Here is a 453,124-nt window from a genome sequence, read left to right as displayed (position 1 = left end):
CCCGCGCTCCGCACGAGGCCAACTGGTAGGTCGCGGTCACCGCAGGGCGACCGGGAGGACGATCGTCACCAGCACCGCCGCGGCGACGATCAGCGTGTCCCCGCGGCGCCACGGCGAGGGCTGCGCCCAGCTGCGCCGCTGCGCCGTCGCGAAGCCGCGCGAGTCCATCGCGAGCGACAGCTGGGTGGCTCCCCGCATGGCGGTCACGAGCAACCCGAAGGTTAGCGGCGCGGTGGTCGCTGCCCGCGAGATCGGGTTGCGGGACGGGCCGAAGCCACGGATCCGGCGGGTGCGCTGCAACTGGTCGAACGTCTCGCCGAGCCGGTCGAAGCGGGTCAGCGACGCGGTGAACGCGCCGACGAATCGCGCCGGCAGCCGGAGGTTCTGGGCCAACGCGTCGCCGAAGCGCATCGGGTCGATGAAGGCCGCGACGATCGCGCCCGGCAGCGCGAGCACCAGGATTCGTCCGGCGGCCGTCGTGGCGATGGAGACGTCGTGCCCGCCGAGCAGCCACGAGGACCACCACAGCGACACAGCGGCGAAGCCGACCGCGAACAGCCGCCAGCGCAGCGGCCGCCACGAGGGGACACACGCGAGCGCGAGGACGGCATACACCGCGACGACGACCGCAGCCGCCACCGGCCGACCGATCAGGAACGACCCGACCACCGCGGTGAACCCGAATGTCAGCAGAGCGAGCGGATTCGCCTGGGGCAGCACGTGTTTCATCCGACGACCTCCCCAGCCTTGAGCTGTATGACGGTGTCGGCCCGGCGCACGACGGAGCCGTCGTGGGTGGCGACACCGACGGTCGCGCCGGCGTCCCGTGCGGCCAGTGCCCAACCGGTCACGGCCGCCCAGGTGTGCCGGTCCTGGCCGACGGTGGGCTCGTCGAGCAGCACCACACCGGGGCGGTGCGCCAGGGCCGCCAGCACGGCCAGCCGACGCTGCTCACCACCGGACAGCTGGAACGGGTTCGCGCCCGCGAGGTGGTCCAGCCGCATCAGCTCGAGCAGACCGTCCACGTCGACCGAGCGGCCCAGAGCCGTTGCCGTGCACGCCACTTCGTCGCGGACCGTCGTGCGCAGGAAGCCGTGCTCGGGGTTCTGCGGGACGAAGCCGGCGGCGGCCGCGAGTGCCTTCGAGCGACGGCGGGCGAACGGTGGTTCCGCGCCCTCGATCGTGCCGCTGGTCGGCGGCAGCAGCCCGGCGAAGACGGCGAGCAGGGTCGACTTGCCCGCGCCCGAGGGCCCGACCAGTGCCGTCACCCGGCCGGGGAGCAGGGTCGTGCTCGCCCGGTCCAGCGCGCGGTGGGTGGTGCTGCCCTGCAACGAGCGCACCCTCAGGTCCAGCTGGACGGACTCGGCGCGCAGCTGCGGGCCGGGTTGCGCAGGGGTCACCCAGGCGGCGTCGACGGTGACCGGGGAGGGGTCGGGGACGCCCGGCATCCACACGCCGGCGTCGAGCATGCGCCGGGTGTGATCCGCGGTGAAGACCGCCGGCGTGGTGTCGGCGATGACCTCGCCCCGCTCGAGCACGACGACGCGGTCGCAGTGGGGCAGCCAGGGACCGATGCGGTGCTCGACCACGACGGTCGTCGCACCGGCGGCGCGGGCCGCCTGCAGGACGCAGTGCCGGACGTGCTCGGCGGTGTCGTCGTCCAGCATCGAGGTCGGTTCGTCCAGCAGCAGCAGCCCCGGCCGGATGGCGAGCACGCCGGCCAGCGCCAGGCGTTGCAGCTCACCACCGGAGAGCGCGGAGGTGGGACGCTGCACGTCATACCGCAGCCCGACCCGGGCGAGCCCGTCGTGGACGCGCCGCCAGATCTCCTCCCGCGGCAGGGCGAGGTTCTCCGGCCCGAACGCGACCTCGCGGCCGATGGTGGCCGCGACCAGCGAGTCGGCGGGGTTCTGCAGCAGCAACCCGGATGGGGCATCGACCTCGACGGTGCCGGTCTGGTCGCCCGGGACCGCCTCGCCGAGCAGCCCGGCCAGGGCACGCAGCAGCGTCGACTTACCCGCGCCACTGCCGCCGGCGAGCAGCACGATCTCGCCGGGGGAGAAGCTCAGGTCGAGCCCGCTGATGACCTCGTCCCGGCGCCCCAGCGGGCGCCAGCCGAAGCCGCAGAACCTGGCGTGTGCGCCGGTCACACCGCGTTGCGGGCGTGGTGCTCACGACCCGCGCCGAAGGCGTCCAGGACACCGGTGGCGGCCAGCGCACGCACCAGCAGCCAGCCGACCACGCCGGCCAGGAGCGCGCCGGAGAGCATCGTGCAGCCCAGGTAGGCCAGCTTGTAGTTCCAGGTCCACGCCGAGTAGTAGCTGTGCCACTCGTAGAAGATCTCGAACGCGCCCGCGAGCGCACCGCCCAGAGCTGCCGCCACGACGCCGAAGCGTTTGTAGAGCAGCAGCGCCAGGACGACCTCGACGCCGAGCCCTTGCAGCAGGCCGGAGATGAGGGTGCTGGTGCCCCACTGGTTGCCGATGAGCATCTCGACGGCGGCGCCGATCAGCTCGGCGGCGAGCGCCGCACCCGGCTTGCGCACCACGAGGCCGCCGAGCACACCGGCGATCAGCCACGGCCCCGCCAGCAGGCCGAGCACCGGGGGAGCGGTGAAGAGGGCGAGCGTGCTGATGCCGTTCCAGGCCTGGGACCAGGCCCAGAAGACGACACCGGACGCGACGCCGAGGGTGGCGACCGTGACCAGGTCGATCGTGCGATAGCTGAGCAGCGACGTGATCTTCGCCCGTTCGGTGGGCGCGCTGACAGTAGCCATGTGGACTCCCTTCGCCGGTGCTAACCGGAGCAGGTTCAAGGGTCTGCGGCGGGGCCGCACTCTCAGCGCCGAAGCGCTCCCCTGTCGGTGGTTTGTGTGCCTGCAACGCTACCAGTGTTCTGCGATGCAACCGACGGCCCGCCCGAGGCGTCCTTGACCAGGGGAGCATCTACCGACGCGTAGACTCGACCGACGGACACCCGAGGACTGGAAGGCGCGAACGACGTGGGACTGCTCGAGACGATCTCGTCACCCGAGGACCTGCGGCGGCTGCCCGCGGATCGCCTGGACGACCTGGCGGTGGAGATCCGCGAGTTCCTGGTCGACTCGGTGTCCCGGACCGGCGGCCACCTCGGGCCCAACCTGGGCGTCGTCGAGCTCACCATCGCGCTGCACCGCGTCTTCGAGTCGCCAAAGGACTCGATCGTCTTCGACACCGGCCACCAGTCCTACGTGCACAAGCTGCTCACCGGGCGGCACGACTTCTCCAAACTGAAGAAGCAGGGCGGTCTGTCCGGCTACCCGTCGCGGGCGGAGTCCGAGCACGACATCGTGGAGAGTTCGCACGCGTCGTCGTCGCTGTCCTGGGCCGAGGGCATCGCCAAGGCACGGGTGCTCGCGGGGGAACGGAACCGGCATACCGTCGCGGTGATCGGTGACGGCGCGCTCACCGGCGGTATGTCGTGGGAGGCCATCAACAACATCGCCGTCGAGCAGGATCTGCCGCTGGTGATCGTGGTCAACGACAACGAACGCAGCTACGCGCCGACCATCGGCGGGCTCGCCGACCACCTGGCGGCGCTGCGCACCACCCGCAACTACGAGCGGATGCTCGACTGGGGCAAGACGACGCTGAGGGGCACGCCGGTGGTCGGCGACATCGTCTACGAGACGCTGCACGGGGTGAAGCGCGGCATCAAGGACATCGTCTACCCGCAGCAGGGGATGTTCGAGGACCTCGGCATCAAGTATGTCGGGCCGGTCGACGGCCACGACGAGGCCGCGGTCGAGCAGGCGTTGCGGCGCGCCCGCTCGTTCGGTGCGCCGTGCATCGTGCACGTCATCACCGAGAAGGGCCGCGGCTACCAGCCGGCGCTGGACGACGAGGCCGACCACATGCACGGCATCGGCAAGATCAACCCGGAGACCGGCCTCCCCTTCGAGGTGGCGGGACGGATCTGGACCGACGAGTTCAGCGACGAGATGGTGCGGCTGGGCAAGGAGCGCCCCGACCTGGTCGCGATCACCGCGGCGATGATGATCCCGGTCGGGCTGGACAAGTTCGCCGAGAAGTACCCGCAGCGGGTCATCGACGTCGGCATCGCCGAGCAGCACGCGGTGACGATGGCCTCCGGGCTCGCGTACGGCGGCATGCACCCGGTGGTAGCGGTCTACGCGACCTTCCTCAACCGCGCGTTCGACCAGATGCTGATGGATGCCGGATTGCACCACGCGGGAGTCACTTTCGTGCTCGACCGGGCCGGCGTCACCGGGTCGGACGGCCCGTCGCACAACGGCATGTGGGACATGTCGATCTGCTCGATCGTGCCCGGGCTGCGGCTGGCGGCGCCACGGGACGGGGAGCAGGTGAAGGCTCAGCTGCGCGAGGCCGTCGCCGTCGACGACGCACCGACGGTGCTCCGCTTCCCCAAGGGCGACGTCGCCGAGCCGCTCGCCGCGGTGCGTTCCGACGGCACACTGGACGTGCTGCACGACGCGGACGACCCGCAGGTGCTGATCGTGGGTGTCGGCGCGATGTGCCCGACGGCCCTGCAGGTCGCGGAGAAGCTTGAGGCACAGGGGCATTCGGCGCTGGTCGTGGACCCGCGCTGGGTGCTCCCGGTGTCCGACGACGTGGTGCGGCTGGCCCGGACGGCGCAGCATGTCGTGGTCATCGAGGACAACCTGGTGACCTCCGGCATCGGCGTCGCGATCGCGCACAGCCTGCGGGTCGCCGACGTCCCGGCGCAGGTGCACACCTTCGGCATTCCGAAGGAATACCTCGACCACGCCTCGCGCGGGCAGGTGCTCGAGGCGATCGGCCTGACACCCGACGTCATCGGCACGCAGCTGATCGCGCGGCTCACCGCGCACGCGTGACAGCGGGCGCGGATCGAGCAGCGCCGTCCGCGGATCGAGCAGCGACGTCCGCGGATCGAGTAGCGACGAAGGAGCGTATCGAGATCGCGCAGCCGACTTCTGCGTTGTGGCAGACCGATGCGTGGCGTCGTGAGGCGACCCGCTGGATCGACGAGTCGCTCGAGCGCCGCGGGCTGACCCGGGTGCCGGTGACTCCGCGCCAGCCGCGGGTGCGTGCCTGGTCCACCCAACTCGTGGTCGACACCTCGGCGGGACGGGCGTGGTTCAAGGCGTGCTCGCCGAGCACGTCGCCGGAGCCGGTGATCTACCGGGTGCTGGCGAAGGTGGCGCCCGACCGGTTGCCGGAGGTCTGGGCGTCGGACGAGGAGCGTGGCTGGTTGCTGATGCCGGACCAGGGACGGCAACTGCGTGAGGTCGCCGATGCCGACAGCATCGTCGGGCTGTGGTCCGGTGTGCTGCGGCGCTATGCCCGGCTGCAGCGGGCATCGGTCGACGTCGTGGACGATCTGGTCGCCGGTGGCGTGCCGCGCTGGAGTTCGCCGGAGCTCGTCGAGCACTGGCTCGCGGGGTACGGCGCCGCGTTGCCCGGGACCGAAGATCCGGTGCGTGCGGCCGCTGCGCGGTTGGCCGACTCCGGGTTGCCGGACACCATCCAGCACAACGACCTGCACGCCGGCAACGTGTTCTGCGTGGACGGGTCCGCGGCCGCCATACACGACTCCCGGTTCTTCGACTGGGGCGATGCCTATGTCGGAAACCCGCTGTGCTCGTTGATGATTGCGCTGCAGGGACCGTCATACCACTTCGGCCTGCCGGCCGATCCCGAGCGTGACGCGCGCCTGGTCCGGTCCTATGTGTCGGCGTGGGCCGACCTGGTGCCGAGCGCGCGCCTCAAGGAACTGTTGCCGGACGCGCTGTTGCTCGCCCAGCTGGCGCGCATCCGTGCGATGGAGCGGGCACTCGGCCATGCGACCGACGCGGAGCGCGCGCAATGGGCGCCGCAGGTCATCGACCCGGCGGTGCGGCAGGTGTGCGCGGTGACCGGAGTGGACTTGCCGGCACCGGTCGACGCGGGGAGCGACGGCTGACGGCCCGACCGCCCGCTGACGGCCCGACCGCCCGCTGACGGCGCAATATCGGGGTCAACCGCCGGTTCGACCGTCAACCGCTGGGTGAGCCGTCAGTCGACGAGGCCCAGCCCGCGGCGACCGGTGTCGTTCAGTTCCTCCTCGGTGAACCGGTCCGCCCAGTCGCGCTCGTAGTGCTCGGCGGGGAAGTCGGTCGGGCTGTCGCCTGCGGCGAACGCGGCGCGGACGGAGACGGCATACTCCGCGTTGCGAGGGCACCAGGGCGCGGCGGGGATGTACATCACGTTGCCCCAACCCTGTTGGTCCTGCACCGAATCCACGCCGTGGATCATGTCGCAGTGCCACCAGACCGAGTCACCGGCCTGTATGTCGGGCAGACCGCTCAGGGCATCCATGAGCAGCGGCTGCCACTTCCAACCGGCCGGGAAGACCTGATTCGTGGCCACTCCGCACATCTCGTCCTCGGGCACGTCCTCCAGCAGCGGGCGCAACATGAGGTAGGCCATGGCTTCGGGGATCGGCACGGTCTGCAGCACACCCTGGTCGTGTCGCATGTCCGACAGGGCGGTCCAGCCCTGGAAGGTGCGGAAGGCCGAGCACATCGTGCTCCCGGGGTACTGATTACCGATCGTGCGGTAGGCCGCGTCCCACGGGTCGTACTGCTCGACCGAGCCGTCGAAGAGGTGCCGGAACGCCTGCTGGTTGGTGCGGGTCATCCACAGGTCGAGGGTTCCGGGGTCGAGATGGGTGCCCAGCCCGGCGGAGTCGGCACCCGGCGGCCGGCGCCGGATGCGGTCCGGGTAGAGGGAGTCACGGTCCGGGTCGAACCATTGCCGGCCCTCGGATTCGCTGCGCCACGCGTGGTTGAGGAACGACTGCACGGTCGCCATCCGGTCGCTCTGGCGCGCCGCCATCTGCGGCCGGGACCAGTAGATCGGGTAGATCTCGGGCTTGGAGCCGACCGAGCCGAAGAAGTCGTCGCCGGGACCGCGGTAGTTCTCGAAGAAGTGGTTCGTCTCGACGTAGTCGACGATGCCCTGGTCCCAGGCCAGGGCCTGCTCGCGGGGGAAGTGGCCGCGGATCACGGCGCAGCCACGGCGGCGGAGCAGCTCATGGAGTCGAGCGTGGTTGGCCGGATCCGCGACCTCATCGAATTCGATGACCGGCCAAGGGTTTCCGCCGGACTGCTGGATCTCCTTGATCTCGGCGACCCGGGCCGCGATGCGCCGCTCGACGACGTCGAAGACCTCCTCGACGCTTCGCCCGGAAGCCTCGATGCGCCGGCGCAGCGCGAGCTTGACCTCGCGGATGGCGCCACCGAGGTCAGACGGGGGAGTCGGCCACTGGGGAAGCGGTGGGAGTGTCGCGGTCGGCATTGCCTGTCTCCTAGTTAGTAAGATGTCCTTACCAAGACAGAGTACGCGTTGTCGGGCACAATAGGCAAGGGTCCTTACGAAGGCGAGGTTGTGGAATGACGAGTGCTCCACCGGAGGTGCTGCGCGCGCTGACCGACCAGCAGGTGCTCGAGCTGCTGTATGACGGGCCGCGCAGCCGGGCCGAGCTCGCGGCCGTCGGGGGGTTCTCCAAGCCGACGGCTTCGGAGAGCGTGCGCCGGCTCCAGGCCCGCGGCCTGGTCGCCGAAACCGGGGAACTCCGCCGCGGTGCAGGTCGATCCGCCAGCCTGGTCGCGATCCGTCCGGAAGCCGGTGCCGGGCTGGCCGTCACGATCGACGCGACCGGTGTCCGCGCGACCACCCTCGCGGTGTCCGGGGCGACCCTCGACGAAAGTGAAGTGGCTCTGTCGGGCGCGCACAATCCGCGCGCGGTCGCAGCGGCGCTGCGCAAGGCGGTCAGCTCGGTGACGGCGGCGTCGGACGTCCCAGTACGTGCCGCGGCGGTGAGTGCCGCCGACCCGGTACGGCGCTCGGACGGCCGGTTGGTGGAGTTGCCCGACGCGCCGTTCCTCGTCGGATCACTCGACGCACGCCGGACGCTGGCGCCATACATCGGGGGCGAGGTGCTGGTCGGCAACGACGTGAACTGGGCGGCCCGGGCCGAGTCGGCGGCGCGGCCGGGCAGCGATGACTTCGGCTATCTGCACCTCGGCACCGGGCTCGGCGGTGCCGTCGTGACCGATGGAGCGGTGCGACGCGGTCATCAGGGACTCGCTGGTGAGGTGGCGCACGTGATCGTCTCCGGGCCCGGCGGGAGGGCGATGCCGATCACCGAGGTCTTCGCGGAAATGAAGCTCCGGCAACGTGATTCGACAGCCATCGACGTCGCCGCCGTGCACCGGGAACTGGCCGATCCACGCCGGGCCGCAGTGCTCGGCCGCGCGCTGAGCGGGGTGGTCGGTGCGTTCGTCGGACTGACCGATCCGGCATTCGTGGTCGTCGCCGGGCCGTGGGGAGACGCGGCGGTGCCATGCCTGGAGGAGGCGCTGCGGGACTGTCCGCGGCCGGTCGCGCTGAAGCGTGCGAAGGTCGCTGACCCGGCCGCGGCGGGAGTGCGGGACGGTGCTGTGGCGGCGCTGCGTAGTTGGGTTTCGAATGCCGCGACGCGACCGGTTGAGTGACGAGGTTCAGTGGTGCCGCAGTTGCCGCCACGGCACGAGCATGGCCAGCGCGATCAGTGCGCCCAGTGCGGTTTCGGCGGCTCGGTCGGTGAGCAGTGAGTCGATGGGTCGTGGTGCGGCGAGTTCGCCCATCAACAGTGCCAGCGGGGTGATGGCGAGCAGCGCGATCGCGTAGTTGCGGCCGACCAGCAGCTCCGCTGCCATCTGCAGCACCATGATCAGCACGACGATCGCGATCGGCGACGGATGCGTCTCGAGCAGCGGCCAGGCGACCAGCACACCGGCCAGCGTGCCCACGACGCGGTGCACGCCGCGCACGATCTGGGTGTCGCGCCGCGGTCCGGACAACGTCGCCACGACGGCGACCATCGCCCACGAGGGGTGCGATCCGCCGAGACTGGTGGAGATCGTCCCCGCCACGAGAATGCCGACCAGCAGGCGCAGCAGTTTGACCCGCTGCAACGGGTCGTGGAGGGCCGCCGGGACGTCGGCGTCCGGCACCACGGCCCTCGGTCGGCGGGCGGGCTCGCGGAGGGCGCCGATGCGGCCGACCACCATCGAGAAACCGGCGCTGACGAGGGCCACGACGGCGGCGATCGGCACCAGTTCCGCGCGGCCGGGGATCGAGGCACTGACGGTGATCCCGAAGACCAGGAAGATGGACCCCGGAGGGTGCCACTGGTATGCCGTGGAGACGACCTGGCCGGCGACCGCGACCAGGGCCGCGCCCGGGACCGCCCACCAGGCGCTCTCGGGCAGGAGCGCGATCGCGGTGCCGAGGACCACCGAAGCGGTGAGGAAGAGGCCCGCCATCGCCTGCATGCCGGTGCGCTCGGCATACCCGCTGCGGCGGCCGTAGAGGGAGGTGAACGCGCCGAAGGCGGCGTACGGCGCCCATTCGGAACGGCCGATCAGCACCAGGATCAGCAGCGGCACGAAGACCGAGATGCCGGCGCGGGCGGCGACGCGATGTGCTCCGGCGTGCGGCCCGAAGGTGAATGCGGCGCGCAGGGGACTCGGGGCAGCGGCATTCATGGGCAGTTCAATTTTACCGAATCACGCGGCATGGTGCTGACCACTTCGAGTGTCTGTCTCCTCACGCCGGGGATCGGGAGCGTGACGTCGGTCCGAACGCTGCGTGGCTCCGCCGACACCGCCCGGATTCGGGAAATCCTCTTGTGTCCGATGCGGATCCCCGGATATCCAGGTGTGATGACCACCGACGAGACCAACCCGTATCGGCTGCGTACGGGAGCCTGGCCACCCGGTACGAAGGTCCCGGCCCATGTCGAGAAACGGGTGATCGTGCTGCCCGGTCGCGCGTACCCGATCGAGGCTCCGCTGCTCTTCTGGACCGGCTCCGGGCTCATCGAGGACGGCTGGTTCGTGCAGTCGGTGAGTTGGCATCGGCCGCCGCTCGATCGAGGTTTCGTGTGCGCGGCACTTCAGTCCGCTCTGGGTGAGGCGCCGCGGGCCGACCGGACACTGGTCGTCGCCAAGTCGCTCGGGACGCATGCCGCGCCGGTCGCTGCACAATTGCGGCTGCCCGCTGTCTGGCTCACGCCGGTCCTCACGGATACCGCTGTGGGAGAAGCGCTTTCGTCATACCCGGCGCCGCAACTGACGATCGGAGGGTCGGCCGACCCGCTGTGGCCCGTCGACGCGCCACACCCGAGCGGCGCGGTGATGTATGTCGAGGGCGCCGACCACGGGATGGAGGTCGGCGGGGTGCGCGAGTCCAACGCGGTGCACATGGACGTCGTCGACAGGGTGCGGGCGTTCGCTGGATCCCTTTGAGGTGAGTGGTGTCACGTGCGGCCGATTGGTCACATCGATGCCTGAACCGATAGTCTCGTGTCATCGGCTCGTCACAGTCCCCACCACGAGTTGATCCGCACGTCGAGTCCGCTCCGTGCGCAGCCCCTGAACCCAGGATGTCGGCTGATGAGGTGGGGCAACCCAGCAGAATGTAGCCTTCGTGACCACATCGTTCCAGCACGCCGGCGTGCCCGCACGCCTTGTCGAAATCCTTGCCGCGCAGGGCATCTCGACCCCAACCCCGATCCAGGCAGCGACGCTGCCGGACTCCCTCGCCGGGCGCGACGTGCTCGGCCGCGGCCGCACCGGCAGCGGTAAGACCTATGCGTTCGCGCTGCCCCTGGTCGCGCGTCTGCAGCAGAGCCAGACCCGGCGCACCGCGGGACGGCCGCGCGCGCTGATCCTCGCCCCCACCCGTGAACTGGTCGCCCAGATCGATGAGGCGCTGCAACCGTTGGTGCAGGCCACCGGCCTGCGGACGCTGCGCGTCATCGGCGGCGTCGGCCAGAACCCGCAGGTGCGTGGCCTGCGCGACGGTGTCGACATCCTCATCGCCTGCCCCGGGCGTCTCGAAGACCTGATCAGCCAGGGCCACTGCTCGCTGGACGCGGTCGAGATCACCGTGCTCGACGAGGCCGACCACATGGCCGACCTGGGCTTCCTCCCCGGCGTTCGCCGGCTGCTGCGGCAGACTCCGAAGGGCGGCCAGCGGCTGCTGTTCTCCGCCACGCTCGACAACGCCATCGACGTCCTGGTGCGCGAGTTCCTGCGCAATCCTGTGACACACGAAGCGGATTCGGCCCAGTCGCCGGTCGCGAAGATGAGCCACCACATCCTGCACCTGACACGTGAGCTGCGCGTCCCGGTGGTGGCGGACCTCGCGTCGGCGCCCGGCCGCACGGTGGTGTTCACCCGGACGAAGCACGGCGCCAAGGCGCTCGCCCGCCAGCTCAACAAGCGGGGCGTCGCCGCGGTCGAGTTGCACGGCAACCTCGGCCAGAACGCCAGGACCCGCAACCTCGCCGCGTTCCACTCCGGTGCCGCCAGCACGTTGGTCGCGACGGACGTCGCGGCGCGCGGCATACACGTCGACGACGTCGCGCTCGTCGTGCACGCGGACCCGCCGGCCGAGCACAAGGCCTACCTGCACCGCTCGGGCCGCACCGCCCGGGCCGGAGCCGAGGGCACCGTCGTGACGCTGATGACCGACGAGCAGCGCAGTGACGTCCGCAGCCTGACGAAGGCGGCCGGCATCCGGCCGACCACGACCAAGGTGGCCGACACCGATCACCCCGTGTTGCGGGAGCTGGCCCCGGGGGAGCGAGTGGTGGTGGAGGGCGGCTACGTCGCCACGCCGGGCGCGCAGCAGCCCAAGCAGAAGGCGGCGGGCTCGCAGCGGTCGGGCAACCGGAAGTCGAGCGGTGGCCGCAACCGGAACAACGGTCGCCGCACGGCGAGCGACGCGGGTTCGGGCACGGCCAACGCGTCGCGCGGCGGCGGTCGCGCCCCCGGGCGTGGGCGGTCGGGCGGAAACGGGCGCTCGGGTGGAGGCGCGCGGTCGGGCGGAGGCGCACGGTCGGGTGGTGGCGCGCGGTCGGGCGGCGGTCGTTCCGGCGGCGGCTCGCACTCGGCGGCGTCATTCAGCTCCGGTCGTCGCTGACGGGCGTCCTTTTCGCGCGACCGTCGGTACTTCGGGACGGCTTTGCACCGATTTCGCGTCCCGGAAGCGCGACCGTCGGTAGTTCGGGACGCCAATGGACCGATTTCGTGTCCCGTAGGCGCGACCGTCGGTACTTCGGGACGGCTTTGCACCGATTTCGCGTCCCGGGAGCGCGACCGTCGGTACTTCGGGACGGTTTTCCGGGTGACGGCGTGCCGGAGTCGCCACTGGGGGGAGCTATGACCGGTTTTTCGGCCCGGAGTGTCCCGGGGGCGCGACCGTCGGTACTTCGGGACGCCGATGCACCGATTTCGCGTCCCGGGGGCGCGACCGTCGGTACTTCGGGACGGCTTTCCGGGTGGCGGCGTGCCGGAGTCGCCACTGGGGGGAGCTATGACCGGTTTTTCGGCCCGCGGCGTGCCGGAGTCGCCACTGGGGGGACCTGTGCGCACCGCACTGCACCGACGCCTTCCCCGGACCCCGGACCCCGGACCCCCGGACCCCGGACCCCGGACCTTCAGTCGGCCCACTCACCGCGCTCGACCAGCACCTCACGCAGGATGTCGGCGCGGTCGGTCATGATGCCGTCGACGCCGAGGTCCAGCAGTTGCCGGATCTGGTCGGCGTCGTCGATCGTCCACACGTGGATCTGCACCCCTGCGTGATGTGCACGCCGTAGCGTCGCCGCGCTCACCACCCGCAGCCGGCCCGCCGCGACCGGGACCTGCAGACAGTCGACGTCGCGAAGTGCCCTCTCGCCCAACGGAACCCGCGCCCGGGCAGGCACTCTGCCGCCGAGTACGAACCGTGCGATCACCGACTGGCCGCCGGATGTTGCCACCGGCCGCGACAGTCGGCGCAGCACCGCCCGGCGGCGCCGGTCGGAGAACGACGCGACGCACACCCGGTCGTGGGCGGCGTGCCGCTCGATGACCTCGGCGAGCGGTTCGACGGCTGCGGCGGTCTTGCAGTCGATGTTGATCCGCAGCTCCGGCCACGACTCCAGCAGCGCGTCGAGCGTCGGGATCTCCTGGGTGCCACCGATCTTCGCCTCGCGCACGGTGCTCCACGGCAGCGCCCCGATGGCACCGGAGCGGTCGGTGACCCGGTCGAGACGATCGTCGTGGAACGCGATCAGGGTGCCGTCGCTGGTGGCGTGCACATCGGTCTCGACGTAGCGGTAGCCCAGGTCGACCGCAGCCCCGAAGGCGGCCAGGGAGTTCTCCAGGACCTGGTCGCCACTGCTGAAGCCGCGGTGCGCCATCGCGATGACGCCGGGATGGTCGAAGAACGCGGTGTGCGCCACGGGCTCCCGCTCAGATGTCCCGGAAGGTCTGGATCGCGGCACCCAGCTTGTTGAGCCGGGTGTCCAGCTCCTCGTAGCCGCGGTCGATCACGTAGATGTTGCGCAGCACGGAGACTCCCGGTGCGGCCAGCATCGCCAGCAGGATGACGACGGCCGGGCGCAGCGCCGGCGGCGACATCACCTCGGCGGCACGCCACTTGGTCGGGCCCTCGATCATCACCCGGTGCGGGTCCATCAGGTGCACCCGGGCACCGAGCGCGTTGAGCTCGGTGAGGTAGATCGCGCGGTTCTCGTAGACCCAGTCGTGCAGCGTCGTGGAGCCCTCCGCGTAGGCCGCGATGACCGCGAAGAACGGCAGGTTGTCGATGTTGAGGCCGGGGAAGGGCATCGGGTGGATCTTGTCCTTCGGCGCCTTCAACGGACCCGGCTTGGTGGTGATGTCGATCAGCCGGGTCTTGCCGTTGGCCGAGACGTACTCGTCACCCTCGATGGCGTACTTCATGCCCATGCCCTCGAGCAGCGTCAGCTCGATCTCCATGAACTCGATCGGCACCCGACGGATGGTGATCTCCGACTCGGTGACGACGGCGGCGGCGACCAGGGTCATCGCCTCGATCGGGTCCTCGGACGGGTGGTACTCGACGTCCTGGTTGATCTCCGGGACGCCGCGCACGCGCAGCGTCGTGGTGCCGACACCGTCGATCTGCACGCCGAACTTCTCCAGCATGAAGCACAGGTCCTGGACCATGTAGTTGGGGCTGGCGTTGTGTATGACGGTCTCACCGTCGTACAGGGCCGCCGCGAACAGCGCGTTCTCGGTGACGGTGTCGCCGCGCTCGGTCAGGATGATCGGCTTGTGCGGGCGGATCGACGGGTCGACCTTCGCGTGGTAGTAGCCGTGTGAGGCGACGACGTCGAGGCCGAACGCCCGCAGCGCGAACAGGTGCGGCTCCACGGTGCGCGAGCCGAGGTCGCAGCCGCCGGCGTTGGGCAGCTGGAACTCGTCGAACTGGTGCAGCAGCGGCCCGAGGAACATCAGGATGGTGCGGGTCCGGCGGGCAGCGGTCTCGTCCATCGCCGCCAGGTCGAACTGCGCCGGCGGGACGATCTCCAGGTCGCTGCTGTCCGGCAGCCACTGGGTCTTGACACCGATCGAGTTGAGCACCTCGGTGATCCGGTTGACCTCTTCGATGCGCGCCAGGTTGCGCAGCGTCGTGCGGCCCTTGTTCAGCAGTGCGGCGCACAGGCAGGCGACCGCGGCGTTCTTGGAGGTGCGCACGTCGATCTCGCCGGACAGCTTGCGGCCGCCCTTGATGCGCAGGTTGAGGGGAGTGGAGGAGGCCACCGCGACGACCTCGGTGTCCAGCGCCTCGCTGATGCGGGCCAGGGTCTCCAGGCTGAGGTTCTGCTTGCCCTGTTCGATGCGAGCGACCGCGCTCTGCGATGTTTGCAGCGCCTCGGCGAGCTCGCTCTGGGTGAGCTTCTTGTGCCGCCGCGCGTCGCGGATCAGCGTGCCGACTCGGGAGAGGTAGTCATCGGTCATTCCGCGAGTGTAGCTCACATATGAGATTGAAATGGGCCCCGCGACACGCGATTCGCGTCACAGGGCCCATTTCGGTGGCGAAATTGAACACCTCGTGGTATGTCGTGCGGGGTCTCGATACGCTCGTACCTCGCTACTCGACCAGCTCGTGCGGGGTCTCGATACGCTCGTACCTCGCTACTCGACCAGCTCGTGCGGGGTCTCGATACGCTCGTACCTCGCTACTCGACCAGCTCGTGCGGGTCTCGATACGCGGCGCTCCGGCTCGCAAGCTCGCGCGGAGCGCCGCTACTCGATCAGCTCGATCGGACCACGGAGGCAACGCCTGGAGCGAGGAACCGGGTGCCGGTCACCTGCTCACTGATGCCCGTCCGGTCCAGCAGCGGGGTGACGCCGCCGTTCCAGAACGGGAAACCTGCACCGGTGATCATCGCCAGGTCGATGTCCTCGGCTGCCTGCACGACTCCCTCGTCGAGCATCCGGCGCACCTCGTCGGCCAGTGACTCCAGCGCGCGGGTGCGCACCTGCTCGGCGGTGAGCACGACGGGTGACTCCGGCGCCTCGAACAGTTCGAGCGCCTTCGGGTCGAGGGCACCGTCGCTGCCGTAGAAGCTCGGGATCTTGGCCGCCACGATCTTCGCCAGGTTGGGTGAGACGTGGAACCGGTCGGGGAACGCCTTCGCGAGGGTCTCGCTGTTGTGCAGCGCGATCGCCGGCCCGACCAGGCTGATCAGCATGAACGGCGGCATCGGCGTCAGCCCGGCGAACGCCCGCTCGACGACCTCCATCGGGGTGCCCTCGTCGACGATGCGGCCGGCGTCGCCCATGAACCGCCCGAGCAGCCGGTTCACCACGAACGACGGGCTGTTCTTGACCAGGATGCTGGTCTTGCCCAGCCCGCGCGAGGTGGCGAACGCCGTCGCCAGGGTCGGGTCGTCGGTCCGGTCGCCGCGGATGATCTCCAGCAGTGGCATGACCGCGACCGGGTTGAAGAAGTGGAAGCCGACGACCCGCTCGGGGTGTTGCAGCTCCGACGCCATCTCGGTGATGTCCAGCGACGAGGTGTTGGTCGCCAGCACGCACTCGGCGGTGACGACGGCCTCGACCTCGGCGAAGACCTGCTTCTTGACCGACATCTCCTCGAAGACCGCCTCGATCACGAAGTCGGCGTCGGCGAAGCCGTCCTTGCTGGTCGATCCGGTGACCAGGGCCTTGAGCCGGTTCGCGCCGTCCTGGGACAGCCGGCCCTTGACGAGCAGCTTGTCGATCTCGCCGTGCGTGTACGCGACGCCCTTGTCGACGCGCTCCTGGTCCAGGTCGGTGAGGATCACCGGCACCTTGAGCCGGCGCGCGAACAGCAGCGCCATCTGGCTGGCCATCAGGCCGGCGCCGACCACGCCCACCTTGGTCACCGTGCGGGCCAGCGCCTTGTCCGGCGCCCCAGCGGGTCGCTTGGCGCGCTTCTGCACCAGGTTGAAGGCGTACAGCCCGGCGCGCAGCTCGTCGGTCATGATCAGGTCGGCCAGCGCCTGGTTCTCGGCCTCGAAGGCGTTCTCGCGGCTCGCGGTGCGTGCCGCACGCATCAGCTCGATGGCCTTGTACGGCGCAGGCGCCGCCTTGCCGGTCTTCGCGTCCGCCTCGGCCTGTGCCTTGTCCAGCGGACCGTTCCAGCCGTCCTCGGAGGTGTCGACCGCGACCCGCTCGACCTTCTCCGCACCGGTGATGACCCGGGCGGCGAAGGCGAGCGAGTCCTCCAGGAAGGTCACCGGCTGCAGCAGCCGGTCGGCCAGCCCGAGCTGATGGGCGTCCGTGCCCTTGATCATCCGGTTCTGCGACAACGGGTTCTTGATGATCAGCTGCGCGGCCTTCTCGGTGCCGATCAGGTTCGGCACCAGGTAGGTGCCGCCCCAGCCCGGGACCAGGCCGAGGAAGCACTCCGGCAGCGCGTAGGCCGGCACGTCGGAGGAGATGGTGCGGTAGTCGGCATACAGGGCGATCTCGACACCGCCGCCCATCGACGCGCCGTTGATGAAGCCGAACGTGGGCACCGACAGGGCGGAGATCTTGCTGAACGTGTCGTGTCCGGCGCGGGCGATCTCCAGTGCCTGGTCACGGCCGGTGATCGACGGGATGCCGGTGATGTCGGCGCCGACGGCGAAGATGAACGGCTTGCCGGTGATGCCGACGCCGACGAGCTCGCCCTTGCCCGCACGCTCGGTGAGCGTGTCGAGCACACTGCTCAGCTCGGCGAGCCCGCCGGGTCCGAACGAGTTGGGCTTGGTGTGGTCGAAGCCGTTGTCGAGCGTGATGAGCGCGAACGTGCCTGCGCCGCCGGGGAGTTCGACATCCTGGACGTGCGCGTGGGTGACGACCTCGTCGATCTGGGGGCGTGTTGCGGTGTCGGTCATCACGCGGCTCCTTCGCTGATGCTGCTGACGTAGTCCTGGTGGTGCGGGTTCTCCCAGATGACCGCGCCGCCCATGCCGATGCCGATGCACATCGCGGTCAGGCCGTAGCGGACCTCGGGGTGCTCGGCGAACTGCCGGGACAGCTGGGTCATCAGGCGCACGCCCGAGGAGGCCAGCGGGTGACCGGTGGCGATGGCCCCGCCATACAGGTTGACCCGCGGATCGTCGTCGGCGATGCCGAAGTGGTCCAGGAAGGCCAGCACCTGTACGGCGAACGCCTCGTTGAGCTCGAACAGCCCGATGTCGCTGATGTCGAGACCGGCGTGCTCCAGGGCCTTCTCGGTCGCCGGGACCGGGCCGATGCCCATGACCTCCGGCTCGACGCCGACGAACGCGTAGTTGACCAACCGCATCGCGACCGGCAGGCCGAGCTCGGTGGCGGCCCGCTCGGACGCGAGCAGGCACGCGGTGGCGCCGTCGTTGAGACCGGCGGCGTTGCCCGCGGTCACGTTGCCGTGCGGGCGGAACGGGGTCTTCAGCTGGGCCAGGTCGTCGACGGTCGTGCCGGGGCGCGGTGGTTCGTCGACGGTGGCCAGTCCCCAGCCCTTCTCGGCGTGCCGGGTGGCCACCGGCACCAGGTCGGGCTGGATCTTGCCGTCGGCATACGCCTTGGCCAGCTTGTCCTGGCTGCCGACGGCGAACGCGTCGCAGCGTTCCTTGGTGATCTCCGGGAACCGGTCGTGCAGGTTCTCGGCGGTCTCGCCCATGACGAGGGCGGACGGGTCGACGAGCTTCTCGGCGATGATCCGGGGGTTGGGGTCGACACCTTCACCCATCGGGTGGCGGCCCATGTGCTCGACGCCGCCGGCGATCGCGATGTCGTAGGCACCGAACGCGATGCTCGACGCGGTGTTGGTCACCGCGGTCATCGCACCGGCGCACATGCGGTCGATCGAGTAGCCGGGCGTGGACTTGGGCAGGCCCGCGAGCAGGCCGGCCACCCGGCCGAGGGTCAGGCCCTGGTCGCCGATCTGGGTCGTGGCGGCGATCGCGACCTCCTCGACCTTGGCCGGGTCGAGGTCGGGCTGGCGACGGAGAAGTTCACGGATGCATTTGATGACCAGGTCGTCGGCGCGGGTCTGGGCGTAGATGCCCTTCTCCCCGGCCTTGCCGAACGGTGTGCGGACACCGTCGACGAAGACGACCTCAGAGAGCGTGCGGGGCACGGTGCCTCCCGAAGGTGAGACGAGTTGACAGCGTCGACTCTAACCCGCGTTGTTACTCGCCAGTAACAGGGGTCTCCGGTGGCAGCTCCATCGGCGCCTGCAGGATCAGCGGGGCGGCGAGGTCGATCTGCCACGGGCGTGCCCCGAGCTCCGCCAGTCGCGCGCGAATCCCGTTGTCGTCGAACGTCTTCGGAGGGGTCCACAAGACACGGCGAAGCGTGTCGGGTGTGATGAGGTTCTCCAGCGGGACGTTGTGGGCATCGGCGAAATCACCGAGTCGGGCCCGGACGAAGCCGAGCCGGGCGGCGGCCTCCGGGTTGCGGTCCGCCCAGGTGCGCTGCGGCGGGGGCGCGTCGCTGCGAACGGTCGCCGGCGGCAACTGCGCGGTGCCCATCGCGGCCACGCGGATGATCGCATCGAGCCAGCGGTCGGCATACCGGTTCAGCCCGCGCTCGGCGATCCGCAGCCGGCTGCGGGATGCGCCACGCAGGCCGCCGGCCGCCTTGCGGACACCCTCGAGATCGCGCGGCGCGGTGTTGGCCAACTCGACGATCGTGGCGTCCGGCAGGATCCGGCCGGGGGCCGTGTCGTGCTCCTCCGCGATCGCGTCACGCGTCAGCCAGAGTTCGCGCACGCGCGCGATGGCCCGCTTGTCGCGGATGCGGTGCATCCCGGAGGTGCGGCGCCACGGATCGGTGCGTTGCGGCGGCCCGGTGAACGAGGTCAACGCCGAGAACTCCTGCAGCGCCCAGTCGAGCTTGCCCTGCTGCTCCAGGTCGGCACGCAGCCTGTCCCGGACCTGGACGAGCACCTCCACGTCGAGGGCGGCATACGTCAGCCACGGCTCGGGCAGGGGACGCGTCGACCAGTCGACGGCCGAGTGCTCCTTGGCGAGGGTGATGCCCAGGTAGTGCTCGACCACCGCGGCCAGGCCGACCCGGGGGAGCCCGGCGAGCCGCGAGCCGAGCTCGGTGTCGAACAGTGCGTGTGGGTGCATGCCCAGCTCGGTGAGGCACGGCAGGTCCTGGGTGGCGGCGTGCAACACCCATTCGGCGTCGCCGACCGCGTCCTGCAACGGGGCGAGGTCGGGCAGCGCGACCGGGTCGATGAGGAAACTGCCGGCGCCCTCGCGGCGCAGCTGCACCAGGTAGGCACGGCTGCCGTAGCGGTAGCCGGCGGCGCGCTCGGCGTCGAGCGCTACCGGGCCGTCGGCTGCGGCGATCGCGTCGGCGGCGCGCTGCAGCGCGCGTTCGTCGGCGATGACGTCGGGTATGCCGTCGGCGGGGCTCGCCAGGACCGGGTAATCCGGTGTGGGCTGGTCGGACTCGGCTGCTTCCGTCATCGGCGCTGCCCCGGCAGGGCGACGACGCCCTCCGGCAGCGGCGGAAGGCCGGCGACGGTCGACAACAGGTCGGCCCACGCCGCAAGCTGCGTGCCCAGATTGGGGCCCTTGGGTGTCCAGGACGCCCGGATCTCGATCTCGACGGTGTTGCCGTCCTCGGCCAGCGAACCGAAACCCTCCGAGAGCACCCGCGTCACCGTGCCGGCCTCGGCGCGGAACTCCGCACCGGCCTCGCGCAGGCAGTCGGTCAGCCAGCTCCAGCCGACCTGTCCGAGCAGCGGGTCGGCGCCGGTCTCGGGCTCGAGCTCGGCGCGCACGAAGGTGACCAGGCGCCACGAACCCTCCCACGGCTCGGGGAAGTTCGGGTCGTGCAGGACGACGAACCGGCCGGTGGCCAGCTCGGTCTCCTCCGAGCCGATGGTGCTGCACACGTCGGCGGTCATGGCCAGTGAATAGGGGGCGATCCGGCCGGGTGCGGGCACTTCGGTCAGCCGGATCTCCGGCCGCAGCCGCACGTTCTGCAACGCGCGAACCGCTTGCTGGAACTCCGGAGCGGTGGCCCCGCCAAGGTCTTGTGTACCCACAGCCACCAAGACTAGGTCGTACAAGCCTTCGATCGCTGGAACTCGGCGCGGCGGGTCGCCATACCGACCGATCCGGTGCCTACGGGTCGTGCGACGATGCCCCGATGGCGAGTGGGACGGCGGGCTGATGGGTGCCTTGCTGGCGCTCGCCTCGAGCGTCGTGTGGGGCTCGGCGGACTTCGGCGGCGGCCTGTTCAGCAAGCGGCTCGCGCCGGTGCGGGTGGTCGCTGCCTCGCAGGTCGGGTCGCTGCTCGTGATGTCCGTGGTGTTCGCCGGGCAGTTGCTGACCTCCGGCGGGCCGCACGGCGTCACCTGGTTGTGGGGGATGGGCTCCGGGGTCGCCAACGCGGCCGCGCTCACCTGTCTGTACGCGGGGCTGTCGGTCGGGACGATGGGGGTGGTGTCGCCGATCGCGTCGCTGGGCGCGGTCGTCCCGGTGGTGATCGGGTTGCTCACCGGTGACACGCTGACCACGGTCGTCGGCGTCGGACTGTTGCTCGCCATGGGTGGCGCGGTGCTGGCCGCCGGGCCGGAGTTCTCCGGGTCCGTCTCGCGGCTGCCGGTGGTGCTCGCGATGTGCGCGGCACTCGGTTTCGGCATGTCGCTCTACTGCCTGCACCGCGCGGCCGACGGCGGTGTCGTCGCGTCGCTGTGGGCGATGCGGCTGGTCAGCGTGACCGAACTGCTGCTGGTATGGCGCCTGGTGCCGCGTCTCGCCGCCGGTGCATCGCCCGGCCGACGCGACCTGCCGGGCCTGTTCCTCGTCGGCTGCGGCGACCTGGCCGCGGCGGGCCTCTTCGGCCTCGCCTCCCAGCACGCGGAGGTGAGCCTGGCCAGCGTGCTCGCCTCGCTCTACCCGGTGGCGACCCTGCTGCTCGCGCGGTTCGTGCTGCACGAGCGGATGCGTCCCGTGCAGGGCGCCGGGGTCGCGATCGCGCTGCTGGGTGTCGTGCTCGTGGTGTCGTGATGCGAAGATCGAGCACGTGACTGCTCCCGCTCCCGACCCCCGCGACAGCAACCTGGTGCGCGCCGCCCGCGGCCTGCCCGTGTCCCACACCCCGGTGTGGTTCATGCGCCAGGCGGGACGGTCGCTGCCCGAATATCGCGAGGTGCGCGCCGACGTCCCGATGCTGCAGGCGTGCCGCACGCCGGAGCTGGTCTGCGAGATCACCCTGCAGCCGGTGCGCCGGCACGGTGTCGATGCCGCGATCTTCTTCAGCGACATCGTCGTGCCGCTCGCCGCCGCGGGCATCGACGTCGACATCAAGCCGGGCGTCGGGCCGGTGGTCGCGCACCCGGTGCGGACCGCGGCCGACGTCGAGGCGCTGCCCGAGCTCTCCGCCGCCCAGATCGAGGACATCGCGCAGTCCGTGCGGCTGATCACGGCCGAGCTCGGCGGGACACCGCTGATCGGTTTCGCCGGCGCGCCGTTCACCCTCGCGAGCTACCTCGTGGAGGGCGGTCCGTCCAAGAACCATGAGCACACCAAGGCGCTGATGTATGGCGCCCCCGATGTCTGGGATGCCTTGTGCGCCAAGCTCGCCCGGATCTCCGGGACGTTCCTGCGAGTGCAGGCCGAGGCCGGGGCGAGCGCCATACAGCTCTTCGATTCGTGGGTGGGTGCACTCCCGCTCGCGGACTACCGGCGCTTCGTGCAGCAGCACTCGGCCGCCGCCCTCGCGGCCGTGTCCGACCTCGACATCCCCCGGATCCACTTCGGGGTGGGCACCGGCGAGCTGTTGGCAGCGATCGGGGAGGCGGGCGCCGACGTGGTCGGCGTCGACTACCGGGTGCCGCTCGACGAGGCGGCGCGACGCGTCGGGGCGTCATACAGCCTGCAGGGCAACCTCGACCCGGCGCTGCTCTTCGCGCCGTGGGAGCCGCTGGAGGCGAAGGTGCGCGAGATCCTCGACCAGGGCACGACGGCTCGCGGGCACATCTTCAACCTCGGGCACGGGGTGCTGCCGAGCACGGATCCGGACGCGCTGACGCGGGTCGTGGAGCTGGTGCACTCGGCGTCGTGCTGACCGGTTCGTCCAGCGGGACGATCAGGTGGCGCAGGAAGAACTGCGTCAACGGGCCGATCGAGACGGCGAACAGCAAGGTCCCGATGCCGACGACACCGCCGAGCAGCCAGCCGATCACGAGCACGGTGAGCTCGATCGAGGTGCGGACGAGTCGCAGGCTCAGTCCGGTGCGCAGGTGCAGGCCGGTCATCAGGCCGTCTCGGGGGCCGGGACCCAGCTGGCTGCCGATGTAGAGCGCACCGCCGATCGCCTCGATCACGACGGCGACCGGCATCATGACGGCGCGCACCGGCATGAAGTGCTGGCTCGGGATGAGTGCGAGAGCGATATTGGTGGCGATGCCGATCCAGATCGCGTTGCAGACCGTGCCCAGGCCCGGCCACTGGCGCAGCGGGATCCACAGCAGCAGCACCGGGATGCTGACGAGGATGACCGTCGTACCCAGGTTGAGTCCGAGGTGCTGGGCGACTCCGTAGTGGAAGACGTCCCAGGGGTCCAGGCCCAGGTCGGCACGCACGAAGAGTGCTATCGCGATCCCGTAGAGGGTCAGCCCGGTGAAGAGGCGCACGAGCCGCACCGGCAGCCGGCCGGCGCGCAGTTGCTGGCGCGGGGTGAGGGAGGCGAGAGTCGGCTTCACCCGATCCAGGATGGCGACAACTGGCCTTGGTAAAAAGAGCCACTTGGGTATGAGTGGCGTGGTTTGCGCGTAATTGCGGGTTTGTGGCCTTGTCGGAGGCGGCCACTTGTGACCACCATGGGGCCATGGAGAGTCGAGTGTCCGCCCGCCGGCTGGCGGTCCTGCTGGGTCCTCGGGGCGGCGGTGTCCCGGCCTACTCGTGGCTCGCGGACGGCATCCGGCAGCTCGTTGCCGACGGCCGGCTGCTGCACGGGACCCGGCTGCCGAGCGAGCGCGAGCTGCTCGGCGAACTGGGGGTGAGCCGCACCACGGTCACCCGGGCGTACGGCGTGCTGCGCGAGCGCGGTTACGCCTCGGCCGTGCAGGGATCCGGCACGGTGGTGCAGGTGCCCGGTGGTCCCGTCGCCGGTGGTGGCGAGCCGTTGGAGCTGGCGTCCCTGCAGCCCACGGCGGACGGCGTCGTGGACCTGACGTGTGCGGCCCCGGCGGCGACACCCGGGCTGAATCGTGCCTACGAGCGGGCCGTGCAGCGGATGCCGTCGTTCATCGCGGGCGCGGGCTACTTCCCGCTCGGTGTCCCGGAGCTGCGCGAAGCGATCGCACAGCGGTATGTCGACCGCGGCGTACCCACCGACCCCGATCAGATCATCGTCACGACCGGTGCGCTCGCCGGCCTGGCGGCGGTGTTCCGGGCCGTGCTGCACCGGGCGGACCCGGCGATCGTCGAGAGCCCCGCCTATCCCAACTCGGTGCGGGCGCTGGACCACTCCGGCGCCAGGGTCGTCGGTGCACCACTGGTCACCGACGACCTGGATGGCGTGGCAGGCGTCATACGACGTGCGGGTGCGCGAATGATGTTGGCGATGCCGGACTTCCACAACCCGACCGGCGCCGTCTGGTCCGACGAGCAGCGCGCCCGGGTGGCGGCGATGTGGCGGGCCGGCGGGGTGACCGGCGTCGTCGACGAGACGATGGCCGACACCTGGTTGGACCGGCCGATCGAGGCCCGGCCGATGGCCGCGTACGCACCGGGGTGCATCACGGTGGGCAGCGCCGCCAAGACCTTCTGGGCCGGCCTGCGGATCGGCTGGGTCCGGGCGCCGCACGCGCTCGTGGGTGCGATCGCGCGGGCGCGGCTGTCGATGGACCTCGGCGCCCCGGTGCTGGAGCAGCTCGCGGTCGGGCAGCTGTTGCGCACGCAGGGCGGTCTCAGCGACGAGTCGCGCCGAGGGCTCACCGACTCCCGGCACGCGCTGCTCGGGCTGGCCGACCGGTGCCCCGGCTGGCGGGTCGAGGTGCCGACCGGTGGGCTGAGCCTGTGGTGGCACCTGCCGGGGGACAGTTCGACGGCGCTGGTCGCCGCCGCCGAGCGCCGCGGTGTGCTGCTGGCGCCGGGGTCGCTCTTCGCCGTCGACGGCCGTGGCCTGGAGCGGTGGATCCGGACGCCATACGCACTCGACGAGATGACGCTGCGGCGGGCCGCCGACGCCATCGCGGACGCCTGGGCCGACGTCGCCCACCTGCCGAGAGGCTCAGAAACACTCCGACAGGCCTAGTAAAACCGCGCATTCGGGCCGGAATTTCTGGGCCTGTCGAGATTTGCTGGGCCTCTCGGCAGTGGGCTCGGGGCCTCCCGGCTGCGTCGCGCCGAGCCGGAGCCGGCGGTGTCCCTCGGCTTCATCGTGATGGCCGGACCCGGAGGGCAACGAATTCTGCCTCGACTGACAAGCTGGGGTCATGGCACGGGTCGTCATCGTCGGAGCGGGGATCAGCGGGTTGGCAGCGGCGCTGGAGGCGTCGTTGGCGCGCCACGAGGTCGTCGTACTGGAGGGTTCGCCGCAGGTCGGGGGCAAGTTGCGGCTGGCGACGGTGGCCGGACATCAGGTGGACGTCGGCGCCGAGTCGATGCTCGCCCGGCGGCCCGAGGGCCTGGACCTGCTGGCCGACCTGGACGTCGAGCCGGTCCATCCGGCGGCGGTCTCCGCCGCCCTGTGGACGCGTGGCGCGCTGCAGCCGATGCCGCGCGGCACCCTGCTCGGTGTCCCCGGTGACCCGTCCTCGCTCGGGTCACTGCTGACCGCCGACGAGCTGCAGCGCCTGCGTGACGAACGATCGGTCCCAGCCGCCGACGACCTGTCGATCGGCGAACTCGTCGAAACCGCAATGGGTTCGGCGGTGGTCGATCGCCTCGTCGAGCCGCTCCTGGGTGGGGTGTATGCCGGTCACGCGCGCCGTCTGTCCGCTGCCGTCACCGCACCGGCACTGCTGAGCGCGGCACGCCAGAGGCGGCTGCTCAGCGAGGCGGCACGCGCCGCGGCCGCGAGGGCGACATCCGGCACACCGGTGTTCGCCGGGCTGCGCGGCGGTCTCGGCTCGATGCCCAAACACCTCGTCCGGCTACTGCTGGACCGCGGCGTCACCGTGCGCACCGGGGCGACCGTGCGCGCCGTGGCGCGCACCTCTACCGGCTGGCAGGTGACGATCGGGGAGACCCGCGCACCGGAGACGCTCGACGCCGACGGGCTGGTCATCGCAACGCCGGCGAGAGCGACCGCACGGCTGCTCGCACCGCACGCCCCGGAAGCGGCGGCGGTGCTGGCCGACATCGACTACGCCTCGATGGCGATCGTCACCTACGCGTTCAGGAGCGCCGAATCACGTGCGTTCGCAGGAAGTTCCGGTTTCCTGGTGCCACCGATCGACGAACGTGGCATCAAGGCATCGACCTTCAGCAGCAGCAAGTGGCCGTGGCTGGCGGAGGCCGCACCCGAGCTGACGTTCGCCCGTGTCTCGATCGGCCGGCAGGGCGAGGAGGCCAGCCTGCAACGCAGCGACGCCGAGCTCGCCGCCGTCGGCATCCGGGACCTGCGCAGCGCGCTCGGCGGCGACGCGGTGCCCCGTCCGGTCGCGGCGCACGTGCAGCGCTGGGGCGGCGCCCTGCCGCAGTACGCGGTCGGCCACGTCGACCGGATCGCGGCCGTGCGTGCCGCGCTGGCGGAGCTGCCGGGCGTGGAAGTGGCAGGGGCGGCATACGACGGCGTCGGCATACCCGCCTGCATCGGCACCGGCCGCCGGGCGGCCGAGCGGGTGCTCACCCTCCTCGCCGACCGCTGACGGCGGGAGCGACAATGGGGGCATGAGCGACGTAGAGCGACTGCGACCCGGTGCCCGGACGATCAACGAGATCAACGACACCATCCGCTACACGATGTACTCCGCGTTCAAGGCGACCCGTGCGCTACCCGAGCAACGCGAGGAGGCCATCGCCGAGGCGGAGCGCTTCCTGAAGGAGCTGGAGTCGCAGGACGTCATCGTTCGGGGCACGTATGACGTGGGCGGTCTCCGTGCGGACGCCGACCTGATGATCTGGTGGCACAGCGCAGACATCGAGCCGCTGCAGGACGCCTACCACCGCTTCCAGCTGACCGAGCTGGGCCGCAGCTTCGACGCCGTCTGGTCCAGCGTGGCCGTGCACCGCCCGGCGGAGTTCAACAAGTCGCACGTGCCGGACTTCATGGTCGACCCCGAGGCCAAGAAGTACGTGTGCGTCTACCCGTTCGTGCGGTCCTACGAGTGGTACCTGCTGCCGGACGCCGAGCGGCGCACCATGCTCAAGGACCACGGCATGCTGGCGCGCGGCTACCCCGACGTGCGCGCCAACACCGTGCCGGCCTTCGCCCTCGGCGACTACGAGTGGATCCTGGCCTTCGAGGCCAACGACCTGCACCGCATCGTCGACCTGATGCGCGATCTGCGCGCCGCCGAGGCACGCATGCACACCCGGGTGGAGATCCCGTTCTACACCGGCCCGCTCACGCCGATCGCGGACATCGCACGCCGGCTGCGCTGACCCTGCGTCACTCGGTGGGCGCGAGCTTCAGCGACACCGAGTTGATGCAGTAGCGCTGATCGGTCGGCGTCGGGTAGCCCTCGCCCTCGAAGACGTGCCCGAGGTGTGATCCGCAGTTGGCACAGCGGACCTCGGTGCGCACCATGCCCATCGAGGTGTCCTGGATCAACTCCACGTTGTCGTCCGTGGACGGCGCGTAGAACGACGGCCACCCGCAGTGGCTGTGGAACTTCGTGGTGCTGCGGAACAACTCGGCACCGCACGCGCGGCACGAGTAGACGCCCTCGGTCTCGGTGTCGTTGTACTCGCCGGTGAACGGACGCTCGGTCGCCGCCTCGCGCAGCACGGCATACTCCGCGGGCGACAGTGCGGAACGCCACTCCTCGTCGGACTTGGTCACCTTGTATGTCGACTGCTCGCTCACGTCGCGGATCCTTTCTGGAAGCCATTCGTCATACAGCACAACACAGCGGCCCGTCCCGACGTTCCCGCCGGGAGGGGCCGCTGGAGGACTCAGTGCACGGCCAGCTTCACCAGCTGCGGGTCGTGGTCGGAATCCTGGTCGTAGAACTGCGAGTTGGTGTGCACGACCTGGTAGTCGAACTTCTTGGTCAGCGCACCGCTGAGCAGGATCTGGTCGAGCACCTGGCTGTTGCCCTCGTAGTCGTAGGTGTAGCGCTCGTTCGCCGGCAGGGTGTCGATGAGGTCGGTCATCGCCGTCTTGCCGTGTCCCTTGACGATGTTGGCGGTCTCGCTGAAGTTGAAGTCGTTCAGGTCACCGAGCACGACGATGTTGGCGTGCTTGTTGGCCTTGAGCAACTGGTCCACGAAGCCGCGCACCAAGGTCGCCTGGGCGTGCCGCTGCACCTCGGAGGAGCGCTGCGGCGGCTGGTAGCGGCCCATCAGCGGGTCGTCACCGCCCTTGGAGTCGAAGTGGTTGGCGACGATGAACAGCGGCTTGCCCCACCAGAGGAACTCACCCACCAGCGGCTTGCGCGAGTCGTCCCAGGCGGTGTTGGTCGGGTCGATCCGGCCGGGGGAGTAGTTGATCGACGCCCACTTGCCCTTGCCGGTGACCGCGACCGAGTTGGTCGAGGTGCCACCGGGCTTGTTGACGAACGTCATGCCGCGGTCGCTGCGGTAGATGAAGACCGAGCGGATGTTGCCGCCCGGCTGGCCGCCGTCCTGGTCGTTGACGGGGTTGATCCAGACCGCCTGGTATGACGGCCCGCCCGCGGCCTTGATCGCCGCGATGAGCTTGTCCGTCGTCTGGGTGGAGTCGACGGTGCCGTCGTCGGTGGCGCCGTTGTTGTCCTGAATCTCCTCCAGCGCAACGACATCCGGAGCCGCCAGGTTGGTCACGATCTGACCGGCCAGCCGGTCGAACTTGGTCTGCGGGTCGGTCGGGGCGAGGTTCTCGACGTTGAACGTGGCGACCGCGGCCTGCTTCTTCTTCGCGGGCTTGGCCACGTCACGCGTGGTGCTCCCGCGTTGCAGCGCACCGGCCTGGGTGGCCATCAGGTAGTAGTTGCCGAAGTTGTAGTCGAGGACCCCGACGGTCGCTCCCTGGTAGGTGTCGCCCGTGTTCGCGGGGGCGATGCTGTTCGCGGGCAGCAGCGCGTCGGAGAGGATCAGCCGCATGGCGTTCGGGGTGTCGTAGTTCTTGTAGAGCACCCCGCCGTCCGGCGTCCAGGTGACGTGCTTGGTGTTGGCCGGCACGATCGGCGTCTCGCCGTACGACGTCTCGGTCGGCCCGACCGCCTTGGCGTTGTTCTCCTGGATCCGCATGCCTTCCAACGACTCCCAGAAGTCCAGGGCGCTCGTCGTCGGGTCGAGGGTCAGTCCGGCGGTCTCGACATTGCCGGGGTCCCCGGCCTCGACGACCTGGGCGGGCGGTACGTGCCCCTTCGACCCGATGACGATCGGTGCGGGCAGCGCGTTGCCGGTGCTGGTCACCTGGATGTTCGGGCTGCCGAGCTCCGTGGTGGTCATGTTGCCGTTGTCGACCCCGCCCGGGCGGTATTCGGACACCTTGCCGGCAACCGTGACGGCGTCGCCGACCTGCACCGAGCCCGCCCCGCCGTAGACGTAGAGGCCCTCACTGGTGCGCGGGTCGTTGTCCGGGGTGGCCGATTCGATCCAGAACCCGGCGCTGCCGTTCTTGGCGGTGACGATGCCCGTGACGTCCTTGACCTGCTCGCCGACCAGTGGTGACTGGAAGCCGGTGCCCTGGATCTCCTCGATGCTCGACGGTGTGCCGGTCGGCGGCGGGGGTGTGTTGCCGGTGGTTCCGCAGACACCGAGGGCTGCGGTGGAGTTGAGCGGGTTCGGGTCGGCGTTGACGAAGTCGGTGCCGTTGCTGTCCGTGTCGGTGCAGCCGGTCGTGCGGCTGTCCGCGGTCGTGTTGGACATGGCGGGGGCGGCTGTGCCCTCGACATACGAGGAGGTGACCGCGCCGAACCCGATGGTGTCGACCGTGGCTGCGTCGTTGCGCAGCACGACGCTGCCGTTCGAGGCGGACATGTTGATCGTGCCGGTCGCGTCCGGGGTCGGCAGTGCTGCCGCGGTGCCGGAACCGGCGGCCTCCTGGATCAGGAAGTGACCGCCGGCGGCGATCGACTTACCCGTCAGGGTGGTGGTGCCGCCGCTGTTGCCGGCGGCCGAGTAGTACGTGAGTGTCCAGTTGCTGAGGTCGACCGTGCTCGAGCTGGTGTTGTAGAGCTCGATGTAGTCGTTCTGGTACGGCGCTCCGCTGTTGCCGCCGCCGCCGTAGACGGCGGAGATCAGCACGGAGGTGGAGGCGGCGTGTGCCGCCGGCGCGGCGGCGAGGCTGACGGAGCCTCCGACTGCCAACGCGGATGTTGCGAGGAGCGTGACGAAGCGCACGCGGGTGTGTCGTTGTGGCATGGAAACCTTCCAGGGGTGGTGCGTCGCGGCGCGATCGCGCTGCGTGTTCTACGGACTGTAGGGATCCGCGGTGCTCCCTGGTGGTGTTCGCGGGTGACGAACTGTTGAATTTGTTCGCGTCGGCCCGGCAGCGTGTGGCCGTCGGTGACTAGGGTCGATGAGCATGAGTGTCAATCCTCCGTACCGGGCCGACATCGTGGGCTCCTTCCTGCGTCCTGATCCGATCAAGTCCGCGCGGGCGGCATACGAGGCGGGTGACCTGTCCGCCGACGGTTTGCGCAAGGTCGAGGACGAGCAGATCGCCGCGCTGGTCGCGGAGGAGGCGCAGGCCGGCCTCGAGGCGGTGACCGACGGTGAATTCCGCCGGTCCTGGTGGCATTTCGACTTCCTGGGCGGTCTCGACGGGGTGTCACTCGTCGAGCTCGACCACAGCCTGCCGTTCCAGGGCGCGACGACCAAGGCGCTCGGCGTGCGCATCGAGGGCCGGCTGGGCTTTCCGTCCGATCACCCGATGCTGGAGCATTTCCGCTACCTGAAGTCGGTTGCCGAGGCCCACGGCGTGCAACCGAAGTTTTCCATCCCGTCGCCGACCGTGCTGGATTTCCGCGTCGAGCCGGCCAACCTGGCAGCGCCGGAGTATCCCGATCGCAACTCGTACGTGGACGACCTCGTGCAGACCTACCGCGATGCGATCGCGGCGTTCTATGCCGAAGGTGCCCGCTACCTGCAGCTCGACGACACCGTCTGGGCCTACTTGTGCAGCGACGCCGAACTCGAGCGGGCGCGCACCGAGCGGGAGATCGACACCGATGGCATCGGCAAACGCTACCGGGACATCCTGATCCGGGTCCTCGCCGACAAGCCCGACGACCTGGTGATCACCACCCACGTGTGCCGTGGCAACTTCCGCTCCACCTGGATCGCGTCGGGCGGCTACGAGCCGGTCGCGCAGGACCTCTTCGCCGTGCCGTACGACGGGTTCTTCCTGGAGTACGACTCCGAGCGGGCCGGCGGCTTCGAGCCGCTGCGGTTCTTCCCGAAGGGCGATCAGACCGTCGTGCTCGGTCTGATCACCTCCAAGTCCGGCGAACTCGAGGACCCGGACGCCGTCCGTGCGCGCATCGCGGAGGCGGCGAAATTCGTTCCACTGCAACAACTTGCCATCTCCACCCAGTGCGGGTTCGCCTCGACCGAGGAGGGCAACATCCTCACCGAGGACGAGCAGTGGGGCAAGGTTCGTGAAGTCGTCGAACTCGCCTCGACCGTCTGGGGCGGCTGACAGACTGACGTCATGGCCAAGACCCCTGCCGTGCAGGTTGCCGTCGGCGACCGGGAAGTGCGTGTCTCCAGTCCCGACCGGGTGATCTACCAGGCGACCGAGCGGACCCCCGAGATCAGCAAGGTGCAGGTCTGCGAATACTTCGCGACGGTCGGGGACGCGTTGCTGCGGGCAGCCGGTGAGCGGCCGACCGCGATGGAGCGGTGGCCGGACGGCTACCGGGATGGCATGCGCCTGTCGACCGGGTATGGCGACGACGGCGACGGCTTCTACCAGAAGCGATTGCCCCGTGGCGCACCGGATTTCATCGAAACCGTGGGTGTGACGTTCCCGAGCGGGCGCACCGCCCAAGAGCTGTGCCCGACCGAGCCGGCGTCGTTCGTGTGGGCCGCGCACATGGGCACGTTGACGTTCCACCCGTGGCCGGTCCGCCGACCCGACGTCGACCATCCGGACGAGTTGCGCATCGACCTCGACCCGCAGCCCGGCACATCGTTCGCGGACGCCCAGCGGGTGGCGGACGTGGCGCGGGAGCTGCTGGAGGAGCTGGGGATGCGCGGGTTCCCGAAGACCAGCGGCAACCGCGGGATCCACGTCTACGTGCGTATCGAGCCACGGTGGTCGTTCGAGGAATTGCGCCACGCCGCCATCGGATTCGGCCGCGAGCTGGAGCGCCGCGACGGGGGAGTGACCACCAGCTGGTGGAAGGAGGAGCGCGGCGAGCGCATCTTCGTCGACTTCAACCAGAACAACCGGGACCGCACGATCGCGTCCGCGTGGTCGCTGCGCGCGCGGCCAGGGGCGCCGGTCAGCACCCCGATGACCTGGCAGCAGCTGGCGCAGCTGACGGACCCGCGTGACTTCAACCTGGTGACCGTGCCCGACCTGCTGGCCGACGGTGACCCGTGGGCCGAGATGGACGACACGGCATACTCGCTCGAACCGCTGCTGCACCTGTGGGAGACGTTGCCCGGTGGCGAGCTCAACTTCCCGCCCGACTACCCGAAAATGCCCGGGGAGCCGCCCCGTGTGCAGCCCAGCAAGAAGGTCGCCGAGCACTGGGACGCCGACGGCAATCGGGTGGAGTAGCTACTCGCCGGTGGTCAGCACGTCGTCCAGGTCGTATGCCGCCGCACGGTCGACCTGCGACAGCTGGCACGACTCCGGCTCCCGGTCGGGCCGCCACCGCAGGAACGTCACGCCGTGCCGGAAGCGGTAGCCCTCCAACTGGTCGAACTTCACCTCGACCACACGCTCCGGGCGCAGCCGCACGAACGAGACGTCCTTGTTGCTGCTGAACCGGGACCGGTCGGTGGCGCCGTGTACGGCGTCCCCTTCGTCGTCCCGCTCGACGAGCGGTGCGAGCTCGTCGATGAGCTCCACACGTCGCTTGGCGGTGAACGACACGATGCCGCCGACGTTCCGGAGGTTGCCGTCGTCGTCATACATGCCGAGCAGTAGCGACCCGACTCCGTTGCCGCTCTTGTGGATCCGGTAGCCGAGCAGCACCGCGTCGGCGGTGCGGGTGTGCTTGATCTTCATCATCGTGCGTTTGCCGGGCTGGTAGGTGGAGCGTTTGGCCTTGGCGACCACGCCGTCCAGGCCGGCGCCCTCGAACCGGTTGAACCAGTCCTGGGCGACCGCCGCATCGTCGGTCACCCGGGTGAGGTGGAAGGGTGCACCGACCGAGCGCAGGGCGTGCTCGAGGGCGTGACGTCGCCGCTCGAACGGCTCGTCCAGCAGGGACCTGCCGTCGACGACGAGCGCGTCGAAGAAGATGACCTCCGCCGGTGTCTCGACGGACAGCTTGCGGACCCGGGAGTCGGCAGGGTGGATGCGCTGGCCGAGCGCCTCGAAATCCAGTCTCGCCGCGCCCTGCTCACCGGTGCGGACGACGACCTCCCCGTCCAGGGCGCACCTGTCGGGCAGCTGCGCACGGACCGCGTCGACCAGCTCGGGGAAGTAGCGGGTCAGCGGCTTGGAGCCGCGTGAGGCCAGCTCGACGTCGTCGCCGTCCCGGAGCACGATGCAGCGGAAGCCGTCCCACTTCGGCTCGTAGAGGAAGCCACCGTCGACGCTGTCGGCGGCGGGAACGGCAGGTGTTGCCTTGGCGAGCATGGGTGTGATGGGCATCTCCAGCGGCAGGTCCATCCGGCCATTGTGCCTGCGACCTGCGACGATGGGCGGGTGAAGACACACGTGTTACGTCGCGCCATCGCGCCGACGACCGGGGTCACCGCGGGGGTGACCGCGGCGGTCGGCGGCGGGACGGTCGGTGTGTCCGGCTACTTCGCCCGGCAGATCGTGACACCCGTGGTGCACGTCGACGACGTGCCGGTGCTCGAGGTCGGCGGCGACCATGTGGTGTTCGCCAGCACCGAGGAGTCGATCGCTCCGGGTCGGTACGGCCTGTGGCAGAACGGATTCGACACCCACGTGCGACTCGGCGACGTGCTCGACGTCGACGCGGATCGGGTGACCCGCCGCGTTGACGGCGTCGATTTCGGGTCGCTGCGGACCGGCAAGGCACGCTTCAACGGCTACTACTTCTGCGGGCCGCCCGCCACCTCCTTGCCGGTCGCGTTGGACGAGACCGTCATCGACACGCCACTGGGCCCCGCACCGGCCTGGGTCGACCGGGTCCCGGGCAGCGACCGGTGGGCGGTGCTCGTCCACGGCCGTGGGGCACTGCGCGGCGAGACGCTGCGGGCGGTGCCGGTCCTGCAAGAGTTGGGGATCAGCAGCGTCATACCGACCTATCGCAACGACATCGGTGCGCCGCGATCGGCCGATCACCGCTACCACCTCGGCCTCACCGAGTGGGCCGACGTCGAGGCCGCCCTGGTGTATGCCGCCCAGCACGGCGCCCGGGAGGTGCAGCTGTTCGGCTGGTCCATGGGCGCCGCGGTCGTGCTGCAGCTGCTCGACCGGTCCTGGACCGCCGAGCTGGTCTCCCGGGTCGTCCTGGACTCCCCGGTGGTCGACTGGGCGCCGGTGCTGGACTTCCACGCCGGGGAGCACCGGCTGCCGCGGCTCGTGTCGCGAGTGGGTGCCAATCTGCTGCGCGGCCCGCTGCGCCGAGCGCTCGCCGGGCTGGCCGAACCGGTCGACATCCGTCAGACGAACTGGGTGGCGAGGTCCGACGAACTGACCCGTCCGATGCTGCTGATCCATTCTGCGGTCGACGAATTCGTACCCTACGCACCGTCGGCGGCGTTGGCCGCGGCCCGGCCCGACCTGGTGCAGCTGGAGACCTGGGACGTGGCACGCCACTGCCGCGAGTGGAATGTCGATCCGGCGCGCTGGGAGCAGGTGGTGCGCGACTTCTGCGCCGCCTGACCGCAGCCCGGCGAACTGGTCGTCAGCTCGTCAGGCGCCAGCCCCGTGCGCGCTCGCGCTCGTGCCACAGCGCGGCGAAGAGCCCGTCCCTCGCGAGCAGATCGGCAGGTGTGCCGGTCTCTGCCACCAGCCCGTCGTCGAGGACGACGATCTGATCGGCGTCGGTCAGCGTCTCCAGTCGGTGGGCGACGACGATGACGGTGCGGTGCTGCCGCAGTTGGCCCAGCGCGGCGGTGATGGCGGCGTCGTTGTGCGCGTCGAGTGCGGAGGCGGCCTCGTCCAGCAGCACCAGCGGAGCATCCTTCAGCAGTGCGCGGGCGATCGCAACACGCTGCCGCTCCCCGCCGGACAGCAGCGTTCCGCCTGCTCCGACACGGGTCTGCCAGCCGTCGGGCAGCTCGTCGACGATGGCGTCCACCTGTGCGCGGCGGCAGGCTGCTGCGAACTCCGCTGCCGATGCGTCCGGTCGGCCGACGCGGATGTTGGCTTCGATGGTGTCGTCGAAGAGATACACGTCCTGGGGGACGATCGAGATCTTCGACATCAGGGTCGCGGTGGACATGTTGCGGACGTCGACCCCCTCGATCAGCACCCTCCCGTCGGTGACGTCCCAGAATCGGCTGATCAGATGCAGCAGCGTGGACTTCCCCGAGCCGGATCGTCCCACCAGCGCGGTCATCGAGTTGGTCGGCACGGTCAGCTCGACCTGTCGAACCGCGGCGGTGCCTCCGTCATAGGTGAAGGTGACGTCGGACAGCTGGACGAGGGGCACACCCGGGAGGGGAGCGTCGTCGACCGTGGGTTCCGGGAGTGTCGGCTCGTCGAGGACATCCTTGATCGACTGCAGGGAACGACGGGTCGACTGCCAGACGAGTACGGCGCCCGGCAGGTCGCTGATCGGGCGCAGCGTCCAGATCGCGAAAGCCATCGCCGCAACCAGGGTGGGTGCGTCCATGTTGCTGTGGGCCGAGAGCAGCACCGTCACCACCAGGACCGCGAGATACCCGAGGTAGACCGCCAGTCCGGAGACCTTGAGCAGCAGCGCGGTGCGCAAGATGTGCTGCCGGGCGGCTGAATGCCGTTCCCGCAGAGCCTTTTCAACCGATCTCAGCCCCTTGTCCGCGCGGGCGCTCACCCGCAGTGGCTGCTGCGCGTGGGTGAATTCGATGATCCGCGAGCCGGCCTCTGCCTCCGCCATGGCCTCCTTCGCCTCGGAGCGCGCGGTCGGCGCAGTCGTGGCGATCTGCACCAGGAGTATGAGCGGTGCCACGATCGCCACGGTCAGCGCGATCGGCCAGGCGAACACCGCCAGTCCGACCACGACGGCCAACGGCGGGAGGAGTGCGCCCGACATCGTCAGCACTGCGGACACCGCCAGCTGAGTCGTGGTGCCGGCTCGGGAGATGAGCGTCGTGAGTTGCCCGGGACGCGTGCCGTCGAACCAGCCGAGCGGCAGCTGCAGGATCTTGTCGGACAGCAGGTCGAACAATCTCCCGCGCAGTGGTGGCTGCATGCTGGAGCCGACGTTCTCGGCGACCGCGTAGGTGAGCCAGTAGAAGAGGACCACCGCGAGCAGCGGCAGCAGCCACCGGGCGGCCGCGCCAGGGTCGTGCCGTAGCGACTCTCGCAGCACCGGAATGCCGAGTGCGAGCGCCGCGCCCTGCAACACGGCACTGAGGGCGCTCATCACGCACAACGTCAGCACCTGGCGGCGGTGGCCGAGCAGCCCGATCACCATGCCGATCATGCGCCGACCCGTTCGTGTTGAGCGTTCCACAACGAGGCGTAGGAGCCCCCTCGGTCCAACAATGTGTGGTGGGTGCCTTGCTCGATCACGGTCCCGCTGTCCAGGACTGCGATCACGTCGGCGTCCACGACGGTGTGCAAGCGGTGTGCGACGACCAGGAGGGTGCGTCCCTTCGTCAGGACGGACAGTGCGTCCTGTATGGCGGCCTCCGACTCCGGATCCGCGGATGCCGTTGCCTCGTCGAGCACGAGCACCGGGGTGTCGGCCAGCAGCGTCCGCGCGATCGAAAGGCGTTGGCGTTCACCGCCACTGAGGCTGATGCCTTCGCCGATGACGGTGTCGTAGCCGTCGGGCAGGCTCATGATGCGATCGTGGATCGCGGCGGCGCGGGCGACGCGCTCGACCTGCGCGTCGGTTGCGCCCTGGCGGCCGAGGACGAGATTGTCGCGGATCGAGGCACGCAGCAGCTGCACGTCCTGGAAGACGAATCCGACTGTGCGGTAGAGCTGCTCGGTCGACAGAAGGCTGAGTGCGACCCCGTCGATGGTGATCTGGCCGGCCGCCGGATCGTAGAAGCGGGCGAGCAGCTGGCCGACCGTCGACTTTCCGGCACCGGAGGGACCGACGAGCGCGGTGACCGTCCCCGGAGCGAGCTCGAGGTCGAGGTGGCGCAGGACGTTGCGTTCTCCGTCGTAACTGAAATCGACGGCGTCGAACCGCACCGTTCGCCCGCCCGAGATGCGTGGCGCGGGCAGTTGGGCGGGAGGGTCCGGCTCGGTCAGCGGAGGCTGATCCAGCAGGGCGCCGATCCGTCCGGCCATGGCAGGACCTTTGCGCTGGTTCGGCACGGTGAGCTGCAGGGCGGGGAAGACCACGTAGAAGTAGAGGTCGGCCGAGGAGTCGAAGAGTGCCAGCCCGAGCAGCAGGAAGGCCACGACATCGACCGGGTCGACGGAGGCGGCGTTCTCCAGCAGCACCGTCACCGCGAGCAGCACGAGGGTGACGGTCGGTGCGGCCACCGTCGCGCGGGTGCAGGCTCGCTTGGTCGCGAAGGTCCTCGTCAGACTCTCGTCGATCTCGATGAATTCGTCGGCTGCGTCCCGGAAGTGTCGTGCGGCGCCGGACCGTGCCGTCGTGCCCGTGGCGAAGACCTTGGATTCGACCACTCCGTGCACGAGTTCGACTGCGGCGGCGCTCATTCGCCCAGCTGCTGCGGCGACCTTGGCGAACGGCTCGATGATGGCCGCGCCGAGGTGCCGGCGGATGAGCTGCCCGAAGGTCACCAGCACGATCGTGATCACGCCCAACCGCCAGTCGGCGTACAGCAGGTAACAGAGGATCGTGACCGATCCGGTGATCGATCCGATCAGCTCGGGTCGGGCATGTGCGACGTCCTCGTGCAGTCCGGCGACGTCGTCCTGCACGAGGGTCTGAACCTGCTGCGCGGCCCTGGAGGAGAACCAGCCCAGCGGCAGCCGCGCGATGTGCTGAGTGATGCGCAGCCGTAGGTGCAGGCCGAGGTCGGCGTCGGAGAGGTGGGCGATCACCGAGGCAGCCGTGCCGCAGGCCAGGGCCGTGACGAGTCCGGCAGCCGCGACCGCGGTCCACCACCACACGGCGGCACCGGCACCGTCGTGGACGAGCCGCCGGGCGATCTCGACGGCGGCGATCGCGGGAATGACCTGCGCGACACTGCTGACCGCTTCGAGTGCTGCGGCGAAGGTGACACGGTGTCGGACCGGTGCGATGAGCGTGCGCAGCCAACGCGTGTCGTGATCGATGGGCACGAAGGGTCTCCATCCCTCGACAGTTAGTTAGGTAAGGCTAACCTCGACCGCTCGTGTGTCATGATGCAGCATGCCGAAGAAGCATGGTGCCAAGGCCACGTCCGCCGCTGCGATCGGGAACGCCGTTCGGGTGAAACCGGGCTTCGTGTTGTCCGACGTCGACCCGCGGTCGACACCCGGGTATGCCGGCTCCAAGAAGGACTCGGTCGGGGCGATGGACGCGTCCCGGGCCGAGATCGACGACCTGCAGGAGCGGCTGTACGCCGGCGGACGCGACGGCGACGGCCCCTCCGTGCTGCTGGTGCTGCAGGGCATGGACACCGCCGGCAAGGGCGGCATCCTGCGGCATGTCGTGGGCGCTGTTGACCCCCAAGGGGTTTCGATCCACGCCTTCAAGGTTCCGACCAAGGAGGAGCGCGAGCACCCCTTCCTGTGGCGGATCCGCAAGCAGTTGCCGCCGCCGGGCAACATCGGCGTGTTCGACCGGTCGCACTACGAGGACGTGCTGGTGGTGCGGGTCCACGACCTCGTGCCGCCGAAGGTATGGCGCCGCCGCTACGCGGAGATCAACAGCTTCGAGGAGTCCTGCAACGACAAGGGGATCCACCTGGTCAAGGTGATGCTGCACATCTCACCGCAGGAGCAGAGGGCGCGCCTTGCCGAGCGACTGGACCGGCCGGACAAGTACTGGAAGTTCAACCCTGGGGACATCGACGAGCGCGAGCACTGGGGCGACTACCAGGAGGCGTACCAGGCGGTGCTGGACAAGACCTCCACCGACGAAAACCCTTGGCACGTGGTCCCGGCCGACCACAAGTGGTATGCCCGGCTGGCGGTGCACCAGCTGCTGCTGGACAAACTTCGCGAGCTGCACGCACCGTGGCCGCCGGCCGACTTCGACGTTGCGGAGCAGCAGGAGCGACTGGCGGCGACCTGAGCGCCCGCCGAGGTGGCCGAGCCTGTCGAGGTCACTGGTGGCGTTTCGACGGGCTCAACGACCTTGTCGAGGTGGCCGAGCCTGTCGAGGTCAGTCGGCCACGGTTGCCTGCAGCACCACCATCGACCGGCTGGGGACGTCGAGCGCCGCCCCCGGGTCGTACGCCGCGTCGGCGCTCGTCCCGTCTTCGGCGGTCGCCAGGGCGATCTGCCACTTGCCATCATACAGGCCGTCCGGGACGGTGAACTCGACCGGCTCGTAATGCCCGTTGAACAACAGCAGGAAGTGGTCGTCGACGACCTCCTGCCCGCGCTCGTCCGGCGCGCTGAAGGCGCGACCGTTGAGGAACACCGTGAGCGTGCGGGCGTACCCGTTGCGCCAGTCCAGCTCGTTCATCTCGGTGCCGCTGGGGGAGTACCACTCGATGTCGCCCTGGTCGCTGGTGCCGCCGTGACCGGCGTCGCCCTCGAAGAACCGCCGACGACGGAAGTTGGGGTGGTCCCGGCGCAGCGCGATGACCTTGCGGGTGAAGTCGAGCAGGGACAGTTCGGTGTCGTCCAGCTCCCAGTCGATCCAGGAGATGTCGTTGTCCTGGCAGTACGCGTTGTTGTTGCCCTGCTGGGTGCGACACAGTTCGTCGCCGTGCGACAGCATCGGCACACCCTGGCTCAGCAGCAGGGTCGCGATGAAGTTGCGCTGCTGGCGGGCCCGCAGCTCGTTGATCCCGGCATCGTCGGTCGGGCCCTCGACACCGCAGTTCCACGAGCGGTTGTGGCTCTCGCCGTCCTGGCCGCCCTCGCCGTTGGCGTCGTTGTGCTTGTCGTTGTAGGACACCAGGTCGCGTAGCGTGAAGCCGTCGTGGGCGGTGACGAAGTTGATCGACGCGATCGGGCGGCGGCCGGAGTGCGCGTAGAGGTCACTGGATCCGCTGAGCCGCGAGGCGAACTCGCCGAGCGTGGACGGTTCGCCGCGCCAGAAGTCGCGCACGGTGTCGCGGTACTTGCCGTTCCACTCGGTCCACAACGGTGGGAAGTTGCCGACCTGGTAGCCGCCGTCGCCGAGGTCCCACGGTTCGGCGATCAGCTTGACCTGGGAGATGACCGGGTCCTGCTGGATGATGTCGAAGAACGCCGACAGCTTGTCGACCTCGTGGAACTGCCGGGCCAGGGTCGCGGCCAGGTCGAAGCGGAACCCGTCGACGTGCATCTCCTGCACCCAGTAGCGCAGCGAGTCCATGATCAGCTGCAGCACGTGCGGATTGCGCATCAGCAGGCTGTTGCCGGTGCCCGTCGTGTCGTAGTAGTGCGACTTGTCCTCGTCGACCAGCCGGTAGTAGGAGGCGTTGTCGATGCCACGGAAGGCGAGTGTCGGCCCGAGGTCGCTGCCCTCGGCGGTGTGGTTGTAGACGACGTCGAGGATGACCTCGATGTTCGCCTCGTGCAGCGCCTTGACCATCGCCTTGAACTCGCTGACCTGCTGGCCGTCGGTGCCGTGCGCGGCGTACTCGTTGTGCGGTGCCAGGAAGCCGATCGTGTTGTAACCCCAGTAGTTGCGCAGGCCGCGCTCGGTGAGGCTGCTGTCCTGGACGAACTGGTGCACCGGCAGGAGCTCGACCGCGGTGACGCCGAGTTCGGTGAGGTGGTCGATGATCGCCGGGTGCGCGAGGGCGGCATACGTCCCGCGGATGTCCTCCGGGACGTCCGGGTGGGTCATGGTCAGGCCCTTGACGTGCGCCTCGTAGATGACGCTCTCGTGGTATTCGTGCCGCGGCGGCCGGTCGTGTCCCCAGTCGAAGAACGGGTTGACGACCACCGACAGCATGGTGTGGCCGAGCGAGTCGTCGTCGTTGAACGCGTCGGGGTCGTCGAAGCGGTAGCTGAACAGCGACTCGTCGCCGTCGACCTGCCCGTCGAACGCCTTGGCATAGGGGTCGAGCAGCAGTTTGGCGGGGTTGCAGCGGTCGCCGTCGGGGGGATTGTGCGGCCCGTGGACGCGGTAGCCGTACCGCTGACCTGGCTGTATGCCGGGCACGTAGCCGTGCCAGACGTGACCGTCGACCTCGGTCAACGCGATGCGGGTCTCCTCGAGGTTCTCGCTGACCAGGCAGAGCTCGACGCCGTCGGCTATCTCGGAGAACAGTGCGAAGTTGACCCCGGAACCGTCATACGTCGATCCGAGGGGGTAGGGCTTGCCCGGCCAAATTTCCATAAAGGGCATTGTGGTCCACGGGATTCGGGTCCGATCCAGCTACCTTGGGTCAAGTGATGGGAGAGACCGCGCGACCCCGGGCGTGCTGATGGGCGTGAAAGCCACGCTGCGGCGCGAATTGTCCCGGGTGCCAGGTTTGTTGGCACTGGCGCGATTGGCCATCGGCACCTTCCGGGTGTGCATGAAGTACCGCGTGACCGGCCTCGCTGCGGAAGCCGGCTTCTTCGCGCTGTTGTCGCTGCCGCCGCTGATCTTCGGGCTGCTCGGTGCCGTCGGGTACCTGGGGCACTGGCTCGGCCCGGACATCGTCGGCCAGGTGACCGCGAACATCGAGCACTACGCCGCCGGTTTCCTCAGCGAGCAGAGTCTGCGCGAGGTCATCATGCCGACGATCAAGTCGGCCCTCAGCGCGGGACGGCCCGACGTGATCTCCATCGGCTTCCTGCTGTCGCTGTGGTCCGGGTCACGGGCGTTGAACGTGATGCTCGACACCGCATCGATCATCTACGGGCACGGCGGGCACCGGGGCGTCGTGAAGGCGCGGCTGCTCAGCCTGTCGCTGTACTTCGGGGGGCTGATCTTCGGTGCCGCGGTGGTGCCGCTGATCGTCATCGGCCCGGACCTGCTGAGCAGCTGGCTGCCGCCGGGCCTGCGCTTCCTGATGGTCATCTACTGGCCGTTGGTCGGCGGACTCACGATCCTGACGCTGGCGACGTTCTTCCACATCGCGACGCCCGGCCGGCTGCCGTGGCTGCGCCACCTGCCCGGTGCGGTGTTGACCCTGGTGATCTGGGTGGGCGCGTCGATGGTGCTGCGGTGGTTCCTCGGGCGGTCGATCGGGGACCACAGCGCCAGCATCTACGGCCCGCTCGCGGCCACGATCGTGGTGATGACGTGGCTGTACTTCCTCGGCATCGCGGTGCTGATCGGAGCGGCGATGAATGCCGCCTCGGTGCGGCTGTGGAGCGCCCCGGAACGCACCCCGGTCCGTGAGCGTGCCATCGAGTGGATCGGCGACGGGGTGATCAGGCTGCGGGAACAGGCCGCGGAGGCGGAGATCGTGCGCGTCAAGGTCGCGGTGCCGCGCAAGGACGCGCCCCGGAAGGCGCCGGTGCGCGCCATACCCTCGGTCGCGGGGGAGAACGCCACGCAGGACGAACCCCGTTTGGATTCCCGGCGCGCGATCGGCTAATGTTTCGGCGCGTGCCGATGTGGTTTCCACGTCGTCTGCAGGCGGACATAGCTCAGTTGGTAGAGCGCAACCTTGCCAAGGTTGAGGTCGCCGGTTCGAGCCCGGTTGTCCGCTCTGGTCGAAGGTCCGGAACCCCTGCCGGGGTTGCGGACCCAGACCGCACGGTGGAGTGGCCGAGAGGCGAGGCAACGGCCTGCAAAGCCGTCTACACGGGTTCAAATCCCGTCTCCACCTCGCAAACCATGGCTGCCGAAGCGTCCCGACAGGGTCGTTTTGGTTGTTGGGCAGGGTGTCGGATAGAGTTTTGATCCGTTGCCCCGGCCAACGCGGTCAGGGTTTACAGGCGGACATAGCTCAGTTGGTAGAGCGCAACCTTGCCAAGGTTGAGGTCGCCGGTTCGAGCCCGGTTGTCCGCTCTGCGGTAGACATATCGCCATAAGGACGATTGGCGCAGCGGTAGCGCGCTTCCCTGACACGGAAGAGGTCACTGGTTCGATCCCAGTATCGTCCACCATCACATCAGGCCCCTGACCTGCGGAAACGCAAGGTCAGGGGCCTTTGTCGTTTCAGCGTGGACCACACGTGGACAACGACAGGCCCAAAGAATGACCCCCGCAGCGCGGTAACGCTCGGGGGTCGTGACGACAGACTCACAGGAGGTCTGATCGTGGGCACGATCGTATCCGCTGCAGTGGACATCTGCGCAAGTCTTCAATCCGTCACCGTGCCGCTGCTGCTCGGCGGCATCGTCGCCGGCGCGCTGCGCCTGCACTGGCTGGGTGGTCGCCGTGGCTGAGACCGACCCGTTCGACGAACTCGACCACACGATGCGCGGAGTCCGCCTGCTGTCCAAGGCGATCCTTGCCGCGATCGAGCGACACGACGTGCCAGCGATCGAATCCCTCTCGCGAGTGCGGGCCGACCTGGAGAAGGACGTAGACCGGCTGCTCGTGGTCACCGATCGGATCGTGCGCCATGAGTGAGGCTCAGTGCCCGTGCTGGTGCACCCTGGACCACCGAAACCCGCTGCTCGACCCGCACGCGCACGAGGGCGACGTGCAACACGGCGTGCTCGTCGACGCATGGATATACGCCGACCCGGACGACGACCGCGACCCCGGCACCCGCTTCGGCCTGGACATCATCGGGTCGTGGTTCACGATCCCCGGTGACGTGAGGTTGCTCGACCTGATCGTCCGCGAGCTGACGGCCGCCCGCGAGCGCCTGGCGCAGTGTGAGCGGCAAGGGTCGTTGACCGAGAATGAGTGATTTCCTGACCTTCGATCCTGCCTGGCAAGAGCCGGCGCTACCCCTGCCAGAGCAGACCGGAGAACTGTTGCGAGCGTTCCGCCGGCACGGGCTGGCTTCCGGCCACTCCGACCGCACGATCAGCGCCCGCGAGTACACCATCCGGCGACTACTGGCCGCAGACCTCGACCCGCTGACCTCGAGCGCCGACGACCTGACCGAATGGCTGTCGACGCTGCGTGATTCGCGCACCGGTGAGCTTGTCACGCGGTCCTCGAAGGCGACCTATCGCGCGCAGGTGCGGGCATTCTTCCGCTGGCTGCACGAGACGGGCCGGCGCGACGACGACCCGACCAGCCGGCTGCCTCGCCCGCGAGCGCAACGGGGAGTGCCGCGGCCGTTGAGCGTCGCCCAGGTCGAGCAGTTGCTCAAGGCGTGCGACGACCCGCGCGCAGCGTGGACCAGGGCATATGTGTCGTTGGCTGCGTTCGCGGGGTTGCGGGTGCACGAGATTGCGAAGATCCGCGGCCAGGACGTGCGCGGTGGGCGGTTGTTCGTGCGCGGCAAGGGTGGACACGAAGCGCTCCTGCCCATGCACCCGCTGCTCGTCGAGCTGGCCGAGCGTATGCCGGACACCGGCTGGTGGTTCCCGACCTCATCGCAGCTCGGGCACGTGCACCGGTGCTCGGTGTCGACGGCGATCAAGCGGGCGATGGACCGGGCCGGCGTGCCGGGTACACCGCATGCGTTGCGGCACTTCTACGGCACGCAGGTGCTGAAGAGCTCGGGCGGCAACCTGCGGACCACTCAGCAGGCGATGCGGCACGTGTCGATCCAGTCCACCGCGATCTACACGCTCGTGGACGATGCCGCGCTCACACACGCGATCGGCGGCATACCAGCCGAGCCCGACGCGGCCGAACACCCCTGACGGCCGGGATTCCCCGGTCTGTCTGTCCCTACTCGATCCCCTGACCACGTGGGAGCTGCGGCAACGTGGTTGCGGCCTTGCCAGCCGTGACGTCGCCCGTCAGAGGGGCTACTGCACCGACCCCGAGAACGACACTCGCACGCGGTCCAAGGCAGGCCCGGGCGCGGACGGCGTGGCAGCCGTAGCCGAGGCGTTCACATCCCGGCCCTGAGCCTCCGAGTAATCCCCGCGAGGCTGCTGCACCTATACCGCCGACGCGAAGCAACCGACCGACGCGGCAAATGGTGGAGTCCAGCTCCGCGCGGGCTGGGGCTCCCCTGCCCACTTCGGCTCGCTTCCCTCCCTCTGCGGCAGCGTGAAGCGGCATCCCCGGAGGGCCTGATAACTCCGGGGATGCCGCTTGCAGGGCGCTGGCCGGGTCTCAGACCACAGCTAGAAAGGCGTACCGCGGTCTCGCCGACCATCGATCCCGCACCGGCTGAATCTCAAGACAAGGACCGGCGCGGGTGACGTTGACGCCCTGGACCAGGACGAGCCGATCAGGCGTCGGTCAGGGTCATCTTCACGACACCGGCCGGCCGTGGGATCGCCAGCTCGAACCGACCCTCACACCGCGCGAGGATCTGGTTGCGCTCGAACAGGTCTCGCGGCTGCGCCCACTTCAGCGAAACGACCTGCGAAGAGACCAGCATCAGCGCCTCCTTGGCCAGGAGCCACCCCGTCCCCGCAGGGACCGCGTTGGAAACCGCCACGGGCACACCCCACAGTCGGCGCGCGATGCGGTCGATGGGTGCACCGGCCCCCTCGAGCAGATATCCGACGCCGGTCTCCTTCAGGGTCTCGATCGCGGCCCAGTCGCTCGGGTTGAGCACGAACGAGCCGGCCTGCAGCCCGATTGTCTCCACAGCCGTGATCGCTGTCCTGCAGGTTGTGACGGGGTCCGTTGCGAACGGGACAGTCTGGATACCTGAGACGTTCGCGAACCCGGCCAGCTGCGGCGCCGTGCCGTTGCCGTTGATCACCTGGTTCTCGATCTCGACCTGGAGCCCGTAATTCATCTCGGAATCGATGAACGTGCCAAGCTCGGTGTTGTCCACCAGCCACGACTCCGGGATCGCCTCGCTCAGGTGCGCGATGACGTTCAGCTCGCCCTCGATGCGCGTGAGTGTGTACGTCGATGTGGGCTTGAGGTCACCCGCCGCGACCGGTGCAGCTAAGTTCGTGCGCGTCACCTGGCGCAGGTATGAATAGCGCCCGGTGTCAACGGTCTTGACGGGGATGAGATCGAGCAGGCTCGAGGCCGGTTGACCGAGCGCCACCGGCGAATCGATCAGGGACTCCTCGGTCAGGAGAGAGACACCTGTCGCTGCGAGCGCCTTCACCCCCACGCCCGGCATATCTCGCTCGGCCGCGGTCCGCAGCGCCTTCGCGCCCATCCCGGCGAACGACAACACCTTGCCCGCACCGTTATCGCTGGCCTTGGTGAATAGACCGGTGATCTTCTCCATGATGTCGTCAGACTTCGAAGCGGCCTCCGCGGCCGCGTCGATCTGCCGCACAGCGTCGAGATTCGCTGTGCACTTCTCCTGCTCAGCCTGCGTGAAGTCGCGATTCTCGGCTCTTGCCCGATCGCAGAGCTCCATTCCCTCCTTCAGAAGTCGGGCGCGCCGCTCGCGCTGTTCCTTCGTAAGCATGATGACTCCGATTCCGCCGCCTCGACATACGAGCACGGCACGTAGTGATGATGAGAGTGACCGCAGAGCACGGAGACGGACGCCGAACGGCGCTGGCCTGCAACGTGATCGAAGTTGCGGCATCTTCACGGCTCGACGGACCACGGTTCGCATCCGTGGCTGGCCTCGCACTGCCGGACTTGTCGGCCGCGGTCCTCGTGACTTGGCCCGCGAAGGCTCCTCGTCACTTGCGTTGGCCGATCATCGATCCGGTGATCGGATGCCGAGCAGTCTATCCCTTAGGACCGACGTCCGGAGGCTCCGTGCCGACAATCCGCGCCAGGTCGTCGATCGCGAGCTCCAGGTCAAGCCGCAACAGGAGCAGGTCATCCGCGATAGCGCGACGCACCTGCCGGATCTCGTCGACAGTGCACGCCTCGAGTGGCTTACCCACGTATTGCCGGCACAGCTCGTTCGCCTCGAGCACCTGAGCGGCCGTCAGCTGGCGGCACACCCTCGACATGATGCTCATCGCGACCCCTCGACCAGGCACGGGACCTGTTGAGCACCAACAATATTCGGGAGATAAAAAGGGGAAAACGGCCCGCGGTGCACGGAGAGTTTCGGGACGGTGTCCGCGAGCGCGGATCTCGTGATTGCGACGCCCTTACCCCGGTTGTGCCGCCCGCGGAGACGACGGTCAATCAGTAGCACGCACCTACGACAACCCATCTCAGGACGCCTCCTGCGTGCCCGCCCGCGAGCGCGTCGACACCTGAGATTCCGCCGCTCGTCGACGCTTCCGTTTACGCCGCGACTCGCGACTCTGCTTCGACCTCGGACCTCGTGACCGTCCATCGCTACCGTGTCCTTCCTGTTCGTCGTCGCATCGCTCGCCGGTGCGCGCGTCGCCGTCGTGGTGCTGACTGTTGTCACGGCTGTTGTGTGTGCGCTGCAGCGTGCGGCACCGATGCTCCGCCGTCGTCTGACATCGCCTTCGTGGGTGAGCGCGTCGATCCGTCGCCGTCGTTGGGCTCGGGCGCCGGCTGCGTAGTGTCGACCGCTGAGCTGCCGGCTGCCTGCGCTGTCGGTGCGCGCTGCCGACCTCCTGCAGAGTCCCGCGTCAGCTGCTCACCCAGATCTTCACCAAGGGCTGCGTCAGGAGATCTCGGGGTGTCCGGAGATGCACCGGTGGGATGGGTAGCCGTGGGATCACCACCCCGCCCGCCTGCCGACGGGCCGGCACCCGACCCGGCCCGACCCGACCCGGCCCGACCCGGCCCGACCCGTCCCGACCCGGGCCGTACCCCTTCCGACCTATCAGAATCCATCCGGATCTGTCCGATATCTGTCAGATATCTGTCAGATCGGTCCGCGTCATTCTGCGGTTTTGTGGACGCTTCGTCCGTTCCTGCGGCCGCAGAAGTGCGTTCTGCAACGCTCGAAACGCTCTCACGAGATTCGCGACATGTCGCGTTGCGTACTGACGAGTAGGGCGCACTTTCGCTGTCACCGGTGTTCGCTTCGACGTCGACGCCATGGCCCTTCAACCACTTGATCGTGCTCGGTGAGTAGTGAGGATGCGCTGGCGCCGGGAGCAACGGGATCCGCTCGTCGGCATCGGGCTTGTCGCCACGCTTGCTGTTGCACGTCTTGCACGCCACCACGTAGCTCTCCAGCCGCGCGGCCTGGCCCGGCTCGCGGTGGTCATACGTGCCGCTGCGGCCACTCTTACGATCGAACCAGTTCACGGTGTTCCCGCAGTACCGACAGGCGTCACCGTCGCGCAGACGCACCGGAACGATCAACGCGGTGTTCGACGCGTCTCTCTTGCGCTGCCGCTCGAACTCGATCTCGTCCTGGCGCCGGATGTGAAACAGGCCGTCGCTGTCCTCGACCACCATCCAGTAACGATCCGAGCCGTCGCCCTGCTCGACCATCAGACCGACCGCGACCGCTTGCCGCAGCAGGGTACGTGTGCGCCGACCACCGAGCATCTCCGCTGCGCCGATGTCGATCCGGTAATCCGTCAGCTGCCCGGCCGAATACACCGCCAGGCGGCTGACGAACCCGAACACCTCGTTGACCGTGTGCTCCTTCGCACCTGGCGCGTTGCGCAGTGCCAGCACGCGCGGATGAGTCGCAGCTGTGTCACTGGTCTTGAGCCAGCTCACGTGGTTGCCTCCGCCGCCCCTTCGGCCTCGACCAGCAGGCCCGCCGCGATGGCCTGCTCCATGAGCGTTTCCGTCCGGTTCCCGCCGACCATCTTCGATGTGCCGGCGCCTATGCCGCGGGCATGTTCGGACACACCCGCGTAGAACGTCAGCCGCAGTATGAAACCGAGTACTTCGTTGGCTGTGCGCTCATCAGCATCGGGTAGAGCCTCGATCGCTGCAATCGCCTCCTTCCGCGATACCGTGAGCGCCTCGATTGCATCCTCGGCGACCGTGTACCACTTCACGAGTGATCCTCCTGCCGCACGAACCCGGCAGGCACGACCGGCACCAACTGCACCAGCTCGAGGCGGGCAGCCTTGCCAGCGCGGCGCATCCGGTCGACCTTCCTCGAGGCAGCCGTGAGGTTCATGAAGACCTGCTGCGTCTCGCCGCGCCCGCTGCGGCCGTTCTCGACGAACACCCGCACGCCGTACTCGTGACCGGCCGCGAGCGCTTCACGCACGCCATGTTCGGCTATCCGCGCGAGCTCCTGGCCGTCGTCGACCTCCTGGCCGTCGTCGACGTTGTCGACGTCGAGCGCCAGGTGCTCGTCACTGTCGGCCGTACCCGCGGGCTCCGGGTCGTCGACGATGTCGAGCTCTGCCGGTCCGTCATCGATCGCGGTAAGGTGTGCAGCGGACTCGAGGTCTGCTGCCAATGTGTCCTGAGCGCCACCGTTGCCCGCGGTGGCGTTCGCCATTTCCGATTGCATCAGGCGGCACCGCCCGTCGTCGGGATCGGATGCAATGCGGCATCGAGGTCGGCCGGTTCGATGCGGATTCCGTGGCCCTTGGTGGTGCCACCGAGCCGATAAGCGCGAAGCTCGCCGCGGGCGATCATGTTCCGCACCGTGCGGACTGTGACGCCGAGCTCCTCGGCTGCTTCCTGAGCGGTCAATCGACGCCGGGCCGTGGACCGTGTGAGGTTCTTGGGCATAGCAACTCCCGTGCCCCCGTGGGGCGAGCGGGACGTTTCACGCAGCAGATGCCGTCCGGTGCTGCCGGGACCTCGGACTCAATGGAGCGAGGCAGCGGTATTCTCGGTCAGTCGGCAGCATAATCCGGCAATCGCCGGAAAGGAATTCACGACACGCTGCGGTCTCGGTCCGCTTCGGTCAGGGTGACGTCCTCGCCTCGCCGAGCTGCCGCGAGCGCACGCGGCCATATGTCGCGACTGTCGATCGCGTACCGAATACCGCACTTGCACACCAGGATTCGCCAGCCACGCAACACGTTTCCGTCGTCGCGATACTCGATCGAGCCCGGCAAACGGGGCGCGTTCTTGTCTGCAAACTCGAGGTGGTGCATCGGGTCGTGGCTGCTCGCGTCATACGCGCGACGTTCGGCGTCCCTCGGAATGCTGCGGGGTATGAGGTCGAGCAGCACCCGGTCATCTCGACCGCAACGAAACCGGCCGAAGCGTTTCATCGTGGCCCCTCGGCGATTCGACTGAGCGCGGCTGCGATCGCCGCGTCTCGTTCACCGGCTGCGTGCTGGTAGCGCATCGCTGCCGCGGGGGAGGAGTGGCCGAGTCTGCCCATCAGCTCTGCGAGGGTGGCACCCGTTTGTGCGGCGAGAACTGCGCCGGTATGGCGTAGGTCGTGCCAGCGAAGGTCCGGCCGACCGGCTGCCGCGCGCGCCGGGTAGAAGACCGCGTAGAGCGTGCTCGGTGCCATGTGTGACGTGCCGTCTGCCGCGGGGAAGAGCAGCGCGTCTTGGCCGCGCATCGGCATGCTGTCGCGATGCGCCTTCAGTAGCGGGATCAGGTGAGGAGGGATTGCCACGTCGCGGGTCCCGGCGTCACTCTTGGGTGTGCCGACGATGACCTGACCATCGGCACGCACGACACCGCGTCGAACATGTATGACGCCGTTCTTGAGGTCGACGTCCTTGCGCCGTAGCTCGGTGACTTCACCGAAGCGCAACGCGCACCAGGCCGACAGCATCAGCATCGGGCGGTAACGCTCTGGCAGGTGCGCCGCGATGGTCTCGAGTTCGGCAAGACTTGCCGGCTTGATTCTCCGAGCACGTTTCGCAGCGCCGGCGCCGCGAATGTGGCAGGGGTTGGCGGGGATCTTCTCGTCGGTGACCGCCGTTCCCAGGATCGTCCTCAGCAGCGAATACGCGTGTGCGCGCAGTGTCGGACGGTCACGGTCGAGATCCGCGTGCCAGTCGCGGACTCGCTCGGACGTGATCGCCTTCAACGACACATCAGCGAACGTCGGAAGGATCTGTCGGTCGAGCAACGATCGGTAATGTTGCGCGGTGCGTGGCTTGAGGTCTCGCCGGCGCATCCACTTCTCGGCGTATGTGCCGAACGTCTCAACTTCACGCCTGCGGGCGGCGCGCTGCGACGGCGGCACCCAGGTGTCAGCACTGATCGCTCGGCGTTCGTCCGCCAGCCACGCTTCAGCGTCGAGCTTCGTGTCGAAGGTGTGCAGAGCGGCATACCGCATCCGGTCGGGACCGCGGTACTTCGCCCGGTAGCGGCCACTCGGCAGCACTTCGATCGCGCCGAACTGCCGCTTCTGCCTGGCCATGATTCCCCGTTCGTGGACCACATGTGGACAATCGAGAGTGTATTCCTTTCCATCAAGGGGAGTCGATTTCCGCTCGTTTCCCTGCTACTGTTTCGCATCACCGCTGGTCATCGGCATGAAAGTGCTGATCAGGACAGTCGCGAGAGAATCTCGCTGATACTGGTTCGATCCCAGTATCGTCCACCAGCTCGAAACGGCCCCTGACCTGCGGAAACGCAAGGTTAGGGGCTTTTCAATTTCGGGGGTGCACTACTTCTGCGCTACTTGGGACACGGATCTTAAACGACGTCGGCTGGGTCGTGAGCCGTTCCTCGGCGGGAACACGTCCGAGTCCGCAGCAGAGACTGATGCGCTGATCTTGCCCGCTGTGGGTACCGCCAACGACCAAGCCATCTCCAACGGGTGCCTTCGCTACTGGCTCAAGGTCGAAGTCCCGCGGCGGCGCGTGCGCGTCCACGATGTGCACCCTGCGGACCCCGGTTCTCGGTCTGGCTGGGCCGGGTACGAAGGAATGGTGGAACACCGTGCAGATGGCAGCCGGACCCACGACGCGCTACGAGCCGGTCGCGCTGCTGGGATGCCGATGCGGCGACGAAACTGCCGCGGCCTACCGTGACAGGGCTGGGCTCGCGAGGGCTTCCGCCTCAAGGCCTTCCCGGCCCAGCATCCGGAACCGGCTAGTGGCGGTGTGACGCACTTGATCATCGTGGTGATGAGCCGAAGGTGGCAGGCTTGCCCGATCTGGTGACAGTGGTTGGCTCTAGTCGGAGATTTCACGGCCGTGACATCTCCGGGACAGTGAGCCGAGTGGGATGGCATTTAAGCGCCTCGCGGCGGCCTGTCGTGCAGGCGGGGATTAAGTTGCGGCGCGCCAGCATGCGGGAGGCGGGGCGCGGGTTGGACCTGTTGGTCAGCAACGCCGGTGTAGAGCACTTCGGCGCCCTGGAACCGTCACCCAGGCCGACTTCGATCTGCTCTGCCGGGCCAACGTCGCCGGTCAACTCTTCATCACCCAGGCCCGCCGGTGGCCGCGATGACCGACGGCAGCCGGATCGTGCTCAGCTCCGAGGCTGGCGGTGCATCACCACGCCATGTATGCCGAGAGTAAGGCGGCGATTCCAGCGATGGTCCGCAATCTCGCGCCCGAACTTGCCGAGGGGAACATCACCATCAACGCCATCGCGCCCAGCGCCACCGCTATCCGGGTGGCCGCGTACGCCCCGAATTACATCCACCCAGCGTTGGTCGACGTCCCGTTCGAGTCGCTCATGCATTCCATGAGTGCCTTTGGCCGGTTGGGCCAACCACACGAAATCGCCGTCGTCGTCGCGTTCCTCGTCTCGCCGGACACGTCGTTCATCACCGGCATCACCATGGCGGCGGCTGGAGCTGACGCGCATCGACGATGTGAGCAACGGGAACGTTCCTAATTCGCGGCGCTCCAGAGCGTCGCGAGTTGCGCGAGGCTCCCGCTTGGGGTGTCGGTGCTCGGGGATGAGATGACTCCTATGAGAACGGAAATCGCGAGTCCAGCGTTGGTCGCGGGCGAACGTGAGGAAGGATGGGTCCATGCTCCCCGGTGACTCTCTGGATTTGAGGAAGGCCAGAGGAGCGTTCTTCACTCCGGAGTCGATCGCTCGCTTCATCACGAGCTGGGCGATTCGCGGCGTGACCGACGACGTGCTGGAGCCCTCGTGCGGCGAAGCGGTGTTCCTGCACGCTGCCGGGGCTGGGGAACACGCCGGCCACTTGGTCGGAGTCGAACTGCATCGCGATTCAGCGACCGAATCAGAGAGATCGCTGCGTGACAGCGGCATCAACGCCACCATCCGTGCGGGCGATTTCTTTCTGCATGAGGAATTCGGGACATACGACGCGGTTGTGGGAAATCCGCCGTACGTTCGCTACCAAGGATGGACCGGAGAAGCCCGCGCGAAGTCACGCGCGGCTGCGCTGCGTGCGGGTGTCAACCTAACGAAGCTCGCGTCCTCGTGGGCCGCGTTCACGATCCACTCAGCGCTGCATCTCAAGCAGGGCGGGCGGCTCGGTCTGGTGCTTCCTGCTGAGCTGTTGGCCGTGAACTACGCGGCTCCGGTGCGGCGGTTTCTGCTGGAACACTTCGCAGACGTCACACTCGTGCTCTTCGAAGAACGTGTCTTCCCAGGTGTGGATGTAGAAGCGATTCTCCTCCTCACCGACGGTTACGACCCGACCGGCCGCACGGGCACCGATCACATGAACGTGCACCAAGTGCGTGATGCCGCAGGGTTGACCGAACTCGCCGAGGCTCGTCGATGGACGCCTCCCTCCGGCGGTGGCCGATGGTCAGCGGGGCTGATGTCGCGTAATGGGTTCGACGCATACGCCACCGTGTTCCCGGGCTCGCGCTTCACGACACTGGATCAGTGGGGCGACACGACGTTGGGCATGGTGACGGGCAACAACCGCTTCTTCGCGCTCTCACCATCCAAGGTCGCCGCGCTCGGACTTGCCGAAACTGACCTGCTGCGTTTGTCTCCGCCGGGTTCGCGGCACTTGCGCGGTCTTTCGTTGACGTCAGCTGCTCTTGATCGGCTCGGTGCTGATGGATACTCGACGCACCTGTTCCGCCCCGACGGTCAGCCGAGCAAGGCGGCACTGTCCTACATCCTCAGTGGAGAAGCCCTGGACGTCCACGAAGCGTATAAATGTCGGGTGCGTTCGCCGTGGTGGAGAGTGCCGTACCTCCGACCGGCTGACCTGTTCCTAACGTATATGAATGCGGATACACCCCGAATCTCTAGCAACAGGGCCCGTGTTCACCACCTGAACTCGGTGCACGGCGTCTACCTTCAGGACGGGTTGAAAGGGATCGGCGCTAGTCTTCTGCCGATCGCCTCGCTCAACAGCGTCACCTTGCTCGGGGCCGAGACGGTCGGCCGGGCATACGGCGGTGGGATGCTCAAAATTGAGCCGCGTGAGGCCGACGTGCTTCCAGTCCCCTCCCCGGTCCTCGTTGAGAAGTATCGTGCCGAGCTGATGCGAGCCAAGCCCTCAGTCACTTCGATGTTGCGAGCAGGGCGTCTGCTTGACGCGGTAGCCGTGATCGATGAGGTGCTACTCACCAAAGGTGTGAGGATGAGCAAGAAGTCTTTGATAGCCATCCGCGCCGAACATGCCGAGCTCACCGCCAGACGCGTTGCCCGCGGAAAGGGGAAATGACATGGCGGCGAAGGAACCGAGCGCCAAAGCCGAGGCCTGGCCGCTGTTCGACGCCGTGGTGGCCAACGCCGCGATCAACGCGGTGAACCCCTGGGAGGACGAGTCTTTCCATCCCGATTTCGCGGCGTTGCGGGCGCTGCTCGCCGTACCTTTGCATCTCGGAGCTGAGACCCGCACCGGCGTACCCGCACTCGCGCTGGATGTGTGGACTGCATACGAGTTGCGTCGTGCCGGGCTCGACCCAGACGCTGTGTGGCCACGAAGCGAGCCACCACGCGCAGTGAGCAAGGACGTTCTCGAGTTCATCAACGGAATTTCACCGGCTGGCCTGCGTGAGCAACTGATGGAAAAGCTAGCGAGCGGATCGGGAAGGGTCGGGCGGGCCTCGGCGAACATCCTCGGCAAGAACTACCTCAAACAGGTGGACGTCATCGTGTCCGGGTGGCAGACCGGTCCCGAGTTGCTGATCTCGACGAAGCGAATGGATTCTTCGTTCGGAAAGAACGCTGCCAACCGTGTCGAAGAGTCGTACGGCGACGCCAAGAACCTTGCGTTGCGCCACCCTCTCGCCGCGCTCGGCTTCCTCTATGCGCTGAGGTCGACGGCCTACACGGAGGAGCGTCGTCAGTTCGACTGGATCGTGGACTTGCTCATCAAGCTGGGGCGAGAGGAAGACGCTTACGATGCATGCTGTCTGATCGTTCCGGAGTGGGACGACGACGGTCGAGCGGTTGACCAGGGCGAAGTGGATGATCCTGCGCCGATCGAGCCCGATGACGCCGACGTGGAGGACATCGACGAAGAGATAGTCGTTGACGACATCCGCTCTGCCCTCGCTGCACTGCCAGTGGTGATCCTCCGACATGATCTGGTACCTGACGAACTCAGCCCACGACGGTTCTTCACGGTGCTACTGAACGAACTTCTGGACTCGACTCCGATCACCCTGCACGAGCGCGCGAGGCACCTACGCGCCCAAGGGCGTTCCAGCGCGTAGCATCAACCAGCGCGGACGCGCGCTTCCGGTACTCACGTGCGACTGCGCTTCCGGTAGATCTGCATTTGGCAGGACGACACGAGGTCGGCAGGGTGGGTCACTCGCGGCTACTAGCACGTACGGTCGTGTGTCGGTCCAAGTCCCGTCCTCGGGCGGAATGCCTAGTTGCTTCTTCTGAGTAGGCGGCGAAACCGCGTCCAGAATCGCCTGCGGTTCGCCGGTACTTCGGTGACCGTTTCAAGCTCGTTCATGTCAAGGAGCACTTCGTTGACGTCGTAGCGGTCGATGGCACGCCGGTCACGCGTTCGGTTGGCGGCGATCTGTTCGTCGGTAAACTGGTAGGACCATCGGATTCGGCCGCGGTCAACGATGTAGTGCGACTTGCACGGCAACGCCCAGTTCCCGACCGACGGGTGGAGTGACACGTCACGCCCGTTGTAGGTCAATGACCAGTGCGGCGGCGACAGCGGGGTGATGACCTCCTCTCCGCAGCCACACGCGCATAGGTGAGCGCACGTAGTGAACTCGATCGACACGTAAAGCACGCCCGGCCTGAGCGTTGTCGGGAAGGTCTCGACGAAGCTCGGCTCGAGGTGATGCACCGTCATGCCGCGCTCACCGGCCCATCTCCGCGATCGTCCTCCTGGTCATCGGAGTCATCGGACTCGTCCGCGGTCTCGTTGGTGATGTGGTTGGTGAACATCGAGTACGTCGCGAATTCCTCACCGGTGCCGTCGGCGTAGAACCCGAGGTGCCGCTTCCACCGTCCGATGGCTAGCATCGCGTTGAGCGCGTTGAGATCTGCCACCTGGATGTTGCGGCTGTAGTCGTCGCGTTCCTCAGCTGACTTCGGGATGCGCGACAGGGCACGCTCCACACCTTCGCCGGGGTCGGCGAACACCATCCGGAGTAGTCCTGACAGCTTTGAGTCGATTTCCTCAACACCCATGCCGACGTCGACGAACGGCGTGCCGCGCTGCAGAAGGTACGCGGCGATGGCCGGTTTCATCGTGGCGTCGTCCATCGCGAGGAACACGAACGTCGCTCCGTCGAGCAGGTCGAGGTTCTCATCGGTGATGTATGTCTGCTCCGTCGTGATGTTCGTGTGCATGGGTCCGTACATCGCGTAGAAGTACGCGACCTTCGAGGGTCGCTCACGCAGCTGCTCGATCGAAGCGGCGCCGGGTGCCCGGAACGCGTTGTGGTTGTCGAACACGTCCCCGTCGATGAGCAAGATGCTCGCCACCGGGGTCTTGGCGACCTGGTCGAGGATGTACGCGCCGGTCCCACCGAGACCGATGATGACGATCCGCTCGTCGCGGAACAGGCGCGACAGGATGGACAGCCCCGCCCGGGAGGTCGCCGTATCGCGGTACCGGAACGGCAGGTCTTCCTCGACCTCCTGCCAGGCGGCTCCCGGCGTCGAAGTGACTTCGGAGTCCAGCGCCATCGCCGGGTGCGCCAGCATGCGGACGTACGCCGTCACCTTCGCATACTGGTCCGGGTACCCGTTCGCCGGCTTGCTCGAGAGCATGAAGGACGCGGCGGGCAGGTCCGGAAAGATGTCACGCGTCTCGGGAGTCGCGAAGGTGAGGGGTTGCCCGTGCTCGTTACACGGAATCGACCCCCCGAACCAGATCCGGTGGTCAGTGTCCATGACGACCCGATCACCGCTGACGGTGACCGGGTAGGCGAGGAACCCGTGCGCAACCACCGTCTCGGTGGTCACGTACGGGACCTGCTTCACGACCAGGTGGCCGCCGATGATGTTGACGTCGTATCCGTCGTCGAGGAGACGACGGACGTCTTCGTCACGAGCGAGAGGTGCGGTAGACATCGAACACCATCTTGTTCTTGACCTTGACGCTGTGGTTCGGAGTCAGCGAGCCCTCGTGCTTCTCGTCGTGCCCCCGCGTGAACGAGACCGTGACCTCCTCACCCTCACCGACCGGCTGGCCCGGGTAGGCCAGCTCGACGACCTCTTCGTAGGAGATCGTCTTCTCCGCCCACTCGTGCGGGCGGGTGTTCACGATGATCTTCACGGTCCGGTCTTGGTGCTCGTGACCGGGCTTCTCTGCTTCGGGAGCCTCCATGGCGCCCTCCTGTCTGTCGGTCTTGCTCGGACCGCGCCACTTGTGACGCAGTGCTCGAAAAATCGAGCAGTGCTAATGTAGCACGCGTGACCGACATGTCGAGCAGTGCAAGTTTTTTGGAGCAAAGTTGAGCGCCGGGCCCACGGTCAACGTGAAGTCGCTGCACGCGGCATTAGACGCAGCTCGGGAGCAGCAGGACCTGTCCTGGCGACAGCTGGCTAAGCAGCTCGGCGTCAGCGCGTCGACGATCTCGAGGATGGCGCAAGGGTTGCGGCCCGACGTGTCCGCGTTCGTCGCCATGACGACGTGGCTGCGAATGCCTGCGGAGAACTTCTACATTGGCGTCGAAGAGACGAACAACGAGCCAGACCTTGTCGCATCATTGAGCCCACACCTCCGGGCACGAAGTGACCTGACCGAGAAGGATGTCTCCTACCTTGAAGACGTCATCGCAGCAGCCGCCAAACGGTTCAAGTCCGAGCGCGAAGAAGCCTCGGGGTAAACGCGGCTGGACCCAGGCCAAGATGCGTGCGGTCGCCGAAGAGGAGCGCAGCGACCTCGGGCTGGATAAGCACGACCCTTTCGATCCGTACGCGCTCGCCGAAGCGCATGGCATCCCGGTGTACTCCCTGACCCAGCTTCTCGAATTCGATCTTGGGCCCGAGGCCTACAGTCACTTTCATTCCACCAGTTCCAAGTCGTGGTCGGCCGCTCTGATGCCGCTCGGAGCCGCCCGCATCATCGTTGAGAACGACGCGCACTCGCCCGTGCGGCGCCGGAGCAACATTGCGCACGAACTCGGACACCACCTGCTTGAGCACTCATTTGAGAACGTCGTCCTCGGCGAGGATCACAAGCGTCAGTTCGACCCCACCATGGAGAAGCAGGCGCTGTTCGTCTCTGGGCAGCTCCTAATCCCCGATGGCGCTGCCCGTAAGGCCGCCTATGCGAGCTGGGACAACGCGCGAGTCGCCGAAGCCTTCGACGTCAGCGAGCAGTTCGCCCAAATGCGAATGGCGGGACCTCGAGTCGTAGCCGATCGCGCGTCTCGGAAGTTCGGCTTCGGGCGAAGCCGCTAGGTCGCCACAAGCTGAGGGTGAGAATGCCAGGCGTCATCGCCCTTGCAGGTCGCCCGACCAGAGCACGGTCCGCGCCCGTCCCCAGATATGCAATGTCGAACTCTGTCGGACGAGCTCCCGTGCGTGGAACGGCGCCGAATTTCAGAGAGAGTCGTCGAGGCCTCGCTACGTCATTCTGGGCTACTAGGCAGCAACTTTCGGACGATGGTGGTCGTCCTTAGGAATCACAGCCATGCCGAACCACTGACCAAGTCTTGACCAGGTCTGCGGAATGTTGTTGGCACGGTTCGTACAGATCTCTGACCGTAGTCGGCGACGAACCGTTCGTCTCCGCAGTGGAGGACAGCGCACGTCATCCCGGCCGCGATCTGCCGGACGATCGAACTGAGGCGACGGGACGGGCCGGCGGTCTGTCGACCAAGATGTCGACCCGATCATCGACGAGGACCACGGCAACGCGACCATCAGGTTGTCTTGTGCGCGAGTCACATGAGGTGTTACGCCGTTGGAATGAGGACCATGAGCCGATCGACGTCGGCAGGGTCAACGCGAAGTACGCGACGTCCGCTGCGGTAGGCGGGCAGTTGACCGGCGGCGATTCTGCGACGCAGGGTTCGGATGCTCAGGCCGGTCCGCTCAGCCGCGTCGGCCAGCGTCTCGAACTGGCGGCGGGGTGTTGTGGGGGTAGGCATAATGTTCTCCTTTCAAGTTACGTAAGGACAGATCGCGCCTCTGGCGGTCACACGCGAGGATGGAGATTTGTGGGCATGTGGTCGACGGCCTCGTGGACCGTCAATGGCTACTCGCATCGCGCCGAATACCTCGGCCCATAGGCGCAGCGGTCACCGGTCCAACCAACGAGTGACAACCCAACCAGTGCAAGGGCGCACCAAACGAATACGATCCCATCGTGTCCGGTCATTCACCATTTCGTGCGGAAGCGCTGCGTGACGCACGGGTGAACGCTGGTTTGACCCAGCATCAGCTGGCCAACCGGATTGGCGTTGCTGGGGGAGAGCGGGTGTCCCGCTGGGAGCTGGGTACGTCCACGCCGACGCCGGCGATCCTCAGCAAGCTCGCGAAGGTTCTCGGGGTCCGGATTGCGGACCTACTTGCGGATGCCGACGGGCCAGCCGATTTGCGGCTGCTGCGGCTGGAGGCCGGCTACGGCTCGCGAGAGACTGCGCGTCGCGCGCACTTGGCGGCCGCGACATATATCCGGTGGGAGGCAGGGGCCTTCAGTAGGATGCCGGCTGACGCGGAACTGACGCCGCTGGCCCGTGTGCTCGACGTCCGCCTGAAGGTATTACGTGACGCGCTAGAAGAGTCTCGGCGGCGGCGCGAGGTTTAGCTGCCCGAAGAGTTCATGTCGATCGTCCAGAGCGCGGCTGTCGTCGAGTTGTCCAGCAGCATCGGTTGGCTGGTCACGTTGACGGCCGTCCACTCTGTATCAGTGCCTCGCAGGCGGATCGACCGTGTGACCGCGCCGTCGACCAGGCGGTTGAGATTGTGCACCACTTCGGCATCGTCTGGATGGAAGATGTCGATGCCCGGCACGGCCCAGTCGATCGACGAGGGCGGTGAATCGACCCACTGGATGATGCGGCCGGTGCGGACATCGACTATCGCGCGATGAGTGCCCGATTCGGCGGCAGCGTCCAGAACTCGACGCTCAAGGACCGCGAGGTGCGGTGCCTGCGGGACGTCGTCCGCGGGGCCGATGTCGTGGGTGATGCCGTGTAGGACGATCTGTGGGCCGTCCTGGGTATCGTGCGCCAACGCCCGGCAGGAAAAATGGGCTGCGCGCCGAGCGCCGTCGTCGCAGACGACTGTCCAGATTGCCTGGTGTTCGGTGCCGGGCACGGACTGCACGATCTTGGCCAACGCTTCGGAGGCATCCGGTCCGGCAGTAAGTCGAGTGAAGGCCTCACCCATGGCTCGCTTGGTGCGCCGCTGCTCCATGGGTTGGCGGTACAGGTCGAGCAGCTCATCGGATCCGGCCACTTCGAAGCTGCTGAGATTGAAATACCACGCGCCGGCGATGTCATGTGGGACGGCTGGCCCAGCGTCGCCCGGGCCTCCCAGCCATAGCCAGGCGCCGTTCACCTGGCCGTCGTAGGCGCTGAGCGGATGAGCCAGACACCGGCGGCCGGCGGAAGTGGTCACATCGTATGGCTGCGCGGCCGCAGTGACGTGCTCGAGAGCCCTGTGCGCCATGGCCAGGGACGTCCGGCTACGGGCAAAAAACTTGTCCAACGGCACCATGCTCCGCGGCCTGGAGCCAAGGCCGACCAGCGTCGGTGGCTTGAGGCCGAACGTCTCGACAAGACACCATTCAGGCCCGGACATCGCTGCACCCCCAACGTCAGATACGCGGAAGTCGAGTGTAACGACCAGCGGCGCGCGCAAGCAGCGCCGCAACCCGGGAATCCGGCCCGGCGTAAATGATGCGCGAGCCGCGTTGCTGGCCGCGCACGACAGCGCGAGCGATGTCGTCAGCCGACGACCGTGCGACACGGCGGTCGAAGCTGGCCACCCGTTCCGTTGGATTCTCGTTCTCGGCGAAGCTGCCGTTGCGCAGGATGTCGGTATGCACGCCGCCGATGAGAGCTGTACTGACGCGGACCCCAGCGCCTTCCTGATCCAGCTCGTTGGCCAGGGTGCGGGTAAACCCATAGACACCCGCCTTACTTGCGACATAAGACGCGTGCCGGGGGACCGCGATGCTTTCGATCGCGCTGGACGCGGTCACGATGCTGGAGCCACGTTCGAGGTACGGCAGGCATGCGTGCACGGTGGCGATGGTGCCGATCAGGTTTATGTCGATGACTCGCACCAAGTCCTCGAAGGTGCTCTGGCGCACCGTTCCCGTATGCATAACGCCCGCGAAGGTAAAGACACAGTCAAGAGCCGGTGCTTTTTCAACCCAATTTGCGAGGTCGTGTCGGTAGTCCGTGGCCGTGACGTCCAACGGCGCGACCACTGCTTGACACGGCAGCTCTGCGGCTAGTACATCGAGCGAATTCCTATCTGTGTCAACGAGAATCAAGGACTCATAGGTGCCGGCGAGACATCGCGCAATGGCGCTGCCGATGCCCCCGCTCGCGCCGGTGATGAGGGCACTACGAGGCTCTGCGCGCATAGCGCGATCGAACCTGTGCGGAGTAAAATTTCGCTGCCGCTCACGCAGGTGAGATCGGCTCTGCGCCTGATGTTTCGGCCGGAGTCCTGAGCTAAAAAAGTGGTGCCTCACGGGCACTGCATAGCACGGCGTTCCCCTCTCGGGGAAGGCGCCGGAGGGACTAGAGCATGCCGTCGAGCAGCTGGCGCGCACTCCAGGGGGAGGGCGCTGCATCAGCAATCCAGGACGCCATCCGCATTCCACGGTGGGCAGGCTGCTACCCGCACATCGTCATCCAGGTTCTGCGGCAGATCGCCGTGGACGACGTCTTGGTGGTTCGCAGCGACGACGACCAGGTCTGCGTGGCGGTGCCGTTGCAGCCTGATCTTGCGGACCAGCTCACGCAACTCGCCCGAACGTGGCGGCGCGAGGGCGAAACCTTCGAACTGCGGTTGGGGCCCGCGTCCGACGCAGAACTCCACGAGTGGAACGACCTGATCCTTGCGGCGGAGCACGCCGAGGTGCTGGCCGAGCGTCTTCGGCACGCATCCCGGGTGACTATTCGACGGCCGGCGCATCGTGCTCAGGCAGGGTGAAGAGGCGGCGGAACCCATGATGCCGCGCGGAAGGGAGGCTCTGGTGGCGCAAGAGCGACACGAGGTTGTGGACGAGCACCTTCCAAAAGTCATAATGCACTAGTGTAAGTGCATCGATTTGAGCCAACGTGACCGCCAGGACCCCTCAAACGGACCTTCTGGCAGACGAGACAACAAGGAGACCGACATGACGAAGGCGATGCGGATGGCAGGCGCGACCCTGGCAATGGGGAGCGTGCTGTTGGCCTCTGCGTGTGGGAGTAGCGACGGCGGCAAGGCGCCATCGACTACCGCAACGCCGTCTCCCGGCACCAAGTCGTCAATGCCCCCTCCGAAGCCGGCTAGGTCGTCCACAACAACGAGCACTGACCCATTGGCGAAGAAGAAGGCAGCGGCCATCGCGGCGGTGGTTGCGTTTTGGAAGAAGGTCGACGCCCTCGAGGCCAACCCGAAGGGCGACTTGACCAGTTTGGATCTCGTCGCGCGCGGCCAGCAGCTCGCGCAATGGCAGTACAACATCGGTGCCGAACGGCAGCGGGGCGAAACAGGAAAGGGCTCCTTCCGGGTTCTGCACCCGGTGGCGTCGAGCACCTCCGATCCCGCGACTTATCGCGTGAATGCGTGCCTTGACGGAACCAACTTCCACTTGGTGAAGAAGTCCGGCAAGCCTGTGTCGAAACCGTCAGGTGCGCCTCACCGCGTGAACTACGGGTATGGCGTCACGCAGGATCCCAAGACGTCCAAGTGGTACGTGACCACAGAGAAGGTCCTCGGGACATGCTGACGCGCACACGTGCCGGTGCACTTGCAGCTGGAGTCTTGGTTGCGTTCGTCGGACTCGCGACCCCAGCTGCGCACGCTGCCGGGGGAGTGAAGTGCCCGCCTGGGAGCGTGTGGGATCCCACCTCACAGACCTGCGTGATCCGCGTCGTGGTTCCACCGACGCAGCCGCCGAACCCAGGTCCGCCGACGCCTACCCCGCCAGGCAAGAAGCCGCCCAAAAAGGGGAAGGGAAAGTGCGAGAGCAGCGTGACTGGCAAGGAAGTTCCGTGCTCCAAGGGCGATGCGTGGTGGTCGCCGTCGAAGCAGTGCTACGTGAGCGTTGCCAAGCCGCAACCGGCGAAGTCTGACCCCGCGTGGCAGGGGCACAAAGACGGCACGATCTACCAATGCGACCTGATTACGTCGCGGTTCTTCTTCTGGTCTGCGACGCAGCCGGATGGGCCGAAGGCACCGCCTGACCCGGTGCAGTTGGCGCGCGAAGCGGTGGCCGCCATGCAGTTGAAGGCGATCACGATCGGGATCGTCCCGGGTAACGAGCCGGGCAAGGTCGGGCTGGTCGGGCTGCCGCAATGGATGTGGGTGAAGAATCCGACTCCGAATACTTTCGGGCCGATCACCAAGAGCGCCTCCGCAGCCGGATACACCGTGACAGCGATCGGCAAGGTCGACCGGGTCGTGTGGAACATGGGCGACGGTCAGACCATCACCTGCGATGGTCCGGGCACGCCGTACACCGCAGCGACAGGCAAGGCGAAGTCCCCGACGTGCGGGCACAACGAATACACCAAGCAGGGCAGCTACACGGTGACGGCGACGAGCTACTGGACGATCACCTGGTCTGGCATCGGTCAGACCGGCACGATCCCGGTCACCACGGCCCGCAGAACGACCATTCGAATCGGCGAGGCCCAAGTGCTCACGCAGTGAGCGGTATCCAACGGAACACGGACTGACTGGGGAGACAGCAGCCATGGCAATTGCACCAACAGACGAGCAGCGCAGCGCACGCCGCCGCGACCGGGGGAAGAAGGATCCCGAGGACGCGATCGGACCCGCGGCCTCGAGTGACACCGTGGCGCCGCCGCCGAAGATGCGCCGGCGACCACTGCTTATCGCCGCATCGGTGGCTGCGGTCTGTTTGGGAGCGTTGCTGGGCGTGATGGCTTTCACGTCGATGAACTCCGCGAAGGAAGTCCTCGCGGTGCGATCGACGGTGCACCGTGGCGAGGTGATCACTCGTGGTGACGTGATGATCGTCCGCGTGGGAGTGGACCCCGGGCTGAAGCCGCTGCCAGCATCCGAACTGAACAATGTGGTCGGAAAACGCGCGGCGATGGACATCGCCGCCGGCGGGCTGGTCACCGGTGACGAGATCACCTCGAGCGTGGTGCCGGGTGCAGGCGAGAGCGAGGTCGGGATCAGCCTGGCGCCCGGTGCTCTTCCGGCCAACGGGCTGGAGAACGGCGACGATGTCCGGATCGTGCTGACACCTGGCCAGCAGGGGCAGTACAAGGCCGACTCGACACCCACGGACGTCGCCGCGATCGTGGTCGGGGTCTCGAACGGCGGCTCGAACGGGCAGAAAGTGGTGGACGTGTTGGTCCCCAAGGACCAGGCGCCCGACGTGGCATCGATGGCTGCCACTGGAAAGGTCGCTCTCGTCCTGGACTCGCGAGAACACTGAGCCATGGCGATCATCGTTCTCACCTCAGCCTCGGGATCGCCCGGCGTGACGGCTACTGCCCTTGGCCTGACGCTGACCTGGCCCCGTCCAGCTGTGCTGGTCGAGGCAGACCCGACTGGCGGCAGTGGACTCCTGGCGGGCTACTTCCACGGTGAGGTCGCCCACTCTGGCGGTCTCATCGACTTGGCGGTGGCGCACCGCGAAGGCAACCTGGCGCAGTCCCTGTGGTCTCAGATGGTGCCCATCCCGGGTTCGAACGCGCTGCTGCTTCCCGGGGTCCGCAGCCACGCTCAAGCGCGCAGCCTGACGACGTTGTGGGGCCCCCTCACGAGCGCACTACGCGGGCTGGAGCGCAACGGTCAGGACGTCATCGTCGACGCGGGCCGACTCGGCCCGGAAGGCGCGCCGGGGCCCTTGATGATGGGCGCAGATCTGGCGTTGCTGACGATGCGGACAACCCTGCCGGCGCTATCGGGTGCCAGGTCCTGGGCCGAGTCACTGCGCGAGGAGTTCGAGAAGATCGGTTCTTTGCCCCGGCTGGGCACCCTGCTGATCGGGGAGGGGCAGCCATACGGCGCGCGAGAAGTTCGCAAGGTCCTCGGACTGCCCGTCGTAGAGAGCGTTCCGTGGGATACCGCTGGCGCCTCCGTGTTCTCCACCGGCGCTAACCGACCGCGCAAGTTCGACAACTCCGGCCTGGTGCGCGGCTTGCGCGCGACCGGGGCAGCGATCCAGGCAGCGATCGAAAGCAACCGCGCCGACCTTGAGGTCACCAAGAATGTAGGGAACCCCGCATGACCCAGTCGAACCCCTGGGTGTCCGATCCGGATGACCCGACAGACCCCACCTCCTTGCCGCTGTTCGCCGGCGACGACGGCGCGGACACGGATAAGCCGAAGACCGGCCGGGTGCGGTCATCGTTCTCGCTGGGAGAGGAGTCGCATGACCGCCCCGGCTACATTCACGCAGTCGACCAACCACGATCGGATGATGACTCGACCGATGCCGGTCGAGGGCGTCAAGCAGGCAGATCGGCACGACGACGCAAGACCGGCGCGAACGCGCACGACGGCATCGACTGGGGGCTGGTCGCGGCATTCCGGAGCCAGGCATCAGAACAGCTCAGTGCAGCGATCGGCAAGGACCGCACGCTCGATGAGCAAGCCCAGGAGGAACTCGGCCGCTCGATCATCCTTGAGCTGCTGGAGAGCGAGGCCGCTGAGGCTGTCTCGGCCGGGCGCCAGTCGTGGTCCCTGGAACAGCAGGACGACATGGCTGAGGCGATCTTCAACGCGCTCTTCCGGCTGGGCCGTTTCCAGCCGCTGGTCGACGACGAGACCGTGGAGAACATCGAGGCCTATGGTCACGATCACGTGCTGTTGCTGCACAGCGACGGCCGGATCGAACAGGGCCCACCGGTCGCAGAGAGCGACGAGGAGCTGATCGAGTTCCTCACGTTCCTCGGCAGCAAATCCGGCAGCGGGCGACCCTTCTCCGAGGCGCAACCCCGGCTGCACATCAACCTGCCTGGAGGAGCGCGGCTTGCCGCAGCCTGCTGGAGCACCAACCGGCCGACGGTGGTGATCCGCAGGCACCGCGTGCGCGATACGGACCTGCGTGAGTTGGCCGCGACCGGGATGCTCAGCGACCTGCAAGCCGATTTCCTCGAAGCAGCCGTCAAGGCCCGCCTCAACATCATCGTCGCCGGCCCGCAGGGCGCAGGAAAGACAACCATGGTGCGCGGATTGTGTGCGTCGATCGATCCCTGGGAGAAGATCGGCACCTTCGAGACGGAGTACGAGCTCTTCCTGGATGAGATGCCCCGGCACAAGCGGGTCATCGCTTTCGAGTCGCGTCCGGGGTCGGGGGAGGTGGGCATCAACGGCCGGCAGGCCGGCGAAGTGACCCTCGACGAGCTGCTCATCGACAGCTTCCGGTTCATGCTCGGACGCACGATCGTGGGCGAGGTCCGTGGCCCGGAGATCCTGTCGATGATCAAAGCGATGCAGTCGACCGCCGGGTCCATCAGCACCACCCACGCGGCCAACGCGAAAGCCGCGATCAGGAAGCTGGTTACCTGCGCGATGGAAGCAGGTGCGCACATCTCCGACGGGTACGCGGTGAGCGCGGTGGCCGGACACATCGACCTGATCGTGCAGCTGCACTACCAGCCCGGTGCCCAGGAGGGGACCGACCAGGAAAAGCGGCCGCAGCGATGGATCTCTGAGATCGTCTCGGTCGAGCCTGGGGAGGAAGCCACCGGGTATGCGACCCAGCATGTGTTCCGGCCGAAATTTGGCGGGCCGGCGGTCGCCAGCGTGTTGCCGGAACACATCCGAGGGGTGTTGGAAGAGCACGGATTCGATACTCGCGCCTTCGAGAACGAGCGCCGGATCCATGGAGGCGAAAGCTCATGACCGCCCTGGTCCCTGGCCTGGCCGGTGCGCTCATCGTGGCCGGCGTGCTGGGCGCTGTGCTGGGTGTGCGGCCCGCGCCGGAGAAGCCACCTGCACCAGCCTGGACGCACCTCCCCTTGGTGGCACGGCTGGGTCAAATCTCCCCTAGAACCCGGGTGCTATTGCTGGTCGGGGCTGGTGCAGGTCTCATCGTGGCGGTCGTCACGGGATGGTTCATCGCGATCCTCGCGGTGCCCGCGATCATCGTCGGACTTCCGATGCTGCTGACTGCACCTCGAGCGGCTTCCGAAATCGAGCGGCTCGAAGCGATGGAGGAGTGGACCCGATCACTGTCCGGGGTGCTCACGGCCGGTGTCGGCCTCGAGCAGGCATTGATCGCAACGTTGCGGTCGACGCCGGACGCCATACGCCCGGAGGTGACCCGGCTGGTCGCTCGCCTCGGTGCCCGGTGGGGTACTGAAGACGCCCTGCGGGCATTCGCCGAGGACCTCGACGACGCCACCGGCGACTTGGTGGCCGCCAACCTGATTCTCGGGGCTCGGCGCCGCGGGCGTGGCCTGGCCAACGTGTTGGAATCACTGGCCGAGTCGGTGGCTGCCGATGTGCGGGCCCGCCGGCAGATCGAGGCCGACCGCGCCAAGCCTCGCGCGACAGCCCGCTGGATCACCTTGATCACCGTCGGGGTGCTGGCGTTCCTGGCACTCACGGGACGCTACGTCGCGCCGTACGGATCACCCTTGGGTCAGGTGCTGCTGGTCGTGCTGTTGAGCGCCTACGTCGCCACCTTGATCTGGATGCGCACGATGACCCGCGGCGCAGCTCTCCCTCGCTTCATCGGGATGCAGACTGGGGGAGGGAAAGCATGATCACGGGACTGCAACTGGCGCTGGTCGGTGGTGGATTCATTGGCCTCGGCATTGCGTTGCTGGTGTGGCGGCTGGTGCCTGCTCAACCTGACCTCGGGGACGCCCTGGGACGTCTGTCCCCGGACCAGCCGCGTCGCGTCCGTGATCGTGCCGAGACGACCGCGCAGCCGGCGGACACGCGTGAGCGGGTCGGGCAGTGGGCGCTCAAGACGTTCCCGCCCGGCGCGTGGGCCCGCACCCCACACAGGGAGCTGGCGCTGCTGCGGATTCCGCTGACGCGCTTCTACGGCGAGAAGGTGCTGTTCGCCCTCTTCGGCCTGGTCGTCCCGCCGTTGTTGACGAGCTTCTTCGCGGTGATCGGACTGCGGCTGCCGTTCGTCATCCCGGTCGTCGCGACGCTCGTGTTCGCCGGGGTGATGTTCTTCCTGCCCGACTACAACGCACGCGACGACGCCAAGAAGGCCCGCGACGAATTCAACCGGGCGCTGGGTGCATACATCGATCTTGTTGCGCTGGAACGCAACTCAGGGTCGGGGGCCCGGCAGGCGATGGAAGTTGCGGCGGGTGTCGGCGACAGCTGGGTGTTCCGCAGGCTCAGCGAAGAACTCACCCGATCACGATGGTCAGGCGAGGCGCCCTGGGAAGCCATCCGGGCGCTGGGGCACGAGCTCGGCTTGACCGAACTGGAGGACCTGGCCGACATCATGCGGCTGTCCGGGGAAGAAGGCACCCAGATCTACACCCAGCTGCGCGCCCGATCGGCCTCGATGCGGACCGCGATGCTCAACTCCGAACTCGCCAAGGCCAACGAAGTCGGCGAACGGATGAGCATCCCCATGAGCTTGCTCGGGGTGATCTTCATGGCTCTGCTGATCGCGCCGGCGCTGCTGCGAGTAGTCGGAGGTGGCAGTTGATCGGACCTATTTCCCCGCCACACCAGACCAACCGAACTGAACCGTCACCAACCGGGCCACCGGCCACTAACTAGAAGAAAGGCACAACCATGATTCAGCTCATCGCCGCCATGCACACTCTCGGCGCACGCATGCAGAACAGCCTCGACCATGCCCGCACCACCATGCGTGACAACCGGGAGGAGGGCTCGGTCTCGATCGAGTCCGTCGTCTGGGCGGTTGCCGTGATCGTGATCGCCGGCATCGCCGTGGCAGCCATTACCGCCTACGTCCGCAGCAAGTCCGGCGACATCAAGTAGACGGACCGGACAGACCAATGACCAGGATCGTCACGCTGTTCCGCACCCGACTCGTCCACCGAGTCGGGGCGGAACACGAACGCGGCTCGAGCTCCATCCAGATGATCGTGCTCCTGCCTGCGCTCTTCACTGTGATGTTCCTGGGCATGCAAGCCGCACTCTGGTTCCATGCACGGTCCGTCGCGATCGCCGCGGCACAAGAGGGGGCACGCACCGCCGGTGCGCAGAACGGGACCGCGGCGGCCGGGATCAGCGATGCTGCCTCTTTCGTCAGCGACGCCGGTGGCAGCGATGTCCTCGCCGGCGTCCACGTCAGCGGCGGCCGCTCCGGAAACCGGGCAACGGTCACCGTCAGTGGCACCTCGATGAGCATCATCCCTGGCTGGACCATCACGGTGCACCAAAGCGCCACGGTCCCGGTGGAAAGGCTCACCCGATGAGCTGGCCACGCAACCGTCGCGACCCGGAGGAGGGCTCGGCCGCCATCGAGGCCGCCATCGCAGTGCCAGCGTTCATGCTCTTCGTGCTGCTGGTGATCTTCGGTGGCCGGGTCGCCATGGCGCACCAGGCGGTGCAGTCAGCAGCGGCCGAAGCCGCCCGGACAGCAACACTGGAACGGACCGAAGGAGCCGCGCAAGGCAGCGGCGCCAGTGGTGCGGCGGCAAGCCTGACATCACAAGGCCTGCACTGCATCTCGCAACACGTCGACGTCGACGCCTCCGGTTTTACCGCTCCCGTGGGGACACCGGCCACCATCCGGGCGACGGTTCGCTGCACTGTCGACCTGTCGGACGTGTCCGTGCCTGGTGTTCCGGGGTCGATGACCATCACCGAGACGATGACCAGCCCGCTCGACACATACCGGGAGCGATGATGCAGAACGGCAAGAAGCAGCATCAGGAACTCGACCGCGAACGCGGTTCGGTAACCATCTTCATGGCCGCGGCGGCCTTCGTGATGATCGTGCTCGTCGGGCTGGCCGTCGACCTCGGCGGGCAGGTCGCCGCTCAGCAACGCGCCCGGGATGTAGCTGGCCAGGCCGCACGTGCAGGCGGCGAGCAGGTCCTCGGCGGGCCCGCTGTCGAAGGCCAGGGCGCCCAGATCGACACCAACGCAGCGGCAGCCGCTGCCCGCAGCTACCTGGCATCGGCCGGAGTAGACGGCACGGTTGCGGTTACGAGCAACGACACCTTGGTGGTGACGACCTCGCAGAACTACCAGACCAAGTTCCTGTCGGTCATGGGGATCGGGAGCCTGCACGTCACCGGCCACAGCAGCGCGCGTCTGATCCGCGCGCAGAATGGAGTAGCCCGATGAGAGGCATCCGCGCCCGGCTCGCCGGGCTGTTCGCCACCTTGCTGGTCCTGGGCATCATCATCGGGCTGCCCCTGGTGCTGCTTGCCGTGGGAGCCAACCCGGCGCACCTGTCGGTGCCGACGCTCGACGGCATCAAGACCGCGTTGACCAACCCCGACGACGGCACCCTCGCCCTGTCAGCCGTCAAAGTCATCGCCTGGGTGGCATGGGCGTTCCTCACGGTATCGCTCGTGCTGGAGATCTTCGCCCGCGCCAGAGGAGTCCGAGCACCGCAGCTGCCCGGTCTGCACATGCCGCAGTCGGCCGCCAAGGGCATGGTCGGCATGGCCATCCTGCTGTTCACTGCCTCGCCCGTCACCGCTCAGCTGGCCAACGCCGTCCCGCTGCCCGCGTCGCAGAACGTGACGGCCTCCTCTATCGCCCACCCCGGCAGCAAGTCCGCCCCGGAGACCAAGGACACGAGCCACGGCCAGCAGGCCACCAAACTGGCAGCCACCCACGCGGTCAAACACACGGTGCAGCCCGGAGAAACTCTGTGGTCCATCGCCCGAGACCACTTGGGTTCGGGCGAGCGATACACCGAGATCGCCGCGTTGAATCACGACGTGCTGGGCAACAAGCCAGGCTTCTTGAAACCCGGCTGGACCCTCCACCTGCCGGCACCCGCGGGGCAGACGTCAACCGGCGAGCACACCGTGACCGTGCAGGCCGGGCAAACCTTGTCCGGGATCGCGCAGAAGCAGCTCGGCGACGCCAACCGATACCCCGAGATCGAAGCGGCCTCGAAGGCGATCGTGCAGCCGGGCGGCACCCACCTGACCAACCCCAACCACATGGGCACTGGATGGACGCTGGTCATCCCGGGCTCGACGAGCAGCGACCGCGTCAAGCCGGCGATCACCAAACACCCGACGCCAAAGCGTGCGCCCGCACCGAAACGCAGTGCGCCGAAACACAGTGCCCCGGCGACACCACCTGCGGTTCCTGCTCCTACCCAACGGGCGCCCGCGCCGAAGGCCACGCACGAAACCCCAGCGCCGTCGCAAACACACAGCACGCCGACGCCGGCACAGTCCGCGGAAGAGCAGACCGTGCCGCACGACGTCCAGCTGGACCAACAGCATGCGAGCAGCGCGCCCTGGATGCTGACCGGGCTCACAGGCGCCGGCGCGATCCTGGCGGGGTCGGCGTGGCTCACGCTGCGCCGGCGTCGTCGCACCCAGTTCCGAGCCCGCCGTCCGGGGCGAACGATCGCCGTACCGGAGCCCGAGCTGGCACCGGTCGAGAAGACCATCACCGCTGTCGGTGCGACGTTGGCCCTCGCAGTCGAGCAGATGGACACGCTGCTGCGGAGTCTGGCGGCCCACGCCACAGACGCCGGGCTGGCGCTTCCACCGGTCGCCGCGGTTGAACTCGGCACCACACAGATCGTGCTGCACCTGAGCAGCCCGAGCTCCCTGCCCGAGCCATGGGAAGGCACCGACGATCAGCTGCACTGGGTGTGCCCGGCTGAGGGCCTTGCCGGTGTGCCCGCCGACCTGGACCAGGACCAGCCGGCGCCCTACCCGCTCCTGGTCACCATCGGTTCCAGCGACGACGACCACGTGTGGCTGCTCAACTGCGAGGACCTCGCCGCGATCAACCTGACCGGAGACGCCACCTACGCGCACGACTTCGCCCGGTATCTCGCGGCAGAACTCGCGCTGAACCCGTGGTCGGCCGGCGTCACGGTCGACTGCATCGGCGTTGCCACCGAAGTCGCCGGGTTGAACCCCGAGCGGGTCCGCTACCACGACGCGTCCGGTGACGCTGCCGCCGAGGCCGTCGCCGAGGCCGTCGCCGATGCAGTGGCGATGATCGACCGCGCCGAAGCGCAACAGGTCGACGTGGCAACCGGCCGCGGCAGCAAAACCGACGACGATGTGTGGCCCGCCCGGCTTCTGCTGGTTGACGCCGACCGGACTGCGGATCGGAAGGTCGTCGACCAGCTGCTCGACCTGGTCGAGCAGCACAGCGGAAAGACCGGCACCGCGATCGTCGTGTCAGCCACGCAGAGCGAAGAACCCCCGACTGGAACCGTACTCAACCTCAGCTCCACCGGGCGGCTGACGATGCCGCGCGCCGGTCTGGACCTGGTAGCCGTCGGACTCACCGCCGACGAGGCCAAGGGCTGCGCCACACTGTTCGCGAACAGCGAGCTCCTCGACGACATCGAGATCCCGGTCGACCTGGACGCCACCGACGGGTGGCGGTCGTTCACCAATGAGGCCGGCGCGCTGCGCGAAGAACACACCAAGCCACGCGAGGACCGCGACGACGAGACGACCGAGAGCGTGCTGGCTGCCGAGGACGCCGACTACGTCGCTGCGGCCGCGACGACCAAAGAGGACCTGAAAGCTCTGGCCCCGCAAGTCCCGGCCAAGGTCCGAGCAGACATAGAGGCGGCCGACCCAACCCTCGATGACGACGTCACCGCCTGGTTCAACGACGAATGCCCGCTGCCACGACTAACTCTGCTCGGGCCGATCCGGGCACGAACGCACGGCTCCGCCGTGGCCGTGGCCAAGCGCAAGCCATACGCCACCGAGCTGCTCGCGTACCTGGCAACCCGGCCCTACGGTGCGACACCGGCGCAACTCGCCGATGCGTTCAACCTCACCGAAGGCCGGGCCCGTAGCGACATCAAGATGGTGCGCGATTGGCTGGGAGTGAACCCATGCACCGGCAACAAGCACCTGCCCAACGCGCGCGAATCCGCAGCGGCCAAATGCCAGGGAATCGGGGTGTACCAGGTGGAGGACATCCTGGTCGACATCGACCTGTTCCGCAGGCTGCGCGCTCGAGGAGAGGCCCGCTGCGGAGGCGAGGGAATCGCCGATCTACTGCGCGCCCTCCAACTGGTTGACGGGCGCCCCTTCGACCAGATGCGCCCCGGCGGCGGAGAGTGGCTGGCGGGCGGCGACCGGATCGATCACCACATGAACGCCGCCATCGTCGACGTCGCGCACATGGTCACGACGGCCTGCTTGGAATCCGGAGATCTTGTCCGTGCCCGGGCGGCCGCCGAGATCGCTACCGCCGTCGCGCCCGACTCCGAAATCGCCAAGCTCGACCTGGTTGCCGTGTTCGAGGCCGAAGGCCACCGAGCCGACGCCGAGCGGATCCTGCGCGACGAAGTCTGCAACCGGTCAGAAGATGGTGGGGCACCCGTAGAGCTCTCCGAGCGGACCGAGACGATCATTCGTAACCACGAGTGGCTCAACCCAGACCGGGCCGCCAGCTGATGGCATCCCACACCTGACAGTGCTGGTCGACGCCGAGAGTGACGGTCGCCGATGACAATCGGACGGGTGATCGCCCTCGCCGGGATCGTGATGATGGTCGTAGCGGGCTGCCAGCAGTCGGCAGGTGCGGAAGGTTCTTCGACGACGCGAAGGAACGTACCGACGAATGCCCGAGTCGATGTCTTGGCCATCGCTCCGGTCGACGGTGGCACGTTCCGCGCCGACGGCGACGGGCGGCAGCAGCGCGTTCGCATCATGGGGATCATTCATTAGGCAAGCCGCCGTCGGGATCAAGTCTGTCGGTGCCGCAAGACGCCCCCCGTCCCGGTTGCGGAGCCGGACGGCCCCTGCGGGACGACGATCGTCCGCTCACGGCGGGATTGGGCTGTGGCGTGCAGCGTCACCGGATGTGGAACGGCTATCGGGCACGCTTGCTTCCTGGAACGAGAAGGCAAGCCGTTCAGCCAGACGGCACGCTCGCGGTTGCCCGATAGATCTCGAGTTCGGAGCAGCTATCAAGCGGAGTGGTGTGTTCGCTCGGCTTAAGTGTCACCGTGTGTCTGGGAATCACGACCTTGCCGGCGCTGTCGGTGACGTAAACCGTTGCGGATAGCGGAGGGGTGTCGGTTATCTCCGCGCCGGAAATGTGAGCGCCGCCCGAGGACTTCACCGGAGCGCTGCGGCACCCGTGATGGATACAGACATGCGCCGTGAGCCAGCCCAGCGCGTCGGAATGGTCGGTGATCAGAATCGTGACCTTGCCGGTTGTTGCCCACTCTGGCGCGCAGGCGGTCTCGGGCGGCGAGCCGCATCCAGATATCAGCATGATCGCGGCGACCGCGGTGCACGATGCCGCACCCGGCTGCCCGTAACGCCGCGCCGCCGCAGTGAATCTCCCCATTCGACTCCCCCCGAGTAGTGCCATCGACCTGGCGTCGCCCGCCATCGATATCGCAAGTCTCCTGCTAACGGCCGCGGCCCGCCGCTGTTACTGCGGATCCGGTCCTCGATCGGCCAATGACGACGGTGTTCCGCAACTGACGCGCCCGCCTCGGAAGTAGGTCACGACGCACCCAGTGCGCCGTCCTGCCTCCCGTGAGGGTCCGGAACGGCGAGACTGCTCTCGTGAGTTTCTTCCCGACTGGTTCCTCGGCGGTGAACCCCGAGTCGGGCCCGGCCAAAGTGTCCACACGCACGCTCCGGGCGGCCATCGAGGACGCGCTTATCTACTCCTTCACCAGGACGAACCTGGAGCTGGTGCTTGCCGAGGAACTCCAACTCACCTGGACCAACGACGCCTGCGACCCGTCCGAGGCCGACACCAAGCGAGCGCTCATCGACGGCTACATCCATCCCTGGCCGCTTCCCCAGCTCGTGGCGTTCGCCCGTCGGCTGGACGCTGAGGTCGAGATCTCGGAGACCTACCTGGTTGATCTGCGCCGCTACATCGACGCCTACGACCGAGGCGGCGGGGTCGAGGGGCCGACGAAGAACCTCATCTTCGCCGCGAACGGACCCAAGCCCGACATCGTGCTGCAAGACGCCGTGAGCAACGACATCGAGATCGTTGCGAACGCCGAGCACTGCCTGGTCTACGAGCAGCCCATCCCCGCAGAAGGCATGCGGTTCTCCCACCTCATCCGGTGGTGGCGGGCTCGTGAAGGACTTCCCGAGACTCTGTTCGATGACCGAGCCGTCGGCCACGAGCTGCATCGGCGTCTGGCGGCATCGTTGGATAGCGAGGCGGAAAGGGTGGTCTTTGAGGCCTACGCCGGCCGCTACAAGGCCTCGTACGACATCCCGGCGCTCATCCCGCAGGTCTACCTGCACTACGACCCCTACGATCAGCGCACCCGACGGGGCCTGTCCAGCGGCCTGCCGCTTGCTCGTCAGCGATTGGACTTCCTCCTGCTGTTCAGCGACCGCCAGCGGGTGGTCATCGAAGTGGACGGCAAGCAGCACTACGCCCAGGGAGACCAGGCCAACCCAGCGCTGTACTCCGAGATGGTCGCCGAGGACCGCCGCCTCCGACTGGCCGGGTACGAGGTCTACCGCTTCGGCGGCTACGAGCTCACCCAGAAGCAGAACAGCGCGGCGATGGTTCAGAACTTCTTCACTCAGCTCGCTGAACGGATGAAGTAGCACCTCGGGCGCGTCCCTAACCAGCGTTGCCATCGGTATTCGGGGGGTTGGTTGTCGCGAGATCTCGCGAGGCGCTTGCTGAAGGGTCGGGCTCTGCCCGTTGCCCGAGTCGGTCACATCCCGTGGCTCGACCGGGCCCACCCTGGAGGTGCGCAATGAGCGCCCTGCTTGTCGGGTACGCCCGATGCTCTACCGATCAGCAAGACCTCACCGCTCAGCGTGATGGTCTCCTCGCCCTTGGCGTCGAGGCCGAGCGCATCTACGTCGACCATGGCCTGACGGGCACCAACCGCGAGCGTCCCCGGCTACGGGAGGCTCTGGCTGCGTGCCGCGCGGGCGACACGCTCGTGGTCACTAAGCTCGATCGGCTCGCGCGCTCGCTACCGGATGCTCGAGCGATCGCCGACGAACTCACCGCGCGGGAGATTAGCCTCAGCCTGGGAGGCTCGGTCTACGACCCGACCGACGCGGTCGGCAAACTGCTGTTCAACGTTCTCGCGATGGTGGCCGAGTTCGAGTCTGACCTGATCCGGCTGCGCACGGTGGAGGGAATGAAGGTCGCGAAGGCCAAGGGCCGGCTAAAGGGCAAGCAACCGAAGCTCAGCCGCAAGCAGGAAGCGCACCTGGTCTCGCTGGTGCACAGCGGCGAGTACAGCACCCTTGAGGTCGCCGAGCTCTTCGGCGTTGGCCGGTCCACCGTCTACCGCGCGATCCAGCGCCAGCGGCTGGCAGCCAAGGCAGGAGTCGCAGACGCATCGGCGCGTCGCTGACCTCACCTGACGTCGGCGTCCCGTAGCCGACACCCACGCGGGACGCCGACAAGCGAAGCCCTCTGGGAGCCAGCCAGCGAGTGCGGCGTCCCGACGGCCGTTCGCTGATCGGGCGGCGTCCCCGGGGCAGGGGAGTCCGCGCGGGGCCTTCCCGGTTGCGGGCGCCGCTCACCGGTCTCAATCTTCCCGTGTTCATCACCCACCTACGTGAATCCTCGTTCCCTGAGGTGGGAGAACCAACCTGGCAGCCCTCGTGGTCTGGGAGCCCGGACAGCTCAATCGGATGACGTGAGGCCCCGGATGTTCGCACCGGGCGGTTGCCTTGCAGTCCGCTCACGCAACCACCTAGTGGTGCCAGCAGCTATGCCCCGCGACTTGGGCGTCTGGTGCACGGGGACCACGATCAGCGAAGCCTCACCCTCCAGGGACCACTTGATGGCGTGATAGACCGCTGACAGCGATTCGGTGCTGTCCACGGCGACCAGCCCGGGCGCCACAAGCCGAGCCTCGTGCCACGGCCCCTCCAGGTCAGGCAGGTCCTCCGAGGTCCAAGCGAGATACACAGTCATGCCTTCATCTTTCATGACATGTACGGATTCTTCTTGGCGTGATGCCTCCGCGCCCGCGCGGCAGCCTGACGGCACACCGGCCGCCCGCACCCAGCTCATGTCTGCTCGAGCCGCCGCGAGAGGTAGGGCGCGGTCGCGCTGCCCTCGGCCCTCGCGATGTCGGCCGGCGTGCCGGTCGCGACAACCCGACCGCCGGCATCTCCTCCGCCCGGACCGAGATCGATGACCCAGTCCGCGGTGGCGATCGCGTCGAGGTCGTGCTCGACGAGGACCACCGTGTTGCCGGCGTCGACGAGCCGGTGCAGCTGGCGCAGCAGCAGAGCGATGTCTGCGGGGTGGAGTCCGGAGGTCGGCTCGTCGAGCAGGTAGAGGGCATGGCCGCGGTGAGCGCGCTGGAGCTCGGTGGCGAGCTTGATGCGCTGTGCCTCCCCGCCGCTGAGCTCGGTCGCCGGCTGTCCAAGTCGCAGGTAGCCCAGACCCACCTCGCGAAGCGTCTGGAGGCTGCGTGCGGCGGCCGGTACGTCGGCCAGGAACGTGGCGGCGTCGTCGACGGACAGGTCGAGGACCTCCGCGATGCTCTTGCCGCGGTAGGTGATCTGGAGCGTCTCGGGGTTGTAGCGATCGCCGTGGCACGTCGGGCAGGGAGCGTAGGTGCCAGGCAGGAACAGTAGCTCGACGGAGACGAATCCCTCGCCCTGACAGGTCTCGCAGCGGCCCCCGGCGACGTTGAAGGAGAAGCGGCCGGCGCCGTAGCCGCGGGCCCGGGCCGCGTCCGTGGCGGCGTACAACTTCCGCACGGCATCGAACATCCCCGTGTAGGTCGCGAGGTTGGACCGCGGCGTCCGGCCGATCGGGCGCTGATCGACCAATAGCAGTCGGTCAAACGACTCACGAGCAGTCGGGTCCTCGGCCAGGACCTGGGTGACCAGGGTCGACTTGCCGGACCCGGACACCCCGGTGACGGTGGTCAGCACGCACAGCGGGATGTCGACAGACAGGTCGCGCAGGTTGTGGCGATGTGCGCCGGTCAGTCGCAGCCAGCCCTGCGGGGCCCGCGCATCGTGCACGAGCCGCTCAGCGCGACCGAACAGGTAGGCGCTGGTGACCGACTCAGTCACGTCCTCCAGGCCCGCGACCGGGCCGCTGTGAAGCACTCGACCTCCGGCCTCGCCCGCACCCGGGCCGATATCGACGACCCAATCTGCTCGTCGTACGACGTCGAGGTCGTGCTCCACGACGAACAGTGTGTTGCCGGACGCCTTGAGGCGGTCCAGGACATCCAGCAGCGGCTCCGCGTCGGCCGGGTGCAGGCCGGCGAAGGGCTCGTCCAGGACGTAGACGACTCCGAACAGGCCCGAGCGCAGCTGGGTGGCGATCCGCAGGCGCTGCGCCTCTCCGGGCGACAGCGTCGTCGAGCTCCGTCCCAGGCTGAGATAACCCAGGCGCAGATCGAGGAGCACCTCGACGCGCGTGACCAGGTCAGTGCAGATCCGCGCCGCGACCTCGTCGGCACCCGCGGGCCGCTCAGCGACCGGACGCAGCAGAGCCACCAGCGCTGTGAAGGGCAGGTCGTTGACCTCGGCGATCGAACGCCCGAGAAAGGTCACCGCGAGGGCCTCGGGCCGTAGTCCACTGCCCTGGCAGTCCGGGCAGGGCGCTTCCTCCACGAACCGCATGGCCCGCTCGCGCATCCGCTCGCTCGTGGAGTCGGCCAGCACGTGCATGACGTGGCTGCGCGCGCTCCAGAACTTCCCGTAGTAGCCGTGGTCGACGCGACCTGGTTCCGGCTCGATGAGCACCGAGGGCTGCTCGTCGGTGAACAGCAGCCAGTCGCGGTCCCGCTTCCTGAGACTGTGCCACGGCTTGTCGACGTCGATGCCGAGCCCCATCACGATGCTGCGCAGGTTGGCGCCCTGCCACGCGCCCGGCCAGGCGGCGATCGCCCCTTCACGGATGCTCAGTGACGGGTCCGGGACAAGCAGCTCCTCGGTGACGTCGTGGACGACGCCCAGGCCGTGGCAGCGCGGGCACGCGCCCGCGCTGGTGTTGGGCGAGAACGCCTCGGCCGCGAGGTGATCGGCACCAGCCGGGTAATCGCCGGCCCGCGAGTAGAGGATCCGCAGCAGGTTGGACAGCGTGGTGATGGTGCCGACCGACGAGCGTGAGGTGGCCGCGCCCCGGCGCTGCTGAAGTGCGACCGCAGGCGGCAGGCCGGTGATCTCTTGGACGTGCGGGGCACCGACCTGCTGCAGCAGCCGGCGCGCGTAGGGCGCGACCGACTCGAAGTAGCGGCGCTGCGCCTCGGCGTACAGCGTTCCGAAGGCCAGCGACGACTTCCCCGAACCAGAGATCCCGGTGAACGCCACCATCACGTTGCGAGGAATGTCCACGTCAATGTTGCGCAGGTTGTTCTCATTGGCACCGCGGAGACGCACAAAGCCATCGGTCGCATCGGTGGTCACGTGCTGCCCCTGTCGGTCGCTCTCGGTTTGCTCTACAACGAAGTATCGCGTTCCCCGAAGAGTGCTTGAGACTCCCACGGCGAACTGGGCCCGCCCTCCGAAGCCCACTGTGAGTTGGCGTACGCGAGCATCAAGGTCGGCGAGTGGGTGAGGAGCACCGTATGCGTGACGATGATCTCGGCAATGCGGATGAGCAAGCAGCCGACGACACAGCAGATCGGTCGGTCGGAACGCTGGAGTTGTTCTTCGACCTGGTCTTCGTCTACGCGATGTCGCAGGTCACTGTCCTGATGCTCGCGGACATCTCCTGGGCGGGGTTCGGCCGCGGGATTCTGGCGCTCGCTGCTGTGTGGTGGGCGTGGGCCTGCTACGCCTGGCTGACGAACACTTCCGACCACGACGGACCCGAGCCTCGCCTGCTGCTCTTTCTCGCGATGGCGGCCATGCTGATGGCCGCGGTCGCGCTGCCGCAGGCGTTCGGCGCGCGGGCGCTGGTCTTTGCGCTTGCATTCCTGGCGGTCCGACTGATCCACGTCGTGCTGCTGGCTCTTGACGTGCGGGGCGAGGCGGACGTGGGTTCGGCCGCGCTGCGACTGGTCCCCACCCTGCTCGCCGGCCCGGCAGTGCTGGTGGCCGCGGCGTTCTTCGACACGCCAGAACGAGAGTTGCTGTGGATCGTGGCCGCGGTGATGGATCTGTCGGGGCCGGTCCTGGTCGGGACCACCGGTTGGAGCGTGACACCTTCCTACTTCGTGGAGCGGCACGGGCTGATCATCATCATCGCGCTGGGTGAGGCGATCGTCGGGGTAGGCGCTGGCGCCGAAGCCGCTCTTCCGCGCCCGAGTGTGGTGACGGCCGTCCTCCTCGCCGTGCTGATCGCGGCCGGTCTGTGGTGGTCCTACTTCGGTTATCTGCGCGGCGGTGCCGAACGACGGCTGCGCGGCACCACTGATCGGGAGCGGTCAAGGCTCGCGCGCGACTCCTACAGCTACCTGCATCTGCCGCTCGTGGCCGGGGTGGTGTTCTTCGCTCTCGGGGTGCACGAAGCAGTCGCGGCACCGGGGCAACCACCCCCCATGTTGCCGGCCGTCGCCCTGGCCGGTGGCGTCGCGATGTTCTACGTCGGCGACGTCGCCTACCGATGGCGCGATCACCACCAGCTCGCCACCGGTCGCCTGGTGGCCGCAGTGGGGGCTGCTTCGCTGATCCCGGTCGCGATGGTGGCGCCTGCTTTGGCGGCGCTCGCCGGGCTAACCCTCGTCTGCGTGCTGCACACCAGCTGGGAACTCTGGCACCACCCGGCGATCGGCCCGGTCGACGACTCCTGATCGTCCAGTGCCATCGCCGCGCAGACTCTCGCAACTACGGTTTGGGACTATCTCACCGGACGGCGTTTCGCAGGGGCTCGCCGACGGAGGCACGGCGCAGTCGCCACGCGCGTGTCGCCAGGTGGAGGTTGAGTTGTGCCTCGACGTCGTTGAGGTCGTGGCCCGAGATCTCGGTGATGCGGCTGATTCGGTAGCGCAGTGTGTTGCGGTGGATGGTGAGCGTCGTTGACGTGTCGGCGTACTTGCCCCCGTGGTCAAGGTAGGCCGCTAGCGTGGGGACGAGCTCCGTGCCGTGGCGACGGTCGTAGCTCAATAGGTCGCCGAGCCAGTCCCTGATGAGGCGCTCGACTTCCTCAGCGTTGCCGTCGAGGGCGAGCAGCCGGTCTACTCCCAAGTCGGCGTAGGCAATGAAGCCATACGGATCGTGGGACTGCTGACGAGCCCTGAGTGCTCGTTGGGCTTGCTCATACGCACGTGGGATCTGTTCCGGCGAGTTGGCCGGCTCCCCCTTGGCGATCACACCGTTGGTGTCGCCGTAGGCGCGCGACACATCGTTGAACAAGCGGCCCATGTCGACACCTCGATGGGCGAGGGCGACGACCAGTCCCCGGCTCCGGACGACCAAGCAGGGCAGTCGCTGACGAGCCATGGCCATCCGGAGGTGATCGACGTCGCGGTCGTGCCCGCGGTGACCCCGCTCGGAGGACCATGCGCACACGATCAGGTCGTGCGAAACGCCAAGGTCGTGGCCCTGAGCGGATGCCCGGTCCACGGCAACGTCGGCCGGGAGCCCTTCAAGAAGGTCGTCGAGGAGGTCTCGACTTAGTCGGTTCTCCAGTTCATTCATCGCTACGGCCTTCGCCCTCAGCAGCCCCAGTGCGACGCCCGCGTACCGCAGAGCGAATGATGCGTCGTCTCGGTCTTTGTCCGGTGGCACCTCCAGTTCGATCGTGCCGAGTTCGGGGCGTCCGCCGATGACCTCCTCGAGCGAGGTTCGCTCGAGGAGCGGTTGGTACCGACCGGCGACCGTGATCCGGGTCGTCTCGTGCCCGAATCTGTCCCGCAGCACGACAGCGGAGCCAGTGAGCCGGCTGAGTGAGGTGGCCACGTCGAGCTCAGTCCCGGTCGTGGACAGTCGGGCGAACTCCTCAAGCACCCCCTCACGGTGCTGCAGCGCCGCGACGGTGCGCGCCATCTCGTTATTGGCTGCATCGAGTTCGTGGGCGCGTCGGCGGTGGCGCTCGTGCACCTGCGCGTCCGCGAGCGCCGTCCCGAGGAAATCGCCCAACCGTTCGATGACGAACAGTTGTTCGGGGTCGGGCCGGGCGAAGCTGCGAAGGACCAGTCGGCCCGGGGCGCCGTTCAAGACCGCCACAGCCGTCGTCGACGTCCAGGAGTCGCCGTTGTCCTGCACGAATACCCGTTCACCGGTTGAGGGGCTCGGTTCCGCCGGCTTCGTTGGCTCCCCGGGGGGCAGGGTGATCCACTCCCGGTCCCGCTGGAAGGTGACGTGAACCAACTGGCAGCCGGTCACCGACTCGACCTCACGCTTCAGGACGTTGATGACCTCGTCCACGTCGTGACGTTGCATCATCGCCATGGACATCACCAGCAGCCCATCGAGGCCGGTGAGGGCACGCCGCAGATCCAGCTCGCCGGTTGGCACCACGGTTCCGGTTGTGGCGGGCTCGCAGACGGTCATCTCGTGATCCCTGGCCGGCCCGCCCGGGATCCCCCTGTGCCGTAGGGACCCCACAGGTCGTCGCGCTGAGCGGCGACGCCTCGGTACATGCAGCACGGATGTATCCCGGGATCCAGTCCGAGTCCGTGATAGCTCATCGGTCCTCATCAACTCTCGGGGGCAGCGTCGCGCTCACCGTACCCCTTGCCCAGCGCACCCACCCGCGGGGAGTTGTGCACTCAGACCAAATCATGCCCCGGGACTTTGGCCTGGTGCGCTCATGACTTCTTGGTGGTCGGCGACGAGCGTGGACTGCTCGGAGTCACCGACACAACGATTGGAGATTCGCCATGAAGGCTGTCGTCTATCATGGACCCAAGGATGTCGCGGTCACGGACGTTCCGGACGCCGAGATCGAACGGCCCACCGATGTGCTCGTCAAGATCACAACGACCAACATCTGCGGCTCGGACCTGCACATGTACGAGGGGCGGACCTCCTTCGAGAAGGGCCGGACGTTCGGCCACGAAAACATGGGAGAGGTGGTGGAGATCGGCACGGGAGTGGAGAAGATCAAGGTGGGCGACCGGGTCGTGCTGCCCTTCAACATCTCGTGCGGGTTCTGCAAGAACTGCGAGCGCGGGCTCACGAACTACTGCCTGACGACGCAACCTGACCCATCGGCCGCCGGTGCGGCCTACGGCTTCGCCGAAATGGGCCCGTACGGCGGCGGGCAGGCAGAACTGCTCCGGGTGCCCTTCGGCGACCACAACGCGCTGCGCCTGGGTGAAGACGCGCAGGACAAGGAGAACGACTACGTCATGCTCTCCGACATCTTCCCCACCGGTTACCACGCCACCGAGATGGCTGGCGTGATCCCGGGCGACAGCGTCGTGATCGCCGGGGCCGGCCCCGTGGGACTGATGGCCGCCCTGTCCGCGACGATCAAGGGCGCCGCGAAGGTCATGGTGGTCGATCGCCACCCCGACCGGCTCGCGCTGGCCGAGCAGATCGGAGCGATCGCCATCGACGACTCCAAGGTCGACCCCGTGCAGGCTGTGCTGGACGAGACCATGGGGCTCGGAGCCGACCGTGGCTGCGAGTGTGTCGGCTACCAGGCCCACGACCCGCAGGGGAACGAAGACCCGGCCGCGACCTTGAACATGCTCATCAACTCGGTCCGGTTCACCGGCGGGATCGGCACCGTCGGCGTGTTCGTCCCCGAGGACCCGGGGGCCAAGGGCGAATTGGCCAAGCAGGGCAAGGCGGCCATCGACTTCGGCACCCACTGGTTCAAGGGACAGACCATGGGCAACGGTCAGTGCCCGGTCAAGAAGTACAACCGCCGGCTGCGAGACCTCATCGCGGCTGACAAGGCGAAGCCGTCCTGGATCGTCTCCCACGAGATCTCGCTGGACCAGGCCGCAGACGCCTACAGGAACTTCGACTCCAGGTCCGAGGGCTGGACCAAGGTCGTCATCAAGCCCGGCATGTCACACGAGAAGGAGGCAAACTGACATGGCAGCAGATCTTCAGGGCAAGAGGGTCGCGATCCTCGCCGCCGACGGCGTCGAACGCGTTGAGCTCGAGCAACCCCGCGAAGTACTGGACCGCGCGGGCGCTCAGACCGAGATCCTCTCGATCCACGACGGCGAGATCAAGGCCCGTAAGAACGACCTGGATGAAGCGGGCACGTTCACCGTCGACGGGCTGGTCGCCGACGCCTCGGTAGGTGACTACGACGCCCTGCTGCTTCCCGGCGGCACGGTGAACCCCGACCAGCTCCGGGTCGACGAGGGCGCCGTTTCCTTCGTCCGCGACTTCGTCGAGAGCGGCAAGCCAGTGGCGGCGATCTGTCACGGGCCGTGGACGTTGATCGAGGCCGGCGTGGCCACCGGTCGCACCCTGACGTCCTTCCCGAGCATCCGCACGGATCTGCGCAATGCCGGCGCGAACGTCGTTGACCAGGAGGTCGTGGTCGACACGAATCTCATCACCAGCCGCTCGCCGGAGGACCTGCCAGCGTTCTCCGAGGCGATCGTGTCCCAACTCGCGGGCACCACGACAAAGGAAGAGGAGAAGTCATGAGTGTGACCAAGGGATTGCTGGTCAGGTTCGACGCGTTGCCCGGCAAGGAGGACGACGTGAAGGAGTTCCTTGACAGCGGCCGTGCGCTTGTCGAGGACGAGCAGGCGACCACCGCGTGGTTCGCGATCCGCCTCGGGCCGACCTCGTTCGGGATCTTCGACGTGTTCCCCGATGACGCCGGACGTGACGCCCACCTGTCCGGCCCTGTTGCGGTAGCTCTCGGCGAGCAGACCGGCACGTTGTTCTCCGAACCGACGATCGAGAAGCTCGACGTGTTGGACTCCAAACTCCCCGCCTGACACCACAGACCGGGCGTACTGACCCCGACATGAGGGGTCGCTGCGCGCGGTGACTTCGGGCTGACACAGCCCGTTGACGTCGTGGCAGCGGCCCCTTGTCTTGCGGCCCATCGCACATCACCAACAGATCGAGGAACCGCGATGACAGGAACTGACGACGACGTTGCCCCGACGCGTTCACCCGAGGTAGCAGTGATCGGGGGCGGGATCGTCGGTCTGTCGACGGCGTACGCGCTGCGGGAGCAGGGCGTGCCGGTGCGCTTGTACGAGGCCGGTCTGCCCGGAACTGGTCAGTCCGCAGGCGAGTCGCGGATCTTCCGGCATGCCCACGACGACCCGCGACTCGTCGCTTTCGCGCGCGAAAGCCGCGGCGTATGGGATGAGTGGGCCGAACACTTCGACGTCGAGCTGGTCTCATCAGACGGTGTCGTGGCGATCGGCGACAGCGCCCTGGCGCGGCTGCGGGTGCTCGACCAGGTCGGCGGCGTGAAAGCGTACGAGATCGATGCAGCCGAGCTCGCCCAACGGATGCCGCTGCTCGCTGGGTACTCGGGGCCAGCGGTGCTCGACGAGTCGGGCGGCGCGATCCGCACCCGCACCGCGATCACGGCACTCGCGGGTACCCTCGCAGATGCCATCACCACCGCAGAGGTCATCTCCATCGATCCCCGCGCCGGTGGGACGGTCGAGGTGCGCAGCGTCACCGACCGGGCTGTCTACTCCAAGGTGGTCGTGTGCGCCGGCCGCGAAACCGCCCGCCTGGCCCGCAGCGTCGGCCTGTCGCTGCCGGTTCGCCTTGCCGCGCACGTCCGGCTGACCTTCGACGTGAAAGCCGCCGCTCTGGCACGAGTCGCGTGCCTGCAGGACAGCAGCGGCGTCTTCGGCGAAGTCGGCGTGTACGCGACGCCGTTACCGGGCAACAGCAGTTATTCGGTCGGACTCAGCGAGACCGTCGGCGTCCGCGACGACGGAACGTTCATCGACCCTGCGGCGATTCGATCCCTGGACGAACGCGCGCGCGAATACGTGACACGGGCGCTGCCCGGTCTCCACCCAGAGCCGCGCGACTTCCTTCACTGCTGGGTGACCGACCTCCCATGGAGCGAGGACGGCGTGGCCGTGTGGGAGGCAGGCTCTGTCCTGTTCGTGGCCGGTCACAATCTGTTCAAGCAGGCACCTGCGCTGGGGCGCGCTCTCGCCCGAGCCGCGACAGGTGAAGGTCTCGCCGCCGAGCTCGAGCAGGGGGCGCGCCTGGGTGAGCCACAGCAATAGGCTCCCCCCAGGGAATCGACAGTCCCCTCGGTGCGCACACCACCGGCGCTGTCCACGCGCTATCTGACGGGTTCGCCGACGCCGCCCGTTGGGCGCTGCTCATCGCCGCGGCATTCCTCGTCCTCGGGCTGATCGGCGCCAGCCGGCTACGGAAGTCCACCGAGGCGGACGTCTAAGTCCCTTCTGCCTGCGATCGAGTGGCATCAGATCAGACCGTCAGCACGAGATCGCGCGTGGGCCAGCAACGGGAAACGATCCGAGCGTTCCCGCATGAGGATCGGCATGCGGGGGCCAAGTCTGCGAGCAGCGTCCTATACCTCTGGCGGCGGCTCCCAAAGCACTGTCGGTGGCCAACCGGTGGTCATCACTCTCCCGATGCCGGCCATCTGCCATGAGGTGGACGGCTCGGCGCTCGTGATGAGCGTGAGCGCTCTCGCCGACTCGCCGGGTGGGAGGTATCCGTGGCCATCTGCGTCGGTCGACAGGTCGTCGAGGACGTAGAGGCGGACGACCTCGTACGCCGGCGCTTCGACGCGAGTAGTAACCCCGGCGCCTACCGAATCAGGATGTGCACCGCAGGCCCGTTGCAGGATCGTGCATGCAGCGCTAAAGAACTCACGCACATCCGGATGGGCGGGGACCGCTTCGGAGAGCGCCTCTACGGTCGAGTCGACGTCCTCACCCCGCGTCTTTGCCTTACCCAAAGCGACTTGGGCCACTATCCGGCGGAATTCCTTCGTCATTCCCTGCCACGTCTGAGTCATGTCCTCCTCGAACAGCACTCGGTGCCACGTCTGCGCGAACTCCTGGGCGGTGACCATGAACGGAGGTTAGTTCGTAGCCACGTCGCTGCGCGGTGGTCGGTACCATCACCGGCCCGTCAACGGTCTTCGCAAGGGATGGTTCATCGGCCAGATACTGACCGAAAGCGACACATGCACGCCTTCAGGTCTTGAGGACGGTTGACGAGCAGCACCGGCGGTCCTTCCGGCGCGTTCGCCCAGGCGCGCATTCGGTCACGCTTGCGGATGAAGCTGTCGAAGGGCCACCGCACGATCGAGTCTTGCGCGTACAGGCCCCGCCACGACTGAGTGTTCCCGTTACAGATGGGCTTCTTGTCAATCGCTCGCAGGAGAGTCCGACGCAGCAGTCGCTGCAAGGAGAACCACCTCGGGTCGTCCAGCGCAACGATCAGCTGTGCCCGAGGCAACACCAGATCGAGCCACGCCCCATATGCCGTGTCCGGGACCCACCGGTCCTCGGCGACGACCTCGGCGAACAGCTCACGTTGGCGATCCTCAGCTACAGGGACCCACCCGGGCTCCCACGTCAGCTCGTCGGCGAGGATCAGGGGCAGGTCTGTGCGCGCTGCAACGTTCTTGGCTGCGGTGCTCTTGCCGCTGCCCGTGACTCCATAGATGAGGATGCGGCACGCAGGCGTTGGGTCGGTGGTCACGGGCACGCCACCAACCTAAGACCACTCGCTCATCGCGGCTGCCCCGTAGGACGATCCCGTTACAGAGCGTCGTCGAGGCCCGCAAACGACCATATGCCGCGCGGGCTGACGCGCAGTAACTGCCCCATTGCGCACACCTATACAGCCACGCCGAGAGGAACGTCCGACACTGCCGCAAGGCTTGCAATCCCGCGGCTGGTCTGAGGTGGGCCAGTTCTGGCCGTCGCGGTGGGGCCACTTCACCTTGACATAGCCAAGCGGCGCCGCCCTGGTGAAATTATCGGACTTCGGGCTGGTCAAGGAGCCGACGTCGGACTACACGCGGACCGGCACGGAGGTGCGCGGCACCATCCGCGACCCGCAGCTGGAGAGATTGAAGGACTATGACGTCAGGAACGAGATCTACTCGATCGGCTGGGTCCTGCACTTCATCTTCGCGGGCAGGGAGTCACTGGTCCACGAGGACCGTCCGGTGGGCGACATCGTGAAGCGGTGCACTGTCCGCGCCCTCGGCGCGAGGTATCAGACCGTGCTCGACCTCATCGCTGACGTCGAGAAGCTGGAGCCGAGGCCGACAGACACCCCTGCCTGAGCGGGCTGGAGGCACGACAAGGCCAGCCGCGCGGACTCGTCCGGCACCGGGCTGCCGGCGCTGAGGCTGCCGCAGCCGAGAAAGCCTCCTGGCAGCGCCGAGCGGCATCGGATTCCTTCCATGCCGTCTGCCTCTGTTGACTTTGGAGATCCTCGTCGCGCGGGATTACCGGCGCAGGACCCCGGAGACGAACGGGAGCGCACGCCGGTGCGCGTCCAAGCATCTTGCGCAACCCCTGGCGCGAAGAATTCTGGGAAAAGGGGGAACGGGGTGTTTGTGCAGGTCAACGCGCGGTAGCAAGCAACGTTCCTCCTGCGTTCCCCCTCGCCGCGGCGCGCTTGGAGGCACGTAACCGGATACGTCCACTGGGGACCTTCTGTCTGTCCGATTCGACAGACAGGAGCTCAGGCGATGAGCGTTGCAGACTGCCTTGGTCTCACCCCGAACAGCGAGTTGTTGGCGCAGGCCGACCAGGAGTGGCCGACCTGGTGCGAACAACATCCGAAGCTGAGCGTCGCCACCGACGCCACGACCATGCGGTCCTGGCTGAGGCAGCACGCCACCGAGGAAGGTGACCAGCTACTCCTGTGCCTGGCGCAACTGGCTGCCACCGACGGAGGCAACGACCTCGCGGCGGCCGCCGCGCTCGCTTGGGCGCTGATGCCGGGGGTGTGCTCACTGGCGAACAGGCTGGGCACGCTCGCCCGTGAAATCGACCAAGTCGTCGCCGGACAGCTGTGGCTGGAAGTGCGCACCTTCCCGTGGCGCCGGCTGACCAAGGTCTCCGCCAACATCCTGCTGAACACCCGCGCCGGGGTACTGCGCGAGTGCGGCGCCCACTCCCAGCTCGAACGGACCGACCCGACATGGTCCCGCACCAGCCCGGTCGACCCGTCCCGTTGGTTCTGGATGGAGGGACCGTCCGACCCGAACGAAGCGGCCGCCGAGGAGCTCCTCCAACTTTTGGAGTGGGCATGCGACCACGACGTCATCACCCCTGATGACCGGTCGCTGCTGCTGTGTCTGGTCGAGGCGGCCGACCGCACAGCGATCAACCGCACCGGACGCAGCGGCGCCGGGCTGATGGCCAACGGCCTGAACCAAGAGGTTGCCACCCAGCTGGGGATCTCAGTGCGGACACTGCGCCGGCGCACCCGCCGCAGCATCGACGCCCTGACCGATGCATGCGGACACGGGAAGGCGATGGCATGAGTGACCGCCAGCACCACGATCGGCACCCTAGGTCGGTCGAGGTGATCACAGTGACCCAGACGACGGAAACCCCGACAGAAGAACCCCAGCACGAGGCTGGACGCAGCACCGCAGACATCGCGGCCTTGTTCGAAGTCGCCGGGCGCGAAGAAGAAGCCATCCGCCAGCTCGACGGCTGCATGGCACGCCTGCACGAGGTGCAGCACTCTAAGACCGCGCTCAAGACCCTGTCGGCGCCGGAACTGCGGGCGGCACTGGAGTTTCGCCGGGCAGCCCTCGGCGGTGAGCCCGCATGACACAGGTGCTTGCCGAGCGGCCCGCCGTCTACGTCGACGAGCTCAAGCGCGCATGGTCGGCGGTGCAGGCCGGACAATTCCGGGCTAACACCACACGGCCCGCAGGGCAGCCCGCCGGCGATCCGCAGCGGGCCCGCGCGACCCGCCCGTGGCAGCCCGACTTCACCGAGGTCGTCCTGCCGGTCCTCGGGTGTGGAGGATCCTCCGGGGCCACCACGCTGGCCGTCGCGATCGCCACCGCCGCCGGGTCTGGCTCCCGTGTCGTGGAGTGCTCGTCAGTCACCTCCTCCGGTCTGGCTGCCGCGAGCACCGCGGAACTGGGCGCCTACGAAAGCGCCTGGTGTCGCGGTAGCCGTGACCATGTGCTGCTCGAACGGGTCATCGACGTCCTGACGACCGCCGAAGAGATCCCGTACCCGTCGACCCCCGACCGGCCCGTGACGCTCACCGTGCTGGACATCGGGTGGGAGCTCGGCCAGGTCCTCACCACCCCGGGCTGGATCGGCGACTTCGTCCGTGATGCCAAGCACGTGGTGTTGACCACCACCGCCACCGTGCCTGGCATGCGCCGCCTCGAGGGGGCACTCGACCTGCTCGGCAACGACCACGCGTGCGCCGCGGTCCTCGGACCGCGCCGCAAGAAGTGGTCCAAGAGCGTCGAGTACACGGCCGGGTGCGTGACCCGCGACTTGGACCGGCAGGGGCTGCTGTTCGAGATCCCCGAAGAGGCCGCCCTGGCCGTCGATGGGCTCACCCTGAGCCCGCTTCCCAAGCCGCTGCTGTCGGCAGCTGACCAACTCGCCCAGCGCCTGCTGGACGACTCCACGAAAGGAACACCGCAATGATGAGTGAGACGAGTGTGCACGCGGTCGCTCTGGCGGCCAAGGTCTGCCCGAAGGCGCCGAAGGGCGCTACGGGGGCGATGAACGACATCACCGGCTACGTGATGTGGGGCGTCATCGCTCTCATGGGCTTGGGGATGCTCGTCGGCGTCGGCGGCATCGTCGCCGGCCGCGTCTTCTCGATGCCGCACGCGAGCAAGATGTCGATCATCGGCATCTGCGTCGTGTTCGGCGCGGCGATCGCCTACCTGGTGCTGCCCGGAATGCTGAACGCGGTCATCGGTAAGGGCTGCGTGTGACATGAGTGCACAGCTCGATGGAACCGTTGGCTGGGACCGTCGTCGGCTGGTGTTCGTGCTCGGGGTCGTGGTCGCAGCCGGGGTTGCTCTGATCCTCGGTCTGGGATTTGCGATCTACTTCGCGATCTCCACCGCGATGTCCGGCGGACACGGCGACTCCGGCTCGACCGGGAAAAAGTCGCATACCAGCACGCACGCCACCGGCACTGCTCACCGCAACGAGATCGCGGCCGAGCCGATGCTGACGGTCGACGAGGACGCAGCGCAACCAGCGCCGCCGGCCGCCGTGGCAGCAAAGACGGTCAACATCCCGCAGGGCACCACACAGGGGCCGGCGGGAGTGCCATCGGGGTTCCCGCACTCTCCGGAGGGCGCGCTCGGCCAACTGGCCGCCATCGAGCAAGTCGTACTGCAAAGCATGAGCATCCGGCAGGTCGACAGCATCCACGCCGGTTGGGCGATGTCCGGCGCCCCGAACGTCGCCAAATGGCCACTGACCCAGGACGTCCAAACGTTCCTCGGCGACGCTCAAATGGGCGGCACACTCGACCCCACGAGCACCGTGGTGGTCACCCCTGTTGGTGCCCAAATCAAAGGCAGCGACGGACCGGACTGGGTCTTGGCGTGCGTGCTGGTGAAAGTGCACGCCACCATCACCCAGGACGCCCAGATGGGATACGGCTACTGCGAACGCATGCAGTGGCACACCGGCCGCTGGATGATCGCACCCGGAGCCCTTCCGTACCCGGCGCCGTCGACCTGGCCAGGTAGCGATATCAGCAACAAGGCCGGCTGGAGGACTTGGGCCGGCGCAGACGAGGGGTCCGACCAGTGATCCCCGCAATCGGTTGGCCGCATGTCCCCAACCCGTTCAGCTGGCTCGCCGGCGAAGCCGGCAAGGTCGTGACTGGCGGATGGACCATGGCGATGCTCGGCCTCTGGAACGCCGGGCTATGGATGCTGCGGCTGGTCCTGAACATCATGGACGCGTTCCTGATCCCCGATCTGAGCGAAAATGGGGCCGCATCGGAGGTCTACCAGTACACGTTCTGGATCGCGGGATCACTGGTTGTGCTGATGTTGATGATCCAGCTCGGGGTGGCCGCGATCCGGCGCGATGGCAAGAGCATTGCCACCGCCCTCGTGGGCACCGGCCAATTCACGCTCGTGTGGTCCTGCTGGGTCGGCGGCGCCGTCATGGTGCTCGCCGCCGCGGGCGGGCTGCAACGCGCCTTGATGCTGGCCTTGCTGAAGGTCGACTCCTGGTCCGCCTGGAGCCCCTTCCAGGACATCAGCACCAAGACGATCACCGATGGCACAGTCGCCACCGTTCTCGGCGGCATGGGCTGCCTACTCTGGCTGGCCGCGATCGGACACCTGCTGGTGATGCTGACCCGGGCCGGCGCACTGCTCGTCCTGTCGACGACCACGCCGATCTCGGCGGCCGGGCTGGTCTCGGACGTCGGCCGGCCGTGGTTCTGGAAATCGTTGCGGTGGTTCATCGCCGCGGCGTTCTCGCCCGTCATCATGGTGCTTGTCCTGGGCCTCGGGGTGAAGCTGAGCACCGGCGTAGCTACCGGATTCACCGACTCCACCCAGAAGGCGATCGGCACCGCCGTACCCGGGGTGGTGTTGATCCTCATCTCCACGTTCTGCCCGCTGGCCCTCTTCAAGCTGCTCGCGTTCGTCGACCCGGGCACCACCTCGGGAGCCGCGCTCCGCGCCGGCCTCGACGCCCAGGGCGGACTGCAAGGGCTCCTCAGCGGTGGTGGCGGAGCCGAAGACGCAGGGTCCAGTGCTGCGTCCAGCTCGGACGAGAACGGCACCTCGCAGGGAGAAGCATCCGGCGAGGACGCCACTTCGTCCCGGTTCAACAAGGCCGAGGGCGGCATGCTCCAGTCCGCCGGCGGCATGCTCGGCAGCGTCGGTGGAGCCATCGGCGGCGCAGCGGGCAAGGGCCTGGGCGCGATGCAGACCGTTGGCACCCGGGGCGCCGCGATCGGTGCCGATCTGACGAACCAGATGGGTGTCGGACACAACAACTACTACCCGGACTTCAGCGGCGGGAAGCAGCAGCAGAATAGCGGCAATAGCGGCAAGGACGAGAACCCGGACCGTCACAAGGACGGCGAAGGCGGCGGCGACAACGGGCAGGGCGCGGGTCCCAACGACCCCTCGAGTTCGACCCAGAACGACCCGACCACCGGGCAAGGCGCCGACGGCGAACAGGGCCCGACCAGCCCCGGGCAAGCCACGCAGGGACCCGAGATGCCGACACCTCCCATGCCACCCAATACGTCCCCGTCAGGCGGCGACGGCGGGGGCCAACAGGGCGGCGGCCAACAAGGCGGCCAAGGCGGCGGGTCGAAGGGCGGCGGCGGTCCGAAGGGCGGCGCCCCTGGCGGATCCGGTGGCGCCGGCGGCGGAGCAGCAGGAGGCGGCGCCAGCGAAGCGGCTGTCGTCGCGGTGTGAGCGAAGAAGGAGTGAACTGAAATGGCAACGATCTACAACGACTACTCACGCGATCGGATCGGCTGGTTCTTCGGGCTGTCCGGATGGCAGGCCGGGACTCTCGCCGTCGCGGTGCTGCCACCGTGCTGGGCCCTGTCCAAGGGCGCGTGGGCCTCGCTCGGCCTCTTCACGCTGCTGTGGGTGGTGCTGTTCGTCGTCACCGTGACGCCGGTGCGCGGCCGCTCGGCAGTGGGATGGTTTGGGGCGCTGACGCGGTCGGCGGTCGGCGGGCTCTTGGGCTGGACACGATTTCGGAGCAAGGCGGTCACCGGAGAGATCGACAACCTCGACGACGCCGACTTGCCCGGAGTCCTCCAGGCCGTGCAGATCCACGACGGCCCGCCTTCGGGCCCATCGCTGTCTCGGATCGCCGTGATCCAGGATCACGCCACCAAGACGTGGGCAGTCACCGCTTCGGTCGTACATCCCGGGATCGGCCTGAAAGAGGCGGCCGAACGGCTCCAGCAGGGGACGGGGCTCAGTGACCTGCTGGACACCGCGATGCGCACCGAACTCGTCGAAGAGATCATCTTCCTCATTCGCACGGTGCCCGACGATGGTGCCGAGCGAGATCTGTACGTCGAACGACACCGCCGCAACGGGCCAACGCTGGCGCGACAGATCAATGACGAACTCCAGGCCGGCCTGTCCGCAGCAGGCGTGCGCACCGAGGCGTTCTGCACCATCGTCGTCGCGGAGTCGCGGCTGAAGGGCGAAGCCAAGGAGACCGGCGGAGGGTTGGACGGGCGATGCCGCGTCCTGTACAGCCTGATGGCCGAAATTGAGGCGCAGCTGCGCGGCGGTATGGCGATGACCAACGTGGCCTGGCTGACGTCCCCGGAACTGGCGCTGGCGTGCCGCACCGGGTTCGCCCCGGGTGATCGGGCAAGCGTCGTCGATGCCCTGGCAGCCCGAGAACGCAACACGGACGTGAACACCGATGTCCCCTGGGCAATGGCGGGGCCCTCTGGCGCCGACGCCGCGATGCGGCACTACAGCCACGACGCGTGGAACTCAGTGTCGAGCACCATCAAGCTGCCGACCAAGGGCGCCGTTATGGGAGCCCTGGCACCGGTGCTGACTCCCGGCGAACCGGGGGAACGACGCAGCTTCATGGTCTGCTACCCGATCGTGCGGCAGGCCAAGGCAGATCGGCAGCAAGGAAACTCCGAGTGGAAGGCCGACGTCGCCGACGCGCTGCGGAGCAAAGCCAAAGTGAAAGCCCGCGCCCGACAGCGCAACGAAGCCGCCAAGGTCCGCGGCCTGGACACCAAACTCGCCCGCGGCAACGCCCTGACCCGCCCGTACGCCGTGTGCACCGTGACGGCACCTAAGACCGCACGGATCAGCGAGTACGGGCGTCGGTTGGACGCCTCGGTCCGCCGAGCAGGGTTCGCCCCGCTGCGTCTCGACGTCGCCCAGGACGCGGCCTTCGCCGCCTCGACCGTCCCGCTCGGCATCAGCCTCTCCCGGCAGGGGGATGCATGAGACCTGTACCTGGCACGCGGACCGGTTCGGCTCGACGACACCGGCCGCACGATCAACGCCGCCTCGGCCGGATCAAATACGGCAAGGGCGCAACGCTCAAAAACGTTCTCACGCAGGAGATTCAGGAGCAGAAGCGATGATGAAGCCACGCCGCAAAGACGGCCGCGATATGGCCCGACTGCTCCACGACTTCGGGCACGAACTGCCACGGGTCCCCGCGCCGCTACCGACCCCGAAAGACCCCCGGCTGTTCCACTACGCGTCCCGCGGCGGAGCCAAACGCCGCGGCCGAGGCTGGGCACCAGCCAAGGCACCCGTGACCGCTTGGCGGATGACATCGGACCAGGCGCCGGTCCTGTGGCCCTTCGTGGCGACACCGGGGCTTCCGCCCACCGGCGCACAGATGGGCATCGACCAGCTCAGCGGCGGCTCGTTCTTCGCCGACCCCTTCGGATGGGTGCTGAACGACGAGGTCCCGGTCACCAACTCCAACATCATGCAGTTCGGCAAACCGGGCCGCGGAAAATCCGGCAACACCAAGGCCTTCTGCCTGCGGATGATGGACTTCGGCTACCGCACGCTGATCCTGGGCGACCCGAAAGACGAGTACGAAAAGCTCTGCCTGGCGCTGGGAGTGGAGCCGTTTGCGATCGGCCCCGGAATGCCCGCGCGGATCAACCCGCTGGCATTCGGTCCGCTGGGCCAGGGGTGGGAGAAGCTGTCCGCCGAGGAAGCTCAGCGTCGTGCCCCGATCATCTTCGGACGATGGCTCACCCTGGTCCGCGGGCTCGTCGGCTCCCAACGCATCGGTGAGGACCGTGTGCCATTCGGCCCCGACGAAGGCAACGTCGTCGAGAACGCGTTGCGGGTGCTCACCGGATACGGCGCCGGCGCATCGCGGCTGCGGGAAACCACCATCCCGGAACTCTGGTACCTGCTGCACAATCCGACCGAGGAGCTGATCGCCGAGTGCCGCTACAGCTCGGACCGGCACTTCCTCGACGAGACACGGTTGCTGCGCAACGCCCTCGGCCAGCTGGTCTCCGGTGCATTGGCCGGAATGTTCGATGCGCACACCACGATCGACGTCGACTGGAAGGCCCCGATTCAGAGCCTGAGCCTGCGCCGGCTCGAACCTCTGGGCGATGACGCGATGGGCATCGCGCTCACCTGCGTCGGCTCGTGGGGACGCGGCATGCGCGAGATGGCCGATCCCGGGGACCTGCGAGTTGTGGTCCGCGACGAGGTTTGGAAGCAATTCCGTCTTGGCCCCGAGGCAGTCAAGGCGTATGACGCGGATCTGCGACTCTCCCGCGCTGACGGCGACATCCAATGGGCCAACGCCCACAAGCCGTCAGACCCGATGTCGGCCGGCGACCAGGGATCGCAAGCCGTCGCGATCGCCAAAGACCTCATGCACCTGGCAGACATCAAGATCCTGATGGGCCAAGACAACGCGATCGGCGACGAACTCGAACAACTCCTCGGCCTGGGCCCCATCGCCCGCTCCCTGATCACCGGCTGGGGCATGCAAGGCAAGGGCCGAGGCCTGTGGGTCGTCGGCGAGCAGATGTACAAAGTGCAGACGGTGCTCCACCCGCTCGAGCGCGAGCTGACCTTCACCAACGAGGCAATCGAGTCGGCGGCCTGAGCCCATGAAGAAGGTCGTCATCGGTCTCGCGATGGTCCTGGCCCTCATGATGGCCGCACCCCTCGCGGCAGCCGTGATGATCGTCGTGGTGTCGTCCCCAGCTGCCGGGGAAGAGCTCAAAGCGCAGGAATGTCAATCGGGTTCGACCGTCGCGACCGGACCATGGCGTGTGCCGACGGCGCAGAAGTACGTCATCACCTCCGGGTTCGGCCACCGGACATCGCCAGGTGGCGGCGTCGGTTCCACTTACCACGAAGGCGTCGACATCGCGATGCTCCCCAAGCCGGCGCCGGTGCTCGCCGCTGCGGCCGGCACCGTCAAAGTCGCGGGCCCCTACGGCGGGCTGGGGAACGCCGTCGTACTCGACAACGGCTCCGGGATCTCGACGACCTACGGCCACATGGCCAAGCTCGACGCGAAGATCAAGGTCGGATCGAAGGTCACCATCGGGCAGCGCCTTGGGCTGGAAGGATCGACAGGGAACTCGACCGGCAACCACCTGCACTTCGGCGTCGCCGAAAACGGCAAGTACATCAACCCCGTGCCGTTCATGAGCCAGCACGGGGCACCCCTCAACGGGCAACAAGTCGCACCGACCCCACCCAAGAAAACGCCGCCGGGTGACCCCGGCGGGGAAGGCGGGATCGGGTTCCCGCTGCCGCCGCCCGGTAAGCCGCGGAAGGCGTCGCTGCACATCCCGCCCATCGTCATCCCCAGCGCGATCAAGGCGTTCTACGTGAAGGCCGCCAAGCGCTACAAGTTGCCGTGGACCCTGCTGGCCGGAATCGGCATGGAAGAGACCTCGCACGGACTCAATCTGGGAACGAGCTCCGCCGGGGCCCAGGGGCTGATGCAGTTCATGCCCTCGACCTGGGCGACATACGGGGTCGACGGCGACGGCGACGGTAAAGCCGACATCGACAACAACGCCGATTCCATCATGACGGCGGCGAACTATCTGACAAAGCTCGGCGTGACCACCGGCGGAGCAGCAGGCGTCAAACGGGCGATCTTCGGATACAACCACGCCCAGTGGTACGTCAACGACGTGCTGTACTACGCCGCCAAATACGGTGGCGGCACCGTGCAAGGGGACCCCACCGAGTGCGGTACCGGGAAGGGCAACGGAAACCCTGACCTGCCTCCGCTGAAAAGCAAACGAGTGAAGAAACTGCTCACATGGGCCAAGAGCCACCTGGGTGACAACTACGTGATGGGGGCCAACGGGCCTCACACCTGGGACTGCTCCAGCTTCGCCTCGGCGGCATACCGACAAATAGGCATCACCATGCCCAGGACTGCTCAGGTGCAGCAGAAATGGCTCGCGTCCGGGAACGGATTCCGGGTGTCACCCAGCGACGCCAAGCCCGGCGACCTGATCTTCTTCGACAGCTACCTCGGCCCCAACGCCATCGGCCACGTCGAAGTGGTCTTCAACCCCGCCACACACCAAGCGATCGGTGCGCAGAACCCGAAAATCGGAGTCGCGATGACCGACTACTCGTACGACATGAAGAACAAGCACATCTTCCAGGTATGGCGCGTAGGTGACATCGCCGACAGCGGCAAACACACCATGTAAATCATCATCACCTGTCGAGATGCAGCGAACTTGTCTCAACGCCCCCGCTGCGACAAGTAAACCTGATGTTATGGGCTGATCACGCTGACGTAGGTCGGGTTATGTCTAATCCCACGCCTGTCGAGCGGAATCGATCGCATGACCCACCTCGGGATGCAGCCGCGCCTGTCACCTCGCGACACCGTCGGGCAGAAATCAGAGCCGCATGAGGATGCAGCGGCAGGGCCCACGGAGGAGACAGTTGATCAACTGGGCGGCCCCGTGCGCGATCGCTAGTGGTCCGCCGAAAACGTTACAAATAGAGCGGATTCGGAGAACGCCGCGGTGACCCCCAGCGTTAAATGTGCACTCCGAGCGCTGCTCAAGAGAGTCCGTCGGCGAGGACAGCTGTAAGCAAGGGCACGACGATGACTTAAAAGTGCGGACCGCTCGTCGAGGACGGCAGTGGCCCTACAGCGTTATTTGTGCACCCAGCTCAGAGGGCTTCGTCCGGCCCGTCTGACATCGGGCGCACCGGCGATGATGCCCACCATGTGTCAAGTGCGCGTGCGGATCCGCGACGCCTGCGCCGGGTCCTGACACATCGCGCGAGCGGCGGTGACCGCCAGGAGTTCCTTCTTCCCCTTCTGGACAGCAGAGCCAACCTAGGAGGAACGATGCAGAAAGCTCGCCGCCGCGACCCAGTCCCGTGGACATGGGAGATCCCGTTCGCGATCACGGTGGCCATCTTGGTGGTGTTGTCGCTCGGCGCGCAGCTGGGTCGAGCGATCGCGAACCTGTTGTCGGGGGACGGTTGGACGTGGGCACCCAGAGCCGAGCTGTTCAGCAGCTTGCCGGGGGTCCTGGGCGGGCACGCCGATAGCGGCCTCACCGGCGCAGGCCACGTCGCCGGCGCGCATCTGTTGTGGACGTGCGTAATCGTCGTCGAACTGGGTTTGATCGTGGCCGCAAGCTGGGGCGTGAAAGTTGGGATGGACCGTTGGGGACCGAACCGACTGCGCGGAATGGCCAGCCGTGCGGAAGTTGAAGAGCTGCTGGGCCGGTCGCATTTGCGAGAGGTCGCACCGGTGGTCCGACCGGACCTGTACGGCAAGAAGAACAGCCGATGAGGGCGTTACGAGTAGACCCGACCGACGTCGGCTGGAAGATCGGCACAGCGCACGAGCCACGCGGTGGCGAACTGTGGCAGCCGTGGGACCGTACCGCCGGCGTGATCGGCCCTCAGGGTTCCGGTAAGACCCTCGATCTGCTGATCCCGGCGCTACTCGGCGCACCCGGGGGAGCGTTGGTCACGTTGACGAAGCTCGACGACCTCCTGCTGAGCCTGACCGCCCGGCAGCGGGACGGACGCCCGTGCGTGGTGCTCGACCCGTTCGGGCTGGCCAGCGGGCTGACCGAGTTGATCTTCGACCCGATCGCCGGCTGCGTCGACTCAATGATCGCGGAACGCAGAGCCAAAGCGTTCACCGCCGGCACCGTCAAGGGAGCCATCCAGGGCGGTCAGGGCGATGACGCCGCGCGGTTCTACGCCGCCGAAGCAGCCAAGGTCCTCCAGGCCTACTTCCACGCTGCCGCACTGAGCGGTCGGACGCTCGAGGACGTGCTGCGGTGGGTGGCGAATCCGCAGAGCACCACCGACCCGACCGAGATCCTGCGCGAGCACCCGCACGCTGCACCGTTCTGGCACGGTCTGCTGCACGGGGCGTTGAACGGCGACGATCGCACCGCCGGCAACACCATCACCACGGTGCAGCAAGCGATGAGCCTGTTCTTCCAGCAAGACATCCGCCGCCGGTGCGTGCCCGGAGACGGCCGGCCGGCAACCGACATCGCCAAGGTCATCCAGCAGGGCGGCACGATCTACCTGCTCGGCCGGGAAGACCCGTACGCCAGCGCATCGCCGCTGATGACCGCGGTTGCCGAGCACGTCCTCGACATGGCGCTAATGGCGGCCAATAGTTCACCGTGGGGCAGGTTGTGCCCACCGTTCCTAGCTTGCCTGGACGAACTGCCGTCCACGGCGCCGCTGCCGACGTTGCGGACTCGGATGGCCAACGAACGAGCCCTGGGGCTGTCATTCATCTACGCGGCGCAGACCTGGCGCCAGCTCTCCTCGATCTTCGGTGAGAACGATGCCCGAGCGTTGTTCGGGTTGACCAACACGCTGATCATGTTCGGCGGCTCCAAGGACGTGGCGTTCAACCAGGAGATCTCCGACCTGGTCGGCATGGTCCGGGTCTCACGCACCAGCTGGCAGACCGGGCAGATGGGCGGACGCACCACCTCAGGGGAGGACATCGCGATCCTGCGACCGGAGGAGATCCGGCAGTTGGAGGAGCGGCACGCCTTGGTGATCGCCGAGAACGGCAAGCCGATCATCGCCCGCTTGCATCGGTCCATCGACGGAGCCGCAGGTAAGCAGCTGCTGGCCGAGCAGGACAAGCTGCGGGTCTCTTTGGCGGCCGTCCGCCGCAAGGCCATCACCCCCGAAGCCCGCACAACCGCAGCCCTGGTGGAAGCCAAGCGCCGGGGCCTGACCGTTGACAGGAGTCAGCAGTGAATACCGATGCCGCGCGTGAACCCCTGGTCGCCTCGATGGTGCGCCCCTTCCCGGAAGGCGGCAGCATGGTGCGGCTGGCCTACCGGGAGCTCAGCATCGCCGCCAATGGCGACAAGGACCAGGTCAAGGCTCTCGGGCCGTTGCACATGCTGCCGCGGCCGTGGGATCCGCCGACGTGTCGTCGACCCGAACTGCGCGAGCAGCTGTGGGAATGGCTGGAGGAAGTCGTCAGCTGGCTCAACCGGGAGTACACCTGGGACGTGGCCGGGGCTATCCCTCCGTGCTGGCCCCAGCACCCCCATCTGATGCACGAGATCGCGGTGCTGGCGGACCAACGACGCCGCGCGGGCCTCGCCTTCGACAGCAACGCGATGGAGGAATGGCACCGCTACGCGCTGCCGGCGTTCGCCGACCGGATGCGCAACCGGCTCAAAGATCACTGCGAGGACGGCCACCAAGGCTGGCCGGGCCGAGGCCGGTATGCCCGGTTCACAAGCGATCAGACGGTGCACGAGCGGCAGGAGACCTACGCCGCCGACGTTCGCACGACCGCACTCGGCCGCAAAATCGAGCACAAGGTCGAGCAGGAGAGCCGCCCCCGGCTGGCTTCGGTCAACCTGGACACCGGCGAGCTGGGCGATGTGCCGGACGGTCCCCAACCGGAGTAGCCGAAGATCAGGGCGCGAAGACCGCCACAGCGATGAGTGAGCCCAGCAGCATCCACGGTCCGAACGCGATCCGAGTGCTGCTGGACTTGCCGCGCCGCGTGACCGCGACCCACACCAGGCACAACAACGAGGACAGCAACATCGCCCACCACAGCACACCAAGGCCGACAGCCCCGAGGGCGAGACCCAGGACGGCCGCGAGCTTGACGTCGCCGAGCCCGACCGCGCCACCGCCGGCCACGTGCAGCGTGAAGTAGCAGCCGCCGGCCAGGACGAGGCCGACTACACCCAGGACCGGCACCTGGAACCGGTGCGTCGCGGCCGAGACAACGACGACCGCGAGTAGCGAGGCGACCGCAACCGGTCCGAGCACGCGATCCGGCAGCCGGTGCACGTCCAGGTCGACCGCGGCGAGCCACGGCCCGGCGATCGCCAATGGCGCCAGTAACAGCAACGCCCACGGCCGGTCGGGTGACAACCGCAGGCCCAGGGCCACGGCAGCTATCACGGCAGTCGGCAACACCCATGCCACCGAGGACGGCTGCGGAAGAACAGCTTCGTAGTCGTAGCGGTACCGCAGGGCGCGTAGGTTGCGGACACTCAGGACCCCGGCGGTGACGCCGACCAGTGCCGCGGCCACGGTGAAACCTGCGGTGTCCATGGCGCTGACGGTACGGGAATCGGCAGCTCGCGCCGCTGCGTCATCCACAGCCCCGGCGCGCTACGTGTAGTTCTTCAGCGCCGGGGTGCGCGCAGGCGAACCGTCATACTCGGCGCCGGATCCGGCCGGGCCGGATCTCGACGCCCGCTGACCTGCTGGGCCTCGGCGCGATCCAGATCAGTCAACCGGCCACCGTCGCTGCCGGTGGAGGCCGTAGGCATCCGCTGCGGTGTGCGCACAAGGCTCTCGGAGATCGTGAAGTCGGCGCGCCGGCCACGGTTGGACATGAACCCAAACCGCCGATACAGCCGGTCGAGGCCGGCACGGGACGAACCGAATGAGGTGTCCGGAGTGCCCGCGAGAGTCCAGCCGTGACGATCGGCGGCCGCCGTCAGGTCGCAGAGAGTCTGAGTCCCAATGCCGTTACGGCGCAACGGCTTCGGGACTTGCAGCAAGGCGATCACGACCAGGTCGTCGCGAAGTGCCGTGATGCGCAGTTGCTCCACGTTGCCCGGCTCGAGCAGCCGGGCCCGCAGCGCCGCAACCTGCTCGACAACGACGGGGCTGGTCATCGGCGAGGACCGACCGGGCGATCGGTCGGTGCCGTGGTCGGTGAGCGCCGCTCCGGCGCGGCCCCCGACTGAGGTGTGCCGGAAACGGGTCCGCCGGTATCGACCTGGACGTCGAGCGTCGCGACCAGGCGGTAGCGCAGGTCCTGGGCCGGCTGCTCAGCCAACGGACGTTCAGCGACCAGCTGGCGCGCGACTGCCGGCACGTCGTGCCCTTCAGCGGCTGCCTGGTCGAGCATCTGCGCCAACGCCGGCCAGTCGGCCTGCCGGGGGAGTCGAGGGTCGAGTTCGCCGGCGAGACCGGCCCACCGCTCGTGCGGTGGCAGCTGCGCGGCCTGCTTCATACGATCCCGCACCTCCGCAACCTGATCGAGCTGGGTGCGCGCCGCCTGACGGCGATCGCCCACCCACGAGTCAGCGGCCGGGATCAAGTCGCGCTGTGCCATAGAGGTGCTGATGTGCAGCCGGTCGGAGATACGTGACATCCCATCCCGCCAGTGCCGGGCCGGGCGGGCAGCGATGATCTGTGCCCCGGCCGTACGGGCCTGGCCCGGAGGCAGGTTGGTCAGCCGCTCCTCCAGCAGCGAATTGGCCAGCGCGTTCGGCTGCTTGAGCACCTCACGCAGCGCGGCCGGCCCACGCAGCGTGTACATGTCGGCCGGGTCGAGACCGGACGGGAACGTGGCGTGCCCGGAGTCCAGGTCGTGGGGGGCCAAGAGCCAGTAGTCGCGCTCGGCGGCTACCTGTCCGGACAGGTTCTCGTCGTTGTCCGTGGCGACGATCAGCCACGGGTCGAACTCTGCCGCGGAGGAGTCCAGATCGGAGGCGGTGCCCGCGCCAAAGTGTTCCCGGATCGCCGCGAGCTGCTGGGACTGTTCCTCGGTGAGGGAGGTGCCCAGCGGGGCGACCCCGACCAGCTGCCCCGCCGAGGCGAGGGTGATCGCGATGGCGTCCATCGGACCCTCGACGAGCACCGGCCGCGCGCCGTTCTCGCAGAGATCGTTGCCCGCGACATACAACTGCGCGCCCATGGCGAACAGTGAGGTGGTCGGACTATTGAGGTATTTCGGGCCGCTCTTGTCCTCGTCCGTGAGGTCAGGGTGCCGGCGTCCAACGAAGCCCAGGACGACATCGCCGCCGGCGAAAGGCACGGTCTCGAAGTTCTCCCAGCCGTCGCGGCGGTGGACGATCGGCAAGACCAGGCGATTGACGAAGTGGTCGCGGATCCGCCCGGTCGACTCGTTCCGTTTCGCGACACCGGCCGCGACCATTTCCTCGTCGCCGACGCCCAAGGTGCGCAGATGCTTGACCAGGCGGTCCCACCCCGGCGGGGCGAAGCCGGGCCGGAATCGTTCATCCGCGGCGAGATCGTCGCCGAACCGGTCGACCAGGTGCTGCGCGGCCCACGACCCGGGCAGCTGCTGACGGTAATACGCGAGGGTGAGCGTGTTGATGTGCGCGATCCGGTCGTTGCTGACCGGGCTGCTCGCGAACCGCATCGCACGGTCGGCGGACCGGTCCATCTGTTCGTCGGAGATCTCCACCGGTCCGAGGGCATCACGGCGCAGCTCGGCCATGAGCAGCTGCCGCTCCAGGTCGTCCGCGTCGATCTCGTCCACCAGGTCCGGCGGTGGTTCGTCCTCGAGCGGCGGGTGCCGATCGACGGGGACGTCGGGGGGCAACATCACGACGGCGTCGTCGGGCAACGGGACGTGTTCCCACAGGTCCTCGTCCTCGTCGGGGTAGGCGTCGTAATGCTCGTCGGGGACGGGGTCCATCGCAACGGACAACCGCCAAATCAAGGCCTGGCAGGGATCGTCGCCAGGCTCCAGCGGCTGTACTGCTTCACTGCGGAACAAGTCTTCGACCGACCACCCGCGCTGAAGCGCGCGGTCCACAGTGGTGACCAGGGTGGGCCACCACGGGCTGGCCTGCACTTCGGCTGCGCGGTCCTGGCCCAGCAGCTCCGGCAGGCGCGGCGTCCAGGCGGCCTCAACGTGGCGGTCTTTGTCGACCTGTTCGGCGACGGCCGGGGACAGGTGACGACTGATGCGCCACCACAACGCGGCAGCGGCGTGATCGTCGGGCAGGGTGCCCGTCGCGGCAGCACGCCGCACCATGCCGGCGGCGTCGACCCCGGAGCGGGCCATCGCAGCGAGCCGTTCGGCCAGGATCGGCGCGAACGGGTCGCTGCCGGTGGCACGGGAGGCCGCGGCGATCTGCGGGCCCCATTCCTCCATCGCGGGGGCACGGTCGCCGACGAGCCGCTCATTCAGCTTGCGCTGCCAGATCGCGGCCGCCTTCTGCATCTGCGCCCGACCGGTGGGACGACGGTCGGCGTCGTCGACGAGCATCGCGGCCCGCCATACCGCCACGTCGCCCAGCACCGCATCGTCGGGCCGGCCGGCACCGGCGGATGCCCAGCTCGGCGTCGTACCGGAGGATGCCTCCTCACGAACAGTGGCTGCCAGGTCGGTGACCTTCGCGGCCCGCTGGGTCAGGTAGGAGCCCCACACCGTGTTCTCGGACAGGGACGAAGGCACGCCGGGGACCCACGACAGCGGTCCGCGGCTACCACCACGCAGGCCGGTGTCGTCCAGCCGCCAGTCCAGCACCGCAGCGGTGTCGCCGGCGGTGTCGAGCTCACGAGACTCGGCGGCCGCGCGCAGCTGCACGATCGGGTCGACGCCGTGAGCGCTGGTGAGGATCAGGTGGGCGCGCAACGCCGGCCAGGCGGGCTGCTCCGTGACGTCAGGGACCACACGCTCGACATCCGCTTCCAAAGCGGCGACCTTCTCCGTGCCCAACTGATGCTCGGCCGCGGTGTACAGGGCATCGAGGTAACGCTGTGTTGCCTGACCGAGCAGCGTGGCCGGCTCGCTCTGCTCGCGCAGCATGGTGGTTGCCGACCGGGGTGCGTCGTCGCGCGCCAGGATCTGCTCGAGTAGGTCGGTCGGGGTCAGCGGGTGGGTCATCTCCGGGCGGATGACGCTGTGCGGGTCACCGTCTCCGACGACCTCCAGGTACACGTGGTTGGACTGCTTTCCGCGGGTCAACATCGTGTACAGCTGCTGCCGTGATTCGTCACCGCTGGCGAGCCCGTGCATGGTGTCCACCGACACGCCCTGAGCCGTGTGCACCGTCGTTGCGTAGCCCAGCTCGGTGTTCTTGCTGACGTAGTCCGCCGGCAGGGTCACCAGCCGGCCGCTCTGGGTGTGCTGAACCCGCAGCTGGCCGTCGTCGATCTCGAGCACGCTCCAGCGGTCGCCGTTCTTCACCCAATCGGTCGAGGATGACCGCAGCCGGCGATCGTTGGAGCGGGTGATGATCAGTTCGCCGACGCTGGCCAGGTTGCCGTCCGCCAGGCGCACCGTCGGCCCCTGTTCGCCGGGGTCGTCGACGGAGTCGTCACCGGCGCCCTCGAGTCGGTGCGCGCGGGCTCGTTGGTTGAGTTCGCTGACCAGCTCGCGGGTGGGCGCGAGCATGATGGAGTCCAGACCCTTGCCGCGGTCGGCTTGCCACGCCCCGAACACGTCCTCGGTCATGGTCGCCAGGTCACCGACGTGGACCCGGTCCCGATCCAGATAGAACCCGAGCGACTCGGGCCGACCTTCGCGCAGCGCGAGGGATGCGGCACCCTCGGCGGGGTCGACGAACCGGACGAGTTCGGTCAGTCGGCAGGCGCCGTGGGTGGTTTGGATGTCGCGCAGGACACCGCCGGCGCCGATGGCGGCCAGCTGCTGATCGTCGCCGATCAAGCGCACGCTGCCGCCTCTGTCGAGGACGAACTGGACTGCCAGATCGAGGGAGATTGTGTCGGCCATGCCGGCCTCGTCGAGAACGACCAGCGTCTTGGGCCCGATATCGGTGGCTGATACCCGCCAGGGCGCCAGAGGCGCCCCTTCGGCGACCTGTTTCGCGCCGGCGGGGGCGTACCAGGAGCGGGCTTGCGGATCCCAACGGGCACCGGCGGCCTTTGCCTCGTTCTTCTCGCTGATCGGGACGTCAAGCCAGGTGCGGGCGTTCGGGTCGCGGCTGGTGAGCTCGTGCACGAGCTTGGCCAGGGTGTCGGTACTGGTGTCGATCTGGGACCGCAGTGCCGCGGCAGCCGCCGCGGATGGGGCGAGCCCCAGTACCTGGCCACCGCCTTCGATCCACGCGCCCGACAAGGCCCGCATGGCGGTCGTCTTGCCAGACCCGGCGGGCGCGATCGCCAGTTGGAGGCGTGCCCCGGAGGTGGCCATCTCACCCACGAGTGATGTCTGGCCGGCGTTGAGTGTGACCCCGTTGGCAACGCTCTCCATGAGGGCCATATCGACCGCTGATTCATCGACGGCGAGCCCATCGGTGCGGCTGGCAGCCTCCACCAGCCGCTTCTCGGCCGCGATCACCTTGGTCGATGTAAACAGATCGGCGCCGGCCACCGAGTAGACCGAGGACCCGTCCCGGCGTCGCTGGGGCTCCGGCTCGACGACGTCGCGCTCGGGGCGGGCCATCGACACTGAGATCTTCAGGGCACGGGCGACCACCTGGTCGACGAGTCCCGGCATGCGCCCCGGTGATGCTCCCGCGCCGCGGATCTGTCGCTCGGCCTCGGCACGCACGTGCCAGACCTGCCAGTTGGACCGCCGGTTTTCCATCTGTGTGATGACCGTCCGGGCCGTCTTGGTGACGTCGACCCGGGCGTACCGGCTTAGCCTTTTGGGAAGCGTGATCCCAACGTTTCCGAGAGCATCGAGGCGATGCCCTTGTCGCCGCCGAGGACCTCGCGCGCCTGCTCCCGCCAGGTTGCGCGCTGATCGGCGAGGGTGCGTGGCTCGTGCTTCGGGTCGCGAGTTTCCAGGGTGGCCTGCTGGGATAGCTGAACCGCTTCGATGGGGGTCGGCGGCCGGCCGTGCGCGCGCTGAAAGTCGGTGGCGAGTTCGTCACGGCGGACCTCGATCGCCGCACGACGAGACGACCATCGTTCCCGCAGGCGCGGATCGACGCCCACCAATTCCCGGACCGGGCGCTTGCGCGGGTCGTCGTCCGGGCGTTCCTCGAATTCGACCCCCAGGTCGGTGGCCAGGTGCCGCTCCAACGAGCTGTTGTAGACCTCCGAGGCTGCCACGGTCGCCTTGAACAAGACCCTGCCGTCGATCGCCAGCCATTTGCCGCCGAGCGTCTGCACCTTGTTCGCGACGGCCACATGTGTGTGCAGCAGCGGCTCGCCGGCGCGCGAATCGCGGTGCGTGAAGGCTGTGGCAACCAAGCCCTTGACGTCGACCTGGCGGACTCCGTTGGTTCCCTCTCTGGAGTACAGCGCGTTCTCCTCGATGAAATCGAGGGCGTCCTTCATGGCTGACTGGTGCGCGCGCTCGACCCGAGCGGCGATCGCCGGATCGGCCAACGCCCACAGCACCGCCACGCTCTTGACCGGCTTGAAGGTCAGGTCGAACCCCGCGACCGCCTTCGTTTTCGGGCGTGAGTGCTGGGCGATGGTGCCGGACAACTCGCGAGCGTCCTGGGGGTCACGGCCGTGTTCGGCCCGGAAGAACTCCCGACCGACCTCGGTGCGGATCCGGGCTCGGTCCTCGGCAGGAACCGGCCAATCCCTGGGAAGTCCCTGCTGCTCGTTGAGGTCGGCAAGCCGCTTCGCCACCTCGATCCGGTAGGTGGAGACGTCGTTCTCGTACACCTTGAACGGCACCCCGAGCCGGGTCACCGCGCGGTAATCCGCGTTCGTCAGGTCCGGTCCCTGGAGAGCTTCCCGCCGTTCATGGGCGAGGGGATGGTGCCCGGAACCGAACAGCGCCTGCATCTGCTCGGCGGTGACGACATCTCCGGCGGACAGGCCGTCGATCCCAGCCATCCCGGACCCCACCCAGACGCCGGGGGCCTCGCCTTTTTCGCTGTAGTACGACGCGAGGCCGGTGTGGCCCTTGTCGGTGGCGTCCATGGCCGCCACCTGGCGGGTCAGATAGTCGTATCCGGAGCCTGCTGTCAGCTTGTGAATGCTCATCGTCACACCTCCCGAAGGGGCGGGATCCGCCCTGGCGGTCACAAATTGAAAAATCAACAAAAACCGGGAATGCAAGAGCTGTGTAGGGCTTCGACTTCCAAGGTTCAGGAGGGGGAACGGGCAAGGGGTCGTGGCTGGCTGGCTGGACGGGAACTCAGGTGGTCGGCGGTGGCCGCTGACGGGGGTCGGGATGTCTTAGGGGGTGCGATGGTTCGACACGAGAAAGGTGCACATCGATGGGCAAGCAGACGATCAGGCAGGAAGCTCGGCGAGCGGCGCTGGATGCGCAATCCAGGAGACGCGAGGAACGCGCGGAGCGGGAGCGCCGGGTGGAGGCCCTCGCGATCAAAGTGCTGGTCGCGATCCGCGAACGCGAGGCGGCCGACCGGCGCGCCGGTGAGGCGCTGACGGAGATGATCGAGACCGAGCGGCTCTCGGCGCGCGAGGCCGTGCAGTGGTGCGGCGATGAGGTGAGCACGCGCGAGGTCGCACGACTGCGGCGCGTGGCGGCGGATGCCGCCGACCCGGCCGCGCAGGAGGAGGGCGACGGCACTGACGCGGACACCACAGCGTCGCCGGTCGCGACATCGATGGACGCAGACACCGACGCGGACACCGACGCGGGCGCGCCGACCTCGGCGGCGTCGTGAGCCGGTGAGCGCGCGGCGGCTCGGGCCGGGCGGCGTGGCCGCGCTGGCTGAGGGACTGGCGGACCCCGAAGTCGTCGCGCGCTACGCGGCCAAGGTGGTGCAGGTTCCGGGCACTGAGTGCGCCTGGTGGACCGGTGCGATCAGCGGGCGCGGGCACGGTCGGTTCTGGTTCGGTCACGACCGCGTGGTCGTTGCGCATCGGTTCGCGTTCGGCCTGGTCCACGGCGCCGACGCACTCGACGCGGTGCGCGTACTGGGTCACAAGTGCGACAACCCGCTGTGTCAGCGGGTCGGGCCGGGGCATGTCGTCGCGTCATCGGCGGCCGAGAACCGGCGCGAGTGGGTTGCCCGTCGCGCGTTGACCGGCTCCCCGCTGGGCGACCCGCGCGGGGCACGCCGCCGCGCACGCGAATTACGCGATATGGCGCGTCGGGATCCGCGCGAGGTCGCCGACGACTTGGAGCGGCTGCGGGCGCTGTTCGGGGAGCAGCTCGCGCTGTGGTGAGACGCGACAAGGCGACCGGCGCGGGTGAGCCGGTCGCCTCGTCTTGTCAGGGCAGGAACTACACGGGCAAGCACTCGACAATCTCGGCGGTGTTGGCGATGCCGGTCAACGCGGCTGCCAGGGCACGAGCGGTGCGCGGGGTGACGGTGAGGGCATCGCCCTCGACCGTCAGGACGACGGTCGCCGGGCCGTCGTCGTCACCGCGTACGGCGGCGGTCAACACATTGCCGTCGCTGTCGTGGAAAACGACGGACTCGCCCAGCACCAGCTGGATGCCGTCCGGGTGGGCGGTGACGCCGTCGCGTCGGGTTGTGGTCATGAGGGTGACTCCTTGCTGATCGGTTGCGGTGGTGGTGGACGGTGACGCCGCGTCGCGTGGATCGGCGCGGCGTCACCGTTGCTCGGGTGGATCAGGCCGGGACGACCTCGTCCCACGCGGTGCGCTTGACCCGCGCCAGGTCGTCGCTGGTGAGCAACCGGGCCGCGCGGGCGGACGCCTGGTCGCGGTTGCCGGCCCGCACGGGGGAGAAGTGGTCGATGTACTCCACGACCGCCTGGTAGCCGGCCCACGCGGTGCCCCGAATGCCGGCCTGCGTCTCGGCGTCGTGCCACAGGTACGACAGCTTCGCGTTGCGCTCTCGGTGTGCGTTGAGCGTGCGCACCGATGCGGACGACGGTTCGGGGAAGCAGCGACGCACCAGCGAGTCGAACTCGGCGTCGGTCATCGTGGTCTGGATCAGCTTCTCGGCCTCGACCTCGAACTCTTCGCAGTAGGCGAGAGTCAGCCCCAGAGCGTCGCGGGCCTCCTGCACGGCGCTCTTGGCGTTGGCCGTGTGCCGAATGCTGAAACTGGACACGTGGTCGCGCAGCGCGGCGGCTTGAGTGTTCGCGCACACCACGCGCACGGGCGTGATCACAATGCGGAACGCCGACGACCCGTCGTGACTGTTCAAGGCGGCAATGTTGAGGTCGACGCGATCAGAGCCGCCCACCTTCAGCGACTCCGGTAGCCGCATGGTGACGAACACCTGACGGCCTCCGCGCAGCGAGCCTGCGGTCTCGAAGACTGCGCCGGATTCGTGCGACAACGTGTTGAGGAACGCGGCGTGCTCCTCGTTCTGCAAGGGCGTATATCCGGAGCCGACGACGCCAAGTGCCTCGGCCTCTTCGGTGAACGGGTTGGTGCGCACGGTCGCGAACCCTGGCGCGGCCATCGTCGTGACGCCGTCCTCGGTGATCTCGGTCGCGGTGAGCGGCACCTTGCGGACGTTCCAATTGCCCAGGTGGCCGAGCGTCATCGCTTCTTCGGCGGTGAACGCGCGGTCGCGCACGACGGTGCCGAGCCGGTGCCACGCGTCCTTGCGCGCGAAGACGGCAGCGGCCTGGTCGCCGTGGGTCTCGATCTGGTGAGCCATGAGTGGTTCCTCTCGGGTGGTTCTCTGTCCTGACAAACTAAATTCTAGTTTTTCTACTCTACTGAGATGAGTTGTCCACAGGGGCAGGCGAATTCGCGGTCGATGTGTCGGCAGGCTGTGCGCGGGCTAGCTGGTACTCGGCGCGCGCGGCCGCGTCGCGGGATCGGTAGGTGATGTCGCCCGGTCGCCGGTCGCAGACGATGCGCCATTTGCGGTCCGGGAAGTTGCGACTGACGCAGCCAATCGCGCCGCCCGGGTAGCGCACTTCGAGGACGTACCAGCCGCCGTGCCGCCACCGGTCATAGGTGAACGCGGAAGGCGTGTCGGACGGGGTTGCGGGGGCTGCGCTCATGAGGGGTCACCGGTCGCCGCGCGGACCTGGTCCAGTGCGCGGTTCAGCAGCTCCTGGAGCTCCTCGCCGCTGCCTTCGATCACGGTCACCTCATCGCACGCGACCAGCAGCGCGAGGGGTGCGTCGACGACCTCCGTGCCGAGTTCGCACCCGGCAGTCACAACCTCGGTGCTGGCCGTGCGGGCGCGCATCCATTCGTAGCGCACGCTCATCGGGCTGCCTCCTTCGCGGTCGCGGCCAGCCGGTGAAACACGCGCCGCCCTCCTTGCATGACCGCGACGGCCTCGATGCCGTACTCCGACGCGTGCTCCAGCTGAGCCTCGGCGGCGGCAATCGCGCGTGCGCGGGTCGGGATCATCGCCGCGTGGAACTTCAAACGTGTGGTGCCATATGACGGGGTGACGAACACGAATCGTCGCTCTCCGCTGAATCGGACTTTGAGGAAGGCGCACACCTCATCTCGCGTGTGGGCGGCGGTGTCGGGCGTCGTGGTGCTCATGGGGGGGTGTCCTTTCGAGAGGGCCGGTGGCGTGCACTGCACGGGCACGCCACCGGCCACGGGCAGGGGAGAGGTCAGGCGGCGGGGTGCTCGTCGCTGCTGGCAGCGGTGTTGCCCTCGGGTGCCTTGGTCTGCGGCGGGGGAGTGGCTGCCTTGCGGGCCTTCTTCGCGGGCTTGTCGAGTCCGGCGGCACGCTTCTCGACGTCGGCCAACTCGTAACCGTTGGCTGCCAGGAACGCCAGATAGCGCGCGGGGCCGGGGGACACATTGCGCCAGGTGTGCGTGCCCATCTGCGCCTCATAGGCGGCGCAGCACTGGCCGACCGCGAGCATCAGCGCACGGCCCTCCGTGACGTTCTCGGCGGCCTTCGCACGGTCGGCCCGCATCCGCGCCTTGCCGCCGTTCAGCAACTCGTCTGCCTTGGTGGGGGTGCGGTGGTCGCTGAGCCAGTGGCCCTCTTCGGCAATGGTCGCGACGACGAACGCGGCGCTACCCTTCGGCGCGGTCTTGCGCGTCAGGAACTTGACCACGAAAGCAGCGCGAACCGTCTCGGCCGACTTCCACGCCTTGTTGGACTCGATCACGTCGCGGCGCTCGGCGCGGGCAGCTTCTCGCTCGGCCTCGCTCATGTCGGCGGCCTTCTTCTTGGCGCTGCCTCCGTAGCCGCCCGCCCAGCGATCGACGTGGCCGTGCGCCTTAGCGTCGGTGCAGACGTAGGTCGCGACCGTCACCTGCTCCTGCTCGTCGGCGGCGTCTTCGTCAGCTTCGTCGTCGGACTCGATCCAGCGCCATTCGCGTGTCACGTAGGCGGCGTGTCCGGGGCAGTCGGCGTGCGTCTCGGGGGTGATCCGGTTGCCCTCGGCGTCGTCCAGGTGGTTCAGGCGCAGGATCGTCTTGTGGTCGTGCGGGGGCCGCTCTATCACAGTGACGCCGTCGGCGATCAATTGCTCCGCGAACGCCTTGATTGCCTCGCGGTCTTCACGCTTGTCGCGCTGCCGCTGCAACTCGTGGTCGAACCCACTGCCCCGCTCGGCGGCAACGGTGAGGGCCTTGAGCGCGTCGGCATCCTGATCGAACTCGGCGAGGGCGGCAGCCTGCTCCAAGGTGAGGAATCCCCAGCGTTCGGTCGCCTTGCTCGCTAGGTCCGACCCGGCCACTTTCAGACCGGCATCGACCTCGGGCCGCTTGTAACCGGTCTTCTTCACGATCTGCGCGGCAGACAGACCGAACCCGGCCAGCTGCTCGAAGCCCTTCGCCCGCTCGGCCGCCGTGATGGCCACACGGTGATGGTTCGCCGACATCTGAGCAACGATCCTGTCGGCGTCCTCACGGCGACGGGTGGCGAATGCCGGAATGGTCGCCTGCTTGGCCTCAATCGCGGCCAAGGTGCGGCGTTGACCGTCCACGACGACGTAATGGCCATCGCCATCGAAGTAGCCGACGACCGGAACAATGACGCCTTCCTCGCGCACGTTCGCGACGAACTCCTTGTCGACGTTCGCGTCCAGGCGCACGTTCGCGCCGATCTGCACCTGGCGCGGGTCAATAGCGACCACGGTCTCGGTGGCGACTTCTTCAGTGGTGGCTGTGCTCATGATCTCTCCTGAGTGGAATAGAAAAAGTGGTAGTGCTATCCTGCCCGCGCGCGCATACGGCCCGGGCTGGCTCTCGGGCGGCTGTGGACAACGCGGCGCGGTCACTGACCCTGTGGGAATCGCCGATGCCGGAGCGGTGACGAGCGACTCGGCGCGTCGCAGGCCTACCCTCGACCTGGCCGGCGCTGGCAGGGCGTGAACCCTCCGGTCGAATACCGGGAGGGTGTTAGGCGTGTTAGGCCTCGGGGCCTGGCGCAGACGGTCGACGACGACAACGCCGGTCTGTTCGGCCGCAGTTACCCTGTGGGGCGAAGTAGAGAGAGCAGACGAGGGAGGTAGCTGGATGGCGCCTAAGCGCACACCAAGCCTGCCCGCCGGATCCGCGGCGTTCGCGGTGTACTGGGACCGGGCGACCTGGGATGTGTCGCGATCGGCATACATGGCCGACCTCGACGACCTGCCGAAGAGCCCGGACTCATGGATCGGGTGGTTTCAGTACGCCGTCAAGCGGCATGTGCGACGCAGCGCCCGGTCGCGGGCGGCACTCGAGGTATCACCACCGGAACGGAACCCGAGCGGTAGCCAGAAGGAACTCAAAGACGCGGGGAAGCCCCTCGACGGGTTCACCAAGACGCACGTCGTGCCTGAGGAGCTGCTGGACCAGGTCGAGCGGGCGATCGTCGACGACCGAATCAAGGCCGGCCGGATGATCAGCCGCTCCCAGTTCGCCCGCGAGGCGGTCGTGGCGGCGATCGGCGAAACGCGCTCCAGGCGCGGGCGGCGTGGTCTGCCGCCAGCGCCGGACCGGTTGCCGAACCGGCCGCGCAGTCGGGCCTGATCTATGCCGTCACCGGCCGACGCCGAACGGTGGGCCACCCAGCTGGCGGCCTCGCATGGAGTCGAGCTGGCCGGGATCACGTGGGCCGCCGGCACCGGCGGCGCGGCGCGGATGGCGGACGCAGGTGCTGAGCTGGTGCTCGCTCCCGAAATCCTCGTCGACGTCGCCACCATGCGCTTCCACGTCGCGCACGAGGTTGGGCACGTCGTGCTGGGGCATGCCCGCGGCCGCCGTCAGCAGCTGCGCGCTGCCGCGCCCTACCTGGCTGCCGGTGGCGCGGTCGAGCTGGCGGCGATCGTCGGCGCGGCATTCTGGCGGTGGTCGATCGTGGTGTTGCCGATCGCGTTCGTAATCACCCTGGCAGTGCTGGCCCGCCGGGTGGTGCTTCCCCAGGAGCGTGCGGCCGACGCGTTCGCGGCCGCCAACAGAGCACCGGCTTGGCTGGCGAGTCCGCCGGCGAAGGCTCGACTCATGGCGAGGCTGATCAAGACGCACCCGACCTGGGCGGAGCGGTCCGCCTGTGGACAACGATCGGCAGTCGAGTAGAAAGGGTAGTTTCAATCGAAAGCCATTCGTTGGAAGGGATTTCGACCATGAACAACACTGCGGAAGCACGCGGCACGGCATCGACACCGATGAGTGTCTCTGATCTCACTTTGGGAGACGTCGGCCCCGATCTGATGCACATCATCGATGGCTCCGATGCTCACGTCGACGGAATCGGTGCCAGCGTCGACATGCACCCCGCCTTCGACCCGGCCGGTGCGATCCACGGCGAGAGCGGCCTGTTGGTGACATTCACCGACGCGCACGGCCGCAATCGCATCGCCGAGGTGAGCATCATCGCTCGGTGGCGTGAGGACGACTGCTGGCACTTGCACACCCAGGCTGGAGAACTCGGCCGAGAATGTCGTGACTGCGGGACCGTCGTGGAGGCCTGAGCGGCAGGCTAACGCTCAGCTCATCGGTGTGAGTGAGTTCAGCGCCGGCGGGGCTTGCGGAGGTCACTGGTCGCCGGCGGCCGCGGGCCATCATGAGCAGGCCGAGGATCACCAGCGCGGTCGCCACGCCGTGGAGTAGGACCATCTCCGCCGGTTGTGAGATCTCGTGGTGGTCGGAGAGCGCCAGGGTCGTGTCATAGAACGCGTGCGCGAGGATCTGTGGCCAGACGTGGCCCGTCCACAGATAGAGCAGCACGGCCCCCACGGCCCACGGCAGATGCGACCAGGCCCACGCCCCTTGATACAGGTGGTAGGCGATCCGTGCGATCACCAGCAGTGCGACGAACATTGCCGCCGGCCGGGCTCGCTGAAGCAGCTGAGGAGCGAGCTGCCGAACGACCACGATCGGCAGCGCGAGGACGACGAACTCCTCGCCGATCGCACCGAGCCAGATGCCACGCGCGATGTCGTACCAGAGAGCATGCGTCGCCGGATCCTGCGCCGGTTGCGATGGACTGATCCAGACAAACAACCAAAACCCTGCGAGGTCCAGGAGCAGAAGGACGCCGGCCACGAGCAGGCCCCAGCCCGGCACTCGGTGCCGGCGGCCAATTAACCACTCGAGCAGTACGGGCCGCCGCCCCAGTGACCAGGCAGCGCCACCGGCCAGCAACAGCGCGACGATGAGGAGTGTGGCCTCGCCGGCGAAGAGGACCCCGTCGCTGGACGAGCCCGAGCCTGAACCTGACCCTTCGGGCGGGCCATATCCGTGAAGGAGGATCTGCACGGACAGCATCACCGCCCAGCCATATCCGACGACATACGCCAGCACCGCCAGCAGCAGCACCAGCCCGCTCTTGACCTCCCTGGCCACCAGCATGTTTCCCCTCCGAGTCAGTGTCGTGCTCTCACGCTAGAGGAACAGAGCGACAACATCTGTCGTCGCCGCAGGTGACCGCCACGAGGCCCGCGAACGCCTTCGGGAAGTAAGACGCTCCGAGCGGGCGGCTTGTCCACAGGGCGGCGCGCAACCCAGCGAACCGCAGCACCGAAGGAGCACACTCGAAGTATCTACTCTTTCTACTCAACTAGGGAGAAGACGTGAGCATCATCCAGACTCGAGAAATCCGAGTGGGTTTCGCCCCTCGAGCGGCCACGCCCCCGACTTCGCCGGCCGCCACGACGTTGGAGCGCGCGGCGGCCGGCTTCATCCGCGCGAACGCCGCCTACCGCCAGGCGTATGCGACCTGGCGAGCTGAGCGTGAGAGTCGCGAGCCGGGGGATTGCGTCACCTCGGCCGACGACCAGCGCCGCGACCGGCGGCACCAGGCTTTGTTTGCGGTTCATCGGGAACTTGACGCCGCGGCCGCGGCAGTCCGCCGTGAAGGCGGCCAGATCGACTACAGCCCGAGCGACGGCGACACCGTCCGTGTCTACGGGCCACGTCGTCAATTTCTCGGTCGCATGTGACGACAGCAGTGAAAGCCCAAGAAACAGAGGAGTGTTCAACATGACCACGCTCACGAACGCACACACGGTTCCCCAGGTGACAGACCGACCAAATGTCACCTCGTGGATCCTGACCCCGCCGATCGGGCCCGCGGTCCCGGTCGACCTGATCCGGCACAGCGAGACATACCTCGAGCTGCGGCTAGGTACCGGTGAGAGCGCCTTCTCCGTTGCCCGCGGCCACCAGGACCCGCGCTCGGGCTCCTGGGTCGTCGACATCCTGCTGATCGGTCACCGATTCGAGGTCGCCACTAGCGATGGCGCCGTCGCGATGATGCTGGGCGAGATGCACTCGCTGGTCAGCGGCGTGCTCAAACCCACATGTTCGGCCGAACTCTGGTCGGCCGGCTGTTTGGCATGCGGAGTCTCGATCATCGAAAGCGCCAGTCTCGGTGAGGCAGAGTGGCTCGCCCGGACGCACAACCGGGAGCACCACCACGGTGAACCGGCTGCGGCCACCTACCTACGGATCCTGTGCGCCCAGTGCGGCGACCGGGACGCCACCACGGTGTGCAGCTGCGACGGTACGACGCCGGTCGCCGTCTGCGGACGGTGCGCGTCGACCAGGAGCTCGTGATGCCCACCACAGACCCGCGCTGGGCCAAACACTTCCGTCTCGACCAACACCGCGGGATCTCCAGGTACGTCGACGCCGCGCCGATCCGGGCGCACATCGAGCAGCTGCGCGCGGTTGGCGCGTCCATGCGGGCGATCGCCGACAAGGCGGGTGTCTCCATCAGTCAGGTGAGCAAGATCTCCGGCGGGCAGGCGCACGTACGGCGGCCATACGCGGCCCGCATCCAGGCAGTCACCCCGGCCGCGATTCTGGCTCGCAGCGGCGCCGACGACTTCGTGCCAGCGGTCGGCGCCCGCCGCCGGGTTGAGGCGCTCCAGGCTGTCGGGCACTCCTCGACGGCGATCGCCATGGCCATGGCGGACGGGGCCACCGCGGCCGCGGTGCGGAAGATCAGGTCCCACCCCGGCGAGTGGATCTCCCGCACCAACCACGAGCGAGTTGTGCGCGCATACGACCAGCTCTGGGACAAGCCCGGCACATCGCACCAAACCCTCGCCGCCGCACGACGATCCGGCTTCGCGGCGCCACTGGCGTGGAACGACGAATCGATCGACGATCCCCGTGCGCAGCCATCGATCGGTGACGACGCACACGACCTGGTCGACGAAGTCGCGGTGATGCGTGCAGTGGCCGGCGACCGTGTCGAACTCACCGCAACCGAGCGCGCCGAAGCGGTAGGGCGGCTGGCCGCGGCCGGGCTGTGCAACAACGAGATCGGAGCCCGCATCAGGGTCAGTGGCCGCACCGTGCAACGGATCCGCAAGGCGGCTGGCATCCCGTCCGGTTGGAAAGAGCCGGCGGCATGAGCGGCAAGCGGTTGAGCACGGACCAGCGCGAGCTGATGCTCGGGCTGATCCGCGACGGGCTGCCCAGCCAGGAGATCGCCGACGCTGTCGGCGTGAGCACCTCGATGGTTCATTACTACGCCGTCCGGCACGGCATTGACCGTTCCCGGAAACCGGCAGCCCCACCGGCGATCGAAGCCGTCGTCCCGGAGACCGCGGAGCCGCAGCAGTCCCTGGATTGGCAGGCCGACGCGCTCTGCCGGCAGACCGACCCGGAGATCTTCTTCCCGGAGAAAGGCGGATCCACCAAGGACGCCAAACGCATCTGCCAGAGCTGCCCTGTCGCGGCCGAATGCCTCGATCAGGCCCTGGTTAATGACGAACGCTTCGGCATCTGGGGCGGCGTCTCAGAACGGCGCCGTCGCAAACTCGCACGCACACTCAAACAGTCTTGAAGAGGAGATACATGTCATGTCCACCAAGCAAGTCACCACCGAGATCACTCTGACCGTCGTGAAGCACCTCATCAACGGCCGCACGGACACGTTCATCGCCGAGGCGACGGGCCTCGCGATGACCCAGGTCCAGGACATCAAAGTCAGCCACGGCTACCCCGAGCTGGACAAGATGGAGTGGTCCCGCGACGCGCTCGAGAAGCGGATCAACGAACCCGCGGCAGCGGCCGCGACACCAGGTCCGACCATCAGAGCCGTCGTGCCGGCGCGACGTCACGACCCTGCGCGGGCGACCCCGCGTCCATCCGACCCGCGACTGGTCACCTCGACCGCGCGCGAGGTCAAGCCCTCCGCGAACGAGCTCATCGTCGCGGCCGGCAACTCACCGAAAGCGCGCACCCGAGCACTCGGGGTGAAAGTCGCTGGTCTGCTCGGTGACCTCAGCCAGCGCCTCGAGACAGAAGAGCGTGAGCAAGCCGCCCAAGCGGCGGAGAAGGCCGCGAACGCCAAGAGGCTCAAGCGGATCGAGGAACTGGAGGCAGAGCTGAAGAAGCTGCGGTCGAAGACCCGTAGCACCAAGACGGCGCCACCGCTGGGCGCGCCAGCACTAGAGGTACGCAAGTGGGCCAAGGGCCAGGGCATCGAGTGCCCGGACTACGGCAAGATCCCGAACACGGTGCGCGACGCGTACGACGCGGCCCACGTCGCAGCCTGAGCCGAAGAGGGCGAAAACCTATGAACCGTAGAGCAACCAGGATCATCTTGGTCGTCCTCCAACTGGCGTCAGCGGGGATCTTGATGCGAGCACTCACCGCGGTCGGCTTGTGGTGGATGGCCCCAGCTGTCGCCGTTGTGGTGGCGGGCATGGTCACGCTGGAACTGCGCCCACGCAGGCCGTGGATCGTGCTCGACGACAACGGGCAGCCGGCGACCGGCCGTGACGCGGACCGGTACACCCAGTGGCGGGCTAGCCTGTGCGTGCACCAGAGAGCGGCCTGGGATGAAGCGCTGCGAGACGTCGTCGCGCGGAACCGGGCCGACAGGAAGGACGAACCATGATCTGCACCGGGTGCCGCGAGCCACACCAGCCGGCCGATTGCGAGGACGCCCGCCGCCCCGCCGACGCGCAACGATCGTGCTGCTGCCAGCACAAGCCCTACACGGAGGCGCCGGCCGCGCCAGCCACCGAGCCGGGCCGAGAACACGCCGAGGCCAGCGGCGAATCCGAGGAGATGGGCCCCAGCAGAAGCCGTAGTCGAGGGTGACCGCCGTCACTTCCCGGCGGCAGCTCACGGAAAGAGCCGGCGAAATTCTTGCAACCCGATCGGCAAACGCATCGTGGCCGGTGACCGCCAGGGACCGGCCAGCCGCCTTCTGGGAGATAGCAGCACCAAAGTGCACTGCTCGTCGATCAGGAGGAAGCCTTGAAATCGAACACCAGCGTACGAGTGCTGGCAGCTGCGGGGATGTTCACGCTCACCGTTGCCGGGACGGCATTCACGCCGGCGCACGCCGACACCGGCGGATCGTCGGTCACCAACCAGGGGGTGTCGCCCAACAGGGCGGCCGGCCAGGCGAAGCTGGCGGCCAGCCCTCGCGTCGCCCCGACCTACGCGGGATACCAGACGAAACCGGTGACGTCGCCGACAGGCGGATCGCACTCGATCTGGTTCGGCCGCATGAACTACGCCGGGCTGCTGGTGTACTGCATCGACGGTGAGAACCTGGCACCGTCGCAGGCACCCTCCAAACCGGTCACCCGCACCCAGCAAGTGAAGCTGTCCTACCTGCTCAGCCGGTACGTGAACAGCGCCGACAAGCCCACGATCGGGGCACTGTCCTACATCTCCCGCCAGCTGCTGGACCCGGGTTGGTCCTTCGACCAGAAGGCGTTCGGCACCCTCAGCGCGGCAGACCAGACGGCGATCAAAGCTCGCGTCGCCCAGCTGAACACCGAAGCAGCGAACTATGCCGGCGGATACAAGCCGGTGGTGACCAACACGGCGGGTACACCCTCCACTGCCGGTACGGTCCGGACAGGGACAGCGACGGTCGGAATCACCTCAGCCACAGGGAAGTTCGTGCCCGGGGTGGCCTTTCGCGCCACCGCAACCGGCGCCACCTTCACCAGCGGAATCCGCACCCTGAAGACAGGCAAGAGCAGCAGCGCAACCACCAACGGCACTACCTCCACCGCCGCGACAAAGCTGCCCTGGACGGCGATGCCGACAGCCAAGAACGGCGACAAAGTCACCCTGTCCGGGTCCTTCACGGGCATCCCCGCGTCCACCTACTACGAATACACGGCCCCGCACGTGGGGGAGCAGCGGGTCATCGGCGCGGCGCCCGCGGGAACAGGGGCAGGCACTGGCATGCCGGTGACGATCAAGGTCGCGGCTCCGAAAGCGATCACCCGGGTGTCCACGCAGCAGTGGGTCCCCAACAAGACCATCACCGACACGGTGACCACATCAGGTCTGGAATCGCAGAAGGTCGACATCACCGCAGCCGCAGCCGTCATGCGCCGCCCAGACGGGGTGACCTCGTGCGAGAACGTCGGCGTCGAGCAGTGGGAGAAGGCCTTCAAAGCAGGCAAGGTCTCCTCGATCTCGACCGCGAAAGTCACTGGGGCTGCGACCAACACGGACGTGCAGATCCTGCTGCACCTGACCAGCAAGCTGCCCAGCGATGTCACGGCCGGCAACTGGTGCGGATCGATCAACGAGAACGTGTGGCAGGCGGGAACACAGAAACGACTGGTGGTCACCCAGTTCGGTGAGGTCAATGAGTGGGGGTCGCTGACCGTCGCGGCACCCAAACCGACACCCACGCCGACACCGCCCTCGACGACTCCGCCGAGTTCCCAGCCGGTGATCCCGACCGATGGCCTGGTCTCGTTCGGTGGCCCGGACATGGCCGGGCTGCTCGTCGGCGCAGGCTTCCTCGGCGTCGGAGGCACCACAGCCGGGGTCCTGGCACGTCGCGCAATGCGCCGCCGCAACAACCGGCACTGACGTGGCACGCCTCGACACGGTCAAGGAGGTCGTCCAGGGCTACGCGCGGCGAGTGAGCGGCCCCGTGGCGTTGATCCTGGCCGGGGTGTTAGCCGTGGTCGTGGGTGGCGTCGGCATGATCGCTACCAGTTGGTTGAGGTCACCGCCCGCCGCTGCGGCCGGAACCCCGGCACACACCTTCCAGACGAAGGACCTCAGCGCGGCGCCACCGGTCTCACATTCGGACACACCGGCGGCCGCGGCTCCACGCAGTAGTCGCGCGACAACGAGACGGAACCAACACGCGGCCGGATCGTCGTCGCAGGCTGTGCACCGTGCGACATCGACGCGAGAGCCTCGAGCGCCGGCGAAGGCCACCAGCTCCCGGACGAAGCCCGCGCGGCGGACAACACCGGGCGGGCAGCCACGGAGCAGGTCTCACAGGGTGCCGTCGCCGCCGGCGAAGAAGGCACCGACGATGAGCCCAGACAGCGTCTGGATCCCGTCGTTGGGTGTCTCGGTCATTGTGCTCTCGGAAGGGCAATCCGGTGGCCTGGCATCGATCCCGGTCGGAAAGACGCGGGTCGGTTGGCTGAACTGGACGCCCTCGATGACCAGCCGCGGCGGGACGACCGTCATCGCTGGGCATGTGACGTACGACAACATCCCCGGCGCGTTCTACAAGCTCCCTCAGATCAAGGCCGGCGCCGTCGTCTACACCACGACGCGCACCGGGAAGGTGCAGGCGTGGCGAGTGCAGTCGGCGGCCACCTACCCGAAGGGCAAGCTACCGGCGGCGGTATGGGCGACCGGGGGAGCGCACCAGCTCGCCCTGGTCACCTGCACCGGCAGCATCGGACGAGTTCCGAAGCAAGGCGGCTATGCCCACCTGGACAACCTCGTGGTGATGGCGAAACCGGTGGCCACACGCTGACTCTCAGATGGAGCGCTCCGGCGCTGGTTGCGGTGCCGGCGACACGGGTGGCTGCCTGCGTTCTTCGCGCGCTCCACGAGATGGCTGGAACCGGATCACCTCGTCATCAGGTGCCACCTGCCCCGGTCCGCTTGCCGGGGGCGGTGGCATGGCGTCTGCTTCGGCATACCCGGTGAGTCCGGTCAGATCCGAGCCGCCGTCGACGTAGCCGTGATCGTGCGGATACGCGCGCGACCGGGTGACCCAATCGCCGCGGTTGATTTCTGGATACTCGGGCGGGACGGCCCTGTGGATCCGCACAGCCATCTCAGGGTTGTCGGCTGCAGCCTGCTCGCCGGCTATTGGGGACGAGTGCACCAACGGTTCGCTACCGTCATGGAGTCCTTCGACTTAGAAAGGTTCCGATGCGTACCAAGACCCAGACGATCACCCCGGCCAAGGCAGCCGCCCTGCTGGAATCGAATACCAGTAATCGACCGCTGTCGCGCGCCACGGTGCGCGTCTTTGCGGAGGCTATGAAACGAGGCGAGTGGAAGACCACTCACCAAGGCATCGCTGTTGACACGAATGGGTTGCTGGTTGACGGCCAACATCGGTTGGCTGCGATCGTCGAAGCGGATCTACCAGTGAAACGAACTGTGTTCACTGAGGTTTCGCCGGATAGCTTTGACGTCCTGGACACCGGTAAGAAGCGTAACGCGGCTGATGTACTTGCAATCGAAGGCGAAAAGAACACCTTGCTGCTCGCGGCGATGCTGCGCACCGTCTGGTTGTACGACAACCGACCCGACACGTCTTGGTCCGGCGGGGCGCTCGTGTCACCAACCACCAGATATTGGAGACGCTCGCGGCAAACCCCCGGATCCGCGAATACATCAGTGTCGCTGAGCAACTGGTCAGCGAGACGGGCATGATCAAGTCCGCGGCCGGAGCGGCGAGCTATCTGGTGGCGCGCAAGAATTCAGCCAAGAAGATCGAGCAGTGGCTCGAAGGGCTCATCGAAGGAGCTGGCTTGGCCAAGACCGACGCCCGGCTCAAGCTGCGTAACCTCATGCTGAACATGGCCCGTCGGCAAGCAGGCGAAGGCCGCCGACGACACGACACGCGCGAGCAGGTGGTGCTGTACCTGACTGCGTTTAACGCCTGGGCGAGCGAAGAGCCGGTGAGCCGGCTGCGATACAACGCTGGAGAGCCCGTCCCAGTGATACCGAAGATCTGAGCCGGGATCGGGGAGTGTGCCCACAGTGAACATCGGTGACCGGGACCGGCATGGCCACTACGGCGCTCTCGACGAAGACAGTGACGGCCTGCTCTGTCACGAGTGCGGCCTACGCTTCGCACACCTCGGGCTGCATGCGTGGAAGAGCCACGCGATTACCGCTGCCGAATACCGCCAGGAACATGGCCTGGCGCGCAGCTACGGGCTGGTTGCCAGCAAGACGCGAGAGGCGATCACCGGCAACGCGCGGCGAAACTTCACCGCCAAGAAGAAGTTCCTGGCAAACCGGGATCCTGTTGCCGCCACCGCCGCCCGGTTGAGCAATGCCGTCGGCATGTCGCCGGCAGGCTTGGCCGCCAGTCGGACGCAACCGGGTCAGGGACGGCTCGGCACCGTCGTGGTCTGTCAGTGGTGCGAGTCGCAGTTCTGCCCTCTCACCAGCGCGAGACGGCGACGATTCTGCTCGATGTCCTGCGCCAGCAAAGCGACCCGGGCAGGCTGACCCATCAGACTTGCTGACGACAGGATCCGGTGACGCTTCGCCATGCTGGTCACAGCAGACCGGTGGCGTGACTGGCGTGGCGGCTCGCGGGACGTGCCTGCGGCCGTGACCGTCTTGGCCTTCCTCTTGGGGTCAGAGGTCACGTGCCCCGGGCCGCCTCCTTCCCGGTGCGACTCGGGGCTTTCCTTGTTGCGGCGCGGTGGGTATGACGACGCCGCCGCAGCAGGCGAGATTTAAAGACCATGAAAGAGTCAAAGGATTAAAAGATCTTGATGGCGTGGTGGTATGAATCCGTCCACGCCAACCTTTCTGATCAGCCCGCGCTGCTGGTGGGTCGGGATGGCGACCTCGACTTCCGGGAAGGCATCCAAGGGTCCCGGATCACCTGAGCGCGCGACGCTCGTGACCGGCTTGCGCGGGACCGGCAAGGACGTCATGCTCAACGCCTACGAAGACCTGGCTAAAAGCGAAGGTTGGGTCGTCAGCTCCGAGATGGCAACGCCCAACCTGATCGACCGTGCTACGAACAACTACCCAAGTTGCTCCAAGACGTTAACCCGGAACAGACGGACTCGCATCTGACTAGCGTCTCGCTGCCTGGGGCAATCGGTGCGAGTCGCGACGTCGCGGACCGGCACGCGCCGCGGCCGGGCCTACCGATCCCAGCTGTCACAGCTGGCCGACCTGCTCCGGGCGCAAGGCGGAGGGGTACTGATCACTGTCGATGAGGTGCATTGCAAGGGCCTGCGGGAACTGGGCACAACGATCCAGCACGCCTTCCGAGAGCAACGCAATGTCGCCTTCGTCGGCGCGGGCCTCCCGTCCGCTGTCGAGGAGCTGCTTTCCGACGAGGTTTCGACGTTCCTGCGCCGCGCGGATCGCCGGCACCTACGCACCGTCAGCCCGGACGAGGTTGCTGAAGCACTTGCCATGCCCATCCGCACCGCGGGTCGGGACGTCACGCCTGACGATGTCGATCGCGACGAGGCGGCGCAGTTCGAATAAGAGTTCTAGTGACTTCCTGGGGCACTCACCAGCATGGCGGGAGGTGCGTGAATTACGCGCAGAGCGCAAACAGGGAACACAGCCAGCGAGCGGCGCCGCCCCCGTCATATTCGCCGATGAGGAACAGCAGATGCGCTTTGAGGTCGAGCAGTCGTAGTGGCGGCAGATTGCCGAATATGACGCGAGCAGTACGCACTTGCGCGGCTACACGATCGGCGCACGCCTCCTCGAGGCTGTCACCTCGACGGCCCAGGCCCCCACGTCAACGGGCCGTCGCGATCATGATCGACGTCCTCACTGGCGGGGCCTACTTCATGCCGGCGCGCTGGGCCCACCCACACTCGGAGCACCGCGGCGGCGCTCAACTGACCGGACCTGACAACGCCTGCGCATGCCGAGCTGCCGCGAAATTCACACTCCGGGCGCAACACGACTGCTGTGGTGGAAAACGTCGATGGCACAGCCGAATTCGCGTGGGTCGGACATCACGAGGAACCCATTCCCGCGCCCGAGGACGGCGTAGATCAGCAGCAGCCGCAGATGCATACGGGCGCGGAACAGCGCGTGCATTTGCACTTGTGCAGATGCCTGAGCTTTCGGATGTCTGACCGCCAGCGGGCACGGACGCGCCTTATGGCCTACAGGAACGTCATTGAGAGGACCTCTGATGGATGAGCCGCCACTGCTACTTGCCGGGCCTGGCGATGTCGTCGCCGTCCTGCCCCACGTCCTCGGAGCACGCCCGGACGGCTCGGTCGTCGTGTTCCCCATCGACCCGCGGCGGCCGGTGGCGCGTGCTGACATCCCGACAACAAGCGAGAACTACGGCGACTTGGCACAGGGATTGGCGAAGTCCTTCGAGCGGTTCATCGGCGGGCAGGTCCTTGTCCTTGCCTTCACGGATCAACTGGAGCGTGCCACCTCGGTCTGCGACGCCGTCGCCGCCGCGCTCGAACCCGAAACGACAGTCGTTGATCGGATCGCGGCACAGGGGGACTCGTGGCTGCGCTTGGGCGACACCCGGCCCGAGACGATCAACCAAGGAACGATCACCCAAGCAGACCGCGACCGTGTCGCCGTGGCGTTCATCGGCAGGGGCGACCGGCAACCGTACGACACCCTGAGCCAATTGCGTGCGTCCTTCGGCCCTGTCGATGAGGACTTGTCTGCGGCGGTGATGGCTTCCGCGGAACGCATGGACCTTGTTGGTGGTTGGGCTCCCGCTGCCGCCGTCGAGCAGCGGTGGATGACGCACACGATCGAGGGGTTCGTGGCGCGGCCGGTGCCGCTGGCTGCGAACGACGCGGCGCGCCTGATCGGCGATGTCCAAAACGTGCCCCTGCGCGATCACGCACTGGGGCTGATGACCCACGAGGAGTCCGGCGCCCACGCGGCACTTTGGAAGGACCTCCTGACCCGATCTCCCGAGGATGCCCGCACTCCGGTCGCCAACCTGGCGGCATTTGGCGCGTGGCTGCACGGGGACGGAATGGGCGCACGGCTGGCTCTAGAGCGCGTTACCGACCCGGCAAACAGCCTTGCCAGACTGCTCGATACGGCAGTCGAGCGCGGTCTCGACCCGGCCGGCTGGACACCACCAGTGACGGAACCCATAGATTGCCGACAAAGGCTAGGTGGCCCGCCTAACCGACACGATCCGCGCCGTGAGCCGCCCTCTCACGAGGGTCCTGACCGAAAAAGGCCACCACGATGAGCCGACGAGCGACAGCCGACGAAACCTACTGGGCACTGATCTCCACCGACGGGCACGAGGCCGATAGTCCGTGGGTGACCGTCCTCGGCAGCCATTGGGGCGTAACCGTCGACCCAGAGCCGCATCACGAGTACGGCAGTGTCTACACGAGCCGGGAGCTGGCCGCCGAATGGCAGGCGAGCCTTCCGGACGGAACGGCAGGTAAGCCGCTGGAGATCGCCCAGGTCGACTATCTGGGTGGCAGCTATTTCAAACGCCACGTCGACGACCTCGAATCACCAGTCGGCGAACGAGTCACGCCGACCGCGACCGATCCGCGCTGGGACGGCCCGGTCGCCGGCAGCGACCACCGTGCTGTCAGGAACAACCCGAGACGTTGAGCAAGGAGCAACCGTGCAGAACCGGAACCGGTCCGCCGCCGAAGCACGCTTGTGCTTACTCCTCGACGAGGGCGATGAGAACAAGTCCTACTCCGAACCGACGACCGATCAGACCACGGCCGACGGCTACGCGGTGGACCTGATGTTCCCGACCGAAGACCGCCCTAACGGCTGAACGTCCAAGCGCGATTGGCCGCCGGGGCACCCGGCTTGCCTTAGCCTCGATCCACCGATGTGGTCGCTTGGGTGAGCGTGTCGTGAAGTGAGAATGCCCTTGTGTGGCGGGAGAATTGGAGTTCTTCAGGCAACAATTCGACCGCGACACGAAGGGCATCTCGTAGATGCGACTCTCTCATACTCTTGGCCAGACGTCAGCGACGTTCGACGATCCGAACCTCGTGTCGGCTGGTGGACTGGTGCCGGTGCTGGCGTTGGCCGAGTCCGCCGGGCTCGCGGACCTGGCCGATGAGCACGTGTCGGTCCCGACCGACAAGGGCGCGAACCCAGGATTGAAGGTCGCCTCGCTGGTGGCTGGGATGATCGCCGGTGCGGACTGCATTGATGACATGTCGTTGTTGCGCCATGGCGGGATGGGTCGCGTTTTCGACCGAGCCTACGCACCCTCGACGTTGGGTTCGTTCCTGCGAGCATTCACCTTCGGTCACGTCCGCCAACTGGACGCGGTCGCCTCCAGATTCCTGATCAACCTGGCCGGGCACACCCAGTTGGTGGCCACCGCTAATGGCCACGAGGCGGCTACCGGTGACCACGGGTACGCGTTGCTTGATGTGGACGACACGATCATCGAAGTCCACGGGCATGCCAAGCAGGGCGCCGGGTTCGGCTACTCCGGGGTCCGCGGCTTGAACGCTCTGCTGGCCACCTCGAGCAGAACCGGTTCAGCGCCGGTGGTCGTGGCTCAGCGGCTGCGCAAGGGCGCGTGCGGGTCACCACGCGGCGCCAAGCGCATCATCGCCGACGCGGTGAAAACCACCGGCCGCCTGGTGGGCGGCTCCCTGCCGGTGCTGGTGCGCATGGATTCGGCGTTCTACACCCGTGGGGCAATCCACGCCGCGCGCAAAGGTGGTGCCGCGGTGTCGGTCACCGTCCGGATGAACACTGCTGTGAAGAAAGCGATCTCAGCGATCGGTGATGACGGATGGACCCCGATCGAGTACACCGACGCCATCTTCGACGAAGAGACCAACACGTGGATCTCGCGGGCCGAAGTCGCCGAAATACCGTTCACCGCGTTCGCCTCGGCCAAGAAAGCCGACCGGGTCCCCGGCCGGTTGGTGGTGCGCCGCATCCCGGACTTCAACGCCGACAGGAACAAGGCAGCCGGGCAGGACACCTTGTTCGACGTGTGGCGCTTCCACGCCTTCTTCACCACCACCGACACGGCCGTTTTCGATACCGTGGCCGCGGACAAGACCCACCGGCACCACGCAGTCATCGAGCAGGTCCACGCCGACCTGAAGAACTCCGCACTGGCCCACCTGCCATCGGGCAAGTTCCACGCCAACGCCGCCTGGTTGGTGCTGGCCGTGATGGCATTCAATCTGACCCGGGCCGCGGCAACCCTGACCAGCACGGAGCTAGCCAAGGCCACCACCGCAACGATCCGTCACAAACTGATCACCGTGCCCGCACGAGTCGCGACCTCCGCACGCCGGATCACCGTGCACCTACCGCGCGACTGGCCATGGGAAAACGCGTGGAGCGCCATGTTCGACCGCGTCAGTGATCCGCCAGCGCTCCTCGCGGCCTGACCACCCAGCAGCACTGCTGCGCAACCCGAGGACACCAGTGGAACAACCGGACAGCGAGGCCCGACAGGCCAGCACGCCCACAACCACTGACCCCACGATCACGACCACCTGCCGCCACCGCCGAGCTCATCGGTGGATCGAGGCTTAGGGATGCAAGGAAGCCCCGCGTGACAAGCCCCTGGAGGTGGCTCGATGACCGAGATCACGCAACCGGCAGTGAACTACCCCGACGTGCTGCACATGCCGCCCCGTGATGCGCTACAGCTGGGTGTCGAAGGCCAGGACAGGGAAGCCAACCAGACCCGACTGGTTATCGCCGAACGCATTGTCGGCGAAGCTGACGCAGCCACCGACCGCGCGTACGCAAGCGCTCACTGGATGAACGAGCCCGACGTCCCGCAACCTCGCATTGCGCAAGCTCTGGCTGCGCACGGCGGCGATATGGCTCAAGCAGTCCGGGATCCGCGGGTCGTCGAAGGAGTCCGCGATCAGCTCGGGTATCGGCCGCAGTGGGAGGACGTCTACGACTATGAGGACGACATGATCCCGTCCGGCCAGCACCTGTTCAATCAACTGGAAGCCGACGACCGCGCACTGGGTGAAGTCCGCACCACGATCAACGAGATGCGTGCCGCCGTCGGGGTCGAACCCATCGACGAGCAGCACCTCCTGGCGGCGACTGGGGTCGAACCCCGGAGCGGTCTCGAGGTCGCCGAGGCTCGCGCGGTGTCCCACGGGAAGGGCGCCGCCGCGGAGCGGCTGAACATCGTGACTGCCGACCTAACCCTCGCCCGGCAGCCCGGAGACGCACCATCGTTCTAGATCACCGCTGCACGTGGATCCGATTCAGGTCGGAGTGGGCAACTGGCGGAGTGCTCAATTCGAACGGTGCGAATTGCTTGCCCTGAGTACCGAAACGGCCGGTATCGCCGAGGAGTGAGTTGACGAGCTTCGTCATCGTGAAAGCCGCGTTGGGGGCTGTATGTCGGATTCACAATTCTTCTGAGTGCTTGCTGACCTGTGACGGCACAAACAGGATCGGCCTGTCTCCGTGGCGGACCAGCTGCTCGGTGGCGTTGAGCCCGGCAATGCCGTGCAGGAAGCGTCTCAGTGCGGCTGCCAGAGCACGCGCGTGCAGGTGCGGTCCGACGACGATCAGGCCGGCATCGAGTTGTTCGGCCCGGTGCAGCAGCGCATGCCAGGAACCTCCGCGTTGCATGTGGTAGTCCCAGTCATCGCCGGGCAGTTCGACCAGCGATTCTGCGTGGCGGTGCCGCGTTTGGAGGCGTTCGTCGACTTCGTTTCTGCCAGTCGGCGAGGTCGGGGTCGATTGGGGTGTCTTCGAGGTCGATGATGTGTTCGACGTGCAGGCGGACGTGCAGCACTGCGGCCAGGCGGGGCGCCTGAATCGCCGGCAGTGGGAGGCCGCTCATGGTCGCCGGGACGCGATCAGGGCCATTCGGCGCACCACAACCTTGCCAGCAGCAGCTTGGAAGGGCTATTAGCCGGGTCTGCGGTTCGGGCCGCGGGGCCAGGCGAGCTCCATCGCCCTTCGGCGCGGAGCCCTTGCGAGCAGCGGCGCCACTGCCGGTCAAGCACTTCTGTCGGCGCGTCGGTCGGCGTACCGTGCTGCACGCCGACGCTGATCGCAAGGCAGGACGGGACCAGGTGTGATGGCTGAGTCGAGGGATGAATGGTGCCGCCTCATCCTGGCCCGGCACGGGCAAACCGTGCTGAACGCCAACGGTGAGCTGCGCGGGCACCTGGACCCGGACCTGGACGACGTGGGCCGGCGGCAAGTCGCGGGCCTCGCCGAAGCGCTCACTGTGTATGACGTGCAGGTAGTGCGACACAGTCCCTTGCTGCGGGCACGCCGCACCGCCGAAGCGATCGCGGCCGCCGCCGGCACTACCGACGAAGCCGACGAGCGGCTGATGGACCGCGACTACGGGCAGTGGTCCGGCCACCCCAAGGCCGCCGTGATCGCGCAGTGGGGGTCGCTGGACGCGGCCCCCGGTGTGGAGCCCGCCGAGGATGTTCTCGCCCGCGCTGCTGCCGCACTGGAGGCGTATGCCGACCAGCCAGGGGTGGTGCTGGTCGCCCATGACGCGGTCAACCAACTGCTGCTGGGCCACCTGGACTCGTCCCTGACCGTTCCGCCGCGGCAGCGAACCGCCTGCTGGAACGTGTTGCAACACAACAAGACTCAGGGATGGCGCATCCTGGAGATGGACAAGGTGGCCGCAGTCGACAGTTGAGTCCCGTTGAGTGACTGTCATCGCTGTTCAGTCCGTCCACCAATGGGCATACCGCAACTCGGGATACAACTTCTGCAGCCGGGTGAGCCGGTTGTACTTGGCTACCCGCTCACCCCGGGCGGGCGCGCCCGCTTTGAGCTGGCCGGTCCCGGCGCCGACCGCCAGGTCAGCGATGAACGTGTCCAGTGTTTCCCCGGACCGGTGCGACACCATGGTGCGGAATCCCACCTCCTGCGCGGCCCGTAACGCCTCCAGCGTCTGGGTGACCGTGCCGACCTGATTCGGTTTGATCAGTGCGGCGTTCGCGATCCCCTCCTTGGCGCCGACACGGATGCGCTGCGCGTCGGTGACGAAGATGTCATCACCCAGGATCTGCACCGTGGAGCCCAGCCGATCCACGATGTCGCGCCACGCGTCCCGGTCCGACTCGTCGAACGGGTCCTCGATGCTCCAGATCGGGTAGTTGGTCGCGAGGTGGACGTACCGTTCCAGCAGGTCGTCGGCGGACCGCCAGCGGCCGTGCAGCCGGTAGTACTTGCCGTCATAAAAGCTATTCGCTGCGGCATCCAGTGCCAGCCGGACGTTGAGCCCGGGTGTCAGGCCGCCTTGCTCGATGCTGCGGACCAGGATGTCCAGCACCTGAGCCTCGTCGTCGGTGTCCGGGGCGAACCCGCCCTCGTCGCCGACACCGACCGCCCCGAACCGGGCCCGCAGTTCGCCCTCCAGCGCCGCATAGATCTCCGCGCCCATCTGGATGGCATCCGTGATGGTCATCGCGCCGGCGGGGGCGATGAGGAACTCCTGGAACGCCAGATCGTTGGCGGCGTGTGCGCCCCCGTTGACCACGTTGAAGTGCGGCACCGGCATCACAGGGGTCGTTCCCAACTGCTCGGATATCCACTGGTGCAACGGGATTCGTTGCTGGTGCGCGAGTGCGCGGGCGCAGGCGATGGAGACCGCGACCGCGGTGTTGGCGCCGATCTTCGCGAAATTTCCGGTGCCGTCCAATGCGGCGAGTGTGCCATCGATCTGATCCAGGGTCGTCCAGGCCCTGTCGGTCAGGACCGGCTCGATCTGACTGTCGACGAACGTCATTGCTTTGGTGACGCCGAGCCCGCGATAGTCGGTGCCGCCGTCGCGCAGTTCACGCGCTTCGTGCTCACCAGTCGAGGCGCCCGAGGGTGCGCTGCCGAAGAAGCTCAGCCCGTCGGCGGTGATCACCTCGACCTGCAGAGTGGGATGGCCGCGAGAGTTCAGAATCTGCTCCGCGCTGACACCGGTAAGTCGCAAGTCCTGGTTCGTTGTCATCGTGACCTCTTCGCTGGGTTCGTTAGGGGAATGGTGGTATCTGAGTGATCGTGACGGGATGTAACCGGTTGCGGTTCTTGACGTTCCGTGTCCGGACCGTCACCGGTTAAGGAGCTGTCCAGTGGTGTGCCGAACACCGTGCGGTACACGTCGCCCCCGAAGCTGGTGGGCAGCGGCGGCGCTTCGATCAACTGGAAGGGGCGCTCACCGCCTGCGCCGCGTTCGGCCCGCAGGAACACCGACGGACGTGAGTTGTCGAACAGCTGCTTGGCCAGGGCGAACAGGTGCGTCACCAGCAGGACAGTCACGCCGCTGTCGACCAGGGCCGTGAGCACATCGAAGCCGACGTCGGAGGCCTCCTGCTCGTTGGTGGAGGCGAACGATTCATTCGCCAGCAGCATCCCGCCCGGTGCCACCGTCCCGGTGATCCTGCTCATCCGCTCCAGTTCCTCGTCGAACTTCCCGTGCTCCATGCCGGTGTCCTCCTCACGCTTGAAGTGGGTGAAAATGCCTGTGCAGACGGCAAACCGGAATTGTGCGGCGGCCGCGAACATGCCCGCCTGAGCCATCAGCTGGGCCACCCCGACCGCCCGCAGCGTCGTGGACTTGCCACCCCTGTTGGCGCCGGTGAGCACCACCAGGCGTGCCCGGCTGGCAGCGACCGTCACCGGTACCGGCGCGTGTTTGCTCTGCAAGGCGAGCGGTACATCGCGAAGCGCCACCGCGTTCAGCTCGCGGACGTCGTTGTCGCAGACGTCCGGGAAACAGGTCGGCACCTGGAGTTCGCGCAGGGTTACTTGCAACCGGACGCAGCCCAGGTAGAACGCCACTTCGCGTTGCAGACAGGTCAGGAAGCCCAGAATGTGTGTTGCCGAGGTGTCGGCGGCGTTGGAGACCTGAGTGAGGCTGCGGTCGCGGAACTCAGCGAAGGCTTCCATTCCTGCCTGGTCGCGGTCGGCGATCGTGTAGGAGAACGTAGGTTTGCGCAGCCGCGGCCGCCGCCCGATCAGCCAGTTGCCCGACGTGCGCGCCAGCAGCGGCCGCATCCTGGACACCGCATCGTTTCGATCCAGCTGCGCCGACACCAGCAGGCCGTGCGCCAGTTCCAGCTCTCTCACCTGCTCTCCGGCCTCGTGCAAGTAGGGGTCATCGAGCTGCTCGGCCAGCACGGCGCACATGCCGCGCACGGCGTCCGACCTGGCGGCCGTGCCGAGTGGACCGGTCACCTGCCGCACCCGGGCGACCGCGTCCAGCAGTCGTTTGAGGACCTCCACCGACCGGCGCAGGGTGGATTCCGGCCGCAGCCGGAGCGTGCTGCGGTAGATCTTCTTCTCATCAGCGATCGCCTCGGTGGCGATCGTGTACAGCTCTGCGAACTCGCCAGCATGCGCGATCGCGTCGGCCAGCACCGCTTGCCGGTAGCGCACGATCTGCGGCGTCGTGTCTGTGGCGGTCAGGACCTGCGCACACACCGCGTACGTCAACGCGTCCTTGCCGGCCATCGCGCTTAGCACGGTGGGCAGCTCCAGATCAGCGACCAGGTCGGCCAGCAGCGGCGGCGTGCTCTCAGCGGGCGTGCCCAGGTCCCGGTCGGGAAACAGCAAGTGGGGGCGCATCAGCTGACCGCCTGACGAATGTCGTCATACGTCAGCTGATATCGGCGCGCGATCGCGGCCGCGTGCACCTTGCCGTCCGCCCGTTTGCGCACCACCTTGAACGTGCGCACCGAGTCGTCGTCGAGGTCGGTGGTGCTCATCATGCTCACCACGTGCCGGTCCAATCGGGTCAGTCCGTCCACGAAGGTCACGTACACGCCGAGGGCACCGGTGTCGATCACCTGCCGCAAGATCGTCGCGCCCAGCACGTAGGCGTCGGCCAGGGAGGTCGAGCCGAACGTCTCGTTGAAGACGATGACGCTGTCGCCGGTCGCGCTCTCTAACAGTGTCTTGGCGCGGCGCAGTTCGTCCTCCAACTTGCCCGCCAGGGTTTCGATGCTCTCGGCCCGCTCGAAATGCGTGTAGACCGCGTCCGGCAGGAACAACGCCGCCTGTGCGGCCGGCACCGGTAGCCCGAGGGAGGCCAGGTAGTGCAGTTGCCCGAACATACGGGCGGTGGTGGTCTTGCCGCCCTGGTTCGGCCCGGAGATCGCCAGGATCTGCTCGGGTGGGGTCAACTCGAGATCGTTGGTCACACAACGCTGTTCGTCGGTGGCGTGCTGGTTCGCCAGTGCAACATCGCAGCCGGCGATGACCCGCTCGGCGCGATTCTCACGAGACAGCCGGGGCAGTGTCCACCGCACGCCGGCGGGCTTCAACGCGCGCATGAAATCCAGCCAGTGCACGTAGAAGGCTGCCTCGCGTTCAGCGTCCAGCCACCACTGGGGAAGGAACCCGGCATGCGCGCGATGGAAGGCTGCAACATCGGTGAACAGGGTCGGGAACAGTTGGCCGAGCAGGTGCAGCACCGCCGACTCGACACGATCCAGCTGGTGCGCGCTCCGGCCCTGGTCCTGATCCTCGATCCGGCCGGGGGCAGCGAACCGCGCGAACGTCTCCAGTACCGAGCCGGCGAAATCCGGTTCGTCACCAGGCGGTGCGATGACGATCTTGCCCGCGTAAGTGTGGACTACGAACCGTAGGTCGTCCAGCCCCTGCTCCAGCCGCGCGGCTTCGTCCCGCAGCGCCGCGAACTCGGCGCTGCGTCGGTATTCGGTCAACCGGTCCCGCAACCCGAGCAGCCCGGCGGCATGCACCGGTGCCGCATCCAGGCCGTCGCTCGCCGCGACCACCGCAGCGCAATGGGCCGACACCGCACCTAGGAACCACCGGTCTGCCTGCAACGCGTCATACAGCTTCTCGGCCAGCCGGTCACGCACGGCCGCTGCATCGGTCACGAACGACCGGATCACATCCGCCGTGGCAGCGGCTTCCAGATCGCTGAAAACCGCATGCCGGTGGCCGACCACGGCTAAATCGTCACTCGGGCACTCGAAGAACTCATCGAAGCGGTACTGCTCGGCACCCGCGCAGATCGACGCGAACACCTGGTCCAAGTTCAGATCGCTCAGGGTGCCCTCGGGCGGGCGACGATCAAGCTCAGCCGCGCCAGGCGGCAATGGATAAAGCAGCGTAGAGCGATTGCGGAGCATGGGCGTGGCTCACCTTCGTATCGATCGAAGGTGCCATCAGCCACGAGGGCGGTTTGCGAAAACTTCGCCGGCGGACTCCATCGCCGCTTTCACTGTAATGCATGAACTGCAGCGTGGCACCCACCGCTCACTCGGCCGTGTCTCCTCTCAACACGGCGATGCAGCTCGCCGTGAGTGCGCGGTCGCCGGTGCCTGTATGACGCCGATAGCGCTACTAGTCCATGCAGACAGCGTGTAAAGGCAGGCGCAGAAAGGCATCAATGGCCAGCGGCCGTGGTGCCGCTTCACACATCTCGTGTTCACCTGCTCGAAGCTCGCGCAAAATGGTTTCCGCCGGGCAGCGAACGAACCTCCGGCCAAGCGTGACAACCCGGTTACGGGCCGCATCAGGTCGACCTTAATGTCACCCCGGTTGGATTGCAGATCGGCGACCCCAGTGATCCGTTCTCTCGCGGACGTAATTCACTCCCGTGCGAGTCTTGTCGACCGGGGACTTCTAACCATTTCCGGCTGCGGCCAACCGTCGGCGAGTTAGCACCAGCAATGGGAGGGCGGCGAGCTGGACGAGGGCGGAAATCACGGCCAGCGCCACCAGGGACGTGTCGTAAAGCACGCCGAGCAGGATGCTGCCGGCGAACCACGCGACGCCGAAGCCGGTGTCGAACAGTCCGAAGGCCGAGGCGCGCCGGTCAGCGGGCACGATGGTGGTTAGCACTGCCTTGATGATCGACTCCTGCGCGGCCATACCCAGACCCCAGGCAAGGATCCCGATCACCGCCAGCGGCAAGCTGCCGAGGAAGACTAGCGGTGCGTATGCGGCGGTTAGGACCGTCACGACGAGCACGGACCGCAGACCGACGCGGTCGAACGCCTTGCCCAGGACCAGTGCCGCCACTGCTTCGGCGGCCATTGCCACGGCATACAACACCGGTGCGACCGTGGAGCCGACCATGCGCTCTTCGCTGAAATGCAAGGCGATCAGCGGCCAGTCGGCGTAGCCGACCGCGATCAAACCCATCGCGGCCAGGTAGAGCCAGAACGCCGGCGGGCGCGGCGCGCCGTCGGTCGGCGGGGCGGGTGCCTCAGATTCCAGGTCCGCGGGGTTGGGGAACTGCCGCCAGGTGAAAACCAACGAGAGCAGGGTCAGTGCGGCGGGGATGCCGAGCCAGGCGAAGGCAGACCGGTCACTTCCGTGCAACCACAGGACAAGGCTGACCACCAGCGGGCCGACCATCGCGCCACCGGCATCGAGCGCCTCGCGCACGCCGAACGCCCAGCCGCCGCCGAGTCGGTGTGCCGCATGTGCGGTCATCGCGTCCCGGGTCGGGATGCGGATCGCCCGCCCGACCCGTTCGGTGACGATCAGGGCCGCGGCGACCGGCCAGTTGCCGGATACTGCGAGCAACGGCACCACGGCCATCTGCAGGGTGTACCCAAAGAACGCGATCGCCCAATACCTGCCCGTGCGATCGGCCGCCCGCCCAGCGAACCAACGCAACCCATAGCCGAGTAACTCGCCGCCCCCGGCGACGACCGAAACGACCAGGCCGCTGGCCCCCAGCGATCCGAGGAAGGGACTGGTGATGCTGCGGGCGCCCTCGTGCGTCATGTCGGAGAAGGCGCTGACGACCCCGATCAGCAGCACGAACCGCAACGCGGCGCGCCGAGCCAGCACCGGATGCGAACGAATAGGGATCGGCGGATCGGCGGGATCCTGCACGGTGGGCACCTCCGCACTCCATGCGGCGCACGATCGCACGCCGCCGGTTCGAAAGTAACGCTCCCGACCCGGGAACGGTGCAACGTCGCCATGCGCACCGCAGCCGGTCACCACGAGCTCTCAGGACCCTCTCAGCCAGGAAAGGATTAGCTGGCGGCTCGACGTGCCCAGCCAGGGCGCACCGAACGAAAGGCCACAGCTACCCCATGTTTTCGGAGGCGCTGACGATGTCGACGTACGACGGGGCGCGCATCGACGGGTCGCTTTTCCGGGACGTCACCCAGTTCGCGCGGCACACCCACTGGCTCAACGCGGCCGCGGAAGCCTGGACCACCTACAGCATCGGCCTGTTCGTCATCCTGCTGCTGGTGGGCTGGTGGATTTCCCGCCCGCACGGGGACCGGAAAATGACGGCGGCCCTGGTCGCACCAATCGGTGTCGCACTGGCATTCCTGGTGACCGAAGTGATCAAGAACCAGATCGGCGAGCTGCGCCCCTGCCGCTCTGTACCGCACGCGTTCATCGTCGAAACGTGCCCTGCACCAACGGATTACGCCATGCCGAGCGGACACACCACGTTCGCTGCCGCTGTCGCGGTCGCCCTCTTCTTCGTGAACCGACGACTCGGCGTCATCGCCGCACTACTGGCGATCCTCGAAGCCATCAGCCGGGTATATGTCGGCGCGCACTACCCGCACGACGTCATCGCCGCCATGGTCGTCGCTGTGGTCGTCGTACTGATCACGAGCCCGCTGCTGTCTCGTCTCCTGCAACGGGTCGTCGGCAGAGCACGCCGCGGATCCTTGCATGGGCTGCTGTCCACCCGCGGCGCCGGCTGAGGACGCCGAAAGGGATCACGCACCACAGCTGACAGCAATGTGCTGCCCACGAACTCCAGGCCGGGGCAAAGCTGAGCCCGGCTTTGCACGGTGTTTCCTTTCGCGGCGACGTACTCGGGTATCGGGGGCTACAGCAGTTCGTGAGGCGTCTGCGGGCATCACGTTCGGCAGAGCCTGTCATCGGTGTGACGGCACCTCGTAGGCAGCCGAGGTGCCGCCGGCCCACTGTCGCCAGCGGTCTGCAGTGCTGGTGCCGATACCGAGCAGGTCGGCCAGGACCGCGGGCGGCGACTCACGGGCGAGGGCCAGCAGGGGAGTGTTGCGGGCGTGACGGGAGCGGATCCCTATCTGGTGCAGCTCGTGGAGGAGGTCCTCAATTTCGAGTCGTTTCTCGGGTCCGCGCCCGGAAAACAGCCACCGGGGTCGCTCCCGTTGTCGAAGCTGCAGGCACGAGTCCTGCCCTCCCTCGCACCCGTGATCGGCCGCAGCGACGACTCGGCGTCGGACGCTGCCTGACCGGTTGACCGCCGCAGCCGCCAAGACCGTCGTAGGGAGATGACCAAGGCCGACCCGCCTCACGGCGACCACAGACGAGCGATCCATGCCGAACAGCGCAGACACAGACGGTGCACCCAACGCGCAGGCCCCGGAGTACGACGCGGTAATCAGTCGGCTCGGCGCAACCCCGTACCGACCCCGCGTTCGCCTGGCCTCCTCAGCCCGCTCGACCCGACGCGGCTGACCGTCAGAGGCTCACCTCGGCCGACACCGGCCGAGTGGGCCGCAATGCAGAAGGGACGCAGCGGCGGTGGGCTGCCTTCGTGGAACGAGTTTCTGCGACACGACCGATCTCCGCGGGATTCGAGCCACCCGGGGCCGGTCGGAGTCTGGACGGATCCGGATCGTTCTCGACGAGCGCGAAAACTGCCCGCCGCTGCCGGTGACACCGAAGGTTGACGGTGAGGACCGCTGACTCGACGGGCAGGGGTGACCGCCAGAGCACGGGATCTGACCTTGGGGAGCGAGGAGCCCGCAGCCGGCGGGCCACGAGCCCGAGCGGAGAACATCGACGTGTGCAGCGGCGAGACCCCCTCTGACACCGCACGGATGCGGGATCACCTCCAGGCCGCCGATGACGAGCTCAGTGGCCTCCTGAGGAGCTTCCTGGACGAGCTCGCCGACTGCGGCGACGACGAGGACCCGCAATGAGCAGCGATCTCGACGTGGCGAGCGACGAGTTGCACGGCATCCACCGCGACCTACTCGCCGCCATCGGTCTCATCGAAGAACTGCGCGATGCGGCGCGGTCGGTCCGGCGGCTCTTGGACGACGCGACCGCGGATGCAGCGAAGACCCACGTCGTCGACGAACCCATGGCCTCGGGGTACATGCGCAACGTCGCACAGCAGATGGAACAACTGGCCGGCCGATGCGCCCTCACCGAGGCAATCGGAACCGACCTCGGTGCCTACCTGGAGCACGCCACCCACCGGGTCGACCGGGTCAAGGAGGCCCTCGACACGGTCGACCTTGCCGCAGCATCGACAGACGACATGAAGCTCGCCAGTCGAACCCGGGCACGGCTGGACGGGGTCAGCGACCTGCTCGAGATGGCACAACCCGCTGCGGCGGCCGCCGCCGGGCACCTCACGGCGGTCAAGCACATCGCCTCGCAGCGGATGAACGCGGACACGACGCTCGGCTCACGAGTCAGCGTCGACCAGGGCCTCAGCGTCGCCACCGACGTGCTCGCACGCACCGAGACCCGGCTCCAGCAGCTGGGCGACCTCCTCGACCACAGCGACCGGGGCACGCGACGGTCGCTGCACGAGGCGGACGAGGTCACCCAGCACGCGCACCGACGTCTGACAGCGCACCGGCCGAACCCTGCCGGCGAACCGGCGCCGGCAATGCACGGGCCACGCCGATAGCCCCCTTCGCTCTCGAAGGGCCGAAACAGGAGCAACTCATGACGAACGACCTCTCCGACCTTGCCGAGGATCTCCAAGTCGCCGGCGGCCCGTCGCCAGCAGACCGCAGCTTCCACTGGCACTCGGCGGTAGTAGCCCGCGGCTGGGAGCAGCCGCGACTCGACGGCGGCAACGGCGGGTGGGCCGCCGAGACCTTCTGCGCACCCGAACTGGTCCAGGAGATGGACCGTGAGAACCAGGAACGCGCCCGCGAGGCGCAACGGCGGCGCCTGCTGCACGACATACCCGGTGCCGGCGAGCACGCAGGGCCCGCTCCACGCAGGTAGCGGCAACGTCATTTCCTGCGCGGTGGCCGCCAGAGCGACCGCAATCCCCTTCGGGAAGGCACCAGACCTGACGGAGGTGCCCGGGGATGAGTTACCGCACCAAGGCCGACGAGGTGGCCTACCAGCGCGATCGTGCGCGCGGCCGGGCCCGCTACATGCCGGCCGAACCCGTCCGCCGCAAGCTTCAGCACTTCCTCGACGCCGACGTGCCGGTACGAGCGCTGAGCCGCAGCAGCGGACTGAGCGCCCCAGCCCTGCGCGCGATCGTCGACGGAGATCGGGATGTCGTACAGCGCCGCACCGCCGAGCACGTGTCTCGGATGACGCTCGCCGGCGTCTACGAGCAGCAGCAGTCTGGGCACGTACCCAAGGTCGGTGCGGCCCGCCGCGTGCAGGCGCTGCTGGCCATGGGCTGGACCCGAGACCACATCACCGAGGCCGGCGCCACCAGCCTGCCCAGGGTTCTCAGCGGCCCCGGGAACCTGATCACGCTGGAGAAGTGGCGAGAGATCAAGGACGTCTATGACCAGCTGAGCATGGCGCCGGGGCCCTCGCCGGAAACCAAGGGCCACGCCAGAAGCCGCGGGTATGCCCCACCGCTGGCCTGGGACGACAGCACCATCGACAACCCGCATGCTCGGCCACACATCGACGTGCCGGTCGCCGCCGGAGCCGAAACCATTGACATGGTCGCCGTCGACCGTGCGATCGCCCGCACCGGCGCCGCCACGAACCTGACCCCTGCCGAACGGATCGAAGTCGTGCGAGGCATGGCAGCCGGCGGGGCGTCAGACCCACAGATCGGCCAGCACCTCGACGTCGTCGACCGCACCATCCTGCGCACCCGACACCGCCACGACATCCCAACCTTGCGACGGGCCCAGCCGGACCGTGACGAGCCTGACTGGGACTGCCTGGATGCACGCACCATCACCGCCGCCGCCGGCAACCGGTCAGCCGGCCCCGACAAGACCACCACCACATCAGTCCCGGACCGTCCGGCCGACAGCGCCATCGGACGGTAGGCGCCGACGGCCGTCGATAGGGAGAAACAGACATGGTCAACTTGAGTGAGACGCAGCGGCACGGCGTGAACCTTCTGGTGCACGTGGAATTCGTTCCCCGTGACCTGCTGAGCGCGCCGCAGCAGTGGCTGGACGTACAGCTCGACGCACGCGATCAACGCGCACAGAACCAATACCAACGAAACCTGCACCTGGTCGGCGACCCGAACGATCCAGACGTCGCCGACACGGGCCTGCGGGGAATCACCGGATGCGACTATCCGCTCGAGACGCTTGAGCGGATCCGTGAGATCTGCGGCGATGATGTCCGAACGACGCCTGGCCGAGACGAGGACGGCGGCGCCTTGTACGGCCCGGGATCTGTCTTTGGCGTGAAGGCCGACTTGGTGCCGGCTGCGGATGGCGAGGGCCTGGTCATCGATCCGCGTACCCTGCAACGCTCCGACTTCACGATCGACGAGCACGTATTGGATGGCCAGCTGCATTCGATGAACGAGGCGGACTATCGCCTCCGCAAGTACGAGGCGATGGATGAGCTGGGCGATCAGATCCAGCGGGAGCACTTCGCCGGCGTCACGGCCGCCGTCGAATCTGAGTCCGACCACCACCACTCAGGTGACATCGCCGAGGAGGTGCCGCTCTTCGATCATCGCGCGGACGTCGTGGCCACGGTCCGCGTCGATGCCGCCGGGCAGGCGCACGCGGATATTCCAAGCCATGACGGTGTGGTCCTTGACGCGAACGTGTCACAGGTGGCCGATGCCCTGGCATCGACCGAGGACAAGGCACGATCGCTGGTGCTTGAGGCAGCGCAGGAACTCACTCACGGCTGGCCGGTGCAGTGGCACGCCGACAGCACCGAGGTTCCAGAGAACGACACGGTGGCCAGCCAGGAGGCGAGCCGGCCGTTGCGGTCAGCTCCGACGGCACAGTTGGCAGAACGCACGGTGCTGGCGTTGGCGAACACGGAGCATTACCTGGACACCGCCGCGCACTACCTCGAGGGAGCAGGACGGGGTCTGGCGCACCGGCAGGAGGACCTTGCCCCGGACGTCATCGACGGCTGGTCGGCCACGGTTCACGACTCGATCGTGCAGCTAGTCAACTGCCACCTGAACACCCTCGAAGATGCCTCGACGAACCTGGACCGGGCGGACGCTCATCTACGCGATGCCATGGCGCTGGCACAGTCTCCACACCTGACGGCGGAGAACCATGACCGTGCCATCGGCACGCTGACCGACACGATTGAAGTCACCGTCGCGGTCGAGAAAGCCCGCGCGCCCTTGAAGGCAGCCGTCGCGCTGCTGCGCCGCGACCCGTCATCCGTGGACCAGATCGGCGCGGCCCGCGAACAGATCGGCCTAGCCCTTCCCCATCTGAATCACGCTCGAGACCACGCAGCGTCGGCCGACTGGTCACCGGCGGCCGATCGCAGCCAGGCGCCGTCGCCGTCGAGTCGTGCGCGCCGGCCCGACGCGCCGGCAAGGGGCACCAGTGTCAGTCGCGGCATGGTCCGGTGAGACCGAACGTCGGTTGAGATTTGACCGCCAGGACCCGTAGGTGCGCCTTCGGGAGGTCACACCCAACGAGAGGGACGCCATGAGCAACGAAGCTGTCGAGGAAGAGGCGCGGGACCAAGGTCTGGAGATCCAATCCGAACGTCGCTCGGCCGTCATCGGCGCCGTTGAGGATGCCCAGGATCGCCATCGGGTCGCTGAGGAAGATGCCAGTGCCAGCGGGCGCAGCGGCGCCGAGCGCGAGCAGGCCGCAGTATGGGCGTATGACGACCCGTCGTCGAGCTACGGTCCGCGGCGCTGATACCGGCGTCAATCTCGTTCGTGAGGCAGTACGCGGCCGAGCGCCTCGCGGAGTCCGGTCTGCCGCTCCTGTATCTGGGCGACCGTGCGAGGAGGCTGCGGGTTGGCGGCTGCGCAATCAGGGCGCGGCCGCCACAGCCTCATGTTCGCCGATGGGCGTCACTAGGTTCGACAAGACCGTGACCGCCTCGATCGCCGAGCGCACATCGCGTTCGGCCACGATCAGCGGCGTCCTCCATCGTCATCACGCAAGCACAGTCTGGTCGGGCACCGCCGGCGCCGGCACCGACCGCAGCCGGTGCACGCGGTGCAGAACCCGCGGTGATCGCCGCCCTCGCTCCAGGAACCGGCACAGCGCGTCTCCGAGGCCCGCGGCGGCGAGGAACCGGTCGGCCTCGTCCTCGCCTGCCAGTGCGGCCTGCTGCTCCGCCCACGGCACGGCGTACGACAACGCCACCACACCGGCGCCGATCAGCCCGAACGCGGCCTGGCCATCGGTGAACCCCTGCAACAGGGCGACTGCGCCGGTGATGAATCGCACACGCCATGCGAAGGCGGCCAGCGGGAACCAGCCGATCACCCGGCCGATGCCGCGGCCGACAGCCTGAAGCAGTCGCCAGGGCAGCATCCAGAACTCCAGTGCCACGTCGTAGCGGCACTGGCCGAGCCGGATCCGGCCGATCGCATGCGCGAGAAGCGCCGCGGCTTCGTCGGGTCGGATCCGGCCACTGGCGATCGCCTCGAGCAATCCCTGCGAGATGACAACGGTCCGCCGGCCAGCAGCACCGACGCGGACGCCGGCCGGCCCGTCACGCACCAGCAGCTGCACCGGAGGCGACACCAAGTCGAGTTCCTTGAGCACGGCGACCACTGGACGCAGCGCGGCCAGCTCGTAGTCGCGCGGTTCGCGCGCCCGTGCCAGCAACCGGACGAACAGGCTCTCGCCACGCCCGCAGAGCAGAGCACCGAACGTCACCAGACCCACGACGAAGAATGCCGCGCCCGCCACCGGGTGCACGAGGGCGCCCCCGACGCACGTGACGAGTGTGCTCACCACCATGCCGACGCCGTCGGATACGACCCGGCACACCTTCCGTCGACTCCTCATCGTCACCACTTCCTTTGTTCAACGCACTAGTGCAAGTGCCTTGATCTGGTGGCTGGTTGCCGCCAGAGCAAGCTGCGCTCCTTAGGGCTTGCAGAACCAAGTCTTGCGTGCACCCCGGACACGGCACGGAAGTTATCCACAGGCGACCGCCGCGTGGAGCGGGAGCAGGCGACCACCTGGCTGGATTGCTGGAGACCGAACGAACCGAAGGAGACGCGCCCCGTGACGACCCCGACTCTGTCGCCGCACGACACCCAGGAGACGATCGCTGCAATCGCGAGGCTGATGCATCATGCAGCCGACCGGACCGCCCGCCAGGCGGCCACCAAGAGCCCGCGCTCAGAGCTGCACGTCCTGGGCCTCGGCATGCATGTCGCCGCAGCCGAAGCCGCGATGCTGGTGCCGGCGGATCTGGACCCGTACTGGCCGCAGCCGACCCAGGCCGACCCGCTGGAGCTGCTGCGGATTGCCGAACGGCTCGCCCGGACCGTGCCCGTCAACGACGAGACGGCCGGTTTCTCCCAGGTCGTCGTCAGCCTCACGGATCTACTGCGCGAGGCCGGCTCGTGAGCGCGTCGTCCACGGTGGATCAACGATCGATCGGCGAGCTGCTGCTGGATGCCGACTACCAGGCCCGGCAGTTGCTGCTCGACGTCGACGGCGCTGATGCCGCCGCACTGCTGCGGACATGGGTGAAGTCGTGCAGGCGGCCGGTGACCTGTGGTCCTCGCTGCCGTCCACGCCGTACGTCAGCCCGCTGAACGGGGCCACGATGCAACGCCTGGAGACGATGAGCCAGGCCCAGCACAGGGCACAGCTGGCCCGAGACTGGCCAGGCGACGGACCACCCGATGAGCGACTGCTGGGCATGGCCGAAAACCTTCAGCGGGCCGCCGAGCTGGCCGCCGGCCCAGGGCGTCGGGTAAGGCCACGGTCCCCTGCCGCGTACGACGACCTCGACGCTGCTCGGATGCGGGTGATGCACACCCTGTACGTCGGCGCGCACGCCGTCGGGGTCGCGGTGCACCAGCACGTCGACGACGTCCGGGCAACCGTGGGTCGGCACGCATCCGATCGGGAGACCCAGGACATCCCTCGAGGGCAGGACGCCGCCACCCGGTTAGCAGCCTTCGAACAACTCGCAGGCGGCTTCGTGGGCAACAGATTCAGCCACGTCATGGCCGGAGAGCACTACACGCCACCGACGGGCACTGGCCGGCTGCATCAGGCCCTGGTCAACTGGGACATCCAGGCGCACCGAACCCTGGCAGTCGCCCCGAGCGCACCGAACCTCCACCTGGCCGCCGGCACGCAGGCCATGATCGCGACGGCAAGCACAGCGATTCTCGACGCGGCTGCCACGACAGGTCGCGTCAGCATTGAGGACTACCAGCACCGGCTCGCGCCCGCGCTGGATGCCAACCAGCAGTCGTGGGCCACGGCGGCCAACCGCTGGGGCAAGCTGAGTAGCCGGGGCCAACGCGCAGATCGGGCGCTCGTACACGCCGCCAGCGAGGTTCGCGCAGCCGTGCACGAGATCGCATTCGATCGCACACGATGGGCCGCCCCTGAGGTGATAGCCGGCCGTATCGACCTAGCGCAGGCAACGGTCACCGTCCAGCAGGCGATGATCGCCGCCGCCGAACTGGCCTGCGTGCATCGAGATGTTGCCGAACAGGAACCGGACCTGACCGGATCCGCCCGTACCATCGCGGCATGGAGCCGCGGAACGGGCATCGACGACGAGACCGCACTCATCTCGCCCGCCGATGTCTACACCAATCGGGCGGTCAAACTCCCGGACGTCATCCGGCAGGCTCTGGTCGCCAATGCCGAGCAGCTCATCGACGTCAGCGAGGCCACACTGTCAGTGGCGGGAGCTCTCGCAGTGTCCCGGCGGGAGTCCGCCCCGGCACCAGAACGCCCTCAGTGCAGATCGGAAGAAAGGGACCCAGTGCGCATCCCAGCACCTGGGCGGCCACCGACCGCAAGTCGGTGACATGCACCGACGACATCCCAGTCTGGGAACGCGACGGCCTGCCCAAGCGAGACCGCAGCCTGATGACCGTCGACGAACTCGTTGCGACCGTCAAGACGGAACCACTGAACTTCGTCCATCGACGCCGGGCGCCATCCGCAAATGGACCTCGCCGGGATCATCTGTCCTCGTCCTGGCACGGTGCGACGGGAGTCGCCGATTGCTCAAAGTAAGTCGCGATTGGACCTGTTGCGGGACCGTCGCGCCCGCACATGGTGAGCAGTCGTTGGGGTAGGTACGCAGGATGGGCGGCTTACTCCGACCAGCGGATGCTGGTCGAGCCAATCGCACGTTGTTTTCGCTGAGCCGGTCGTGCCGGGGTGCACGAACGGGCGTCCGGTGTGTGCTGTTAGCCAGCGACGTCGGCTGTGGCTTGGTGAAGAGCGCGCCGCAATTCGAGAGCGTTGGGTATGCCGTGTCCGCCGGGGTAGACCCGGCATGCGACGGCCGGCGGTTGGCCGGGCTGGGCGAACGGGTCGATACCGTTGATCTGGATGGTGGGGGAGCCGGTGAATCCGTACCGGTCGGCGTCGCCTTGGTTGGCGACCACGCGCACGTCGAACGGCACCGAGGCCATGCCGGCGTCGTCGAGTGTCTGACGCAGCAGGTGTTCGGCAGGCTGCTGGTTGGGGCAGTCCGCTACTACGAGCAGGGTGATGTGCATCTAGTCATTGTGCGCTCCGGGGGCAGCGACCGTACAGCCGGTGCAGCAGTCACGGGTGACCCGGGCGTGCCGGGAGGGTTTGGGTGACACGCCACAGGCGTCGGGGTAGGCCGCCTTCTTCGAACGGGTGGATCTCGTGCAGGTTCCAGCCTTCGGCGAGGGCCGTGACGAGGGCACGGTCGAAGAAGTGCACGGCGAACCCGCCGTGTTCGTAGATGTTGTCGCCGTGGCTGAGGCCGGCCTGGTAGTGGGCGTCACCGGTGTGCCGCACGGTGTAGATCAGTACTCCGCCGGGGCGTAGCACCCGGCGGACCTCGTCCATCACGGCGTGGATCTGCCGGGTTGATAGGGCCATGCACAGCAGCATGTGCGCGTAGACCGCGTCGATGGTGTCGCTGGGTAGTGGCAGCGGGCTACGCACATCGTGTTCCAAGGTGCACAGGTGGTCTGACAGGCCCTGCTCGGACGCGGCTGTTTGCAGCTGGTGCAGGCCGGTCGCGCTGAAGTCCGTCGCTTGGACGGTGAATCCCCGTTGGGCGAAGTACATGGCGTCCCGGCCGTGCCCAGCGCCCAGCTCGAGGACGCTGCTGGCGCCGACGGCGCGGAAGAGTTCGGCGGCATACCGGGCGGCCTCGGACGGCCGGTCCCCGTACATCCCGGGATGTTCCTGGTAAGTGTCCTGCCAGTGCTCATGCTGAGCCTGGGCCAACAGGCTAGGGCTGGGGTGTTCGTCCACGGCGATTCCCTCTTCCTGGGACGTGGCTTTAGTGCGTGTGCTGCGGCTGGGTGCTACCGATCAGCCGGTGCCCGGCTGGCGGCAATCGATCCTGCAGCGTCTTGGTCAGCAGCCGCCCCAGGCCCGCCCAGAGCAGGACGGTGACTACCGCGCCCAGGGCCAGTCCGACGACGACGTCGTCGGGGTAGTGCACGCCGACGTAGACCCGGGCGAAGGCCAGGAACAGTGCCACCAAGATCGCGAGTAGTCCCCAGCGGCGGGCGAATACTAGGATGCCGGCCGCCAGCGCCCCGGCGATCGTCGCGTGATCGCTGGGGAACGCGTTGTCGGCGGCGTGGTGCAACAAGACCGTCACCCCGTGGTGGGCCACGAACGGTCGGGCTTCGAAATGTGCCGCTGCGACGACCTGGTTCACACCGAGTGCCACGACAGCCGACACACCCGCCAGCACGGTGGCCGCGGCGGTCCGGGCCGGCTGGCTGCTATCGCGGTGGCCGGCCCAGGCCACCGCGAGGATCACGACAAGCAGCACCAGCCCGCCCCACAGCGCGAATGCGGCCATGACCGGGTGCGCCCACCCGGTGCGGGCGGCGAAATGGTTGATCTGCCAGAACAGGTTCAGGTTCATTCAGGCGCTTTCTGTGATTCCGGCGTCGCGGTGCCGGACGCTGGCCGAAGGAGCTCGGCGGCCAGTTGCCGCAGTGTTTCCCGGTTCGTGTCCAGTTCGGTGCGGCCGGCGGTGGTGATCCGGTAGTAGCGCACTCGGCGGCTGTTGAGCACGGCATCGCGGCCGGTCAGCAGCCCGGCGGCCTCCATCCGGTGCAGCGTCGGATACAGGGTGCCGGGACTGACCTGGTGGCCGTGCCGGGCCAGTTCCCGGGTCATCCATGCACCGTGGATTTCCTGCTCGCTGGCGTGATGCAGCACATGCATCTGGATCGCTCCGGCCAGGAAAGTCTTCATGTCCGCATGCTAGGCAATGTCCGCGTCGGCGCTGCCGACTGTGGGGCCTCGTCACAGTTTCCGGGCGCGTTTCTGGCGCTGGCCGCCGATGGAGGCCTTGCGCAGGCCCGTTGGCGCCTCGGCGGCGTTCGCGGTGTGTGTGCGCGGATCGGGTGAGGTGGGGTCTGGAATGGACATGCCGGACACCTCCTGGACGAACGGGTGGAGACACCCGTATCGTATACCGATATCGTGTCCCGTAAACGATGTGAACTCGACATCAGGTTGGAGGTGAGCCCGTGAGCCAGGTCCCCGCACCGTCGGCGTCGTTGGCGCGCCGCCTGGGAGTCTTCGATGCGGTGGTGATCGGGCTCGGGTCGATGATCGGGGCTGGAGTGTTCGCGGCGTTCGCCCCTGCAGCGGAGGCTGCCGGGGCGGGGCTGCTGATCGGGTTGCTGCTGGCGGCAGTCGTGGCGTACTGCAACGCGACCTCCTCAGCACGACTGGCCGCGCTGTACCCGCAGTCCGGGGGCACCTACGTGTACGGCAAGCAGCGGTTGGGCGATTTCTGGGGGTACCAGGCCGGTTGGGGATTCGTGGTCGGTAAGACCGCCAGCTGTGCCGCGATGGCGTTAACGTTTGCCTCGTACGCCGCCCCGGGGCATGTGCGTCTGGTGGCTGTGGCGGCGGTGGTTGGTCTGACCGCGGTCAACTACCTGGGTGTGCAGAAGTCGGCCTGGTTGACCCGGGTCATCGTCGCGCTGACTCTGCTGACCCTTGCGGCGGTGGTGGTCGCGAGCCTGGCCGGGGGACAAGCCAGTAGCGAGCACCTGAGCCCGTTCCCGGGCGCGGGGGTGCACGGGATCCTGCAAGCAGCCGGGTTGTTGTTCTTCGCGTTCGCCGGTTACGCGCGCATCGCCACTCTGGGGGAGGAAGTACGCGACCCGGCCCGCACCATCCCCCGCGCGATTCCGATCGCCCTGGCGATCACTTTGGGCGTCTACGCGACGGTGGCCGTGGCCGCTTTGTTGGCCGCCGGCCCGACCGGGCTCGCCGCGACGACCGCACCGCTACGCGAAGCCGTGCAGGCCGGCCGGCTGCAGCAGCTCGCGCCGGCCGTGCAGGCCGGTGCGGCGATCGCCGCGCTCGGGTCACTACTCGCCTTGATCCTGGGAGTGTCCCGCACCACCCTGGCGATGGCCCGCGACCGCCACCTACCCGGTGTACTTGCGGCGGTCCACCCCCGATACGGGGTGCCGCACCGGGCCGAACTGGCCGTCGCCGCCGTCGTCATCGTCCTGGTCGCCACCATCGACCTACGCGAAGCGATCGGGTTCTCCTCCTTCGCGGTACTGAGCTACTACGCCATCGCCAACGCCTCCGCGCTGACCCTCACCCGCGCCGAACACGCCCCGCCCCGCGTCATCCCGGCCCTGGGCCTGCTCGGCTGCATATTCCTGGCCTTCAGCCTGCCCCTGACCAGCATCCTCATCGGCGTCGGCGTCCTGGCCCTCGGCGCGGCCCTGTGGTGGGCCCGGAGCATCAGCACCTGAAACAACACAAAACACCTTGGTCGGATCAGGCACACCGGGCAGCGGCCAACCGCCCGACCAGATTGGTGGCCTGTGGTTCGTGCCTCGTCGGCATAGCGATCACTGAATCAGGTGCACTTGGCGCTTGGCAGGGCACGTCGTGTCCGGGACTGGCAGTCGGGGACGGGAACGGGTGAGGCCCCCTCCATGTAGGTGCGGACGCGGTCGGCGAGTAGAGCACTGCGCGTGTACCTCGTCTTGAAATATGAGACGAGTGGTGTCTCGTATTCGGGCGGGTTGCGTGGGGCTTCCGTCGATTTCCGCGTTGTGGTGCCGATCTTCGCCAACCGGCGAAACGCCGCGGAATTATTACGGAATGGTCACGGCCCAGAGGTGAGCCACGATCGCGAGAGCGGCCCGGCGGGTCGCCGGATGGGTATGCACAGATGTCTGGGAAGAGCTTGGGAAACAGCCTCGCGTGCGTCATAGTCAGTGGCCATGCCGCCGGCGCTTCGGGGAGTCGGATGCATGAACTGGGTGGGGCACTGCCTCGGGGCAACGGCGCCCAACCCGCATTGTCATCTATTGCAGTCCACCGAAAGGGTCCCTTGCCTCATGGGTTCGTACTCCCCGCGCCATTTGAAGCGTGAGTCGAAAGTTCTGAACAAGGTTGGTCGCCGCAGCCTCGCGGTTGCTGCCGCCGGCGCCGTCGTCGTCCCGCTCGCCGGCATGGAGAACGCCTCCGCCGCGCCGAGCGCTGGTCTCGCGCAGGCTGGCTCCGTCCAAGCCGCCGGTCACCTGCAGGCGGCCGGTGGCCTGTCCACCGCTGTACGCATTGGTCCCACCGTTCAGTACGGCTCCCGCGGCGCCGCTGTGAAGACAGTCCAGCGCAAGGTCGGCGGCCTCGCAGTCGACGGCATCTTCGGTCCGCGCACGAAGGCCAAAGTGAAGTCGTTCCAGCGTTCGCACCGGCTTGCCATCGACGGCATTGTCGGCCGCCACACCTGGACCGCGCTCGGGGGTTACAGCAGTACGCCGACGACCAAGCCGAAGCCAGCGCCAAAATCTAACTCCTCGATCGTGTCGACCGCGTTGGGGCTGCGTGGAACGCCGTACCGTTGGGGTGGTACCACGCCGGCTGGTTTCGACTGCTCGGGCTTCACCCAGTACGTCTACCGCCAGGCGGGCAAGAGCATCCCGCGGACCGCGTCCGCCCAGGCAGCCGCCGCGACGCGCGTGTCAAATCCGCGTCCCGGCGACCTGATCTTCTGGGGTTCCCCGGCCTATCACAACGGGATCTATCTCGGGAACGGCAAGATGATTGCGGCCCGCACCCCCGGCACCGTGGTTAGCGTGCAGAACCTGTGGGGCAACCACTACTTCGCCCGCATCTGAGGTCGGCGCCCAGGCGCTATACAACGTCATAGGCACCACGAAAAGCCCCACCGGCCCTGGAGATCGGCGGGGCTTTTCGCCGCCCCTATAACGTGGCCGGCGGCACTGCGACGGACGTTAGTGGCGAGTAAGCGACGTCTCAAAGTATGAGATTTTCGGAGAGAAATAGATTTCGGCGTGTCGTTCGAATGATTTTCGGGCTCTGAGTGTTACAAGCCGGTCACGATCGCCGGGATCGTTGAAATTGCAACACTAGGGCACTTCTGTTCCGCCAGCCCCGCAAATTCACTTAAGTCACACCAGTAACAGGGGTCACGAGGGCCCATCGGAGCCCATATTTCGCGTCTTTCACAGGTCTTGAGGCACCGGCATAGTCAGTTCTCGTGCAGCGCCTTCTTCGGGGAAGGAGTAGGCGACATCGGGGGATGCCACGTGCGCGGGGCATCCCCCTGCGCGCGTTTCTGGACTGGACGAGTACCGAGAGGGTCACATGACCACAATTACTACTCCGAGACATCGCAAACCACGGCCTGGGCTGTCTGCCAAGGTCGCCCCGGCGATCACCTCCCGCAAGGGGCTGGTGGTGACTGGAACGCTGCTGAGCGTTCCGGCCACCGCTGCCAGCCTCGTGCAGGCCGCTCCGTCGTATGCCGATCCCGGCAGCGGCACGAGCGGTGCGTCAGGGCAGCGCAGCAGCGCATCGACGAGCGGCATACGTACTGCCGCCTCGCCGACCACCGTGGTTGCCGTGCGCTACGGATCAACAGGCAGCTACGTCAAAACTGTGCAGCAGCGGCTGGGCGGACTGGCGGTCGACGGCATCTTCGGGACACGCACGCTGGCGAAGGTCAAAACCTTCCAGAGCGCGCATCGCCTCGTTGCTGACGGCATCGTCGGTCCGTTGACCTGGGCGGCCCTCGGTGGCTTCCCGGGCTCCGCGCCGACGCCGCCCACGCCTCCACCGCCCACCACGCCGCCGCCGTCGTGCAAGGTCACCGTGCTTCGGTATGGCGCCACCGGCTCTTACGTCTCGAGCGCTCAGAGCAAGTTGGGCGGCATCGCGGTGGACGGCGTCTTCGGCGCCGGCACGCTGTCCCGGGTCAAGTCGTTCCAGAGCAGCAAGGGCCTCGTCGCGGACGGCATCATCGGTCCGTTGACGTGGAACGCGCTGGGCGGCTTCCCGTGCGGCACTGACCCGACACCGCCGACGCCACCCCCGCCGTCGAATGGCGAGGGCATCTCCGCGGTCGTCTCGATCGCCCAGAAGTACTTGGGCGTGCCGTATGTCTGGGGCGGCTCCTCGCCGTCGCAGGGCTTCGACTGCTCAGGGCTTACGTCATACGTCTACAAGCAGGCCGGGCTCTACATCCCCCGGACTGCGAGCCAGCAGCAGGCGTACATGAAGAGAACCACCAGCCCGCAGCCGGGTGACCTGGTCTTCTTCGGCTCACCGGCTACCCACTCGGCCATCTACGCCGGTGGCAACCTGATGATCTCCGCTGACCACCCCGGCACCGTGGTCAAGAAGGAAAACATGTGGACGACGCCCACGAACTACGGCACGTTGCGCTGACGCACCGGCGCGACTCCGGTCCACCCACGCGGCCACGGTCACTCCTTCGAGTGGCCGTGGCCGCGTCTTTGTGGTGACGACACCCCGAGCCGCGTTGATTGGTATGGCGGGGAGTGCGATTGGAATCGAACCGGGGCTGCTACCGGTGCGAGCGGGACGGCGAACTGCGCGCCCTCGCTTTGCGACGATGGTGCGCATCGGCGAAGTTGGGTCGTCAGTCTTGACGGCGGTCCGTGAGGGTGCGGATGGCGCAGCGCGCGAGACAGGCCGCTGCCCACCAAGCCACGGCGCTGGCCCCTCGCGCCGCAGTCTGGCGGTGCGAAAGGCCAGCAGGCGAACGTGTGATTCTCATAACGACGACCGGAACCCTTTGAGCCGCAGGCTGTTTGAGACCACGGAGACGGAGGAGAACGCCATGGCGGCTCCGGCGAGCATGGGGTTGAGTAGCCCGACTGCGGCAATCGGGATCGCGATCACGTTGTAGCCGAATGCCCAGAAGAGGTTGCTCTTGATGACGCCGAGGGTGCGCCGGGACAGGCGTATGGCGTCACCGGCCACCCGCAGGTCACCGCGTACGAGGGTGATGTCGCTGGCCTCGATGGCGACGTCGGTGCCGGTGCCCATCGCTAGGCCGAGGTCGGCCTGCGCGAGTGCGGCGGCGTCGTTGACTCCGTCGCCGACCATCGCGACAACGCGTCCGTCTGCCTGCAATCGCGTGACCACGTCGACCTTGTCGGCGGGCAGCACCTCCGCGTAGACGTCGGCCTGGTCGATGCCGACCTGGCCGGCGACGGTGTGCGCGACGCGTTCGTTGTCGCCGGTCAGCAGGATCGGGCGCAGGCCGAGATCGCGCAGCCGGCGGATCGCCTCCGCGGAAGTGTCCTTCACCCGGTCGGCCACCACGAGCACCGCACGAGCCTGCCCGTCCCAACCGACCGCCACCGCGGTCTGCCCACGGCCGGTCGCTTCGTCGAACGCGGCTTGCAAGGTGTCGTCGAGATGCTGCGACCACTGGTCCAGCAGCTGCGGGCGACCGACCAGCACCGCATGGCCGTCGACGATGCCCTGCACGCCGAGGCCTTCGATGTTGGCGAAGTCCTCGACGGCGCCCAGCGTCCCGGCCTCGCGTGCCGCGTCGGCGATGGCGCGTGCGATCGGGTGCTCGGAGGCGTCCTCGAGGGCGCCCGCCATACGCAACACCTGTGCGGCGTCCTCACCGGACGCGACCTGAGTCTGCGCGAGGGTCATCTCGCCGGTGGTGACGGTGCCGGTCTTGTCCAGCACGATGGTGTCTACGGTGCGGGTCTGCTCCAGCACCTCCGGGCCTTTGATGAGTATGCCGAGCTGGGCTCCTCGGCCGGTGCCGACCATCAGCGCGGTCGGGGTGGCCAGGCCGAGGGCGCACGGGCAGGCGACGATCAGCACCGCGACTGCCGCGGTCAGGGCGCCGGCGGCACCGGCACCCGTGACCAGCCATGCCGCGAAAGTGCCGACGGCGATGGCGATCACGACGGGCACGAAGATGCCCGAGATGCGGTCGGCGAGCCGCTGCACGGCGGCCTTGCCGGTCTGGGCGTCCTCAACCAGCCGGGCCATCTGCGCCAGCTGGGTGTCGGAGCCAACCCGGGTTGCGCGCACCACGAGCCGGCCGGACGTGTTGACGGTTGCGCCGACGACCGGGTCGCCGGGGGAGACGTCCACCGGGAGCGATTCTCCGGTCAGCATGGAGGCGTCGACGGCCGAGCGACCTTCGTCGATGACACCGTCGGTGGCGATCTTCTCGCCCGGCCGGACGACGAAGCGGTCGCCGACGGCCAACTGTGACACCGGGATTCGCTGCTCGACACCATCGCGAAGTACGGCGACATCACGAGCGCCCAGGTTGAGTAACGCCCGCAGCGCCGCGCCGGCGTTGCGTTTGGACCTGTGCTCCAGGTAGCGGCCGAGCAGGATGAAGGTGATGACTCCGGCGGCAGCTTCGAAGTAGATGTTCGAGGTGCCGTCGCTGCGTCCGATGGTCAGCTCGAAGGGGTGGCGCATGCCCGGCATACCAGCGTTGCCCCAGAAGAGCGCGTAGACCGACCACGCGAAGGCTGCGAGCGTGCCCATCGACACCAGGGTGTCCATGGTGGCGGCGCCGTGCTTGAGGTTGGTCCACGTTGCGCGGTGGAAGGGCAGCGCGCCCCAGACCACCACGGGCGCGGCCAGCGTCAGCGAGAGCCATTGCCAGTTGTCGAACTGCAGCGCGGGGATCATCGCCATCGCGATCACCGGGACGGAGAGTATGGCGGAGACGATCAGCCGGTCGCGCAGCGATGTGAGCGCAGCAGCGGCGTCACGGTCGGCGCCGTCGCTGGTCGAGTCGGCGGTCTCGGGTGCACTCGCGTCAGACGCCAGCGCCGGCTGCGGCAGCTTGGCGCCGTACCCGGCAGACTCGACGGTGGCGACAAGATCGTCGGTGGTGACGGTGTCGCCATACGTGACCTTCGCCTTCTCAGTGGCGTAGTTGACCGTGGCGGTCACGCCGTCGAGCTTGTTGAGCTTGCGCTCGATGCGGTTGGCACACGAGGCACAGGTCATCCCGGTCAGGAGCAGCTCGACATCGGTAGCTTGGGAGATTTGGTCAGGGACCGTCGCTTCAGTAGCGGTGGTTGCCGGCGAGTCAGTGGTTGTGCTCATCGGCTCCTCCTTTGTCCTCGATTGCGTTGGGTGTCTGGGCCCGCCGTGTGCGGATAGCTCCGCCTGGCCGGGCGGAGCTCAGGCGAGGGCGTAACCGGCCTCGCGGACGGCAGCTTCGACCGTGTCGTGGGGGACGGGCTTGTCGGATTCGAAGGTCAGCTTGCCGGTGGACAGGTCGACCACCACGTCGCGGACGCCCTCGATCGCGGTGACCTCTTCGGTCACCGATGCCACGCAGTGACCGCACGTCATACCCGTGACGGTGTAGGACGCAGGCGCCGTACCGATCGCGACCGGTTGGGCGGTGTCGGTGGTGTCGGTTGCCTCGGTGCCGCAGTTGCAGGAAGTGCACATGGTGATGGGTGTTCCTCTCGTTGAATTTCTTGGTGGTACGTCTTCAGGTTGGGTAGCTGGACCGCTCGCGAAGGTGGTCCGGGTGTCGCCTGTGGGATGTGGCGTGTTTCGGTTCAGCTGCGGACCAGTCGGGAGATGGCGTCGGAGGCTTCCTTGAGTTTCTCGTCCGCCTCCGGACCGCCCTGGCGTGCCGCGTTGACGACGCAGTGCGCCATGTGCTCATCCAGCAGCCCGAGCGCCAGCCCCTGCAGGGCCTTGGTCATGGCAGAGACCTGGGTGAGGATGTCGATGCAGTACTGCTCTTCCTCGACCATCCGCTGCAGGCCGCGGGCCTGCCCTTCGATGCGTCGCAGCCGCTTCAGATAGGTGTCTTTGGTCTGGTTCGCGATATAGCTGTGCTGGGAGGTGCCGGCCTGTGGTGGGGCGTCGGCGGTCGTATCGGTCTTGGTCATCGTCGGCCCCTTCGTAGGTGGGATAACAGTCTCAACATCATACCCCCTTGGGGTATTCCTGAATGCTGATCATACATTACCCCCCTAAGGTATAAACGAGTTACGCTCTCACCGACGCAATGTGACGTCGGCGTCGCAATCGGGTTGGTGACCGAGAGCCTTGGGTCGCAGCTCACTTTCGACCCGCCGAAGAGTTCGGCGGCCGCGAGAACCGCGAGCTGTTGCTGTGACTGGGACGATCAGTGGACACGAAGGGAGCAGGTGATGGGCGACTTCGTCAGCATCCTGGCCGCGTTGGGGCTCGTGCTGCTCGCCGCGGTCGTGGTCCTGGTCGCCCATCGCCTGCTCACGGTGGGCACGACCAGTGAACCGGTGGCGCCCTACCTGTCTGGTGCCCGGCCGACGGAGCATGCGTTGTCTCGCTACCACGTGCGCTGGTACACCGTGACGTTGCTCTTCCTGGCTTTCGATGTGGAGATGCTTTTCATGTACGCCTGGGCGCTGGTGGTCGCAGAGATGGGCGCGGGCGCGGTGGTCGAGATGTTCGTCTTCCTCGGGTTGCTGATGGCGGGGGTCGTCTACGCGTGGCGGGAGGGTGCTCTGCGATGGGTTTGAGGACCTCGGCCCAGCGACTACTCGCGGGGTGGGCTGCGCGCCGGCCACATGTACTGCTGGTGACAGCGCCCGGCGGAACTGCCGCGCGGCTGGCGGTCGAGGCACAGGCCCGCGCGCTCGGCGGTGTGCTCACCGGTGAGCCTGCTGACGCGGACGTGCTGGTCGTGGCTGGCTCGCCTGACGGTGAGCTGGCCGACGCGGTTGGGGTGCTGTGGAGTCAGATCCCGGCCCCGAAAGTTCGCGTCGACGTGCTCGATACCGCGCGTGCGGCAGCGTTGCTGTCGGCCGGGATACATCGGCTGGCGAGCACACCCGACGCGGGTGCCGAGTCGACTGAGCAGGTCGAACCCATGGGCGAGCACGTCCACCAACAGGAAGCCGAGATGGGACACGAGCACGGCGGTGATGGTGGGCATGGTCACGGTGGGCACACGGATGCTGAGCAGGGCGGTCACGAGCACGGGGGGCATGACCACGGCGGCATGCAGATGCCCGGGGGGCTGATGATGGCCGACCGGGCACCGGACCGGGACGGGCTGAAATTGGATGTACTGCATGTCGCGCTGGGCCCCGTGCTGCCGGCGTGGCCGTCCGGTCTCGTCATCGACGTCGAACTGCAGGGGGACGTGGTGCAGGGCGCGGAGGTACGGGTGCTGGCCGGGGCCGGAGACGCGATGCGATTCTGGGCCGACGGCACCGGGGTGGCGGCCGGGCGCCGCCGGGCGGCGGCGCATCTGGACTCTGTGGGCCGTCTGCTGGAGGTCGCCGGGTGGTCCGGCGCGGCCGATCGGGCCCGCGGGCAGCGCGACGTGCTGCTCACCGAAACTGGCGAGCCGGTGGGCGAGGCGCGAGAGGAGTTACGCCGCCTGCGCCGCCGGGTGGAGCGCTCGTGGGGTCTGCGCCGATCACTGGCCGGGCTGGGTCGTCTTGGCCATGGTGACGTCAGCCGACTCGGCCTGTCGGGTCCGGCCGCGCGAGCGGCCGAGCGCGGTGGCGACGTGTGGGCAAGGCTGCAGACCTGGCTGGTGGAGGCCGACCTGGCCCTCAGCAGCGGCCCGGTGGCACCGGCCGAGGGCCCACGCGGGAGGCCTGGCCGCGGCTCGGACGCCCTGGTCGCGGCCGCCGCGCACTTGATGCCCGGGCTGGACCTGGGTGACGCACGGCTGGTCGTGGCGAGCCTGGATCCCGACCCCGACGACCTGCACTCCACCGGGGTCGCCGGCGACCGGGATCCGCATTCAGGTCACGGCGGAAACGGCCATCATGACGAGGGCCCCCACGGCATGCCCGGGGGCACCAACCACCAGCACGACGGGCACGTCGCATGACAAGCCTCGTCCAGCAGGCGCCGGCCTGGTCGGTGCTGGTCGCGGTGCCGCTAGTGCTGTGCGCGGCGGTGCTGGCAGGGTCGCTGGACGCGGTGCTCGACCCACGAGGCGAGCTGCCGCTGAGGGCGCGGCTGCTGCGCCCGGTGTATGAGGCATCGCGGTCGCTGCTGGTTCAGCGGCGGTCGACGACGGCTCCGGACCGATTGCTGTGGGCCGTGGGGGTCGTCACCCCGTTGCTGGTCGCGGTGCTGATGGCACAGGTCGTCCCACTCGGCTTCGCCGTGGTGAGCGACCTGGGTGTCGGATTGGTGTGGTTCAACGCCATGGACGTGCTGCTGTGGGCGGGATGGTGGCTGGCCGGGTGGGGCCCGAACAGCGTGTATTCGCTGATTGGTGGCTACCGGTTTCTTGCCCAGGCGCTGGCGTACGAGTTGCCGCTGATGTTCGCCCTGACCGCGCCTGCGGTCGCCGCCAGCAGCCTGTCGGTGCCGCAGATCGTGGCGGCCCAGCAGGGCCGCTGGTTCATCGTGCAGATGCCGTTGGCCGCGGTGGTGTTCGCCGCAGCGGTGGCCGCCTTTGCCGCGTGGGGGCCCTTTGCGCACCCGGTCGGCCAGGACATCGCCGGTGGACTGCTGGTCGAGCAGTCCGGGCCGGCCCGGCTGCTGCTGCGGTGGGGCCAATACGCCCTGCTGGTCGTCGGATCGGCGATGACCGTGGCGCTGTTCCTGGGCGGCGGGGCAGGCCCACTGCTGCCGCCCTGGTTGTGGACGTTGCTCAAGAGCGCCGCGGTGCTCGCCGTGTTGCTGGCGATGCGCCACCGAATGCCGGTATGGCGCCCGGACCGGTTGATGCGCCTGGCGTGGCTGGTGGTGTTGCCGCTGGTACTCGCGCAGCTGCTTGTTGTGTCGGTGCTGGCGGCGGCTGGAGGTGGATCGTGACACTCGCGGTGTTCATCGTGCTGGCCGTAATTGCGATCGCCTCCGGCGTCGCGGTCTTCGTGGTCGATTCCATGGCGAGGGCGACCTTCGCGCTGGCCGCATCGTTCGTGGCCGTCGGTGGGGAGCTGATCCTGCTCACCCTCGACTACTTGGGCGTGGTCACCATTTTGATGATGGTGATGGAGATGGCGATCATGGTCGTCTTCATGGTCATGTTCATGATGAACCCGGCCGGGTTGATGCCCATGTCGATGCTGCACAACACGCGCGGGGCGCTGACCATTGCGGCCGGCACGTTCCTGCTGCTGGGCGCCGCCGCGGTGCTAGTGCCGTGGCCGGCGCGGCGGGGAACCGTCCCGGCCGATCCCACCCGGGCTATCGGCGAAGCGATCATGGGTCCCCAGATGCCGGTCATGGTCGGCATCTCGGCGCTGCTGTTCGCCACCATCGTGTCCGCGCTCGTGCTTGCTGTCCCACACGGCCGGTACGACCAACCCGCCCACGACAGCGGGGAGACAGACAGGTGACGCTTCAACTGTTCCTGCTGCTGGCGGCCGCCTTGTTCGCCATCGGCGTGTTCGGCGCGCTCAGCCAGCAGTCGGTTGTCATGGTGATGATGGGGCTGGAGTTGATGGTCAATGCCGTCATCGTCGCAGCCGCCGCGTTCTGGTACTTCCTCGCACCGGCGGCGCCGGACGGGCAGGTGCTGCTGCTGGTCGTCATCTCGGCGATGACGGTCGAGATGGCCATGGGTTTCGCCGTGGCCACCCTGCTGTTCCGGGCCAGCGACGTGGACATGACCGACATGGCTGCGGAGCTGAAACGGTGAGCGCGCTGCTGTGGGCGCTGGTCCTGCTGCCCGCCCTGGCGGGGGTAGGCCTGCTGGCCGCGCCGCTCGGCCCGTCGCCGGTGCGCCGGGCGGTCGAGCGGGCGACACCCACGGTCGGGATTTCGGTTGCGACCGGAGTACTCGCTCTGAGTGCTGCCGCCGCGTCCGTTCGGCCGACCACGTCCGCCCCCTTCCTGGCCGGTGACCCATTCACCTTGGCGGTTGACGGGCTGTCCGCCGTCGTCGTCGTCACCGTGGCCGCAGTCAGCCTGCTGGTGCTGGTCTTCTCGGCCGGCGCGATCCGGCACCACCGGGCCCGCTTCGTCGGGCTCATGCTGGTCTTCGTCGCCGCCGTGCTGGTCACCGCCACCACCACCACGCTGCTCGGGCTGCTCATGGCCTGGGAGGTGATGGGCGCCACCAGCTACGCGCTGATCGCATTCGACTGGCGACGCGATACCGCGGTCGCCTCAGGTACCACCGCATTCGTGGTCACCAGAGCCGGTGACGTCGGGCTCTACCTCGCCGCCGGAGCCGCCCTGGCCGTGGCCTCCGGCGGCACGCCGGGTCTCTCGCTGGATCGCCTGGCGTTGTTGCCGTCCCCGTGGCTGCACATCGCGGCCGCGGGAATGCTGGCAGCGGCGTTCGGTAAGGCTGCCCAGTTGCCGTTCTCGTTCTGGTTGTCCCGGGCGATGGACGGGCCGAGCCCGGTCTCGGCGCTGCTGCACTCGGCCGCCATGGTGGCCATGGGCGGCTACCTGCTGCTGCGTCTGCACCCGCTGCTGCTCGCCGCCGGGTGGGCGGCGACCACCGCGGCCTGGGTCGGGGCGCTGACCGCCCTACTGCTGGGTGCGGTCGCCATCGCCCAGGACGACCTGAAACAGCTGCTCGCGGCGTCCACCAGCGCCCAGCTCGGCTTCGTGGTGCTCGCGGCGGGCACCACCGGGCCGGGTGCGGTCGGCGCCGGCCTGGCACACCTGGTCGGCCACGCGTCCACCAAGGCGCTGCTGTTCCTGGCCGCCGGGGCCTGGCTGGCCGCTCTGGGCACCAAGTCCCTGCCGGCGCTGCGCGGCGCCGGGCGGGCCTACCCGTGGGTCGGCGTGCCCTTCACCGTCGCGGCACTGGCTCTGGCCGGGGTGCCGCCGCTGACTCTGTGGGCCACCAAGGAGTCCGTCCTCGCGGCCGCCCGCGAGCAGTCGGGTGCGCTGTACGCGGTCGGGCTCGCGGCCGCGGTGGCCTCCAGCGCGTATGCCGGCAAGGCCCTCGCGCTGATCTGGCGCCGCCTGCCGGACCACCCGACCGGCTACGACACCGAGGAGGCCGGCACCCGGCAGGTCGGCTGGATCGAGCGAATCCCGTTGCTACCCCTAGCAGTCGGTGCGGCCGGCCTCGGGGTGCTGGTCGTCCCGGCCGTATGGGCCAAGGTGGACCCGGGCGCGCCGACGCCGACCTCCGCCTCCGCCGGGGAAGTGGCCGTCTCTGTGGTCCTGGCCGTCGTCGTGACCGGCGTGGCGCTGCGCTGGCCGCAGCGCCTGCCGGCGCCGCGGTGGGCCGGCAGCTGGCTGCGCCTGGAGCAGGTTGCCCATGCCGGGGTGCTGCGCCCGACCCTGCGCCTGGCCGCCCTGCTGGCCCGGGGTGACGCCGCACTCGAGGCAGCGGTGACCGGCACCGGCCACGCGGGCCGTCGGCTGGCCGACCACGCCGCGGCGATCGACGCCGTCGGGGTCGGTGGCGCACTGCGCGGCGTCGTGGCTGCGGCCCGCCGGGGTGCGGGCCTGGCGCTGCGCCCGCAGACCGGGCAACTGCACCAGTACTACGCGCAGGCCTCGGTCGGTTTGGCCGTGGCCGTCCTCATCGTCTGGTTGGCGAGGTAAACCCGTTGTTGTCCCTGTTGATATTTCTGCCCGCCGCGGTCGCCGCGGTGCTGCTGCTGGCCCGCGTGCCCGACCGGGTCGCCCTGTGGGCCTGGTTGGTGACCGGTCTGGTGACGGTCGGGCTCAGTGTCGGCATGTGGGCGGCATACCTGCACGGCCACGGGCCGGGGCAGTTCGGGTTCGCCGAGCAGGTGCCGTGGATGCCGGGTATCGGCTCCAGCTATCACGTCGGGGTCGACGGGTTGAGCCTGCCGCTGCTGGCGCTGACCGCGGTCATTTTCACCGCGACGGCGGTCTACTCGCTGCGCGAACGGCAGCAGCCCCGTTCGTACGCGGCGTTGTTCCTGGCGCTGCAGACCACCAGTCTGGGGGTGTTCTCGGCGCTGGACCTCATCGTGTTCTTCGTGTTCTTCGACCTGTCGATCGTCGGGATGTACTTCGTCATCGCCGGCTGGGGGCACGGCCCGGCGCGGCGCCGGTCGGCGCTGCTGTTCTTCCTCTACACCTTCACCGGCTCACTTGCCCTGTTGCTGGGGTTCATCGGCCTGTATGTCGCCTCCGATCCGCACACCTTCGACATCGCCGAGCTCGCCGCGCACCCGCCGTTGACCGGGTCAGGTGCGGCCGGGCCGTTGGTGCTGGCGGCCATCGCACTCGGCCTGGCGATCAAGACCCCGACGGTCCCGTTCCACTCCTGGCTACCGCCGGCGCACACCGACGCGCCGGCGGCTGGGTCGGCGGTGCTGGCCGGGATCCTGCTGAAAATGGGCACCTTCGGTTTCGTGCGGATCGCGATGCCGCTGCTGCCCGAGCAGTGGCGCACCTATGCCTGGGTGTTCGTCGGGGTGGGCGTGGCCTCGGTCCTCTACGGGGCGCTGGTGGCGCTGGCCCAGGACAACTTCAAACGGCTGATCGCGTTCACCAGTGTCAACCACATGGGTTACATCCTGCTCGGTCTCGGCGCCGCCGGCCTGGCCGGTGACGCCCACGCCCGGTCGGTGGCCGTCACCGGTGCCCTGGTGCAGATGGTCAGTCACGGGCTGATCACCGCGGCCTTGTTCCTGCTGGCCGGTGTGCTGCTGGACCGCGGTGGCAGCTACGACCTGACCCGGTATGGCGCCCTGGCCGGGCCTGCGCCACGGTTCGCCGCACTGACGACCGTCGCGGCATTCGCGAGCCTGGGGCTGCCTGGCTTCAGCGGCTTCATCGCCGAGTTCCAGATCCTCGCTGGCAGCCTCGGCCCGGCCACACCGGCAGCCGCGGTCGCCGCGCTGGGCATCGTCCTCACAGCCGGCCTCTTCCTGTGGGCTATCCACCGGCTCTTCCTCGGCACACCACGAACCGGACAGGTCGCGTTCGCGGACCTGTCCGCTCGCGAACTGTGGGCCATCGGGCCGCTGCTGGCCCTGTCCGTGCTCATCGGCGTCTTCCCGCAGTCCCTGCTCGGCGTTGTGACGCCCGCCGCGGATCACCTGATCGCGCTGGTCGGCCGGTGACCGCGCACGAGGACCCGGCCGCGTTCGCACCCGAGCTCATCCTGCTCGTCGGTGCCGTGGTCGCGCTGCTGACCGGCTCGTTCGTCCGCCAGGAGCGGCAGTGGAGCGCGCAGCTGGTAGCCGCCGTCGCGCTGGCCGGGTCGCTGGTGGCCGGCGCCACGGCGGGCGCTTCGGGGCAGACGCTGTATGCCGGCAGTTACGCGATCGACGCCGCCACGTTCGCCGCCCGGCTCATCGTGCCCGCCGCGGCGCTGCTCGTGTTGGGCCTGTCTGCCGGGCGGGTGCGCGGCAGCGCCCGGGAGAGCGAGTTCGCAGTCCTGGTGCTGCTGGCCAGTCTCGGTACCATCCTGCTGGCCGGCAGCACCGACCTGCTGTTGCTCGCGGTGGCCTATCTGCTGGCGTCCATCCCGCTCTACGCCCTCGCCGGCTGGGCCCGTGACCCCGCTGGCGCCGAAGGGGCGCTGAAGACCTACCTGTTCGGTGTACTGCTGGGCATCGTCATGTTCCTCGGGATCGCGGTGCTGTTCGGGCTGGCCGGATCCACCTCGTATGCCGACCTGGCCCAGCGCCTGCCCGGCGCCCCACCCGCGGCCCTCGCCCTGGGAGCGGTGGCCGTGTTTGCCGGACTGCTCTTCAAAGCCGGCGCGGTCCCGGTGCACTTCTGGGTGCCGGACGCCGTACAAGGTGCCACCACCGGTGCCGGGGCCTTCCTGACCACTGTCCCCAAAATCGGGGCGCTGCTCGCCCTGTACCGGTTCGTGCTCGTCCTACCCGACGACGCCATCAACTGGCGACTGCTGCTGGCACTGCTGGCCGCGGCCAGCATGACCCTGGGTAACCTCGCCGCCTTCCGGCAGGACGATCCGGCCCGACTGCTGGCCTACTCCACCATCAGCCAGGTCGGCTACCTGCTCATGGTCGTCGTGGTCGCCGATCCGGTCGCCGGCTCCGCACCGCTGGCCGCGCTAATCCTTTATCTGGCGGCATACGCAGCAGCCAACCTCGGCGCGTTCGCCGTCATCGCCGCACGCCCCGGGCCCTCCACACTGACGGACTACCGCGGGCTCGCTCGCCAGAGCCCAGCCCTGGCCGGCGTCCTCGTGGTCAGCCTGTTGGCCCTGGTCGGTACCCCACCCACTGGCGTGTTCACCGGTAAGCTCACCGTCTTCGCCGCCACCTGGGACGGCGGCTGGGCATGGCTCGTGGTCATCGCCGCCGTCAACACTGTCGCGAGCCTCTACTACTACCTGCGTTGGATCGCTCCCGCGTTCGCCCGCCCCGACCCAGCCACCGGACCGGCCGCCGGCCCGTCGGTGCCGGGTAGTCCGCGGGAGGCGCTGGCCTGGCCCGCGCGGTGCGTGATCGCCGCGGCGGTCACCACCGGATGCCTGGCCCTGCTGATCGGCATCGTGGCCGACGGCGTGCTGGACATCGGATCGGCCGCTATCAAGTGGTGAGGACCCAGGCTCGCCGGCAATCCGGCGCATCTGCGCTCTCGGCGGGCTACTTCACGTAGCTGACCACGGCCATCATGCCGCGGTTCGCGCCGCTGGCCGGCCGGGGCCAATGAGAGGCGCACACGAACCCCGCCGCCTGACGGCTGGACCGCGGCCGCTGCCAGGAAAGGGCGGCGGCCGCGTGGGTCTCGGCTTTGGCTCTCGGTGTCGGTGTCTTGGCCATCGACCAGACGCCCAGCATCGATCTCGTCGATGTGCAGATCGCGGCGCCCTTGCCCGTGTATTTGGTCGGCGCTAGGTCGTCGGCTCGGCGAATCAGCGTGTATTGGAAGTTGCCGTAGCCGGCGGTGTTGCCGTTGAACTGGAACGAAGTCAGCCGGAGCCGTTCCCCGGCCTCGTGGCGGCCAGCGAAATATCGCTCGAGTCCGGCCCTGTCCTGAGCGACGGAGCCGATCCGTTGTCCCGGACCGTCGGTGATGTACCAGTCGAAGCCGTTTCCCTGCCGCGCCCAGATCCGCTGCAAGGTCGGTTGGTCACCGGCGTTGAATGCCCGCACGAACCCGATTACCAGCTTTCGAACTGTCGTGTCCGTGCATGCACCGTTCGACTCGGATCGGGAGGGGTCGTGCGCCGAGGGCGTGTCGGCCGAGCCGCTGGCTGTACAGGCGGCGAGCAGGAGTGCAACAACGGTCGCGGTGGCGATCGTGGGGCCGCGGCATATCGGCTGCACGAGTTCCAGTATGACCGCCCCTCGACCGGGCTACTTCACGTAACTGAGCACCGCCATCATCCCGCGGTTCGCGTGGTACGCGTTGTGGCAGTGGGTCAGCCACTGACCGGGGTTGTCCGCGTCGAAGAACACCGACACCGTCTGCATCGGCTTGACGATGACCGTGTCCTTGCGCGGACCCGTCGCCCCGACCTGGAAGGTGTGCCCGTGCAGGTGCATCGGATGCCACATCATCGTGTGGTTCGCGTAGTCGATCCGCACCCGTTGCCCCGCTCGGATGTCGTAGGCGGTGGCAAACGGGTTGGCCTCATCGAATTGCCGGCCGTTGATGCCCCAGCCGTACTTGGCCATCCCGCCGGTCAACGCGAGCGTGTGGACCTGGTCGACCGGGCGGTCGGCAAGCTGCACGGACGGGTCAGCGGTCGCCGCGCCGGACTGGATGACCTTGCCGGTGAGCTTCTTCGGCACACTCGACGTTGTCGGGCGGGCACCGCCCCCGCCCGCGAGTACCGCGAAGGTGCGGCCGGCTTTGCCCTCGGCAAGCGCCACGAATGGCACCGGATGGTCGGGCACTGTGATCAGCGCGTCGACCCGTTCGCCCATCCCCAGCACGATCGCGTCCACGCGCTGATGCTTGACCGGGAAACCGTCGGTGTGCGTCAGCGTCATCGGCACCCCGGGCAGGCCAACCCGGTAGGCGGTGTCGCCAGCGGCGTTGATCACCCGCAACCGAATGCGCTGTCCGGGCTTGGCCTTCAACGTGTCCGGGCGCATCGGATCGCGCCCGTTGATCAGATGCACCGGGTAGGTGACGTCCCCGGCGTCGCCGCCGAGGAAAGGACTGGTCGCGCCACCGCCGCCACCCATCCCGGATATGCTGGGCATCGACATCCCGGACATTCCTGACATGTCGTGGTCCATGGCCATTCCCTTGGCCAGCTGCGCCGCCTGCTTGGCCGGGGTGCGTCCCTTGATGCCGTCCAGCCAGTCATCCACGACCAGGATCCACTCGTGGTCGTACTCGAGCGGCTCCTGCGGGTCCTCGATGATCAGTGCGCCGTACAGGCCACGGTCTCGCTGCAGTTCCACATGCGAGTGATACCAGTAGGTGCCCGGATGCGCGGTCTTGAACGTGGCCGTGAATGACCCGCCCGGCTTGATCGCCGGCTGGGTCAGGCCGGGCACGCCGTCTGCGTCGTTGCGCAACGCCAGCCCGTGAAAGTGTGTCGTCGTGGCTTGGTCCAACCGGTTGCGCTGGGCGACCGAAAGGGTGTCGCCGACGCGGGACCGCAGCACCGGCCCGGGCAGCCGGGCACCGTAACCCCAGGTGTCGACCTGCTGCCCGTCGATGCTCGCTCGCATCGGGGCCGACGTCAGCGATGCTCGCACGGTGCGGCCACCTGCGGGCCGGGCATCCTCGGCCCGCTGAACCGCACCGGCGGTGGGGGAGACCCGCGTGCCCGATGACGTCGAGCCGGCCGAACCGCTTGCCGCATCCCCGGCCCCGGACGACGTGCAGCCGGCCGACAGGCTGACACCGGCCGCCAGGCTGACACCGAACAGGCCACGTCTGGACAACTGCAGTGATTTCGATATGGCGCTCATGACTCGAGCCTACATATACCCCAGGGGGGTATATGTAGCGGGGCTGCCCGACCTTCTGCGGGTGGCGCTCCAGCGACAAGGTTGAGCCACCGCTTGAAGCCCGCCTGCTGGCTGCAATTCGTGACGCTGGAGGGATCCTCGGGTCACTTGGCCGGCTTCATCTCATCCTCGACCACCCACTTGTGGTTCTTCATCGTCATGCCGCGTGCGGTGTAGTCCACGACGTAGACGGTCTGATCGGTTGAGCTGGCGACGGTGCCGTGCGCGCCCTTCATCCCGGACATGTGGTCGGTGGTGAGGACCACCTTCGTACCGTTGGCGAGACGTTTGCTGCCGGCGTCCTGGAGTTCTTGCTGGACCACCCACTCGTGGTCTTTGACCATCGACCCGCCGGTGGTCGGGGTGTAGTTCACCGCGTAGGTGAACGTGGAGTAGGCACCAACGACAGTGGCGCGCGCACCGTCCATGCCTTCCATGTGGTCAGCGGTCAGGATCACTTTGCTGCCGACTGGGTACTTGGGGTCGGATGCCGGCTTCATCCCCGCCGGGACGGGACCGCCGTCACCGTGGTCCATCGCCATCGAGGACGCGCTGGTCGGCATGGAGGATGAGCCCATCGACATACCGTCCATCGCGGTACTGGAGGCGTGATGACCCCCTGAGGCAGCGGGGGAGGACGAGTTCGAGGAGCAGCCAGCCACCACCGTCAGACTGGCGGCGGCAGCAAGGGACAGCAGGACACGGGCACGGCGGGTAGGGAACAACGAATTTCTCCTTCAAGAACTTCTATTGGTTGGCTGGCGGAACCGGCTCGGTATGGCGCACGCCCGCAAGATGCTGCACGCGTCAAGGGGCACGTCGAACGATCTTCATCACTGCGGTCTCGCCGTGGTCGATGTTGTGGTCGTCGGCTGTCCCGTTTCCGGGCGGTTGGCGGGATCCTGCCCGGAACGGCAGTCGTCATGCCTCGATCGAGTTGGCGCCATCTTGCCGTTGGGCGTGGCCTGTATCAGGCAGGCCGCCGCGTAGGCCACCAACGCCCAGAGCGCCAACACACAGGTCAGCAGCAACGCCCAGGCCCAGCCGGTCACGCCGGTGTCGCGCCACCACCACATCATGACGTCCACGATGTACCCGCGATGTTGCGATCACACCGGTTGGACTCTGAAGAAACGATCAAGAAACTGCCAGCAGCCGACGTCCGGTGGCGGCGGTTGCGGAGCCAGCGGCGATGATGGGTGCATGGTCGATGCTGTCCGAACGGTCCTGGTCGTCGAGGATGAGAAGGACTTGGCCACCATGGTGGGCTCCTACCTGGAACGCGCCGGGTATGCCGCGCCGTTGGTGCACACCGGACCGGATGCGATCGACGCCGCCCACGCCGTACAACCGGATGTCATCGTCCTGGACCTGGGTTTGCCCGGTCTGGACGGCGTCGAGGTGTGTCGGCGGCTGAGAACTTTCACCGACTGCTACATCCTGATACTCACCGCCCGCGCCGAAGAAGTCGACACGATCGTCGGCTTGTCCGTCGGCGCCGATGACTACCTCACCAAGCCGTTTCGCCCCCGAGAACTCGTCGCACGGGTTCAAGCCCTCTTACGGCGCCCCCGGCACCAGGCCCCGTCCGTTGCGCAGCTGCGAGTCTTTGGATCCCTGGAGGTTGACCCGGCCGGCCGGCGTGTCACCCTGTCCGGCGAACCCGTCGTGCTGACCCGCACCGAGTTCGACATCCTGGCGCTGCTGACCGCCTCACCTGCGCTGGCATTCGCGCGTCGCCAAATCATTGATGAGGTGTGGGACCCGGCCTGGGTTGGCGACGAGCATGTGGTCGATGTCCACATCGCGCATCTGCGCAACAAGCTGGGTGACGATCCCGTCGAGCCCCGGTATATCGACACTGTGCGCGGTGTCGGTTATCGGATGGTCACGCGATGAAGTGGCCAGCTACGCGCGGTAGTGGTCCGGGCATCGCGACTCGGCTCCTGCTCGCACAGGGGCTGGTCGTCACCTGCGGCGCGATCACGGCCGCCGGGGTCGCCGCGATCGTGGGGCCCCCGTTGTTCCATCATCATCTGCTGATGGCGGGGGAGAGGCCGAACACCCCCGAGTTGAGGCACATCGAGCGCGCTTACACCAGTGCCAACACGATTGCGCTCGGCATGGCCGTCCTCATCGCGCTGATCGCCGCTATCGCCGTCACTTGGTATCTGTCCCGCCGGCTGACTCGCCCGGTGGTGCAACTGGCGGCTGTCGCCGAACGCATTTCCTATGGGGACTACAGCGCCCGAGCGACGCCGGCGGCCGCGGGTCCGGAGCTGGCATCCCTGACAGGGACGTTCAATCAGGTCGCCGAGCGCCTGCAACACACAGAGTCGACCAGGCACCGACTCCTGGCCGATCTCGCCCACGAGCTGCGCACCCCGATCGCGACGCTGGAGGCATACCTCGACGGTCTCGACGACGGCGTCACCGGGTGGGGCCCGGAGCCGGCACGGGTCTTCCGGGACCAGATCACCCGGCTGCACCGACTCGCCGAGGATCTGAACGACGTATCACGTGCCGAAGAAGGCGAACTCGGACTGGACCTCGAACGCACGCCCGTTCAGCTGGTCGTCCAGGCGGCAGTCGAAAGCCTGCGCCCTCGGTACGTCGGCAAGGGTGTCCAGCTGCGCAGCGCCATCAGTGACCGTGCTGACGCCGAGGTTCTCGTCGACTTCCAGCGGTTCGCCCAGGCACTGACAAATGTGCTGATCAACGCGTTGCGCCATACTCCACCCGGTGGCGGCGTGACCGTCCAGACCACCATCGACACTGGGTCAATACGAATTGCCGTGATCGACACCGGCGACGGCATCCCCGCTGACCAGTTGCCGCACATCTTCGAACGCTTCTACCGCGGGAGACTCGCGCGAGACCGTGACAGCACCGGCAGCGGCATCGGACTCACCATCTCCCGCGTCATTGCCCGAGCCCACCATGGAACGCTCACCGCCGACAGCGACGGTCCCGGCGCCGGCGCGCGCTTCACCTTCACGCTGCCCCGTCGGCTGCATCGTTGATCTCGTCCCTCACGCACACGCGGCCACGTGATCGCAGATGACCGGGGATGCCCGAGGTCACCTCATCGCGTCGCCGCAGCGACCCATACAGGCAGGCCCACCGAGAACCGGTCCTGCGCAGCTCGCTGCTGTTGATCGCGAATGAAGTTCTGCGCTTCGCTGGCCGTTACAGCTCCCGTCGATGCGGCGGCTTGAGCGAAGCCGATGGCTATGTTGACCATTGACGGGTGGATCAATGCGCCGAGGAAGCCCTGGACAGCCACCTCAGCGAAACCGCCATCAAGCAACAGACTTCGATATCGACGGGCCGCGCGAGGGCTCGGAATGGAGTCCGCTCGCGCCTGGACGATCGCTCGTGACAGGCCGGCATCGGCCGCATCGATCATGATGCCGTCCCAGTCCTGACCGACCAATACGATTCTGCCTCCAGGAGCAAGGACGCGATGCGCCTCGGCCACCGCTCGTCCAGGGTCGGCCAGCATGTGGAAAACCTTGTCGGAGCGGTACGCCGTCACCGAGCCCTCGGATAACGGTAGGTGCTCTGCAACTCCTCGCCGTACGTCCAACTCCGGCCATCGCGATGAGGCGGTCTGCACCATCAATTGGTCGGGGTCGAGCGCAATGGTTTGGGAAGCTGTGCGGGACATCTCGGCCGCCGCCAGGCCGGTGCCGCAGCCCACGTCGATGACTTGGGTGCGGTGATCGAGGGCCAGGAGTTCGTAGGTGAAGTGTCGGACGCGGATGGCTTCGGGCATCTCGTCCGCAATGTCGAGCATGCGGATCATCGACGTTGTCTCGTGTCGCTCGGCGGCCGTTGGTGATGGTCTCGTTGACATGACGACCAGGATCGTTCTTAATGTCGACATGAAGTCAACGGCTGCCGTTTGGACCATAGGCGAGCTGGCGGCCCGGTCCGGTGTCGCTAGGCACGTTCTACGTCATTGGGAGTCCGAGGATCTCCTGTCGCCACAGCGGTCCACCGCTGGCCACCGCCGCTACCGGCCCGATGATGTGTATCGCGTGGCCACGATTTTGCTGGCCAAGGAGGCCGGGCTGGGGCTCGGGGAGATCCGAGCGATGACTACCGGATCGGCACAGCAGCGGACCGCCGTCCTCCATGAGCATCGCGCTGAACTGAGAAACCGCATCGCGGCAGCCCAGGCCTGCCTCGCCCTGATCGAGTGCGCTCTGGAATGCGACCACGAGGACATCGGGACGTGTCCGCACTTTCGTGCCGCTGTCGCGCACCGAGTTACGGCCCTGCAGCGCTGACTAAGTCTGTGGTCAACGCCGGATGCGTCCACCGGCGACCGCGGTTCGTCCCGCGCCTACTCAGCCAGCGCGACCGTTGCGCGGGTTGACTCTTTGCTAGAAGATGCCGCGCGTACGCAGCCATGGCAACGGATCGATGGCCGCGCCGCCGGTGTGGATCTCCAGATGAAGGTGCGGTCCGGTGGAGTTCCCAGTGTTGCCCGAGTAGGCAACGACTTGGCCTGCGGATACCCGGGCGCCGGGCGCGACCAGTTGCCGGGACAAGTGTGCGTAGATGGCACTAGTGCCGTTGCCGAGCTCGATCGCGACGCGCAGGCCGGCCCCGCCGTTCCATCCGGCAGCAGAGACCACGCCGTCGTGTAGTGCTCGCACCGGCGTACCGATGGGTGCAGCGAAATCGTCACCTTGGTGATATGTCGAACCGATACCGCCGGGTGAGACCCGGGAGCCGAACCCGGAGGTGAATGTTCCGCCACACCCGGCGATTGCGCACACCCATTCGGGCTGACGGCGCCTGGTGCTGCTTGTCGTGGGGTGTTCTGCGTGCTGCTGGGTTGCGGTGTCAGGAGCGCGCGTTGACTTGGCGGTGGAAGGACGCGGCACGTTCGTGCTGCTGGGCGTGGTCCGAATCTGATCCCGGGACGCGGCCCGGTCTCGTGCTGCCGCTGTCATCGGGGCCTTCGTCGACGCGGGCCGATCAGCGGCCGACATGGGCGCTCGCGTTAGTGCGGAATCGACCGTCTGTCGTTGGCTCGCGACTGCGGCCGAGCGACTCCCGCTCTGACCAATCAGGCCGAGCGGTGCCGCACTGGCCGCGACTCCGGCCGCGACCGCGGATGCGGTCGCCGCGGCGACCACCGGTAGCGCGACCTTGTGGCGGCCGAGAAGGGTGCGTGCCTGAGCGCGGTGACGCCCCACCGGGGATTGCGCGCGGTGACGCCCTGCGTAGCTACTCAACGATTTCTACCTCAGCTGATGGATGTGGGCTGCGTAACCGCACGGGGGAAGGGTACCGAGCACTGACTAGCCACACGGCAGCGCCTTGGCGCTCAACCGGACGCGGAAGTCGGCGTGTGCGACCGCGTCGGCTCAGCCGTTCTTGGACGAACATCGGGACAGTTCCACGGGCTAACACGCCTCCGGACACGTGATCGCGATGGTCGGTAGCATCGGCTACGAAGAAACCGAGTCGGACAAGCCGGGCTCGTCCGTGGACGCTTGTGCGTTGGGAGGCGTGGTGCTCAAATCTGTTGCTCCTGAGGGGGTGCCCGTCTCGATCAGGATCGACCGGTCCGACCAGATGCTGGTGCTGAGCATCACGGGCATCGCTGGCCTGGTCGTCGCAGTGACGATGGCCATCTTCGGCCTGCCGCCGGTCGACATTCACAGCCCGTTCCACTACGCGGGCATTATGGATCCGCTGTGCGGCGGGACCAGGGCAGCGCGACTGACAGCTCAAGGCAATCTCCAGGCGGCGTGGCGGTATAACCCGCTAGGGGTCCTGGCCACCGTAGCGGCGGCATTGGCTCTGGTGCGGCTCCTCGTCGGTCTGGCGACGCACCGCTGGATCGGAGTTCGTTTCGCCTGGACCCCAAGACGTCGACGTATCGCGTACGCCATCGCAATCGCCGCGATGGTTGTCCTGGAACTCCGGCAGCAGGGACGCGCAGATCTACTCATGCAGCGGCACTGATCCGCCAGGGTGCGGCATATGACAGCCGCACCAGTTTCGTGGCCAGGTGTGCTCGGTGGGTCATAGAGCCCTTTCGTTACATACCGGAGTAGTTGTGCATACCGGCGAAGGTGGACGACAGATTCACCAGGGTGAAGTTGGCCACCACGGCCACGTATCCAGCCAGAGCGATGTAGGTGGCGCGCTTGGATTGCCAGCCAGCAGTGGCGCGGCCGTGCAGGTGTGCGGCGAACACGATCCAGACGATGAAGGTCCAGACTTCTTTGGGGTCCCACTGCCAGTAGGCGCCCCAGGCTTCCTGCGCCCAGATGGCTCCGGTGATGAGGGTGAAGGTCCACAGGATGAAGCCGACGATGTTCATGCCGTAGGCGGCGCGCTCCAGGGTCTCAGCGTCCGGAACGACTGCGAGCAGCCGGTGCCCGGCCATGGTGGGGCGGGTGTTGCGGCGGCGCTGGGCCAGTTGTAGCAGGCTGAGTGGGAACGCGATGGTGAAGAACCCGACGGCGCAGATGGCGATGGTGACGTGGATGCCGAGCCAGTAGCTTTGCAGCGCGGGCAAGAGTTGGGCGGCGCCGGTGTAGAACAGCAGCACGGCGGCCATCAGGGCGGCCAGGATCAATCCGGTGACGAATGCCCCGAGCCATTCCCAGTGGCGGCTTCTGGCCAGGGCAGCGTAGACGGTGGCGGCGGCCGCGCTGGCTGCGATGGTGAACTCGTACATGTTGCCGTTGGGAGGTCGCATCACGGTGATGCCGCGCAGCACGACCGCGGCCAGCAGGCAGGCGGCGCCCAGGTAGGTGAGGTTGAGCGCGACGGCTGCGATCTGCCGGGCGCGTCTGGAATCGCTGGGTGCGTCGTCTCCTCCGGTGACCGGTGGGCTGTCGCCGGTCGCAACGGCGAGTCGGTCGGTGGCTGGGTGACGGCCTGCCGCGACGGGCGTGCGGGTGTCTGCGGCCGCGGTTGGGGCCGCGGATAGGGGTCGGGTGCGGGCGGCCAGGTAGAGGGCGAAGCAGACCAGAGTGACGGTGAACAGGCCCATGGCGGTGTAGACGGCCAGGTTGGCGTACGGGGCAAGGGCGGGATGGATCATTCCTGTCTCCTGTCGGTGGGCGCCTGGTCGGTCAGGCGTGCGATGTGGTCGGCGAGCTGTTGCACCACGGCGGTGAGGGTGGGGTCGGTGCCCTTGGCCAATGCCCCGATGGTCAGCACGACAGACCCCGGCTGGTCCCCCGCGCTCGGGTCGGGCGTGCTGACGCGGATGAAGACGCGGCGCCGCTTGACCAGCAGGGAGGTGATCAGTCCAGCGGCCGCGGCCAGTGCAGCCAGCAGCGTGAGGGTTTTGCCGGGGGTGTGCCGCACCGACAGGCCGGCCCAGCGAACGGTCCGGTCGAAGCTGATCGAGCCACGGCCGTCGGGTAGTTGGACGGTTTGACCGGGTGCCAGGTGGATCAGCAGAGGCGCCCCGCTGGGCTTGCTCAGCCGTTTCATCTGGCTGGTGTTCAGTGTGTACACGGACTGGGGTGCGTTGCCGGGGAACAGGTTCCCGGTCCACACCGACGCCACCAGGACCGGATTGCGTAGCCCGGGGAACAAAGAGGTGGGTCCTCGGGTGAAGTTCTGGTCGGCGGTGGGCAGGAACAACCCGTCCAGCCCCAGCTGCTGGGGTGCGGCGGTGGTGACTTTGACGACGCCGGTGGACAGGTAATTACCGTCCTGCGGCAGGAACGGGGTGGCCTCCTGATAGACGACCGCGCCCTTGGCGTCGCGGACGGTCAGGACCGGTGCGTACCCGTTGCCCAACAGGAACACTTGCGCGTCGCCGATCCGCAACGGGCTGTTGACCGCGATCTGCGCCGGGTGTGGTCGGCCGGTGCCGGTGTCCACGGTGGTGTCGGCCAGAAACGTGCGCGGCTTGCCGAATTGGCTGCCGCCGACCTTGTCTTCGAAGGTGACGTTCATCTTGGTGACTGTCAGGTTGAACGAGGGCAGGTCGGCCGGATCGACCAGGGGTCCGGCGCTGAACGTGTCCAGCGAGCCCAGTGCGGTGGAGAATCCGCTGCCTTCGGGAACGATGACGTCGGCGCGCCAGCTCCACAGGTGACCGATCGCCACGCCGACGATGACCAAGCACAGGCCGACGTGGAACGCCAGGTTGCCGGTCTCGCGCAGGTAGCCGCTCTCGGCGGACAAGGTCGCGGGGTCGTGGCCGTGAACGCGGAACCTGCCGCGGCCCTTCCCGAGCCGGCCCAGCCGGCCGGGCCGGCCGCGCAACGCTTGCCGGGCCGCCCCCAACGCCTGCTCTGCTGACACGGCGGTGACGATTTGGGTGTGTGCGGGAAGGCGGTCCAGTCGGCGCGGTGGCTTCGGGGGTCGGGAGGCCAGCGCGCGCAGGTGGACCCGGGTGCGGGGCAGGATGCAGCCGATCAACGAGATGAACAGCAGCAGGTAGATCGCGGAGAACCACGGGGAGGCGTACACGTCGAAGAAGCCGAGCCGATCCAGCCATGGCCCGCTGCCTCGGTGCGCTGCGAGGTACCGGGTGACTTTCCCGGCGTCGATGTTGCGCTGCGGAAACACCGACCCGGGGACCGCTGCGACGGCCAGGAGCAGCAGGAGGAACAGCGCGGTGCGCATGCTGGTGAGGTTGCGCCATACCCACCGGGCCCACCCAAGTGGTCCGAGTCGGGGCCGGCGTACGTCACGGGCGCGAGATTTTGCGCGGGTGGGTGCGGTGGCCATGATCTACAGCACCGTCTGGAATTGGGACACCAGCCGGGACTGGAGCCAGGTGATCGCGACTTCCCAGACGCCGGTCACCATCAGGGTCCCGACCAGGGCCAGGGCCAGGCCGCCGGTGACCTGGATCGGCCGATGGTGTCGGCCCAGCCACCCGCTCACGCGTCCGGCACGCTGGTAGGCGCCCGCCATCACGATGAAGGGCACCCCGAGACCGGCGCAGTAGGCGGCGGCAAGCGCTGCGCCGCGGCTCACCGTGTGGGCCTGCGCCGACAACGGCGCGGCCATCGCGAGGATCGCGGCCAGCGCCGGGCCCTGGCACGGACTCCATCCGAGCCCGAAGACCGCCCCCAGCAGTGGTGCCCCGGCCAGTCCTGCGGCGGGCCGCCAGGACGGTGCCCGGGCAAACCGGTTACCGACCCCCAGGAACAGCACGGCCATCACCAGGACCAGTGCGCCGCCGATCCGCAGCAGCAGTGGTTGGTGGGCCTGCAGTCGCAGACTCAGGGCGGAGATCGCCACAGCGGTCAACAGGTACACCGCGGAGAACCCCGCCACGAACAACACCGCGCCGAGGAGCATCGGCGACCGGCGGCGGTGTTCCAGCGCCACGTCAGACAGGCCGGTGATGTAGCCGAGGAACCCGGGTACCAACGGCAACACGCACGGGGAGGCGAACGAGACCAGCCCGGCCAGCACCGCCACCGCCAGCGCCAGCACGAATGGTCCCGCTGCCAGTTGCTGGATCACCGGGTACCTACGGCCGGTGTGCTGGGGATGACGTCCTGCACGAGCCCGACCAAGGTCGTCGCGTCAACCGGGCCAAGCACCCGGGCCGCGATCCGCCCTTGCTGGTCCAGGACCAGGGTGGTCGGGGTCGCCGGGGCCATCCCGTGCAATGCCAGCAGCGACTTGCCGCCTTCGTAGGCAAGCGACGGGTAGGGGATGCGGTTCTTCACGACGAAGGACTGCGCCGACGCCGGCGATTCCTTACTATCCACGCCGACGAACGAGACTCCCGGTCGTGCCGCCCGCAAACGGGTGTAGGCCTTCTTCAAGTCCGGCGTCTCCTGGATGCACGGCGGGCACCAGGAGCCCCACACGTTGACCACGACGCCCCCGGTGCGGCCGGCCAGCGACCACCTGCCCCCGTCGATGGTCGCCCCGGCCAGCCGGAGCGGCTTGCCCCGGTCACCCGGTGCGATCTGGGCGACGGTTCCGTCGCCAGCGACGTACCCTTTCTGGTCGCCGCTCTGCGCCTGTGCGGCGACCGAGTCCGGGTTGGTGGCGCCGCAGCCGGCCAGCGCACCTGTTCCGGCAAGGCCCAGCACGGCCAGCAGCATGTGGCGCCGGAGCACATCGGGCCGATTCACGTCAGGCGCCGGGGTGCGCAGCGCAACGACCGTTCCCGGGTGTAAAGCCAGCCGATGCAGGCCACCCCGGCCAGCGCGAGGACGAACGCGACCAGCTGCGTGCCGGTCATACCCCACAGTGGCCGTTCGTCGACGGCGCGGGTGGCGTCGATCATGAGCCGTTGGGTGGCGTACCCGATGACGAACAGCGCGAACACGGCGCCTTCCGGGTGCTGGCGACGCACCAGCAGCCACCACAGGAATGCGCTCAGGATCAAGGCACCGACAAGGTCGTACGCCGGTGTCAAGTGATAGCTGCACCCGGCGAAAAACCGTCCGACGTCGGCGCAGGATTCGCCATCGCCTGGGGGGCGTGCGGGGCTGGGACCGAACCCGGGCGCCAGGTCGGCGCCGAACGGCACCCGGTATGCCAGCGCGAACACCGAGGTGGTTGGTTTGCCCAGGTGATCGGTGAGCAGCAGGTCGCCGACGCGCCCGATGCCGATGGCCAGCGCGATTGCCGGGGCGGCAAGATCCAGCACGAGACGTAGTGGCAGGCGGTGGTGGTGCAGCACCAAGAGGGCCGCTGTGATCGCGGCGATCAGCCCGCCGAACAGGGCCAAGCCGCCGTTCCAGATCTGTAGCACGCTGCCGACGGAGTCGAACTGGCCAGGGTGAGACAGCACGAAGTCAGCACGGGCTCCCACGATTCCCGCGGGTATCGCCCACAGGATCGCCCGCTCGAGCACATCCCATGGCAGGTCGTGCCGGCGCGTCAGCCGTCGCAGCGCCCAGTACCCGACAAAGATGCCCACCGCCGCGAGAAGTCCGTGCGGGGAGATCCCCAAAACTCCCGGCACAGGCCGGTAGCCGATGCCCACCGCCGGGTTGAGGGACGGCGCACTCATCGGTTCACGCCTTCGGCTCCGCCCGGCCGGCAAGGATGGCCCCTGCGAACGCAACGACAGCGGCGGTGGGGTAGCCGACGGTCAGGTCGGTCCAACCGGACGGGTTGCCGGCCATATGCATCACCGCGTGCACGGCCGCGATGACGAGGCCGAGGAGCATCAGCGCCTGGCCAAGACGCACGAGCCGCCGGTGCCGTCGCCACCGGGCAGGCATCGACGGCGCGGCAGGTGGGGTGTCGGGCATCCGAGATCGCTCCAGTCTGGGGTGTGTGTGCTGTCGTCGAAGAGGGCACCGGGGCGCGCGGAAGCCGGGTGCGCCATACGCGTAACCCACGTGTTTCGCTCGGCTAGGGCTGCGGACCAGGTTGTTGGAGGGCTTCTAGCGCTTGTCCAGCAGGACGCCATCGCCATGCGGTGGGTAGTCGCCGAATTGGGATTGCCGCAACCGGCTGACCTCGGCGCGCAGCTGCTCGATCTCCGTGCCTGACACTGGGTCGGCACTGGGGCTCTGGGACCGCCCCGGGCGCATCATCAGCCACATCATCAGCCCCATCCCAACGGGACATGCCAGGACTGGTAGGGCGTACAACCAATTCATCGCTGAGCCTCTCCATGAGTCGTTTACGCAAGCACCATATACGAAACACCTAAGGAGGTTAGTAGTAATCGGGAACGACGCCCACAGCCAGCGGCACGAGTCCGTCAGTCGGCCGTGCTGTGCATCGAGGCGGCAGCTGCGGGCGTGCCAGTTGGGCAGTAATCCATCTGGGTCGCCGACGCTGCCGGACCTACTGCCACCGCTACCGGCAATAGCAGCATCCCGATGGCCGCCGAGGCGACCAGACCCGCGCCGAGGCGGCCTAGCGGTCTGCGCGGGTTGATGAGACGACGGACCCTCGCCCCGGCGGTCGAGCCGCCCGCAGCCAAAGCCGCAACTGGCGCGGACGCGCTGCTCAGTGTCAAGAGGGCGTCAGCGAGGGCGAGACGGTTCCCGTCGTGGCCGATGGCCACGTCGTCGGCTAGTAGTTCAACCAACCGCGCGCTCTCGGCACGGGCAGTCGCGAACAGTGGCACCCGAGGGAACGCCTTTGCGGTCGTCTGTGACCACGCGAGAACCAGATCGTGCCGCTGCCGGGCGTGGGCTTGCTCATGGCGAAGAACCAGCGTGAGTTGCTCCTCGGTCAGGAGCCGCAATGCGCCCGAAGTGACGACGATCCGCCGATGGCGCCCGGGCAGGCAGTACACCGCTGGCTGGTCGGCGCTCAGCACCACGGCATCCAGACCAGGAACCGTCGTGCCGACCAGGTCCAGGGCGGTTCGATGACGGGACCTGCGGCGGCGCGCGTCCGCCAACACGACGGTGAGGCACCAGGCCAGCCGTCCCAGGACGGTTGTCATCAGGATTGCCCCTGTGGCGGCGGCTGCCGCTCCGCCGGGCGACGAGTACTGGGCGCTCAACGCCATCGCGCATGCGCGCAGTAATTCTGCGAGGCCTCCGCTGACACTGGCGGTGGGGATCAGCAGGGCGACGCCGGCCAGGGCAACCGCTGCCACGACGGACACGGTCAGGCATTGCCACGCAACAATTGCCAGTCGCGGCGCCCGGTCGCTCCAGCAGCCGGTCAAGAGCATCCAAGGGCCGACCATTGCGGCCATGGCGGCATAACTCAACAGAACTACCGCCGTGGTCACTGTGCCCCCTCGGAATCAGGATCTGAGCGGTCGGAGCGGGCGGCCTCGAGCAGCGTGCGAAGTTCGGCAGACTCGACGGGGTCCATTTCCCCCACCAGCCGCACCAGTACGGCCGAGCGGTCCTTGGCCTCGGCGAGGGCCTCACCCATTAGCTGTGCGACATAGTCCTCCCTGCTGGCCGCGGCGGCGTACAGGTTGACCCGCCCGCGCTTGCGTCGGGTCAGCCATCCCTTGCGAAAGAGGATGTCCATCACCGTCTGCACCGTCGTGTATGCCGGCACCGGGCTGCGCTGGAGTTCCTCCAGCACATCCCGGACTCGGACCGGGTCGCCGAGCGCCCACACTTGGTCCATGATCGCGGCCTCCAGGTCGCCAAAGCGCGGCATCTGCAGGACTCCTTCTCCAGTCGTATGACTTCTGGCGCACATCCTAAGCGACTTAGGCAGGAGCGCCGACCCGCCAAGCACTTCCTAATTAGCCTAGTAGAGTGTGCGCGTGCCTCATCTCAAGCGAAACATCCCGACGACCTTCGCGGCCACGACCGGCGGCCGGACCCGCAACTGGATGTGGCTGGCGATCGGCGTAGTACTCGTGATTGTCACCGGGGTAGCAGCCCTGACGTTCGCAGCGCCGAAGTCTCGGTCGGCGGCTGACAGCCAGACGGGCGCGGGCGCACAGATCGGCGGAGACCTGCACACGGTCTTTTTCGACGCCGGCAAGCTGTATGTAGGAGGTCATGACGCCGTGGTCACCTCCACCGACGGTGGCCAGCACCTGCGACCGATAGCATCGTTGGCCGGCGCTGATGCGATGGGCTGGGCCGCCTCAGGGAGCAGCCTGCTCGTCGGTGGTCACCCGGGTCTGTTCCGTTCGGTGGATGAAGGAACCACATTCACCAAGGTCGCGGCGCCAGTCTCTGACGTGCACTCCCTCGGCGGGGAGGGAACAGTGATCTATTTGGGATCCCCGCAAGCCGGTCTGTTCGCCTCCGCAGACGGCGGCCACACCTGGGAGCTGCGCAATGCACGCCAAGGGCAAAGCTTCATGGGCACCATCTTGGTGGACCCGAAGAACCCCTCCCACGCCTTCGCACCCGACATGGCAACCGGGCTGATGCGCACCGTTGACGGCGGCCGCACCTGGCGTCCGACCGGCGGCCCGGTTGGCGCGATGGCCGTCGCGTGGAACCCTGCCGACCACCGCCAGCTGGTCGTCATTGGTATGACAGGTGCTGCCACCAGCAGTAACGACGGAGCCACCTGGCAGCCGTTCAGCGTTCCAGCTGGAACCTCTGCCGTCACCTTCGGCTCCCGCAGCACGCTGCTGGCTGGGGTTCTGCGGGACCAGCGTGCGGTGATCTATGCCAGTCGCGATCAAGGGAAGACATGGTCAGAAGCTGACAAGTCGGCGCCACCCACCGATGGCTGACGGCGAAGCAGGCGCCAGGAACCCGCAAGAGCGACCGGCCGGCGCAGCGAACCACCGCCTACCGCACCAACTGACGATCGACACGAGAGACCCAACGCAATGACACCACGGAAAACCAACGCTGACATGAGCGCCCGACAGCTTCGCCTGGACCAGCTCCGCCGACAACAGAGCCGGCGGTCCCGCCGACGCACGATGACATGGGTCGGAGCCGTCGTCGCAATCCTGGTCATCGTGGGCGGCGGGGCGTCGTGGGCCGTGCTTGCCAACCGGCCCGCGCAGGTATCTCTGGGGGCGGTCAAGACGTACCCGGTGTCCCGACCCGGCCACGTCACCACCACAGTGCGGTACCCGCAGACGCCCCCGGTCGGAGGCGACCACGACCCCACCTGGTTGAACTGCGGCATCTACACCGCACCCGTGCGAAACGAGAACGCCGTCCACGACCTGGAGCACGGGGCCGTTTGGATCACCTACCAACCATCGCTGCCCGCCACACAAGTCAAGGCCTTACGGGAACTCGTCGGTGGGCAGACATACCTGACCCTTTCGCCGTACCCAGGTTTGCCGGCACCAGTGGTCGCGTCCGCGTGGGGTGTTCAGCTACGACTGCCGAACGCGACCGATAAGCGGCTGAAGGCGTTCGTCACCAAATACAAGCAGGGTCCTCAGACTCCCGAGCCCGGCGCACCTTGCACCGGCGGCACCGGGTCCCCAGCGAGCTGACCGACGCCTCGGATTCGGCCGGGTACGTGATGGCTCGCGCACTGACTTGACGTTGTGCGCGCCGGCCGGGAGCTCCGCCCAGCTGGCCAGCGTCACAGCGTGGCGCGCAACCGGGTCATCTGAGCAATCTCGGCTCGTTGCGACGTCTCGATCGCGGCCGCGAGAGTGTTGACGGCGGCGTTGCCGGTGAGCGGCTGGATGGCTTCGGCCATCGTGACTCCGCCACGGTGGTGGGCGATCATCAGTGTCAGGAAACGCCGGTCCGCGGCGGGGCCAATGAGGGATCGCAGCTGGGTGAGCTGCGACTGCGATGCCATCCCGGGCATACTTGCACCCCGATGTGTCGTTGCCTGACCGACGTGAGTCGTCGGCATCCAGGACATCGGTTGCTGTGTTGCCGCCTGAGGTAACCGCCATTGCTCGAGCCATCCGAACATCTGGCCGGCCTGTTGCTGCTGGGTGTTGATGATGTCGAAGGCGATCGTCTTGATCGTTGGATTCTTGCTCTTGTCCCGGATGATGAAGGCCATCTGGACGGCCTGCGCGTGGTGTACCTGCATATCCCTGGCGAAGCCTGCCTCAGCGCTGTCGTTGCCCGGCACCGCGTCGCCCGCGCGGTAACCAACGACGCCCGCTAACAAGACTGCTACAACCGCTGACGCGACGCACCCCAATGCCAGCACCCATGCGCGAGCAGAAGTACCGCCAGACCGCGCCGCGGCACCCGCTCGCCCGGCTCGCGGACTCCGCGCCAAATCGAGCGAACCCGCAGGGTCGTCAATGGTCATGCTTCCTTCCAAACCGTCGTTTGCTCAGTGGGTTCCGGGCTCGTGCGTGACATGTGCGGCCGGTTCGAGTTGGAACGTGGAGTGCTCGACATCGAAGTGCCCGCCCAGGCACGCCTGCACCTGGTCCAGCAGTTGCGGGGCGTGCCCGTCGGTGAAACAGGAGTCCTCGACGACCACATGCGCGGACAGGGCGGGCAGGTTGGTGGTCACGGTCCAGACATGCAGGTCATGCACGTCGACGACATGCTCGATCCCGAGCAGGTGGGCGCGGATGTCATTCAGGTCGGTCCCCTCGGGGGCTGCTTCCAGCAGCACCCGTCCGGAGTCGCGTAGCAGCCCCCAGGTGGCGTGCAACATCAGCGCGACCACGATCAGGGACGCGACGGCGTCGGCGCGGTCCATCCGGTGACCAGGATGACGATCCCGGCGATCACGGTGCCGATGAACCCGTACAGGTCGGTCAGGATGTGCTGGTAGGCGCCCTCGACGTTCAGGCTGGTCCGGTTCGCCCGGGCCAGCAACCACGCGGCGCCGATGTTGACCGCGACACCGACCAGGGCGACGACCAGGACCGGTCCACCCTCGACAGTGGGCGGGTTGATCAGGCGTCGGATCGCCTCGACGCCGACCACACCGGAGACCACCAGCAAGGTGATCCCGTTGCCGGCCGCGGACAGAATCTCGGCGCGTTTCCACCCGAACGTCCACGCCCCCTTCGCGGGGCGGGCGGCCAGTCGCATCGCCCACAGCGCGGCGGCGATGGCACCGACGTCGGACAGCATGTGCCCGGCATCGGACAACAGCGCCAGCGACCCAGACACGAACGCGACGATCACCTCGCCGACCATGAACAGGGCCAGCAGGATCAGCGCCCCACGCAGGTACCGCCGGTCGGCATTCGCGGCCACCCCGTGCGTGTGACCACCACCAGCCCCGTGATCATCACCGGCGCCCGAGCAGGCGACCGCGTGCCCGGCGCTGTTGTCGGGTGTGGCGCCGGCACACATGCCCTTGTCGGGGGGTGAGGTACTCACGCGGTCCCACCACCGGCGGGCGCGTTGGTGACAGTGGTCTGCGGTTGGCAGCAGGCGTCGGTACAGCCCGGCGAGCACCCGCACGTCGCGGGGTCGGCGTCCTCGTCGCTGGCCCCGGGCACCGGGGAGCAGCCGCAGGACTCACCGCGCCAGGCCTGTACGCCCTCGCGGGCGGCGACGGCGGCGATGACCAATCCCACGACCGGGTCGGCCCACCACCAGCCGAACCCGGCGTTCAGTAGCAGCCCGGCCAGCAGCACTGCCGACAGGTACGTGCACAGCAAGGTTTGCTTGGAGTCCGCGACTACCGAGCCCGAACCCAGCGCCCGCCCGGTCCTTCGTTGCGCCCAAGACAGGAAAGGCATCACCGCCAGCGACAGCGCGGCCAGCACCACCCCGACAATGGAGGTATCCGGCCTGCCGGACCCGGCAAGGGTGCGGACCGCGTCGACAGTGACGTAGGCGGCCAGGGCGAAGAACGCGAAGGCCATCAGTCGCAGCGCCTGCGCTTCCCGGGACTCGGGCATCTTGTGGCGGAACTGCCACAAGATGATCAGCCCAGAGGACACCTCGACCACCGAGTCCAGCCCGAACCCGACTAGGGCCGACGATCCGGCGACGCGGCCTGCGGACACCGCCACCACTGCTTCGACCAGGTTGTATCCGACGGTGGCCGCCGCCAGCAGTTGAGCCCGCCGACCCAGCCGCGCCCGGTCTGACTCGGGGGCCACCGCGGTGGATGCGGTCACCGCGGCCCCGCTGCGGCCGAGCCGTAGGTCGGGCACAGCGCCACCGCGTCCCGGGTCACTCCCAGAAGCACCTCGGCCTGTCGGAGCAGATCCAGCAGCTCAGGGTGTTTCAAGGAGAACATCGAGGCTCGACCTACGGGCCGGGACGCGACGAGATCACAGTCCTTCAGGCAAGCAAGATGCGCCGAGACCGTCGACTGCGCCAACCCCAGGTGCGCAGTCATGTCCACCACTCGGTGCTCCCCGAGCGCCAGGTGCTGCACGATCGCCAATCGGGTCGGGTCGCCCAGGCTTTTGAACATGCACGCCGCGGCCATCAACGCCTCGACCTCGTCACCGGCAGCATGGGTGGCTGCGAACTCTTTCGTATTCATCGCCATATCACGATGATAGCGCCTCAGCGGTTTGGTTCAGTTTGCCGGCTCGTGTGCTCGTAGTGGGCTGACGTGGATCAGCGCGGTGGTGAGTCGGGGGATTTGGGTGGTGAGGCGTTGTTCGGTGCGATGTGCGGTGTCGTGTGCGGTTTCGACGAAGATGTCGTCGGCGATGGTGACGTCGGCTTCGGCGTGCAGGGTGTGGCCGATCCATCGCAACCTGACCGACCGGACCCCGAGAACGCCCTTTGTGTCGAGGATGACGCTGCGTGCCCGGGCGACCAGTTCGGGGTCGACCGCATCCATCAGACGCGCCCCGACCTGCTTGACGGCGGAGCGCAGCACACCGAGGATCGCGATCGCGATAAGCAGGCCGATGACCGGGTCGGCCCAGGGCAGCCCCGCCGCGACGCCGGCTGCACCGACGACGACGGCCAGGGAGGTGAACCCGTCGGTGCGGGCATGTAACCCATCGGCGACCAGAGCGGCGGATCCGATCTGGCGGCCGACGCGGATACGGTATCGAGCGACCAGTTCGTTGCCGGCGAAGCCAATAACGCCGGCGGCCGCGACCGCCCACAGGTGGGACACGTCGCGCGGATTCAGCAGCCGGCTGATCGCTTCCCACCCGGCCAGCACACTCGACAGGGTGATCATCGCGACGACGAACAGGCCGGCGAGGTCTTCGGCGCGCCCGTACCCATAGGTGTAGCGGTCGTTCGCGGGTCGTTTGGCCAGCCAGAACGCGATGAGCAGCGGGATCGCGGTCGCGGCGTCGGCCACGTTGTGCAAGGTGTCGCCGAGCAAAGCGATGGATCCGGTGAAGACCACCACGACGGCTTGCAGGATGGCGGTTGCCGCCAACGCGGCCAGGCTGATCCACAATGCCCGCCGGCCGCGGGCGTCGGCTTCCAGGGCCTCGTCGACCTGGTCGGCGGTGTCGTGCGAGTGCGCACCGGTCAGGTCGGAGACGGCATGCCGGAAGCGAAACCACGGGCCACCTGGGTGGCTGTGGTCGTGCCCATCATCGTGGGGGTGTCCGTGGTCGTGTTGGTGGTCGTGGGAGTGGGTCATGACACGGCGCCGGTGATGCGGTGGTGGGCGGGGACGTCGTCGAGTAGGTGCTCGACGTGTCCGATGGTGTCGATCACCAGCTGCCGTACGTGCCCGTTCTCGACCCGGTACAGCACCGAGGTGCCCTGTTTGCGGGTGGTGACCAATCGGGCCATTCGCATCTTCGCCAAATGCTGGGAGACAGCCGGGCCGGGCTTGCCGAGCGCGGCGGCCAGATCGGAGACCGACTCCTCGTCGTCGAGCAGGAGGCCGGCCAGTTGCAAGCGGGTGGGATCGGCTAAAACGCGCAGAACCTCGAACGCGAGGTTTACCACGTCGTCGGGCCATACTGGTGGATGCGTATCTGCGTGCATACGCACACACTAAGGCTTAAGATCCGGCTGGCCAACTCGACGCCTCGGTCTGACGGCGCTTGACCAGGGACGGGGCTCGGCGGGGTCAGGTTTGCGGGCCGGCTCGCGACAGACTGTCAAAAGTTGCCCGGGTCAACCGCTTGGCGATGTGCCGCTCGTACACAGCCACCCAGGCGCCGTCCAGGTCGATCTTCTCCCACTCGGGGAACGGCAGAAACCCCACGTATGAGGTCCACAACAGTGAGGTTGGTGTGACCTGCTCGGTCGGCACGACCCCCGGGGGCGAGTAGCAGCGGTCGACGCTTGGCCGCGCGCGTGAGCCGCGTCCCAAGTTCGCCGCCAAGTGATTGCACTCGTTCAGGCATTCTCCGCGCCATGGGGGAGGGGGCACTGTGTCTGCTGTGGCCACGGGGCTTCGACGTGCCATCCTGAGGGCATGGACAGCCAAGGCGTGAAAGAGTTCTTCGAGAGAGTCTCACAAGATTGGGACGAGATGCGTTCGAGCTTCTACAACGCCGACATCATCGACGCGCTGGCCGAGCGGACCCAGCTCACACAAGACAGCACCGTCGTCGATGTGGGCACCGGAACCGGCTTCGTCGCCGCCGGTGTGGCTGGACGTGCCGCTGCCGTAGTTGGGGTGGACAACTCACCCGCGATGCTGGATGTCGCCCGGCAGTCGTTGGACGCTTTGGGCGCGGACAACGTCACCCTTATCGAAGGATCGATTGAGGCTCTGCCGCTGCCCGATGACAGTGCGGACGTCGCAGTGGCGAACATGGTGCTACACCACGCGCCGCACCCGGCCGCGATGATCGCCGAAATGGCCAGAGTTGTGCGGCCCGGGGGCCGGATCGCGGTCACCGATGAAATGGCACACGAGTACGAGTGGATGCGCACCGAACAGGCCGACTTGTGGCTGGGGTTCACCCCACACCAAGTCGCCGATCACTTCGCGCAGTCGCGGCTGCAGGAGTATGGGTACGCGTCGTTGGGCATGCAATGATGCGTCGTCTCCAAGACCTCGGTCGGGGTCTCTGCTGACATCGGCATCTTCGCCGCATGGGCCACGGTGCCACCGCCACGCTGAAGGCCAGCGCAGGCTCATTCTCCGATTGGTGCTGACCGGTTCGGTGCGGCCCAGTCGGACCGGAGCACCCGCACCGTCGTGCCACCGGTCGACTCGCTGCAGCCAGTCCGCGACGCCATAGCGTCCAGTACGTCAACCACCGCATAACAAGCTGACCTGACCTGACCTGACCTCACCGCAACGCACACCGCCGTCCTCTGCTAACTCGTACTCGATGCAGATCGAGCGATCACCACGGCCGTCCCACGCACGAGCTGAGATCCGGCCGCCGCTCCCACAGTTGGCCAGCCGTCATGTCTCGACGGTTGAACGAGCCCGAATCCGGACGAATCGATTTCATCAACAGCCCATCACCCGACACAAATGCCGTGCCGCCAGTCCCGGTCGCGAACCGACGATTGACGCCGGGAAGGCGGTCGGCTCCACAGCCGGACGATCTGGCCTTGCAGCTCCCGACAAGTCCGATCACTGCTTCTCGAACTTGATGCTTGCCCTGAACGCGGAGCAAGACACGCCCGGCGGGTACCAGCGGCGACACCTCGTGGTCGCCGCTGGGTCGATGGCCACCGCACGCGTGAAGCCGGTCCGTAAGAAGCGCGCCCCCCGCGTGTACGCCATGATGATCTGGGACTACAGCCGCCAACGAAACTCACCCCGCGAAGTCAGATCCACCGGCCCACTGTGAACATGCAACGCGCGTGGATCAACGCCCGCCGATCGCGCCGCCCTGGCAATCGGCCAAGGTGTGTGGAGGGCTCAACGAGTCAGTGCCTGCACTGTGTTCAGCGGGTCGAGTCCGCCGGCAACGGGCCAGTAGTAGACCCAAGTGCCTCGGCGTTCGCAGTCGATGAGTCCGGCTTCGCGCAGTTTGCGCAGGTGGTGCGACACGGTGGGTTGAGAGACGCCGACGTCTTGGATGTCGCACACGCACGTCTCGCCCGCGCAGGACGCGATCCGGGTGTACAGCCGGAGCCGGACTGGGTCTGAGAGCGCTTTGAAGACGACCGCGGCGCGCTCGGCGGTCGCGGCGTCGAGGCCGTCTCCTGGCACGCATGCGGTGTCGCACACCGGTGTCGCGGCAGGTGGTGTGCGGGTCGTCTTGGTTGCGGTCACCACACCATATTGACAATCATCGATGCAATGCGCAACGCTGACCATATCGACATTCATCTAATCAGTCGTCTAGTCAGAGAGTGTGGTCGCTGATGGTTTCCGTTGTCCCCCAAGAGCTTCCGGTCGCTGTGATCGGTGCCGGTCCGATCGGTTTGGCCGCTGCTGCGGAGTTAGTTGGCCGCGACCAGCAGGTCGTGGTGTTCGAGCAAGGCAACGAACCGGCCTCCGGGGTGCGGTCCTGGGGGCATGTGCGGTTGTTCTCCCCGTGGTCCGAACTGACCTCTCCAGCCGCGGAGAAACTGCTTGCACCCACCGGGTGGACGCCGCCGAATGGCAAGCGGTACCCGACCGGCACCGCGTGGATCACGAACTACCTCGCGCCGTTGGCGGCAGCCCTGGGCGACCGGGTCCGCACCGGTTCGACAGTGATCGGTGTGTCGCGACTGGACCGGGACCTGCTGGTGGAGTCCGGCCGCGAACAGCAACCCTTCGTGCTGCACGTGCAGTCCCCCGAGGGATCGATCGAGCGGGTATTCGCCCGCGCCGTGATCGACGCTACCGGCACGTTGAGTGTGCCGAACCCGCTGGGTTCGGAGGGATACCCGGTGTCCGGTGAGACCGCCCACGCCGACCGGATTCTGTACGGCATGCCGGACGCGACAGCGGACGGCAACCCGTGCGCCGGGAAGGCCGTCGCGGTCGTCGGCTCGGGCGCGTCAGCGCTCACGTCGCTGATCGCGCTCACCAGCGACGACGTCCACACCCCCGGGTCCCGGGTGGTGTGGGTGCTGCGCCGCGGGACGGTCGGTAACTCCTACGGCGGCGGCGACGCCGACGAACTCCCGGCACGCGGCGCCCTGGGCGCCCGGGTACGTGAAGCCGTCACCGCTGGCCGGATCGAGGTCGTCACCGGGTTCCGCACCATCGCCGTCGAAGACGCCCACACCAACAACGGCGACACCAACAACGGCAGCGGCGCTGATGGACGGGTTGTCTTGGTCTCTTCTGATGGTCGCCGTATCGAGGGCCTGGATCAGGTGGTGTGCGTGACCGGGTTCCGTCCCGACCTGTCGTTCCTGTCCGAGGTGCGCCTGGACCTGGATCAGCGGTTGCAGGCACCGGCCAAGCTCGCCCCGGAAATCGACCCGAACTGGCACTCCTGCGGGTCGGTGCAACCCCACGGGTATGACGTCCTGGCTCAACCCGAGGACGGCCTGTACCTGGCCGGAATGAAGTCCTACGGGCGCGCCCCGTCGTTCCTGGCGATGACCGGGTACGAGCAGGTCCGCTCCATCGCTGCCGCTTTGGCCGGCGACCTGGACGCCGCCGGCCAGGTGGAGCTCACCCTGCCCGACACCGGTGTCTGTGGCGGCGCGGGCTTGTTCGACTCCGAGGAAGGCTCCGGCGGCGGCTGCTGCGGCCCGGTCGGTCCGCAACCGGTCAGCCTCGGCGGCCTGTCCACCACGGGTGGTCCGTCCTGATGACCACCACGACGCAGGCGCCACCCCATGATGCGGTCGTCGGGAAACTGTCCACCTTGGACCGGTTCCTACCGCTCTGGATCGGCGCCGCCATGGTCGCCGGGATACTGCTCGGCCGCGCCATACCCGGCCTCGACGACGCGTTGAGCGCCGTTGACATCCAAGGCGTTTCACTGCCGATCGCGCTCGGGCTGCTGATCATGATGTACCCGGTCCTGGCCAAGGTCCGCTACGACAAATTGGACTCCGTCACCGGCGACCGGCGACTGCTAGTCACCTCGCTGGTGCTGAACTGGGTGCTCGGGCCGCTGCTGATGTTCACCCTCGCCTGGGTGTTCCTGCCCGACCTGCCCACCTACCGCACCGGGCTGATCATCGTCGGCCTCGCCCGGTGCATCGCCATGGTGATCATCTGGAACGACCTGGCCTGCGGCGACCGCGAAGCCGCCGCCGTGCTGGTCGCGATCAACTCCGTCTTCCAAGTCATCATGTTCGCCGTCCTCGGCTGGTTCTACCTGTCGGTGCTGCCCGGCTGGCTCGGCCTGCACCAAGAACACCTCAACGTCTCGGCGTGGAAGATCGCCGGGTCCGTCCTGGTGTTCCTCGGCATCCCGTTGTTGGCCGGGTACCTCTCCCGCCGGCTCGGGGAGAAAGCCAAGGGCCGCACTTGGTATGAGGAGAAGTTCCTGCCCCGGATCGGGCCCTGGGCCTTGTATGGCCTGTTGTTCACGATCGTCATTCTCTTCGCGTTGCAGGGCCACCAGGTCACCGGCCACCCGCTGGACGTGGCCCGGATCGCGCTCCCGCTACTGGTGTATTTCGCCCTCATGTGGGGCGGCGGGTACACCATCGGCAAAGCTGTGGGCCTGTCCTACGAACGCACCACCACGTTGGCGTTCACCGCCGCAGGTAACAACTTCGAACTGGCCATCGCCGTCGCGATCGCCACCTTCGGAGTCACCTCCGGACAAGCCCTCGCCGGTGTCGTCGGTCCCCTCATCGAGGTCCCGGTCCTGGTCGGGCTGGTCTACGTCTCCCTCGCCCTGCGCAACAGGTTCACCCACTCAACCCGGGAAAACATCAGTGCCTGAAATGAACCGGCCCGCAGTGCTGTTCGTGTGTGTGAAGAACGCCGGGAAGTCGCAGATGGCCGCCGCCATCACCCGCCATCTGGCACCCGAGGTCGCCGTGTTCTCCGCGGGCACCCGGCCAGGGACCGCACTGAACGAGGCATCTCGGGCGAGCGTCGAACGCATTGGTGCCACCATGAATGGCGAGAACCCAAAACGTGTTGATCCGGCCTTGCTCGGCACCGTTGACCGGGTCGTCCTCATCGGCGCCGAGGCCACGCTCGACCAACCATCGAAGGCACCGGTGGAACGTTGGGACACGATCGAGCCCTCCCGGGACGGGATCGAGGGAGATGAACGGATGGACCTGATCCGCGACGACATCACCAACAGGGTCCGCGACCTTCTCGCTCGGTTACGCACCGACGACAGCAAGTCCTGACGCGACTCGATCGCTGGGAACTGATGAACACCATCGACCGCAAGCCACCGATCCTGATCATCACGGTCAGAGGCAGTACCGAACCCGCCAGCGGGTCACGCCTGCTGACACCCATCGCCCGCCAGATCAGCCACCGGTACACCGGGGACGTGCAGATCCACAGCCTGCCCTACCCGGCGACGTTCGAAAGCTTCACCGCGACCTACCCGGCACACATCGACCTCGGGCAGAGCCCGACGATCGGTGTGCACAACCTGGTCTCGCTGCTCAACGACGAAGCAACCACCCGACCGCAGCGACGCACCGTTCTGCTCGGCTGGTCCCAAGGCGCCCAAGTCATCACCGACGCACTCGTGCCGCATGCGGCACGGTACGCAGGGATCGACGCACCGGACCTCGACCCCGCGGCCGTCGACCAGATCGCCGCTATTGCGTTGTTCGGCAACCCCACCTTCACGGCAGGCGAACCCCACAACGCAGGCGATCCCGCCCCCGGTGTCAGTGGGGTCATACCTCGCCAACCCGGCATGCTCAGCCCGCACGCGGACACAATCCGTGACTACTGCGCGCCAGGTGACATCTCGGCGCAAAACGCGCCAGGGTCAGATGTCGAGGGACACGTCGCGTACTTCCACAACGGCATGCCCGACCGGGCAGCCGAATTCGTGCTCAGCCGCCTCTAGAGAACGGCGATCATGGGTGGCGCGTGACTACCCACCGGCGGGCCGGGACGTGCACATGGAGCCCGGGCTGCCGGGATACATTGCCACCAGGGGCTGATCAGGAAGGATCTCTAACCTGACCGTGCAGATCGAGTTGCTCGTCGTACCGGATTGCCCGAACGAGGCCGCCGCTGCGGAACTGATTCGGGCGGCGGTGAGGAGCACGGGCGTGTCCGCGAACATCGCTCGCACAATCATCACCAACGACGAGGAAGGGAACGAGCGCGGTTTCACCGGCTCGCCGACCATCCTGCTCAACGGTGCTGATCCTTTCGCCAAGGCTGCCGCGCCCATCGCACTGGCTTGCCGGCTCTATGCCACCCCCACCGGGCTACGAACCGCCCGATCTATGCCGAGCCGTCAAACAAGCAGCCCACTCCTGAGCGAGCGCCAGGCAACCCTTGCTCGGACGTTTACACGAACCCGGCGCGCCAGTCCTTCCTCCTAGCTTGCATCCGGTACCTGAATCCAGGTCTATCGTCGAAGAATGAACGCAGCAGAACAGTTACCGGTGGACGCGACGTGGGCGCCTGCCGACGCGTGCACTCTGCCGACCGCGCAACGACCACTGCGGGTTGCCGAGTTCGACGGCCTGTTCGCGAAATCGCTGCACGACGTCGAGCAGCCCCGCCGAACCCGTGCACGGCTCCTCCTGGAAGGCAGCCTGGACCTACCAACGCAAGTGCAGGACCTGATCACCGGCGAGACGTCGTGCTGCTCGTTCTTCAACTTCACCGCCACGTCAACAACCGACCCTGATGCGCACACCGCACGTGTCGTGCTCGACGTTGAGGTGCCCGCAGAACGCGCCGACGTGCTCGCCGGGTTGGTCGATCGTGCCCGCGCCCAAGCCAACCCCTGACAGGACTAATCATGGCCGGGGCAGGCGCCCACCTGCTCGCCGGGCAGGTTGCGCGCCAGGCGGGCGTCAACAGAGAGACGCTGCGGTCCTACGAGCGCCGTGGCCTACTCGCTGCGCCCGACCGTAGCCCCGGTGGCCACCGCGTCTACGCCGACCAGGCCGTCACCACCCTGCGCATCATCAAGGCAGCGCAACGGCTCGGGTTCCGTGTGGAGGAGATCGCCGACCTGATCGACGTACGCCGTCACCGGCACGGACAGCGACCAGACCCCGGTCCACAGGCCAGAGCGACGGCCAAACTCACCGAGATCGATGCCCGCATCCACGGCCTTCAGACGATCCGCGCCAACCTCACCGACGCAGCCAACGCCGGATGTGACGACCTCACAACGTGCGCACAGACCGACTCCTGTCCCATCCCGTTCGTGGACATCGCCGCGCCCGCACCGGCCGAGGACACGCGATGAGCCCGACCCCTGCGCCATCGTCAGCTGCTCGGCGCCGGAGCCGCCGCCTGTGCCGCGCCAGTGTGGGGCTACTGGGGTCGTGGGTGCCGGAGCCGCCGCGACGGCGGCCACGTTCACCTTCGCCGGCATCGTGTTCGCCCTGGTCGTCGCGGGCCCACGGTCATATCTCTGCTCATCACCCGCTGGCAACGCGCCAAGAACGCAACGCCATGCATGTCGGCGACCAGCATGCGGTCCGTGAGGATCGAACGATCGATCGGGCGGACGGATGGATCCTGACCCCGGCTGAGAAGATGCCCATATGACGGTCGTTCGATCCCTGGCCCTGTTCGTACTGGCCGCCATCGCCGAGATCGGCGGAGCCTGGCTGGTCTGGCAAGGAGTACGCGAACACCGGGGCTGGATCTGGATCGGCGCCGGCGTCGCAGCCCTCGGCGCCTACGGCTTCGTAGCCACCCTCCAACCCGACTCCAACTTCGGACGCATCCTCGCCGCATACGGCGGCATCTTCGTCGCAGGGTCACTTGCCTGGGGCATGGTCGCCGACGGCTACCGCCCCGACCGGTGGGACGTCGCAGGGGCTCTCGTCTGCCTCATTGGCGTAGCCCTCATCATGTACGCCCCGCGAGCCAACTGACCCTCGACCAAAACCTGGCCATGTTACTCGTGAAGCAACTCACCCCCCGCACATCGATCGATAGAACCCGGGGGACGTCGTACGACCACCTCGCCGCTGAAGACCCCTGGTCTCCTGCGCTTCATCCCCGTGAGGAGCGGCGCTTCCAAGGAACATTACGGCCGCTAGCCGCCATCTGCAGGAAAATGGGGGAGTGTCAGAATTTCGGTGTTTCTGGCCCTGATTGATTAGTACTTCTCTGCCGTGGCCAGCGGCCCTCGAAGACGGTCGCGAACACGTTGAGTGCTGGCTTCCGTCTAATGGTCCACTGTCGATGGCCGGGGTGCCTTGAGAGAATGGCCTGCGCGTCGGTGCGAGTTGCTCGTACAGACCCTGACTGGCACGTGCTCATTCCACCGATCCAGCCACTGCAGGATCACCACACGGAGCCGTCCAGTGCGGCCAACTTGTCGGCCAAGAGCTTCTGACGTCCCTCTGCGGAACGCACGTACCGCAATGCTGCCTGCGCTGTGGAGTCGCCAAGGAACAACTGGACATCTGCCACGGTCCCGCCTTGCTGTGCGAGCAATGTGGCGCCCGTTGCCCGCAGATCATGGAAGCGCAGGGTTGGGCACCCCGCGGCCGACCTAGCTGCATACCAGCCGTTCCGCGCTCGCTGCTTGGCGGCTTGCTCGGGTGTCTCGGCGGGCTTTGGGGGAACTTTGCCGTAGAACGTTACCGGGGCGAGGTGCCCTCCGTTCTTCCCTGGAAATAGGAGTCCGTCCTGCCCGGTGACGAATGCTCTCATGTGCTTTTTGAGCGCGGGCAGTACGTTCGGCGGGATGATCTGGTCGCGGATACCCGCTTCGGACTTGGGAGATTTGACGCCGACGCCTTCGACCTTGCTGCGCGTCACCGAGCGACTGACCTGAATCACCTCCGCGACGAGGTTGATGTCGCGGCGCCGTAACTCCGCTATCTCGCTGTAGCGAAGTCCGGCCCAGCAACCAAGCAGCAGAATCAGCTCCCACTCGGGGCGAATGGTCATCAGCATCACTTTGAATTGCGCGCTGGTGGCCACTTGAGTTCGCTTCCGCGCGGGTGAGGTGCCGCCTCCACGCACGGCGAATGGATTGACTCTCCCGACCAATGGGCCATGAGCCGACGTCGCGGAGTTCAGCACAGCACGCGCCAGAGAGTAGGCGTGCGCTTTCGTGGTCTCTCCGGTAACTCCATTGAGGTTCTTACGTAGAGGGGTGAAGGCGTCATACCAAATATTCACTTGTGCCGGGGTGATCTCGTCCAGCAGGAGGTAACCGAACGTGGGCTCCAGGTAGTCGGCCAGCAACTGGTGGTAGTGGTCTCGGGTCCGAGGTGCCAACGACTTGCCCGACTTGTTCTTTCGCGAGTCAATCCATGCGGACGCGTACTCCCCGAAGGTAGGGGAGTGGTTCAAATCTGCTGCCAGCTCCTCCTTTCTTCGCTGCGCCGGGCTGGTCCAGGTGCTGGTGCTGATCAGTCTGCGTTCTGCTGCTAGCCAGGCCTCGGCGTCGAGGGTTGTCTCGAAGGTGTGATTGGCACGGTGCCGGACTGGCGTGACCGTGCCGGAGGCAGAAATCTTTGTGCGGCCGTCAGGGTCGTTGTACCACGCGGTGTAGCGACCGGAACGCTCCTGGTTTATGCGGCCGAACGCGCGCTTGCGAGCCTTCCTGGCAGTCCGTGACATGGCCCCTCCTGAGTGGATTTTGCACTACTTGTGCACTACTTCGGTGGACAGCAGAGGCAACGGTCGTCACCACCTGTCCACGTCAGAGTCCTGCATCGCCGCAGGTCAGAAGCATTTTACCCGGAAATTGCGCGTGCAGCCGAAATCCGAAGTTGAGTGGTTCGATCCCAGTATCGTCCACCAGCACGAAACAGCCCCTGACCTGCGGAAACGCAAGGCCAGGGGCTTTGTCGTGTGCGGCGCGTGCTACTCACGTGCTACTCACTTCCGGCTTCCTGGCGTCATAGGTGGACCCGGCAGCGCAGCAACGCTCCGGGTCCTGACGACAGAACAACGGAGGTTCTGACGTGGACACGATCCTACAAGCCGGGCAGTCGCTCGGGCTCCCTCTGCTGCTGCTCGGCATCGTCGCCGGTGCGCTGCGGCTTCACTCCAAGGTGTCGCTGTGAGGACCGCGACGGCCGATCCTTTCGACCAGCTCGACCGCGCTCTCGCTGACGTGCGCTACCTGTCCCGCCTCATCGCGCAAGCGACGGAGCAGGCTGAGAAGGGCGTTCCCTGCTCGGGCGGTGACACCTGGGGCGACGTCATCGCGCAACTGTCCCTCAGCCGCAACCGGTGTTCCGAGCGCGTGACCGAGCTACTGCGCAAGACCGCCAGCGAGCTGCCGGAGGCGCTGCGATGAATGACACGGACGAGGTACTCGTTCACGACCTGAACACAGGTCAGACATCGCGGTGCACCGAGGCTGACCTGGGCGACACGCTGCGGGGCATGTTTGAGGGGCACCCGGAAGTTCTCGCGGCATGTGACGTGCTGCACCGCCAGTGGGCTGCACGGAACTACGTCGGTTCACTGGAGGCGTTCCTCGGCGTCCGGGTCGACCGTGCCTGAGTCTCGCGTCCACGCGCGTAGGGCGACGACCTGACCAAACCATCCTCGCGGCTCTGTCTCTGGCGCTCGGCCGCAGGTGTTGCAGTTGCAACACCACTCACTCGATTGCGCCCCCGGCTAAGTCCATCCTCCGTGCCGGGCGGAGGCGTCCTCGATGCGGTCGCGAACGCATCGGGGGTCACGCGGCATAGCCTGCTCTCACACCGAGGGCGGGCTAGGGAATCGCTGATCTATTGACCAGTTGGCGCGCTCTACCTGGGAGGATCGGTGCGTGCCCGCGAGACCTGTGAGTGGACGGCAAGGTAGAGATCGTTTGTGCGTCGCACGCATCGTCTGAAGTCCGAGCGATGCGTCTATCTCGTGCTGAGGAGTGGGGATGACGGCAACGGTGTAGGTGTAAGGCTTCAGCTGGCAGCGTGCACCGCGCTGACTTCCTCTGACGCGTCATCGACCAGCAGGACATGGAGCGTGCGCGGGCCGTGTACGCCCTCTATCCGGCTCAGCTCGATGTCGCTGGTGGCGCTCGGTCCACTGATCCACGTGAGTGCCCGGTGGGCGTCGATCGCCGGCCTAAGCCTGCGCACCGCAGTCGGAACATCAGGTACGACTTGATCAGCCCGCACAACGCAAACGTGCACATCCGGGATCAGCGTCAGGGCCCGCCGTCCCTGGTTCCCGGAATGATCCAACACGATCGTGCCGGTGCCCGCGATCGCAATCGCTGCGCCGGTGACAACCGCGTCGACGTCGTCCAGCTCAGCGGTGGTCAATCTATTATCCCTGAGGATCTCTCCCGAAAAATGCGTGAGCCACGCAGTATCCATCTCGGCGGAAACCGCAACGCGCGAAGCCTTCGACGACACAAGTGACGCAGCGATGTGCTCGGCCAACGTGTCGTCGGTACAGCGGTTCACGATCGCTCGGTAGTCCTCGGTGATCTGGACGAACGTCTCGAGGATGCGAGTACGTTCGACGTGCGGTGATGACTGCTCCCGTTGGATCGGGCTGGGTGCGGACGTCACACTGTGTGCGCGGCGGATGCGCAGGAGGATGTCGTCCCTGGCACTGCTCATGATCGAGCGCCTTTCCCGGGCGTTGCTGCGTCAGGATGGGTTCGCTTCCACCACTGGGTGAACGTCTCGCGTGGAGGTGCAGGTGCGTCGCGCGCATCGGACCAAGCGGTTGCTGGCCACGGTAGGTGGCCGATGGTGGAGCGGCCTCGCAGGAGTCGAGCAGCCGTCGTGACGCCGTACTGCGCCGTGCTGAGGCGCTTGGAGTCGCCGAACACCCACGATGCGGCCTTCATGGCCGCGGCTTCCGCGCTCGGCAACCCGCTGCGGTGTTGGTCGACGACCTTCATCCGCAGCGCCACGAGCAGGGTGGGGATCTCGATGCGGACGGGGCAGACGTCGAAGCAAGCGCCGCACAGACTGGAGGCAAACGGTAGGGATTGGTCGATGGGGGTGCTCGTACCTCGCATTTCCGGGGTCAGAACGGCTCCGATGGGGCCGGGATAAACCGAGCCGTAGGAGTGTCCGCCGGCACGCTCGTAGACTGGGCACACGTTCAGGCAGGCGGAGCAGCGGATACAGCGCAGTGCTTGCCGTCCGATGTTGTCTTCGAGCACATGCGTGCGACCGTTGTCTAACAGGATCACATGCACTTCCTGCGGACCGTCCCCGGGTGTGACTCCAGTCCAGGTGGAAGTGTAGGGATTCATCCGTTCACCGGTGCTGGAGCGGGGGAGCAGCTGCATGAACGTGCCCAGGTCGTCCCAACTCGGCAGCACCTTCTCGATCCCGACGACGGAGATCAGCGTTTCTGGCAGGGTGAGGCACATCCGTCCGTTGCCCTCGGACTCCAGTACGACGAGGGTGCCAGTGTCGGCAATGGCGAAGTTGGCTCCGGAGATCGCGACCTTGGCACGAAGGAACTTCTCCCGCAGGTGTCGCCGTGCGGCCTCGGCAAGCTCGGCCGGCTCGTCGGTGAGATCTGCTGGTGCCGCACGACCCACCTTGCCCATCTCGGTGAGGAATATCTCTCGGATCTCGCTGCGGTTGCGGTGTATCGCGGGCACCAGAATGTGAGAGGAACGGTCGTGCCCAAGCTGGACGATCAGCTCGGCCAGGTCCGTTTCCCAGGCGTGCACGCCGGCTGCTTCCAACGCTTCGTTGAGTTCGATCTCCTGAGTGGCCATTGATTTGACCTTGACGACTTCGTCCGCGCCTTTTGCGTGCACCAGGGTGATCGCGATCTCGCAGGCTTCGTCGGCATCTCGTGCCCAGTGGACCTGTGCCCCGGCCGCTGTGAGATTCTCCTCCAACTGCACCAGGTAGTCCGCGAGATGGTCCAGTGCCTCATCCTTGGTCGTCGCGCCATCGAGACGCAGGGCCTCCCACTCCGGCAGTTCGTCCACGACCTCGGCGCGTTTGGCGCGGATCGTGTGGGTTGCCGTCTTCAGGTTGTGTCGTTGTACGGCGTTGTCTAAGGCCTCGCGGGCGAGTTTCGGGAACTTGGGCATGCCGACGAATGTCGGGGTGCTCTTGGCGGTCGGGTTACTCATGCGAGCTCCAGGCTGGGTCTTCTTGGGTCGAGGCGAGCACCTCTGCCAGGTGAAATGTGCGGACGCCGGCCCGCTGCCGGTGCAAAATCCCCCCGATATGTGTGAGACATGAGTTGTCGCTCGCCACCACGACTTCGGCGTCAGTCTCGCGGATGTGTCGCGCTTTATCTGACCCCATCGCCACCGAGACGTCCGCGTTCTTCATCGCGAAAGTCCCACCGAATCCACAACATTCCTCGCGCTCGGGCAGGTCGACAAGGGTGATGCCTCCGACTGCGCGCAGCAACTGAAGCGGTTTGTCACCCACGCGCAGCATCCGTAACGAGTGACAGGTCGGGTGATACGTGACGCGGTGCGGGAAGTAGGAGCCGACGTCGGTGACGCCGAGCACATCGACAAGGTACTCGGACAGCTCGTGCACCCGCGGCGTCATCGCTTCGACCTCGCGTACTAGTCCGGAATCACCGGTGCGGCGAGCAAGCATCAGATGCTGTTCCCTCACGGATCCGGTGCACGAACCAGATGGCGCGACGACGTGCTCATACGAGTCGAACACATCGATGAAAGCGCGCACGAGCGGCATGGCCTCGTCGGCATATCCGGTGTTGGTGAACATCTGCCCGCAGCATGTCTGCTTCTCGGGGAAATCGACTTGCACGCCGAGGCGCTCCAGCAGCTGCGTCGTGGCGATCGGTGTCCGGGGAAACATCGTGTCGTTGAAGCAGGTGGCGAAGAGCGCGACACGCGGTGACCCGGTCACGGCAGCATCCACGACAGCACAGGTGTTGACTGCAGCCCGATCAAGATGCAGATGACTATGAGCAAGCCGAGGGACCACAGGATGACCTTGCGGAAGATTGCTGACTCCTGCCCGACCAACCCGACCGAGACCGCGGCGATTGTAAGGTTCTGGGGGCTGATCATCTTGCCAACAACACCGCCTGCGGAGTTGCCAGCAACCAGCAGTGTCGGGTCGATGCCGGCTTTGCCTGCGGCTGTCTGCTGCAGGGTGGCGAACAACGCGTTGGAGCTGGTGTCCGAACCAGTCACGGCGGTGCCCAGCCAGCCAAGAATCGGTGATAGGAAGGCAAACGCTGCACCGGTTCCGGCGATCCAGGTGCCGATAGTGATGGTCTGACCGGAGAGCATCATCACATAGGCCAGAGCGAGCACGGATGCGACGGTGACGAAGGCGAACTTCAGCTTGACCGCGGTGTCGACGAATTCGCGGCTCCACTGCCGGGCAGTCACTCCGTACGCTGCCGCGGTGATCACCGAGCAGATGATCAGTAGCGAGCCGGGGGAGGATAGCCAGGGAAAGCTGTAGGTCGTGGTGGTGCTGACTGCGCCGGCCGGAGTCAGCACATGCCCGTCCAGCCCCGGCCAGGGGATCTTCACGTTGGTGTCTGCCAGTGCATCTTTGATCGGATCGATCAGTGCACTCCCAGCAAAGACCGCGATCACCAGCAGGTAGGGCAATAGCGCCATGAGGATCCGTCCGGCGGTGAGGTCCTTGGCCCGTTGATCCATTTCCTCGGCCGAGGTGAATGCCACGTCGTCGGTCGCGATCGCGGTGCCTCCGGCCGTACCGTCGTTCCCATTGCTCACGAGGGCGAGATCCTTCTGACGGGCGATAGTGAGCGACTCGACGGCGTCGTCGCGACCCTCTGGCTGCCAGAGGCGCAGCATGATCACGGCAGCGGCAAGGCCGACAAGGGAGGCAATTACGTCGGTGAGTTCGACCGATATGAAGGTCGCCGATACCCACTGAGTAATGCCGAAGGCGAGGCCGACCACGAGCGCAACCGGCCAGGTCTGTCGTAGTCCACGCCGACCGTCGACGAGGAAGACCAGCATCAATGGGACGATGCAGGCGAGCACCGGAGTCTGGTGACCGACATAGGCGCCCACCGTGTTGTAGTCGATTCCGGTGAGGTTACCGGCCGTGATGATTGGTATGCCAATGGCGCCGAATGCGACCGGTGCGGTGTTGGCCAGCAGTGCGACCGCAGCGGCACGCAGCGGCGAGAATCCGACGGCAATCAGCATCACGCCAGTGATGGCCACCGGTGCGCCGAACCCAGCGAGTGCCTCCAGCAACGCGCCGAAGCAGAACGCGATGATGATGGCCTGAACCCTCGGATCGTCCGACACGAGGTGGAAGGCTGCACGGAGGTCCTCGAATCGTCCGCTGACAACCGTGATCTGGTAGAGCGTGATCGCGCTGAAGACGATCCACATAATCGGTAGTAGCCCATAGGCAGCACCTTCGGAAGCTGTCAGCAGGGCAAGCGAGAACGGCATCTTGAACGCGACGATCCCCACGATGAGGGCGATGGCGACGGCGGCCAGGCCGGCCCGGTGCGCCTTCCATTTCAAGAAGCCGAGCGTGACGAAGATGCTCAGCAGCGGCAAGATTGCTACGAGTGCGGACAAGAAGAGACTGTCGCTCACCGGTGTGAGGGGCGGACGGTAAAGAGTCTGCACGGTGCATCTCCGATGTGTGGGAATTGGCTCGGCGGGAACATCGGACCAGAAGGTAGCGCGGGGATACCTGCCTTTGTGGCTGGATCCGTTCACCGTGCGCGTTCCAGACGGCGCCGAGTACGGGGATGGGCGACGCGTTGGGGTAGCGAAACATGCTGCTGTCGTTCATGTTTCGGTCATTCACAGCGTAGTCACGACGAAACGGGTTCCGGTGATTTCAGTCGGCATGTGGCGGGTGCCTTCTGACCGTCGTCCGAGCACGTTTCGAGGCCGACCCGACAAGTGGACAGACCACACGTCTGGTCAGGTGCGGAATGGTCCTCGTCGTTGACCACACCACGGTGAGTGGCAGCATCACCGATGAACGTCGGATCAGCCCGCGCTGTTGCCCACGGCCTGGATCCGGTCACGACGCAGATTCGTCGCGTGGGTACGGGGTAGTCCCGGAAACGAAACCCGTTCTCCTAGAGAGGCATCCGACTGTGGGTGATGACGCGATCACAGTCGCGCGTTAGTCGCCTAGACACGAACTCGGCGAGCCGCAGTCTGACGAACCTCCATGACTCCCACATTGGGCGTTGCGCAGTTTCAAGTCGTGGCTCGGTGACGGCGTGTTTTAGGTTCCTTGACATCAACCTTTCGCGCTCGCTTAGTTGGGCGCACCTCACGTACGGCGGACATCGCCTCTCGCTCTTTCCCTGGCAAGGGCGTGAGTGAGGCAAAGAAGTGTCTGGTGCAGCCCTCGACGGTTCCTCGGGGGTGCGAACCCGGAGTCCGATCGCAGGACACGAAAGGCGAAGTGAGCACATGACGCAGCAACCTGATTCCGATACGACCGAGACACGAGAGTGGCTCGATGCATTCGACTCGGTGCGAGAGTTCGACGGCCCAGGACGGGCCGGATTCCTCATCGAGGAGTTGTTCAGCGAAGCCCAGCGGTCTGGAGTCTCGGTGCCCTACTCGGCCAACACGCCATACCTCAACACGATTCCTCCGGACCGGGAGCCGGACTATCCGGGCGACCTGGCGCTCGAGCGCCGGATCCGGGCGTTGGGCCGGTGGAACGCTGCGGCATTAGTGCTGCGGGCGAACAAGGAAAGCTCCGAACTTGGCGGCCATATAGCCAGTTATCAATCACTGGCCACGTTGTTCGACGTCGGCTACGAGCACTTCTGGCACGCCCCAGGGCAGTCGCACGGTGGCGACCCCGTGTTGATCCAAGGCCATTCCTCACCGGGACTCTACGCGCGTGCCTTCTTGGAGGGACGACTGTCCGAGGAGCAGTTGTTGAACTTCCGCGAAGAAGTCGGAGGCAATGGTCTCTCGTCATATCCCCACCCGTGGTTGATGCCCGAATTCTGGCAGTTCCCGACGGTGTCAATGGGCTTGGGACCGTTGATGGCGATCTATCAGGCGCGCTTCCTCAAGTACGCGCACTCACGCGGTCTCGCGGACACCGCCGGGCGGCATGTGTGGGCGTTCCTCGGAGACGGGGAGATGGACGAGCCGGAGTCCTCTGGCGCGCTCGGCTTGGCTGGACGGGAGCGTCTGGACAACCTCATCTTCGTCGTGAACTGCAACTTGCAACGGCTCGACGGGCCGGTTCGCGGCAACGGCAAGGTCATCCAGGAGTTGGAAGCCCTATTCCGCGGTGCGGGATGGAACGTGATCAAGGCCATCTGGGGCTCAGGCTGGGATGCGTTGCTCGCCGCCGACACGTCTGGACTACTGCTCAAGCGGATGGAGGAGTGTGTCGACGGTGAGTATCAGGACTACAAATCCAAGAACGGTGCATACGTGCGTGAACACTTCTTCGGCGCGTACCCCGAGTTGCTCAAGTCAGTTGAGCACCTCAGCGATGACCAGATCTGGGCACTATCGCGCGGTGGTCACGACCCGAAGAAGGTGTATGCCGCCTACGCGGCTGCGGTCGCACACACCGGTCAGCCGACGGTGATCCTTGCCAAGACCGTCAAGGGATACGGGATGGGGGAGGCCGGCGAGGGTCAGAACATCGCGCACTCAGCCAAGAAGATGGGCTTCGAGGCGCTGCGTGCGTTCCGCGACCGGTTCGACCTTCCAGTGCCGGACGACCAGTTGGAAGCGGTGCCGTTCCTCCGGCCACCGGACGACAGTCCGGAGCTGACCTATCTGCGCGAGCACCGTGCGCGGCTCGGAGGTTATCTGCCGGTCCGTCGGCCGCGTTCGACGCAGACCTTGGCGGTCCCAGAGCTGACCGCGTTCGGAAACCAGCTGAAGGGCACTGGCGATCGGGAGATCTCCACCACCATGGCGTTCGTTCGGATCCTCAACACTCTGATGCGGGACAAGAAGGTCGGAAAGCACGTGGTGCCGATAGTTCCCGACGAGTCGCGGACGTTCGGTATGGAAGGCATGTTCCGGCAGTTCGGAATCTGGTCCCAGGTCGGGCAGCTGTACCAGCCCGAGGACGCCAACCAGTTGATGTTCTACCGGGAGGGTCAGGACGGCCAGTTCCTCCAGGAGGGTCTGAACGAGGCAGGGGCGATGGCGTCATGGATCGCGGCGGCCACGGCGTACAGCGTCTCCGACCTGCCGATGATCCCGTTCTTCATCTACTACTCGATGTTCGGCTTCCAGCGCTTCGGTGATCTGGCGTGGGCGGCGGGCGACTCGCGGGCGCGAGGTTTCATCCTGGGTGCCACCGCCGGGCGCACGACATTGAACGGTGAGGGTCTGCAGCACGAGGACGGGCACAGTCACATTCAGTCCTCGATCATTCCCAACTGCGTCTCCTACGATCCGACCTTCTCCTACGAGGTCGCGGTCATCGTCGCCGACGGCCTACGGCGCATGTTCACCGAGCAGGAGGACGTCTATTACTACATCACCCTGATGAACGAGAACTACATGCACCCCGACATGCCCGAAGGGGCGGAGGACGGGATCCGCAAAGGGATGTATCTCTTCCGGGAGGGCGACGGCGCGAAGCGTGCACCGCGTGTGCAGTTGCTGGGCAGCGGCACCATCTTGCGCGAGGTGATCGCCGGTGCCGACCTGCTCGCAGAAGACTTCGGTGTGGCTTCCGATGTGTGGAGTTGCCCGAGCTTCACCGAACTCGCTCGCGACGGTATGGCGGCGCATCGATGGAACATGTTGCACCCGACACTGCCCCGTCGGGACAGTTACGTGGAGGCGGAACTCGCGACCCGGCCCACTGGTCCGGTGATCGCATCCACCGACTACGTGCGCGCCTTCGCCGACCAGATTCGCCCGTTCGTTAAGCGGCCGTACCGAGTGCTCGGAACTGATGGTTACGGAAGGTCGGACTACCGGCGGCGACTGCGGCGGTTCTTCGAGATCGATAGGCACTACGTGGTGGTGGCGGCCCTGTCCGAGTTGGCCGCGATGAATGAAGTCCCGACATCAACGGTGGCCGAGGCGATCGCCAAGTACGGCATCGACCCTGACACCCCCAACCCACTGACCATCTGACGGAAGGGCCCAACCATGACAGCTGCAACCGAGGTGCCGGTCCCCGACATCGGTGACTTCTCTGACGTGCCGATCATTGAGATTCACGTGTCCACTGGGGACCGGGTCAACGCCGAGGACCCGTTGGTGACCTTGGAGTCGGACAAGGCCACGATGGACGTGCCTGCGCCGCTTGATGGCGAGGTCGTCGAGGTGCTGGTCAGTGAAGGTGACCGGGTCAGCGAAGGCACGCCGATAGTGAAGATCGAACCCGGCGAGGGCACTTTGACCAGCCCGCCGTCGCTGTTGTCGCAGCATGAGCCCGAGCCCGAGTCGACACCGACACCCTCGCCAGCGACAGCTCCGGCGCCGGCAACGGCTGCCGCACCGGATGCGGTGCAAGGGGCCGGGCCAGGCGACGTACACGCGGGTCCGGGCGTGCGCCGCGCCGCACGCGAGTTGGATGTCGACCTCTCGACGGTGACCGGAACCGGTCCCAAGGGCAGGATCACCAAGGACGACCTGATCGCCGCACTGTCCGGGCCGGGCGCGTCGGCCGGTGCGGTTGCCGCGGGCACGGGCATCCCAGAGATTCCAGCTCAGGACTTCGCACAGTTCGGTCCCGTCCAGACACTTCCGTTGTCGCGAATCAAGAGGCTGTCTGGCCCGTTCCTGCACCGGTCCTGGCTGAACCTGCCGCACGTGACACATCACGACGAGGCAGACATCACAGACCTAGAGGCCTATCGGAAACAGCTGGACACTGATGGCAAAGCGGCCCCGGAGCCTTATCGAGTCACGCTGCTGGCCTTTCTCGTGAAGGCCGCAGTGGCGACGCTGAAGGAGTTCCCGGAGGTCAACAGTTCACTGTCGCCGGACAAGGACGCGCTGATCGTCAAGGACTACTACCACATCGGGATTGCTGTCGACACACCGGACGGCCTGGTCGTGCCCGTCGTGCGCGACGCCGATCGCAAGGGTGTGCTGGAGCTGTCCCGAGAGTTCGGATCGATCTCGTCCCGGGCCCGGGACGGCAAGCTTTCCCCGACAGATATGTCCGGTGGCACCTTCACCATCTCCAGCCTTGGAGGCATCGGCGGCACGGCGTTCACCCCCATCGTCAACGCACCCGAGGTGGCGATCCTCGGCGTCGTGCGATCCCGGACGGTGCCGGTCTGGAACGGCGCCGAGTTCATCCCTCGGCTGGTGCTGCCAATTTCGTTGTCCTACGACCACCGGGTGATCGACGGTGCGCTGGCAGCGCGGTTCTCCCGCAAGCTGTGCCAGCGGCTCGAAGATGTCCGCCGGCTCATCCTCTAAGACGGGAGTCTCGCATGAGTGTGCAGCAAGTCAGTGTCCCCGACATCGGAGACTTCTCGGACGTGCCGATCATCGAGATCCATGTCCAGCCCGGCGACCGCGTGGCCATGGAGGATCCACTGGTCACGCTCGAGTCCGACAAAGCGACGATGGACGTTCCCGCGCCGGTCGCCGGCACCGTGTCGGAGCTCCGGGTCGAGGTAGGTGACACCGTGTCCGAAGGGACGGTGATCCTGCTGGTCGAGGCCGCGGCCTCGACCACCGCCGCCCAGTCACCGGAGAAACAAACAGCGCCCGCGGCCGCACCCGTAGCGGCCGCCGCTACGGGCAGCGACGTCCATGCCGAGGTACTCGTGCTCGGTGGTGGACCCGGCGGCTACAGCGCAGCGTTCCGCGCTGCCGACCTGGGCAAGCAGGTGGCGCTGGTCGAACGGTGGGACACCCTGGGCGGCGTTTGCCTGAACGTCGGCTGTATCCCGTCGAAGGCGCTGCTCCACGCCGCCAAGGTTGTCGCCGAGACCCGGGAGATGGCCGAGCACGGGCTGTCCTTCGGCGATCCGTCCATCGACCTGGCCCAATTGCGCGGCTGGAAAGACGGCATCGTCGGTCGGCTCACCGGAGGGCTGGCGGCCCTGGCGAAGCAACGAAACGTCCGCGTCATCCGTGGTGCCGGTACATTCACCTCACAGCACCAGGTCGAGGTCACTGCCGACGACGGGAGTGCCTCCACGGTCAGCTTCGATCAAGCGATCATCGCCGCCGGCTCGGAGCCGGTCACGCTACCGTTCGTGCCCGAAGACGATCCACGCGTGATCGATTCCACCGGCGCCTTGGACCTGGCCGACATACCCGGCCGGCTGCTGGTCCTCGGCGGCGGAATCATCGGTCTTGAGATGGCCACGGTCTACCACGAGCTGGGCGCCTCGATCACCGTTGTCGAGTTGATGGACCAGTTGATCCCGGGCGCGGACAAGGACATCGTCAGGCCACTGACCCGCTGGGTCACCAAGCGTTACGAGAACGTCTTCCTGGGCACCAAGGTCGCGAGTGTGGAACCCACACCCGACGGTTTGAAGGTGAGCTTCGAGGGTGGAAAGGCCCCGGACACCGACACGTTCGACCGAGTTCTGGTTGCGGTCGGTCGTACTCCCAACGGGAGGCTGATCGGAGCGCAGAACGCCGGGGTGCAGGTCGACGAGCGCGGGTTCGTGCCGGTAGACCATCAGCAGCGGACGAATGTTGCACACATCTTCGCGATCGGCGACATCGTCGGCCAGCCGATGCTCGCGCACAAAGCGGTGCACGAGGGTCACGTCGCAGCCGAGGTTGCGGCCGGGCAGAACTCCGCGTTCGACGCGCGGTGCATTCCCTCGGTCGCCTACACCGATCCGGAGGTTGCCTGGGTCGGCGTGACCGAACAACAGGCCACGGCGGACGGCACGGCATACGGCAAGGGCGTGTTCCCCTGGGCAGCCAGCGGCAGGTCCTTGTCCCTCGGGCGGGACGAAGGTATGACGAAGCTCCTGTTCGACCAGGACACTGCCCGGGTCATCGGCTGCGGGATCGTCGGCCCGAACGCGGGCGAACTCATTACCGAGGCGGCGCTGGCCATCGAGATGGGGGCCGACGCCGCCGACTTGGCACTGACGATCCACCCACACCCCACGCTCTCCGAGAGCGTGGGCATGGCAGCGGAAGCATTCGAGGGCACGATTACGGACCTGTACCTGCCGCGGAAGAGCTGACACTCCCTCCTCAAGACGCACTGCGACCCACGGAGTGACGTGCCGCTGCCGCCTGCCCTCTTCTGCTGGCCGGGTGCGTTCGGCATTGACCATCGACGTCGACCCGCACGGTGTCGACGACACACACTGATAGGAGATTCTCATGCCAGGTTCGGTCATCATCGGTGGTGCGCGCACCCCGATCGGCAAGCTCGGCGGGGCACTCAAAGGCTTCACCGCAATGCAGCTCGGCGGGTTCGCCATCCGCCGAGCATTGGAACGCGTCGGCCTCAGCGGTGACCAGGTCGACCACGTGATCATGGGGCACGTCATCCAGGCGGGAGCTGGTCAGATCACCGCTCGACAGGCGGCCGTCAATGGCGGCATCCCTATGTCGGTCCCCGCTTTGACGGTGAACAAGGTCTGCCTGTCCGGGCTGAACGCCATCGCACTGGCGGACCAGTTGATCGGTTATGGCGAGTTCGACGTCGTGGTCGCCGGCGGCATGGAGTCGATGAGCAACGGTCCGTACTTGCTCCCCGGCGCCCGTGCCGGGTACCGCTATGGCGATTCATCGTTGGTCGACGCCACCGCACACGATGCACTCTTCTGCGCATTCGACCACCGGGGGATGGGCGACTCCACCGATCTGTACGCCAAGGAGCGCAACATCTCCCGGGAGGACCAGGATGAGTTCTCCGCGATGTCCCACCAGCGTGCATCCGCCGCAGCGAAGAACGGCATATTCGCTGACGAGATCGTCCCCGTCGACGTCCCGCAACGTCGCGGCGACCCGACCCGGGTGAGCGAGGACGAAGGAGTGCGACCGCAGACAACTGCAGACTCACTAGCGAAGTTGCGCCCGGCGTTCGCGACGGACGGCACCATCACCGCAGGCTCCGCGAGCCAGATCTCGGACGGCGCCGCCGCTGTGGTCGTCGCCAGCCGGGACAAGGCCGAAGAACTCGGTGCCACAGTGCTGGCAGAGATCGGCGCGCACGGCACAGTGGCCGGCCCGGACGCCTCACTGCTGTCCCAGCCGTCGAACGCGATTGCCAGGGCACTCGACCGCGAGGGACTCGCCGCCTCGGACATCGATCTGTTCGAGATCAACGAGGCCTTCGCTGCCGTGGCCTTGCAGTCCATGCGTGACCTCGGTATCAGCACAGACAACACCAACGTCAACGGCGGCGCGATCGCGATGGGTCATCCCGTCGGCATGTCCGGCGCCCGGATGGCGCTACACCTCGCACTTGAATTAGGACGCCGTGGAGGCGGCGTCGGTGCCGCCGGACTGTGCGGCGGCGGCGGCCAAGGCGAGGCTTTGATCCTTCGAGTCAACGACTGAAAGGAGCCGAATCTATGGGAGACATGACAGGACAAGTCGCGCTCGTCACTGGCGGAGTTCGCGGGATCGGCCGGGCGATCAGCGAGCGCCTCGCGAGTCGTGGAGCGGTGATCGCTGCCGGGTACTACAAGGATGACGAAGCGGTGGTGCAGGGCTTTCGCGGCGCGCACCCGACGTCGAGCGTGCACCGTGGCAATATCGGCGACAAGGACGACTGTGAACGGGTGGTCCACGAGGTCATTGACCAGCATGGAAAGCTGGACATCCTCGTGAACAACGCTGGGATCACGATCGACAAGACGGTGCGCAAGATGAGCCCGGAGGACTGGGACCGGGTCTTACAGGTCAATCTGTCCGGGGCGTTCTACCTGTCCAGGGCCGTGCTTCAGCACATGCTCGACCGAGGCTCTGGCCGCATGATCAACATCAGTTCCATCATCGGCGAGGCAGGCAATGTCGGGCAGGCGAACTACGCGGCGGCAAAGGCCGGACTCTTCGGACTGACGATGAGTCTGGCGCAGGAGACTGCACGCAAGGGACTCACAGTCAATGCGGTTGCCCCTGGATACACCGCCACTGAAATGGTTGCCGCCGTTCCCCAGGAAGCGCTGGAGAAGGTGATTGCAAAGATCCCGGTCGGACGACTAGGCAAGCCCGACGAGATCGCCAGAGTTGTTGAGTTCCTTGCAGATCCGGACTCCGGCTTCATCACCGGCCAGATCTACTCGGTCAATGGCGGACAGCACATGTAGGTGCGGGACTATGTCATTCGGTAAGGAAGAGGGAGTTGGAGCGATGGCGACAGATCCGGATCCGTTGGGAATTATCCCGGCCGCAGCCAAGGTCCTCTTCCGCGCCGCCGGACGACCGGTGCAGCTGAGTACGGCAGTTGGGCGGGCTGTGTTGCAGTCTGCCCAACTGCCGGCCGTTGCGGCCGCGCGGGCTGTGGGCATCGGTCTCGACGGGCCCCGAACAGCCCGCTGACAAATCCCGATGTGCTCGAGCGGGCTATCCAGACCGGCGGACGCAGTCTCGCAAGAGGTGCGTCGTTCGCAGTGGACGACCTGCTGCATCGAGGTGGTATGCCGCTCAAGGTGGACCGGTCGAAGTTCACCCTTGGACAGGACTTGGCCGCGACTCCCGGGGAGGTCATCTACCGGGGTGAGTTGATCGAAGTCATGCAATACCGTCCGCAGACCGAAACGGTCAGCGAGGTCCCGATCCTGATGGTGCCGCCGTGGATCAACAAGTACTACGTGATGGACCTGGCGCCCGGGCGCAGTCTTATCGAGTGGGCCGTCCAGCACGGCCGCACCGTGTTTACCATCTCGTATCGAAACCCTGACGAGTCCATGAGCGCGTTGCAGATGGACGACTACCTGCAGCAGGGGCCCTTGACGGCGTTGTCGATCGTCCAGGCGGTGACCGGTTCCGATCGAGTCGACCTCGTCGCGCTGTGTCTGGGTGGTGCACTCGCAGCAATGACGACGGCCTACCTCGCACAAGACGAGACCAGTCCGATTTCGTCGCTAACGCTGTTGAATACGGAGCTGGACTACTCCGACCCTGGCATCCTCGCCGTCGCGGTCGACCCGGACACACTCGCGAAAATCGACAAGCGGATGGCGGAACGCGGGTATCTGCCTGCCGAGGACATGTCACGGATGTTCGACCAATTGCGCTCCAACGACCTGATCTTCAACTACGTCGTGTCACGGTGGATGATGGGCGAGGAAGCACGCCCGTTCGACATTTTGGCGTGGAACGATGACAGCACTCGGATGCCGGCAGCGATGCATTCGCACTACTTGAGGTCGCTGTATGGCGAGAATCAGCTGGCACGCGGCGAATACGAACTCGGGGGCCGCAGGCTGGATCTGCACGACATTACCTGCGATGCCTATGTGGTCGGGGCGATCAACGACCACATCGTGCCGTGGAAGGCGTCATATCGGGCGACAGCCCTATTCGGTGGGGATGTGCGCTACGTGCTGTCGTCCGGGGGGCACATTGCGGGCGTTGTCAACCCGCCGACCCCCAAGGCATGGTTCCAGTCCAACGAGAAGAACTCGCCGGACGCGGAGGTCTGGCTGGCGGGCGCGACGCGACGGACCGGCTCCTGGTGGGAGGACTGGACGGCCTGGTCGGCTGCGCGTTCCGGTGGGCAGCGCAAACCCCCGAGCCTGGGCAACCGCAGGTATCGCCCGCTCGCCCCTGCCCCCGGTACTTACGTCTTCGGAGCCGGATGACCGGGTAGCGGCGGCTGGGCCGTCCCTGAGCCTGTTCTGCATTCGTGCGGTGTTTGCCCCCTGACATGGCCCGGCCGCTTGGTCACCAGGGCTCGTACGCCGCAATCGACACTGGATGGCGTCGACGATTCCCGCGTGTGCACGGCGGATCGCTGGCACTTTGATTCGACGGTGATCAAGCCGTTCGCCCGAACGTGGCTCATATTCTGAGATGTGGTAGACCCTCTTTGTGGTCGGACGATAGAGTGGTATGACCATACGCACAGAGGAGACGGCGCAATGAGCACTTCCTGGGAACCGGTACGGCAGCCCCGGACGCACGAGCTCGTGCTGGAGCGGATTGAAGAACAGGTGATGGCAGGGGATTTGCACGCCGGGGAACGGCTGCCCGGAGAGCGTCAGCTGGCCGCTGCCCTTGGGGTGAGCCGTTCGGCGGTGCGCGAAGCCCTGCGGATCATGGAGGCGTTCGGGCTCTTGACCGCGCACACCGGGCGCGGGCCGGACTCGGGCGCGGTCGTCACGACGGATCCGACCGAGGCAGTTGGCCGGATGCTGCGTTTGCACTTGGCGCTGGGTGGCTATCAGCTCTCCGACATCCTCGAAGCTCGAGTGATGCTCGAGCGGGCGAGTGTCGCCGATGCTTCCCTCGAGCCGCAGAACCCACGAATCGATGCTGCGGCTCAGCTCGTTACTGCCATGGACAACCCCGAACTGACACCTTTCGAATTCAACGAGCTCGACACTCAGTTCCACGTCGAGCTGGCCTCATGCTCGGGGAACGAGCTGATCCGCACGCTGACGGCCGCAGTCCGGGAGTCCATTCGTCCACTGGTTCTGAACGGATTTCAGCATGTTCCCGACTGGCGGGAGACGGCAACCACGCTGCAGAGCCAGCACCGCAACATCCTGCACCTGATCCGTGATCGTCAGCCCGAACGAGCCGCCCAAGCAATCGACGATCACATCCGTAGCTTCCATGGAAAGTTGGCGACCGCAGGGCAAGCCACCTCCTGAAGCGTCGTCGCCGAATCGGCTCCGCGGTAGTTTGTGGCAGTGTCTGTAGCTGCACAGGTTAGGAAGCGGCGGACTGCTGCGTCGGCGCGTGAGTATGCCCAACAATCGCGTTGTGGGTGTGATTCCACGCGAGGTGTTTGGTGGTGAGATTAGCCATCGTCGACATCCGGTTCCGGCCGCCGAGCAACGTCGCAACGTGTACCGCGTTCCAGATCATCCAGGCAGGGAAACCCTGCAGACGCGGAAGGTGCGCTACCTCCGCAACCGCCGAACTGCGACCGATTGTTGCGAGGATGCCCTTGTCTTTGTAGCGCAACGGATCGATCACCTGCCCGAGAACGTCGGCCCGGATGAAGGCCGCAACATGTCGGCCGCCCTGGACGGCCGGCTGCGCAAGCTGCGGAAGTGCCAGGACGCCGTCACCGATGGCTGCATCGCCAACAGCGAAGACCCGATCGTGGTCCTTCACGCGCAAGTGGTGATCGACCGCAATCCGTCCGCCGTCTCGTTGTGGCAGCCCCCACCCGGCTACCTCAGCTCGCGCGATCACCCCGCTCGCCCAAACCACCGTGGCTGCAGGTATGACGTCACCCTGACCGACGACCGCGCCCTCGGGCTCGACCCGTAACACGGTGGTGTTCAGCCGCAGGTCGACGCCGATACGCCGTAGCGAGCTGGCGGCATACGCTCTGCTGGCCGGCTTGAACGATGCCAGTAGATGGGGCGCCATTTCGACGAGCGTCACGTGAACCCGCCGCGGATCGAGCTCGGGGTAGATGACGGGGATGTCCTTGTTCCGCATCTCAGCCAACGCTCCCGCCGTCTCGACCCCGGTCGGGCCGCCACCTACGATGATCATCCGCAGGTCTCGGTCGCGATGATTGGCGGCCGCGTCCTCCAGGCCGGCAAACACGCGGTCCCGGAGGGCGAGCGCCTGCTCCCGCGTGTACAGCGGCATCGAGTGCTCCGCAGCACCGGGTGTTCCGAAGAAGTTCGCCGTGACCCCGGTCGCGAGGACCAGGTAATCGAAGGACAACCGGCGGCCATCGTCGAGCTGGATCTGCCTGGCGCTGTGCTGGATTCCGCCCACGGAGCCTTGGACGAACTGCACGTTCGGTTGCCGAGACCGGACGGCGCGGAGGAACCAGGTGATGTCGCCAGGATTCAGACTGCCGGTCGCGACCTGGTAGAGGAGTGGCTGGAACGTGTTGAAGGTGTGCCGGTCCACCAACGTAATGTCGACGTCGGTGTCACGCAGACCTCGGACAACGGAGAGTCCGCCGAAGCCGCCACCGACCACCACTACACGCGGCCGCCGCGGGGACTCAACGTGCGTCATCGGATCGCTCCGTGGCGATGGCCACGAGCGCGGCGGCCTCCTGCCGGGCGGGGGAGGACGACGCCTCGGCGAGGTGGGCCAGGTGCTCGGGCAGCTCGCGGCCGAGTTCGGCCATCGCCCCGGCATACAACTTGCCCGCCCGGTACGACGAACGCACCAGCGGCCCGGCCATCACGCCGAGGAAGCCCAGCTCGTAGGCGAAGTCCGACCAGCGGACGAACTCCTGCGGCTTGACCCAGCGGTCGATCGGGTGGTGCTTGGGGGAGGGGCGCAGGTACTGGGTGATGGTGAGGATGTCGCAGCCGGCGTCGTGCAGGTCGCGGATCGCCTGCTCCACCTCGTGGTCCTCCTCGCCCATGCCCAGGATGAGGTTGGACTTGGTGATCAGCCCGAACTCCTTGGCCATGGTGAGCACCCGCAGCGACTTCTCGTAGGTGAAGGCGGGGCGGATCCGCTTGAAGATGCGCGGCACGGTCTCCAGGTTGTGCGCGAACACCTCCGGGCCGGCCTGGAAGACCTGGCCGACCAGCTCGGGCTTGGCGCCGAAGTCGGGCGGCAGGATCTCCACGCCGGTGTTCGGGTTCAGCGCGTGGATCTGGCGGATCGTCTCGGCATACAACCGGGCGGCACCGTCCGGCTGGTCGTCGCGGGCGACACCGGTCACCGTGCAGTAGCGCAGGTTCATCTCCCGGATCGACTCGGCGACCCGGCGCGGCTCGTCCATGTCGAGCTCGGTCGGCTTGCCGGTCGCGATGTCGCAGAAGTCGCAGCGGCGGGTGCACACGTCACCGCCGATGAGGAACGTCGCCTCGCGGTCCTCCCAGCACTCGAAGATGTTGGGACAGCCGGCTTCCTGACAGACCGTGTGCAGGCCCTGGCTCTTCACCAGCTCGTGCAGGCCGGTGTATGCCGGGCCCATCTTCGCGGTCGTGCGGATCCAGGCCGGTTTGCGCTCGATCGGCGTCTCGGCGTTGCGCGCCTCGACGCGCAGCATCTTGCGGCCTTCAGGTGCGACAGTCACGTTGGCCCTCTCGTTGATGCTACGCGACAGCTCGGATGCGAGTTTTCGGCAATACGGAAGCACCTCAGCTACACCACCGACTGTGCGACCCATGCCGCGGACAGTACGCCGCACACGTGCATGCAGGGTGCCGACAAGTCCGGATGCTGCATAGGTCTTGCGTGTTGCCCTAGTCCAGCACACGTGTCACGGGCAGATCTCCCCTGCGTGAGAACGCCCCTGGAACGAGTCAGGGACATGCTGAATTTCGTTGAGGATGAACGTTTTTGGGTTCTGCAAAGGCTCCTGAGATTAAGGCCAGTGAGCGCGCGTTCAATGGAGTGCTCCGCTGATCGAGCGCGCCAGCGCGATAACTCTCATCCACCAGTCGGGCCTACCTTCTCAATGGTTCCCTAGTGTCCTCCGTCCTTAATTCGTTGAAGAAACCTTCCGAGTGAGGCGAGGATCTCCTCGGCGGTTTTGGTCCAGATGAATGGCTTCGGGTTCTTGTTCCAGGCCTTCGCCCACTCGCGTAGGTCTTTCTCCAGGGCTTGCACGCTGCGGTGGTCGGAGCGTTGCAGTAGGTCGCGGGTGACTTCGGCGAACAGTCTTTCGACCTGATTGATCCACGAGGAGTAGGTCGGGGTGAAGTGCATCTGAAAGCGGGGGTGAGCGGTCAACCACTTCTTGATGGTCGGGTGCTTGTGGGTGCCGTAGTTGTCGCAGATGACGTGCACGTCCAACCCGGCGGGCACGTTCTGGTCGATCGTGGCCAGGAACTTCTTGAACTCGGTGGCCCGATGGCGGCGGTGCGTCGCGGAGATGAGGGTGCCGTCGGCCACGTTCATCGCGGCGAACAAGGTGGTGGTGCCATGCCGCACGTAGTCGTGAGTACGGCGTTCGGGCATGCCCGGCATCATCGGGAACGCGGGTTGAGACCGCGCCAACGCCTGCACCTGACTCTTCTCATCGACGCTGAGAACAACGGCGGATTCGGGCGGGTCCAGGTACAGGCCGACGATGTCGTAGACCTTCTCCACGAACAACGGGTCATTGGACAGTTTGAACCCGTCGGCCCGGTGCGGTTGCAGCCCGAACGCTTTCCAGATCCGCCCGATCGTCGAGGGTGACAGCCCCGACTTCTCAGCCATCTTCGTCCGCGACCAGTGCGTCGCGTGCTCCGGTGTCGACTCCAACGTCGCGACCAGCACGTCCTCGACCTGCTCGGGCGTGATCGTCGCCGGCCGACCCGGCCGAGGCTCATCAACCAGCCCGTCCAAGCGGTGCTCAACGAACCGGGACCGCCACTTACCCACCGTCGGCTGACTGATCCCCAACCGGGCCGCGACCACCTTGTTCGTGTGCCCGTCCGCGCACTCCAACACGATCCGCGACCGTAACGCCAACGCCTGCGACGACTTCCGCCGTCGAGCCCACCGACCCAACTGCTCACGCTCGCCAATCGTCAATTCCAACAACACTTTTGGACGACCCGCAGAAGGCATGCCCCATCATACCAATTATTCAATGAATTTACGGCGGACGACACTAGGTCGCTGGTGTTTTTCGTGGCGTGGCGGTCCGTGTTGCTTGGTGCTGGGTTCGGGAGGATTGGCCTGTGACGTTGGGAGTGACTCCGAGCCAGGCTGATTTGTTCCGTTCGACGACCGCGTTCTGCGAGCCGCGGATCGGCGAAGACTCGATCTACGGGTTGTTGCACCGGCAGTGCCACCGGTTGTTCCCGGACGAGATGTTCGCGGACTTGTTCACCGATGTTGGTCGCCGGTCGGTACCGCCGATGATCGTGGCGGTGGTGATGGTGTTGCAACGTTTCGAGGGGTGCAGTGACCGGGAAGCGGTCGACCGGTTCGCGTTCGACGCCCGGTGGAAGTACGCGGCGGGCGGGCTGGACTTCGATTACCCGGGATTCGTGCACACGGTGCTGGTTGATATGCGGGCCCGGCTGGCCGCCTCGGATGCGCCGGACCGGATCTTCGATGCCGTGCTGCAGGTGGCCAAGGCTGCCGGACTGGTCGGGCGTAAACGGGTGCTGGACTCCACCCCGTTGTATGACGCGGTCGCCACGATGGACACGGTCACGTTGATCCGGTCGGCGATCCGTGGGCTGCTCAAGGCGTGTGATGCGCAGTTGGGGGCGCGGGTCCGGGACGTGCTGGCCCGTGATGATGACTACGTGGGCGCGGGGAAACCGGCCTGTGACTGGGACGACCAGGTCGCCCGGGCGGTGTTGGTCGATGAGTTGGCTCGGGACGGGATGGCCGCCCTGGCCGTGTTGGAGGGGCGGACGGTCAGTGAACCGGTGGCCGCGGCGGGGCAGTTGCTGGCCACCGTGCTGGGGCAGGACCTGGAACAAGACGCTGACGGGGTGTTCGCGATCGCGCGGCGGGTCGCCAAGGATCGGGTGATCTCCACGGTCGACCCGCAGGCCCGGCACGGGCACAAGACCGCCGCACGCTCCTTCGACGGGTACAAGGGGCACCTGGGCCTCGACCCGGACAGTGAGATCATCACCGCTACCGGCGTGACCCCGGGCAACACCGGTGATGCCGCGGCCGCACAAGACCTGATCGCTGATCTCCTCGACACCGACGATCACGATGCCGGCGATCACGGCGACGCGGATGAGCCTGGCGTGTATGGGGATAACGCGTACGGGACTGGGCCGATCCACGACTTGCTGGAGGCTGCCGGGATCGATGACAAGTGCAAGACCCAGTCGCCGTCCAATACTGGTGGCCTGTTCGCCAAGGACGAGTTCGAGGTGGACTTGGACGCTGACACGGTGACCTGCCCGGCGGGGCAAGTCTCGCCGATCCGGCGCGGGAAGGGTGGTGCCGGCACGGCACGTTTCGGGGCGGCGTGTGCCGAGTGCCCGCTACGGGAGCAGTGCACTACCTCCGCGAAGGGCCGCACCATCAAGGTCGGCGCCTATGAACGGCAGCTGACCGATGCCCGCGGGCGGCAACAGGACCCGGGATGGGTGGCCGACTACCGGGCTACCCGCCCGAAGGTCGAACGCAAGATCGGGCACCTGATGCGCCGCAAGCACGGCGGGCGCAGGGCACGGGTCCGCGGCACGACGAAGGTTGCCGCTGACTTCTCCCTGCTGGCCGCCGCGGTCAACCTCGTACGCCTGAGTGTGCTCGCCGTGACGTTCACGACCGGTCAAGGATGGGCAGCGACCGCCTGATAACACCAGGATCAGACTCGAAACCCCTTACCTGGCCGTCATATCCGCCCTCAAGCCGGCGTACTCGACTGGCCAGCGTCATCAGTCCCGCCCGGCGACCAGCCGCGCTCGGCCAGCCTCAGCCCCACGCGGTGACCTGATCTACCCCAGCCGACCATCCTCACCCACACGCAGCTGTTCAACACCAGCCACCTAGGGCGTCGGGTGAGGCATTCTTTGGTCGGACCAGGGCACCGGGAAATTTCGTGGGTGCTTGCTGACCTGCAGGACACTGCGTTGTGGTTCAGCATCTCGAAACAGACCTGGCACGCGAGGGAAACACTGTGCAACTCTGCATGGCACTTTCGGGCTAGCTACCCACTGCCGACGGCGGCGTGAGGTTGGGCAGCCCATTGATGGAGGTTGTCAATGACTGAAACAGATTCAATGTTCGCCCCTCCGCATCTGGACCATGACGCATTGGTCGCCGCTCAACGGGAGACGCTAGCGTCGCCCCGACGACGGTATGGCATCGCGGCACGCGGGCTGTTCTCACTGCTGGATGTACTGTATGGGCGCCGGCGAACCCTGTCGAAATTCAAGATGCTTGAACTCGTCGCTCGGGTCCCTGATCAGTCGTGGGAGCAGGTCGCATACATTGCCGTCACTCAGGTGCATCAGCAGACCGGGATGGCGCGGCGTATCCATGACCGAGTGCTCGAGTCCCGGGCGCAGCAGGACAACGAGCAGTGGCATCTACTCATTCTCGAGGAGCTGATCTCGCAATCCGGCTTCCAAGAGTCACGTTTGAAGTACTACTGGGTCCCACAGGGCATCGCCTTCTTCTAGTATCAGCTCTCGTGGCTGCTGTTCGTAGTTCGGCCGGCTGCGTCACACGTGCTCAACGCGGACTTCGAGGATCACGCCGAACATGAATACATGACGCTGGTCAGTGAGCACCCGGAGTGGGAATCCACCCCGTACGAGTCCACCTTCACCGTCGACTATGGCTCCTTCGAGTCCCTGGCCGATCTGTTCCGTCAGATTGGCCATGACGAACGAGTTCATAAGGAGGAGTCGCTGAGTCAGCTGCGTAAGCCCCGCTTCAATTGAGGCGTGGGTCGGGCCGATGCGTTCTCAGGGCGCGGCAAGCAAATCCGCCGTGTGGACGTACGAGCCGGGTGGACCCCTGACTGCCAGGGCCGACCACGACGTCGGCTCCACCGGATGACGGGGAGGGCGCCCGCGGCGAACCGACGACGAGCGGTAGGGCAATCGCGTGCGCAGGGGCACGAGGTTGATGCGGCATCGGACCAGCACGTCGAGACCGAGGTAGCGGTGGCCTTCGGCCCACTCGTCGGTTTGCTTGGCGAGCAGAGCCCGACGAGGCGGACGATCGCGGCTCTGGTCGGGAAGATCCCGACGCAGTCGGTGCGGCGGAAGGCAGAGGCGAGCGGGAGGGTCGCTCATCCTGGACAACCGCACGAATGCTTCGGCTACGAGGCGCGGGTCGCCGCCCTGTCGATGGTTCAGACTTGCGTCGCCGGACAGTGCGCGGCGCACCAACGAGTAGGCCGACCGTGCGCCGTCATCGGCGCCGCGTGACGAGCTCGGGTCGAGGAAGTCGGTCCGCACGCCACCGGGGCACACCGCAGTGGTCCGGATCCCGTGCTCCGCCCCTTCGGCGGCGAGCGCTTCGGAGATCATCAGCACCGCCGCCTTGGTGGCCGAGTAGATGCCGGTTGCCGGGCCGGTGACGCTGGCGGAGATGGATGCCAGGTTGATGATGTGCCCGGATCTGTTCGACCGCATCAGGGGGAGCACCGCGCGCTGCACGGCCAGGACTCCGAAGACGTTGACGTCGAAGTTCCGGCGGACAGCCTCGTCCGTGAGTTCTTCCACGGATCCGAGCAGCGAATAGCCGGCATTGTTGACCAGTACGTCGATCCGGCCGAACCGTTCGACCGCCTGTTCGACCGCTGTGCGGATCGAATCCTCCTGGGGATAGCCATTTCGACCGCCAGGAAGTCTGCCCGTTCGCCGATGGTCTCGGCGAAGTCGCCCGGTCTCCGGGACGTGGCCACCACCTGGTCGCCTGCTCGCAGCGCCGCCCTGACGGTCTCCAGCCCCATCCCCTTCGACGCGCCCGTGATGAACCAGACGCGCGGCTCCCCGGTCACGACCCGTTGCCAGTGGTCTCGGTCTCGGCCAGCACGGAGACGGCGAGGTTGCCGAGCGCGTTGGCGGCGAGCGGGCTGTCTCCGGTGAGCACGAGACGGTCACGGTGCACCGCCCCGCTCATGTCGTCGTTCACCACGTGCACACCCTGCTCCCGCAGCCGCTCGGCGAGGAGCCAGGTGAGTTGTCCTGGCAAGTAACCGATCTCAACGTTCGCGCCCTGGTCCAGGGTGTCCGGGAACGCACACACCTCGTAGCCCGCGAACAACGAATTCCCGTCCGTGTTCCGGGCGGCGAGTAACGCCGCAGGGCCGTGGCACAACGTGATGACGACCCGGTTGTTCTCCAGCGCCCAGGCGAGCACAGTGCCGATGTCCGGGTCGTCGGCCATGTTGATCATCGCGCCGTGTCCACCGGGCACGAACACTGCGGCGTAGTCAGAGTCGGGCCCCAACTCCTCGGCGATCACGTCGGACAGCTTCTTGGGATTCTCCGTTTTGGGTAGCAATCGTCGGTGAATGTCCTTGACAGCATCGTCCTGCGCCGGAAACGCCCACAGTTCGTACTTCATCAGATTGCCTGAGGCGGTGGCGACCTCGACGTCATACCCGGCTGCCTCGAGGTGCAGTGCCGGAAGCAGCGTCTCGACCGGGTGGTTGCCGGTGGAGAAGTAGCGGTCACCCTGCACGCGTAGGTAGCGCTCGTCCGCACCGATGAGCAGGACCTTCCGACGTGTGGACCGGGTCCGTTCGTGGTTCGCGCCGTCGAAGTCGGTGCGTGGTGGCACGTACTGGCCCAGGGAGTACGGCGACGGGAAGAAGGCGTTGTGCTCGGCCGGGTCGGCAGTGGGTTCTTTCGATGACATGGGCAGCTCCACTCATGAACGGGGTTTCGGGTAGGCGGTTCCGGATCCATCGTGTCGCGCGCAGTGATCAGCCGCGCAGTTCGCGACGCAGCACTTTGCCGGTGAGCGTCTTGGGTAGTTCGGCGACGATCTCGACGACGCGCGGGTACTTGTAGGCCGCCATCGCGGCCCGGCAGTGCTCGATCAGTTCTTCGGGGGTTGCGGTGGTGCCGTTCTTCAGGCTGACGAACGCCTTCACGGTCTCGCCACGCTTTTCGTCGGGTATGCCGACCACGGCCGCCTCGAGCACCGCAGGATGCTCCTGGAGCACGTCCTCCACCTCGCGTGGCCAGACCTTGTAACCGGACGCGTTGATCATGTCCTTCTTCCGGTCCACGATGAACACCCAACCGGCGTCGTTCATGAAGCCGACATCGCCGGTCCTGAGCGCCCCGCCCGGCAGACTCTCGGCGGTGGCGTCGGGTTTGCCCCAGTAGCCGGCGACGACCTGCGGGCCCGCTGCCACGATCTCGCCGATCTCCCCGGCTGGCAGGTCGTTTCCGTCGTCGTCCTGGATGCGCACGACGGTGGACGGCACCGGCACTCCGACGGCGAGTGCACCCGATTGTTCGTCCACGGGTGAGGGCACGCCGAACGGTGTCCCGGTCATCGGGCTCGTCGTCTCGGTCAGCCCGTATGCGTTGTGCACCTGGTGCCCGGTCGCCTCCCGGAAGGCCCGCTCCGCGGCCGGCGCGATGGGCGCGCCGCCGGAGTAGATGGAGGTGAACGACGAGAAGCAGTCCCGCTCGAACGCCGGGTGATTGATCAGCGCGACGAGCGCCGTGATCGCCCCGATCGTGCACGTGGGTCGGTGCTCCCGGAACGCGTCCAGCACCACCGCGGGGTCGAAGCGGTAGGCCAGCACCAACGGCATCGGTGCCAGGAGGCTGATCGCGGCGTGCCCGATCATGCCGGTGATGTGGAACAACGGCGCGATCCCGAACACCGACCCGCCGTCGAACCGCCAGTGGTCCCGGTAGACGGTGGTGCTGAACACCACGTTGCGGTGGGTGTTCATCGCACCCTTGGGGACGCCCGTCGTCCCGGAGGTGTAGGTCAGCATCGCCACGTCGTCGGGGGCGAGTCGCGCCTCGGCCGGCGCCTCTCCGCGGTGCTCCTCGATGTAGTCCAGCAAGTCCCGCGTACCCGGGTGGCGCACCCGCTGGGCGCCACTGAACAGTCGGGGATCGTTACGCGTCTGGTAGTCCAATTCGCTGGTGGTCAGGACCAATTGGACCGGGCTGTCCGGTATGACGTCGCGCGCGACGTCGCCATACAGGCTCTCCAGGCAGACCAGCACCGTGGCTCCGGAGTCGTCGAGCAGGTGGCTGAGCTCGCGGGCCCGGCTCATCGGGTTGATCGAGACCAGCACGCCGCCGGCCTTCCAGGCGGCCAGCATGCACACGAGGAACTGCGGGACGTTCTGCAGATAGACGGCGAGCCGGTCTCCGTCTCCGAAGCCGTTGTCCCGCAAGCCGGCCGCCAGCGCGTCGCTCTGGGCATCCAGCTCTGCGCGGCTCACGACGCCGTCGAAATAGCGGATCGCATCACCGTCCGGGTCGGCGGCCAGGCCGGCCTTGAACATCGCCAGGGCATTCGGGTGCTCAGGGACGATGTCGGCGGGCCGGCCACCGTAGAGCGGCAACCACGGGCGCGCGTCGTAGGGGGAGGTCTCGTGCGGGCGGGACGTGGTGGGGGAGGTCATCGGGGTCCTCACTTGATCGCGAGTGGGTTGACGGGTGATCCGCTGCCTTTGTTGATCTTGATCGGCGCGGCGGCGTAGAACACTTCGTAGACACCGTCCTGCGCACAGTCCGCGGCGAGCGTCTCCAGGTCGACGATCTCGGTGAACACCACTCCGAGATTGCGCATCAGCGCGTTGTGCAGGGTGAGGGCGACTCCCGTGTCCGGGTCGACGGTCACCTCGTTGGCGATCGTGTCGGTCACCAGGTTCGGGATCTCCATGTCCGCGAACCACTGCACGAGCTCGGGGCTGTAGACCAGGCCGGGTTCGCAGAACCCGTCGTAGAAGGCGTCGCCGATGTCGAAGAACAGTTGGAGGTAGTTGGTGCGGATCAACAGGATGTCGCGCTTGCACAGTTGGACTCCCTGAGCTTCCGCACAGGCGATCAGGTCCTCGTGAGTGAAGGTCTCAGCGGTGTCCAGGTGCTCCTTGCCGCGGAACCTGGCCATGTCCAGCAGCACTGCACGCCCGACCACACCGCGTTGCGCGATCGGCTCGACGCTGGCCTTCGTGACGCCGCCGACCGTGCTTCGTGCGTCGTAGCCGTTCCAGAGCTGTCCGTCGTACCAGACGTGGCCGAGGGCGTCATACTGTGTCGATCCCTGCAGGAACGCATCGATCTTGTCGTCGGCGTAGTGCAGACCGCCGGGGAACGCGGGTGCATCGGCCGCGTCCCAGGTGGACTCGTCGATCACCTGGGTGCGGACGGCGGGGGAGCGTCCGGGCCACACCGGGTCACCTTTGGGGTCGCCGATCAGTCGCTGGATGGGGAAGACCTTGCCGGCGCGGATCAGCCCGGCAGCAGCCAGAACCTGTTCCGGGCCAAGGTAATTCAGGCTGCCGACCTCGTCGTCGGGTCCCCACTTGCCCCAGTTGCGCGGTGCGTCGGCGAGCAGGTCGCTCAGTGCGGGCGGGGTGGTGGTGGTCGTGTTTGTGGTCATCGGTCCTCCAGCGGGACGGTGCTCGGACGGTGGTTGGCTCCTTGACCCTGCAAGTGAAGCCCGTCACACCCGGACCGGTCTCGCGCGCAGGCGCACAGTCCTGTCGCGAATGCGCACTTCCGTACGGCGAGGTCCGGTGCGGGCCGGTCAGCTCCGGAAGTCACGGGGCGAGCCGCCGAACCGCCCGCGGAAGGCGCTGCTGAAGGCACTCGGTGAGCCATAGCCAACCGAGTTGGCGATGTCGGTGATGCTGTGATCGGCGAACGCCGGGCTGGCCAGCCGGGTGCGGGCCAGTTCGAGTCGTTCGGTCCGGATCAGGTCCGAGGCGGTGGTTCCCTCCTGTCCCAGGACGGCCTGCACGTAACGCGGCGACCAGCCGATCTCACGTGCCATCCGGGCGACGGTGAGATCGGGGTCGGTCAGATGTTCGCGGACGTAACGTCGGACCGCCTCCAGCACCGCCGGTGCGCCGACGCCTGCCGGGGGAGCGTTGTCGCCGACCGCCGCGATGCAGAAGAGGTCGACGACCCTGTCCACGATGGTGTCGAACTCCATGGCGCTCAGGCTTTCTCGCTCCCTCACCAGCCCCACCAGGAGGTCGCGGGTGAGCCTCGACGTCCCGGTGCTCGGGAGCATCCGCTGACCGCGCTTCGGAACGGTCCCGAGTCGTTGCTCGATGCGTTCGAACGGCACCAGCAGACTCAGTGCAGCGGCGTCGTCGCGGTGGGCCACGTAGAAGGGGGCGTCGATCGGGACGAGCACCATTTCGCCCGGGTTCATCGCTTGGTCGGCCGCGTCGCCACCGACATGGAGGGTGTCGTTGAGCGGCACGAACAATTCGTAGTGACCTCGCGGATCGCGACGGATCCCCGACGCCTCCCGGCGTACCAGTTCCGACTCGCCGGTCCAGCTGACGAGCTGGTAGGTGTCGGTCCGCTGTCGGCGGACCGTTCCCTTGTAGGAGTCGGTGTAGAAGTCGAAGCCGAACTCGCCGTGGACGTCGCTGCACCACTCCGCCCAGTCCTGCTGTGCCACAGGATCGTCACTGGCTGAGCGGCTGGTGTCCAAGCCGTCGAGTTCGTACGTCGCGACCGCCCTCCTCGATGGGACGCTTGGTGCGCCCCCTGATGATACGGGCTGGAGGCGTGTCGCGTCTGTATGCCGATCCCGCGGTCGGTCCGGCACGAACACCGGTCATAGGTCTGCCCTGGGGGGACTGCGGTACGCCGGAGGGCCGGATTACCGGTCATAGGTCTGCCCTGGGGAGACCTATGCGCGGTCGGACGGGGTTTTGCGGTCATAGGTCGCCCCTGGGGGGACTGCGGTACGCCGGAGGGCCGGATTACCGGTCATTGGTCTCCCCTGGGGGGACTGCGGTACGCCGCGGGCCGGGCGGCGCGGGGTCGCCCGAGCTGTGGATTGCCGCAAGCGCCATACGGTGCAGGAGCGCGGCCATCTGCTCCCGATCCAGCCGCGCGCTGTGGGGCGTCGAGTTGATGAGTGCGAAAACGGCGTGAGCAGCGGCGCGGGCGTGGTCCTCGTCGGTCGGCACCGCAGAGACGATCACGCCCACCCAGCGCTCGACATACCTGCGCTGTAGCCGGCGGACCTTGTTGCGGTCGGTGTCGTTGAGGTTCGCCAGGTCGCGGAACTGCACGGTGATCAACGACGGGTAGTTCAAGGCGAATTCGATGTGCCAGCCGACCAGCGCGGACAGAGTAGCGTCGGGCCCGTGCTCGACAGTCGCCCGATAGCGCTGCTCGCCCTCGCTGAGCAGTCGCTCGCTGATGCCGACCAGCATCTCGGCGAGGAGGGCGTCCTTGCTTGCGAAGTGCTTGTAGAGCGCCGGCCCGGACAGGCCGAGAGCCGAGCCGATGTCGGTGATCGAGACACCGTGGTAGCCACGCTCGGCGAACAGGTCGGCGGCGACGTCGATGATCTGCTGCCGGCGCGCCTTGGGCCGCTCGATGCTGGACGAAACCTTCGTCATGAGGACACCCTAGACAAGCTGGTTAATGATTGCTAACTTCTGATGTGGTTAACAAACATTAACTTCCGGATCCGGTGAGGACAAGGAGCACTGATGGACGACTCGACGAGTGCCGCGGGGGAGTCGCGGCGAATCGTGCAGCGCGGACTGTGGTTCGAGGAGTTCGAGGTGGGCACCACCTACGAGCACCGACCCGGCCGCACGGTGACCGAGGCGGACAACGTCCTCTTCACGACCTTGACGATGAACACCCAGCCGCTGCACCTGGATGCCCACGAGAGCAGTCAGCAGCCGCCGTTCCACGAGCGGCTGGTCAACTCGATGTTCACCTTCTCCACGCTCGTCGGCCTCTCGGTCTCCCAGTTGACGCTCGGGACCATCGTGGCCAACCTCGGCTTCAGCGAGGTGAAGTTCCCCGCGCCGGTCCGTCATGGCGACACCCTGTATGCCGAGACGCTGGTGACCGGCAAGCGCGCGTCGTCCAGCAGGCCGGGGGAGGGCGTCGTCAGCCTGCGGCACATCGCCCGCAACCAGCACGGTGAGGTCGTGGCGTCAGCCGACCGCAGCACCCTCGTCCGGATGAAGCCTGATGAGACGAACGCCGATGAGTGACTCGTGGCAGCCGGGGCCGGCCTGGCTCTTCTGCCCTGCGGACCGACCCGACCGCTACACGAAGGCGCTCGCGGCCGCCGACGTCGTCATCCTCGATCTGGAGGACGCGGTCGCACCCGACAAGAAGGCACAGGCACGGGACGCCGTGCGGTCCCTGGTGCGTGACGGCGTGCTCGACGCGGAGCGCACCGTCGTGCGGGTCAACGCCGCGGACAGTGCCGAACAGTCCGCCGACCTCGAACTGCTCGGTGAGCTCCATATCCCGCGGGTGATGCTCGCGAAATCCGAATATCCGCAAGATATTCGGGCGCTGCCCTGTGACGTCGTCGCACTCGTCGAGACCGCACGCGGGCTGGAGCGTGCCGGCGCACTCGCCGAGCCGGACAACGTCGTGGCAATGATGTGGGGTGCCGACGACCTGGTCGCCAGCATGGGCGGCACCGGCAGTCGACGACCCGACGGCAGCTACCGCGACCTCGCCCGCTTTGCACGAGTCAGGGTGCTCACGGCAGCCAAGGCGGCCGGACTGCTGGCGCTCGACGCCGTCCACATGGACATCCCGGACACGACCGGCCTGCGGGCCGAGTGTGAGGACGCCGTGGCCAGCGGGTTCGACGCGACCGTCGCCATACATCCGAGCCAGGTGGCGGTGATCCGGTCGACCTACGCGCCCACCGACGACCAGATCGACTGGGCCCGAAGGCTTTTCGCGCACGTCGGTGACGATCGCGGCGTGACCACCTTCGAGGGCCGGATGGTCGACGGCCCCATCTACAAACAGGCCGAACGCGTGATCCGGCTCGCGGCCCTGACCGACGCAGCCACGAAGGAGGAGTCCGGCAGATGACGAACCTACGAGAGCTGACCGCCGAGCTGCGTGAGCGGCTGGAGCGTGTCCGCGAGGGCGGCAGCGAGTCTGCTCGTCGCAAGCACACCGGTCGCGGCAAGCTGCTGGTGCGCGACCGGGTGGACCGGTTGCTCGACCCCGGCAGTCCGTTCCTGGAGCTGAGTCCGCTCGCGGCATACGGGATGTATGGCGCACCCGGCCGTGGCGACGAACCGTGGACGGTCCCCGGCGCAGGTCTGGTGACCGGCATCGGCCGGGTCGCAGGCCGCGAGGTCATGGTCATCGCCAACGACGCAACCGTGAAGGGTGGCACCTACTACCCGATGACCGTCAAGAAGCACCTGCGGGCGCAGGCGGTCGCTGCGCAGAACCAACTGCCGTGCATCGCCCTCGTGGACAGCGGCGGCGCTTTCCTGCCCAAGCAGGACGAAGTCTTCCCCGACCGTGAGCACTTCGGCCGGATCTTCTTCAACCAGGCCAATTTGTCGGCACAGGGCATTCCGCAGATCGCCGCGGTGATGGGCTCGTGCACGGCAGGCGGTGCGTATGTTCCGGCGATGTCGGACGAAACAGTCATCGTCGCCAATGAGGGCACGATCTTCCTCGGTGGCCCGCCCCTGGTGAAGGCGGCGACCGGCGAGGTCGTCAGCGCCGAGGACCTTGGCGGCGGTGACGTCCACGCCCGTAAGTCCGGTGTGGCCGACCACCTGGCCCAGGACGACGATCACGCACTGCAGATCCTGCGGTCCATCGTGGACACCTTCGAGCGGCCGCGTGCCGACTCGCTCACGCAGGCTGTTCCCGAAGAGCCCGCCGAGGACCCTGCCGGTCTCTACGACGTCGTTCCGGCCGACTCGCGCACGCCGTACGACGTGCGCGAGGTCATCCGTCGCATCGTCGACGGCTCCCGACTGCAGGAGTTCAAGCAGCTGTATGGCGAGACCCTCGTCTGCGGTTTCGCGCGCATCCACGGCTACCCGGTGGGCATCGTCGCCAACAACGGCATCCTCTTCAGTGAATCCGCCTTGAAGGGAGCGCATTTCATCGAATTGTGCAACCAGCGCGGCATTCCGCTGCTGTTCCTGCAGAACATCACCGGCTTCATGGTCGGCCGGGAGTACGAGAACCGCGGCATCGCCAAGGACGGCGCGAAGCTGGTGACCGCGGTCGCCTGCTCGGTGGTGCCCAAGTTCACGGTCGTCATCGGCGGATCGTTCGGTGCCGGAAACTACGGCATGTGCGGCCGCGCCTACGATCCGCGCTTCCTGTGGATGTGGCCCAATGCGCGGATCTCGGTCATGGGCGGCGAGCAGGCGGCCTCGGTGCTCGCCACGGTCCGCAGCGACCTGCACACCGAGGAGGAGGTCGAGGAGTTCAAGGCGCCGATCCGGGCGCAGTACGACGAACAGTCCTCGGCGTACTACTCCACGGCGCGACTGTGGGACGACGGCATCATCGACCCGCTCGACACGCGCCGGGTGCTCGGTATGGCGCTGGAAGCGGCGGCGAATGCGCCTGTCCCTGCTCCCAACTACGGCGTCTTCAGGATGTGATGACCTTGTCCAGTTCGCTCTCCATCCGGTCGGTCCTGGTCGCCAACCGCGGCGAGATCGCCCTACGCGTCTTCCGCACCGCGCACCGGCTCGGGCTGCGCACCGTCGCCCTCTACACCGATCTCGACGTGGCCGCACCGCACGTGCGTGCCGCCGACGTGGCCGTGCGCGTGCCCAACTACCTCGACATCGACGCGGTGGTCGCTGCGGCGGTCGAGACCGGCGCCGACGTGGTGCATCCCGGCTACGGATTCCTTTCCGAACGCTCGGCGTTCGCGGCCGCCCTGCAAGAGGCTGGCATTGCACTCGCCGGACCCAGCGCCGACGTGATGGAGCTGATGGGTCGCAAGGACGCCGCACGGGAGGTCGCGGTCGCCGCCGGCGTGCCGGTCGTCCCGTCATACTCCTTCGACGACGACCCGGAGACCTTCGCCTACCCGATCCTGGTGAAGGCGGCCGCCGGCGGTGGCGGCAAGGGGATGCGCGTGGTCCGTTCCGCCGGTGACTTCACGGAGGCGGTGGCCGCCGCGCGGCGCGAGTCCGCCGGCGCCTTCGGGGACGACACGCTGCTGCTGGAGAAGTATGTCGAGTCCGGCCGCCACCTCGAGGTGCAGGTCATGGCCGACACCCGTGGCACGGCGCTGCACCTGTGGGAGCGCGACTGCTCCACCCAGCGCCGGCACCAGAAGGTGCTCGAGGAAGCCCCGGCGCCGACTATCGACGACGACCTGCGGCACCGGTTGTGTTCTGCCGCAGTCGATCTCACCAAACAGGTCGGGTATGTCGGCGCCGGCACCGTCGAGTTCCTGCTGGACACGGCGACGAACGAGTTCTACTTCCTGGAGATGAACACCCGGCTGCAGGTGGAGCACCCGGTCACCGAGTCCATCACCGGGCTCGACCTGGTCGAGCTGCAACTGCTGGTCGCCGACGGACAGGCGCTGCCGATCAGCCAGGAGCAGGTCCGCAGCGACGGGCACGCGATCGAGGCCCGGGTCTACGCGGAGGACGCGTTCGGTGGGTTCCTACCGCAGGCGGGCACCGCGACCGTCGTCCGCTGGCCCGACCGGCTCGCGCGGGTCGACCAGGCGCTGGAATCGGGCCAGGTCGTCAGCACGTCGTACGACCCGATGCTGGGGAAGGTGATCGTGCACGGCCCCGACCGTGAGACGGCGCGCCAGGGCCTCATCGCGGCATTGGATGCGACCGCGATCTTCGGACTGACCACCAACACCGGTTTCCTGCGAGCATTGTTGGCAACGGACGAGTTCCGCGACGCGACGATCGACACGGCCTGGTTGGACCACCACGAGGTCGAGGCGCCCGACCCGGCGCCCGCCCGCGACATCGCCGCATGGCATCTGGCCACGCATCGCCCGGTCACCGGATCCGCATTCGATGCCGACGGCTTCCGCGTCGCGGGTGACCCCGCACCGGTCCGCGTGCAACTCGACGAGCCGGTGGTCGTCCGCCCGCGTCTGCGGCAGGTGGACGAGCTCACCGTGCGTGAGCTGGCCGACACCGACCGGGACGCGGACGGTGTCGTGCGGGTCGACGTCGACCTCGAAGGAGTCGGGCGGACCACCGCCTTCCTGCGTCCGATGCGGCGCGGCGTCGAAGTGACCTGGCGCGGGCAGCGGTTCGTCTTCATCCCCCCGGACCGTGCCGCGGGTGGGGCCGCGGCGCCCAGCGACGGCACCGTCGTGGCGCCGATGCCGGGTACGGTGCTCGACGTGCGTGCCGCCGTCGGCGACGATGTCAGTGCCGGTGACGTCCTCGGTGTGATGGAGGCGATGAAGATGGAGCTCACCCTCAAGGCACCGCACGACGGCACCGTCGGTAGCGTTACTGCTCGAGTAGGCAATCAGGTCGCGCTCGGTGCACGCCTTTTCGAGGTCACCGCGCACGACACCGATAGTTCCGAAGCCAGCTGACACCAAGGAGAAACATGTCCACCACCACACTGGCGCCGACCCTGGTCCGCGTCCCGGCCGTATGGCGTGAGGCTGCTCTTGTGTCCATGGGCGTGCTGTTCGTCGCGCTCTCCGCGCAGGTTGCGATCCCGCTGCCGTTCACCCCTGTCCCGATCACCGGCCAGACCTTCGCCGCGCTGCTGGTCGGCGGAGCGTACGGCGCGGTCCGCTCGGCCGCGACCATCGCGGCATACATCGGCGTGGGCGTCATCGGCGTGCCGGTCTTCGCGGACGGCGCACACGGCCTGTCGACGGTGCTGTCGGCGACCGGTGGCTACCTCGTCGGCATGCTCGTTGCGGCAGCCATCGTCGGCGCCGCTGCCGACCGCGGCTGGGACAAGGCGCTTTTCAGCTCGATCCTGGCCATGTTCGTCGGCAGTGCGGTGATCTACGCGATCGGCGCCGGCTGGCTCGCGATCGACCTGGGAGTCGGTCCCGCGAAGGCCTTCGACCTCGGCGTCCGCCCGTTCGTCGTCGGTGACCTGCTCAAGCTCGCCCTGGCCGGTGCGCTGCTGCCCGCGGCGTGGAAGCTCACCGCACGGGCGAAGTGAGTCAGCCGAGGAAGTCACGCACGAGCCGGGCGTAGAAGTCCACGCCGACTGTCAGCACGTCGTCGTTGAAGTCGAAGTCGTGGCTGTGCAACGGTGTGCCCCCGCGTCCCGGCTCGATGCCACTGCCGAGGAAGGCGAACGCCGCCGGCAGCTGCGAGGCGAAGATGCCGAAATCCTCGCTGGCGGTGATGGGAGCGCAGTCGTCGTCCACCCGGTCGGCGCCGAGTACGGACGCCGCCGCGCTGGCAATGCGCTGCGCCGCACCCGGGTCGTTGACGGTCGGCCCGAACTCGCGCGTGTAGTCCACTTCGCAGGTCGCCCCGTGTGCCCCCGCGATGCCGATCGCAAGTCGGGTGATCCGTCGCTCGAGCAACTGGGAGGTGGCGAGCGCGAAACTGCGGGTGTCGCCGGTGATCTCGACGTTGCTCGGGATGGCGTTGCGTGCCCCGTCGGTCCGTATGTCGGTGCACGACACCACTGCGTGCTCAAGTGGATCGACGCACCGGGAGACCACGGTCTGCAGGGCGGTGATGATCTCAGCAGCCGCGACCAGCGGATCGATGACCAGATGGGGTGCCGACGCATGGCCACCGCGCCCCGTCAGCCGGATCCGGAAGTTGTCCTCACTCGCCATGATCGGACCGCTGCGGACGTGCAGGTGCCCGGCCGGGACACCCGGCAGGTTGTGCAGACCGAACATCGCATCCATCGGAAACCGTTGCAGCAGTCCGTCGTCGAGCATCGCCTGCGCGCCACGGCCCGGCTCCTCCGCGGGCTGGAACACGGCCCGCAGGGTCCCGTCGAAGCCACCATCGCGGGCGAGGACGGCCGCTGCGCCGAGGAGCATGGCCATGTGCCCGTCGTGACCGCACGCATGCATCGCGCCCTGGTGCCGAGAGATGTGCGCATGGTCGCCGATCTCCTGCAACGGCAACGCATCCATGTCGGAGCGCAGGCCGATGGCCCGATGAGAGGTGCCGCGGGTGAGGGACCCGACGACACCTGTCCCACCGACACCGGTGGCGACGTCGAAGCCGAGTTCACGCAGCGCTGAGGTGACGTACTGTCCTGTCGCGTGCTCGGCGAACGCGGTCTCGGGGATCCGGTGCAGATCGTGTCGCCATCGGATCAACTGGTCCTGCAAGCTCACTGAGGTTCCTGGGCGGCCGCGGGCTGGTTTGCCAGCGTCAGGACTGCGTTACCGAGCACTCGCGTGCCGTCGGCACACGCCTGCGGGGTGGAGTATTCGCGTGGCGTGTGGCTGATCCCGCCATACTCACCGCGCACGAAAACCATTGCTGTCGGGCAGATCGCGGCGATCTCCTGGGCGTCGTGACCCGCGCCGCTCATGGCTCGGACGTAGCCCAACCCGAGACGTTCCGCGGTGTCGGCGAGCAGGTCCTGCACGCGGCTGTCGAAAGGGATCACGGCCGTCTTGGCCATCCGTTCCCACTCCGCGCTCACCCCGTGCTGGTGCGCAAGGGTGTCGACGTAGGTCGCGAGGTCCTTCTCGGCCCGGGTCATCAGGTCGTCGACCGGGTTGCGCAGATCGATCGTCAACATCGCGCGGTGCGGTATGACGTTGGTCTGTCCCGCACCGATGTCGAATGTCCCGACGGTTGCACGCAACTGGCCGTAGTCCCCGCTGTCGCACATCCGGCGCAGCTCGACCACGACCGAGGCGGCCACCAGCCCGGCATCGTGACGCGAACCGATCGGCGTGGTTCCCGCGTGCGCGGCCTCACCGTGCAGGGTGAGCCGCTGCCACGAGATCGACTGCACGCCCTCGACGATTCCGACCGGCACGTCGGCGTCCGCGAGGATCGGGCCCTGCTCGATGTGGCACTCGATGTAGGCGTGCGGTGCGGGCCGGCGTTCGGGCGTCGGCCCGTCGAAGCCGATGCGCTCCAGCTCGCTCTTGACCGTCAGACCGTCGATATCCGTGAGTTGCCACGCGTGCTGCAACGGGATGCGACCGGCCGTGACCGCGGACCCGAGCATGTCCGTCCCGAACCGCACGCCCTCCTCCTCGGTGAAGAAACCGACCTCGACGTCCCGGAGGGTTTCGATGCCGGCGTCGTTCAGTGCGCGCATGACTTCGATCCCGCCCAGGACACCGAGGGTCCCGTCGAAGGCTCCGCCGGTGGCGACCGTGTCGATGTGCGATCCCATCAGGACGCACGGGAGCGAACGGTCGGTCCCGGCTCGGGTCGCGGTGACGTTGCCGATGCGGTCGACGCGGAATTCGAGGCCGGCGTCGAGCATCCATTGGACGCACCGGCGGCGCGCCTCGGCGTCGGCATCCGTCAGGGCCAGACGACGCACTCCCTGCAAGCCGGTGCCCTCGTCGTGATAGGCGCCGATCTGCTTCAGCTCCATCAGGGAGTCCCACAGGCGATCGGGGTTGATGGTGAGTTCGGTCATGAGGAAAGCCCTTCGGTGTTGAGCAGGACGACGATCGCGTCCGGAGGGAGTCGGAGGTCGGCGCGGTCGGCCGGGTCGTGCAGGAATTCGCGGACTCCGGCGAGCGTGGCTGCGCCGCAGGGGCCGGACGAGACGCCGAGTGCGCCGAGCTCGACCGACGCGTCGAGTGCCTGCTGGTCGCTGACGGCAACGGCTGCATCGCACCCGTCGCTGAGCACCGGCCACGCAGTGGAGGAGACGGTGCCGCAGTTGAGTCCGGCCATCACCGTGTCCGCGGTGTCCACGGTGACCGGGTGGCTGCGGGTCAGGCTGGTGAGCAGGCACGCCGCGGTGTTTGGCTCGACCGCGAGCACGGCAGGGTGGTCCGCCCCGGGTCGCCGGTAGTGCGCGACGACCGCCTGGGCGAGTGAGCCGACACCGACGGGCACCGCGACGAGATCGGGCACTCGCCCGAGCCTCTCGTCGATCTCCTGCAGGAGGGTCTCGTAACCGTCGACGATCCAGGACGGGACCTCGTCGTACCCCTCCCACGCCGTGTCCTGGACGAGCGCCCGGCTCGGATCTGCTGCGGCATGGTCGGCCGCCACCCGCACGGTCTCGTCGTAGTCACCGTCGACCCGCACGACGTCGGCTCCTTCGCCCGAGATCAACTCGGCCGTCTGCGGCGTCATGACCGAGGGGACGAAAACCGTTGCTGTGGTGCCGAAGTGAGCCGCCATGCGGGCGACCGCGCGGCCGTGGTTGCCGTCGGTTGCCGTGACCAACTGTGCGCCGGGCCGGCGGTCCAGCACCTGCTTGCAGGCCCAGGACGCTCCGAGAACCTTGAAGGCGGGCAGTCCCAGACGGGAAGACTCGTCCTTCACGAGCACCCTGCCCACACCGAGTTCGGCTGCAACGCCTGGCAAGTCGATCAACGGTGTGGGGGCGTAGCCCGGCAGGGACCGGTGGAACGCGCGGGCGGACGCGCGCAGCGGTTCGGAGGTCCAGGCGCGGCCGACCGGCCGACTGTAGGAGTTTCGCACCACTTCACCCTGGAGTGCCGCATCGATCAGGTCCAGCGCATATTCTTGACCAGTAATCGTAAGCACAGCTGATGGGTTGGTGATCGTCGTGCTGGATGTCCGACGGCTGCGGCTGTTGGTCGAGTTGTCGCGGCGCGGCACGATCGCCGCGGTGGCCCACGCACTCGCCTACAGCCCCTCGGCCGTATCGCAGCAGTTGGCCGTGCTGGAGAAGGAGTCGGGCAGCAAACTGCTCGAACCGATCGGCCGGAGAGTGCGGCTCACCCCGGCGGGCGAGCTGCTGGTGGTGCGCGGCGAGCGGATCCTGACCGAGTTGGAGCAGGCCAGCATCGCGCTGGAGGCCGCCACCGGAAGCGTCGGCGGCACCGTGCGGCTGGCGGCGTTCCAGAGCGCCGCCCTGACGGTGCTGCCACTGGCGCTCATCTCCCTGCGGCAACAACACCCGTCGCTGCGCATCGAGGTCACCGAGATGGAGCCCGAGCAGTCGTTACCGGCGTTGACCGCCGGTGACTTCGACCTCGTCCTGGCCGAGGAGTATCCCGGGCGCCCGCGCCCGCACCTCGCGGGTGTGGATCGTCGGGACATCATCGAGGACCGGCTGCAACTGGTCGTGCCCGAAGCCGGAGGTGTTCGGCGCATCGACGACGTCGCGGGGGAGGAGTTCGCCATGGAGCCGGTCGGTACCGCGGCCCGCGAGTGGTCCGAAACTGTATGTCGTGCAGCTGGTTTCGAGCCGATGGTGACCTACACCTCCACCGACCTGCAGATCCAGCTGCGGATGGTCGACCACTCACTGGCGGTCGCGTTGCTGCCCGAGCTGGCCGATGCTGCGCGCTACTCCCGAGTGGTCGCCGGCCCGTTGCCCGGCGATCCGGTGCGGCGGATCTTCGCGGCGACACGGGCCGGCGGATTCGACCGCCCAGCCGTGTCGGCGATCACCGAGACCGTCAGCGCAGTCGGTCAGAGGGCGACGAGGTGATGGACGAGGGCCCCGCCGAAGCCCCTATCTCTTGATCAACGGGCTGCGCACCACATGCGCACCGGAGGCCCGGTCGGCGGCATCGAAGAAGTCCTCCCGCAGGATGTCGCGGGGGAACAACCGAGCCTTCATCAGTGCCTTGAGGGTGTCCTCGACCATTGCGGGGTTGCCGCAGATGTAGGCCGTGTTGCCGCCCGCACGTGGGAAGTCCTCGGTCAGCAGCGCCGGCACTCGGCCCTGCCGCCCGTCGCACTCCTCGCGGGAGACCACCGGACGATAGCTGAACCAGTCGACCTGGTCCTGCACGCCCTCGAACCAGTCCCGGTCGTAGAGGTCGGCCCGGGTCGCGACGCCGTGGTAGAGCACGACGTCGTTCTCCCAGCCGGTGTCCTCCGTCGTCTCCAGCAGGTGGGCCACGATCGATTTCAGCGGCGCCAGGCCGGTGCCGCTGCCCAGCAGCAGCACCGGTTTGTCGCGCAGCGGCCGGAAGCTGAACTTTCCGTAGGGGCCCGAAACCGACACGCTGTCACCGGTTTCGAGCTCACGGAAGATCCAACCCTCGGTTGCGGCACCGCCCTCGGTCCGCTTGATGTGCAACTCCACGTGGGTCGGGTCCGCGGGAGTGCTCGCGATCGAGTACGGCCGCGAGTCACCTGACGGCAGGTTCAGCTGCAGGTACTGACCCGGGTTGAACCGCATCGGTGCATCCAGCGCGATGATCAGCCGGCGCACGTTCGGCGCGATGTCGTCGAGCGCGTCGACCGTGCCGCTGTAGTCCCGGACGGGGTGGATCTCCACGCCGTCCTCCACATCCACCTCACCCTCGATGACCAGGTCGCCCTTGGGTTTTGCGACGCAGATGAGCGCGCAGCCGTCGTCCCGCTCACTGTCGAGCAGGGCGTATGGCGAGGCGTCGCCCAGGTCGATGTCACCGTCCAGGACCTGCGCCTTGCAGGTGCCACAGGTGCCGTGCGTGCATGCGTGAGGCAGCCAGACACCGTCGCGCAGGCACGCGTCGAGGACGGTCTGGTCGTCCCGGCAGGTCACGTCCGCGCCGATCGGCTCGACGCGCACCGTGTAACTGGTCATCCGGGCCTCACTCGGTCCGGAACTTCAGCAGCGCCTTGTGACCGATGCCGAGATCGGTCAGGGACGCGCCGTCGTCGGGTGTGAGCTGCTCGTCGAACAACTGCCAGCCTGCGACCTGGCTCGGATCGAAGTCGGGGTCGGAACCTGCCCAGGGCCAGACTATTTCGGTCAGGAAGGTGCCGAACGGTATGTCTCGTGGCGCCCGGAAGGCGGCTGCGGAGCAGAAGAGCGGGTTGCCGAGCCAGTGCACGTAGACGAGCTGGTCGTCACCGAAGTTCTCGACCCGGTCGGCGGACGGGAAGTCATAGTCGTAGAGGGCCTTGACGGGCATCGTCATACTCCTTGCGAGGTTGCGGAGCCGGAGGAGTGCCACTCCAGCCACTGCTGGTTGTCGGGCGAGCCGCGGTATTCGCCGTTGTCGCCGTCTTGGATGCCGTACCAGGCGAGCACCTCCGGGACGGTCGGTCCGCCGCAGTTGCCCTGGTAGATCTGGTGGACGGGCAGCCATGCCTGCACGTACTTCTCCGGCTCGCGGTCGAAGATCCATTGGCAGCCGTCGCTGCAGGTGTGGAAGGTCTCGCCGCGGAACTGCGAGTGATAGCGTGAGTTGAAGAGTGTCAGTGCGGGCCGCCCAGCAGGGCATATGTGCGTGAGAGCACCCGGGCGACTTGCGGCGAGGGGTCGTCCTTGCGGGTCGCCACGGCGAGCGCGACCTCCTGGGTCTGGCCGGCGAGGGGTCGGAAGACGGCCCCGGTCACGGCCAGGTGCTGGACCGACGCCGGCACCAGGGCGACGCCACGGCCGGACGCGACGAACGAGACCAGGGTCGACGTCTCGGCGACCTCGGTGTGCTGCTCGGGTGTGAAGCCGACGCGTTCGCAGGCCTCGATGACGGCGTCATATACGACCGAGCGATGTTGGGACAGGTAGGTGATGAACGGGTCGTCGCGCAGGTCGGCGAGCCGCACGGCGGACGCTGCCGCCAGGGGGTGCGTGTCGGGCAGGACCGCGATCTGCGGCTCGCGCCGCAGGATCGACACCGTGATCCCGGGGTCCCGCGCGGGTGGCCGGAGGAAGCCGATGTCGAGCGTGCGGTCGAGCAGGCCGGTGACCTGGACGGGCGTGAGCATCTCACCCTTGAGGTCGAGTTCGATGCCGGGCAGGTCGAGCTTGAGCGCCTGTGCAAGTGTCGGCATGACGTCATACGTGGCCGAACCGGTGAAGCCGAGCACGAGACGGCCGGCATGTCCGCTCGCGACCCTGCGCGCGTCCTCAACGGCCGTCTCCGTCGACGCGAGGATCGCCCGTGCGCTGTCCAGGAAGCTGGCGCCTGCCGGCGTCAGCTCGACCTTGCGGGTCGACCGGATCAGCAGTTGGACCCCGAGCTCCTGCTCGAGCTGTTTGATCTGCATCGACAACGGCGGCTGCGCGATGTGCAGCCGCTCCGCCGCGCGGCCGAAATGGAGTTCCTCGGCCACGGCGACGAAGGAACGCAGGTGACGCAGTTCCATCGCGCTGCCGCTCAGCCCGTGCCGGCTGCTCCGGTGACGTCGTCGAGCGCCGTCGTGAGCGCTGACCATGCCGCGGTCGACGGATCACCCCACGAACGGTGATCGGCGCCGTCGACCTTGCTGAACTTCCAGTCGGCAGTGCCGGATTCGCCCAGGTGCTGTGCATACCGCTCCGAGATCTCGACCGGCACGACGTCGTCGTCGGGGCCGTGCAGGATCCGCACCGGGACCGAAGGGGTCAGCAGGCTCGGGTCGGCGAGTGCGTAGTGATCCGGGAGCTCGTCCGGTGCGCCACCCAGGAATCGGGGGACGGCAGCATCGCCCAGGCCGAGCTCGGCGGCCAGGCGCAGGTCCGCGATGGGTGCCAGGGCGACCGCGCCGGTGACCTGGATGTCGGTCGTGAACCATCGGCTGGTCGACGGAAGGCTGGACCTGCTGGCCGCCCACAGGGCGAGCTGACCTCCGGCCGAGTGCCCGACGACGGTGATCGCGCGCGGCACCTCGTTGTGGATCGTCCACTCCCGGCCGCTCAGCTGGATCTGATCGATCGCCTGGACGACGTCATCCAGCGCATTGCGCCAGCCGCCGTTCCCGCGGCGATACTCGACAGCCGCTGTGAGATGGCCGGCCTCGGCCAGCGCATGGCCGGCGGACCAGGCACGCATCCGATCCGGATCGTCCCAGAAGCCGCCGTGCAGCAGCAGGACGAGCGAGTCGGTGGCATCCGGTGGTTCGAAGACATCGGCGACCTGGGTGCTCACCGACCCGTAACGCATTGAGGCGTCTGGATTTTCGACACTGATGTTGATGCTCATGATACGACTCCTTGACGGAAGTGTTTGTCGAGCAGTGCAGCGGTGGCGAGTGGGTCCTCCAACGGCGCGAGGTGGCCCACTCCGTCCAGGACCTCGACCCGTGCGCCAGGGGTGACGTGCGCCAGCTCGCGGTGCTGGGTCGCGGTGGTGACCGCGTCGTCAGCCCCCGCAACCGCAAGCAACGGCACCCGTATGCCGGGCAACCGGTCACGCACGTCGAACGTCCCGAGCGCCTCGCAGGCGAGGCAGTAGCTGGTCGGATCGACGGCCAGGAGCTCTGCGAGAACGGCACGCGACTCGTCCGTGGGGTGTTGCTGCACCCGGTTGCCGAACCACCGGGTCGAGGACGCGGTCCGGACCGGGGCCAGTCCTGCCCGCCGGACGAGGTCGATGCGTTGGCGCCATACCTCCTCGGTGGCGATCCTCGCACCACTGCAGAGGATTGCGGCGGCGGCGAACCGCTCCGGATGGTCGAGGATCAGTTGCAGTCCGACACAGCCGCCGAACGAATCACCCGCGTAGTACAGCGTTTCGGTGCTGCCGACGGTCTCGTCCATTGCGCGGAGGACGGCACCGGCCAACTCCGGCGTGGAGTACGGCTGGTCCGCCGGGGCACTGACGCCGTGCCCCGGCAGATCCCAGCCGATCACCCGGAAGTCCGGGAGCTCGCGCGCGACGGCCGCCCAGAGCCGCTCCACCCGGGTGCCGAGTGACGGACCGACAACCAGGACGGGCTGTCCCGCCGACCCGGCCAGTCGGGTCAGTGCGATCTCGGGGGTGGCCATCGTCGTCCTCCGTCAGATCGCGGACGGGTGCGGCGCCAGCGCCGTCACGTCCACGTCCATGTATGGGAAAAGCGGTAGATTCCAGAGGATCTCGTGCAATCGGTCAGTGCTCTCCACATCGAAGATGCTGATGTTGGAGTACTTGCCCACGATGCGCCAGATGTGCTTCCACTCGCCGCCGCGCTGCAACTCCTGCGAGTAGGCCTTCTCCCGGGCGATCGTGTCCTGCCGGACCTGCGGATCGAGGTCCGCAGGGATCCGCACGTCCATCCGGACCTCGAACAGCATCAGGCCTCCGGGTCCAGCACGAAGCTGTAGTCGATCGCGACACCGTCGCCCTCGGGCTGGGGGTCCAGCAGCAGCTCCGGCTTCACGGCGTCGGCGATGTCGTCGTCGTTGTGCGGGTCACCCGGGAAGTACAGCTGCGCCGTGAGCAACTCGTAGCCCGGCGCGGAGACCTTGACGTGCAGGTGGGCGGGACGCCACGCGTGCCAGCCGGCGGCGGCGATCAGCTTGCCGCAGGAGCCGTCGGTGGGGATCTGGTAGGGCGCCGGCTGGATGGTGTGGATCTCGAAGTTGCCCTGCTCGTCGGCGTGGAACGTGGCGCGCAGGTTCCATTCGGGGATGCCGGGTGCGAACTGGCTGTAGAAGCCGTCGTTGTCGGCGTGCCAGAGCTCGACCTTGCCCTCGGTCAACGGCGTGCCGTCGACTGCCGTGATCGTGCCCTTCCAGACCAGCGGGGTTCCTGCTTCGCCGTCGCGCATCGGGATCGTGTTGTCGACCGCGTCCGGGGCGTCCGGCACGTAGTAGGGACCCTCGATGGTGCCCTTGTTGCCCTTGCGGTGCGCGGTGGCGACGTCCTCGACGACGTGCTCGACCCAGACGTCCAGGAAGAGGGGCCATTCGCCGTCCTGCCCGACCTGGATGAGCCACGCCTTGAGTGCGTTGTACTCGTCGTAGGTGACCTTGTGCTTGCGGATGGTGTCGTGGACCGCGGACAGCACCTCGCGGGCGAGCTCGTCGACCCGCTCCTTCGGCACGTCCTTGACGGCTTCGTAGGGCGACTTGTCGGTGCGGAAGCGGTCGGTGGCGGAAGCACCGGATGCCGCAGCAGTCGCAACTGCCTCGTCGTGGGTGGTGGTCATCTCATTACTCCTATTCTCGCCGACCGTGGTCGGGTCCTTCGATGCCCGAGGTGAGTGCACCGCGGGTGTTGTTGCGTATCAGCGCTGGTCCAGTCGGTAGCGCTGGAGCTGGTTTTCGTCGATCTCTATGCCGAGGCCGGGCTTCGGTGAGGTGACGAGTTGACCGCCGTTGATCTGCAGCGGTTCGGTCAGCAGGTCGTCGCTCATGTCCAGGAAGTTGGACAGCTCGCCGGCCCTCTTGGAGGTGAGCTCGTATGCCGACCCGAACGCCACCGCGCAGGCGGTGCCGACCTGACCGTCGATCTGGTTGCCGATGACGACCTCGAGACCCAGACCCTCGGCAAGGTGGTGGATACGACGGCTGTCGGTGAAGCCGGTGCGAGCGGTCTTGATGGAGATCGCGGTCGCCGAGCCGCCGAGGACCTCCCGGGTGACATCGGCGGCAGTGGGTACGGACTCGTCGGCGATGAACGGCACGTCGACCTTCCCGACGAGCCATCGTCGGCCGAGCACGTCGTCGGCCGGATTGAGTTCCTCGGCGAAGAGCAGGTCGAGGTCGGCCATCGAGCGCATCGCGCGCAACGACTCCGAGGCGGTCCATCCGCGATTGCCGTCGACATACAGCTCAACGCCGTCGCCGAACCGTTCGCGCAGGGCGCGGACCACCGCCGTGTCGAGTTCCACCGGGCGGCGGCCGACCTTCACCTTGAAGGTGCGTATGCCGTAGGTGTCGACCATCTTCTCGGCTTCCGCGACCATCGCGACCGCCTCGTCGAAACCCAGCATGTGGCTGACCCGCATGCGGTCGGTGAACCCGCCGAGCAGCTCGGTCACCGGCAGGCCCAGGGTCTTGCCGAGTGCGTCCCACATCGCCATGTCGATCGCGGCCTTCGCCGTGGGGTTGCCGATGGTGCGCGCGAGCCGGCCGCGTGCCACCTCCCGCTCCAGCAGCGTGAGGCCGATCAGCTGGGGGGCGAAGATCGTCTCGATGATGGTGACGATGCCGGCCTGGGTCTCGCCGTAGGTGAACGGGCGCGGCGGCGCCTCGGCCACACCGACGACGCCGTCGTCGGTGTGCACTCGGACGAGCACGTGCTCGGCTGCGTGCACCTCGCCGCTGGCGAACCGCAGCGCCTTGTTGTAGGGGATCGCGAATGGGATCGCTTCAATAGCAGTGATTTTCACGCCTTCTCCTGAATCGAAGCAGTGGCGGGGACAGCGTAGAAGTCGTGGGAGTCCAGGGTGTCCAGCACGGACGAAACCAGCGGGGACGGCTCGTCGGTGCGCCACGCGAGTGAGAGGTCGATGCCGTCGGCCCCTTGCACGTCACGGAAGACGACCCCCTGCAGCTGCATGCTGCGGACCGACTCAGGCGCCAGGGTGACCCCGAGACCGGCGCCGACCAGGGCGAGTGAGGCGGCGGTGCTGACCGCGCGCTGGGTGATGGTGGGGGTGAACCCGGCACGGCGGCAGCTGGTGACCATCGCCTCGTAGACGACCGACCGGGTGTCGGCATACGCCACGAACTCCTCCGGCGCGAGATCGGCTATCTCCAGCCCGGACTCCTGCGCGAGGCGGTGGTCGGCCGGGAGGGCCAGGATGAGCGGCTCGTCGAGGATGTGCCGGGTCTCGATCCCGTCCTCGAGCACCGGTGACCGGAGCACACCGAGGTCGAGTCGACCGTCCAGCAGGAGCTCCACCTGAGTGGGGGTGAGCAGGTCGGTCTGCACCTCCAGGGCAACCGCAGGATGCACCGCGCGGATCAGCCGGGTCAGTCGTGACATCTGGGTGTACGCGCTCGTGCCGGTGAAGCCCAGCCGGAGCAGGCCGCTGTGCCCGGTGGCGATGTTGCGTGCGCCGGTCACCGATGCGTCGAGGTCACCGAGGATGCGACGGACCTCCTGATGGAAGAAGGCTCCGGCGTCGGTCAGCTCGACGCTGCGTGTGGTCCGGGTGAACAGCTGCACACCCAGGTCGGATTCGAGGCGCCGGATCGCCTGGGACAGGGCCGGCTGGGCGAGGTGCAGACGCTCGGCCGCCTGCCCGAAATGGCACAGGTCGGCGACTGCGTCGAAGTAGCGCAACTGCCGCAGATCCATCGGGTCCGGCCTCCTGTCAGCGTGTGATGCGGGTCATGTTCACCAGCCACGCTAGTCGCGAGATTCAGGCAACACAATGACTAAGTTCTGGGTGATTGATAACGCGTACACATGTAATCCGGTACCGATCCAGCACTAGGTATTTGCCTGGTGTGACGTCCGCCACGGTGTGGTGAAGTGCTGAAACGGCACCGAACTGAGACACCTGGAGGACCGACGTGACCGAGATGCTGGAACGACTGAGCGGCAAGTTGGACAACGCAGTCATCGACGACCCGGACACCGGCACCTTCCGGGCCAACCGCCGGATCTTCACCGATGAGGAGATCTTCGAGCTGGAGATGAAGCACATCTTCGAGGGGAACTGGATCTACCTCGCCCACGAGAGTCAGATCGCCGATCCGGGTGACTACTTCACGACATACATCGGTCGGCAGCCGATCGTGATCACCCGGTCCAAGGACGGCCGGCTGAACTGCCTCATCAACGCGTGTGCGCACCGCGGCGCGATGCTGTGCCGACGCAAGACCGACAACCGGCCCACCCTGACCTGTCCCTTCCACGGCTGGACGTTCCGCAACGACGGCACGCTGCTGAAGGTGAAGGACCCCGATGACGCGGGATACCCGGATTGCTTCAACACCGGGGGTTCCCACGACCTGACGAAGGTCGCGCGGTTCGACTCCTACCGGGGTTTCCTCTTCGGCAGTCTCAACCCGGACGTCAGCAGTCTCGCCGAGCACCTGGGCGACGCGACGAAGGTGATCGACATGCTCGTCGACCAGTCCCCGGACGGGCTCGAGGTGTTGCGCGGCTCCTCGACCTACACCTACGACGGCAACTGGAAGGTGCAGGCCGAGAACGGCGCCGACGGCTATCACGTCACCGCCACGCACTGGAACTACGCGGCCACGACCTCGCGACGCAACACCGGTGAGTCGAAGAACACCACCAAGACCCTGGACGCCGGCCAATGGGGCAAGTCCGGTGGCGGCTACTGGTCCTATCCGAACGGTCACCTGTGCCTGTGGACCTGGGCGGGTAACCCGCAGGACCGGCCGCTGTGGGACAAGATGGACGAACTGAAGGAGAAGTTCGGCGACGCCAAGGGCCAGTTCATGGTCACCGGGTCACGCAACCTGTGCCTCTACCCGAATGTCTACCTGATGGACCAGTTCTCCACGCAGATAAGGTATTTCAGGCCCATCGCGCCGGACAAGACCGAGGTCACGATCTACTGCATCGCGCCGAAGGGGGAGAGCGCCGAGTCACGCGCCTGGCGCATCCGGCAGTACGAGGACTTCTTCAACGCCTCCGGTATGGCGACCCCGGACGACCTGGAGGAGTTCCGCTCCTGCCAGCTCACCTTCCGGGCGACCGCCGCGCCGTGGAACGACATGAGCCGCGGGGCGCAGCACTGGATCACCGGGCCGGACGAGGTCGCCAAGTCGCTCGGCATGGACGGCGTCGTCTCCGCGGGTGCGAAGAACGAGGACGAGGGCCTCTATCCGATCCAGCACGGCTACTGGCTGGAGACGATGCGCGCCGCGGTCGCTGCCGAGGAAGCAGCGACGACATCGCAGACGAAGGAGGCCTGAGCAATGAGCACCGTGGAAACGACTGCGAACGCGACTGGTTCGGCACTGATCACCCAGAACATCATCGAGCAGTTCCTCTACCGCGAGGCGCGCTACCTGGACGACCGACAGTTCGAGAAGTGGCTCGGCTGCTACGCGGACGACGTCGTCTACTGGATGCCCGCATGGGGCGACGACGACCTGTTGACCGAGGACCCGCAGACCGACATCTCGCTGATCTACTACGGCAACAAGGGCGGACTGGAGGACCGGGTCTTCCGGATCCGCACCGAGCGGTCCTCGGCGACCTCGCTGCCCGAACCGCGCACCAGCCACAACATCAGCAACGTCGAGGTGATCGAGCGCCGCGGTGACATCGTCGACGTGCGCTTCAACTGGCACACGATGTACTTCCGCTACAAGACGATCGACCCCTACTACGGGACGTCCTTCTACACGATCGACTTCTCCGCGGAGCAACCGCTGATCCGCCGCAAGACCGTGGTCCTGAAGAACGACTACATCCACCACGTCGTCGACATCTACCACATCTGAGCGAGCTGCCATGTCTGTCACCGACACCACCGCACCGCCGAGCCACCAGGTGGCGCTGTCCTTCGAGGACGGCGTGACCCGCTTCATCACCTGTCGGCCCGACCAGACCGTCGCCGACGCGTCGTACCGGCAGCGGATCAACATCCCACTGGACTGCCGGGACGGTGCGTGCGGCACCTGCAAGGCGTTCTGCGAGTCGGGGGAGTACGACGGCGGCACCTACATCGAGGACGCGCTGTCCGACGACGAGGCCGCACAAGGGTATGCACTGCCGTGCAGCATGCGCCCGCGGTCCGACCTGGTGCTGCAGATCGCGAGCACCTCCGAGGTCGCCAAGACCAAGGCTGCCACCTACACCGGGTCCGTGACCGCGCTCGACCGGCTGTCGCCGACCACCATCGAACTGAAGGTGCAGATCCCGAACCGTGACGAACTCGCCTTCCTCCCAGGGCAGTACGTCAACATCGATGTTCCCGGGGCGGATGCGAAGAGGTCCTACTCGTTCAGCAACGCTCCGGACGCCGAGGAACTCAGCTTCCTGGTGAAGCTGACCCCGGGCGGGGTGATGTCGGACTACCTGACCGAGCGCGCCGCCGTCGGCGACGAACTCAGCTTCACCGGCCCGCACGGGTCCTTCTTCCTGCGCGAGACCGACCGGCCGGTGCTGCTGCTGGCCGGCGGCACCGGCCTCGCGCCGATCCTGTCGATGCTGCGCAAACTGCGCGGCGAAGACAGCGGGCGCCTCGCGCACCTGGTGTACGGCGTCAGCACCGACGACGACCTGGTGTCGCTGGAGGAGCTTGCCGAGTTGGAGCGGGCGCTTCCCGGGTTCACCTGGGACCACTGTGTGTCCGACCGGAACAGCGCCGCGGAACACAAGGGGTACGTCACCGATCTGATCGGTCCGGAACATCTGCACGAGGGCGACGTCGCGCTCTACCTGTGCGGGCCGCCGGCGATGGTCGAATCGGTGCGCAAGGGCGTTGCGGAGGTCGGCGTGGAACCGACCGGCTTCTACTACGAGAAGTTCGCACTCGCTGCGGCGGCCGGGAGCCAGGAGGCCCCGTCCGTCGAGGCGACTGCGACGGTGGCGACGGAGATTCCACTGGAGGAACTCCTTCTCGCCTCGGATGCGAGAGGCATCGTCGGGCGGGAGATCTGGCCGGAGCGGGAGGTGCAGATGCTCACCGGACCGGCGGCACTCGTCGACGACGCGGGCGCCATACGAGGGGTCGGGGGGCAGCAGCTGCACCCGACCGGTGACGCCTCGGCTCCGGCAGTGGAGCTCGACGAATCAGCAGACCTGATCACCGGACTGGCGACCCGAACCATTGGCGGACAGGAGCTCTTCGCGGCAGCGGCCATCGAGGTCGGAGCCCCGGAGACCGAGGCGGCAGAGCCCGTGCCGGCCACCGAACCGGCATCCGAAACCGCCCCGGACGGTTACCAGATCGGTGAGGAGCACCCGGACATCAACTCCTCCGATGCGATCTTCGAGGCCCGCGAGGCCCTCGAGCTCGGCGCGCTGGAGCTGGTGATCGGCCGCCTGTCGTCCGGGCAGCTCACCGGCTACCGATTGCTCGCGGAGTCGACGCTGCCGTACGTCGACGGCGACCGGTTCGTCGACGCGGCGGCATACACCGACACCAACGCCGCCTTCCACGACTACCTGTTCGCGTTGACCGGCAACGAACACCTGCTGCGTGCCTACCAGGCGCTGGGTGTGAAGGGCCGCATGTCGGAAGTCCTGGTCAACGCCACCTGGTGCAATCCGCGGTGCGCGACCGACCACATCGAGATCGTCGACGCCTTCGAGGCCGGCGACCGGACGACCGCCCAACGGCTCATCATCGAGCACGCGAGCCGGTCCAAGGAGACCATGCGACGGGCGATGCGGGATGCAGTGGCTGCCACCAGACCGCGCTACATCACCCCCGGGCGGTTCGCCGACCAGGTCGTCATCGTCACCGGTGCGGCCCAGGGCATCGGCGCCCAGGTGGCACGTCGTGTCAGCGCCGAAGGCGGCAGGGTCGTGGTCGCGGACCGCTCCGAGTTGGTGCACGAGATCGCCACTGAACTGCGCGACGGCGCCGGCTGCCTGCCCGTCCAGTGCGACCTGGAGAGTTACAGCGGCGCCACGGAGCTGGTGCAGCAGAGCATCGCCGAGTTCGGCCGGGTGGACGTGCTGATCAACAACGTCGGCGGCGCGATCAACTTCAAGCCGTTCACCGAGTTCTCCGACACGGAGATCGAGGCGGAGATCCAACGGTCGCTGATGACAACGCTGTTCGCGTGTCGCGCGGCGCTGCCGGGCATGGTCCAGCAGGGTGCGGGCGTCATCGTCAACGTGTCGTCCGCCGCGACCCGCGGCATCCATCGCATCCCCTACTCGGCGGCGAAGGGCGGGATCAACGCCATCACCCAATCGCTCGCGATGGAGTATGCCGGGCACGGCATCCGGGTCGTGGCCACGGCGCCCGGCGGCACCGATGCGCCACCACGGCGGATCTCCCGCGGCACACCGGAAGCACGCACCGAGCAGGAGAAGGAGTGGTTCCAGGCACACATCGACCAGACGTTGGCGTCGGCGCCGATGCACCGCTACGGGACGTTGGACGAGCAGGCCGCCGCGATCACGTTCCTCGCGTCCGGTGAGGCGTCATACATCACCGGTGCGGTGCTGCCGGTCGCCGGCGGGGATCTCGGCTGACGCGTGCCCGGGCGGGACAGGCCGCTGTCGTCGTACGGTGACACGGTGGACAACTCGCCGACGACCGTGCCGGGCAGACAGCTGACCCTCGACAGGCTGGTCGGTGCGGTCAACTCCGACCTTCCGCGGTCGGCCGTCGTCTTGATCACCGGCGCTTCGGGGAGCGGATCAACCACATTCGCAAGGCAGTTCGTTGCACTCTGTGCCCCCGGTGGTGCCGTTGACGTGGCGACTGTGCGTCAGGTGACCGGTCTTCCGTGGGCCCGGCATCGTGCCGGTGACGGCATTTCGGCGCTGGCGGAGGAGCAAGTCCCCGATGACCCGGGCGATGCCGCGCGGCTCCTGGTCGGCTCGGTGGAGCCGAGCGGGCGCCGGTGGGACTGCGCCGTGGTCGTGTCCAATGCGCACCTGGCCGATCGACTGACGATCGAATCGCTGTTGAGCAGCGCGCGATTGGGCGCCGTCCGGTCGCTGTTGATCGTGCTCGACTGGACCGAGCCGTTGCACCCCGGATCGCCCCTGTCGTCGCACCGTCACGAGGACGCCGCTCAGGACAACCTGTACGACGACGTGCGGGCTGCCGCCGATCACGTTGTCGATCTACGCCCCCTCACCCCGGACGATGTCACGGTGCTCGCCGAACAGTTCGGTGTGCTCGTGCCGACGGCCGAAATAGCCCACTTGGTGCGGCATACCGACGGGAACACCAGGTCGATCGCCGAACTGCTGCGCGAGGTTTCGCCGGGCGACTGGGCAGCCACCAGCCTCGCACTGCCGGCTCCGTCGAGCGTGCGTCGGGCGGTGCGCGCGCGCCTGGCCGCCCTGCCGGAGGAGGGTCGCCGGTTGGTGAACGTGATCGCCGTGCTGGAGGAGGCGGACCGGCTCAACGGACGGGTGCAGCTGCGTGCCGCTGCGGAGGTCGCCGGCGGCGGGGTCACCGCGCAGACCGTTGCGCAGGTGCTGCACAGCGAGCTGGTGGTGCCGCTCGATGCAGAGGCCACGATGCTGCGCATACGCGACACCGTCACCGGTCGGGCCGTCGTGGACGAGGTGGGCCCGGCGATCCGTGCCGCCATACACTCGCGCGCTGCCGAGGTGGTGGACGATCCCGCAGCAGCACTTCGCCACCGCTGGTACTGCCAGGACCTGCCGGACGACGATCTCGCGGACCTGCTTGCGGAGCAGGCCGCGCGCGAGGCGGTGAAGGGCGCGTGGGCGAGCACCGGCGAACTGTTGTATCTCGCGGCCAGGGCGACGAGCGACCCCGACCTGGCAGGGTCACGCCTGGTCGGAGCAACGGACGCCCTGGTCGGCGCGGGAGACGTACCCGGCGCGTCACGACACCTCGCCGAGCTGGAATCGCTGAGGGAGACACCACAGCGCAACGCCGTCCTGGGCTACCTGGCAGTCGTCCGGGGCCGATCGGGGGAGGCCGATGGCAGGCTGCGCCGGGCGTGGGAACTGGTCAACCCTCGTCGGGACCCGGCGTCCGCTTCGGTTGTCGCACAGCGTCACGTGCTGCACAGCCTTGCCAATTGCCAAGCAGAGCAGCTGGTTTCGTGGGCCGACAAGGCAACAGAGTTGGCAGCAGCCGGCACCCCTGCCGCGATTGAGGCGACGGCGATCCGGGGACTCGGGAGTGCCGTCATCGACTCTCCGGCAGGCGCTCTGGACGGATACGCGGCGCTGATCGCAGAACTGCCCGAGGATGCTGTCGCAGCCCGGGTCCGGATGGCCGCGGGCTGGCTGCACCTCGCTGCCGACGATCCACAGCGGGCGCGTGACGAGTTGGAGCGTGCGGTGCCCACCGACCATCTGGGCGGTTCACTGCGGATCTCGTTGTGGGCGCGAGCATGGCTCGCTCGGGTGCAGTTCCTGACCGGCGACTGGGCCGCCGCACTGCACACCGCGACGACGGGGGCGGCCCTGGCGGAGAGCTCCGGTATGTCGCTGCTCGTGCCGTTGCTGCAGTGGACGCGCGCGCAGGTCCACACGCTGCGCGGGGAGTGGGCGATGGCCGATCGCTGCCTGCGGCTCGGGTCGGTGAGCCAGCACGACTACCCGATCATGCGGGTCCCGGCCGCTCTCGGCCAGGCGGCACTGCATGAGGCACGTGCCGACTACCCAGCCGTCGTCCGCGCGCTGGCCTTCCTCACCGAGCCATGGGCCGCGGAATGGATCGGTTGTCCCGGGTTCTGGCCGTGGGCCGACGTCTACGCGAACGCGCTCGTCGTGTCGGGCCGGCTCGACGAGGCCGATCGCTTTCTGCGGCCACACGAAAAGCGCGCAGCGAGTGCGGGTCACGTGTCCACACTTGCTCGGCTCGGCTATGCGCGCGGTCGGTGGCACGGACAGACCGGCGACCTGGAATCGGCACGCGCGAGCTTCACCGATGCGATCGACCTGATCTCCCGGTTGCCGTTTCCGTACGACCAGGCCCGGGCGCACTTCGCGTTCGGGCAAACGTTGCGCCGGGCCGGACGTCGTGCGGAGGCCGATGCGGTGTTGACCTCGGCCCGCGACCAGTTCGCCCGGCTGGGCGCAACCACGTACGTCCGCAGGTGTGACCGGGAGCTGGCTGCTGGCGGTGTCAATGCGCCGCGGAGCACCGATGCGCATTCGGACGTCCTCACTCCGCAGGAGTCTGCCGTCGCCGCGCTCGTGGCACAGGGACGCACGAACAAGGAGGTTGCCGCTGAGCTCTTCCTGTCGGTGAAAACCGTGCAGTACCACCTGACTCGCACCTACGCGAAGCTCGGCGTGCGGTCTCGGTCCCAGCTCGCGTCACAGTGGCCGACCGACGACACGCCCTCCCCTTCACCGAGAGGCTCACAAACCCACCGACAGGCCCAGTAATCCCGGTCGGAACGGGCCGAAAGTTCCGGTATTGCTGAGCCTTTCGGGAATTGCTGAGCCTCTCGGCGGAGGGCTTGCCCAGGGTCGGAGATGCTGACTACGTCAGCTCGTGTATGACGCCGACGGCGCGTGCCAGATGCGGCTCGTCCCGGTCGGCGCGGTGGGCCACCGCCAGGGGGACCGTCTCGGTCGGGTTCACCAGCGGCCGGTAGACGACACCTTCCAGGCGCAGCGCGCTGACCGGCTCGGGGACGATCGCGACACCCAGGCCACCCGCGACAAGTGTTACCAGTGTTGAGGTTTCGCCCACCTCGTGCCGGATGTGCGGTTCGATGCCGGCTCCCCGCAGGAGTCGTAGCGCGACGTCATACATCATCGATCGGCGGTCGGCGGAGTGGATGATCATGTCGCAATCCACCAACTGCTTGACCCGCACCCGTGCGGCCGAGGCGAGTGCATGACTCTCCGGCAGCGCCACGACCAAGCGGTCCTGACGGATCGGCTCCACCACGAGCCCGAGGTCGGCGACCGGGGGCCGCAGCAGCGCGATATCGATGTCGCCCCCACGGAGTGCTGCGATCTGATCAGGGACGAGCATCTCGCCCCGGAAGGCGAAGTCGACGCCGGGCAGCTCGCGGGCCAGGCCATGGGACAGCTGGGGGAGCAGGGAATACGTTGCGGAGCCGACACACCCGATGACGAGGTGCCCGACGGTGCCCGCCGCAACCCGACGTGCGTGCTCGGCGGCGTCACCCAGTTCGTGGAGGACATCGCGCGCCCGGTCGAGGTACGCCTCTCCCGCCGCGGTCAGCCGGACGCTGCGGGTACTGCGGTGCAGCAGTTCGACACCCAGCTCGGACTCCAGCTGCCGGATCGCCTGGGAGAGGGGCGGCTGCGCCATGTGCAGCCGCTCCGCCGCGCGGGTGAAGTGCTGCTCCTCGGCGACGGCGATGAAGTAGCGCAGGTGTCGTAATTCCATATGTTCAGGCTCTTAATCGCGAAGGATATTGATACTTCAGAATATGCACCTTCGGCGCTACCGTCGAGGTATGACTTCCTTCATCTATGCAGCGCGCCGGACGCCTTTCGGCAAGTTCAACGGTGGGTTGGCCGACGTCCGCCCTGACGACCTGGCAGCCCACGCGATCCGTGCGGTGCTCGCCGACGTCCCGAACCTGGACCCGGCGGCGATCGACGATGTCGTGTGGGGCAACGCGAACGGCGCGGGTGAGGCGAACCGCAACGTGGGCCGGATGGCCGCCCTGCTCGCCGGACTGCCGACCTCCGTGCCCGGAACGACGATCAACCGGCTGTGTGGATCCAGCCTGGACGCGGCGATGATGGCCAGCCGACAGATCGAGACCGGTGACGCCGACATCGTGCTGACCGGTGGTGTCGAGTCGATGACGCGGGCCCCCTGGGTGCTGCCGAAGCCCAGCCGCGCCTACCCGGCTCGCGACGTCACGGCCGTCTCGACGACGCTCGGCTGGCGGCTGGTCAACCCGGCGATGCCGAAGGAGTGGACGGTCAGCCTGGGCGAGGGCAACGAGCAGCTGCAGGAACGTTTCGGCATCAGCCGCGAGCGGCAGGACGAATTCGCCGCCCGCTCACACGATCTCGCCAACAAGGCCTGGGAGGACGGCTTCTACGACAGCCTCGTCACCCCGGTCGAGCGGCCGAAGGGCGACCCGGTCGTGCGCGACGAATCGATCCGCGCCACGACGACCGTCGACGTGCTCGCCGGGCTGAAGCCGGCGTTCCGCCCCGACGGCACGATCACTGCCGGTAACGCCTCCCCGCTGAACGACGGTGCCTCGGCGGTGCTGCTCGGTTCGGAGGCCGCCGCCGAACAGCTCGGCGTCGAGCCGATCGCCCGCATCGCCGGGCGCGGCGTGATGGCGCTGGAACCGCAGGCCTTCGGTTACGCACCGGTCGAGGCAGCCAACCGCGCACTCAAACGTGCCGGCATCGACTGGGACCAGGTCGGCCGGGTCGAGCTCAACGAGGCGTTCGCCGTGCAGTCGCTGGCGTGCGTCGACGCCTGGCCGATCGACCCCGAGATCGTCAACACCCGCGGCGGCGCCATCTCCATAGGCCACCCACTGGGTGCCTCCGGCGGCCGCATCCTCGCGACGTTGGCCAAGGTGCTGCGTGAGGACAATCTGCGGTATGGCGTCGCCGGCATCTGCATCGGCGTCGGGCAGGGTCTGGCCGTCGTACTCGAGAACCCGGCTGCTTCGCAATGAGCGCCGCGGTCGTCCACGAAACAGTCGACGAGGCAGTCGCCGGGATCGAGGACGGATCCACCGTCCTGGTCGGTGGCTTCGGGCTCGCAGGGATGCCGTTCGATCTCATCGACGGACTCATCCGGCAGGGTGCCAAAGAGCTGACGATCGTCTCCAACAACGCGGGCAACGGCGAGGTCGGACTCGCAGCCCTGCTCAAGGCGGGCCAGGTCCGCAAGGTCGTGTGTTCCTTTCCCCGACAGGTGGATTCGTACATCTTCGACGAGCTCTACCTCGGAGGGAAGGTCGAGCTGGAAGTCGTGCCGCAGGGCAACCTGGCGGAGCGCATGCGCGCGGCCGGCGCAGGGGTAGGACCGTTCTACTGCCCGACGGCAGTCGGAACTCCCTTGGCCGAAGGCAAGGAGAGCCGGGTCTTCGACGGGCGGGAGTACCTCCTCGAACACCCGATCCGGGCCGACTACGCGCTGATTTCGGCATACCAAGCGGACACCGTCGGCAACCTTGTCTATCGCAAGACGGCCCGGAACTTCGGTCCGGTCATGGCGACCGCCGCCACGACGACGATCGCGCAGGTGAACGAGGTCGTTCCGGTGGGCACGCTTGACCCGGAAGCCGTTGTCACACCGTCGATCTACGTCGACCGGATCGTCCGGGTCGAGGCCCGTCACTACACCGTCCAGGGGGCGCGATGACCACGCAGACCGATCAGCTCGTCGAGCACCTCGACCGTGGCGCTCTCGAGATGGGCGAAGTCGCGGCGATCGTCGCGGGCGACATACCCTCCGGCGCCTTCGTCAATCTCGGCATCGGGCAACCCACCAAGGTCGCCGACCACCTACGCGCCGAGCAGGGCGTCACCCTGCACACCGAGAACGGCATGCTCGGCATGGGCCCGAAGGCGGCGGACGACGAGATCGACCCCGACCTGACGAACGCGGGCAAGGTGCCCGTCACCGAACTGCCGGGCGCGTCCTACTTCCACCACGCCGACTCGTTCGCGATGATGCGCGGCGGGCACCTCGACGTGTGCGTGCTCGGGGCCTACCAGGTGTCGACGCACGGTGACCTCGCCAACTGGCACACCGGCGCGCCTGGAGCGATCCCGGCGGTCGGCGGCGCGATGGATCTCGCCATCGGTGCTCGACAGGTCTTCGTGATGATGTCGCTGTTCACCAAGAAGGGTGAGCCGAAAGTCGTTGCGGAATGTAGTTACCCGCTGACCGGTGTGCGTTGTGTCAGCCGGATCTACAGCCCGGATGCGGTGATCGACGTCGGTCCGGACGGCGCGCAGATCCGGCAGACCTGGGGCATCAGCGCGGCCGACCTGTCGGAGCGCCTGGGGTTGTGACCTGCTGACGGCCGGGTCCGGCCCGGCCGTGCGTAGGTCCCCCCAGGGGAGGGTGCGGTACGGAAATCCCGCGAAAACCGTACCGGAGTCCCCACTGGGGAGACTCCGGCACGCCGCGCACGCGCCCGGCACGGCCAGCCACGCGCCTATTCGTCGCTCGCGCGACTAGCTTCCTCCAGCACGCGCTGGGCGATCCGGAAGGCCGTATTGGCGTCCGGCACCCCGCAATAGATCGCGCTCTGCAGCAGGACTTCCTTGATCTCCTCGACGCTCAGCCCGTTGGTGAGCGCCGCGCGCACATGCATCGCGAGCTCGTCGTGGTGCCCGCGCGCGATCATGGCGGTGAGCACGGCGATCGAGCGTTCGCGGCGGGACAGTCCCGGCCGCGCCCAGATGCCACCCCACGCGTAATCGGTGATGAACGCTTGGAAGTCGCGTGTGAAGTCCGTGATGCCCGCGTTCGCCCGGTCGACGTGAGCTCCGCCGAGGACCTCCCGGCGCACGCCCATTCCGGCTTCGGAGCGGTCGGCAATCGTGGTGGGGGAGAGCGGCTTTCCGGCTACTTCTCGTATGGCGCGAGCGACCTCTTCCGGAGCCTCGACCGGCGCCTGGTGGCCCACGTGATCGAGTATGACGAGCCGGCCGTCGGCCACACCGTGTGCCAGGGCGGCCATGCTCGCGACCGGCGCCGCTTCGTCGTAGGCTCCGGCGATCGCGATCACCGGAGCCTCGATGCGGCCGAGCTGCGCGCGGATGTCGAACGTGGCCAGTGCGTCGCAGACAGCGGCGTACCCGAAGCGGTCGGCCTCCTGCAACGAATGCAGCAGTGCGGCAACGACGTCCGAATGTTGTTCGATGAATCCCGGTGCGAACCACCGCTTCGCCGAACCCTCCACCATGACGGGTGTGCCTGAGACACGGACCTTTTCGGCCCGCTCCCGCCACATCGACTCATCCGCGAAGCGAGGCACGGTGCAGGCAAGCACGGCGCCGGTGACACGGCCCCGGTGGTCGAGCAGTAGTTGCTGGCCGACGGCACCGCCGACGGAGTCACCGGCATACACGAAGCTCCCGCTCGGCTCACCCCGCTCGGACAGCACACCGTCCACGAACTGCAGCACACCATCGGCCAGCTCATGCATGGTCAGCCCTGCCTCGGCCGGCCCATGGCTGTAACCGTGGCCCGGGAGATCCCATGCCACGACGTGGAATTCGTTGCTGAGTAGCTCCGCGGTGGTCGACCAGAGCGCAGTCGCTGACGTACCGAGGGATGGGCCGCACACCAGCAGAGGCAGGTCGGTCGAGCCACCGAGCTGGGCGCCGGCGATGGTGGGAACGGTCATTGTGCTCCTCCTGATCGGGCACGCTCCAGGACCGCGTCGATGATGGAGTCGGAGCTGCCCAGATAGTGCGTTGGGTCGTCGTCGATGTCGCCGCCTCGTCCGACGAAGCCGGCCAGATTGCGTTCTTCGGCGAGCAGTGCTGTGCCTGCGGAGCTGACCAGCCTGGCCATCCGGCCGGTGTCGACGTGCAGTCCGGCGAGAAGTTCGGTGGTCTGCGCAGCGGCGGTGAGGGTATGACGCCCGAGCGCCGCCAGCGTCTGCCACTCGGTGTGCCACGCGCCGTCGGCGCGCTCATCGACGAATTCGGCTGCTGCCAGGTGCAATTGCGCAGCGAGGCCCGGTGCGGCGAGAGCGGCGCGCCGGATCAGGACAGACATGATCGGATTCACCTTGTGCGGCATGGTTGACGAACCACCGCGTCCGACCTCGGCCGGTTCGGCGAGCTCGGCGATCTCGGGGCGAGCGAGCACCAGCACGTCGCGCGCGATCCGGCCCCAGGCATCGGTGGCGCGGGTCAACGCGTCGCCCGCGCGGGTGATCGGCGCCCTTGTGGTGTGCCACGGCGCCGACCACGGCAACTCCAACCGGTTCGCGGCCGAACGCGCCAGCGCAACAGCGTCTCCACGCCCATCCGTCAGCCGCAGCAGCAGATCCGGTCCGGCCAACGTCCCAGCAGCTCCACCGAACTGCGCAGGCAGCCCGTCCCGCGCTGCACGCAGGTCGTCACGTGCGTCCAGGAGACCGAGCAACCACTGGGCCGCCTTGAGTCCGAACGTGATCGGGACCGCGTGCTGTGTCAGGGTCCGTCCCGCCATCACGGCGTGACGGTTGCTCTCGGCCAGCCCGGACAACGCCTCAACCTGCTGGTCCAGCAGCTGCAGCACCGCGTCCGCGCATCCTCGCAACGCGAGAACGAGTGCCGTGTCGAGCGTGTCCTGGCTGGTCAGTCCCCGGTGCACCCAGCGTGCGGCCTCGGGCCGGTCGGCCAGCGCCTCCCGGACGGCAGCAAGGAGCGGGATCACCGGGTTGCCACCGGCCTCGGAGGCGACTGCCAGTGCGGTCGGATCAACGCGTCCCACGGCATCTTCGAGGTCGACGGCCGCTGTGGCCGGTGCCACGTCGGCGGCGGACAATGCTGCCAGCCAAGCGGTTTCGACGCGCAGCATGCATCGGATGACTTCGTCATCGGAGAAGTGGTCACCCGCCCGGTGGTCGCCGGGCCAGAGCAGGTCGGCCATCACTCGTCGCCGTAGCTGAGGAACACCGTCTCGTCGTCACCCTGCAGATGTATGTCGAAAACCAGCCCCTGCTCGTCAGCCCGCGCGATGAGTGTCTCGCGACGGTCTTGCGGGAGCGAGGACAGGAACGGGTCGGCCGCCGCTGCATCGGCACCCAGCGGCAGATAGGCCCGGGTGAGCAGGCGGTGCAGCAGACCTCTGGCGAAGACGGTGACGGCGAAGAACGGTGCGGCGCCCTCCTCGGTGGGGCCCGGCCGGACGGTGGTGAAGGAGTAGTGCCCGTCCGGGCCCACGGCGACCCGGCCGAAGCCGGTGAACGTCCAGCCATCACGTGAGCGGGACCCGGGAACCCTTGGCACAACGCCATTTTCGCTGGCCTGCCAGATTTCGATCAGGGCGTCGGGAATGGGGTCACCGGCTCCGTCATACACCGTACCGTGCAGTCGGATCGCGCTCGGGTGGCTGGTCGGCACCAGATCGGCGCCGCCGTCGTACGGCAGCGCATAACCGAAGAAGGGGCCGACGGTCTGACCCGGGGTGGGTGGCAGTTTGCTCATCTCAGTTCTCCTCCATCGGCGTCGGGTGGCCGCCGGTCAGGACGATGTCCCAGTTGTAGCCGGTGGCCCACTCGTGCTGCGTCACGTCGTGGTTGTAGGTGGCGACCAGCCGGTCGCGGGCAACCGGGTCGAGGATCGACTGGTAGATCGGGTCGAGCGCGAAGAGCGGATCACCGGGGAAGTACATCTGGGTGACGAGTCGCTGGGTGAAGTCGGTGCCGAAGAGCGAGAAGTGGATGTGGGCCGGGCGCCACGCATTGTGGTGGTTCTTCCACGGGTAGGGGCCGGGTTTGATCGTGGTGAACGTGTAGCGCCCGTCGCCGTCGGTGATCGTGCGGCCGACACCGGTGAAGTTGGGATCGATCGGCGCCGGGTGCTGGTCGCGCAGGTGGATGTAGCGGCCCGCCGCGTTCGCCTGCCAGATCTCGACCAGTTGATGCCGCACGGGTCGTCCGTCGCCGTCGAGCACCCGGCCGGTGACGACGATGCGCTCACCCACCGGTTGGCCGCTGGCCTGGATGGTCAGGTCGGACTCGGCCGCACCGATGTCCCGCTGGCCGAAGACCGGTGTGTAGAGCTCGATCGTCTCCGGGTCGGCGTGCTGCAGTGCCTTGGTCGGATGGCGCAGCAGGCTGCTGCGGTAGGGCGCGTAATCGAGGCGGGGCTGCGTCTCTGGTGCCGTGTCCGGGTCGTAACCCTCTGCGATCGCGGCAATTTCGGTGTTGATAGCCGCCTGGCTGGCCGATGCGGAGTCCGGATCGGCCGCAGGGGCACTGGGTTGCTGGTTCTCGGTCACGGTGCGACCGTAGCGGCGCGGCGGGGGCGCTGACTTGCCCATCCTTCCGCTGAGCGGAAACATGGGGCGCATGGCCGGAAACTCCTCCACCGCCGGGCGCTCCGTCACCAGCCGCGCACTCGCCCTGCTGGGAGCATTCGACGAGCGTCATCGAGAGCTGAACCTCAGCGATCTGGCATCCCGTGCCGAGCTCCCGCTCGCCACCGCTCACCGACTCGTCGGGGACCTGGTCGAGTGGGGTGCGCTCAGCCGTACGCCCGCCGGTTACGTGGTCGGCAGCCGGTTGTGGGACGTGGGGTTGCTCGCGCCGATGAACACCGGCCTCCGAGCGGTCGCCTCGCCATACCTGCAGGACTTGTATGGCGCGACTCTCGCGACCGTGCACCTGGCGATCCGCGACGGGCGACACGTGCTCTACGTGGAGCGACTGTCGGGGCACGCCTCGGTGCCCGTCGTCAGCACCGTCGGATCGCGGCTTCCCCTGCACGCGACCGGCGTCGGGAAAGTGCTCCTGGCATTCGCGCCGCCTGAGGTGCGGTCGGGAGTGTTGGCCGACCTGCCCAGAGTCACTCGCTACACGATCACGGAGCCGGGCCGGCTGCAGACGCAGCTCGACAAGGTGCTCCGGGAGGACTTCGCGACCACGCAGGAGGAGATGAGTCTGGGCGCGTGCTCTGCTGCCGTCCCGATCCGGGTGGGCGGTGAGGTCATCGCGGCCCTCGGCGTCGTCGTGCCGTCCCTGAAGCGGGACCAGGCGCGGCTGGTCAGTGCGCTGCAAGTGGCCGCACGGGGCATCGGTCGGAGCATGGGTCGGTCCTGAGGCCGGACTACTTCCACTGAGCGGAAGTCAGCCGTAGCGGTGGCAGCTCGTCGGTCCGGAGAATGCGGCCATGGCAGACACGCACACGACCAGCCGCACCCGGATCGGCATCGTGGGGGCCGGCCCCGCGGGGCTGATGCTCTCCCACCTGCTCGCCGTCGCCGGCATCGACTCGGTCGCGATCGACCTGCGCAGCCGGGAGGAGATCGAGCACACCCACCGCGCCGGGATCCTCGAGCAGGGCTCGGTGGACCTGCTGCTCGACAGCGGTGTCTCGGACCGGGTGCATCGCGACGGTTACCGGCACGACGGCATCGAGCTCGCGTTCGGTGGCGGTGGTCACCGCATCGACTTCCAGGGCCTGGTGGGTGCGTCGACACAGCTCTACCCGCAGACCGACGTCTTCATCGACCTGGCCGACGCGCGTGAACGCGACGGCGGCGACGTGCGTTTCGGGGTGACCGACGTCTCGGTCGGCGACCTGACCACCGACTCGCCGGTGATGCGGTTCACCGACGCGGACGGCAGCGCACACGAGATCCGCTGCGACTTCCTCGTCGGCGCGGACGGTTCGCGCAGTCTGTGCCGGCACCAGGTCCCCGACAGCGAATGCACGCAATACTTCCGCGAGTATCCGTTCGCCTGGTTCGGGATCCTGACCGAGGCTCCACCGAGCGCGCCGGAGTTGATCTACAACCACTCGCCGCACGGTTTCGCGTTGATCAGCCAACGCACCGAAACGCTGCAACGCATGTATTTCCAGTGCGATCCGACCGAGAACGTCGACGAGTGGTCCGACGACCGCATCTGGGAGCAACTGCAACGCCGGCTCAATGCCAACGGCTACACACTCAAGGAAGGGCCGATCACCTCCAAGACGGTGCTGCCCTTCCGCAGCTTCGTCCAGGAGCCGATGCACTACGGACACCTGGTGCTGGCCGGTGACGCAGCGCACACGGTGCCACCGACGGGTGCCAAGGGCCTCAACCTCGCTCTCGCCGACGTGCGAGTGCTGGCGGAGGAGCTCGAGCGCGCCGTGCGCAACAAGGACGCCACGCCGCTTGCGACATACACCCAGCGTGCCGTGGCACGGGTCTGGAAGGCGCAGCACTTCTCCTACTGGATGACCACGATGCTGCACACGTTGCCCGACGCGACACCGTTCGACGTACGTCGCCAAGAGGGTGAGCTCGCCTCGGTGACCGGCTCGGTCCACGGCTCTACCTACCTGGCCGAGTGTTACACCGGCTGGCCGGGGGAGCGCTGAGCATGACTCTGCCGAAACAGGATCCGACGGCGAACCATGTCGGCCAGGACGTCACCGGCTACTTGCCGGACTCGTCCCGGGTTATCGGGGTGTCCGGTTTCCGCCCCGAGGACGACGCGGTATGGCGCCTCGCGGTCCCGCACCTGCACGTGCGCAGCAACGACGCCCACACGGCGTATTCCTACGGTCTGGCGAAGGCTCTGTGCGACCTGCATCCCGAGGCCGATCGTGACGTGGTGCTGCCCGCGATCATCCTGCACGACACAGGGTGGTCGCGTGTGCCCGAGGACGAGGTGCTCGAGGCGATCCGGCCGGGCGGCGGGCGCAAGGACCTGGTGCTGTTGCACGAGAAGGAAGGGGCCGCGATCGCGCGCGACGTCCTCGGGCAACTCGGCCGCGACCCGGAGCAGATCGAGGAGATCGTCCAGATCGTCGACGGACACGACAGCCGCCTGACCTCGTTGTCGCTCAACGACTCACTGGTGAAGGACGCCGACAAGCTGTGGCGGCTGACGCCGCACGGCGTCGACACGGTCATGGACTGGTTCGGCCTCACCCGGGGACAGGCCCACCTGTTGATCGGCAGTCGGGTACACGAGCATCTCTTCACCGACGCGGCTCGCACGATCGCCCGCGGGCTGGCATCGGTCGCCACGATCGACAGCACCCCACAGCGCTTGGCGTTGGGCTGAAGTCGGCCGCCAACAGCCGTTGGCCGGAGCCAGATTCAGCTGCCGCCCAGCACACAGGCCCCTGCCGTCGCGATGTCATGGTCCTGCTCGGCACTGCCACCGGAGACCCCGATCGCGCCGATCACCTCGTCACCCGCAGCGATGGGGACACCGCCTCCGAACACCGTGAGGCGGTCGGTCTTGACGATGCCGTGTCGCAGCGGTGCGTCGTCGCGGATGAGATCCCACCACTCACGCGTCGCGAGTCCCTTGAACGCCACGACCGAGTAGGCCTTGTCCTGGGCGAGCTGCGCCGACATGAGCGGGGCGTCGTCCTGACGGGCGAAGCTGACGAGGTTGCCGCCGCGATCGGTCACTGCAACACACACCGGCACACCGATCTCGTCGGCGTGGCGCAGCGCAGCCTGCAAAGCGTGTTCGGCACCCGTGAGCGTGATGCACGGCCGGTTCGAAACGTCCGTCATCGCTCGAGACCCGCGGTCATTGCTCATCGATCTGCAGGATGACAGCCTTCGGTTCGGTGAAGAACTCCCGGCTGAAGTTGCCGCCTTCTCGGCCGATCCCCGAGCGTTTGGTGCCGCCGAACGGGGCCCGAAGGTCACGGACGAAGTAGCAGTTGACCCAGACCGTTCCGACTTGGAGTTGCGCTGCGACCCGGTGTGCGCGATGCACGTTCTCAGTGAAAAGCTGTGCATCCAGGCCGTATTCGGAGTTGTTCGCGAGTGCGACGACTTCGTCCTCGGTGTCGAACGGCTCGACCACCACCACTGGGCCGAAGATCTCCTCCTGCACGTGTTTGGCGTCGCGGGGCATGCCGACCACGATGGTGGGCTTGACGAACCAGCCGTCGCCGAGACCACCGGTCGCGATCGTGCCGCCCTCGGACTCGATCGTCTCGACATACCCACGGACCTTCTCGAAGTGTTCCTGGGAGGCGAGCGGGCCGAATTCCGTCTCGGGGTCCAGCGGGTCGCCGAATCGCATCGCCTCCGCGGCAGCCACGAACCGGGTCACGAACTCGTCGTGGATCTCCCGCTGGACGTAGAGGCGCGACCCGGAGAGGCAGACCTGCCCGGCGTTGCGGAAGATCGACTGGATCGACCAGCTGACCGCATTGTCGAGGTCGGCATCGGCGAAAACGATGTTGGGGTTCTTCCCCCCGAGCTCGAGACTCACCGGGATGAGGTTGTCCATGGCGGCCTTGCCGATGATCTTGCCGGTGCCGGACTCACCGGTGAAGGTGATGCGGTTGACACGCGGATCCTCGGTCAGTGCCGATCCGGCGGAGTTCGGTCCATAACCGTGCACGACGTTGAACACGCCCGGGGGTAGTCCGGCTTCCAGAGCGAGCCTGGCCATGATCGTCGCGGACGTCGGGGTGTCTTCGGCTGGTTTGAGCACCACGGTGTTACCCCAGGCGAGCGCCGGCGCGACCTTCCACGTTTCGAGCATGAGGGGGAAGTTCCACGGTGCGATCGCGACCACGACCCCGGCCGGCTCGAACCGGGTGTAGGCGTGGTGCCCGCTGTCCATGGGCAGTGTCTCCGCGGTCGAGACCTTGGCGTGCTGGGCGAAGAACCGGAAGTTCCACGCAGCCCTGGCGACGTCGTTGCGGCACTGCGCCAGCGGCTTGCCCATGTCCCGGCTGTCAGCCTGGCCGAGCTCGTCCGCGTGTTCCTCCATCAGATCGGCGAGCCGGCCGAGCAACCGCTCACGTTCCGTGAACCCCAACTTCGGCCAGGGTCCCTCGTCGAACGCCCGGCGTGCGGCGGCGATCGCCAGCTCGGCCTCCGGTCTGCCGCCCAGGGCGACGCGAGCCCACGGCTCACGCGTCCACGGGTTGACCGTGTCGAACCGCTCTGCGTTGTCCGACTCGACTTCCTTGCCGTCGATGATGTGCCCGAAGAAGGGCAGCTCCGTGGACTCGGTCATCTGCTTTCACCTTCTGTTTCGGCGTCTGGGATCGTGGCGGCAGGCGAGTCGGCCCGCTCTGCAATGGTCTGGTCGCCCGCCGCGAAATGAGTGCGGGGTATCTCGCGGACGATCACCCGCACCGATGACGCCGGTGCATCGACACTTGTCACGACCGCCTCGGTCAGTGCGCTGATCATCCGGCGCAGTTGCTGTGGGCTCCTGCCCTCGGTCAGCGTGATGTCGACGATCGGCATCACGCACCACCGGACAGATGCACCGCACCGAGGTTGGTGAAACGCAGGTCGATGGAGCACCCCGGTGGTGCGAGAACCGCGTCCGTCATACCGCCGGTGAGCACGATCCAGCCGGGTTCGATCCCACGTCCGCGGCGCGCGAGCTCATTGGCCGCCAGGGCCAGTGCCTCGCCGGGATGTCCGAGGATCGCCGCCCCGGTCGCCGAGTCCACGAAGGCGTCGTCGACCTCGACGCGAACCTCTTCGGCGCTGATGTCGAACGCGCGCGGCGCGAGTCCGGCCGGATTCATGACGAAGGCGCCGGAGGAGGCGTTGTCGGCGACGACGTCACCGGCCCGGAACCGAAACTTCGTGTATCGGCTGTCGATCACCTCGGCGCCCGCGTGCACCGTTCCGACTGCGGCCATTGCGCTTTCGGCGGTGACACCTGGTCCGTCCAAACGATCTGCCATCACGAACACCAGCTCCGGCTCGACCCGAGGGTGGATCAGTTTCTGTTGCGGGACCGGATCCCCGGGCGTGAGCATCATGGCGTCGGTGAGCCAGGCCACGAACGGGGTCTCGACACCCATCCGTTCCTGCTTCGCCTTGCTGGTCAGACCGAGCTTGATGCCGACGACCTGCTCCCCGCGCCGGATCCGTTCCTCGAGGTTGCGGTCCTGAATGGTGTAGCCGGTGTCCACGTCGAGTTCGGGCCACACATCGGTGAAGGGTTCGCGGTCACGCCGCTCGTCCTCGCACGCGAGCAGCTCAGCCGCTGCTGTCGTGACGTCCCAGACTCTGTCCGGGGATTGCGCGATGCCCATGGGACTCCAATCGCTCGGCCTGCGTTGCGGCATTCGGGATGTCGGCCACGATATGACCGAACAGGGCCCACTCACCGGGGTCGTTCCGCCCTCGGGAACACCCCGTAGAGCTGCTGGTCAGAGGCAGAGGGCGGCGGACAACTGCTTGGCCGCGCCCTGCACCAGGCGGGCAGTCGCACCGAGGCTGCCGGCCAGCACTGCTGAGGGGGCAGCGATCGAGATGGCGGCCCGAGCGGTACGTCTGTGGTCGAGGATGGGCGCCGCGACGGAGCTGTAACCTTCGACGGCCTCTTCGACGTTCGTCGCGTAGTTCTGCACGCGGACCCGGTCCAACGCGGACAGGTATCCGCGGGTGTCATGGATCGATGCAGCCGTGAACCGAGGGAATCCGGCGGCAGTGCGGGCATGCTCGAAGATCGGGGAGTATGCCGCCATCACCTTTCCGCTCGACGTGCAATGCGACGGCAGCCGTCGGCCGACGGAAATGAGTTCGGCGCAGTTCCTGCCGAGCAGCCGCTCCAGATAGACGACCTCGGCTCCTTCCCACACCGACAGGTGCACGGTCGCACCCGTCATCCGTTGCAGCTGCTGCATGGTCGGCAGTGCGCGAGATCGGATCGTGTTGCGTTCCAGGGCGAGCTGACCCAGGGCGAAGGTGTGCATGCCCAGGCGGTAGCGGCGCTGGTCGGCCGAACGCTCCAGCAGGCCGCGGGAGGTCAGCGTGGTGACCAGGCGGTGCGCGGTGCTCTTGGCGACACCGATGCGTCGCGCGATCTCGGTGATGCCGAGCTCGGGATCGGTGGCAAAACAGTCCAGCACGTCGAGCGCGGACGCGACCGACTGCACGCCGCCGTCAACAGGTGTGTGGGACGAACCCGGCTCGTTGCGAGACATCGATGACCCTCTTTCGCATCGGATCGGTCGAGCACAGAGTCTCACGGACTGGGCACGTTCGGCTCCGATCGAACCCCGCTCAGTGGAACTCCGTGGTCAGTGTTTGAGCAGCGGGCTCTTCAGCCCGCCGGAATTCTTGTCGGATTCGTCGAAGAAGTCCTCGTGGAAGATGTCCCGCGGGAAGAGCCGCTTGCGCATCAGCAGTTTCGTCGCAGCTTGCACCATGGGCGGCGGGCCGCACACGTAGGCCACGTGTTCGCGCAGCCGATCGAACTGCTCGTCCAGGACCTCGGTCACCAGGCCCCGCGGCCCGTCCCACTCCTCGTCGGACAGACAGGGGTAGTAGTGCAATCGGTCCGGATGTTGCGCGGCCAGTGACCGCAACTCTTCCACGGCGTACAGGTCCACTTCTTGCCGAGCGCCTTGGAACAGGTGCAGTTCGTGAGTCGTCGAGGGGTCGCTCAGGATGTGCCGGATCATCGACAGGATGGGGGCCAACCCGGTCCCACCCGCGATCATGATCACCTTCTCCTCCCGGGCCGGGCGGAACACGAACCGGCCGTAGGGTCCGGACAGCTCCACCTGGTCGCCGACGGCCAGGTTCTTGAAAACCCAGCCGTCCGAGGCCAATCCGCCAGGGGTCCGGCGGATGTTCAGTTCGATCGCCTCCGGTTGCGACGGCGGATTGGCCATGGAGTACGTGCGGGTGCAGTCCTGTCCCGGCACGGTGATCGAGACGTACTGGCCCGCGGAGAACTCCATCGGCGAGTCCAGACCGATCCGCACGAGACGTGTCTCGCGTGCGATGTCGCTGATCTCGGTCACCGTGCCGACGAAGTCGCGCACCGGTGAGAACTCCAGCCCTTCCTCGGCCTCGATGTCTCCCTCGATGGTCACGTCACTGCGCGGACACGCCTGGCACAGCAGCAGCTTGCCCTCTGTACGTTCGAAGTCCATCAGCGCGAACGCTGAGGCGTCGCCGTGGTCCACGTCGCCGTCGAGCAGATCTGCCTTGCACGTCGCACAAGTCCCGTGGGTGCAGGAGTGCGGCATCCAGATGCCGTTGCGCAGGCAGGCATCGAGCAGGTTCTGGTCCTCGCGGCAAGCGATCTGCCGGCCGATCGGTTCAACGGTGACTGTGTGGGTGGTGACCATGGTTCAACTCCGGGGAAGGACGGGGCAGTGACGGATGGATGGGTGACGGAGGTCAGGTGACGATCGAGGTGAAGCGCTCGTTGAGCTCGCGCCCGATGTAGAAGATCCCTTTCGCCAGCTGATCCGCGGTCCAGGTGATCGGCGGTGAGTCCGCGAATGTCTGGTAACCACCGGAGAAGACCTCGTTCCGGTTTCCGGACGGATCGAAGAAATAGATCGTCTCGCCTCGCGTGATGCCGTGCTGGGTCGGGCCCACATCGACCGACACGTCGTCCATGGCGAAGATGCCGCCGGCATGCTTGATGGCGGTCCAATCGGTCAGGTTGTAGGCGAAGTGGTGCAACTTGCCGTTCTCACCCTTGATGAACGCAATGTCGTGCGGAGTGTTCGTGCACGACATCCAGGAACCGATCAGATCACCGTCGTCGAGCTCGGTGACCACGCGTTCGACGGGCCGGAAGCCCAGCACCTCGGAGAAGAAGCGCTCCTGGGCCGCCGGGTCCTCGCAGGTGATGAGGGCATGGTCGATGCGCGGCACACCGACCCCGACGAGGTGCCGGGGAAACGGGTCCGGGTTGAGCAGCCCGACCTCGGTGCCCACGTAGTCGATCTCGTGGTAGAGCTCCACGACGTGCTCGGACGGCAGGACGATTCGCACACCGTCCCCGACGGCGACATTCGAGCCGGTGGACATCCGTTCGGTGATGCATCCGAAATTCTGCGCGCGGTTCTCGATCGCGTCCAGGTCGGTGGACTTCTCGACCTTGTAGCCGAGCTTGACCAGACCGACGCCACCCTCCTCCAGCACCACGGAGTGATGGTCGAACTCGTCCCAGCCCTTGTAGTAGATCTGGTTCGGGGTCTCGTGGACCACCTTCATCCCCAGCGTCTCCCCGTAGTGGAACCGGGAAGCTTCCAGGTCGGTCACTCGCACATGCACGTAACCGAGTCGCATGACTCCCATCAGCATGATCCTTTCGTCGAATCGGCCCCGTAGATGGAGGCCAGCAAGGTTGAACAGCAGCGCAGCTTGTCGTCGCGCAGTTGGATGGTGATGTCGCCGCGCGGCACCGCGCGGCACGGCAGGCAGGCGCCCGTCGCCCGCTCGCCATCGGTGAGGGTCGTGTCCGAGACCGCGACGGGGTAGTCGACCTCGCCGTCGAGCAGATCGGCCTTGCAGATCCCGCAGCCGCCGCGCCGACAGCCGACCCGGAATCCATAGCCGGACCGCGAGAGCGCCTGGAGGACCGTCTCGCCCTCCCGGGTGTCGGTGCGTATGCCGTCAGGCTGAATGGTCACCGACGGCATACGAGCTCACCTCGAAGGACAGCAGCGACTTGTGGCCGATGCCCTGGTCCTGCAACGGCAGGCTGGGGTCGGGTTCGAAGTCGACCAGGTCCAGTTGGTAGGACTGTTCGGACCCCGGTATGAAGTCCGGGTCAGCGCCCGCCCACGGTTCCAGGACGGTGGTGACGAACTCCTCGAACGAGATCGTCTTCGGGACCCGGAACGTCCCGGCGGAGCAAACGAACGGGTTCCCGCGCCACAGCACATGCAGGAGCTGGTCGTCGCCATACAGTTCCGCGCGTGAGCGCGACGGGAACGAGTACTCACCGTTGATCGATCGAACGCCCATGTCAGCTACCTACCTCGATCTCTGCGTGCCATTTCTGCCAGTCCTGCTGGTCGAGCGACCCGACGTATTCGCCGCTGTCGCCGTCCTGCAGGCCGTACCAGGCGAGGACGTCGGGAATGGTCGGTCCACCGCAGGTGCCCTGCAGGATCTGGTGCACGGGAAGCCATGCCTGCACGTACTTCTCCGGTTCTCGCTCGAAGATCCACTGGCATCCGTCGGAGCAGGTGTGGTATCGCTCGCCCTCGTAGAGGTTCTCGCGCTGCGCGATCGTGGTCGGGTCTCCCGGCTCCGTGAAGAGCATCGGGACCTGACAGACCTGACACAGCTGGGGCAGACCGCCGCTGAAGTAGCGCCCGCCGCCCTCCTGGATCCGGGCTGCCTTGTCCCACAGCGGCCGGAAGTACTTGTCGAACGTGTCGGGATACTGCTCGGACAGCCAGTCCAGGTGCTCGGCGTCCGGCACGGTCGTGGTGAACGCGGCTGCATGCGAGAACTGGTAGAGCGTCCAGGCGACCTGGTGGGACAGGATCTCCTTCTCGCCGATCGCCTGATCGACGTGCTTGGGCGGGCGGATGCCGTAGAACTCCAGGTCGGCGAAGAGCCCTCCGAGCATCTGCTCCTCGAAGTACAGCTCGAACGATTCCTTCCAACTCATCACCTTGCGCGGCAGCATGTAGTCGAGCATCTGGGCGATGAGTGACACCAGGCGATAACCGCGCCAGAACCACTTGTCGATCCACGCCTGCACCAGAGGCACGTTGTCCTCGTCCTGCTCGAGCAGGAACTTGATGGCCTCCAGGCCGAGGGTCATGTGCCGGCTCTCGTCGCTCTGCGCCGAGAAGCCGAACGTCATCGTCGGCACGTCTCCGTTGAAGCTGGCGCCGCTCATGAACGGCACGAACAAGAGGTTGGTCAGCAGGTATTCGAACGAGAACGAGATCGCGATGAGGAACTCGAATGGCCCTGCGCTCATTGCGTCTTCGAAGAACGACTTGGGCACGGACAGATACCAGACGCGGTCGAACTGCTGTGGCCAGCTGTGCATCCCGCCGAACATCTTGTTGTATGACGACAGCGTGTGCACCTCGGTCTGGGTGTGCCGCAACTCGTCGATCGACTGGCACAGCGCCGCGAAGCGCGGGCCTGGGCCGTCGTAATACCGTGCCAGATAGGCGAAGTGCCGGTGTGCCGCGTATTCCAGTGGGGTGACACCCTGCAGGAAGAGTTTCATCGCGTTGACGTACTTGGCGTCCGACAGGGACAGGTGCCCCTGGCCCTGGACGAACCCATCGATGACGGCGTAGAGGCGCTTGTCCTTCTCCGCCTGGTACTTGAAGTAGGAGTCGACGGTCAGCCGGAACGGATCATCCCACTTGGACCAGTCGTGGACCTTGATGCCCTCGAATCTGGTGTACGGGTAGACCTGTTCGGCGTCGACATACGTCGGCGTCCAGTCGAGGCCGCGCGTCAGCGCGGAGTAGCGCTGCTGCATGGAAAGCTTCTTGCTCATTCGTGTGCTCCTTGGGGTCGGGATGCGCCGACGTCAGTGCTGCCAGCCGATGACGATCTGGTCGTCGTCCCACTCGGCGATCTGACCGAAGTAGGAGACGATGGCGAGCTGGAACTCGTGGGTCTCCCACGGGCGTCCGAGTCGCTGCTCGACGGAGTCGCGGTTGATGACCATCCGGCCCGGAGCCTGGACGCGCATCAGCCCGGGCATCGAAGTGACGACGGCCTCGGGATTGTCCGCCGAGATCGCCTCGACCAGGAACCGGTTGTCGTCGCTGCCTTCCTGGAGGTCGAACCCGACCTTGCGAGTGCCAGCGGCATTCATGACTGCACCTGCTCCACCAGGCCGAGGTCGTCCAGTTCCTTGCGCACCGAGTCGGCCGTAGTGGTCACGAAGTCCAGCGCGCCACTGCCGACGAGCGCCTCCGTCTTGTCCGCGACGGCCGTCACCGCGTCGATGGCGTGCGGTAGCCAGGTCTGCACGATGGCGGCGAGTTGCTTCCGGTTCGCGGTGCCGTGTGTCGGGTCGGCGATCCACTCGGCGATGAGGGCGTCGAGCCACTTGCGCTGATCGACGTACCAGGTGGCGAAGTGCTGCGCGAGCAGTCCGTATGCCGAGGCGCCTCCGCCGATGGCTGCCTCGTCCAGGTGCCGGTACAGCAGCGGGTAGAGCAGGCGGTCGACCAGGTCGAGGCCGATGGTCGAGACGACCCAGTCCTGCTCGACCAGCAGCTCTTCGATCATCCGGCGCAAGGGTTGCAGGTGCTCCGCACCGATCCAGTGCTCCTTGCCGGCGATCAGGTCCTCGTCGGTGCCTTGACCCAGGCTGATGCCGATCCTGCTGATCATCTGGGCACTGCCGATCCGGTCGAACGCCGCGTAGGACAGGCACTGCTCGATCGATGCGCCGTAGGCGAATCGGGCGCCGGTCACGCTGATCAGCTGCGCACCGGACTCGTAGTGCCGCAGCGGAACGAGGACGGTTCCGAGCAGGCTCGCCCAGCCGACGGGCAACTTGGTGAGCAGATCACGGTCGTCGATGTAGGCCAGCGACTTCAGAAACGCATCGTGCAGTGCGGCGCGGTTGGTCACGTACGGCGTGTAGTAGAACTGACGAGGATCCCGGTAGGAGTAGGGGTCGGTGAGCCGCACGGCCGAATAGGTCTCGTCGTACAACTCGTGGCTCGGGTCCCAGAGCGGCCGGTAATGGAAGTTCTCCGTCGGCTGGATGTCGAGCGTGCCCTCCTCATATCGGCTCGCGGGCTTGTCGCCAAGCCGGTTGGCGACGTACTGAAAAGTCTGCCGGCGGGGTTCGATGACCCGCTGACGCAGTTCGTACTGCATGTGCACCTCCTGTGGTTCCCGTCACTCTGATGCCTGGAACGCGCCGTCACGGGGGACGTTCCGCGCTGAGGAACGCAACCTCGATCGGGTGCACCGGCCAGCCACAGTGATCACGACGGCGAGTCCCCACCAGGAGGTTCTGATGACGGAGTTCATGACACGAGTCGCAGCCGAGCTTGCGACGCCCACACACGACATAGCGCTGCACGTCCGGGCGGTCGAGAGCAGGTCAACCGGCCACGGAGCTGACCGGCTGGTCGAATTACGTTCTCTCGGAGAGCAATTGGTGTGCGAGGCGAACGCCGTTCTTGCCGAGTCCGGTCGCTCCATTGATCTGGTGGACGAGACCGGCAGCAATCAGCTGGCCTTCACCCTCCGTCTCGGGCAGTGCTGGGCCCGGATCGTCACCTCGTTCGACAAGGGCGTCTCCTGGGGCCACCTGGTCACCCCGGACTCGGTGGGGCCGGACTACGAGCTGGCGGACGAGACGGCCCTGGGGGATCTGATCCTGAGCCTGGTGACCGCCGGTGAGATCCGGTTCGAGTTGAGTGGTGAGCCCGCGTGACGACGACCGAGCGGGAGCAGACCGTCGCCGACCCTGAGATCGGACGATCCGTGGTCGCCGGTGGGATCACCACCAACTATCTCGAGTCCGGTAGTGGTGAGCCCGTCGTGCTGATCCACGGCTCGGGTCCGGGAGTCTCCGCCTATGCGAACTGGCGACTGACGATTCCGGATCTTGCCGAGGGTCTGCACGTGTACGCGCCGGACATGGCGGGTTTCGGGTTCACCGAACGTCGGCCGCACATCGAATACGGGCTGCAGACCTGGGTCGATCAGGCGGTCGGCTTCCTCGATGCGGTCGGGCAGGATCGGGTCGCTCTGGTGGGCAACAGTTTCGGCGGAGCGATCGCGCTGTCCCTGGCGGCGCGGCATCCCGACAGGGTGTCCAAGCTGTGCCTGATGGGCAGCGTGGGTGTGCATTTTGGGCTGACCGAGGGGCTGGACGCCGTCTGGGGCTACGAACCGTCCTTCGATGCGATGCGCCGGCTGATGGACTATTTCGCCTACTCACGGGAGTTGGTCACCGACGAGCTCGCCGAGGTGCGTTACCGGGCAAGCATCCGGCCGGGCTTCCAGGAGTCGTACGGCTCGATGTTCCCGGCACCCCGGCAACGCTGGATCGAGGCTCTCCGGACGCCGGAGAAGCAGATTGCTGAGCTCGACGTCCCGACGCTGATCGTCCATGGACGTGAGGACCGGGTGATCCCGTTACAGAGTTCGTTGCGGCTGCTGGAACTGATTCCGCACGCCCAGCTGCATGTGTTCGGCGAGTGCGGTCACTGGACCCAGATAGAGCACGCCCGGGAGTTCAACGCCCTGCTGTCGGACTTCCTGCGGTCCGAGTAGCGAAGACTCGGCCATGCCCGGACCATCCGCTGATCACGGCGGCGTCGGCGAGGTGCCGGCAGGATCGCTGCAGCGGGCGCTGCTCGTCCTGTGGGCTTTCACCGCGGACGACGGCGGCCTCAGCTTCACCGAGCTGCAGTCGAGAACCCGGTTGCCCAAGAGCACGCTGCATCGCCTGCTGAACACGCTGATCGCAGAACGACTGGTGGATCGCCGTAACGGTGGTTACCACCTGGGCCGCGGTCTCTTCGAACTCGGGATGCGCGCATCGCTGGAACGCAACCTGCTGGAGATCGCCACGCCGTTCCTGGAGGACCTCTATGAGCGCACCCACGAGCTCGTGCACCTGGGCGTCCGGGAGGATGCCGAGGTCGTCTATGTCGCGAAGGTCGGCGGTCACCGACAGGTGAACGTACCGTCCAGGCTCGGTGGCCGGATGCCGTTACACGCGACGGCCATCGGGAAGGTCCTGCTGGCCAACGCGGCGCCCGAGGTGCAACGGGACATTCTGATGCGGCCGCTGGAGCGGCGGACGCCACGCACGATCATTGCGCCGGGGCAGTTGGCCCGACAGCTCGCGGAGGCGGCACGCGCCGGAGTCGCCTTCGAATGCGAGGAGTCGGGGGCCGGCACCACCTGCGTCGCCGCGCCGATCCGGGATGAGGACGACGAATGTGTGGCGGCGATCAGCGTGACCGGACCGGTGAACCGCTTCCGGCCGAGGGCGCACGCCGCCGCGGTGGCCGCTGCAGCAGCCGGCATCACCGCCACCCTCGCCCGTCGAGCCCAGTTGAAGTGTGCCGACCCGTAGACCCGCGGCACATGGCGTGCGCGTTGACTCGCGATCGGTGCCATGCTGATGCTCCGGAGCGAGGAGGCACGATGCGCGGTGACGGCCGGACGGTGACGTCGAAGGTGCTCACTGTGTTCGCCGCGTTCGAGGGCGGCCCGACCGCGTTGTCGCTCAGTGACATCGCCGCTCATGCCGACCTCCCGTTACCCACTGCGCACCGCCTGGTCGGCGAACTCGTCGAATGGGGTGCGTTGGAACGCAATCCGCAAGGTCGCTACGCGGTGGGCATCCGGCTGTGGGAGGTCGCCCAGAATGCCGGGCACCATCTGCGGGACACCGCACGACCACACCTCCAGGACCTCTTCTCACTGACGCACGAGACCGCACACATCGCCATTCGCGAGGGTGATGAAGCGCTGTACATCGATCGCATCTACGGGTCGACTCGCGTGCCCCGGGCGTCACGGGTGGGCGGCCGGCTGCCGCTGCACGCCACAGCGGTCGGCAAGGTCCTGCTGGCGTATGAGGAGGAGTGGGTGCGGGAGGCGTACATGATGCATCGGCTGGAGGTCGCGACCCGGCACACCCACGTCAACCCGACCCGGTTGACGGCCGAATTGGACCAGGTTCGCGATCAGGGCTATGCGACCACCAGTGAGGAAGTCCGGGAGGGGTCCTGCTCGATCGCGGTGCCGGTGCATCTGCAGCCGCACCCCGCAGCCATCGGACTGGTGCTCCTGTCCAGTCGGGCCGACACGATGACGCGTCACTTGCCGGCGCTGCGGGGCACGGCGGCGCGCATCGAGCAAGCGGCCGCGCGACCACAGCCCAGCCTCGTCGGGACCCGTCAGCGCCGCAGGACCTGACCCCCGAACGGGTCGACTTCCGTTGGACGGAAGTCGGACGTGGACCCGCCAGTGTGATCCCGGACACGATGAGTCCCGAGCACGGACCAGCAGATCACCAAGGAGGCGCGGTATGACGGCGACACCGACCCCGGCCGGCACGGCAACGGGCTGTCCGGTCCATCACGGCTACCAGCCGTTCGACCAGGATGACCCGTTCCCGTCGTACGCGGCGATGCGGGCCGAGGAACCGGTCATGTACGACGAACGCATCGACTACTGGGTGGTGACCCGTTACGACGAGATCAAGGCGATCTTCGGCGACTGGGAGACCTACTCCTCGGAAAATGCACAGGCGCCGGTGCGCGAGCGCGGCCCGGAGGCCAAGCGGATCATGGAGGAAGGCGGCTTCACCGCCTACTCCGGACTGTCGGCGCGAGTTCCCCCGGAACACACCCGGATTCGTAAGGTTGCGGCCAAGGCGTTCACCCCGCGCCGATTCAAGGTCCTCGAACCCGAGATCCGTGCCAACGTCGTGCGCCTCCTCGAGGAGATGCTTGCGCGACCGGAGCGGCACGGTGATCTGGTGCGTGACCTGGCGTATGACGTGCCGACGATCACCATCCTCACCCTGATCGGGGCGGACGTCAGCAAGATCGCCACGTACAAGCGGTGGTCCGACTCACGGGCCGCCATGACCTGGGGAGACCTGAGCGACGAGGAACAGATCCCGCACGCGAAGAACCTCGTGGAGTACTGGGCGGAGTGCCGCAGGCTGGTCGAAGAGGCGCACGAGTCCGAGCAGGACAGTCTGGTCGGCGACATGGTGCGCATGCAGGCGGACGGTGACCCGATCACCGACCACGAAATCGCCTCGGTGTGCTACTCGCTGCTCTTCGCGGGTCACGAGACGACGACCACGTTGATCTCCAACGCGCTGCGCGTGTTGTTGGCCCACCCGGACCAGTGGCAGCAGGTCATCGACGACCCGAGCCGGATCCCCGCCGCGGTCGACGAGGTCCTGCGCTACAGCCCGTCCATCGTGGGCTGGCGTCGGAAAGCGCTGAAGGACAGCGAGATCGGCGGAGTAGCGATCCCCAAGGGCGCCAACCTGCTGCTCCTCATGGGCTCGGCCAACCGCGACGAGGCCCACTTCGAGGGCGGCGAGTCATTTGACATCTCCCGCGCGAACGCACGCGATCACCTCTCGTTCGGATTCGGCATTCATTACTGCCTGGGCAACATGCTCGCCAAACTGCAGGCCAAGATCGCCGTCGAAGAGGTCGCCCGACGGGCACCTGGGCTGCAACTCATCGCACCCGAGAGCATCCACTTCCGGGAGAACCTCTCGTTCCGCACCCCGAACTCGGTGCCCGTCACCTGGAAGGCCTGATCCGCATGAACGACTACATCGTCTTCTTCGACAGCGGTCACGAGCCGACGCTGGAGTTGCTCGGCGGCAAATGCGCGTCCCTCGTCTCCATGACGGCTGCCGGCATGCCCGTGCCCCCGGGATTCGCAGTCACGACAGCGGCATTCGACCACTTCGTGGATGGCACCGGCTTGCGGGCCGACATCAAGGCCAAGCTCGCCGAGATCGATGCCGACGACGTCGAGTGTGTCGATCGGGTCTCGGCGTCGGTCCGGGAGGCCATCGAGGCCCGTGACGTGCCCGAGGACATGCACGGCGTGCTGCACGAGGCGTACGACGAGCTGATGTCACGCTTCGAGGACCAGGTGCCGGTCGCCGTGCGCTCCTCCGCGACCGCGGAGGATCTGCCGGACGCGAGCTTCGCCGGCCAACAGGACACCTACCTCTGGCTGAGCGGCTACGAAGCGGTGCACGAGCACCTGCGCCGCTGCTGGGCGTCGCTCTACACCAGCCGGGCCATCACCTACCGCCTGAAGAACAACATTCCCGAGGACGACCTGTCGATGGCGGTCGCGATCCAGAAGATGGTCAACGCCAAGGCCGCCGGAGTCGCGATGACCCTCGACCCGGCCAACGGTGACCGTTCCAAGATCGTGGTCGACGCATCATGGGGAGTGGGGGAGATGGTCGTGTCCGGCCAGGTCACCCCCGACAACGTCCTGCTGGACAAGGTGATGCTCACCGTCGTGCGCGAGAAGATCGGCGACAAGCACGCCGAGCTCGTGCCGGACCCCGCCTCCGGCGAACTCGCCGAGATCGAGGTCGCGCCGGAGCGCCGCTCGGTCAGATGCCTGACCGACGAGGAACTGGTCGCTGTCGCCACGATGGCGAAGCGAGCCGAGAAGCACTACGGATGCCCCCAGGACATCGAGTTCGCGTTCGATCGGGATCTTCCCGACGGCGCCAATCTGCTGCTGTTGCAGTCACGCCCGGAAACGGTGCACTCATCCGCCGGTAAGCCGGCGGAGTCAACCCCGGCACCGGCGGCGACCGGCTTCTCCAGCATCACCGCCAGCCTGCTCGGGACTCAACACTGACAAAGCTCACCTGACTCGAAGGACCGTCATGACCACGACCGAGACACCCATCATGAAGTCGTTCCCGAAACCCTCGGAGCTCACCGTCCCGGACGGCGCACAGGGTTGGGAGGAGCTCTACCCCTACCACCTGCTGTTCGCGAATTCGCCTGGCAGCGATGAGAAGTTCTGGTTCTGCGACAGCCAACACTGGCCGACGGTGTTCAAGCCTTTCGAGACGATCGGCGGCGAGTTCGCGGTCAAGTGCCTCGGGCAGTACAACACCAGACATCTGCTGATCCCGCCGGCGAACGGCATCGAGTTCAAGATCCACCTGGGCTATCTGTACATGAGCCCGGTGCCGGTTCCCGAGGAGGAGATCCCCGGCCGGGTGCCGGAGTTCGAGAAGCGGGTCGGCCACTACTTCCAGAACTGGGATGCGTTGCTCGACCAATGGCGCGAGAAGGTCCGCGGAACCATCGCGGAGATGGAGGAGCTCCGCTTTCAGCCGCTACCCGACAAGGTGCCTTTCGACGACATCGTCTCCGGCAAGGCCAAGGACGGCTCCGAGGTCATCATGGAGAACTACGACCGGCTGATCCAGCTCACCTACCAGAACTGGCAGTACCACTTCGAGTTCCTCAACCTCGGCTACCTCGCCTACCTGGACTTCTTCACCTTCGCCAAGCAGGTCTTCCCGAACATTCCCGACCAGGCTGTCGCCAAGATGGTGCAGGGGGTGGACATGGAGCTCTTCAAGCCCGACGACGAGTTGAAGCAGTTGGCGGTCAAGGCCGTTGAGCTCGGCCTCCAGTCCGCTTTCGCCGACACCGACGATGTCGAGGGCACCCTCCAGGCGATCCGTGACGCCGGCGGCGCCGAGTGGCTCGCGCAGTACGAGGCGGCACAGGACCCGTGGTTCAACTTCACCGTCGGCAACGGTTTCTACGGGCACGACAAGTACTGGCTGGAGCACCAGGAGATCCCGCTGGGTTACATCAAGGACTACATCCGCCGTGTCGACGACGGCCAGCAGATCCTCCGCCCGGTGGAGGCGTTGATCGCGGAGCGCGACCGGATCATCGAGGAGTACCGCTCGCTGCTGGACGGCGACAACGCCGCAGCCTTCGACGCCAAGCGAGGCCTTGCTGCCACCGCGTATCCGTACGTCGAGAACCACAACTTCTACATCGAGCACTGGACCATGGGCGTCTTCTGGCGCAAGGTGCGTGAACTCTCGCGCGTCTTCGTGCAGGCCGGGTTCTGGGCCGACGAGGCGGATCTGTTCTATCTCAACCGCGGTGAGGTCCGCGATGCGATCTTCGACCTCGTCACCGGCTGGGCGGTCGGTGCCCCCGCCAGCGGCCCGTCATACTGGCCGGCCGAGATCGAGCGTCGGCGCACGATCTTCGATGCGCTCAACACCCAGCGACCCCAGCCCGCGCTCAACACACCACCCGAGCAGATCACCGAACCCTTCACCCAGATGCTGTGGGGCATCACGACCGAACAGGTGCAGCAGTGGCTCAGCGACGACGACGGTGACGACAGTGCGGTGACCGGCATGGCCGCGTCGCCGGGTGTGGTCGAAGGACGTGCGCGGGTCGTCTACCACGCCGACCAACTCTCCGAGGTCCAGGACGGCGAGATCCTCGTTGCGACGATCACCGCACCCTCGTGGGGACCGATCTTCGGCAAGATCAAGGCCACGGTGACCGACATCGGCGGCATGATGAGCCACGCGGCGATCGTCTGTCGCGAATACGGACTTCCTGCGGTGACCGGCACTGGCAACGGCTCGACCACGATCACTACCGGTCAGCTGATCCGGGTCGACGGCAACGCCGGCCGTGTCGAGATCCTGGAGGGCTGAGCTCCCATGGCGGACAACGGATCCGAGCGTACGGTCCTGATCACCGGTGCTGCCGGTGGTCTGGGGCGGGCCTTCGCTCTCGGTTTCGCGGGGCGTGGTTACCGGGTGGCCGTCGCAGACCTGGACGTCGTGGGCGCGAAGGAGACCGCGGGCCTCGTGGCCGACACGGGTGCCGACAGTTGGCACGGACACGTGGACGTCACTGATGCCGACTCGACGATGCGATTGGCCACCGAAGTGGCCGACTTCGGGGGCGGGTCGATCGACGTGCTGGTCAACAACGCGGCCGTCTACGCCACGGTGACCCGGTCACCGCTGGAGGAGATAGACCCCGACGAGTGGGATCTCGTGATGGCCGTCAACCTGAAGGGTCCGTGGCTGATGACCAGAGCGGTCAGCCCGCACCTGCCGGAAGGCGGACGGGTCATCAACCTCTCATCGGCCACCGTTTTCAGTGGCTCCGAGCAGTGGGCGCACTACGTCGCGTCCAAGGGCGGGGTCATCGCGCTCACCCGGGTGATGGCCAAGGAGCTCGGTCGACGGTCGATCAACGTCAACACGATCGCGCCCGGCTTCACGCTCACCGAGGCGAGCAAGGGACTGATGAACGACGCCGCGTCGTATGGCGTCGATCGCGGATCTCTGCGTCGCGCAAGCCAACCCGACGACATCGTCGGCGCCGCGCTCTACCTCGCGGGGCCCGACAGCAGCTTCGTCACCGGACAAACCCTGGTCGTCGACGGCGGCCGCCAGTTCATCTGACATCAGCCAGGAGGAATCATGCCCCAGGTCACCTACACCGATCACACCGGCGAGTCCCGCACGGTCGACGCGACCGTCGGCGACTCCGTCATGGAGACGGCCGTCCGCAACGGCGTGCCCGGCATCGTCGCCGAGTGCGGTGGATCGCTGTCCTGTGCAACGTGTCATGTCTACGTCGACGAGGCCGACCTGGCCTCGCTGCCCCCGATGGAGGAGATGGAGGACGAGATGTTGTGGGGCGCCGCCGACGAGCGGCGCGACAACTCCCGGCTGTCGTGCCAGTTGAAGATCGCCGAGGGCAGCGACCTGCACGTCACCACACCGACCACGCAGGTGTAGTCATGTCAGACGGATTGCTGATCATCGGTTCCTCCCAGGCTGGTGTCGCGCTGGCCACCTCCCTGCGGGCGCTGGGGTATGACGAACCGGTCACGCTGCTCGGTGATGAGAACCACCGGCCCTACCAGCGTCCGGCACTCTCCAAGGAGTGGCTGCAGGGCGAGATCACCAACGAATCGCTCATGTTCCGCACGCAGGACTACTGGGACGAGCACGACATCCAGGTCGTGAGGAATGAGCGGATCGTTCGGATCGACAAGCGGGACAACGGATCCGGGGTCGCGCACTCGATGTCCGGCACCGACTTCGGCTTCGACCGGCTGGCGCTTGCGGTCGGTGCCCGGCCGCGCCGGCTGCTGCTCGAAGGCGTGGACCTGCCCGGCGTGCTCTACCTGCGCAACGCCGACGACGCACTGGAGTTGAAGGCACGTGTGCCGGACGTGCAGGACGTCGTGGTGATCGGCGGCGGTTTCATCGGCATCGAAGCAGCCGCGTCGCTGCACAAGATGGGCCGCACGGTCACCCTCGTCGAGGCTGCGCCCCGGCTGGTCGCGCGCGCTGTGGGTGAGCAGACTTCGGCATACCTGCTCGAACACCACCGGGCATCCGGCATCGACATCGTCCTGGACGCTTCCGTGCGCCGGATCGTGGCGAACGGCGACCGGGTCGGGGGAGTGGAGCTCGGCGACGGGCGTGTCGTGCCCGCCGACCTGGTGCTGGTCGGTGTCGGCGTCATCCCGAACACCGAGCTGGCAGAGTCGATCTCGCTGGAATGTGACAACGGGGTCCGGGTGGACGAGTCCGCCCTGGCCTCCGACGGCGTGACCGTCGCGGTGGGGGACTGTGCCAACCTGCCCAACCCGGTCCCTGGCGCGCCCGAGGGGGATCGTGTCCGGTTCGAGAGCGTCAACAACGCCATCGAGCAGGCCAAGGTGGCTGCCTACGCGATCATGGGACGCCGCGAAGAATACGCCGGCATCCCGTGGTTCTGGTCCAACCAGGGTGCCATCAAACTGCAGATCGCCGGACTGTCCACCGGGCACGACCGCACCTTGGTGCGCGAAGACCCGGAGCGCGGCAAGCACTCGGTCCTCTACTACCGAGGGGACCGCATCATCGCCGCCGACTGCATCAACCATCCACTCGACTTCATGGCGGTCCGCAGTGCACTTGGGAAGGGCCAAGCCATCCCGTTCGACGCGGCGGGCGACCCGACCGTGCCACTGAAGTCCGTCACGACCGACCCGGCCGACCTCGTCCCGGCCGACTGAGAGGGAGACCGCCATGACCACCACAGCGTTGCCCACCGCGCGACCTATTCCCGGGACCGGCCCGGTCGACACCTCGCCGATCGCGCTGACCCCCGCAGCGGGAGCCGACCTCGATCCGATCTGGCAGGCGGTGATCGTCGAGACCCGCACCCGCGGCAACGACATCCACCTACCGATCTCCCTGGCGTATGCCGAGCGCCTGTGCAACGCCTTCCCCGAGGCCGATCGGCTGCTCGTGCGGGTGTCGATCCAACTCCATGACACCGGCTGGGGGAGAGTTGACGAATCCCGCATCCTGTCAGAGGGATTCACCGGCGACTGGCGCAAGGCCGCGATCCGGTACGAACACGAGAAGCAGGGTTGCATCATCGCTCGCGAGGTGCTGCCGCCACTCGGCTACGACGAGCAGTTCGTGGAGCAGGTCTGTGCCATCATCGACGGCCACGACACCCGCCCGGAGGCGTACACGCTGGAGGACGCGCTGGTGCGCGACGCGGACCGGCTGTGGCGGTTCGACCACGCCGGCATCGCGTTGGCGTCCGGCTGGTTCGGTATGGACCCGGCGATCTACACCGACCGGCTCGAGGCGGAGATCATCCCGGAGCTGATCACTCAGCCCGCGATCGCGATGGCGACGACCGATCTGGACCGCTCACGGGCGCTGCTCAAGACCGCTGTGATCCGATGAGTGCGGTGCAGGCGTCGGCGCTGGGCTCACGGCCACGGTCCCGCTGGACGCACACGGACGACTTCTTCGTCGACGGCGAATGGCGCCGCTCGACCGCAGCGCAGCGGCTGGCGCAGATCGACCCCGCGACCGGCCAGGAATGGGGTTCGGTGCCGGACTGCTCGGCGGCGGACGTGGATGCTGCGATGACGGCGGCGGATCGCGCCTTCCGTGACGGGCCGTGGGCCCGATCCACCCCTTCCGAGCGTGCAGCGCTGCTCCTTCGGATCGCCGACGAGGTGGAGCTGCGCGCAGCGGAGATGGCGGTGACCAACACACTCGAGAACGGCTCACCCATCAGCGAGACGAGGGGCGCAGCCGCCAACGCGGCGGGGATCCTGCGGCACGTCGCCGGACTGGCGCCCTGGCTGGAGCAGGACGATGTGCGCGCCTTCCCCGCGGAGCACGCGGAGAGCGTGGTCCGCAAGGATCCGGTCGGTCCCTGCGTGTTGATCGCGCCGTGGAACTTCCCGATCAACCTGATGGTGGTGAAGCTCGCGCCCGCACTGCTCGCCGGTTGCACCGTCGTGCTGAAGCCGGCACCCAGCACCTCGCTGTCGATCCGCTTCGTCGTGGAGGCCTGTGCCACGGCCGGTGTCCCGGCGGGAGTCGTCAACCTGGTCACGGGAGGCGGCGATGTTGGAGACCGTCTGGTGCGCCATCCGCTCACGGCAAAGGTCGCGTTCACCGGCTCGACGCCCGTCGGTCGCCGGATCGCTGCTGCGTGTGGCGAGTTGCTGCGCCCGGTGACGCTCGAACTGGGCGGCAAGTCCTCCGCGATCGTGCTCCCTGACGCCGACCTGGACCAGCTGTCCTCGGTCCTGATCCGCAGCTGCATGCGCAACACCGGCCAGACCTGCTACATCTCGACCCGGATCCTCGCGCCGTCGTCGCGCTACGACGAGGTCGTCGACATGGTCACGCGAACCGTAGCGGCAGCACCGCAGGGTGACCCGTTCGAGGACGACACGGTCTTCGGCCCGATGGCGTCCCGGCAGCAGTTCGATGTCGTGCGGGGCTACCTGGACTCCGCCCATGCCGAAGGCGCGCGGGCCACGACCGGTGGGCGGGCGGCGGACAGCTCCGGTGGCTGGTTCATCGAGCCGACGGTCTTCGCGGACGTGACACCGGACATGCGCATCTCCCGGGAGGAGATCTTCGGACCCGTCGTGAGCGTGCTGCGGTATGACGAACTCGACGAAGCCGTCGCGCTCGCCAACGACACGTCGTTCGGTCTCGGCGGCCTGGTCTTCTCGACGGATCCCGTTGCAGCGCAGCGGGTTGCGGAGCGGATGGACACCGGGTCGGTCGGCCTCAACTTCTTCCGGTCCAACCACAACGCACCCTTCGGGGGCCGTCACGACTCCGGCCTGGGCGTGGAGTACGGCATCGAGGGACTGTCGCAGTACGTGACGTACAAATCGATCCATCGACGGGTCGCCTGACGGACTGCTCTGGACGGGCAACCCGCCGCGGGACAGAATGAGCCGCACCGGAGCACCCGAGACTCGTGAACGGAGCACCTCATGGCAAATCACGCCTACGGCCTGTCGGAGATTGTCGGAACGTCACCGGACGGCATCGAGGGTGCCGTCAACAATGCGATCGCCCGGGCGGGCAACACCGTCCGCAACCTCGATTGGTTCGAGGTTCAGAACGTCCGCGGCCAGATCGAGGACGACAAGGTCGCGCACTGGCAGGTGACCGTGAAGCTCGGTTTCCGCATCGAGGAGGAGTAGCGCACGTGGGTCACCACCCGCGATCAGGCTGATCGTGGGACGGGACTGCGCGGCGTGCCAGGTCTGGTCCGACGCGGTGACGGGTGAGGACGATCAGCGGTAGCGCGGCGACCTGTACCGCTGCGGACACGATCGCGAGTGCGGTCAGCGAAGTGTCGTAGAGCAGACCGAGCAGGATGCTGCCACCGAACCAGGCGATGCCGAAGCCGGTGTCGAACAGTCCGTAGGCCGAGGCACGGCGATCGGCCGGGACGATCGCGGTGATGACCGCCTTGATGACCGACTCCTGTGCGGCCATTCGGGGTCCCCAGACGAGGGCGCCGGCAACGACCAACGGGAGCCCGCCGAGGAAGACCAGCGGAGCGTATGCGGCGGTGAGGACGGTCACGGCGAACACGGCGAGCAACCCGACACGGTCGAACAGCTTGCCGAGCATGAGCGCGGCGACGGCCTCGGCGGCCATCGCCACCGCGTAGAGCACAGGGGCCAGGTCTGCGCTCACCAGGTGGTGCCGACTGACGTGCAACGCGATGAGTGGCCAGTCCGCGTAGCCGATCGCGACCAGGCTCATGGCGGCGAGGTACCACCAGAACGATGAGGGAAACGTGGCGTGCTCGTGCAGGGGTGGTGGTGAGACTGTTTCGAGTTCGCCGGGGTGCGGAAACGTTCGCCAGGTGACGATCAGGGAGAGCAGCGTGAGCGCCGCGGGTATGGCGAGCACGGCGAAGCCAAGACGTTCGCCGCCGTGCGGCTTACGAATTCAACCTGCCGAGATCGCGCACCGTGTTCGTGCGTTGCATCGCCGGATCAGCGCGGACCTGTCGGCGCTGAACGCATCGGCCTCCTTCCTGGACCGGCTTCGAACGACCGGACGGCTCGACACCGATCTCGCCCACCGGCACGGGGCCGTGGGGCCGGTAGGTCGAGCCAGCGGCGTGGACCTGGACGATCGGGTATGGCGTCCGTATGACGGCTACCCGGATCTCGCACCCATCATCGTGCCTACCAGCACCGTGACCGACGCGCTGGCGCGGTTGCGCGTCCGGGAGGCGGAGGTGACCCAGTCGGCCGAACTCTTCGGGGAAGCCGCGGACCGGTTGACCGACATCGAGCCCGTCTTCGGAGTGCGGGCACCGGCGGTCGACGGCACGCATCTGGGCGTCGCCGAGTCCGCCGCGGGTGAGGTCCTGCACAGTGTCACCATCCGTGACGGTCGGGTTGTCCGCTGCTTCGCACGGAGCGCCTCGTTCCACGATTTGGTGCTGTTGCACAACGCTTTTCACGGGGATGTTTTCACCGATCTCGGTTTCATCGAGGCCAGCTTCGGCCTGTCTTACGCGGGGGTGGCGATGTGAGAGTGCCGTGGTTCTTGCGCGGTATGGCGGATGGGGTAGTTACTTCCCGGTGGCCGGCACGTACGGACCGCTACTTCGACGATTTCGCCGTGGCGCCGGCGCCGGTCGCCGGCGTTCCGGAACAAGGCGAGCGCGCTTCCGTTGCATCGCTGTGCCCAACGGGCGCGATCGGAACGGACCTGGCCGGCAACGTCTTCCTAGGTGGCTGGTGTTGAACAGCTGCGTGTGGGTGAGGATGGTCGGCTGGGGTAGATCAGGTCACCGCGTGGGGCTGAGGCTGGCCGAGCGCGGCTGGTCGCCGGGCGGGACTGATGACGCTGGCCAGTCGAGTACGCCGGCTTGAGGGCGGATATGACGGCCAGGTAAGGGGTTTCGAGTCTGATCCTGGTGTTATCAGGCGGTCGCTGCCCATCCTTGACCGGTCGTGAACGTCACGGCGAGCACACTCAGGCGTACGAGGTTGACCGCGGCGGCCAGCAGGGAGAAGTCAGCGGCAACCTTCGTCGTGCCGCGGACCCGTGCCCTGCGCCCGCCGTGCTTGCGGCGCATCAGGTGCCCGATCTTGCGTTCGACCTTCGGGCGGGTAGCCCGGTAGTCGGCCACCCATCCCGGGTCCTGTTGCCGCCCGCGGGCATCGGTCAGCTGCCGTTCATAGGCGCCGACCTTGATGGTGCGGCCCTTCGCGGAGGTAGTGCACTGCTCCCGTAGCGGGCACTCGGCACACGCCGCCCCGAAACGTGCCGTGCCGGCACCACCCTTCCCGCGCCGGATCGGCGAGACTTGCCCCGCCGGGCAGGTCACCGTGTCAGCGTCCAAGTCCACCTCGAACTCGTCCTTGGCGAACAGGCCACCAGTATTGGACGGCGACTGGGTCTTGCACTTGTCATCGATCCCGGCAGCCTCCAGCAAGTCGTGGATCGGCCCAGTCCCGTACGCGTTATCCCCATACACGCCAGGCTCATCCGCGTCGCCGTGATCGCCGGCATCGTGATCGTCGGTGTCGAGGAGATCAGCGATCAGGTCTTGTGCGGCCGCGGCATCACCGGTGTTGCCCGGGGTCACGCCGGTAGCGGTGATGATCTCACTGTCCGGGTCGAGGCCCAGGTGCCCCTTGTACCCGTCGAAGGAGCGTGCGGCGGTCTTGTGCCCGTGCCGGGCCTGCGGGTCGACCGTGGAGATCACCCGATCCTTGGCGACCCGCCGCGCGATCGCGAACACCCCGTCAGCGTCTTGTTCCAGGTCCTGCCCCAGCACGGTGGCCAGCAACTGCCCCGCCGCGGCCACCGGTTCACTGACCGTCCGCCCCTCCAACACGGCCAGGGCGGCCATCCCGTCCCGAGCCAACTCATCGACCAACACCGCCCGGGCGACCTGGTCGTCCCAGTCACAGGCCGGTTTCCCCGCGCCCACGTAGTCATCATCACGGGCCAGCACGTCCCGGACCCGCGCCCCCAACTGCGCATCACACGCCTTGAGCAGCCCACGGATCGCCGACCGGATCAACGTGACCGTGTCCATCGTGGCGACCGCGTCATACAACGGGGTGGAGTCCAGCACCCGTTTACGCCCGACCAGTCCGGCAGCCTTGGCCACCTGCAGCACGGCATCGAAGATCCGGTCCGGCGCATCCGAGGCGGCCAGCCGGGCCCGCATATCAACCAGCACCGTGTGCACGAATCCCGGGTAATCGAAGTCCAGCCCGCCCGCCGCGTACTTCCACCGGGCGTCGAACGCGAACCGGTCGACCGCTTCCCGGTCACTGCACCCCTCGAAACGTTGCAACACCATCACCACCGCCACGATCATCGGCGGTACCGACCGGCGACCAACATCGGTGAACAAGTCCGCGAACATCTCGTCCGGGAACAACCGGTGGCACTGCCGGTGCAACAACCCGTAGATCGAGTCTTCGCCGATCCGCGGCTCGCAGAACGCGGTCGTCGAACGGAACAAATCAGCCTGGCTCGGAGTCACTCCCAACGTCACAGGCCAATCCTCCCGAACCCAGCACCAAGCAACACGGACCGCCACGCCACGAAAAACACCAGCGACCTAGACCGCGGCCGATGCATCGGCTGCGGGCGCTGCGTGGAGCGTCGCCCCGACATGTTTCAGTGGCGTCGGGGGAGCGATGTGGCCGCCGGCGACCGGGAGACGCTGATCGTGGGCCGCGAGCGACAAGAGGACGTTTTCGGACTCCACACAGACATCGCCGCACGTACGAGGGCGCTGCGCCGATCGGTTCATATCCGACACGTCGACGCGGGCTCGGACGGTAGTGACGAGTGGGAGGTTCGCGCGCTGCTGAATCCGGTGTATGACGTCCATCGTCTGGGGATCTTCTTCACCGCAAGCCCACGGCACGCGGACATCCTGCTGATCACCGGCATCGGCGCACCCGGGATGATCCTGCCGCTCGCGCGGACCCGTGCGGCGATGCCGGAGCCCGTGGTGGTCGTCGCCACCGGAACAGATGCGATCAGCGGCGGCCTGGTGGGTCCGGACATGGGGGTGGGCCGGCTGCTGGAAGTGGACGTCTTCATCCCAGGAGCACCTGCGCCGCCTTTCGCGCTGCTGCACGGCATACTCCTTGCACTCGGTCGGATACCAGGTGGCCCGCAATGATCGTGTGTGCCCTGATCGTCTTCGCTCTCGCTGCGCTGAGTTGCCTGTGGCGCGGGCGTGCCACGATTGCGCAACGCATCGGCTGGGCGGTCCTGGCGGTGGGCGGTGTGATCGCCGTGGTTGCCGGGGCAACAGCGATGGCGGGCAACACCCACTCGATCGCGGTGTCCCTCGGCGCACCTGCGGGTATCGACCTGGGCGCTGATCACCTGTCCGGAATGCTGCTGGTGATCTGCTTCGGCCTCGCTGTACCGCTCTGTGTCGCGGCATCCGCGGGCTCGCGGCACGGTCGTCAGTCGCTTCCGGCACTGATCGCAGCGCTGTTGGCTTCCGTCGTGATCGTCCTCACGGCGCAGAACCTCTTCGCGTTGCTCGTCGGTTGGGAGGGGTTGACGTTCACGTTCTACCTGACCACCAACCTGGAGCGGTCACTGCCGGGCCGCGGTGATGCGGCGTTGCGGGCCGCATCATTCGGAAAGTTCAGCGGTTCGGCGCTGCTGGTGGGGGGGTTTGCTCCTGTCCTCGGCCAGTGGGTCCTTGAGTCTGGCCAGTTGGTCCGGCGTCCCGGGGAGCGGTGCCCGGGACGCCGCATATGTGTTGCTGCTCATCGCATTTGCCGTGAAGGTCGGGCTGCTGCCGGTCCAGGTGTGGTTGCCGCCGACCTACGCTGCGGCGCCCGCGCCCGCTCGGGCGTTACTCGCCGGCGTCGCGGTCAACGCCGGCTTCTACGGGCCGCATTCGGAGGATCGTTGGTGGCGCTCACTATTGGAGTTGCCGGTCTGACGTTCGTCCGCGTGGTCGCACTGACGGCATACGGCGACGCGAGCAGGACACGGGCGACACCGCGTACCGACCGATCCCCGGCGTATCGGGTGGCGATCGGCGCGCTCTGCGCGGCGTGCCTCGGGGTTTCGGCCGCCGCGCACTGGGAGTTCAGCTTCATCGCCGGGGGACTGCAGCAAATGGTGGGTGACACCGGGAAGTCGGCGAATGCGCCGGGTTGGGTTGTCCAGCCGGTGTATTCGGGATTCTCTGCGCTTTCTCCGGGCAAGTTGTGGGTGGAGATCCCGTTGATGTGCGTCGCCGTGTTGCTTCTCGTCGCAGCAGTCGCCGGCCGGTCGGTTTGGCAGGTGCGCCGGGCCCCGGTGTGGAGCTCGGGATCACCGGGCGTCGAGCGGCAGGGCGGTTATACCTCGTTCTCGTTCGCAAATCCGATGCGCCGGGTGCTCGCGACCATGTTGCTCAGCGCCGACAGCACTGCGCCGATCGAGACGGCGGAGCGGGCAGACTCTGTCACCGAGGGGATGGTTCGCCCGTTGCGACGCGAGGTGACGGTGGTCGAGCGCTACGGCTACGCGCCGCTGTGGACTCGGCTGCGCCGGCTCGGCCGCCTTGCGCAACGGCTCCAGTCCGGTCGGCTCGACGCCTACCTCGCGTACATGCTGATCGCGGTAGTGGCCGCAATGAGCGTTGTGACGTTCTGGTACTGACGCAGACCATGCTGTCGCGACTCCGCTCTGTTCGCGTTGCTGCCAGGTGCAACAACGATGAACCAGTGCGCGTGGCTCTGGACGGGTTGGAGGACACGCCGCTGCTAGCGGCGCGCGTGGACGTGGTTGCCGACGTGAAGCGGCGGCTGATCGCACGGGTCGGACCGCCGGGTGGCGTCGGCACAAGAGTGTTGGTGGCACCCGAAGGCAGCCGGTCAAGGGCGGGGGAGCGGGTGATCACGATCGGACGTGTGCAACCGGATCGTTGGAACGCTGCGCAGACGCACTGGATCGACACACACGACCCTCTCGCAATACGCGTGGCGCTGCTGCGGTTTCGTCCCGGTGAAACGGCTGCGCTGTCTCCGGCGCGGTTGCGTCGAGCGTTCGAGACCCTGGAACGCTGGCGATTCAAGATGTCCGGGTGGAAGGACCAGCCGCCGGCGCCCGCACACGACCTCGCCACGTTCACGGCGTTTCTCGTGGACGACCTCGACACGCCCTGCCTGCTGCGTGCGATGCACGACCTGGAGATGGACCACACGGTGTCGTCCGGCGCGAAGTACCGGACCTTCCGTGCCCTCGACGAGCTGCTCGCGGTGGATCTGCTGCGTAAGTGCGGTCACGGGTTTTGGTGGTCCGGATGAGTCGGGTCGTGCTGTTGGTCGCGGCCTGAGGGACTCAGCGGGCGTTCGCGGCGAGGAAGTGCTCGCGGTCGACGACGGCACGCACGATCGTCCCACCGCCGACAGATGCTCCGGTATCGTCGATCGCCTTGGTGAGAAAGGTGATTCGACGACCGCTGTCATCGGGTGTCGCATCGGCTGAGACCTCCACCTGGGTGCCGATGGCGCTGGCACGGGTGTGATCGACCCGGATCGAGATACCCACGGTCGTCTGGCCAGGTCGCAGGTATGGCGCGGCGGCCTCGACCGTCGCCGCCTCCAGCCAGGCGATAAGCCGTGGGGTCGCGAGCACGGGCACGTGGCCGCTCCCCACCGCGATCGCCGTGTCGACTTCGGTCACCTGATGTCGCATGGTGGACTCTCCGTGATCTGTTGGTGGTCCGGCTCCGGGGCTGAGGTTACCGCGGTCGCAACCGTCGCGCGGCGCTAGCACCATTACGGAATCTTGCGGGTGGTATTTACCAAAACTTTGACAAGTCATGGAGATTGCAATAGTTACTTTTCGGTAACCGGACCATAGCGTGGAGGTCGCCGGGGCGACCCGGCACGACCGAAGAAAGTACGCGACGAGAGGGCACAACCCATGAGTCAGAACGACGAATTCGGGCAAGGCCAGTCCGGCGACAATCAGTCCGGGCAGGGATATCAGCAGGACCAGGGTTATGGCGGGGGCCAGGACCAGGGGCAGCAGCAGGAGTACGACCAGGGGCAGTCGGAGCAGAGCTTCGCCGGTGGTCAGCAGGCCGACCAGGGGCAATCGGAGCAGGGCTTCGCCGGCGGGCAGCAGGCCGACCAGGGCTTCGGCGGTCAGGACCAGACTCAGTCAGCTGACGAGGCTTTCGGGGGTCAGCAGGCCGACCAGGGGCAGCCCGAGCCGGGAGGTTTCGGCGGGGCCGATCAGGGCCAATCTTCCTCTGAACAAGGCGGTTTCGGCCAGCAGGAGCAGGGTCAGCCGGAGCAGGGTATCGGTGGCGGCCAGCAGGCCGATCAGGGCTTCGGGGGCCAGGATCAGGGTCAGTCCGGCGCTGCGGGCGGCGGCTTCGACGGCCAGCAGTCGGACCAAGGAGGCAATGACTTCTCCTGATTGACGACCGAAGCGGGGCACCGGCATCTGCCGGTGCCCCGCTCTTGTGTCGTCGGCTGTGTGACTACTTCTGGTTGTTGCCGTCCTCGGGCTGCACGCCGAGCTGCTTCTCGACCTGTTCGCCGGCGGCGTTCACCTGGGATTCGTACTTTCCGCCCGTCTTCTCGTCGACCACGTCCTCGGCCTTCGAGACGCCCTCGCGGACCTTGTCCGGGTTCTTCCGGGCGAAATCCTTCGCCTTCTGCACGAGACTGCTGAAATCGACCATGGGGGTGCTCCTCGGATGCGGCGTCTGGTTGCGCCGAACTGTAACCCAGTGAACCGCTGCTCAGCGGGTTTCCGCTGCCTCGTAAATGCCCGCTGTGCCTGCTGGTGGTGTGGACTTGGTTACCCGTTGGTTCTTGACAGATGTGAGCCAGGTCATGTTCGATGTCCACTCAATGGAAGATTACTTTCACAATGCGGAATTAGGAGCCATCGCTGTGAACACGAAGAACAGGTCCACCAGGGCCCGACGGAGTTCGCCCCACCGGTCGATGTGCCAGCGCCTGGCCGGGTCCGGGAGGCGGTCGTGAGCAAACTTCGCCAGTTCCACCTCGCCCTCGCAGCGATCCCGTTCATCCTGATGCTGGTCTGCACGCCGTTCGTGAACCGCACGACGCCCACGATCGCCGGATTTCCCTTTCTGCTCGTCTGGATCGTCATCTCGGTCGTGCTGACGTCGATCTGTATGGCGATCGTCTATCGCACCGACCCTGCCAACTCCCAGGATGAGGAGACCGGCGCATGAACGTCGCACTCGCAATCCTGGTGATCTTCTTCGCGGCGTCGCTCGCGCTCGGACTGTGGTCGCGGCGTGGCAAAGAGATGGACATGGAGGGCTGGAGCGTCGGCGGCCGCAACCTCGGCTCCATCATCGTCTTCCTGCTGCTCGCCGGTGAGATCTACACGACCTTCACCTTCCTCGGCGCATCAGGATGGGCCTACGCCCACGGTGGCGCGGCGTTCTACATCCTGTGCTACGGCAGCCTCGCCTACGTCATCTCCTACTGGCTGGCGCCGGCCATTTGGCGCTATGGCAAGAAGATGAGCCTTCTGTCGCAACCGGATTGGTGGGTCGCGAAGTACAAGTCGCGCACCAGTGGGACCGTGGTCGCGATCGTCGGCATCGTCGCGATGGTGCCGTACCTGGAGTTGCAGTTGGCGGGTCTCGGCATCATCGTCAACGCCACGTCGTACGGGAAGATCTCCACCACTGCCGCGGAGTGGTGCGGGGCGATCTGCCTGGTCGCCTACGTGGTGGTTTCCGGCATCCACGCCGCGGCCAGCAACGCGGTCGTGAAGGACATCATCGTCCTGGTCATCGTCGTGATCCTCGGGATCTACCTGCCACTGCACCTCGGTGGTGGTTTCGGCCACCTCTTCGACCAGCTCGAGGGCGGCGGCATACCTGACGCCTGGTCGAGCAGTGGAGTGTCGCTCCATCTGAGTGAATCCGGTTACGACATGGGCTGGTTCGTGAGCAACATCCTGATGTCGACGCTCGGCTTCTTCATGTGGCCGCACTACTTCGGGGCCGTGTATTCCGCGGACAACCCGAAGACCTTCCGCCGCAACGCCGTCTTCCTGCCGCTCTATCAGCTGGTGATCCTCTTCGTGTTCTTCATCGGCTTCACCGCAGCGGTCGCACTCAACGTGGCCCCGGACGGCGGAGCGAACAACGCACTGCTGGAGATCGTGACGCAGGAACTGCCGCAGTGGGTGGTCGGACTGGTCGGCGCGGCAGGCCTGTTCTGCGCCCTGGTGCCGGGAGCCATGCTGCTGACGACCTGCGGCACGCTGATCTCCTCCAACCTCTACAAGCCGCTGTTCCCGAGGTCGTCGGCCGCGTCGGCGAGCCTGGTCGCGAAGGCGTCCGTGCCCGTGGTCGCGCTCGTCGCCCTGGTCCTGCTCTTCCAGGGAGGTCAGGCGATCGTCAACCTGTTGCTGCTCGGCTACGCCTTCGTGACGCAGCTGTTGCCGTCGATGCTGGCCAGCCTGCTGAAGAAGAACCCGATCAGCTCGTGGGGTGCGACCGCCGGCATGGTGGTCGGTGCGCTGCTGGTGACGTGGTTCTCGCTCGACAGTGCGATCTACCATGACGGCATCACCACGTTCGGTTTCATGCCGGATTCGTTGCAGCACATAGCGATCGGCATCGTCGCCCTGGTCGTCAACGCCATCGTGATGTTCGCGGTCTCGGCCGTCACCCCGGGCAGCCGTCCCGCTCCCGAGGACGACGGGACCGACGAACTCGCGACTGCCGCTGTATGACGAGCGAGCGACCGGCCTGACCGACGGTCCCCACCTGTCCACGGACGGGCGGGGACCGTCGGTTTTGTCCCTGCTCTAGCATCAAGGGCGAATCCGGCTCAAAAACAACGATTTTGCAGGAGCAAAGGTGACCGACTTCCAGACGATCCTCCTCGAGCGCGACGGCCGCACGGCCACGATCACGCTGAACCGCCCCAAGGCGTTGAATGCGCTGAATTCCGAGGTGATGGCCGAGGTGGTCGCGGCCGCGGAGGAGCTGGACCAGGACCCGGGCGTCGGCGCCATCATCATCACCGGGTCGGAGAAGGCGTTCGCCGCCGGTGCGGACATCAAGGAGATGGCGGACAAGACGTTCGCCCAGGTGTACGGCGAGAACCTCTTCGGGGCCTGGGAACGCCTGACCCGTGTCCGTACGCCGCTGATCGCCGCCGTCGCGGGGTATGCGCTCGGTGGTGGTTGCGAGCTGGCGATGCTGTGCGACCTGATCATCGCGGCCGACACCGCGAAGTTCGGCCAGCCCGAGATCACGCTGGGCGTCATACCCGGCATGGGTGGGTCGCAGCGACTGACCCGCGCGGTCGGCAAGGCCAAGGCGATGGACCTGGTGCTGACCGGGCGTCAGATGGGTGCCGACGAGGCGGAGCGGTCGGGTCTGGTGGCGCGGGTCGTGCCCGCCGAGGGCCTGCTCGCAGCGGCGAAGGAGGTCGCGGACAAGATCGCGAGTATGTCGCTGCCGATCGCGATGATGGCCAAGGACGCGGTCAACGCCGCATTCGAGACGACCCTGGCCGAGGGGGTGCGCCTGGAGCGCCGTTCCTTCCACGCGGCCTTCGCGACCGACGACCAGAAGGAAGGTATGGCGGCGTTCGTCGAGAAGCGCCCCGCGAACTTCTCCGGGTCGTGAGACCGCGCGCCCCTACCAGTCCGACGGCTCCTCGAAATCGCCTGCGTCCTGGCGCAATCGGGTCAGGATGCGCAGCAGTGGCCGCAGGTCCTCACTGTCGAGGCCGGGGTCGCTGAAGAGTGTCTTGTTGAGCTGCTCGGTCGCCGTGAGCGCGAGCTCGTGGCCGTCCGGCGTGATCTCGATCAGGGTGGTGCGGCGGTCGGTCGGGTGCGGCGCGCGCCGTACCAGCCCGACCTTCTCCAGCCGGTCGACGGCGTTGGTGACGCTGGTCGGGTGCACCTGCAGGCGCGCACTCGCCTTGGCCATCGGCAGGGCACCGCTGCGGGTGAAGTGCAGCAGCGTGAGCAGTTCGTACCGGGCGAAGGTCAGACCGAGCGGCTTGAGCACCTCTTCGGCACGCGCGATGAAGATCTGCTGTGCGCGGATGATGGACGTGATGGCCGCCATGCCGTCGGCATACACACCCCATCCGTGCGCCGTCCATTGACGGTGCGCCTCGGCGATCGGGTCGTGGGGGAGCGGGCTCGACATGACCGTGATTGTTTCATCACCGCCCGCGCGCCGGGCGTGGCGTCCGGCACGGCCGTCGATCGGGTCGAACCTCCGACGCGCGCGGCACTGTCCGTGACACCATCGGTTCCATGGACGCCATGGACAGACGCGCGCAGAGCAACCGCATCGTGGGCTGGATCGGACTCGGCCTGGCCGTGTTCATCCTGTTCGCCGCGATCCGGATGGCGCCATACAGCATCGCCTGGTGCGGCTTCCTCATCCTGGGGGCGTTGTTGACGGCCTATGCGTCGCTGCGCCAGTTGGGGATCGTCCGACGGAGATGACCCGGGGCCTCGCCGACCGGCCCGGGCGCGTCCCCCATGCAAGTGACAGGATGAAGGGACCACTCACGAGCTAAGCGGAGGCAGACAATGGGCGTGCGGGTCTGGGTCGACGGGGAACTGGTCGACGACAAGCCGAGCGTGCGAGCACTGGACCACGGGATCACCGTCGGTGACGGTGTGTTCGAGACTGCGAAGGTCGTTGCCGGCAAGCCGTTCGCGATCGACCGCCACAACGACCGGCTGGACCGCTCACTGGCCGGGCTGGGTCTGCCCGCCGCGGACCGGGGCCGCCTGCAGGAAGGCTTCGACGCCGTGCTCGCCGACCCGATCGAGTTCGGCCGGCTGCGCTACACCGTGACCGCCGGTGAAGGGCCGCTGGGGTCCGACCGCAGCGACAGCCCGTTCACCTACATCGTGGCCGCGATGCCCGTGCCCCGGCCCGAACCGACGACCAAGATCGTCGTCGTGCCGTGGACCCGCAACGAACGCAGCGCGGTTGCCGGGCTGAAGACCACCTCGTATGCCGAGAACGTCGTCGCGCTGGACGCGGCGCACAAGGAAGGTGGCAGCGAGGCGATCTTCGCCAACACCCGGGGCGAGCTGTGCGAGGGGACCGGCTCCAACATCTTCGTGGTGGTGGATGGTGAGATCCTCACGCCGAAGCTGGAGTGCGGTCCGCTGGCCGGCATCACCCGCGCCCTGACGATCGAGTGGAGCCGCGAGGCCGGCATCCCGGTGCGTGAGGAGATCCTGCCGATCGGCATCCTCGACACGGCGGACGAGGTCTTCATCACCTCCTCCACCCGCGACGTGCAGGCCGTGCACGCCGTCGGCGACCGGGAACTGCCGGCCCCCGGCCCGGTGACCGCTGCCGCCGCGGAGGCGTTCGCGAAAGCGTCCGCCGCCGGCCGCGACTGACAAAGCTGCCGATGGCGACACCGATGCCAGGGGAGGACGTCGAATCCGCAGCGCCACGCGAGCGTTTCGCGTGGCGTGCGCGCATCCGGACCAACCCCACGGCATACCTTTTCTATCGCGTGGCAGTGGCCGTCATCGGCTTCCTGGTCATCGCGACAGGGGTCGTGTTGTTGCCGCTGCCCGGGCCCGGGTGGGTGATCATCTTCATCGGGCTCGGCATCTGGGCGACCGAATTCGCCTGGGCCAAGCGCCTGTTGCGCTTCGCGCGGGAGAAGGTGCGGCTCTGGACCGTCTGGATGTCCCGGCAGGGCTGGTTCATGCGCGGGCTCGTCTCCCTGGGCATCGTCCTGCTCGTCGCCGTCTGCTTCTGGCTGGTCTTCCTGGTCAGCGGGGTGCCCGGCTTCCTGCCCGGCCAGGTCAAGGACTGGCTGGGTCACGTGCCCGGCTTGTGACGCGGCCCCGATTATGCGCGGGCGCGCCGCGTCGGCTAATGTTGGCGCTCGCAGCACGGTTCGTATGACGGGCCGCAGCGGCACCCGGATGTGTAGCTCAGCTGGTTAGAGCGTTCGCTTCACACGCGAGAGGTCAGGGGTTCGAGTCCCTTCACATCCACCACCCGAAGACGGCCCCTGACCTGCGGAAACGTGTGTCACGGGCCGTCCTGTTTGCTCACGAAGTTGGCAGAAGATCGGTTCGAGTCGGCTGGGTCGAGCTTGATGTCCAACCGACCGGCGTCAGTCAGCCGGATGCTGCGCGTGCGCGACCTTCTCGGCCCGCTCGCGGCGCATCCGCTCGCGCGGGTCCCACTCCAGGGGCCGCTGTGCGGGGCCGCCCCATGCGAGCAAGGTGTAGTGCAGCCGCCAGATGAAGCGGTAACCGAGCGAGAGCCCGGCCTTGCTCTTCGGGATGGGGGTCTTCTGCGGCCGTTCCCGGCGGCGTTCCGCACTGCGGTTCGGCGCAACACCGGCCGCCTGCTGCAACGCCAACTCCAACGCGGCCCGATCCTCCGCTGCCTGTTCAGAGCGAGCTTCCTCAGTGATCATGGCAGCACGGTACACCAATGATTGGTACACCAATCAATCGTGTACCAACAATTGATACGCTGGCGGCGTTATGGTCGAGACAATGCAGGATCCCCTTGCCCTGGAGAACCAGGTTTGTTACGCACTCGCGCTCGCCGCCCGCGGGGTGATCGGTTCCTACCGGGAGGTGCTGTCTCCGCTCAACCTGACCCATCCGCAATATCTGGTGATGCTGGCGCTCTGGCAGGACGAGCCGCAGTCGAATCGGAGCCTGGCGCGGGCCCTGCGACTCGACCCGGGCACGTTGTCACCGTTGCTCAAGCGACTCGAGAGGGCCGGCTACATCCGTAAGAGCCGCGACCCCGCCGACGAGCGCACGCTCGCGGTCCAGCTCACACCGAGTGGACGCGCGCTGCGGGACCGCGCGATCAACGTCCCCGCGATCATGATCCGCCGCCTCGGTCTGCAAGGTCACGATCTGTCGGCGCTGAACGACATACTCCATGGCCTCATCGACGCCGCCGACCATCCCGCGGGGTTGACCGCTCGCGAGCAGGAACTGCTGACTCCCGCGGCTCGCGGCGACTGAGGAACCGACCTCGCTGAGGGCGAACTCGGGTTGCTGCCGAAAGGCTGGACCCTCGTCATCACGGTGACAGTACACGTTTACTGACCAGCTCTGGACGTTGGATCTGCAGATTCCGGTGCAGCGCAATCACTTTGCGGTCGGTGGTATTGACATTGCCTTGATGGTATCGACATTCTGAGTAAGCGATTACTGCACAAAAGCGCCATCGGGAACCGCCGCGCGGAATGGCATCGGCAAGCCATCGAAAGGTGAGTTACCCACATGCGACGAGCACTTCGACTACGAACGCTCGCTGTGGTGACAGCGACGGGGACGGTGGTCGCCATGACCGCCGCGACCGCCTCAGCGTCAACGCTGACCCCGCCTCAGGACCAGAAGTTCCCGACGAACACAACCGCGCGCAGGCAATCTTGCCGGGAGTATGGACAGCGACATCGCGGGTTCGGCGTATGTCGACGCCGACGGACAGTTCCACTGGTCCGCCGCCGCGAACCTGTATGACGCCACGGACCAGGGGCGTAACTGGGAGCGGACCTTCACCAATACCGACCTGGGTGCGGTCACCACCGGTCTGTCGACGTCGCCGCAGACAACCACGTTGCTGCAGGACGACTCGCACCCCGACCTGGCGGGAAGCATCTGCTATCAGCTCGACAGTCGGACGGACTCGTCCGGCAAGAAGATCATGCCTTCGCCATACAACGACGACCACTGCGACATCGTCGGCGTGTGGATCGATCCCTCCACCAAAACGTGGTACGCCGTGGTCAACGACGAGTTCGAGTTCGATCCGTTGAACTCGGACACCAGCCTGACCGAGGCGCAACGACTCAGCACGGGCATCCACAGCAATCGCATCCTTGTCGCGACGTCCACCGACAAGGGCGCGACCTGGCAGTCCAAGGGTGCGATCGTCACGGCACCGAACGAGCCCGATGGCTACCTGACGCAGTCCGACTACCCGGGCAACACCTGGTCCTACGGTGAGTCAGGCACCCGACTGTTCATCGACCACTCCACCGGCTACTTCTACCTCTACTACGACTACCAGGTCCGTAAGAAGTCGAACCAGAACTCCAGCATCGCCCAGTGGAACGCCGCCGCGCGCGCTCCGATCAGCGGCAAGATGGCGCCCGGGACCTGGAACAAGTTCTACGACGGGTCCTGGACGCAGCCGGGGATCGGTGGCCTGGACGGCTCGGTCAACACACCCGGCGGTTTGTCGCCGCTCTACACCCCCTCCACCGACACGGTGGCGTGGACCGGGACGGGCACCAGCGGGCAGTCGTTGCACTACACCAATCACACGCTCGCCTACCAGGGCCCGCCGACCGGCACGCGTGACTTCGACGTCCAGGCCAACGGCAAGACCTACACGATCGACTACTTCGGCGCGACCATCAAGGATGCCGACGGCAACTCGGTGCCGAGCCTGACGTATGTCGACCCGGGCATCGGCTACACCAACACGTTCGAGATCACCAAGGACTCCAACGGAAACAACCAGATCGTCTTCAGCCAGTACAGCCCGTCCGGGCAGGCGAGCAACGCGCCGGTCGCGCTGCACTCCGGCGTGACGATCTACCTGGACGAGGCGAACGGCAGCATCTTCATGCCGCGCCCGCTCGACGCGTGGGCGATCAGCTACAACACCGATTCGCAGCGCTACCAGGCGTTCGGCTACGACGGCTACCTGCTGCAGAACACCGACCTGTCCAAGATGAACGACTGGACGACGGTGGCATATGCGCCCGTGAGCTCCGGTTACATGACCACGCTCGACTACGGGAGTATGACGAACCAGAACATCACCACCCGCTCGTTCTACGCGGTCAGCGACCTGAACGGTCACGTCGACCGGATCACGCCGGCAGCGCACCAGGCAGGCCAGACGACCTTCACCCTGCACCGGCCGATCACGGACTCGAACGGCAACACCGTGAAGTCGTCGTCCAGCTACGAGTTGCAGATCGGCGGCGACTCGGTGCAGGACGCCAACTACGGCACGTGGAAGGTTGTCCCGGTCATGGACAGCTTCGACTCGCGCTACGAGACAGGCATCTACAAGATCGAGAACACCGCCACGGGCAAGTACCTGACCGTCGACGGGTCGACGATCCAGCAGCGCCGGTCGTGGGGCGCCGGCGAGGCCACCGGGCCAGAGGAAGCCAATTTCGACCCCAGTGGCAACGGCGGGCTCGGCTCCGGCGGCGGCACCGACCAGTGGTACCTGTTGCCGCAGGCCTCGAACACCGCCACCACGCTGAGCTCGTCCTCGTCCGCCGCGGCGCAGGCGGCAGCCGATGGCAGCCTGACCTCCGTCGGCCAGTACGTGTTGGTCAACCGGGACTCCAACTTGGCGCTGACCGTGCAGAGCGACGGCACGTTCAAGCTGGAGCCGATCGGTTTCCGGCAGACGGACCAGCGCGCGCAACTGGTCCCTACGGCGTAGACCGAGCGCAACGAGGCGACCGGCCCGGCGCAGCGGGTGAGGGTGAAGATCCGCGTGCAGCAGCCGTAACCGAACGCTCGCAGAGCACCGATGAACTGTCCTGGGAGAATCTCTCCCAGGACAGTTCGGTGCTCTGGAGAGGGCAGACCATATCCGTAAGAGCCCCCTGTGGGGGATGCGTGCGCGATCATCGGCCGATGATTAGCACACACGATTATCAACAATCCTGCAAAGCGCTGCCAAAGGGCGCCCGTGTCGACTGGTCACCACGTTCGCTGGAGCCGCCGGCGACGCACCACGGGAGGCAGGTAGATCACAGTGGCGATCACTCGACGAACAGCGATCATCGGTGGCGGGGTCACCGGCCTCGGCGGACTGCTCGCCGCGTGCAGCAGCTCGTCGGACACTGCCGCGACGGAGGCGTCATCGACGAGCTCGGCTGCGACCGTTGCCAGCACCTCGAGCGCGGGGATCGCGCTCGACGCCGCCTCGTGGCAGTACGACTCCTCGCACGACGTCTACTACCAGCTGGGTCTGCAATACGTCCGCGACCCGCAGGCCGCCGACTACGAGAAGCTGGCCGTCTACGTACCGGGCAAGTACTTCACCGGGACCAAGAACAGCGACGGCAGCTACACGGTGACGACGAACAGCTCCGGGAAGGTCGGCGGTTTCACCGCGGCCACCGCGCCGATCGTGTTCCCGGTCAACACCCCCGGCTACGCAGCGCAGAAACCGCCGAGCAGCTATAGCTACCAGGATGTTTCGGCATACCTCAGCGCAGGGTTCGTGTATGTCGCCGCCGGGCTGCGCGGCCGGGACAGTGAGACCAGCAGCTACACCGGGAACGCGCCCTGGGGTGTCGTCGACCTGAAGGCGGCGGTCCGGTTCATCCGCTACGTCGGCGACAAGGTGCCGGGCGACACCGACCGCATCTTCGTCTTCGGGATGAGCGGCGGGGGAGCGCAGAGCGCCGTCATGGGTGCATCCGGCGACAGCAAGCTCTACACGCCCTACCTCAAGGCGCTCGGTGCGGCGATGTCCTCGGCCGACAACACACCGATCAGCGACGCCATCGCGGGCGTAATGGCGTGGTGCCCGATCACCAGCCTGGACTACGCGAACGCCGCCTACGAGTGGAACATGGGCCAGTTCGCCTCAACCGGCACCCGGGCGAGCGGGACCTGGACGAAGTCCTATTCACGAGATCTGGCAACGGCTTTCGCGGCCTACCAGAACAGACTCGGGCTGCGGGACTCGTCCGGCAAGAAGCTGAAGCTCGCCAGATCGAGCAATGGTGAGTACCTGTCCGGCAGCTACTACGACCACCTCGTCTCGGTGGTGCAGGACTCGCTCAACGACTTCCTCGCGCGCACCACGTTCCCCTACACACCGACCAGTCAGGGTGGTATGCCCGGAGGAGGCAGCGGAAGCGCACCCTCCGGCGGGACACCGCCATCAGGCGGCACGCCACCCAGCGGCTCCGGCGGCACGCCGCCGACCGGTGCGAGCGGCGGATCGTCGAGCAGTTCCTCGAGCACGACCTACAAGACGGTCAAGGCATACATCGTGTACCTCAACAGCGACACCACCTGGGTGAAGTACGACGCCAGCAGCAAGATGGCGACGGTGCTGAACCTGAAGGGTTTCGTGCTCAGCCAGAAACAGCCGACCAAGGATGTCGGCGCGTTCGACGGCATCACCCGGCAGGAGACCGAGAACGTCGTCATGGGGCTCGGCACCAGCGGCCTGCACTTCGCCGCCGTGTCACGCCAGGTCATCGCGGCCGGCCAGAGCGGCTACGCCAAGCTGAGCGGCTGGAAGAGCGCGTACGGCGCATCGTCATACAGCACCGATTTCGCCAAGACCGACAGCATCGGCACAGCGGTGGCCCGCCGTCTCGACATGTACAACCCGATGTTCTACGTGGCGAAGTTCTATCGCGGCTAGAAGTCGTCCAGCGTCGCCCCGCACTGGCGCATCCGCACCGGGATCATGCAGGGCGACACCGCGAACACCGTCGAGATCAACCTGGCACTCGCCCTGCAGAACCTCGGCAAGAGAGTCGATTTCGCCACCGTCTGGGGCCAGGCGCACACGATGGCCGAGACCAGTGGGAACGCGACGACCAACTTCATCAACTGGGTAACCAAGAGCGTTGCCTGAGTGAGCGTGGCGGACCTCTCGCGGTCCACCGCGGTGGCGGTGCTACAAGACCTCGAATACTTCGACCGCGAGGACGGTCGGCAGGTGGCGGGCGACTTCTGTCCAGGTCTCGCCCTCGTCCCGGGTGGCGAAGACCGAACCGGTGTTGGTGCCGAAGTAGACGCCGGCGGGGGACCGCCGGTCGCCGCTCATGCCCTGGCGGAGCACCGTGAAGAAGCAGGCTTCCTGGGGGAGCCCGGTGCGTTGGGCCTCCCAGGTCGCTCCGGCGTCGCGGGAGCGCCATACCGCTGCGGCCGCGTCAGGTGGGTAGCGGCCGATCGAGTCGCCGTTGAGCGGGACGGTCCAGATCGTGTCGCCGTCGCCCGGGTGGACCCACAGCGGGAAGCCGAATGTCGAGGGCAGTCCCTCGGTGATGTTGTGCCAGGTGTGGCCGCCGTCGGCCGAGCGCCATACCCCGTGGTGGTTCTGCTGGTAGAGCGGCGCGTTGTCGCCGGTGGCGCGCTCGAGGTGGTGCACACAGAAGCCGGTGTGCCCTTCGGACTCTGCGGCAGGGTGCGAATCATCTTCCCCCTCCGTCGGATCGGCGAGGTCGTTGCGGCGTTCCCAGGTGACTCCGCCGTCCTCGGTGGCGAAGACGCCCGCCGCGGAGATCCCGACCCACATGTGCTCCGGGTCGTCAGGGTCGACGACGATCGTGTGCAGCACCAGGCCGGCCGCGCCGGGGCCCCAGTCGGGTGCCGACGGGTGGTCGGTCAGCCCTTTGACCGTCTGCCAGGTCTTGCCGCCGTCATCACTGACGAGCAGGGTCGCTGGCTTGGTTCCGGCGTACAACGTGTCGCCGGACCGGCCCAGTGACCAGACCTGGGAGAAGCTGTCACCGAACGGCGCCGGCGTCTCGGTCCAGCCGATGGACTCGGCGAACTCCGGGTCGCTCTTCGCCCATTCGTCGACCTCGCCGGTGGTAAGTTTGCTGAGGGTCCAGGTGTCGCCGCCGTCGTCGGAGCGCCACACGCCGGCGCCGGACCAGTCGCCGCCGCCACCGGCCCAGATGGTGCCGGTGTTCGGGTCGCCGATGACGTGGTTGATAGGCGCGCCGTCGCAGAACGGGCCGCGCACGGACCAGCTGACGCGATCGGCGTCGCCGTCCAGGATGAAGGCACCCTTGGTGGTTCCCACCAGTAGGTGAATTGGAGCGTCCGACATGGGATTTCCCTTCCTCGCGGTCTGCCGGTGTGGCCGAGGCCGCAACTTCCCATTCTTGTCGTAGCTGCGTGGGGCGACAAGGGTCCTCTACGCTCGCATTCATGACCCGGACGATGTTCACCGCCCCTTACGTCGTTGCGTACCAGGACGGTGGCCACCGGCTGCTGCGTGACGGATGTGTTGTCATCGACGACGACCGCATCGTGTTCGTCGGGAAGACGTATGACGGTCACGTCGACGTCGAGAAGGCCCTGCCGAACCGGGTCATCACACCCGGTTTCATCGACACGCACTCGCATCTGCATTCGTCCCCGATCGACAAGTCCGTCCAGGAGGACTACGGCCCCCGGCAGTTCTGGCTGACCGGGCTGATCGAGATCCTGCCGGCTGAGGACGCCGGTCTGACGCGGGCCGGCATGGAGAGCTGCGTCGACTACTCCCTCATCGAGCTGGCCCGCTCGGGCACGACGACGGTCCTGCACCTGGGTGATGCCGCCGATTATGTGGCCGACCAGGTCGACCGGATCGGCATGCGTGGATACGTGGCGCCGTCGTACCGTTCGGGTCGCTGGTTCACCCCGGACGGTAAGCGGGTCGACTACGAGTGGGACCTTGCTGCCGGGCACGAGGGTCTGCAGCGGGCGATCGCGTTCATCGAGGCGCAGGAGTCTCGGGCCGGTGGGCGGGTGCAGGGTTTCCTCGGTCCGGCGCAGGTCGACACCTGTGCCGAGGAGTTGCTGCGTGAGACGCAGCAGGCAGCCCGCGAACTACAGGCGCCGGTGTCTTTGCATGCGTCTCAAGGGGTTTGGGAGTTCAACGAGATGACCCGGCGCCACGGGCGGACGCCCGTCGAGTGGCTCGCGGACATCGACTTCCTGGGACCACAGACACTGCTGGGCCACGCGATCTTCATCAGCGGGAACAGTTGGGTCAACTTCGCCGGTGACGATCTGCGGCTCCTTGCCGACTCTCGCACCTCGGTCTCCTACAACGCGTGGTGCTTCGCCCGCCGGGGCATCCTCATGGAGTCCTTCCCGGAGTATGTCGACGCGGGCGTGAACATGTGCCTCGGCACCGACACCGCGCCACAGTCCATGCTCGAGTCCCTGCGGTGGACGGCGATCTCCGGGAAGATCACCTCGCGACGGGCTGACACCTCGACCGCGCAACGGGTCTTCGACGCGGCGACCATCAATGCCGCCGCCCTGCTCGGCCGCGACGACCTGGGACGTATCAGCGCCGGCGCGAAGGCGGATCTGCTGTTCTGGCGCACTGATTCGTTCGGCATGGCACCGTTGCGCGACCCGATCCGGAACATCGTCTATTACGCGCAGCCGTCGGATCTGGCCGACGTCCTGGTCGACGGCCGGCCGGTCGTCGAGGACGGCACCGTGCTGGGCACCGACCTCGACGCAGCCGCACGCGGCGTCCAGGCTGCCGGCGAACAGGTCTGGGCGCACTGGCACGAGGGTCATTGGGCCGGGCGGACGCTCGACGATCTGATCCCGGTGACGTTCCCCGACTTCGACGAGTCCCGTTGAGAACCAGAACTATTCACCCAGGCTGCTGAGTTGCTGCACTTCCTCCTCGGTCAAGGCGATCGCTGCGGCTGCGGTGTTGGACTCCAGGTGCGCGACCTTGGACGTGCCCGGGATCGGCAGCATGACGGGGGACAGGTGCAGCAGCCAGGCGAGGGCGACCTGGGTGACGGTCGCGTCGTGCGCGGTGGCGATCTCGGCGATCGGCCCGCTGTCGCCGGTGTGGTCGGCGACCGGGCGCCACGGGATGAAGCCGATGTTGTGGGCCTCCGCGTGAGCGAGCAGGGCGTCCGACCCGCGGGTGCCGAGGCTGAACCTGTTCTGCACAGTGGCGATCGGGGCGATCTGCTGGGCGGCCTGCAACTCCTCGACACTCACCTCGGACAGACCGATGTGCTTGATCTTGCCCTCCTCCTGGAGTTTGGCGAGTTCGCCGACCTGGTCCTCCAGGGGTACTGCCGGGTCGATGCGGTGCAGTTGGAAGAGGTCGATGGCGTCGACGTCGAGCCGGCGCAGGCTGAGCTCGGCCTGCTGGCGCAGGTATGCCGGCACGCCGACCGGTGTCCAGATGTGCGGGCCCTGCCGGGTCAACCCCGCCTTGGTCGCGATGACGATGTCGTCGGCATACGGGTGCAGTGCCTCGGCCAGCAGCTCCTCGGCGACGACCGGGCCATAGGAGTCGGCGGTATCGAAGAAGGTGATGCCGAGCTCGACGGCGCGCCGCAGCACGGCGATCGCCTCGTCGTGATCGCGCGGCGGCCCCCACACTCCGTCGCCGGTCAGTTGCATCGTCCCGTAGCCGAGGCGCACGACCGGGAGGTCGCCGCCGATCGAGAAGGTGCCGGACTGGGTGGCTACGTCAGTGGTTGAGGTCATGTATGCCGCAACCACCGCACGCCGGCATGTCTTCCCGAGCGGAACCGGATGGCGAAGTTCTCGACGCTCGGTCGAAGCGTGACCGCTGCTTGGGGGAGTCAGTGGGAGGGGTGTCCGCTGGCGAGGATGGCAGTGACCAGGGTCGCGGCGGGTGCCGACTCGGCATGGGGGTTGGTCAGCAGCACCAGGTCGATCTCTCCGAGCGTGGGCAGCCCGGTCTTGGTGGGCAGTTCGACCAGTTCTTCGGGGATCAGGCTGCGGGCGAAGATCCCGATCCCCAGGCCCGCCCGCACCGCGGCGATCACGCCGTTGACGCCGCGGACGGTGCAGTCGATCCGGTACGTCATGCCCGCGCCCTCCAAGGCGGTGATGGCCGCGCTGCGGGTGAGACTCGGTGCGCGATAGACGACCAGCGGCACCGGGTGCTCCAGGTCGAGTCGCGCACCCTCCGGCCCGGCCCAGACGAGGCGGTCGCGCCGGACCAGCTGGCCGCCGCGCTCGCCCACCCCGCGTTTGACGAACACCACGTCCAGATGGCCCGACTCGATGCGCCGGTGCAGGCTCGGACTCTGGGCCACCGTCAGGTCCAGGTCGACCCGCGGATAGGCCTGCCGGAACTGTCGCAGGATCTTCGGCAACGGGGTCAGCGCCAGGTCATCGGTGACCCCGACGCGCAACCGTCCGGTCAGTCCGGAGCCGGTGAAGTAGTCGACGGCCTGCTCCTGCGCGGCCAGGATGGTCCGGGCGAACCCGGTCAGCGCGTCGCCGTCGGCGGTCAGCCGGACAGTGCGCGTGTCACGCACGAAAAGTGTTCTGCCGACGAGCTCTTCGAGTTTGCGGATGTGCTGGCTGACCGTGGGTTGCCGAATCTCGAGCAGCTCGGCGGCACGGGTGAAACTCAGTGACTGGGACACCGCGAGGAAGGTGCGCAGCAACTCCGGTGGGTACACAGCATCTCCAAATTCATTGTGATCAGCAATAAGAGATATACCACTGATTACCTTTGCGAAGGAGTCCATCGACGGAACGATGGGAGGCACCCACCCGCCCACGACGTCGAGAGCCCCGTCTTGATCACCGCGCTGGAAGCCAGTAGCCCGCCGATCTCCACCACCCACCCGACCACCTTCGGATCCCTCCGCATCCGCAACTACCGACTGTTCGCCTTCGGCCAGGCGCTGTCCAACACGGGCAGTTGGGTGCAGCGCATCGCCCAGGACTGGTTGGTCCTCACGCTCGCCGGCGGCGCCACAGCCGTCGGCATCACCACCGCGCTGCAGGCCCTGCCCACTCTGCTGTTCGGACTGGTCGGTGGTCTCATCGCGGACCGCTGCCCGAAACGGCTCGTGCTGCTGACGACTCAGACCGCGATGGCGGTGCTCGCCACCGTGCTGGCTGGGCTCTTGCTCACCCGGACCGTGCAGGTCTGGCAGGTGTATGTCGTGGCGTTCGCACTCGGATCGGTCATCGCCATCGACAACCCGACACGCCAGGCGTTCGTCAACGAGTTGGTCGGCCCTGACCAGTTGCGCAACGCGATCGGCCTCAACTCCTCGATCTTCCAGCTCGGGGCGCTGCTCGGCCCGGCGCTGAGCGCCGTGCTCATCAACACGCTCGGTATCGGCTGGGCGTTCACGATCAACGCGCTGTCCTACCTCGGACCGATCCTCATGCTGCTGCGAGTCCGCGACCGCGAGTTGCACCGCACAGTCGTCGTTGCCGCAGGTCGCGGGCAGCTGCGTGACGCGCTGCGGTACGCGCGGGTGCGCCCGGACGTGCTGTGGCCGATCGTTCTGGTCGGCGTGTTCGGGTTGTTCACGCTGAATCTTCCGGTCACGCTCGCGGCATACGCCAAGAACGTGTTCCACACGGGTGCAGGCGGTTACGGGATCCTCAACTGCGCGCTGGCCGTCGGCTCGCTGACCGGGGCGTTGGTGGCCGCTCGCCGCGAACACACCCGGTTGCGTGACATCGCCGCCATCGGTGCCGGTCTTGCCGGTGCCTATCTGCTGGCGAGCCTTGTGACGGATGAGGCCGCCTATCTCGTGCTGTTGCTCCTCGTGGGTGCCCTCACCCTGCTGCTGACTACGGCGGCCAATGCGATGGTGCAACTGGCCTCGGACGACGACATCCGGGGCAGGGTCATGGCGCTGTACCTGATGGTGTTCACCGGCAGCGGCGCGGTCGGCGGTCCACTCCTCGGTTATCTCGACGAGCACGCCGGCCCGCAGGCGGGCATGCTCGTCGCCGGTGCGGTGCCTGCGCTGGCAACCGCGTGCGTCACCGGGTGGCTCGCACACAGCGGCCAGTTGCGTCTGACAATCCGTCTCGCGCGACATCAGCGCCCGGCGCTGGGCGTGATCCACCGGTGACGCAGCTGTCGCGGCATCGGTCTACTTGGCTCGTGGGGCGAGCACGGGGCTGACGGACAGCCCGACCCGGTCGGCGAGCCGAGCGAGATAGGCCTGTGCGCCCAGCCCGCTGGCGGAGTCCTGCGCACCGCTGCGGTGCAGGCAGATGCCGCCTGCGCGGTCGAGACGCAGCATGGTGGAGGACCGGCGCGGACCACTCGTCGGAGTCGATTCCCCGGCGTCGACGACGACCTGGTGGGGGCCGAAGTGCGCCCTGGCCTCGGCAGCGCTGGCCGCCGGCGGCTGCCCGGTGAGGTTGGCGCTACTGCCGTACAGGCGCGGGAACGCTTCCCACAGTGTGGCGGTCGGCTCCCAGTACCCGTTGAAGACTGCCAGGTTGCCGTCGCGCACGGCCGGGGTGAACCAGTCCGGATGCGCCATCCGGTCGCGCAGCGGCAGCAGGAGACTCAGCCGCAGCTCCAGCAGCGCCCGCACCGATCGCAGAACCGTTGCGGGCAGGTCGATCTCGGGTGCCAGCCGTTCCCACTCCGACCGGTCGTGCATCGACGCCGCGACGTTCTGGTCCAGGGCCCGCCCCTTGCACGCGTTGACCGCGCGAGCGCGGGTCGCCACCACGCCATACGCGAGCGGCGCAGGGTTGGGCACCACGACCGCATCACCTGCGGCGAGAGCTCGGTACGCGTGCGACAGGCTCGGCGTCTCGTGCGACTGGTTCCCCATGCCAACGACGGTAGGAAGCATGGGGCCCACAAGGGAAAGACCCGTTCGCCATGGATCGAGAGGCGGTGGCTATGACCTCGCGCGTCGTCACCTCCCCGTGAAGGAAGTCGATCGTGTCTGCCGGACGGCGGCCGTCCGGGTTGTATATCGTCGGTTTCGGACGCGACTCGGCACATCAGCGGCCTGCCGACAGGATGTCAACATGAACGAGCAGCACGGGCAGACAGGCGCCGAGCCTGCCCGTGCGTTGGGGCTGGTGGCTCCGAAACTTCCTGACGACATGCCCGAGTTCGAATCCTTGGAGCACCTCCTGCCGGAGGTGACGACGCTCCGGGAGGTTCTGGAACGCTACGGCTTCGAGGTCGACTTCCAGACGGTGAGCGGCGTAGCGGCCAAGGACGCCGTGTCAGATGTCCTCGACGGCGCCGGAAGGCTGCGCGTCGTCTACGTCTTCGGGCACGCCGTTGTCACGACACGGACCAAGGAGCTGCTCTTCTACGGCATCGACGGTGCAGGCGTGCCGGTCGCGGAGTGGATGAACGCAGTCGAACGGGCCGTGGAGACCAACGCCGGTGACGGGTCGGCACTGACGCTCTTCGTCCTTGACATCTGCCACGCGGGCAAGGTCTCGGAACTTCCGTGGATGACGTCGGGCGCCGACGAGCACACCCGCGCCTGGTTCATCGCGGCAAGCGACTCGGAGGAGAGCGCGTTCGACGCCCGGCTGACGAAGGCGCTCGCACAAGCGCTTCGAGCGGCCGAGGTCGGCGACCTGGGGATCGACCCGACCGTCGAGTTCGTCCCGTGGGTGACCTTGCGAGACGAGATCCTGCGGATCGTCGAGGAAGCCGGCGCGTCCGGCATACGCCAGCGAGTCCGGTCCACCCTGCTCGACCGCACGATCAACCCGCCGTTCTTCCGGAACCCGCGATACCGGCCCGCACCGGACAGCGCTCGACAAGTCGTCGGCGGGTTGGACGAACTGCTGGCCGAGATTGTCGATTCCGTTGACTTCGGTGTGGATCCGGCACATTTCGTCGAGCGTGCAAGCCCGATGATGATCGATCGTCGGGTATCGTACTTCGCGGGCCGATCGCGGCAACTCCGATGGCTGGCGGAACGCATCGAGCGCCCCGATTCCCCGGGGATGCATGTGGTGACCGGCAGCCCCGGGTCGGGAAAGTCCGCCCTGCTCGGGATGGCCGTCTGCGCGATCCATCCGGTGATCCGGGAGCACACGCAATACATCGCGGCAGCCACCGCCGAGCGATTCACAGTCGCCGGTCGATTTGCCGCCGTCCACGCCCGAGGGCGCTCGGTCAGCGAGATCGCCGAGTCCATCGCGCGACAGCTGGACCTCGGTGGGCAGGTGTCGTCGGGTGAGACGCTGATCGATGCATTGACAGGTGGTTCGACGCCGGTGATCGTCGTGGACGCCGTCGACGAGGCCAGTGATCCCGAGACGCTCGTCGCTGACCTACTGGAACCACTCGCTCGTGGATCGGCCGGCTCGGACCACGCACGCGCGAAACTGATCGTCGGCACCAGATCGGGGCCGCAGTGGGAGATGGCCACCTCACTCCTGACGACCGCAGCCGGCAACGTGCTCGATCTCGACGACGATCCCGCACGGTCCCTGGAGGACGTGCGGGAATTCGTCCGGCGCGTTCTCGTCGACACGCCGGCGTACGAGGCAGTCGCCTCCCAGGTGGCGGACGCGGTGCATGACCGATTGGCGTCGAGCGACGACGCCTTGGCCCATGGCGCCTTCCTCGTCGCCCGGCTGTACTTGACCCACCTGCGCGCGAATCCCGTTCTGGCCGAATCATTTCGATCCGACCCGCGGTCTCTGGAGATCCCCACCAGCCTCGCTGAGGTCATCGAACTCGATCTGGCCGGGCAGGAGGACCCGGGCCGTGCGCGCGCCATACTCTCGGCCCTCAGCTGGGCCAAGGGCGACGGGATGCCCCTTCAGCAGGTCGATGCGATCGCCCGACGTTTCCTGGGCGTCGAGTGGGCGGCCAGCCCGTCGGCGACCAGTGATCTGCTGGACTCCGACGTGCTCCGGTTCTACCAGCGGCGATCGGTGGACACCGACGGCCGCACCCTCTATCGGCTGTTCCACCAAGGGTTGGCCGACTACCTGCGCACTCGGCCACAGCCCGCGGAACAGGTTGATGAACGCACACTTTCGGGCGAGGTGTTCGACGCGATCGTGCGCTCGATCGCCGGATCGTCGAACCGGCCGAACTGGCGCACGGCACCCGCCTACCTGTCCCGCCATGCCCTCGGCCACGCGATCGATGCTGCACGCGAGCGCACCGTACTTGGAAACGTCGATTACCTCGTCTCGGCGTCACTGCCCCATGTGCTCGACGATCTCGGCGTCGCACCCGCACCCGTTCGGGTGTGTGAGGGCGCGGAGCTTCTCCGGCTCGCAGGCATGGTCGGGCCGGTGGAAGGCGACGAGCGACGGGTCCTGCTCACGCTGCTTGCTCGGCAGAACGGATTCGCCACCATCGCAGACGAATTGCAACGTGACGCCGAAGCGGGCGAGTGGAGCCCGAGTTGGGCTTCGGGAAGCGCGAGCCGCGGACCGCGGCAGATCCTCGACGGGCACAGTGGTCCGGTGCTGGCGCTGGCAGCCGCTGCCGTTCCGGATTCGGACACCTGGAGAGCCGTCGCCGTCACCGGAAGCGCCGATCGGACAGCCGCCGTATGGGACCTCACGTCCGGCGAGCTGTTGCACGTGCTCACCGGCCACGACGGACCGGTCCTCGCCGTGGCCATCGCGGTGCTGCCCGACGGGACAGCGGTGGTGGCAACTGCCAGCGCCGACGGGAAAGCCACCGTGTGGGATGCGAGCACCGGGCAACCGTTGCGCGACCTGATCGGACACCGGGAGGCCGTGCGTCAGGTCCACATCGTCGAGCGGCCAGGTGCGACGCCGCTCGTGATCACCGGCGGTGCCGATCGGTCCGTGATGGTGTGGGACCTGTCGACCGGGGAACGACTGCACCGGCTGTACGGCCACGGCAGAGGGAGTATGGCGACCACGACGCTTCCGGACGGAACGCCTGTTGTGGTGACGGTCGGGACCGGTTCGGTCGCGATGGTCTGGAACGTGGAAACCGGCGAATTGCGGCACCGGCTGTACGGCCACGGAAAAGGTGCCGTCGGCGGTGGTGTGGCAACTGCGTGGTTGCCGGACGGCACCCCGGTCGCGGTCGCAGCGGGCAGTGGGCGAAGCGTGATCGTGTGGGACCTGGTGACCGGTGGGAAGTTGCACCAGCTGCAGGGGCACAGCCGTCACGTGTCGGCGATCGCCACGACATACCTGCCCGATCGGACGGCGATCGCTGTCACGGCCGGCGGAGACGGCCGGGTGCTGGTGTGGAACCTGTTGACCGGGCGGCAGCTTCACACCCTCACCGGCCACATGAGCGGTGTCCTCGCGGTGGCCGCGACAGCGTTGCCGGACCGGACTCCGATCGCGGTGACCACCAGTCGGGATCACGCAGTCATCGCCTGGGACCTGCGCACCGGGAGAAGGCTGCTCAGCATGTCCGACCGGAGCCGCTCCGTGCTCGGCGTCGCGGCGAGCACACTTCCCGATCACACCCCGGTCGCCGTGACCGGGGGTGACGAGCGGGCCGCGACGGTGTGGGAGCTGCTCAGCGGCACCGAACGCCGCACCATCGACGGCCATGTCGGGTCGGTCCGCGCATTGGCCATCGCTCGCGATGACAACCGATCGCTGATTGTCACGGGAAGTACCGATCGGACCGCGATTGTGTGGGATGTCGCGACGGGGGAGCGGCTGCACACCTTGCAAGGCCACAGCGGGTCCGTGCGAACGGTGGCGACCTCGACACTGCCGGATCGGACCCCGGTGGTGGTCACTCCCGCCTCGGGCAGAAGCGCGGCTGTGTGGGATCTGCGGACCGGTGAGCGACTGAGCACGTTGACCGGAGAGAAGAATTCGATGCGGGTCGCTGTGACGACGGCGCTGCCGGATGGGCGCTCGATCGTGCTGACGGCGGGGGCGAGCGACACGGCAGCGGTGTGGGATCTGTCGACGGGGCAGCGACTGCACCGTCTGGGTGGTCATGGCGGCGACGCCGTTCCCGTTGTTCGGATCGCCCACCTGCACGACGGCACGCCCGTCGCGATCACCGTCGGTGCCGACGGAGTTGCACGGGTCTGGGACTTGGTGACCGGACGCCGCATGCACTCTTGGGCGGGTCGGGGAGGTGGCGCCATCCGACTGGTGGGAACGACGGCCCTCCCGGACCAGCGGCTGGTAGCGGTGAGGGCGGGTATCGACCCGGACACCTGGGTGTGGGACGTCGCCAGCGGCAGCCGTCTTCACCGGCTGCAGGGCATTCCGCGCCCGGTGCGTGCCGTGGCGACCACCAAGCTGCCGGACCAAACGGCTGTTGTCCTCAGCGCCACAACCGATCAGACTCTAACGGTCTCGGATGCGGCGAGCGGCGAGCTCATACGGACTCTCACCGGTCGGGAAGGAAGAGAATTGCGTGCTTTGACCACTGCAGTGCTGCCGGACGGAAGTCCGATCGCGATCGTTGCTGACACGAACGGCGGGATCTCGGTGAGAGACGTGTCGACAGGTGCGGAGCGGCAACGACTCGCGCTCCCACAGGGACCGAGCGTCATGGTCACATCCGACCGTTTGCTGGCGACAGCATTCGGCAACGACATCTGCTGCTGGGAGTTGCTGTGGTGACTGACATCCTCGGGGTGCACGGCGTCGGGAACTACCGCCCGGCTGGAGCGGAGGCGGAGTTGGCCGCCGCCTGGCACAGTGAGCTCGCGAACGGATTCGTCGGCCACAAGCCGGAGTTCAGCGTCGCCGTCGCCTACTACGCCGACTGCCTGCACCTGGGCACCAGGCAGGGGCCGCAACCCGTTGAGCAGCTCACGGGCGAGGAGCAGGCCGCAGTCATGGCGTGGCTGACGAGCCTCGGGCTGCCCGACGACGTGAGCCAGGGCCGTGCTGCTCGACCCGTCCGGCAGGGGCTGGAATGGTTCGCGCGACGGTTCGGGCTGGATGGTCGACTTGCCGAACTCCTGGTGAACCGGTTCTTCCGCGAGGTGACGACATACATGTCACCGGAGCACACGGAGCGACGCGTCCGAGCCCGAGCCGCCGTGGCAACTGCACTCGACACGCACCGCCCCCGGATCCTGATCGCTCACTCGCTGGGCACCGTTGTCTCGTACGAGGCGCTCTGGAGCCGCCCGGACATCGAGATCGACCTCTGGATCACACTCGGGTCGCCGCTGGCGATGCCGGACGTCATCTTCGACCGGCTGGACCCGGCTCCCGAGCTGCGGCTCGCGAACCGACCACCCGGAGTGAAGCGCTGGATCAACGTCGCGGACCCGGGCGACGTGGTCGCCATACTTCGACCAATTGCGAATCGTTTCAACGGTGTCGACGCGGACATCGAGGTTGCGGTCAACTGGCTGGACGTACACCGGGCCAAGTACTACCTCGCGTCACCGGCGGTCGCGGGCCTGATCAGTCCGTTCCTGGGTCAAACCGACCAGTGAGGCTTGAGGAGACGGAGATCGCGGCTGCACACGCCGGCACGGCGCTGTCAGCCCGGGAACATCGAGTCCCGGCCAGCGGTTGACCATGTCGTGAGGACTCCCAATGGACGTGTCACCGCCCCCAACGGCGTCATCTCCATCGAGCCGATCCGTCGTACTGTCCGTGCGACGCTCGGCGGCGAGACCGTCGTGGACACCCCGGATGGCATCCGGCTGCTGGAGAAGGATCACGAACCGGTCTACTACTTCCCGTTGGCGGATATTCCCGCACAGTTCCTGCGGTCGAGCCAGACGCACTCCGTGTGTCCGCGCAAGGGGCAAGCCGACTACTTCGATCTCGTCGTGGGCGACGATGTTCTTCCGGATGCGGTGTGGACTTACCCGGAACACTATGACGACGCGCTGGATCTAGCGGGCTACGTGTCGATCTATTGGGATCGCATGGATGCGTGGTACGAGGACGGTCGGCAGATCTCCGCACCTTCGAACGCGTGATTTGAGGACGACAGGGCCGGCCGCCTTCGGTACGGGCGCATGATGTCCATACTTGCGCCGACACGTCGCCGACCAGGGCGAGGACCTATTGGTGGCTGCTGCCGCTCCAAACGGCTGCACCTCGGGCGTGGCCGCCACCAAGTAGTTGGTCACTCGTAGCGAGTCCACATGCCGAGCACGTGGATGACCCGTTCCTCGGGGTGAACCTCATACACGAGGCGGTGCTGGATGTTGATCCGCCGTGAGTAGCAGTCCGAGAGGTCGCCGACGACCTTCTCGTACCGAGGGGGTGTTGCGAACGGGTCCTCGGCGATGATCTTCAGCAGAGCAGCCGCGGCTTCAGTCCGGAGCTGGCGATCTTCTTTGCCTCCTTCTGGGCCTGGCGTGCGTAGACCACCCGCCAGTCGAGCTTGTCAGATCCGGCCCCGATGCCCTCATCCCGCGCTGCGCGGACGGAGTCCGTGAAGCCTGGGACCGACTCCAGGTGCAGGGTCTCCTGGATTGCGCGCCAATCGTCCTCACCGACCAAGACCGCGTTGCCCCGTTGCCCGGTGATCGTCAACGGCTCGGACTCGTCGTTGACTTGGTCGATCAGCCGGTACAGATTGGCTCGCGCCGATGTTGCGCTGAGTGCGGTCATCACTGTCTCCCAATGCGTACGGTTTGACGTACGCATCATCTCAGATGGTTCGGATGCGGCCAATGCCGTCGCATCGTCCGGCACGACATTGCTCGCTTAGGGAATCACTGATCTAAGGGCAATGTGGAAGGCAGCGACCGTCCGGGGCGTGCTGGGGTCGGTGAATCGGCCTGGTGTCCCTTGGTTTTGGCAGATTCCCCGGTGTCGTCGGGGGTCTTGACCCGGTTTTGGGCAGGCTACCGCCCGGCCGCCTCGGTTATGGCGACTGCTCGGGCACGCATCAGCAGGTTCGCGGAGGTGAACAACACCTGCATCAGGTTGTGATTCTTGGCCAGCCCGCGGTACCGGGTCTTGGTGAACTTGAAGTCACGTTTGACGATCAGGAACGGGTGCTCCACCTTCGCCCGCACCGACGCCTTGCGCGACTCCAGGTGCTGCTCGTGGGGGTGCATCTGCTTCAACGTGCCCTTACGTGCCGCGACCCGCCACTGGATCTGCGACAACTGCTCGTCGCCGGTGATCTCCGGACGCTTGGCCACGCCCTGGTACCCGGAATCGGCATACCCGACCTCGTCATCGGGGCGCATCAGGTTGGCGGCCTGCAGAATGTCGGCCTCGTTCGCCGCGGTCACAGTGACGGTGTGCACGTACCCGGTGCCCGCATCGACCCCGGTGTGCGCCTTCATACCGAAGTACCACTGGTTGCCCTTCTGCGTTTGGTGCATCTCCGGATCCCGGGCACCCGCAGCATTTTTCGTCGAACTGGGGGCGGCGATGATCGTCGCGTCCACCACCGTCCCGCCACGCATGATCCACCCCTGGTCGGCGAAGAACCGGGTTTGCGCGTCCAGGAACGCCTTACCCAGGTCGTGCTCCTCGATCAGATGCCGGAAATGCAACAAGGTGGTCGCATCCGGCACCTGGACGGTGGTGAAGTCCAGGCCCAGGAACGTGCGGAACGCGTACGAGTCGTAGATCGCGTCCTCGGTGCCCTCATCCGACAGGGAGAACCACACCTGCAGCAGGTACATCCGCAACATGGTCTCCACCGGCACCGGTTGCCGGCCGCGGCGGCCGGTCGTGGGGTAGAACGGCACGATCAACCCCGTCCACTCATCCCACGGGATCACCTCGTTCATCATCTCCAGGAACTGATCCCGGCGAGTCCGCCGGCGACGATTCCCATACTCCACATCAGCAAAACTCGGCTGCGACGCATCAGAACCAGGCACACCCCGATCCTCCCAGGTAGAGCGCGCCAACTGGTCAATAGATCAGCGATTCCTTAGCGCGGAAGCGGACCTACCGCCGACGCGTGGAATCTGTGCAGCCGGAACGCGGCGATATGGCGTATGGCGTCGCGCCCACACGGGTTCAGTGAGGGCGCCTGGCGCGGACTCATCGTTGTTGTAACGTGTCTCGTTACGCGACGCGCTCGTTGAGTGATCGTGAGCTTCCGACACGAGAACGGGAGCTTGGCGGATCACCTTCCGGTTCATCGACTCGGATGTCGAACTGGTCGATTATCAGGACTATCACTGAGCACAATGGGAGGGGCCCCATGATGAAGAACCCCGTCCATCCCGGCGAGATCCTGCGCGAGGACGTGCTCGTCGACATCGGCCTGAGCGTCAGTGAGGCCGCTTCAGGACTGGGTATCTCACGGGTCACGCTGAGCCGCGTGCTGCACGGTCACGCCCGGATCAGTTCCAACCTCGCGGTCCGCCTCGAAGAGGCTGGCGTTGGCACCGCCCGGGCATGGCTGGCCATGCAGGCGGCCTACGACCTGGCCACCGAGCGGCGGCCGGCAGTGCTCCGCGGCTCTGGCCGAGACGTTTGGCTGTGATCTGCCCACCGCCGATCCACGACTCGCCGTACCTACAGGATCACGATGCACGATTCGACTGCTGGTGCTGCTTCGCTCGCTGCCCGGGTCGGAGTCCGCGCTGAGCCAACAGTTTTAGAAGTAGAGCCCAGGCGTGCCGAAGAAGGAGTTCAGCGACTTGGTCAAGGCGATGACCTTTGCGCGCTGCGCGGGTGTCAAGCCGGTGTCGGGCATCGCGATCAGCTGCTTGAGGTCTCCCACTTGAGTCGCGTAGATCGAGCCGTAGAGCACCAGATTCGCCACAGCGTGCGTCCAATAGGCGCCGCGATCGGCGTCCGATGCCGAGGCCCCCCGGATGCTCAGCGAACTTCTTGGGACCAGAGTGGATGTCGTGGCTGCATCGCTGCTTCGCGGTGAGGTTTCCTCGAGCGCACTGGCTGACGCGGTGGCCGTGTGACCCGGTCAGAGGATGAGCGGTTCACGGATATCCTCGACGCGATTCAGCGATGCCAGGACTATGCGTCGCACTTGCGCTCCAACGACCACAAGCGATGGCGTACGACGCTCTTTTGCGCAACCTGGCTGTTATCGGTGAGGCCGTGCGGTCGCTGCCCGTCGAGACTCGAAGGACGATGCCTGACGTGCCGTGGGCTGCGATCGCGGGCTTGCGGAACATCGTCGTGCACGAGTACTTCCGCGTGAATCCCGACGCCATCCTCGACATCGTCGACAACCAACTCGTTCAGCTGGCCGGCGCAATCCGCAACCGATGAGGTAGAACGCGAGACCCGCTGGACTCGCGTGGTCGACTGGCGGCGGTTCGACGCAAACGGTTGTCTTCGAGTTCACCGGCCTCCCCCGGATGTGGCAGCCACGCCTGGCTCATCAAGGAGCGGTGCGTCCGATTCGAGGCGCAAGATTGCGCGATAGCCCAGGCTGCCCTCAATGTGTTCATGCATGAGTTGTTCGGCACGTGCGGCGTCCGCGCGCACCACCGCGTCCGCGAGCTCCTCGTGCTCAGCTTGTGTCCGAGCAATGTGTTCGGGGTCGGACCAGCGGGAAGTCAAGGCGACCAGGCGATAGAGATCCATCTTGTCCCAGAGGCCGTCCAAAATCGTGACCAGTGGCAGATTGCCGGCCGCGCGATAGATTGTCCGGTGAAAACGACGATGGACAAGTAGCGCGTCGACATCCGCTGTGCTGGCACGGGGCCGCAACGCCGCTAGTGCAGCCTCGATTTCATCGATGACTGCCTGCGACCGGTGCTGCGCTGCCAGTCCGGCAGCGAATGGGTCGAGCCGCTTCCGCACGGCGTAGAGCCCACGTGCTTCCTCGGCAGATACCGTTGTGACGCGTGCGTCGCGGTGCGTGTCCAACTGGACCAACCCTTCGGAGGCCAGTCGCTTCAGCGCCTCCCGAAGCGGGGTTGTCGAAACCCCGAGTTCGCTCGCCAGCGACTCCTGACCGATGACCGATCCGGGCGGCAACCTACCCCCGAGGATCCTGTCCTTGACCTCGTGATACGCATATTCGCTCTTGCTGAACACTGGGTGCGTTGCCACGCTGCTCTCCTTTATGCGCAGCTCATCGGCCACGCCGTCCCTAAGGACGTAGCCTATAAGTCGATGTGTGTGTATGTCGCCGACCCGTCGAATAAGGTCCACAACCGGGCGAGTTGGGCTGTGATGTCGATTCTTCGCCTGGGCCAAACTCCGGGGACCGCCTCGCACCTCGCCGTGTCCGTATGGACAGGGCTGCACGCAGGGTGGCCTGCCGGCAAACGGTGCGGTCATCGTCGACCTCCGAGCTACGCAATCACCGGGTAGTCGGGCACCTGTCTCAAAGTCGATCACTCCGGACCCTTGACAGGGCGCCGCGGCTGCCCGTACCTTCCTATACATAGCAGCTTATAGCCTATGAATCCGATCGATCGAGCATCATACGGATGTCGCGATGCGGTCGGACCGGGTCGAGCTACTCCGTCGGCATCTCAGGAGATCTTGGGATGCCGTGGACAGCGGTGCGCAAAAGAATCCACTGCAGGTTCGGCATGGTAATGCAACGACGCATTCGGATCCGGACCGACTGTCGCAAGATCCATCGAAGTTCAAGTTCGTCCTCGAGGTGATTGGGCCCAGAGTCCAACGCCGCGTGTCTCTCTAGAAAATTCCATAGGAGATGTATGAACATCTCAGATCGAGGAACCCGGAGGTATCGAATGTCATTACGTAAACTCGCCTCACGCAGAGCGACGCATAGGCGCGCAGTTATAGGGCTGACCGCGGTCTGCTCCGCTGCGCTCGCACTGAGTGCGTGCGGAAGTAGCGGAAGTAGTGGATCAAGCAACGCGGGCGCTTCCGATAACCAGGCATCCAGCGCGTCAGGCGGTCAATCCGGAGTCGACATTGCTGCTGCGAAGAAGGAAGGCAGCGTCCTGATCTATACCGGGTCCGGCCTGGATCAAGTTCGCAGCTGGGGCGCGGCGTTCACCAAGAAATACGGCATCAAGGTCAACGTCGTAGACAAGGGGACTTACCCCGTCTGGACCCAGTGGCAGCAAGAATATCGCGCCGGAAAGCCGACGGCAGATCTGTTCTACCTTTCTGACTCCAGCTTGCTCACCAAGGCCATCACGGATAAGCAGCTGATGAAGTTCACCCCGTCATCATCGGGCGATTATCCGGCAAAGTACACCTCACCTGGATATTTCTACCCTCTCCAGGAAAATCCACTGGCCATCGGATGGAACAGCAGCAAGGTCAGCGCGTCCGATATCGCAAGTATCAAGAAGGAAGGGTACAACGCGCTCGTTAACCCGAAATGGAAGGGCGTCACGTCTGTCGTGACTCCTGCGTCCGGAGGATCGGACTACACGTGGTGGTATTACCTGATGGAAGGGGGCAAAGACAAGTATGGGACGGACTTCATCAAGAAGCTGGCGGCTCTGAACCCCAAGGTCTACACGAGCTCCTTCCCCGGGTATGACGGGTTGGCGGCCGGCGACTACTACATCATCGGAGATGCAAGCACCACAGGATTGAGCACGGAGTATGCAAAAGGTGCCCCAGTTCAGTGGATGTATCCAGACCCCACGCCGGTCTTTACGGTTGCCTCTGCGATCGCGGTCAATGCACCGCACCCCAACGCGGCGAAGCTGTTCCAGGAATGGGCAACCAGCGTCCCGGGTGAGGAAGCATGGTACAGCGGGAGCGCCGTTTCAGATGCCATCCCGATGAACTCTAAGGCCAAGGACCTCTCCAAATTCACGAAGGAATCGTGGTACAAGGCGCCCACGAACCTATATAACCCTCTGGTTAGTGACCTGAAAAACTACACTGCCAAGCAGAACGATCTGATCTCGAGCTGGCAATCGATCATGGGTGGTCAGTGAGCCGACGGTCAGGATTCCGGATGTCTAACAGGCCGTCCTAGCGCGGCATGACCTGACACCGTGAGATCTGTGGGTCACCGCCATCCGCTGGTTGGAGATGCCGCGGATGGCGGCTGGCTCGGAAAATGCAACGGGAAATCGACAGGGACGCAGATTGAATGATCAGTCGGATGTGCGGACACCGGCGGCGCCGGCTCCTTCACCGTAGCGATTCCAACTCCAACTAGGAAGAGGCCTATGCAAACGGCACGTCGCGAGCGAAGTGGAACCTATAAACAACGTCTTGCAGGGCCAAGCGTCACGGTGCTGCCACTGGGCGTTATTCTCGCGCTTCTGGTAGGTCCTCCACTCGTGCTCATGCTGGTCACAGCATTTCGTAATGGGGAGCTTGGCGACCCAGGATCATCGTTCAGCACCAGCATGATGCAAAAGGTCTACACGACCGCAACCTTCCGGCACGCACTGCTTGACACGTTCAAGCTTGCCGTATCGGTCTCGATCCTGGCGACGGCCATCGGGGCAGTACTCGCTTGGCTAGTCAACAGGACGGACGCCCCATTGGCCAAATGGATGGGCCTGTTCGTCATCGCACCACTTTTTGCGTCGCCCTTCCTGGGGGCCGTTGCCTGGCAGATCCTGGGCAGCCCGAACGTGGGTTTGATAAACGAGGCCGTGCGCCTGTTGCCGGGCGTCTCCGGGTCATATCACTTGGTCAATATCAATACCTTGCCCGGCATCATATTCGTTCAAACAGTCTATTATATTCCATATTCTTACCTGTTCATTGTCGGGTCGATTACAAATATGGACCCGGGCCTGGAGGAGGCCTCTGCGATAAATGGAGGCGGGATTTTCCGAACGGCGACAAGGGTCACGTTCCCGATAATCAGGCCGGCGGTCCTCTCGGCACTCTTCTTTATCTTTATCCTTTCTGCAGATGAGTTCGCGATCCCCGATATTCTGAGGCCGGATATCAAGTTCAACCCGCTCTCAGTGGTCGTCTACCAGTTTGCGCAATCGTTCCCGATCAATCTGCCCGGGTCGGCTGCTGCAGGAACGATGCTGTTGATTCTGACCGTGCTCGGTATGATTCTGTACAGTCGGGCCACGCGGGCGTCGAATAGGTTCGTGACGGTTACCGCTCGGGGGTTCCGGCAGCGGAGGATCAGTTTGGGACCGTGGCGGTGGCTGGGCACGATTGTGTGTTGCTTCTACCTTCTGATCGCGATCATCTTGCCTTACGCAAGCCTGTTGTACAGTGCCTTCACCAGATATCTGACACCGAATATTCTGAAAGCGCATTATACGGCCTCACAGGTACAGAGCTTGGTGACGTCTTCTCCCGTGCTGAGCGCAATGAAGAACACAGTTATCGTCGCAGTCATCGCCCCCACGATCTGCGGGCTGCTCGCTTTGTGCATCGGCTACACGACGCGAAGGCTCCGGTATCGAGGCAGTTCGATCCTGACGGCCCTCGGCACGCTGCCGGTAGCGGTCCCGGGCATCGTCTTCGGCACGGGAATGCTGCTGTTCTATATTCACACACCTTTGTACGGCACGATTTCGGTGATCGTTATTGCCTTTATTGCGCTCTATCTGCCCCAGGCATTGCGGGTCACGGAGACGGGACTGTCCCAGATCGACCCGGCGCTGGAAGAATCCTCGGCAGTCTGTGGTGCCAGCATCGGGCAGACACTACTTCGCATCACCGGGCCACTGCTGCGACCGTCTTTGTTGTCCGTGTGGATACTCGTCTTTATCTACGCAACTCGCGAGATCAGTGCAGCAGTCATGTTGTACGGGCCGGACTCAACGGTGCTTTCCGTGATGACATTTAGCTATCTTGCGACCGGAAATACTCAAAATGCGGCAATTATCGGACTTCTCCAGACTCTGATCATGATAGTCGGGATTGTCGTTGCAAGGTTTGTTCTGCGGGTTCGCCTTACGAGTCAAGTGCAGAAGGGCGGGGTGTGATTTCGGGATTCTACCCGGGTCGCATCGGTTGCGATGAGGCCCTGCAGATCGAGCTTCATGCATCATAGATCGTTCAGGAGGAGAACATGGAAGGCCTTGCAGTAGAGAACTTGGTTGTCAAATACGGTAACGTGACAGCGGTGCGTGGCATCTCTTTCGATGTCAAGCCAGGAATGCTGACAACCTTGCTCGGGCCAAGTGGTTGTGGTAAGACAACCACTTTGAGATGCATCGCGGGACTTGAGAAGGCTGATTCCGGCTCAATTTCTTACGATGACACGGTCCTGTCGGGCGAACGCCAGCATGTTCCACCGAACAAGCGGCAGTTCAATATGGTGTTCCAATCGTACGCCATCTGGCCGCATATGTCGGTTTTCGACAACGTCGCCTATAGCCTGCGCATTCGGAAGGAAAATAAGGAGACAACCAAAGAAAAAGTCCGCAAGGCACTGGGGACAGTAGGACTGGCTCAGTTTGAAGACAGATATGGCACGGAACTGAGTGGCGGACAACAGCAGCGTGTTGCGGTGGCGCGAGCGATTGTGTCCAGTCCCAAGCTGCTTTTGTTCGATGAGCCGTTGAGCAACCTGGATGCATCCCTTCGTGAGCAGCTGAGGATCGAAATGGTTGCGATCCAACGGGAGTTGGGCATCACAGCGGTCTATGTCACGCACGATCAGCTCGAAGCCATGTCGATGTCGGACGAGATCATCCTCATGCGGGACGGCGTGATCGAGCAGCAGGGTTCACCGAGCGACCTCTATAAGTCGCCGACGTCGAGCTTCGCCGCCAGCTTTGTCGGTGTCACGAACATGTTGACGGCGCGCCTTCGCGAGGTCGACAGCAGTGGGGTGGCGCGCTTGGAAGGCGACGACGGCGAGGTCATCTATGCATCCGGGGACCAGTTGGGCGGTGTCGCTCCGGGCACTTCCGTGACGGTTTCGATCCGCCCTCACGACATCGGCATCGACGAGCGTCTCTCTGGGGGTGCCAATCACAACCGTTGGCGGGGGACAGTGGAGCGGGCGCTCTATGTGGGGACGCACGTGGATGCCTGGGTGAACGTGTTTTCAAAGTCGGTGCGCATCACCGCATCGCCGCAGGCTGACCTGCGACCAGGGTCGGCGATCGAGTTGTATGCCGATGCCGCGAACGTGGTCGCGTTTGTCGACAAGGAGACCTCGACTGCAGAGCCATCGGAAGTGCGATCCGCCCTTCCGAACCAAGCGTGAAGGACCCAACGGTGAGGAAGCCGGGCGTGTTGTGGTATTCCGGCCCATATAGATCGAGAGGTAAAATTCAGTGAAGATCGTCGAGGTAAAGCCGATCCTGATAGATCGCTACCTGTTTGTTTCTGTCACGACCGACACCGGCATTGTTGGGCTCGGCGAGTCAGGTGTCTGGGGATTTCTCGAAGCCTCGGCAGAGGTAATTCGGAAGTTCGGTGATTACCTCATCGGCAAGGATCCTCTCAAGATTGAACATCATTGGCAATATCTGTACAGAGCGACCCATTTCAAGGGCGCGGTCATCATGGGTGCCCTCAGCGCGATTGATATCGCACTATGGGATATCGCGGGGAAACACCACGGGGTGCCCGTGCATGCTCTGCTCGGCGGCGCGGTCAGAGATCGTGTTCGGGCTTACCATCACACGTTCGGTAGCACGCGCGCGGATATCGTTGAGGCAATTAAAGCGGCGAAAGACGCCGGATTCACTGCGGTCGGACACCTCACACCGTTCTTGGATGAGAGCCGGGACGTCCCCTACTCCGCCACGCACGTTCACAAGATAAGTGACGCGATCGATGCCGTCGGGCAATATCGAGATGCAGTCGGTCACGACGTAGATTTGTGCATCGAGATTCATAGGAGACTGACTCCTGCGGAGGCGGTTGAACTGGGCAACGGCATCGCGCAATTCCGCCCGCTGTTCTACGAAGACCCTGTGATGATGGACAACATCGACGACATGGCATATGTGGCCAACAAGATCGATATTCCCATCGCCACCGGGGAACGTTACACGTCGTTGTGGGACTTTGCGATGCTGTTGCGCAGGGACGGCGCACAATATTTCCGCCCCGACGTCTGTCTTGTTGGCGGCATAACTGGTGCCAAGAAGATAGCGGCGCTGGCGGAAGCACATCATATTGGCATTGTTCCGCACAACCCACTCGGTCCGATATCGACCATCGCATGCACCCACCTGGCCGCTGCTATCCCCAATTTCACGATCCAGGAATATCCGTCTTCGACGTGGTCATCGTTCGTAAACCGTCCGTCGGAGTCGGCTTTGATCAATGGGTCGGCCGAGCATGACGGGCACGGTTATCTTGTTGTGCCGCAGGAGCCGGGATTGGGTGTCAGCCTGAAGGAATCGGCCGCCGAGGAGTGGCCCTACCGCCCGCGTCCGGTCGATGCACGGCTGCACGTGGACGGGTCAGTTGTTGATCAGTAATCGGTCCAGAGCGTTTGAGCTTCGAGTCCTCGTCGGCAAGAAGTTTCACAGGATGAAATGCCCGCAACCAGGGAAGGCGGTGTCGTGATGAAGATAACAAAAGCGACGGTCGAATATTATGAATGGTCGAGGCCACGGCCAATATCAAACGGCCTGCACACCTATGACAATGTGACGCACGGCGTGGTTCGGGTATATACCGATGCCGACGTGGTCGGCATCGGTATATCAGCCGGCCGCATGGGTGAGCGACAGTTCCTGGAAATGTTTTGCGAACGCGTGGTTGGCCTGGATCCGTTGATGTCCGAACATGTGTGGTCAACCCTGCGCGTTCCGAAGCTCTATGGCAGGCGAGGACTCGAGACGCGCGCGATGTCCGCGATCGATTTGGCGTTGTGGGACATCAAGGCAAAGGTGGCCGGCATGCCGCTGTATTCGTTATTGGGGGGATTCCGCACACGGATTCCTGCGTATGTCGCCGGCGGCTACTACGCGGAGGGGAAGTCGGTTGACGACCTCGCCGAAGAGATGAGCAGTTATGTTGCCACCGGTGCGTGTGCGGTCAAGATGAAGGTTGGAGCGGTGCCCCTGAAGGAGGATGTGGAGCGGGTCAAAGCGGTGCGCGCGGCGATCGGTCCAGATGTCAGACTCCTGGTGGATGCCAATTGTGCGTACACCTATTACGATGCCATCCAGTTTGCGCGTCGCATTGAGGAGTACGACATTTTCTGGTTCGAAGAGCCGGTTGACTCCGACGATTACGAGGGCATGAGGAAGATTGCCAATGCGAGCCCGATCACGCTTGCAGCGGGTGAGAACGAATATGGAAAGTTCGGCTTTCGGGATCTGATCGCGACTCAGGCGATCGGTGTGCTTCAGCCCGATGTTCGGTACACCGGCGGGGTGACAGAGTTTATGAAGATCGCGGCGATCGCCCAGAGTCACGGCCTGGATGTGTGCCCGCACGGCGATCAGCAAACTCACCTCAATTTGCTCGCTGCGATTCCTAATGCTCTTATGGTGGAATATTATCCCCGAGAATTCGACCCCATGTGGGGCAAGATCTACAGGGATACGCCGGAGATCAACAGCGATGGCACAGTGACTGCCCCAAGCGTGCCTGGAAACGGATGTGAGCCAAACGACCGGGAATTGAAGAAATTCCGTATCGGATAGGACGACTACTCGCGGCTTTGAGGGTGTGGTTTCGACGACTGACCTCGGCGCGAGGCGAAATCGAGCAGATCTTATTTGTGATGTTGTGGTGGAGGAGAAGATATGGTGCGCATAACGAGTGTCGAAGCATTTGGTGTGGAGATTCCGCTGGATCGGACATTTGAGGGTGGAACTTATCAGGTAGCCAAGAGATGCACGGTAATCACCAGCATACGGACCGATGACAGCGAGATCGTCGGACGGGTGTATAACGGCGACCCGCGCGTTGGAATGTCGGACGTGGTCGGGGTCATCAACTCAGTGCTTGAACCGATGCTCGTAGGCCAGGATCCGTTGCTTCGACAAAAGCTTTGGACAGACATGTCTCATAAGCTTGTCTCGTTCAAGGAGCATGACATCGCAATGCAGGCGCTGGCCGGCGTCGATTGTGCCTTGTGGGACGTGATCGGCAAGCTTGCGGGCATGAGCGTTGCGGAACTATTGGGGGCCTGCCGAAGGAAGGTGCCGTTGATCGCGATCGGCGGCTACTACGAGGCCGGCAAGTCAAATAAGATGCTCGGCGAAGAGATGCAGGAACTTCAGCGCCTGGGTGTGACGGGCTGCAAATTGAAAATCGGCCAGCTGAGCCCGCAAGAGGATGCCGAACGGTTTAGGGCGGCGCGCGAAGGTGCTGGACCCGAGTTTGTGCTGGCCGCCGACGCGAACCGTGCGTGGACAGTTGAGCAAGCAGTCGAATTCGCCCACGCGGTCGAGGATCTGAATATGGCCTGGTTTGAAGAGCCATGCCATTGGTTTGATGACGTAAACTCGATGCGTCGGGTCCGTGAGAAGATTACGCAGCCGGTATGTGCTGGTCAAAGTGAGATTAGCTCGCAGGGCGTGCGACACCTCATCGAGAACAGGGCGATAGACATTCTCAACTTCGATGTGTCTGAGAGTGGAGGTGTATCGCAATGGCGCATGGCAAACACCTTGGCCGAACTCCATGGTCTGGCGGTTGGACACCACGAAGAGTCACAGATTGCGACCCATCTGCTGTGCTCGACACGACGCCCGACATATGTCGAGTGCTTCGCGCCGGACCGAGACCCAGTGTTCTGGCGTCTGCCGAAGTCGGGGCCACGGCTGGTTGATGGATTCTTGGAACTCCCCGATGGAAGTGGTTTTGGGCTAGAACTCGATGAAGACATCATCGAGGAATACAGGGTCTGAGCGTCTCTGGATGCTGTCACTCTGAGTTGAGTCTGTCGCGCGGCCACCGGATGATCGGTGTCATGTTCGGTGGGTCCGCGCGGCAGGTCGATGGGAAACGTGTGTCCGGCCGCGATGAGGCGCGGATTCGATGCGATTGAGGTTGAGACAGAATGCTGTTTGATGGTGCAACGGAATTGCGGGTTTCGGATCCAGGAATCCGAGACCTATTTTCACGCGAGTCGCGTTGGCAAGCATGGCTGGACGTCGAGAGTGCGCTGGCGAGTGCCGAAGCCAAGGTCGGGGTGATACCTGACGAGGCTGCGGTCGAGATTGCCAAGAATGCCACAGTCGATCGGCTTGATCGCGCCAGGATCGACGAGGGTTTGAAGCGGACGGCGCACGCCCTTGTACCGCTGGTGTGGGAGCTATCACGAGTGTGTGGTAGCGACAGTGGACGCTGGGTGCACTGGGGTGCCACGACGGAGAACATCTTGCAGACCGGAGACACACTCCTGGTCAGGCGGGCCAACACAGAAATCAAGGCGCTGCTGCGTCGATGTCTCGAGGCTATGGCGGGCCTCGCGAGCACCGGCGCTGACATGGTGATGGCGGGTAGGAGCCATGGCCAACACGCAGTGCCGATTACGTTTGGATTCAAGGTCGCGGTCTGGATCGACGAGCTGAGCCGTCACGTGGCGCGGATCAGGTCCGTGGAAGACCGGCTGTTTGTCGGAATGCTCGGTGGTGCGGTCGGGACTTTTGCGTCGCTGGGTGATAACGGGCCGGCCGTCCAGGATGCGATGTGCGACGTCCTGGAGCTTTCACCGATGCGGGTGCCGGCAAGAAGCGTGCATGACCACCGGGCGGAGTATCTTTGCGTGCTCGGCCTGCTCGCCGCGACGGGTGGGAAGATTGCGCGCGAAATCTATTCCTTGATGGAGACTGAGGTTGGTGAACTTGAGGAACCGATGCCGCCAGGGACGGTCGGTAGCTCGACGATGCCGCAGAAGCGCAATCCACATCTTTGCCAGGACGTGATTGCCGGAGCGGCCGAGATCCGTTCGCTGGTGCCTTTGGGGTTGGAGGCCATGGCGGTTGAGCACGAGGCTGATCGTTCGCGCAGTCTGGTGTTTGCCGATGCCCTTGAGCGAGCCTGTGTCGGCGTTGGTGACTTGTTGGTGCGCCTGGCAGTGATTCTGGAGGGTCTGAGCGTCGATCCGGAAAGGATGCGGCGGAACCTGGACGTGTCGCACGGCTTGATCCTCTCGGAGGCGATCATGCTACGGCTCGGTGAGCACGTCGGTAGGCAACGGGCGCATGACCTGGTCTATGAGGCTGCTCAGGAATGTGCGACGACCGGTGCGGATTTCAAGTCGGCGTTGATGAAGGTAGGCGAGTTGACTCGGTACATCAGTACTGAGGATTTGGATGACCTGTTCGATCCTACCGCCTACGTCGGTGAGTCGCCGCGAATTGCACGGAGCGCTGTGGATCAGGTGCAGGCCATGTTTAGCCAGGGCTCCGAGTAAGGATTGATTAGCGATCACCGCGGCCGTGGCCGGGTGCCGATCCTACGCCGCGATCGGGCAATGGACCGCGCACCTCGGGCAAGTCCACCTTGCTCGAAATTTCATGAGGCTGCCGCGTGATGTCGTTCCCGGCCTGATCGCCGACCCCTGATCTCGATTTGCCTTCTGGGTGTGGCAGTCCGCCGCGACGTCACTCGCGGCGGTATGACGCACTGGCAATGGGGAATCCGAGCGGTCCGCTACCAGTACCCGTCATGCGGTAAGGGTGCGACAACCTGACCCTCGGCATTGCCCGTGCCCGTCAGGATTGCCTTACACGTGTTCGTCACGCGACGAGATGCGGCTCATCGTGCGCCGGGGAACGACCCCGTCCCGGGGCGGCGCAGGTGCGGTTCGACGACGTGGATGATTACCGGCTGGCCGCCTTTGCCAGCACACGGCTCGTGGACAACCAGGAACCTGAGCTGCGGCACCGGCGGCGGGCACGGTGCGAGGACCGGATCTGGATCGCCAAAGACACCGGCTACGGAACTTGCCGCTGAACGGCCTTGTCGCCAACCAGCCCTGGTGCGCCACCGTGATGCTCGCTGCCGACCTGATCGCCTGGACCCAAGTCATCGGGTTCGACCCGGCGCATGAAGCGAGCCTGTGGGAACCGAAGAACTTCGCCTGCGCGCGTTCACCATCCCGGCTGCTATCGCCTGGCACAGTCGCCGGATCCTGTTACACATCAAGCACACCGCCGCCGACGCTGACTCGTGAGCTCAACGCCTGGAAACGCCTCCACAACGCAGTACAGTACCTGCAGCGACCGCGCCGGGCTGAGTACCAGGCCATCATCCCGAGATCCCTGCACCACCACCGGACCTGTGGAACCAAGGACCTCACACGGCAGCCTCACGAAAGATCGACGCTAGGTAGTCCTGGCGTTCCATCAGGTCTGAGCCCGTTGAGTATCCCCAAGCAAGATGGCTAGGATCCTCATTAATCATGTGTTCAGTGGAAGGGTAAACAGACGTGTCCGTCGGACCGCGCAAAACACCTATGCGTAAGGCGGCCAAATCGCCGATTGGTCAGCCACCGGTGGCCGCGAGCGCGAAGTGGCGGGACTTCTCGATTGTGGTCCTCGCGCCAGTTGTGGTGCCAGGATTACTGCTTGGAGTTGGAAGGGCGCATGGCGGGAGCCATGTCGCATTTACTTTGGGTGATGTCGCATTCGGATTTGTCGCGGTCGCATTTGCGGGTATTGCCCGAGCGGTTGTATCGAAAGCGGAGGCGTGGGAGGTATTCACGGTTCTTGCAGCCGTAACGATCGCGGCACAAGTAGGCGTTGCATCCTTCGTTGACTCGGTTGATGCAACCAACGGTCTCGTCAATTTGATCACTTTGTCGAACGACCTAGAAACCGTAAATGGTCGTACGGCAATCGTTGCTTCCGCCAACAATGTTGTCGCGCTTGAGCCATCAATCTGGCAGTGGTCTTGGTGTCTCATCTTCGGCGCCTTCCTGATCACTCTAACGTCCATTTACATAAAGGGAGGAAAATGAACATAATCGAGAGGCGACCGGTGATGTTCATATTAATGGCGGTCGCGTCCTTAGGCGCTTTAGCGATCGCGTTCGCCGCCACCATTTCATCTTGGAATACAGCAGTGCAGCCCGTGATCATCGGCGTAGTTGCTTCCGTATTGACTTCCGTGGCAATCGGATTCGCTCGTTTGCTAACTTTGCGGAAGGCCATTCCGCTCAGGTTGGCCACGACAGGGCAGAGAGAGGCAGGGAAAACCGTTTTCGCGAACCTCCTTTTTGACCACTTGATGAATTCAGGTGAACATCTATATAGTTTCACACCCGAATCGCGTAGCGCCATTGCGGTCTACCAGGCCGTCCGTGGGATGGCGGTGGAAGATTGGCCGCCAGCGACCGTCAAGGGTTCAGTAATCCAGTATGACGGGCAAATAAGACTTAGTTCTAGATCCTTCATCAATGTGGAGATCGGAGACTCGGCTGGCGAGCACTGGATTGCTCTGGATGCCCGCTCCGCGCGCGCCGAAGAGGCGGATTATGTTGCGTGGGTTCTTTCGGCGCAAGTGATTGCCCACGTCGTCAGCGTCGAAACCCTTCGGCCGCAACCAGGGGCCCTCGGGTCTCAACGCGATCAGCTTGCGGCTGATGCAGAAGATTTAAGGCTCATCGGAAGGTTGATGAAAAGTGCGGGCGGAGAGAGAAAGCGACAGCCAACTCTGCTCGTAGTGTTGTCCAAGGCGGATCTGATAATGGAGGGCTCACATGCCGCGCGTGAGGAGTTTTCCGAGCGGTTGGAGAAGGTCCTGTATCGCGTGTTTTCCGCGAATCAACTGATTGATGATCCATCCGTTCGCGCGATCGTAGACCCAGCGAACCTCGACTTCTCCAAGCTGTATCGCTTTTCTCGAGAGGTTGAGGGTGCATTTGCCGAATTGTACTTCACCTTCTCATCTATTGAGAGCCTCATTAGTGACCAGCGCGCGGAGATTGGCCGACGCATCGAACTCATCACTGTGCTCATTGATTCGGCGAGGAGATACGCCAGAAGCGGGGGACTCAGGGCGCGATAATTCGAAGACCTGCCGATGGTCGGACGGTATCTGTGCATCAACAGTCTCCCGGTAAACTGCCGAAGCTGGAAGGCGTCTGTGTCTGTCGGTCCGGACTACCAGGCGAGGAACGAGGCCGCCGCTAGGCCGCCGACATCGTCGCTTGCTGGAATGCCAACACGACGGTGGTCTGTCGTGGACCCGGCCGAGTAACGTGCTTCGTCGGTCGCCTGCGTCCGGGCTTGGTCGACTGCGCCCTCTGCGACAGGTGGCAGTGATCAGCCGACTAGGCGTGCGTGCGATCTTGACCGGTCTTGTTTGGCAGGGCTCAGATTGACGGGCTTCCGATCGAAGGGCGGGGTCTATCTGGGCGGTAGGCAGCACGTTTTTGGACACGCCCTAACTGGGCGGAGTGACGCGACTGTCGGTGCTCGACGATTTGATGTCGGCCATGAGATTGATGCCCGCGAGTCCATCGCCAGTCCGGATCGATGGTGAGGCAGGATGGGCACATGCTGCCCGGTGACTCCCTGGACTTGCGGAAGGCCAGGGGAGCGTTCTACACACCGGACCCCATCGCACGATTCATCACCGGTTGGGCGATCCGTGACGCCAACGACGACGTGCTGGAGCCGTCGTGTGGTGAGGCGGTGTTTTTGCATGCTGCTGGCGGGGGGCGGCACCGGGGACGGCTCGCCGGCGTCGAGCTGCATCCCGCGACCGCCATCGAGGCGGAGAAGTCTCTCCGGGCGGGTGGCGTCGTTGCCGACATACACGCCGGCGACTTCTTCCTGCATGAAGAGTTCGGGGCGTACGACGCTGTCGTCGGCAACCCACCATACGTTCGCTACCAAGGCTGGACGGGCGATGCGCGTGCCAAATCGCGGGCGGCAGCCCTCCGGGCGGGTGTCAACCTGACCAGGCTCGCGTCCTCCTGGGCCGCGTTCACAATTCACGCTGCCCTGCATCTGAAGCAAGGTGGGCGACTCGGACTCGTGTTGCCGGCGGAGCTGCTGGCCGTCAACTATGCGGCACCGGTGCGCCGTTTCCTGTTGGAGCACTTCGCCGATGTCACGCTCGTCCTGTTCGAGGAACGTGTTTTTCCGGGTGTCGATGTGGAGGCTGTCCTGCTCCTGACCGATGGCTACGACCCGTCTGGCCGCTCCGGCACCGACCACATGAACGTGCACCAGGTGCGCGATGCGGGCGGACTGACCGACCTCGCCGATGCTCGCCGTTGGACACCGCCGGCTGACGGGGGGCGCTGGTCCGCCGGGTTGTTGTCCCGTGACGGCTACGACGCCTACACCAAGGTCGTCTTCAGCCCGAAGTTCACGACGCTGAACACCTGGGGTGAAACCACCCTGGGCATGGTGACGGGTAACAACCGCTTCTTCGCGCTGTCTCCGGCCAAGGTGGCAGAGCTCGGTCTGCGCGATGACGACCTGCTCCGACTGTCTCCACCTGGTTCCCGGCACTTGCGCGGGCTTTCATTGACTTCGAGTGCGATCGACGGGTTGGGCGCCGACGGGCGGGCGACGTACTTGTTCCGCCCGAGCGGGGAGCCGAGCAAGGCCGCGACGTCATACATCCTCAGCGGCGAGGACCTCGACGTGCAGGAGGCGTACAAGTGCCGGGTACGGTCGCCGTGGTGGCGAGTGCCGTATCTTCGGCCAGCCGACCTCTTCCTGACCTATATGAATGCGGACACACCGCGAATCTGTAGTAATAGAGCGCGTGTTCACCATCTCAATTCCGTTCATGGGATCTACCTTCAGGACGGGTTGAAGAAGCTCGGGACGAGTCTGCTGCCTGTCGCCTCACTGAACAGCGTCACGCTGCTCGGTGCCGAGACCGTAGGCAGGTCATATGGGGGAGGGATGCTGAAGATCGAGCCTCGCGAGGCTGACGCGTTACCGGTGCCGTCGCCGGCATTGGTCGAAAAGCACGGCGATGTACTTGCACGAATTCGCCCAGCAATCACCGCGATGTTGCAGGCAGGGCGACTGCTCGACGCGGTTGCGATTGTTGATGACGTGCTGCTGACGAACGGCATCAGGATGAGCAACAAGTCGCTCAGAGCGATCCGTGCGGACCATGCCGAGCTGACTGCTCGCAGAGTTGCTCGTGGCAAAGGAAAGTGAGACATGGCCGACAAGAAGCCGACCGCGCGTGCACAAGCCTGGCCGCTCTTTGACGCCGTGGTCGCGAACGCCGCTGCCAGTCAAGGAAATCCGTGGGAAGACGGCGTCTTCCATCCCGATTTCAGCACGTTGCGTACGTTGCTCGCCGTTCCGCTGCACCTCGGAGCCGAGACACGCACCGGCGTCCCTGCGCTTGCGCTCGACGTCTGGACGGCTTACGAGTTGCGACGCGCCGGCCTGGACGCAGACGCAGTTTGGCCACGGGCCGAGCCGCCACGTGCCGTGAGCAAGGACGTGCTCGACTTCATCGGCAGTGTCTCGCCCGCGGCTCTTCGGAAGCAGCTGATGGCAAAGCTGCTGAGCGGATCCAGTGGCGTTGGTCGGGCCTCGGCAAACATCCTCGGCAAGAACTACCTGAAGCAGGTCGATGTCATCGTCTCCGGCTGGCAGACCGGGCCCGAGTTGCTGATCTCGACGAAGCGGATGGACTCTTCGTTCGGCAAGAACGCTGCCAATCGCGTCGAGGAGTCGTATGGCGACGCCAAGAACCTCGCACTGCGTCACCCGCTGGCCGCACTCGGCTTCCTTTACGCGTTGCGATCGACGGCATACGAGCAGGAGCGACGCCAGTTCGAGTGGATCGTCGACCTGCTCATCAAACTGGGCCGCGAAGATGACGCGTACGACGCGTGCTGTCTTGTGGTGCCGGAATGGACGGGTGAGGACTCGCCGGGTGACCCGTTGCAGTCCGACGAGCCCGCACCGATTGAACCCGATGACACGCAGGCGGAAGCGGTCGATGAGGAGTTCCCCGTCGATGATGTCGGTTCGGCCCTCGCCGCGTTGCCCGTGGTGACCCTGCGTGACGATTTGGTGCCGCACGAACTGAGCCCCGCACGATTCTTCACGGTCCTGCTCAACCGGGTCCTCGACTCGACGCCAGTGACGTTGCACGAGCGGGCGAGGCAGCTACGCGATGGGGGAGGGATCACTCACTCGTGCTCGGGGTAGCGGACACCTGCACTTGGATGGTTACCTCCTGAGACGGAAGGTCCTCGACCGTAAGTGTCCCTGGGTGCAGCTCGAACGTCTTGGCTTGGCAGCCGGCCCTGGTGCTGATCACGGTGACGTTGTACGGGTCAGCACCTGTCCCGCTACCACTGTTGACGATCACTGGCACGCGGCCGGCGAGAGCGCACTTGGCGAGGTCGAGGTCTTTCCAGAGGGGCGCTGCCGACGTCTTGCCCACGAGGTAGCCCAGTGTCGGCGATGGCGTGGAGGTCTCTGGTGCTGAGGTGAGCGACAACTGGAACCCGAGTGCGCCGACTGCGGCACCGACCGCAAGCACAACAGAGAGAGTGGATGTCTTGTCGAAGGAGTTGGACACCGCGTAGAACTCAGCTTGGCTGAGGTAAGACTCCGCGGACAACGTATATACATCTAATCGATCGTGCGCTTGCTTAAGCCACTCTGTGATCTTGCCTTGCTCAGCGCTGCCTCCGGTGTTCGAGAGCTTGCTTTGCAGGTTTTCGATAAGAATCACTGTGTTGTCGTAGTTCTGGAGAAACTCTCGATACGTCTTGCAGTCAGAGGGGAGTCGTTTCTCCGGATCTGCGTCAAGGTCCGTCTCCAGATCTTTCGGGATCGTCCTGAGGGTCAGTCTTCGCGGAGCAAGCAGTCGCGCGAATCGGCTGATGAGGAGTACAAGCGCAAAGATTCCGCACAAGCCGAACACCCCGGCCACCAGCAGCTGTGTTCGGTCATCGGTCCATGACAAGGATGGGCGGCTCACAATCGGGCCCGCTCCGAAAACCAGAGCCCCTGCGGCCGCGAGGCTGACGGTGAGCCACTTTGCCGCGGCACGGGTATCGGCCGTCGCCGTTGCCCACCGGTCCGGTGGAGTCACGGTGCTCGCAGCACCATCGTCGGCCGTGGGCTCAAGACTCATCCTCGGGCTCCTGGCTAACCTCATCCAGCTGTAGGTCGCGGACCGTATGCATTCTCACTGTCGGAGCCGTGACCGAGGAGATCTCTTGCACCCAGTTCCTACCACCGAGACAAACCCAATAGATACCACCGAACTTCATGATGTCGCCTGGTTTTCCAGATTGGTCGGGTGGGTCGCTCGTCATGGTGGATCCACCTTTCTCGAAGGCGTAAGCCGCTGCGGTACTTCCGGTGAGAATCAATTGAACACCGAGTGTGTTGTGTGGTGTCAAGGTATTTCGGCTTTGTCGTTTTCGAGGAAATTTTCCCGCGGTGGAGGATGGGCACATAACTACGACCACCGATATCCGGCTGGCGGCATATCCCTGCTCCAAACTACGTCGGGGACTGGGTGTTGGCCCTGATCGCGCGTCCCTCGAGCTGTGGCGCCCGTCGGGTTCTACTCGACGACCGTGACCGTGATCCGCTGCCGGTGCAGTGCGGCGTCGGGCGACTCCCACGGTCGAGCCTGCACCAGGTCCACAGTGGCGGTCCCGGGACGCCGGCCGGTCAGGGTCACCGTCTCCGGTGCGCTCATACCCACCGCCCGGCGAGTGTCGGCCCCATCGAAGCCGCGCTGCCAGGTGGCGTCGACGGCGTCGGAGTCCCGGTGGTCGGTCCATCGGTAACCGGCGGTGCCCAGGCCGGGCAGCCGGACCGAAGCCGACTGCCCGACCCGGAGAGTGAGTTGCTCCGGGACGTCCACCCCTCCATCATCGCGGTCGCTCATCGATCAGGTCACCTGGAACCAGTTGGCCCACCCGGACGAGCCATCCCACCAGGTGCTGTAAACCAGGCCGTCGGTGCCGGTCGTGAACAGGTCGATGTGGTTCTGCGTGCGCGAGATGCACGCAACCTGACCGCCTTTCGTGCTCACCCCGCCGGAGACCACGAACCAATTGGCCCACCCGGTCGACCCGTCCCACCACGCGCTGTAGACCCGGTTGTCGGTGCCGACCACGAACAGGTCCAGGTGTGTTGCGTACCGCGCCAGCACGGTGACGTCCGATCCTGGTGAAGCGACGCCGCCGCTCACCTGGAACCAACTGTTCGCCCAGCCGCCCTGGTCGTTCCACCAGGTCGACATGATCCGGCCGGAGGTGTCGGTCGTGAACAGGTCCAGGTTTCCGGTCGCCCGCGAGACCACCGACACCCGCGCCCCTGCACCACAGGTCACGCCCGGTAGCGGGAACCAGCTCGACCACCCGGACGACGCGTCCCACCAGCAGGAGTAGACCCGGTTGTCGGTCCCGACGGTGAAAACGTCCAGATGATTGGTGAATCGGGACACCGCCGTGACCGGCGACCCCGCAGCCGCGACGCCACCGGCGAGCTGGAACCACCCGTTCGCCCACCCCGACGACGCATCCCACCAGGTCGACATCGTCTTGCCGGTGCTGTCGGTCGTGAAGAGGTCCAGATGGTCCGCATACCGGCTAACCACCTCGACGCTCGACCCGGGTCGCGCGGTCAGGCCCGGGATCACGAACCACGCCGCCCAGCCGGACGCCGCGTCCCACCAACACGAATAGACCCGGTTGTCGGTCCCGACCGTGAACAGGTCCAGGTGGTTGGGGTTCCGCGACACCGAGGTCACCGGTGATCCTTCGCCACCCGGCGACGCGACACCACCGCTGACCCAGAACCATTGGCCCCAGCCGGCGGACGCGTCCCACCAGGTGCTGACCGTCTTGCCGTCCGGCCCGACCTCGAACAGGTCCAGATGCTGCGGATTGCGCGCCACGACACTCATCGGGGTCGTCGCCCGGCCCGACTGGGTGAGCGGGATCAGCGGTGAGGTGACGGTGCCGTCGATGCCCCACATCTCCGCGTCGATCCCCGCGCTGCCGTACGCGATCCGGAAGAAGCCGTTCTCACCCCAGCCCGACCCCCACGAGTTCTTCGCGATCCAGCATCCCTGGCTGTCGTCATACCCGACGATGCACACGCAGTGCCCACCGACCGCGTTGCCGCTGGTGGACGCGTTGTAGGTGTAGACCCCGCCGGCGTAGTGGTAGTAAAAGTCCTCGTAGACGGTGAAGCAGGTGGTCATCGGCCCGGTCGAGGAGATGAACTGCTTCATCGCGGCGATCGAGTTCCGGGTGGTGCTCGAGGTGAACTTGGTCAGCTTCGTCGCCCAGTCGGGGCACAGGTTGCACGGCTGATCCGCCGCCGTGTAGGGGAAGCAGGATTCGTCGACGATGCCGTCCGCCATACAGGCAAAGGCCTGATCCGGCCACCAGCCGCCACCGGGGCAGTGACCGGCCCCGTGCCCCGGGCCGTAACAGAAGAACAACTGCGCCTCGGACAGGTCGACGCCCAGGCCGGGGTTGTGCGCGCGGATGCGCACCATCGACTCCAGCACGGCGATCGCGCCGAACGCGACGCACGAACCGCAGCCACCCTGGTCCCTGATCGGGGTGACGAAGTCGCCACCGGCGTTGCGCCAGTCGAAGGCGGTCGGCAGGCCGGCGGGAGCCTCGGCTCCCGCGCGGCGCGCTGCGGCGGCGGCCTGTCGCTCCGCGAGCGAGGTCACACCCTCCGGAGGCACGGCCCCGAGGCGGGACTGTGCCTGCAGCAGCGAGTGCCCGGAGTTCTCCGTGACTCCGGGCGTCCAGGGCAACCCGAGTTCGCGGACCTGGGCTTGCAACTGGGATAGTTCGATGGCCATCTCCGGCCTCCTTGTGCTGAAGGGTCCGGGACGGACTCTTTGTCCAACAGGAGTTGTGCTGGAGACTCGCTGATACGCCACGAGATCGACGGGCAACGACGCGGGCCGCGCTGCTGCTCCTGCACGGCACCTGCGCCGACGTGACGGCCGAGTCCAAGACGGACCGCGTGACCCCGATCGTCATGACGACGCAAAGCCTGACGGTTACGCGTCTCGTGGCCCGTGCCGCATCAGCCCCTCCAGCCCACCGGGAAGGGTTTGTGCCAGCTCGGCCGAGAACTCACCGTCGACAAGGATGAATGCCACCCGGGCGGTGGTGTCGCCGCGGTTGGCCCACGCATGAACGGTGCCGCGTTGCACGACGATGTCCCCCGGGTGCAGGGTCACCTCCGCGTCGTCGAGCAGCAGGGTGATCTCGCCGGTCAGCACGATGCCGTAGTCGACCGAGGCGGTGCGGTGCACAGGCGACTGTCGGCCGTGTTCGTCGAGATGACCGGGCAGGAACTCGTTGATCCGGATGCGGGTGCCGCGTTCCGGTGGCGGCACTGTCAGGTCACGCTCGGTCGGCTCGGGTTCGGCGGCTATCAGCAGTGCGGGCGTGGCGCGCGTTGACCAGACCTCATGGAAGGCGACACCGTCGTCCGAGAGTTCGCGGCTCACCGGCACCGGCCCGTCCGACAGGACGACGGACACTCCCTCCGGCGTGTGCCCGGTGACGACGCGCCGGGGGCGGGAGAAGCGTGAGGCGGCTCGCGTTTCGCTCATGCGTGGCAGGGGATCGGGCCGCCGTGCAGCGCCACCATGTCCGGCCACACGTCCGGGACTGTGAGCCGGTGATCCAGGGGGTTGCCGTCGAGTTCGGACCAGGCGCGGTGCAGGTTGCCGGCCAGTCGCTCAGACTCCTGCCACGTCGCGAATTCGGTGTCCTGGTTGGCTTGTGCGGTGGCGAGCGGGCTGGATCCGGCGGCGTGGCCGCGCCGGGCGATCACGGAGACCCACTCGGCATACCCTCCGAGCCGGTCGAGCACCGCACCGACCTCGGCGCCTCGCAGCACAGGTCCGTGGCCCGGCACGACGATGGCGGGGTCGAGATCGCGAATCAGCTGCAGCGCCAACGGGAAGCCCTGCAGCGAGCCTTCGAGCAAGAACGGCTGTCCGCCGACGAAGAGGACGTCACCAGAGAACAACACGCGTTCACCGGGCAGCCACACCACGGTGTCGTTACTGGTGTGTGCGGGTCCCGGATGGATCAGCTCGACCCGCCGGTCGCCGAGGTGCAGCGTCATCCGGTCGGTGTAGGTCACCTCGGGAGGGCGGACACGGACATTGCCATACGTCGGCTGGGTGACCACGCGGGTTGCCTCCAGCCCGGCGGCGAGCATCTCCTGCCGGCACCGCTCGTGCCCCACCACCAGGGTGGACTCGGGCAGGAAGCAGTTGCCATAGGTGTGGTCGGGGTGGTGATGGGTGTTCACCAGGTACGCCGCGCTCGCCGCGTTCGCCGCCTCGAGACTGCCGAGCAGCTTCTCGGTCCGGGCCTGTGTCGCGAGGGTGTCGACGACGAGCACGGTGCCTGCGCCGTCGTCGACCCAGCCGGCATTGTTGATCATCCAGCTGCCGTCCGGCTGGACATAGGCGAAGACTCCGTCGGCGACCTGCTCGACGTACGGGTCGGGGGACTTCCAGGGCATGGCGCTCCTTCGTACCGGTGGTGTGGAACCAGTCCACCCCAGCGACGCCGCGGCGAAAAGAAGGTGCGCCATAACCAGCGCTGATCGCAGTCATGCGACCCGGTGACTTCCGTCACATGGCCGCTGCGGACAAAACTCCGAGGCACCAGAGGTCTGGAACTACCCCAGGAGTGAGCCAATGCAGACCCAGCCTGTCATCTCCCGCACTCGCCGTGCTGCCATGGCCGGTGCCATGCTCGCAGTCTCGGCGCTTGCGCTGTCCGCGTGCTCGGCGACGTCGAACTCTGCTGGCGCGAAACAGTCTTCCGGCGCGACCAACAGCAGCGCGAAACGAGCGCTCGCCACGGCGTACAAGGGTGTCACTGGCACCCCACCGACCACCTCCGCGACGCCGAAGAAGGGCGTCAGCCTGTGGGTCGTGTCCTGCGGCCAATCGGTCCCGAGTTGTTCGACCCCGGTAGCCGCGGCGAAGCAGGCCGCCACCAAGGTCGGCTGGACCGTTCACGTCTGCGACGGTCAGCTCAACCCGAACGGCTGGGGCAACTGCATCCGCCAGGCGACCAGCGCCAAGGCGAAGGTGGTGATCCCGGTCGGCATCGACTGCGCGTCGGTGCAGGCGCCGATGGAGGCCGCCGACAAGGCCGGGGTCACGCTGATCGGCGGCGGTGGCGCAGACTGCACCGCAACCGGCGGCAAGAAGACCCTGGCAACCGAACGACTGCAGCTGCCGAACACGACGATCGAGCAGTACTGGAACCTCAACGGCAAGCTGCAGGCCGACTGGATCATCGGCAAGACCAATGGCAAGGCGAAGGTCGTCATGCTGAACTTCACCGACCCGGTCTGGGGGCCGTGGATCACCGCGGGGTTCAAGAAGGAGCTCGCGAAGTGCTCCGGCTGCAGCATCGTCAAGACGTTGGACATCTCCAATGCCGACGCGTCCGGCGGTCAGCTCGCGCAGAAGTTCTCCACCGCACTGCTGCAGGCGACCTCGGCCAACTCCGTGATGGTCCCGGTCGGTGGATGGATGCAGGCCGGGCTCACCCAGGCGATCGAGTCCTCCAACAAGGTCTCGAAGCTGGTCGTCTCCAGCGGATTCGGCGACGCCTCGACGATGGATATCGTCCGCAGCAAGAAGTTCACCTTCGGGGCACTCGGCTACGCGTCCGAATGGGGCGCCTACGGCTCGATCGACGAGGCGATCAGGGTGCTCGACGACAAGAAGCCGGTCATCGAGGGTGACGGCTTCCAAATGGTCGACGCGACGCACAACCTGCCCGCCACGGGCGACTACACCGGCGGGAAGGTCGACTTCAAGGCCGACTACCTCAAGCTGTGGGGCGTCAGCTGACATGTCCACGCCACCTGCGAGCGACGTCGTGGTGCGGGTCGCCGGGCTGTCCAAGGTCTTCGGGCACACCCGCGCGCTGGACGGTGCGGGACTGACCCTGCGACGCGGCGCCGTCCACGCACTGCTCGGCGGCAACGGGTCCGGCAAGTCGACCGCCATCAAGATCCTCGCCGGGGTCTACACCGCTGATGCCGGCACCATCGCGGTCCACGGCATCGAGCACGCTGCGGCCGAGTGGACATCGGTGGCCAGCCGTGAGGCGGGGTTCCGCTTCGTGCACCAGGACCTCGGCCTGTTCGACGAGTTGTCCATCGCGGAGAACTTCGCGCTCGATGCCGGCTACCCCACCTCGGGAGTGCGACGCGTCCGCTGGAAGAAGCTGCGCTCCGATGTCGCGGCGCTGCTGGAAGCCTTCGAGATTCAGGCGGTGCCGGACCAGCCGGTCGGCGCGCTGCGTCCCGCGCAGCGATCGATGGTCGCCATCGCCCGCGCCCTGCAGGAGACCGGGGCCAGTGAGCCGGTCCTGGTCCTGGACGAGCCCACCGCGACCCTCCCGGCGCACGAGTCGGAAGCGTTGTTGCAGGCGATCCGTCGCCGCGCCAACCTCGGCCAGACAGTGGTGATGGTCAGCCATCGAATGGCCGAGGTGCTGGAGGTGGCCGACGACTTCACCGTCTTCCGCGACGGGCGCAGCGTCGCGTCGCTGGTGGGAGAAACGCCCAGCGAGGACGACCTCGTCGCTCACATGGTCGGCCGGCCCGCCGGGGCGGCACTGCCCGGGGTCGCGGAGCGGGCGCGGCAGGAGGCCGCGCCGGCGCTGGAGATCACCTCACTGCACGCCGGACCCCTCGCCGGCGTCGACCTGCAGGTGCTGCCCGGCGAGATCGTCGGTGTCACCGGTCTGGTGGGCAGCGGCCGCAGCACCCTGCTGCGGACCGTCTTCGGAACGCGTCGGCCGGATGCCGGCGATCTGCTGATCCACGGTGTGCGGCAGTCCGGCAGGGAGGACGCCAAGACCCGGATGGCCGCCGGCGTGGCGTATGTCGCCGAGGATCGCCTCGCCGAGTCGTCCTTTCTGGACTTGTCGATCCGGGAGAACCTGGGTGTCTCGGTGTTGCGCGAATTCTGGGGAGCCCGCGGTATGTCGCGCGCCGCCGAGTCCAGCACCGCACGCGACCTGGTTCGTACCCACCGGGTCAAGGCCGGCGATCTGAGCGCTCCGTTCGCAACGTTGTCCGGCGGCAACCAGCAAAAGGTGGTGTTGGCGCGGTGGTTGCGTCGCGAACCGCGCATCCTGCTGCTCGACGAGCCCACCCAGGGCGTCGATGTCATGTCGCGCCAGGAGATCTATCAGACGGTGCGGTCAGCGGCTTCCGCCGGGACCGCGGTCCTGGTGGCGTCCTCGGACTTCGCCGAGTTGGCCGCGCTGTGTGACCGGGTGGTCATCCTGCAGCGCGGTGTCGTCGCGGGCGAGCTGTCCGGCGACGACCTCACGGCGGACCAGCTGACCGCCGTCACCCAGACCGATCTGCTCCGCGCAGGAGCGCCGCGATGAAGAACGAGGACACAACCATGCCAAGCCTGACCGAGACCGCCGCACCGGCCAACAGCGCCGCCGCTGATCACGTCCAGAGCGATCCGCAAGCGCCGCTCGCCCAGCCCACGCGACAGCCGGTGCGGGCGATCCTGGAGAGCAACGCCCTGCTCATGCTCGTCGTGGTGATCGGGATCTTCTTCGCCATCCTGCCGAAGTCACGCGGCACGTTCCTGTCGGCCAGCAACCTGGCCTATCTGCTCGGCAACCAGGCAACGGTTGCCCTGCTCGCTCTCGCCGCGATCCTGCCGCTGATCTGTGGCTACTTCGACTTCTCGGTGGGCGCCAACTCGGCCCTGGCGACCGTCTTCGCCGCAGGTTTGATGTCGCATCACGGGGTGCCGCTCGGGGTCGCGTGCGTCGCCGTTATCGCAATCGGCGGGCTGATCGGGCTGATCAACGGGATCGTGGTGACGCGGTTCCGGCTGAACGCGTTCGTGGCGACCCTGGGTATGGCGACCCTGCTGTCCGGCATCATCCAGTGGTACACCGGAGGCCAGACGATCCTCGCCGGTATCTCGCCGACCCTGGTGAACTTCGGGAACTCGAACCTGTTCGGCATCCCCGAGGTCGTCTACGTCGTGGTCCTGATTGCGGCGGCTCTGTGGTACCTGCTCAGTCACACTCCGTACGGCCGGTCCCTGTATGCCGTCGGCGCCAACCCTCGTGCCGCGCAACTGGTCGGCATCCGGTCAGCCCGCTACGCGACCGTCACCTTCGTGCTGGCCGGTGCCATCGCGGGGGTGGTCGGTGTGCTGCAGCTCGCTCGCACCGGGAGCGCGACTGCCAGCGATGGGACATCGCTGCTCTTCCCGGCCCTGGCGGCGGCGTTCCTGGGCGCCACCGCCGTCCGGCCCGGCTTCTTCAACGTGTGGGGAACGCTCATCGGCGTGCTGTTCGTCGCCGTCGCGGTCAGTGGTCTCACTCTCGCGGGCGCGTCCACCTGGGTCAGCCCGGTGTTCAACGGTATCGCGTTGCTCGCCGCCGTCGGATTGTCCACCTGGCTGGGCCGGCACCGCGGCCGCACCAGCTGAGGTGCCGCAGGTGGCGGGTGACTCCTCGCGCGATGGGTCAGTCGGACGAATCCAGTTCGATGGCAACGTCATACAACAGCTCACGCAGCCACACGATCGCCGGGTCCGCGGCGCGGCGAGGGTGCCAGTGTGCCGCTTCGGTGATCTCGACCCGGTCGAGCGGTGTGCCCACGATGATCAGGTCCAGCGGCACCAGGCAGCGCTCGGCGAGCCGGGACAGCTCGAACGCACACAGCTGCGTCCCTGCGACCGCGAAAGGCAGCGTCAGCAGGCTGCTCACCTGGACCTGCACGTGCCGATCCACGATGCCCACCCGCTCCATCGCGGCCTCCAGCGGTCGTGGGAACTCACCGGGCATGCCGAGTTCGGAGACTGCATGCGGCATCTGCCGCAGGTCCGTCAGGGACAACCGGCCATCGCGGACACGGCCGTTGTCCCGGGCCACGATGCATTCCAGGTGATCGGTGAACACCGGCTGCCGCGAGCCGGGGAAATCGAACCAGGTCGGTCCGATGATCAAGTCCCGCCGCAGCAGCTGCGCTTCGAACTGGTCGCGGGTGGGCGGCATTGCGTCGAACGCGATCGAGCAGCCGGGTGCCCGCTCGGCGAGCACCCGGGTGAGCGGGGCGGCGAGCACCGTCATCGCGTATTCCGAGGTGCTGACCATGAACCGCTTGGTGCTTTCGTCCGGCCGGAACGGCTGCGCCTCGCCGAGCAGCGCCTCCGCCGCCGCAACGGCCTCGGCCACCATGGGCACCAGTCGGCGTCCGAGGTCGGTGAGCTCGAACCCTTGCGAAGTGCGCGCGAGCAAGTCGTCATCGAAGTGCCGCCGCAGCCTGGTGAGCGCGCCGCTCATGGCCGGCTGCGTCATGTTCATCCGGGTGCCCGCATGGGTGAGGTTGCGTTCCTCGAGCAACGCCTGCAACGACAGCAGCAGGTTGGCGTCCACGCTGTGTAGCGCATCACTGCTCATCCCAATGGCTCCTCCAGTCCGGCTTCCGGTGTCGTCATCGTAGTGAGCTGAGCTACCGTCGACACGCATCGAAAGGAGCGCCGCCGATGGGCCTGGGTGGGACCGATCTGAATCTGTTGGTCGCTATGCAAGCGCTGCTCGAGGAGGGCAACGTGACCAACGCGGGCAAGCGGCTCGAGCTGAGCCAGCCGGCTATGAGCGGCGCCCTGGCGAAGCTGCGGCGCAGGTTCGATGACGAGCTGCTCACTCGGTCGGGGCGCGACTACGAGCTGACGCCGCTTGCCCGTGAGCTGCTCCCGCAGGTGCAGCGTGCCGTGCATCTGCTCGGCCGGGCGATGCAGGTCGAAGAGGAGTTCGATCCCGCGACGAGCACCCGGTTGTTCCGGCTGACGATGAGTGATTACGCCATCGCCGTGCTCCACGAACCGTTGATGGCAGTCATCTCCGCGCAGGCGCCGCATCTGCGGCTGCAGATCGACAAGATGGGCCCCGACCTGCGGGCGTCCGAGCGCGTGCTGGTCGACTACGACGTGATGGTCGGGCCGCAAGGCTTCGGCTTCCTCGGCGAGAACCGGCCGCTGTGGCGGGATCGGATGGTCTGCCTCGTCGATCGGGGCAACCCGCGGCTGCGGAACGGTCGGCTCGAGCTCGCCGACCTGCGGGCGCTGTCGTATGCCGTCGGCGAGTTCGGCCCGGGCAACCTCACACCCGCCGATCGCGCCGCCGCCGAGCTCGGGCTGGATCGTCGGGTGTCGGTCCAGGTGAGCGGCTGGCTGCCGCTGCCGTTCGTGATCCAGGGCACCGACATGGTCGCTGTGCTGCCGGACCGTTTGGCTCGAATGGTGATCGGTCCGGGAACCACACTCACTGTTGCGGATTCGCCCTTCGACGACGTTCCACTGGTCGAGGGCTATTGGTTCGCGCCGTCCCGGCTGGACGACCCGGCGCACTGCTGGTTGTTCGACCGGCTCGACGAGACACGGGAGGCGCTCGCCGCAGGCTGAGCTCACTCCCAGTGGTTCTGATTGGTGGCGCCTGCGCCCGCCAAATAGCCCACGAACAGGCCGTCCGGGTCGCGGTCCTGCCGGATCCGCCCGAGCCGCTGCCAGGCCGCGTCGGACATGAACCGGACTTGCCGGTGGGCGAGATCACCGTCGCCGAGATACTGGCCGACGGTAACCGGCTCCAGCTCGGCCATCGCGCGATCCAGCCACAGCCGACACCTCTCGTCGTGCGCGGCGTCGGCCCACAGGACATAGGAAGCCAGGTAGATCTCGGACTGCAGTGAGAACGCCATGTCCGGCAGTTGCCGCAGCGGCGCCATCGAGAACCAGATCGTGAACGAGGTGTCGTTCGGCAGGTCGGTGTACACGGTCCGCGCGGCCGACACGACCTCCTGCGGCGTTCCGGACAGCCAGGCGTTGTCGACCACCCACCGGTGGCCCTCGGGGTTCTCGAGCAGCTGGCGCGCGCGTTGTTCGGCCAGCGTCGTGGGCGCCGAGTCGACGTCCACCAGCGCTCGCGAGCGGGCGGGGCAGTCCCGGAACGGCGCCAGCACCCGGTCGGCCTCAGCCGCATCGTCGACGAGCGCGAGCGCGGTCACGGTCAGCACCGGACGGTCGGTCCGCACCGACCGGTCAGTGTGCGTCAGGGCGACGATCTCGGCCGTGTCCGCCACCGTGTGGTGCATGCCCTGCAGCCAGGTCATCACCTCGTCGTACTCCTGCAGGTCGTAGACCTGGACGGTCTGTGCCAGATGCCCGAAGAGTCGAATGGTGCGCAGGTGAAAGCGGGTGACCACGCCGAAAAAGCCCGGCCCCGAGCCGCGGGCCGCCCAGAACAGGTCCGTGTTCTCGGTTTCGCTGGCGTGCACGAGATCGCCGTCGGCGGTGACGACGTCGATGCCGATGATGTACTCGGCCGCCCAGCCCCAGCCGCGGGCGTTCCAGCCCTGGCCGCCCTGCAGCAGAAACCCGCCGATGCCGACGGTCGGGCAGTGGCCGCCGGGGAAGAAGCGCCCGCGCTCCTCCAGGAACGGCCCGAGGTCCGTGCCGCCGCGCACCGCGGGGGAGGCAGTCGCGATGCCGGTGCCCTCGTCATACGTGAGCTCGTGCAGCCCGCCGAGATCGATCACCAGCGCCTCGTCGCGCATCGACCATTGCGCCCAGCTGTGCCCGCCGGAGCGGACCGCGACCTTCCAGCCGCGTTCGCGGGCCAGCCTGACTCCCTGGATCACGTCCTGCTCGGACCCGGCGCGCAGCACCGCCGCGGGCCGTCGAACCGGCAGGCGGCGGTTGAAGACGCGATCGACGACGGCAGCGTCGAAGCCCTCGTCACCGCGCGTCAGCAGGCTCCCGGCCCAGCGATGGTCCACTGCTGCGTCGGTCAATGGTTGCTCGTTCACGGGTTTCCTTTCGCCAGCTCGCCCACGGTCTCCGGCGACCGTACTTTTCCGGTGCGACCCTGCGGAACGTTCCGGTGCGGATGCCAGCTATCGGTTCCGGTGAGTTCCGCCGGCACCCTCGTGGATCTAGCGTCAAGCGTGGAATCGGGCGTCAGCCCGCCCGTGCACACTCACAGGAGGAACAAGCAATGGGTTACGTCGTTGCGGCCACGTGGACCGCGGAGCCTGACAAGGCAGAGATCGTCAAGGACGCCATCACGAAGCTGGCGCCGCCGTCCCGTCAGGAGCCCGGAAACCAGTACTACCAGGCGTATCAGGACCCCGAGGTCCCGCACGTGTTCCACCTCTTCGAGATCTACGACGACGAGGCGGCCTACCGGGCGCACGGCGAGTCCGAGCACTTCCAGGAGTATGGCGCGGGCCAGGCGATCCCGGTGCTGACCGACCGGGCCCGGGCGTTCTACGAGACCTTCGGCTGAGCCGTGCGACTGTGTAGGTTCCGTGGCCGTGATGCGGACCCCGCGGCCGACCCCCAGGTGGGGCTGGTCCTCGGAGCCGGCGCACGCACCACGGTCCACTCGATCCCCGGAGCCGTCGATCTCGTCGACCTGCTGGCGGCGTCGAAGGAGTTGCGCGACCAGACGGCGGATGCCGCCGCCGGCGCCGACGGTATCGGCTTGGCCGATGTTGTCCTCCTGCCGCCGGTCTACCCGGTCGCGATGCGCGATTTCCTGACCTTCGAGGCGCACGTGGACGGCATGGAGAAGGGCATGGGCAATGCGGGCCCGCCCGCCGAGTGGTATGACGCCCCGGTGTTCTGTTTCATGGCCCCGCACGCGGTCGTCGGTGCGTATGACGACATCGCCCACCCGCCGGACACCGAGCGACTCGATTTCGAGCTGGAGCTCGCCGCCGTTGTGTGTCGTGATGTGCGGGACGCGACGCCGGAGCAGGCGCGAGCCGCGATCGGCGGATATCTGGTGATGAACGACTGGTCCGCACGAGACGTGCAGGGCAAGGAGATGAAGCTCAAGCTCGGCCCGTCCAAGGGCAAGGACTTCGCCACCACCATCGGCCCCTGGGTGGTGACCGTCGACGAGTTCGACGACAAGCGGGACGCCGACGGCTTCCTGGACCTGGCCATGGAGGTGCAGGTCAACGGTGAGCCGGTCGGAGCCGATCGGTCCGGTCACATGGGGTGGTCGTTCGAGCAGCTCGTGGCGCACGCCTCGCGCGCCTCCTGGGTGCGGGCCGGTGAAGTGCTGGCCTCCGGCACCTGCGCGTCCGGCTCGCTCGCCGAGTCGTGGGGTCGCACCGGGCGACTGGAGCCACCGCCGTTGGGTCCCGGTGACGTCGTCGAGATGACCATCGAGGGCATCGGCACGATCCGCAACCGGGTGGTGCCGCAGCGTCATACCGCTGCGCCGGTGCCGCCGGCCCGGCGTCGCGTCGTACTGGGGGAGAGCGCCTGATGGCCACCGTGACCACGATCAGTCCGATCGACGGCAGCACCCTGCAGACGTATGAGGCCGCTGACTGGGCTGTGATCGACGCAGTTCTGGACCGTGCGGTGACGGCGCAGCAGCGGTGGGCGAGCAGGCCGGTGGGGGACCGAACCGAGCTTCTGCGGGCCGTCGCGGGCATCCTGCGCGGTGACAGGGAGCGGCACGCCGCGCTGATCACCGCCGAGATGGGCAAGCCGATCACCGAGTCTCTCGCCGAAGTCGACAAGTGCGCACGAAACTGTGACGTCGTCGCCGAGGAAGCGCCGGGCTGGCTGGCCGACCGGGAGCTGGCCAGCGACGCCCGGCGATCCTGGGTCGCGGCGGAGCCGCTCGGCGTGGTGTTCGCGGTGATGCCGTGGAACTACCCGTTCTGGCAGGTGATCCGCTTCGCCTGCGCCGCGCTCGTCGCGGGCAACGCCGGTGTGCTCAAACACTCACCGAACGTCACCGGCTGCGCGCTGGCGCTCGCCGACGTGTTCGCGAAGGCAGGAGCGCCCGACGCGTTGTTCCAGACCGTGGTGATCGCCGAGGCCGACGTGCCCGAGGTCGTGCCGCGGATCATCGCCGACGACCGGGTCGCAGCCGTGACCCTGACCGGCAGCGAGCGAGCCGGCTCAGCCGTCGGTGCCGCTGCCGGAAAGGCGCTGAAGAAGAGCCTCCTGGAGCTCGGCGGCTCCGATCCGTTCGTCGTCCTCGCGGACGCCGACCTCGACCACACCGTCGCCCAGGCGGTGCGCTCACGCTTCGGCAACGGCGGCCAGAGCTGCATCGCGGCCAAGCGCTTCGTCGTCGTCGACGAGATAGCCGATGAGTTCGTCGCCCGGCTGAGTCCGGCCGTGGCGCGGTTGCGACTGGGCGACCCGGCCGACCCGGACACGCAGGTCGGCCCGATGGCCCGACCGGACCTGTTGGCAGCGCTACACGCGCAGGTGCAGGCGTCGGTGCGCGAAGGTGCCGAGCTCGTCACCGGTGGTAAATCGGTCGGAACCTATTACCTGCCAACAATTTTGGACCGGGTGACGCCGAATATGACGGCAGCCACGGAGGAGACCTTCGGTCCGGTTGCGGCGATCCTGCGAGCACGCGACGACGACCAGGCAGTCGAGATGGCCAATGCAACGGCATACGGACTCGGCTGCTCGGTCTGGGGCGAGCCGGCCCATGCGCTCGCGGTTGGCCGGCGCATCCGATCGGGCGCGCTGTTCGTCAACGCCATGGTCGCTTCCGATCCGCGACTGCCCTTCGGCGGGATCAGGCGGTCCGGTCACGGGCGTGAGCTCGCCGCCGACGGAGTGCGTGAATTCACCAACCAACGCACGGTGTACGTCGGTGGTGTCCGGTGACCGGCGTCACCGGTCGCCTGGACCACGTCGGGCTCAATGTCGCTGATCTGGCGGCGATGACGCGCTGGTACTGCGACGCGCTCGCCCTCCAGGTGGAGTTTGAATTCGCCCTGCCCGACGTCGATTTCGCCGGCGTGATGCTGCACAGCGCGGCGGGTCACCGGATCGAGCTGCTGCACCGCACGGGCCACGTGGCGGGAATGCAACCGGACTCCCCGGTCGACGCCGCCCTGACGCTGGGCTTCGGACACCTCGCCTTCGACGTCCCCGACGTGGACCTGGCGTATGACGTCCTCGTGGGCGCAGGCGCCACCGACCGGATGTCACCGCGGCCTTCGCCGGAGCCGGGTGTGCGGATGGCGTATGTCGCCGACCCTGAGGGCAACCTGATCGAGCTGCTCGACCGCAGCATCGCAGCAGGCAAGGACACCGCATGACCGGAAGACTGGATGGCAAGATCGCGCTGATCACCGGCATCGGTGGCGGGATGGGCGTCGCAGCGGCACGGATGTTCTGTGCTGCCGGCGCAAAGGTCGTCGGCTGCGACCTGTCCGAGGAGGGCGTGCGCGCGACCCAACGGGTGGTGAGTGGGCAGGGCGGCGACCTGACCGTGATGGGCGGGGTCGACCTCGGCGACGCTCTCCAGGCCGAGAAGTGGGTGGACGATGCGGTGGCAGTCCACGGCGGCATCGACATCCTCTACAACAACGCGTCCACGCAACGTTTCGGGTCGATCGAGGACCTGTCGGTGGACGACTGGGACTTCACGATGCGCAATGAGCTCAACCTCGTCTTCTACACCGTCCGGGCGGCCTGGCCGCACCTGAAGGCGCACGGTGGCGGCGTCATCCTCAACGTCGGCTCGATCGCCGCGTTGCGGGGTGTGGAGTTCATGCCGCAGAACGCTCACGGCACCGCCAAAGCGGGTGTCCTGTCGCTCACCCGGCAGCTGGTGGTCGAGGGCGCGCCGCACGGCATCCGCGTGAATGCGATCAGTCCGGGCCTCGTCGAAACACCGAATACCCGCACGTTCCTTGCGGATCCGCCCGAGCGGGTGCGCCGGATCGTGCTGGACCGCATCCCCGCGGGCCGGGTCGGCCGACCCGAGGACATCGTCAGCGCGGCCATCTTCCTGTGCTCGGACGAGGCGACCTACATCAACGGCGCGAACCTCGTGATCGATGGCGGTGGATCGGTGCTCGGCTGAGCGCATCCGTGCCTGATGGCTGCCATCACGATCGGCGTCTGTGCGGGGCCGCGCGGGACTCATACGGTCGGCTCAGCAACGGATACGTCGCAAGTTCAGCGAAGGAGTCAGGGATGTCGGTTCGGAATGTGCTCGTCGTCGGTGGCGGGTTCACCGGCCTCACCGCGGCCATCGCGCTCGCCCAGCGCGGCGTCGACGTGACGGTCGTCGACAAGGTCCGTGCCTGGGCGCGGGTCGGGCACGGGCTCACCATTCAGGGCAACGCATTGCGGGTGTTTCGCGAGCTCGGTGTGCTCGAGGAGATCCTCGGCGATGCCTTCCCGGAGGAGGACGGCATCACGCTCTTCCTCGCCGATGGGACGGAGCTGGCCCACCTGGACACCCCGCGCACCGGTGGTCCGGACCTGCCGCCCACCATCGGCGCGCTGCGCCCCGACGTGCACGGGGCGCTGGTGCGCAAGGCGGAAGCGGAAGGCGTCGCCTTCCGGCTCGGGACCGAGCTGGTGTCCTTCGAGACGGTCGGCGCCACAGCGTCGGCGACCCTCTCGGACGGAACGACGAGCGAGTGGGACCTGGTGATCGTCGCCGAAGGCATTCACTCCAGGTCGCGTGCCGCGCTCGGCATCACCGAGCAGGTGGCCTCCTCCGGGCTGGGCATCTGGCGGGCGGTGACCTCTCGTAAACCCGATATGCGCGGCGGCATCGCATTCCCGCTCGGGTCCGGTGGCGCCTATAAGGTCGGCTACACCCCGGTCAGCGAAACCCATTGCTACGTCTTCGTGTTGTGCGAGCCGCAACGCACCGCGAACGATCTCGCCGACTGGCAGGAAGTCCGCCGGCTGATGGCGGGATTCCATGGCGAGTTCGACTTCCTGCGGGAGTCGATCCACGAGGACACCTTCCTGAACTTCCAGGAGATCGAGTGGATCTTCGTCGCCGGACCGTGGCACCGCGGCCGGGTGCTCGCGCTCGGTGAGGCCGTGCACGCCATACCGCCGCTGGTCGCGCAGGGTGCCGCACTCTGCGTGGAGGACGCTCTCCTGCTGGCCCGCCACGTGACAGCCGAGGGTGACCTGGAGGAGCAGCTCGCCGCGTTCCACGCACGCCGCGTCCCCCGGATCAAGGGCGTCGTCGACGCCACGCTGCTGCTGGCCGAGTGGGAGCAGCGACCGGGGACACCGGACGCCGACCCCGGTCGGGTCATGGACGAGGCGTTGCAGGCCCTGATCCCTGCGCCGTAAGGCGGCAGTCCACCCGTAGTCCCGCCGTCGCCGGCGCTGCTCGCTCCTTGCCCTGGCCTGCAGTGCCGGCGGCGGTGTCCCACCATCGGTGACCCGGATCACAGGCATCAGCCACGGTGAGTTCCTCCGCGCTGCCGGCGTTGCTTGACTGCGACGCGTAGGTGGCCAGGGCGTTCATCACTACGAGAGGAATTCTCGATGTCTCACCGTCGCATGATCGCGCTCGCCCCCGTGGCAGCTCTGGCGCTCGCCACCTGCGTGCAACCCGGCGCATCCGCCGCCACCGACCCCGACAAGACGGTCCACTCCGGCGACACCTGGACGGTCACGTCTACCGTCCGGCTGCACCGTCTCACGATCGAGCCGGGCGCCACCGTGACCGCGCCGTCCGGGGAGAGCCTGACCCTGACCGTCAACGGCGTCGACACCGGCGCCGCGCTCACCAAGACCGGCGGCACGGACACCGCCCTGCAGCCCGGGACGTATCGCGGCGCCATCGTCCTCACTGTTGCTGACGCGAATCCCGTTGCGTGGCAAGGCTTGACGTTCCCGTTCCGGCAGGCCCTCTACGTCGGCGCGGCTGGACTCCAGGCAGGGTCATCGGTGCCCGCCGCGGTGCAGGCCGGGCGGGTCAGGTCACGCAGCGCCGACGGGATCCTGGTCCGATCCACGGGTGAGGATTTCAACGCGCTCTACGCGACCAGCGACTACAGCCTGCGCAACAGCCGCATCCGGCTCAACGGCAACGGACGGTCCGACTTCGTCGGCTACGGGACTGCCGTCACCTCCACCGGGACGGGCACCCGCGTCGTGCTCGACCACGTCAACATCGCCAACCACGGCACCGACCGCAGCGCCGTGGTCGCCACCGGCGGGAGCAACCTGGTGGTCGAGAACTCGCAGCTGAGCGTGCGGGACGGCGTACTGCCCAGCGACTACCAGTCGACCGTCGACCTCGCCGTGATGCAGGACGCGCCGTGGATGCTCGGCATCAAGGGCAACGTGCGCGCCACCAACCTGCTGGGCGACAACACCAAGGCCTCCTACCTGAACACCTCAGTCTCCTCGACCGGCTGGGGCCTGCTCTCCACCGATGCCGGCTCCGACGTGCAGCTCGTGGCCGTCAACGACCGGCTCAAGCACGTCGGGTCCGAGGGCGGTTATGGAACGTACGCGATCGGCAACGCGACCGAGCGGATCCTGGGCACCACCTTGGACGTCGCGACCTACGCGAGCATCATCACCGGAGGGACCGTCACGTATGGCGACAGCACCCCTTCGGCAGTCAAGGCGGCCAACTCCTGGAACTCCATCGGACTGACCACCCGGCGGCTCGCAGCGATACCGACGAAAGCAACGGTGGTGAACTCGCGGCGCTTCGGGATCATGAACTTCGGGCCCGCCACGGAGAACATCAGCGGGCACACGAGGTTCAACACCAAGGAGGCCACCTTCCTGGTCAAGGGTGCACCGCTGAGCCTCAACGTCGACGGGTCGCAGGGCGCGCAGCTGACTCCGCAGAACGGCATCTTGATGCAGGTGATGACCAACGACGACCCGGGGCCGGTCGTGGTCGATGGCAAGCTGGTCAACCAGGGTGTCTACACCGAGCCCACCGGCGCGCCGGTCAAGGACACCAGCTGGGACGTTGCTGGCGTTCACGACTCGGACGCGCAGTCGACCTTCACCCATGCCCACCTGCGCGGGGACTTCTTCAATGGTTTCCGTGGGTCCGCCACCAGCGGTATGAACATGGTGCTCAACTTCGACCACTCCACCATCGCCGGAGTGTTGTCGTCCTCGACAGCCAAGCACCGGGTGAGCACCATCGACTCGTCGAACTACCAGCAGCTGGACGAGGTGGACAACCACGCCGGGCAGGCAGTCAACAACGGCACGATCGTCGACCTGGACGACGCCGCCTGGACCGTCACCGGCACGTCATACCTCTCGAAGCTGACGGTCGGTCACGGTTCGCGGGTGCTGGGCGCTCACGGCAAGCAGGTCACGATGACGGTGGACGGCGTGCGCACACCGATCGACGCCGGCAAGACCTACACCGGAAACGTCGTGATCTCCCTGTCCTGAGTGCGGCTGCCCGGGCCGTCCGCGGCCCGGGCAGCAACCGCTCTTTCCATGACCGACACCGATAGCTGGCATGCGCAGCAGTGAGTTCCGCCACCCGCGCGCACCGACCTACGTTCGACGCAACACATCCCGCGACCTCGCAAGGAGAAGACATGCCCGGCAACGTCAACCCGTTCGGCATCACGCACCTGCGTCACGTCGACCTGGCCGTCCCCGACTACGGCACACAGCGGTCGTTCTACCGGGACACGTGGGGGCTCACCGAGATCGGCACGGACGGCAAACTGTCGTATTTCGCGGCGGAAGGCTCACCGGAGCAGTACATCGTTCGACTCCGCCAGGCCGGTGACAAGCGGCTGGATCTGATTTCGTTCGGCGCGACGGACCGCGCGGCCGTCGACGCGCTGGCCGCCAAGCTCGGCAGCGAGGGCATCCGGGTCGTCGGCGCGCCTGGGGAGCTGCAGACCGCCGGCGGCGGGTACGGCTTCCGCTTCTTCGACGTCGATGGCCGCACCATCGAGGTCTCCAGTGACGTCGCCACACGACAGCACCGGGAGATCGAGGAAGGCGAGGCGATCCCGGTGCGGATCTCGCACGCCGTGATGAACTCGAAAGACCCGAATGCGACTCGGGATTGGTATGCCAGGCACCTCGGCTTCATGCTCACCGACACCCTGTGGGGCGAGCACATGGGCGAGATGATGCATTTCATGCGGTGCAACGACTGGCACCACAGCTTGGCGATCGCCCGTGGACCGCACACCTCGGTGCACCACGTGTCCTTCGAGATGCGCGGCCTCGACGAATACATGCGCGGGACCGGCCGGGTGATGCGGGCCGGCATCAAGAAGATCTGGGGCCCCGGCCGGCACAACGCCGGCAACAACACCTTCAGCTACTTCCTGGACCCCAGCGGTAACACGATGGAGTACACCACTGAGCTGGACCGGCTGACGACCGACGAATGGCACCCGCACGTCTTCGACATCGCGGACCCGAACACGCAGGATGTGTGGGGGACGGCGGACGCGATGAGCGAGCTCATCGCCAAGGACTCCTTCAACGATCCTGACCGCGGCGTCTTCGTCGCCCCGCCGGTATGAGCGACACAGGCCGTGTGGCGGGCAAGGTCGTGGTCGTAACCGGCGCGGCCCGGGGGCAAGGCGCCGCCGAGGTCGAGGCGCTGGCCAGGGAAGGCGCCACCGTCCTCGCCGTCGATGTCCTGGACGACGAAGGTATGGCGCTCGAGGCACGTCTCGCCGGCGACGGGTTGTCCATCAGCTACCGGCGTCTGGACGTGACATCCGAGTCGGACTGGGCCGGTCTGGCCGCTGCCGTCCGACGGGAGCACGGCCGGGTCAACGCGCTGATCAACAACGCCGGCGTCGCAGCCCGCGACCGGTTGCCGCACGTCAACCTGGACGTGTGGCACCGCACGATGGACATCAACGTCACCGGTCCGCTGCTGGGCATCCAGGCGCTGGTGCCCCTGATGGGCGCGGGTGCGTCGATCGTCAACGTGTGCTCGGTGGCCGCGGTGTCCGGGCACGCGGCCGCGCCGTACACCGCGAGCAAGTGGGCGTTGCGCGGGCTGACCCGCACCGCGTCCTTGGAGCTGGGTGAGCGCGGCATCCGGGTGAATGCCGTGATGCCGGGTCTCGTCGAAACGCCGCTGATGGAGTCTGCCTCGCCTGCGTTCCGTGCCGCAGCCGTCGCTGAGATCCCGCTCGGGCGCACCGGGCAGGTGGCGGACATCGCGCCGACGATGTTGTTCCTGGTCTCCGATGAGTCGGCCTACTACAACGGCGCCGAGCTGGTCATCGACGGCGGGCTGACGGCGCACGTCTCGCACAAGGGCATCGCCGACGCCACCAGGCCCGCGACGGAGGAGTCATGAGATTCGGCACGGCCGCGATCGACGGACGCACCACGGCAGTGGTGATCGACGGGTTGACGGCACATCCGGTCCCGGGCGGACACTCCGTGGAGGAAATCGTCTCGGAAGGACTTGACCGCGCACTGGCGCTCGGCGAACGAGCGGTGCGCGTCCCTGGTGCCCCACTCGACCAGATCCGGCTTCTGGCGCCATACCGGCCCACGAGCATCCGGGACTTCGTCGCCTTCGAGGAGCACGTCGAGGGCGTCCGGAGCTCGGTTGAGGGGGCCGAGGGTGTGCCGGACGCGTGGTACGACGCCCCCACCTTCTACTTCGCCAACCCGCACACAGTGCTGGGGCCGGGGGAGGAGGTGGCCCGGCCCACCGGATGTCGCGCACTCGATTTCGAGCTCGAGGTCGGAGTGGTGCTGGGCGCAGGTGGCAGCTCACTGACCGAAGCGCAGGCCGCCGACGCGATCTTCGGTTACACGCTGTTCAACGACTTCTCCGCGCGGGACCTGCAGGCCCGCGAGATGCAAGTGGGTCTCGGGCCTGCCAAGGGCAAGGACTTCGGCAGCGCGCTCGGGCCGTGGATCGTGACCGCCGACGAGGTTGCCGACTGCGTGGACGCCGACGGTTTCCTGTCGCTTCGCGGCACCGCGGAGATCAACGGGGTACAGATAGGGGACGACTCGCTGCGTCACATGGGTTGGCCGTTCCCGACCCTGATCGCCTACGCGTCCCGCGATTCGGCGGTCCGGGCCGGCGACCTGCTCGGCTCGGGCACGCTCGGCAACGGCGGCTGTCTCGCCGAGCTGTGGGGTCGCCGTGGCAGCCAGTTGCCGCCTCCGCTGGAACCCGGCGACACCGTCACCATCGCAGTGGGCCGGCTCGGCTCACTGACCAACACCATCATCGAGGCCGCGCCGGCACCCGCGCTGCGGCCGTTCCGTCCCCGCAGCTAGGAGTAGCAGATGTTCGAATACTTCACCGGGCCCAAGTACGTCTGGAACCTTGGCGTCTGCGCGACGCTGAACAATGGCGGTCTGATCGACGAGGTCGATCGTGCTTGCCGCCCGGCTCGGGAGGCACGGGACGTCGACTCGGGCAGCAAACTGTTCGTCCGATCGTGGAAGGCGGTCGCCGACCAGCTGGCCGACCAGGCGCACGCCTCCGAGGCGGCCGGTCACCTGCGGACGGCCGGTCAGGAGTGGTATCGCTCGGGGTTGTATGTCTGCCAGGCCGAACGGATGCTGAGCAACGCCGATCCGGATCGCCGGGCGTTCTACCAACAAGCGCTGGACGCATTCGCGAAGGTCTTCGAAATCGCCGACCCGGCGGTCAGCCGGGTCGAGGTGCCGTTCGAGGGCACCAGCTTGCCGGCATACTTCTCCAACGCAAGCGTGAACGGCGAGCCGGTGCCGTGCGTGATCATGTGGAACGGGCTTGACTCCACCAAGGAGCACATGTACACGTCCGGCTGGCCGCAGGAGATGCGCCAGCGGGGGATCTCGGTGCTGATGATCGACAACCCCGGCTCGGGTGAGGCGCTGCGCTTCGGCGACCTGAAGGCGCGGATCGGGACCGAGGCATGGGCGACGGCGCAGGTCGATTACCTCGAGTCCCGTCCTGACGTCGACAGCGGCCGGATCGGTCTGGTCGGCTGGTCACTCGGCGGCTACTACGTGCCGCGCGCCGCGGCCTTCGAAAAGCGGATCAAGCTGATCGCGGTGTGGGGTGCCAACCACAACTGGGGTGAGGTGCAGAAGAAGCGTCTGCAGCGCGAGGGTGAGAACCCCGTCCCGCACTACTGGGAACACGTGAAGTGGGTCTTCGGGTACGACGACCTCGACGAGTTCATCTCCTACGCCGAGGGCATCCACCTCAACGGTGTCGTCGATCAGATAACCTGCCCGTTCTTGATCGCGCACGGAGCCAACGACCGGCAGATCTCGGTCGACTATGCGCACCAGTCCTACGATCAGGCAGTCCACAGCCCGAAGCGCGAGCTGCGGATCTTCACACCCGATGAGGGCGCCGCCGAACACGTCGGTCTGGACCACATGCCGCACATCAACTCGTTCATCGCCGACTGGGTCCAAGACACCATCGCCGAGTTGGGCAATTGGTAATGAGCGTTCGCGGGGTGGTCTGTGAGGATCGGCGACCAGGAGGGAGGATAGGTCGATGACCACGACCACCCAGATCCGGCTGGCGGCCTACCCGGTGGGTATGCCGCAGGACAGCGACTTCGAGACAGTGACCGTCGACCTGCCGGCGCTCGCCGACGGGCAGGTGCTGCTGCGGACCATCTACCTGTCGCTCGACCCCTACATGCGCGGCCGGATGAGCACGGCGAAGTCGTATGCCGCGAGCCTGCAGCTGGGTGACGTCATCGTCGGTGGCACGGTCTGCGAGGTGCTCGAATCCCGTTCGCCGTACTTCGCGGCCGGAGACATCGTGCTCGGGTATGCCGGCTGGCAGACCCACTCCGTTGCCGACGCCAAGCACCTGCGACGCCTCGACCCGGCCCAGGCACCGGTGTCCACGGCTGTCGGCGTCCTCGGGATGCCGGGGTTCACGGCATACTCCGGCCTGTTGGTGCTGGGTAAGCCCAAGGCGGGGGAGACCGTGGTGGTCGCGGCTGCCGCGGGGCCGGTGGGCTCCGCGGTCGGCCAGATCGCCCGCGCCAAGGGAGCACGCGCGGTCGGCATCGCCGGCGGCCCCGAGAAGTGCCGAATCCTGCTGGAAACCTACGGTTTCGACGCAGCCATTGACCACCGGTCGCCCACCTTCGTCGACGACCTGGCCGCGGCGACCCCCGACGGCATCGACGTCTACTTCGAGAACGTCGGCGGCGCCGTCACCGAAGCCGTGCTGGACCGGCTGAACCTCTACGCCCGCATGCCGGTCTGCGGGCTGGTCGCCGGCTACAACGCCACCGAGGCACCCGCCGGACCGGACCAGCTGCCCGGCTTCTTCCGCAAGGTCCTCACCCTCAGCCTGACCGTGCGCGGATTCATCCAATCCGATTTCGTGCCAACGCATTACAAGGACTTCCAGCGCGACATGTCCGGCTGGATCCGAGGCGGTCAAGTGCACTACCTGGAGGACATCGTCGACGGCCTCGAGCGGGCGCCCGAGGCGTTCCGCGGGCTGCTGACCGGTCGCAACGTCGGCAAGCTCCTGATCCGGGTCGGCGACGACCCGACGGCGGGGTGAGTCAGTCCTCGCTGATCTTCTCGCGTAGCAACGGAATCCGCCCGCCGGCCAGCACCATGTCGACCTGGCGGGACGACAACCGGTGCCGCAACGTGTATGACGCCTCGCTGCGCGAGGAGCCGGCCTCGACGGTGTCGCCGGCTCGCAACGCGGAGTGCAGCCCGTCCAGGACGAGGGTGTCGCCGAGTTCGATGTCGTCGTAGTCGTCGGCGTCGACGAGCTCCAGCGCGAGGATCCCGAAGTTGGCGAGGTTCTGCCAGTGGATCCGTGCAAAAGACTTGGCGATGACTACCCGCAACCCGAGGTAACGTGGCGCGATCACCGCGTGTTCACGCGACGAGCCCTGCCCGTAGTTGTCCCCGCCGAGGATGATGTGCCCGCCCTCGTCGCGCAGCGCCGTGACCCGGTCCACGTAGTCGCCGTCGACCGCGTGATAGACGAACTCGGAGATCTTCGGGATGTTGCTGCGGTAGGGGAGCACCTTCGCGCCGGCCGGCAGGATCTCGTCGGTCGACACGTTGTCACCGACGACCAGCCCCACCTGCGCCTCGACCCGGTCCGGCAGCCCGTCGAAGTCCGGTAGCTCGGAGATGTTCGGCCCCTTGACCAGCTCCACGTCGCGCGCCTGCTCCAGCGGGAGCGGCTCGGCCAGCATCGCGGTGTTGACGCTCGCGTGCTCCGGCAACGCCGGTCTCGGATAGTCGATCCCCTTGTCCTTGCTGAGATCCCGCGGATCGGTGATCACCCCGGTCAGTGCTGCCGCGGCGGCTGTCTCCGGCGAGCACAGCCACACCGAGTCCTCCCGGCTGCCCGAACGGCCGGGGAAGTTGCGCGGCATCGTCCGCAGGCTGTTGCGCCCGGTCGCCGGTGCCTGACCCATCCCGATACAGCCCAGACACCCCGACTGGTGCACCCGCGCCCCCGCGCTGATCAGGTCGAACAGCCAGCCGCCCTTGATCAGGTCCTGCAGGATCTCCCGTGAGGTCGGGTTGATGTCCACCGAGACGCCCGGCTCGGCATAGCGGCCACGCAGCGTCTCGGCGACCACCGCGAAGTCCCGCAACCCCGGGTTCGCCGACGACCCCACCACTACCTGCGACACCGGCTCCCCTGCGAGCTCGCGGACCGGCACCACGTTGCCGGGGGAGGACGGCTTGGCGATCAGCGGCTCCAGCGTCGACAGGTCGATCTGCTCGTCGATGTCGTAGGACGCGCCGTCGTCCGCGACCAGCTCGCGCCATACCTCCTCCCGGTCCTCGCCCGCCAGGAACCGGCGCACCTCGTCGTCGGACGGGAAAACCGTTGTGGTGGCGCCGAGTTCGGCGCCCATGTTCGCGATCACGTGCCGATCCATCGCGGTCAGTCCCGCCAGGCCGGGGCCGTGGTACTCGATGATCCGGTTGACGCCGCCCTTCACGTCGTGGCGACGCAGCATCTCCAGCACCACGTCCTTGGCCGACACCCAGTCGGGCAGCTCACCGGTCAGCTCCACACCCCAGATCTCCGGCATCCGCAGATAGAGCGGCTCACCCGCCAGCGCCATCGCGACGTCCAACCCGCCGGCACCGACCGCGAGCATGCCGATCGCGCCGGCCGCGCAGGTGTGCGAGTCCGACCCGGCCATCGTGGCGCCCGGACGCCCGAACCGCTGCTGGTGCGTCGGGTGCGAGACACCGTTGCCCGGCCCGGAGAACCACAACCCGAAACGCTGCGCGGCCGACCGCAGGAACGCGTGGTCGTCCGGGTTGCGCTCGTCCTCCTGCAGCAGGTTGTGGTCGACGTACTGCACCGCGACGTCGGTCCTCACCCGGTCCAGGTCCAGGGCCTCCAGCTCGAGCATCACCATCGTCCCGGTCGCGTCCTGCACCAGCGCCTGGTCCACCCGCAGCGCGATCTCCGCCCCCGGCGTGAGATCACCGTCCAGCAAGTGGTCACGGATCAGCTTCTGAGCGACGTTGAGCGCCATACGCGTTCCTCTCCGGCCGGGCCATCGGGCGAAGGTGCTCGGCCTGATCGGGTCCTTCGAGACGAGTCGTCTGCCTCATACCCCCTGCACCGGTGGCGTAACCCGAAGGAGCCCGACGGGTGGTCCCGCCGGGCTCCTGGATGGGTATGACGCCCGCTACGCGTGATCGGGGTCGGCGGACCGGGACGACTCGGCGTTCTGCTGCAGCTTCTCCAGCTGACGGGCTGCCGCGTCGCGGCCGCCCAGCCCGAAGGCGAGTGCCGCCGCGGCAGCACCGCCGACCACGAGCGCACCGAACGCCAGGTTGATCACCGAGTTCGCCAAACCCATGTAGCGCAGGCCGATGGCCGCGAACAGCACGATCGTCGCGATCTTCACGACATCGCCGGTCCGCCCGGTCACCAGCTTCGCCAGCAGGCCGGCGACGAACACGCCGGCCACGATGATCGCCGCACCGAAGAGCACCCGGCCGCCGATGCTGAGAACGGTGTTGAGGATCTCGGTCATCTGCGGGATGTGCAGCACGTTGGCCGCCGCCACCGCGAAGAACAGCACGATGGCGACCTGCGCGATCCGTGCCAGCGTCTTGGCGACGTCGACGTTCTCGGTGTCGACGCCCATCCGCTGCACCGCACCGTCGACGTTCATCCCGCGCAGCAGGTTCTCCAGTAGGGTGCCGGCGAAGTTGGCGATGACGCCGCCGATGGCCAGCAGGATCCCCGCGCCGATGATCAGCGGGAGCGTGTCCAGGATCAGCTTCAGCATGTGCGATGCCGGGTCGGAGATCGACTTGATGCCCAGGATCTGCAACGCGGAGATCGCCACGACCAGCAGCACGATGGCGAAGACGAGGTAGCCGACCATGGTCGAGATCCGCATCGGCTTACCGCCCTGCTGGGCCTTGGCCTGCGCGTGCGCCTGACCGAGCCCCTGCTGCTCACCCTGCAGGTGTTGCGGCGGCTGGGGTGCGTCATACCCGGGTACGGCACCGGAGGCTCCCTCGAGCTGCTGGCTCGCCGCGCCACCCAGCTTGTCGGCCCATCGGTCCACGTTGGCCGCCTGCAAGGCGGTGACCACCAGTTCGCGGGCGATCTTGGCCAGCACGAAGCCGATGAACATCACCAGTGCGGCGCCCAGGATCTGCGGCAGAGTGTGCAGCAGCGTGCTCAGCATGTCCTGCAATGGGGTGGTGACCTCGTTCAGCCGGAACAGGTTGAGCACCGCCATCAGGCCGAAGACCCAGATGATGAGTGACGCGATGGTGCTCAGCGACTCAGCCAGCGAATCGCCGGTGCCGTCCTGCCGGTTGAGCGCCGGGACCCTCCCGAATGCCTTCGCCAACAGCTTCTTGGCGAGCTTCGCGAGCAGCCAGGTCACGACGAGAATGACAATGGCCGCGACAATTCTGGTAATGATGTCCGACCATTGGAAATCGCTCCAATGCATGTGCCTACCCCTTTTCAGCGGGCGCCGTTTGCAGCGCGTGCGGATTTGTGTTCCGTGCTTTGCAAGCTAGCCGAATGGGTAAGTTATTGAAACCCCTGAAGATTGCACATAAAAGCATTACAATATGCGCGCGCGGGAGAGTAGCGCTTTCCTTGGTAGGTGAGGGGGACCTCGATGCGGGCTCGTTCCTCGCCCTTACTCGGCCGTCGCTCGGGGTGCGGGGGGCCTCGATGTGGGCTCGTTCCTCGCCCGTACTCGGCCGTCGCTCGGGGTACGGGGGGCCTCGATGTGGGCTCGTTCCTCGCCCTCACTCGGCCGTCGCTTTGGTGGGCCGCCGCGGTCTCAGCGGGACTGCTTCTCCCCGCGGCTGCCGAGTTCGCGCCGTGCCCGTTCGTAGAAGTCGTAGGTCGCGCGCATCGCGTCGTCGAAGGTGACGGACGGCCGACGCGAGCGGGTGGAGGCCTTCAGCCGTTCGACGCGCTCGGCGTCGACCAGCAGTTTCGCGAGGCTGTCGACCATGTCGTCGGCGTCGTCGACGAGCAGCCCCTCGACCCCGCTCTCCACGAAATCGGCCAGCCCGGTGAAGTTGTAACCCACCACCGGCACGCCCGCGCTGCGGGCCTCCAGGGCCGCGATGCCGAACGCCTCCTGGCGCGACGGCGCGACGAACAGGTCGGACTCGTGCAGCAGGTCGCGGATCTGCTCCGGGGTGCGGTGCCCCAGCAACTCGACCCAGGAGCCGAGACCGAGCTGCTCGATCTGCTCCTGCAGGTCGTCGTGCCGCGGGCCGGCGCCCACGATCGACACGGCCACCGACGTGCCGGTCGGGACCTTCGCCTTGACCCGGGACAGGATGTCGATGAACTCGTCGATGTGCTTGCGCTTCTTCAGCCGCCCGACCAGCACCACCCGGAAGTCCGGGTCGCCCGCGCGGTGCAGCGACGGGGTCGCCGGCGCCCACCAATCGGTGTCGACCAGGTTGGGCACCACGGACACCTCGCCGCAGTGCGGGTAGACCCGTTTGATGTGCTCGGCGATCATCGTGCTCACGCCGGAGTAGACCACCCGCAGCAGGCTCGGCCCGAAGAAGACGCCGCTGACGAAACGGTGCGCCACCGCGACCTTCCACCACACCGAGTGGACCGTCACCGCGACCGGGATGCCGCGCCGGCTGGCCGCGCGGGCGACATAGATCGCGATGGGGGAGGCGACCGTGAAGTGCGCGTGCACCACGTCGACGTCGCCGCGGTCCAGCACTTCGGCGACCATCGAATGGTTGAACGACGGGAAGGCGATCGTCATCCACCGGGTCCGCAGCCCGCGGTGCACGTCGAGGTCGTCGTCCTGCGCGTCGTCCTTGTTGACCGCGGTGATGATCGACACGTCGTGCCCGTCGGCGCGCTGGGCGAGGGCGAGCGCCTCCACCTGGCGTTCGATGCCGCCGACATCCGGTGCGAACGAGTCGGCCGCGTGGACGATTCTCATCGGGCGATTCTCATGCGGTGGCTTGCGCCTCGGCCGCGGGGCGCAGTCGGACGGGAAGCGCCTCCACGCCATACACGATCGACAGGTCGCGGAACGTCAACTGCTCAGGGGGTATGGCGAGAGCGAGTTGCGGGAACCGGTCGACCAACCCGAGGAACGCCGACCGCAGCTCCATGCGCGCCAGCTCCGCGCCGACGCAGCGGTGGAAGCCGTGCCCGAAGCCCAGGTGCGAGGGGCGGTCGACGTTCGGGTTGAGCAGCTCGGTGTCCGGGCCCATCTTCTCGTCGCGGTTGGCAGCGGACAGGGAGACGATCAGCACGTCGCCCTTCTTGATCTGCTTGCCCTCCAGCTCAATGTCGTGCTTGGCGAAGCGGGGGAAGGTGATCTGCACCACCGACAGGTAACGCATCAGCTCGGCGACCACGTCGTCGACGCGATCTCGCTGACCCGCCAGGGCGTAGCTCTCCGGGTCACGCAGCAACGCCAGCGTCCCGAGCGACAGCATGCTGGCCGACGTCTCGTAGCCGCCGGTGAAGACCCCGTCGGCGAGCCCGCCGAGGTCCTCGTCGCTGACCTCGTCGCCGAGTTCGCGGATGATCTGCCCGATCAGGCCGTCGCCGGGCTCCACCCGCTGCCGGTTGACGATCTCCTGCAGGAACGCCCGCGACTCCGACATCGCACCGAACACGTCGGCGCCGCCACCGGAGATGTCGAACCGGGCGTGCCCCAGTTTGCGGAACGGCTCACGGTCCTCGATCGGCAGGCCGAGCAGCTCGCAGATGACGAGAAACGGGATGGGGAAGGCGAATTCGTGCACCAGGTCGACCACCGGGCCGGCCGCGTCCATGGCGTCCAGCCGCTCGCTGACCACCCGGTCGATGACCGGCTGCAGGCGGGCGAGCCGGCGCACGGTGAACTCCGGTGTGAGGATCTTGCGCAACCGGGTGTGCTCGGGCGGGTCGGTGAAACCGAGGCCACCGATGCGGGCGTCGGTGTCGATACCCATGAAGGGGCGGATGTCGGTGCTGTAGCTGCTGGTGTCGGCCAGGACGGTCTTCGCCTCGTCATACCCACTGACCAGCCACACGTTGATGCCGAACACCCGCCGCATCCGGTGGATCGGCTCGGCGTCGCGCATCTTGCCCAGTGCCGGCAGGGGGTCCATCCCGTCGCGACGCAACGGCATGGTCAGCCGCTTGGGCAGCACCGGCAGCCCGGCCAATCCGGAGGTGCGCCCGGCGGCCGCCGTGGACAACAGTCGTTGCGCAACCCACCGACGGATCGAGGTCGTCGCGTTCACCGTGTTCGTCTCCTGGAAGTCCCTACTGGGGTCTCCCGTGACGGTTGTCCGGGTCCCCGTTCAGCGCGCCCACACATTAGCCGTGCAAGCCGTCTCGAAGTTCAACCGTAACCGACAAGTAGCCGCTCGGCGGCGACGGCACGCTCACACCGGCGGAATGCGGCGATGCGGGGCGGTTAATCTGTCGGCGTGATCCTTCGAGGGCGGCAGCGCATGGTGGCGCCGTGACCGACGCCGACGAGACGACCGCGTCTTCGCCGCGGTTCGGCCACTACCTGCTGCACGAGATCATCGGCACCGGCGGGATGGGCCAGGTCGCCCGCGCGACCGACACCCGGCTGGGCCGGGACGTCGCGCTGAAGGTGATGCACCCGTCCACCGCCACCGACGACGAATACCGCGCCCGGTTCAAACGGGAGGCCGCGATCGTCGCGCGGCTCACCGACCCGCACGTGATCCCGATCCACGGGTTCGGCGAGATCGACGGCCGGCTCTACCTCGACATGCGGTTGGTCGAAGGGCGCAACCTGGCGCAGCTGCTGGACCGGGGGCAGCTGGAGGTGTCGCGCACGCTGGATCTGCTGAGCCAGATCGGCGACGCGCTCGACTCGGCGCACCGGGCCGGACTGGTGCACCGGGACGTCAAACCGTCCAACATCCTGGTCGACCCGCGGGGCTTCGCCTACCTGGTCGACTTCGGCATCGCCTCCAGCGTCAGCCAGCAGGACCTGACGGCGACCGGGCAGGTCGTCGGGAGCGCGTCGTACATGGCGCCGGAACGGTTGCAGGTCGGCACGCACCCGGACGCCCGCAGCGACGTCTATTCGCTGGCGTGCGTGCTCTACCAGGGGCTGACCGGCCGCAAGCCGTTCGTCGCCGACGACCAGGTGCAGCTCATCGCGGCGCAGCTGCACGAGCCGCCGCCGTCGCTGCGCCGTTACCGCAACGACCTGCCCGACTCCCTGGACCACGTGGTGCGGGCCGGTATGGCGAAGGACCCCTCCCAGCGCCCGGCGACCGCGCCCGCGCTGATGGACGCCGCGCGGTCGGCGATGCGCCAGCCGCGCTCGGTCGCGACCCCCGCGCCCCCGTCGCCGCAGGTGATCAACGCGACCCAGCCGATCCTGCGGCACCCGTCCGGTCAGCCGAACCGGCCGGGGCCGCAACCGAACCCGGTCCACGAGACGACCCGGATGAACCCCGCGCCGGGTTACCGGTCCGGCCCGGCGGGACGGCCGGCGGCAGGGATGCAGGCACCGGGTATACCGGCGGCCCGCACCGGCGCACCGCGGGCGCTGTGGGTCACCGCGATCGTGCTGGGGCTGATCTTCGTGGTCGTGGTCGCGTGGGCGATCGCGATCAGCTGAGCCGGATCAGCTGCCCGCGTCCAGCGGTGAGCTTCTCCCTGGCTTCGATTCTCGTGGTCACGGCTATGACGATGCGGCCTGACGTCGCGTGAGGGTCAAGCGGTGGATAATCTGGAGTCGCCCGGCGTGTCGCTGGGCGCCTGTGTGTATGACGCGCGCTGCGCGCGTCATACCCCCGCCATACCGAAGGAGAACACCCGTGTCAGCAGGTCAAGCCGCACCCACCGCCGCCGTAGGCCGACGGGTCGAGCAGGCCACGACGGGCACGGAGCTGTTCGGCGACGACCGCACCATCGTGGCGATGAAGGTCGAGGGGGAGTTGCAGGACCTGTTCCGGGAGATCCCCGCCGGTGCGCTGGTCGAGCCGGTGCCGGTCGACTCACCCGACGGGCTGAACGTGCTGCGGCACTCGACCGCGCACGTGCTCGCGCAGGCGGTGCAGCAGGTCAACCCGGACGCCAAGCTGGGCATCGGACCGCCGATCACCGACGGTTTCTACTACGACTTCGACGTCGAGACCCCGTTCACGCCCGAGGACCTCAAGGCCCTCGAGAAGGCGATGCAGAGGATCATCAACGAAGGCCAGACGTTCCACCGCCGGGACATCAGCGACGACGATGCCCGTGTCGAACTCGCCTCGCAGCCCTACAAGTTGGAGCTCATCGGGCTGAAGTCGAAGGCCGGGGACGCGGCCGAGGGCGCCGACGCGGAGGTCGGTGAGGGCGGCCTGACGATCTACGACAACGTGCGCCGTGACGGGTCGGTCGCGTGGGGTGACCTGTGTCGCGGGCCGCACCTGCCCTCGACCAAGATCATCGGCAACGCCTACAAACTGATGCGTTCGGCGGCCGCCTACTGGCGTGGGTCGGAGAAGAACCCGCAGCTGCAGCGCATCTACGGCACCGCGTGGCCGACCAAGAACGAGATGAAGGCCTACCTGGACCGGCTGGCCGAGGCGGAGAAGCGCGACCACCGCAAGCTGGGCGCCGAGCTGGACCTGTTCAGCTTCCCCGAGGAGCTCGGGTCGGGGCTGCCGGTCTTCCACCCCAAGGGTGGCGTGATCAAGCGCGAGATGGAGGACTACGTCCGCCGCCGGCACATCGAGGAGGGCTTCCAGTACGTCGGGACGCCGCACATCTCCAAGGACGGCCTGTTCCACACCAGCGGCCACCTGCCCTACTACGCGGACACCATGTTCCCGGGTATGACGCTGGAAGGCGCCGAATACCGCCTCAAGGCGATGAACTGCCCGATGCACAACCTGATCTTCTCCTCGCGCGGCCGGTCCTACCGCGAACTGCCTTTGCGCTTCTTCGAATTCGGGTCCGTCTACCGCTACGAGAAGTCGGGCGTCGTGCACGGACTGACCCGGGTGCGGGGTATGACGCAGGACGACTCGCACTCCTACGTGACCGCCGAGCAGGCGCCCGACGAGATCCGGCACCTGCTGAACTTCGTGCTGTCGCTGCTGCGCGACTTCGGGCTGGACGACTTCTACCTGGAGCTGTCGACCCGGGAGACCGAGGGCGACAAGAAGGACAAGTTCATCGGGTCCGACGAGCAGTGGGAGACCGCGACCGCGATCCTGGAGCAGGTCGCCACCGAGTCCGGGCTGGAGCTGGTCCCGGACCCGGGCGGCGCCGCGTTCTACGGGCCGAAGATCTCCGTGCAGGCGCGCGACGCCATCGGCCGCACCTGGCAGATGTCGACCATCCAGTACGACTTCAACCAGCCGCACCGCTTCGGGCTGGAGTTCCAGGCCTCCGACGGCAGCCGGCAGGAGCCGGTGATGATCCACTCGGCGAAGTTCGGGTCGATCGAGCGCTTCCTCGGTGTGCTGGTCGAGCACTACGCGGGGGCGTTCCCGGTGTGGCTGTCACCGGTGCAGGTCCTCGGCGTGCCGGTGGCCGAGGAGTTTGCGCCATACCTCTCCGGTGTGCTGGATCAGTTGCGGGAGAAGGGTGTTCGGGTGGAGTTGGACGAGTCCGACGACCGCTTCCCGAAGAAGATCCGCAACGCCAGCAAGTCGAAGGTGCCGTTCGTGCTGATCGCCGGTGAGGAGGACCGCTCGGCCGGCGCCGTGTCGTTCCGCTTCCGCGACGGCTCGCAGCGCAACGGTGTGCCGGTCGCCGACGCGATCAGCGAGATCGAAGCAGCCATCCGCGACAAGGCACAGGTCTGAAGCATCCCGCTGAGGGGAACCTTCCCTCCCGGTCGTGAGTTGGACCAGATGCAGCCCCCAAGGACTCGAGGCCCTGGGGGCTGCACCAGGTTCGGGGGCGGCGGGCTTCGCGGCGTCGGCCCGGCGCCGCGCGGCAGCGGCGGGCGGTGTTGTCCGTGCATAAGTCCCCCCGGTGGGGAGGTATGACCGGTATTCGGGCTGCCGACCGTGCGTAGGTCTCCCCAGTGGAGAGGTATGACCGGTTTTCGGGCTGCCGACCGTGCGTAGGCCTCCCCAGTGGAGAGGTATGACCGGTTTTCGGGTTCCCGACCGTGCATAGGTCTCCCCAGTGGAGGGCTGTGCACGGTTATCCGGTCTGCGGTGTACCGGAGTCCCCCCGGTGGAGAGGTATGACCGGATTTTTGGGTGTTGGCCGTGCGTAGGTCTCCCCAGTGGAGACCTACGACTCGCCGCCAGCCGAGATCGTACGCCAGTCGAGGATCTCGCCGAACCAGGCGACGAGACCGCCGAGTCCCACGATCACCGCGGTCTGGACGAACGCCTCACCGCCGGATGCTGCCAACACACACGTGACGAGCACAAGCGCCCCACCAATCACGTGCACGGCGGTGAGCCATGGGAGAAGCTCCGGCAGGGCGCGATGCGCGTGGCCGGCGGCGATCGCCCAGATGCCCGCGACGACGCCCGCCCACAAGGGTTCCGGATGTCCAGCGATGAGGCCCCAGACGACGGACCCGACCCCGATCGCGCAGAGTGCAAAGTAGCCGAGGACCGAGCGTCGCACCGTGGTCGTCAGAACGTCTCGATGGCCGCTCAGGTAGACCACGAGACTCGACGCCGGATCGATCGACCACAGCGCGAAGACCAACAGCCCTGCCACGATGCTCGACCCGACCGCCGCGCGTGGCACGAACTCCGCGATGAGGAAAAGCACGAGCGCCGCCGCGTAGATCCGCAGTGACCGCACGATCCGCCCGTGCGACCGTTCCCGTCGCGTGTGGCGACGAGCGAAGCGGTAGACCGGATTTCGTGATTTCAGTGCTTCGGCGAAGGCCTCCCGGTTGAGTGCGTCGAGCGGGTCGAGCCGCATCGCCTCGCGGCTCGCGGCGAGCGCGTCTCGGGATCCGCCGTCAACGGCTTCTATCAGACCCGCAACGCGATGCGCGTCCGGGTCGCTCGGGTCGAGCCGTAGCGCGTCGGCGACCTGAGTGCGCGCCTCGCCATACTGACGTAACTGCAGGTGCGCGAGCGCCAACGTCGTGGCGCCGTTGAGGTATTCGGGGCTCAGTCCACGAGCTTTGCGCAACTCGAACAAGGCATCCTGCGCACTTCCGCTGTTGATCAGGACGGCGCCGACCTGGCAGTGCGCCGCTGCGCTGTTCGGTGCATTTGCGACGGCTCGGCGGGCGGCATGCAACGCAGCCGGTCGATCGCCTCGAGCTGCCTCGATGGCGCTGAGCTGCAGCAATGCGCGAACATCGCCGGGCACGATGGCCAGTGAGCGCCTCGCCTCCTCGCGGGCTTGTTCGAGATTGCCCTGCGCGGCCAGCGCCCGGGAGAGTTGTAGATGCAGAGACGCGTTCTCTGGTTCGTGCAAGAGGGCGGGGCGAAGCAGCCGTTCCGCCTCATGGGGTCGTTTGAGTGAGAGCAATGCATCGGTGTGCCGCAACACAGCCTCGGCCCCGGGCATGCTCAGGCGGCGGTTCGGCCGGCTGCCGCCCGTATGGCGGGAACGATCTCCAGCAGCCCCACCGCTCCGCCGACCAGGCCGACGAGCACGACCGCACCGTTGAACGCGGTGCTGCCGGTCGCTGCGAGGTAACACAGCCCGGCGAGGAGCATGACGCCAACGGCGTGTGCCGCGACCACGGTTCGCCGGAAACGCGGCAGGGTCTGGTGCGCGAAACCGGCGACGATCGACCAGATCGCGAAAATGACTGCAACGACGAAAGGTTCGGGCGGGCCGGCCAGCACACCCCAAACCACGCAGCCCAACGCGGCCACGAAGTAGACGCCGAAGAGGATCGCCGACCGGCGTACCGGCGGTTCCAGCAGGTTGCGGTGATTGCCGACGCACAACGCCAGGTTGGACATCGGGTCCACCGCCCAGGACAGGTAGACCAGGAAGAGCAGGCAGCCGATGAGCGCGGTGCCGACGGTGGTGTGGCTGAACGGTCGCAGCAGAACGACCGCGAACATCGGCGCGAACGCCAACAGTTTGCGGTTGCCGGGGGTGAGTGACTCGCGCCAGGCGCCGTAGCGCACCAGCGCGCGGTAGGCGGCGTTGCGGTTCTTCAGCGCCTCGACCAGTCCGGCGCGGTTGACCGGGTTGGTCGGATCCAGCCGCAACGCCTCCCGGTGCGCGCGCACACCCTGCCGTGAGCCGCCCGCCGCGGTCTCGATCAGACCATTGACGAAATGCGCCGACGGATCATTCGGCTCCAGCTGCAGCGCCTCCTGGATCTGGGTGCGCGCCTCGTCATACCGGCGCAGTTGCAGGTAGACGATGGCCAACGAGGTGGCCGCGCGGGCGAACATCGGATCCAGCTCACGGGCCTTGAGCAGCCAGGGGAGTGCTTCGAGGGACTGCCCGCTGTTGAGCAGCAGCGCGCCGATCTGGTGGTGGACCTGCGGACTGAGCGGCACCAGGCGGAGCGCGGCCCGGGCGGCCTCCAGCGCCGCCGACCGGTTGCCGAGACCGGCTTCGGCGCCACTGAGCAGCAACAACGAGAACGCCGAATCCGGCTCGGCGGCGACCGATCGGGTGAGCGCCGTGCGCGCGTCGGCATACCGGTCCTGCGCCAGGAGCGCCTGCCCGAGCGCCTGGTGCAGGTCCGCGTTGCCCGGGTCGCTGACGAGCGCCTGCCGGAAGTGGGCTTGGGCCTCCTGTGGTCGCCCCAACGCGAGCAGCGCACGACCGCGCTGCACCGCTTCGTTCATCACGCTCATCGGACCCTCCCCATCGGCGCACAGGATATCGACCAGACGATCCGGAACGGGAGATCCGTTCCGCTACCGTGACTTCTTGTGTCGATGGACCCAGTGATCGAGGCTCTGCGCGCGACGCTCGCCGCGGACCCGCAGAACCACGCCGTACGCAGCCACCTCGCGAAGGTCCTGCTCGACGACGGGCAACCCATGGAGGCGCTGACCGAGGCCGCAACAGTCCTGGCCGCCACACCCGCCGACGTGCCGATGCTGCGGCTGGCGACGGCAGCCGCCGACGCCGCGGGGGAAGTGGAGCGCGCGGCCGGCTACCGGCGGCTCGCCGACGCCCTCGACCCTCCCGCCGAGGGGCCCGGTCCAGCCGAGACACCCGAATCACCAGCGCCCGCAACGGCCCCCGGGCCGGCCACGCCTGCCGTCGTACCCGACACAGCCGACGAGATCATCGACGGGTGGGATGACACCGACGCCGTCGCCGAACCCGACTTCGGTGAACTCAGCCGCGCCGAGGTCACCCTCGACGACGTCGGCGGGTTGGCCGATGTCAAGAAGCGGCTGCGGATGTCGTTCCTGGCGCCGATGCACAACCCGGAGTTGCGCGCCCAGTTCGGCAAGTCGCTGCGTGGCGGGCTCCTGCTGTGGGGGCCGCCGGGTTGTGGGAAGACGTTCATCGCCCGCGCGCTCGCCGGCGAACTCGGCGCCAACTTCTACGAGGTCGGCCTCGCCGACGTACTCGACATGTACCTCGGCAACAGCGAACGCAACCTGCACGGCATCTTCGAATACGCCCGCCGCAACACGCCGTGCGTACTGTTCTTCGACGAGATCGACGCACTCGGGCAGAAGCGCTCGCAGCTGCAGCACAGCGGCGGGATGCGCGGCGTCGTCAACCAGTTGCTGACCGAGCTGGACGGTGCGTCCACCTCCAACGACGGGCTGTTCGTGCTCGCCGCCAGCAACCACCCGTGGGACATCGACTCGGCACTGGTCCGGCCGGGCCGGTTCGACCGGCGGGTGCTGGTGTTGCCGCCCGACCAGGAGGCGCGGGAAGCGATCCTGGGTCTGCATCTGCGGGACAAGCCGCAGGACCGTGTCGATCTGAAGAAGCTCGCGCGCGCCACGAGTGGTTTCTCCGGTGCCGATCTGGCGCTCGTGTGTGAGCAGGCGATCGAGGGTGCGATGGAGTCGTCCCTGGAGTCGGGAAGCCTGCAGCCCATCACCCAGCGCGGGTTGCAGGACGCGATCCGGCACACCAGCTCCAGCATCGGCGAATGGCTAGAGACCGCAAGGAATTACGCGCTCTACAGCAACGACACTGGCGTGTATGACGACCTCGCGGCTTACCTGAAGCGCCGCAAAGCCTGAGGCCGGCTGTGATTCCGGTCAGTCGTGGTGGGCGTCCTCGACTGTGTCCGGGTGTGCAGGAGTCGCCCCAGTGGGGAGCTGTGAGCGGAAATTCCGGTCCCGGGTGTGCCGGAGTCGCCCCAGTGGGGAGCTGTGAGCGGGAATCCGGTCCGGGGTGTGCCGGAGTCGCCACTGGGGGGACGTATCAGCGGGAATCCGGTCCGGGGTGTGCCGGAGTCGCCACTGGGGGGAGGTACGCGCGGGAGTAGCGCCGCGCCTCCGACCCCACCACCGCCGACAAGGGCATCGTGGCAGGATCGCAGCGCGCGGCTGCTGGCTCACAGCGGCACGTAGCACCGGAAGGATCGAGATCCCATGAAACTGAAGGGGACCACCAGGGTCACCGGTGCGCGCGTCGCCCACCAGGTCGACGGGCCGCGCGACGCCCCCGCGTTGCTCCTGCTGCAGGGTCAGGCGAATTCGCACCTGTGGTGGCAACACGTCCGGCCGCTGCTCGCCGACCGGTTCTTCACGATCACCTTCGACTACCGCGGCACCGGTGACACCGCCCGGTTGCAGAGCCAGACCGGCGCCGAGGACGGAACCGACTGGTCCACCAGGGAGTTCGCCGCCGACGCGGCACATGTGCTCACCGCGCTCGGTGTCGAGAGCGCCTGCGTCTACGGCACGTCGATGGGCGGCCGGATCGCCCAGGAGCTGGCGATCGCGCGTCCCGACCTGGTCCGCAGCCTGGTGCTCGCCTGCACCACCCCGGGTGGCCGAGCTGCCACCGAGCGCAGCCGCGAGGTGCGCCTGGCGCTCGCGAGTCCGGACCGCGACCTGCGGCTGCGCACCACGGTCGATCTGTTCTATACACCGGACTGGGTGGCGGAGCACGGCGGCTACGAAACCGTGCCCCGCTACCTGTTCGGTGACCCGGCGATGAGCCGCCGTGACGCCAGTCGTCACCTACGGGTGAGTGCGAAACACGATGCGGCGGAGCGCCTTTCGCAGATCGCCGCACCCACGCTGATCATGCACGGCGCGCAGGACATCTTCGGGCCGGCCGTGAACGCGACAGCGCTGGGCGAACTCATCCCGGGCAGCCGGGTCTGGCTGCACCCGACCGGCCGGCACGGCTTCTTCGACGAGTTCGCGACCGAGGTGACGGACCTGGTCGCGAACTTCGTCCAGCCCACCGGCTGACGCACCCGCACCCATTCAGGCGTCGGTGCCCGCCAGCGCGACCTCCTCCTGGGGTGCGAACGCGTGGTCGTGCCGGCGCCCACCGAGCAGCACCGCCGCGATCACGGCCGCGACCAGCGCCGCGATGGCACAGACCAGGTAGCCGAGCGCGTAGCCGTGGGAGAGGGCGTGGAAGGCCACGTCCTTCAGCGGGTTGAACGGCTGCATCTTCCCGTCCGCTCCCGGCACCTGGGAGGGCACGGCGTTCTGGCCGAGCGGGCCCGACTTCACGGCGGCGACGGCTGCGGACACCTCCGGACGCTGGGCAGCCGGGACGTGGCCCGGCGCCGCGTAGAACTCCGACAGCGACTTCTGCAGCGAGCTGGATGCGGCGATCTTGTCGCTGATCCGGTTGGCCGCGCTGGTGAGCGCGATCGCACCGACGATGGCCGGGCCGAGGGTCAGCCCGAAGTCACGCAGCATGCTGGTGGCGCCGCTCGCCATACCTGCTTTCGAGGTGGGCACGCTGTTGACCGCGACGACGGTGATGGCCGTGACGGCGATCTTGAACCCCGCGCCGATCACCAGCAGCGGCAGCGCGATCGCCGTGAGTCCCAGGTGTGTTGCGGGTATGGCGGTCATCGCGATGTCGCCGATGCCGATCAGCGCCATACCGGCGGCAAGGACCCAACCGGGGTTGAACTTCTGCAGCATCTTGGTGCTGACCGGGAAGAGCACCACACCCATGATGTTCAACAGGATGAAGCCGATCGAGGTCTTCAGCGGGGTGTACTCCTGGATCGCGGACAGCCGGATGCTGGTGGCGTATGCCGTGCCGAGGTACGCGAACATACCCAGGACGGTCACGATGGCCGACACGGTGAACATCCGGTTGCTGAACAGCTGCAGCTGGATCAGCGGCTTGTCGACCCGCAGCTCGACCACCACGAACGCGATGAGGAAGACGACGGACAGCACGAACGCGCCGACCACCCGCGGGCTGCCCCAACCGTCCTCCGCACCCTGGATCACGCCGAACAGCAGCGCGAAGATCCCGATCGCGACGGTGAGCTGACCCGGCCAGTCCAGTGACCGCCCGTGCGGTGAGGACGACTCCTGCGCCCACAGGAGGGTGACGGCGATGCTGACGACGGCAAGGATCGCCATGGCGAGGAACGCGAACCGCCAGCTGGCGAATTCACCCCCGCTGTGGTGGAGCCTGGCCAGCAGCCCGCCGATCAGCGGTGACATGAACCCGCCGGCGGTCAGTGCGGCCGCCCAGACCGAGATCGCGTGTGCCCGGTCCCTCACCGTGTGGGTGCCCGCGGCCAGCATCGCCACCGAGGTGGGGAAGAGGGCTGCGGCACCGGTGCCCGCGATGACCTGGCCGGTGAGCAGGATCGCGGTCTTCCCGCTCGGGGTGAAGAAGGACACCAGGCCACCGACGCACACGAGGAACGAGCCGATGGCGAGGAGTCGTTTGCGACCGAAGAGGTCGCCGACCACGCCGAACGAGAGCTCCAGCAGCGTGACGGGCACCATGAAGGCGTCCGAGACCCAGGTGAGCGTCGTCGACGACAGGTGCAGGTCCTGATTGATGTAGCCGTTGATGACGGCCGGGATGCTGACACCGATCTGAGCCAGGAAGCACGCGGTGATCGACGCGATCAGCGTCCCGATGGTCAGCTTCGGCAGGGACGCCGTGCCGGCGGTGGTTTCGGTTTGATCCATGCAGAGGAGCGAACCAGCCCCGGGATGTGCTCCGCATCACCTTGTTTTCACTCAGCGGAAGAAATCTTCAAGAAACCTGATGATCTGGTTCTGGACCCCATTCCGAGGAGTCCGACGACCGGGCGTGGGTGGTCCGGGAGCCCAGACCCCGGCGGCATGCCTCCAGCAGCTCCCGCAGCTCGTCGGCAGATTCCGCGGGCAGTTCTACCAGCATGCGCGCCTCCAGCACGGCGACGTCGGGCCGGAGATCGGCCAGGACGCGGTGGCCGTCGTCGGTGAGGGACAGGACCAGCCGGCGGCGGTCCTGCGGGTCGCGATTTCGCTCGATCAGACCACGCCGCAACAGGCTGGTGACCATATCGGCCATGCTCTGGGCCGTCACGAACGAGTTCCTCGCCAGGCGCGCGGCGGTCAACCCGGGATGCCGTTCGAGCACGGTCAGGGCGGTGTACTGCAACGCCGTCAGCCCGGCGGGCCGGGTGAGTTCGTCCAGGCCGGCGCGGGACGCGAGTTCGACCTGCTTGATCAGATAGAGCAGCGTGGGAGGTTCCGGCCGGTTCTCGGTCATCGGCACTCCTCCCTCAGGTCAGTCCGAGAACCCTACCGGCGTTGCCCTTGAGGATCCCCGGCAGGACCGCCGGGTCGAGCCCGAGCTGCTCGAAGTCCTCGATCCAGCGTTCCGGCGTCAGCAACGGGTAGTCGCTGCCGAAGAGCACCTTGTGGCGCAGCATCCGCCCCGCCGCGTGGACCAGCTCCTTGGGAAAGTACTTCGGCCGCCAGCCGGACAGGTCGATGAAGATGTTCGCCTTGTGGGTCGCCATCGAGATGGCCTCGGCCTGCCACGGCACCGACGGGTGCGCGAGGATGACCGTCAGCTGCGGGAAGTCGGCTGCGACATCGTCGAGCAGCAACGGGTTGGAGTAGCGCAGCTTCAGGCCACGCCCGCCCGGCAGGCCGGCGCCGATGCCGTTCTGTCCGGTGTGGAACAGCGCCGGGACACCCAGCTCCTCCAACGTCGCCCAGAGCGGCCGGTACGCCTCGTCGTCGGGGGAGAAGCCCTGCAGCGACGGGTGGAACTTGAACCCCCGCACCCCGTGCTCCTCCACCAGGCGGCGAGCTCGCTGGACGGCCGCGTCACCCTGCAGCGGATCGACGGAACCGAACGGGATCAGCACATCCGCGTGCTGCGCCGCCTGCTGTGCGATGTCCTCACTGGACAGCGCGGGATGCCCCGTCGCGGTCGTCGCGTCGACGGTGAAGACGACTGCCGCCATACCCGCTCGCCGATAGCGCTCGGCGAGGTCCGCGACGGTCGGGGTGCGCGGTGCGTCGCCCTTGAAGTATGCCGCGGAGGCGTCGAGCAACTCCTGGTCCAGGGAGAAGTGCCCGTGGTCGTCGGCCTCGACATGCACGTGGACGTCGAGGGCGGTGATCGCCCCGAGATCGATCGCTGGCCGGTAGATGGTCACGGATTTACCTCTCGGAGCTGGGATTTCATCAATTTTCCAGACGCGTTGTGTGGCAGGTCGTCAAGGAACACCACGGACTTGGGCAGCTTGTAGCGCGCCAGCCGTCCGTCCAGGTGCGCGATGAGCCCGTCCTGATCGAGGGACGAGCCGGGCGCTGCGACCACGAATGCCCGCCCGACCTCCCCCCAGGTGGGGTCCGGTATGCCGATCACCGCTGCCTCGATCACGTCTGGGTGCTCGTACAACGCACTCTCGACCTCGGCGGGGTAGACGTTCTCGCCGCCGGAGATGTACATGTCCTTGAGCCGTCCGACGATGCGCAGGTAACCCTCCTCGTCGACCGTCGCGAGGTCGCCGGTGTGCAACCAGGAGTCGGAGAAGGCACGGTCGGTGGTGGCCGGGTCGCGCCAGTACCCGGGCGTGACGTTCGGGCCGCTGACCTGGACCTCGCCCGGCTCGCCGGTGACTGGGTCGCCGGCGCCGTCGACGACGCGGACATCGGTGAAGAAGCATGCGGTTCCTGCGGATCCGAGCTTGCGGATGCCGTCGGCCGCACGCAGCATGGTGCTGCCCGGCGACGCCTCGGTGAGGCCGTAGCCCTGCACGATCATCAGACCGCGGTCGAGCCAGACGCGCAGCAGTGCTTCGGGGATCGGCGCGCCGCCGCTGAGCGCGGAGCGCAACGTCGTCAGATCGGCGCCACCGAAACGTTGCGCGTCGGACAGGGCGAGGTACATCGAGGTAACGCCGAAAAGCAGTGTCACGCCTTCGGACTCGATCAGATCAAGAGCCCGGTCCGGGTCGAAGCGGGCCTCGAGCAGGGCCGTCCCGCCCTTGAGAATGGTCGGGAAAAGGACCTGGTTCAGGGCCGCCGTGTGAAACAGGGGAGCGGTGACCAGGGCAACCTCCTCACTGCCCAGATCGACGTCGACCATGAGGTTCATGACGTTCCAGATGACGTTCCCGTGGGTGAGCTGGACACCCTTGGGTCGTCCGCTGGTGCCCGAGGTGTACTGGATCATGAACAGGTCGTCGTGACCGACGGAGTCGTCGAGCGGCGATTCGTCGTCGGCCTCGAGGGCGCGCAGCCCGTCGCCTGCGTTCCGGCTGAAAATGTATGTCGACACGCCGATCTCGTCGAGCATCGCGGCGACGTCCGAGGTGGCGAGGGTGTCCTCGCAGATCACCGTCGCCGGCTCGCTGTTGTCCAGCACGTACCGCAGCTCCGGCGCCGCCAACCGCGTGTTGAGCGGCACGAAGACTGCGCCCAGCGACGCGGTGGCGAACATCGCGGTCACCAGCTCGATCGAGTTCAGCCCGAGGAAGGCGACCCGGTCACCAGGGCCGACCCCGCGGGCACGCAGACCGTGTGCCAGGCGGGTGCTGGTCAGGTCGAGTTGCCGGTAGCTCATCCGGCGCCCGTCCTGCACCAGGGCGGCCTTGTAGGGTGTCATCCGCGCGCGGCGACGCGGCCAGGAACCGAGCCCCTGATCGTTCATCGGCCACCTCTGCTCTCGGCGTCCAGTCCGAGCCGAGCCTTGAGGGCCAGCAACTCCTGCAGTGCCGCGTCCCGGCGCTGCCGGACCGCTTCGTCCTCGCCGGCGAGCTCGGACCGGACACCCGACACGAGCTGCGCGGTGAGCTCCGGGGTGAGCTCCGGCTCCCGCAGGTCGGCCCACCAGTCGACCATCGGCGGGCCGAGATGCTCCAGCACATGCGCCATCCCGCCCGGTCCGCCGGACAGGTGCTGGGTGGCGATGGGCCCGAGTAGCGCCCACCGCAGGCCGGGACCGTTGGAGACGGCCAGGTCGAGGTCGGCGACACTGATCGCGCCGCGGCCGATGAGGTCGTAGGCCTCGCGCCACAAGGCGGCCTGCAGCCGGTTGACGACGTGCCCGGGCAACTCGGCGCGGACCCGGATGGGTCGCCGACCCAGTTGCTCCAGGACATTGAACGCAGCCTCCACCGCCGTCTCTGCGGTGGCTTCGCCGCCGACGACCTCGACGAGCGGGATCAGGTGCGGCGGGTTGAACGGGTGAGCGACCAGCACCCGCTCGGGATGCGCGCACCCGTCCTGGAAGCTGCTGGGGCCGAAACCCGAACTGCTGCTTGCCAACAGGACATCGGGTGCCGCAGCGGCGTCGAGGGCGGCGAACATCTCGCGCTTCAGGTCGAGTCGTTCGGGGCCGGCCTCGATCACCAGGTCCGCTGCTGCTGCCGCCTCGGCCGCATCGTCGTGCAGGACGAGTTTCGCTGCCGCGTCGCGGGGAGCGCGCAGATCGGCGAGTCGCACGGTCACCGCGTCGGCGGCGGCCTCTCGTGCCGTCTCGGACGGGTCGGCCAGGTGGACCGTGAGGCCGCGGGAGAGCGCGAGTGCCGCCCAGCTGCACCCGATGGATCCGGCGCCGACGACGGCGATCTCGGTGAGCTCGGTGCGCATCAGCTCTCCTGCGTTCGTGCCGCGGCATACGCGACGAAGGCATCGATCGAAGCCGGGTCGGCCAGTGCGTCGGGGCTGACGACGTCGGAGGCGGCGGCACCCTGCAGGATGCGCTTCACCGGGACCTCGAGCTTCTTGCCGGTCAGGTTCCGCGGGATCGAGGCGACCTCGACGACGGCGTCGGGCACGTGCCGAGGGCTCAACGCCGAACGCAGCGCTCCTGACACGCGGGCCCGGAGCTCGTCCGCGGGCAGGGGCTGTGCCGTCGTGACGAAGAGGATGAGCTCTCCGTTGCCACCGGCCGGGTCCTCCAGGTGCACCACGAGGCTGTCGCTGATGTCCGGCAGTTCCTCGACGACCCGGTAGAACTCGGCGGTCCCGAGCCGGACCCCGCCGCGGTTGAGCGTCGAGTCGCTGCGGCCGGTGACCACGCAGCTCCCGTCGGGCTCGAAGACGATCCAGTCACCGTGTCGCCATACACCTGGGTAGGTGTCGAAGTAGGTCGCCCTCAACCGGCTCCCGTCGTCGCCCCAGAAACCGACCGGCATCGACGGCATCGGCGAGAGGATGACGAGTTCGCCCGGTTCGCCGATGATTTCGCGACCTTCGGAGTCGAATGCGTGCACGTCGACACCGAGCCCGCGACCCGAGATCATGCCGGCACGCACCGGCAGCAGCGGGTTGTTCTGCACCAGGCCGCTGCAGACATCCGTGCCGCCGCTGCCGACGTTCAGCTGGACGTGGTCACCCAGCTGGTCGCGGATCCAGCCGTAGCCCTCGGGCGGCAGCGGCGACCCGGCCGACCCGACGACGCGGACCCGCAGGTCGCGCCCGGACAGGTCGATCCCGGCGCTGCGGCAGGCCATGATGAAACCGGGGCTGGCACCCATCAGGGTCGCGCCGGTCCGCTCGGCCAGGTCCCACTGCCAGGTCAGGTCCGGGTGGGCCGGGTTGCCGTCCAGCGTCACGACCGTGGCGCCGACGAGGAGCCCGGAGACCAGGGCGTTCCACATCATCCAGGCCGTCGTGGAGTACCAGAGCATCACGTCGCCGCTGCCGAGGTCCCAGGACAGGGCGTGGTTCTTCAGGTGTTCCAGGACGATGCCGCCGTGACCGTGCACGATCGCCTTGGGCTTGCCGGTCGTCCCGGACGAGAAGAGCACGACGAGCGGATGGTCGAAGGGCACCGGCGTCGCCGCGTGGATCGGGTCGGTCACCGCGGCCAGCTCGTCCGGCCACGACGCCGCATCCCCGACCCGCCAGTCGCCGTACTCGATGTCGAGAACAGTTGTGACGCTGGGAAGCTCAGCACGGATCGCGGTGATCTGTGCGCTGCGGTCGACGCGCTTGTCGCCGTAGTTGTAGCCACCGGCCACCAGCAGGATCGTGGGCTCGACCTGCCCGAACCGGTCGATGACGCTGCGCGGCCCGAACTCGATGGCGCAACTGGTCCAGATCGCGCCGAGGCCGGCGGCGGCCAGGAAGGCGACGACGGCTTCGGGGGTGTTGGGCAGGTAGCCCGCGACCCGGTCGCCGGGCCCGACGCCGTGGTCGCGCAGCACGCGGCGTGCGCGACCGACCTGATCACGCAGTTGCTCCCAGCTGAGGTCGACGTCCTCGCGCGTCTGCGACCGGCCAAGCACCGCGGGTGCCTGGTCGTCACCGCACCCCTTCAGGGCCTGCTCGGCGTAGTTGACCAGGGACCCGGTGAACCACTTCGCCCCGGGCATGACGCGTTGTTCGAGGACGGCGCCACGGGTGCCGTGATCGGTGACGTCGAAGAAGTCCCAGACGGCGGCCCAGAACTGCTCGAGTTCGTCCACGGACCACTGCCACAGCTCGTCGTGGCCGGCCAGCGCGATGCCTCGCTCATCCCGCAGCCAGTGCAGGAACGCGCCGACCCGGCTGGTGTCGAGGACGTCCGCCGGCGGTCGCCATACGACGTCTCCGGTGTCGGGACCCGTTGTGGTGGAGGTGGTTTCGGAGGTGCTCATCGATCGGTCACCTTCGGTGCGCGGCCCTCGAGGAAGGCGCGCATCCGATCCTTCGCGTCGTCGCTGCCCTGGGCGATCGCGGCCATCATCGCCTCCATGAAGTAGCCCTCGCGCGGATTCGCCTCGGCGATCCTGGGCAGCGCCTGGATGATCGCGTAGTTGCTCTGCGTTGCGTTGCCGGCGATCTGTCGGGCGATCTCGATGGCCCGGTCGACCCCGGCTCCCTCCTCGACCACGTACTGCGACAGGCCGGCCGCCAGTCCCTCGGCAGCGTCGTAACGACGTCCGGTGAGCATCAGGTCCGTCATTCGGGCGACCCCCATCAGCCGGGGAACACGGACCGAGGCCCCGCCTCCGACGAACAGGCCCCGCATGCCCTCGGGCAGTGCGTAGAAGGTCGTCGACTCCGCGACGCGGACGTGCGTCGCGGCCGCGAGCTCCAGTCCGCCACCGACGACGGCGCCCTTGAGCGCGGCGACCACCGGAACGGGACCGAATTCGATGGCCTCGAAGGCGCGGTGCCACATGCGTGAGTGCTGCAGCCCGGTGACGGCGTCGCCTTCGGACAGCTCGCTCAGGTCCAGACCGGCGCAGAAGTGGTCGCCCTGGGCGGCCAGCACGACCGCCCGTACGCCACGGGGCAGGTTGGTGAAGAAGTGCTCGATGCCGAGCACCGTCTCGTCGTTGAGGGCGTTGCGCTTCTCCGGGCGGTTCAGCGTCAGGACGGCGACATCACCGGACTCGGTGACGGTCAACGTATCGGGCAGGTCGGCCGTGGTGGGTAGGGACACCGTGTTCTCCTAATCAACAGGAATCCTGATAATTAAACCAAGTCTGGCCCGACGCGGCAAGGGGGTCTTGACCTCGCCCCAGGGGCGAGCCCCAGACTCGTCCCCATGAAGGAGATGACCGCCGGCGAGTTCGGCCGCAGCACCGGGCTGAGTCCCAAAGCACTGCGGTTGTATGCCGATTCCGGCCTGCTGCTGCCACAGCGGATCGATGAACACAACGGCTACCGCTACTACGGGCCAGAACAACTGGGTCGTGCCGAGCGGATCACCATGCTGCGGCGGGCGGGCGCACCGCTCGCCCTCGTCGCGCAGGTGGTCGACGCCGATGACGAGCACCAGGCGGCAGACCGGTTGACCGCCTGGTGGCAGGGCCACGCGCGACTGCACCGGGAACAGGAGGGCATCGTCGACTTCCTGCTCGCCGAGCTCACCGCGCGGCAGGTCGCCGCGGCGGACCTTGTCGTGCGGCAACGCACCATGGCGGAGCGGACGGTTGCTTCGATCACCCGACGGGCGCTGCAACCGGAGCTGGTCGACTGCTTCACCGAGGCGGATCGGGCGATCTCCGAGCACCTCGCAGCGCACGACGCGACGCGGACGGCGGAGTCCTGGGTGATCTACCACGGCACCGTCAGCCCGGACAGCGACGGCCCGATCGAGGTCTGCGTGCCCTTCGACGGACTGGTGCCGCCGACGAGCGACATCAGCGTGCGGGTGGAGCCGGCAGGCGAGGAGCTGTATGTCGAGATCGGCTCCGACCTGTGCGGCTATCCCCAGATCCTGCAGGCGTATTCGGCGGTCGTGCGTGCATCTCTCGATCTTCCGTCGGCCGGCCCGGTCCGGGAGCGCTACATCTCCGACTGGGACGGCAGCGCGGGCGTCGAACACGTCGCCGACATCGTGCAGCCGCTGGCGCCGGCTCAAGAACACTGACCCAATACCCGAGAAGCCCGATAACAGAACGGATGCCAATCATGAGTACCGCCATGCCATTTTCGGTGATCGACCACGCCGCCCACACGGCATACAGCGACCCGGGGCGCTTCGCAGCCCTGCTGGACGCAGTCCCCACCGACCTCGACGAGATGTCGGCCGTCGTCCGGAACGTCATCGTGCACTACCGGGCATCCGATCACGACTTGCCCGCGAAGACCGTCTCGGACATCCACTCCCGCTGGATCGAGCGCACGCTCGGGATCGACCAGCAACGCCACCCGGCGCCGCTCACTGAAAGGCGGGAGCCCGCCACGAAGGTGCAGGGATGCTGCCGTGACCACACACTGCTGAGCGTCGCGACACTGCGCCAGCACGGCATACCCGCGAGGTCCCGGGTCGGGTTCGTCGACTACTTCGCGCCCGACTGGCACCACGACCACGTCATCCCCGAGGTGTGGCTGGGGGACCGGTGGGTCCGCTTCGACCCGGAGGTGGACGAACCGAGCGCGGCGCTGCCGAACCCGCGGAACATCCCGGCCGGCAACGGATTCCACACCGCGGCCGAGGTATGGCGCGGCCATCGCGCAGGCACCCTCGACGCCGAGACGTTCGGCGTCGACGCGTCGGTGCCGGTGGCTCGCGGTGCGTGGATGGTCCGCAACTACGTGCTGCTGGAGGTGGCGCACCGCTTCGGTGACGAACTGCTGCTCTGGGACCGATGGGGGACGATGACCGCGCCGGGCGATGAGGGTCAGGACGCGACCCTCATCGACGAGGTGGCGCAATTGCTCGAAGCCGCGGACACGGGCGACCTGGCTGCAGAGGAACGGCTGCTCGAGCTCTACCGACGCGACGCCCGGCTGCACCCCGGGGACATGGTGCTGCGTGTGGATCTGCCGAGCGAGACCTTGGTCGCCGAGCCGATCGGCCCGTGTCGCTGAGCTCCGGTCGCCGTCCGGATCGGTGCGGCACAGCACACGGTCGGCAAGATTATTAACAAAATAGGTAGGCAATTACGCCGATATTGTGATTGACTTCACGTCATGAGTTCGATGACGGAAGTGCCCGCCGAGTCGGCTGCCGGGCGAAAACTGACGAAGGGGACCTTCGTCGCGTGCGTGTTCGCGGCGTTGGTCGCCCAGCTCGGGCTGTCGATGCCCGCGGTGCTGCAAGGCATCATCCAGCTGGACCTGAACCCCTCCTCGACGCAGCTGACCTGGGTGTCCGACGCCTTCTTGTTGCCGGTGACCTTGCTGGAGCTGACCTTCGGCGTGCTCGGCGACATGTTCGGCCGCAAACGGTTGCTGACCGTGGGCTCGTCGCTGATGGTGATCGGCACCGTGATCGCGTTCCTCACGCCGACCGGTGGATCGCACGGCATGAAGTTCGTCTACCTCTTCGGTGGTTACGGTTTGGCCGGTGTCGGTGCGGCCGCGATGTTCCCGACCTCGATCGCCATGCTGGCCGCCGGCACGCACACGGTGAAGGCGCGGTCGGAGGTCTTCTCCGCGTGGGCCGTCGCGTTGACGGTCGGTGGTTTCGGCTCCCCGGTGATGGGTGGCCTGCTGGCTCGCATCCACCACTCGGGCGGCGCGGACGCCAGCTGGCGCTGGGCGTTCGCCGGGCTGGCCTGCTTCGCGCTGATCAGCACCGTGATCACCGTTGTCGGTGCGACGAACTCGAGCGCGAAGGAGGGCCGCGCGCTCGACATACCCGGTCAGATCCTGGTGGCGATCGGCGTGTTCGCGTTGGTGTACGGCGTGATCCAGGGTGCCGAAGGAGACTGGACCTCGGGAACCGTCATCGGCTGCTTCATCGCAGCGGTGATCTTCCTGGTCGCCTTCGTGTTCGTCGAGCGCCGGACCGAGAAGCCGTTGGTGCAACTCGAGCTCTTCTCGAACCGCGCGTTCGTGGTCACCTCGATCGTCACGCTCCTGGCGATGTTCGCCTACCTCGGCACGGCGTACGCGACCAGCATCCGGGTGTCGGCGATCCAGGGCCATTCGCCGCTGTTCACGGCCGTCGCGTTCATCCTGCTGAACATCATGGGTGCCGTGCTGTTTCCGGTCAGCCCGTTCCTGCTGCAGCGGTACAACCCGGGCTGGGTGCTCGCGCTCGGTGCCGCCCTGATCGGCGTCGGTGACGTCGCGTTGTGCCTGATCCCGTCGACGCACGACTCGTTGTGGGCGATCGCGGTGCCGTTGCTCGCAGTCGGCGCCGGTTTCAAGACCGCCGTCACCTCGATCACCGCGGTGTCGGTGAACAGTGTCCCGACGTCCAGGGCCGGTATGGCGAGCGCGATGACGTCGATGCTGCGAGATTTCGGCCTGAGTCTCGGCCCGGCGATCGTCGGTGCGGTCGCGCTGACCAAGTCGGCCTACGAGATCGCCGCCAAGGTGGCCGCCTCGCCGCAGCTGCAGGACGCCCTCAAGGCGTTCAACGCTGCGCCGTCGCACGCGACGGGTGCGAAGAAGGCAGAGCTCGAAGGCGCGGTCGGCGCCGTCAACTCGGGTCCACTCGGAGCCAACGGCGTGCCCGCACCGCTCAACCCACTGAAAGACGTTGCGTTCCATGCCCTTTCGAACGGATACGCACTCGGCTACCTGATCTGTGGCATTGCCGCGCTGCTCGCCGCGGTGCTGGCCGCCGTCCTGATCGGTGGCCGCGAGCACGAGGAGCGCTTCGTGTCGACCGACCCCGAGCCGGTGGACGTCGCGCAGAGCTGACCGGCCGCGACCGCCACGACGGCGGGCATGGTGAAGGGGACGGAACCTGCGGGTTCCGTCCCCTTCGCCGTCTCCTGCCGCGCTACGACTCGACCGGCGGCGTGCCGTGCGAGTGGAAGCTGGCGATGGTCTTCAGGCCCCATGCCTGGCCCTTGGCCCGCTCGGCCTCGGTCCAGTTGATCGGCTGCCAGTCGGGGTCGAGGACGAGCCGCGCGCCGGCGTTGCACAGCTCGATCCGGTTGCCGCCGGGCTCGTACACGTAGAGGAAGAAGGTCTGCTGGATCGCGTGCTTGTGCGGGCCGGTCTCGATGAACACGCCTTGTTCGAGCGCGATGTCGGCGGCACGCAGGATGTCCGCACGACTGTCGACGGCGAACGCGATGTGGTGCAGGCGGCCGCTCGTGCCGGTGTTGTCGCGGGTGTAGACCGCGTCATACCCCTTGTTGGTGAAGGTCGTCCAGCTTCCCGCGACATCGCCGGTGTCGAGGACGATCTGCTCGGTCACCAGGGCACCGAGCTGGTCGCGGAAGAAGTCGCGGTTGGCCTCGACGTCGACGCCGAGGTAGTTGATGTGGTCCAGGCGGCGCACGCAGACCCCGCGGCCGGGGTACGCCGCTGCCTGGTTCTTCAGAGCGGGCGCCTGGTCCGCGGACGGCGTGAATCTCTCGGTCTCCCAGTAGATCCCGAGCTCGTGGCCGTCGGGGTCGTGGAAGAGGTAGGTGGGCCCGTACCCGGTGGGTCCGTCCGCCCAGCCGATGCCCTGGCCGGCTGCCTCGAGCGCCGTGACTCGCCGCTGCAGTGCCTCCGGGCTGCTGGCCCGCAGGTAGGTGCGCCGGATCCCGGAGGTCTGGTGTCCCGACAGGGTGATGGTGTGGTGTTCGTAGTCGTCGAACGCGTGCAGGTGGACGCTGCCGTCCGGCTCCTCACCGTTGGGGGTCAGGCCGAGGTAGTCGACGAAGAACGCCACGCTCTCGTCGAGGACGGGTGTGTTCAGGTGCAGATGGGACAGGTGCGCGACTTCATGGCGCAGCGGCATGGGTGGTCTCCTCGGGTACGGGTAGGGATTGGGTGGAGGTCGGGAAGACGGTGCCGTCGAAGAGCTTGCGCGCGGTGCGGATCACGGCGGACCGCTGCACGGTGAAGATGCCCTCCTGCATGCCCGCCGTGACGTCGAGAAGCATGTGCCCACTGGGGTGTTCGACGTCGATCGTGCTGCTGTCGACCGGCCAGGACCGCGCCACGTCGTGCGTGGTGCTGTCCGGGTGGCGGCAGGCGGTCACCGCACTGATCGCGGCCAGGACGCCGATCGCCTGATGCGGCGTGACGGGGATGAAGGACTGGATGCGCAGGTGACCGCCGTCGACGGCGGGGGAGACAGCCATCGTCTTGGGGACCGACGAGGCGGCAACGTCGCCGAGACCCATCAGCTCTCCTGCGGCGCAGCGGATCCGGTCCACCCGCTCCAGCAGGGCGGTGTCCGCCTGCAACTGCTCGTGGGTCTCCGTGCCGGTCCGCCCCAGCGCGGCGGCGGTCAGCACCACGACCGGCATCCCGTTGTCGATGCACGTGACCGCGACGCCGTCGATCTCGTCGACGACCCGGCCGGTCGGGAAGAGCGCGCCGGTGACCGAGCCCTCGGTGCCGCGGAACGCGATGCTGATCGGCGCGGCCGATCCCGGCACGCCGGAGATCCGGGCGTCGCCGGCATACTGCGGTCGTCCATTCGGGGTGGGGAAGGTCGCGACCGCGATGCTGTCGGAGTTGACCATCCGGATACGCACCGTGGTCCGGTCGCCTGCTGTGGCGAGCAGGCCGCGTTCCACCGCGAACGGTCCGACGCCGGCCAGGATGTTGCCGCAGTTCTGCCGGTCGGAGACGGTCGGCCGGTCGACACCGACCTGCAGGAAGAGGTAGTCGACGTCGGCGTCCGGATCGGTCGAGGCGCTGACGACGGCGACCTTGCTGGTGACCGAGGTGGCTCCGCCGATGCCATCGATCTGTTGCGGATCGGGCGTGCCCATGATGCGTAGCAGCAACCGGTCGCGCTCGGTGGGGTCGGCGGGCAGGTCCTCGGCCAGGAAGAAGGCACCCTTGGAGGTGCCGCCCCGCATCCACATGCAGCGCACGCCGTCGACCTCGGCCGAGGGCATCACAGGTCCTGGTAGCGGACGTACTCGATGCCGAATTCGCCGAGCCGGTCGCGCAGTCCGTAGCGGTCCAGTCCGAGCTGCCCGTCCTGGAAGGCGGCTCGGGAAGCGGCCTCCTTGTCCTCGCGGGCCTGCGACGCGGCCAGGGCGTTGTCCACCCGGTCGTGTGGCACGCAGACCACGCCGTCGTCGTCGGCGACCACGACGTCACCGGGGCGGATGAGCTGGCCGCCCAGCACGACCGGCAGGTTCACGCTGCCGGCAGTCTCCTTGACGGTGCCCTGTGCACTGACCGCGGCCGACCAGACCGGGAAGCCCATGGCCTGCAGTTCGGCGACATCGCGCACGCCGCAGCCGAGCACGACGCCGCGGACGCCGCGGTGCCGCAGGGCGGTCGCGAAAAGCTCGCCGAACAGTCCGTCGGTGCTGGGGGAGTTGGTGGCGACGACGAGGACGTCGCCCTTACGGCACTGCTCCACGGCCACATGGATCATCAGGTTGTCTCCGGGCCAGCACAGCGCGGTGACCACGTTCCCGCCGATCCGCGCACCCGGCCAGGCCGGACGCAGCGTCGGTCCGAGGTAACCGGAGCGGCCGATCGCCTCGTGCACGGTGGCGGTCCCGAACGCTCCGAGTCGGGCCGCGGCCTCCGGGTCGCTACGGGGCTGGTCGGTGACGACGATTGTGCGGCTCATGAGTCGAGCGTAGAAACATGGTCACAAAATTGTCAATAATATAAGACGACAATTCTTGGAGGCGAGATCGCCATCCGGAACTGGCTCGACCACGTTGCCGATCGGCGATCCCTGACCCGACGCCAATTGCACGTAACATGACATCATTCGATGTTCTGATACGTGCCTGGAGGCGGCCATGAGAACAACACTCGCCTTGGACGACGAGCTCCTCAAGGAGGCGCAGCGCTTGACGGGGACGACTGAGAAGACGGCTCTGGTTCGTCAGGCTCTACGTGCCCTGATCGAGCGGGAGAGTGCTCGGCGGCTCGCCCAGCTCGCCGCGAGCGAGCCCGGCGCGAAGCCCGTCCCGCGGCGGCGGTCATCCACCGCGTGATCCTCGTCGACACGTCGATCTGGATCGACCATCTCCGCAGTGGCGATGCCCAGCTCGTCGCCCTCCTTGAGGATGGGAACGTGCTGGGTCACCCCTGGGTGACGGGGGAGCTCGCCTTGGGCAACCTCTCACACTCGGGCCGCAACGAGGTCGTGCGGCTGCTCAACAACCTTCCGCAAGCCACGGTTGCCACCGACGTCGAGGTGCTGACTCTCATCGACCATGAGCGCCTGTTCGGCCGCGGTGTCGGATACGTCGACGCGCACCTGCTGGCCTCGACGAGGCTGTCCAATGATGCTCGCTTGTGGACGCGCGACAAGCGGCTCCACGCAACAGCGGTGCAACTCGAACTCGACTATCACAACGCGCCCGGCCGCTGAATGCCTCCGCGACTCCCGTACGGCGATCGGCTACCGGATCAGGCGCACCCGCACTGGCAGGTCCAGCTCTGCCCACGCACGGTGGGCGGTCAGCACCTCGGGAGGCGAACTGCGTGCAGTCAGTGCCAGGCAGCAGCGATCGCCCAGGGACAGGAGTTTTCCTCCGTCGAGCGACCGCATCGCACCCGCCAGTTCCGCGTCTGCTTCCGTGACCGGTTCGATGACCACACCCGCGGCGGCGAGCAGTCCCCGTACACCACCGACGTCGACCCCGGCATCGACCAGCTTGCCGATCACCTCGGCAAAGTTCGCCGCTCCCAACGACGCCGACGGTAGCGCCTGCGCCACGAGCTGAGCACCGGGTTCGTCATGGATGAGCGCCAACACCGCCGACGCGTCCAGAACCGTCATTCGCCGGCAGCAGCTGCGAGGCGGCGTTCCTGGAGAAGCTCATCGACAAGTGACCGTGTCCTCGGCACCCGAGTGGCCAGCCCTCGAAGCTCTGCGACAGCGTCTTGGGGGCGCTCGAGGACCAGGCTGTGGCCGACGATCCGCAGATGCAACTGCTCCCCAGGCGACAGCCCCAAAGCGGTGCGAACCTCGGCGGGGATCACCAAGCGCCCTTGCTGTCCTAGCGTCACCGTGGCATTCATGGGTAAATCGTGGCACAGTTGATCAGTCCATGCCACAGGGATCTGATGAGCGACCGTGTTGGCCAAGTTGTTCTACGGCACCGCGTCGACCACGGACCGCTGGCATTGATAGCAGAAGGTGGGTCTCATGGCAGCGATCAGCGTGCGCGGCCTCAGCGACGAGGTGGCCGCCCGATTGAAGGTTCAAGCCGCTCGCCACGGACGTTCGATGGAGGCCGAGGTGCGAGCGATCCTGACACAGAGCCTCGCCGACAGCGAGGATGACCAGCCCAACCTGGGCCAGGTGATCCGGGAGCGCTTCGCCAAGCTCGGTGGAGTCGAGTTGGACATCCCCGCCCGGCGGGACACGCCGCGTGCGGCGGACCTGCCGGAGTAGTCGTGATCGTCATCGACACCAGCATCGTCTCGGAGATGATGTGGCCGGACCCGAACGACAACGTTGCGGCGTGGATTCAAAAGGCTGGGCGACTGCACACTACGGCGGTCACCCTCGCCGAGATCGACTACGGCATAGCGCGGCTGCCCGAGGGCGCACGCAGGGATCGCTTGGCGGCAACCGCCGCGCTGGTGTTTGCCGACTTCGACGACGTGATTCTGCCTTTCGATGCGCGGGCAGCACGCCGGTACGGTCGGGTTGTGTCCGGCCGCGAAAGGGAGGGCCGACCGATCGCCACTGCCGATGCGCAGATCGCCGCGATCTGCGCATCACGGCAGGCGACACTGGCGACCCGCAACACCGCGGACTTCGAAACGACCGGCGTCGCCCTGCTCAACCCCTGGATCAGCTGAGCGCCACCCGCCACCAACACGACCCCACGGTCAACGCGCCGCAATCGGATCGTTCTTCGGCACAGCTGATGTCACGATGGGTTCGGTTGAGAGATCCACCCGAGCTGATATCATCATCACGATATCGAAGGTGGTTATGGTGGAGCAGATCTTGATTCGCAACCTTCCCGTGGGAACCAAGGCCGCGTTGCGCGCACGCGCCGAGCAGCGCCACCGGTCGGTCGAGGCAGAGGCTCGCGACATACTGACCGAAGCGCTCGAGCGTGACCCCGTGACGATCATCGATCTCCTGAGCATGGACGAGGGTGCCGATATCGAGTTCGAACCCGAGCGACTGGGCACGGCCGCCCGCACCGCGGAGCTGTGAGATATCTGCTGGACGCCAACGTGGTGTCCGCTCTGCGCGTCAGAGGGCGCAACCGTTCCGTCGAGGCTTGGGCTGCGTCCGTGCCACTGGCCGACCAGTACGTCTCGGCGACCACCGTCGCCGAGATCGAGCGGGGAGTCATCGCCAAGGAGCGATCCGACACCCACCAGGGCATCGTCGTACGCCGCTGGTTCGACGACCATGTGCTACCCGCGTTCGCCGACCGTGTCTTGCCGTTCGACCTGGCAGCCGCGCGGATCCTCGCGGCGTACCGAGTTCCCGAACATGCGCCACTCAATGACGCCCTCATCGCTGCCGTCGCGCAATCCGCAGAGATGACTGTCGCGACGCGGAACATCAAGCACTTCGAGCCGCTCGACGTGCCGTGCCTCGATCCATGGGACACAGAACCGACGACCACCCACTGACCACGCCTGATCAGCTCCGAACACCGAACCACACAACCGATCAACCGTGTGGCCAGTCCGTATGACGACGGCGCGCGGGAGCCTGCCGAACCACGATCCTCTGTCGTGCAGCACACATGTCTCGCAGTTCAGCATGACGACGGTAGGTCGTCGTTGGTCAGTCTTTCGTTGAGTTCCCAGAGTGCCGTTTCGTTGCTCTGGTAGGCCAGCAGCCGGCGAGCCTCGGCGTAGGGGCGCCATGCCAGTCGTAGGTGCTCTGCCGAGATAGCCAGGCGCAGCTCGGTCGCGTCGATGGCGAACACGTGCTGCGGCACCACGTACAGATCGGCGGGCCAGTATTGCCGATCGCGGAACAGATGGACCGGAACGGTATCCATCGTCTGCAACGGCAGCAGTGGCGCATCAATCGGCGTTCCTGCCTCTTCATGAGCTTCACGTCGAGCAGCTTGAGCGGGCGACTCGTCATCCTCCGCGCCACCGGCGACGGGTTGCCATTTGCTGTTGTCGGACCGCTGGAACAGCGCGAATTCGTGCGAGCCCGCGCTGAGACGGCGAAATGGAATCACGACGACCTGGATCGGAGCGCGGACCACATACACGAGCTTAGCCATCCGCCTCCGGCGAGATCGTGGCACTTTCAACAGCGTCCGGACCCGCCGCCGACCGATGCCTGCTCGGCACACGTTCCACAAGCGGATCGGCTATGGCGGCGGGCGCGTCGACCCGGGACTCAGACCTGACTTCCAGGCTCGACCGAGCGGTATGCCGTGCAGCCGAACTCGGCCAACCACCGCCCGACACTCGCGATCGCGCGCCGGTTGACCTGCCCGTCGTGTATGCCGAACGCACGCTCGGGATCGATCGCGCGCGCGAAGTCGACAGCATCCGCCGTCTTCAGCCACGACGCTTGGAGCGGCACCAACAGGGTCTCGATCGTTTCCTCGGGCACGACCAGCGCGTCGCCGGGGTGGTAGAGGGCACCCTCAGAGGTGTCGATGACGTAGCCGAGGTTGGGGCAGGGGTCCTGCTCGGGTAGGACCCGCGCGTGCCGACCGCCGACGCCACGCACCGTGAACCCCGCGACACTGACCTCGGCACCCGGTTCGACGGGATGGAAGGGCATGCCGCGCAGGTCCGCGCCGGACGGCGCCCACACCGGAAGTTCGGATCCGACGATGCGTAGCAGGTCGGCGTGATCGCTGTGTTCGTGGGTCAGCAGCACAGCATCCGCACGAAGCAGCGCCTCAGGCTCGCTCCAGATGCCCGGATCGACCACCAGGACCCCCGAGCCGTCGTCGACGGTTACACATGAATGCGTCCACCGAATACGCGCCATGTTTGCAGGCTACGGCAGGACCGAGTCCTGTCGCGGTTGGCGATCGGCCTGAGCGAGAAACTGCGTTGCGACCCCGTGTCTCGCACTGATGAGCTACCGGACGTGGATGACGACTTCGACGACGGCTGGGACATGACGGCCAGGCTGGTCGACGGATGCTGGGTGGAGCGGAGCCCCCGGAACGCAGCAGTCGAGCCACAGGCGCGTCGCGAGACGCAGTTCCTCCCGTGGCTGGCACCGCAGCTCCCGCTGCCGGTCCCGATCCCGGTCGTCGTCGCCGAAGAACCGTTGGTACACCTGCGTGGTCCACGCCGACCTGGGACTCGACCACATCCGCGTGATCGGCGAGAAGGTCAGCGGGATCATCGACTGGGGCGACAGCTGCATCGGCGATCCCGCGATCGACCTGTCCGCAACCACCCTCACCGCCGGTCCAATGTTCGCCCGCGGCGTGCTGGAAACCTATCGTCCTGCTCCCGAACTGCTTGCTCGTGCGCGTGACTGGCACATGCTCAGCCCGTGGCACGAGGTGTTGTTCGGCCTCGACACCCAGCAGGACCAACTCATCGACAGCGGCCTGGCCGAAGCAACGACCCGGCTGAAGAAATCGCAACCGCACCCGTACTCCGAGTCGACGTAGGAGCTTCACTGTTTCGCGGACCACACGGCAGACACCAGGTGCCACCACTGACGTTCGTCCCGGTAGACGTTCCGTGCCCAGAACACCTCCGGCGATTGTGTGTCGCCGCGGGGTGGGGACGCCTATCAAGTGTCCGCGTCCCGCAAGGATGTGTCGTGCGGGACACCGACGCTGGGCGAGATCGTGGCTATGAGGCGGTATTACCGATCTGGGTCTGCGCCTCAACGCGCTGCCGATCGAGTGCGCGATAGACGTTAGAGGTTCAGGATGACGGTCCCAACGACGTCGTGGTCGACGACGTCGACTCGAAGACTGTGCGCGTCTACCGGCGGAACGGGATCGAAGTTGTAGGTGCATTCGAACTCCGTGCCAGATCCGCCGGCCCGGCCGGCGCGCAGTGCGTAATCTGTGCCGACATCGTCGCGCAAGCGAATGCAACCGAAGAACTCGTCCGCCGGCCAGGCAGGTGGCCGAGACATCGGCCTGTCGGTCGTGCTCTCCCAGCGTCGATACGTCGCCTGGAACGCCTCCAGGACCTCTTGGTATCTGGACCCGTCCTGAGCGTCGATCACCACGGTCACGTCGCTGCTGATCTCAACCGATGTGAGACGGATTCCGATGCCGCCGACCTCAGCGATGGTGTCGTTGGGAACCTCGAGGCGCCGACGCGGCACTGTTGGGACCGTAACTTGGTAGGTGTGGTCGGGGTCGTCGTAGTCGAGGCGAGCGACGCCCTCGCGCAGAACACGCATCGACGTCCACGGATCACGCCGCCGCCGACCTGCATCTAACAGGTCCCCGAGCACTGATTCCGTGTCAGTCACAGACAAATCGTAGCTATCCCGCACCTCTCAGTCATGAAGCGCCAGAACCGGGAATCGCAGCGATGAGTGGCGGTGTCTCCGTCGCGCTTAAGGTCGTGCCGGTGATCCGTAAGGCGATCGGCTATCGGGACGAGCTTGATCGCCCAACAGTGCATACCCCGCTCCAATGTCCCGTGACGAAGCCGCGAAATGGATTGCCTGGAATGAGCGAAACTACGCCGAGCACGGCTTCGGGCTGTGGATCGTCGAGCTCGCCGTCGACGGCACGTTCGTCGGGGACTGCGGTCTGACGGTCCAAGACGTCGAGGCGAGAGCCTGGTTGAGGTCGGCTACCACGTGGGCACGGCCTGGCAGGGACGTGGGCTCGCCACCGAAGCGGCCGCCGCAGTGCGAGATGCGGCCAGGAGCCGGCATACCTCACCTGGTCGCAATCATCCGACCAGGCAATCGTTCATCTCAGCGAGTTGCCGAAAAGATCGGCCTCCGGCTGGACCGCCAGATCGTCAAGAGCGGCGGCGATGCCCTCGTGTTCAGCGTGGATCTCCAGACAGCCCCGTAGGCCGATGGGCGTGCGGACGGTGGCTCAACCACGTCAGAAGGCCTCGGAATCAATCCGGCTGCATCCGGCCGATCGGGTATGGCACGGTACGCGAGTGATGTCGTCGATCCGGCCGTGGGCCGAGGAGGTTCTTCAATCGGCCGTTGTCGAGGAAGTACCTCTCACCGGCGGCATGTCGACCGCGTTGAGTGTTGTGACGACGGCATCTCGGCGGCGGGCAGTACTACGGCAGTACCCGAGCCTCACCTGGTCGCCTCGGCGAGCTCGTCGCGCGGCCATTGGTGAAGCCTTGGTCCTCGCTGCGCTCGCCGGCACCGAGGTTCCTGTACCGACCCTTCTCGGTGCGACTGCTGATCGCGAGGACCTCGCCCCAGCCGTATTGACGAGTCTGTGTCCCGGCCACCGGCATAGCGGGAGCGCCCTTGAGGTCGCCGCCGAGCTTGGCCGCGTGTTAGCCAGAATTCATTCTGTTGCCCCGATCGGAGGACTCGCTGACGAGACAACGGCCACCGTGCGCAGTCTCCGGGCCGGGCGACCACCACGACACGGTGCACCATCAGCGCTGCTGAAGCTGGTGATGCAATCAGTTCCAATCGAGCTGGAGACACGGCGTCGGGTACTGGTGCACAACGACTTCAGCGTCAGTAACGTGCTCGTCGATGGTGACCGGATCACCGGGGTCGTTGATTGGACCGAAGCTGGTTGCGGCAACCCCGGAATCGACCTGGGATATGCCTACGTCAGCACAGCGCTGTCCTTCGGTCCGCCGGCCGCTGAGGAGCTGCTGCGGGGATATCGATCATCCACAGGCTGGCCGGTTGATGACCTGTCCTGGTGGCAACTTGTGGCTGCAAGCCGACTGGAGCCGGACATCGACACGTGGACCAGCAGTGCCAACTTCCTCGGACCGACCAACCTGACCACGGCACAGGTGCGCGATAGGTTCAACGCCCTCATCGACATCGCCGCGACGCGCATCCGGGGCAATATCAAGTAGAGAATCCCTACTGAGACATCGCTCGGAGCCGCGCTGCGCCCACGTGCGAGGTTCTTGAACGCGATTGCCAGCGACGACATTGACTCCACGGCGGCTGTGCGCGGGAACGACTGCGCTCAAGCAATCATGGCCGAGCAGTCCGGCCGACGTGCCATCAGCGGAAGAAGGTGAACAGCCGACGGTCCGGATCAAGCGGGACGGCCGGGCCGTCGTAGCGCATCACACCGACGGCCGGGCGGGTACGTCGGTCGGACGCGACGTAGGCCCGCTCGGTGAAGCCGGCCTCGGCGAACTCGCGGCGGACGCGGTCGTTGATGTCGTCCAGGTCGCGGCCGCGTGACCAGATCAGGCTCGCCCCGGGACCACACATCTGAGGGGTGGCCGCAATGGTCGTCGAGACGTCGTCGTGGGACATGTTGCCCAGCAGGCCGACCAGCAGCACGATGTCGGCCGGAACAGCACCCACGTAGGAGCCGGTGTCTGCCGCGTCGCAAGTGCGCACCTCGATCTGGTCGAGGCCGGCGTGGCGGGCACGCTGCCGGGCGAGGTCGGCAACCTCGGGATGCGCCTCAAGCAGAACCACGGTGACACGATCGGCATCCGGGCGGGTACGCAGCACGTCGATGATGTCCCGCCCGTCACCAGCGCAGACACTCACGATGTCTACCGGTCCCGGGCGTGCGTCCAACTCGTCACGCAACGACTGCTGGACCGTGCGGAGCCGCCACGACAGCGGAGAGTCGGGATCGTCGTAGCGACGGAGCCACTGCACGTAGTCGCGAAGGGCCGTCATGGTCGATCAATCTCCCAAAACGCCTGACCTTCCACAAACAGTTTTCAGGCGACTCCGACTGTGCGAAGGGTCGACACGAAGTCTGCTGCGGCTGGCGTGTCCACGCGACGCGCGCCGTCCCAGTCGTCGACGTGCAGCCAGGAGACCTCGCTGGGTGTTCCCGGCCACCTGGGAACGAGATGGACATGGAGATGGTCCACGCCGTGACCGATGCGGAGCACATAGACGTGCTCTGCTCCTACGGCCTCCAGCACCCTGGACCAGCGCGCGATCGCGACCCCGACCGCTTCGGCCTCATCCTCGGTCAAGCCGCTGAATCCTGGGACATGCCGTCGTGGAACGACGAAGAGGTAGCCGGCGTAGACATCGGTGGCGGGTGCGACGATCGGACAGTGGAAAACGGCCACCTGGTCGCTGGCTTCCAGCTGGCCGCCTGGCACCGGAATGTCACCGCTGACTTCGTCACACACGAGGCACGACTCGCTCATGCCAGGCAGCTTTGCACAGAGCTGAAGCGGTGTCGTCTGCAAAGAGTCCCGATAACCGTTCCACAAACGAACGAACCCGCGTCACGGCGCGGGGTCGGGCCCGTCTGCGCAGGTCGCTCAGGCCAGCGCCAAGCCGATTGAGCGAGCGGACTCCTTGAGCCCCTCGTCGAACGTTGCAACTCGGGCAGACATCTGTTCGGCGGTCAGCAGGACACAGCAATGGGGCATCCTCGACCGGGTGTTCGCCCGCAAGCGAGCCAGCCGGGTCGCAGCGTCGTCAGGAAGTGCCGTGGTCGTGATGCCAAGCGCACGCAGATCGGCCAGCATCTGCTGGTCGCGGTTCTCACGAGCCGCGCGCGCGAGAACCTCGGCTTGGTTGATCGGGCCGATCGTCATGGGCTCGGACGGGTTGATTGCGAACATCTCTTCGGCGGCTGCGTGATGAGCGTCGTTCGCATCGAACAGGGCGATGAGCACTCCTGCGTCCAATGCGATCACGAAGGCCACTCCGCCCGCAGGTCTTCGAGGTACCCAGGTTCGTACAGGCCGGTGTAGGAGCCGCTGATGCGATGTAGGGCGGCGAGGCGGTCGTTCCCACGATCGGCGGCTTCAGGCTCGATGCTCTTGAAGCCTTCGTCGATCAGGTGCCGCAAGAGTCGAGCTGGCTTGTCACGATCCTGCGGCCACCTCCGGGCGGCGGCGTGCAGCGCCGCGGAGACCTCGGGCGTCTCGGTCACCGCGTGGCGGGGCTTCGTGGTCGGCATACCAGCAAGTGTGACACCGCACCTCGGTGTGACACTTACTAGGCGGAGACGTTGGAGGACGCCTCGCGGTCGATCTCCACGAGGGCGTCGATCACGCTGTGCACATGGGCCCGGGCGGCGCGGTCCGCGGCCTCCGGGTCACGCTTCTCGATGGCGCGGATGATCGCCAGGTGCTCCTTGATGGACACCTGCGGGCGGCCTGGTCGCATCGACAGCCGGAACTGGTGGCGCACGATCTGTGCGCGCAACCGCCCGATCAGCCCGGTGGCGACCTGTTGCTCGCCGAGTTCGGAAACGGTCTCGTGCAATTGGGAGTTCAGTCGCGAGTAGCTGCCGACATCGCCGCCGCGCACCGCCTCGGTCATCCGCTCGCCCAGCTCCACCAACTGGGCGATCTGGGCGTCGGTGGCCCGGGTCGCGGCGCGGGAGGCGAGCAGCCCCTCCAGGACGGCGCGGCATTCCAGGATGGCGATCGCCTCCTCGAGGGACACCCGGCGGACGCGCGCGCCGCGGTTGGGTATCCGCTCGACCAGGCCTTCGGCGGCCAGGTCGTCGATCGCGGAGCGCACGCTGCCGCGGGTCGCCCCGAACGTCTCCATCAGCTCGGACTCCACCAGACGTTGGCCGGGGGCCATGTCGCCGGCGAGTATGGCGTCCCGCAGTCCCTGGACCACGAGCTGCTTGGCCTCCTGGCCGGAACGAAGCTTCCTGGTGGCAGCGGCCATGGGTGGGTCCCCTCTCCGAGCCGGCGTCCGACTCTCGTGCGATCGTCGGCACAGTCTAGACGAACAGAATTATCGGCTAGTATTATCAACAATCGTGTTTCCAGTTTGCGAGGAGTTGTCGTGGGGCATGCGCAGCGGGTCGCCGTGATCGGTCTGGGCGAGGTCGGCCGGGTGATGGTCGAGGACCTGCGCGGCACCGGCGACGTCGACTGCGCTGCGTGGGACGTGGCGTTCGCCGACGAGATGAGCACCGCGTCCCGAAACGCGCGCGACCTCGGCCTGCCGCCGGCGTCCTCGGCCCCGGCGGCCGTGGCCGGTGCGGACCTGGTGATCTGTGCCGTCACGGCGGCCCGCTCGGTCGAGGCGGCTCGGGCGGCGTCCGTCGGCATCGCGCCCGGGGCCTGGTTCGTCGACGTCAACTCGTCCTCGCCGGGGCACAAGCAGCAGTCTGCGGAGTCGATCGATCGGGCGGGCGGCCGGTATGTCGAGGCCGGACTGATGTCACCGATCGAGCCGCACCGGATCGCGTCGTCGTTCCTGCTGGGCGGCCCGCACGCGGCGGAGTTTGCGGCCGACGCGGACCGCTGGGGTTTCTCCCGGGTGCGCGTGGTGTCCGACCGAGTCGGTCGGGCGGCGGCCACCAAGCTGTGCCGCTCGGTGGTCGTCAAGGGGTTGGAGGCGTTGTTCACCGAGTCGTTGCTGGCGGCCCGGCAGTACGGCGTCGAACGTGACGTCCTGGCCTCGTTGTCCAACATCCTCCCGGACGCCGACTGGGAGCAGATCGCCGCCTACTTCGTCGCCCGCTCGGTCCAGCACGGGGTCCGGCGGGCCGAGGAGATGGAGGAGGCCGCGACGACGGTCCGGGACGTGGGCGTCGAGCCGTGGATGGCGGGCGCCACGGTGCACCGGCAGCGATGGGCCGCCGCGCACGGGAACCTGCTGCCGGGCGAACCGGACCTGGTCGCCCTGATCGACGCGTTCCAGCTCGCACCCGCCGACCGGGAGATCGCCTGATGATCATCGACTGCCACGGCCACTACACCACCGTCCCCGCCGCGCACACTCAGTGGCGTCTGGACCAACTCAGCGCCCTGCAGGCCGGCGCGAGCGCACCGCCATACCCGGTCATCAGTGACGACCAGATCCGTGCCTCCGTCGAGGACAACCAGCTGCGGCTGGCACAGGAACGGGGTGCGGATCTGACCATCTTCTCCCCGCGCGCGTCCGCGATGGCGCACCACCAGGGCGACCTCCCGGCGAACATCGCCTGGGCCAGGGCATGCAACGACCTGATCGCTCGGGTCGCCGGGTTGTTCCCGGGCAGTTTCGCGGCAGCGTGTCAGCTGCCGCAGAGCCCCGGCCAACCGCTCGACGCGGCCATCGCCGAGTTGGACCGGTGCGTCGCGCAGGGTTTCATCGGCTGCAACCTCAACCCCGATCCCAGCGGCGGGAGGTTCACCGCGCCACCGCTCACCGATCGCTACTGGTATCCGTTGTTCGAGCGGCTGTGTGAGCTGGACGTGCCCGCGATGGTGCACGTCTCGGCCAGCTGCAACCCGGCCTTCCACGCCACCGGTGGCTACTACCTGGCCGCCGACACGACGGTCTTCATGCAACTGCTGCAGGGCGACCTGTTCGCCGACTTCCCGTCGCTGCGGCTGATCATCCCGCACGGCGGCGGCGCCGTACCGTTCCACTGGGGTCGCTACCGCGGGCTGGCCGACATGCTCGGCAAGCCGGCACTGGAGGAGCACCTGATGCGCAACGTCTTCTTCGACACGTGCGTCTATCACCAGCCCGGGATCGACCTGATGTTCACCGTGCTCGACCCGGCCAACATCCTGTTCGGCTCGGAGATGATCGGTGCGGTACGCGGGATCGACCCGAGCACAGGTCACTACTTCGACGACACCAAGCGGTACGTCGACGCGGCACCCGTCACCGACGCCGTCCGGCAGCAGGTGTTCTCCGAGAACGCGACGCGCGTCTACCCGCGGCTGATACGGATGGATACGGTTTAGCGCAAACGTATCCATCCGTATCGGTGCTGCGGGAACCGCGAGCCCACGTCGTCGCGTCTCGGCGCGGCTGAAAGGCTGCGCCGGAACGACGGATCGTGCACGGAGTGCCCGTCCGCATGGAAAACTGCGACACGTGAGCGACGAGCTGGACGACGTCCGCATCGAGCGGGCCACCGCGCAGGACGCCCTGGTGCTGGCCGGTATGACGCTGCGCTGGGACCTGGAGGGCGGCGCGCCGAACCGCAAAGGCTTCCTCGACGAGTTCGCCTCGGCGTGGATCGAGCAAGGTGAGGCCCGGCCGGCCTGGATCGCCCGCCGCTCCACCGGCGACCCGGTCGGCTTCGTGCTCGGCATCCTGGCGACCAGCCTGCCGAGCCTGCGCCGGCCCACCGGCGGGTGGATGCACATCAGCGGCTTCTACGTGGTGCCCGAACTGCGCGGTCACGGCCTCGGTGAGCGGCTGATGCGCGAGGTCGTCGACTGGGCCAAAGGGCGCGGGCTCTACCGCCTGCAACTCAACGCGACCGACCAGGCGCGGTCGTTCTACCGGCGGGCCGGCTTCGGCAGCCCGCAGGACACGCTGATGCAGCTGGTGCTGACCGACCGGCTGCCGACGTCCTAGGCAGGCTCGATCAGGAAGACCGGGATGAGCCGGTCGGTCTTGGTCTGGTACTCGGCGTACGGCGGGTACGCGGCCACGGCGCGCTCCCACCACTCCTCGCGCTCGGCGCCGCTGATCTGGCGCGCGACACCGTCGTGGGTGGACGTACCGTCCTGAACCTCAACTTGAGGGTTGGTCTTGATGTTGTGGTACCACGCGGGATGTTCGGGCGCACCGCCCTTGGATGCGACCGCGGCGTAGACGCCGTCGTGCTCGACCCGCATCAGCGGCACCCGACGCAGTTTGCCGGACTTGGCGCCCCGCATGGTGAAGACGACCACCGCCATACCCTTGATGCCCACCGACTCGGTTGTGCCGGTCTCGTCGATGGTGGCGAGTTGGTCCTTCACCCAGCCGGTCTTCTCCTCGGCGTATTCACCCTGCAGCGGCATCGTTTCTCCTTGCTGTGTCGATCCTTCGGTCAGCACAACCAGGGGTGGGCTGCGCTTGTTCCGCGCCGGTTCGGCATACGATCGCCGGTATGCCGCAGCAGATGGACCCCGGGGCCGCGCGAAGGACCCCGGAGGGTGGGGTCGAGCCGGAGAGCGACTTCGCCCGGGTGCCCGACGGTTTCGAGCGGCTGTGGACGCCGCACCGGATGGCCTACATCGAGGCCGACAAGCCCGAGCACGACGACAACGGCGCGTGCCCGTTCTGCGCGGCGCAGGGCAAGACCGACGAGGAAGCGCTCATCGTGCACCGCGGGAGCACCTGTTTCGTCATACTCAACCTCTTTCCGTACAACCCCGGGCACCTGCTGATCTGCCCCAACCGGCACATCCCGGCCTACCTGGACCTGACCGAGGAGGAGACGGCCGAGTTCACCGCACTCACCAAGCAGACGATCCGGGCGCTCAAGGCGGCGTCCGCGCCACACGGCTTCAACCTCGGCATGAACCAGGGGGAGGTCGCCGGGGCCGGCGTCGCCGCACACCTGCACCAGCACGTCGTGCCGCGCTGGGCGGGCGACTCCAACTTCCTGCCCATCGTCGGCCAGACCAAGGCGCTCCCGGTGCTGCTGGAGGACACCAGAGCGCGGCTCGCCGAAGCCTGGCCGCAGGACTGAACACGACTCACCGGTAACCTTGGCAGCACCATGCTCAACCGTTACGCCCGGGCGGCGATCACCAAATTCTTCGCGCCACTGGCCAAACTTCTGTTGCGGCTGGGCATCTCGCCCGACATCGTCACGATCGTCGGCACGCTCGGCGTCTGCGTCGGCGCGCTCGCGTTCTACCCGCGCGGTGAGTTCTTCTGGGGCACCGTCGTCATCACGGTGTTCATCTTCTCCGACACGCTCGACGGCAACATGGCGCGCATGTCGGGCCGCTCCAGCGTGTGGGGCGCCTACCTCGACTCCACCCTCGACCGGGTCGCCGACGCGGCGATCTTCGGCGCGCTGGTGCTCTGGTACGCCGGCGACGGCGACAACCTCGTCATGGCCGGGCTGGCACTGGCCTGCCTGATCCTCGGGATGGTCGTGTCCTATTCGAAGGCACGCGCCGAGGGCCTGGGTATGACGGCCAACGTCGGCATCGCCGAGCGGTCCGAGCGGCTGGTCGCCGTGCTGGTCTTCACCGGCCTGGTCGGCATCCCGTGGCTGCACCTGCCGACGGCGGTGCTCGGGGTGGTGCTCGGTCTGCTCGCGGTCGCCAGTTTCGTGACCGTGCTGCAGCGGATGCTCACCGTGCGTGCCCAGGCGCTGGGCGGGGCCGGGGAACTGCCGAAGTGACCCTGCGGGAGCGCGCGGAAGGCTTCGCCTACCGAGCCGCCTGGCGCCTGGTGTGTCGTATGCCGGAACGCCTCGCGTACGGCGCCTTCGACCAGGTGGCGCACCTGATGTACCGGCGTGGCGGCCGGTCGGTCGAACAGCTGCGCACCAACTACGCGACGGTCCGCCCCGAACTGTCCGTAGCGGAGCTGGATCAGCTGGTGCTGGAAGGCCTTTCGTCATACCTGCGCTATTGGTGTGACGCGTTCCGGCTGCCGCGAGAAACACCCGACACGCTCGTCGAACGCATCCGGTTGACCGGGCACAGCGCCGAGGCGCAAGCGGTTCTGGACCGGGGCGAGCCGCTGATCCTCTTCCTGGGACACCTGGGCAACTGGGACCACTGCGGCGCGTGGGCGACGCACCATTTCGCGCCGGTGACGACGGTCGCGGAGCGACTCAAACCGGAGTCGGTCTTCGACGCGTTCGTCGAGTTCCGCGAGTCGCTCGGGATGCGCATCCTGCCGCTGACGGGCGGCGACAACGTCTATCCGCAGCTGCGGCAGGCGATTTCGGCCGGTGGTTTCGTGCCGTTGCTCGCCGACCGCGACCTGTCCCGCACCGGTGTCGAGGTCGACCTGTGCGGGCACCGCAGCCGGGCGGCGATCGGACCGGCGCTGCTGTCGATGCAGACCGGCGCCGCGCTCTTCCCGCTGGCCGTCACGTACGAGCCGATCCCGGGGCGCGCTGCGCACCGGGTGGTTGCCCGTTTCGGGCCGCGGGTGACGGCGTCGGGTGTCGGATCGGTGCGGGCGCAGGTCGGTGAGATGACGCAGCAGTGCATGGATTCGCTGGGGGAGACCATCAGGGAGCGGACGCAGGATTGGCACATGATGCAACGCGTCTTTCTCACCGGATCCGATTCTTCGCGGGTTGCTCAATGAGGATCGGCATGGTCAGCCCGTACGCGTTCGACGTGCCCGGGGGAGTCCAGTTCCACGTGCGGGACCTGGCCGAGCACCTGCTGTCGCGGGGGCACGACGTGCGGGTGCTCGCGCCCTCGGACGAGAACGACGACCTGCCGCCGTACGTCGACTCCGCCGGGCGTGCGGTTCCGGTGCCCTACAACGGATCGGTGGCGCGACTGCTCTTCGGTCCGGTCACCGCGGCCCGGGTCAACCGGTGGATCGACCGCGGCGGGTTCGACGTGCTGCACGTGCACGAACCGTTCTCCCCGAGCCTGTCGATGCTGGCGATGATGGCCGCGGACGGGGCCGTCGTCGGCACCTTCCACTCCAGCACCATGCGGTCGCGCGCGCTGCTCACGATCATGCCGCTGCTGGAACCGCAACTGGAGAAGCTCAGCGGACGAATTGCGGTGTCCCGCGAGGCTTTACGCACCATTCACCGGCACGAGGGCGCCGCCGATGCGGTGATCATCCCCAACGGCGTGTATGTCGATCGCTTCGCCTCCGCGCCGCTGACACCGCACTGGCAGGGGAGCCCGGAGCGGCCGACGCTGGCCTTCCTCGGGCGGCTGGAGGAGCCGCGCAAGGGACTCGCCGTGCTGCTCGACGCCATGCCGCACCTGTTGGACGCCGTCCCTGGGTTGCGGCTGTTCGTCGCGGGCCCCGGGGACCCGCGCGAAGCCCTGCGCGGCATGAGCGACCGGGTGCGGGCCGCGACCGAGTTCCTCGGCCTGGTCAGCGAGCAGGACAAGTCGTCACTCCTGCGATCGGTCGATGCGTATGTCGCGCCGAACACCGGCGCGGAGAGTTTCGGCATCATCCTGGTGGAAGCGATGAGTGCCGGGGTCCCGGTGGTGGCCAGCGATCTGCCGTCGTTCGCGGACGTGCTGGACCAGGGCCGGGCCGGGGCGCTCTTCCGGACCGCCGACCCGGCGTCGCTGGCGCAGACGGTGCTCGGTCTGCTGGCCGAACCGGGACGCCGGTCCGCGCTGGCGGCCGCGGGCGCCATACGGGCCAGGGACTATGACTGGTCCCGGGTCTCATCGGATGTCATGGACGTCTACGAAACGTGTCGGGCTGCGAATCCTGGTGCGGTGCAGACGATTTCAGCCAGTCGCGGCAGGCGCGTGATGCGGGGTCGTAGCTGATGGGGCTGCTCGCCTGGACCTCGGTCGTCATCGCCGTGATCGCGTTGCTGGCCTGGTATCTCTCCTACACCGCCGCCCGTCTCGACCGCTTGCACACCAAGGTCGAGGGCTCGGTCTCGTCGTTGGACGCCCAACTGGTGCGTCGGGCCGAGGTGGTGCGCGAGGTCGCTGGGTCCGGCGCGCTCGACCCGGCGAGCGCCGCGCTGCTGGCCGACGCGGCGAGCGCCTCGCTGGAGGCCGCGGACGTGGCGACGCTGGGCGGCGGGGTGCGGGCCGACGGCATCGGGGCGGACCGCGCGCAGACCGAGTCGACCCTCACCCAGGTGCTGTGCACGACACTGAGCACGGATGTGGTCGCCGAGTTGCGGGACGAGAACGACGGCTGGCCGGAGATCGTCGAGCACCTGCGCTCGGCCGGTCAAAGGGTGCAGATCGCCCGCCGCTTCCACAACGAGGCGGTCCGGGACGTGCGCCGGCTGCGGCAGCGACCGCAGGTACGGTTCCTCGGCCTGGCCGGTCACACCCCGCTGCCGATCACGGTGGAGTTCGACGACCGCCTCCCCGACGGCCTCTGACCAACCCCTGCCGACAGGCTCACCAACCGCCGACAGGCTCACCAATAGCGCTCGAAATCCCCGAAAATCAGGGGTATTACTGGGCCTCTCGGTGCGTTCTGGGCCTGTCGCGTGGGCGTGCGGGCGTTCGGTGGCCGGGGTATGCCGTGGCCGGATCGTGTCATGTCGGCCCTCTTGGCATGAAGCTGCCTTTCGCGCGCCGTATCCTGGGAGTGTCCCCAGACCTCAGCAAGGAGTCCCCGAAGTGACGAACGTGACCGAGACCGGCACCGCCCGAGTGAAGCGCGGTATGGCGGAGATGCTGAAAGGCGGCGTCATCATGGACGTCGTCACGCCGGACCAGGCGAAGATCGCCGAGGACGCCGGTGCTGTCGCGGTCATGGCGCTTGAGCGGGTCCCCGCCGACATCCGCGCCCAGGGTGGCGTCTCGCGGATGAGCGACCCGGACATGATCGACGGCATCATCGAGGCCGTCTCGATCCCGGTGATGGCCAAGGCGCGGATCGGTCACTTCGTCGAGGCGCAGGTGCTGCAGAGCCTCGGCGTCGACTACATCGACGAGTCGGAGGTGCTCACCCCGGCCGACTACGCCAACCACATCGACAAGTGGGAGTTCACCGTTCCCTTCGTCTGTGGTGCGACCAACCTGGGTGAGGCGCTGCGCCGCATCACCGAGGGCGCAGCGATGATCCGTTCGAAGGGCGAAGCCGGCACCGGTGACGTCTCGAACGCCACGACCCACATGCGGCAGATCCGCCAGGAGATCCGCCGCCTGCAGAACCTCCCCGAGGACGAGTTGTATGTCGCAGCCAAGGAGCTGCAGGCGCCATACGAGCTCGTGAAGGAGGTTGCGGCCGCCGGCAAACTCCCGGTCGTGCTCTTCACCGCCGGTGGCATCGCCACTCCCGCGGACGCGGCGATGATGATGCAGCTGGGCGCCGAGGGCGTCTTCGTCGGCTCGGGCATCTTCAAGTCGGGCAACCCGGCGCAGCGCGCCGAGGCGATCGTCAAGGCGACGACCTTCTACGACGACCCCGACGTCATCGCGAAGGTCTCGCGTGGCCTGGGCGAGGCCATGGTCGGCATCAACGTCGAGGACATCGCGCAGCCGCACCGACTCGCCGAGCGCGGATGGTGATCCGCTGAGACGACGAACTCTTCGACCGCAGGGCACGCCGAATCGGCGTGCCCTGCTTCGTCATAGGACGGCCTGCAACCTTGGCCGGGCTACTTCCCGGAGTCCGCATAGAGGCGGGTGACGGCGTCGATGAGGTCCGCGAGCCCCGGCGGGCGTTCGTCACGCCACCACGCGAGCCGGACCGGGATGCGCGGGCCGTCCGTGATGCGGCGGTAGCTCACCCCGGGCCGAGGATGGTGATGGGCGGTCGCTTCTGCGGTGGTGCCGACGCCGCGACCCGCGGCGATGACGTCGAGCCAGGCGTCGACGTCGGTGGTCTCGGTGAACCGCGGCATCTTGGCTGCGTGCTGCCACAGCTCCTCGCTCGTGGTCCCGGACCGCAGGTCGATCACGACCGTGCGGTCGGCGATCTCGGCCATGGTCAGTCGTCGCCGGCCGGCCCACTGCGGGTCGTCCGCGGCGAACGCGACGAGCCGGTCCTCCAACCCGACGATGACGGAGCCGAACCGGCGTCCGTCGATCTCGCGGCGCACGATCGCCACATCGCAGGCACCGTCCGCCAACCCCGCCGTCGGAGAGTTGTGCCGGACCAGTTCGAGTTCGACCTCCTCGTGTTGCCGGGCCCACTGGCGCTGCAACGGTGCGGTATGGCGCCCCAGCGCCGCCCAGGCGTACCCGAGCCGGAGGTGGGCGTGTCGGGTGTGCAGGAATCGCTCGAAACGCTCCGCCTCGCCCAGCACCCGGCGCACGTGCGGCAGGGCCTGCAGGCCGGCGTTGGTCGGTTCGCAGCCGCGCGGGATCCGGCGCAGCAGCTGGAAACCGACACCGCGCTCGAGTGAGGCGATCGTCCGGGAGACGGCGGCCTGCGAGATGTGCAACTCGATGGCGGCGTCGGTGAACGATCCTGTCTCGACCGCCGCGACGAACACCTGCAGCTCACGCAGTGTCCAATTCATAACCAAAGCGTATGGCAGTGACGAAACATGCACGAGGGGAATTCACGATCAGTCCCTAGCGTGGAACGCATGCAGACGACCGCGAACCCGCAGCGCCCGACACCCGTGAGCGTGACGGTCCACGTCGCCGAACCGCGGCAGAGCGTCGCAGGCATCGGTCTGATGCTCGGCTCCTCCGCGTCCAACCAGACCGGGGCGGCGCTCGGCGCGCTCGCGTTCCCCGCCATCGGCCCGGTCGGTGTCGTCGCCGTGCGGCAACTGGTCACCGCGCTGGTCCTGATGCCGACCGTCCGGCCGCGTCTCCGCGGCCTGACCCGGCAGCAGTGGTTGCCCGTCGTTGCCCTGGCGGTGGTGTTCAGCGTGATGAATCTATCGCTGTACGAGGCGATTCAGCGGCTCGGACTCGGACTCGCGGTGACGCTGGAGTTCCTCGGCCCGCTCACCGTCGCGGTGCTCTCGTCCCGGCGTGCGATCGACTTCTGCTGTGCTGGTCTGGCCGCAGTCGGCGTGGTCGTGCTCACCGACCCCGGCCCGACCACCGACATACTCGGTGTCGCACTCGCGCTCACCGCGGCCGTCGCCTGGGGTTGCTACATCCTGCTCAACCGGTCGGCCGGCCGGTTGCTGCCGGGCTTGCAGGGCACCGCAGTAGCCAATGCGGTCAGTGCGATGCTGTGGCTGCCCGTCGCGACGTGGTGGTTCGCGACCCATCAACCCACCGCGGTCGGGCTGCTGCTCGCCGCTGCGTGCGGTCTGCTGTCCTCCGCCGTGCCGTATGCCGCCGACCTGCAGGCGTTGCGCTGGGTGCGGGCGTCGATGTTCGGCACCTTCACGAGTGTGAACCCGGTGTGGGCGGCTCTCGCCGGATGGCTCTTCCTGCACCAGGGCCTTGCCGTCCACGAGTGGACCGGCATCGCGTTGATCGTCGTCAGCAACGTCTTCGTGTCCGCGGGGGCCGTGACGGCCAGGCGTTCTACGCTCGGGCGTCCCGCAGCACGGCTTCGATGAACGGCGCCTTGGCCGCTCGGTATGCCGGGCGGTCGTGCGCATCCGCCGCTGCCAGCCGGGTTTTCAGTGCGGCGTACGCGCGGGCGCGGTCGTCGTGCGACCGGAGGTAGTCGCGGAACAACAGCCAGTCGGGCCACTTGGTGCTGCGGCGTTCGACGACGTGCAGGTGGTGTGTCCGACTCGCGATGTCCGGGTAGCAGGCACCGACCTTGCGCCGCTCGGCATCGCCCGGTTCGGGAGCCAGGACCCAGCCGCCCGGTTCGGACAGCGTTACGGCGCCGGAGAATTCGTCGTAGTCGTCGACGAGCGCCGGCATGTCGGGCGTGCTCCCGACACCGCGGCTACCCGATGAGCGGGGCCAACGTCTCGCCGAGCAACTGGACCCGTCCCTCGATGTGCCCGTTCGCCGGTGCATTCACCGTCACACCGTCAATGCCCAACGCCAACAGGGCGGTGTAGCCCGCAGCCACCTCGTCCGGAGCGCCCACGATGACCGAGTTCGCGCGCGCTCGGGCTCGCGGATTGCGTTCGAGGTAGGCGTCCAGCTCGGCACGCGCCTGTTCGTGCGTCGGCGCGATGCATGCTGTCGTCTGATAGCTGACCGTGATCTCGGAGCGGTCCCGGCCCAGTCGCTCGCAGTGACCGGCCAGCGCCTCGAGCTTGCTCGCCACCTCGTCCTTCCCGCAGATGATGTTGGACTCGTCGGCATACTGCGCGACCATCCGCAGCGTCTTGCGTACGCCCCCGCCGCCGATCATCACCGGGACCCGTCGCAGCGGTGCGGGGGAGTTGATGGCCTCCGTGACCCGGTACCGCTCGCCGTCCAGGGTCGGCCGCTCGCCGCGGAGCATCGGCAGGATGATCTGCAACGCCTCTTCAAGGCGTTCGAATCGATCCGTAAATGTGCCGAACTCATAGCCAAGAGAGTCATGTTCAAACTCGTACCAGCCGGCGCCGATGCCCAGTTGCGCCCGTCCGCCGGAGACGACGTCCAGTGCGGTGACCTCCTTGGCGAGCAGGGCCGGATTGCGGTAGGTGTTGCCGGTGACCAGCGCGGACAAACGCACAGTGGACGTGTGCTGGGCGAGAGCGGACAGCAGCACGTAACACTCGATCATCGGCTCGTCCGGTGCACCGAGGTTGGGCAGTTGGTAGAAGTGGTCCATCACGAGCACGGTGTCGAAGCCGCTGTCGTCGGCTTCCCGGGCCTGCTGCACAACGGCCGGAAACAGTTTCTCGGCAGGAACGCTCGGGTAGGTGAAGTTGGGGATCTGATAACCCAGTTTCGTCATACCTAGACGCTACGCCGTGCGCGCGGTCTGTCTATGGCGTGTCTGGGTCCGGTTCGCCGCGTACCGGTGGGGTGCGCGCCAGTGGTTAGGCTCCCGCCATGGACGTCGACGAGGCGACAACTGCGGACGGCATGGTCGATCGGCCGCGGCGGTCGAAGCGTTCACGGCGCCCGGTGGTCGTCACCTCCCTCGCCGTCGTCGCCGCGCTCGGCCTGCTGCTGACGTTCGTCCCGGGGTGGGCGTTCAGCACGTACCACAAGCACGCGGCCGGCGAGCTGGTCGAGCGGACCCAGCACCGGCTGCCCGACGTGCTCGCGGTGACGGCGCGCGCCCGCGCAGACCTCACACCGCTCGGCGCGCCGGTGCGCTCGTGGTCCGAGGTCAGTTGCTCGCTGGACCCTGGCTACAGCGACGGCGACGGCGAGCGGGACGTCGTCATGTTCTACTACCAGGTCTGTACCCCTGCGGTGTTCGAGATCTACGCGCTGCCGGCGGACTACGACAGCCTGGAGCAGACCGCGGCCCTGCTGCACGGTCGGCTCGACAGTGGGGAACACGACTGCGACGAGCCGATCCTGGATGTCGTGGACGAGGGGCAGGTCGACGCGGACGACCGCATCGAGCTCGATTGGGTTCAGCCCGCTACGTATCCGTCCGCAGCAGGGGACACCGGCTGCTCGCTGCCCGACCCCGGGGCCGACGACGTCGCGCGCGTCACGAAGACGACCGACCGGCCGCTGAGTGCCGACAGCTACGTCGTCCTGTCCGTGTTCGGCGGGTCCGACCAGGTGAGCGTCGGCTGCCGACGCAACGTCCGTTGGCTCGGGAGCTGCACGGCGCCCCCGAAAGGCGCTCCGTATCGGTGACCTGTCGATCGGTCGCCGATCAACTCGTGTGGCCGACCGGCAGGATCATCAGGTGGATGGGCAGGTCGGTGCCCGGGTGCCAGGGTGCCTGCGTCGTCTCGATGAGCTGCCAGCCGCGGCGCAGGTAGAGCTTGACCGGCGTCTCGTGGGCCGCGACGACGTCGAGCACCGGGTAACCGTCAGCCAGTGCGAAGTCGGTCGCGTGCTGCAACAGCCGTGAACCGATTCCTTGCCCGGACCGCGTGATGTCCGTGAAGAAGACTGATATGCAGCGCAACTCGGCTATGGGTACGTCGTGTGCGGCCGCCCATGACCGACCGATCGGGTCATCGTCGACGGCGGTGACAGCCACGTGCCCGACGACCTCGCCGTCGATCGTCGCGACCCAGGCGCGCAGCTCCGCCGCACGTTTCAGGAACTCCTCGACCGGCTGCGGGAACGGCCAGATGAACGGGTAGCGCGTCTGTGCCTGCTGGCGACCGAGCAGGTCGACCAGGGCGGGCAGGTCGGCGTCCTGCCGGTCGCGTATGACGAGATCCACCAGCGCACCGTAACGCGCCGGAACCCGTCGCGATCAGCCGGTCAGCGGCGCGACCGGCCGCCGTCCCGCGCGGGCCCGCCGGATCGGCCGCCCGGCGCCGGCGCGGAGCAACTCGCGCAGCCGCTCTCGGTCGTATGACGAGGGACGCGTCGTGGCCAGGAACTCCCGGATGATCCGCAGGAACTCCTCCGGATGATCCCGATGCGGGAAATGCCCACTGCCCTCGATGATCTCGATCCGTGCGCCGGGCGCCAGTGCCTCCACGTTGCGGGCCTGCGATGCGGGGATGATCGGGTCCTGCGCACCCCAGATCACCGCCAGGGGCATCGACTCGGTGAGGTAGGCGCGGTCGGTCATCGTGACGATCTGCCCGTGCCGGTCGACGACCGCGCGCAGCACGTGGCCGGCCGCGGCACGGGCACCGCGGTCGCGGAAACTGTCGTAGATCGAGGCGATCTCGTCGACGTCCCGTGTCCCGGGCAGCCGCGCGGCGTGTGCGAGCCGCAGTCCGGCGGTGTTGATGTGCCGCACCCCGGGGAGCGTCAGCAGGCCCATCACCTGCTGGAACCCGGGTGCCGTCGCCAGCCGGATGACCGGGCTGACCTCCGGGCCCAGTCCTCCGGGGGCGACGAGCACGAGCCGCTCGGTCAGCTCGGGGTATTGGTAGGCGAACTGCATCGCGACGCCGCCGCCGAAGCTGTGGCCGACGACGGTCGCCCGGTCGATGTCCAGGATCGACAACAGGTCCCGCATGCCGTTGGCGTAACCACCGAGCGTGTAGTCGGCGCGTGGTTTGGCCGACTGGCCGTGGCCCAGCAGATCGGGTGCGACGACGGTGTAGTCGCGTGAGAGCGGCCGGATGACGCGGTCCCAGGTGGTGTGGTCGCACGCCACGCCGTGCAGCAACAGCAACGCCGGGCCGTGACCGGCCAGGACGAATGCACGGCGATGACCGTGCACATCCACGAACCGAACGCGACGTGAACCCCTCATGAACGGCGATTCAACCACTTGAACGCTCGTCCTGCTACCAACCGGTACGGCCGTTTTGAAATCGTGTCCTACGCTCGACTGCGTGGCCGGGCAAAGTGGTGAGGGTGCGACGCGCGGATCCGCGCTCTCCCGCGGCCGCATCCTCGAGGTCGCCGGGGAGCTGGTGCGCGAGGACGCGGCGTCGACCCTGAGCATGCGCCGCCTGGGTGCTCGCCTCGGGGTCACGCCGATGGCGCTCTACCGCCATTTCGGCAGCCGCGACGAGCTCCTCGTGGCGTTGCTCGACGAGGAATTCGCCCGGGTTGCCTGGCCCGACCTGCCGCCGCCGGGGGCCGAGCGCGCCGTCGAGGTGCTGATGATGCTGCACCGGGAGCTCGCCGAGCGGCCGTGGGTGATCGACGCGCTCACCCGCGGGGATCTGATGGCGCCGTCCGCCGCCCGGGCCACCAACGACATCCTGGCGTCCCTGCGTGCCGCCGGTCGCTCTCCCGAGGAGGCGGCGCACCGGTATTCGGCGGCCTGGCGGCTGGTCCTGGGTGCCACGCAACTGGACGCGCGGACCGCGCAGACCGTCCGCGGGCTGGATCGGCCCACGGTTCAGGAGACGGTCCGCCGGGACGCGGCCGGCGCCGGCCTGGACGCGCTGGCCGAGTGCGGCGCGGCTCTCGCGGCCCAGCGGTCCCGGTTCGATCTCCGGTCGGCACTGGTCTTGCTGGTGGATGCCTCGGAAGATTAGAGTATACGCGTAAACATCATGCCCAGGAGGGCAGGTATGACGGAACGATCCATCTTCGACGCCGCCGGTGGTGCGGCCGGTATGACGCGCATCGCCGACGCCTGGCACCAGCGGGTGAGGGCGGATCCGGTCGTCTCGCACGCGTTTCACAAGGGCACGAAGCCGGATCACATCGACCGGCTCGCGGCATACCTCGGGGAGGCGCTCGGCGGTCCGCCGCGCTTCACGCAGCAGTATGGCGAGCACGCCGACGTGGTGCGCATCCACAGCGGCAACGGCGAGCACGACGAGATGAACGAGCGAGCCGTCGACTGCTTCCGCGGCGCGTTGCGCGACGCCGGCATCACCGACCCGGACACGTACCAGGCGGTGCTGGACTACTGGACCTGGGCGACGTGGCATCCGATGTACCAGTTCCACGGCTCGCCGGACGATGCGCCCGCGGAGCTGCCGATGCCGCACTGGAACTGGGATTCGACCGTCAGCCACTGAAGGGGGCAGGCATGATCACGCCATACATCACGGTCAAGGACGCACGCGCGGCAATCGACTGGTACCGCAACGCGTTCGGCGCCAGGGTGTCGTTCGAGCCGATCGTGATGGACGACGGGCGTATCGGCCACGTCGAGCTGACCATCGGCGAGGACGGGACGTTCATGATGTCCGACGAGTTCGACAGTGCCGGGGTGGCGGCCCCGGACCCGACGCGACACAACGCGGTCGCCCTGCATGTCGAGACGACCGCGGTCGACGTGGTCGTGCGGCAGGCGGAAGCTATGGGGGCACGGATCGATCGGGCGCCCGAGGACACCCCGAACGGTCGCGTCGCGGTGCTGCACGATCCGTTCGGGCACCGGTGGATGTTCAACCAGCGGCCGGCCGACGCGGCAGCCCCCAGGCCGCCGGCGCAGGCGAACAGCATCACCGCCAACCTGCCGGTGCCGGACCTGGACGGCGTCGACGACTTCTACGGCGGCTACCTCGGGCTGACCGACGTGGGGTTCAACCTGGGCTGGGTCGTGCACCGCAGCGCGCCGCAGTCGGGGGCGCACGTGCAGCTGGTGACGCGCGACAGGACGGCGCCGGTCGACTCCGCCATCTCGGTGCACGTTGCGGACGTCGATGCCGCGTATGCCGAGGCGCAGCGCCGTGGTTACCGCATCGTGCACCCGCTGACCCACGAGGAGTGGGGCGTGCGGCGCTTCTTCGTGCAGGCGCCCGATGGCACGGTGGTCAACATGGTGAGCCACGCCGACTGACTCGTGCGGGTTGAGTGGCGGAGGAGCGCAGCGGCGGCTCGTCCCTCGCCGCTACTCGACCCGCTTTCCTGGGTCAGAGCCGCTCGCGCAGCCAGGCGATGTCGGCCTTGTGCTCGTCTGCGCCACCGGGGGTCTCGCAGACGACGGGTGCGTCGGCGGCCCGGACCACTCCCGCCAGCTCGTCCGGATCCATCTGTCCCGCACCGAGATTGGCGTGCCGGTCGGCGCCGGAGTCGAAGGCGTCCCGGCTGTCGTTGCCGTGCACCAGGTCGATCCGGCCGGTGATGTCGTGGATGCGCGCGGCGGCCTCGGTCAGGGCGATGCCGCCGGCCCACGCGTGACACGTATCGAGGCAGAAACCGACCTGCTCGTGACCGTCGGCGCGGGAGATCGCCTCCCACACGCCGGCGATCCGGTCCAGCTGCCGGGCCATCGCGTTCTCGCCGCCCGCGGTGTTCTCGATGAGCAGTGGGATCTTGCAGTCGGTCGCCTCGATCGCCTTGCGCCAGTTGTCGAAGCCCTTGGCCGGATCGTCGGACTTGTTGACGTGCCCGCCGTGCACGATCAGCCCGGCCGCGCCGATCTCGGCCGCCGCATCCAGGTGCTGCTGCAGCAGTTTGCGGCTCGGGATCCGGATCCGGTTGTTCAGTGTCGCCACGTTGATGATGTATGGCGCATGGACGTAGACGGTGACACCGGCGGCAGCCGCATCCGCGCGCAGCTTCGTGGCACCACCGTCGTACGACACGACGGGACCCTTGTAGCTCTGCGGATCGCCGAGGAAGAACTGCACGACGGTCGTGTCCCGCGCGGCCGCCTCGGCGATCGGGTCGTGCTGGTCGACGTGGGCACCGATGCGAAGCGTCATACGACCCAGCCTACGGAGGGCGTCCGACAGCCCGGCACACGAGTGGATCCGGACAGCCCCTCCGCTTTCGCGGGTGAGAAGGCGTAGCGTTGACGACGTGACGGACTCGAACACCTCGACACCTGCACCCACCATCTCGACCGTCGGTGAACTCCGCGCCTCCGGCCACCGGCAGCGCAGCATCCGCGAGGAGCTGCGCGGCAACCTGATCGCCCGGCTGGCGGCGGGGGAGGACCCGTGGCCAGGCATCCAGGGCTTCGAATACACCGTGCTGCCGCAACTGGAACGCGCCCTGCTCGCGGGCCACGACATCGTCCTGCTCGGCGAGCGCGGCCAGGGCAAGACCCGTGTGCTGCGGACCCTGGTCGGCCTGCTCGACGAGTGGACCCCGGTCATCGAGGGGTCCGAGCTGGGGGAGCACCCCTACGACCCGATCACCCCGGCGTCGCGCCGCCGGTCGGCCGAGTTGGGCGACCGACTGCCGGTCGCCTGGCGGCACCGCAGCGAGCGGTATGCCGAGAAGCTCGCCACCCCGGACACGTCGGTCGGTGACCTGGTCGGCGACGTCGACCCGATGAAGGTCGCCGAGGGCCGCAGCCTCGGCGACCCGGAGACGATCCACTTCGGGCTGATCCCGCGCGCACACCGCGGCATCGTCGCGATCAACGAGCTGCCGGACCTCGCCGAGCGGATCCAGGTCGCGATGCTCAACGTGATGGAGGAGCGCGACATCCAGGTGCGCGGTTACACCCTGCGGCTGCCGTTGGACGTGCTCGTCGTCGCCAGCGCCAACCCGGAGGACTACACGAACCGCGGCCGGATCATCACCCCGCTCAAGGACCGCTTCGGCGCACAGATCCGCACCCACTACCCGCTCGAGGTCGAGGGCGAGACCGCCGTCATCGAGCAGGAGGCGCACCTGGTCGCGAACGTCCCCTCATACCTCGTCGAGATCCTGGCCCGGTTCACCCGGGCCCTGCGCGAGTCCAACGCGGTCGACCAACGGTCAGGCGTGTCAGCCCGATTCGCGATCGCGGCGGCCGAGACCGTGGCGGCCGCGGCACTGCACCGCGCGACCGTGCAGGGTGAGACCGAGGCCGTCGCCCGCGTCATCGACCTGGAGAGCGCGGTCGACGTCCTCGCCGGCAAGATCGAGTTCGAGACGGGCCACGAGGGCCGGGAGGAGGCCATCCTCGAGCACCTGCTGCGCACCGCCACCGCGGAGACCGCCCGCGGCCGGTTGCGCGGCATCGACCTCGGTCTGCTCGTGCGGGCGCTGGAGCACGGTGGCCAGGTCACGACCGGTGAACAGGTCAGTGCCGGAGCGGTGCTCGACGCGCTGCCGGTGCTCGGCGAGTCCGACCTCTACGACCAGATCGCCGACCGGCTGGACGCTCACACACCCGGCGAGCGTGCCGGTGCCGTCGAGCTCGCGCTCGAAGGGCTCTACCTGGCCAAGCAGATCAGCAAGGAGTCGGACGACGACGGCAACACGATCTACGGGGAGAGCGCGTCGGTATGACGCCGCTCGCAACAGCCCACCGCGTGCCTCCGAGGACTAGCGTCGGAAAGATGTTCACTCACAAGGCATCCCACCGTTTCCTCAGCTTCGCAGGTTTCGCCGCGACAGCTTGTGCCGTGACCGCGCTGGCGGCTCCCGCAGCCGTGGCAGCGCCCACCCCGGCGCACGGGGCCGGGCACCAGCACGGCTACACCTGGCTCCCGCGCCCGACCGGGGTGCAGGAGCAGTTCCGCGGCCTCGCCGCGGTCAGCAACCGCGTCGCCTGGGTCAGCGGCGAGAACGGCAGCGTCCTGCGTACGACCGACGGCGGCCGGACCTGGGCCGACGTGTCGCCCGAGGCCGCCAAGGCCGACGGGTTGGCGCTGCGCGACATCGAGGCATGGGACAGCCGGCACGCCGAGGCGTTGTCGATCGGTCCCGGCGGCGACTCGCGGATCTTCCGCACGGACGACGGCGGTGCCACCTGGCAGCAGGTCTTCACCAACTCCGACCCGGACGCGTTCTATGACTGTATGGCGTTCAGCTCGCGCGGGATCGGTCTGGCGATGAGCGACCCGGTGGACGGCCATTTCCAGATCGCCCGCACAACCGACGGCGGCCGCAGCTGGAAAGTGCTGTCGACCAAGGGAATGCCGGCCGCTTACCCGAACGAGTTCGGTTTCGCAGCATCGGGCACCTGCCTGGTGTCCGCCCAGGATGCGCGGGGCTCGCGACCCGGTGAGTTCTGGTTCGCCACGGGCGGCCAGTCACCGCGGGTGTTCCACACCACGAACGCCGGACATAGCTGGACCGCCGAGCAGACCCCGGTGCGCGCGGGCGACGCAGCCGGGATCTACAGCATCGCGTTCAAGAACAGCTGGACCGGCGTCGCGGTCGGCGGTGACTACACCGCGCCCACCGATGGCAGCAACGCAGCTGCGACGAAACACGGCAGGTCGCCGTGGAAGGCCAGCAGCAACGCACTCGGTGGCTACCGGTCCGGTGTCGCCTACGTGCCCGGACGCGGGGACGCCGTGATCGCCGTCGGCCCGACCGGCAGTGACGTGAGCGTGAACTGGGGCCGCACCTGGACGACCTTCGACAGCACCGACTACGACGGCATCCACTGTGCGACCGACGGCGCCTGCTGGGCGTCGGGACCCGACGGCGCCGTCGCAAAGCTCAAGACCCCGCACCAGCGGTGGTCGAGGTAGGGGAGGACTGGAAGACGTTGGCAACACTGGAGATCCTGCACTGGAACGACGTCCACGGACGCTACGAGCGGTTGGCGCGTGCCGCCGCCCGAGTACGGCAGATCAAGGACGCCGCCGACCACCCGGTGCTGCTGTTCGACGGCGGCGACATCGAGGAGGCGAGCGTCCGGGTCTCTGCGTTGAGCTACGGCGCGGCCGGGTGGGCGGTGCTGCGCGCGGCGGGCGTGGACGCCGCGGTCGTCGGCAACGGCGGCATCCTGCGCTACGGACCGGACCGATTGACCGACTACGCCGAGGCGTTCGGTCGCGCACCGCTGTTCGGCAACTTCCACCGCGACGGCGCACTTCCCGCAGGAGTCGCGGCTACCCAGGTGATCGACACCGGAGCGTTCCGGGTGGGGATCATCGGCATCTCGGTCCCCCTGATGGACGCCTACTCGGCATTCGGCCTCACCGAGGTGCCGCTCTACACGATGGTCACCGAGGCAGCGGCAGAACTGCGTCGGGACGGCGTCGAAGTCGTCGTCGTGCTGAGCCACTGCGGGTTGCCGCAGGACACCGCCCTCGCGGCGACGCTGGCCGGACGTGTCGACCTGGTCGTCGGTGGCCACACCCACTCCGAACTTCCCGAAGGGACAAGGGCGTTCGGTGGAGTGCCGATCGTGCAGGCGGGCAACTACGCCGAGCACCTCGGGCACGTGCTGTTGGATGTCACCGCCGACGGCGTGACGGTGCGCTCGATGTCCCTGGAGCCCGTGCCGGAGGACGGTCCGGCCGATCCGCAGGTGTTGGCGGCCGTCGCCGAGCAGGAGGCCAGGATCGAGACCTGGCTCGCTGAACCGGTCGCAACATTGCAGGAAGCGGCCGACTACAACCCGGCCGACGGTGGCGGCATCGCCCGGCTGTTGGCTCGAGCGATCCACGAGTCCCAACCGGCGGATGTGACGTTCTTCTATCCGGCGAACTGCGACGCAGCACTCCCGCAAGGGCCGGTGACACGCGGCGACATCTGGGCGGCGACGTCGTCGCCGGCGAACGTGTCGACCATCACCACCACCGGCCGGCGGCTGCGGTCGATGATGCAGATCGGGCTCAGTGCGGAGAACGCCGCACGCACCCCGCGACTGTTTCGCGGGCGAGCGCTCGGTCGGGTGGCGATCGTCGGGGCGACGATTGCCGATGGCGAGATCCTGATCGGTGACCGGCCGCTCGACGACGACGCCACCTACCGGGTGTCCGGTGGGGACGTCGAGGTGTCGTCATACGGCGGTCTCCTGCCGGACAACTCCCCGGACATGGAGATTTTCGTTCCCCAGATCATGCCGGAGTTACTGGAGGCGTATCTCGTTGGCACGTAAGCACACTCATCGTTCACGCTATGGCCGGTACGTCGGCGGGCCGGATCCGCTGGCACCGCCGGTCGATCTGGCCGAGGCGCTCGACGCCATCGGCGAGGACGTCATGGCCGGTTACAGCCCCGAGCACGCGATGCGCGAGTTCCTGCGCCGAGGGGGCCGGCAGCAGCGCGGGCTCGACGACCTGGCCAGGCAGGTTGCCGAGAAGCGCCGCGAACTGCTGGCCAAACACAATCTGGACGGCACGTTCCAGGAGATCAAGAAGCTGCTCGACGAGGCCGTGCTGGCCGAGCGCAAGCAACTGGCGCGCGATCTGGACGACGACGCCCGGTTCGCGGAGATGCGCATCGAGAACCTCCCGCCCTCGACCGCGGCAGCCGTCAACGAGCTGGCCGACTACCCGTGGCGCAGCAGCGACGCCCGCGAGAAGTACGAGCAGATCAAGGACCTGCTCGGCCGCGAGATGCTCGACCAGCGCTTCGCCGGGATGAAGCAGGCGCTGGAGGGTGCCACCGACGAGGACCGGCAGCGGATCGGCGAGATGCTGCGCGACCTCAACGAGCTGCTCGAAGCGCACGCGCGCGGCGAGGACACCGACCAGCAGTTCGCCGACTTCATGGACAAGCACGGCGACTTCTTCCCGGAGAACCCGCAGAACATCGACGAACTGCTCGACTCGCTCGCCCAGCGTGCCGCTGCCGCGCAACGGATGCTCAACTCGATGACACCCGAGCAGCGCGAGGAGCTGATGCAACTGTCGCAGCAGGCGTTCGGCTCGCCGGAGCTGATGCAGCAGCTGGCCCAGCTCGACGGCAACCTGCAGGCGCTGCGCCCGGGGGAGGACTGGTCCGGGTCGGAGGAGTTCTCCGGGCAGCAGGGCATGGGCCTGGGTGACGGCACCGGCGTCATCCAGGACCTGGCGCAGCTGGACGACCTGTCCGAGCAGCTGTCGCAGCAGTATGCCGGAGCTCAGATGGACGATCTCGACCTGGACGCACTGGCCAAGCAGCTCGGCGGCGAGGCGGCCGCGTCGGCACGCACGTTGGCCGAGTTGGAGAAGGCGCTGCGTGAACGCGGTTACCTGACAAAGGATTCCAGCGGAGAGCTGAAACTGTCGCCACGTGCGATGCGCGAGCTCGGGCGTACCCTGCTCAAGGACGTGGTGACCCGGTTGAACGGTCGCGCCGGATCCCGTGATGCCCGGCGAGCGGGTATGGCGGGGGAGCCGACCGGCGCCAGCCGGGAGTGGCAGTTCGGCGACACCGAGCCGTGGGACGTCACCCGCACCCTCACCAATGCCGCGTTGCGCCGGGCCGGCGGCGACGACGACCGGCTGCTCGCGATCGGCGACGTGGAGGTGCAGGAGACCGAGGCACGGACGCAGGCAGCAGTGGCGCTGCTGGTCGACACATCGTTCTCCATGGCGATGGATGGACGGTGGGTGCCGATGAAGCGCACCGCGCTGGCGCTGCACCACCTGATCCAGACCCGCTTCCGCGGAGACACGTTGCAGCTCATCGGTTTCGGGCGGCACGCGCAGACCATGGACATCGACACGCTCACCGCGATGTCGGCCGAGTGGGACAAGGGCACCAACCTGCACCACGCACTGATGCTCGCCAACCAGCATTTCCGCCGGCACCCGAACGCCCAGCCGGTGCTGCTCATCGTGACCGACGGTGAGCCCACGGCGCACCTGGAGCCGGATGGCGAGGCCTGGTTCAGCTATCCGCCGCATCCGCTGACGATCGCCTACAGCGTGCGCGAGCTGGACAACGCCGTCCGCCTCGGCGCCCAGACGACCATCTTCCGTCTCGGCGAGGACCCCGGGCTGGCCCGCTTCGTGGATCAGTTGGCCCACCGTGCCGGCGGCCGCGTCGTCGCGCCGGAGCTCGATGAGTTGGGTGCTGCGGTCGTCGGAGGCTACCTAGGGGGTCGTGGCGGTGGCCCCACCTACGGTGACCTCGGCGGCTTCGGCTGGCGCGGCGGCTGGGTGAGCTGACACCACGATCAGCGCACACACCTCGAACGATCAGCCAGAACGCGGCGCGGGATCAGCGATCTATCAGGTTCCCAACAGGTTTCGCGGGATCGATTGACGTACCGATCGCGCTGGGTGTCTATTGCAAAGGCTGAGCCGACCGGCCGGCGATCGATCTCCTCCACACATCGGTGAGGTGCATTCAATGAAGCAATCCAGGTCGCGCACCAAAGCAATCGCATTCGCAGCAGCGGGAACCCTGGCAGTAGGTATCGGACTCGCGTCGGCGGGCACGGCATCAGCCGCATCCGGTCACCGCCACGCGCTCCAGGCCCGACCGTCCTGGCTGGGGAAGGCACACGCCAAAGGTGCGTTACCGAGCAGACAGACCCTGAGTTTCAGCCTCCTGCTGGGCATGCGCAATCAGGCAGGAGCCGACGCCAAGGTCCGCGCACTCAGCGATCCGTCCAGCGCCAGCTACGGAAAGTGGTTGAGCCTCAAGCAGTTCAACGCGGCATACGGCCCGAGCAAGAGCGACATCGCCGCGGTCACCTCCTGGGCGAAGTCCCAGGGCCTGCACGTCTCTTCGGTGGCCCCGAGCGGCATGCTGGTCAACGTCAGCGGGTCGACCAGCACCGTCGACAAGGTCTTTGCGACGAAGATGGAATCCTTCTCGTTCCAGGGGGTTACGGTTCGGTCGAACACCACGGCGCTGACCTTCCCGAGCAGCACGTCCGCGACGGTCCTGTCCGCGGTGGCAGGCGTCGTCGGGCTGGACACCGGCGCCACGGTCAAGAAGCCCGCGGACACCCTGCCCGGGCCGCCGGCGGGAGGCCGCTACGGCGTCCAACCGTGCTCGTCGTACTACGGCCAGAAGCTGGCGACGAACAAGCCCTCGGCATACGGCAAGAAGTGGCCCTACGCGGTCTGCGGGTACACCCCGAAGCAGCTGCAGAGCGCGTATGGCGTGACGCAGCAACTCAGGAACGGTTACACCGGAAAGGGCCAGACCGTCGTCATCACCGATGCGTTCGCGGCCCCGACGATCGTGCGGGATCTTCGCAAGTACAACGCCACCTACGGGCTGCCGCAGTTCAAGAAGGGTCAGTTCACCCAGCAGACTCCCGGACCCGACGGGTATGACCTGGTCAACGAGTGCGGCGGCAACGGCTGGTACGGCGAGGAGACGCTCGACGTCGAGGCGGTGCACTCGATGGCACCCGGCGCCAAGATCGTCTACGCGGGCGCGCCCGACTGCTCGAGCGGGTTGGACAACACCTGGGCGGCCGCAATCGACAACCACACCGGCGACGTCATCACCAACTCCTGGGGTGACGGGGTGGACGATGTCGCGGACCTCGGCCAGTCGTACATCGACTTCTACCAGCAGTATTCGACCGAGGCCGCGCTGCGCGGGATCACCGTGAACTTCTCGACCGGCGACGACGGCGACGAGACCTCCGGCGGTACCAACCTCGCCGACAAGACGGTGAGCTTCCCCGCCGATCTGCCCTACGTGACCGGGGTGGGCGGCACCAGCGTCGACATCAACCGCCGGGGCCGTTGGGCCGGGGAGTGGGGTTGGCAGAACGCCTACGCGCAGCTGTCGGCGAACGGCAAGTCGTGGGTCTCGCCTCCCGGGGCGTACTCGTCCGGCGGTGGCGGCGGCACCAGCCAGCTGTTCGCGCAGCCGTGGTACCAGAAGGGCGTCGTCCCGACCTCGGTGGCCGACTACTACGGCAACACCCCGATGCGGTCGATCCCGGACATCTCCGCGGTCGGTGACCCGAACACGGGCATGGTCGTCGGTGAGACCCAGGACTTCCCGGACGGGACCTACTGGGACACCTACCGGATCGGTGGCACCAGCCTGTCGTCGCCGTTGATGGCGGGCATCGTGGCGGTCGCCAGCTCCCGGGCACACCACGCACTGGGATTCGTGAATCCGCTGTACTACTCACTGTCCGGCTCGAAGGCGTTCCACGACCTGAAGGCGCCGAACCGGCCGCTGTCGCAGGTCCGCACCGACTACACCAACGGCGTGGACCGGTCCGACGGCCTGCACTTCGAGTTGCAGCGCATCGACGTCCAGTCCTCAACGCTGCACGACACCCGTGGCTGGGACAACGAGACCGGCGTCGGCTCACCGGCCGCCGCGTTCTTCCGGCTCGCGGCGCGCCGGTAGGCCGACCGGGGCGGGAACACTGCAGGACCGGGCGGCCTCGTCCGGTCCTGCAGTGCGCCCGGTGTGCCGGTCAGTCCCCACCGTCGGCCGTGTCGCGCGGAAAGCCGCGGCTGGCATGCGGATCCGCCGGCACGTCATACATCGTGCGAAGCGTGTCGATGACCTCCAGCGCGCGCCTGCTGTGCGGGCTCGCGCAGGACTCGCCCTCGTCGCCGGGGACCGGGTCGAAGGAGTGCAGCACGATCTTCTCGAGCAGTTCCCCGAGGGTCTCGTCGTTGAACTCGGCGAGCCCCTTGAGCACCTTCACCAGGTTCTTGTCCATGCGGACGCCCAGCTGGACCCGGGCGAATTCGGTAACCATGGGACCAAGGTAACTAGGTAACTCATTGCACGCAGCTGATTTTCCGTTCAGCCGGTCCCGGACGTGGCCGCGGCGACGACCGCCGGATCCACGCACGCCTTCGCGTATGCCGCGATCCGTGCCCGGATCTCCCGGCCGAGCAGCCACTGCCCGACGGGTTCGGCGATGAACCGCAACCAGGCCGGTCTGATGGAGTAGGTGTACTTCCACCGGGCGGTCGTGCCGGACACACCATCACGCTCCGCGGGGACGAATCGCCATCCGCCGCCGAAGGTTTCGAAGAACCACGGCCCCTGCTCCATCGTCATGCCGACGCTCGTCGGCGGGCGATAGGAGACATACCTGCTCGTCATCCGCGGACCCACGCGCGCCCGGGTCAGCGTGTGGACACCGACACCGGGGCGTTCGGCGTCGAGCAGCCGCTGGGCCCGGATGAACGGATCCCACCGGAGCCGGACCTCCCCGGTCGTCTGGCTCACCGCGAACGCGACGTCGACACCGACGGGGATCCACACCTCTGCGCTGACCTGTGGCATGCCGAGAGTCTACGGAGGTGCGGTGCCGTCACCCGGGACTCGGCACCCGCCCGATGCCGAGGAGATGCTGGCTGAGATCACGCAGCCCCGGTGCCTGACCGAACCGGCGGGCGAGCAGCATGGCCGCGTCCCGCAGGGTGGCGTCGTGAGTCCGGGCGACCTCCAGCGGCATACCACCCGGGCCTTCGAGGCCGTGCACCTCGACGTCGGTGAGCCCGCCGTCGGTGAGTTCGTCGGCCAACTCCTCGGACAGGTGAAAATGCCCGCCGGGGAATCCTTTTCGCGACACGTCGATGGTGCCGTGCTCCAGCAGGGCGACCCAGTCGGGAGGGTATGGCGAGCGCCGCGCCGGCTCCGGATCCATCGCCGGGGCAATGGTGCTGGTGTAGACGTGCGCCATCGTCCGGGAGATGGCCGCACCGAAGACGTAGCCACCGGGGCGGGTCACCCGCACGGCCTCGCGCACCGCTCGGAGACGGTCCTCGCGCGCGACCAGGTGGTACAGCGGCCCGAGCAGCAGCACGGCGTCCACGCTCGCGTCGGGGTGCGGCAGGTCCCGGGCGTCGCCGAGCTGCACGTCGAACGTGCCGTGGGCGCGGGCGGCCGCCACGTGCGACGGCACCGGGTCGATGAGCGTCACCGTGTCCCCGCGGGCCGCCAGCGGCACGGCGTGCACACCGGTCGCCCCACCCACATCGAGGATCCGCGCACCGGCCGGCACACGTCGGGTGATCAGCTCCTGGGTCCGCTCGAATTCGATACGGCCCTGGTCGGATCGGCCGACGAGGCGGTCGGCCTCGTCGAACCTGTCGCCGTAATACTCCAGGAGCGTCTCGTCGATGGCGCGTTGGGATGGGTCGGACATGCGGACATGCTGCCGTGAGGGCCGCGGCCGGCGCGAGGGGATTTCCGGCCCGGTTCGGCTGATCCGACGCCCGAATCCCATACTGTCTAGCCATCGGAGGGTTTCGACGAGGGAGGTTTCCCGTGTTCGACAGGGATTTCGCGAGTGGGCTGCTCGGTGGCGTCACGTCCGCGGTCATCTGGATTTCCATCACGCTCATGACCGACATGGATCGATCGGTGGTCGGCCTGTGGGGGCTGATCTTCCTGATCGGCGTGACCGTGATCGCGACCGTGATCACCAAGATGAAGTCACGGCAGTCAGGTGCCGACTGACGACTCGGCGAGTTCGTCGGCCGCGACCTGCTCCTCGGACGCGTCCGGAACGCCTCGCAGCTTGCCCGGCCACCAGATCTTGGGCCCGAGGTCGAGGGTCAGGGCAGTCACCAGGACTGCGCGCACCACGATGGTGTCCAGCAGCACGCCGAGTGCCACGGCGAAGCCGATCTCGGCGAAGGTGACCAGCGGGAGGGTGCCGAGCACCGCGAACGTCGATGCGAGCACCAGTCCCGCCGAGGTGATGACTCCACCTGTCGCGGAGAGACCGACGAGCGCTCCGCGGCGGGTGCCGTGTTGCCATGCCTCCTCCCGTACACGCGTCATCAGGAAGATGTTGTAGTCGATCCCGAGCGCCACGAGGAAGACGAAGACGAACAGCGGCAGCGACGGGTCGGTGCCCGCGAACCCGAACAGGTAGTGGAACACCAGCGACGACAGGCCGAGCGCTGCGCCGAACGACACGATCACGGTGAGGATCAGCACCACCGGTGCCACGACCGCCCGGAGCAGGACACCGAGGATGACGAGGACGACCAGCAGCGTCAACGGGATGATCACCCGGCTGTCGTGATCGGTCGCCTCCTGCACGTCATACGTGATCGCGGTCGTGCCACCGACCAGCGCATGTGAATCGGGTATGCCGTGCGCGATGTCGCGGATGTGGTTGACCTGGGCGAACGCCTTGGAACTGTACGGATCTCCCGAGATCGCCGTTTGCAGCAGGGTGCGATCCCCACGGGTCGTCGGCTTCGCCGCCGGAGTGAAACCGGCGGAGGTGAGCGCGCTCGTCGTCCGCTGCGCCCGGGAGGTGTCGACCAGGACGTAGACGGGGTCGGCGCTGTTCTGCGCGTAGTGGCTCTGCAGGACCTTCGTCGCGGCGACCGAGTCCTGGTTGCCGATGAAGCTGTCGGTGGAGGACAGGCTGTGCGAGTTCAACTGGGTCAGACCGAGCGCGCAGAGCAGCAGCAGACCGACCGTCACCAGCCAGACGGCGCGCGGGCGTGGCCGGATGAATCTCCCGACCCGAGCCCACAACCCGCTGCGGGTGGGTTCCGGGCTGCCGTAGGTGGGACGCCGCGGCCAGAACACCCAGCGTCCGACGGTGACCAGCAGTGCCGGCAGCAGCGTCACCATCGCGAGCAGCGCGAAGACGATGCCGAGCGCCGCGACCGGTCCCAGTCCCTTGGTCGAATTCATCTCGGCGGCCAGCAGGCACAGCATGCCCAGGATGACCGTGCTGCCGCTGGCCAGAATGGCCGGCTCGGAGCGGTGCAGAGCGAAAGCCATTGCCTCGTGGCGGTCTTCGTGCCTGCGTAGCTCCTCGCGATATCGCGCGACCAGTAACAGCGCGTAGTCCGTGCCGGCACCGATGACCAGCACGGTGAGGATGCCGTAGCTCTGACCGTTGACGGTCAGCCCCGCGTGGTCGACCAGCAGGTAGATGAAGGCCTGTGCCGCGGTGAGTGCGACGCCCGCGCTCAGGATCGGCAGCACCCACAGCACCGGGCTGCGATAGGTGAGCAGCAGGATCACGATCACCACGCCCAGGGTGCCGAACAACAAGGTGCCGTCGATGCCGGAGAAGGCGGATGCCTGGTCCGCGCCGAACCCGACCGGTCCGCCGAGATGCACGGTCATGCCGTGCGCGCCGTCCGTGGCGATGGCCTTGAGGTGGTCGGCGGTCTTCGGTAGGTCGTTCCAGCCGGTCTTGGGGTCGATGTGCAGCGGCACGAGGGTCTGCAGGGTCGTGCCGTCCTTGGACGGGATCGGTCCGATCACCTTGCCGGCCAGGTGCGGTGTGTCGTCGGTGTATGTCGCCACGTCGGCCTTCGCCTTGGACAGGTCGGCCGCCGTCAGGCCACCGGCGCGGTGGTAGACGAGGATCGCCGGCATGCTGTCGCGATCGACGAACGGACCCAACTGGTCGAAGACCTTGGTCGACTCGGCGCTGGCCGGCAGCCACGACGACGTCTGGTTGTCCTGGGCGCCGGACAGTTTGCCCGCCAGTGGGCCGAGGGTGATGAGCGCCACCACCCAGATCACGAGCACCACGTATTTGCTGCGACGGCCGCAGACCAGTCGGCCGATTCGATTTTCCATCCGATGACCCCTCCGAAGATCACGTCTCGCGACCGGAAGGATTTACTTAGTCTTCCTCAGTATCGCGATATATCGTGAGTTTACCGGAGGGGCGGCGTCTCGCGCAGGTATTTATTTTCGCGGGTGTGGTGTCTGCAGTTAAGGGTTGTCGAGGGGAGGGGTGGCCGGGGTGGTCATAGGTCACCCCAGGGGAGACCTACGCACGGTCCGGGGGCCGGATTCCGGTCGTAGGTCACCCCAGGGGAGACCTACGCACGGTCGGGGGGCCGGATCCCGGTCATACGTCGCCACCGGGGAGACCTGTGCACGGTCGGGAGGCCGGATCCCGGTCATACGTCCCCACTGGGGCGACCTACGCACGCTGCCCGGCCGACCGTACGCCCGCCGGCCACCGCCGACGGCGTCGGGTGACCCGTGTGGGACGCTAACGGCGTGAAATCAGTCATCGGTGTGCTGGCGGTGCAGGGCGATGTCCGTGAGCATGCTCGCTCCCTCGAATCCCTCGGTGCGACAACGCGTTTGGTGCGTCGCCCGGAGGAGCTCGACGGTCTCGACGGCATCGTGCTGCCCGGTGGTGAGTCGACGACCATGGACAAGCTGCTGCGCGCGTTCGAGTTGCGCGATCCGCTGCGGGAGAAGTTGCGGGCCGGGCTGCCGGCATACGGCTCCTGCGCCGGCATGATCCTGCTCGCCGACCGGGTGCTCGACGCGACGGCCGACCAGGAGACGCTCGGCGGCCTCGACGTGACCGTGCGGCGCAACGCGTTCGGCCGGCAGGTCGACTCCTTCGAGGAGGACCTTTCGATGCCGGAGGTGCTGGGGGAGAGCTCCGAGCCGGTGCGTGCGGTGTTCATTCGCGCACCCTGGGTGGAGTCCGTCGGCCCGGACGTGCACGTGCTCGGCACCGTCACCACCGGTCCGGCCGCCGGGCGGATCGTCGTGGTGCGGCAGGGCAACCTGTTCGCCACGTCGTTCCACCCCGAAGTCACCGGCGACCACCGGATCCACGAATATTTCCTCCGTATGACGAGGCGCTGATCACCCCACGAAGTCCTCCTCCGCTTCGCTCCCCGGTACTTCGCGGGGACCCCGACCCGCTCCGCCGATACTTCGCGGGGACCCCGATCCGATCCACAGTCCTACCGGCTGACCCGGCGACTCCGTCGCCACACGCTCCGGGCGATAACATTGCCGGTCGAGTCACCAGCACGTTCGAGTCAGAAGAGGAATCTATGAGCGGTCACTCCAAGTGGGCGACGACGAAGCACAAGAAGGCAGCGATCGATGCCAAGCGCGGCAAGCTGTTCGCCAAGCTGATCAAGAACATCGAGGTTGCGGCACGCTCCGGCGGTGGTGACCCGGCCGGCAATCCGACGCTCTTCGACGCCATCCAGAAGGCGAAGAAGTCCAGTGTCCCCAACGACAACATCGACCGAGCGGTCAAGCGCGGGTCCGGTGCGGAGGCCGGCGGCGCCGACTATCTCGCGCTGACCTATGAGGGTTACGCGCCCGGTGGTGTCGCGCTGCTCATCGAGTGCCTGACCGACAACAAGAACCGCGCCGTTGCCGAGGTGCGCACCGCGCTGTCGAAGAACGGCGGCTCGATGGGGGAGTCCGGCTCCGTCGCGTTCATGTTCAACCGCAAGGGTGTCGTGATCGTCCCCAAGAAGCAGCCGGGCGACGACGCGACCGAGGACTCGCTGCTGGAGGTCGTGCTCGACTCCGGCGCCGAAGAGGTCAACGACCTCGGCGAGTCCTTCGAGATCGTCTCGGAGGCAACGGATCTGGTCGCCGTGCGCGAGTCGCTCCAGGCTGCCGGCGTCGACTACGACTCGGCCGATTCGTCCTTCCTGCCGACCGTCGAGGTCCCGCTCGACAAGGAGGGCGCCAAGAAGATGTTCCGCATCATCGAGGCGCTCGAGGACAGTGACGACGTGCAGAACGTCTACGCCAACGGCGATGTCCCGGACGAGGTGCTCGCGGAGCTCGAAGCCGAGGACTGAGCCGGTGAGCGCCCTGCGCAGGAGCACCCCGAACGCCGAGCAGGTCGACGCCACCGCGGTCACCCGCTTCCTCGACGCGCTGGCGGGCGCCGGCATCGAGGTGCACAGCCTCATGCTGCTGCGGCACGGGTCCGTCGTCGCGGAGGCGCACTGGGCGCCGTACGAGGCCGGCCAGGTCAACCTGCTCTACTCGCTGAGCAAGAGCTTCACCAGTGTCGCGGCCGGGATCGCGATGGGGGAGAACCGTTTTCGGCTCGACGACCCGATCGTCGAGCTGGTCCCCGAGCTGGTCCCCGAGCTGGTGCCCGACGATGTGGCCGACACCTGGCGCCGAGTCACCGTCCGGGACTGCTTGCGTATGGCGACAGGGCATCTCGACGACCCCGAGGTGTACCCGGACGGCGACTGGCTGGCGGCGTTCCTGCGGCTGCCGCCCGAAGCTGAGCCGGGCAGCGTCTTCACCTACAACCAGTTGGCGACCTACACGGTGGCGCGCCTGGTCGAAGCCAGCAGCGGCGTGCGTTTGCTGGACTACCTGCGGCAACGGCTGTTCGAGCCGCTCGGCATCGGTCCTGCCGCGTGGCTCACGGACGGGCACGGACACGACTGCGGCTTCTCCGGAATGCACGTGTCGACGGACGCGATCGCCCGGCTGGGGCAGCTGCTGCTGCAGCGCGGCGAGTGGGACGGCCACCAGCTGGTCCCCGCGGACTGGGTGGAGCTGGCCACGTCACGGCAGATGCCGAACGACGGAGCGCACCGCCGGTCAGGAGTCGAGGAGCCGACCTTCGACTGGGGTCACGGCTACGGCTTCCAGTTCTGGATGTGCCGCAACGGTTTTCGCGGCGACGGCGCGTACGGGCAGTTCTGCCTCGTGCTGCCCGAGCAGGACACGGTCCTCGCGATGACCGCGGAGACGACCGAGATGCAGTCGGTCCTCGACGCCGTGTGGGACCACCTTTTGGCGGGGCTCGGCCGTGGCGGGTCCGACGCAGCCGACGCGCAGCTTGCGAGGCGGCTGACGGAGGCCGCGATCGCCATACCGGCTGGTGACGGATCGGCACACGCACCAGGGGCGCTCGCACGTTCCGGCGGCGACGCCGCACCGTCGGTCGACTCCGTGGCGATCCAGGCGTCGGACGCGGGATGGCTGGCGCAGTTCCGCGCCGGTGACCGGTCCTGGCAGTTGCCGATCGGTGCCGGCGCGTGGGCGGCTGGCGACTGGATGGACGACGCGGGCGTGCCTTTCCGATCTGCTGGTGGCTGGGCGGACGGCAGGTTCCGGGCACAGCTGCGGATGATCCAGACGCCGCACGTGATCGAGCTGGTGGCCGATCCGGCGGACAAGACGGTCGAACTGCAGTGGCGCGAGCCACCGCTGCACGGGATCGAGCCGGCGCACCACAGCATCGATCCGCGAGGCTGACCGCCCGGGCTTCGGTCTGAAACACGCGCTGGACAGGGCCTCCCCGCACTCTGACGAGGCGTCAGGAGCTACCGCCGATCACTTGGGGTGGCATCCTGTCGTAGCCATCGGGACCGTTCTTGCTGCTGCCTTCGAACTTTCCGCATCGTTCACATACCCGGTACGGCCGCCGCTCATCCAATTGCACCGGCCCCCACTGGTGTCGACGCAACACGCAAAGAACTCTCCCCATGACGAACCCCTTTCACAGGCAAATCCAGTGTGTCGAGTCTAGGCCGAGAACCCTCACCAGGTTGAGCTGATCACGGGCGAGACCGAACGATTCGCTGCCGCAACCAAGTCGGTAGGCGATCGGCATGCGGGACGTGTTTGGTGTCAGAGGGTCACAGGCCCATCACACGGCGAAGGCCACGGTCAACCTCATACTGCAGAGTGTCGGGAACGTAGCCGGCCTGATTGTCCAGATCTGATTTGTTGAGCGTGACAACAGCAGCGACGTTCACAACAGAGTCTCGGGGCAGACCAGTAGCAGCAGCAGGCAAAAACACGTTGCCCGGTATCGCCGCCAACGCGGTGTTGGACGTGATCACGGCCACAAGCACTGTTCCCAGGCGACTCGCGTTGAAGCTGTCTGCCTGAATCACCAGGACTGGTCGACGTTTAGCCGGTCGGCTGCCGACGGCTGGGCCGAGATCGGCCCAGCAGACCATGCCCCGCTGGATCACCACTCGTCGTCCGAATTGCGGAGGACTCCATGCGCTGCCTCAACGGCAGCTGCATTGGATTCGTCCGACCCGCTGCAATGAGCCAATGCCGCGTCGATCTGCTGCGTCACCGAGTGCGCGTCGAGTTCGTCAAGGTAGTTGACAGCGGCGCGCGTAAAGAACTGTGAGCGGCTGAGGCCGAGCTCCTTCGCACGACGCGACGCACGGTCGAAGGTCTCGTCCGGTACGGAGATGGCAGTCTTCATGACTCAAATATAACCGGGTATAACCGGTTCTGGTCGGTCGAGCAACCAGACCGTGCCACATGAGATCGCCTACCGGAACGGCGGCGTGCATGGCCGGTCCGAGACGCATGGTCTCGTCCCGGCACGTGAACTGCCGGATCACGCAGCGCAGGTGATGGCCCGAGCGACTCGCCGCGCCCACCTTCGCGGGTATGACGACGCTCCCGCCTAAGCTGACGACGACCGAACATATGTCGGACCACCGTCCCGAAGGAGCTGCCCCACTGTGCGAGTGCTCGGAGTCGACCCCGGCCTGACCCGGTGCGGTCTCGGCGTCGTCGAGGGAGGCATCGGGCAGCCGGTGCGGATGGTCGCGGTCGGCGTCGTGCGCACGCCCGTCACCGACGACCCGGCCGAGCGGCTGCTCAGCCTGCAGACCGAGATCGACGAGTGGATGGAGCGCTACGAGCCCGACTCGGTCGCGGTGGAGCGCGTCTTCGCCAAGGCCAACATCAAGGGGATCATGGGCACCGCCCAGGCCTCCGCCATACCGATGCTCGCGGCGGCCCGGCGCGGGCTGCCGCTCGCGCTGCACACGCCGAGCGAGGTGAAGGCGTCGGTGACGGGCAACGGGCGCGCCGACAAGGCGCAGGTCACCTCGATGGTCACCCGCATCCTGCGGCTGGACACCGCACCCAAACCTGCCGACGCCGCAGACGCGCTGGCCATCGCCATCTGCCAGGTATGGCGGGGAGGCGCCCAGGACCGCATCGCGGCCGCCGTCGCCAGGCAGCGCGCTGCCGCCGGAGCCCGCCGATGATCGCCACGCTGCGCGGCACGGTGCTGCACGTCGGGCTCGACCAGGTCGTTGTCGAGGTCGGCGGGGTCGGGCTGCTGACCCACACCACGCCGGGCACCGCCGCCGCGCTGCGGCCCGGGGGAGAGGCGTCGCTGTCGACCACGCTCGTGGTGCGCGAGGACGCGCTCACGCTCTACGGCTTCAGCACCGCCGACGAACGCGACCTGTTCGAGCTGGTGCAGACGGTCAGCGGGGTCGGCCCGCGGATCGCGCTGGCCATGCTCGCCGTCGCCAGCCCCGACCAGATCCGGGCCGCCATCGCCGGCGGCGACGTCGCCGCCCTGGTCAAAACGCCCGGCATCGGCAAGAAGGGCGCCGAACGCATCGTGCTGGAGCTGAAGGACAAGGTCGGCCCCGTCGTGGGCGCAGGCACCCACGACACGCCGGCAGCGCCGTCCGGCAGCAGCCACGGCCAGGTCAGCGAGGCCCTCATCGGACTCGGCTGGTCGGCCAAGCAGGCCGACGACGCGGTCGCCAAGGTGTCCGCCGCCGACCCGGCCGTCACCGACGTGTCCGCGCTGCTGCGTGCCGCACTGCGCGAACTCGGGCGGTGACGGCACACATGACCGCCGACGGCATCATGGACGCCATGGAGGAACGCGAGAGTGACGGGTCGTATGACGCCTCCGCGCGCATCGTCGACCCCGGAGGGGATGAGGAGGAGCGCCGCGTCGAGGCGGCGCTGCGTCCCAAGCGACTGGCCGACTTCCCCGGCCAGCCGCGGGTGCGCGACCAGCTCAGCCTCGTCCTGGAGGCGGCCCGCCGCCGGCAGCGCCCGCCCGACCACGTGCTGCTGTCCGGGCCGCCCGGACTCGGCAAGACGTCGCTGGCGATGATCATCGCCGCGGAGCTGGAGCAGCCGATCCGCATCACCAGCGGCCCGGCGATCCAGCACGCGGGCGACCTGGCTGCCATCCTCTCCTCGCTCGCCGAGGGCGAGGTGCTGTTCCTGGACGAGATCCACCGGATGGCCAGGCCCGCCGAGGAGATGCTCTACCTGGCGATGGAGGACTTCCGGGTCGACGTGGTCGTCGGCAAGGGGCCGGGCGCCACCGCCATACCCCTGGAGCTGCCGCCGTTCACGGTGGTCGGCGCGACCACCCGGGCGGGTCTGCTCCCGGCCCCGTTGCGCGACCGGTTCGGTTTCACCGGGCACCTGGACTTCTACAGCGCCGACGACCTGGCGCAGATCCTCACCCGCAACGCCACGCTGCTCGGCATCGACTCCACCCACCAGGGCATCACCGAGATCGCCGGTCGTTCCCGCGGCACGCCCCGCATCGCCAACCGGTTGCTGCGCCGGGTCCGTGACTACGCCCAGGTGCACGGGACCGGCGTGCTCGACCGGGACGCCGCGCAGGCGGCGCTGGCGTTGTTCGACGTCGACAAGAGCGGTCTGGACCGGTTGGACCGCGCGGTGCTCGAAGCGTTGTGCCGCCGGTTCGGCGGCGGTCCGGTCGGGCTGTCGACGCTCGCGGTCGCGGTCGGCGAGGAGCCGGACACGGTCGAGACGGTGTCCGAGCCCTACCTGGTCCGGGAGGGTTACCTCGTGCGCACCCCGCGCGGCCGGGCCGCTGCGCCGCTCGCCTGGGAACATCTCGGGCTCACCGCGCCACCCACGGCGGCGCCGAGCGCCATACCCTTGCCTTTGGAGGACGAGGGCGGCGGTCGATTCGGCGGCTGATCCGACACGGGCGGAACCCGACCACCCGTCGGCGACGTTACTCACTTAGACTCACCCGTCGGCCGCCTTGCGCTGCCCCGACCGGACCCGATCTCAAGGACTGACTTTTCGATGTATGCACTGGAGCGGCGATGGGCACGCTGATTCTTGTCGTGCCCCTGCTGTTGATCGCCTGGCTCTTCTGGACCCAGCGCAGGCGTCAGCAGCAGATGCGGTCGGCGCAGGACCAGATCGAGGTGGGGCAGGAGGTCAGCACGACCTCCGGTCTGCTCGGCACCCTGGTCGCCCTCGACGACGAGGAGGGGAGCATCGAGGTCTCCCCAGGTGTGCAGGTACGTTTCGTACGGCGCGCGATCATGCCGCGTGAGCACGTGACCGGCCAGGGCGGTGCTCGCCAGCAGCCCGACGAGGACGACGCACCGAACGCGGTCGACCTCGACAAGCACGACGACCAGACCCCCGAGACGAAGGCCGAATAGGTGGCAACCCGAGCACGTCGTTCCGCAGGGGTGAATCCCCGGCGGGTCCTGGCCATTCTGTTGTTGCTGGTCCTGGCGTTGTATGGCGGCATCGCCGCCGCCTCGCAGTGGGCGCACCCGAAGGGCAAGTGGGTCCCGCTGCTCGGCCTCGACCTCGAGGGCGGCCGTCAGATCACCCTGCAACCGATCGTCGGCAAGGGACAGAAGGTCAACGCCGGTCAGGTGAGCCAGGCGGTCGACATCATCCGCAATCGCGTCAACGGCAACGGTGTGTCCGAGGCCCAGGTCTCCACCCTGAACAACAAGCTGATCGTGGTGTCGCTGCCGGGCAACCCGACCCAGGCGACCCTCGACTCGCTGGCGCAGTCGTCGCAGCTGGCGTTCCGGGCGGTGATCCAGACCCAGCAGCTGCCGGTGGCCACCCCCACGCCGACCGCCACGTCGAGTTCGTCGAGCTCGTCGACGGCGTCGTCGAGCAGCCCCGCCTCGTCGAGCGCGTCCGGCAAGACGTCCGTGAGTTCGTCGACGTCGAAGGCCGGCTCCGCGTCATCGACCGCGAGTTCCACCGCGTCGGGCGCGAACGACGTGCTGCCGCAGGCGTTCCTGGCCGACACGAAGTCGCCGTCCTCCACCGCGTCGTCGTCATCGGCAGCGTCCTCGTCGGCGAAGGCCTCCTCGTCGGCGTCGTCGTCGGCGAAGGCGTCCTCGGCCCCGTCCAGCACTGCGACGCCCAGCCCGACGTCGACCGAGCCGCAGCGGCAGCTGCCCGGCGCCCGTCCCGAACCGACCTCGGCCAGCGACACCGCCTGGGGCAATCTGCCGGTCGACAAGGTCTGGGTCGACAACGGGATGGCCACGGCCGGCGAGACCTACGCGCAGCTGTTCTCCGCGTTCCCGTGCACCGCCGCGCAACACGCGAAGGGCACGCCGTCGATCGAGAAGTGGCGTGAGGTCGCGGCCCAGGCGCCGCAGGACCAGGCGAACGTCGGGTGCAGTGACACGACCAAGTTCCTGATGGGACCGGTGGAGATCACCGGTAAGGAACTGAGCGGCGCCTCCTGGGGCAACACGACGAACACGCAAGGTGTCCTGACCAGCGAGATCGCCGTCAACCTGACGCTGGACAGCAAGGGCAAGGCGGAGTTCGCGAAGGTCACCGAGCGGCTGATGGGCTACACCTACCAGTCGGACCAGAACCGCTTCGCGATCACCATGGACGGCGGCGTGATCACGGCGCCGGGCACGTCGTCGGTGATCACCGACGGGCAGGCGCAGATCACCGGTAACTTCACCGAGTCCAGCGCCAAGACCCTGGCCAACCAGCTGAAGTACGGCGCCCTCCCGTTCTCCTTCAAGGAGCTGACCTCCAGCCAGGTCAGTCCCCAGGTCGGCACCGACCAGCTGCAGAAGGGCATCCTCGCGGGTGTCATCGGCCTGCTGCTCGTGGTGGTCTACTCGCTGCTGCAGTACCGCATGCTCGGCTTCGTCACCGTGGCGTCGCTCTGTGTCGCCGGGGTCTTCAGCTACGGCCTGGTGGTGCTGCTCGGCACGACGGCCGGCTTCCGTCTCACCATGGCCGGTGTCACCGGTCTGATCGTGTCGATCGGTATCACCGCCGACAGTTTCATCGTCTACTTCGAGCGGGTGAGAGACGAAGTCAGATCCGGGCGGCCCCTGCGGGCCGCGGTCGAGACCGGATGGGCACGTGCCCGACGCACGATCATCATCTCGGACATGGTCAACTTCCTCGCCTCCGCCGTGCTGTACGTGCTCAGTGAGGACAACGTCAAGGCGTTCGCCTTCACCCTCGGGTTGTCCACGGTGGTCGACATCGGCGTCGTCATGATGTTCACCCACCCGGTGCTGACCCTGCTGGCACGCACCAAGTTCTTCGGTGGCGGGCACAAGTGGTCCGGTTTCGATCCGGATCGGCTGGGTGCCCGCGGTGTGACGTATGCCGGCCGCGGTCGCGTGACGATCGCCGACCGCAAGGCAGCCGCGGGAGCCGCGACCGCCACCCGAGGAGGGGAGGCCTGATGGCCAGCTTCGCGCAGTTCGGTAACGACCTGTTCACCGGTCGCCGGCAGGTCAACTTCATCGGTCGCCGGCGCACCTGGTACGTCCTGACCGGCATCCTGCTGATCATCGCGGCGGTGGGTCTCTTCGGCCGCGGGCTCAACTTCAGCCTCGAGTTCAAGGGCGGTTCGCAGGTCTCGGTCGCCGACGTCAGCAACAGCAGCAACTTCGACCAGCGGGCGCACGACGCGGTCAAGGCCGCGGTCGGCAGCGACGCGAACCTCGAGGTCACCACCGGGAGTTCGGCCGGCACGACGACGGTGATCGTCGAGTCCAAGAAGCTCGGCAACGGCACGTTGCCCGACACCGACAAGGTGGCGCGGGCGCTGGCCAAGGAGTTCGGGGTCAAAGAGAAGTCGGTGACGTCCCAGTTCATCGGGCCGTCCTGGGGTAGCTCGGTCACCCACAAGGCGATCCAGGCGCTGATCGTCTTCCTGTTACTGCTCGCGATCCTGCTGTCGGTCTACTTCCGCACCTGGACCATGGCCGCGGCCGCGCTCGTCGCGCTGGTGCACGACCTGTTCTTCACCGTCGGCATCTACGCGCTGACCGGCATCGAGATCTCGCCGGCCACCATGATCGGCTTCCTCACCATCCTGGGTTACTCGATCTACGACACCGTGGTGGTGTTCGACAAGGTCCGGGAGAACACCGACGAGGCGATCAAGACCGGCAACCGCACCTATGCGCAGGCGGCCAACTACGCCGTCAACCAGACGCTGGTCCGGTCGATCAACACCTCGGTCGTCGCGCTGCTGCCGATCACCGCGATCATGGTCGTCGGCATCTTCCTGCTCGGTCCGGGCACGCTGCTCGACCTCGCGGTCGCGCTGTTCTTCGGTATCGCCGTCGGCACCTACTCCTCGATCTTCATCGCGACGCCGTTGCTGGTGTCGCTGCGCCACCGGGAGCCGGTCATCAAGGAGCTGGACCGGCGCGCCAAGGCCTACCAGGCGAGCCAGGCGAGCGTCCTGGCCAAGAGCGGCACCCGCGACCAGCACACCCCGGGTGAGTCGGCGTCCGGTGTCATCGAGCCGGAGCGCGCCAAGGCCGCCGCGGCCGCGATGGCGACCAAGACGCGTCGCCGCGAGATCCACCCGCTGGCCAAGCGTTCGGAGGACTGAGCGGTGACCACCGCGTCGGCCACCGCGGCCGGGATCCTCGCTGCGCACACCCGGGAGGTCGCCGACTTCCCCAAACCCGGTGTGATGTTCAAGGATCTGACACCGTTGTTCCGCGACCCTGCCGCCTTCGACGTGGTCCTGGCGGACATCGCCGCCCGGTGGGCCGGTCAGGTCGACGTCGTGGCCGGGGTCGAGGCCCGCGGCTTCATCATCGGCGCGCCGCTCGCGCTGCGGATGGGTCTGGGGTTCGTCCCGATCCGCAAGGCGGGCAAGCTGCCGGGTGACACCCACGCCCGCTCCTACGACCTGGAGTACGGCACCGCCACCATCGAGGTCACCACCGACGCGTTCACCGCGGGCCATCGCGTACTCCTGGTCGACGACGTGCTCGCCACCGGCGGCACCGCGGCCGCCGCCTGCGACCTGGTGGAGGGCGCCGGCGCGCAGGTGGTCGGGCTGGAGATGCTGCTGGAGCTGAGCTTCCTGGGTGGCCGCGACCGGCTGCCCGGCCGCGAGGTCCGCGCCATCTTGGTCGACTGACCACGCCTCACGACCACCTTTCCGGAGCACACTGCTCGCGCCACTACACTCGGTTCATGAGCCAGGACGAGCGCACCAGCAATCCGTCGGGTGCCTCCCGGGTGCGTGCCCGGCTCGTCCGCTTCGGTGCTCCCCGCCCGAGCACCAACCGCGAGATCGAGCCGCTGCTCGCCATCGTCCGCGCCACGCACCCGAAGGCCGACCTGGCGGTCATCGACCGCGCCTACTCGGTCGCGGAGACGGCCCACCGCGGCCAACTGCGCAAGTCCGGCGACCCCTACATCACCCACCCGCTCGCCGTCGCCACGATCCTGGCCGAGCTGGGTATGACGCCACCGACGCTCGCCGCGGCGCTGCTGCACGACACGGTGGAGGACACGCCATACAGCCTGCAGCAGTTGACCGAGGAGTTCGGCGACGAGATCGCCATGCTGGTCGACGGTGTCACCAAACTGGACAAGGTCACCTACGGCGACGCCGCGCAGGCCGAGACGGTCCGCAAGATGGTCATCGCGATGGCCAAGGACATCCGGGTGCTGGTCATCAAGCTCGCCGACCGGCTGCACAACGCGCGCACCTGGCGCTATGTGTCGGCCGAGTCCGCCCAGCGCAAGGCCACCGAGACGCTGGAGATCTACGCCCCGCTGGCCCACCGGCTCGGCATGAACACCATCAAGTGGGAGCTGGAGGACCTGTCGTTCGCCACGCTCTATCCGAAGGTCTACGACGAGATCGCCCGACTGGTGGCCGACCGTGCGCCGGCCCGCGAGGAGTACCTGCGCGGCGTCCGGGAGCAGGTCACCGCCGACCTGCGGTCCGCCAAGATCAAGGCGACCGTCACCGGCCGGCCCAAGCACTACTACTCCGTCTACCAGAAGATGATCGTGCGCGGCCGCGACTTCGAGGACATCTACGACCTCGTCGCGATCCGGGTGCTGGTGGAGTCGGTGCGCGACTGTTACGCCGTGCTCGGCACGATCCACTCGCGGTGGAGCCCCCTGCCCGGGCGGTTCAAGGACTACATCGCGATGCCGAAGTTCAACATGTACCAGTCGTTGCACACGACGGTTATGGGGCCGCAGGGCAAGCCGGTGGAGATCCAGATCCGCACCTTCGCGATGCACCGCCGCGCCGAATACGGTGTCGCGGCGCACTGGAAGTACAAGGAGGACGCCAAGAAGGGCGGCGACCCCGACAGCGACACCGGCCCGGTCAACGACATGACCTGGCTGCGGCAGCTGCTGGACTGGCAGCGGGAGACCGCCGACCCGGGGGAGTTCCTGGAGTCGCTGCGGTTCGACGTCGGGTCGCGGGAGGTCTACGTCTTCACCCCGAAGGGTTCGGTCATCGGGCTGCCGGCCGGGTCGACACCGGTGGACTTCGCGTATGCCGTGCACACCGAGGTCGGCCACCACACCATCGGCGGCCGGGTCAACGGCCGGCTGGTGCCGCTGGAGTCCCGCCTGGAGAACGGCGACGTCGTCGAGATCCTGACCTCCAAGGCGGACGGCGCCGGGCCGAGCCGTGACTGGCTGAATTTCGTCAAGAGCCCTCGGGCGCGCAACAAGATCCGCCAGTGGTTCTCCAAGGAGCGTCGTGAGGAGGCCATCGAGAACGGCAAGGACGCACTGGCCCGCACGATCCGCAAGAAGGGCCTCGGCATCCAGCGGCTGATGTCGCACGAGTCGCTGACGGCGGTGGCCGAGCAGCTGAAGTATCACGACATCGACGCCCTGTATGCCGCCATCGGCGACAGCCATGTCTCACCGGACCACGTGGTCAAGCAGCTGGTCACGATGCTCGGCGGCGAGGAGGGCACCACCGAGGACCTCGCCGAGGCGACCAACCCGGTGCGCCGCAACCGCCGTTCGTCGGCCGCGGATCCGGGCGTGACCGTGGTCGGCACCGACGACGTGTGGGTGAAGCTGGCGCGGTGCTGTACCCCGGTGCCCGGCGACGACATCATCGGTTTCGTCACGACCGGCAACGGCGTGTCCGTGCACCGTCGCGACTGCACCAACGCCGAGCAGTTGCTGGCCCAGCCGGAGCGGCTGATCAACGTCGCGTGGTCGCCGTCGGCCGCGTCGGTCTTCCTGGTGCAGTTGCAGGTCGAGGCGCTGGACCGCAACCGGCTGCTGTCCGATGTCACCCGGGTGCTGTCCGACCAGCACGTCAACATCCTGTCGGCGTCCGTGCAGACCACCCGCAACCGGGTGGCGATCTCGAAGTTCACCTTCGAGATGGGTGACCCCAGCCACCTGGAGCACGTCATCAAGGCGGTCCGCAAGATCGACGGCGTCTTCGACGTCTACCGCATCACCGGCTCCGGGCACCGCAGCACCGAGGCGCCGGCGACCAGCCAGTCCTGACCGCCGGAGTCGGGGGACGCCTCGCGCTGGGGCCGGCGGCTTCGCGTCACCGAGAGTGCAGTTGTGGTCGTTCCGACGCGGGTGGAACGACCACAACTGCACTCTCGCCGGGTGTCCGGTCACCGGTGGACGCCCAGCGCCGCGCCGATCGAGCGAAGCGCCGGCCGCGGGTCGGCGTTGTCGGCGCCGTTCAGTTCGATCACGGCCCAGTCCCCGGTGCGCATCGCGCGTCGACGGACCTGGTCGTGACGCCGCTGCTCGACCGTGAAGTGGTAATCACCGTCGTACTCCACGACGAGGCGCTGCTCGCGCCATACGAAATCTCCGATGCCCAGCCACCGGCCCGCCGGATCCCGGACCTCCACGTTCAGCTCGGGCTCGGGGTAGCCGGCAGCCCGGAACCGTAGCCGCCACAACGTTTCCTGCGGGGAGAGCACGCCGGGCCGGACGAGCTCGAGCGCGTCGCGGGCTCGTCTGATGCCCCGCGCTCCGCTGTGCGCCTCGACGGTATGCCGCAAGGTGGTCGCGAGGTCCGGCTGGTGTTGCAGGATCGCGTCCCCGAGGATCACCAGCTCCTCGAGTGTGCGAAGAGGTGCGAGGTCCAACCAGGTCTCGACCGGGGAGACGACCGGCAGGTCGTGGACGGACCAGATCTCGCGGTGTTGCAGCCCGCGATGCATCACCATGCCGCGCCGTCGGACGAAGACACCGTCCGGCAAAGTCACGTGCAGCCGTGGGTCTTTGCGGTCCGGCAGGCCGAGCAGCGCACTCGCGGTCGCGTGCGAGTAGGCCGACCGCCGGGCCGGCAGCACCTTCAGGTGGGCTGCCGCACGTTCGACCAGGTCCGGGTCGGCCGACGTGAGGCGCAGGCCGCGTGTCGGCGTCGCCAGTGCGCGGTGCCGCAAGCGGCGCAGCGTCACGCCGTGCGCGATCGCCTCGCGCGTCGTGAACGACGTACCGAGCTCCACCGGTAGCGGTGACGGGGTGCGGACCATCGGGGCAGTGTGCCCGGATTCGGGGTGATGCTGCCGGGCGTCATCCACAGGCCGCGATCTGGCGCACCGAGAGTGCAGTTGTGGTCGTTCCGACGCGGGTAGAACGACCACAACTGCACTCTCGGCGGGACCGGGCGCCGGACATTGCCCCGACGCGCAAGACAACCTCGCACCAGCTCGGGACGTCCTTGGAAGTACGGGGAACGGCATCGTGCCGTTCGGGGAACCAAGGGGGAATCATCATGGGCATCTTGCGCAGCCGTCTCGCCATCGCGGGCATCGCCGGCGCACTCGCGGCTTCGGGCGCCATCGCGACGGCCGGGAACAGTTCTGCCACCGGAAGCGCGGCACCGAGCTCGACGTCCGGCTCGACCGGCGGCAGCGCGACCTCGTCCGGCAGTCCGTCCGGCGAAGCCGAACCACACGCGTGGGCGACACCCGGTGCGTGCACCGATGTGCTCGGGTCGGCATACCGGAGCACGGTGTTCCACATCCAGAACACGACGTCCGAAAACGCACAGATGTCAGTCACGTTCGGCAGTTATGGGCGCAAGGGCGAGACGAGCCGCGAGGGCTTCACCCTCGCTCCGGGGGCGTCGAAGACCGTGCCGATGACGTTGCCTGACACGTCCGCGCAGATCCAGCTGCAGGTGACCTGGTACGACGCCTCAGCCGGCGACTCCGACCCGTACATCCCGATCTTCTGGCTGATGCCGGGGTCGTCCCCGGCACCGACGAGCGCGACGCGACTGTGCGCCGCCGGCGCGAACCCGACGTCCGAACCGCCGACGCCGTCACCGGTGACGACCGAGGTGGGTGTCACCGGCTGAGGCCGGAGCTGGAGGCTGTGGACAACGCCAGCGGGAGTGTGCCGGACAGCGGCATGCTCTCGCGGCATGACACTTTCACCACAGCAATGCACACCGATCCGCACCGAGCGTGACCTGTTCGAGCGCTGGAGGATGTTCATGGGCGACGGCGGTTTCGGCCGCCGGAGCCTGTGGCTGATCTTCCTGGACGACCGGGGGCAGCAATCGGAGTTCCTGATGCCCATCGACGACATCCCGATGCTGCCCGACGCACGTGACGTGCGCGCGATCGGCGACCTGATCGGCCGGCTGCGGGAGGAGACCGGCGTGGCGCAGGTCCCGATGCTGATCTCCAGACCGGGCCGCGAGCAGATGACCGAGGGGGACCGGCGGTGGGCGGTCGCGCTCACCGCCGCCGTGCGCGATCAGCACCCGCGCTGGCCGATCCACCTCGCCACTCGTGGCCGGGTGCAGGTGTTCACCCCGGACGACCTGCTCGGCTCGCGGGCGAGCTGAGCCGCTCCCATATCAGCCGAGCAGCACGACGGGTCCGTCGGTGCCTGCACCGGATCCGGGACCGGTGATGCCTGCGAGATCGGCGAACAGCGCTGCGGTCCCGGCGATCCCGTTGAAAAGCGCGAGATCCCCGTCGGCGCCGTGCAGGCCGCACGGCCACGCCGCGGGGTCGTCACCTGCGGTGTCGAGGAAGTCTCGCGCGGCGTCCAGCGCGAGGTCACGGTGCTGTGGCTCGTCGAGCGCGGACGCGGCCAGATCGAGCACGGCGGCCGTTGCGCCCACCCCGTGGCACAGCGTCCAGCCCTCGCCGAGTGCGTCCGCGCCGTACGCGGCCCAGGCCTCGCGCTCGCGCCAGACCTCGGCCCCGCAGGCCTGGACCGCGACCTCGAGCTCGGCGCGGATGGTTTCCCCGGACCACGGGGCCACCAGGCCGAGCGCGGACAGTTCGAGCAGCCGCAGCCGGACAGCGGCCGCACCGGCCGCGCCGTGACACCAGCGAGCCGCCCACACCGGTTGGGCCCCCCGCAGGTCCGGCCAGCCACCGTGCAGCGGGTCGGACCAGCTGGACTCGAAGCGCAGTGCCTCGGCCGCGAGTGACAGCGCGGACTCAGCCAGCGCCGGCCAGCGCCGGGCAGCTTCGGCAAGTGACCAGGCGATCCCGCTGGCGCCGTGCGCCATACCGCACAGGGGTCGTGCCTCGTCACCGTCCTGTGCGGGATCCGGCCAGCCGCGTCCCCACAGTTGCCGCTCGGAGCGCCACCACAGGGCGTCGACGAGTGCGGTGGCCAACTCGGCCGAACCCTGCGGAGACCGGCTGTGCGCCAACAGCACGCCGGCGAGCCCGTCGGTCAGGTCGTTGCTCGGCACGGCTGCCAGCAGCCGTGCCGGATCGCCTTGTGCTCCAGGCAGTTCCGCAGCTGAGTCGAGCAGCGCGATGCCGCTGCGACCCGCGAGCAGACCGACGCCGGGCAGTGACGGACGGTGGCGTACCGCGCGGGCCGCCCGCCGGCCGAGCGCCGACACATCTGGCCGGCCGACCGCTGATCCGATGCGCTGCAGCGTCCACCCGATGCCGGCGTCGCCGTCGTACACCGAAGACCGGCCGGCGGTGCATCGCTCCGGAGTGCCCGCATCGCCCAGCACCCAGGTCGGCCAGCTCACCTGGTCCGCGGACTCGATCACGGTGTCCTGCAACAGGTTCAGGCACGCGGTGACACTGTCACGCAGGCGGTCAGCGATGTCGGCGGCGTCGCTGGGCGCGGCCTGTGCCGGGTTCGCAAGAGTGCTCATGCCAGCACTCCGATCGCGCGCAGGTGCGGTGCGTGCTGGTCGACCCCGTGCTCGTCGAAGACCTCGGCCACGACGTCGGAGAAGGCGGCGCACCGGGCGTCGGCCCGCCAGTAGGCCTCCGCCAGCCACGCGCAGCGGACCTCGCCGAAGCTGCGCCCGTCGCCGGGGTCCTCGCTCCACGCGATGCCCGGTGCCAGCACCTCGGTGAACGGTGGTGTTGCGTTGCGCACGTGCTCGACGCAGGCGCTGTGCAGCACCTCGAAGACGTCCTCCCGGCACCTGTCGGGCAGGTAGAGCACCACGGCATCGGCCCGGTCCAGCGCCACCGGATCGGTGGCGACCTTGAGCGCCCACTGATCGGTGACCCGGGGGACCACGCGGGTGATCTCGTGCACCAGCCGGGCCAGTTCCACCCGCCGCGGCGCGAGGTAGACCCTGGACAGGTCGCGGGGCGTCTCGTCCTGCTGCCAGGCGTCTCCCCAGGTGCGCCACCACCCTTGCTCCTCGTGTCCACCCCGTCTGCGGGTGATGCGCAGCAGTGAGCCCACGACCGGGGCGAGGCCGGCGCCGCCGCCGACGGTGAGGTAGTCGCCACGGCCGAGCGCCCGGCGCCTGGTCTGGTCGGACACGACCGCAGCGCCGTAGGCGCCGACGGCGACCGTCGGCCATGCCTCGGGCGACCACTCCAGTCCGCCGGAATGTGCCGCACGCAGCGCCCAACCGACGGGTGGGTCCCAGCGGCCGGGTTTGGTGCCGCCCGGGCGGGGCGCCGCCCACCAGTGCTCGTAGAGCGTCATGGCGACGTCGTCCGCGTCCGCCATCACCGTGAGCACGTGATGGGCCGCTCGCAACTCGTCAGTGGTGCGTTTGTCCCAGGTCATGGCGAATCCTCCTGCGCCAGAACAGCATTCCGTCGGGCGTCGAGGAGCAGTTCCTCGACGATGGGCTGGTTGTCGGTGTCCGGTTGTGCAGCGTGCTGCCACGCGGTGACGAGCGCGCGCACGGCACGCCAGGCAGGGGAGTACGGCGCGCCGGGACCACCGGAGGCGACATACACCTGCCGGAACGGCTCCGCCGGGAGACCGACCGAGGTGAGGGTCTGCTCGAGGGTGACGACGTCCCAGCAGGGGTCACCACGGCCGGCCGACTCCAGATCGATGAGGGTCACCTCGCCCCGGTCGTCGACGACCAGGTTGGTGGCGGACAGGTCACCGTGCGTCCAGGCGGCGCACCGCGACCATGCCGTCGCCAACGGCCGCAATGCGGCAAGGACGGCTGGTTCGCGCCAGCTCGCGAGCACCGCGTCACGGTCGTGGCTCGCCGGGTGCGTCGTCATCGACGGCAAGGGTTCGGGCAGCAACGGCCAGGGCGGCCGCGCACCGGTGACCGAGCCGTCGATCGGTGCGGTGTGCAGCCGGGCGAGCATCCGGCCGAGCGACTCGGCCAGCCGAGCGGACGACGTCCCCCCGAAGGACATCGTCAGCAGGTCCCGCCCGGCCGCCACACCGGTCCACACCACCGTTGACCCCCCGTGAGGAATCAACGGTGGTGTCAGACCCAGGGCATGCAACCGGGTCAGCGCGAACCGCTCGGCACCGACGACGTCGTCACCGTCGAGCAGGCTCGCCACCCCCGGCTGCTTGCAGTAGGCGATCGGTCGCCCACGTCGTTGCACGCAGTGCACCCCGTTGGTCCGGGGCACGGGCACCACGTGCGCGGCGCCGGAGATCGCATCGCCGCCGCTGAGCAGACCTGCCCGTACGGCGAGGGACAGGATCTCCGGTGTGCCGGTCATCTCAGTCCTGCTCCGCCTGGTCGAGCTCGTCGATCTCTTCCAGCGCGGCGAGGTAGCCCGCCCAGAACTCCTCGGGAACCTCGTCCGTCGACCCGTACCCGTGCCCGTCGTCGTACTGACCGCCCTCCACCGGCCCGGGTCCCGGGACGGGGATGTTGCAGCCGGAACGGGTGAGGGTGCAGGTCGTCCGGGACAGCAGACAGGCGCTCGGTCGAGTCACCAGACAGGTCGTCGGACGGGTGACGGTGCACACGACGGTGCGGGTCAGGTTGCACCCCGGTGCGCGGGTCAGCACGCAGGTGGTCGTCCGGGTGAGGTTGCACACCGCCAACCTGGTGTTCAGGCAGGCGATGATCGGCCGGGTGACCACCGGAGCGACCATCAGGTCGACGTTGAGTTCGTCGAGCACCGACTGGATCGGGTTGGCGAACGTCCAGGTGCCGTCGTCGGATCCGGCGAACAGCAGTCCGACGACGTTGCGGTTGTCGTCCATGACCACCGAACCCGAGTCGCCGTGGTCGGAGAACCTGGCCGACTTGCTGGTGTCGGTCTGGATGCGGACCTGGTGGTGCAGCGTCCGGTTGCCCACATCGCTGCCGTAGTCGATCGAGACCGTGAAGTCCGTGGAGACGATCGAGCCGTAGGTGAGCTCGGTGGTGCGACCACGCTTTCGCACCGCGGTGCCGACCGTCGCCGCCGTGTGACCCGCGACGTCCCCGATGTCCTGAACGGTCGCGCTGGTCGCCTTCCCGGAGTCGATGGTGACGACCGCTCCGTCCACGTCGTCGGACAGGGTCGCCCGGGTCAGGCTGCCGAACTGGTTGGCGCTGGACCCGCCGTCCAGCAGCGACGGTTGGACCATCCGGTCACCCACCGACCACGTGTTGTTGACACAGGCCACGTGGAAGTTGGTCAGCGCCATCGTGGCGCCGTTGCTGCGATCACGGACCATCGCGCCGAGCGTGCCGGCGAAGATGTAGTCACCCTCGGTCGGCACGTCCGGCGGCGCGAGGTGGACGCTGCGCAGCGGGCCCATCGAGATGCCGCCGTGCAGCGTGGCATACACGGTGGTGTCGACCTCCGGGGTCAGCTGCGTGACCGCCTCCATGGCCGGCCCCTGCAGCACGACCTTCATCTGCTGCACATCCGTCGGCACACCGTCGATCTCCTTGGGGACCCGATCGGCCGCGGACAGTTTCGAGTTCGCCTGCTTCTCCTCGACGAAGACGACGATCGACAGTTGACCGGTGTTCTTCCCGTCGGTCTCCTTGTCGGCGATGTCGACGCCGATGACGTTCTTCTTCGCCAGCAGGTCCGCCTCGGCCGCCTGCTTGACGCCGCGGATCTGTGCCCGTGCCTGTGCACGCTCGTCAGCCATGGGAGTCTCCTTCCCGTCGTCGTGCCCGTGTCTCGAGCTCGTCTGACCAGAAGGAGGCGGCGCGGCCGGTGGTGATACGTGGGACCTGCGCAGTCGTCGCGCGCCGGACGCCGACAGAAACTCTTGATGCCGGATGTATCACCGGGGCGATCCGGGCCTCCTGCAGGATGTCGACACCTACCCGAACCCCAGGAACCGGTGGCAGGCCAAGGCTCCCGGCGCCATACTGGGAGGCACCGGGTCCCGCGGTCTCAAGGAGACACCATGAATGATGGCGCCCGCGCTGATTCGTCCACGGCACAATCGGTTTCGCCCGTGGTGCCCATTCCGGCCTCGGCCGCCGCGCGCTTCTCCGCGCGTCTGCTCGATCCCGACCAGTGGCCGGTCGGGGACGACGGTCGGCCCGCTTCGCCGACCCTGTACGTCGGCGACCGGATCGTGGTCCCTGGCTCCTCCGAGCGCAGCGCCGACTCGGCGGTGAAGCTGGTCCAGGAGTTGGTCGGTGACCGCGCGCGGGTCGTGGTGGTCAGGTCACAGACCACGGGGGAGCGCAACTACCGCGAACTCGGGCTGGACGAACGCATCCGGGCGGTGGCCCCGACCGTCCTGCGCCTGGTGCCGACCAGTGCCGATCCGCGACCGGTGGATGCCGCCCAGTGGGTGCTGCGAGCCCGCGATGCCGGCATACCGGCCGGTTTGAGCCACATCATGACCGTTGCCGGCTACCTGCAGGGTGTCGGATACCTCCAAGGCGTCGGTTACCTGCAGGGTGTCGGCTATCTCCAGGGGGTCGGGTACCTCCAAGGGGTTGGCTACCTGCAGGGCGTGGGGGCTGAGGCGGCCGGGGCGTCGCGTGCCCCGGTCAGCTGGGCCGCGCCCGATCCGGCCGACGGCGTCGACAACAGCGACGGACCGGTCGTGGCGTTGCTGGACACCGGGATCGGTGAGCACACCTGGTTCACCCACAGCACCGACCGCAATCCCAGCCTCGGCGGCCAACCCATCGGGTTGCGGTTCGCGCCGGCCGACGACACCGAACAGAGCGGTGTCACCCTCGACCGGGTCAACGGGACGCTCGACCCGCTCGCCGGGCACGGCACGTTCGTGGCCGGCATCGTCCGGCAGCACTGCCCGACGGCGTCGCTGATCAGCGCCCCGGTGATGTATGGCGACGGCACCGCCGACGAGACCGATCTGCTGGCCGCCCTTACCGACCTGTACGTCTACCACCTGCTCGCCTGCGGCGGACACACCGACGCCCGACCGATCGACGTGCTCTCGCTGTCGATGGGCTACTACGCCGAATCGCCGGACGCGGTGGTGCACGGCAGCGCCCTGGCGGCGATCCTCAAGGCGTTCGGGGACGCCGGGGTCAGTGTCGTCGCGGCCGCGGGCAACGACGCGACGACGACGCCGTTCTTCCCGGCCGGCCTGGCCGCGGGTGGCGGCGGCAGCGTGCCGCTGGCCGCCGTCGGCGCCACGGACCCGGGACAGGCGCTGGTGTCGGTGTACTCCAACACCGGCTCCTGGGTCACCGCCTACCGGGCGGCGACCAACGTCGTGAGCACGATGCCGATCACCTTCAACGCAGCGGCACGTGCCACCCTCTCGACCAACGGCGGAAGCCTGCCGGCCCGTGCGTCGGTCGACATGGACGACTACTCGGCCGGTTTCGGCATCTGGAGCGGCACGTCGTTCGCGGCGCCCGCGCTCGCAGGGGACATCGCCGCCGCCCTCGGCTCCAACGCGGGGCCGGACGACGACAGCCGTCGGCACCGCCTCACGGCGGCGGTCCAGTCGTGTCTGGGTGATCCGTCGTGACGGCGGTCGGCTCCCGCCGGGACGGTCTGGCCGACCGGGCCGCCCGCTGCTTCCGCGACTACCGCGGCGGTGACGACCTCGCGATGGGCCGCCTCGTCGATGCCGTCACCCCGGTGATGTGGCACGCGGCCCGGGCCGCGGGTCTCGACGCAGCCACCGCGGAGGATGTGGTCCAGGAGGTGTGGCTGACGCTCTACCGCCAGGCGGACCGGATCGCCGACGCGCAGGCGGTGTTGCAGTGGCTGCTGGTCAGCACCCGTCGCCGGGCGTGGGCGGAGGCGCGCCGGTCGACGCGGGTCCAGGCGGACGACGACTCCACCGATCGGGTGGCACCCGCGGAGGACGGCCCCGAGGCGATGGTGCTGCGGTCGGACTCCGAGCACACCCTCTGGCGGCACTTCCAGCGGCTGTCACCGCGCTGCCAGGCGCTGTTGCGCGTGGTCGCGACCGGCGATCGGCCGGATTACGCAGGCCTGGCGGCGGCGATGGGTGTCTCGGTGGGCAGCATCGGCCCGACCCGGGGGCGTTGCCTGGCGAAGCTGCGGGCGTTCCTGGAAACCGATCGCGGATGGGAGGGCGCGCGATGAGCGACATCGACGAACTGGCAGGACAGCCGCTGGACGCAGCAGACGAGCGGATCCTGCGCTCCCTGGGTGGCATCGTCGCCGCCAACGACCCGGTGCCTGCCGGGCTCCTCGAGCGGGTGAAGTTCGCCCTCACCGTCGAGGCGCTCGGCGCGCAGGTCGCCGAGTTGCTGGAGCCGACCCCCGTCGGGGTGCGGGCGTCATACGAACCGATCACGACGGTGACCTTCAACGGCGACGAGGTGACGGTGCTGCTCACCCTCGACTCCGAGCGCAGACCACGCCGCCGCATCACCGGCTGGCTGAGCACGACCGAGGTCACCGTCCAGGTGCACGGTCCGGACGGCCAGGTCGACGCGACCCTCGACGAGGACGGCCGTTTCGAGGTCGACTTCTCCCGAGCGGGGTTGGTGCACTTGGTGATTCAGCAGAC

Annotated in this window: 454 protein-coding genes, 5 tRNA genes, 5 pseudogenes and 2 riboswitches (2 of these 466 cut by a window edge); of the genes and pseudogenes, 266 read left to right on the top strand and 198 right to left on the bottom strand. The window is 67.3% G+C overall.

What is annotated here, in order from left to right; all coding sequences use genetic code 11:
• Nucleotides 1–29, top strand: partial view of a C39 family peptidase gene (locus FHU39_RS11030; RefSeq protein ID WP_183320376.1) — the 3' end only. Its footprint begins 1,315 nt before the window's first position; the window shows 29 of its 1,344 coding nt (coding positions 1,316–1,344); the start codon falls outside the window, past its left edge; its stop codon occupies nt 27–29.
• 7 nt (nt 30–36) lie between these two features.
• On the opposite strand, the gene FHU39_RS11025 is transcribed toward FHU39_RS11030, so the two are convergent.
• The 3 genes from FHU39_RS11025 to FHU39_RS11015 all read right to left on the bottom strand — a co-directional run bounded on the left by FHU39_RS11025 (nt 37) and on the right by FHU39_RS11015 (nt 2,776).
• A complete protein-coding gene (locus FHU39_RS11025) occupies nt 37–729 on the bottom strand; it encodes an energy-coupling factor transporter transmembrane component T (protein ID WP_183320375.1) in 693 nt (230 codons plus the stop codon).
• Nucleotides 726–2,150, bottom strand: coding sequence for an ATP-binding cassette domain-containing protein (locus FHU39_RS11020; RefSeq protein WP_183320374.1), 1,425 nt, complete (start codon nt 2,148–2,150; stop codon nt 726–728). The genes FHU39_RS11025 and FHU39_RS11020 overlap by 4 nt, the downstream gene beginning before the upstream one ends.
• Nucleotides 2,147–2,776, bottom strand: a complete 630-nt coding sequence (locus FHU39_RS11015; protein WP_183320373.1) for an ECF transporter S component — start codon at nt 2,774–2,776, stop codon at nt 2,147–2,149. The genes FHU39_RS11020 and FHU39_RS11015 overlap by 4 nt, the downstream gene beginning before the upstream one ends.
• Nucleotides 2,766–2,869: riboswitch (TPP riboswitch) on the bottom strand. (Overlaps the previous gene by 11 nt.)
• 132 nt (nt 2,870–3,001) lie before the next feature.
• Here FHU39_RS11015 and dxs point away from each other — a divergent pair.
• Complete coding sequence (gene dxs / locus FHU39_RS11010; RefSeq protein ID WP_183320372.1) at nt 3,002–4,876, top strand: 1-deoxy-D-xylulose-5-phosphate synthase; 1,875 nt, start codon at nt 3,002–3,004, stop codon at nt 4,874–4,876.
• A complete protein-coding gene (locus FHU39_RS11005; protein ID WP_343065823.1) occupies nt 4,873–5,964 on the top strand; it encodes an aminoglycoside phosphotransferase family protein in 1,092 nt (363 codons plus the stop codon). The genes dxs and FHU39_RS11005 overlap by 4 nt, the downstream gene beginning before the upstream one ends.
• 92 nt (nt 5,965–6,056) lie before the next feature.
• Here the strand turns inward: FHU39_RS11005 and FHU39_RS11000 are convergent, their stop codons facing one another.
• Nucleotides 6,057–7,340: a YbiU family protein gene (locus FHU39_RS11000; protein WP_183320371.1), complete on the bottom strand. Its 1,284-nt coding sequence runs from the start codon at nt 7,338–7,340 to the stop codon at nt 6,057–6,059.
• Nucleotides 7,341–7,435: 95 nt separating this feature from the next.
• On the opposite strand from FHU39_RS11000, the gene FHU39_RS10995 reads away from it, so the two are divergent.
• Entirely contained in the window at nt 7,436–8,539 is a 1,104-nt protein-coding gene (locus FHU39_RS10995) for an ROK family transcriptional regulator (RefSeq protein WP_183320370.1), read from the top strand.
• A 6-nt stretch (nt 8,540–8,545) separates the two neighbouring features.
• Here FHU39_RS10995 and FHU39_RS10990 read toward each other — a convergent pair whose 3' ends face one another.
• Nucleotides 8,546–9,574 carry an FUSC family protein gene (locus FHU39_RS10990; RefSeq protein ID WP_183320369.1) on the bottom strand — a complete coding sequence of 343 codons (1,029 nt, stop codon included), beginning with the start codon at nt 9,572–9,574 and terminating at the stop codon, nt 8,546–8,548.
• A gap of 177 nt (nt 9,575–9,751) precedes the next feature.
• On the opposite strand from FHU39_RS10990, the gene FHU39_RS10985 reads away from it, so the two are divergent.
• Nucleotides 9,752–10,336, top strand: coding sequence for an alpha/beta hydrolase (locus FHU39_RS10985; RefSeq protein WP_183320368.1), 585 nt, complete (start codon nt 9,752–9,754; stop codon nt 10,334–10,336).
• A 181-nt stretch (nt 10,337–10,517) separates the two neighbouring features.
• A complete protein-coding gene (locus tag FHU39_RS10980; RefSeq protein WP_183320367.1) occupies nt 10,518–12,017 on the top strand; it encodes a DEAD/DEAH box helicase in 1,500 nt (499 codons plus the stop codon).
• A 517-nt stretch (nt 12,018–12,534) separates the two neighbouring features.
• On the opposite strand, the gene FHU39_RS10975 is transcribed toward FHU39_RS10980, so the two are convergent.
• The 6 genes from FHU39_RS10975 to FHU39_RS24230 form a co-directional block, all read right to left on the bottom strand.
• Entirely contained in the window at nt 12,535–13,323 is a 789-nt protein-coding gene (locus tag FHU39_RS10975) for a glycerophosphodiester phosphodiesterase family protein (protein ID WP_343065822.1), read from the bottom strand.
• A 10-nt stretch (nt 13,324–13,333) separates the two neighbouring features.
• Complete coding sequence (locus FHU39_RS10970) at nt 13,334–14,866, bottom strand: helix-turn-helix domain-containing protein (RefSeq protein ID WP_183320366.1); 1,533 nt, start codon at nt 14,864–14,866, stop codon at nt 13,334–13,336.
• A 296-nt stretch (nt 14,867–15,162) separates the two neighbouring features.
• Entirely contained in the window at nt 15,163–17,274 is a 2,112-nt protein-coding gene (locus tag FHU39_RS10965; RefSeq protein ID WP_183320365.1) for a 3-hydroxyacyl-CoA dehydrogenase NAD-binding domain-containing protein, read from the bottom strand.
• Entirely contained in the window at nt 17,274–18,500 is a 1,227-nt protein-coding gene (locus FHU39_RS10960) for an acetyl-CoA C-acyltransferase (RefSeq protein WP_183320364.1), read from the bottom strand. Before FHU39_RS10960 ends, FHU39_RS10965 begins: the two co-directional genes overlap by 1 nt.
• Before the next feature lie 52 nt (nt 18,501–18,552).
• The gene (locus tag FHU39_RS10955) at nt 18,553–19,842 is read right to left on the bottom strand and encodes an HRDC domain-containing protein (RefSeq protein ID WP_183320363.1); all 1,290 of its coding nucleotides are present in this window, start codon (nt 19,840–19,842) and stop codon (nt 18,553–18,555) included.
• Nucleotides 19,839–20,426, bottom strand: coding sequence for a DUF3000 domain-containing protein (locus FHU39_RS24230; RefSeq protein WP_343065821.1), 588 nt, complete (start codon nt 20,424–20,426; stop codon nt 19,839–19,841). Before FHU39_RS24230 ends, FHU39_RS10955 begins: the two co-directional genes overlap by 4 nt.
• A 127-nt stretch (nt 20,427–20,553) precedes the next feature.
• Between FHU39_RS24230 and FHU39_RS24225 the strand changes: the two genes are divergently transcribed.
• Both FHU39_RS24225 and hemE read left to right on the top strand, forming a co-directional pair.
• Nucleotides 20,554–21,393, top strand: coding sequence for a DMT family transporter (locus FHU39_RS24225; RefSeq protein ID WP_246336212.1), 840 nt, complete (start codon nt 20,554–20,556; stop codon nt 21,391–21,393).
• A 16-nt stretch (nt 21,394–21,409) separates the two neighbouring features.
• Complete coding sequence (gene hemE, locus FHU39_RS10940) at nt 21,410–22,453, top strand: uroporphyrinogen decarboxylase (RefSeq protein ID WP_343065820.1); 1,044 nt, start codon at nt 21,410–21,412, stop codon at nt 22,451–22,453.
• Here hemE and yczE read toward each other — a convergent pair.
• Nucleotides 22,368–23,090 carry a membrane protein YczE gene (gene yczE / locus FHU39_RS10935; protein ID WP_183320360.1) on the bottom strand — a complete coding sequence of 241 codons (723 nt, stop codon included), beginning with the start codon at nt 23,088–23,090 and terminating at the stop codon, nt 22,368–22,370. The genes hemE and yczE overlap by 86 nt on opposite strands.
• A gap of 125 nt (nt 23,091–23,215) precedes the next feature.
• Here yczE and yczR point away from each other — a divergent pair, with 125 nt between their 5' ends.
• The 3 genes from yczR (at nt 23,216) to hemQ (ending at nt 26,940) form a co-directional block, all read left to right on the top strand.
• Nucleotides 23,216–24,646: a MocR-like transcription factor YczR gene (gene yczR / locus FHU39_RS10930; protein ID WP_183320359.1), complete on the top strand. Its 1,431-nt coding sequence runs from the start codon at nt 23,216–23,218 to the stop codon at nt 24,644–24,646.
• Nucleotides 24,647–24,827: 181 nt separating this feature from the next.
• A complete protein-coding gene (gene hemG, locus FHU39_RS10925; protein ID WP_183320358.1) occupies nt 24,828–26,204 on the top strand; it encodes a protoporphyrinogen oxidase in 1,377 nt (458 codons plus the stop codon).
• Between the two features lie 22 nt (nt 26,205–26,226).
• Nucleotides 26,227–26,940 carry a hydrogen peroxide-dependent heme synthase gene (gene hemQ, locus FHU39_RS10920; RefSeq protein WP_183320357.1) on the top strand — a complete coding sequence of 238 codons (714 nt, stop codon included), beginning with the start codon at nt 26,227–26,229 and terminating at the stop codon, nt 26,938–26,940.
• Nucleotides 26,941–26,947: 7 nt separating this feature from the next.
• On the opposite strand, the gene msrB is transcribed toward hemQ, so the two are convergent.
• The gene (gene msrB / locus FHU39_RS10915) at nt 26,948–27,364 is read right to left on the bottom strand and encodes a peptide-methionine (R)-S-oxide reductase MsrB (RefSeq protein WP_183320356.1); all 417 of its coding nucleotides are present in this window, start codon (nt 27,362–27,364) and stop codon (nt 26,948–26,950) included.
• 89 nt (nt 27,365–27,453) lie between these two features.
• Nucleotides 27,454–29,847 carry a lamin tail domain-containing protein gene (locus tag FHU39_RS10910; RefSeq protein WP_183320355.1) on the bottom strand — a complete coding sequence of 798 codons (2,394 nt, stop codon included), beginning with the start codon at nt 29,845–29,847 and terminating at the stop codon, nt 27,454–27,456.
• Nucleotides 29,848–30,010: 163 nt separating this feature from the next.
• Between FHU39_RS10910 and FHU39_RS10905 the strand changes: the two genes are divergently transcribed.
• Nucleotides 30,011–31,126, top strand: a complete 1,116-nt coding sequence (locus tag FHU39_RS10905; RefSeq protein ID WP_183320354.1) for a 5-methyltetrahydropteroyltriglutamate--homocysteine S-methyltransferase — start codon at nt 30,011–30,013, stop codon at nt 31,124–31,126.
• 12 nt (nt 31,127–31,138) lie between these two features.
• Nucleotides 31,139–32,215 (top strand): DNA polymerase domain-containing protein, encoded by a 1,077-nt coding sequence (locus tag FHU39_RS10900; protein ID WP_183320353.1) that lies wholly within the window; start codon nt 31,139–31,141, stop codon nt 32,213–32,215.
• Here the strand turns inward: FHU39_RS10900 and FHU39_RS10895 are convergent, their stop codons facing one another.
• Nucleotides 32,216–33,277 carry an ATP-dependent DNA ligase gene (locus FHU39_RS10895; RefSeq protein ID WP_183320352.1) on the bottom strand — a complete coding sequence of 354 codons (1,062 nt, stop codon included), beginning with the start codon at nt 33,275–33,277 and terminating at the stop codon, nt 32,216–32,218.
• A 36-nt stretch (nt 33,278–33,313) separates the two neighbouring features.
• On the opposite strand from FHU39_RS10895, the gene FHU39_RS10890 reads away from it, so the two are divergent.
• Nucleotides 33,314–34,465: an alpha/beta hydrolase family protein gene (locus FHU39_RS10890; protein WP_221185232.1), complete on the top strand. Its 1,152-nt coding sequence runs from the start codon at nt 33,314–33,316 to the stop codon at nt 34,463–34,465.
• A gap of 22 nt (nt 34,466–34,487) precedes the next feature.
• On the opposite strand, the gene FHU39_RS10885 is transcribed toward FHU39_RS10890, so the two are convergent.
• The gene (locus FHU39_RS10885) at nt 34,488–36,212 is read right to left on the bottom strand and encodes an ABC transporter ATP-binding protein (protein ID WP_183320351.1); all 1,725 of its coding nucleotides are present in this window, start codon (nt 36,210–36,212) and stop codon (nt 34,488–34,490) included.
• Nucleotides 36,209–37,999 carry an ATP-binding cassette domain-containing protein gene (locus tag FHU39_RS10880; RefSeq protein WP_183320350.1) on the bottom strand — a complete coding sequence of 597 codons (1,791 nt, stop codon included), beginning with the start codon at nt 37,997–37,999 and terminating at the stop codon, nt 36,209–36,211. Before FHU39_RS10880 ends, FHU39_RS10885 begins: the two co-directional genes overlap by 4 nt.
• A 70-nt stretch (nt 38,000–38,069) precedes the next feature.
• Between FHU39_RS10880 and FHU39_RS10875 the strand changes: the two genes are divergently transcribed.
• Nucleotides 38,070–38,936 (top strand): PPK2 family polyphosphate kinase, encoded by an 867-nt coding sequence (locus FHU39_RS10875; RefSeq protein ID WP_183320349.1) that lies wholly within the window; start codon nt 38,070–38,072, stop codon nt 38,934–38,936.
• 90 nt (nt 38,937–39,026) lie between these two features.
• Here FHU39_RS10875 and glgX read toward each other — a convergent pair whose 3' ends face one another.
• Nucleotides 39,027–41,144: a glycogen debranching protein GlgX gene (gene glgX, locus FHU39_RS10870; RefSeq protein WP_183320348.1), complete on the bottom strand. Its 2,118-nt coding sequence runs from the start codon at nt 41,142–41,144 to the stop codon at nt 39,027–39,029.
• Nucleotides 41,145–41,238: 94 nt separating this feature from the next.
• Between glgX and FHU39_RS10865 the strand changes: the two genes are divergently transcribed.
• The 9 genes from FHU39_RS10865 to FHU39_RS10830 all read left to right on the top strand — a co-directional run bounded on the left by FHU39_RS10865 (nt 41,239) and on the right by FHU39_RS10830 (nt 44,515).
• Complete coding sequence (locus FHU39_RS10865) at nt 41,239–42,336, top strand: YihY/virulence factor BrkB family protein (RefSeq protein ID WP_343065819.1); 1,098 nt, start codon at nt 41,239–41,241, stop codon at nt 42,334–42,336.
• A gap of 41 nt (nt 42,337–42,377) precedes the next feature.
• Nucleotides 42,378–42,450: transfer RNA gene (locus FHU39_RS10860), tRNA-Gly, on the top strand.
• 49 nt (nt 42,451–42,499) lie between these two features.
• A tRNA-Cys gene (locus tag FHU39_RS10855) sits at nt 42,500–42,570 on the top strand.
• A 109-nt stretch (nt 42,571–42,679) separates the two neighbouring features.
• Nucleotides 42,680–42,752, top strand: a tRNA-Gly gene (locus FHU39_RS10850).
• A 23-nt stretch (nt 42,753–42,775) separates the two neighbouring features.
• Nucleotides 42,776–42,850 (top strand) — tRNA-Val (locus FHU39_RS10845).
• 153 nt (nt 42,851–43,003) lie between these two features.
• Nucleotides 43,004–43,132, top strand: coding sequence for a hypothetical protein (locus FHU39_RS24700; protein ID WP_281379595.1), 129 nt, complete (start codon nt 43,004–43,006; stop codon nt 43,130–43,132).
• Entirely contained in the window at nt 43,125–43,319 is a 195-nt protein-coding gene (locus FHU39_RS10840; RefSeq protein WP_183320346.1) for a hypothetical protein, read from the top strand. Before FHU39_RS24700 ends, FHU39_RS10840 begins: the two co-directional genes overlap by 8 nt.
• Nucleotides 43,312–43,605, top strand: a complete 294-nt coding sequence (locus FHU39_RS10835) for a hypothetical protein (RefSeq protein WP_183320345.1) — start codon at nt 43,312–43,314, stop codon at nt 43,603–43,605. Before FHU39_RS10840 ends, FHU39_RS10835 begins: the two co-directional genes overlap by 8 nt.
• Nucleotides 43,598–44,515: a tyrosine-type recombinase/integrase gene (locus tag FHU39_RS10830; RefSeq protein ID WP_183320344.1), complete on the top strand. Its 918-nt coding sequence runs from the start codon at nt 43,598–43,600 to the stop codon at nt 44,513–44,515. Before FHU39_RS10835 ends, FHU39_RS10830 begins: the two co-directional genes overlap by 8 nt.
• Before the next feature lie 539 nt (nt 44,516–45,054).
• On the opposite strand, the gene FHU39_RS10825 is transcribed toward FHU39_RS10830, so the two are convergent.
• The 8 genes from FHU39_RS10825 to FHU39_RS10790 form a co-directional block, all read right to left on the bottom strand.
• Nucleotides 45,055–46,332: a phage major capsid protein gene (locus FHU39_RS10825; protein WP_246336506.1), complete on the bottom strand. Its 1,278-nt coding sequence runs from the start codon at nt 46,330–46,332 to the stop codon at nt 45,055–45,057.
• Between the two features lie 148 nt (nt 46,333–46,480).
• Nucleotides 46,481–46,720 (bottom strand): hypothetical protein, encoded by a 240-nt coding sequence (locus FHU39_RS10820; RefSeq protein ID WP_183320342.1) that lies wholly within the window; start codon nt 46,718–46,720, stop codon nt 46,481–46,483.
• 400 nt (nt 46,721–47,120) lie between these two features.
• Nucleotides 47,121–48,362: an HNH endonuclease gene (locus FHU39_RS10815; protein ID WP_183320341.1), complete on the bottom strand. Its 1,242-nt coding sequence runs from the start codon at nt 48,360–48,362 to the stop codon at nt 47,121–47,123.
• Nucleotides 48,359–48,649 carry a hypothetical protein gene (locus FHU39_RS10810; protein WP_183320340.1) on the bottom strand — a complete coding sequence of 97 codons (291 nt, stop codon included), beginning with the start codon at nt 48,647–48,649 and terminating at the stop codon, nt 48,359–48,361. The genes FHU39_RS10815 and FHU39_RS10810 overlap by 4 nt, the downstream gene beginning before the upstream one ends.
• A complete protein-coding gene (locus FHU39_RS10805; RefSeq protein ID WP_183320339.1) occupies nt 48,646–49,104 on the bottom strand; it encodes a hypothetical protein in 459 nt (152 codons plus the stop codon). The genes FHU39_RS10810 and FHU39_RS10805 overlap by 4 nt, the downstream gene beginning before the upstream one ends.
• An 11-nt stretch (nt 49,105–49,115) precedes the next feature.
• A complete protein-coding gene (locus tag FHU39_RS10800; RefSeq protein ID WP_183320338.1) occupies nt 49,116–49,340 on the bottom strand; it encodes a helix-turn-helix domain-containing protein in 225 nt (74 codons plus the stop codon).
• Nucleotides 49,341–49,486: 146 nt separating this feature from the next.
• The gene (locus tag FHU39_RS10795; RefSeq protein WP_183320337.1) at nt 49,487–49,831 is read right to left on the bottom strand and encodes a hypothetical protein; all 345 of its coding nucleotides are present in this window, start codon (nt 49,829–49,831) and stop codon (nt 49,487–49,489) included.
• Nucleotides 49,828–50,943, bottom strand: a complete 1,116-nt coding sequence (locus tag FHU39_RS10790) for a tyrosine-type recombinase/integrase (protein WP_183320336.1) — start codon at nt 50,941–50,943, stop codon at nt 49,828–49,830. The genes FHU39_RS10795 and FHU39_RS10790 overlap by 4 nt, the downstream gene beginning before the upstream one ends.
• Before the next feature lie 1,076 nt (nt 50,944–52,019).
• On the opposite strand from FHU39_RS10790, the gene FHU39_RS10785 reads away from it, so the two are divergent.
• The 3 genes from FHU39_RS10785 (at nt 52,020) to FHU39_RS10775 (ending at nt 55,141) form a co-directional block, all read left to right on the top strand.
• Entirely contained in the window at nt 52,020–52,373 is a 354-nt protein-coding gene (locus FHU39_RS10785) for an SDR family oxidoreductase (RefSeq protein WP_343065817.1), read from the top strand.
• Between the two features lie 139 nt (nt 52,374–52,512).
• A complete protein-coding gene (locus tag FHU39_RS10780) occupies nt 52,513–54,144 on the top strand; it encodes an N-6 DNA methylase (protein ID WP_183320334.1) in 1,632 nt (543 codons plus the stop codon).
• A 1-nt stretch (nt 54,145) separates the two neighbouring features.
• Complete coding sequence (locus FHU39_RS10775; protein WP_183320333.1) at nt 54,146–55,141, top strand: hypothetical protein; 996 nt, start codon at nt 54,146–54,148, stop codon at nt 55,139–55,141.
• A 161-nt stretch (nt 55,142–55,302) separates the two neighbouring features.
• Here FHU39_RS10775 and FHU39_RS10770 read toward each other — a convergent pair whose 3' ends face one another.
• Genes FHU39_RS10770 through FHU39_RS10760 form a run of 3 tightly spaced genes read right to left on the bottom strand, consistent with a single transcriptional unit; the run spans nt 55,303 to nt 57,234 of the window.
• Complete coding sequence (locus FHU39_RS10770; RefSeq protein ID WP_183320332.1) at nt 55,303–55,749, bottom strand: ubiquitination-like system serine protease family protein; 447 nt, start codon at nt 55,747–55,749, stop codon at nt 55,303–55,305.
• The gene (locus FHU39_RS10765) at nt 55,746–56,978 is read right to left on the bottom strand and encodes a ThiF family adenylyltransferase (protein WP_183320331.1); all 1,233 of its coding nucleotides are present in this window, start codon (nt 56,976–56,978) and stop codon (nt 55,746–55,748) included. Before FHU39_RS10765 ends, FHU39_RS10770 begins: the two co-directional genes overlap by 4 nt.
• Nucleotides 56,953–57,234, bottom strand: a complete 282-nt coding sequence (locus FHU39_RS10760) for a multiubiquitin domain-containing protein (protein ID WP_183320330.1) — start codon at nt 57,232–57,234, stop codon at nt 56,953–56,955. The genes FHU39_RS10765 and FHU39_RS10760 overlap by 26 nt, the downstream gene beginning before the upstream one ends.
• 127 nt (nt 57,235–57,361) lie before the next feature.
• On the opposite strand from FHU39_RS10760, the gene FHU39_RS10755 reads away from it, so the two are divergent.
• Together FHU39_RS10755 and FHU39_RS10750 are read left to right on the top strand one after the other, a co-directional pair.
• Nucleotides 57,362–57,736, top strand: a complete 375-nt coding sequence (locus FHU39_RS10755) for a helix-turn-helix domain-containing protein (RefSeq protein ID WP_183320329.1) — start codon at nt 57,362–57,364, stop codon at nt 57,734–57,736.
• A 22-nt stretch (nt 57,737–57,758) separates the two neighbouring features.
• Nucleotides 57,759–58,313, top strand: a complete 555-nt coding sequence (locus FHU39_RS10750; RefSeq protein WP_221185230.1) for an ImmA/IrrE family metallo-endopeptidase — start codon at nt 57,759–57,761, stop codon at nt 58,311–58,313.
• A 497-nt stretch (nt 58,314–58,810) separates the two neighbouring features.
• On the opposite strand, the gene FHU39_RS10745 is transcribed toward FHU39_RS10750, so the two are convergent.
• On the bottom strand, nt 58,811–59,005 hold the full coding sequence (locus FHU39_RS10745; RefSeq protein WP_183320327.1) for a helix-turn-helix domain-containing protein: 195 nt from the start codon (nt 59,003–59,005) through the stop codon (nt 58,811–58,813).
• A 218-nt stretch (nt 59,006–59,223) separates the two neighbouring features.
• Between FHU39_RS10745 and FHU39_RS10740 the strand changes: the two genes are divergently transcribed.
• Nucleotides 59,224–59,664, top strand: coding sequence for a helix-turn-helix domain-containing protein (locus tag FHU39_RS10740; protein ID WP_183320326.1), 441 nt, complete (start codon nt 59,224–59,226; stop codon nt 59,662–59,664).
• Here FHU39_RS10740 and FHU39_RS10735 read toward each other — a convergent pair.
• Together FHU39_RS10735 and FHU39_RS10730 are read right to left on the bottom strand one after the other, a co-directional pair.
• Nucleotides 59,661–60,662 carry a GAF domain-containing protein gene (locus tag FHU39_RS10735; protein WP_183320325.1) on the bottom strand — a complete coding sequence of 334 codons (1,002 nt, stop codon included), beginning with the start codon at nt 60,660–60,662 and terminating at the stop codon, nt 59,661–59,663. The genes FHU39_RS10740 and FHU39_RS10735 overlap by 4 nt on opposite strands.
• Before the next feature lie 16 nt (nt 60,663–60,678).
• A complete protein-coding gene (locus FHU39_RS10730) occupies nt 60,679–61,455 on the bottom strand; it encodes an SDR family NAD(P)-dependent oxidoreductase (protein ID WP_183320324.1) in 777 nt (258 codons plus the stop codon).
• Nucleotides 61,456–61,622: 167 nt separating this feature from the next.
• Here FHU39_RS10730 and FHU39_RS10725 point away from each other — a divergent pair, with 167 nt between their 5' ends.
• The 14 genes from FHU39_RS10725 to FHU39_RS10660 all read left to right on the top strand — a co-directional run bounded on the left by FHU39_RS10725 (nt 61,623) and on the right by FHU39_RS10660 (nt 73,867).
• The gene (locus tag FHU39_RS10725) at nt 61,623–62,030 is read left to right on the top strand and encodes a hypothetical protein (protein WP_183320323.1); all 408 of its coding nucleotides are present in this window, start codon (nt 61,623–61,625) and stop codon (nt 62,028–62,030) included.
• A 187-nt stretch (nt 62,031–62,217) separates the two neighbouring features.
• On the top strand, nt 62,218–62,814 hold the full coding sequence (locus FHU39_RS10720) for a hypothetical protein (RefSeq protein WP_183320322.1): 597 nt from the start codon (nt 62,218–62,220) through the stop codon (nt 62,812–62,814).
• Nucleotides 62,815–62,921: 107 nt separating this feature from the next.
• Entirely contained in the window at nt 62,922–63,740 is an 819-nt protein-coding gene (locus FHU39_RS10715) for a hypothetical protein (protein ID WP_183320321.1), read from the top strand.
• A 43-nt stretch (nt 63,741–63,783) separates the two neighbouring features.
• Nucleotides 63,784–64,497 (top strand): SAF domain-containing protein, encoded by a 714-nt coding sequence (locus tag FHU39_RS10710; protein WP_221185229.1) that lies wholly within the window; start codon nt 63,784–63,786, stop codon nt 64,495–64,497.
• A gap of 3 nt (nt 64,498–64,500) precedes the next feature.
• Complete coding sequence (locus tag FHU39_RS10705; protein WP_183320320.1) at nt 64,501–65,295, top strand: hypothetical protein; 795 nt, start codon at nt 64,501–64,503, stop codon at nt 65,293–65,295.
• Nucleotides 65,292–66,914, top strand: a complete 1,623-nt coding sequence (locus tag FHU39_RS10700) for a TadA family conjugal transfer-associated ATPase (protein ID WP_183320319.1) — start codon at nt 65,292–65,294, stop codon at nt 66,912–66,914. Before FHU39_RS10705 ends, FHU39_RS10700 begins: the two co-directional genes overlap by 4 nt.
• Nucleotides 66,911–67,780: a type II secretion system F family protein gene (locus FHU39_RS10695; protein WP_183320318.1), complete on the top strand. Its 870-nt coding sequence runs from the start codon at nt 66,911–66,913 to the stop codon at nt 67,778–67,780. Before FHU39_RS10700 ends, FHU39_RS10695 begins: the two co-directional genes overlap by 4 nt.
• On the top strand, nt 67,777–68,694 hold the full coding sequence (locus FHU39_RS10690) for a type II secretion system F family protein (protein WP_183320317.1): 918 nt from the start codon (nt 67,777–67,779) through the stop codon (nt 68,692–68,694). Before FHU39_RS10695 ends, FHU39_RS10690 begins: the two co-directional genes overlap by 4 nt.
• A gap of 89 nt (nt 68,695–68,783) precedes the next feature.
• The gene (locus tag FHU39_RS10685) at nt 68,784–68,993 is read left to right on the top strand and encodes a hypothetical protein (RefSeq protein WP_183320316.1); all 210 of its coding nucleotides are present in this window, start codon (nt 68,784–68,786) and stop codon (nt 68,991–68,993) included.
• Nucleotides 68,994–69,010: 17 nt separating this feature from the next.
• Nucleotides 69,011–69,433, top strand: a complete 423-nt coding sequence (locus FHU39_RS10680) for a TadE family protein (protein ID WP_183320315.1) — start codon at nt 69,011–69,013, stop codon at nt 69,431–69,433.
• The gene (locus FHU39_RS10675; RefSeq protein WP_183320314.1) at nt 69,430–69,867 is read left to right on the top strand and encodes a TadE family protein; all 438 of its coding nucleotides are present in this window, start codon (nt 69,430–69,432) and stop codon (nt 69,865–69,867) included. The genes FHU39_RS10680 and FHU39_RS10675 overlap by 4 nt, the downstream gene beginning before the upstream one ends.
• Nucleotides 69,864–70,310 carry a TadE/TadG family type IV pilus assembly protein gene (locus tag FHU39_RS10670; protein ID WP_246336211.1) on the top strand — a complete coding sequence of 149 codons (447 nt, stop codon included), beginning with the start codon at nt 69,864–69,866 and terminating at the stop codon, nt 70,308–70,310. Before FHU39_RS10675 ends, FHU39_RS10670 begins: the two co-directional genes overlap by 4 nt.
• Entirely contained in the window at nt 70,307–73,594 is a 3,288-nt protein-coding gene (locus FHU39_RS10665; protein ID WP_183320313.1) for a LysM peptidoglycan-binding domain-containing protein, read from the top strand. The genes FHU39_RS10670 and FHU39_RS10665 overlap by 4 nt, the downstream gene beginning before the upstream one ends.
• 66 nt (nt 73,595–73,660) lie before the next feature.
• Entirely contained in the window at nt 73,661–73,867 is a 207-nt protein-coding gene (locus FHU39_RS10660; RefSeq protein WP_183320312.1) for a hypothetical protein, read from the top strand.
• A 187-nt stretch (nt 73,868–74,054) separates the two neighbouring features.
• On the opposite strand, the gene FHU39_RS10655 is transcribed toward FHU39_RS10660, so the two are convergent.
• The gene (locus FHU39_RS10655) at nt 74,055–74,495 is read right to left on the bottom strand and encodes a hypothetical protein (RefSeq protein ID WP_183320311.1); all 441 of its coding nucleotides are present in this window, start codon (nt 74,493–74,495) and stop codon (nt 74,055–74,057) included.
• A gap of 224 nt (nt 74,496–74,719) precedes the next feature.
• On the opposite strand from FHU39_RS10655, the gene FHU39_RS10650 reads away from it, so the two are divergent.
• Nucleotides 74,720–75,736 carry a hypothetical protein gene (locus FHU39_RS10650; RefSeq protein WP_183320310.1) on the top strand — a complete coding sequence of 339 codons (1,017 nt, stop codon included), beginning with the start codon at nt 74,720–74,722 and terminating at the stop codon, nt 75,734–75,736.
• 155 nt (nt 75,737–75,891) lie between these two features.
• The gene (locus FHU39_RS10645) at nt 75,892–76,506 is read left to right on the top strand and encodes a recombinase family protein (protein ID WP_183320309.1); all 615 of its coding nucleotides are present in this window, start codon (nt 75,892–75,894) and stop codon (nt 76,504–76,506) included.
• A 664-nt stretch (nt 76,507–77,170) separates the two neighbouring features.
• Here FHU39_RS10645 and FHU39_RS10640 read toward each other — a convergent pair.
• Nucleotides 77,171–79,537 (bottom strand): ATP-binding cassette domain-containing protein, encoded by a 2,367-nt coding sequence (locus FHU39_RS10640; protein ID WP_183320308.1) that lies wholly within the window; start codon nt 79,535–79,537, stop codon nt 77,171–77,173.
• Between the two features lie 161 nt (nt 79,538–79,698).
• On the opposite strand from FHU39_RS10640, the gene FHU39_RS10635 reads away from it, so the two are divergent.
• Nucleotides 79,699–80,865 (top strand): low temperature requirement protein A, encoded by a 1,167-nt coding sequence (locus FHU39_RS10635; RefSeq protein ID WP_183320307.1) that lies wholly within the window; start codon nt 79,699–79,701, stop codon nt 80,863–80,865.
• A 52-nt stretch (nt 80,866–80,917) separates the two neighbouring features.
• Here the strand turns inward: FHU39_RS10635 and FHU39_RS10630 are convergent, their stop codons facing one another.
• Nucleotides 80,918–82,714, bottom strand: coding sequence for a PucR family transcriptional regulator (locus FHU39_RS10630; RefSeq protein ID WP_183320306.1), 1,797 nt, complete (start codon nt 82,712–82,714; stop codon nt 80,918–80,920).
• Between the two features lie 182 nt (nt 82,715–82,896).
• On the opposite strand from FHU39_RS10630, the gene FHU39_RS10625 reads away from it, so the two are divergent.
• From FHU39_RS10625 to FHU39_RS10610, 4 genes are all read left to right on the top strand, one after another.
• On the top strand, nt 82,897–84,063 hold the full coding sequence (locus FHU39_RS10625; protein ID WP_183320305.1) for a glutathione-independent formaldehyde dehydrogenase: 1,167 nt from the start codon (nt 82,897–82,899) through the stop codon (nt 84,061–84,063).
• Between the two features lies 1 nt (nt 84,064).
• On the top strand, nt 84,065–84,634 hold the full coding sequence (locus FHU39_RS10620; protein ID WP_183320304.1) for a type 1 glutamine amidotransferase domain-containing protein: 570 nt from the start codon (nt 84,065–84,067) through the stop codon (nt 84,632–84,634).
• Nucleotides 84,631–84,933 carry a putative quinol monooxygenase gene (locus FHU39_RS10615; RefSeq protein WP_183320303.1) on the top strand — a complete coding sequence of 101 codons (303 nt, stop codon included), beginning with the start codon at nt 84,631–84,633 and terminating at the stop codon, nt 84,931–84,933. Before FHU39_RS10620 ends, FHU39_RS10615 begins: the two co-directional genes overlap by 4 nt.
• Before the next feature lie 141 nt (nt 84,934–85,074).
• On the top strand, nt 85,075–86,205 hold the full coding sequence (locus FHU39_RS10610; RefSeq protein ID WP_183320302.1) for an NAD(P)/FAD-dependent oxidoreductase: 1,131 nt from the start codon (nt 85,075–85,077) through the stop codon (nt 86,203–86,205).
• 311 nt (nt 86,206–86,516) lie between these two features.
• Here the strand turns inward: FHU39_RS10610 and FHU39_RS10605 are convergent, their stop codons facing one another.
• Nucleotides 86,517–87,026, bottom strand: coding sequence for a hypothetical protein (locus tag FHU39_RS10605; RefSeq protein ID WP_183320301.1), 510 nt, complete (start codon nt 87,024–87,026; stop codon nt 86,517–86,519).
• Nucleotides 87,027–87,109: 83 nt separating this feature from the next.
• On the bottom strand, nt 87,110–87,661 hold the full coding sequence (locus tag FHU39_RS10600) for a P-loop NTPase family protein (protein WP_183320300.1): 552 nt from the start codon (nt 87,659–87,661) through the stop codon (nt 87,110–87,112).
• Nucleotides 87,662–87,932: 271 nt separating this feature from the next.
• On the opposite strand from FHU39_RS10600, the gene FHU39_RS10595 reads away from it, so the two are divergent.
• From FHU39_RS10595 to FHU39_RS10535, 13 genes are all read left to right on the top strand, one after another.
• Nucleotides 87,933–88,253: a serine/threonine-protein kinase gene (locus tag FHU39_RS10595; RefSeq protein WP_183320299.1), complete on the top strand. Its 321-nt coding sequence runs from the start codon at nt 87,933–87,935 to the stop codon at nt 88,251–88,253.
• Nucleotides 88,254–88,664: 411 nt separating this feature from the next.
• Nucleotides 88,665–89,465: a hypothetical protein gene (locus FHU39_RS10590; protein ID WP_183320298.1), complete on the top strand. Its 801-nt coding sequence runs from the start codon at nt 88,665–88,667 to the stop codon at nt 89,463–89,465.
• Complete coding sequence (locus FHU39_RS10585; protein WP_183320297.1) at nt 89,462–89,761, top strand: hypothetical protein; 300 nt, start codon at nt 89,462–89,464, stop codon at nt 89,759–89,761. The genes FHU39_RS10590 and FHU39_RS10585 overlap by 4 nt, the downstream gene beginning before the upstream one ends.
• Nucleotides 89,758–90,606, top strand: coding sequence for a hypothetical protein (locus tag FHU39_RS10580; protein WP_183320296.1), 849 nt, complete (start codon nt 89,758–89,760; stop codon nt 90,604–90,606). Before FHU39_RS10585 ends, FHU39_RS10580 begins: the two co-directional genes overlap by 4 nt.
• Nucleotides 90,603–90,902: a hypothetical protein gene (locus FHU39_RS10575; protein WP_221185228.1), complete on the top strand. Its 300-nt coding sequence runs from the start codon at nt 90,603–90,605 to the stop codon at nt 90,900–90,902. The genes FHU39_RS10580 and FHU39_RS10575 overlap by 4 nt, the downstream gene beginning before the upstream one ends.
• Nucleotides 90,903–90,957: 55 nt before the next feature.
• A complete protein-coding gene (locus tag FHU39_RS10570) occupies nt 90,958–91,737 on the top strand; it encodes a hypothetical protein (RefSeq protein WP_221185227.1) in 780 nt (259 codons plus the stop codon).
• A complete protein-coding gene (locus tag FHU39_RS10565) occupies nt 91,734–93,374 on the top strand; it encodes a TrbL/VirB6 family protein (RefSeq protein ID WP_183320294.1) in 1,641 nt (546 codons plus the stop codon). The genes FHU39_RS10570 and FHU39_RS10565 overlap by 4 nt, the downstream gene beginning before the upstream one ends.
• A 21-nt stretch (nt 93,375–93,395) precedes the next feature.
• Nucleotides 93,396–94,901 carry an SCO6880 family protein gene (locus FHU39_RS10560; protein WP_183320293.1) on the top strand — a complete coding sequence of 502 codons (1,506 nt, stop codon included), beginning with the start codon at nt 93,396–93,398 and terminating at the stop codon, nt 94,899–94,901.
• Between the two features lie 136 nt (nt 94,902–95,037).
• The gene (locus tag FHU39_RS10555) at nt 95,038–96,552 is read left to right on the top strand and encodes an ATP-binding protein (protein ID WP_183320292.1); all 1,515 of its coding nucleotides are present in this window, start codon (nt 95,038–95,040) and stop codon (nt 96,550–96,552) included.
• A 4-nt stretch (nt 96,553–96,556) separates the two neighbouring features.
• A complete protein-coding gene (locus FHU39_RS24695) occupies nt 96,557–98,134 on the top strand; it encodes a peptidoglycan DD-metalloendopeptidase family protein (protein WP_183320291.1) in 1,578 nt (525 codons plus the stop codon).
• A gap of 656 nt (nt 98,135–98,790) precedes the next feature.
• Nucleotides 98,791–99,243, top strand: a complete 453-nt coding sequence (locus tag FHU39_RS10545) for a hypothetical protein (RefSeq protein WP_183320290.1) — start codon at nt 98,791–98,793, stop codon at nt 99,241–99,243.
• Nucleotides 99,240–100,694 (top strand): type IV secretory system conjugative DNA transfer family protein, encoded by a 1,455-nt coding sequence (locus FHU39_RS10540; RefSeq protein ID WP_183320289.1) that lies wholly within the window; start codon nt 99,240–99,242, stop codon nt 100,692–100,694. Before FHU39_RS10545 ends, FHU39_RS10540 begins: the two co-directional genes overlap by 4 nt.
• Complete coding sequence (locus tag FHU39_RS10535; protein WP_221185226.1) at nt 100,691–101,362, top strand: hypothetical protein; 672 nt, start codon at nt 100,691–100,693, stop codon at nt 101,360–101,362. The genes FHU39_RS10540 and FHU39_RS10535 overlap by 4 nt, the downstream gene beginning before the upstream one ends.
• A 7-nt stretch (nt 101,363–101,369) precedes the next feature.
• Here FHU39_RS10535 and FHU39_RS10530 read toward each other — a convergent pair whose 3' ends face one another.
• The 4 genes from FHU39_RS10530 to mobF form a co-directional block, all read right to left on the bottom strand.
• Nucleotides 101,370–102,023 (bottom strand): prepilin peptidase, encoded by a 654-nt coding sequence (locus FHU39_RS10530; protein WP_183320288.1) that lies wholly within the window; start codon nt 102,021–102,023, stop codon nt 101,370–101,372.
• A gap of 74 nt (nt 102,024–102,097) precedes the next feature.
• Nucleotides 102,098–102,595, bottom strand: a complete 498-nt coding sequence (locus tag FHU39_RS10525; RefSeq protein WP_183320287.1) for a hypothetical protein — start codon at nt 102,593–102,595, stop codon at nt 102,098–102,100.
• Nucleotides 102,592–107,232, bottom strand: coding sequence for an AAA family ATPase (locus tag FHU39_RS10520; protein WP_221185225.1), 4,641 nt, complete (start codon nt 107,230–107,232; stop codon nt 102,592–102,594). The genes FHU39_RS10525 and FHU39_RS10520 overlap by 4 nt, the downstream gene beginning before the upstream one ends.
• 53 nt (nt 107,233–107,285) lie before the next feature.
• Nucleotides 107,286–108,593: a MobF family relaxase gene (mobF, locus tag FHU39_RS23825; RefSeq protein WP_281379702.1), complete on the bottom strand. Its 1,308-nt coding sequence runs from the start codon at nt 108,591–108,593 to the stop codon at nt 107,286–107,288.
• A 236-nt stretch (nt 108,594–108,829) separates the two neighbouring features.
• On the opposite strand from mobF, the gene FHU39_RS10515 reads away from it, so the two are divergent.
• Together FHU39_RS10515 and FHU39_RS10510 are read left to right on the top strand one after the other, a co-directional pair.
• The gene (locus FHU39_RS10515) at nt 108,830–109,243 is read left to right on the top strand and encodes a hypothetical protein (protein ID WP_183320286.1); all 414 of its coding nucleotides are present in this window, start codon (nt 108,830–108,832) and stop codon (nt 109,241–109,243) included.
• Between the two features lie 4 nt (nt 109,244–109,247).
• The gene (locus FHU39_RS10510; protein ID WP_183320285.1) at nt 109,248–109,748 is read left to right on the top strand and encodes a hypothetical protein; all 501 of its coding nucleotides are present in this window, start codon (nt 109,248–109,250) and stop codon (nt 109,746–109,748) included.
• A 58-nt stretch (nt 109,749–109,806) separates the two neighbouring features.
• On the opposite strand, the gene FHU39_RS10505 is transcribed toward FHU39_RS10510, so the two are convergent.
• From FHU39_RS10505 to FHU39_RS10480, 6 genes are all read right to left on the bottom strand, one after another.
• Complete coding sequence (locus FHU39_RS10505; RefSeq protein WP_183320284.1) at nt 109,807–110,067, bottom strand: hypothetical protein; 261 nt, start codon at nt 110,065–110,067, stop codon at nt 109,807–109,809.
• A 91-nt stretch (nt 110,068–110,158) separates the two neighbouring features.
• Entirely contained in the window at nt 110,159–111,163 is a 1,005-nt protein-coding gene (locus FHU39_RS10500; protein ID WP_183320283.1) for a DUF932 domain-containing protein, read from the bottom strand.
• Nucleotides 111,164–111,221: 58 nt separating this feature from the next.
• Entirely contained in the window at nt 111,222–111,515 is a 294-nt protein-coding gene (locus FHU39_RS10495) for a hypothetical protein (RefSeq protein WP_183320282.1), read from the bottom strand.
• A complete protein-coding gene (locus FHU39_RS10490) occupies nt 111,512–111,727 on the bottom strand; it encodes a hypothetical protein (protein WP_183320281.1) in 216 nt (71 codons plus the stop codon). The genes FHU39_RS10495 and FHU39_RS10490 overlap by 4 nt, the downstream gene beginning before the upstream one ends.
• Entirely contained in the window at nt 111,724–112,014 is a 291-nt protein-coding gene (locus tag FHU39_RS10485; protein WP_183320280.1) for a hypothetical protein, read from the bottom strand. The genes FHU39_RS10490 and FHU39_RS10485 overlap by 4 nt, the downstream gene beginning before the upstream one ends.
• Nucleotides 112,015–112,088: 74 nt before the next feature.
• Nucleotides 112,089–113,714: a ParB N-terminal domain-containing protein gene (locus FHU39_RS10480; RefSeq protein ID WP_183320279.1), complete on the bottom strand. Its 1,626-nt coding sequence runs from the start codon at nt 113,712–113,714 to the stop codon at nt 112,089–112,091.
• A gap of 238 nt (nt 113,715–113,952) precedes the next feature.
• Here FHU39_RS10480 and FHU39_RS10475 point away from each other — a divergent pair, with 238 nt between their 5' ends.
• A complete protein-coding gene (locus FHU39_RS10475) occupies nt 113,953–114,447 on the top strand; it encodes a hypothetical protein (RefSeq protein ID WP_183320278.1) in 495 nt (164 codons plus the stop codon).
• Between the two features lie 3 nt (nt 114,448–114,450).
• Nucleotides 114,451–114,993, top strand: a complete 543-nt coding sequence (locus tag FHU39_RS10470; protein ID WP_183320277.1) for a M48 family metalloprotease — start codon at nt 114,451–114,453, stop codon at nt 114,991–114,993.
• Between the two features lie 294 nt (nt 114,994–115,287).
• Here FHU39_RS10470 and FHU39_RS10465 read toward each other — a convergent pair whose 3' ends face one another.
• A complete protein-coding gene (locus tag FHU39_RS10465; protein WP_183320276.1) occupies nt 115,288–116,268 on the bottom strand; it encodes a CPBP family intramembrane glutamic endopeptidase in 981 nt (326 codons plus the stop codon).
• Nucleotides 116,269–116,489: 221 nt separating this feature from the next.
• On the opposite strand from FHU39_RS10465, the gene FHU39_RS10460 reads away from it, so the two are divergent.
• The 13 genes from FHU39_RS10460 to FHU39_RS10405 all read left to right on the top strand — a co-directional run bounded on the left by FHU39_RS10460 (nt 116,490) and on the right by FHU39_RS10405 (nt 125,367).
• Nucleotides 116,490–116,858 (top strand): hypothetical protein, encoded by a 369-nt coding sequence (locus FHU39_RS10460; RefSeq protein ID WP_183320275.1) that lies wholly within the window; start codon nt 116,490–116,492, stop codon nt 116,856–116,858.
• Between the two features lie 40 nt (nt 116,859–116,898).
• Complete coding sequence (locus FHU39_RS10455) at nt 116,899–117,474, top strand: hypothetical protein (protein ID WP_183320274.1); 576 nt, start codon at nt 116,899–116,901, stop codon at nt 117,472–117,474.
• Nucleotides 117,474–118,280, top strand: a complete 807-nt coding sequence (locus tag FHU39_RS10450) for a helix-turn-helix domain-containing protein (RefSeq protein ID WP_183320273.1) — start codon at nt 117,474–117,476, stop codon at nt 118,278–118,280. Before FHU39_RS10455 ends, FHU39_RS10450 begins: the two co-directional genes overlap by 1 nt.
• A 170-nt stretch (nt 118,281–118,450) precedes the next feature.
• On the top strand, nt 118,451–118,714 hold the full coding sequence (locus FHU39_RS10445; protein WP_343065877.1) for a WhiB family transcriptional regulator: 264 nt from the start codon (nt 118,451–118,453) through the stop codon (nt 118,712–118,714).
• A 16-nt stretch (nt 118,715–118,730) separates the two neighbouring features.
• Complete coding sequence (locus FHU39_RS10440; RefSeq protein WP_183320272.1) at nt 118,731–119,429, top strand: Lsr2 family DNA-binding protein; 699 nt, start codon at nt 118,731–118,733, stop codon at nt 119,427–119,429.
• Nucleotides 119,430–119,512: 83 nt separating this feature from the next.
• Nucleotides 119,513–119,773, top strand: a complete 261-nt coding sequence (locus FHU39_RS10435) for a hypothetical protein (protein ID WP_183320271.1) — start codon at nt 119,513–119,515, stop codon at nt 119,771–119,773.
• A 365-nt stretch (nt 119,774–120,138) separates the two neighbouring features.
• A complete protein-coding gene (locus FHU39_RS10430) occupies nt 120,139–121,728 on the top strand; it encodes a hypothetical protein (RefSeq protein WP_183320270.1) in 1,590 nt (529 codons plus the stop codon).
• Between the two features lie 457 nt (nt 121,729–122,185).
• Nucleotides 122,186–122,641, top strand: a complete 456-nt coding sequence (locus FHU39_RS10425; protein ID WP_183320269.1) for a class F sortase — start codon at nt 122,186–122,188, stop codon at nt 122,639–122,641.
• A 404-nt stretch (nt 122,642–123,045) separates the two neighbouring features.
• The gene (locus FHU39_RS23820) at nt 123,046–123,555 is read left to right on the top strand and encodes a hypothetical protein (protein ID WP_221185223.1); all 510 of its coding nucleotides are present in this window, start codon (nt 123,046–123,048) and stop codon (nt 123,553–123,555) included.
• Entirely contained in the window at nt 123,552–123,860 is a 309-nt protein-coding gene (locus FHU39_RS23815; RefSeq protein WP_221185222.1) for a hypothetical protein, read from the top strand. Before FHU39_RS23820 ends, FHU39_RS23815 begins: the two co-directional genes overlap by 4 nt.
• A gap of 25 nt (nt 123,861–123,885) precedes the next feature.
• Complete coding sequence (locus FHU39_RS10415) at nt 123,886–124,362, top strand: MucR family transcriptional regulator (protein ID WP_183320268.1); 477 nt, start codon at nt 123,886–123,888, stop codon at nt 124,360–124,362.
• 285 nt (nt 124,363–124,647) lie between these two features.
• Complete coding sequence (locus FHU39_RS10410; RefSeq protein WP_183320267.1) at nt 124,648–124,944, top strand: hypothetical protein; 297 nt, start codon at nt 124,648–124,650, stop codon at nt 124,942–124,944.
• A 27-nt stretch (nt 124,945–124,971) separates the two neighbouring features.
• Nucleotides 124,972–125,367 (top strand): hypothetical protein, encoded by a 396-nt coding sequence (locus FHU39_RS10405; protein ID WP_183320266.1) that lies wholly within the window; start codon nt 124,972–124,974, stop codon nt 125,365–125,367.
• Nucleotides 125,368–125,778: 411 nt separating this feature from the next.
• Here FHU39_RS10405 and FHU39_RS10400 read toward each other — a convergent pair whose 3' ends face one another.
• Entirely contained in the window at nt 125,779–125,937 is a 159-nt protein-coding gene (locus FHU39_RS10400; protein WP_183320265.1) for a hypothetical protein, read from the bottom strand.
• A gap of 97 nt (nt 125,938–126,034) precedes the next feature.
• Here FHU39_RS10400 and FHU39_RS10395 point away from each other — a divergent pair, with 97 nt between their 5' ends.
• The 5 genes from FHU39_RS10395 (at nt 126,035) to FHU39_RS10375 (ending at nt 130,055) form a co-directional block, all read left to right on the top strand.
• Entirely contained in the window at nt 126,035–127,081 is a 1,047-nt protein-coding gene (locus tag FHU39_RS10395) for a DUF4192 domain-containing protein (RefSeq protein WP_183320264.1), read from the top strand.
• 74 nt (nt 127,082–127,155) lie between these two features.
• Nucleotides 127,156–127,461, top strand: a complete 306-nt coding sequence (locus FHU39_RS10390) for a hypothetical protein (RefSeq protein WP_221185221.1) — start codon at nt 127,156–127,158, stop codon at nt 127,459–127,461.
• Nucleotides 127,462–127,474: 13 nt separating this feature from the next.
• Complete coding sequence (locus FHU39_RS10385; RefSeq protein WP_183320262.1) at nt 127,475–127,636, top strand: hypothetical protein; 162 nt, start codon at nt 127,475–127,477, stop codon at nt 127,634–127,636.
• A 166-nt stretch (nt 127,637–127,802) separates the two neighbouring features.
• Complete coding sequence (locus FHU39_RS10380; protein WP_183320261.1) at nt 127,803–129,233, top strand: IS1380 family transposase; 1,431 nt, start codon at nt 127,803–127,805, stop codon at nt 129,231–129,233.
• Nucleotides 129,234–129,425: 192 nt separating this feature from the next.
• Complete coding sequence (locus tag FHU39_RS10375) at nt 129,426–130,055, top strand: hypothetical protein (protein ID WP_183320260.1); 630 nt, start codon at nt 129,426–129,428, stop codon at nt 130,053–130,055.
• A 169-nt stretch (nt 130,056–130,224) separates the two neighbouring features.
• Here FHU39_RS10375 and FHU39_RS10370 read toward each other — a convergent pair whose 3' ends face one another.
• On the bottom strand, nt 130,225–130,452 hold the full coding sequence (locus FHU39_RS10370) for a hypothetical protein (RefSeq protein ID WP_183320259.1): 228 nt from the start codon (nt 130,450–130,452) through the stop codon (nt 130,225–130,227).
• A 454-nt stretch (nt 130,453–130,906) separates the two neighbouring features.
• Between FHU39_RS10370 and FHU39_RS10365 the strand changes: the two genes are divergently transcribed.
• Nucleotides 130,907–131,491, top strand: coding sequence for a histidine phosphatase family protein (locus FHU39_RS10365; protein WP_183320258.1), 585 nt, complete (start codon nt 130,907–130,909; stop codon nt 131,489–131,491).
• Between the two features lie 27 nt (nt 131,492–131,518).
• Here the strand turns inward: FHU39_RS10365 and eno are convergent, their stop codons facing one another.
• The 4 genes from eno to FHU39_RS24980 all read right to left on the bottom strand — a co-directional run bounded on the left by eno (nt 131,519) and on the right by FHU39_RS24980 (nt 137,676).
• Nucleotides 131,519–132,799 (bottom strand): phosphopyruvate hydratase, encoded by a 1,281-nt coding sequence (gene eno / locus FHU39_RS10360; RefSeq protein ID WP_183320257.1) that lies wholly within the window; start codon nt 132,797–132,799, stop codon nt 131,519–131,521.
• The gene (locus FHU39_RS10355) at nt 132,796–134,403 is read right to left on the bottom strand and encodes a MutS-related protein (RefSeq protein ID WP_183320256.1); all 1,608 of its coding nucleotides are present in this window, start codon (nt 134,401–134,403) and stop codon (nt 132,796–132,798) included. The genes eno and FHU39_RS10355 overlap by 4 nt, the downstream gene beginning before the upstream one ends.
• A gap of 11 nt (nt 134,404–134,414) precedes the next feature.
• Complete coding sequence (locus tag FHU39_RS10350) at nt 134,415–135,842, bottom strand: MutS-related protein (protein ID WP_343065876.1); 1,428 nt, start codon at nt 135,840–135,842, stop codon at nt 134,415–134,417.
• 125 nt (nt 135,843–135,967) lie between these two features.
• A riboswitch (Fluoride riboswitch) is annotated at nt 135,968–136,041 on the bottom strand.
• A gap of 402 nt (nt 136,042–136,443) precedes the next feature.
• Complete coding sequence (locus tag FHU39_RS24980) at nt 136,444–137,676, bottom strand: MFS transporter (RefSeq protein ID WP_221185220.1); 1,233 nt, start codon at nt 137,674–137,676, stop codon at nt 136,444–136,446.
• A 197-nt stretch (nt 137,677–137,873) separates the two neighbouring features.
• Here FHU39_RS24980 and FHU39_RS10340 point away from each other — a divergent pair, with 197 nt between their 5' ends.
• The 7 genes from FHU39_RS10340 to FHU39_RS10310 all read left to right on the top strand — a co-directional run bounded on the left by FHU39_RS10340 (nt 137,874) and on the right by FHU39_RS10310 (nt 143,609).
• Entirely contained in the window at nt 137,874–138,506 is a 633-nt protein-coding gene (locus FHU39_RS10340) for a phosphatase PAP2 family protein (RefSeq protein ID WP_221185219.1), read from the top strand.
• Nucleotides 138,507–138,833: 327 nt separating this feature from the next.
• Nucleotides 138,834–139,022, top strand: a complete 189-nt coding sequence (locus FHU39_RS10335) for a hypothetical protein (RefSeq protein WP_183320253.1) — start codon at nt 138,834–138,836, stop codon at nt 139,020–139,022.
• A 689-nt stretch (nt 139,023–139,711) separates the two neighbouring features.
• Entirely contained in the window at nt 139,712–140,437 is a 726-nt protein-coding gene (locus FHU39_RS10330) for a hypothetical protein (protein ID WP_183320252.1), read from the top strand.
• 38 nt (nt 140,438–140,475) lie between these two features.
• Entirely contained in the window at nt 140,476–140,763 is a 288-nt protein-coding gene (locus tag FHU39_RS10325; RefSeq protein ID WP_183320251.1) for a hypothetical protein, read from the top strand.
• Nucleotides 140,764–140,849: 86 nt separating this feature from the next.
• Nucleotides 140,850–141,788 (top strand): hypothetical protein, encoded by a 939-nt coding sequence (locus tag FHU39_RS10320; RefSeq protein ID WP_183320250.1) that lies wholly within the window; start codon nt 140,850–140,852, stop codon nt 141,786–141,788.
• 32 nt (nt 141,789–141,820) lie between these two features.
• Nucleotides 141,821–143,311: a hypothetical protein gene (locus FHU39_RS10315; protein WP_183320249.1), complete on the top strand. Its 1,491-nt coding sequence runs from the start codon at nt 141,821–141,823 to the stop codon at nt 143,309–143,311.
• A 79-nt stretch (nt 143,312–143,390) separates the two neighbouring features.
• Complete coding sequence (locus tag FHU39_RS10310; RefSeq protein ID WP_183320248.1) at nt 143,391–143,609, top strand: hypothetical protein; 219 nt, start codon at nt 143,391–143,393, stop codon at nt 143,607–143,609.
• A 243-nt stretch (nt 143,610–143,852) separates the two neighbouring features.
• Here FHU39_RS10310 and FHU39_RS10305 read toward each other — a convergent pair whose 3' ends face one another.
• Nucleotides 143,853–144,716, bottom strand: a complete 864-nt coding sequence (locus tag FHU39_RS10305) for a hypothetical protein (protein ID WP_183320247.1) — start codon at nt 144,714–144,716, stop codon at nt 143,853–143,855.
• Nucleotides 144,717–144,938: 222 nt separating this feature from the next.
• On the opposite strand from FHU39_RS10305, the gene FHU39_RS10300 reads away from it, so the two are divergent.
• Both FHU39_RS10300 and FHU39_RS10295 read left to right on the top strand, forming a co-directional pair.
• Nucleotides 144,939–145,286, top strand: coding sequence for a hypothetical protein (locus tag FHU39_RS10300; protein ID WP_183320246.1), 348 nt, complete (start codon nt 144,939–144,941; stop codon nt 145,284–145,286).
• A gap of 118 nt (nt 145,287–145,404) precedes the next feature.
• Nucleotides 145,405–146,715: a hypothetical protein gene (locus FHU39_RS10295; protein WP_183320245.1), complete on the top strand. Its 1,311-nt coding sequence runs from the start codon at nt 145,405–145,407 to the stop codon at nt 146,713–146,715.
• Between the two features lie 388 nt (nt 146,716–147,103).
• Here FHU39_RS10295 and FHU39_RS10290 read toward each other — a convergent pair whose 3' ends face one another.
• From FHU39_RS10290 to FHU39_RS24690, 5 genes are read right to left on the bottom strand one after another with little or no spacing between them, the layout of a single operon-like run.
• Entirely contained in the window at nt 147,104–147,418 is a 315-nt protein-coding gene (locus tag FHU39_RS10290; RefSeq protein ID WP_183320244.1) for a hypothetical protein, read from the bottom strand.
• Nucleotides 147,419–147,467: 49 nt separating this feature from the next.
• Nucleotides 147,468–148,154 (bottom strand): methyltransferase domain-containing protein, encoded by a 687-nt coding sequence (locus tag FHU39_RS10285; RefSeq protein ID WP_221185218.1) that lies wholly within the window; start codon nt 148,152–148,154, stop codon nt 147,468–147,470.
• A gap of 28 nt (nt 148,155–148,182) precedes the next feature.
• Nucleotides 148,183–148,782: a phosphatase PAP2 family protein gene (locus FHU39_RS10280; RefSeq protein ID WP_183320243.1), complete on the bottom strand. Its 600-nt coding sequence runs from the start codon at nt 148,780–148,782 to the stop codon at nt 148,183–148,185.
• Entirely contained in the window at nt 148,779–149,117 is a 339-nt protein-coding gene (locus FHU39_RS10275; protein WP_183320242.1) for an Rv3488 family transcriptional regulator, read from the bottom strand. The genes FHU39_RS10280 and FHU39_RS10275 overlap by 4 nt, the downstream gene beginning before the upstream one ends.
• A 51-nt stretch (nt 149,118–149,168) precedes the next feature.
• Entirely contained in the window at nt 149,169–149,294 is a 126-nt protein-coding gene (locus FHU39_RS24690; protein ID WP_281379594.1) for a hypothetical protein, read from the bottom strand.
• 101 nt (nt 149,295–149,395) lie between these two features.
• Between FHU39_RS24690 and FHU39_RS10270 the strand changes: the two genes are divergently transcribed.
• From FHU39_RS10270 to FHU39_RS24685, 3 genes are all read left to right on the top strand, one after another.
• Nucleotides 149,396–150,649, top strand: coding sequence for an APC family permease (locus tag FHU39_RS10270; RefSeq protein WP_343065812.1), 1,254 nt, complete (start codon nt 149,396–149,398; stop codon nt 150,647–150,649).
• Between the two features lie 594 nt (nt 150,650–151,243).
• Entirely contained in the window at nt 151,244–152,023 is a 780-nt protein-coding gene (locus FHU39_RS24205) for a C40 family peptidase (RefSeq protein ID WP_246336209.1), read from the top strand.
• Nucleotides 152,024–152,606: 583 nt separating this feature from the next.
• Complete coding sequence (locus FHU39_RS24685; RefSeq protein WP_183320241.1) at nt 152,607–153,596, top strand: peptidoglycan-binding protein; 990 nt, start codon at nt 152,607–152,609, stop codon at nt 153,594–153,596.
• A 348-nt stretch (nt 153,597–153,944) separates the two neighbouring features.
• Here the strand turns inward: FHU39_RS24685 and FHU39_RS10255 are convergent, their stop codons facing one another.
• The 3 genes from FHU39_RS10255 to FHU39_RS10245 form a co-directional block, all read right to left on the bottom strand.
• Nucleotides 153,945–156,275 (bottom strand): heavy metal translocating P-type ATPase, encoded by a 2,331-nt coding sequence (locus tag FHU39_RS10255; protein WP_183320240.1) that lies wholly within the window; start codon nt 156,273–156,275, stop codon nt 153,945–153,947.
• A 78-nt stretch (nt 156,276–156,353) separates the two neighbouring features.
• Complete coding sequence (locus FHU39_RS10250) at nt 156,354–156,629, bottom strand: heavy-metal-associated domain-containing protein (RefSeq protein WP_171157417.1); 276 nt, start codon at nt 156,627–156,629, stop codon at nt 156,354–156,356.
• A 113-nt stretch (nt 156,630–156,742) separates the two neighbouring features.
• Complete coding sequence (locus FHU39_RS10245) at nt 156,743–157,081, bottom strand: metal-sensitive transcriptional regulator (RefSeq protein WP_171157418.1); 339 nt, start codon at nt 157,079–157,081, stop codon at nt 156,743–156,745.
• Nucleotides 157,082–157,345: 264 nt separating this feature from the next.
• On the opposite strand from FHU39_RS10245, the gene FHU39_RS10240 reads away from it, so the two are divergent.
• From FHU39_RS10240 to FHU39_RS10205, 8 genes are read left to right on the top strand one after another with little or no spacing between them, the layout of a single operon-like run.
• The gene (locus tag FHU39_RS10240) at nt 157,346–157,696 is read left to right on the top strand and encodes an NADH-quinone oxidoreductase subunit A (protein ID WP_183320239.1); all 351 of its coding nucleotides are present in this window, start codon (nt 157,346–157,348) and stop codon (nt 157,694–157,696) included.
• Complete coding sequence (locus FHU39_RS10235; RefSeq protein ID WP_183320238.1) at nt 157,687–159,024, top strand: hypothetical protein; 1,338 nt, start codon at nt 157,687–157,689, stop codon at nt 159,022–159,024. The genes FHU39_RS10240 and FHU39_RS10235 overlap by 10 nt, the downstream gene beginning before the upstream one ends.
• Entirely contained in the window at nt 159,021–159,962 is a 942-nt protein-coding gene (locus FHU39_RS10230) for a complex I subunit 1 family protein (RefSeq protein WP_171157422.1), read from the top strand. The genes FHU39_RS10235 and FHU39_RS10230 overlap by 4 nt, the downstream gene beginning before the upstream one ends.
• On the top strand, nt 159,959–160,489 hold the full coding sequence (locus FHU39_RS10225; RefSeq protein WP_343036757.1) for an NADH-quinone oxidoreductase subunit J: 531 nt from the start codon (nt 159,959–159,961) through the stop codon (nt 160,487–160,489). The genes FHU39_RS10230 and FHU39_RS10225 overlap by 4 nt, the downstream gene beginning before the upstream one ends.
• Nucleotides 160,486–160,791, top strand: coding sequence for an NADH-quinone oxidoreductase subunit K (locus FHU39_RS10220; protein ID WP_171157424.1), 306 nt, complete (start codon nt 160,486–160,488; stop codon nt 160,789–160,791). The genes FHU39_RS10225 and FHU39_RS10220 overlap by 4 nt, the downstream gene beginning before the upstream one ends.
• The gene (locus tag FHU39_RS10215; RefSeq protein WP_183320237.1) at nt 160,788–162,665 is read left to right on the top strand and encodes a proton-conducting transporter transmembrane domain-containing protein; all 1,878 of its coding nucleotides are present in this window, start codon (nt 160,788–160,790) and stop codon (nt 162,663–162,665) included. Before FHU39_RS10220 ends, FHU39_RS10215 begins: the two co-directional genes overlap by 4 nt.
• Nucleotides 162,666–162,670: 5 nt before the next feature.
• A complete protein-coding gene (locus FHU39_RS10210; protein WP_171157434.1) occupies nt 162,671–164,161 on the top strand; it encodes a complex I subunit 4 family protein in 1,491 nt (496 codons plus the stop codon).
• A complete protein-coding gene (locus FHU39_RS10205; RefSeq protein WP_183320236.1) occupies nt 164,158–165,618 on the top strand; it encodes a proton-conducting transporter transmembrane domain-containing protein in 1,461 nt (486 codons plus the stop codon). Before FHU39_RS10210 ends, FHU39_RS10205 begins: the two co-directional genes overlap by 4 nt.
• 46 nt (nt 165,619–165,664) lie before the next feature.
• Here FHU39_RS10205 and FHU39_RS10200 read toward each other — a convergent pair whose 3' ends face one another.
• From FHU39_RS10200 to FHU39_RS10185, 4 genes are all read right to left on the bottom strand, one after another.
• Entirely contained in the window at nt 165,665–166,348 is a 684-nt protein-coding gene (locus FHU39_RS10200; RefSeq protein ID WP_183320235.1) for a Cif family virulence factor, read from the bottom strand.
• A gap of 30 nt (nt 166,349–166,378) precedes the next feature.
• Nucleotides 166,379–167,953 (bottom strand): multicopper oxidase family protein, encoded by a 1,575-nt coding sequence (locus FHU39_RS10195; RefSeq protein ID WP_183320234.1) that lies wholly within the window; start codon nt 167,951–167,953, stop codon nt 166,379–166,381.
• Between the two features lie 143 nt (nt 167,954–168,096).
• A complete protein-coding gene (locus FHU39_RS10190) occupies nt 168,097–168,717 on the bottom strand; it encodes a YdhK family protein (RefSeq protein ID WP_425484776.1) in 621 nt (206 codons plus the stop codon).
• Nucleotides 168,718–168,825: 108 nt separating this feature from the next.
• Nucleotides 168,826–169,071: a hypothetical protein gene (locus tag FHU39_RS10185; protein WP_183320232.1), complete on the bottom strand. Its 246-nt coding sequence runs from the start codon at nt 169,069–169,071 to the stop codon at nt 168,826–168,828.
• 124 nt (nt 169,072–169,195) lie between these two features.
• On the opposite strand from FHU39_RS10185, the gene FHU39_RS10180 reads away from it, so the two are divergent.
• Nucleotides 169,196–169,891, top strand: coding sequence for a response regulator transcription factor (locus FHU39_RS10180; RefSeq protein WP_183320996.1), 696 nt, complete (start codon nt 169,196–169,198; stop codon nt 169,889–169,891).
• Entirely contained in the window at nt 169,888–171,015 is a 1,128-nt protein-coding gene (locus tag FHU39_RS10175; protein ID WP_183320231.1) for a sensor histidine kinase, read from the top strand. Before FHU39_RS10180 ends, FHU39_RS10175 begins: the two co-directional genes overlap by 4 nt.
• Nucleotides 171,016–171,077: 62 nt before the next feature.
• On the opposite strand, the gene FHU39_RS10170 is transcribed toward FHU39_RS10175, so the two are convergent.
• On the bottom strand, nt 171,078–171,800 hold the full coding sequence (locus FHU39_RS10170; RefSeq protein WP_183320230.1) for a methyltransferase domain-containing protein: 723 nt from the start codon (nt 171,798–171,800) through the stop codon (nt 171,078–171,080).
• Here FHU39_RS10170 and FHU39_RS10165 point away from each other — a divergent pair.
• Nucleotides 171,790–172,287 carry a MerR family transcriptional regulator gene (locus FHU39_RS10165; protein WP_221185216.1) on the top strand — a complete coding sequence of 166 codons (498 nt, stop codon included), beginning with the start codon at nt 171,790–171,792 and terminating at the stop codon, nt 172,285–172,287. The genes FHU39_RS10170 and FHU39_RS10165 overlap by 11 nt on opposite strands.
• A 96-nt stretch (nt 172,288–172,383) precedes the next feature.
• Here the strand turns inward: FHU39_RS10165 and FHU39_RS10160 are convergent, their stop codons facing one another.
• Nucleotides 172,384–172,959, bottom strand: coding sequence for a M23 family metallopeptidase (locus tag FHU39_RS10160; protein ID WP_246336496.1), 576 nt, complete (start codon nt 172,957–172,959; stop codon nt 172,384–172,386).
• A gap of 484 nt (nt 172,960–173,443) precedes the next feature.
• Here FHU39_RS10160 and FHU39_RS10155 point away from each other — a divergent pair, with 484 nt between their 5' ends.
• Nucleotides 173,444–173,980 (top strand): DUF2752 domain-containing protein, encoded by a 537-nt coding sequence (locus tag FHU39_RS10155; protein ID WP_281379697.1) that lies wholly within the window; start codon nt 173,444–173,446, stop codon nt 173,978–173,980.
• Between the two features lie 76 nt (nt 173,981–174,056).
• On the opposite strand, the gene ccsB is transcribed toward FHU39_RS10155, so the two are convergent.
• The 9 genes from ccsB to FHU39_RS10110 form a co-directional block, all read right to left on the bottom strand.
• On the bottom strand, nt 174,057–175,070 hold the full coding sequence (ccsB, locus tag FHU39_RS10150) for a c-type cytochrome biogenesis protein CcsB (RefSeq protein ID WP_183320227.1): 1,014 nt from the start codon (nt 175,068–175,070) through the stop codon (nt 174,057–174,059).
• Nucleotides 175,067–176,614: a cytochrome c biogenesis protein ResB gene (gene resB / locus FHU39_RS10145; RefSeq protein WP_246336208.1), complete on the bottom strand. Its 1,548-nt coding sequence runs from the start codon at nt 176,612–176,614 to the stop codon at nt 175,067–175,069. The genes ccsB and resB overlap by 4 nt, the downstream gene beginning before the upstream one ends.
• A 108-nt stretch (nt 176,615–176,722) precedes the next feature.
• Nucleotides 176,723–177,466, bottom strand: a complete 744-nt coding sequence (locus FHU39_RS10140) for a cytochrome c biogenesis protein CcdA (protein WP_183320225.1) — start codon at nt 177,464–177,466, stop codon at nt 176,723–176,725.
• Complete coding sequence (locus FHU39_RS10135; protein WP_343065810.1) at nt 177,463–178,089, bottom strand: TlpA family protein disulfide reductase; 627 nt, start codon at nt 178,087–178,089, stop codon at nt 177,463–177,465. Before FHU39_RS10135 ends, FHU39_RS10140 begins: the two co-directional genes overlap by 4 nt.
• Complete coding sequence (locus FHU39_RS10130) at nt 178,086–178,949, bottom strand: prolipoprotein diacylglyceryl transferase family protein (protein WP_183320224.1); 864 nt, start codon at nt 178,947–178,949, stop codon at nt 178,086–178,088. Before FHU39_RS10130 ends, FHU39_RS10135 begins: the two co-directional genes overlap by 4 nt.
• A gap of 31 nt (nt 178,950–178,980) precedes the next feature.
• Nucleotides 178,981–179,220: a hypothetical protein gene (locus FHU39_RS10125; RefSeq protein ID WP_183320223.1), complete on the bottom strand. Its 240-nt coding sequence runs from the start codon at nt 179,218–179,220 to the stop codon at nt 178,981–178,983.
• Nucleotides 179,221–179,355: 135 nt separating this feature from the next.
• Nucleotides 179,356–179,520, bottom strand: coding sequence for a hypothetical protein (locus FHU39_RS10120; protein WP_221185214.1), 165 nt, complete (start codon nt 179,518–179,520; stop codon nt 179,356–179,358).
• Nucleotides 179,521–179,678: 158 nt separating this feature from the next.
• Nucleotides 179,679–180,632, bottom strand: coding sequence for a M56 family metallopeptidase (locus tag FHU39_RS10115; protein WP_221185213.1), 954 nt, complete (start codon nt 180,630–180,632; stop codon nt 179,679–179,681).
• 32 nt (nt 180,633–180,664) lie between these two features.
• Nucleotides 180,665–181,054, bottom strand: coding sequence for a BlaI/MecI/CopY family transcriptional regulator (locus tag FHU39_RS10110; RefSeq protein WP_183320220.1), 390 nt, complete (start codon nt 181,052–181,054; stop codon nt 180,665–180,667).
• Between the two features lie 103 nt (nt 181,055–181,157).
• Here FHU39_RS10110 and FHU39_RS10105 point away from each other — a divergent pair, with 103 nt between their 5' ends.
• Together FHU39_RS10105 and FHU39_RS10100 are read left to right on the top strand one after the other, a co-directional pair.
• Nucleotides 181,158–182,096 carry a WD40/YVTN/BNR-like repeat-containing protein gene (locus FHU39_RS10105; protein ID WP_221185212.1) on the top strand — a complete coding sequence of 313 codons (939 nt, stop codon included), beginning with the start codon at nt 181,158–181,160 and terminating at the stop codon, nt 182,094–182,096.
• A gap of 195 nt (nt 182,097–182,291) precedes the next feature.
• The gene (locus FHU39_RS10100; protein ID WP_246336206.1) at nt 182,292–182,822 is read left to right on the top strand and encodes a thioredoxin-like domain-containing protein; all 531 of its coding nucleotides are present in this window, start codon (nt 182,292–182,294) and stop codon (nt 182,820–182,822) included.
• A gap of 92 nt (nt 182,823–182,914) precedes the next feature.
• Here FHU39_RS10100 and FHU39_RS10095 read toward each other — a convergent pair whose 3' ends face one another.
• The 7 genes from FHU39_RS10095 to FHU39_RS10070 are packed head-to-tail and all read right to left on the bottom strand — an operon-like array spanning nt 182,915 to nt 187,194.
• Nucleotides 182,915–183,610: a DUF305 domain-containing protein gene (locus FHU39_RS10095; protein WP_183320217.1), complete on the bottom strand. Its 696-nt coding sequence runs from the start codon at nt 183,608–183,610 to the stop codon at nt 182,915–182,917.
• 24 nt (nt 183,611–183,634) lie between these two features.
• The gene (locus FHU39_RS24185; RefSeq protein ID WP_246336205.1) at nt 183,635–184,012 is read right to left on the bottom strand and encodes a cation transporter dimerization domain-containing protein; all 378 of its coding nucleotides are present in this window, start codon (nt 184,010–184,012) and stop codon (nt 183,635–183,637) included.
• On the bottom strand, nt 183,982–184,644 hold the full coding sequence (locus tag FHU39_RS24180; protein ID WP_343065807.1) for a cation diffusion facilitator family transporter: 663 nt from the start codon (nt 184,642–184,644) through the stop codon (nt 183,982–183,984). Before FHU39_RS24180 ends, FHU39_RS24185 begins: the two co-directional genes overlap by 31 nt.
• Nucleotides 184,641–185,429 carry a cation efflux transmembrane domain-containing protein gene (locus tag FHU39_RS10085; protein ID WP_425484775.1) on the bottom strand — a complete coding sequence of 263 codons (789 nt, stop codon included), beginning with the start codon at nt 185,427–185,429 and terminating at the stop codon, nt 184,641–184,643. The genes FHU39_RS24180 and FHU39_RS10085 overlap by 4 nt, the downstream gene beginning before the upstream one ends.
• The gene (locus FHU39_RS10080) at nt 185,390–185,773 is read right to left on the bottom strand and encodes an ArsR/SmtB family transcription factor (protein WP_425484774.1); all 384 of its coding nucleotides are present in this window, start codon (nt 185,771–185,773) and stop codon (nt 185,390–185,392) included. The genes FHU39_RS10085 and FHU39_RS10080 overlap by 40 nt, the downstream gene beginning before the upstream one ends.
• 30 nt (nt 185,774–185,803) lie before the next feature.
• Entirely contained in the window at nt 185,804–186,841 is a 1,038-nt protein-coding gene (locus FHU39_RS10075) for a cation diffusion facilitator family transporter (protein ID WP_183320216.1), read from the bottom strand.
• Nucleotides 186,838–187,194, bottom strand: a complete 357-nt coding sequence (locus FHU39_RS10070) for an ArsR/SmtB family transcription factor (RefSeq protein WP_183320215.1) — start codon at nt 187,192–187,194, stop codon at nt 186,838–186,840. Before FHU39_RS10070 ends, FHU39_RS10075 begins: the two co-directional genes overlap by 4 nt.
• Before the next feature lie 436 nt (nt 187,195–187,630).
• On the opposite strand from FHU39_RS10070, the gene FHU39_RS10065 reads away from it, so the two are divergent.
• The gene (locus tag FHU39_RS10065; protein ID WP_183320214.1) at nt 187,631–188,200 is read left to right on the top strand and encodes a class I SAM-dependent methyltransferase; all 570 of its coding nucleotides are present in this window, start codon (nt 187,631–187,633) and stop codon (nt 188,198–188,200) included.
• Between the two features lie 840 nt (nt 188,201–189,040).
• Here the strand turns inward: FHU39_RS10065 and FHU39_RS10060 are convergent.
• Nucleotides 189,041–189,454, bottom strand: a complete 414-nt coding sequence (locus FHU39_RS10060) for an ArsR/SmtB family transcription factor (protein WP_246336204.1) — start codon at nt 189,452–189,454, stop codon at nt 189,041–189,043.
• 35 nt (nt 189,455–189,489) lie between these two features.
• Here FHU39_RS10060 and FHU39_RS10055 point away from each other — a divergent pair, with 35 nt between their 5' ends.
• The 8 genes from FHU39_RS10055 to FHU39_RS10020 all read left to right on the top strand — a co-directional run bounded on the left by FHU39_RS10055 (nt 189,490) and on the right by FHU39_RS10020 (nt 195,078).
• Entirely contained in the window at nt 189,490–190,878 is a 1,389-nt protein-coding gene (locus FHU39_RS10055; RefSeq protein WP_183320213.1) for an FAD-dependent oxidoreductase, read from the top strand.
• Nucleotides 190,878–191,969, top strand: a complete 1,092-nt coding sequence (arsB, locus tag FHU39_RS10050) for an ACR3 family arsenite efflux transporter (protein ID WP_183320212.1) — start codon at nt 190,878–190,880, stop codon at nt 191,967–191,969. The genes FHU39_RS10055 and arsB overlap by 1 nt, the downstream gene beginning before the upstream one ends.
• A 1-nt stretch (nt 191,970) precedes the next feature.
• A complete protein-coding gene (locus tag FHU39_RS10045; RefSeq protein ID WP_183320211.1) occupies nt 191,971–192,390 on the top strand; it encodes an arsenate-mycothiol transferase ArsC in 420 nt (139 codons plus the stop codon).
• A 23-nt stretch (nt 192,391–192,413) separates the two neighbouring features.
• Entirely contained in the window at nt 192,414–193,073 is a 660-nt protein-coding gene (locus FHU39_RS10040) for a cutinase family protein (RefSeq protein WP_183320210.1), read from the top strand.
• 121 nt (nt 193,074–193,194) lie between these two features.
• The gene (locus FHU39_RS10035; RefSeq protein ID WP_183320209.1) at nt 193,195–193,560 is read left to right on the top strand and encodes a hypothetical protein; all 366 of its coding nucleotides are present in this window, start codon (nt 193,195–193,197) and stop codon (nt 193,558–193,560) included.
• 39 nt (nt 193,561–193,599) lie between these two features.
• Nucleotides 193,600–193,974, top strand: a complete 375-nt coding sequence (locus FHU39_RS10030; RefSeq protein ID WP_183320208.1) for a hypothetical protein — start codon at nt 193,600–193,602, stop codon at nt 193,972–193,974.
• An 11-nt stretch (nt 193,975–193,985) separates the two neighbouring features.
• Nucleotides 193,986–194,441, top strand: a complete 456-nt coding sequence (locus FHU39_RS10025) for a MerR family transcriptional regulator (RefSeq protein ID WP_183320207.1) — start codon at nt 193,986–193,988, stop codon at nt 194,439–194,441.
• Between the two features lie 301 nt (nt 194,442–194,742).
• Nucleotides 194,743–195,078, top strand: coding sequence for a YnfA family protein (locus tag FHU39_RS10020; protein ID WP_183320206.1), 336 nt, complete (start codon nt 194,743–194,745; stop codon nt 195,076–195,078).
• 415 nt (nt 195,079–195,493) lie between these two features.
• Here the strand turns inward: FHU39_RS10020 and FHU39_RS10015 are convergent, their stop codons facing one another.
• A complete protein-coding gene (locus tag FHU39_RS10015) occupies nt 195,494–196,783 on the bottom strand; it encodes a tyrosine-type recombinase/integrase (RefSeq protein WP_183320205.1) in 1,290 nt (429 codons plus the stop codon).
• A 445-nt stretch (nt 196,784–197,228) separates the two neighbouring features.
• On the opposite strand from FHU39_RS10015, the gene FHU39_RS10010 reads away from it, so the two are divergent.
• Nucleotides 197,229–197,468, top strand: coding sequence for a hypothetical protein (locus FHU39_RS10010; RefSeq protein ID WP_183320204.1), 240 nt, complete (start codon nt 197,229–197,231; stop codon nt 197,466–197,468).
• A gap of 613 nt (nt 197,469–198,081) precedes the next feature.
• On the opposite strand, the gene FHU39_RS10005 is transcribed toward FHU39_RS10010, so the two are convergent.
• From FHU39_RS10005 to FHU39_RS09990, 4 genes are read right to left on the bottom strand one after another with little or no spacing between them, the layout of a single operon-like run.
• Entirely contained in the window at nt 198,082–198,750 is a 669-nt protein-coding gene (locus tag FHU39_RS10005) for a LutC/YkgG family protein (RefSeq protein ID WP_183320203.1), read from the bottom strand.
• Complete coding sequence (locus FHU39_RS10000; protein ID WP_183320202.1) at nt 198,747–200,240, bottom strand: lactate utilization protein B; 1,494 nt, start codon at nt 200,238–200,240, stop codon at nt 198,747–198,749. The genes FHU39_RS10005 and FHU39_RS10000 overlap by 4 nt, the downstream gene beginning before the upstream one ends.
• The gene (locus tag FHU39_RS09995) at nt 200,233–201,012 is read right to left on the bottom strand and encodes a (Fe-S)-binding protein (RefSeq protein WP_343065874.1); all 780 of its coding nucleotides are present in this window, start codon (nt 201,010–201,012) and stop codon (nt 200,233–200,235) included. The genes FHU39_RS10000 and FHU39_RS09995 overlap by 8 nt, the downstream gene beginning before the upstream one ends.
• Complete coding sequence (locus FHU39_RS09990; protein WP_343065805.1) at nt 200,997–202,694, bottom strand: L-lactate permease; 1,698 nt, start codon at nt 202,692–202,694, stop codon at nt 200,997–200,999. The genes FHU39_RS09995 and FHU39_RS09990 overlap by 16 nt, the downstream gene beginning before the upstream one ends.
• Before the next feature lie 840 nt (nt 202,695–203,534).
• On the opposite strand from FHU39_RS09990, the gene aceE reads away from it, so the two are divergent.
• From aceE to FHU39_RS09955, 7 genes are all read left to right on the top strand, one after another.
• On the top strand, nt 203,535–206,201 hold the full coding sequence (aceE, locus tag FHU39_RS09985) for a pyruvate dehydrogenase (acetyl-transferring), homodimeric type (RefSeq protein WP_183320200.1): 2,667 nt from the start codon (nt 203,535–203,537) through the stop codon (nt 206,199–206,201).
• A 15-nt stretch (nt 206,202–206,216) separates the two neighbouring features.
• Entirely contained in the window at nt 206,217–207,500 is a 1,284-nt protein-coding gene (locus FHU39_RS09980; protein WP_183320199.1) for a 2-oxo acid dehydrogenase subunit E2, read from the top strand.
• A gap of 14 nt (nt 207,501–207,514) precedes the next feature.
• Entirely contained in the window at nt 207,515–209,245 is a 1,731-nt protein-coding gene (gene lpdA, locus FHU39_RS09975) for a dihydrolipoyl dehydrogenase (RefSeq protein ID WP_183320198.1), read from the top strand.
• Between the two features lie 142 nt (nt 209,246–209,387).
• The gene (locus tag FHU39_RS09970) at nt 209,388–210,572 is read left to right on the top strand and encodes an acetyl-CoA C-acetyltransferase (RefSeq protein WP_183320197.1); all 1,185 of its coding nucleotides are present in this window, start codon (nt 209,388–209,390) and stop codon (nt 210,570–210,572) included.
• A 14-nt stretch (nt 210,573–210,586) separates the two neighbouring features.
• Nucleotides 210,587–211,324: a beta-ketoacyl-ACP reductase gene (locus FHU39_RS09965; RefSeq protein ID WP_183320196.1), complete on the top strand. Its 738-nt coding sequence runs from the start codon at nt 210,587–210,589 to the stop codon at nt 211,322–211,324.
• Between the two features lie 228 nt (nt 211,325–211,552).
• Entirely contained in the window at nt 211,553–212,821 is a 1,269-nt protein-coding gene (locus FHU39_RS09960) for a PHA/PHB synthase family protein (RefSeq protein ID WP_183320989.1), read from the top strand.
• Between the two features lie 279 nt (nt 212,822–213,100).
• A complete protein-coding gene (locus tag FHU39_RS09955; RefSeq protein WP_183320195.1) occupies nt 213,101–213,835 on the top strand; it encodes a FadR/GntR family transcriptional regulator in 735 nt (244 codons plus the stop codon).
• Between the two features lie 58 nt (nt 213,836–213,893).
• On the opposite strand, the gene FHU39_RS09950 is transcribed toward FHU39_RS09955, so the two are convergent.
• The 3 genes from FHU39_RS09950 to FHU39_RS09940 all read right to left on the bottom strand — a co-directional run bounded on the left by FHU39_RS09950 (nt 213,894) and on the right by FHU39_RS09940 (nt 217,679).
• The gene (locus FHU39_RS09950) at nt 213,894–215,174 is read right to left on the bottom strand and encodes an NAD(P)/FAD-dependent oxidoreductase (protein ID WP_183320194.1); all 1,281 of its coding nucleotides are present in this window, start codon (nt 215,172–215,174) and stop codon (nt 213,894–213,896) included.
• Nucleotides 215,161–216,195, bottom strand: coding sequence for a lipoyl synthase (gene lipA, locus FHU39_RS09945; RefSeq protein WP_183320193.1), 1,035 nt, complete (start codon nt 216,193–216,195; stop codon nt 215,161–215,163). The genes FHU39_RS09950 and lipA overlap by 14 nt, the downstream gene beginning before the upstream one ends.
• Before the next feature lie 392 nt (nt 216,196–216,587).
• A complete protein-coding gene (locus tag FHU39_RS09940; protein WP_183318503.1) occupies nt 216,588–217,679 on the bottom strand; it encodes an IS630 family transposase in 1,092 nt (363 codons plus the stop codon).
• Nucleotides 217,680–217,792: 113 nt separating this feature from the next.
• On the opposite strand from FHU39_RS09940, the gene FHU39_RS09935 reads away from it, so the two are divergent.
• From FHU39_RS09935 to FHU39_RS09925, 3 genes are all read left to right on the top strand, one after another.
• Nucleotides 217,793–219,385: an IS1182 family transposase gene (locus FHU39_RS09935; RefSeq protein WP_183319280.1), complete on the top strand. Its 1,593-nt coding sequence runs from the start codon at nt 217,793–217,795 to the stop codon at nt 219,383–219,385.
• A gap of 408 nt (nt 219,386–219,793) precedes the next feature.
• Nucleotides 219,794–220,213 (top strand): ferritin family protein, encoded by a 420-nt coding sequence (locus tag FHU39_RS09930; RefSeq protein ID WP_183320192.1) that lies wholly within the window; start codon nt 219,794–219,796, stop codon nt 220,211–220,213.
• Between the two features lie 48 nt (nt 220,214–220,261).
• A complete protein-coding gene (locus tag FHU39_RS09925; protein WP_183320191.1) occupies nt 220,262–220,477 on the top strand; it encodes a hypothetical protein in 216 nt (71 codons plus the stop codon).
• 177 nt (nt 220,478–220,654) lie between these two features.
• Here FHU39_RS09925 and FHU39_RS09920 read toward each other — a convergent pair.
• The 7 genes and pseudogenes from FHU39_RS09920 to FHU39_RS09890 all read right to left on the bottom strand — a co-directional run.
• A pseudogene (locus tag FHU39_RS09920) lies at nt 220,655–220,803 on the bottom strand (transposase); the annotation flags it as partial.
• Nucleotides 220,804–220,981: 178 nt separating this feature from the next.
• Nucleotides 220,982–221,647, bottom strand: a pseudogene (locus FHU39_RS09915) (SDR family NAD(P)-dependent oxidoreductase); the annotation flags it as partial.
• A complete protein-coding gene (gene hchA / locus FHU39_RS09910; protein ID WP_183320190.1) occupies nt 221,541–222,407 on the bottom strand; it encodes a glyoxalase III HchA in 867 nt (288 codons plus the stop codon). The pseudogene FHU39_RS09915 and the gene hchA, both read right to left, overlap by 107 nt.
• Nucleotides 222,408–222,474: 67 nt before the next feature.
• On the bottom strand, nt 222,475–224,151 hold the full coding sequence (locus tag FHU39_RS09905) for a class I adenylate-forming enzyme family protein (RefSeq protein ID WP_183320189.1): 1,677 nt from the start codon (nt 224,149–224,151) through the stop codon (nt 222,475–222,477).
• 8 nt (nt 224,152–224,159) lie between these two features.
• A complete protein-coding gene (locus FHU39_RS09900; RefSeq protein WP_183320188.1) occupies nt 224,160–225,131 on the bottom strand; it encodes a cyclase family protein in 972 nt (323 codons plus the stop codon).
• Between the two features lie 147 nt (nt 225,132–225,278).
• On the bottom strand, nt 225,279–226,166 hold the full coding sequence (locus tag FHU39_RS09895) for a helix-turn-helix domain-containing protein (RefSeq protein WP_183320187.1): 888 nt from the start codon (nt 226,164–226,166) through the stop codon (nt 225,279–225,281).
• Nucleotides 226,167–226,473: 307 nt separating this feature from the next.
• Nucleotides 226,474–227,121: a TetR/AcrR family transcriptional regulator gene (locus FHU39_RS09890; protein ID WP_183320186.1), complete on the bottom strand. Its 648-nt coding sequence runs from the start codon at nt 227,119–227,121 to the stop codon at nt 226,474–226,476.
• Nucleotides 227,122–227,214: 93 nt separating this feature from the next.
• Between FHU39_RS09890 and FHU39_RS09885 the strand changes: the two genes are divergently transcribed.
• From FHU39_RS09885 to FHU39_RS09865, 5 genes are read left to right on the top strand one after another with little or no spacing between them, the layout of a single operon-like run.
• Nucleotides 227,215–227,733, top strand: a complete 519-nt coding sequence (locus FHU39_RS09885) for a MaoC family dehydratase (RefSeq protein WP_183320185.1) — start codon at nt 227,215–227,217, stop codon at nt 227,731–227,733.
• Nucleotides 227,726–228,580 (top strand): HpcH/HpaI aldolase/citrate lyase family protein, encoded by an 855-nt coding sequence (locus FHU39_RS09880; protein ID WP_183320184.1) that lies wholly within the window; start codon nt 227,726–227,728, stop codon nt 228,578–228,580. The genes FHU39_RS09885 and FHU39_RS09880 overlap by 8 nt, the downstream gene beginning before the upstream one ends.
• A complete protein-coding gene (locus FHU39_RS09875; protein ID WP_183320183.1) occupies nt 228,577–230,133 on the top strand; it encodes a carboxyl transferase domain-containing protein in 1,557 nt (518 codons plus the stop codon). The genes FHU39_RS09880 and FHU39_RS09875 overlap by 4 nt, the downstream gene beginning before the upstream one ends.
• A gap of 5 nt (nt 230,134–230,138) precedes the next feature.
• On the top strand, nt 230,139–232,067 hold the full coding sequence (locus FHU39_RS09870) for an acetyl/propionyl/methylcrotonyl-CoA carboxylase subunit alpha (protein WP_246336201.1): 1,929 nt from the start codon (nt 230,139–230,141) through the stop codon (nt 232,065–232,067).
• Nucleotides 232,068–232,081: 14 nt separating this feature from the next.
• On the top strand, nt 232,082–232,657 hold the full coding sequence (locus tag FHU39_RS09865) for a biotin transporter BioY (RefSeq protein WP_183320181.1): 576 nt from the start codon (nt 232,082–232,084) through the stop codon (nt 232,655–232,657).
• A 1-nt stretch (nt 232,658) separates the two neighbouring features.
• Here the strand turns inward: FHU39_RS09865 and FHU39_RS09860 are convergent, their stop codons facing one another.
• Genes FHU39_RS09860 through FHU39_RS09850 form a run of 3 tightly spaced genes read right to left on the bottom strand, consistent with a single transcriptional unit; the run spans nt 232,659 to nt 236,103 of the window.
• A complete protein-coding gene (locus tag FHU39_RS09860) occupies nt 232,659–233,807 on the bottom strand; it encodes an amidohydrolase (RefSeq protein ID WP_221185210.1) in 1,149 nt (382 codons plus the stop codon).
• Nucleotides 233,804–235,081: a M20 family metallo-hydrolase gene (locus FHU39_RS09855; RefSeq protein ID WP_183320180.1), complete on the bottom strand. Its 1,278-nt coding sequence runs from the start codon at nt 235,079–235,081 to the stop codon at nt 233,804–233,806. Before FHU39_RS09855 ends, FHU39_RS09860 begins: the two co-directional genes overlap by 4 nt.
• Nucleotides 235,078–236,103 (bottom strand): pyridoxal-phosphate dependent enzyme, encoded by a 1,026-nt coding sequence (locus FHU39_RS09850; RefSeq protein ID WP_343065802.1) that lies wholly within the window; start codon nt 236,101–236,103, stop codon nt 235,078–235,080. The genes FHU39_RS09855 and FHU39_RS09850 overlap by 4 nt, the downstream gene beginning before the upstream one ends.
• An 88-nt stretch (nt 236,104–236,191) precedes the next feature.
• On the opposite strand from FHU39_RS09850, the gene FHU39_RS09845 reads away from it, so the two are divergent.
• Nucleotides 236,192–237,082 carry a LysR substrate-binding domain-containing protein gene (locus FHU39_RS09845; RefSeq protein WP_183320179.1) on the top strand — a complete coding sequence of 297 codons (891 nt, stop codon included), beginning with the start codon at nt 236,192–236,194 and terminating at the stop codon, nt 237,080–237,082.
• A gap of 24 nt (nt 237,083–237,106) precedes the next feature.
• On the opposite strand, the gene FHU39_RS09840 is transcribed toward FHU39_RS09845, so the two are convergent.
• The 11 genes and pseudogenes from FHU39_RS09840 to FHU39_RS09795 all read right to left on the bottom strand — a co-directional run bounded on the left by FHU39_RS09840 (nt 237,107) and on the right by FHU39_RS09795 (nt 244,526).
• Complete coding sequence (locus FHU39_RS09840) at nt 237,107–238,171, bottom strand: 2Fe-2S iron-sulfur cluster-binding protein (RefSeq protein ID WP_183320178.1); 1,065 nt, start codon at nt 238,169–238,171, stop codon at nt 237,107–237,109.
• 7 nt (nt 238,172–238,178) lie between these two features.
• Nucleotides 238,179–238,502: a phenol hydroxylase subunit P4 gene (locus FHU39_RS09835; RefSeq protein WP_183320177.1), complete on the bottom strand. Its 324-nt coding sequence runs from the start codon at nt 238,500–238,502 to the stop codon at nt 238,179–238,181.
• Nucleotides 238,503–238,504: 2 nt separating this feature from the next.
• Complete coding sequence (locus FHU39_RS24175) at nt 238,505–238,687, bottom strand: hypothetical protein (protein ID WP_246336200.1); 183 nt, start codon at nt 238,685–238,687, stop codon at nt 238,505–238,507.
• A pseudogene (locus FHU39_RS25230) lies at nt 238,688–238,792 on the bottom strand (YHS domain-containing protein); the annotation flags it as partial.
• The gene (locus FHU39_RS09825) at nt 238,789–239,682 is read right to left on the bottom strand and encodes a LysR substrate-binding domain-containing protein (protein ID WP_183320176.1); all 894 of its coding nucleotides are present in this window, start codon (nt 239,680–239,682) and stop codon (nt 238,789–238,791) included. The gene FHU39_RS09825 and the pseudogene FHU39_RS25230, both read right to left, overlap by 4 nt.
• 11 nt (nt 239,683–239,693) lie before the next feature.
• Nucleotides 239,694–240,497: an alpha/beta hydrolase family protein gene (locus FHU39_RS09820; RefSeq protein WP_183320175.1), complete on the bottom strand. Its 804-nt coding sequence runs from the start codon at nt 240,495–240,497 to the stop codon at nt 239,694–239,696.
• Nucleotides 240,494–241,282: an alpha/beta fold hydrolase gene (locus FHU39_RS09815; RefSeq protein WP_183320174.1), complete on the bottom strand. Its 789-nt coding sequence runs from the start codon at nt 241,280–241,282 to the stop codon at nt 240,494–240,496. The genes FHU39_RS09820 and FHU39_RS09815 overlap by 4 nt, the downstream gene beginning before the upstream one ends.
• 12 nt (nt 241,283–241,294) lie before the next feature.
• Nucleotides 241,295–241,570: a muconolactone Delta-isomerase gene (gene catC, locus FHU39_RS09810; protein ID WP_221185209.1), complete on the bottom strand. Its 276-nt coding sequence runs from the start codon at nt 241,568–241,570 to the stop codon at nt 241,295–241,297.
• Nucleotides 241,570–242,427: a catechol 1,2-dioxygenase gene (catA, locus tag FHU39_RS09805; protein WP_183320173.1), complete on the bottom strand. Its 858-nt coding sequence runs from the start codon at nt 242,425–242,427 to the stop codon at nt 241,570–241,572. The genes catC and catA overlap by 1 nt, the downstream gene beginning before the upstream one ends.
• Nucleotides 242,428–242,505: 78 nt before the next feature.
• Nucleotides 242,506–243,612 carry an enolase C-terminal domain-like protein gene (locus tag FHU39_RS09800; RefSeq protein WP_183320172.1) on the bottom strand — a complete coding sequence of 369 codons (1,107 nt, stop codon included), beginning with the start codon at nt 243,610–243,612 and terminating at the stop codon, nt 242,506–242,508.
• Nucleotides 243,609–244,526, bottom strand: a complete 918-nt coding sequence (locus tag FHU39_RS09795) for a LysR substrate-binding domain-containing protein (protein ID WP_183320171.1) — start codon at nt 244,524–244,526, stop codon at nt 243,609–243,611. Before FHU39_RS09795 ends, FHU39_RS09800 begins: the two co-directional genes overlap by 4 nt.
• Before the next feature lie 227 nt (nt 244,527–244,753).
• Here FHU39_RS09795 and benA point away from each other — a divergent pair, with 227 nt between their 5' ends.
• The 4 genes from benA (at nt 244,754) to FHU39_RS24975 (ending at nt 252,224) form a co-directional block, all read left to right on the top strand.
• Nucleotides 244,754–246,124, top strand: a complete 1,371-nt coding sequence (benA, locus tag FHU39_RS09790) for a benzoate 1,2-dioxygenase large subunit (protein ID WP_183320985.1) — start codon at nt 244,754–244,756, stop codon at nt 246,122–246,124.
• 3 nt (nt 246,125–246,127) lie between these two features.
• Nucleotides 246,128–246,658 carry a benzoate 1,2-dioxygenase small subunit gene (gene benB / locus FHU39_RS09785; protein WP_183320170.1) on the top strand — a complete coding sequence of 177 codons (531 nt, stop codon included), beginning with the start codon at nt 246,128–246,130 and terminating at the stop codon, nt 246,656–246,658.
• Nucleotides 246,659–246,668: 10 nt separating this feature from the next.
• Nucleotides 246,669–249,368 (top strand): benzoate 1,2-dioxygenase electron transfer component BenC, encoded by a 2,700-nt coding sequence (gene benC / locus FHU39_RS09780; RefSeq protein WP_183320169.1) that lies wholly within the window; start codon nt 246,669–246,671, stop codon nt 249,366–249,368.
• 225 nt (nt 249,369–249,593) lie between these two features.
• The gene (locus FHU39_RS24975) at nt 249,594–252,224 is read left to right on the top strand and encodes a LuxR C-terminal-related transcriptional regulator (RefSeq protein ID WP_183320168.1); all 2,631 of its coding nucleotides are present in this window, start codon (nt 249,594–249,596) and stop codon (nt 252,222–252,224) included.
• 97 nt (nt 252,225–252,321) lie between these two features.
• On the opposite strand, the gene FHU39_RS09770 is transcribed toward FHU39_RS24975, so the two are convergent.
• Nucleotides 252,322–253,203: a LysR family transcriptional regulator gene (locus tag FHU39_RS09770; RefSeq protein WP_183320167.1), complete on the bottom strand. Its 882-nt coding sequence runs from the start codon at nt 253,201–253,203 to the stop codon at nt 252,322–252,324.
• A 70-nt stretch (nt 253,204–253,273) separates the two neighbouring features.
• Here FHU39_RS09770 and FHU39_RS09765 point away from each other — a divergent pair, with 70 nt between their 5' ends.
• Genes FHU39_RS09765 through FHU39_RS09755 form a run of 3 tightly spaced genes read left to right on the top strand, consistent with a single transcriptional unit; the run spans nt 253,274 to nt 255,818 of the window.
• On the top strand, nt 253,274–254,470 hold the full coding sequence (locus tag FHU39_RS09765; protein WP_183320166.1) for a thiolase family protein: 1,197 nt from the start codon (nt 253,274–253,276) through the stop codon (nt 254,468–254,470).
• Nucleotides 254,467–255,162: a 3-oxoacid CoA-transferase subunit A gene (locus FHU39_RS09760; RefSeq protein ID WP_183320165.1), complete on the top strand. Its 696-nt coding sequence runs from the start codon at nt 254,467–254,469 to the stop codon at nt 255,160–255,162. The genes FHU39_RS09765 and FHU39_RS09760 overlap by 4 nt, the downstream gene beginning before the upstream one ends.
• The gene (locus FHU39_RS09755) at nt 255,159–255,818 is read left to right on the top strand and encodes a 3-oxoacid CoA-transferase subunit B (RefSeq protein WP_183320164.1); all 660 of its coding nucleotides are present in this window, start codon (nt 255,159–255,161) and stop codon (nt 255,816–255,818) included. Before FHU39_RS09760 ends, FHU39_RS09755 begins: the two co-directional genes overlap by 4 nt.
• Nucleotides 255,819–255,964: 146 nt before the next feature.
• Here FHU39_RS09755 and pcaDC read toward each other — a convergent pair whose 3' ends face one another.
• Genes pcaDC through pcaH form a run of 4 tightly spaced genes read right to left on the bottom strand, consistent with a single transcriptional unit; the run spans nt 255,965 to nt 259,752 of the window.
• Nucleotides 255,965–257,161 (bottom strand): bifunctional 3-oxoadipate enol-lactonase/4-carboxymuconolactone decarboxylase PcaDC, encoded by a 1,197-nt coding sequence (gene pcaDC, locus FHU39_RS25225; protein ID WP_183320163.1) that lies wholly within the window; start codon nt 257,159–257,161, stop codon nt 255,965–255,967.
• Nucleotides 257,158–258,399 (bottom strand): lyase family protein, encoded by a 1,242-nt coding sequence (locus FHU39_RS09745; protein WP_183320162.1) that lies wholly within the window; start codon nt 258,397–258,399, stop codon nt 257,158–257,160. The genes pcaDC and FHU39_RS09745 overlap by 4 nt, the downstream gene beginning before the upstream one ends.
• Entirely contained in the window at nt 258,399–258,956 is a 558-nt protein-coding gene (gene pcaG / locus FHU39_RS09740; protein WP_183320161.1) for a protocatechuate 3,4-dioxygenase subunit alpha, read from the bottom strand. Before pcaG ends, FHU39_RS09745 begins: the two co-directional genes overlap by 1 nt.
• A 1-nt stretch (nt 258,957) precedes the next feature.
• On the bottom strand, nt 258,958–259,752 hold the full coding sequence (gene pcaH / locus FHU39_RS09735; RefSeq protein ID WP_343065801.1) for a protocatechuate 3,4-dioxygenase subunit beta: 795 nt from the start codon (nt 259,750–259,752) through the stop codon (nt 258,958–258,960).
• 70 nt (nt 259,753–259,822) lie between these two features.
• On the opposite strand from pcaH, the gene FHU39_RS09730 reads away from it, so the two are divergent.
• From FHU39_RS09730 to FHU39_RS09720, 3 genes are all read left to right on the top strand, one after another.
• Nucleotides 259,823–260,572 (top strand): IclR family transcriptional regulator, encoded by a 750-nt coding sequence (locus FHU39_RS09730; RefSeq protein WP_183320160.1) that lies wholly within the window; start codon nt 259,823–259,825, stop codon nt 260,570–260,572.
• A 70-nt stretch (nt 260,573–260,642) separates the two neighbouring features.
• Nucleotides 260,643–261,839, top strand: coding sequence for a 4-hydroxybenzoate 3-monooxygenase (locus tag FHU39_RS09725; RefSeq protein WP_183320159.1), 1,197 nt, complete (start codon nt 260,643–260,645; stop codon nt 261,837–261,839).
• A 2-nt stretch (nt 261,840–261,841) separates the two neighbouring features.
• Entirely contained in the window at nt 261,842–262,531 is a 690-nt protein-coding gene (locus FHU39_RS09720) for an HD domain-containing protein (protein ID WP_183320158.1), read from the top strand.
• 35 nt (nt 262,532–262,566) lie between these two features.
• Here the strand turns inward: FHU39_RS09720 and FHU39_RS09715 are convergent, their stop codons facing one another.
• The 12 genes from FHU39_RS09715 to FHU39_RS09660 all read right to left on the bottom strand — a co-directional run bounded on the left by FHU39_RS09715 (nt 262,567) and on the right by FHU39_RS09660 (nt 272,043).
• Nucleotides 262,567–262,995, bottom strand: coding sequence for a GlcG/HbpS family heme-binding protein (locus FHU39_RS09715; protein ID WP_183320157.1), 429 nt, complete (start codon nt 262,993–262,995; stop codon nt 262,567–262,569).
• Nucleotides 262,996–263,011: 16 nt separating this feature from the next.
• A complete protein-coding gene (locus FHU39_RS09710; protein WP_183320156.1) occupies nt 263,012–264,463 on the bottom strand; it encodes an aldehyde dehydrogenase in 1,452 nt (483 codons plus the stop codon).
• Nucleotides 264,460–264,699, bottom strand: coding sequence for a tautomerase family protein (locus FHU39_RS09705; protein ID WP_183320155.1), 240 nt, complete (start codon nt 264,697–264,699; stop codon nt 264,460–264,462). Before FHU39_RS09705 ends, FHU39_RS09710 begins: the two co-directional genes overlap by 4 nt.
• A complete protein-coding gene (locus FHU39_RS09700; RefSeq protein ID WP_183320154.1) occupies nt 264,699–265,505 on the bottom strand; it encodes a 2-keto-4-pentenoate hydratase in 807 nt (268 codons plus the stop codon). The genes FHU39_RS09705 and FHU39_RS09700 overlap by 1 nt, the downstream gene beginning before the upstream one ends.
• 117 nt (nt 265,506–265,622) lie before the next feature.
• Nucleotides 265,623–266,399 carry an IclR family transcriptional regulator gene (locus FHU39_RS09695; protein ID WP_183320153.1) on the bottom strand — a complete coding sequence of 259 codons (777 nt, stop codon included), beginning with the start codon at nt 266,397–266,399 and terminating at the stop codon, nt 265,623–265,625.
• 96 nt (nt 266,400–266,495) lie between these two features.
• Nucleotides 266,496–267,554 (bottom strand): NADH:ubiquinone reductase (Na(+)-transporting) subunit F, encoded by a 1,059-nt coding sequence (locus FHU39_RS09690; RefSeq protein ID WP_183320152.1) that lies wholly within the window; start codon nt 267,552–267,554, stop codon nt 266,496–266,498.
• 52 nt (nt 267,555–267,606) lie between these two features.
• Nucleotides 267,607–268,518 carry a catechol 2,3-dioxygenase gene (locus tag FHU39_RS09685; protein WP_183320151.1) on the bottom strand — a complete coding sequence of 304 codons (912 nt, stop codon included), beginning with the start codon at nt 268,516–268,518 and terminating at the stop codon, nt 267,607–267,609.
• A complete protein-coding gene (locus FHU39_RS09680) occupies nt 268,518–268,862 on the bottom strand; it encodes a 2Fe-2S iron-sulfur cluster-binding protein (RefSeq protein WP_183320150.1) in 345 nt (114 codons plus the stop codon). The genes FHU39_RS09685 and FHU39_RS09680 overlap by 1 nt, the downstream gene beginning before the upstream one ends.
• Nucleotides 268,837–269,190 (bottom strand): phenol hydroxylase subunit P4, encoded by a 354-nt coding sequence (locus tag FHU39_RS09675; protein WP_183320149.1) that lies wholly within the window; start codon nt 269,188–269,190, stop codon nt 268,837–268,839. Before FHU39_RS09675 ends, FHU39_RS09680 begins: the two co-directional genes overlap by 26 nt.
• Before the next feature lies 1 nt (nt 269,191).
• Nucleotides 269,192–270,700, bottom strand: coding sequence for a YHS domain-containing protein (locus FHU39_RS09670; RefSeq protein WP_183320148.1), 1,509 nt, complete (start codon nt 270,698–270,700; stop codon nt 269,192–269,194).
• Between the two features lie 33 nt (nt 270,701–270,733).
• A complete protein-coding gene (locus FHU39_RS09665; protein ID WP_183320147.1) occupies nt 270,734–271,024 on the bottom strand; it encodes an MmoB/DmpM family protein in 291 nt (96 codons plus the stop codon).
• Nucleotides 271,021–272,043, bottom strand: a complete 1,023-nt coding sequence (locus FHU39_RS09660; RefSeq protein WP_183320146.1) for a ferritin family protein — start codon at nt 272,041–272,043, stop codon at nt 271,021–271,023. The genes FHU39_RS09665 and FHU39_RS09660 overlap by 4 nt, the downstream gene beginning before the upstream one ends.
• Nucleotides 272,044–272,185: 142 nt before the next feature.
• On the opposite strand from FHU39_RS09660, the gene FHU39_RS09655 reads away from it, so the two are divergent.
• The 13 genes from FHU39_RS09655 (at nt 272,186) to FHU39_RS09595 (ending at nt 284,250) form a co-directional block, all read left to right on the top strand.
• Nucleotides 272,186–272,608 (top strand): hypothetical protein, encoded by a 423-nt coding sequence (locus FHU39_RS09655; RefSeq protein WP_183320145.1) that lies wholly within the window; start codon nt 272,186–272,188, stop codon nt 272,606–272,608.
• Nucleotides 272,605–273,453, top strand: a complete 849-nt coding sequence (locus FHU39_RS09650; RefSeq protein WP_183320144.1) for an alpha/beta fold hydrolase — start codon at nt 272,605–272,607, stop codon at nt 273,451–273,453. The genes FHU39_RS09655 and FHU39_RS09650 overlap by 4 nt, the downstream gene beginning before the upstream one ends.
• A gap of 13 nt (nt 273,454–273,466) precedes the next feature.
• Complete coding sequence (locus FHU39_RS09645; protein WP_183320143.1) at nt 273,467–274,264, top strand: IclR family transcriptional regulator; 798 nt, start codon at nt 273,467–273,469, stop codon at nt 274,262–274,264.
• Between the two features lie 71 nt (nt 274,265–274,335).
• Entirely contained in the window at nt 274,336–275,112 is a 777-nt protein-coding gene (locus FHU39_RS09640; RefSeq protein WP_183320142.1) for an IclR family transcriptional regulator, read from the top strand.
• Between the two features lie 112 nt (nt 275,113–275,224).
• Nucleotides 275,225–276,484 carry a cytochrome P450 gene (locus FHU39_RS09635; RefSeq protein ID WP_183320141.1) on the top strand — a complete coding sequence of 420 codons (1,260 nt, stop codon included), beginning with the start codon at nt 275,225–275,227 and terminating at the stop codon, nt 276,482–276,484.
• 5 nt (nt 276,485–276,489) lie between these two features.
• Nucleotides 276,490–277,560, top strand: a complete 1,071-nt coding sequence (locus tag FHU39_RS09630; RefSeq protein ID WP_183320140.1) for a PEP/pyruvate-binding domain-containing protein — start codon at nt 276,490–276,492, stop codon at nt 277,558–277,560.
• A 28-nt stretch (nt 277,561–277,588) separates the two neighbouring features.
• Complete coding sequence (locus tag FHU39_RS09625) at nt 277,589–279,412, top strand: PEP-utilizing enzyme (RefSeq protein WP_246336199.1); 1,824 nt, start codon at nt 277,589–277,591, stop codon at nt 279,410–279,412.
• A gap of 6 nt (nt 279,413–279,418) precedes the next feature.
• On the top strand, nt 279,419–280,174 hold the full coding sequence (locus FHU39_RS09620) for an SDR family NAD(P)-dependent oxidoreductase (protein WP_183320139.1): 756 nt from the start codon (nt 279,419–279,421) through the stop codon (nt 280,172–280,174).
• Nucleotides 280,175–280,192: 18 nt separating this feature from the next.
• A complete protein-coding gene (locus FHU39_RS09615) occupies nt 280,193–280,513 on the top strand; it encodes a 2Fe-2S iron-sulfur cluster-binding protein (protein WP_183320138.1) in 321 nt (106 codons plus the stop codon).
• A gap of 2 nt (nt 280,514–280,515) precedes the next feature.
• A complete protein-coding gene (locus FHU39_RS09610; RefSeq protein WP_183320137.1) occupies nt 280,516–281,784 on the top strand; it encodes an NAD(P)/FAD-dependent oxidoreductase in 1,269 nt (422 codons plus the stop codon).
• A 13-nt stretch (nt 281,785–281,797) separates the two neighbouring features.
• Nucleotides 281,798–282,472, top strand: a complete 675-nt coding sequence (locus FHU39_RS09605) for an HD domain-containing protein (protein WP_183320136.1) — start codon at nt 281,798–281,800, stop codon at nt 282,470–282,472.
• Nucleotides 282,469–283,956 (top strand): aldehyde dehydrogenase family protein, encoded by a 1,488-nt coding sequence (locus FHU39_RS09600; protein WP_183320135.1) that lies wholly within the window; start codon nt 282,469–282,471, stop codon nt 283,954–283,956. The genes FHU39_RS09605 and FHU39_RS09600 overlap by 4 nt, the downstream gene beginning before the upstream one ends.
• Before the next feature lie 81 nt (nt 283,957–284,037).
• Nucleotides 284,038–284,250, top strand: a complete 213-nt coding sequence (locus tag FHU39_RS09595; RefSeq protein ID WP_183320134.1) for a dodecin — start codon at nt 284,038–284,040, stop codon at nt 284,248–284,250.
• 10 nt (nt 284,251–284,260) lie between these two features.
• Here the strand turns inward: FHU39_RS09595 and FHU39_RS09590 are convergent, their stop codons facing one another.
• Nucleotides 284,261–284,971 carry an MFS transporter gene (locus FHU39_RS09590; protein ID WP_183320133.1) on the bottom strand — a complete coding sequence of 237 codons (711 nt, stop codon included), beginning with the start codon at nt 284,969–284,971 and terminating at the stop codon, nt 284,261–284,263.
• Between FHU39_RS09590 and FHU39_RS09585 the strand changes: the two genes are divergently transcribed.
• The gene (locus tag FHU39_RS09585; protein ID WP_246336486.1) at nt 284,961–285,605 is read left to right on the top strand and encodes an NADH-quinone oxidoreductase subunit D-related protein; all 645 of its coding nucleotides are present in this window, start codon (nt 284,961–284,963) and stop codon (nt 285,603–285,605) included. The genes FHU39_RS09590 and FHU39_RS09585 overlap by 11 nt on opposite strands.
• Before the next feature lie 393 nt (nt 285,606–285,998).
• Here FHU39_RS09585 and FHU39_RS09580 read toward each other — a convergent pair whose 3' ends face one another.
• Entirely contained in the window at nt 285,999–287,591 is a 1,593-nt protein-coding gene (locus FHU39_RS09580; RefSeq protein WP_183319280.1) for an IS1182 family transposase, read from the bottom strand.
• A gap of 120 nt (nt 287,592–287,711) precedes the next feature.
• On the opposite strand from FHU39_RS09580, the gene FHU39_RS09575 reads away from it, so the two are divergent.
• The 3 genes from FHU39_RS09575 (at nt 287,712) to FHU39_RS09560 (ending at nt 290,367) form a co-directional block, all read left to right on the top strand.
• Nucleotides 287,712–288,230 carry an NADH-quinone oxidoreductase subunit B family protein gene (locus tag FHU39_RS09575; RefSeq protein WP_183320131.1) on the top strand — a complete coding sequence of 173 codons (519 nt, stop codon included), beginning with the start codon at nt 287,712–287,714 and terminating at the stop codon, nt 288,228–288,230.
• A 218-nt stretch (nt 288,231–288,448) separates the two neighbouring features.
• Nucleotides 288,449–289,720 carry a hypothetical protein gene (locus tag FHU39_RS24150; RefSeq protein ID WP_246336198.1) on the top strand — a complete coding sequence of 424 codons (1,272 nt, stop codon included), beginning with the start codon at nt 288,449–288,451 and terminating at the stop codon, nt 289,718–289,720.
• A 65-nt stretch (nt 289,721–289,785) separates the two neighbouring features.
• On the top strand, nt 289,786–290,367 hold the full coding sequence (locus FHU39_RS09560; protein WP_183320128.1) for a hypothetical protein: 582 nt from the start codon (nt 289,786–289,788) through the stop codon (nt 290,365–290,367).
• A gap of 34 nt (nt 290,368–290,401) precedes the next feature.
• Here the strand turns inward: FHU39_RS09560 and FHU39_RS09555 are convergent, their stop codons facing one another.
• A complete protein-coding gene (locus FHU39_RS09555) occupies nt 290,402–290,746 on the bottom strand; it encodes a thioesterase family protein (RefSeq protein ID WP_246336197.1) in 345 nt (114 codons plus the stop codon).
• A 243-nt stretch (nt 290,747–290,989) separates the two neighbouring features.
• Between FHU39_RS09555 and FHU39_RS09550 the strand changes: the two genes are divergently transcribed.
• Entirely contained in the window at nt 290,990–291,490 is a 501-nt protein-coding gene (locus tag FHU39_RS09550; protein ID WP_183320126.1) for a hypothetical protein, read from the top strand.
• A gap of 64 nt (nt 291,491–291,554) precedes the next feature.
• Here FHU39_RS09550 and FHU39_RS09545 read toward each other — a convergent pair whose 3' ends face one another.
• The gene (locus tag FHU39_RS09545; protein ID WP_183320125.1) at nt 291,555–291,758 is read right to left on the bottom strand and encodes an antitoxin; all 204 of its coding nucleotides are present in this window, start codon (nt 291,756–291,758) and stop codon (nt 291,555–291,557) included.
• Between the two features lie 303 nt (nt 291,759–292,061).
• Between FHU39_RS09545 and FHU39_RS24970 the strand changes: the two genes are divergently transcribed.
• From FHU39_RS24970 to FHU39_RS09530, 3 genes are all read left to right on the top strand, one after another.
• Nucleotides 292,062–292,280 carry a DUF3311 domain-containing protein gene (locus FHU39_RS24970; protein ID WP_221185208.1) on the top strand — a complete coding sequence of 73 codons (219 nt, stop codon included), beginning with the start codon at nt 292,062–292,064 and terminating at the stop codon, nt 292,278–292,280.
• Complete coding sequence (locus FHU39_RS09535; protein WP_183320123.1) at nt 292,277–293,803, top strand: sodium:solute symporter family protein; 1,527 nt, start codon at nt 292,277–292,279, stop codon at nt 293,801–293,803. The genes FHU39_RS24970 and FHU39_RS09535 overlap by 4 nt, the downstream gene beginning before the upstream one ends.
• A gap of 127 nt (nt 293,804–293,930) precedes the next feature.
• Nucleotides 293,931–294,707 (top strand): enoyl-CoA hydratase, encoded by a 777-nt coding sequence (locus FHU39_RS09530; protein WP_183320122.1) that lies wholly within the window; start codon nt 293,931–293,933, stop codon nt 294,705–294,707.
• 12 nt (nt 294,708–294,719) lie between these two features.
• Here the strand turns inward: FHU39_RS09530 and FHU39_RS09525 are convergent, their stop codons facing one another.
• Nucleotides 294,720–295,238 (bottom strand): MarR family winged helix-turn-helix transcriptional regulator, encoded by a 519-nt coding sequence (locus tag FHU39_RS09525; RefSeq protein WP_183320121.1) that lies wholly within the window; start codon nt 295,236–295,238, stop codon nt 294,720–294,722.
• A 110-nt stretch (nt 295,239–295,348) separates the two neighbouring features.
• Between FHU39_RS09525 and FHU39_RS09520 the strand changes: the two genes are divergently transcribed.
• The 4 genes from FHU39_RS09520 (at nt 295,349) to FHU39_RS09505 (ending at nt 297,076) form a co-directional block, all read left to right on the top strand.
• The gene (locus FHU39_RS09520) at nt 295,349–295,543 is read left to right on the top strand and encodes a hypothetical protein (protein ID WP_183320120.1); all 195 of its coding nucleotides are present in this window, start codon (nt 295,349–295,351) and stop codon (nt 295,541–295,543) included.
• Nucleotides 295,544–295,630: 87 nt separating this feature from the next.
• Nucleotides 295,631–296,461, top strand: a complete 831-nt coding sequence (locus FHU39_RS09515; protein WP_221185207.1) for an aminotransferase class IV — start codon at nt 295,631–295,633, stop codon at nt 296,459–296,461.
• Nucleotides 296,462–296,472: 11 nt separating this feature from the next.
• Nucleotides 296,473–296,913: a TIGR02611 family protein gene (locus FHU39_RS09510; RefSeq protein WP_183320119.1), complete on the top strand. Its 441-nt coding sequence runs from the start codon at nt 296,473–296,475 to the stop codon at nt 296,911–296,913.
• 86 nt (nt 296,914–296,999) lie between these two features.
• Nucleotides 297,000–297,076 (top strand) — tRNA-Val (locus FHU39_RS09505).
• A 119-nt stretch (nt 297,077–297,195) separates the two neighbouring features.
• Here the strand turns inward: FHU39_RS09505 and FHU39_RS09500 are convergent.
• Nucleotides 297,196–297,504 carry a hypothetical protein gene (locus tag FHU39_RS09500; protein ID WP_183321055.1) on the bottom strand — a complete coding sequence of 103 codons (309 nt, stop codon included), beginning with the start codon at nt 297,502–297,504 and terminating at the stop codon, nt 297,196–297,198.
• A gap of 82 nt (nt 297,505–297,586) precedes the next feature.
• Here FHU39_RS09500 and FHU39_RS09495 point away from each other — a divergent pair, with 82 nt between their 5' ends.
• From FHU39_RS09495 to FHU39_RS23795, 4 genes are all read left to right on the top strand, one after another.
• Entirely contained in the window at nt 297,587–298,072 is a 486-nt protein-coding gene (locus FHU39_RS09495) for a MarR family winged helix-turn-helix transcriptional regulator (protein ID WP_246336196.1), read from the top strand.
• Nucleotides 298,073–298,493: 421 nt separating this feature from the next.
• The gene (locus tag FHU39_RS09490) at nt 298,494–300,524 is read left to right on the top strand and encodes a hypothetical protein (RefSeq protein WP_183320117.1); all 2,031 of its coding nucleotides are present in this window, start codon (nt 298,494–298,496) and stop codon (nt 300,522–300,524) included.
• 318 nt (nt 300,525–300,842) lie between these two features.
• Entirely contained in the window at nt 300,843–302,474 is a 1,632-nt protein-coding gene (locus FHU39_RS09485) for a subtype A tannase (RefSeq protein ID WP_221185206.1), read from the top strand.
• A gap of 45 nt (nt 302,475–302,519) precedes the next feature.
• Nucleotides 302,520–302,690, top strand: coding sequence for a hypothetical protein (locus FHU39_RS23795; RefSeq protein ID WP_221185205.1), 171 nt, complete (start codon nt 302,520–302,522; stop codon nt 302,688–302,690).
• 42 nt (nt 302,691–302,732) lie between these two features.
• Here FHU39_RS23795 and FHU39_RS09480 read toward each other — a convergent pair whose 3' ends face one another.
• The gene (locus FHU39_RS09480; RefSeq protein WP_183320116.1) at nt 302,733–303,893 is read right to left on the bottom strand and encodes a WD40/YVTN/BNR-like repeat-containing protein; all 1,161 of its coding nucleotides are present in this window, start codon (nt 303,891–303,893) and stop codon (nt 302,733–302,735) included.
• A gap of 101 nt (nt 303,894–303,994) precedes the next feature.
• Between FHU39_RS09480 and FHU39_RS09475 the strand changes: the two genes are divergently transcribed.
• Complete coding sequence (locus FHU39_RS09475) at nt 303,995–305,434, top strand: amidohydrolase family protein (protein ID WP_183320115.1); 1,440 nt, start codon at nt 303,995–303,997, stop codon at nt 305,432–305,434.
• Between the two features lie 9 nt (nt 305,435–305,443).
• Here FHU39_RS09475 and FHU39_RS09470 read toward each other — a convergent pair whose 3' ends face one another.
• Complete coding sequence (locus FHU39_RS09470) at nt 305,444–306,307, bottom strand: aldo/keto reductase (RefSeq protein WP_183320114.1); 864 nt, start codon at nt 306,305–306,307, stop codon at nt 305,444–305,446.
• A 98-nt stretch (nt 306,308–306,405) separates the two neighbouring features.
• A complete protein-coding gene (locus FHU39_RS09465) occupies nt 306,406–307,257 on the bottom strand; it encodes a LysR substrate-binding domain-containing protein (RefSeq protein ID WP_183320113.1) in 852 nt (283 codons plus the stop codon).
• Between the two features lie 120 nt (nt 307,258–307,377).
• Here FHU39_RS09465 and FHU39_RS09460 point away from each other — a divergent pair, with 120 nt between their 5' ends.
• Entirely contained in the window at nt 307,378–308,679 is a 1,302-nt protein-coding gene (locus FHU39_RS09460) for an MFS transporter (protein WP_183320112.1), read from the top strand.
• A 21-nt stretch (nt 308,680–308,700) separates the two neighbouring features.
• Here FHU39_RS09460 and FHU39_RS09455 read toward each other — a convergent pair whose 3' ends face one another.
• Entirely contained in the window at nt 308,701–309,399 is a 699-nt protein-coding gene (locus tag FHU39_RS09455) for a Sua5/YciO/YrdC/YwlC family protein (RefSeq protein ID WP_183320111.1), read from the bottom strand.
• A gap of 202 nt (nt 309,400–309,601) precedes the next feature.
• Between FHU39_RS09455 and FHU39_RS09450 the strand changes: the two genes are divergently transcribed.
• The 3 genes from FHU39_RS09450 (at nt 309,602) to FHU39_RS09440 (ending at nt 315,471) form a co-directional block, all read left to right on the top strand.
• Nucleotides 309,602–314,146 carry a WD40 repeat domain-containing protein gene (locus FHU39_RS09450; RefSeq protein WP_183320110.1) on the top strand — a complete coding sequence of 1,515 codons (4,545 nt, stop codon included), beginning with the start codon at nt 309,602–309,604 and terminating at the stop codon, nt 314,144–314,146.
• On the top strand, nt 314,143–314,976 hold the full coding sequence (locus FHU39_RS09445) for a hypothetical protein (RefSeq protein WP_183320109.1): 834 nt from the start codon (nt 314,143–314,145) through the stop codon (nt 314,974–314,976). The genes FHU39_RS09450 and FHU39_RS09445 overlap by 4 nt, the downstream gene beginning before the upstream one ends.
• A 90-nt stretch (nt 314,977–315,066) precedes the next feature.
• Nucleotides 315,067–315,471, top strand: coding sequence for a DUF427 domain-containing protein (locus tag FHU39_RS09440; protein WP_183320108.1), 405 nt, complete (start codon nt 315,067–315,069; stop codon nt 315,469–315,471).
• A 149-nt stretch (nt 315,472–315,620) separates the two neighbouring features.
• Here the strand turns inward: FHU39_RS09440 and FHU39_RS23790 are convergent, their stop codons facing one another.
• The 3 genes from FHU39_RS23790 to FHU39_RS09430 form a co-directional block, all read right to left on the bottom strand.
• Nucleotides 315,621–315,785: a Txe/YoeB family addiction module toxin gene (locus tag FHU39_RS23790; protein ID WP_343065872.1), complete on the bottom strand. Its 165-nt coding sequence runs from the start codon at nt 315,783–315,785 to the stop codon at nt 315,621–315,623.
• Nucleotides 315,786–315,790: 5 nt separating this feature from the next.
• A complete protein-coding gene (locus FHU39_RS25220; RefSeq protein WP_221185203.1) occupies nt 315,791–316,111 on the bottom strand; it encodes a type II toxin-antitoxin system Phd/YefM family antitoxin in 321 nt (106 codons plus the stop codon).
• 236 nt (nt 316,112–316,347) lie between these two features.
• A complete protein-coding gene (locus FHU39_RS09430) occupies nt 316,348–317,343 on the bottom strand; it encodes an IS5 family transposase (RefSeq protein WP_183320107.1) in 996 nt (331 codons plus the stop codon).
• A gap of 329 nt (nt 317,344–317,672) precedes the next feature.
• Here FHU39_RS09430 and FHU39_RS09425 point away from each other — a divergent pair, with 329 nt between their 5' ends.
• Nucleotides 317,673–317,957, top strand: a complete 285-nt coding sequence (locus FHU39_RS09425) for a HigA family addiction module antitoxin (RefSeq protein ID WP_183320106.1) — start codon at nt 317,673–317,675, stop codon at nt 317,955–317,957.
• Between the two features lie 114 nt (nt 317,958–318,071).
• Here FHU39_RS09425 and FHU39_RS09420 read toward each other — a convergent pair whose 3' ends face one another.
• A complete protein-coding gene (locus FHU39_RS09420) occupies nt 318,072–318,239 on the bottom strand; it encodes a hypothetical protein (protein ID WP_183320105.1) in 168 nt (55 codons plus the stop codon).
• Nucleotides 318,240–318,487: 248 nt separating this feature from the next.
• Between FHU39_RS09420 and FHU39_RS09415 the strand changes: the two genes are divergently transcribed.
• On the top strand, nt 318,488–318,709 hold the full coding sequence (locus FHU39_RS09415) for a HepT-like ribonuclease domain-containing protein (protein WP_183320104.1): 222 nt from the start codon (nt 318,488–318,490) through the stop codon (nt 318,707–318,709).
• A 72-nt stretch (nt 318,710–318,781) separates the two neighbouring features.
• Here the strand turns inward: FHU39_RS09415 and FHU39_RS09410 are convergent, their stop codons facing one another.
• Nucleotides 318,782–319,498, bottom strand: coding sequence for a GntR family transcriptional regulator (locus FHU39_RS09410; protein WP_343065798.1), 717 nt, complete (start codon nt 319,496–319,498; stop codon nt 318,782–318,784).
• A gap of 656 nt (nt 319,499–320,154) precedes the next feature.
• Between FHU39_RS09410 and FHU39_RS09405 the strand changes: the two genes are divergently transcribed.
• The 12 genes and pseudogenes from FHU39_RS09405 to FHU39_RS09350 all read left to right on the top strand — a co-directional run bounded on the left by FHU39_RS09405 (nt 320,155) and on the right by FHU39_RS09350 (nt 335,394).
• Nucleotides 320,155–321,327, top strand: a complete 1,173-nt coding sequence (locus FHU39_RS09405) for an ABC transporter substrate-binding protein (RefSeq protein WP_221185201.1) — start codon at nt 320,155–320,157, stop codon at nt 321,325–321,327.
• Between the two features lie 357 nt (nt 321,328–321,684).
• On the top strand, nt 321,685–323,304 hold the full coding sequence (locus FHU39_RS09400; protein WP_183320101.1) for an ABC transporter permease: 1,620 nt from the start codon (nt 321,685–321,687) through the stop codon (nt 323,302–323,304).
• An 86-nt stretch (nt 323,305–323,390) separates the two neighbouring features.
• Nucleotides 323,391–324,536 carry an ABC transporter ATP-binding protein gene (locus FHU39_RS09395; RefSeq protein WP_183320100.1) on the top strand — a complete coding sequence of 382 codons (1,146 nt, stop codon included), beginning with the start codon at nt 323,391–323,393 and terminating at the stop codon, nt 324,534–324,536.
• Between the two features lie 70 nt (nt 324,537–324,606).
• Nucleotides 324,607–325,764 carry an enolase C-terminal domain-like protein gene (locus FHU39_RS09390; RefSeq protein WP_183320099.1) on the top strand — a complete coding sequence of 386 codons (1,158 nt, stop codon included), beginning with the start codon at nt 324,607–324,609 and terminating at the stop codon, nt 325,762–325,764.
• 57 nt (nt 325,765–325,821) lie between these two features.
• Entirely contained in the window at nt 325,822–326,940 is a 1,119-nt protein-coding gene (locus FHU39_RS09385; protein WP_183320098.1) for a mandelate racemase/muconate lactonizing enzyme family protein, read from the top strand.
• A gap of 135 nt (nt 326,941–327,075) precedes the next feature.
• Nucleotides 327,076–328,152: an enolase C-terminal domain-like protein gene (locus tag FHU39_RS09380; protein ID WP_183320097.1), complete on the top strand. Its 1,077-nt coding sequence runs from the start codon at nt 327,076–327,078 to the stop codon at nt 328,150–328,152.
• 152 nt (nt 328,153–328,304) lie between these two features.
• Nucleotides 328,305–329,663, top strand: a complete 1,359-nt coding sequence (locus FHU39_RS09375) for a class-II fumarase/aspartase family protein (protein WP_183320096.1) — start codon at nt 328,305–328,307, stop codon at nt 329,661–329,663.
• Nucleotides 329,664–330,000: 337 nt separating this feature from the next.
• Nucleotides 330,001–330,416: pseudogene (locus tag FHU39_RS25215) on the top strand (transposase); the annotation flags it as partial.
• A gap of 264 nt (nt 330,417–330,680) precedes the next feature.
• Complete coding sequence (locus FHU39_RS09365) at nt 330,681–331,211, top strand: hypothetical protein (protein ID WP_183320094.1); 531 nt, start codon at nt 330,681–330,683, stop codon at nt 331,209–331,211.
• Complete coding sequence (locus FHU39_RS09360; protein ID WP_183320093.1) at nt 331,208–332,260, top strand: TRAFAC clade GTPase domain-containing protein; 1,053 nt, start codon at nt 331,208–331,210, stop codon at nt 332,258–332,260. The genes FHU39_RS09365 and FHU39_RS09360 overlap by 4 nt, the downstream gene beginning before the upstream one ends.
• A 491-nt stretch (nt 332,261–332,751) precedes the next feature.
• Entirely contained in the window at nt 332,752–334,383 is a 1,632-nt protein-coding gene (locus FHU39_RS09355) for an N-6 DNA methylase (RefSeq protein ID WP_183320092.1), read from the top strand.
• Nucleotides 334,384–334,386: 3 nt separating this feature from the next.
• Nucleotides 334,387–335,394 (top strand): hypothetical protein, encoded by a 1,008-nt coding sequence (locus FHU39_RS09350; RefSeq protein ID WP_183320091.1) that lies wholly within the window; start codon nt 334,387–334,389, stop codon nt 335,392–335,394.
• Here FHU39_RS09350 and FHU39_RS09345 read toward each other — a convergent pair.
• The 5 genes from FHU39_RS09345 to FHU39_RS09325 form a co-directional block, all read right to left on the bottom strand.
• Nucleotides 335,372–336,331, bottom strand: a complete 960-nt coding sequence (locus FHU39_RS09345) for a hypothetical protein (protein WP_183320090.1) — start codon at nt 336,329–336,331, stop codon at nt 335,372–335,374. The genes FHU39_RS09350 and FHU39_RS09345 overlap by 23 nt on opposite strands.
• 438 nt (nt 336,332–336,769) lie before the next feature.
• Nucleotides 336,770–337,099: a protease inhibitor I42 family protein gene (locus tag FHU39_RS09340; protein ID WP_183320089.1), complete on the bottom strand. Its 330-nt coding sequence runs from the start codon at nt 337,097–337,099 to the stop codon at nt 336,770–336,772.
• A gap of 3 nt (nt 337,100–337,102) precedes the next feature.
• Nucleotides 337,103–339,040, bottom strand: coding sequence for a C1 family peptidase (locus FHU39_RS09335; protein ID WP_183320088.1), 1,938 nt, complete (start codon nt 339,038–339,040; stop codon nt 337,103–337,105).
• A gap of 204 nt (nt 339,041–339,244) precedes the next feature.
• On the bottom strand, nt 339,245–339,805 hold the full coding sequence (locus FHU39_RS09330; protein WP_183320087.1) for a cupin domain-containing protein: 561 nt from the start codon (nt 339,803–339,805) through the stop codon (nt 339,245–339,247).
• Nucleotides 339,802–340,731, bottom strand: a complete 930-nt coding sequence (locus tag FHU39_RS09325) for an MBL fold metallo-hydrolase (RefSeq protein ID WP_183320086.1) — start codon at nt 340,729–340,731, stop codon at nt 339,802–339,804. The genes FHU39_RS09330 and FHU39_RS09325 overlap by 4 nt, the downstream gene beginning before the upstream one ends.
• A 178-nt stretch (nt 340,732–340,909) precedes the next feature.
• Here FHU39_RS09325 and FHU39_RS09320 point away from each other — a divergent pair, with 178 nt between their 5' ends.
• Genes FHU39_RS09320 through FHU39_RS09310 form a run of 3 tightly spaced genes read left to right on the top strand, consistent with a single transcriptional unit; the run spans nt 340,910 to nt 344,710 of the window.
• Nucleotides 340,910–342,082, top strand: coding sequence for a sugar ABC transporter substrate-binding protein (locus FHU39_RS09320; RefSeq protein ID WP_183320085.1), 1,173 nt, complete (start codon nt 340,910–340,912; stop codon nt 342,080–342,082).
• A gap of 1 nt (nt 342,083) precedes the next feature.
• On the top strand, nt 342,084–343,637 hold the full coding sequence (locus tag FHU39_RS09315) for a sugar ABC transporter ATP-binding protein (protein ID WP_183320084.1): 1,554 nt from the start codon (nt 342,084–342,086) through the stop codon (nt 343,635–343,637).
• Between the two features lie 17 nt (nt 343,638–343,654).
• Nucleotides 343,655–344,710, top strand: a complete 1,056-nt coding sequence (locus FHU39_RS09310; protein ID WP_183320083.1) for an ABC transporter permease — start codon at nt 343,655–343,657, stop codon at nt 344,708–344,710.
• Between the two features lie 37 nt (nt 344,711–344,747).
• Here FHU39_RS09310 and FHU39_RS09305 read toward each other — a convergent pair whose 3' ends face one another.
• On the bottom strand, nt 344,748–345,683 hold the full coding sequence (locus FHU39_RS09305) for a LysR family transcriptional regulator (protein WP_183320082.1): 936 nt from the start codon (nt 345,681–345,683) through the stop codon (nt 344,748–344,750).
• 86 nt (nt 345,684–345,769) lie between these two features.
• Between FHU39_RS09305 and FHU39_RS09300 the strand changes: the two genes are divergently transcribed.
• On the top strand, nt 345,770–346,687 hold the full coding sequence (locus FHU39_RS09300; RefSeq protein WP_183320081.1) for a LysR family transcriptional regulator: 918 nt from the start codon (nt 345,770–345,772) through the stop codon (nt 346,685–346,687).
• A 2-nt stretch (nt 346,688–346,689) separates the two neighbouring features.
• Here FHU39_RS09300 and FHU39_RS09295 read toward each other — a convergent pair whose 3' ends face one another.
• Nucleotides 346,690–348,087: an FAD-binding protein gene (locus FHU39_RS09295; RefSeq protein WP_221185200.1), complete on the bottom strand. Its 1,398-nt coding sequence runs from the start codon at nt 348,085–348,087 to the stop codon at nt 346,690–346,692.
• A 188-nt stretch (nt 348,088–348,275) separates the two neighbouring features.
• Between FHU39_RS09295 and FHU39_RS09290 the strand changes: the two genes are divergently transcribed.
• The 12 genes from FHU39_RS09290 (at nt 348,276) to FHU39_RS09235 (ending at nt 360,569) form a co-directional block, all read left to right on the top strand.
• Complete coding sequence (locus tag FHU39_RS09290; protein WP_183320080.1) at nt 348,276–348,566, top strand: putative quinol monooxygenase; 291 nt, start codon at nt 348,276–348,278, stop codon at nt 348,564–348,566.
• 3 nt (nt 348,567–348,569) lie between these two features.
• Entirely contained in the window at nt 348,570–349,559 is a 990-nt protein-coding gene (locus FHU39_RS09285; protein WP_343065797.1) for a fumarylacetoacetate hydrolase family protein, read from the top strand.
• A complete protein-coding gene (locus FHU39_RS09280; RefSeq protein ID WP_183320079.1) occupies nt 349,559–350,935 on the top strand; it encodes an NAD-dependent succinate-semialdehyde dehydrogenase in 1,377 nt (458 codons plus the stop codon). Before FHU39_RS09285 ends, FHU39_RS09280 begins: the two co-directional genes overlap by 1 nt.
• The gene (locus FHU39_RS09275; protein ID WP_221185199.1) at nt 350,932–351,372 is read left to right on the top strand and encodes a VOC family protein; all 441 of its coding nucleotides are present in this window, start codon (nt 350,932–350,934) and stop codon (nt 351,370–351,372) included. The genes FHU39_RS09280 and FHU39_RS09275 overlap by 4 nt, the downstream gene beginning before the upstream one ends.
• Nucleotides 351,369–352,142, top strand: coding sequence for an SDR family NAD(P)-dependent oxidoreductase (locus FHU39_RS09270; protein WP_183320078.1), 774 nt, complete (start codon nt 351,369–351,371; stop codon nt 352,140–352,142). Before FHU39_RS09275 ends, FHU39_RS09270 begins: the two co-directional genes overlap by 4 nt.
• A 113-nt stretch (nt 352,143–352,255) precedes the next feature.
• The gene (locus tag FHU39_RS09265) at nt 352,256–353,383 is read left to right on the top strand and encodes an FAD-dependent oxidoreductase (protein ID WP_183320077.1); all 1,128 of its coding nucleotides are present in this window, start codon (nt 352,256–352,258) and stop codon (nt 353,381–353,383) included.
• A 198-nt stretch (nt 353,384–353,581) separates the two neighbouring features.
• A complete protein-coding gene (locus FHU39_RS09260; protein WP_183320076.1) occupies nt 353,582–355,471 on the top strand; it encodes a hypothetical protein in 1,890 nt (629 codons plus the stop codon).
• Between the two features lie 152 nt (nt 355,472–355,623).
• Entirely contained in the window at nt 355,624–356,574 is a 951-nt protein-coding gene (locus FHU39_RS09255) for a VOC family protein (RefSeq protein WP_183320075.1), read from the top strand.
• The gene (locus tag FHU39_RS09250) at nt 356,571–357,368 is read left to right on the top strand and encodes an SDR family NAD(P)-dependent oxidoreductase (RefSeq protein WP_183320074.1); all 798 of its coding nucleotides are present in this window, start codon (nt 356,571–356,573) and stop codon (nt 357,366–357,368) included. The genes FHU39_RS09255 and FHU39_RS09250 overlap by 4 nt, the downstream gene beginning before the upstream one ends.
• Nucleotides 357,365–358,312, top strand: coding sequence for a fumarylacetoacetate hydrolase family protein (locus tag FHU39_RS09245; protein ID WP_183320073.1), 948 nt, complete (start codon nt 357,365–357,367; stop codon nt 358,310–358,312). Before FHU39_RS09250 ends, FHU39_RS09245 begins: the two co-directional genes overlap by 4 nt.
• Before the next feature lie 9 nt (nt 358,313–358,321).
• Nucleotides 358,322–359,479, top strand: a complete 1,158-nt coding sequence (locus tag FHU39_RS09240; protein ID WP_183320072.1) for an alpha/beta hydrolase family protein — start codon at nt 358,322–358,324, stop codon at nt 359,477–359,479.
• Between the two features lie 55 nt (nt 359,480–359,534).
• Nucleotides 359,535–360,569, top strand: a complete 1,035-nt coding sequence (locus tag FHU39_RS09235) for an NADP-dependent oxidoreductase (protein WP_183320071.1) — start codon at nt 359,535–359,537, stop codon at nt 360,567–360,569.
• A gap of 1 nt (nt 360,570) precedes the next feature.
• Here FHU39_RS09235 and FHU39_RS09230 read toward each other — a convergent pair whose 3' ends face one another.
• From FHU39_RS09230 to FHU39_RS09215, 4 genes are all read right to left on the bottom strand, one after another.
• Nucleotides 360,571–362,535 carry an aconitate hydratase gene (locus tag FHU39_RS09230; RefSeq protein ID WP_183320070.1) on the bottom strand — a complete coding sequence of 655 codons (1,965 nt, stop codon included), beginning with the start codon at nt 362,533–362,535 and terminating at the stop codon, nt 360,571–360,573.
• Between the two features lie 156 nt (nt 362,536–362,691).
• A complete protein-coding gene (locus FHU39_RS09225; protein ID WP_183320069.1) occupies nt 362,692–363,981 on the bottom strand; it encodes a mechanosensitive ion channel in 1,290 nt (429 codons plus the stop codon).
• Between the two features lie 342 nt (nt 363,982–364,323).
• On the bottom strand, nt 364,324–365,466 hold the full coding sequence (locus FHU39_RS09220) for a glycosyltransferase family 4 protein (RefSeq protein WP_183320068.1): 1,143 nt from the start codon (nt 365,464–365,466) through the stop codon (nt 364,324–364,326).
• Nucleotides 365,467–365,476: 10 nt separating this feature from the next.
• Nucleotides 365,477–366,766 carry a cytochrome P450 gene (locus FHU39_RS09215; protein ID WP_343065796.1) on the bottom strand — a complete coding sequence of 430 codons (1,290 nt, stop codon included), beginning with the start codon at nt 366,764–366,766 and terminating at the stop codon, nt 365,477–365,479.
• Nucleotides 366,767–366,990: 224 nt separating this feature from the next.
• Between FHU39_RS09215 and FHU39_RS09210 the strand changes: the two genes are divergently transcribed.
• Both FHU39_RS09210 and thrS read left to right on the top strand, forming a co-directional pair.
• Nucleotides 366,991–368,133, top strand: a complete 1,143-nt coding sequence (locus tag FHU39_RS09210) for a protein kinase domain-containing protein (protein ID WP_183320067.1) — start codon at nt 366,991–366,993, stop codon at nt 368,131–368,133.
• A 199-nt stretch (nt 368,134–368,332) separates the two neighbouring features.
• Nucleotides 368,333–370,315, top strand: coding sequence for a threonine--tRNA ligase (gene thrS / locus FHU39_RS09205; RefSeq protein ID WP_343065795.1), 1,983 nt, complete (start codon nt 368,333–368,335; stop codon nt 370,313–370,315).
• 439 nt (nt 370,316–370,754) lie between these two features.
• Here the strand turns inward: thrS and FHU39_RS09200 are convergent, their stop codons facing one another.
• Nucleotides 370,755–372,005 (bottom strand): tetratricopeptide repeat protein, encoded by a 1,251-nt coding sequence (locus FHU39_RS09200; protein ID WP_221185198.1) that lies wholly within the window; start codon nt 372,003–372,005, stop codon nt 370,755–370,757.
• A 2-nt stretch (nt 372,006–372,007) separates the two neighbouring features.
• A complete protein-coding gene (locus FHU39_RS09195; protein ID WP_183320064.1) occupies nt 372,008–373,264 on the bottom strand; it encodes a tetratricopeptide repeat protein in 1,257 nt (418 codons plus the stop codon).
• A gap of 84 nt (nt 373,265–373,348) precedes the next feature.
• On the opposite strand from FHU39_RS09195, the gene FHU39_RS09190 reads away from it, so the two are divergent.
• Entirely contained in the window at nt 373,349–374,626 is a 1,278-nt protein-coding gene (locus tag FHU39_RS09190; RefSeq protein ID WP_183320977.1) for an ATP-binding protein, read from the top strand.
• Between the two features lie 354 nt (nt 374,627–374,980).
• Complete coding sequence (locus tag FHU39_RS09185) at nt 374,981–375,811, top strand: alpha/beta fold hydrolase (protein WP_183320063.1); 831 nt, start codon at nt 374,981–374,983, stop codon at nt 375,809–375,811.
• A 15-nt stretch (nt 375,812–375,826) separates the two neighbouring features.
• Here FHU39_RS09185 and FHU39_RS09180 read toward each other — a convergent pair whose 3' ends face one another.
• The 7 genes from FHU39_RS09180 to FHU39_RS09150 form a co-directional block, all read right to left on the bottom strand.
• On the bottom strand, nt 375,827–377,521 hold the full coding sequence (locus FHU39_RS09180) for an MFS transporter (protein WP_221185197.1): 1,695 nt from the start codon (nt 377,519–377,521) through the stop codon (nt 375,827–375,829).
• A gap of 67 nt (nt 377,522–377,588) precedes the next feature.
• The gene (locus FHU39_RS09175) at nt 377,589–378,089 is read right to left on the bottom strand and encodes a MarR family winged helix-turn-helix transcriptional regulator (RefSeq protein WP_183320062.1); all 501 of its coding nucleotides are present in this window, start codon (nt 378,087–378,089) and stop codon (nt 377,589–377,591) included.
• A gap of 13 nt (nt 378,090–378,102) precedes the next feature.
• Nucleotides 378,103–378,990 (bottom strand): amidohydrolase family protein, encoded by an 888-nt coding sequence (locus FHU39_RS09170; RefSeq protein ID WP_343065793.1) that lies wholly within the window; start codon nt 378,988–378,990, stop codon nt 378,103–378,105.
• Nucleotides 378,987–380,489, bottom strand: coding sequence for an acyl-CoA synthetase (locus FHU39_RS09165; protein WP_183320061.1), 1,503 nt, complete (start codon nt 380,487–380,489; stop codon nt 378,987–378,989). The genes FHU39_RS09170 and FHU39_RS09165 overlap by 4 nt, the downstream gene beginning before the upstream one ends.
• Nucleotides 380,486–381,430 carry a 3-hydroxyacyl-CoA dehydrogenase NAD-binding domain-containing protein gene (locus FHU39_RS09160; protein ID WP_183320060.1) on the bottom strand — a complete coding sequence of 315 codons (945 nt, stop codon included), beginning with the start codon at nt 381,428–381,430 and terminating at the stop codon, nt 380,486–380,488. The genes FHU39_RS09165 and FHU39_RS09160 overlap by 4 nt, the downstream gene beginning before the upstream one ends.
• Nucleotides 381,430–383,424 carry an acetoacetate--CoA ligase gene (locus FHU39_RS09155; protein ID WP_183320059.1) on the bottom strand — a complete coding sequence of 665 codons (1,995 nt, stop codon included), beginning with the start codon at nt 383,422–383,424 and terminating at the stop codon, nt 381,430–381,432. The genes FHU39_RS09160 and FHU39_RS09155 overlap by 1 nt, the downstream gene beginning before the upstream one ends.
• Complete coding sequence (locus FHU39_RS09150) at nt 383,421–384,215, bottom strand: crotonase/enoyl-CoA hydratase family protein (RefSeq protein WP_183320058.1); 795 nt, start codon at nt 384,213–384,215, stop codon at nt 383,421–383,423. The genes FHU39_RS09155 and FHU39_RS09150 overlap by 4 nt, the downstream gene beginning before the upstream one ends.
• A gap of 105 nt (nt 384,216–384,320) precedes the next feature.
• Here FHU39_RS09150 and FHU39_RS09145 point away from each other — a divergent pair, with 105 nt between their 5' ends.
• The 3 genes from FHU39_RS09145 to FHU39_RS09135 all read left to right on the top strand — a co-directional run bounded on the left by FHU39_RS09145 (nt 384,321) and on the right by FHU39_RS09135 (nt 387,877).
• Nucleotides 384,321–385,148, top strand: coding sequence for a MerR family transcriptional regulator (locus tag FHU39_RS09145; protein WP_183320057.1), 828 nt, complete (start codon nt 384,321–384,323; stop codon nt 385,146–385,148).
• Between the two features lie 41 nt (nt 385,149–385,189).
• Complete coding sequence (locus tag FHU39_RS09140; protein WP_221185196.1) at nt 385,190–386,092, top strand: transglutaminase domain-containing protein; 903 nt, start codon at nt 385,190–385,192, stop codon at nt 386,090–386,092.
• A gap of 102 nt (nt 386,093–386,194) precedes the next feature.
• A complete protein-coding gene (locus FHU39_RS09135; RefSeq protein ID WP_221185195.1) occupies nt 386,195–387,877 on the top strand; it encodes an MFS transporter in 1,683 nt (560 codons plus the stop codon).
• Nucleotides 387,878–387,959: 82 nt separating this feature from the next.
• On the opposite strand, the gene FHU39_RS09130 is transcribed toward FHU39_RS09135, so the two are convergent.
• From FHU39_RS09130 to FHU39_RS09120, 3 genes are read right to left on the bottom strand one after another with little or no spacing between them, the layout of a single operon-like run.
• Complete coding sequence (locus FHU39_RS09130; protein WP_183320056.1) at nt 387,960–388,913, bottom strand: VOC family protein; 954 nt, start codon at nt 388,911–388,913, stop codon at nt 387,960–387,962.
• Nucleotides 388,897–390,027, bottom strand: a complete 1,131-nt coding sequence (locus FHU39_RS09125; RefSeq protein ID WP_221185194.1) for a 4-oxalomesaconate tautomerase — start codon at nt 390,025–390,027, stop codon at nt 388,897–388,899. Before FHU39_RS09125 ends, FHU39_RS09130 begins: the two co-directional genes overlap by 17 nt.
• Nucleotides 390,027–390,719, bottom strand: coding sequence for a 4-carboxy-4-hydroxy-2-oxoadipate aldolase/oxaloacetate decarboxylase (locus FHU39_RS09120; protein WP_183320055.1), 693 nt, complete (start codon nt 390,717–390,719; stop codon nt 390,027–390,029). The genes FHU39_RS09125 and FHU39_RS09120 overlap by 1 nt, the downstream gene beginning before the upstream one ends.
• Nucleotides 390,720–390,897: 178 nt before the next feature.
• Here FHU39_RS09120 and FHU39_RS09115 point away from each other — a divergent pair, with 178 nt between their 5' ends.
• The gene (locus tag FHU39_RS09115) at nt 390,898–391,095 is read left to right on the top strand and encodes a type II toxin-antitoxin system VapB family antitoxin (protein ID WP_183320054.1); all 198 of its coding nucleotides are present in this window, start codon (nt 390,898–390,900) and stop codon (nt 391,093–391,095) included.
• Nucleotides 391,092–391,475: a PIN domain-containing protein gene (locus tag FHU39_RS09110; protein WP_183320053.1), complete on the top strand. Its 384-nt coding sequence runs from the start codon at nt 391,092–391,094 to the stop codon at nt 391,473–391,475. Before FHU39_RS09115 ends, FHU39_RS09110 begins: the two co-directional genes overlap by 4 nt.
• A 30-nt stretch (nt 391,476–391,505) precedes the next feature.
• Here FHU39_RS09110 and FHU39_RS09105 read toward each other — a convergent pair whose 3' ends face one another.
• A complete protein-coding gene (locus FHU39_RS09105) occupies nt 391,506–391,886 on the bottom strand; it encodes a type II toxin-antitoxin system VapC family toxin (protein WP_183320052.1) in 381 nt (126 codons plus the stop codon).
• Nucleotides 391,883–392,128 (bottom strand): AbrB/MazE/SpoVT family DNA-binding domain-containing protein, encoded by a 246-nt coding sequence (locus FHU39_RS25210; RefSeq protein WP_183320051.1) that lies wholly within the window; start codon nt 392,126–392,128, stop codon nt 391,883–391,885. Before FHU39_RS25210 ends, FHU39_RS09105 begins: the two co-directional genes overlap by 4 nt.
• 127 nt (nt 392,129–392,255) lie before the next feature.
• Between FHU39_RS25210 and FHU39_RS09095 the strand changes: the two genes are divergently transcribed.
• The 4 genes from FHU39_RS09095 to FHU39_RS09080 all read left to right on the top strand — a co-directional run bounded on the left by FHU39_RS09095 (nt 392,256) and on the right by FHU39_RS09080 (nt 393,712).
• Nucleotides 392,256–392,504, top strand: coding sequence for a FitA-like ribbon-helix-helix domain-containing protein (locus FHU39_RS09095; protein WP_183320050.1), 249 nt, complete (start codon nt 392,256–392,258; stop codon nt 392,502–392,504).
• A gap of 2 nt (nt 392,505–392,506) precedes the next feature.
• Nucleotides 392,507–392,917, top strand: a complete 411-nt coding sequence (locus FHU39_RS09090) for a PIN domain-containing protein (protein WP_183320049.1) — start codon at nt 392,507–392,509, stop codon at nt 392,915–392,917.
• A 136-nt stretch (nt 392,918–393,053) separates the two neighbouring features.
• Nucleotides 393,054–393,284: a FitA-like ribbon-helix-helix domain-containing protein gene (locus tag FHU39_RS09085; protein WP_221185193.1), complete on the top strand. Its 231-nt coding sequence runs from the start codon at nt 393,054–393,056 to the stop codon at nt 393,282–393,284.
• Complete coding sequence (locus FHU39_RS09080; RefSeq protein WP_183320048.1) at nt 393,281–393,712, top strand: PIN domain-containing protein; 432 nt, start codon at nt 393,281–393,283, stop codon at nt 393,710–393,712. The genes FHU39_RS09085 and FHU39_RS09080 overlap by 4 nt, the downstream gene beginning before the upstream one ends.
• Before the next feature lie 128 nt (nt 393,713–393,840).
• Here FHU39_RS09080 and FHU39_RS09075 read toward each other — a convergent pair whose 3' ends face one another.
• Together FHU39_RS09075 and FHU39_RS09070 are read right to left on the bottom strand one after the other, a co-directional pair.
• A complete protein-coding gene (locus tag FHU39_RS09075; protein ID WP_183320047.1) occupies nt 393,841–394,323 on the bottom strand; it encodes an NUDIX hydrolase in 483 nt (160 codons plus the stop codon).
• A 119-nt stretch (nt 394,324–394,442) separates the two neighbouring features.
• The gene (locus FHU39_RS09070; RefSeq protein WP_183320046.1) at nt 394,443–395,048 is read right to left on the bottom strand and encodes an MBL fold metallo-hydrolase; all 606 of its coding nucleotides are present in this window, start codon (nt 395,046–395,048) and stop codon (nt 394,443–394,445) included.
• Between FHU39_RS09070 and FHU39_RS25205 the strand changes: the two are divergent.
• Nucleotides 395,025–395,429: pseudogene (locus tag FHU39_RS25205) on the top strand (hypothetical protein); the annotation flags it as partial. The gene FHU39_RS09070 and the pseudogene FHU39_RS25205 sit on opposite strands and share 24 nt — an antisense overlap.
• Nucleotides 395,350–395,688: a phosphotransferase gene (locus FHU39_RS09065; protein ID WP_183320045.1), complete on the top strand. Its 339-nt coding sequence runs from the start codon at nt 395,350–395,352 to the stop codon at nt 395,686–395,688. The pseudogene FHU39_RS25205 and the gene FHU39_RS09065, both read left to right, overlap by 80 nt.
• 254 nt (nt 395,689–395,942) lie before the next feature.
• Here the strand turns inward: FHU39_RS09065 and FHU39_RS09060 are convergent, their stop codons facing one another.
• A complete protein-coding gene (locus FHU39_RS09060; protein WP_183320044.1) occupies nt 395,943–396,440 on the bottom strand; it encodes a hypothetical protein in 498 nt (165 codons plus the stop codon).
• Between the two features lie 238 nt (nt 396,441–396,678).
• Here FHU39_RS09060 and FHU39_RS09055 point away from each other — a divergent pair, with 238 nt between their 5' ends.
• Both FHU39_RS09055 and FHU39_RS09050 read left to right on the top strand, forming a co-directional pair.
• Nucleotides 396,679–397,071 carry a GNAT family N-acetyltransferase gene (locus tag FHU39_RS09055; RefSeq protein WP_183320043.1) on the top strand — a complete coding sequence of 131 codons (393 nt, stop codon included), beginning with the start codon at nt 396,679–396,681 and terminating at the stop codon, nt 397,069–397,071.
• 97 nt (nt 397,072–397,168) lie between these two features.
• The gene (locus tag FHU39_RS09050) at nt 397,169–398,068 is read left to right on the top strand and encodes a phosphotransferase family protein (RefSeq protein ID WP_246336472.1); all 900 of its coding nucleotides are present in this window, start codon (nt 397,169–397,171) and stop codon (nt 398,066–398,068) included.
• A 154-nt stretch (nt 398,069–398,222) separates the two neighbouring features.
• Here FHU39_RS09050 and FHU39_RS09045 read toward each other — a convergent pair whose 3' ends face one another.
• The 5 genes from FHU39_RS09045 to FHU39_RS09025 all read right to left on the bottom strand — a co-directional run bounded on the left by FHU39_RS09045 (nt 398,223) and on the right by FHU39_RS09025 (nt 400,838).
• Nucleotides 398,223–398,861, bottom strand: a complete 639-nt coding sequence (locus FHU39_RS09045) for a class I SAM-dependent methyltransferase (protein WP_183320041.1) — start codon at nt 398,859–398,861, stop codon at nt 398,223–398,225.
• A 44-nt stretch (nt 398,862–398,905) separates the two neighbouring features.
• Entirely contained in the window at nt 398,906–399,349 is a 444-nt protein-coding gene (locus tag FHU39_RS09040; RefSeq protein WP_183320040.1) for an HIT family protein, read from the bottom strand.
• 117 nt (nt 399,350–399,466) lie between these two features.
• A complete protein-coding gene (locus FHU39_RS09035) occupies nt 399,467–399,847 on the bottom strand; it encodes a PIN domain-containing protein (RefSeq protein ID WP_183320039.1) in 381 nt (126 codons plus the stop codon).
• Nucleotides 399,844–400,113 (bottom strand): hypothetical protein, encoded by a 270-nt coding sequence (locus tag FHU39_RS09030; RefSeq protein ID WP_183320038.1) that lies wholly within the window; start codon nt 400,111–400,113, stop codon nt 399,844–399,846. The genes FHU39_RS09035 and FHU39_RS09030 overlap by 4 nt, the downstream gene beginning before the upstream one ends.
• 38 nt (nt 400,114–400,151) lie before the next feature.
• Nucleotides 400,152–400,838, bottom strand: coding sequence for a GntR family transcriptional regulator (locus tag FHU39_RS09025; protein ID WP_183320037.1), 687 nt, complete (start codon nt 400,836–400,838; stop codon nt 400,152–400,154).
• A 120-nt stretch (nt 400,839–400,958) separates the two neighbouring features.
• Between FHU39_RS09025 and FHU39_RS09020 the strand changes: the two genes are divergently transcribed.
• From FHU39_RS09020 to FHU39_RS09010, 3 genes are all read left to right on the top strand, one after another.
• Nucleotides 400,959–401,852 carry a DUF1932 domain-containing protein gene (locus FHU39_RS09020; RefSeq protein ID WP_183320036.1) on the top strand — a complete coding sequence of 298 codons (894 nt, stop codon included), beginning with the start codon at nt 400,959–400,961 and terminating at the stop codon, nt 401,850–401,852.
• Nucleotides 401,852–402,859 (top strand): amidohydrolase family protein, encoded by a 1,008-nt coding sequence (locus FHU39_RS09015; RefSeq protein ID WP_183320035.1) that lies wholly within the window; start codon nt 401,852–401,854, stop codon nt 402,857–402,859. Before FHU39_RS09020 ends, FHU39_RS09015 begins: the two co-directional genes overlap by 1 nt.
• A 133-nt stretch (nt 402,860–402,992) precedes the next feature.
• The gene (locus tag FHU39_RS09010; protein ID WP_183320034.1) at nt 402,993–403,481 is read left to right on the top strand and encodes a GNAT family N-acetyltransferase; all 489 of its coding nucleotides are present in this window, start codon (nt 402,993–402,995) and stop codon (nt 403,479–403,481) included.
• On the opposite strand, the gene FHU39_RS09005 is transcribed toward FHU39_RS09010, so the two are convergent.
• Complete coding sequence (locus tag FHU39_RS09005) at nt 403,478–403,912, bottom strand: nitroreductase family deazaflavin-dependent oxidoreductase (RefSeq protein WP_183320033.1); 435 nt, start codon at nt 403,910–403,912, stop codon at nt 403,478–403,480. The two genes, FHU39_RS09010 and FHU39_RS09005, sit on opposite strands and share 4 nt — an antisense overlap.
• 89 nt (nt 403,913–404,001) lie before the next feature.
• On the opposite strand from FHU39_RS09005, the gene FHU39_RS09000 reads away from it, so the two are divergent.
• From FHU39_RS09000 to pdxS, 6 genes are all read left to right on the top strand, one after another.
• Nucleotides 404,002–404,586, top strand: a complete 585-nt coding sequence (locus FHU39_RS09000; protein WP_425484771.1) for an HIT family protein — start codon at nt 404,002–404,004, stop codon at nt 404,584–404,586.
• Between the two features lie 30 nt (nt 404,587–404,616).
• Nucleotides 404,617–405,252, top strand: a complete 636-nt coding sequence (gene pgsA / locus FHU39_RS08995; protein ID WP_183320032.1) for a phosphatidylinositol phosphate synthase — start codon at nt 404,617–404,619, stop codon at nt 405,250–405,252.
• Complete coding sequence (locus FHU39_RS08990) at nt 405,249–406,175, top strand: phosphatidylinositol mannoside acyltransferase (RefSeq protein ID WP_183320031.1); 927 nt, start codon at nt 405,249–405,251, stop codon at nt 406,173–406,175. The genes pgsA and FHU39_RS08990 overlap by 4 nt, the downstream gene beginning before the upstream one ends.
• Before the next feature lie 8 nt (nt 406,176–406,183).
• Entirely contained in the window at nt 406,184–407,347 is a 1,164-nt protein-coding gene (locus FHU39_RS08985; RefSeq protein WP_343065791.1) for a glycosyltransferase family 4 protein, read from the top strand.
• On the top strand, nt 407,347–407,922 hold the full coding sequence (locus FHU39_RS08980; RefSeq protein WP_183320029.1) for a hypothetical protein: 576 nt from the start codon (nt 407,347–407,349) through the stop codon (nt 407,920–407,922). Before FHU39_RS08985 ends, FHU39_RS08980 begins: the two co-directional genes overlap by 1 nt.
• A gap of 244 nt (nt 407,923–408,166) precedes the next feature.
• Nucleotides 408,167–409,060 carry a pyridoxal 5'-phosphate synthase lyase subunit PdxS gene (pdxS, locus tag FHU39_RS08975; RefSeq protein ID WP_183320028.1) on the top strand — a complete coding sequence of 298 codons (894 nt, stop codon included), beginning with the start codon at nt 408,167–408,169 and terminating at the stop codon, nt 409,058–409,060.
• A gap of 89 nt (nt 409,061–409,149) precedes the next feature.
• Here the strand turns inward: pdxS and FHU39_RS08970 are convergent, their stop codons facing one another.
• Nucleotides 409,150–410,016 carry a LysR family transcriptional regulator gene (locus FHU39_RS08970; RefSeq protein ID WP_183320027.1) on the bottom strand — a complete coding sequence of 289 codons (867 nt, stop codon included), beginning with the start codon at nt 410,014–410,016 and terminating at the stop codon, nt 409,150–409,152.
• A gap of 69 nt (nt 410,017–410,085) precedes the next feature.
• Between FHU39_RS08970 and FHU39_RS08965 the strand changes: the two genes are divergently transcribed.
• Nucleotides 410,086–411,024, top strand: a complete 939-nt coding sequence (locus FHU39_RS08965) for an EamA family transporter (RefSeq protein WP_246336193.1) — start codon at nt 410,086–410,088, stop codon at nt 411,022–411,024.
• Here FHU39_RS08965 and FHU39_RS08960 read toward each other — a convergent pair.
• Both FHU39_RS08960 and FHU39_RS08955 read right to left on the bottom strand, forming a co-directional pair.
• A complete protein-coding gene (locus tag FHU39_RS08960) occupies nt 410,990–411,340 on the bottom strand; it encodes a GrpB family protein (RefSeq protein WP_221185192.1) in 351 nt (116 codons plus the stop codon). The two genes, FHU39_RS08965 and FHU39_RS08960, sit on opposite strands and share 35 nt — an antisense overlap.
• A gap of 25 nt (nt 411,341–411,365) precedes the next feature.
• Nucleotides 411,366–412,316, bottom strand: a complete 951-nt coding sequence (locus FHU39_RS08955) for an LLM class F420-dependent oxidoreductase (protein WP_183320025.1) — start codon at nt 412,314–412,316, stop codon at nt 411,366–411,368.
• A 98-nt stretch (nt 412,317–412,414) separates the two neighbouring features.
• On the opposite strand from FHU39_RS08955, the gene FHU39_RS08950 reads away from it, so the two are divergent.
• Nucleotides 412,415–413,182 (top strand): hypothetical protein, encoded by a 768-nt coding sequence (locus FHU39_RS08950; RefSeq protein WP_183320024.1) that lies wholly within the window; start codon nt 412,415–412,417, stop codon nt 413,180–413,182.
• A 19-nt stretch (nt 413,183–413,201) separates the two neighbouring features.
• Here the strand turns inward: FHU39_RS08950 and FHU39_RS08945 are convergent, their stop codons facing one another.
• Entirely contained in the window at nt 413,202–413,723 is a 522-nt protein-coding gene (locus FHU39_RS08945) for a GNAT family N-acetyltransferase (RefSeq protein WP_183320023.1), read from the bottom strand.
• A gap of 33 nt (nt 413,724–413,756) precedes the next feature.
• Nucleotides 413,757–414,689 (bottom strand): alpha/beta fold hydrolase, encoded by a 933-nt coding sequence (locus FHU39_RS08940; RefSeq protein WP_221185191.1) that lies wholly within the window; start codon nt 414,687–414,689, stop codon nt 413,757–413,759.
• Between the two features lie 109 nt (nt 414,690–414,798).
• On the opposite strand from FHU39_RS08940, the gene FHU39_RS08935 reads away from it, so the two are divergent.
• From FHU39_RS08935 to FHU39_RS24145, 3 genes are read left to right on the top strand one after another with little or no spacing between them, the layout of a single operon-like run.
• Nucleotides 414,799–415,452, top strand: a complete 654-nt coding sequence (locus FHU39_RS08935) for a TetR family transcriptional regulator (RefSeq protein ID WP_183320021.1) — start codon at nt 414,799–414,801, stop codon at nt 415,450–415,452.
• Between the two features lie 36 nt (nt 415,453–415,488).
• Nucleotides 415,489–415,944 carry a globin domain-containing protein gene (locus tag FHU39_RS08930; RefSeq protein ID WP_183320020.1) on the top strand — a complete coding sequence of 152 codons (456 nt, stop codon included), beginning with the start codon at nt 415,489–415,491 and terminating at the stop codon, nt 415,942–415,944.
• Nucleotides 415,945–415,955: 11 nt separating this feature from the next.
• Nucleotides 415,956–416,711 carry a VOC family protein gene (locus FHU39_RS24145; RefSeq protein WP_246336192.1) on the top strand — a complete coding sequence of 252 codons (756 nt, stop codon included), beginning with the start codon at nt 415,956–415,958 and terminating at the stop codon, nt 416,709–416,711.
• A gap of 73 nt (nt 416,712–416,784) precedes the next feature.
• Here FHU39_RS24145 and FHU39_RS08915 read toward each other — a convergent pair whose 3' ends face one another.
• Nucleotides 416,785–417,579, bottom strand: a complete 795-nt coding sequence (locus tag FHU39_RS08915; protein ID WP_183320019.1) for a deoxyribonuclease IV — start codon at nt 417,577–417,579, stop codon at nt 416,785–416,787.
• A gap of 97 nt (nt 417,580–417,676) precedes the next feature.
• On the opposite strand from FHU39_RS08915, the gene FHU39_RS08910 reads away from it, so the two are divergent.
• The 5 genes from FHU39_RS08910 (at nt 417,677) to FHU39_RS08890 (ending at nt 425,815) form a co-directional block, all read left to right on the top strand.
• Complete coding sequence (locus FHU39_RS08910; RefSeq protein WP_343065790.1) at nt 417,677–419,101, top strand: sigma 54-interacting transcriptional regulator; 1,425 nt, start codon at nt 417,677–417,679, stop codon at nt 419,099–419,101.
• Between the two features lie 50 nt (nt 419,102–419,151).
• Nucleotides 419,152–420,294 carry a beta propeller repeat protein gene (locus tag FHU39_RS08905; RefSeq protein WP_221185190.1) on the top strand — a complete coding sequence of 381 codons (1,143 nt, stop codon included), beginning with the start codon at nt 419,152–419,154 and terminating at the stop codon, nt 420,292–420,294.
• On the top strand, nt 420,282–421,652 hold the full coding sequence (locus FHU39_RS24960; protein WP_221185189.1) for a 5'-nucleotidase C-terminal domain-containing protein: 1,371 nt from the start codon (nt 420,282–420,284) through the stop codon (nt 421,650–421,652). The genes FHU39_RS08905 and FHU39_RS24960 overlap by 13 nt, the downstream gene beginning before the upstream one ends.
• Entirely contained in the window at nt 421,642–423,651 is a 2,010-nt protein-coding gene (locus FHU39_RS08895; RefSeq protein ID WP_246336191.1) for a vWA domain-containing protein, read from the top strand. Before FHU39_RS24960 ends, FHU39_RS08895 begins: the two co-directional genes overlap by 11 nt.
• 184 nt (nt 423,652–423,835) lie before the next feature.
• Complete coding sequence (locus FHU39_RS08890) at nt 423,836–425,815, top strand: S53 family peptidase (RefSeq protein WP_183320016.1); 1,980 nt, start codon at nt 423,836–423,838, stop codon at nt 425,813–425,815.
• Between the two features lie 70 nt (nt 425,816–425,885).
• On the opposite strand, the gene FHU39_RS08885 is transcribed toward FHU39_RS08890, so the two are convergent.
• From FHU39_RS08885 to FHU39_RS08875, 3 genes are read right to left on the bottom strand one after another with little or no spacing between them, the layout of a single operon-like run.
• Nucleotides 425,886–426,176, bottom strand: a complete 291-nt coding sequence (locus FHU39_RS08885) for a hypothetical protein (protein ID WP_183320015.1) — start codon at nt 426,174–426,176, stop codon at nt 425,886–425,888.
• A 47-nt stretch (nt 426,177–426,223) separates the two neighbouring features.
• Nucleotides 426,224–426,712 (bottom strand): SRPBCC family protein, encoded by a 489-nt coding sequence (locus FHU39_RS08880; protein ID WP_183320014.1) that lies wholly within the window; start codon nt 426,710–426,712, stop codon nt 426,224–426,226.
• 28 nt (nt 426,713–426,740) lie between these two features.
• Entirely contained in the window at nt 426,741–427,577 is an 837-nt protein-coding gene (locus FHU39_RS08875) for a class I SAM-dependent methyltransferase (RefSeq protein ID WP_183320013.1), read from the bottom strand.
• Between the two features lie 122 nt (nt 427,578–427,699).
• Here FHU39_RS08875 and FHU39_RS08870 point away from each other — a divergent pair, with 122 nt between their 5' ends.
• Nucleotides 427,700–427,891 (top strand): hypothetical protein, encoded by a 192-nt coding sequence (locus FHU39_RS08870; protein ID WP_183320012.1) that lies wholly within the window; start codon nt 427,700–427,702, stop codon nt 427,889–427,891.
• Here FHU39_RS08870 and FHU39_RS08865 read toward each other — a convergent pair.
• Nucleotides 427,877–429,994 carry an MMPL family transporter gene (locus tag FHU39_RS08865; RefSeq protein WP_183320011.1) on the bottom strand — a complete coding sequence of 706 codons (2,118 nt, stop codon included), beginning with the start codon at nt 429,992–429,994 and terminating at the stop codon, nt 427,877–427,879. The genes FHU39_RS08870 and FHU39_RS08865 overlap by 15 nt on opposite strands.
• A 432-nt stretch (nt 429,995–430,426) precedes the next feature.
• Between FHU39_RS08865 and pdxT the strand changes: the two genes are divergently transcribed.
• The 3 genes from pdxT (at nt 430,427) to FHU39_RS08850 (ending at nt 433,423) form a co-directional block, all read left to right on the top strand.
• On the top strand, nt 430,427–431,032 hold the full coding sequence (gene pdxT / locus FHU39_RS08860) for a pyridoxal 5'-phosphate synthase glutaminase subunit PdxT (RefSeq protein ID WP_183320010.1): 606 nt from the start codon (nt 430,427–430,429) through the stop codon (nt 431,030–431,032).
• A gap of 194 nt (nt 431,033–431,226) precedes the next feature.
• Nucleotides 431,227–431,997 (top strand): YebC/PmpR family DNA-binding transcriptional regulator, encoded by a 771-nt coding sequence (locus tag FHU39_RS08855; RefSeq protein WP_183320009.1) that lies wholly within the window; start codon nt 431,227–431,229, stop codon nt 431,995–431,997.
• Nucleotides 431,998–432,001: 4 nt separating this feature from the next.
• Complete coding sequence (locus FHU39_RS08850) at nt 432,002–433,423, top strand: serine hydrolase (protein WP_183320008.1); 1,422 nt, start codon at nt 432,002–432,004, stop codon at nt 433,421–433,423.
• Nucleotides 433,424–433,806: 383 nt separating this feature from the next.
• Here the strand turns inward: FHU39_RS08850 and FHU39_RS08845 are convergent, their stop codons facing one another.
• Complete coding sequence (locus FHU39_RS08845; RefSeq protein ID WP_221185441.1) at nt 433,807–434,133, bottom strand: type II toxin-antitoxin system PemK/MazF family toxin; 327 nt, start codon at nt 434,131–434,133, stop codon at nt 433,807–433,809.
• An 11-nt stretch (nt 434,134–434,144) separates the two neighbouring features.
• Complete coding sequence (locus FHU39_RS08840; RefSeq protein WP_183320006.1) at nt 434,145–434,393, bottom strand: antitoxin; 249 nt, start codon at nt 434,391–434,393, stop codon at nt 434,145–434,147.
• Between the two features lie 265 nt (nt 434,394–434,658).
• On the opposite strand from FHU39_RS08840, the gene ruvC reads away from it, so the two are divergent.
• The 8 genes from ruvC to FHU39_RS08800 all read left to right on the top strand — a co-directional run bounded on the left by ruvC (nt 434,659) and on the right by FHU39_RS08800 (nt 443,503).
• On the top strand, nt 434,659–435,192 hold the full coding sequence (gene ruvC, locus FHU39_RS08835) for a crossover junction endodeoxyribonuclease RuvC (RefSeq protein WP_183320005.1): 534 nt from the start codon (nt 434,659–434,661) through the stop codon (nt 435,190–435,192).
• Nucleotides 435,189–435,785 carry a Holliday junction branch migration protein RuvA gene (ruvA, locus tag FHU39_RS08830; protein ID WP_183320004.1) on the top strand — a complete coding sequence of 199 codons (597 nt, stop codon included), beginning with the start codon at nt 435,189–435,191 and terminating at the stop codon, nt 435,783–435,785. Before ruvC ends, ruvA begins: the two co-directional genes overlap by 4 nt.
• Nucleotides 435,786–435,811: 26 nt before the next feature.
• A complete protein-coding gene (gene ruvB / locus FHU39_RS08825) occupies nt 435,812–436,915 on the top strand; it encodes a Holliday junction branch migration DNA helicase RuvB (RefSeq protein WP_246336464.1) in 1,104 nt (367 codons plus the stop codon).
• Between the two features lie 131 nt (nt 436,916–437,046).
• Nucleotides 437,047–437,394: a preprotein translocase subunit YajC gene (gene yajC, locus FHU39_RS08820; RefSeq protein ID WP_183320003.1), complete on the top strand. Its 348-nt coding sequence runs from the start codon at nt 437,047–437,049 to the stop codon at nt 437,392–437,394.
• Nucleotides 437,395–439,431 carry a protein translocase subunit SecD gene (secD, locus tag FHU39_RS08815; protein WP_183320002.1) on the top strand — a complete coding sequence of 679 codons (2,037 nt, stop codon included), beginning with the start codon at nt 437,395–437,397 and terminating at the stop codon, nt 439,429–439,431.
• A complete protein-coding gene (gene secF / locus FHU39_RS08810) occupies nt 439,431–440,594 on the top strand; it encodes a protein translocase subunit SecF (RefSeq protein ID WP_183320001.1) in 1,164 nt (387 codons plus the stop codon). Before secD ends, secF begins: the two co-directional genes overlap by 1 nt.
• Nucleotides 440,595–440,597: 3 nt before the next feature.
• The gene (locus FHU39_RS08805; protein ID WP_183320000.1) at nt 440,598–441,134 is read left to right on the top strand and encodes an adenine phosphoribosyltransferase; all 537 of its coding nucleotides are present in this window, start codon (nt 440,598–440,600) and stop codon (nt 441,132–441,134) included.
• A 56-nt stretch (nt 441,135–441,190) separates the two neighbouring features.
• Nucleotides 441,191–443,503 (top strand): RelA/SpoT family protein, encoded by a 2,313-nt coding sequence (locus tag FHU39_RS08800; protein WP_183319999.1) that lies wholly within the window; start codon nt 441,191–441,193, stop codon nt 443,501–443,503.
• 119 nt (nt 443,504–443,622) lie between these two features.
• On the opposite strand, the gene FHU39_RS08795 is transcribed toward FHU39_RS08800, so the two are convergent.
• Nucleotides 443,623–444,498 (bottom strand): DUF559 domain-containing protein, encoded by an 876-nt coding sequence (locus FHU39_RS08795; protein WP_183319998.1) that lies wholly within the window; start codon nt 444,496–444,498, stop codon nt 443,623–443,625.
• 242 nt (nt 444,499–444,740) lie between these two features.
• Here FHU39_RS08795 and FHU39_RS08790 point away from each other — a divergent pair, with 242 nt between their 5' ends.
• Nucleotides 444,741–445,328 (top strand): hypothetical protein, encoded by a 588-nt coding sequence (locus tag FHU39_RS08790; protein ID WP_183319997.1) that lies wholly within the window; start codon nt 444,741–444,743, stop codon nt 445,326–445,328.
• 66 nt (nt 445,329–445,394) lie between these two features.
• Nucleotides 445,395–445,823: a hypothetical protein gene (locus tag FHU39_RS08785; protein ID WP_183319996.1), complete on the top strand. Its 429-nt coding sequence runs from the start codon at nt 445,395–445,397 to the stop codon at nt 445,821–445,823.
• A gap of 12 nt (nt 445,824–445,835) precedes the next feature.
• Here the strand turns inward: FHU39_RS08785 and FHU39_RS08780 are convergent, their stop codons facing one another.
• From FHU39_RS08780 to FHU39_RS08765, 4 genes are read right to left on the bottom strand one after another with little or no spacing between them, the layout of a single operon-like run.
• Nucleotides 445,836–447,113 carry a lanthionine synthetase LanC family protein gene (locus tag FHU39_RS08780; RefSeq protein ID WP_183319995.1) on the bottom strand — a complete coding sequence of 426 codons (1,278 nt, stop codon included), beginning with the start codon at nt 447,111–447,113 and terminating at the stop codon, nt 445,836–445,838.
• On the bottom strand, nt 447,110–447,994 hold the full coding sequence (locus tag FHU39_RS08775; RefSeq protein WP_183319994.1) for a T3SS effector HopA1 family protein: 885 nt from the start codon (nt 447,992–447,994) through the stop codon (nt 447,110–447,112). Before FHU39_RS08775 ends, FHU39_RS08780 begins: the two co-directional genes overlap by 4 nt.
• On the bottom strand, nt 447,991–448,908 hold the full coding sequence (locus FHU39_RS08770; protein WP_183319993.1) for a phosphotransferase family protein: 918 nt from the start codon (nt 448,906–448,908) through the stop codon (nt 447,991–447,993). The genes FHU39_RS08775 and FHU39_RS08770 overlap by 4 nt, the downstream gene beginning before the upstream one ends.
• Before the next feature lies 1 nt (nt 448,909).
• A complete protein-coding gene (locus FHU39_RS08765) occupies nt 448,910–450,286 on the bottom strand; it encodes a chymotrypsin family serine protease (RefSeq protein WP_183319992.1) in 1,377 nt (458 codons plus the stop codon).
• Nucleotides 450,287–450,550: 264 nt separating this feature from the next.
• Here FHU39_RS08765 and FHU39_RS08760 point away from each other — a divergent pair, with 264 nt between their 5' ends.
• The 3 genes in view from FHU39_RS08760 to FHU39_RS08750 are tightly spaced (each overlapping or abutting the next) and all read left to right on the top strand, a layout consistent with a single transcriptional unit that may run on beyond the window.
• A complete protein-coding gene (locus FHU39_RS08760) occupies nt 450,551–452,107 on the top strand; it encodes a S8/S53 family peptidase (protein ID WP_183319991.1) in 1,557 nt (518 codons plus the stop codon).
• Complete coding sequence (locus tag FHU39_RS08755) at nt 452,104–452,694, top strand: RNA polymerase sigma factor (protein ID WP_343065789.1); 591 nt, start codon at nt 452,104–452,106, stop codon at nt 452,692–452,694. The genes FHU39_RS08760 and FHU39_RS08755 overlap by 4 nt, the downstream gene beginning before the upstream one ends.
• On the top strand, nt 452,691–453,124 hold the 5' portion of the coding sequence (locus tag FHU39_RS08750) for a hypothetical protein (protein WP_183319990.1). The gene runs 49 nt beyond the window's last position; 434 of the gene's 483 nt are visible here — the first part of the coding sequence; its start codon is at nt 452,691–452,693; its stop codon lies beyond the right edge, outside the window. Before FHU39_RS08755 ends, FHU39_RS08750 begins: the two co-directional genes overlap by 4 nt.

The organism is Flexivirga oryzae, assembly GCF_014190805.1.
GTDB lineage: Bacteria > Actinomycetota > Actinomycetes > Actinomycetales > Dermatophilaceae > Flexivirga > Flexivirga oryzae.
This window is presented reverse-complemented; position numbering and strand designations above follow the sequence as displayed.

Coding starts and splice junctions, on each gene's coding strand:
- FHU39_RS11025 (WP_183320375.1), bottom strand. CDS start 729: ATGAAACACGTGCTGCCCCAGGCGAATCCGCTCGCTCTGCTGACATTC.
- FHU39_RS11015 (WP_183320373.1), bottom strand. CDS start 2,776: ATGGCTACTGTCAGCGCGCCCACCGAACGGGCGAAGATCACGTCGCTG.
- FHU39_RS11000 (WP_183320371.1), bottom strand. CDS start 7,340: ATGCCGACCGCGACACTCCCACCGCTTCCCCAGTGGCCGACTCCCCCG.
- FHU39_RS10995 (WP_183320370.1), top strand. CDS start 7,436: ATGACGAGTGCTCCACCGGAGGTGCTGCGCGCGCTGACCGACCAGCAG.
- FHU39_RS10990 (WP_183320369.1), bottom strand. CDS start 9,574: ATGAATGCCGCTGCCCCGAGTCCCCTGCGCGCCGCATTCACCTTCGGG.
- FHU39_RS10985 (WP_183320368.1), top strand. CDS start 9,752: ATGACCACCGACGAGACCAACCCGTATCGGCTGCGTACGGGAGCCTGG.
- FHU39_RS10970 (WP_183320366.1), bottom strand. CDS start 14,866: ATGACCGATGACTACCTCTCCCGAGTCGGCACGCTGATCCGCGACGCG.
- FHU39_RS10965 (WP_183320365.1), bottom strand. CDS start 17,274: ATGACCGACACCGCAACACGCCCCCAGATCGACGAGGTCGTCACCCAC.
- FHU39_RS10955 (WP_183320363.1), bottom strand. CDS start 19,842: ATGACGGAAGCAGCCGAGTCCGACCAGCCCACACCGGATTACCCGGTC.
- FHU39_RS24225 (WP_246336212.1), top strand. CDS start 20,554: ATGGGTGCCTTGCTGGCGCTCGCCTCGAGCGTCGTGTGGGGCTCGGCG.
- yczR (WP_183320359.1), top strand. CDS start 23,216: ATGGAGAGTCGAGTGTCCGCCCGCCGGCTGGCGGTCCTGCTGGGTCCT.
- hemG (WP_183320358.1), top strand. CDS start 24,828: ATGGCACGGGTCGTCATCGTCGGAGCGGGGATCAGCGGGTTGGCAGCG.
- hemQ (WP_183320357.1), top strand. CDS start 26,227: ATGAGCGACGTAGAGCGACTGCGACCCGGTGCCCGGACGATCAACGAG.
- FHU39_RS10910 (WP_183320355.1), bottom strand. CDS start 29,847: ATGCCACAACGACACACCCGCGTGCGCTTCGTCACGCTCCTCGCAACA.
- FHU39_RS10905 (WP_183320354.1), top strand. CDS start 30,011: ATGAGTGTCAATCCTCCGTACCGGGCCGACATCGTGGGCTCCTTCCTG.
- FHU39_RS10900 (WP_183320353.1), top strand. CDS start 31,139: ATGGCCAAGACCCCTGCCGTGCAGGTTGCCGTCGGCGACCGGGAAGTG.
- FHU39_RS10895 (WP_183320352.1), bottom strand. CDS start 33,277: ATGGACCTGCCGCTGGAGATGCCCATCACACCCATGCTCGCCAAGGCA.
- FHU39_RS10885 (WP_183320351.1), bottom strand. CDS start 36,212: ATGATCGGCATGGTGATCGGGCTGCTCGGCCACCGCCGCCAGGTGCTG.
- FHU39_RS10875 (WP_183320349.1), top strand. CDS start 38,070: ATGCCGAAGAAGCATGGTGCCAAGGCCACGTCCGCCGCTGCGATCGGG.
- glgX (WP_183320348.1), bottom strand. CDS start 41,144: ATGGAAATTTGGCCGGGCAAGCCCTACCCCCTCGGATCGACGTATGAC.
- FHU39_RS10835 (WP_183320345.1), top strand. CDS start 43,312: ATGAGTGAGGCTCAGTGCCCGTGCTGGTGCACCCTGGACCACCGAAAC.
- FHU39_RS10830 (WP_183320344.1), top strand. CDS start 43,598: ATGAGTGATTTCCTGACCTTCGATCCTGCCTGGCAAGAGCCGGCGCTA.
- FHU39_RS10825 (WP_246336506.1), bottom strand. CDS start 46,332: ATGCCGCAACTTCGATCACGTTGCAGGCCAGCGCCGTTCGGCGTCCGT.
- FHU39_RS10820 (WP_183320342.1), bottom strand. CDS start 46,720: ATGAGCATCATGTCGAGGGTGTGCCGCCAGCTGACGGCCGCTCAGGTG.
- FHU39_RS10805 (WP_183320339.1), bottom strand. CDS start 49,104: ATGGCGAACGCCACCGCGGGCAACGGTGGCGCTCAGGACACATTGGCA.
- FHU39_RS10800 (WP_183320338.1), bottom strand. CDS start 49,340: ATGCCCAAGAACCTCACACGGTCCACGGCCCGGCGTCGATTGACCGCT.
- FHU39_RS10795 (WP_183320337.1), bottom strand. CDS start 49,831: ATGAAACGCTTCGGCCGGTTTCGTTGCGGTCGAGATGACCGGGTGCTG.
- FHU39_RS10790 (WP_183320336.1), bottom strand. CDS start 50,943: ATGGCCAGGCAGAAGCGGCAGTTCGGCGCGATCGAAGTGCTGCCGAGT.
- FHU39_RS10780 (WP_183320334.1), top strand. CDS start 52,513: ATGCTCCCCGGTGACTCTCTGGATTTGAGGAAGGCCAGAGGAGCGTTC.
- FHU39_RS10775 (WP_183320333.1), top strand. CDS start 54,146: ATGGCGGCGAAGGAACCGAGCGCCAAAGCCGAGGCCTGGCCGCTGTTC.
- FHU39_RS10770 (WP_183320332.1), bottom strand. CDS start 55,749: ATGACGGTGCATCACCTCGAGCCGAGCTTCGTCGAGACCTTCCCGACA.
- FHU39_RS10765 (WP_183320331.1), bottom strand. CDS start 56,978: ATGTCTACCGCACCTCTCGCTCGTGACGAAGACGTCCGTCGTCTCCTC.
- FHU39_RS10760 (WP_183320330.1), bottom strand. CDS start 57,234: ATGGAGGCTCCCGAAGCAGAGAAGCCCGGTCACGAGCACCAAGACCGG.
- FHU39_RS10750 (WP_221185230.1), top strand. CDS start 57,759: ATGCGTGCGGTCGCCGAAGAGGAGCGCAGCGACCTCGGGCTGGATAAG.
- FHU39_RS10745 (WP_183320327.1), bottom strand. CDS start 59,005: ATGCCTACCCCCACAACACCCCGCCGCCAGTTCGAGACGCTGGCCGAC.
- FHU39_RS10735 (WP_183320325.1), bottom strand. CDS start 60,662: ATGTCCGGGCCTGAATGGTGTCTTGTCGAGACGTTCGGCCTCAAGCCA.
- FHU39_RS10730 (WP_183320324.1), bottom strand. CDS start 61,455: ATGCGCGCAGAGCCTCGTAGTGCCCTCATCACCGGCGCGAGCGGGGGC.
- FHU39_RS10725 (WP_183320323.1), top strand. CDS start 61,623: ATGCCGTCGAGCAGCTGGCGCGCACTCCAGGGGGAGGGCGCTGCATCA.
- FHU39_RS10720 (WP_183320322.1), top strand. CDS start 62,218: ATGACGAAGGCGATGCGGATGGCAGGCGCGACCCTGGCAATGGGGAGC.
- FHU39_RS10710 (WP_221185229.1), top strand. CDS start 63,784: ATGGCAATTGCACCAACAGACGAGCAGCGCAGCGCACGCCGCCGCGAC.
- FHU39_RS10705 (WP_183320320.1), top strand. CDS start 64,501: ATGGCGATCATCGTTCTCACCTCAGCCTCGGGATCGCCCGGCGTGACG.
- FHU39_RS10700 (WP_183320319.1), top strand. CDS start 65,292: ATGACCCAGTCGAACCCCTGGGTGTCCGATCCGGATGACCCGACAGAC.
- FHU39_RS10695 (WP_183320318.1), top strand. CDS start 66,911: ATGACCGCCCTGGTCCCTGGCCTGGCCGGTGCGCTCATCGTGGCCGGC.
- FHU39_RS10690 (WP_183320317.1), top strand. CDS start 67,777: ATGATCACGGGACTGCAACTGGCGCTGGTCGGTGGTGGATTCATTGGC.
- FHU39_RS10685 (WP_183320316.1), top strand. CDS start 68,784: ATGATTCAGCTCATCGCCGCCATGCACACTCTCGGCGCACGCATGCAG.
- FHU39_RS10680 (WP_183320315.1), top strand. CDS start 69,011: ATGACCAGGATCGTCACGCTGTTCCGCACCCGACTCGTCCACCGAGTC.
- FHU39_RS10675 (WP_183320314.1), top strand. CDS start 69,430: ATGAGCTGGCCACGCAACCGTCGCGACCCGGAGGAGGGCTCGGCCGCC.
- FHU39_RS10670 (WP_246336211.1), top strand. CDS start 69,864: ATGATGCAGAACGGCAAGAAGCAGCATCAGGAACTCGACCGCGAACGC.
- FHU39_RS10665 (WP_183320313.1), top strand. CDS start 70,307: ATGAGAGGCATCCGCGCCCGGCTCGCCGGGCTGTTCGCCACCTTGCTG.
- FHU39_RS10655 (WP_183320311.1), bottom strand. CDS start 74,495: ATGGGGAGATTCACTGCGGCGGCGCGGCGTTACGGGCAGCCGGGTGCG.
- FHU39_RS10645 (WP_183320309.1), top strand. CDS start 75,892: ATGAGCGCCCTGCTTGTCGGGTACGCCCGATGCTCTACCGATCAGCAA.
- FHU39_RS10635 (WP_183320307.1), top strand. CDS start 79,699: ATGCGTGACGATGATCTCGGCAATGCGGATGAGCAAGCAGCCGACGAC.
- FHU39_RS10630 (WP_183320306.1), bottom strand. CDS start 82,714: ATGAGGACCGATGAGCTATCACGGACTCGGACTGGATCCCGGGATACA.
- FHU39_RS10625 (WP_183320305.1), top strand. CDS start 82,897: ATGAAGGCTGTCGTCTATCATGGACCCAAGGATGTCGCGGTCACGGAC.
- FHU39_RS10620 (WP_183320304.1), top strand. CDS start 84,065: ATGGCAGCAGATCTTCAGGGCAAGAGGGTCGCGATCCTCGCCGCCGAC.
- FHU39_RS10615 (WP_183320303.1), top strand. CDS start 84,631: ATGAGTGTGACCAAGGGATTGCTGGTCAGGTTCGACGCGTTGCCCGGC.
- FHU39_RS10610 (WP_183320302.1), top strand. CDS start 85,075: ATGACAGGAACTGACGACGACGTTGCCCCGACGCGTTCACCCGAGGTA.
- FHU39_RS10605 (WP_183320301.1), bottom strand. CDS start 87,026: ATGGTCACCGCCCAGGAGTTCGCGCAGACGTGGCACCGAGTGCTGTTC.
- FHU39_RS10590 (WP_183320298.1), top strand. CDS start 88,665: ATGAGCGTTGCAGACTGCCTTGGTCTCACCCCGAACAGCGAGTTGTTG.
- FHU39_RS10585 (WP_183320297.1), top strand. CDS start 89,462: ATGAGTGACCGCCAGCACCACGATCGGCACCCTAGGTCGGTCGAGGTG.
- FHU39_RS10580 (WP_183320296.1), top strand. CDS start 89,758: ATGACACAGGTGCTTGCCGAGCGGCCCGCCGTCTACGTCGACGAGCTC.
- FHU39_RS10575 (WP_221185228.1), top strand. CDS start 90,603: ATGATGAGTGAGACGAGTGTGCACGCGGTCGCTCTGGCGGCCAAGGTC.
- FHU39_RS10560 (WP_183320293.1), top strand. CDS start 93,396: ATGGCAACGATCTACAACGACTACTCACGCGATCGGATCGGCTGGTTC.
- FHU39_RS10555 (WP_183320292.1), top strand. CDS start 95,038: ATGATGAAGCCACGCCGCAAAGACGGCCGCGATATGGCCCGACTGCTC.
- FHU39_RS24695 (WP_183320291.1), top strand. CDS start 96,557: ATGAAGAAGGTCGTCATCGGTCTCGCGATGGTCCTGGCCCTCATGATG.
- FHU39_RS10545 (WP_183320290.1), top strand. CDS start 98,791: ATGCAGAAAGCTCGCCGCCGCGACCCAGTCCCGTGGACATGGGAGATC.
- FHU39_RS10540 (WP_183320289.1), top strand. CDS start 99,240: ATGAGGGCGTTACGAGTAGACCCGACCGACGTCGGCTGGAAGATCGGC.
- FHU39_RS10530 (WP_183320288.1), bottom strand. CDS start 102,023: ATGGACACCGCAGGTTTCACCGTGGCCGCGGCACTGGTCGGCGTCACC.
- FHU39_RS10525 (WP_183320287.1), bottom strand. CDS start 102,595: ATGACCAGCCCCGTCGTTGTCGAGCAGGTTGCGGCGCTGCGGGCCCGG.
- FHU39_RS10520 (WP_221185225.1), bottom strand. CDS start 107,232: ATGGAAAACCGGCGGTCCAACTGGCAGGTCTGGCACGTGCGTGCCGAG.
- mobF (WP_281379702.1), bottom strand. CDS start 108,593: ATGAGCATTCACAAGCTGACAGCAGGCTCCGGATACGACTATCTGACC.
- FHU39_RS10515 (WP_183320286.1), top strand. CDS start 108,830: ATGGGCAAGCAGACGATCAGGCAGGAAGCTCGGCGAGCGGCGCTGGAT.
- FHU39_RS10505 (WP_183320284.1), bottom strand. CDS start 110,067: ATGACCACAACCCGACGCGACGGCGTCACCGCCCACCCGGACGGCATC.
- FHU39_RS10500 (WP_183320283.1), bottom strand. CDS start 111,163: ATGGCTCACCAGATCGAGACCCACGGCGACCAGGCCGCTGCCGTCTTC.
- FHU39_RS10495 (WP_183320282.1), bottom strand. CDS start 111,515: ATGAGCGCAGCCCCCGCAACCCCGTCCGACACGCCTTCCGCGTTCACC.
- FHU39_RS10490 (WP_183320281.1), bottom strand. CDS start 111,727: ATGAGCGTGCGCTACGAATGGATGCGCGCCCGCACGGCCAGCACCGAG.
- FHU39_RS10485 (WP_183320280.1), bottom strand. CDS start 112,014: ATGAGCACCACGACGCCCGACACCGCCGCCCACACGCGAGATGAGGTG.
- FHU39_RS10475 (WP_183320278.1), top strand. CDS start 113,953: ATGGCGCCTAAGCGCACACCAAGCCTGCCCGCCGGATCCGCGGCGTTC.
- FHU39_RS10470 (WP_183320277.1), top strand. CDS start 114,451: ATGCCGTCACCGGCCGACGCCGAACGGTGGGCCACCCAGCTGGCGGCC.
- FHU39_RS10465 (WP_183320276.1), bottom strand. CDS start 116,268: ATGCTGGTGGCCAGGGAGGTCAAGAGCGGGCTGGTGCTGCTGCTGGCG.
- FHU39_RS10455 (WP_183320274.1), top strand. CDS start 116,899: ATGACCACGCTCACGAACGCACACACGGTTCCCCAGGTGACAGACCGA.
- FHU39_RS10450 (WP_183320273.1), top strand. CDS start 117,474: ATGCCCACCACAGACCCGCGCTGGGCCAAACACTTCCGTCTCGACCAA.
- FHU39_RS10440 (WP_183320272.1), top strand. CDS start 118,731: ATGTCCACCAAGCAAGTCACCACCGAGATCACTCTGACCGTCGTGAAG.
- FHU39_RS10435 (WP_183320271.1), top strand. CDS start 119,513: ATGCGAGCACTCACCGCGGTCGGCTTGTGGTGGATGGCCCCAGCTGTC.
- FHU39_RS10425 (WP_183320269.1), top strand. CDS start 122,186: ATGAGCCCAGACAGCGTCTGGATCCCGTCGTTGGGTGTCTCGGTCATT.
- FHU39_RS23820 (WP_221185223.1), top strand. CDS start 123,046: ATGCGTACCAAGACCCAGACGATCACCCCGGCCAAGGCAGCCGCCCTG.
- FHU39_RS23815 (WP_221185222.1), top strand. CDS start 123,552: ATGATCAAGTCCGCGGCCGGAGCGGCGAGCTATCTGGTGGCGCGCAAG.
- FHU39_RS10410 (WP_183320267.1), top strand. CDS start 124,648: ATGAATCCGTCCACGCCAACCTTTCTGATCAGCCCGCGCTGCTGGTGG.
- FHU39_RS10400 (WP_183320265.1), bottom strand. CDS start 125,937: ATGCACGCGCTGTTCCGCGCCCGTATGCATCTGCGGCTGCTGCTGATC.
- FHU39_RS10395 (WP_183320264.1), top strand. CDS start 126,035: ATGGATGAGCCGCCACTGCTACTTGCCGGGCCTGGCGATGTCGTCGCC.
- FHU39_RS10380 (WP_183320261.1), top strand. CDS start 127,803: ATGCGACTCTCTCATACTCTTGGCCAGACGTCAGCGACGTTCGACGAT.
- FHU39_RS10375 (WP_183320260.1), top strand. CDS start 129,426: ATGACCGAGATCACGCAACCGGCAGTGAACTACCCCGACGTGCTGCAC.
- FHU39_RS10370 (WP_183320259.1), bottom strand. CDS start 130,452: ATGCAACGCGGAGGTTCCTGGCATGCGCTGCTGCACCGGGCCGAACAA.
- FHU39_RS10365 (WP_183320258.1), top strand. CDS start 130,907: ATGGCTGAGTCGAGGGATGAATGGTGCCGCCTCATCCTGGCCCGGCAC.
- eno (WP_183320257.1), bottom strand. CDS start 132,799: ATGACAACGAACCAGGACTTGCGACTTACCGGTGTCAGCGCGGAGCAG.
- FHU39_RS10340 (WP_221185219.1), top strand. CDS start 137,874: ATGTTTTCGGAGGCGCTGACGATGTCGACGTACGACGGGGCGCGCATC.
- FHU39_RS10330 (WP_183320252.1), top strand. CDS start 139,712: ATGAGCAGCGATCTCGACGTGGCGAGCGACGAGTTGCACGGCATCCAC.
- FHU39_RS10325 (WP_183320251.1), top strand. CDS start 140,476: ATGACGAACGACCTCTCCGACCTTGCCGAGGATCTCCAAGTCGCCGGC.
- FHU39_RS10320 (WP_183320250.1), top strand. CDS start 140,850: ATGAGTTACCGCACCAAGGCCGACGAGGTGGCCTACCAGCGCGATCGT.
- FHU39_RS10315 (WP_183320249.1), top strand. CDS start 141,821: ATGGTCAACTTGAGTGAGACGCAGCGGCACGGCGTGAACCTTCTGGTG.
- FHU39_RS10310 (WP_183320248.1), top strand. CDS start 143,391: ATGAGCAACGAAGCTGTCGAGGAAGAGGCGCGGGACCAAGGTCTGGAG.
- FHU39_RS10305 (WP_183320247.1), bottom strand. CDS start 144,716: ATGAGGAGTCGACGGAAGGTGTGCCGGGTCGTATCCGACGGCGTCGGC.
- FHU39_RS10295 (WP_183320245.1), top strand. CDS start 145,405: ATGGGTGAAGTCGTGCAGGCGGCCGGTGACCTGTGGTCCTCGCTGCCG.
- FHU39_RS10290 (WP_183320244.1), bottom strand. CDS start 147,418: ATGCACATCACCCTGCTCGTAGTAGCGGACTGCCCCAACCAGCAGCCT.
- FHU39_RS10280 (WP_183320243.1), bottom strand. CDS start 148,782: ATGAACCTGAACCTGTTCTGGCAGATCAACCATTTCGCCGCCCGCACC.
- FHU39_RS10275 (WP_183320242.1), bottom strand. CDS start 149,117: ATGAAGACTTTCCTGGCCGGAGCGATCCAGATGCATGTGCTGCATCAC.
- FHU39_RS24690 (WP_281379594.1), bottom strand. CDS start 149,294: ATGTCCATTCCAGACCCCACCTCACCCGATCCGCGCACACACACCGCG.
- FHU39_RS24205 (WP_246336209.1), top strand. CDS start 151,244: ATGGGTTCGTACTCCCCGCGCCATTTGAAGCGTGAGTCGAAAGTTCTG.
- FHU39_RS10255 (WP_183320240.1), bottom strand. CDS start 156,275: ATGAGCACAACCACTGACTCGCCGGCAACCACCGCTACTGAAGCGACG.
- FHU39_RS10250 (WP_171157417.1), bottom strand. CDS start 156,629: ATGTGCACTTCCTGCAACTGCGGCACCGAGGCAACCGACACCACCGAC.
- FHU39_RS10245 (WP_171157418.1), bottom strand. CDS start 157,081: ATGACCAAGACCGATACGACCGCCGACGCCCCACCACAGGCCGGCACC.
- FHU39_RS10240 (WP_183320239.1), top strand. CDS start 157,346: ATGGGCGACTTCGTCAGCATCCTGGCCGCGTTGGGGCTCGTGCTGCTC.
- FHU39_RS10235 (WP_183320238.1), top strand. CDS start 157,687: ATGGGTTTGAGGACCTCGGCCCAGCGACTACTCGCGGGGTGGGCTGCG.
- FHU39_RS10230 (WP_171157422.1), top strand. CDS start 159,021: ATGACAAGCCTCGTCCAGCAGGCGCCGGCCTGGTCGGTGCTGGTCGCG.
- FHU39_RS10195 (WP_183320234.1), bottom strand. CDS start 167,953: ATGAGCGCCATATCGAAATCACTGCAGTTGTCCAGACGTGGCCTGTTC.
- FHU39_RS10185 (WP_183320232.1), bottom strand. CDS start 169,071: ATGATGTGGTGGTGGCGCGACACCGGCGTGACCGGCTGGGCCTGGGCG.
- FHU39_RS10180 (WP_183320996.1), top strand. CDS start 169,196: ATGGTCGATGCTGTCCGAACGGTCCTGGTCGTCGAGGATGAGAAGGAC.
- FHU39_RS10175 (WP_183320231.1), top strand. CDS start 169,888: ATGAAGTGGCCAGCTACGCGCGGTAGTGGTCCGGGCATCGCGACTCGG.
- FHU39_RS10165 (WP_221185216.1), top strand. CDS start 171,790: ATGCGGATCATCGACGTTGTCTCGTGTCGCTCGGCGGCCGTTGGTGAT.
- FHU39_RS10170 (WP_183320230.1), bottom strand. CDS start 171,800: ATGATCCGCATGCTCGACATTGCGGACGAGATGCCCGAAGCCATCCGC.
- FHU39_RS10160 (WP_246336496.1), bottom strand. CDS start 172,959: ATGACAGCGGCAGCACGAGACCGGGCCGCGTCCCGGGATCAGATTCGG.
- FHU39_RS10155 (WP_281379697.1), top strand. CDS start 173,444: ATGGTCGGTAGCATCGGCTACGAAGAAACCGAGTCGGACAAGCCGGGC.
- ccsB (WP_183320227.1), bottom strand. CDS start 175,070: ATGATCCATCCCGCCCTTGCCCCGTACGCCAACCTGGCCGTCTACACC.
- resB (WP_246336208.1), bottom strand. CDS start 176,614: ATGCGCACCGCGCTGTTCCTCCTGCTGCTCCTGGCCGTCGCAGCGGTC.
- FHU39_RS10125 (WP_183320223.1), bottom strand. CDS start 179,220: ATGCCCGACACCCCACCTGCCGCGCCGTCGATGCCTGCCCGGTGGCGA.
- FHU39_RS10120 (WP_221185214.1), bottom strand. CDS start 179,520: ATGATGTGGCTGATGATGCGCCCGGGGCGGTCCCAGAGCCCCAGTGCC.
- FHU39_RS10115 (WP_221185213.1), bottom strand. CDS start 180,632: ATGGCCGCAATGGTCGGCCCTTGGATGCTCTTGACCGGCTGCTGGAGC.
- FHU39_RS10110 (WP_183320220.1), bottom strand. CDS start 181,054: ATGCCGCGCTTTGGCGACCTGGAGGCCGCGATCATGGACCAAGTGTGG.
- FHU39_RS10100 (WP_246336206.1), top strand. CDS start 182,292: ATGACATGGGTCGGAGCCGTCGTCGCAATCCTGGTCATCGTGGGCGGC.
- FHU39_RS10095 (WP_183320217.1), bottom strand. CDS start 183,610: ATGACCATTGACGACCCTGCGGGTTCGCTCGATTTGGCGCGGAGTCCG.
- FHU39_RS24185 (WP_246336205.1), bottom strand. CDS start 184,012: ATGGACCGCGCCGACGCCGTCGCGTCCCTGATCGTGGTCGCGCTGATG.
- FHU39_RS10080 (WP_425484774.1), bottom strand. CDS start 185,773: ATGGCGATGAATACGAAAGAGTTCGCAGCCACCCATGCTGCCGGTGAC.
- FHU39_RS10075 (WP_183320216.1), bottom strand. CDS start 186,841: ATGACCCACTCCCACGACCACCAACACGACCACGGACACCCCCACGAT.
- FHU39_RS10070 (WP_183320215.1), bottom strand. CDS start 187,194: ATGCACGCAGATACGCATCCACCAGTATGGCCCGACGACGTGGTAAAC.
- FHU39_RS10065 (WP_183320214.1), top strand. CDS start 187,631: ATGGACAGCCAAGGCGTGAAAGAGTTCTTCGAGAGAGTCTCACAAGAT.
- FHU39_RS10060 (WP_246336204.1), bottom strand. CDS start 189,454: ATGAATGTCGATATGGTCAGCGTTGCGCATTGCATCGATGATTGTCAA.
- FHU39_RS10055 (WP_183320213.1), top strand. CDS start 189,490: ATGGTTTCCGTTGTCCCCCAAGAGCTTCCGGTCGCTGTGATCGGTGCC.
- arsB (WP_183320212.1), top strand. CDS start 190,878: ATGACCACCACGACGCAGGCGCCACCCCATGATGCGGTCGTCGGGAAA.
- FHU39_RS10045 (WP_183320211.1), top strand. CDS start 191,971: ATGAACCGGCCCGCAGTGCTGTTCGTGTGTGTGAAGAACGCCGGGAAG.
- FHU39_RS10040 (WP_183320210.1), top strand. CDS start 192,414: ATGAACACCATCGACCGCAAGCCACCGATCCTGATCATCACGGTCAGA.
- FHU39_RS10030 (WP_183320208.1), top strand. CDS start 193,600: ATGAACGCAGCAGAACAGTTACCGGTGGACGCGACGTGGGCGCCTGCC.
- FHU39_RS10025 (WP_183320207.1), top strand. CDS start 193,986: ATGGCCGGGGCAGGCGCCCACCTGCTCGCCGGGCAGGTTGCGCGCCAG.
- FHU39_RS10020 (WP_183320206.1), top strand. CDS start 194,743: ATGACGGTCGTTCGATCCCTGGCCCTGTTCGTACTGGCCGCCATCGCC.
- FHU39_RS10015 (WP_183320205.1), bottom strand. CDS start 196,783: ATGTCACGGACTGCCAGGAAGGCTCGCAAGCGCGCGTTCGGCCGCATA.
- FHU39_RS10005 (WP_183320203.1), bottom strand. CDS start 198,750: ATGAGCAGTGCCAGGGACGACATCCTCCTGCGCATCCGCCGCGCACAC.
- FHU39_RS10000 (WP_183320202.1), bottom strand. CDS start 200,240: ATGAGTAACCCGACCGCCAAGAGCACCCCGACATTCGTCGGCATGCCC.
- aceE (WP_183320200.1), top strand. CDS start 203,535: ATGACGCAGCAACCTGATTCCGATACGACCGAGACACGAGAGTGGCTC.
- FHU39_RS09980 (WP_183320199.1), top strand. CDS start 206,217: ATGACAGCTGCAACCGAGGTGCCGGTCCCCGACATCGGTGACTTCTCT.
- lpdA (WP_183320198.1), top strand. CDS start 207,515: ATGAGTGTGCAGCAAGTCAGTGTCCCCGACATCGGAGACTTCTCGGAC.
- FHU39_RS09970 (WP_183320197.1), top strand. CDS start 209,388: ATGCCAGGTTCGGTCATCATCGGTGGTGCGCGCACCCCGATCGGCAAG.
- FHU39_RS09965 (WP_183320196.1), top strand. CDS start 210,587: ATGGGAGACATGACAGGACAAGTCGCGCTCGTCACTGGCGGAGTTCGC.
- FHU39_RS09955 (WP_183320195.1), top strand. CDS start 213,101: ATGAGCACTTCCTGGGAACCGGTACGGCAGCCCCGGACGCACGAGCTC.
- FHU39_RS09950 (WP_183320194.1), bottom strand. CDS start 215,174: ATGACGCACGTTGAGTCCCCGCGGCGGCCGCGTGTAGTGGTGGTCGGT.
- FHU39_RS09940 (WP_183318503.1), bottom strand. CDS start 217,679: ATGCCTTCTGCGGGTCGTCCAAAAGTGTTGTTGGAATTGACGATTGGC.
- FHU39_RS09930 (WP_183320192.1), top strand. CDS start 219,794: ATGACTGAAACAGATTCAATGTTCGCCCCTCCGCATCTGGACCATGAC.
- hchA (WP_183320190.1), bottom strand. CDS start 222,407: ATGTCATCGAAAGAACCCACTGCCGACCCGGCCGAGCACAACGCCTTC.
- FHU39_RS09905 (WP_183320189.1), bottom strand. CDS start 224,151: ATGACCTCCCCCACCACGTCCCGCCCGCACGAGACCTCCCCCTACGAC.
- FHU39_RS09900 (WP_183320188.1), bottom strand. CDS start 225,131: ATGACCACAAACACGACCACCACCACCCCGCCCGCACTGAGCGACCTG.
- FHU39_RS09890 (WP_183320186.1), bottom strand. CDS start 227,121: ATGACGAAGGTTTCGTCCAGCATCGAGCGGCCCAAGGCGCGCCGGCAG.
- FHU39_RS09885 (WP_183320185.1), top strand. CDS start 227,215: ATGGACGACTCGACGAGTGCCGCGGGGGAGTCGCGGCGAATCGTGCAG.
- FHU39_RS09880 (WP_183320184.1), top strand. CDS start 227,726: ATGAGTGACTCGTGGCAGCCGGGGCCGGCCTGGCTCTTCTGCCCTGCG.
- FHU39_RS09875 (WP_183320183.1), top strand. CDS start 228,577: ATGACGAACCTACGAGAGCTGACCGCCGAGCTGCGTGAGCGGCTGGAG.
- FHU39_RS09865 (WP_183320181.1), top strand. CDS start 232,082: ATGTCCACCACCACACTGGCGCCGACCCTGGTCCGCGTCCCGGCCGTA.
- FHU39_RS09855 (WP_183320180.1), bottom strand. CDS start 235,081: ATGACCGAACTCACCATCAACCCCGATCGCCTGTGGGACTCCCTGATG.
- FHU39_RS09840 (WP_183320178.1), bottom strand. CDS start 238,171: ATGACCAGTTACACGGTGCGCGTCGAGCCGATCGGCGCGGACGTGACC.
- FHU39_RS09835 (WP_183320177.1), bottom strand. CDS start 238,502: ATGCCCGTCAAGGCCCTCTACGACTATGACTTCCCGTCCGCCGACCGG.
- FHU39_RS09825 (WP_183320176.1), bottom strand. CDS start 239,682: ATGGAACTGCGTCACCTGCGTTCCTTCGTCGCCGTGGCCGAGGAACTC.
- FHU39_RS09820 (WP_183320175.1), bottom strand. CDS start 240,497: ATGAGCATCAACATCAGTGTCGAAAATCCAGACGCCTCAATGCGTTAC.
- FHU39_RS09815 (WP_183320174.1), bottom strand. CDS start 241,282: ATGGCCACCCCCGAGATCGCACTGACCCGACTGGCCGGGTCGGCGGGA.
- catC (WP_221185209.1), bottom strand. CDS start 241,570: ATGCTGTTCGAGGTCCGGATGGACGTGCGGATCCCTGCGGACCTCGAT.
- catA (WP_183320173.1), bottom strand. CDS start 242,427: ATGACCACCACCCACGACGAGGCAGTTGCGACTGCTGCGGCATCCGGT.
- FHU39_RS09795 (WP_183320171.1), bottom strand. CDS start 244,526: ATGGATCTGCGGCAGTTGCGCTACTTCGACGCAGTCGCCGACCTGTGC.
- benA (WP_183320985.1), top strand. CDS start 244,754: ATGCTGGAACGACTGAGCGGCAAGTTGGACAACGCAGTCATCGACGAC.
- benB (WP_183320170.1), top strand. CDS start 246,128: ATGAGCACCGTGGAAACGACTGCGAACGCGACTGGTTCGGCACTGATC.
- benC (WP_183320169.1), top strand. CDS start 246,669: ATGTCTGTCACCGACACCACCGCACCGCCGAGCCACCAGGTGGCGCTG.
- FHU39_RS09770 (WP_183320167.1), bottom strand. CDS start 253,203: ATGGAATTACGACACCTGCGCTACTTCATCGCCGTCGCCGAGGAGCAG.
- FHU39_RS09765 (WP_183320166.1), top strand. CDS start 253,274: ATGACTTCCTTCATCTATGCAGCGCGCCGGACGCCTTTCGGCAAGTTC.
- FHU39_RS09760 (WP_183320165.1), top strand. CDS start 254,467: ATGAGCGCCGCGGTCGTCCACGAAACAGTCGACGAGGCAGTCGCCGGG.
- FHU39_RS09755 (WP_183320164.1), top strand. CDS start 255,159: ATGACCACGCAGACCGATCAGCTCGTCGAGCACCTCGACCGTGGCGCT.
- pcaDC (WP_183320163.1), bottom strand. CDS start 257,161: ATGACCGTTCCCACCATCGCCGGCGCCCAGCTCGGTGGCTCGACCGAC.
- FHU39_RS09745 (WP_183320162.1), bottom strand. CDS start 258,399: ATGGCCGACCTGCTCTGGCCCGGCGACCACCGGGCGGGTGACCACTTC.
- pcaG (WP_183320161.1), bottom strand. CDS start 258,956: ATGAGCAAACTGCCACCCACCCCGGGTCAGACCGTCGGCCCCTTCTTC.
- FHU39_RS09730 (WP_183320160.1), top strand. CDS start 259,823: ATGGCCGGAAACTCCTCCACCGCCGGGCGCTCCGTCACCAGCCGCGCA.
- FHU39_RS09725 (WP_183320159.1), top strand. CDS start 260,643: ATGGCAGACACGCACACGACCAGCCGCACCCGGATCGGCATCGTGGGG.
- FHU39_RS09720 (WP_183320158.1), top strand. CDS start 261,842: ATGACTCTGCCGAAACAGGATCCGACGGCGAACCATGTCGGCCAGGAC.
- FHU39_RS09715 (WP_183320157.1), bottom strand. CDS start 262,995: ATGACGGACGTTTCGAACCGGCCGTGCATCACGCTCACGGGTGCCGAA.
- FHU39_RS09710 (WP_183320156.1), bottom strand. CDS start 264,463: ATGACCGAGTCCACGGAGCTGCCCTTCTTCGGGCACATCATCGACGGC.
- FHU39_RS09705 (WP_183320155.1), bottom strand. CDS start 264,699: ATGCCGATCGTCGACATCACGCTGACCGAGGGCAGGAGCCCACAGCAA.
- FHU39_RS09700 (WP_183320154.1), bottom strand. CDS start 265,505: ATGGGCATCGCGCAATCCCCGGACAGAGTCTGGGACGTCACGACAGCA.
- FHU39_RS09695 (WP_183320153.1), bottom strand. CDS start 266,399: ATGTCTCGCAACGAGCCGGGTTCGTCCCACACACCTGTTGACGGCGGC.
- FHU39_RS09690 (WP_183320152.1), bottom strand. CDS start 267,554: ATGGTCACCACCCACACAGTCACCGTTGAACCGATCGGCCGGCAGATC.
- FHU39_RS09685 (WP_183320151.1), bottom strand. CDS start 268,518: ATGGGAGTCATGCGACTCGGTTACGTGCATGTGCGAGTGACCGACCTG.
- FHU39_RS09680 (WP_183320150.1), bottom strand. CDS start 268,862: ATGCCGTCGGTGACCATTCAGCCTGACGGCATACGCACCGACACCCGG.
- FHU39_RS09675 (WP_183320149.1), bottom strand. CDS start 269,190: ATGGGCGTTCGATCGATCAACGGTGAGTACTCGTTCCCGTCGCGCTCA.
- FHU39_RS09670 (WP_183320148.1), bottom strand. CDS start 270,700: ATGAGCAAGAAGCTTTCCATGCAGCAGCGCTACTCCGCGCTGACGCGC.
- FHU39_RS09665 (WP_183320147.1), bottom strand. CDS start 271,024: ATGAATGCCGCTGGCACTCGCAAGGTCGGGTTCGACCTCCAGGAAGGC.
- FHU39_RS09660 (WP_183320146.1), bottom strand. CDS start 272,043: ATGCAGTACGAACTGCGTCAGCGGGTCATCGAACCCCGCCGGCAGACT.
- FHU39_RS09655 (WP_183320145.1), top strand. CDS start 272,186: ATGACGGAGTTCATGACACGAGTCGCAGCCGAGCTTGCGACGCCCACA.
- FHU39_RS09645 (WP_183320143.1), top strand. CDS start 273,467: ATGCCCGGACCATCCGCTGATCACGGCGGCGTCGGCGAGGTGCCGGCA.
- FHU39_RS09640 (WP_183320142.1), top strand. CDS start 274,336: ATGCGCGGTGACGGCCGGACGGTGACGTCGAAGGTGCTCACTGTGTTC.
- FHU39_RS09635 (WP_183320141.1), top strand. CDS start 275,225: ATGACGGCGACACCGACCCCGGCCGGCACGGCAACGGGCTGTCCGGTC.
- FHU39_RS09630 (WP_183320140.1), top strand. CDS start 276,490: ATGAACGACTACATCGTCTTCTTCGACAGCGGTCACGAGCCGACGCTG.
- FHU39_RS09625 (WP_246336199.1), top strand. CDS start 277,589: ATGACCACGACCGAGACACCCATCATGAAGTCGTTCCCGAAACCCTCG.
- FHU39_RS09620 (WP_183320139.1), top strand. CDS start 279,419: ATGGCGGACAACGGATCCGAGCGTACGGTCCTGATCACCGGTGCTGCC.
- FHU39_RS09615 (WP_183320138.1), top strand. CDS start 280,193: ATGCCCCAGGTCACCTACACCGATCACACCGGCGAGTCCCGCACGGTC.
- FHU39_RS09610 (WP_183320137.1), top strand. CDS start 280,516: ATGTCAGACGGATTGCTGATCATCGGTTCCTCCCAGGCTGGTGTCGCG.
- FHU39_RS09605 (WP_183320136.1), top strand. CDS start 281,798: ATGACCACCACAGCGTTGCCCACCGCGCGACCTATTCCCGGGACCGGC.
- FHU39_RS09600 (WP_183320135.1), top strand. CDS start 282,469: ATGAGTGCGGTGCAGGCGTCGGCGCTGGGCTCACGGCCACGGTCCCGC.
- FHU39_RS09595 (WP_183320134.1), top strand. CDS start 284,038: ATGGCAAATCACGCCTACGGCCTGTCGGAGATTGTCGGAACGTCACCG.
- FHU39_RS09585 (WP_246336486.1), top strand. CDS start 284,961: ATGGCGAGCACGGCGAAGCCAAGACGTTCGCCGCCGTGCGGCTTACGA.
- FHU39_RS09575 (WP_183320131.1), top strand. CDS start 287,712: ATGTTTCAGTGGCGTCGGGGGAGCGATGTGGCCGCCGGCGACCGGGAG.
- FHU39_RS24150 (WP_246336198.1), top strand. CDS start 288,449: ATGCTGCTGGTGATCTGCTTCGGCCTCGCTGTACCGCTCTGTGTCGCG.
- FHU39_RS09550 (WP_183320126.1), top strand. CDS start 290,990: ATGAGTCAGAACGACGAATTCGGGCAAGGCCAGTCCGGCGACAATCAG.
- FHU39_RS09545 (WP_183320125.1), bottom strand. CDS start 291,758: ATGGTCGATTTCAGCAGTCTCGTGCAGAAGGCGAAGGATTTCGCCCGG.
- FHU39_RS09535 (WP_183320123.1), top strand. CDS start 292,277: ATGAACGTCGCACTCGCAATCCTGGTGATCTTCTTCGCGGCGTCGCTC.
- FHU39_RS09525 (WP_183320121.1), bottom strand. CDS start 295,238: ATGTCGAGCCCGCTCCCCCACGACCCGATCGCCGAGGCGCACCGTCAA.
- FHU39_RS09520 (WP_183320120.1), top strand. CDS start 295,349: ATGGACGCCATGGACAGACGCGCGCAGAGCAACCGCATCGTGGGCTGG.
- FHU39_RS09515 (WP_221185207.1), top strand. CDS start 295,631: ATGGGCGTGCGGGTCTGGGTCGACGGGGAACTGGTCGACGACAAGCCG.
- FHU39_RS09510 (WP_183320119.1), top strand. CDS start 296,473: ATGGCGACACCGATGCCAGGGGAGGACGTCGAATCCGCAGCGCCACGC.
- FHU39_RS09500 (WP_183321055.1), bottom strand. CDS start 297,504: ATGATCACTGAGGAAGCTCGCTCTGAACAGGCAGCGGAGGATCGGGCC.
- FHU39_RS09495 (WP_246336196.1), top strand. CDS start 297,587: ATGCAGGATCCCCTTGCCCTGGAGAACCAGGTTTGTTACGCACTCGCG.
- FHU39_RS09490 (WP_183320117.1), top strand. CDS start 298,494: ATGGACAGCGACATCGCGGGTTCGGCGTATGTCGACGCCGACGGACAG.
- FHU39_RS23795 (WP_221185205.1), top strand. CDS start 302,520: ATGCAGGGCGACACCGCGAACACCGTCGAGATCAACCTGGCACTCGCC.
- FHU39_RS09480 (WP_183320116.1), bottom strand. CDS start 303,893: ATGTCGGACGCTCCAATTCACCTACTGGTGGGAACCACCAAGGGTGCC.
- FHU39_RS09475 (WP_183320115.1), top strand. CDS start 303,995: ATGACCCGGACGATGTTCACCGCCCCTTACGTCGTTGCGTACCAGGAC.
- FHU39_RS09470 (WP_183320114.1), bottom strand. CDS start 306,307: ATGACCTCAACCACTGACGTAGCCACCCAGTCCGGCACCTTCTCGATC.
- FHU39_RS09455 (WP_183320111.1), bottom strand. CDS start 309,399: ATGGGGAACCAGTCGCACGAGACGCCGAGCCTGTCGCACGCGTACCGA.
- FHU39_RS09450 (WP_183320110.1), top strand. CDS start 309,602: ATGAACGAGCAGCACGGGCAGACAGGCGCCGAGCCTGCCCGTGCGTTG.
- FHU39_RS25220 (WP_221185203.1), bottom strand. CDS start 316,111: ATGACCGCACTCAGCGCAACATCGGCGCGAGCCAATCTGTACCGGCTG.
- FHU39_RS09425 (WP_183320106.1), top strand. CDS start 317,673: ATGATGAAGAACCCCGTCCATCCCGGCGAGATCCTGCGCGAGGACGTG.
- FHU39_RS09415 (WP_183320104.1), top strand. CDS start 318,488: ATGGCGTACGACGCTCTTTTGCGCAACCTGGCTGTTATCGGTGAGGCC.
- FHU39_RS09405 (WP_221185201.1), top strand. CDS start 320,155: ATGTCATTACGTAAACTCGCCTCACGCAGAGCGACGCATAGGCGCGCA.
- FHU39_RS09400 (WP_183320101.1), top strand. CDS start 321,685: ATGCTGGTCACAGCATTTCGTAATGGGGAGCTTGGCGACCCAGGATCA.
- FHU39_RS09395 (WP_183320100.1), top strand. CDS start 323,391: ATGGAAGGCCTTGCAGTAGAGAACTTGGTTGTCAAATACGGTAACGTG.
- FHU39_RS09385 (WP_183320098.1), top strand. CDS start 325,822: ATGCCCGCAACCAGGGAAGGCGGTGTCGTGATGAAGATAACAAAAGCG.
- FHU39_RS09375 (WP_183320096.1), top strand. CDS start 328,305: ATGCTGTTTGATGGTGCAACGGAATTGCGGGTTTCGGATCCAGGAATC.
- FHU39_RS09360 (WP_183320093.1), top strand. CDS start 331,208: ATGAACATAATCGAGAGGCGACCGGTGATGTTCATATTAATGGCGGTC.
- FHU39_RS09355 (WP_183320092.1), top strand. CDS start 332,752: ATGCTGCCCGGTGACTCCCTGGACTTGCGGAAGGCCAGGGGAGCGTTC.
- FHU39_RS09350 (WP_183320091.1), top strand. CDS start 334,387: ATGGCCGACAAGAAGCCGACCGCGCGTGCACAAGCCTGGCCGCTCTTT.
- FHU39_RS09345 (WP_183320090.1), bottom strand. CDS start 336,331: ATGAGTCTTGAGCCCACGGCCGACGATGGTGCTGCGAGCACCGTGACT.
- FHU39_RS09340 (WP_183320089.1), bottom strand. CDS start 337,099: ATGAGCGACCGCGATGATGGAGGGGTGGACGTCCCGGAGCAACTCACT.
- FHU39_RS09335 (WP_183320088.1), bottom strand. CDS start 339,040: ATGGCCATCGAACTATCCCAGTTGCAAGCCCAGGTCCGCGAACTCGGG.
- FHU39_RS09330 (WP_183320087.1), bottom strand. CDS start 339,805: ATGAGCGAAACGCGAGCCGCCTCACGCTTCTCCCGCCCCCGGCGCGTC.
- FHU39_RS09325 (WP_183320086.1), bottom strand. CDS start 340,731: ATGCCCTGGAAGTCCCCCGACCCGTACGTCGAGCAGGTCGCCGACGGA.
- FHU39_RS09320 (WP_183320085.1), top strand. CDS start 340,910: ATGCAGACCCAGCCTGTCATCTCCCGCACTCGCCGTGCTGCCATGGCC.
- FHU39_RS09315 (WP_183320084.1), top strand. CDS start 342,084: ATGTCCACGCCACCTGCGAGCGACGTCGTGGTGCGGGTCGCCGGGCTG.
- FHU39_RS09310 (WP_183320083.1), top strand. CDS start 343,655: ATGCCAAGCCTGACCGAGACCGCCGCACCGGCCAACAGCGCCGCCGCT.
- FHU39_RS09305 (WP_183320082.1), bottom strand. CDS start 345,683: ATGAGCAGTGATGCGCTACACAGCGTGGACGCCAACCTGCTGCTGTCG.
- FHU39_RS09300 (WP_183320081.1), top strand. CDS start 345,770: ATGGGCCTGGGTGGGACCGATCTGAATCTGTTGGTCGCTATGCAAGCG.
- FHU39_RS09290 (WP_183320080.1), top strand. CDS start 348,276: ATGGGTTACGTCGTTGCGGCCACGTGGACCGCGGAGCCTGACAAGGCA.
- FHU39_RS09280 (WP_183320079.1), top strand. CDS start 349,559: ATGGCCACCGTGACCACGATCAGTCCGATCGACGGCAGCACCCTGCAG.
- FHU39_RS09270 (WP_183320078.1), top strand. CDS start 351,369: ATGACCGGAAGACTGGATGGCAAGATCGCGCTGATCACCGGCATCGGT.
- FHU39_RS09265 (WP_183320077.1), top strand. CDS start 352,256: ATGTCGGTTCGGAATGTGCTCGTCGTCGGTGGCGGGTTCACCGGCCTC.
- FHU39_RS09260 (WP_183320076.1), top strand. CDS start 353,582: ATGTCTCACCGTCGCATGATCGCGCTCGCCCCCGTGGCAGCTCTGGCG.
- FHU39_RS09255 (WP_183320075.1), top strand. CDS start 355,624: ATGCCCGGCAACGTCAACCCGTTCGGCATCACGCACCTGCGTCACGTC.
- FHU39_RS09250 (WP_183320074.1), top strand. CDS start 356,571: ATGAGCGACACAGGCCGTGTGGCGGGCAAGGTCGTGGTCGTAACCGGC.
- FHU39_RS09245 (WP_183320073.1), top strand. CDS start 357,365: ATGAGATTCGGCACGGCCGCGATCGACGGACGCACCACGGCAGTGGTG.
- FHU39_RS09240 (WP_183320072.1), top strand. CDS start 358,322: ATGTTCGAATACTTCACCGGGCCCAAGTACGTCTGGAACCTTGGCGTC.
- FHU39_RS09235 (WP_183320071.1), top strand. CDS start 359,535: ATGACCACGACCACCCAGATCCGGCTGGCGGCCTACCCGGTGGGTATG.
- FHU39_RS09230 (WP_183320070.1), bottom strand. CDS start 362,535: ATGGCGCTCAACGTCGCTCAGAAGCTGATCCGTGACCACTTGCTGGAC.
- FHU39_RS09225 (WP_183320069.1), bottom strand. CDS start 363,981: ATGCATTGGAGCGATTTCCAATGGTCGGACATCATTACCAGAATTGTC.
- FHU39_RS09220 (WP_183320068.1), bottom strand. CDS start 365,466: ATGAGAATCGTCCACGCGGCCGACTCGTTCGCACCGGATGTCGGCGGC.
- FHU39_RS09200 (WP_221185198.1), bottom strand. CDS start 372,005: ATGCCCGGGGCCGAGGCTGTGTTGCGGCACACCGATGCATTGCTCTCA.
- FHU39_RS09195 (WP_183320064.1), bottom strand. CDS start 373,264: ATGAGCGTGATGAACGAAGCGGTGCAGCGCGGTCGTGCGCTGCTCGCG.
- FHU39_RS09190 (WP_183320977.1), top strand. CDS start 373,349: ATGGACCCAGTGATCGAGGCTCTGCGCGCGACGCTCGCCGCGGACCCG.
- FHU39_RS09185 (WP_183320063.1), top strand. CDS start 374,981: ATGAAACTGAAGGGGACCACCAGGGTCACCGGTGCGCGCGTCGCCCAC.
- FHU39_RS09180 (WP_221185197.1), bottom strand. CDS start 377,521: ATGGATCAAACCGAAACCACCGCCGGCACGGCGTCCCTGCCGAAGCTG.
- FHU39_RS09175 (WP_183320062.1), bottom strand. CDS start 378,089: ATGACCGAGAACCGGCCGGAACCTCCCACGCTGCTCTATCTGATCAAG.
- FHU39_RS09165 (WP_183320061.1), bottom strand. CDS start 380,489: ATGAACGATCAGGGGCTCGGTTCCTGGCCGCGTCGCCGCGCGCGGATG.
- FHU39_RS09160 (WP_183320060.1), bottom strand. CDS start 381,430: ATGCGCACCGAGCTCACCGAGATCGCCGTCGTCGGCGCCGGATCCATC.
- FHU39_RS09155 (WP_183320059.1), bottom strand. CDS start 383,424: ATGAGCACCTCCGAAACCACCTCCACCACAACGGGTCCCGACACCGGA.
- FHU39_RS09145 (WP_183320057.1), top strand. CDS start 384,321: ATGAAGGAGATGACCGCCGGCGAGTTCGGCCGCAGCACCGGGCTGAGT.
- FHU39_RS09140 (WP_221185196.1), top strand. CDS start 385,190: ATGAGTACCGCCATGCCATTTTCGGTGATCGACCACGCCGCCCACACG.
- FHU39_RS09135 (WP_221185195.1), top strand. CDS start 386,195: ATGAGTTCGATGACGGAAGTGCCCGCCGAGTCGGCTGCCGGGCGAAAA.
- FHU39_RS09130 (WP_183320056.1), bottom strand. CDS start 388,913: ATGCCGCTGCGCCATGAAGTCGCGCACCTGTCCCATCTGCACCTGAAC.
- FHU39_RS09125 (WP_221185194.1), bottom strand. CDS start 390,027: ATGCCCTCGGCCGAGGTCGACGGCGTGCGCTGCATGTGGATGCGGGGC.
- FHU39_RS09120 (WP_183320055.1), bottom strand. CDS start 390,719: ATGAGCCGCACAATCGTCGTCACCGACCAGCCCCGTAGCGACCCGGAG.
- FHU39_RS09115 (WP_183320054.1), top strand. CDS start 390,898: ATGAGAACAACACTCGCCTTGGACGACGAGCTCCTCAAGGAGGCGCAG.
- FHU39_RS09105 (WP_183320052.1), bottom strand. CDS start 391,886: ATGACGGTTCTGGACGCGTCGGCGGTGTTGGCGCTCATCCATGACGAA.
- FHU39_RS25210 (WP_183320051.1), bottom strand. CDS start 392,128: ATGAATGCCACGGTGACGCTAGGACAGCAAGGGCGCTTGGTGATCCCC.
- FHU39_RS09095 (WP_183320050.1), top strand. CDS start 392,256: ATGGCAGCGATCAGCGTGCGCGGCCTCAGCGACGAGGTGGCCGCCCGA.
- FHU39_RS09085 (WP_221185193.1), top strand. CDS start 393,054: ATGGTGGAGCAGATCTTGATTCGCAACCTTCCCGTGGGAACCAAGGCC.
- FHU39_RS09075 (WP_183320047.1), bottom strand. CDS start 394,323: ATGGCTAAGCTCGTGTATGTGGTCCGCGCTCCGATCCAGGTCGTCGTG.
- FHU39_RS09070 (WP_183320046.1), bottom strand. CDS start 395,048: ATGGCGCGTATTCGGTGGACGCATTCATGTGTAACCGTCGACGACGGC.
- FHU39_RS09060 (WP_183320044.1), bottom strand. CDS start 396,440: ATGCGTGTTCTGCGCGAGGGCGTCGCTCGCCTCGACTACGACGACCCC.
- FHU39_RS09055 (WP_183320043.1), top strand. CDS start 396,679: ATGTCCCGTGACGAAGCCGCGAAATGGATTGCCTGGAATGAGCGAAAC.
- FHU39_RS09050 (WP_246336472.1), top strand. CDS start 397,169: ATGTCGTCGATCCGGCCGTGGGCCGAGGAGGTTCTTCAATCGGCCGTT.
- FHU39_RS09045 (WP_183320041.1), bottom strand. CDS start 398,861: ATGACGGCCCTTCGCGACTACGTGCAGTGGCTCCGTCGCTACGACGAT.
- FHU39_RS09040 (WP_183320040.1), bottom strand. CDS start 399,349: ATGAGCGAGTCGTGCCTCGTGTGTGACGAAGTCAGCGGTGACATTCCG.
- FHU39_RS09030 (WP_183320038.1), bottom strand. CDS start 400,113: ATGCCGACCACGAAGCCCCGCCACGCGGTGACCGAGACGCCCGAGGTC.
- FHU39_RS09025 (WP_183320037.1), bottom strand. CDS start 400,838: ATGGCCGCTGCCACCAGGAAGCTTCGTTCCGGCCAGGAGGCCAAGCAG.
- FHU39_RS09015 (WP_183320035.1), top strand. CDS start 401,852: ATGATCATCGACTGCCACGGCCACTACACCACCGTCCCCGCCGCGCAC.
- FHU39_RS09005 (WP_183320033.1), bottom strand. CDS start 403,912: ATGCCGCTGCAGGGTGAATACGCCGAGGAGAAGACCGGCTGGGTGAAG.
- FHU39_RS09000 (WP_425484771.1), top strand. CDS start 404,002: ATGCCGCAGCAGATGGACCCCGGGGCCGCGCGAAGGACCCCGGAGGGT.
- pgsA (WP_183320032.1), top strand. CDS start 404,617: ATGCTCAACCGTTACGCCCGGGCGGCGATCACCAAATTCTTCGCGCCA.
- FHU39_RS08985 (WP_343065791.1), top strand. CDS start 406,184: ATGGTCAGCCCGTACGCGTTCGACGTGCCCGGGGGAGTCCAGTTCCAC.
- FHU39_RS08980 (WP_183320029.1), top strand. CDS start 407,347: ATGGGGCTGCTCGCCTGGACCTCGGTCGTCATCGCCGTGATCGCGTTG.
- FHU39_RS08970 (WP_183320027.1), bottom strand. CDS start 410,016: ATGAATTGGACACTGCGTGAGCTGCAGGTGTTCGTCGCGGCGGTCGAG.
- FHU39_RS08965 (WP_246336193.1), top strand. CDS start 410,086: ATGCAGACGACCGCGAACCCGCAGCGCCCGACACCCGTGAGCGTGACG.
- FHU39_RS08960 (WP_221185192.1), bottom strand. CDS start 411,340: ATGCCGGCGCTCGTCGACGACTACGACGAATTCTCCGGCGCCGTAACG.
- FHU39_RS08955 (WP_183320025.1), bottom strand. CDS start 412,316: ATGACGAAACTGGGTTATCAGATCCCCAACTTCACCTACCCGAGCGTT.
- FHU39_RS08950 (WP_183320024.1), top strand. CDS start 412,415: ATGGACGTCGACGAGGCGACAACTGCGGACGGCATGGTCGATCGGCCG.
- FHU39_RS08930 (WP_183320020.1), top strand. CDS start 415,489: ATGACGGAACGATCCATCTTCGACGCCGCCGGTGGTGCGGCCGGTATG.
- FHU39_RS24145 (WP_246336192.1), top strand. CDS start 415,956: ATGATCACGCCATACATCACGGTCAAGGACGCACGCGCGGCAATCGAC.
- FHU39_RS08915 (WP_183320019.1), bottom strand. CDS start 417,579: ATGACGCTTCGCATCGGTGCCCACGTCGACCAGCACGACCCGATCGCC.
- FHU39_RS08905 (WP_221185190.1), top strand. CDS start 419,152: ATGTTCACTCACAAGGCATCCCACCGTTTCCTCAGCTTCGCAGGTTTC.
- FHU39_RS08890 (WP_183320016.1), top strand. CDS start 423,836: ATGAAGCAATCCAGGTCGCGCACCAAAGCAATCGCATTCGCAGCAGCG.
- FHU39_RS08885 (WP_183320015.1), bottom strand. CDS start 426,176: ATGGTTACCGAATTCGCCCGGGTCCAGCTGGGCGTCCGCATGGACAAG.
- FHU39_RS08880 (WP_183320014.1), bottom strand. CDS start 426,712: ATGCCACAGGTCAGCGCAGAGGTGTGGATCCCCGTCGGTGTCGACGTC.
- FHU39_RS08875 (WP_183320013.1), bottom strand. CDS start 427,577: ATGTCCGACCCATCCCAACGCGCCATCGACGAGACGCTCCTGGAGTAT.
- FHU39_RS08865 (WP_183320011.1), bottom strand. CDS start 429,994: ATGGAAAATCGAATCGGCCGACTGGTCTGCGGCCGTCGCAGCAAATAC.
- FHU39_RS08855 (WP_183320009.1), top strand. CDS start 431,227: ATGAGCGGTCACTCCAAGTGGGCGACGACGAAGCACAAGAAGGCAGCG.
- FHU39_RS08845 (WP_221185441.1), bottom strand. CDS start 434,133: ATGGTCTGCTGGGCCGATCTCGGCCCAGCCGTCGGCAGCCGACCGGCT.
- FHU39_RS08840 (WP_183320006.1), bottom strand. CDS start 434,393: ATGAAGACTGCCATCTCCGTACCGGACGAGACCTTCGACCGTGCGTCG.
- ruvA (WP_183320004.1), top strand. CDS start 435,189: ATGATCGCCACGCTGCGCGGCACGGTGCTGCACGTCGGGCTCGACCAG.
- ruvB (WP_246336464.1), top strand. CDS start 435,812: ATGGACGCCATGGAGGAACGCGAGAGTGACGGGTCGTATGACGCCTCC.
- yajC (WP_183320003.1), top strand. CDS start 437,047: ATGGGCACGCTGATTCTTGTCGTGCCCCTGCTGTTGATCGCCTGGCTC.
- secF (WP_183320001.1), top strand. CDS start 439,431: ATGGCCAGCTTCGCGCAGTTCGGTAACGACCTGTTCACCGGTCGCCGG.
- FHU39_RS08800 (WP_183319999.1), top strand. CDS start 441,191: ATGAGCCAGGACGAGCGCACCAGCAATCCGTCGGGTGCCTCCCGGGTG.
- FHU39_RS08795 (WP_183319998.1), bottom strand. CDS start 444,498: ATGGTCCGCACCCCGTCACCGCTACCGGTGGAGCTCGGTACGTCGTTC.
- FHU39_RS08790 (WP_183319997.1), top strand. CDS start 444,741: ATGGGCATCTTGCGCAGCCGTCTCGCCATCGCGGGCATCGCCGGCGCA.
- FHU39_RS08785 (WP_183319996.1), top strand. CDS start 445,395: ATGACACTTTCACCACAGCAATGCACACCGATCCGCACCGAGCGTGAC.
- FHU39_RS08780 (WP_183319995.1), bottom strand. CDS start 447,113: ATGAGCACTCTTGCGAACCCGGCACAGGCCGCGCCCAGCGACGCCGCC.
- FHU39_RS08775 (WP_183319994.1), bottom strand. CDS start 447,994: ATGACCTGGGACAAACGCACCACTGACGAGTTGCGAGCGGCCCATCAC.
- FHU39_RS08770 (WP_183319993.1), bottom strand. CDS start 448,908: ATGACCGGCACACCGGAGATCCTGTCCCTCGCCGTACGGGCAGGTCTG.
- FHU39_RS08765 (WP_183319992.1), bottom strand. CDS start 450,286: ATGGCTGACGAGCGTGCACAGGCACGGGCACAGATCCGCGGCGTCAAG.
- FHU39_RS08760 (WP_183319991.1), top strand. CDS start 450,551: ATGAATGATGGCGCCCGCGCTGATTCGTCCACGGCACAATCGGTTTCG.